We start from the raw sequence: 461,373 nt of genomic DNA, 5'->3' as shown, positions 1-461,373 counted from the left end.
GCCATATCTGATACCGCACCGCCATCTAAACCTTTGTCTTGCGCTTGCTCTAAACGTTCTCCTAAAAAGCTCTTCCACTGATCAAAATTATCTAATACTGACATAATTAAGCACCTCACTATTGAGTAATAAAATCATCCTTAATTTGTGCAACTATTCATTTTTTATGTAAGAATTTTTTAGCAGTGCCAACCGCCATTCACTCCGATAATTTGTCCAGTTATGTAAGACGCTCCTGGTGATACGAGGAATGAAACTGTTTTCGCTACTTCTTCTGGTAATCCTATTCTACCTAATGGTATATCTTCAGCAATTCCCATTTTATCTTCTTCAGAAAAAACACTTAACATTTCCGTTTCAATTGCTCCTGGTGCTACTGCATTCACACGTAATCCACTTAAAGAAACTTCTTTCGCTAAAGCTTTCACATATGAATTTTGTGCCCCTTTTACCATTGAATAAAGCACTTCACAAGAAGCCCCTATTTGTCCCCATATAGATGAAACAATTACAATATTACCACTTCTTCTCCCGATCATAGGCGGAAGTGCCATAGAAAGTAATTTATATACGTTCTTCACTTGAAGTTCTACCATATAATCCAATTCATCGTTTGTTACATCTGTTACTAGTCCAAAAATACTCTTCCCAGCTGCGTATACAATAACATCAATAGGATGTTCAATTTGTCCCCACAATTGCCCTGCTCCATCACTAGAAGCTAAATTCGCTTGAACAGGGATAACTTCTCCCCATGCCTTCTGCAATTCCAATACCTTTTCTTCACTGTTATTGTAATGAACATAAACTGTATATCCATCTTGAATTAATTGTTTCGAAATAGCAGAGCCAATTCCTCCGCTCCCTCCAGTTACTAACGCATACTTTTTCATAAAGTCCCTCTCTTATCTCTACAAGTTCAATTTTCACATAACTAAATAATACCCTCATCTTACAATTTTTCAATGATAAGATGAGGGTATCTTTTTAATTTTATTTTTTCGGTAACACCTGACAAATACTCATTTTGTCTTCTGATAACAATAATTTCGCTACTTCTTGTAAGTCTTGAACGGTTAGTCCTTCTAATACAGTCAATGCGTCAAATAGGCTAGATTCATTAAACGCGTATCGTGTAAATTGATTTGCAATATATTCTGGTGAATTCAACGAGCGTAAAAAACCACCAATTTTCTTTTTCTTCACTCGTTCTAATGCCGCCGCATCTAATTGATCATAATCTGTTTTTAATAAAATATCTTTTAAACGATTTGCCAATTCATCAGGTTGTTTCGTATCACCGCCAACCATTGCAAAACCGAAGTTATTTTCTTCTGTATAGTCATACGAGAATGAATCATCAATAAGCCCTTCATTATATAAAGTTTCGTAATGAACAGAACTTTTTCCAAATAAATAATCTAAGAGTAACGTAAGCGCAATTTCTTGTTTTAAAAGCGCTTGCCCCTTTTCCTTTAAATTAGTCGCTTTAATACCAACTAAACATTTCGGTGTTTGCACAGGCATTGAAATAATTTTTTTCTTTTCATTTACCTCATTTGGTTCTTCTTCAAATGAACGCACAATTTCTGGCTGGTTTTTATAATCTTTTTTCGCTTGATTTTCACGTACTAAATCCATTGTTTTCTCTGGATCAATTGCACCCACAACAAATAATAACATATTGCTCGGATGATAAAATGTTTCATAACATTCATACAATAAATCTTTCGTAATTTTACTAATAGATTCGATTGTCCCTGCAATATCAATTTTAATTGGGTGTTTTACAAACAAGCTATCAATTAACCCGAAGTACAAACGCCAATCTGGGTTATCTTGATACATTTGAATTTCTTGCCCAATTATCCCCTTCTCTTTTTCAACCGTTTTTTCAGAGAAATAAGGCTCTTGCACGAAGTTTAGCAATGTATTTAAATTTTGTTCTACGTTTGAAGTACATGAAAAAAGGTAAGCTGTTCGTGTAAAGGATGTAAAAGCATTTGCCGATGCTCCTTGTTTACTAAACAATTGGAAAGCATCGTGATCTTCTTTTTCAAATAATTTATGCTCAAGAAAATGTGCAATTCCATCAGGCACACGAATCATTTCTTCTTTCCCTAATGGTACAAATGTATTATCTACAGAACCATATTTCGTCGTAAACGTCGCAAATGTTTTATTAAATCCTTGTTTCGGTAAAACATATACATCTAATCCATTAGGAAGTTTTTCATAATAGAGTGTTTCTTTTAATTGCTCATAAACAATTTTCTCCATTTACTCTCCCTCCGTTCCTTGTAAAAAGTAAATTGTATCTAGTTCAATATTTTTAGCAACTTTTACAATTTCTTCTTTCGTCACACTTTCTATACCTGTAAGCCATTCTTCAACTGGACGTGTACGATCTGAAATAATACCATGATATAGCATTTCTACAAAGCCACGTGGTGTATCAATTGCCTCTAATATTTGATTTTGGATGACACTTTTTGTTTGATGTATTTCTTCTTCAGAAAACTCTCCGTTTTGCATCGCAAGCATTTGTTCTTTAATAATCTCAACTGCTTTTTCATAATTTTTCGCTTCGATTCCTGACATAACAAATAATAAACCTTTATGACTTTCAAAGCGCGATGCTGCATAGTACGCTAAACTATTTTTTTCACGCACATTTACGAATAACTTCGAATGAGAAAAGCCACCAAACAATCCATTGAACAATTGCAATGCAAAATAATCTTCATCTTTATATGTGACAAATGTACGATAACCGATGTGTAATTTACTTTGTTTTAATTCTTGTTTTTCAACAACTTCTTTTTCTTCATTATTTCGTCTATGAAGGAGTACATTTCTTTCTCTCACTGGACGAGTTGAAATAGAAAAATACTTACTTACAAGATCAACGGCGTTTTCTGAAATATCACCAATAATATATAGATCCATTTCATCTTCCGCTAACACCTTTTGATAATATTGATACAAACTTTCATTTGTAATAGACATAACACTCTCTTTTTTTCCATTTGCACTTAAGCGATACGGTTCTACTTTGCACATTTCTTCAATTAAACGCTCGTTTGCATAACGCATTTTATCATCATAAGTAGCTTCAATTCTCTGTAACAGTGCTCTTTTTTCACTTTCTACGATAGAAGATAGGAAACCGTTCCCCTCCGTTGCTGGATGTAACACAATATCTGACAACATAGAAAGCGCTTTTTCAAATAACGGTGGTGCATCATGTAAATAAACTTCATTTGCAATGTCTACATAAATGGAGATAATATGGTCTTCCCCTTTTTTACTTACATCTACCGCTAAAGAAGATCCGTATAATTCTTCTAAATATTGACGAAGACGAATTACAGAAGGTAATTTTTCTGTCGCACTTTGCAATACGTATGGCAATAGGGCACGCTCTGTCACCGTCTCCTCATTTAAAGGCGCTTTAAAACGAAATACAAAGGTATTCGTTTTATATTTATCAGTCGGAATAATATGTACGCGCAAACCACCTAACTCATGTAGTTGTTGTTCCATTAGTTTCATTTATAGCCCTCCTTTACGTATATAGGAATATTCCTCTTCAATATACAGTTTTTAGAAATAAAAAATCAACTTTTCTCCCTTATTATGCTTACATATGATTCTTTCTAAAAACTTTAATATGTAAGGAACATAGTAAAATTCCGTATTAAATATATTCTATGTAAAAAAGCCCACACTAATGTGCGAGCTTTTTTATACTTATAAAATACTTATCGTTTTCCTTTTTCATAAGGAGTTCCTAATGCTTTAGGAGCTTCAGAACGACCTACAAAACCGACAAGCGCTAATATTGTGAATATATATGGTAATATCGTTAATAAAACACTTGGAATTTGATCTAATACAGGGATTGTTCCGCCCGTTACACTTAAAGATTGCGCAAAACCAAAGAATAGAGCTGCACCTAGTGCGCCTAGTGGATTCCACTTTCCAAAAATCATAGCAGCTAAAGCTAAGAAACCTTGTCCTGTAATAGTTGCCCCTGAGAAGTTATTAGAAATTGACATTGCAAAAATCGCTCCACCAATTCCAGCAAACACTCCTGAAATACAGACTCCAATATAGCGCATTTTATATACGTTAATCCCCATCGTATCCGCTGCCATTGGGTGTTCACCAACAGCACGTAGACGAAGACCGAACGGTGTTTTATAAATAACATACCAAACAACGAATGCTAAAATAATGGCAATATATGACGTTATTGGTACGTTCGAGAAAAATATTTTCCCTAAAACCGGAATATCCGAAAGGCCTGGAATATCAATCTTTTCAATACGATACTGAATAAAGTCAGTCTGCCCTTTATCAAAAATCTTCTTAATTGCAAATACTGTTAAACCAAGAGATAAGAAGTTAATGGCTACACCACTTACAACTTGATCTGCTCGGAATGTAATAGAAGCTACCGCATGAAGTAATGCAAATAATCCACTACCAATTGCCGCAAATAGTAACGCAATCCACGGAGTCATCGTTCCCCAAGTATCACCCATTAATAAGTTTGTAACGACTCCAATAAATGCACCAAATAGCATTAGTCCTTCTAATCCGATATTTACAACACCCGATCGTTCACTAAATACACCACCTAGTGCTGTGAAAATGATAGGTGCCGATGTATATAACGTACCCGTCACAAGAATGGCTAATATATCTAAAAAGCTCATTTATTTCCCCTCCTTGCTCATGCGTGTAAGCGCCCATCTTAACACATAACTACATGCAACAAAGAAGATGATACATGCAATAATTACATTAATAAGCTCTGACGGTACATCTGCCTCAAAGTTCATTTGAGGGGAAGCACTTTTCAAACCACCAAATAATAAAGCTGAAAGGATTATACCAAACGGATTATTCCCTCCAAGTAATGCTACGGCAATCCCATCAAATCCTACTCCTGTAAACGAAGACATCGCTGTCATACTCTGGAATGTCCCTAATCCTTCCATCGCTCCACCAATCCCCGCAAATGCACCAGCAATTGTCATGGAGAATACTACATTACGAGAAACTTTCATACCTGCATATTGAGAAGCATGCTGATTAAATCCTACTGACTTTAATTCGTAACCTAAAGTTGTTCGATCTAATAAGAACCACATTAAAATAGCGATTAAAATTGCTACAATAATTCCCCAATGTAGACGTGAACCATCAGTAATAGAAGCAAGCCAGTCTGAAGATAGTGACGCACTCTCTTTAATATCATACGTTTTGTCATTACCCGCATGTAAGAAACGCTTAATGATGTCATACGTTACATACAACGCGATATAGTTCATCATAATAGTTACAATAACTTCATTCACTTGAAACTTCCCTTTTAAATATCCCGGAATGAAGCCCCAAATTCCGCCCACCAATGCTGCAAATAAAATAGATAATGGAATATGAAGGAAAGCTGGTAGTGAGACTGCATAACCGAACCAAACCGCTGCAAGCCAACCAACTAACAATTGACCCTCTACCCCGATATTAAATAAACCTGTACGAAATGCAAACGCCACCGATAAGCCAGCAAGAATAAGCGGTATCATTGTACGAAGCGTTTCACCAATCGCACTTGCGCTGCCGAACATTCCTGTCCAAAGTGCACTATAACCAACAATTGGATCATAGCCACTAACTAGCATTACAATCGCTCCTACAAGTAAGCCGAAAATAATGGATAGTACTGGGACTAAAATATTTATCGTTCGTTCTGTTAAAAGCTTTTTAGCCATTTGTACCCACCTGCTCCTTCTTTGTTCCTCCAGCCATTAACAATCCAAGCTGTTGTTCATTCGTTTCTTTCGCATCAACTATTGCTACAATTTCCCCTTCATAAATAACAGCAATTCGATCGCTAACATTTAAGATTTCATCTAACTCTAATGATAAAAGTAATACACCTTTTCCTTTATCCCTTTGCTCTATTAATCTCTTATGAATAAATTCAATTGCTCCTACATCTAAACCACGTGTTGGCTGTGCCGCAATTAATAAATCTGGATTTCGGTCTACTTCACGTGCAATAATTGCTTTTTGTTGATTCCCCCCAGATAGAGCACGTGCCAACGTTTGCTCACTAGGTGTACGCACATCAAACTGTTCAATAAGAGCCTTTGCTTTTTCTGTAATTTTGCTGAAATTTAAAATCCCTTTCTTTGAAAATGGATTTTTATAATACGTTTGCAGAACTATATTATCTCTAACAGAAAAATCAAGAACGAGTCCGTGTTTATGACGATCTTCTGGAATATGACCAATTCCTTCTTCTGTTATTCTTCTAACAGGCCAATTTGTTATTTCTTTTCCTTTAATTGCAATAGAACCTGACTCAACTTTTCGTAAACCAGTAATTGCTTCTATTAATTCACTTTGTCCGTTTCCATCAATCCCTGCAATCCCAACAATTTCCCCCGCACGAACAGTTAAGTCAAGGCCTTTTACAGCAGGTAGTTGACGTGCATCGTGAACAACAAGGTTTGCAATTGAAAGTACCTCTTCTTTTGGCTTCGCGTCTATTTTTTCTGTTTTAAAATTCACTTGACGTCCGACCATTAATTCTGCAAGTTTATTTTCATCCGTATTTGCAACGTCAACCGTTCCAATCCCTTTTCCTTTACGAATAATCGTACAACGATCGCAAACTTCCATAATTTCTTTCAACTTATGTGTAATAAGAACAATAGATTTTCCTTCTTGCACAAGCTTTTTCATAATTTGAATTAGCTCATGAATTTCTTGCGGTGTTAACACAGCTGTTGGTTCATCAAATATTAAAATTTCTGCACCGCGGTAAAGAGTTTTCAAAATCTCAACACGCTGCTGCATACCAACTGAAATATCCTGTATTTTCGCATATGGATCTACAGATAAACCGTATTGTTCAGACAGTTTTTGAATTTCTTTAGCAGCTTCCTCAACAGCAATTTTCCCTTTTTTCTTCGGTTCATTTCCGAGAATAATATTCTCTGTAACTGTAAAATTATGAACAAGCATAAAGTGTTGATGGACCATTCCAATACCAAGGTCATTTGCTATATTCGGATTTGTGATTTTTACAGGTTTACCTTTAATTTTAATTTCGCCCTGCTCTGGTTGGTACAAACCAAATAGTACATTCATCAATGTGGATTTCCCTGCACCATTTTCTCCAAGTAAAGCATGTATCTCACCCTGCTTTACTTGCAGCGTAATATCATCATTCGCTACAATGCCTGGGAATACTTTCGTAATGTTATTCATCTCAATTACGTATTCCATTGTGTTCCTCCTTTTAACAGGGAACATTCCCTATTACACTATTAACTTATTAAGCAATTCGGAAGTTTTATACATACAAAGGTTAGTTCTATGAACTAACCTTTGCTATTTCTCTATTTATTTTTTTAGAGAAGCTTCGTATTCTTTATACTCTTTATCTGTAGCTGGCACTTTAATTTCACCGGCTGTAATTTTCTTTTCAAGCTCTTCTACTTTTGTTAAAATTTCAGGGTTAACTTTTTTCACGTTATCAGTTGTTTTTGAAATACCAATACCGTCATCTTTTAAGCCAAACTCTTCAATTTTCCCACCTTTTAAATTCCCATCTTTTGCTTCTTTAGCTACTTTTTCTACAGCTACATCAACACGTTTAATCATTGAAGTTAATGTTACATTTTCAGGCATACCTTCTTGATGTTGGTCACGGTCAACACCTATTACCCAAACGTTTTCACCTTTTTTCTTACGGTTTTTCGCTTCTGTGAACACACCGTTACCTGTACCACCAGCAGCATGATAAATTACGTCTACGCCTTGACCATACATTGCTGAAGCAAGAACTGTACCTTTTTCAGGCTTATCGAATGCTTCTGCATATTCAGATACGATTTCAATGTTTGGATTTACTGCCTTTGCACCAGCTTTAAATCCATTTTCAAATTTACTAATTAAATCACTTTTCATTCCGCCAACAAATCCTACTTTATTCGATTTTGTTGACATAGCTGCTACCGCACCTACAAGGAATGATCCTTCATGATCTTTAAACGTAATGCTCGTTACGTTCGGTGCATCTACAACAGTATCTACGATTGCAAATTGTTGTTTTGAAGATTCTTTTGCTACTTCTTTAATTGCACCTTCTAATTTATAACCAATTCCGAATGTTAAATCATATTTATCTTTTGAGAATTTTTTTAAATTCGGAATATAATCAGCTTCTTTTTCAGACTGAAGGTAACGATAATTTGTCTTTTCTTTTAAACCATTATCTTTACCAAACTTTTGTAACCCTTCCCAAGAAGATTGGTTAAATGACTTATCATCAACGCCCCCAACATCCGTTACAAGACCAACCTTGAAATCTTTATTGTCTTTCGTGTCTTTCTTGTCACTGCTCGCCTTATCTGAGTTACCACATGCACCTAAAACTGTACTTGCTGCTAAAGTTAATGATAATAAAAGGCCTGCTTTTTTCTTCATACTAGAAACCCCTCCAAAAATGATATATATTTATTCTTACGCTGCTGTTCCTTACTTCTTGCTGTCACCTCCCTAAAAAGGAATTTACCTACATACGCTTTCTTAATACGTGGAAGCTAAATTTATCAGCTCTAAAGTAATTGATAGAATATAAGATTGGCTCATCATTTTGATCATAGTGCATTTGTTTTAATACAAGCAGTGCTGTTTCAGGCTCACATTCTAAAATTGGTGAGATTTTAGGGTGATAGCCAATTGGCTCAATGTGAGCAACCGCATATGTTATGCGCTTATGCGTGTTATTATGTATCACCGTTAATAATGATTCCTCATTGTAACCCGATAAGTCTGGCAATATTTCTTTTGCAAGTTTATCGATACAATACACAACAGGTTCCCCATCTGCTGTACGCACGCGTTCAATCATCACTGCATTAAAACCATCTTCACTATTAAACTTCTCTTTTTCCTCTTCTGTTAAAGTTGTAGTAGATGATGATAAAAAGATTGTTCCTGGTGTTTTCCCCACACTAGAAATCATATCTGTAATACTAGAAAGTTGTTCTATTCCAGAAGAAAATAATGGCTTTGCATTTACAAATGTCCCTACACCATGTCTACGAATGACAACATTTTCTTCTTCTAAAATACGCAACGCTTCCCTTAAAGTCGCTCTACTTACGCCAAGTTCTTTCGCTAAATCAAACTCTGATGGTAACTTTTGTCGTTCTTTATAAGCGCCATCTTTAATTTTTTCTTTGATGTGATCAATCACCCGTAGATATAGGTGACGACTATCAGATTTTACTGACATAAGACTCCCCCGCATTTCAATTATTCGACCTCTGATGTAAGACTTCTTTTCTCTTTTTTCAACTTACAACATAGTACAAATGACTAAACACCAAAATAAGTGTAATTGTCGAATAAATAATAATAATTTTTTAAAATAAAATTTTCACTCTTTATTGCATAAAAAAAACTTTGCACCATAAACATTCCTCATTTCGAGAAAAAGTTCGGCACAAAGATCCTTTACATCCTTTGTTACACACTTTTCCCCTCATAGTCTAGCAATTCATGGTTGCCAGGTAGAAACTTATGGACCTTATCTCCAAGATTATATGAGGCAGTGATTCTTTTCGAAGTAATCTTACCACTTGCTCTCATACGTGTCAACAAAATCTAACATTTTTCTGCATTAAATATCGAACATTTACATAAAACATACTCAAAGTATTCGTATTCTAAAGGGCACCCCTAAATGTAAGCCCTTTCTTTATCGCTGAGTATAGTATATAACAAAAACACTATATAAAAAAGCCTAATTGTAAAAACAATTAGGCTTTTTTTAAGAACTTTTTTCTTGTACATCATTAATGAGTACTTCCCTCGGTTTACTCCCTTCATACGGACCTACTACACCATTCATTTCCATTGCATCAATTAGGCGAGCAGCTCGCGTATAACCTACTCTAAACCTACGTTGTAACATAGAAACAGATGCTGTTTGCATTTCCACTACAAGTTGAACCGCTTCATCATATAATTCATCTTCTACTTCCTGCTTCGTATCAGGAACATCTTGCGGAATCATATCTTCTTGATATTGTGCTTTTTGCTGTCCAATAACATATTCTACAACTCTCTCAACTTCATCATCTGATAGAAATGCGCCTTGTACACGTACAGGTTTCGATGCACCAATTGGTATAAACAGCATGTCTCCACGACCTAGTAGCTTCTCTGCACCACCACCGTCAAGAATTGTACGAGAATCTGTTTGAGAAGATACAGCGAATGCAATACGTGATGGAATATTTGCTTTAATAACACCCGTAATAACGTCAACTGACGGACGTTGCGTTGCAATAATTAAATGAATACCAGCAGCACGAGCCATTTGCGCTAGACGCATAATCGCATCCTCTACATCAGAGGAAGCAACCATCATTAAATCTGCTAACTCGTCCACAATTACTACAATATAAGGTAATTCGGGTTGTTTCGCTTCTGATTGACTATTATGCTCTTTTATATAATCGTTGTATCCTTCAATGTTACGTGTACCACTATGAGCAAACAATTCATAACGACGTTCCATTTCACTCACAACTTTTTTCAATGCTTGCGATGCTTTTTTCGGATCAGTTACAACTGGCGTTAACAAATGAGGCACACCGTTATATACATTTAGCTCTACCATTTTCGGGTCAATCATCATTAATTTTACTTCATGTGGTTTTGCACGCATTAAAATACTAACAATAATACCGTTAATACATACACTTTTCCCGCTACCTGTCGCACCAGCTACGAGTAAATGAGGCATTTTATTTAGACGGGCTAATACAGCTTCACCTGTAATATCTCGGCCAAGACCAATTAACAACTTCTCTTCCGGATGATTATTAGCCTTAGAGTCAAGAACTTCCCTCAGCGTTACCATCGAAACTTCTGAGTTTGGAACTTCGATCCCTACAGCTGATTTCCCGGGAATTGGCGCTTCAATACGAATGTCCTTTGCAGCTAAAGCAAGGGCTAAATCATCACTTAAACTGACAATTTTGCTTACCTTTACCCCCATATCAGGATACACTTCATATTTTGTAACTGCAGGACCTCTATGCACTTTTGTTACTTTCGCTTTCACTCCAAAACTTTGGAATGTACGTTCTAATTTACGAGCATTCTCATAAATTTCCGCATTTTCATTTGTAACTTGCTTATTCTTTGGAAATTTTAATATATCAAGTGAAGGAAGCTTGTAATCTTTATTTTCTACATTTGAAAATTGCATAGGAGGTGCTTGCGCTTCACTCTCTAACGATTCAACAATTTTTTCTCCACGCTTTTTCTTTGGTTCTTCAATTGGCGGAGTCTCTTCAATAAACGGTGAAGTGATCAACTCTTCTTGCTCTACTTCGATTCGTTTATCCTCTTCTTCATTTACAGGATAATTCTCAGTGAAATTCGAAATAATCGGAGGATCAATTGAGATTTCTTCCATCGGCTCAATAACTTCTTCTTGTTCTGCAGCACGTTTGCTTCTTGTGCTTCTTGTTGTTTTTTTCTTTTCTGTTTGTTCAGCCGTTCTTTTGGCTCTCCAATCTTTATAATCCCCTTGCATCACTTGGAACTGACTTCTAAGAATTCTACCAACTGGAGCTAACACTTCTCCAATATGCTTATTTGTTATACAAAGTATACCGAGAATAACTAGAATAATACCAATGATATAAGCTCCTACCTCGTCAAATAAGAAGTAACATGTTGCGAACATAAGCGCACCAAACATACCACCACCTAAATGAACGCTATCTGGCCCCTTTTTCATTTCAAGAAAGAAGTTATCTTTCGTACTCACAATAACAGAAGTATTTTGCACTGCTCCATCTTTTGTAAGAAGGTTAAATAATGTAATATGACTAAACATTAATATCGCCAATACAATTAAATAAAATCCAATTAATCGTTTATTTAAAAGGTTCGGCCATCCGCGTTTTATAACAAAGGAAACCGATAAAGCTATTACACCTAACACACCAATTATGTACCACTCACCAAAGAAGAAGCGAAAAAATAACACAAACGATTTCCCTACAACGCCTAGCTGTAAAATCGTAATGATTGAAAGTGCAAAAAGAGTTAAACCGACAATTTCATAATACAAAGTTGGCTTTATCGTACGTCTTGCCTTTGCCTTCGTCCCTCTTTGCTTTTGTTTTGCCATTTCTTCACCTCGTGTTCTACATATAAGTAAAGCTCCCTTCAAAATGCTCTATTTATATGTCTGTTTTCTCTATTTTTCAGGTCTTTATATCTTCTATTTTTACACTTCTTGTAAAATGCTAAATAAACAGAAGAAAGCAGCCTACTCATGGCTGCTCAACCGTCTTGTTTTTTATATTATACCATAGCTTCTAAACAAAATCCTTCTTTTTGCTAAAAGGTTATTTTCTGACCGGGCTCAAACTCTAAATAGTGAAGTGGGTCCGTACTTAGCACACGTACAATAGAATAACATCCATGTTCCTCTTCAGAAACCATTAATTCCACACCATTTATATTTACAACTTTTTGACTTTCACATTGTGAATAATCGACCGGATACACAAGTTGCTCTGGCATAATTGTATATAAAATCATTGTAGCATTGTCCCTTCTGTACTATTTTCCGCACGAACATCTATTAATTCGTTTAATTTTCGAATCGCATTTCCAATACCGCCGACATCATCTATAAGACCGTACTTTACTGCATCCCCACCAATTACATTCGTCCCAATATCTCGCGTTAAATTTCCTTTCGCAAACATAAGCTCTTTAAAACGATCTTCTGTTACTTTCGAGTGCTTCGTCACAAAACGAATGACTCTTTCTTGCATCTTATCCAAATACTCAAATGTTTGTGGCACACCTATGACAAGACCTGTTAAACGAATTGGATGAATTGTCATCGTCGCAGTTTCCGCAATAAACGAATAGTCAGTAGAAACAGCAATCGGTACACCGATGGAATGTCCCCCACCTAAAACTAGAGATACTGTTGGTTTTGAAAGTGAAGCTACCATTTCAGAAATTGCTAGCCCAGCTTCAACGTCACCTCCAACTGTATTTAATATTAAAAGCAAACCTTCAATTTTCGGATTTTGTTCAATCGCAACAATTTGCGGAATGATATGCTCATATTTTGTTGTTTTATTTTGCGGTGGTAATTGAACATGACCTTCCACTTGTCCGATAATCGTTAAACAATGAATACGTGATTCATTCATCTGTGGTACATTTGTCTGTCCAAGCTGTTGAATTTTTTCAACTATTGAAGCCTCTTTTCCAGCTTCTTTTGGCTCAGCTTCTTTTTCTTCATTTGTATATCGATCACGTTCTGTCATTTCGCATCCCCTTTCACTCGTATATAACTATTATTTCTTAAGTTATAAATTTCATTCGATAGGGTTAAAAAGAAAAAAGATCACCCATAAGGGTGATCTTTTTATACTTCCATAATAATCGGTAAAATCATAGGTTTTCTCTTTGTCTCTTCGTACAAGAACTGTCCTAATAATTCACGAATATTTTGTTTTAACATTGACCATTCAATTGAATATTCTTTAATTGACTGCTCAACAATCATACGTACAATCTCTGTAGATCGTTCAATTAACGCTTCTGATTCACGAACATATACGAAACCACGTGAAATGATTTCTGGGCCAGAGATAATTTTCTTTTCATCTTTACCAAGCGTTACAACAACTACTAGTATTCCATCTTGAGATAACATCTTTCTATCTCGAAGAACGATATTACCAACGTCACCTACACCTAATCCATCAATTAAAACATTACCAGCTTGTACTTTACCGACTAAGTTTGCTTCATCGTCACCAAAAGCAATTACATCGCCTTTTTCTACGATAAAGATATTTTCTCTTGTAATACCTACATCTTCAGCTAAATATGCATGTGCTTTTTGCATACGGAACTCACCATGTACGGGTACAAAGTACTTTGGTTTCATTAAATTTAACATTAATTTTAATTCTTCTTGGCTACCGTGACCTGACACGTGAACTTTTCGTTCGCCGTAATAAACAACTTCAGCTCCAGCTCTAAATAACAAATCAATAATTTTTGATACAGATATTTCATTACCCGGAATTGGCGAAGCAGCAATGATAACAGTATCACCTTTACGAATTGAAATTTGTTTATGTGCTTGTTTTGCCATTCTAGATAGAGCAGCCATCGGTTCACCTTGACTACCTGTCGTTAAAATAGCTACCTTTTTCTCTGGGAAGTTGTCTACTTCTTGTAATGAAATAACCATACCTTCTGGAACATTTAAATAACCAAGACGTCTTGCAATGTCTACTACTTTCACCATACTACGTCCTACTACCGCTACTTTTCGCCCTGTTTCAGCAGCTGCATCAAATACTTGTTGAATACGATGTACATTCGATGCAAATGAAGCAACGATAATACGACCTTCTGCACCGTAGAACACTTTAGAGATTTCTACACCAACTTCTTTTTCTGAACCTGTATAGCCTGGGCGCTCTGCGTTTGTACTATCAGATAATAAGCAAAGTACGCCTTCATTTCCGATTTGCGCCATTTTCCCAAGGTCTGCTCCACTATTTCCAATTGGAGTTTGATCGAATTTAAAGTCTCCCGTATATACGACTGCACCTTTTGATGTATGGAAACAAACGCCAACAGAATCCGGAATACTATGTGTCGTTCCGAAGAATGACACCGTTGTAGTGTTAAATTCTACTGTTGAATTTGAATCGATTGTTTTTAGGTCTACACGGCCTAACATGCCCGCTTCACCAAGTTTTTCTTGTATAAGTCCTACTGTTAATTTCGTTGCATAGACTGGAATAGATAATTTACGAAGTACATACACAATTCCACCAATATGATCTTCATGACCGTGAGTAATAAATAAACCTTTTACTCGCTCTTGATTTTCCACTAAATATGTAATATCAGGAATAACGATATCAATTCCAAACATTTCATCTCCCGGGAACATTAACCCTGCATCTACGATAAAGATTTCAGAATCAATTTCAACACAGTACATGTTTTTCCCGATTTCACCTACTCCACCAAGAGCAAATACTTTAACAGACTCATTCTCTTTTCTCTTCATGTTGTTGCCTGGTTTAAAAATCTTGCAAACACTGATTTCACTAAAATTGCAGAGACACCAGGGGAAACTCTACAACCACCATATTTTCACCGTCCAAGACGAATGTCCTTACCGTTATGCGATATCATGTCCTTGTTTATTTTTTAAACCAGGTTTCACCTCTCTTTCATTATATAAATCAAATATCTTATTCGATATGATATGAAAATTTAATTAAATTATAATTTTTCCCAATTTTGCTAAGCATACCCGTACTAAGCTACTTAGCCATATTATACCTGATACAAGAAATAGAACACAAGTTAAATCGTGTGAAAGAAAGAGTAAAAGAACGGAATGACAACAAAAGTATCGAACGTATTTCCTTTATATTTACTCCGATTTTATACTCCATATTATTTTTAAGAACTAGCCATACATACGCTAAATTCATTTCATAATAGGAAGTTTCAAGATTTATTTTTCTAAAATCCAACAAAAACACTTACAAAATGGAGTTTTTTTATGAATTACGTCACATTTGAGGGAATTTCTCTAAAAACAGACACCGTAGTTTATTACGTTTATGCCATAATATCTATCATTTTTTGACTCAGTTAAAGGGGTACGATTATTTTCTTATACACATAATGAAGAAGCGATTAATATTCTTATAAGAACACATATAAGTGAGAAAAAGAGGAAAAGATTTGCATATAATAAAAAATGACCTAGTTCTACACTAGGTCATTTTTTATTAACGAGGGATAGATTGCATTACAGATTGTAACGTTACTCTTTCTTCTTCTGTTAATGGAAGAAGTGGTAAACGTACAGAACCTACATCTAATCCAACCATTTGTAACGCTGTTTTTACTGGAGTTGGACTTGGCGCCATAAATAATGAATCAGTTACTCTTACAAGTAATTGATGTAATTTTTGTGCCTTCTTAAATTCTCCTGCTTGAAATGCTGTAATCATTTCTTGCATTTCGTTTCCGATAACATGAGAGGCTACCGAAACGATACCTTTCGCTCCAACTGCCATAGCTGGTAACGTTAAACCGTCATCACCGCTGTATACCGCAAAGTCGTCCGCTGTTTTTTCAATGATTTCTGTCATTGTTAACACATCGCCGCCGGCATCTTTAATAGCAACAATGTTTTCTATTTCTGATAAACGAACAACTGTATCAACGGAGATTTGTACAATAGATCGTCCTGGAACGTTATATAGCATAACCGGAAGCGGCGTGCTTTCAGCAATTGCTTTAAAATGCTGATACATTCCTTCTTGACTCGGTTTGTTATAATACGGTGCTACTAGCATTACTGCATCCACACCAACTTCTGTTGCCTTTTTAGTTAAGTCAATAGAAGCATGCGTATTATTGCTACCTGTTCCAGCGATTACGGGCACTCTTTTATCGACAACAGATACGACATGGCGATATAACGCTACTTTCTCTTCTGAAGTTAATGTAGGAGATTCTCCTGTCGTTCCTCCTACCACGATTGCTGTTGTACCGTTATCAATTAAATAATTTACCAATTTCGTTGTCTTTGCAAAATCGATATTCCCGTTTATATCAAACGGTGTTACCATCGCGGTTGCAATTGTCCCAAAATCTATCATGGTCTCACTCCTTATTGTTCCAGTTGCTTTTCTTTTGAAAGCTCAAACGCACTATGTAATGCATTTACAGCCTCCACTAAATCAATTTCTTTTACAAGAACCCAAATTGTTGTATGACTATCTGCCGATTGCAGGATTTGAATACCTTTTTCCGCTAAAGCTGTAACGATTTTTGCAGTAACCCCTGGGATGCCTGCCATTCCAGCTCCAACGATAGATACTTTCGCACAATGTTCTGTCACAATTGGCTCATATCCAAGTTGTTTTAGCACTTCGACAGCACGAGCTGATACATTATCATTTACTGTGTAAGCTACACCAGTAGGAGAAATGTTAATTAAATCAACACTAATGCCTTCGTTTGCCATTTCTTTAAATACATGCTGCTGTATATCGTATGCCGTTTCTTTTGCAAGTACTTTAATTTGTGTTACGTTTGATACGTGGGCAATACCTGTAACAGGACGCTCTTCTACATCCTGCCCTTTTGTAGCACCATCGTATGCTGCAATAAGAGTACCTTCACTATCAGAATACGTAGAACGTACACGAAGTGGCACTTTTGCATGCATCGCAATTTCAACTGCACGTGGATGAACGACTTTCGCACCTTGATAAGCCATGTTACAAATTTCGTTATACGTTACAGTTTGAAGATGACGTGCATCTTTTACAATACGAGGATCCGCAGTCATAACACCTTCTACATCAGTGAATATATCGATGTATTCAGCATGAAGTGCAACACCTAATGCTGAAGCTGAAGTATCACTACCTCCGCGTCCAAGTGTTGTCGTATCACCTTTTTTCGTTTGCCCTTGGAATCCTGTAACGACGATTACATCTACATTTTCTAACTCTTCATGTATACGATCGCAATTCATTTCAATAATCTTTGCATTCGTAAAGTCATCATTCGTTACAAAACCAGCTTGTGCACCATTTAATGCTGCTGCTTTTATACCGTTCTCATTCAACATATTAGAGAAAACAATTGCAGAGATTAACTCTCCGCACGATAATAATAAATCTTGCTCACGTTTAGAAATAGTAGATTCCTCTTGATTTACAAGACTTAATAACGTATCCGTTGCATATGGTTCACCTTTACGGCCCATAGCAGATACGACAGTAACTACTTTATAACCAGCAGCTAATGATTTTTTTATATGATGAAGCGCATGCTTACGTCCATTGTCATCACGTACTGATGTGCCACCAAATTTTTGAACAATTATTTTCATATTTTGCACCTTCTCTTAGCCGTTTACACTAATTGTAATTTTACTAAGCGCTCTGCAATTTGAACAGAATTCCATGCAGCGCCTTTTAATAAGTTATCAGATACGACCCAAAGATGGAATCCTTTATCGTTATTTAAATCTTTACGGATTCTTCCAACGAATACTTCGTTTTTACCTACTGCAGTAGCTGGCATTGGATATAACTGCTCTTCTGGATTATCTTGCAGAACAATACCTTCCGCATTTGCAAGTAAGCTCTTTAATTCTGCTACTGTTACGCCTTCTTTTTCTACTTCGATGTAAACAGACTCAGAGTGTCCTGATACAACTGGTAAACGTACACATGTTGCCGCTACTTCTAATTCAGGCATATGCATAATTTTTTTCGTTTCGTTAATCATTTTCATTTCTTCAAACGTAAATCCATTATCTTGGAATTTATCAATCTGTGGAATCGCATTAAAAGCAATTGGGAAATGCTTCTTATCACCTGATACAGGAAGAACATTTGCCTTAACTTCTTCGCCATTTAAGATTGCTTGTGATTGTTCATGCAGTTCTTCAATAGCTGCCGCACCAGCACCTGATACAGCTTGATATGTGGAAACGATTACTCGTTTTAAACCATATTGCTGACGAACTGGCTCAAGAGCTACTACCATTTGAATTGTAGAACAGTTTGGATTTGCAATAATACCATTATGTTCTTTTAAGTCGTTTTCATTTACTTCAGGTACAACAAGTGGCACGTTTTCTGTCATACGGAATGCACTTGTATTATCAACAACAATCGCACCGCGTTTTGCTGCTTCTGGCGCTAATTGTTTCGATACAGATCCACCAGCACTAAATAGTGCAATATCTACTCCTTCAAAGCTTTCAGGAGTTGCCTCTTGAACTGTAAATTCTTCGCCTTTAAATACAAGTTTCTTACCTGCAGATCGTTTAGATGAAAGTAACGTTAATTTCCCGATTGGAAATTCTCGTTTCTCTAAAGTATTTAACATTTGTTCACCAACTGCGCCGGTTGCTCCAACTACAGCGACATGAAAAGTTTTTTGCTTTTCCATCACTATGCCCCTTTCTAGATACCAATCCTTCTATAACTTAGAATCAGAAGGAGTATACAATACCCCTTCTAATCTTAATAACGTTAATTTTATCATATTCTACAGTAAGAATGATGGTTTCATCAAAAATTGTCCGTTTTTTTTCGTTTTTTAATTCATATATCTGAATTTTTCTACGACCACCGGTTGCAATTGCTTTCCTTGCAGCGCTTCTAATACTGTATCTTCCAGTAACTCCATGCGAGCTACCATTGAGTTCGGTTTTTTCTCTGGTGCATCTTGCCCGAATGGGACGAAGTAGATGTTTTTTGTTGCCATTAGGCGCATGAGATTTACCCCATTTAACCCTAAAGCATCATTCGTCGAAACTGCCAATACGACAGGCTTGCCATTTCTTAGCGTCGCTTTTGCTGCCATTAGTACTGGAGAGTCTGTCATTGCATTTGCAAATTTACTCATAGAATTTCCTGTTAAAGGAGCGATTACCATGCAGTCTAATGGAATTTTAGGTCCAAGTGGCTCTGCTCCAACAATTGAATTAATTGCTTTAAAACCTGTTATTTCTTCAATCTTCTTAATCCACTCTGCTCCTTCTCCAAATCTAGTATTTGTTGATTGAACAGTGTATGAAACAACAGGACGTACTTCTGCTCCTTCAGCAATTAATTTTTCTAAGTGCGGCATAACTTCCTCATACGTACAATGTGAACCTGTAAATCCGAAACCAATTCGTTTCCCCTTCAAACTCATTTCTTTTCCTCCTCCTTTGCGATTGCATCTGCTGCTAATAACTGAGAAAGAACATTTGCTAAGATTTGCCCAGCCGTTTTTGGGGCAACAATACCTGGTAATCCAGGTGCTAGCAATGCTTTGACTCCTCTTTTTTCCGCATATCTAAAGTCAGTACCGCCTGGTTTAGAAGCTAAATCAATCACTAACGTATGAGCTGGCATTTTTGCAATAACATTCGCTGTTACAACGAGGTGCGGAATCGTATTAATTACAATATCGATATTTCCTACTTCTTTCTCTATGTCTTGCATATGAAAAGGAGAAAACATCATTTCTGTAATACGTGCAATATGTTCAGATCGTCTTGCTCCAACTTTGACATGGGCTCCTAATGATTGAAATGCTCTCGCAACACTCATTCCTGTTCTACCAAATCCTAGAACCATTACATTGGACCCATGAATTGTATAGTCGGTATGTTGAATTACCATCATTAATGTACCTTCTACCGTTGGAATAGAATTGTATATTGCTACATCATCACGATCAAATAATTTAACAAGTTTTCGGTTCGTAGTAGATACGAGATTTTCCAAGTAAGGTGTACCAATACCTGAATATATAGTAAAGTGTTCTGGTGTATTTTCAATTTGTTCTTTCGTTATTGAAACTTTTTCATTTGAAAAAATAGTATCTACTTCTCCTTTGGCATTTGTACCGGCAACCGGCAAAATAATTGCGTCTACAGAAGTGAAATCTAAATTTTGTATACTTTCTTTTGCTGCCCCTGTGAAACCATGATCTAACTGATCAAAACCTATCAAAGAAAGTTTCGCATCCAATTCAACTAGCTTACGAATTACTTCTAGCTGCCTTGCATCTCCTCCTATGACAGCAATATGCATCTCAGTCAACATTCCCTAATTCACCTTCTTTTTCTGTCATTTATAAGAAAAGTGCCTACTTTTTCTTTTTCCTCCACATCATATGTAATGTACGAGTTTATGGTGATTGAAAATCCAAATGCACATATGATTTATCAGGTTTCTATGTAGATACAAAAAAAGATGACCAAAATGGCCATCCTTCACTCCGAATTTGAACGATCTATACTATCACAAAGAAGCATATCGTGTCCGACTTTCTTTATTTGACTCCATGCCACCCTTACTTCTTGTGGTTCCTTTTTAAAACCTCCCCACTTCCCTACAGGTATTATAAGTGTTTGTATTTGCCCGTCTTTCTCATTAATCTCTAAATCCATATAACCTAAGACTCCCATTTTTTCCGCTTTTTCTATATCTACAACCTCTTTACCACTTAATTCACTTAATCGCATACACACTCCACTCCCCTAATGAATTTTTCATTTGCATTGTCTATAATTAGTACCTATTCTATATGTATAAAAAAAATAACCTTCTCTCATTTAAAAAGAGAGAAGGTTATTTTTTATACATCGTAAAAATTGATTATAGTTTTATTCCTTTTGGAAGTTTTCCGTCTGGACTAATAAGTGCCGCAGAGAACTCGTCAGTAAACATATTGCGAATTAATCCGTCCACATTTTCTTTTGTTACAGTGTTTACACTTTCAATAATCTCATCAAGTGAACGATGTTTACGAAGAAGCAATTCATTTTTACCGTTACGGCTCATACGGCTATTTGTACTTTCTAAACTTAACATTAAGTTTCCTTTTAATTGCTCTTTACTATTCATAAGCTCTTTTTCTGTAATACCTGTATTTTTCAATGTCTCTAATGTTTCTTGCATTGTTTCATACAATGTATCTAATTGTTGGCTACCTGTTCCACCGTAAAGTGTTAACATGCCTGTATCTTCATAAGAAGAGTGGTAAGAAAATACTGAGTAAGCTAATCCACGTTGCTCACGTACTTCTTGGAATAAACGGCTACTCATGCTACCGCCTAAAACATTATTTAATACAATTAAGTTATAAATATCTTCGTGTCCCATTTGTAAGCCTTTATATCCTAGACATAAATGAGCTTGTTCCGTTTCTTTTTTACGGGCTACCTTATTGAAATGGAAAATTGGGCTATGTACTTGTTCACGGTTTGTTGTTCCTTCATAACTACCGAAATATTGCTCCACTGTTTGTAAAAATGCTTCATCAATATTTCCTGCGATTGATACAACTACATTTTCAGGTGTATAATGATCTTTTATATATTGACGTAACGTATCACCTGTAAACGTATTAAGCGTTTCTTCTGTTCCTAAAATAGGATATCCAAGTGGATGCGTTTCATATGTTGCTTTCGTTAACATATCATGCACAATATCATCTGGAGCATCTTCGTACATTTTAATTTCTTCACATACGACATTCTTCTCTTTTTTCAGTTCTTCCTCATCAAATGTTGAATTAAAGAACATATCTGCTAAAACATCTAAAGCATATTTAGCATGCTCATCTAATACTTTTGCATAGTAACATGTATATTCTTTTGAAGTAAATGCATTCACTTGACCACCAATGCTATCAAATGATTCTGCAATCTCTCGTGCACTACGTGTTTCTGTCCCTTTAAAGAACATATGCTCTAAAAAGTGAGAAATCCCATTATTTTTTTCATTTTCATTTCTTGATCCCGCATGGATCCAAATACCAATTGCAACCGATCTTACAGTTGGTATATTCTCCATAACTATTCTTACACCATTTTTACAAGTATATTTTTTAATCAAAAACTTTCCTCCTACTGCCAGTTTCTCTAAATAAAACGCTATTATTTAATGATAACAAGTTTAAGGATGAATGTCATGCAAATGTATTTAATCCACACGTTTTTCATCCAGTAATTCAGTTATATTCCCCACTTTATATCCTTGTTCCTTCAATTTTGTAATCATTATATCTAAAGCCTCTGCTGTAGACGAAGTAGGATGCATTAATATGATAGCACCTGGATGTATTTTTCTCATTACTCTCTGCAATAGTACATCCGGCTCAGGGCGCTTCCAATCAATCGTATCTACAGTCCACATAATCGTTCCCATTTGAAAATCATCTGCAATCTTTACGACTTCATCTCGAAAACTTCCACTCGGCGGGGCAAACCATCTTACTTTTTGATTCGTTACTACTTCTATCATTCGATTTGTTTTTTGTAACTGATCTCGTATTTCATCTGACGATAACGTTTTCATATTTGGATGTGTGTATGAGTGATTTCCAACTTCTTGTTTTGCATCGACAATCATTTTTGCAAATCGCAAATTTTCTTTCACCCAACGTCCTTCTAAAAAGAAAGTGGCCTTCACATCATGCTTTTTCAATATCTCTAATATGCGAGGCAAATACTCATTTCCCCATGCCACATTTATTGTTAATCCTACCATCTTTTTATTTGGATGCCCTCTATAAATTGGAGCTGGTGATAAATCTTCTAAATGAACACTCGGTGAGACTTCTTTGAATTCAAGATATTTTTGATCAAATTCCTTTAGCTTCTTCATATTATTATACGATGCTTCAATATCCACTTCTCTTCCATTATATCCAGGTGTTGCCTTCCATATTTTATCAATCATCGCATTTTGAGGTGCAATCTCATACTGTTTTGCATGCTTTTGAATTTCTTCATGCAAGTTATCTTGCGCAAAAACAGAATAAGAGCCTAAACTGACATATAAAGAAAATATACATATGTATGCCAATATACGAACTTTCATATAAACCCTCCCAAATTAACTATATAAAAACATTTTCTTCTTATCTTTGTTAATTTGAGCGTTATAATGAAAACTATACCTATACCGACATAAAAATATATTGAACATCATGTTTTTTACATAACAAAAAAAGCCAGTTAAACTGGCTTTTACTTATTGCTGCTCTTGTTTGTTTTCTTCTTTAGCAGCTTCTTTTTCTTGCTCTTCTTTTAGCAATACTTTTCTAGATAGATTTACGCGACCTTGCTTGTCAATCTCGATAACTTTAACCGTAATTACGTCACCGATTTTTACAACGTCTTCTACTTTACCTACACGCTCAAGTGCAAGTTCAGAAATGTGAACTAATCCATCTTTACCGCTGAATAATTCAACGAAAGCACCGAATTTCTCAACACGTTTCACTTTTCCTTCGTAGATTTCACCTACTTGTACTTCGCGAACGATATCTTCGATAATTTTCTTAGCTTTGTCGTTCATTTCTTGGTTTATTGAAGAAATGAATACTGTGCCATCTTGCTCGATGTCAATTTTAACGCCAGTTTCTTCAATAATTTTATTGATTTGTTTACCGCTCGGTCCGATAACGTCACGGATTTTATCTGGATTAATTGTCATTGTAATAATCTTTGGAGCGTACGCTGATAATTCAGTGCGTGGCTCTGGAATAACAGATAACATATGATTTAGAATGTGCACACGACCAACTTTTGCTTGTTGTAATGCCTCTTCTAAAATTTCACGAGATAGACCATCGATTTTAATGTCCATTTGTAGTGCAGTTACACCTTGTGCTGTACCTGCTACTTTAAAGTCCATATCACCTAAATGATCTTCCATACCTTGAATATCAGATAAAATTGTGTAATGCTCACCAGTTTTAACTAGACCCATTGCAATACCTGCAACTGGAGCTTTAAGTGGAACACCAGCATCCATCATTGCTAAAGTACTACCACAAATACTTGCTTGTGAAGTAGAACCATTTGATTCTAAAACTTCAGATACAAGACGTACTGTGTATGGGAAATCTTTTTCAGATGGAATTACAGGCTCAAGTGCGCGTTCTCCTAGTGCACCGTGACCGATTTCACGACGACCTGGTCCACGCATTGGTCTTGTTTCACCAACACTAAATGATGGGAAATTGTAATGGTGCATAAAGCGTTTTGATTCTTCTACACCAAGACCATCTAAAATTTGCACATCGCCTAATGCACCTAATGTACAAATACTTAATGCTTGTGTTTGTCCACGAGTGAACAAACCAGAACCGTGTGTACGAGATAAAATACCAACCTCTGATGCTAACGGACGGATTTCGTCACCTTTACGGCCATCTGGACGGATTTTTTCAACTGTAATAAGACGACGTACTTCTTCTTTTACAATTTTATATAAAATCTCATTTACTTGTCCTAATGTATCAGCGTCAGCTTCCTGCGCTTCGTAATGCTCAATAACACGTTTTTTCACTTCGTTAATTGCATCTTCACGTGCATGTTTCTCATGTACTTGAATTGCTGAATGCATATCTTCTTCAGCCATTTCACGTACAGCTTGGTTAAGATCAGCGTCAACTTCATAAAGTTTCACTTCTGATTTCTCTTTACCTACAGCTTGTACAATCTCTTCTTGGAATGCAATTAGACGTTTAATTTCGTCATGACCAAACATAATTGCTTCTAACATTGTTTCTTCAGGTACTTGATCTGCTCCTGCTTCAACCATGTTAATCGCATCTTTCGTACCAGCTACAACTAAGTGGATATCACTTTGTTCTTGCTGTTCTACTGTTGGGTTAATAACGAATTCGCCATTAATACGGCCAACTGTCGCACCAGCGATTGGACCTTCAAATGGAATATCTGAAATCGATAACGCTAATGAAGAACCAAGCATAGCTGCCATTTCAGAAGAACAATCTTGATCAACACTCATTACAATGCTGACAACTTGTACTTCGTTACGGAAGCCATCTGCGAATAGCGGACGAATTGGACGGTCGATTAAACGACTTGCCAAAATTGCTTTTTCACTTGGACGACCTTCACGCTTAATAAAACCGCCAGGAATTTTTCCGACTGCATATAAACGCTCTTCATAGTTTACTGTAAGTGGGAAGAAATCTACATTTTTTGCTTCTTTTGATGCAGTTGCTGTAGATAGAACCGCTGTATCGCCATATCTTACTAATACTGCTCCGTTCGCTTGTTTTGCAAGCTGACCAGTTTCAACTGTTAGCTGGCGACCAGCTAAATCTATCGAGAAGACTTGCTTTTCTTGACTCATTTAAGTACCCCTCTCAATTTAAAGTATTCAATTCTTCTATGTAAATGGATAGTATATCACAATATTCTACCTCTAGTATTGCCTAAAATTAAGTAAGCTATAAAGCGTAGAAGATATATTTTTACCTAACAAAAAAGCGGGAATATTCCCGCTTCTTTGACTATCGACGTAAGCCAAGCTTTGTGATTAATTCACGGTAACGTGTGATATCGCTATTACGAAGGTAAGTTAGTAAGTTACGACGTTTACCAACCATCTTTAATAGACCACGACGTGAATGATGATCTTTCTTGTGAGTACGTAAGTGCTCGTTTAGAGTGTTAATTTGCTCCGTTAGGACAGCAATTTGAACCTCTGGAGAACCAGTATCAGTCTCATGAGTTCTAAATTGTGCAATGATTTCATTTTTACGTTCTTGTGTTAAAGCCATCCTATTTCACCTCCTATTAATTAAACCCCCAATTACCTAGCAAGCGTCGGTGAGTCGCAATGCCAAGCAATGGTTGTCATAAAGTACATAACATAGAATACTACTTTTCATTTGAAAAAGCAAGTATATTCTTTTCGCTCATAAAATATTCTTGTGCTGTTTTCTTATCTTTTGCGATTTGTTCAACTAACTCATCAATACCGTTGAATTTCTTTTCTGCTCTTATACGCATATGCCACTCTACTGTAACATTTTGATCGTATATATCTTTGTTAAATTCAAATAAGTGCACTTCAATTGATAATTGACGCTCATCTTCTTTAAAAGTCGGTTTATATCCAATATTACATACACCATCGTACCATTCATCGTGAACTTTTAATCTCACTGCATAAACACCTACAGGTGGCAATAAATACTCATCACTTAAACCTACATTAGCTGTTGGAAAACCAATTTGACGCCCACGTTTGTCGCCGTGTATAACTGTTCCCGCCACAGTATAGGCTCTACCTAAAATAGATGGAATTTGCTCCATTTCGCCATTTCGAATTAACTTTCGTAATGCTGTAGAACTTACTTTCTCTTCTTGAAATTCAACTTTTTCAATCACAGTCTGTGTAAACTCCCCTCTTGCATGAAATGGTAAAGTCTCCATCTTTCCTTTTCCTAAACGTCCATATGAATAATCAAACCCTGCTACTACATGCTTTACATTTAAACCAATAATATAATCATCTACAAATTGTTGCGGTAATAACCCTGCAAATGATTCATCAAATTTAATCACATATAATATATCGATTCCTAAGCTTTCGACTATTTTTTCTTTATCGCGCATTGGTGTAATATACTCCACATGCGCATCCTTTTTCCCTAAAACAACAGATGGATGAGGATGAAATGTCATAACTGCACTTTTATATCCTCGTTCGTCCGCTATTTTTTTCGCAGTTCGAATTACACATTGATGTCCTAAATGAATGCCATCAAAAAATCCTAATGCCATTACAGTAGGTGGTAATTCTAATTTATTTTGTTCATGTGGATGAGTTAAATGAATAAGTTTCACGCTTGAATTCACCTTTTTCTGTAATAATCCTTCCAATAATTCATTATAGCTTTAGTTCTTGATTATTCACAAGTACTTTCATCGGCTTTAACATGCCAGGATGTTTCGGATGATGTTCATAAATTGCTAAGCAACGATCATTTTTATCAAACACTGTAATAAATGGTGCTGTTATTTCTAATTCATTCTTTAAGAACATACCATTCTTTATTTTCTCTGCTTGCTTTTCATCTACAACCATTTTTGGAAACTTACTTAATGCTTCATCAATTGAAATGAAGATAGACTCTACTGTTCCATTTTGCACGTTTTCTTCAATTTCTTCAAATGATATGCAATCTTCTAATAAAAATTCACCAGATGCCGTTCTTACAAGGTGAGACATATGTGATGGGAAACCAAGTTTCTCCCCGATCATTACAGCTAATGTTCTTACATATGTTCCTTTACTACACGTTACACGGAAACGGAATGAAATATTTTCACCTTCAAAAACTTCACGATCATCAAGTAATACGAATTCATGAATTGTAATTGTACGAACTGGACGTTCCACCTCTTGTCCTGCTCTTGCATATTCATATAATTTTTTCCCGTTTACTTTTACAGCCGAGAACATTGGTGGCATTTGTTCAATCGTGCCTGTTAATTCCGCAAGAGCTTTCTCTACTTCCATACGAGTAATAGTACGATCTACATTTTTCGTTTCAACAACCTCACCAGAAGCGTCTTCAGTTGTCGTTGAAAACCCTAATGTTACTTCACCTTCATATGTTTTCGTTTCACTTGTTAAAAATTGTGCAATTTTCGTTGCTCGTCCCACACAAATAGGTAATACTCCTGTTACATCTGGATCTAATGTTCCCGTATGACCAATTCTCTTTTCTCGCAATATCTTTCTTAATTTAAATACACAATCATGTGATGTCATGCCTTTTGGCTTATGTAATAATACTACACCTTCCATATATGTTCACCTCATCATAATTCTTTCGTATTAAATATCCAAAACTTATTTTGCATTGAAAAAATGGATAGACAAATGTCTATCCATTATTCTTCACGTTTACCGTCTTTATTAATTTCATGTAAAAGTGTATCAATTCGATGACCATATCCGATAGACTCATCAAACTCAAAGGTAATTTCCGGTGTTTTACGAAGACGAATACGTTGGCCAATTTCTGAACGAATAAAGCCTTTTGCCTTCGCTAAACCTTTTAAAGTATTTTCTTTCTGTTCTTCGTCACCTAAAACAGAAATATATACTTTAGCAATTTGTAAATCACCACTCACTTGTACATCTGTTACTGTAACAAATCCAATACGTGGGTCTTTAATTTTACGACTGATAATATCGCCTAATTCTTTTTTCATTTGCTCGCCCACACGGTTCGCACGTAATTTCATAACTCTTCACCTCATTCAATACCATTCCAAATGTGTTATTGTACGTTCAATTTCAGGAAATGAATCGATGTACTCAAGTACACGATTCATTTCTTTTTCACAGATAACACGATTTGAGGATACGGAAACAATTGCAATTTCTGTACGTTGCCATACATCTTGATGCCCAACTTCAGAAACAGCTACATTATAGCGCTGTTTCACACGAGTTAACACACGTTGTAAAATTGCACGTTTCTCTTTTAAAGAATGCACATCGTAAATCATACACTCGAATGAGAGTGAAGCGATAATCATCGCTTCACTTCTTCCATAATGTACGCTTCAATGATGTCCCCTTCTTTAAGATCATTATATCTCTCAATTGTAATACCACACTCATAGTTTTGTGCAACTTCTTTTACGTCGTCTTTGAAACGTTTTAACGTATCAAGTTGTCCTTCGAAAATTACTACGCCGTCACGGATAATACGTACGCCACTATCACGCGTAATTTTACCGTCTGTTACGTAACAACCTGCGATTGTTCCAACTTTTGTTACTTTAAACGTTTGACGAACTTCTGCTTGACCGATTACTTTTTCTTCGAATTCTGGATCAAGCATACCTTGCATCGCTGCTTCAATCTCTTCGATTACTTTATAAATAATACGGTGTAAACGAATATCAACGTTCTCTAATTCAGCTGTACGCTTCGCGTTCACATCTGGACGTACGTTAAATCCAATTACAATTGCATTAGATGCAGAAGCTAAAATGATATCAGATTCTGTAATCGCACCTACACCAGTGTGAATGATTTTAACTTTTACACCTTCAACATCAATTTTACGAAGTGATGCTGCCATCGCTTCAACAGAACCTTGTACGTCTGCTTTTACGATTAAGTTAATTTCTTTTACATCGCCCTCTTGGATTTGTTGGAATAAATCTTCAAGGCTTAATTTAGATTTCTCACCACGTTGTGCAACTAAAGCTTCTTGTGCACGTGATTCACCGATTTGACGAGCTTTCTTCTCATCAGCGAATGCCATGAAACGATCTCCAGCCTGTGGTACTTCGTTTAAACCAGTAATTTCAACAGGAGTTGATGGACCAGCAACTTTTACACGACGACCAATATCACTTACCATTGCACGAACACGTCCGAATGAAGTTCCAACAACGATTGGATCTCCAACTCGAAGCGTACCGTTTTGAACAAGTAATGTCGCGATAGTTCCTTTACCTTTATCAAGCTGTGCTTCGATTACTGTACCAGTTGCATAGCGGTTTGGATTTGCTTTATATTCTTCTACTTCACTTACAAGAAGGATCATTTCTAGTAAGTTGTCAATGCCTTCGCCTTGAATTGCAGAAATTGGTACGAAAATAGTATCTCCGCCCCAAGCTTCTGGAACTAATTCATATTCTGTTAGTTCTTGCATTACGCGATCAGGGTTTGCAGCTGGTTTATCCATTTTATTCACAGCAACAATAATTGGTACTCCTGCTGCCTTCGCATGGTTAATTGCTTCAACCGTTTGTGGCATAACACCGTCATCCGCTGCAACAACAAGGATTGTAATATCCGTTACTTGTGCACCACGAGCACGCATCGTTGTAAATGCTGCGTGACCAGGTGTATCTAAGAATGTAATCTTCTTATCGTTTACTTCAACTTGATATGCACCGATATGCTGAGTAATTCCACCCGCTTCGCCTGCAGTTACTTTTGAGTTACGAATAGAATCCAGTAATGTTGTTTTACCGTGGTCAACGTGTCCCATGATTGTAACTACAGCTGGACGTTCTTTTAAGTTCTCTTCATCATCTTGCTCATCAATGAATGTTTCAAACTCAGTCTCGCTCACAATTACTTCTTCTTCTACTTCAATACCGTAGTCGTTAGCAATTAACTCAATTGTATCTTTATCCAAGTCTTGGTTAATTGTTGCCATAATTCCAAGCATGAAGAGCTTCTTAATAATTTCAGATGGCTCTTTGCTTAATTTTTTAGCAAGATCTCCTACTGTAAGGCTTCCAGAGAAAGTAATTTTATCTGGTGTTTCTACAATTTGAGTTTGTTGTCTACCAGCAAAGTTCTCTTGACGTTTGTCTTCGTTCCCTTTGCCTTTTTTCTTTTTCTTATTGCTGTTCTTTTTACTGCGAACAACTTTTTCTTCTACTTCAAACTCATCTGCAACAGAAGGTTTTTCAGTTTGATATTCATTATCTAATTTATTTACTACTTCATCGTCTAACATTGTCATATGATTCGAAACCTCGATATTCATTTCTTTTAGTTTTGTCATAAGATCTTTACTTGAGATATTATGTTTTTTTGCATATTCATGCACTCGAATTTTACTCATACCTTCACCCCCGGTAATTTGTATCGAGCATGCTACGCAGCTTTTTCGCAAAGCCTTCATCTAACACAGCTACAACGACTCGCTCATCTCTCCCAATCGCATGCCCTAATTGTTGTCGATTTTCGACCTTTCTCATTGGTACGTTGTAATACGTAGTTTTATCTGTGATGCGTTTTGTAGTATTTACTGACGCATCTTCAGATAGCAATACAAGTTTTGCTTTGCCACTTCGTACTTCTTTTAAAACGAGTTCTTCACCCGAAATAATTTTCCGAGCCCGGTTTGCTAGTCCTAAAAACGATTTCCAATCGGACACTTATTTCGACTCCTTCTCAACAAGCTCAAGAAGCTCTTCATATAAAGAACCGTCGATTTTCGCTTTTAGATGATGTTCCAAAACATTTTTCTTTTGAGCTTGAAGAATGCTCTCCTTGTCCTTCGACAAGTAAGCACCTCGTCCTGATTTTTTCCCAGTTAAATCAATGGACACTTCTCCCTCTTTGGAACGAACAATGCGAACGAGCTCTCGTTTTGATTTCATTTCTTGCGTTGCAACACATTTTCGTAACGGAACTTTTCGATTGCTCATACTCATCACCTCTATTCGATTTCGTCTTCCACTGAATCGAATCCAAATGCGATTACGCTATCTTCTTCTGTTACAATACCAAGTTGTTTCGCATCAGACTCACTCTTAATGTCAATTTTCCAGCCTGTTAATTTAGCTGCAAGACGTGCATTTTGTCCACGCTTACCGATAGCTAATGATAGCTGGTGGTCTGGAACAACTACTGTTGTCGCTTTTTCTTCTTCATCTACAAGTACTTTAACAACTTGTGATGGGCTTAATGCATTTGCAACATATTCAACTGGATCATTTGACCAGCGAACGATGTCAATTTTTTCACCTTTTAATTCGTCTACAATGCGTTGTACACGTTGCCCTTTTGGTCCTACACAAGAACCAACTGGATCAACATCAGTGTTCTCTGCATATACAGAGATTTTAGAGCGATCGCCAGCTTCACGTGCTACAGAACGAATTTCTACAGTTCCATCATAGATTTCAGGAACTTCCATTTCGAATAAACGTTTTAAAAGACCAGGATGTGTACGTGATACGTAAATTTGTGGTCCTTTTGTCGTTTTTTCTACTTTCGTAATGAATACGCGAATACGATCATGTGGTTTGTATTGCTCATTAGGCATTTGCTCACTTACAGGTAATAAAGCTTCTACTTTTCCTAAGCTTACATAGATGAAACGAGCATCTTGACGTTGTACAATACCTACCATAATATCTTCTTCACGGTCACTAAACTCAGAGTAAATAACACCGCGCTCTGCTTCACGCACTCGTTGTGTTACAACTTGTTTTGCAGTTTGTGCTGCAATACGACCAAAGTCTTTTGGTGTTACTTCAATTTCTAGTACGTCACCATCTTGATAGTTTGGATTAATTTGTCTTGCTTCCTCTACAGAAATTTCAAGACGTGGATCAAACACATTGTCTACTACGTCTTTACGTGCTAAAACTTGAATTGTTCCCACTTCTGGGTTAAAGCTCACACGAACGTTTTGTGCTTGATTAAAATTGCGCTTATAAGCAGAGATTAAAGCTGCTTCAATCGCATCAATAATAATGTCTTTGCTAATGCCTTTTTCAGATTCTAATACGAGCAAAGCATCTAATAACTCAGTGCTCATGAAGATCCCCCTTCTAACTAAAACGTAACAGCAAGTCGCGCATTTGCGACTTTATCCATCGAAATTTGGATTTCTTTTTTACGTGTTTTAATTGTTAATAATAATGTTATTGTTGTACCATCGTAAGAAAGCAGCTTTCCTTCAAACATCTTTTCACCATCAATCGGCTCATATGTTTTAATTGCCACTTGTTTTCCTACCGCTTGCTGGAAGTCTTTTTCTTTCTTTAATGGGCGTTCCGCTCCAGGAGATGATACATCCAAAAAGTAAAGATGAGGAATTGGGTCCTCTTTATCTAAAGCTTCGCTTAAACGTTCACTTACCGCACCGCATTCTTCAATGTCGACTCCCTTTTCAGAATCGATGAATACGCGTAAGAACCAGTCTTGTCCTTCTTTCACATACTCTACATCTACAAGTTCAAGATTTAACTCTTCAACGATCGGCTGCGCAAATGCTTCTACAACTTCTGTGACTTTCTTATCCATAAACAGCCTCCTTCCTGCCGTCATGTACCATTTAAAAGAAGAAGACCCCGCCAATTTAAAAACGGTCTATCTTATTCTTTCTCGTTAGCTAACAAAAGCCCCTGCTGTTCAGCAGGGATTATCTGTCTTAGTATTACCAAATTTAAGAAGTAAAACTTGTAACAAAATATGTATATACGACAGAAATCTTTTACCTATCTACGTAGATAAAACATAGATAGTAACACGAAAGAGTGGGTTTCCCCACTCTTTTCTTTACACAATATACATGACATGGTTATCTCGGTTAATAGTATATCATAGGAAATGTTGATTTGCAAAGACTTTTCCTACCTACTAGAACAGTGATAACTGGTTTTGATCCGGTAAGTCTCCTAAACAACCTTGGCTATCTAAATACTCAATAATTGTTTTCGAAACCTTACTTCGCTGTTGCAAGTCTTCTTTTGATAAGAAGTCTCCATTTTTACGTGCTTCTACAATACTTAAAGCTGCGTTTGTGCCAAGACCAGGTACTGCATTAAATGGAGGGATTAATGTATCTCCATCAATAATAAATTCTGTTGCATGTGAGCGGTATAAATCCACCTTTTGGAATGAGTATCCACGCTCACACATTTCAAGTGTCATTTCTAGTACCGTTAATAAACTCTTCTCTTTCGGCGCAGCATCGAGTCCCTTTTGAGCAATTTCATCAATTCTTGCACGTATAGATGCTGAACCTTTCGCCATTGCCTCTACATCAAAATCATCTGCACGAACTGTAAAATATGCGGCATAGAATAACAGTGCAAAATGTACTTTAAAGTATGCGATACGTACAGCCATAAGTACGTAAGCAGCCGCATGGGCTTTAGGGAACATGTATTTAATCTTCTTACATGAATCAATATACCAACCTGGTACATTATTATTTTTCATGTCTTCTTCCCATTCTTCCGGTACACCTTTACCTTTACGAACCGACTCCATGATTTTGAAGGCTAATGATGGATCTAGACCTTGATAGATTAAATATACCATGATGTCATCACGACAACCGATAACTTCGCTCAGCGTACATGTACCGTTATAAATTAACTCGTTTGCATTACCAAGCCATACGTCAGTACCATGTGATAGTCCAGAAATTTGGACTAACTCTGAGAATGTCGTCGGTTTTGTCTCTTCTAACATCTGTCTTACGAATTTTGTACCAAACTCTGGTATACCAAGTGTACCTGTTTTACAGTTAATTTGTTCTTCCGTTACCCCTAACGATTCTGGACCAGAGAAAATTTTCATTACTTCTGGATCATCCGTTGGGATTGTTTTCGGATCAATACCACTTAAATCTTGTAACATACGAATAACGGTCGGATCATCGTGTCCTAGTATATCAAGTTTCAATAAATTATCATGAATCGAGTGGAAATCAAAATGCGTTGTTCTCCATTCAGCACCAATTGAATCAGCTGGATACTGTATTGGTGAGAAATCAAAGATATCCATGTAATCTGGCACAACGATAATACCGCCTGGATGCTGTCCTGTTGTACGTTTTACACCGGTACACCCTGCTACTAAGCGATCAATCTCTGCATTTCGAATCGTTAAGTTATGATCATTTGCATAACCTTTTACATATCCGTAAGCAGTTTTTTCCGCAACTGTACCAATCGTTCCTGCACGATATACATAGTCTTCACCGAACAGTACTTTCGTATAGTTATGGGCACGTGGTTGGTATTCCCCGGAGAAGTTCAAATCGATATCGGGTACCTTATCTCCTTTAAATCCAAGGAACGTTTCGAACGGAATGTCATGTCCATCTTTTACATATGGAATATTACAAGCAGGGCATTCTTTATCTGGTAAGTCAAAACCAGAACCTACAGAACCATCATTAAAGAATTCTGATTGCTTACACTTCGGACATACATAGTGTGGTGGTAATGGGTTTACTTCTGTAATTTCCATCATCGTTGCAACAAATGATGACCCTACCGATCCACGCGAACCTACTAGATATCCGTCTACTAACGATTTTTTCACAAGCTTATGTGAAATTAAATAAATTACGGCGAATCCATGCCCAATAATACTTTTTAATTCTTTTTCTAAACGTGCTTCTACAATTTCCGGTAGCTCTTCACCATAAATGCTACGCGCCATTTTATAACTCATATCACGCGTTTCATCATCAGCACCTTCAATTTTCGGTGTGTATAGATCGTCTTTTACTGGATGCACATCACCAATTAATGACGCAATCTTTTGTGTATTCGTTACAACAACTTCTTTCGCTTTGTCTTCACCTAAGAATGAAAAACATTCTAACATTTCATCAGTTGTACGGAAATGTACTGGCGGTAATGAATGTCGATTTAACGGATTGGCTCCGCCCTGCGAACTGACTAAAATTTTACGATACATTGCATCCTCAGGGTCTAAATAATGCACGTTTCCTGTAGCAACAACTGGTTTATCTAACGTCTCACCTAGTTTTACTAAGTTAGAAATAATTGTTTTTAATTGACCTTCGTCTCGAACAAGTTCACGTTCTACTAAATGACGCAACACCTCTGGAGGCATTACTTCAATGTAATCATAGAACTGGGCAATTTCTTCTACCTCTTCAGGTGCCTTTTGCATCATTGCCTCGAACACTTCACCTTTATCACAAGCCGTTCCTACTAAAATTCCTTCACGGTATTTTTTTAATAGTGACCTCGGCACACGTGGTACACGGTAAAAGTAATTAAGGTGAGAATATGAAACAAGTTTATATAAATTTTTCAATCCAACATCTGATGTGGCAAGTAACGTCATATGACTTGGACGGCCACGCTTATACGCATCCCCTTGTCCCATGCTATCATTTAATTGATCGTGATATTCAAATCCCTTTTCAATTACGTCTTTCAACATTTTCACAAGTAAATATCCCGTCGCTTCTGTATCATAAATCGCACGGTGATGTTGTGTTAATTCAATATCAAGTTTTTTACACATCGTATTTAATCGATGATTTTTCATTTCTGGGAATAAGAATCGTGCAAGTTCTAACGTATCAATAACGGGGTTATTCGTTTTTTCTAGTCCAGCCTTTTTAAAACCTACGTTAATAAAGCCCATATCAAAGCTCGCGTTATGAGCAACAAGTGTATGGTCGCCCATCCATTCCTCAAACTTTTTAAACACTTCGTCCACTTCAGGTGCATCAGTTAACATATCATCTGTAATACCTGTCAATTCAATAATCGTCGCTGATAATGGTTGATGTGGATTTGCGAAAGATTCAAAGCGATCAATAATTTCGCCACCCTTTACTTTTACGGCAGCCAACTCAATGACTGTATCGTATACAGCTGATAAACCTGTCGTCTCAACGTCGAAAACAACATACGTTTCCTCTGCAAGTAAACGATGCGCTTCGTTATACGCTATCGGTACACCATCATTAACTAGATTTGCTTCTACACCATATATAACTTTAACTCCAGCCTTCTTTCCCGCAGAATACGCCTCTGGGAAAGACTGAGCCACGGCATGGTCTGTAACCGCAATAGCCTCATGTCCCCATTTACCAGCTTGAGCAACAAGCTTAGAAACTGGAGTGACAGCGTCCATTTGACTCATCGGAGTATGGAGATGCAGCTCTACTCGTTTTTCGCCTTCTGGTGCTTTATCTTTACGAGACGGTCCTGTTATTTCATTAATATCATTTGCAATCATTACTAAATCTCGAACGAATGTATCGTTTTGAACAGAACCACGCGCTTTCACCCACATTCCTTTTTTCAAGGATTGCAGCATTGGAATATCTTCTTTGTCACGCGAGAACATTTTGATCATAATAGAATCCGTATAATCCGTTATTTTTAAAGTTAATAACGTACGTCCACTACGAAGCTCTTTTGTTTCTACATGGAAGACATATCCTTGAACCGTTTTTCTTCTTTCTTCATCTTGAATTTCTCGCATCGGTGTAATCTCTTCATCTGGCTTAATAAGATACCCGAGTGTAATCGGTCCTTCATACACAACACTGCTTTCTTCAGCTTGCTTCTTCGCCATTTCTTCCATAGCTTGTATAACACGCTCGCGGTCTTCTTGCTGCGTTTGTTCACGAAACTTTTGCATTTCTTCTGTATTTTGCTGTATATGTGTGTCTAACTGAAAACGCGGGAATCCAAAAACTTCGTATTGATCCCCTACTGGTTTCGCAACGTTTTTCTTTAAAGCAGTAGACTCCAGCTCGTTATTCACATTTATTAGCAACTTCACTCCATTCACCTGCGGAAGCTGCTTCTTTAAGTATGCGAACATAGGTGAAAATGTAATTCGTTCCGTACAAAGCGGCCAATACGCCCTCACTTCTTCTTCTGTAAATTGTTTATTCTCTGTTTCTAATGCAAATGTTGTTCTTGCAATATGAGAAAATGATTGCTTAAGCTTTTTTTCTAGCAATTCATATAATTCTGTAGGCAAAATACGTGGCACCTGTAAATCAAAATGCCAACTTTTATTCGCTTTATCAATAACGAGCCTTTCAATACCACCGCCTTGTAAATATTGATTTATAAGGTCGTCTGGTATTTGCAACTGCTGGAGCAAAATTTGAAATCGCTCTTGTTGTTCATTTGTTAAAGACATAAGCACTCTCCTTCCATTTGCTATTATAAATTGAAACGTACCACAAAGAAAGATTTCTCACCTCTTCTTTTACAAAATACGTTTACAAAGAAAGAGAAGGTACCCCATTACGAGGTACCTCTTCTTATTTTAAAATATTTGCAATATATGTTTGAAGTTCTTCTACGTTTACTTCTTCAGACTCACCTGTAGCACGTACTTTCACTTCTACAATACCTTCGTCTGCTTTTTTACCAACTGTAACACGAACTGGAAGACCGAATAAATCTGCATCTGCAAATTTAACACCTGCACGTTCTGCACGATCGTCTAATAACACTTCATAGCCTTGTTCTTGTAATGAGTTGTAGATATTTTCACCCATTTCACGTTGTGCATCCGATTTCATATTTACTGGAATTACATGCACATGGAACGGTGCTACAGCTTTTGGCCAAACTAAGCCGTTCTCATCGTTAAACTGCTCTGCAATTGCTGCCACTGTACGAGATACACCGATACCGTAACAACCCATAATAAGTGGTTGTGTTTTTCCGTTTTCATCTAGGAATGTTGCGTTCATTGCTTCACTATAACGAGTTCCTAATTTGAATACATGACCAACTTCAATTCCGCGTGCAAAAAGAATTGTTCCGTTTCCATCTGGAGATTGGTCTCCTTCTTGGATGAAGCGTAAATCTGTATATTGACTTACTTTAAAGTCACGTTCTGGATTTACATTTACATAATGGAATCCTTCTTCATTCGCTCCTGAACATCCGTTAACAATTGATGCTACAGCATGATCAGCAATAATTTCGATATCACCTGTTACATTAATCGGTCCTAATGAACCAACTTCACAATTTAATAATGCTTTTACTTCTTCATGAGAAGCAAGCTCAACAACTGAAGCGCCGTATACATTTTTCACTTTCACATCGTTTACTTCGTGATCACCACGAACAAGTACCACTACTAATTTCTCATCTACTTTAAACACCATAGACTTAATGCACTTGTCAGCTGCAATGTTTAAGAATGCAGATACTTCTTCAATTGCTTTTTGGTCTGGTGTTGCTACTTTTTCAAGTGCTTTTTCTGCTTCGTCACTCTTCGTATACGTAGCTACAACAGGAGCCATTTCGATGTTTGCTGCATAATCAGATGTGTCAGAGTATGCAATTGTATCTTCACCAACATCAGATAATACCATAAATTCATGTGTATCTTTTCCGCCCATTGCTCCAGAATCAGCAATAACTGCACGGAAATTCAAGCCACAGCGAGCAAAAATGTTAGAGTATGCTTTATATAAACGATCGTATACTTCATCTAAGCTCTCTTGTGTAGCATGGAAAGAGTATGCATCTTTCATTAGAAACTCTCTTCCACGTAATAAGCCGAAACGAGGTCTTTGCTCATCACGGAATTTTGTTTGAATTTGGTATAATGTTAACGGTAATTTTTTATATGATTTCACTTCATCACGCACGAGATCCGTAATTACTTCCTCATGTGTCGCTCCTAATGCGAATTCACGAGCATTACGATCTTTCATACGCATTAATTCAGATCCGTAAGAATACCAACGACCTGATTCTTGCCACAATTCCGCAGCTTGCATAGCTGGCATTAATAATTCTACAGCTCCTGCGCGCTCCATTTCTTCTCGAACGATACGTTCTACTTTGTGTAATACTTTTAATCCAAATGGTAGAAAGCTATAAATACCAGAAGCATTTTGACGCATAAAACCTGCACGAAGTAATAGCTGATGACTCTTAATTTCAGCATCAGCTGGAACTTCACGTAATGTAGGACTGAATACCATACTTTGTTTCATTTATTTGCACCTCTTCATTTTACTCTTACACGCAGTAAAACCCCTCACCTCGAGTTAGGTGAGGGATTTTATTCTACGAGCTCTATTTCATTATAAGTTTCACTTTATTTTACAAGAAAAACTTACGAATGTCATTCCAAGTTACAACTAACATAAGTAACATTAATAATGCAAAACCAATAAAGTGAACCATTCCTTCTTTTTGGCGATCAATTGGTTTCCCTCGTAACGCTTCAATTAAGAAGAAGAATAAACGGCCACCATCTAAAGCAGGAACTGGTAATAAATTAAATAAACCAAGATTAATGCTTAGAACTGCAGCTAAACTTAGTACACGCGTAAACCCATAATCTACAACTTGATCTGTTAGATTATAAATTCCTACTGGACCTGATAACTCATTAATAGAAAATTGACCAGTTACTAATTTAACAAGAGATTCAAAAATTAGTTTCGTCCATTGGTACGTTTGTTCAAATCCTGATTTAATAGAACCCATTACTGTTTTCTCTACAGGAGAATACACACCGATTCTACCAACTTCGTCTTTTCCTTCTTTATCGAGTGTTGGCGTTACTTTCACATTAAACTGTTCATTATCACGCTTTACTTGTAACGTAATTTCTTTATTTGGGTTTTCACGTACAATAGTAACAACATCTTTCCATGTACTTGTGTTTTTCCCATCAATAGCTTGAATTGTATCATTCTCTTTCAATCCAGCTTGCTGTGCTGCACTGTTATCCATCACTTTTCCGACCATTGGTTTGTCAATAGGAACCCCTTGTACAAATCCAAGAATCACAAAAATAACAAATGCTAAAATGAAGTTCATTGCAGGACCCGCAAAGATTGTTAAAGCGCGTTGCCCTAGTTTTTTCGAGCCAAATTGTCTATTATACGGAGCAATTTGAATTTCTTCCCCCGCAGTAATAATACGAGCCTTTTCATTCACTCGGAATGTTTGAAGCTCTTCCTCGTACTCTTCATAGCCCGAAATTGTTAAATTATGCTCCAAATCAGCTTGTTCGACTTCAATAACACGAACATTTGGATACTTTTCATATCCATCAAAAACTAATTTCACAACTTCGTCTTTTTCATTTAATACAAGGCCAACCTTTTTCCCAGGCTTTAACTCAACTGTGTCCGCATCCTCGCCGGCCATTCTTACATAGCCACCAAGGGGCAGTAATCGAATCGTATACACCGTTTCATTCTTTTCAAATGAGAATATTTTCGGACCAAAACCAATCGCAAACTCGCGGCATAAAATACCTGCTCTTTTTGCGAAATATAGATGCCCTAGCTCATGGAAAAATACGAGTGCACCGAAAATTAATATAAAGGCAATCGCTGTATTCAATTCCATAACCACCTTTGCTAAATTTGTTCCATCACAAACCGTCTTGTGGCCGCATCAATTTCCAAAATTTCCTCTAAGCTCGGTCGTGCAATGACATTGTGATGGTTCATTGCTTTTTCAATGAGATCTTCCACTGTTAAGAAACCAATTCTCTTTTGTAAAAAGGCTTCAACAGCTACTTCATTCGCTGCGTTCATTACAGCTGGCATACTTCCACCTGCTTTTCCAGCTTCATACGCAAAACGTAAACAACGGAATCGTTCTTGGTCCATTTTCTCAAAATGCAACGTCCCTATTTCCCATAAGTTTAACTGTTTTGTGTCTGAAAGAGGCAATCTATCAGGATATGTAAGTGCGTATTGAATTGGTACTCGCATATCAGGTGAACCAAGCTGCGCCATTACACTACGATCTTCAAATTCAACCATAGAATGGATAATACTTTCTTTATGTAAAACAACATCGATTTGCTCATAAGGGATACCAAAAAGCCAATGTGCTTCAATTACTTCTAGTCCCTTATTCATCATTGTAGCAGAATCAATTGTAATTTTCGAACCCATTGACCAGTTTGGATGTCGAAGCGCATCTTCTACGGTCACATGATGCAATTCATCCCTCGTTTTATCACGGAAACTTCCACCAGAAGCCGTTATAATAAGACGAGAAATTCTTTTTTCATTTTCACCATTCAAGCACTGAAAAATAGCCGAATGTTCACTATCTACTGGAAGTAACGAAACATTATGTTTTCGTGCTGCTTCCATTACAAGATGTCCTGCAGTTACTAACGTTTCTTTATTTGCAATTCCAATTGTTTTTTTCGCCTCAATTGCACGAAGTGTTGGTAACAACCCTACGCTACCTACAACAGCATTTACTACAATCTCCGCATCTGGATGTAATGCTACTTCTAAAAGTCCTTCACTACCATATACAATTTTTGTATTACCAGAAACAGATTGTAATTTTAAAACATCTTCCTCTCTTTGCACAGAGACGATTTGCGGAGAAAATTCTTGAATTACCTTTACTGCGTAGTCAATATTTTTCCCTACAGAAAAAGCAACGAGACGGAATTGGTCTGGGTGCGAGCGTAATACATCTAAAGTTTGTGTACCAATTGATCCGCTTGCACCTAATAAACTAATGTTTTTCATGACTCCAACCCCTCGTTCATTTATTAATTGTATTGTAATAAGAAGTAGAGAATTGGTAAAACGAATAACCAACTATCTGTTCGGTCTAATATACCACCATGCCCAGGTAAAATTGTACCTGAATCTTTTACGCCATAATGACGTTTAAAAGCAGATTGTACTAAATCACCAATTTGTCCAAAAATAGAAATGATAATTGTCAGCACAATTAAAATTACTACATTCGATTCGACTGGGAAGAACACGTTGTAAACAAGTGCCACAATAATTCCACAAACGATGCCGCCTAATGAACCTTCAATCGTTTTATTTGGACTAATTTCTGGCCACAATTTTCTCTTGCCCAATGCTTTTCCTACGAAATATGCGCCTGAATCAGTAGCCCATATAACAAATAATGCGCAAAATACATATTTAATTCCTAATATTCTCGTTTCATTTAAATATAAGAATCCCATTGCCACATATGTCGTTGCCATCAGTAAAAATGAAGCATTATCAAAAGTAAATGTATTCTTAGAAAGGACTGTATATGATAAAAGTAATAAAACAATCACAAATGTGATTTCCAATTTACCTAATCCAATCCATGTAAACAGTTTTGATGCACTACTTGGAATTAAAAGAATCCACAATAATACTGCAGCTAAAACTGTCGGTACTGAAATAAGCGTAAGCTTATTCATACGAATTAATTCATATAAACCTATAGAAGCAAGTGCATACACTAAAACCGTAAAAGGCACGCCACCGTATATTACGATGGGAATGAATAGCGCGGCAGCAACCACTCCAGTAATAATTCTCTGTTTCACTACCAAACCCTCTCTTTCTACACGCCTCCGAATCTGCGCCCTCTATGTTGAAAGTCAGTAATCGCATTTAGCAAATGTTCTTCTTTGAAGTCTGGCCAATACACGTCTGTAAACCAAAACTCCGAATATGCAATTTGCCATAACATGAAATTACTAATACGTAGCTCTCCGCTTGTTCGGATTAACAACTCTGGATCAGGTAAAGAACTCGTCATTAAGTAGGAGGAAAGCATTTCTTCACTTACCTCTTCAGAACGAATTTTTCCTTCCTCATTATCTTTCATCATATGTTGCACAGCAGAAACGATTTCATCTCGACTTCCATAGTTTAACGCGAAATTAAGAATTAATCCCGTATTCTCTTTCGTATCTTCCATGGCTTTCTCCATCGCTCTGCGTGTATGCGTAGGAAGACGATCTTTTTGCCCTATTACTCGGACTTGTACGTTTTCTTCAATCAATTCTGGTAAAAATGTACCTAGAAATTCTTCTGGAAGCTTCATTAAATAATCAACTTCCTTTTTCGGTCTTTTCCAGTTCTCAGTTGAAAAAGCATAGAGAGTTAACACTTTCACATTAAGTTTACTTGCAAATTTTGTAATTTTCTTTACAACTTGCATACCTTCATGATGTCCCGCAATACGAGGCATTGCTCTCCTCTTTGCCCATCTTCCATTCCCATCCATAATGATGGCAATATGTTCTGGGATATATCCTTTTTTCACTTCTTCAACGAGATGATCAAACGATGTGTCCTTTTTACCTTTAAAAAAAGGAAAGTTTTTAAACATCATTCATACCCTCCAGCAAGCAGACGTATGCCTAAAAGTGTAAAAAGACCCCCTTAAGAAGAGGGTCATATTTGCGAAGTTATCGCTATTACACTTCCATGATTTCTTTTTCTTTGTTTTTTGCGATTTCGTCAACTTTTGCAATATATTTATCTGTTTCTTTTTGGATATCTTCAGTATATCCTCTTAAATCATCTTCTGTAATCTCGCCAGCTTTTTCAAGCTTCTTAAGATCATCATTTCCGTCACGACGTACGTTACGAACAGCAACTTTTGCTTCTTCAGCATATTTTTTCACAACTTTTACAAGATCACGACGACGCTCTTCTGTTAGTGCAGGAAATGCAATACGAATTACAGTTCCATCATTAGAAGGGTTTAAGCCTAAATCTGCTTTTAAAATTGCTTTTTCAATATCACCGATAGAAGTTTTATCATAAGGTTGAATTACTAGTAAACGTGCTTCTGGAACTGTAATGTTCGCTAATTGCACAACTGGTGTTGGTGCACCGTAGTAATCAACTTGTACCTTATCTAATACAGACGCGTTTGCACGGCCAGCACGAACTGTTGCTAATTCACGAGAATAAGCAGCAACTGCTTTTTCCATTTTTTCATTTGAAGACTTCAATACTTGTTGTCCCATATTTATTTCCCCCTTACCACTGTTCCGATATTTTCGCCTAAAACGGCACGTTTAATATTACCTTTTTCCATAACTGAGAATACAATTAATGGAATATCATTATCCATACATAGAGAAGAAGCTGTAGAATCCATTACACCTAAACCTTCTTTTAATACATCTAAGTAAGTAAGCGTTTCGTATTTTGTAGCTGTTGGATCAATAGATGGATCCGCATTATATACACCATCTACATTGTTTTTCGCCATTAAAATTACATCTGCTTCAATTTCTGCCGCACGTAATGCTGCTGTTGTATCTGTAGAGAAGTATGGGTTACCTGTACCTGCTGCAAAGATAACAACACGTTTTTTCTCTAAGTGACGAACTGCTTTACGACGAATGTAAGGTTCTGCAACTTGACGCATCTCAATTGAAGTTTGTACACGAGTTTGAATTCCGATATTCTCCAAGCTATCTTGAAGAGCTAATGAATTCATAACTGTCGCTAACATGCCCATGTAATCTGCCCCTGCACGATCCATGCCCATTTCACTTCCAATTTTTCCACGCCAAATGTTACCGCCACCAACAACAACAGCAACCTCTACATCAAGTTCTGCAATTTCTTTTACTTGTTCCGCAACTGACTTAATAACAGTTGGGTTAATTCCAAATCCTTGCTCTCCAGCTAAAGCTTCTCCACTTAGCTTTAAAACGACACGATTATATTTCGGTTTACTCATAATGAACCTCCAATTGCTTACATCTTTATTTTAAAAAAGGGAACACAATGTGTTCCCTAATCTGTATTAGTTACTACCTTTTACTTGGTTCATTACTTCTTCAGCAAAGTTGTCTTCGCGTTTTTCGATACCTTCACCAACAGCGTAGCGAACGAATCCTTTTAATGTTCCGCCTTTAGACTCAACGAATTGACGAACTTTCATATCAGGGTTTTTAACGAATGCTTGGTCAAGTAAGCAAATCTCTTCGAAGAATTTGCCTAGACGGCCTTCAACCATTTTCGCAACGATTTTCTCAGGCTTGCCTTCGTTTAATGCTTGTTGTGTTAATACTTGACGCTCATGCTCAACTTCTTCAGCTGTTACAGCATCGCGGTCGATGTATTTAGGGTTAACTGCAGCGATGTGCATTGCAACATCTTTAGCAGCAGCTTCATCAGTAGAACCTTCAAGAACTGTTAATACACCAATGCGTCCACCCATGTGTAGGTAAGCGCCGAATGCATCTGCATCAGTTTTTGATACGATTTCGAAACGACGAAGTGTAAGTTTTTCACCAATTTTAGCGATTGCTTCGTTGATGTGCTCTTCAACTTTTTTACCGTTTTCCATTGTTTGAGCCATAGCTTCTTCAACGTTAGCTGGTTTGTTAGTTAATAAGTGAGCAGCTAATTCTTTAATTAGTGTTTGGAAACCTTCGTTTTTCGCAACGAAATCAGTTTCAGAGTTTAATTCTAAGATTAAAGCGTCGTTACCGTTTGTTTCGATGAAAGTTAAACCTTCAGCAGCAATGCGGTCTGCTTTTTTAGCAGCTTTCGCAATACCTTTTTCACGTAAGAAGTCAATTGCCTTCTCCATGTCGCCGTTAGTTTCTGTTAAAGCTTTTTTGCAGTCCATCATACCTGCGCCAGTTTTTTCACGTAATTCTTTTACCATTTGAGCAGTGATTGCCATACTTTTCATCCTCCTAAAATATGTATTTATACCTTTTATAAAGGTGTTTATACCTTAAAAAAGGTGATAAAAGGCCGAACCCCTTATCACCTTTCCAACTTTGTTACGCAGTAACAGTTTCTTCACCTTGTTTTGCTTCAAGGATCGCGTCTGCCATTTTAGATGTAAGAAGTTTTACAGCACGAATTGCGTCATCGTTTGCTGGGATAACGTGATCGATTTCGTCTGGATCACAGTTTGTATCAACGATACCGATGATTGGAATGTGTAATTTGCGTGCTTCAGCAACTGCAATACGCTCTTTACGAGGGTCTACTACGAATAATGCACTTGGAAGACCTTTCATATCTTTAATACCGCCTAAGAATTTCTCAAGACGCTCTAACTCTTTTTTAAGTTGAACAACTTCTTTCTTAGGAAGTACTTCGAAAGTACCATCTTCTTGCATTCTTTCGATGTCTTTAAGACGCTTGATACGCTTTTGGATTGTTTGGAAGTTTGTTAAAGTTCCACCTAACCAACGTTGGTTAACGAAGTACATACCAGCACGAGTTGCTTCTTCTTTAATAGCTTCTTGTGCTTGTTTTTTAGTACCTACGAATAAGATGTCTCCGCCTTCAGCAGCGATGTCGCGCATCGTTCTGTAAGCTTCCTCAACTTTTTTCACAGTTTTTTGTAAGTCGATGATGTAGATACCGTTACGCTCTGTGAAAATGTAACGCTTCATTTTTGGGTTCCAACGACGAGTTTGATGTCCGAAATGAACACCAGCTTCAAGCAATTGCTTCATAGAAATTACTGACATAATATAGTTCCTCCTAAATGGTTTTTGATATCCTCCGTTTACTTCATCTCTAAGCGAAACTACAAACGTAGCACCAACACTTAAATCAGTAAACGTGTGTACTTTGTACTGACACCACTGCTTACTATATCATACTGAAATATTACAATCAAGTCGAAAATGCGAACAATGTAAAACTTTCTTTGTTCATACTCGAATTCTAGTATTACCAACCTTCTTTTCTTTTAAGCAAAAAAGTAAATACAATTAATAGTTTTCCCAGAAAAAACGCTTATGACACTTTTCACAAGCATCTTCTATCCATTGCACAAAAAAACTCTCCTCAATTGAGGAGAGTTTTTTATAAATTAGTTTGTTTTTAATTTAGCAAGTTCTTGTAGAAACTTGTCGTTTAGCACTTTAATGTATGTTCCTTTCATACCTAAAGAGCGAGACTCAATAACACCAGCACTTTCTAATTTACGTAGTGCATTTACGATTACAGAGCGAGTAATTCCTACGCGATCAGCAATTTTACTTGCAACAAGTAAACCTTCTGTTCCATTTAATTCTTCGAAGATATGCTCAATTGCTTCTAACTCACTGTAAGATAATGAGCTGATTGCCATTTGAACAACAGCTTTACTACGCGCTTCCTCTTCGATTTCTTCTGCTTTTTCACGTAAGATTTCCATACCTACAACAGTTGAGCTGTACTCAGCAAGGATTAAATCATCATCTAAGAACTCTTGACCAAGACGAGCTAATACTAATGTACCTAGACGCTCACCGCCACCAACGATTGGTACGATTGTAGTTAAACCTTGACCGAATAATTCTCTGTTTTCTACTGGGAATGCTGTGTAAGCACTGTTCACATCTAAGTTTGAAGATGTTTCTGTAATGTTGAATAAGCTTTGTGTATATTCTTCTGGGAATTGACGTTCTGCAAGCATTTGCTTCATGCGTTCGTTTTCGATTTGTTGGTGAATTGCATAACCTAGTAATTTACCACGACGGCTAACTACGAATACGTTTGCTTCGATTACTTCACACATTGTGTCAGACATTTCTCTAAAGTTTACAGGCTTCCCTGCTGCGCTCTGTAATAACGCATTTAATTTTCTCGTTTTTGCTAATAATTCCATTTCAAAAGTTCCTCCTACATGTTACTCACATATTTTTTCATCACTTGGAAACTAGGGCGAGTCACCTGATGACACTATTACAAAATAAACTGGCTCACATCTTTATTTTTAGCAATTGTTGCTAATTTCTCCTCAACGTATTGAGGTGTTATCGTTATTTTCTCTAACGTAATTTCAGATGCTTCAAACGATAAATCTTCAAGGAGCTTCTCCATAATCGTATGAAGTCTTCTTGCTCCAATATTATCTGTATCCTGATTAACTTGATAAGCAATCTCAGCAATCTTACGAATAGCTTCGTCTGAAAATTCAATTTCTATACCTTCAGTCGCTAATAATGCCATATATTGTTTAATTAACGCATTGTCAGGCTCGATTAATATTTTAACAAAATCGTCTGTCGATAATTTTGTTAATTCTACTCGAATCGGAAATCTCCCTTGCAATTCCGGAATTAAATCCGACGGTTTAGACATATGGAACGCTCCAGCTGCAACGAATAAAATATAATCCGTTTTTACTGATCCGTATTTTGTCGCAACATTCGACCCTTCTACAATTGGCAGAATGTCACGTTGCACACCTTCACGTGATACATCTACGCTATTCGACTGCTTACCAGCAATTTTGTCAATTTCATCGATAAAAATAATCCCGAGCTGTTCAGCACGATAAACAGCCTCTTGTGTAACTTCATCCATATCAATTAAGCGCTGTGCCTCTTCATTTGTCAAGAGTTTTCTTGCTTCTTTTACAGAAAGTTTACGTTTTTTCGTTTTTTTCGGCATAAAACTTCCTAGCGCATCTTGGAAATTCATTCCCATTTGTTCCATGCCAGTTCCTTGTAACATATCAAACATGGAAGACTGTTGTTCAGTCACTTCAATCGATACAATTTCTTCTTCAAGAAGCCCTGCAGCAAGCTTTCTCTCTACATCTTGACGTTTCTTTTCGATTTCAACATCTTCTTGTGTATCAGACGTTTGATTCGAATTTTGAGCGCCTCCAAAAAGCATCTCTAATGGATTTTTGAATCCAGATTGCTTCTCCGGACTCGGCACTAAAATTTCAACAAGACGTTGATTCGCTTGCTCTTCTGCTTTATCTTGAACTTTCACTACCATTTCTTCTTTTACGATACGAACCGATGTTTCCACCAAGTCACGTACCATCGACTCTACATCTCTACCTACATATCCAACTTCTGTGAATTTTGTAGCCTCAACCTTAATAAAAGGTGCTCCAACGAGTTTCGCCATTCGTCGTGCTACCTCTGTTTTCCCAACACCTGTCGGTCCAATCATTAAAATATTTTTAGGTGCAATTTCGTCACGTAAATTTTCAGCTAATTTACTGCGGCGATATCGATTTCTCAACGCTACAGCAACCGCTTTCTTTGCGTCTTTTTGACCGATGATGTATTGATCTAATTTTTCCACAATTTGGCGCGGAGTAAAATGTAAATGCATATAAAATGCCTCCCTTACGATTCTACAATTCTTCAACAATTATGTTGTGATTCGTATAAACACAAATATCGCCAGCAATCTCTAAACTCGCTTTCGCAATTTGCTTCGCTGTTAAGTGTTCACTTGCATATTGCTTTAAAGCACGACCTGCAGAAAGTGCATAATTCCCACCAGATCCAATTGCTAAAATACCATCATCCGGTTCAATCACTTCTCCTGTACCTGAAACAAGGAGCATAGTTGTTTTATCCATGACAATGAGCATCGCTTCTAGCTGACGTAACATTTTATCGCCACGCCATTGTTTTGCCATTTCAACAGCAGCACGCTGCAAGTTGCCATTATACTCTTCTAATTTCCCTTCAAACATTTCAAAAAGAGTAAATGCGTCAGCAACTGATCCTGCGAAACCAGCTAAAACTTTACCTTGGAAAAGTTTACGAACTTTACGAGCTGTATGTTTCATTACAACAGCATTTCCCATTGTCACTTGGCCATCTCCAGCCATTGCACATTCTCCATTATGATGAACTGCAAATATCGTTGTAGCGTGGAAATTTCCCATAGAAAAAACTCCTTTATTTGTTTTTATAGCTTTTAAAGCAATTTATGCCCGCGGGTGATGCTTCATGTAAACAGAACGCAATCTTTCTTTAGAGACATGCGTATAAATTTGTGTCGTCGACAAATTTTCATGGCCTAATAGCTCCTGTACAGTACGTAAATCCGCCCCTTCATCTAGCATATGTGTAGCAAATGTATGCCTTAACATATGGGGACTTATCCGCATTGTCAGCGAAGCCTTTTTAATGAGTTCATTTAAAACATAACGAACCCCACGACTTGTTAGCGGTGTACCTTTCGCATTTAAAAATACCATATGAGAATCTTCGTCAGTCTTATTAACTAACTGTTTTCTCCCATTCTCTATATAAGTAATTAAAGAATCTTGCGCATAGCTTCCGAACGGAATATACCTTTGTTTTTTTCCTTTTCCCATTACTAAAATTGTTCCCACCGCAAAGTCAATATCGGTAAGTTGTAAATTGACACATTCACTCACACGGATCCCAGTCGCATACATCAACTCTAATAAAGCTTGATTCCTTTGGCCTAATGGCGTTTCCGTGTCAGAAACTTCAAATAATTCCTCTAACTCTTCAGCATATAAAAACTTTGGGATTGACAATTCTTTTTTGGGGAGTGACGCAAGTGCAAACGGATTATCCTTTCGATAACCTTCACGCATCAAAAAACGATATAAACTTCGTAAGCTTGATACTTTTCTTGCGACAGATTTACGGGCTAACTTTTCATCGTGCAACGTCGTTAAGTACAAACGAACATCCGCGTATGTAACGTCTAAAAAAGAGGATATGCCTTCTCGTTCCATAAATTGCACAAAATGTTCTAAATCATTTTGATAACTTGCAATTGTATATTTTGAATAATTTCTTTCAATTTGTAAATATCCAACGAATAATTGTAACAATTTCTTCACATTCACACAACTCACCTCAATAAAGGCTACTAAATCGTATCACAACTTAGTAGCCTTTGCAAGAAATTTAACTAAATATTTACAAAATTTCGAATCGTTTCTAAAGCGCGTGCTGCGTACGCTTCATTTCGTTCTGCTTTCTTTTTAATCTTCTTCTCTAACGGTGCAAATAGACCGAAGTTCGCATTCATCGGCTGGAAGTTTTTAGCGTTCGTTGCCGTAATGTAATTTGCCATGCTACCCATCGCAGTTACTGGCGGTAATACAACTGGCTCTTCACCTTGCACAAGACGCGCAGCATTAATTCCTGCTAATAATCCTGATGCTGCTGATTCAACATATCCCTCTACTCCAGTCATTTGACCAGCGAAGAATAAATCATCACGTTGTTTATATTGATATGTTGGACGAAGCAAATTAGGTGAATTAATAAACGTATTACGATGCATTACACCATAACGTACAATCTCTGCATTTTCCAATCCCGGAATTAACTGTAGCACTTCTTTTTGCGGTCCCCACTTTAAATGAGTTTGGAAACCTACGATATTGTATAAAGTTCCCGCTGCATCATCTTGACGTAACTGAACAACAGCATATGGCGTTTTCCCTGTTTTTGGATCTTCCAATCCAACAGGTTTCATAGGTCCAAATACTAACGTCTGTCTCCCTCTACTTGCCATAACTTCTACTGGCATACAACCTTCAAAGAAAATTTCTTTTTCAAACTCTTTTAAAGGCACTGTCTCAGCAGCAATTAGAGCCTCATAAAAACGATCAAACTCTTCTTCTGTCATTGGGCAATTTAAATATGCAGCTTCACCTTTGTCATAACGCGATTTTAAATATACTTTATTCATGTCAATACTGTCTTTTTCTACGATTGGGGCTGCAGCATCATAGAAGTAGAAATAATCTTCTCCTGTTAATTCTTTCAATTTTGCAGAAAGATCAGGAGATGTTAATGGACCTGTAGCAATAATTGTCGGTCCCTCTGGAATATCTGTAATTTCTTCATTCATTACAGTTACATTTGGATGGTTCTTTACGTATTCTGTTACTTTAGCTGCGAACTCATGACGATCTACAGCTAAAGCACCTCCAGCTGGTACAGAGCACTCATCCGCCGCACGAATAATTACAGAATCCATTAAGCGCATTTCCTCTTTAATAACTCCAACTGCATTTGTTAAAGTGTTTGCACGAAGTGAGTTACTACATACTAATTCAGCGAATTTATCTGTGTGATGAGCTGGCGTTTGCCTTACCGGTCTCATTTCATATAATCTAACTTGGACACCACGTTTTGCAATTTGGTAAGCCGCTTCACTTCCTGCAAGACCTGCGCCAATGACGTTTACTACTTGTGTTGTCATTTATATCACCTTTCCTTTTCTTCCCGAAAAAAATGTGAGCAGTTACGCTCACATTTGTTGTTCTTCTTCATAATCGCACGAAATACATTGTACTTGCACGCCTTTTTTCAACTTTTTCTCTACAAGCATGCCTTCGCACTTCGGACACTTACGACCAATTGGCTTATCCCAAGATACAAAGTCGCATTCCGGATACGTACCGCACCCATAGAAAAGACGTTTCTTTTTATTACTACGGCGTTCAATAATTTGACCCTTATCACACTTTGGACAAGTAACACCGATTTCTTTCACAATCGGCTTTGTATTACGACAATCTGGGAAATTCGAGCAAGCCATAAATTTCCCGTATTTACCCATTTTAAAGACCATTGGGTGATTACATAATTCACAATCTTCCCCAGCTGGTTCATCTTTAATTTCCACTTCACGCATTTCTTTTTCCGCTTTTTCTAAACGCGGTTCAAAACCTACGTAGAAATCATCAACAATTTTTACCCAATTCGCATTTCCTTCTTCTACTTCATCAAGGCTTTGCTCCATATTGGCAGTAAATTCAATGTTAATAATTTCTGGGAAAAACTCTAAAATAAGTTCAATTACTATTTCACCAAGTTCAGTCGGAACGAAGCGTTTATTATCCAAACCTACATACCCACGCTTTTGAATTGTTTCAAGTGTAGGTACATATGTTGACGGTCTTCCAATTCCAAGTTCTTCAAGTGTTCTTACTAGGCGAGCCTCTGTATAGCGCGGAGGAGGTTGTGTAAAATGTTGCTTTGGTTCTAAATCCTTTGAAAATACAGTTTCCCCTACTTCTAAAGGTGGCAACATCTTATCCTTTTCTTCAGCACCATCATCTTTTGACTCTACATACACTTTCATAAATCCTGGGAACTTTACAACCGATCCACTTGCACGGAACTGAACATTGTTATTAATGAGTCTCGCTGTCACAGTATCCATTATAGCAGACGCCATTTGACTTGCAACAAATCGCTCCCAAATCAATTTATATAATCGAAGTTGATCACGACCTAAGAAACTTTTTAGTTCCTCTGGCTTTCTCATTACTGAAGTAGGACGAATTGCCTCATGCGCATCTTGTGCATTTGACTTTTTCGTTTCTTTCTTCTTTTCTGTTCCTATGTATTCCGTACCATACGCTTCAGTGATGTAAGTACGAGCCTCTGTTTGAGCTGTTTCTGAGATACGTGTTGAATCAGTTCTCATATACGTAATAAGACCTACAGTTCCTTGTTTTCCAAGATCTATCCCTTCATACAATTGCTGTGCAAGCATCATTGTTTTCTTTGCTCGCATGTTTAACTTACGTGCTGCTTCTTGTTGCAAGGAAGATGTTGTAAACGGTAATGCAGGATTACGTTTTCGCTCTTTGCGCGTTACATTTTCAACTGAAAACGCATTGTCTTTCATCTGTTCAATTATTTCATTCACTTGCGTTTCATTTGTTAATTGAACTTTTTCACCATCTACACCGTAAAAGCTTGCTTCAAATGTGTCTTTTCCTTTTACAAATTCTGTTTTAATTGTCCAGAATTCTTCAGGTTCAAAGTTTTGAATTTCCCTTTCACGCTCGATGATTAAACGAACTGCTACAGATTGTACACGTCCTGCACTTAATCCTTTTTTTACTTTCTTCCATAATAAAGGACTAATATTGTAACCAACAAGACGATCAAGTATACGTCTTGCTTGTTGTGCATCCACTAAATCCATATTAATTGCACGAGGATGTTTAAATGATTCTTTGATTGCATCTTTCGTAATCTCATTAAACACAACCCGACAATCTGATTCAACGTCCACATTTAACGTATTCGCTAAATGCCAAGCAATCGCTTCCCCTTCACGGTCTGGATCGGCCGCGAGATAGACTTTCTTCGCTTTTTTCGCCGCTGATTTTAAATCTTTTAAGACGGGACCTTTACCACGAATGGTAATATACTTCGGGGTGAAGTTGTTCTTTACTTCTATCCCCATTTGACTTTTTGGCAAATCGCGAACATGTCCCATAGACGCGACAACTTTGTATTTTTTCCCTAAATATTTCTCAATGGTCTTCGCCTTAGAAGGCGACTCCACGATTACGAGGTAATCTGACATGCTAGTGCCTCCTTAAGAGGTGGATTCAAGTCTTCATTAATCTTATTGATTTCTCTTGTTTTTGTCAATCAAGAATGAATATACCATACAGTGCCAATCTACCATTTGTCAATAATTGTTTAATAAAAACATAAAAATATAAGATTAATTTAAAATCTCTTCCAAGATATCTTCTGCATTTCTTACTAGTTTTGCTCCTTGCTGAATAAGATGATTCGTTCCCGATGCCCCCTCTATAAATATAGGTCCAGGAAGCGCAAACACCTCTCTATTTTGCTCTAACGCAAGGTCTGCAGTAATAAGTGTTCCACTTCTCGATTTCGCTTCTACAACTAAAACACCTTTACTTATACCACTAATAATCCGGTTCCTTTTTGGAAAATACCATTTTTTCGGTGCATAGTGCGGCGGATACTCTGTCAATAACAATATATATTCCTTCCACATTTCATATAAATGTCTATTTTCTTTCGGATACATAAAAGACAATCCATGCCCTAATATCGCAATAGTCGGGCGATGATGCCTTACTGTAATCTCATGAGACATTGTATCTATCCCTTTTGCAAACCCACTGACAATAAGCCACTCTCTTTCTAATAAGGGGTGTAAAATAAACTTCAAACTCTCATGACCATATAATGATGGTTCTCTCGTTCCAACAACTGCTAATTTATTTACTTTATTCAGGAAATCTTTCTCTCCTTTTCCATATAAAACGAAGGGAGGGTCTTGTATTTCACGTAATAATTGCGGATAATCTTCATCCCATATCGTTATATAAAAAATACGATTTCTCTCTAAATAAGATATATATTGCGGAAGATTTGAACTTTGAAGAAATTTTACTAGTTCTGAAGATTTTTTCGAGGATATTCCAGTGTAGTGTTCCATTTGTTTTTCGTTAAATTTATATATGTTCTTTAATTCTGGATCGACATATAGTAGCCTCTCCATCGCTTTCCAATAATCTGCTAGCAAGTAATGAAGATGTAATAATCTCTCTCTTTTCATCTTGATTCTCCTTACCCATAATTTTTATTATGTAAACAGAAAAAAGTGTAAAAAGACACCCTCAAGTAAGAAGGTGTCTTTCAACAGATTAATAGTTTTTACAAGTCTCAAATAAACCTTTTTCTTTTAAAACAGAGATTAGCGTTTCTCCCATAACTGCTGGAGTTTCAGCTACTTTAATGCCACAAGCTTCCATTGTTTTAATCTTTTCAGCAGCAGTTCCTTTACCGCCAGAAATGATTGCACCAGCATGGCCCATACGTTTGCCAGCAGGCGCTGTTTGACCACCAATGAAGCCTACAACAGGTTTTGTCATATTAGCTTTTACCCATTCAGCTGCCTCTTCTTCTGCTGTACCGCCGATTTCACCAATCATAATTACAGCATGTGTTTCTTCATCTTCATTAAATGCTTTTAACGCATCAATAAAGTCTGTACCGTTAACAGGGTCTCCGCCGATACCTACAGCAGTAGATTGGCCAATACCTTCTTGTGTTAACTGATGTACAGCTTCATAAGTTAATGTACCAGAGCGAGATACGATACCAACATGACCTTTTTTATGAATATATCCTGGCATAATACCAATCTTACATTCATCTGGTGTGATTACACCTGGGCAGTTTGGTCCAAGTAAACGTGTATGTTTACCCGCCATATATCTCTTTACGTTTACCATATCTAATACAGGAATCCCTTCAGTAATACATACTACTAAATCAATTTCTGCATCAACAGCTTCCATAATTGCATCTGCCGCAAAAGCGGGTGGAACGTATACAACTGAAGCGTTTGCGCCTGTTGCTTTCACTGCATCTTCTACTGTATCAAATACTGGTACACCTTCAATATCAGTGCCGCCCTTACCTGGTGTTACACCACCGACAATTTTCGTACCGTATTCAATCATTTGTTTTGTATGGAATAAACCTTGAGAACCTGTAATACCTTGAACAATAACTTTTGTATCTTTATTAACTAATACGCTCATTTTTCTCCCCCGCTTTCTATTAGCCCACTAGTGAAACAATTTTTTGTGCACCGTCTGCCATAGATTCTGCTGCAACAATATTTAAGCCAGACTCATTTAAAATTTTCTTACCTAGTTCTACGTTTGTGCCTTCAAGACGTACAACTAAAGGTAACTCAAGACCTACTTGTTTCGTTGCTTCAATAACACCTTCTGCAATAACATCACACTTCATAATGCCACCAAAAATGTTAACGAAGATACCTTTTACATTTTTGTCAGAAAGGATAATTTTGAATGCTTCTGTAACTTTTTCTGCAGTTGCACCGCCACCAACATCTAAGAAGTTAGCTGGGTCACCGTGGTAATGTTTAATGATATCCATTGTAGCCATCGCTAAACCTGCACCATTAACCATACAACCGATATTTCCATCTAAAGGAATGTAGTTTAAGTCGTATTTTGAAGCTTCAATTTCTTTTGAATCCTCTTCATCAAGATCACGAAGCTCTAAAATGTCTTTATGGCGATATAACGCATTAGAATCAAAGTTTAATTTTGCATCTAATGCCATAACTTTACCTTCGCCTGTTGTAACAAGTGGGTTAATCTCAGCGATAGAGCAATCTTTTTCGATAAACGCACGATATAAGCCCATCATAAACTTCACAGCTTGTCCTACAAGCTCTTTTGGAATATTGATGTTAAATGCAATTCGGCGCGCTTGGAAACCTTGCAAGCCTACTGCTGGATCAATATATTCTTTAAAGATTTTTTCAGGTGTTTTTTCTGCTACTTCTTCAATTTCTGTTCCGCCTTCTTCAGACGCCATTAAAACAACTTGAGAAGTTGCACGATCTAAAACTAGACCTACATAATATTCTTTTTTAATATCGCAACCTTCTTCGATAAGTAAGCGTTTTACTTCCTTACCTTCAGGACCTGTTTGATGTGTCACAAGTGTAGTTCCTAAAATGCTTTCTGCATATGTACGAACTTCATCTAAATTTTTTGCAACTTTTACTCCGCCAGCTTTGCCGCGTCCACCAGCGTGAATTTGTGCTTTCACTACACATACATCTGTTCCTAATTCTTTCGCTGCTTCTACAGCTTCTTCTACTGTAAATGCAACCTTCCCGTTCGGAACGCTAACCCCATAGCTTCTAAGGACTGCCTTACCTTGGTACTCATGGATATTCATGGTCCCATCCTCCCCTGTTTTCCTGTTTTACTCGAAAAGTTTTTTAATGTTTAAAAAACATTACATTGCCATTGTATAAGATGATTGGCACGCTGTCTACAATAAAGTGTCAGAAAACTGAAATCGCTTTATTCTTTTTCGAAAATAGTAATGTTTATATGCCAAAATAAAAAAATAAGCTGTATATTTACAGCTTATTTTTGAATCATATCTTTAATTGGTGCGAATGACTTGCGGTGTTCATCTAGTACTCCATGCACTTCAATTGCCTCTAAATGTTGCTTTGTGCCATATCCCATATGTTGCTCAAATCCATATTCAGGATACTTCTCTCCCAGTTCTTTCATCATACGATCTCTCGTTACTTTTGCTATAATGGATGCTGCTGAAATCGAAACACTTTTCGCATCACCTTTAATAATTGATGTTTGCGGAATTGGTGTAGGAAGCTTCATCGCATCAATTAATAAATGTTGGGGTGTACAAGATAAATTTGCAACTGCATCTAACATCGCTTGTTTCGTTGCTTGGTAAATATTAATATCATCAATAACTTGCGGTGATACAATTCCTACTCCAATTGCAATTGCTTGTACTTTTATTTCATCATAAAAACGCTCACGTTTCGCTTCACTCAACTTTTTCGAGTCATTTAACCCTGGAATATAAAAATCCTCAGGAAGAACGACAGCTGCCGTCACAACAGGCCCAGCCAATGGCCCACGCCCTACTTCATCAATACCCGCGATATATGTGACCCCTTTTTCACGCAAAGCATTTTCATACTTGGACATTTCAAAAAACTTCTCTTTTTCTTTCTGTTCTAACTCTTTTTGTTTATACCACTTCAAAACGAGCTTTTGAACACCTTTTCGATCATCTTTCATTAACAGTTGAAAGCGATCATCTTCTTCATTCATAATTTCTTTCAATACATTTTCCGCTTCTTTTATCGTCATAGTTTGCATTTATACAAGCTCCTTTTTAAACATATCCAAAAAGAAAAGACGCACAAACGCACGTCTTATACTTCTTCTATTTTTTCCACATCTTCCACTTGCTCTCCAAACTCTTCCGGTGTTTCAAACGTCATTTTTCCAAGTTTGCCACCACGAAGCTCACGAAGCACAAGCTCAGATGTCTTATCATAATCAATCATTCCGCCGCCCATTAAGCAGCCTCTATTTTTTCCAATTGCATCGAATAATTCCACAATATCTTCTGGAATCTCATTTAAATTATAGCGTTCTTTCAAGCGTTCTGGATAATGTTTCTCCATAAAACGTAATGCGTAAACAGCTACATCTTGTAAATTTAAAATTGAATCTTTAATTGCACCCGTTGTCGCTAAACGAAGACCCACTAATTGATCTTCAAATTTAGGCCACAGAATACCTGGTGTATCTAACAATTCCATTTCCTTCCCAACTTTAATCCATTGTTGAGCTGTTGTCACACCTGGACGATCTCCTGTTTTAGCAATATTTTTCTTTGCCAATTTATTAATCAATGTAGATTTACCAACATTTGGTATACCTACAATTAATGCACGAATCGCTCTCGGTCTAATACCTTTTGCAACCATTTTATCAAATTTTTCTTTAACAAGCACTTTACAAGCTGCTGCAATTTCCTTCATACCTTGTCCAGCTTGCGCGTTAATCGAAATTGCCATATGGCCTTTTTCTTTAAAATATGCGATCCATTGTTTTGTTAAACGATCATCCGCCATATCCGCTTTATTTAAAACAACAAGCCTTGGCTTATGTGTAATGATTTCATCAATCATTGGGTTTCGAGATGATAATGGTAATCGAGCATCTACAAGTTCAATTACAACATCAATTAATTTTAATTTCTCCGTTACTTGGCGTCTAGCCTTCGCCATATGCCCTGGAAACCATTGAATTACCATGTTGCCACCTTCTTTTTCATTTATTTCACAATACGTGCGTCTTCTAACGGCCAATATAACATATTAGCTTTACCAATTACTTGATCCATTGAAATCGTACCGATTGAACGGCTATCTTTACTAAAACGACGATTATCACCTAAAACAAATAATTGATCTTTTGGAACGGTTTTCTTGCCTGTCATTTCTTCAAGATTAAAATCATATGTAAGCGGTCCATCAGCAATTTGCTTTTTCTGCTTGTCTAAATACGGCTCCTCATAAGCCTTTCCGTTAACATACAGTTTATCATTACGATACTCTATTTCATCGCCTGGCAGGCCTATAATGCGCTTAATGTAATCTTTATCTTCTGTTGCTCGAAATACGATAATATCAAAGCGTTTTGGATCTCCAATGTGATAACCAATTTTATTCACAATCATTCGATCACGATCATGTAAAGTAGGTGCCATCGATACCCCGTCTACGAGAATTGGCGCAAAGAAAAACTGTCTAATAACACCAGCTAATACAACAGCAATCAAAATTGCTTTAATCCATTCCCAAAGTGAACTCTTCTCTTTTTTCATGCATTTCCCCTCCACGGTTATGTAAACTGCTCGTATTATACCAAAATTTCATATAGATTGGAAAAAGGGAGCTTGTGCATTTACAAGCTCCCATACATGTCTTATCGAATTTCTTTAATACGTGCTTTTTTACCGCGAAGGTTACGTAAGTAGTATAACTTAGCACGACGTACTTTACCACGGCGAAGTACTTCGATTTTCGCGATTCTTGGCGTGTGAACTGGGAATGTACGCTCAACACCTACACCGTAAGAAATCTTACGAACTGTGAATGTTTCACTGATTCCGCCACCACGACGTTTAATTACAACACCTTCGAAAAGCTGAATTCTTTCACGAGTTCCCTCAACAACTTTTACGTGTACACGTAAAGTGTCACCAGGACGGAATGAAGGAAGGTCAGTTTTTAATTGGCCTTTTGTAATTTCTGCGATTAATTGTTGCATATTAAATTCTCTCCTTTAAACAGATGCTCTTATAAAGTCTTAATAAATTACAGCGGAACATCGTTAATACGGCTACTGATTTCAGTAGCACAAATGTTATAATAGCATATTACTAGGCCTGTTGCAATAGCAAATATATGAAGTTATTACTGCTCTCGCTTTATTTCCTCAAGCCATTTTTTCTCTTGTTTAGATAACTCTCTCTCATCTAACAAATCAGGTCTACGCGTATACGTTCGACGCAAAGATTCCTTATGTCGCCATTCATCAATGTTTTTATGATTCCCTGACATTAATACATCCGGTACCTTCATACCACGAAAATCAGCTGGACGTGTATAATGAGGATGCTCTAATAAACCTGTACTAAACGAATCCTCTACTTGTGAAGCATGATTTCCTAGCACACCTGGCAAGAGACGTACAACACTATCAGTAATAACCATAGAGGCTAATTCTCCGCCCGTTAATACATAGTCACCAATAGAAATCTCATCCGTTACGAGATGCTCACGAATTCGTTCGTCATACCCTTCATAATGCCCACATACGAAGATCAAATGTTCTTCCCCTGCAAGCTCTTCCGCTTTCTTCTGCGTAAATCTTTCGCCCTGCGGACACATTAAGACAACTCTAGGCTTACGCTCTGTCTCTTTCGTCAAATCTTCTACAGCATCAAAAATAGGCTGAGGAGTAAGCACCATACCAGCTCCTCCGCCGTAAGGATAATCGTCTACGCTATTATGCTTACTTGTTGTATAATCACGAAAGTTAACAACACGAAGGTTTACCGCTTCTTTTTCTTGCGCCTTCTTTAATATAGAAGATCCAAATACACCGGTAAACATGTCTGGGAACAACGTTAAAATATCAATTTTCATTATAGCAGCCCTTCCATTACATGAATGGTTACTAATTTATTTTCAATATTAACTTGAAGTACAACGTCATCGATATAAGGAATTAAAAGATCTTGACCCTTCGGGCGTTTAATTACCCAAACATCATTTGCACCAGGAGATAGAATCTCTTTGATTGTCCCTAGCGCTTCTCCTTCTTCCGTTACAACACTGCAACCAATAATTTCATGATAGTAGTATTCACCTTCAGCAAGTTCACCTAACTGCTCTTCTGGTACTTTTATTAAAGAACCTTTAAACTTCTCTACTTCATCTACATTGTTATATCCTTCAAATGTTAATAAATCGAATGTCTTATGTTGGCGATGAGAAGTTACCTTCACCGGAAGGTAGTCTGTGCCTTTCTCATTCGATATGTATAACGTGTTTCCTACTTTATATCGCTCTTCTGGAAAATCAGTACGAGAAATAACACGGATTTCCCCTCTTACGCCATGAGTATTTACAATCTTCCCTACGTTAAACCATTTTGTCATAAATAGTATGTCACCCCTGGTTTCTATATAAATTAAGCATCTCCATTTCACAGATGGAACATGCACTCTCTATTTAAATGTTAAAAAAGGGAGAGGAATAACTCCTCGCCCTTTTTTACGTTTATTGAATTTCCAGTGTTACTTTTTCATCATTATGATGTCCCACTGAATACAAGAGCATTCGAATCGCTTTCGCAACTCTCCCTTGCTTTCCAATGACTTTTCCAACATCCTCAGGATGTACAGTTAATCGATACTTTATCTCTCCGTTGCAAAGTTCCTGTGTAACTTTTACATCTTCAGGATAATCGACAAGAGGCTTGACAATCGTCTCGACTAACTTCTTCATAGTCATTGCCTCAATTACTTACCTTGTTTAGATAAGTGGAATTTCTCCATGATACCTTGGTTAGAGAATAAGTTACGAACTGTATCAGATGGTTTAGCACCATTTCCTAACCATTTTAATGCTGCTTCTTCGTTGATCTTAACTTCAGCTGGTTGAGCAACTGGATTGTAAGTTCCGATTTCCTCAATGAAACGTCCGTCACGAGGAGAACGAGAATCTGCAACAACTACACGATAGAAAGGAGTTTTTTTAGCTCCCATACGTTTTAAACGAATTTTAACTGCCATTTATAAAGCACCTCCGAATTTATTTCACACAGATAATTATATTAGCAAAAAGACTATTGCTTTGTAAAGTATTTTTTCTTAACAGAGCCATCTTTTTTTCCTTACATGAATGGAAACTTCAATCCACCTAGTCCTTTTTTCTTACCTTTTTGCATTCCCGTCATCGTCTTCATCATTTTTTTCATGTCATCGAATTGTTTAATTAGACGATTGATTTCTTGTACAGTTGTACCGCTACCTTTGGCAATGCGCTTTTTGCGACTAGCATTGATTATTTCCGGTTGTTCTCGTTCTAATTTAGTCATAGAACGAATAATTGCCTCAATATGCCCAATTTGTTTTTCATCAACTTGTGCATTTTTCAGCCCTTTAATTTTATTTGCACCAGGAAGCATTCCTAACAATTCATCAAGCGGCCCAAGTTGACGCACTTGTCCAAGTTGTTCTAGGAAATCGTCAAGCGTAAACGAAAGCGTACGCATTTTTTGCTCAAGTTCTTTCGCTTTCTCTTCATCAACTGTAGCTTGCGCTTTTTCAATCAATGTTAAGACATCGCCCATCCCTAAAATACGGGATGCCATACGCTCTGGATGGAACGCTTCAATTGCATCTAGTTTTTCACCCATACCAGCAAATTTAATCGGCGTGTTTGTTACAGCCTTAATAGATAATGCAGCACCACCGCGCGTATCACCATCTAATTTCGTTAATACAACACCTGTTAAACCTAACTGTTCATGGAAACTTTGTGCAACATTTACCGCGTCTTGTCCCGTCATCGCATCGACAACAAGGAAAATTTCATCCGGTTTCGCAACTTCTTTAACTTTCGCTAATTCATCCATTAGTTCTTCATCAATATGCAGGCGACCCGCTGTATCGATTAAAACATAATCGTGATGATCTTCTTTTGCTTTTGCAATCGCTTGTTTCGCAATTTCAACAGGACTTACTTGATCTCCTAAAGAGAATACAGGCATGTCCAATTGCTTCCCTAATGTTTCAAGCTGTTTAATCGCTGCTGGACGGTAAATATCCGCTGCAACAAGCATCGGTTTACGGTTATGCTTTTTACGAAGCAAATTCGCAAGCTTACCTGTCGTCGTTGTTTTACCCGCACCTTGCAGACCAACCATCATAATAACAGTCGGTGGCTTATTAGCAACAGCAATTTTGCTTTGCTCTCCGCCCATAAGTTCTGTAAGTTCTTCCTGTACAACTTTAATTACTTGTTGTCCAGGTGTCAAACTTTTCATTACATCTTGTCCGACAGCACGTTCAGACACACGCTTCACAAAATCTTTTACTACTTTAAAGTTAACATCTGCTTCTAAAAGAGCTAGACGAACTTCTCTCATCATTTCTTTCACATCGGCTTCAGAAACTTTTCCTTTGCCGCGGATTTTTTGCATTGTCTGTTGAAGTCGGTCGGCTAATCCTTCAAATGCCATATTGCCGCCCTCCTAATCTAATTTTTCGATAGCTTCAACAACTTGTTTCATTTCTTCATTCACATGCTCTTCTTCGCTGATTAGCTGTTTTAGCTTTGCAACAAGTCGCTGTCGCTCTTGAAACTTTTGAAGTAATACTAATTTTTCTTCATATTCTTCAAGCATCGCTTCAGTCCGTTTAATGTTATCATACACGGCTTGGCGACTTACATCAAATTCTTCCGCAATTTCACCAAGAGATAAATCATCTAGATAATAAAGCGACATATAACTTCTTTGTTTTTGCGTTAACAACGATTGATAAAAATCAAATAAATAGTTCATTCTCGTTGTTTTTTCGAGCATGTTGGATCATCCTTTGTTAAGTGATTTCCCTTTACATGAATTAGTTTACATGTAGTCCAAAAGAGTGTCAAGTTTTTTTCTTAACATCATATATTTTTTATAGAAAAAGAAGCGGAAATACCGCTCCTTTCACTTATACTTCTTCTGTTTCTACTAAGTTCGCAAATAAACCATACACATATTGTTCTGGATCAAACTGTTGCAAGTCATCCATTTGCTCTCCTAATCCAACAAACTTCACTGGTACATCCATTTCGTTACGAATCGCTAATACAATACCACCTTTAGCAGTTCCATCTAACTTCGTTAAAACAATACCAGTTACATTCGTTGCTTCACGGAATGTTTTCGCTTGGCTTAAACCGTTTTGTCCTGTTGTTGCATCAATAACAAGTAATACTTCATGAGGAGCACCTGGTACTTCACGCTCAATTACACGCTTCACCTTCTCTAATTCTTTCATTAAATTTACTTTATTTTGCAAGCGTCCTGCTGTGTCACATAGTAATACATCTACCTTACGTGCTTTCGCAGCTTGTACAGCGTCATACATAACCGCCGCTGGATCAGATCCAGATCCTTGTTTAATCACTTCTACACCAACGCGATCGCCCCATACTTCTAATTGTTCAATCGCTCCAGCACGGAATGTGTCTCCTGCCGCTAATAGGACTGACTTACCTTCTGATTTAAACTTATGCGCCAGTTTACCAATTGTCGTCGTTTTTCCTACACCATTAACACCAACAAATAAAACAACCGTTAATTGGTCCTCTTGCATATTAATTTCGTTACTAAAATCGCTGTCGCCTTTGTAAATTCCTACTAGTTTTTCTGAAATAACAGCTTGTACTTCTTTTGGATCTTGAATGTTACGACGTTGTACTTCTTCTTTCAATTGGTCAATTAATTCCATTACCGTCGCAACGCCAACGTCTGCACCGATTAAGATTTCTTCTAACTCTTCGAAAAAATCTTCGTCCACTTTACGGTAACGATACACTAAATCATTCACTTTATCCGCAAATGAATTTCTCGTTTTTTCTAATCCTTGTTTAAATTTCTCTGTAACTGTATCCGTTTGTTTTGAAATTTTTTCTTTTAGTTTTTTAAAAAAACTCATACTTTCCCATCCTTCCTATTCACTTGCAACAAGTTCTTCTCCGGCGTCTAAACGAACCGAAACAAGTTTAGATACCCCTGATTCTTGCATTGTTACACCGTACAACACATCAGACTCTTCCATTGTACCTTTTCTATGTGTAATTACAATAAACTGCGTCTCATTACTGAATTTCTTTAAATACTGTGCAAAACGAGCTACATTCGCCTCATCAAGGGCTGCCTCTACCTCATCTAGTACACAGAATGGTACTGGGCGTACTTTTAAAATACCAAATAAAAGCGCAATTGCTGTTAAAGCACGCTCTCCACCTGAAAGTAAACCTAAGTTCTGCAGTTTCTTCCCTGGCGGTTGTGCTACAATATCAATACCCGTATTTAGTAAATCCTCTGGATTAGTCATTACTAAATCCGCTCTACCGCCTCCAAATAATTCAGAGAATACCGATTGAAACTCCATTCTAATGCCTTCAAACGTAGTAGAAAAGCGTTTTTTCATTTCTTCATCCATTTCGGTAATAAGCTGGTGCAATGTCGCTTTCGCTTCTTCTAGGTCGTCTCTCTGCTCTAGTAAGAATGTATGACGCTCCGCTACACGTTCATATTCATCAATTGCCCCTAGGTTCACTGTACCTAACTCTTCTATAGATAATTTGATTAATTTTACTTTCTTACGCGCATCTTCTGCAGGCATTGTCATTGTATATTTTAGTTTTGCCGCTTCAAATGAAATCGTATATGTTTCACGTAAATGTTGTAATCTATTTTCCAACTCTACATCAAGTCGATTTATTCTCACTTCTTGATCTTTCAACATTTCAAGAATATATTTATGTTTACCTGTCGTTTCTTTCAAATTGCGCTCTAAATGTTCTACCCTCTCTTGCAACGATACACGTTGTTCACGACGAGAGCGAATTAATTCTGAAGTTTGATTACGATCATATGCTTTCTTCTCAATCATATTCGTAATTTGCTCTTCACCACTTGAATTAGATGTCATTTCTTGTTTTAAGAACGCTAAATCCTCTTTCGTTTTTACAAGTGTCGCATCCGTTTCTTCTTTTTCCTTCGTCAATCGTTCAACTTTTTCTTTTTGATTAAATAAGCGTTGTTGCTTTTCAGCTACCAGAACTTTTAACTCCGTCATTTCTTTTTGAACTTTTTCTTTCGAAGAATGTTGCTCACTTTTTTGTTTTGTTAAAGCTACAATTTTACTATCTAACTTAGTGATATCAGCTTGAAGATTCGTTAAAATCCCTTCTAACTCCTCTTTACGCCCTTGCATTTTTACTCGATCTTGTAAAAACCCTTCAATCTCTAAATCATAAATAGACAATCGATCATTAATACGATGTTCTTCTAATTCTAGACGATTAATCTCTTCTCTTAATTTCTGCTCATCTACACGATCTACTTCTACAGTTTGCCTTAGTTCGCGTATTTTCACTTCTTTTTCTTGAATCTCTTGTTTTACTGCTTTAACAAAGTTTTCTAACTTCATTGTTTTTTCTTCCATATCAGTTAACTTGCGAGTCCACTCTTCCAGTTCACGTTGGCGTCCTAATAAAGAAGATTTCGCTTGCTTTACCGCCCCACCAGTCATAGAACCGCCAGGATTCACTACATCACCTTCGATTGTTACAATGCGATAACGGTATTGCAGTTGTTTCGCCAACTCATTTGCTCCGCGTAAATCTTTCGCAACAATAACCGTACCTAATAAATTTGAAACTACATTTTCATATTTATTGTTGTACTGCACAAGTTCTGCCGCCACACCTACAAACGATGGGTGTTGATTTGCAATGCGTAATTGCTCAAATGATAAAGACCTGCTTTTAATAACAGCTTGCGGTAAAAACGTTGCACGTCCATGTTTATTTTGCTTTAAAAATGCTATCGCATTACGAGCATGCTCCTCTGTTTGTACAACAATGTGCTGCATCGCTGCACCTAGAGCAATTTCCATTGCAACTTCGTATTCTTTCGGTACCGTTAACAGTTCCGCAACAGCACCCTCGATACCTTGCAACCTATTTTCTCTAGCTTTCAATACTTCACGTACACCTTGATAGAATCCAGAATAATCTTCTTGCATCTCTTCAAGCATTTCTTTTCGAGAACGTGCCTGTTGCACAAATTGATATGCTTGATACAGTTTTGTTTCATTTTCACTATACTGCGTCTTACATTTCCCAAGCGCCGCCTCTGTCTTCTGTATGTTTGAGAGAATGCCAGCTACTTTTTCTTTCGCTTGTTCGTAACTTTCTACAAGTTTCGTCTTTTTCGCTGTAATTTCCATACGCATTTCTACATATTTCGCATTCTCTTCATCTAGACGCTCGTTTTTAGACGTTTGCTGTTTAGATTGTTCTTCAATCATAGATAATTCATTACGATGACTAGCTTGTTGATTTAAAAGCTCAATATAGTCACCTTTTAAATTCTCAATCTGTTCCTCTAAATTGTCAGCAAAAGTAGCAAGCAGTTGCTCATTATCATGCAATTTTTGCTCCAACTCTTTTACTTCATTCACAAATTGCATTAAAGCTTCTGTACTTGACTCAATCTCACCATCGTAACTTTTAGCTTTCTCTGTTAATTCAACAATTAACTGCTCAAGTTGCGCACAATGCGTCGTAGCATTTTGCTTTCTCTCTTTTAACAACTCACGCTGCCCTTCAAGTTTTTCTAGCTCTTTACTAGAAAGAAGAAGTACTTCTTGCAACGAGTCTACAGACTCGTCTACCGCTTGTAATTGTCCTCGTAATTCCTCAAGCTCTTCTTCACTTTTTTGTAAATTCGTTGACATTTTAGCTTCTTCGTTTTTATTATGCCCAAACTGATTTCGAAGCGCTCCCCATTTCTCGTGCAATTCTTCAATTTCATGGACAATAAGCGCGGCTTCTACTTTCTCTAATTCTTCTTTATTCTCAAGATAATCTTTCGCAATAGAAGCCTGTCTTTCTAAAGGTTCTACTTGACTACTTAATTCATGAATTATATCTTGTACACGATTTAAGTTTTCTTGTGTTTCTGCTAATTTCCCTTCAGCTTTCTTTTTGCGAAGTTTGTATTTTAGTACGCCTGCCGCTTCTTCAAATACACCTCGACGCTCTTCTGACTTACTACTTAAAATCTCTTCCACTTTCCCCTGGCTAATAATTGAAAAAGCTTCTCTTCCCATACCAGAGTCCATAAATAAATCGATAATATCTTTCAATCTACATGATTGTTTATTAATATAAAAATCACTATCACCTGAACGAGATACACGACGTGTTACACACACCTCATTGTATTCAATTGGTAAACGTTGATCTTCATTATTTAAAGTTATTGTTACTTCAGCAACATTAACCGCTCTCCTCGTATCACTGCCTGCAAAAATAATATCCTCCATCTTTGCACCACGTAATGATTTTGCAGATTGTTCACCAAGTACCCAGCGAATTGCATCAGTAATATTACTTTTCCCGCTTCCATTAGGTCCTACTACAGAAGTTACACCTGGGACAAAATCAACAGATACACGCTCAGCAAAAGACTTAAACCCTGCTATTTCTAATCTTTTTAAAAACACGAAAGGCCTTCCTCCTATTCTCCGTCGTTATAAATGTTCTCTATACAAAAACAAGTATTATACGGATTTACCTTCTTTTTCATTATAAACAAAAAGAAAGTTTCATTCTATGCACAAGGAATCCCCCTCATTCAAAGGGGGATTCCTTATTGTTGTTCTTTTAATTTTTTCAATGCTTCTGCAGCAGCTTGTTGCTCTGCTTCTTTTTTCGACTTACCACTACCAAGACCTAAAGCTACGTTATTTAACGTAACACGTGACACAAATTCTCGATTGTGAGCTGGTCCTTTTTCTTGCAAAATTTGATACTCAACATTGCCACTGCCATCACGCTGAATCAATTCTTGCAACTGACTCTTATAATCCATCACATGAGAAAAAGCACCCTCATTAATTTTCGGATATACAATTTCTTTTAAGAATTCCCAAACTGTTTCTAGCCCTTGATCAAGATAAAGGGCACCAATAAACGCTTCAAAGACATCCGCTAATAAAGCTGGTCGTTCACGTCCACCTGTCATTTCTTCACCTTTTCCTAATAAAACAAGGCTACCAAATGACAATTCGTTCGCAAAACGAACAAGAGATGGCTCACATACAATAGCTGCACGTAGTTTTGTTAACTCTCCTTCGCTCATTGTCGGATATTTTTGAAACAGATACTGCGATACAGTCAGTTCCAATACTGCATCTCCAAGAAATTCAAGACGCTCATTATCTTCATGCGGTTTTTTTCGATGCTCATTCACATACGATGAATGCGTAAATGCTTGAATCAATAATTTTTCATCTGTAAACGTAATACCTATCTTTTCTTGAAACACTTTAAATGCTTCACGATATTTTGTTTCGTATTTTTTTTCTCTATATTTTCGGTACGGCATAGGTCCCTCCAGATATAAGCCAGAAAGCCCCGCTAAAAAACGGGACTTCACTTAAGCATTATAGATGACTCTCTATGTAAGTCACAGCATCGCCAACAGTAGCAATCTTTTCAGCATCTTCATCAGAAATTTCCATTTCGAATTCATCTTCTAATTGCATTACAAGTTCTACTACATCTAGGGAGTCTGCTCCTAAATCTTCCTTGAAGCTTGCAGCTGGTACTACCTCAGTCTCTTCTACTCCTAAACGATCAACGATGATTTTTGTTACGCGCTCTAAAACATCTGCCATTCCATTCACCTCCCCTCAAATATTATATTAAATATTGACCAAAAAAACTAGGTGAAATCGATTCTTTTATTACATTACCATACCGCCATCAACATTTAACGTTTGACCTGTAACATATTTGCTTTGATCAGAAGCAAAAAACGTTACAGCATTCGCGATATCTTTCGCTTCACCAAATTGAGCAGCTGGAATAACTTTTAACATTTCGGCTTTAATATTCTCATCTAGTACATCCGTCATATCAGTCGCAATAAAGCCCGGCGCAATTGCATTCACTGTAATATTTCGACTTGCTAACTCTTTTGCAGATGTTTTTGTTAATCCAATAACACCCGCTTTAGCAGCAACATAGTTAGCTTGTCCTGGGTTTCCTATAACACCAACAACCGAAGCGATGTTTATAATTCTACCGTGACGTTGACGCATCATATAACGAGATACTGCTTTTGTACATAAGAATACACCTTTTAAGTTTGTATTAATAACTGTATCCCATTCTTCTTCTTTCATACGCATTAATAAATTATCTTTCGTTACACCAGCATTATTTACAAGAATATCAACTTGTCCAAATGTATCTACTGTTTGTTTCACCATATTTGTAACATCATCAGCATTTGCAACATCTGCTCTTACCGCAATTGCATCAGAACCTAATTTTTTAATTTCATCTACTACTTCATTTGCTTTTTGTTCATTACCAGCATAATTTACTACTACATTTGCCCCTTGTTTCGCTAAATCGATCGCAATCGCGCGACCAATTCCACGTGAAGCGCCAGTTACTAATGCTACCTTCCCTTTTAACATCAGTTTTCTCCTCTCAAATTTGAAATGGTATCTTTTAATGTCTCTTCATCGTATATCGCATATGCTTTTACTGATGAATCAATTGACTTCATAAGTCCAGCAAGTACTTTTCCAGGTCCAATTTCAATAAACGTATCTACTCCCTGGCTCACCATATATTCAATAGACGGGTACCATAATACAGGCGAATAAAGCTGTTCGATTAACTTTTCTTGAATGTCTGCACCACGTGTAATAACTTCCGCCGTAACATTTGCAATAACAGGAATATTCGTGTCATGAATTGTAATTTCATTTAAAACACTTTGGAACTTCTCAGCTGCCGGCTTCATAAGTGAAGAATGGAATGGCCCACTTACTTTTAGTGGAATCGCTCTCTTTGCACCATTTTCTTTCGCTCTTTGAGAAGCAACCTCTACGCCTTGCTTCGTTCCAGAAATCACAATTTGCTTCGTACTATTCATATTAGCGATTTGCACTGCATATCCTTCACTTGTTACTTCTTCTGTAACTTGTTTCAGCATATGTGGGTCAGCACCTAATATAGCTGCCATTGCGCCTTCCCCGCCCGGAACAGCTTCTTCCATATATTCGCCACGTTTCCTTACAGCATATACAGCATCTTCAAAAGTTAATGCACCAGCTGCTACAAGAGCACTATATTCACCTAAACTATGACCAGCGACAAAGTCAGGTGTAATGTCATACTCTTTCAAAGCTGTCAAAATAGCAAAACTCGTTGTTAATAATGCAGGCTGCGCATTTGTTGTTAATGTAAGCTTTTCCTGCGGTCCTTCAAAAATCACTTCTGAAAGTGAATCTTCCAACACCTCATCTGCTTTTGCAAACACTTTTGCAACCTCTTTATTATTCTCTGCTAATTGTTTACCCATTCCAACTGCCTGTGAACCTTGGCCCGGAAAAAGAAATGCTATTTTTCCCATTTCAAATCCTCCTCTTATTGGAGTGACTCTTTCTCCATTACGCTTGAAATCGTAGGAATTACTTCTTTCGCTACCATTTCTCTCGTTTGACGAATCGCACTAAATATCGACTGGTCATTAGAAGAACCATGAGCCTTAATGACAGGTGCTTTCAATCCAAATAATGCAGCTCCTCCATACTCCGAATAATCCATTTTATCTTTTAATACCATAAGTTTTGGCTTTAATACCGCCGCTGCTAATTTGCTCGTAAATGAACTCATTAACTGTTCTTTCAACATAGAGAATAGCGCAAGTGCTGTTCCCTCTAATGATTTCAACGCTACATTCCCTGTAAAACCATCACATACAACAACATCTGCTACACCTTGCAATAAATCTCTTGATTCAACGTTCCCAACGAAATTAATTGGCGCATCTTTAAGCATTGCAAATACTTGCTTTGAAAGCTCGTTTCCTTTTCCATCCTCTGTTCCAACGTTTAATAGTCCAACGCGAGGATTTTCAATTCCTCTTACCTTCTCAGCATAAACAGATCCCATTACTGCATATTGATATAAATGAATTGGTTTTGCATCAACATTTGCTCCAACATCTAACATAACAAAACCTTTTCCATCTACAGTTGGCATTGTAGGCGATAAAGCTGGTCGCTCAATTCCTTCCATACGACCGACTACAAATAATCCAGCTGCCATTAAAGCTCCCGTACTACCTGCGGATATACAAGCGTCTGCTTCTCCATCCTTTACTTGTTGTGCCGCAAGCACCATTGAAGCTTGTTTTTTTCGACGAACCGCTCTTACTGGTTCCTCCGTTGATTCTATTTTTTCGTCTGTATGAAGAATAGTAATTCGTTCATCACTCGTTAAGTATTGACGAATTTCCTCTTCTTTCCCTACTAACGTAATATGTAAATCAGAATATTCCTTAATAGCTTTCATTGCCCCTAATACTACAGCCTTTGGAGCGTGATCTCCGCCCATTGCATCTATTGCGATTTTCATAAGTTGTTACCTTCCTCACTATAATTACTAGATCGATACATTTCAAAAGTGCCTGTAAAAACAAGTTCTTCTCCAACGAAGCTACGCACTTTGACAACCGTCCGTCCCTTATCATTCTCTACATCTTCAACGCGCGCTTTTGCAACAACACGCTCTCCTAATTTTACAGGGCGAATGTATCGAATGGTAGACTTTGCAGTTAAAGCTAATTCTTCATCAATAACCGCAACAGCTAGTGAGTTTGCTTGCGCAAACAGATGATGCCCACGAGCAATTTGATTTCTTTTAAATACATGTTCTATCTTTACTTCAAAGATAGAGATTGCATGTCTATCTAATTCAATATCAATAATTTCTCCAACAACCTCTTCTAACGGTAAAGATTTCACATCTTCTTCATGTTGCTTTGTAGCTACATGTTTAATTCTCTCTCTTAATTCAGGAATAGACAATTCCATACGATCAAGTCGTACTGTTTGTATACTCACTTGAAATTTTTCCGCTAAATCTTCATCCGTAATAAAAGGATTTGATTCGATTGTTTGTTGTAATAACTCTTGTCTTTCTTTTTTACTTCTTCTTTTTTTCATACCGCACCATCCATTTTTATGACTAGGTACTAACAGTAGTATATAATCATTAAAAGTAGAATGCAACAAAAACTTTTGTTGACTCCCTTTAATCGAGCTTCTCTCCTTGGAACACACCTGTCCCATCAAGATACGTACGCAAGGCAGCATACTGATCATTATGCCAAAACGCTTCTGAATCTACTAGTATCGCCGCATCTTGCCTTGCTGTTTCTAACGCTCGATAATCATGTACCATGTCAGCAACCTTAAATTCTGGTAAGCCACTTTGCTTACTCCCAAAGAAATCTCCAGGACCTCGTAATTCTAAATCTTTTTCTGACAATACAAATCCATCATTTGTTTCAGTCATTATGCGCATTCTTTCTTTCCCTGTTTCTGATTTAGGGTCTGCTATTAATAAACAATATGATTGTTCACTACCACGGCCGACACGCCCTCTAAGCTGATGAAGCTGCGATAAACCGAAACGTTCTGCATCATAAATAACCATTACAGTCGCATTCGGTACGTTCACACCTACTTCAACAACTGTTGTCGATACAAGAATTTGTACTTTATTTTCACTAAACTGTCCCATTATCTCTTCTTTTTCCTGAGACGATAATCTCCCATGCATCAATCCAACTTGGCATTTCCCTTGGTAATGATGCGTCAGCATACTATGTAAGTCGATAGCATTTTGCACATCAAGTTTCTCAGATTCTTCAATTAAAGGACAAATAACGTATGCCTGTCTTCCTTTTTTTATCTCCTTTTCAACGAAACCGAGAACGCGATCTAACATATCATGTTTTGCCCAGTATGTTTCAATCACCTTTCTACCTGCTGGCATCTCATCGATTATCGAAACATCCATCTCTCCAAATGCAGTAATTGCAAGCGTACGCGGAATTGGTGTCGCTGTCATAAATAATACATCTGGACTTTCACCTTTCTCCCGTAAAACTCGGCGCTGCGCTACACCAAATCGATGCTGTTCATCTGTAATAACGAGACCCAACCTATGAAATATAACTTCATCTTGAATTAAGGCATGCGTTCCAACAAGAATATCTATTTCTCCTTGTTCTAACTTCGCTAAAATTTCTCGACGTCTCGCCCCTTTAACAGAACTTGTTAACAGTTCCACCTTCATACCAAAATGCGAAAACGTTTCAGCAAGCGACTGATAATGTTGCTCAGCTAAAATTTCTGTAGGAACCATTAAAGCACCTTGATAATGGGCTAATTTCGATGCATAAAGGCCAATCGCAGCAACAACTGTTTTCCCAGAACCAACGTCACCTTGCAATAGTCGGTTCATCCGATAAGGAGATGTCATATCTTTCAAAATTTCATCTACAACTCGGCGCTGCGCACCCGTTAATGGAAACGGCAGTGCATCGATAAATTCTTGTAATTCTACTGACGGAATCTCTTTCTTCGTCCCTTTTGAATTTTCCCTCTCCATTTTCCGGAGCGTTTGCATTTTCAGCTGAAATAAGAAAAATTCTTCATATACAAAACGGCGACGCGCTTGCTTCAAATCTTCCTGTCCTACCGGAAAATGCAATGCCCTGAGCGCTTCATATCTTGGTAATAATTTATATCGCCCTAACAAACCATCCGGTAACACTTCGACTATAGAATCTCCATATTCCTTTAACGCTTGAGCAATAAAACGACGCATCTGTTTTACTGTAAGTTTCCCCTTTACTGAATAAACAGGTTCCACTTCTTGTTGACGTACAACCGGTCCAAAATGAAGTTCTGATACAGCAATTGTTTGACGATGTTGATCCCATTTACCAGTAATCGTTATCGTTTCATCTAACTTTAATTTTTGCTTATAGTAAGGCCTATTAAAACATACCGCCGTAATTAAATAACGACCGACGAGAACACGAACTGTTAAACGCGATTTCTTCTTACCATAATATTGCAGCAAAGGAGCACTATGAACCTTCCCTTCAACCGTTACACGTTCATCATGCTTTACTTCAGCAAGATCTTTCATCGCATAATCTTCATAACGGTACGGAAAATGTTCTAATAGATGAGAAACTGTATAAATACCCATCTCATGTAGTAACTCAGATGTTTCTCCTCCGATCCCCTTTACATCCGTAACAGGAACTTGTACAACATCATTCAAGATTCTCACACCCCGTCACATTATTTTCTTTATTGCATTTTATTTGAGTACCAATTAGCATCTGTAATCGCTCTCTTTCACCTTATATATTCTATCATAGGCATTCTAAGAGAAACTACTCAAATCCCTTATATAAAACAAGTAAAAAAGAGCCTCACTATTAGCAGCAAGGCTCTTTTCTCTCTTCAATATGCTAGCCTTTTGAATAAAAACTAGTAATAAACTTCATATTACTACTTCTTATCCATTAGCAAGTAAGTAATCCATTTATTTTCAAAACGAATCTTATCTTATTCTACAGAGAAGATGAAAGAATACACCGGTTGGTTTCCAGCATGTACTTCTACTTCTGCATCTTCAAATTTCTCTTCTACAAATTCAACTAACTCCGCTACTTCTTCGTCAGTTGCATCTTCCCCTTGTAGAATCGTTACGATTTCAGAATCTTCATCAATAAGCGCTTCTAGTAATTGCTTCGCAGCTCCTACTTTTTCAGCATTTGTAGATACAATTTTCCCATCTGCAATACACATGAAATCATCTTTTTGAATTGCTACACCATCAATTTCCGTATCACGTACAGCATACGTAATTTGACCTGTTTTCACATGAGATAAAGCTTCTTGCATGTTTTCTTCATTCTCTTCTAACGTTCCAACTGGGTTAAATGCTAACATTGCTGCCATACCTTGAGGAACTGTTTTCGAACGAACAACAATAACTTCTTGATCTACAACTGATGCCGCTTGTTCTGCTGCCATTACAATATTTCCGTTATTCGGTAAAATAATGATTTTTTCAGCATTTGCTTCTTCAATTGCCTTCACGATATCCTCCGTACTTGGATTCATCGTTTGACCACCTTCGATAACTTTCGTTGCGCCGATGCTCTCAAATAAAGTTTTAATACCAGAACCCATAGCTACAGTTACGATACCATATGGTTGTTTTTCCTTCGATTGAGCTGGTTGCTCAGGAACCATAGTAGGTTCATCTAACAAAGCAGTATGCTGTTCACGCATATTTTCTACTTTAATCTTAATTAAACTACCGTATTTTTGCCCGTAGTTCATAGCGTCTCCAGGATGTTCTGCATGGATATGAACCTTTACAATTTCATCATCAGACACAACTAGTAGAGAATCACCATATACACTAATATCTTCACGGAATTTTTGTTCAGAGAAATTATGCTCTTTCACCTTTTCAGCCTCTAATTTCACCATGAACTCCGTACAATATCCATACTTAATATCTTCTGTACTCAATTGGCTTTGTACACTACGGTGATGTTCTGCGCGTACCATTTCATTCATAGATGGTTGCGTCGGTGCATCAGAAGAAATCGTTTCTCCTTTTAAGTCAGCTAAAAATCCTTCGTATACCACTACAAGACCTTTACCACCGCTATCTACAACGCCAACTTGTTTTAATACAGGTAATAAATCTGGCGTACGATTTAACGATGCGTTTGCTTCTTTCACAACGTCTTCCATAAACAAAACAAAGTCGCGCTGTTTTTTCGCAACTGTTACTGCATATTTACCCGTTTCTCTTGCAACCGTTAAAATCGTTCCTTCAATCGGTTTCATAACCGCTTTATAAGCCGCCTCTACTCCAGCTTCTAGTGCTGCAGCAAAATCAACTGTTGTTAATTCTTCTTTTTGTTCAATGGATTTAGAGAAACCACGGAACAACTGAGATAAAATAACTCCAGAGTTACCACGAGCTCCCATTAATAATCCTTTGGCTAAACTTACGCCGACTTTACCAGCATGCTGTGAAGGATTTGCTTTCACTTCACGCGCACCTGAAGTCATAGATAAGTTCATGTTTGTACCGGTATCGCCATCTGGAACTGGAAATACGTTTAATGCATCAACAAGCTGAACATTATTTGTTAAATTATTCGCTCCTTGCATGATCATTTGTGATAAACGTTTTCCATCAATTTTTTGAATTGACACAGATTTTCCTCCTTAATGCACATTACAAGTTTATTACTTTAACTCCTTGTACGTAGATGTTTACAGAATCTACTGCTAGTCCTACAGTTTGATCTAATGTATATTTCACTTTCGTCTGCACATTATGTGCCACTTCTGAAATTTTCGTACCATAGCTCACAATAATATACATATCAATATGTACTTCATCTTCATCTTTACGAACAATAACACCTCTAGTGAAGTTTTCTTTTCGTAAAATGTCTGTTAATCCATCTTTTAACTGATTTTTTGATGCCATACCTACGATACCGTAGCAATCTACCGCGGCACCTCCAGCAATTGTTGCAATTACATCTGTACTAATATCAATTTGACCGTACTTCGTTTTAATTTCAATTGACATCTCGTTTCCCCCTTCATAAATGGTGAAAGTGAGCTAGACTACTTTAGTTACTATCATATAATCTTTTTAAAGAAAATTCCATCGTTCTTTCTTTTCACTCTCATATTTTATGTTTTAAATTACACTTTTTTATGATGAGCAAAATAGTCCATTGTTATTATACAACATGTACCACTATAATATGTCAAGCAATTTTTATGGATTTCAACTTTTCTTCATTGACATATAGTGTCAAGTAAATTTTCTTGATTTCTTTTTTCTACGGTGTTGCATTCTCTTTTTAGTTGTGTTAAATTATAGTAGTGTTTTTAGCATCGCATAAAAGACTAACATTGAAAAATTACGTATGGTAAGGTATCAAGGGAGGGAAATATAAATGGCTCGTGTTTGTGCTATTACTGGAAGAAAAGCTCGTTCTGGTAACTCTCGTTCTCACGCAATGAACGCTACAAAACGTAAGTGGGGCGCTAACCTTCAAAAAGTTCGCGTACGCATCGACGGAAAAGTTCAACGTGTTTACGTTTCTGCTAGAGCATTAAAATCTGGCAAAATCGAACGTGTTTAATAATAAAAAAAAGAGCCGATAGGCTCTTTTTTTACTATAACAATGGAAAAAGCACCGGTGATAGGTGCTTTTTTTAATCTTTTTTGAAGGTATTTAACATTGCACGAACAATTCCACCAAGAAATTTAGGTAACTTAATTGTATAAAATCTCATGGTTTCCCTCCTAATCCCCATTACTCCACTTGGTCACTATATGATGTAAGGAGCAAAATTGTTTCTTCAATCAGTGCTTCTTATCAACATTAATATGCCAGAAGTAAATGAAAAAGTACCTTTTTCCTCAACGAGTTCGTTACTAATACAAAGTGTTGATCCCCACTCTATTGTTTTATTAGTAAGCGGGTACTTAAAACCAAACAATGTAATCCCTTCCACTATTTCAGTAACTGGTACAAAAGATACATAAGGAAATTTTTTATTTTCTTCAATTATATGTGTACCCACTTTTTTAACTGTTATTTCATTTTTATTGTCCACAATACACATTTCTATCTCTACTTCTAACCCTTTTAAAAGCATCTGTATATTTGCCAAACCGTGATCAAGCCTTCCACCGGTAGCACCAAAAATACGAATTAGTGCCGGCTTCTGTCCTAATGCCCAGTTAATTGCAATTTCTAAATCCGTTTGATCTTTTTCTCGCGGAACAATATGTAATTCGTTCGTTTGCTGTCCCATCCATACTAATTCTTCTTCGGTAACTGAATCGTAATCTCCAAACGCAACAGCCGGTGTAATCCCTTTCTTTAATAGACGGTATACTCCCCTATCAACCGCTGCCCACACTACTTCCTCATCCTCATATCGAGCAAAATCTGCGCAATATTCCGAAGGTCCTCCTGCCAAAATATGAATAATCATTTTTTCTTCCCCTTCCATTGTAAAAAGGCAATCTGCCATTCGGTAGATTGCCTTTTTACATATTTTTACCCTATCCTATAAATACCTTACTAGGATAAAGTTCATCACTACCCACGAATTACGCGAATTGCTTCACCGCGGTCTTTTTGATTGTATACTGCTGATCCAGCTACAAGTACATTTGCTCCTGCTTCCACACAAAGTCTTGCTGTTTCAGCATTTACACCACCATCAACTTCAATTTCTACTTCTAGATTGCGCTCTTTCACCATGTCTGCAACTTGTTTAATTTTCGGTAATACAGAATGGATAAACTTCTGTCCACCAAATCCAGGGTTTACTGTCATAAGTAATACCATATCTATATCTTCTAATACATGCTCAATTACTGAAACTGGCGTATGTGGATTTAATACAACGCCCGCTTTAATACCATGAGATTTAATTAACTGAATTGTACGATGTAGATGTGGACACGCCTCTACGTGAACAGTAATAATATCCGCTCCCGCTTGTGCGAAAGTCGGGATATAGTTATCAGGATTTTCAATCATTAAATGTACATCTAATGGTAATGATGTAATTGGACGGATAGCTTCTACAATTAATGGTCCAATCGTAATATTTGGTACGAAATGTCCATCCATTACGTCAACGTGAATGTAATCCGCTCCGCCCTTTTCTACATCTTTAATCTCTTCCCCTAATTTTGAAAAATCTGCTGATAAAATCGATGGTGCAATTTTAATCATAACTAATACCTCGGCTTTCTCTCTCTAATTTCTTCTACGAATTGTTTATAGTTCTTATAGCGATATTCTGTAATCTTCCCTTCTTCAACCGCAGCTTTCACCGCACATTTCGGTTCAGAAAGATGTGTACACCCTCTAAATTTACAGTATTGGCTCGCTTCTTTCAACTCTGGAAAACAATATGTAAGATCTTCTACTTCTATATCAATGAAATCTAGTGAACTAAAACCCGGTGTATCTGCTACTAGTCCACTCCCAATTGCAATTAATTCTACGTGTCTTGTCGTATGCTTCCCGCGTCCTAAATGGGAGGAAATATCATTTGTTTTCAGCTCTAATTCTGGACGTAGCACATTAAGCATTGAAGATTTCCCAACACCAGATTGACCCGCAACGACAGAAACACAATTTTCTAAGTATGGTTTTAATATATCAATACTTTCTGACGTATTAATAGAAGTAAATAAAACATCATAACCCATCTCACGATAATCATTCGCATATGCTTCAACAGTTGCTTTCATCTTTTCATCTACTAAATCCATCTTGCTAATACAAATAATTGGCTTAATGTTATGATATTCAATCAGCACTAAAAATCGATCTAACAGTCCAGGATTAAAATCTGGTTCTACTGCAGAGAACACAAGGATCGCTTGATCGACATTAGCAATAGGAGGTCTAACAAGTTCATTTTTTCGATCAAACACTTCAAGCACATAACCTTCAGTTGGATTATCTGCCTGAAAAACAACTTGGTCTCCTACAAGTGGTGTAATTTTATTTTTTCTAAATACACCTCGTCCACGACATTGCGTAACCCCTTCTTCATGCTGCACGTAATAAAACCCACTTAAAGCTTTTATAATTTTTCCTTCTGGCATAGAATTCTCCTTTTTTGTATAAGGTGATGCTGAATTTAAAAATGAATGGATTTAAATTTTCCAAATAACGATTTCAAAACCTACCATATATACTTTCGCTAATATACATTAAATTTCCCATTAAATGCAAAAAAAATATTTACAGCTGCATCACTTTACTAGCTTTTTGAATCATATATTTTTGCCTGCTATACCGTCCACTTTGTAGACAGCATAACAGGCAATAATAATAAGTAGACTTTCACTATTATTGAGTTGGATATGGTACTTCTTTATCAATAATTGTTACTCCATCTCGTACAATTTTATAGTGTCCCTTTGAACCTTCTTGAATTACAAATTCTAAAGAAATAGTCGCTGATTCAGTAATTGTTCTCGTTTCAACCGGTCTATCCATTTTTTGCTGCATGTCTTCTTTATAAATTTCTATTGTTTGCGGCTTTTTTTCACCTGTTACAGCAGGCTCATATGGGATAGAGATATTGTCCAATTTTACCGTTTTAGTCACTTTAGGCTTTTGACCATCAGAGATAATAATAGTTACTTTATCTCCCTCTTTTAATGGTGTACCTGGTTTTGGAAATTGCGAAATTACAAGTCCTTTTTCGACTGTATCTGAATACTCTCGTTTTATATCTGACGTTAGTTTTCTCTCATTCAAATAACCAGTTACACTATTTTCAGTCCACCCCGAAAAGTCACCTGGTCTAATTTGATAAGGACCTTTACTTACCCAGATTTTCAGTTCTTGCTCCGCTTCTATAACCATTTGATCAGGCGTCGGAATTTGCTCTACAATTTCACCTTTCGGCTTATCATTTTCAATATAATTTACTGTAACTTGTTTATATTTTTCTTCTAACTCAGCTTTTACACTCTCAAAGTTTTGCCCTGTGAAATTCGCCATCTTACTTTTCTTTTTTCCACCTGATTGATAGATAGTAATTTTAGCGTTTTCTTTTACGACTCTTCCTGCTACAGGGTCCGTTTTTATTACATCCCCAACTTCAACATCATCTGTATATACAATATTAGGCTCCGTCACCTCAAAGCCCTTTTCTACTAATGTATTTACAGCTGTCGTGTATTTCATACCAGCCACATCAGGAACTTTCACATCTTTCGGAATAAATAATCCTGGAATAACCGTAAGCGCTAATGTTATTCCTATTGCTAAAAATAAAAATGTTGAAATTAAAACTTTAAGCCACTTGTTACTCCGTTTTTTCTTCTTATCTAACTCAGCTGCTTCTGCTCTTATCGGTTCTTCCACCTTACTCCCTTTTAAAACAATCGTTTCATCACTTACATTTTCAAATAATTGTTCTTGTTGAATAATCGGAATCGCTTTCGTCGCTTCCATATCTTCTGGTATGTAAAACGGTTGCTCATTTATCCTCTCTGGATATAGCGCAGTTTCAATATCTCGCTTCATCGCATTGGCAGATTGATATCGATGGAACGGATCTTTTGCAGTTGCTTTTAATATAATATTTTCAACACTTTGCGGAATATTTTCATTCCATCTTTTTGGTGATGGGATTTCACTTTGTAAATGTTTTAAAGCTATAGCAACAGCAGATTCGCCAGAAAACGGTTGTCTTCCTGTTAACAATTCAAACATAACTATCCCAAGAGAATAGATATCTGATTGTTTATTTGCTATCCCGCCACGTGCCTGTTCTGGTGATAAATAATGGACTGAACCGAGCACTGAATTTGTATGTGTAATTGTTGTTGCACTTGTAGCTGTCGCAATTCCAAAATCTGTTACTTTTATTATTCCATCAGCTCGAATTAAAATATTGTGCGGCTTTATATCACGATGCACAATTTCAAAATGATGGGCGTGTGCCATAGCGGATGTTAACTGCTCCATAATATCAAGAGCTTCTCCTATAGGTAACATCCCTCGCTCAATTATGTATTGCTTCAATGTTTGCCCTGGTACATATTCCATGACAAGATAGTATATACCATCTTCTTCTCCGACATCATACATATTCACAATATTTGGATGCGACAACGTTGTAACAGACTGCGCTTCTCGATGGAAACGTTTAATAAACTCTTCGTTATTTGAGTAGTCGAGTCTTAATATTTTTACCGCTACATCCCGGCCAAGTATATCATCATGAGCTAAATATACATTGGCCATTCCGCCACCACCAATCATTTTCAGCAGCTTATAACGGTCATTTAAGCGTTTTCCAATCAGCACGTTGCACTTCACCTACTTTCGTTTGTCGAACCCGCATAATCAATAAGAACAAGTGTGATATTATCTTCTCCACCGCGATCATTTGCCAATTGAATGAGACACTGCCCTTTACCTTCAAGCTGTTCATTTAACTGTAAAATTTGTCGCATATCATCAATAGAAACTTTGTTTGATAACCCATCAGAGCAAAGAAGTAATTGATCCTCTTCCTCAATCACCAACGTTTTAACATCTAACCCAACTTTTTCTTCTGTTCCTAATGCTCTTAATAACACATTCTTTTTCGGATGATACTCTGCGTCTTCCTTCGAAATTTCACCATGTTTCACAAGCTCATTTACAAGTGAATGATCTTCCGTTACTAGCGTCATTTCTCCTTCTGATACCATATAGCAACGACTATCTCCTATATGCCCTATTGTCACAAAGCTTGGTGTACAAACAGCTATTATAAGCGTTGTTCCCATACCATTACATTCTGCATTTTGCTGAGCATATTCATATATACGCTCATTAATAATCCCAACACTAGTATGTAACCATTGTTCTACTTTTTTCGGCTCATTCATATTATGTGTTTGCTTCCAATAATCATGGAATAATTGAATGGCCATCGAGCTAGCTACATCACCAGCTCGATGACCTCCCATTCCATCTGCTACTACCGCTAATACATTTCCATCTAAATTGTGAAAAACTCCTGCACTATCTTCATTATGTTGACGAACTTTTCCTTTATCCGATAGAAATACGGCTTTCATCTCGTCACCTCGTCTCTTCTTTGCGCTCCTTCGCACGCAACTGACCGCAGGCTGCATCAATATCATGACCTTGTTCACGGCGAATCGTTACATTCACTCCACGATCTTTTAACGTTTTCTCGAACAAGAAAATTTGTTCACGTGGCGTACGTACATAATCACGTTCAGGTACGTAGTTTACCGGAATCAAGTTCACATGACATTTTACACCTTTTAAGAGCGCAGCAAGCTCTTCAGCATGCTCTACTTGGTCATTTTCTCCTCCAAATAATCCATATTCAAAAGTAATACGACGCCCTGTTCTATTTACATAGTATTTAATAGCTTCCATTAAATCTGGTAATTTATAAGCACGGTTAATCGGCATTAATTTTGAACGTAATTCTGAGTTTGGAGCATGCAATGAAATCGCAAAATTAATTTGTAGATCTTCTTCAGCAAACTTATAAATTTTCGGGATAATTCCACTCGTCGAAACAGTCATATGTCTCGCACCAATATGAAGTCCTTTTTCATGGTTAATGATGCGTAAGAATCCCATTAAATTATCATAGTTATCAAATGGCTCTCCAATCCCCATAACAACAAGAGAACTTACACGTTCTTCTGTTTCATCAAGCGCACGCTGAACTTCTACTACTTGCGCTACGATTTCTCCAGCTTCTAGGTTTCGCTTTAATCCACCAAGTGTCGAAGCACAGAACGTACACCCAATACGACAACCAACTTGCGTTGTTACACAAATGGAATTTCCATATTCGTGTCGCATTAATACCGTTTCAATAGAATATCCGTCATATAATTGGAATAAGAATTTAATTGTTCCATCCGAAGACGTTTGTTTTACTAACGTGTTTAAAGTAGTAATATCAAAGGAATTCGACAATTTATCACGCAATCCTTTAGAAAGGTTTGACATATCCTCATAATTTTTTACACGTTTTTTATATAACCAATCAAAAATTTGTCCAGCACGAAACTTCGGTTCTCCTTGTTCCTTTAACCAATCTTGCATTTCATGAAGTTGTAAAGAGTAAATTGATGGTTTCTTCGTTTCTAAATTTTTCTTTTGTTTTCTTACAGTCGTTTCCATGATGCTACACCTTCTTCCTTAAACAAGCAATATAAAAGCCATCCGTCGCAAAATAATGCGGTAAAATTTGCACTTGACCTTCATCAATATACGGAGTTAATTTTTCTGGCATACGCTCTTTAAGCGTAGTATCCCATTCAAATTCAGGATGTTCTTTTAAAAATTTCTCTATTACTTGTTCATTTTCTATTTTCTCAATTGTGCACGTACTATAAACAAGACGACCGCCTTGTTTTAATAATGGTGCTATTTTTTCTAGTATTGCAATTTGAATCGTCGATAATCTTTCACTATCGCCTTTATCTTTTCCTAACTTAATATCAGGTTTACGTCTAATTACACCAAATCCAGAACACGGTGCATCTACCAATATTTTATCAAACGTTTCATTTGCAAAGTGCTCTTGCACTTTTCTAGCATCTAGCGCTTTAGTTTCGACATTTTCTAGACCAAGTCGCTCTGCTTGCTGTTTAATTAAACGTACTTTGTGTGCATGTAAATCAAGGGACATGACCTTACCAGTTCCCTTTAATCGTTCCGCGATATGCGTTGTTTTTCCGCCTGGAGCAGCACAACTATCAAGAACTGCATCTCCCGCATTCGGTTCTAAAGCGCGTGCTACAAGCATAGAACTTTCATCTTGAATAGAAAGAAATCCTTTTTTAAACGCTTCTGTATGCGCTACATTTCCTCTTTCAATCTGAATAGCATCATCTGATAAGTCACCACGTTTTGCTTCTATACCTTCACTTGCCAACAACTCAATCGCTTCTTCTGCCGTTACCTTATCAACATTCACACGCGCTGTTGGTACAGGGGGTAACATGTTTACTTCGCACATTTTTTCTGCAGTTTCTAAACCGTATTCTGAAGTCCACTCTTGGACAAGCCAAACTGGATGACTTGTTGTAATTGCAAGACGTTCTACTGGATCCTTGATTTCATCTACAGAAGGTACACCTTCTCTCTGAATCGAACGTAATACACCGTTCACCATACCAGCAATTCCTTTATGCCCGCGACGCTTTGCAATCTCAACCGCTTCATGAATAGCCGCTCTTTCTGGCACTCGGTCTAAATAAATCATTTGATATAAAGATAAGCGAAGCAATACTCTTACCCACGCCTCAACCTTCTTTTTTAAAAAAGGCTGTAAATAATAATCTAATGTGTCACGACGTTGAATCGTTCCATATACAATTTCAGTTAATAAACCAATATCTTTTCTATCAATTGCACTTTTTTCAATTAGATTATTTAAAAGTAAGTTGCTATATGCACCACTTTTTTCCACTTGAATTAAACCATCAAGAGCTAATTCACGAACATTTTGTCTCATGCATTTTCTCCTAACTTCGTTCCAATTTCAGGTTTTGTTCCACGTAAAAATTGTGAACAACTCATACGCTTTTTACCAGATGGTTGCAATTCAGTAATTTTAACACCTGTTTCATTACTCGTTGCTACAACAAAACCATCTTCTTCGATTGCAACAATCGTACCTGCTTCAGCCGGTTCAGTTATAGGCACTTTTTCTCCCCACCATACTTTAACAACTTGTCCTGCTAAAGTTGTATAAGCAACTGGCCATGGATTCAATCCGCGAATGTGATTGTATACTTCTTCACCTGTTTTTGTCCAATCAATTTTCTCTTGCTCACGTTTTATATTGTACGCAAACGTTACTTCTTCTTCGTTTTGTTTAATCGGTTCTAACTTACCTTGGATTAATAAAGGTACTGTTTTAGATAGAAGGTGTGCTCCTGCTTCACTTAATTTATCAAATAATGAGCCTGTCGTTTCACGCTCTTCAATTTCAACTTCCACTTGCGTTAAGATATCACCAGCATCCAATTTTTCTACCATATACATAATTGTAATACCTGTTTTTTCTTTACCTTCCATAATTGCATAATGAATTGGTGCACCACCACGAAGTTCAGGAAGTAAAGAAGCGTGAACATTAATACATCCATACTTCGGTGCTTCTAAAATTTCATTTGGTACAATCTGCCCAAATGCAGCTGTTACAATTAAATCTGGCTCTAATGCCAATACTTTTTCATATTCATCTTTTTCACGAATTTTTAACGGCTGTAACACAGGGATACCATGTTTTTCCGCTTCAACTTTAACAGGTGTAGGTGTTAATACTTTTTTTCTACCTACTGGACGATCAGGTTGCGTCACAACACCTACTACCTCATAGCCATCTTCAATAAGACGACGAAGCACCGGCACTGAAAAGTCCGGTGTTCCCATAAACACTACTTTTATCATTTAAAAACCGCTCCTTTTAACACCTATTCTAGTTCGTTTTCTTCATAATATCTTGTCACTTTCGATGTAAATAAAACACCGTGTAAATGATCAATTTCATGTTGAATTGCACGCGCTAAAAATCCTTCCGCTTCTAATAAGAATACTTTCCCACGGCGATTTTGCGCTCTTACTTTAATATAATCGGCACGTTCTACTTCACCATAAAGTCCCGGGAAGCTTAAACAGCCTTCGGGACCTACTTGTTCACCACGTTTTTCTAATATTGATGGATTGATTAACTCGATTTTCCCAGTATCATCATCGACATCAACAACCGCTACTTGCAAGCTTACACCTACTTGAGGCGCAGCTAAACCGACTCCGTCCGCAATTAACATTGTTTCATGCATATCTTTCAACAATTTCACTAACTTTTTATCAAAGTTAATTACTCTTTCGCATGGTGTTTCTAACACTTCATTTGGATGCTTTATTATTTCTAAAACTGCCATATTTCCCTCCGCTACATTAACATTGTTGGATTAAAATCAATTGAGATTTGTAGCTCTTTTTGCATTTCTGCTTGATAATGTTCATTTACCATTTTGAGCACGTTCTTTAAGTTTGGTTCCCGTTTGTATTTTATCATGCATTGATAACGATATCTATCTTTTATCCTTGGAATCGCTGAAGCAACTGGTCCTAGCACCATTGTTTGCTGTGAGCAATGCGTTCGTAAATACGAGGCAATTTTTTCCGTCACTTGTACCGCTTTTAATAATTCTGGATGAGATACAGTTACGAGTACAACATAGTAATATGGGGGATATTGTCTTGTTCGTCTCATTTGCATTTCTTGGTCAAAAAACACATCATATTGTTGGTTCTTCGCTAACTCTATGCTGTAATGTTCTGGCGTATACGTTTGAATCACAACTTCCCCTGGCAATTCATGTCTACCCGCTCGTCCACTTACTTGCGTCAATAACTGATATGTCTTTTCACTTGCCCGAAAATCAGGTAAGTGAAGCATCGTATCTGCAGTTAAAACCCCAACGAGCGTTACTTTCGGAAAATCTAATCCTTTAGCAATCATTTGTGTTCCAAGTAATATATCTGCTTTTTCTTCCCCAAACGCCTTTAATAATTTTTCATGCATTCCTTTTCGACTTGTCGTATCTACATCCATTCGAATGACTCGCGCCTCTGGAAATAGTTTTGTAATTTCTTCTTCTACCTTTTGTGTACCTGTACCAAAGAAACGAATGTATGTACTTTGACAAGCTGGACACTCAGTTGGCATATTCTCTTCGTAACTACAATAATGACATTTTAAACGATGATTCATTTTATGATATGTCAATGAAATATCACAATGCGGACATTGTACAACATACCCACAATCACGGCACATAATAAATGTAGAATGACCTCTTCTATTTAAAAAGAGTACCATTTGTTCTTTCTTTTCTAATCGATCTGCTATTTTTTCATGCAGCGCCTTAGAAAACATTGATCGATTCCCGTCACGAAGTTCTTCTCGCATGTCAACAATCTCTACCGTTGGTAAAGCTTGTTCATTCATACGTTTTTCCATTGTTAGTAGTTTATAAACACCTTTTTTCGCCCTTGCAAACGATTCAAGTGTTGGCGTCGCACTACCAAGAACGATAGGACATTTATGATATTGTCCTCTCCAGACAGCTACATCTCTTGCATGATACCTCGGATTATCTTCTTGTTTGTAACTTGATTCATGCTCTTCATCAATAATAATAATCCCTAAATTCTCAAAAGGCGCAAAAACAGCTGAACGCGCACCAACTACAACTTTCACTTCTTTTCTTAAAATCTTACGCCACTCGTCATACTTTTCTCCAACAGACAACGCACTATGAAGAACTGCAACTTGCGAGCCAAACCTACCTTTAAAACGATCCACCATTTGGGGCGTTAGTGCAATTTCAGGGACAAGAACGATAGCTTCTTTTCCTTTCTTGAGCACTGCTGCTATAGATTGTAAATATACTTCTGTCTTTCCACTTCCTGTAACACCATATAGTAAAAATGGATTATAAGTTTCATTTGTAATTGATGATAAAATCGGTGTAATAACTTGTTTTTGTTCCTCCGTAAGTGGAAATGGTTTTGTTTGTTCAAAATCATCATCGTCATACGGATTTCGGTATACTTCCACATACTTTTCTGAAATGAATCCCTTTTTAACAAGTGCTTTTATTGGAGCATCTGTTATTTGTAACTCTTCTGTAATTACTTTCAACGGTGCACTTTTATAATTTTCCACAAAATAATAAAGTACATCTTGTTGTTTTTTACTTTTCAGTTCAAATGCCGCTAATTCCAATTTATCTTCTGGCAACTCCGGCTGAACCACTCTTTGCTTCTTCTTTTGTACTTTATCTTTCACTTGATAAACGACTTCAACCGTACCATTTTTAATTTCTTGTTGAATAGTTCGGTATAAATGTGGCTGTTGCTCGATTACTTCAAAATCAATTGCTTCTTTATCCTGAAATAAATATAGTATTTCTGGTGCTATTTCTTCCTGTTTACAAAGTTGTAGACGTTTTTTATACGTTGCTTTTATCGCAGTTGGAAGCATCACTTGAAAAGCTGAAATCATGTAGCATAACGTTTCACTTGTAAGCCAATATCCAAGCTTTAATAATTCATCATTTAAAACTGGTGTTACATCTAATATTTCATGGATTGTCTTTAACTTCTTACTTTCTACATCCACCGAATCTTTAATCCCAATAATAAAACCTTGCAATTTTCTTGGCCCAAACGGAACTACTACACGCATTCCTGTCTGTACAATATCTTCCCATTTTTTAGGGATAATGTAATCAAATGGTCGATCTGTCTGACGGGCAGGTACATCAACAATTACACTTGCAAATTTCATAAACGATCATCTTCTAACATCATTTCAATTTGCTTCAATATTTCACGAGCTACCTCTTTTTTCATTAAAAGTGGCAACTCAATAACTTTTCCATCTTTTCTATACATTGTTACAATATTCGTATCCGTGCCAAATCCAGCTCCTTGTGCTTTTACATCATTCGCGACAATCATATCTGCATTTTTCTCACGTAGTTTTTTCGTTGCATATTCCTCTACATTTGTCGTTTCAGCAGCAAAACCGATAAGTAACTGTTTATCCTTTTTCTGACCTAACGTTTTTAAAATATCCACCGTTCTTTCAAGTTCAATGACAGCATCACCATTTTGCTTTTTCATTTTATTCTCATGCACATATTTCGGACGATAATCTGCAACTGCTGCTGTTTTAATGACAACGTCTACGTTTTGATAATGTTGAAGAACTGCTTCTAACATATCTTGTGCAGATTCCACTTGTACTGTCGTTACATGTAACGGTGGATTTAATGCTGTCGGTCCTGAAACGAGTATAACATCAGCGCCTAAATTTGCTGCCACTTCCGCAATCGCATACCCCATTTTTCCAGAAGAAAAATTCGTCATAAAACGAACTGGATCAACCTTTTCACGTGTTGGGCCAGCAGTTATTAATATTCTTTTTCCCTGCAATGGTTTGTGTTCTGAGAAAGCTTCCTCTAACCGTGCAATAATTGCTTCTGGTTCTTCTAGTCGTCCCTTCGCTACATATCCACATGCTAAAAAGCCTTCCCCAGGCTCAATAAATGTATATCCTAGCGTTTTCAATGTCATCATATTTTTTTGAACTATTTTATTTTCATACATATGCACATTCATAGCAGGCGCAATCCATACCGGAGCTGTAGTAGCTAACAAAGTAGTTGTAATCATATCATCTGCAATACCACCAGCTAACTTTCCAATACAATTGGCAGTAGCAGGTGCGACAAGTACAACATCCGCCCAATCTGCTAAATCAATATGAGCAATAACAGCTGAGTCTTTCTCATCAAATGTATCCGTATATACATCATGGCGAGAAAGCGCTTGGAATGTAAGAGGCGTAACAAACTTCATTGCCGACTCACTCATCATTACTTTTACAATCGCGCCAGATTGTGTCAATTTACTCGTTAACGCAGCTGCTTTAAAAACCGCAATGCCTCCTGTTACACATAGAAGTATCTTTTTCCCTTTTAGCATATGACTCGTCCTCTTTCTTTTTCAAACTTATAATACTGAAATAGAATTCTCAGCTCGTCAGTACCGATATTTCATTCCTTTCGTAAAAAAATAACAACCTACTTGTAAATAGGTTGTTACCGTTACATAGAAAATTATAAAGTCTATGTTTTATTTTGTCGAAGGCAAAGGCTTATTCAGCTACTTTATCTTCACTTGGTACGTAGCTTAATGCTTCTGCATCGATTTCTTCTAATGCTTTACCTACACATTTATGAGAAACAGGTTTTTCTACAACACAGTTATTAGCAAGTTGCATTTCACGTGCGCGTTTTGCAGCCACTGTTACTAAAGTGTACTTAGAATCGATTTTTTGTAGTAATGAGTCAATTGATGGATTTAACATAATTATAGACCCTCCGTCATTTCTTTATAATATTTTGCTACCCTTTCGCGGCGGCAATGTTCGCCAACCACAATTGCTTTAATTCTATCACAAGCTAATTCAACTTGATCGTTTTCTACTACATAGTCGTAAGCGTCCATCATCTCGATTTCTTCTTTCGCTACAGTTAAACGATTTTCAATAACATCTTCAGTCTCTGTACCACGTCCGACAATACGGCTCTTTAGTTCAGATAAACTTGGAGGTGCTAAGAAAATAAATACACCTTCTGGGAAAGCTTTCTTAACTTGAATTGCTCCTTGCACTTCAATTTCTAAGAATACATCTTTTCCTTCTTGTAATGTTTTTTCAACATAGTCAATCGGTGTTCCGTAATAATTACCTACGAACTCAGCCCACTCAAGTAATTTTTCATTACGAATCATTTCCTCGAATTCTTCTCTTTCTTTAAAGAAATAATCCACACCATCTACTTCACCTTCACGCGGCTTACGTGTCGTTACTGAAATAGAGTATTGAAAACGTGTATCCTCATGGCTAAACAGCTCTTTACGAACCGTCCCTTTTCCAACCCCAGAAGGCCCTGAAAGAACGATGAGCAATCCTCTTCTACTTCTCATAAATATGTAAAACCTACCCTTCCTCACTTAAATCTTCTTTATTATTCAAACGATGTGCAATCGTCTCTGGTTGAATTGGACTTAATACAACATGCCCATCATCCATAACAATAACCGCCCTTGTTTTTCTCCCATAAGTAGCATCAAGCAAAGCATTATGTTCGCGTGCTTCCTGTACTGTTCGTTTAATAGGAGCTGACTCCGGACTTACAATAGCAATAATTCGATGAGCAGATACAATATTTCCGTATCCAATATTTAAAAACCGCATGGCCATAGTTTGCGCCTCCTAGTAAGTCTATCCGATTTCTCCACCACGTATAACTTTATATATTTTTTGAAAGCTACTCAATATTTTGTACTTGTTCACGAATTTTTTCAAGGTTATTTTTCATTTCTACAACATATTTTGAAATTGTTAAGTCATTTGCCTTAGAACCAATCGTATTAATTTCTCTATGCATCTCTTGCACAATGAAATCCATTTTCCTTCCAACAGGCTCTTCAATCTGCAATGTTTCACGAAATTGCTCTAAATGACTTTGCAAACGAACTAACTCTTCATGAATATCACAACGCTCTGCAAAGATTGCGACTTCTGTTAGCAATCTTTGTTCATCTAGATCTTGATTATGTAATTCTTTTAAGCGATTTTCTAATCGTTCACGATATTTTTGTGTAACAATCGGTGCATGTGGAATAATTGCATTTACACAATTGCTAATTTCTTGTAAACGATACGCTATATCTTTATGTAATCGTTCTCCTTCGCCATCTCTCATCGTTTTCAACATATGAGCAGCTTGACGAACAGCCTCATATAAACTGTTCTCAAAATGTTCATTTACATTTTCTATTTCTTCAATTGCTGTTACTTCTGGCATTGCCATTAATTGTTCGAGTGTAATAGAATCTTGTAATTGAAATTTCCCTTTTATATCTTCCATCATCGATTGGTACTGCTCAAGAAGTGACCAATTCACACTTAATTTTCTTTCAACAAGTCCTTCACCTGCTATACTAATAGACACTTCGATGCGTCCACGTCGAACTTGCTGTGCAATTATTTTACGAATTTTGTCCTCAAATACCATCATTTGCTTAGGAAGTCGAATACTCATCTCTAAAAAACGGTGGTTCACCGATTTCATTTCTACTGTAATTTGAAAAGTATCACTTTCTACTTTCGATCTTCCAAACCCTGTCATACTAGAAATCATTTTTATCACATCCAAGCCATAAAATAACTCAATGAAAAAGGTAATAGAGACAAGGCTCTACTACCTTCTGTAAATTATATCACATTTTCATAACATTGACTATTTCAAGTTTAATCCCTTCTTATATAACATCGGCTTTTTCTTCTTAGCCTTTTTCCCTGTTAATAAAGAACCTACTAGTAAGAAAGTCGGAATTGATGACAAACCTCCAATTAATAACCAATCTCTTGCTTGTATCGGCATTGTGCTAAAGATCGGTTGTAACGGTGGATAATATATAACCACTAGCATAAGTAGTAACGAAATAATAACCGCCCCTACTAAATACACGTTCCCAAATGGATTACGGTGAAAGACAGAATGCTCACTACGACAATCAAATACATGAATAAGCTGTGCAAGTACCAACGTCGCGAACGCTACAGTTTGTGCATATTTCAGTTCATTTGGATGTTGGTTATACGCAATAATAAACGCCACTAACGTCACTGCTCCAATTAAAAACCCTCGACTTATTATTTTCCACGCAAGCCCTCTAGCGAATACCCCTTCTTTCGGGTGACGCGGTGTTCTCTTCATCACATCTCCTTCAGCCTTATCCAAACCTAATGCCATCGCTGGTAAACCATCAGTAACTAAGTTCACCCATAAAATTTGAATAGGAACCATCGGCAGTGGTAATGCAAGTAACATCGCAAATAACATAACTAAAATTTCTCCAACATTTGACGCCAATAAGTAGCGAATGAACTTACGTATGTTCTCGTATATATTTCTTCCTTCTTTAATCGCTGACTTAATTGTAGCAAAATTATCATCTAGTAAAACAAGTGAAGAGGCTTCTTTTGCAACATCTGTCCCTGTAATCCCCATCGCTATCCCAATATCCGCTGTTTTTATAGCTGGAGCATCGTTCACTCCATCACCTGTCATCGCTACTATATGTCCTTGATTTTGCAATGCTTTAACAATTTTCAATTTATGCTCAGGTGATACACGAGCGAATACATACGTATCTTCTACAACATTTTCTAATTCCTCCACATCCATATTCGCGAGTTCTACTCCTTCAACAACGCGTCCATCTGGTGGTAAAACTCCTAATTGTTCAGCAATCGCCATTGCTGTCACTTTATGATCACCTGTAATCATTACTGTTCGAATACCAGCTTCTTTACACTCTTTTACCGCCTGCGCGACTTCTGGCCTTGGCGGGTCAATCATACCTTGTATCCCAACCAACATAAAATCTTTTTCAACGTCTCTTTCATGTTCAATAGAATCCGTGACTTTTAAAGGTTTAAACGCAACTGCAATTGTTCGAAGCGCTTGACTACCTAAGCTATGAATAGCCGCCTGTACTTCTTTTCTATATAGCTCACTTAACGGCTGCTGCTTATCCCCCCATAAGATTGTTTGGCTCATTTGCAAAAGAACATCCGGTGCTCCTTTCGTAACAATAAACTTTTTCCCCTCTCGATCTCGTACAATAACACTCATCATTTTTCGAGTTGAATCAAATGGAAATTCACGAATAATTTCAAATTTCCCTTTCAATGCCTCACGTGTTATCCCAGCTTTCATTGCTGCAGCTACAAGCGCTCCCTCTGTTGGATCTCCATCTAATACGTACGCCTTTTTCTTTTGCATAATATTTGCATTGTTACATAGTGAACCAAATGTAAGTAGCTGATAAAGTGATTTTGTCTTAGCTGGATTCACTTCTTTTTCACCTTTCATAAAAGAGCCATTAGGTTCATATCCTTGCCCTGTCACTTTCCACAATTCTCCGCCTGACCACATATGTGTTACCATCATTTTGTTTTGCGTCATTGTTCCCGTTTTATCAGAGCATATAACAGAAGCGCAGCCTAACGTTTCTACGGCCGGTAACTTCCTTACAATTGCTCTCTTTTTTATCATACGCTGTACACCAAGTGATAAAGCTACTGTAACAATTGCTGGCAATCCTTCTGGAATAGCCGCAACAGCTAGCGATACCCCAGCTAAAAACATATGATATACTTCATTCCCTTGATACACACCAGCCAATACAACGAGCGCTGTCAAAATAAGAGCTACAATAATTAATATTTTTCCGAGCTGTTCTAACCTTCTTTGCAGTGGCGTTTCCATTTGCTCTGCATTTTGCAACATATTTGCAATTTGCCCCATCGCTGTATTCATACCAGTTGCTACAACGACTCCTGTACCAGATCCTCGCGTAATCATTGTCCCCATAAAAGCCATATTTTTTTGATCACCAATTGCAACATCTTGCCCTTGCAATGCTTCTACCTTCTTTTGTACAGGTACGGACTCCCCTGTCAAAGCAGACTCTTCAATATATAAACTTGATGCCTCAACAAGACGCACATCAGCCCCAATACGATCACCACTGGAAAACTTAATAATATCACCTAAAACAAGTGCTTTAGATGGTGCTTTTACCCACTTTCCATTCCGCATTACAGTAACTTGCGGGGCGGCTAGTTCCTTTAAAGCTTCCAATGATTTTTCAGCTTTTCTTTCTTGAAAAAAGCCGAGAATACCATTGATAATAACAATGGCAACAATAGCAATAGAATCAATGTATTCACCTAAAAACGCAGAAACAATTGTTGCTCCAAACAAAACGAGTACCATGAAATCTTTAAACTGTGCTAAAAATACCATTAGTGCAGAAGGCCTTTTTGCTTCTTCTAATTCATTAGTACCAAATTTCTTTACTCGCCCTTCTGCTTCTTTCTCTGTAAGTCCAACCTTTACATTCGTATTCGTTCTTTCTTCCACTTCATGTGCTCGCATTCCATACCAGTTCATCCTGCTATCGACCTCCTGATTCCAGACATACTCTATTGAAAGCTTATTCAGCCTCGTCCAAAAAAATGCTATAATTAACATTTAGTTAGAAAGGAGTGTTCATTTATGGCATTCGATGGATTATTTACAAGAGCGATTACACATGAAATTGAAAATTCTCTTTACACAGGAAGAATTTCCAAAATATATCAACCTTCAAAATACGAGATTTTATTACATATTCGAGCGAATGGAAAGAACCAAAAACTAATTCTTTCATCTCATCCTACATATGCGCGTATGCACTTAACGAATCAAAACTACGATTCGCCAGCAATACCGCCGATGTTCTGTATGCTTCTTCGCAAACATTTAGAAGGTGGATTTATTGAAAAAATTGAACAAATCGACTTAGAACGCATTATTCAAATTACAGTTCGCAGTCGTAATGAGATCGGAGACGAATCATTAAAAACATTAGTAATTGAAATAATGGGACGACATAGTAACATTATCTTATTAGATACGAAAACAAACGTGATTTTAGATAGCTTAAAACACGTTTCATTAGCCGTAAACCGTCACCGAACTGTATATGCTGGTGCTGAGTACGTCGCGCCACCAGCCCAACATAAAATCAATCCTCTGCAAATTGAAACCGCAGATGATTTTATTAGACCGCTAGACTTTCTATCTGGAAATATGGATAAACAACTCGTCGGTGCTTTCATGGGAATATCCCCATTATTTGCAAAAGAAGTAGTAAAGAAAGCCGGTATGGTAAACGAGAAAGCATTATCAGAAGCATTTTTCTCTGTACAAACACCATTACTATCTCATGCATATACACCTACAATGATTACTGCAAATGGAAAAGAATTCTTTTATCTTTTCCCTCTTACACACTTGCAAGGAGAAGAAAAAACATTCTCATCAGTGAGCGAATTGTTAGATCGTTTCTTCTTTGGCAAAGCAGAACGTGATCGTGTAAAACAACAAGCTCATGATTTAGAACGCTTTATGCAAAACGAAAAAAATAAAAACGAGAAAAAACTCATTAAACTCGAAAAAACACTGCAAGATGCTGGAAAAGCAGATAAATATCAACTATTTGGAGAGCTACTTACAGCCAATATGTACGCTTTAAAAAAGGGCGATAAAGATATTGAGGTCGTTAATTATTACGATGAGAATGGTGGAACTGTAAAAATCACATTAGATCCTTTAAAAACACCATCTGAAAATGCACAACGCTATTTCCAAAAGTATCAAAAAGCAAAAAATTCAGTTGTTGTTGTAGAAGAACAAATTGAAAAAACAAATGACGAAATTCTTTATTTTGATAGCTTACTTCAACAAATGGAAGCTGCTTCTTCAAAAGACATTGAAGAAATTCGTGAGGAATTAGCTGAAGAAGGTTATGTGCGCAATCGCAAAACGAAAAACGCAAAGAAAAAGCCTACTAAACCAGTATTAGATAAATATGTAGCAAGTGATGGCACAGAGATTTTCGTTGGTAAAAACAATAAACAAAATGATTATTTAACAACGAAGTTTGCCCGCCGTGATGAAATTTGGTTACATACGAAAGATATACCTGGCTCTCACGTTGTCATTCGTTCTTTAGAGCCTGCTGAAGAAACTTTACTAGAAGCTGCCAAAATTGCTGCCTATTACAGTAAAGCGAAAGAGTCTAGCTCTGTACCTGTTGATTTCACCAAAATACGCCATGTCAAAAAACCGAGTGGTGCAAAACTTGGTTTTGTTACGTACGACAATCAGCAAACCGTATATGTAACACCAGATGCTGATATTGTAATGAAATTAAAAGCATAAATAAAAAAATGCGTTGCTTGTATGCAGCGCATTTTTTATATGTTTTCAATTTCGTTGCTATATCCATTCAATATTGTCAAAAAAATTGACAGTATCATTTCACATTTGTATAAATTTTTTTACAGCATGTAAATAAAGTACAAGTGTAACTCCAATCATTTTTCCCCATCCCCCTGCTATTCATTGAAGCAATCTAGATTTTATGAACAAACCGTCTCCCACAAATTACGGGCTATTTTTTTATCTCCCCTAAAATATATGTTGTCCCTACTATCCTTTCTTCAAATATACATTTTGGCACGCTATTTGCTTTATTCAATACTATGAATAGGAGGAATTAACATGACTTTAAAAATTAATAAAATCCAAAATCAACTACAAAACTATGAAATTGACGGGTTACTTATTACAAAAAAAGAAAATCGCCAATATGCAACAGGCTTTACAGGTAGCGCTGGCGTCGTCTTAATCTCTGCCGATCAAGCTGTTTTTATCACTGATTTCCGCTATGTAGATCAAGCAAAATCACAAATAAAAGATGCTGAAATTATTATGCATAAAGGAAATTTAGAAAAAGAAATTGCACATCAAGTATCGAAATTAAACATTCAAAAACTTGGAATTGAAGAAAACAACATGACATTGCAACAATATAAAAACTTGCAAAAATACGTACAGGCGGAAATGATTCAAGTGTGCGAAATTATCGAAAATATTCGTATCATTAAAGACACGCCTGAAATAGAAACAATGAAAATTGCAGCTAATATCGCGGACGAAGCATTTCACCACATTCTTACGTTTCTAAAACCAGGAATAAGTGAAAATGCTGTACGAGATGAATTAGAATTTTTCATGCGAAAAAAAGGTGCTGCATCTTCATCATTTCAAATTATTGTAGCTTCTGGTGTTCGTTCTTCTCTTCCACATGGAGTTGCATCAAATAAAATAATTGAACGAGGCGACATCGTTACATTAGATTTCGGTGCACTTTATGACGGATATTGTTCTGATATAACACGTACTGTAGCAATAGGGGAACCATCGGAAGAATTCAAAAAAATATACAATGTTGTACGAGAAGCGTTAAAACGTGGGACTGAAGCGATTAAGCCTGGAGAAACCGCGAAAAGTATCGATGATGTAACAAGAAACTACATTACAGATTGTGGATATGGTCAATATTTTGGTCATTCTACTGGTCATGGTCTTGGCTTAGAAATACATGAACCTCTTCGCTTATCCCAAGAAAGTAAAGCTACATTAAAAGAAGGTATGGTTGTTACAGTTGAACCAGGTATTTACATACCAAACTGGGGCGGTTGTAGAATTGAAGACGATATCGTCATTACAAAAGACGGATATGAAGTTATTACAAAATCAAATAGAGAACTAATTGTAATCCCTTGTTAAAATCATGGCCTTTTTAAAAGGAGTTTTTCTCTACACATAGAATTCCTTCTCTGGAGTATTCGTTTAAAGAGGGGGAATTTAAATTGAATTTTGTAATTGATAAAATAGAGGGTTTACAAGTAGAATTTTCAAATCTTGTTTCCATGATGAATTACGCTCGCTATACAACAATGCAAGCAGTGGAAGGTTTAACAATTGAAGAACTTGATTATTTATATGATAAGGACGCAAATTCAATTGGTATGTTATTGTACCATATGGCTGCTATTGAATTTTACTACCAAATTCATACCTTTGAAGACCGTGAACCGACGGAAGCTGAATTAGAACATTGGTTACCTGCTATTGAGTTAGGGAACCTTGGACGCGAGAAAATAAAAGGAAAATCTATAAAATTTTACATCAATACATTACAAGAAGTACGTTCCAAAACGATTGCAACATTTCAATCATTACCTGATGAATGGCTGTTTAAAACAACAGACTTTTGGTATGACAAACCAGCTAACAACTACTTTAAATGGTTTCACGTTTTTGAAGATGAAATCAATCATCGCGGACAAATTCGTTTAATTAAAAAAATGCAAAAAGCCCATTCAGTAAAATGAGAAAATGCCACCGAATAAGGTGGCATTTTCTTTTATTCATTAACGAATAACTTTTCGTTTAATTTTTTAGTGACTATCGCTACCAACATTAAAATGCAAATTAAATATAGTAATTTCGCAATAAACAACCATCCTTGAAACATTACAATTCCATCTATTATTTCATTTCCTTTTAATAACAAAAATGGGATCATACTAATTATAATGATAAACTCGATACTGAAAAGCATTTTCTTTTTTCGACTATATGCTTTCCATTCATTCCAGCGATACATAGGAGCAAAAATCAATACGCCAATACATAATATAACTGGTACCCATCCACTGTTAAGAAATTGCCCTGAAATAACTGATAATAGTAAACAAACGAGCACACCATAATATCCTATTCTCTCTCTTATTCGTACTCCCCCATTCTACTTCTCCTCAAATTCCATTTTTAGGATCAATTGTATTGTAACATCCATTTATCGTCCTTACCATTACAGTACATGAAATTTTACTTTTTTCTTTTTCCTATACTCACATACTTTCACTGCTTTCATACAATAAACTACACGAATGCCTAAAGGATGTGAATGTTATGGGAGTTGAATTAACGCTATTACACGCTCTCTACATTATTTGTTTACTCACTATTATTACCTTTTTTATTCTCCGGAAAGATACGACGATTATTTGTATCGTTTTTATCTTTTTATTAGCATTAACTGCAACAAGTTCTATCCCTCTTGCCATTAGCGGGATTTTTCAAAGTTTCATTTACGCCATTACTGAGCTATTACCAACTATATTAATCATCTCCATTATCGTATCAATGAGCAATTTACTCGTTCATACTGGCATAAATGATACGATGATTTCACCATTTACAAAAATGATTCGTACACCTACACTCGCCTACTGGATTATCGGCCTTTTAATGATGACCATTTCTTTCTTCTTTTGGCCTTCTCCAGCTGTCGCCTTAATGGGAGCTATTTTATTGCCGGTTGCTGTACGTGTCGGTCTTCCTCCAATTGGGGTTGCAATTGCTATGAACTTATTCGGACACGGCATCGCCTTATCTGGCGACTTCGTTATTCAAGGTGCACCGAAATTAACTGCAGACGCGGCTGGTCTCCCTGTTTCCAGCGTCGTATCTGCAAGTGTTCCACTTGTTATCGTTATGGGCATTGTGACAACTTCCGTCGCTTTTTTCTTCTTACGAAAAGAGTTTCATACAGGCTTATCTATACAAGAATCTATTCCATTAACTGCGTCTTCTAAAACGCTCACTTCATTATCTCCTCGCACAAAGAAATGGCTCGCTATATGTATCCCTACCGTATATATCATTGATATCCTTTGCATGATTCAATTTAAACTACAAGGAAGCGACGCAACTGCACTTATCGGCGGAACGACTGTTATTATGATTATCATCATTTCACTCATCGCCTACAAAGGTAATGGACTAAATAAAACAACCGATTATTTTATAGAAGGGCTCCAATTTGGATTTAAAATCTTTGGTCCAGTTATTCCAATTGCTGCACTCTTTTATTTAGGAGATAGCGGCTTTGTGAAAATTATCGGAGACTATTTACCGAAAGGTTCACATGGAATCATTAACGACTTAGGTATTGCCTTATCTCAAACGGTCCCTTTAAACCAATACGTATCGGCGGGAACATTAACTATCGTTGGTGTCATAACAGGCTTAGATGGATCTGGTTTTTCCGGTATATCGCTTGCTGGTTCCATTGCAAACCTTTTCGGAACAGCTTTAGGTCATGGAACAGCTACATTAACAGCACTCGGACAAATTGCGGCTATATGGACCGGGGGCGGGACGTTAATTCCTTGGGCGCTTATTCCTGCTGCTGCAATTTGCAAGGTAGATCCATTTGAACTGGCACGCCGAAACTTTTTACCGGTTGTTATCGGTTTAATTGTCACCACTATCTTTGCGATGTTTATTTTATAACGTAAGCAAGTGTTCTCTTGCTTACGTTTTTTCTTGTAAAATTCATCATGAATTACTGGTTTTCAACAGGGATTCGTTATCCCTTAGCGAAATTATATTAGGAGAGTAATTTTTTCAAAACGTTTACGAGAAACAGATTACTGCAATTAGAAAAGGGGACATAACTATGAATGAATTGATTTTCGTCTTATTAATTTGTCCGTTACTTATCTTTATCGTTTCTGTTATTGGAACGCGCAAGTCGAAAACGTATTACGTAATGCCGATTGTAACGTTTGCTAGTTTTTTAATAATAGGTGTTATCGCCTTTACTCCAAAATTTTTCTTTTGGGTCGGCATGTATAGCATTTTCTCATTTATTGTTTCTTATGTGACTCTATTGTTTGTAAGAGGATATAAGCTTGCAGAAAGCACTAAGTAGTTAAGGAGATTGTAATATGATTTTCTTTGATATTGATGGAACTTTACTTGAATTTTTAACAATGATATAAAAAAACGACCGCGTTCCCCCGCAGTCGTTTTTTTCGTGTTACGCTGTGATCCAAGCTTCGTTAGCTGGATTTTTACGCCACTCTTGTAATTTTTTCGTTTCAGCTTGTCCAATCATACCTTTTTCTGCTGCTACTTCAGTTAATGCACTGTAATCGCTTAAAGAGTATGATACTACGTTAGCTGCTTCTAGTTTTTCTTTTCCTGCTTCAAGCTCGTATGTGAAGATTGATACGATTCCTAATACTTCACATCCAGCTTCGCGAAGTGCTTCTACACATGTAATTGCACTACCGCCAGTTGAAATTAAGTCTTCTACTACTACGACTTTTTGACCTTTTTCAGCTTTTCCTTCGATTTGGTTCCCTTTACCGTGACCTTTTGCTTTACTACGTACGTAGCACATTGGTAAATCCATACGATCGCTTACCCATGCAGCGTGCGCAATACCAGCAGTTGCTGTTCCTGCAATAATTTCTACAGTTGGGAAGTGCTCTTTAATTAACTCTTCTAATCCAGCTGCAATCGCTTGACGTACTTTTGGATAAGATAAAGTTAAACGGTTATCACAATAAATTGGTGATTTCATACCTGAAGACCAAGTGAATGGATCATTCGGTTGTAAAAATACTGCTCCAATTTCTAATAAATGCGATGCGATTTCTTTTTTCATACTGTTACACCTTCCCACTGTTGTTTTACTGTTTTATACGCTTCAAGCGGATTTTCTGCTTTTGTAATACTACGTCCAACTACGATGTAGCTTGAGCCAAGTTCCCTCGCACGTTTCGGTGTTGCTACGCGCACTTGGTCATTTACATCATCGCTTGCAAGACGAATCCCCGGTGTTACTGTTACAAATTCATTTCCGCATACTTCACGTAATTTTGGAACTTCAAGTGTTGAACAAACAACGCCATCAAGTCCACTTTCTTTCGTTAATTTTGCATAATGAGCAACCGCTTCTTCTAACGTTTTCTCAATGCCGATCTCTTTTTTCATCATAGCTTCCGAAGTGCTTGTTAGTTGTGTAACTGCAATACAAATCGGTCTCTCTTTTCCTTCTTGCTTACCTTCCTCTAATCCCTCAATCGCAGCTTTCATCATGCTGCTTCCCCCAGCAGCATGAACATTTACCATATCAACATCTAGACTAGCTAGGCTACGCATAGCGCTTTTTACTGTATTCGGAATATCATGAAGTTTTAAATCTAAGAAGATCTTATGTCCCTTTTCTTTTAAGTACGTAATAATCGCAGGGCCTTCTTTGTAAAATAACTCCATACCTACTTTGACAAATAACTCTTCCCCTTCAAAGTGGCGTAAGAATTGTTCTACTTCTTGTTTCCCTGGAAAATCTAGTGCAACGATTAACGACTGTGACATGTTTGCTTCCAGCTCCTTCCTTGACATTCCGAAATGTGATCAAATCCTAATTCATCTAATAATGCTGGTAACTCTTCAATAATTGTCGGACATACGAACGGATCGATAAAGTTCGCTGTACCTACTGCAACTGCGCTTGCGCCAGCATAGAAGAATTCAATTACATCTTCAGCTGTTTCAATACCACCCATTCCGATAATTGGAATGTTAACCGCTTGGCTTACTTCATGTACCATGCGAATTGCTACTGGCTTAATCGCAGGACCTGATAATCCGCCTGTACGGTTTGCTAAAATTGGTTTAGCTGTTTTTAAATCTAGACGCATACCAAGCAATGTATTAATCATCGTTAAACCATCTGCACCTGCATTTTCAATCGCTTTTGCAATTTCTACTATGTTTGCCACGTTCGGTGACAATTTCACGTATACAGGTACTTCAGAAACCTCTTTTACTCGCTTCGTTAAATCAGCAGCAATTTCAGGATTTGTACCAAAGGCGATACCACCTGTTTTTACGTTCGGACAAGAAATGTTTAATTCTAGTGCATGGACATTAGGCGCTTTAGAAATTTCCTTCGCAACCGCTACGTAATCCTCAGCTTGTGAGCCTGCAACGTTTGCAATAATTGGAAGGTCAAATTGTTCTAACCATGGTAATTCCGAATTCATTACTTTGTCTAATCCCGGGTTTTGAAGTCCGATTGCATTTAGCATGCCGCCTGGTGTTTCAGCAACACGAGGCGTTGGATTTCCATAACGTGGTTGTTCTGTCGTCGCTTTAATCATGATTGATCCTAGTACACTTAAATCGTAAAACTGTGCATATTCACGACCAAACCCAAAGCATCCAGATGCCGGTATAATTGGATTTTTTAATGATAATCCTGGTAATTCAACTTGCAATCTGTTCATAGTACAACCTCCCCGATTGGAAATACTGGTCCGTCGCTACACACCTTCTTGTAAGAATGTCCACTTGGATCTTCTTGTAAGTGGCATACACATGCGAAACAAGCTCCAATACCACAGCCCATACGTTCTTCTAATGAAATATAGGCTTTTTTCTCTTTGTAACGTCCTTCTAATGCACGAAGCATCGCTAGCGGACCACATGAATAAAGAATATCAAAGTCAATTCCGTAATTATCAATTACATCTGTGACAAATCCTTTTGTACCGTGTGTACCGTCTACTGTCGCAACGTACGTATCACCAAGTTCTGCAAATTTTTCTTCATAGAAAACTACATCTTTCGTTTGAAAGCCTAAGATGTGAATAACACGTACACCTTTTGCAACGAGGCGCTGTGATAATTCATAAAGTGGTGGTACACCAATTCCCCCACCTACTAGTAAAGCTGTTTGACCAGCTTCTGCTTCTTCTACAGGAAAACCGTGTCCTAATGGTCCTAGTACATCTACCATTTCACCTTGTTTTCTAGTTGCTAATGTTTTTGTCCCTTGTCCTTCGGCACGATATAGCATTGTAAATTCGTTCTTCTCTTGATCTACATTACAAATACTAATTGGGCGGCGCAGAAGGGGCGCAATGCCCTCTGCTACCTTAATGTGTACAAACTGCCCTGGTTCGTTCATTTGCTGTACTAACGTTCCTTGAAGCACTAATTCGTAAATATTTTTTGCGATTTCTTTTTGGTTAACGACGATCATATTTTGCTTTTGCATCATGCATGTACCACCTCGTGACGCTTTGTTTGCGTAATTTCTTTCATTGAATGAGCTGAGAATGTCATAGATTCTAATACTCGTAAGATTGCTCTTGTTGTATCAAGTGATGTTAAGCAAGCCACACCATTTTCTACTGATTCACGGCGAATGCGGAAACCATCACGCGCTGGTTGTTTACCTTTTGTTAATGTGTTAATTACAAACTGTGCTTTTCCTTGACGGATAATATCTAGTAAGTTGTAGTCTTCAGAATCAATTTTGTTTACAACTTGTACTGGGATATTTTGCTCTTCTAATGATTGTGCTGTTCCAGCTGTTGCTAATAAGTTATAGCCGATTTCGTGGAAACGTTTTGCAATTTCCATCGCCTCTTCTTTATCTTTATCCGCTACAGTAATGATTACTGAGCCGTGCGTTGGGATGTTAATTCCAGAAGCAACTAATCCTTTATATAATGCTTTTTCAAGCGTTAAGTCTTTACCCATTACTTCCCCTGTTGATTTCATTTCAGGTCCTAATGTTGTATCAACTGAGCGTAGTTTCGCGAATGAGAATACCGGAGCTTTTACATATACTTCTTTCTCTTCTGGGTGATAGCCAGTTCCGTATCCTTGCTCTACTAGGTCTTGCCCTAAAATAACTTTCGTTGCAACATTCGCCATCGGTACGCCTGTAATTTTACTTAAGAACGGTACTGTACGGCTTGCACGTGGATTTACTTCAATTACGTACACTTGATCTTTGAATACTACAAACTGGATATTTAGTAATCCAACAATGTTTAATCCTTTTCCAAGTGCAATTGTATGTTCAATGATTTGTTCTTTTAGTTTTTCAGATAAACTTTGTGGTGGATATACTCCAATTGAGTCACCAGAGTGAACTCCAGCGCGTTCAATATGTTCCATAATACCTGGAATGAATACATTCTCACCATCGGAAATTGCATCTACTTCAATTTCTTTACCAACCATGTAACGGTCGATTAATACTGGGTGATCTGCATGAACTTTAACTGCATTTTTCATGTAGTGCAGTAGTTCTTCTTGACGATATACGATTTCCATCGCACGTCCACCTAGTACGTAAGATGGTCTTACTAATACTGGGTAACCAATTTCTTCTGCGATTGCTACCGCTTGTTCTACAGTCGTTGCTGTTTTACCAACTGGTTGTGGGATGCCAAGTTTTGTTAAAGCAGCTTCGAATTTATCACGATCTTCTGCACGATCTAAGTCTTCAAGTGATGTTCCTAAAATTTTCACACCGTGTTCTTCTAGTTTCGCTGCTAAGTTAATTGCCGTTTGTCCACCGAACTGAACGATAACACCTTCTGGTTTTTCTAAATCGATAATATGCATTACATCTTCAATCGTTAATGGTTCAAAGTATAATTTGTCAGAAATACTGAAGTCTGTTGAAACTGTTTCTGGGTTGTTGTTAATGATAATTGCTTCATATCCAGCTTCTTTAATTGCCCATACTGAGTGAACTGTTGCGTAATCAAACTCAACACCTTGACCAATACGGATCGGACCAGATCCTAGAACTACTACACTCTTACGATCTGTTACAATCGATTCATTTTCGTCCGCATATGTGCTGTAGTAATATGGCGTTGCAGATTCAAACTCTGCCGCACAAGTATCTACCATTTTGAATACTGGCATCATATTATTTTCTTTACGCATATCGTAAATTTCGCGCTCCGTTTTGTTCCAAGCTGCTGCAATGTAGTGATCGCTGAAGCCCATTTCTTTTGCAGTTTGTAGTACTTCCATATTTCCTACATTCGCTTTTACTTCACGTTCCATATTTACGATGTTTTCAACTTTTTGTAAGAAGAAGAAGTCCATTTCACACCATTCATTGATTTCTTCTTTCGTTACACCTTGGCGAATTGCTTCTGCTACAATAAACAGTCGTTCATCATCCGCTTTAATGATACGTTTTTTCATCGTTTCTTTATCAAGTTCTTTTAAGTGGTCTAATTCTAAGTGATAAATGCCAAGCTCTAAAGAACGAACTGCTTTTAGTAATGATTCTTCTAAGTTACGTCCGATTGACATAACTTCACCAGTTGCTTTCATTTGTGTTCCAAGCGTTCTGTTCGCTGATTCAAACTTATCAAACGGCCAACGTGGAATTTTTGAAACAACATAGTCTAACGCTGGCTCGAAGCAAGCGTAAGTTTTTTGTGTTACTGGGTTTACGATTTCATCTAACGTTAAGCCGACTGCAATTTTTGCTGCTAATTTCGCAATTGGATATCCAGTTGCTTTAGATGCTAGTGCAGATGAACGACTTACACGTGGATTTACTTCGATTACATAGTATTGGAAGCTATATGGATCTAGTGCAAGCTGAACGTTACATCCACCTTCAATTCCTAGTGCACGAATAATTCGTAATGACGTGTTACGTAACATTTGGTATTCACGGTCGCTTAGCGTTTGGCTCGGTGCTACAACGATTGAATCACCTGTATGAACACCAACTGGATCGATGTTTTCCATGTTACACACTACAATCGCGTTATCATTTGAATCACGCATTACTTCGTATTCAATTTCTTTACAGCCAGCAATACTTTTCTCTAATAAACATTGTGTTACTGGGCTATGTTTTAAACCACTTGTTACGATTTCAATTAGCTCTTCTTCGTTATGACAAATTCCGCCGCCCGTTCCTCCTAATGTGAACGCTGGTCGAACGATTACTGGGTAACCAATTTCGTTTACAAATCCATATGCTTCATCAAGGTTATGAATAATTTCACTTGGTGGTGTTGGTTCATTTAAATCTTGCATTAATGTACGGAATAAATCACGATCTTCCGCTTGCTCGATTGCTGATAATTTTGTTCCTAAAATTTCAACTCCGCACTCGTCAAGTACGCCTGATTTTGCAAGTTCAACAGCCATGTTTAAACCTGTTTGACCACCTAATGTTGGTAGGATTGCATCAGGACGTTCTTTACGAATAATACGGCTTACGAATTCTAATGTTAATGGCTCGATGTATACTTTATCTGCTGTTGCAGTATCCGTCATAATTGTTGCTGGGTTAGAGTTAACAAGGATTACTTTGTAACCTTCCTCTTTAAGAGATTGACAAGCTTGTGTACCAGAGTAGTCAAACTCCGCTGCTTGCCCAATTACAATTGGTCCTGATCCGATTACTAAAATTGTGTTAATGTCTAGGCGTTTTGGCATAACTCTTCCCCTTCTTTCTTGAAGTTTTCAATCATTGTTAAGAAATCTTCGAATAAATCATTTGCATCTTCTGGTCCCGCTGAAGCTTCTGGATGGTATTGTACTGTAAATGCCGGGAACTTCTTATGACGAAGACCTTCTACCGTTCCATCGTTTAAAGCAACATGTGTAATTTCAAGATCTGTATTTTCAACTGATTCTTCTTCTACTGCGTATCCGTGGTTTTGAGATGTAATTGCTACTTTTCCAGTTGCAAGATTTTTTACTGGATGGTTTAAACCACGGTGACCAAATTTCAACTTACTTGTATTTGCACCTGATGCTAGAGCGAACAATTGATGTCCTAGGCAAATTCCGAATAAAGGAACTTTACCGATAATGTCTTTTAACATTTCAATTGCTTCTGGTACATCTTTCGGATCTCCAGGTCCATTACTTAACATAATTCCATCTGGGCTAAGGCGTAAAATTTCTTCCGCTGTTGTGTTGTAAGGAACTACAATTACATCACAGTCACGCTTATTTAATTCTCGTAAAATACCATGTTTCATACCGAAGTCTACTAGTACAACTCGGTGACCACGACCTGGGCTTGGGTATGGATCTTTCGTTGATACGCGTTTTACATGATCTGTAAATACTGTCGCTTTTAATTGGCTTACAATGTACTCTACATCTGCATCCATGTTACAAAGGCGTCCACGTAATGTACCGTATTGACGAATTTTTCTCGTTAATTTTCTCGTATCAATCCCTGCTAATCCTGGGATATTTCTTTCTTTCAAGTAATCATTTAACGAAATTTCATTACGGAAGTTTGATGGGTGATCACAAATTTCGTTTACGATTAAACCATTTACAGATGGGTGAATGGATTCAAAATCGTCACGGTTAATGCCGTAGTTTCCGATTAATGGGTACGTGAATGTTACGATTTGACCGCAATATGATGGATCAGATAATGTTTCTTGATATCCAGTCATTCCTGTTGTAAATACAACCTCACCTGACTTTTCGATTTCGCCTCCGAAACCTGTTCCAATTAATACTGTTCCATCTTCTAAGATAAGTTGTCTTTTCATACTAATGCACTCTCCTTTTGCCATGCGATCTTACCACCAACGATTGTCATTACCGGCCATCCTTGGCATTTCCAACCTGCGAATGGTGTATTTTTTCCTTTTGATAAGAATGTTGTTGGGTCAATCTCTTCTTCTTGTTCTAAATCAATGATTGTAATATCAGCTGCTCTACCTTCTTTTAGGCGACCTGCTTCTAAGCCGAATGTATCAGCTGGCTTTTCTGTTAAGAATTGAATTAACTGTTCTAGCGTAATAACTCCCTTTTTCACAAGGTTTGTGTATAGAAGCGGGAATGCTGTTTCAAAACCAGTAATTCCAAACGGTGCTCTTTCAATTCCTTGTGCTTTCTCTTCCGCTGTATGCGGTGCATGGTCAGTTGCGATCATATCGATCGTTCCATCTAATAAACCTTCAATTAATGCTGCATGGTCTTCTTTTCCACGAAGCGGTGGGTTCATTTTAAAGTTAGGATCAGCTGATGGGATATCATCTTCACATAACACTAGGTGATGCGGTGTTACTTCTGCTGTTACTTTAATTCCAGCGCGTTTCGCATCACGGATTACACGTACAGAACCTTTCGTACTTACATGACATACGTGATAGTGGCAATCTGCTGCTTCAGCAAGCAGTATATCCCTTGCAATATGTACAGATTCACATACTGATGGGATACCGTTTAATCCGTGTTTCTCAGAAAACTTCCCTTCATGTACACAACCTTTATTAATAAGCGTATTCTCTTCACAGTGCGCAACTACTGCCATATCTAATTTTGCTGCACGTTTCATAGCCGCTAACATCATGCTCGCATCTTGTACGCCTACGCCGTCATCTGTGAAAGCAAATGCTCCAAGTTCTTTTAATGTTTCGAAATCTGTCATTTCAGAACCAGCTTGACGTACTGTAATTGCTCCGTATGGTAGTACGTTAACATGAGCTTTTTCTTCAATACGTTTTTGCAAGTCTTCCATATGTTCTCTGCAATCTGGTACAGGGCGTGTATTTGGCATTGCGCAAATTGTAGTGAATCCACCTTTTGCCGCTGCTAGTGTACCTGTTTCAATTGTTTCTTTATGTTCACCACCTGGTTCACGAAGATGTACGTGTACATCTACTAATCCAGGTGCGATTAACTTTCCGTTCACATCGATTACTTCAGCATTATCTGCCGTAATATTTTCTGCTACCTTAGCGATTTTACCGTCTTGTACGAGAAGATCCGTTGCTACGATTTTTCCTTCTTCATTCATATAACGACCATTTTTAAACAAATAATTCATGTTTCATTCCTCCTAATACATTTGGTAAGGCGCGTTTTAGTACAGCCATTCTTACGTAAACTCCATTTTCCATTTGTTTAAATATACGTGAACGCTCACACTCAACAAGTTCACTTGCAATTTCAACATCACGGTTTACAGGAGCTGGATGCATAATAATGCTTCCTTCTTTCATACGCTTTTCTCTTTCTACTGTTAATCCGTGTTTCTCATGATATTCTTTCATAATGTCTGTTTCATAATGATCATGACGCTCATGTTGTACACGGAGTAACATCATTACATCAACTTCTGGAACAAGTTCATCTAATGGTTTGTATGTTCCAAATGTGTTGTCTTCATCTTTCCACTCTTCTGGACTTGCAAAGTAAATTGTTGCACCAAGCTTCGTTAATGCTTCTGCATTAGAACGTGCTACTCGGCTATGACGAACATCTCCTACTATTGCAATCTTCAAACCTTCAAATCTTCCAAACTCTTGTTTAATTGTAAGAAGGTCCAGTAGGCACTGTGTTGGGTGGTTTCCGCATCCATCTCCAGCATTTAAGATTGGAATATTCACCTGATCTTTTAGTTCATCGAAGTAGCGATCTTGCTCGTGGCGGATGACCACTGCTTTTGTTCCGATTGATTCTAGTGTTCTTATCGTATCGTATAGAGTTTCTCCTTTTTGTACGCTAGATGCATCAGCTGAAAAGTTTAAAACATCAAGTCCTAATCTCTTCTCAGCAACTTCAAAGCTAAATCTCGTTCTCGTACTATTCTCAAAGAACAAGTTCGCAACAAAAGTTTGCTCTGTCGTTTTGCTCTCTTTTCCATTCGCAAAATCTTCTGCATCTTTTAGGATTTCTGAAATTTCTACTTCCGATAATTCACTCATCGTTAACAAATGGCTCATCGTCATCCCTCATCTTTCTGATTTTTATGTTACCACTTCTGAATTTTTATAACAACCTTTGCATAAAAATACCCTAATCGTGTGAGACTAGGGTGCAAGAAAGAAGCCACCCTTTCCGGTCTCACAGGACTGAATTAAAAGGTTATCATTATGAAGCAATCTGCTTAGATTGTTTTATTTGTTTCGTTTCCGGTAGTAGTAGATTTAACAGTACACCTACAATTGCTGCTAGTGCCATTCCTTCTACTTGGAATGATTCTCCTACATGAAGTACCGCTCCACCAATACCGATTACTAATATTACTGATGCAATCATTAAGTTTCGTTTGTCACTTAAATCTGTTTTATCATCTACCATCATGCGTAATCCGCTTGATGCGATTACACCGAACAGTAAGATTGATACACCACCCATAACTGGTGTTGGGATCGAATGAATCAGTGCAGAAATCTTACCGATAAATCCGAACATGATTGCAAATACTGCTGAACCGATGAATAAGTATACACTGTATGCTCTCGTAATTGCTAGCACACCGATGTTTTCACCATACGTTGTATTCGGTGGCCCACCGATTAGTGACGCGATTAATGTTGCTACTCCGTCACCGAAGATTGAACGGTGTAAACCTGGTTTTTCAATTAAATCTCTTTTAATAACATTTCCAAGAACAATTTGATGTCCGATATGTTCTGATATTGTTACTAGTGCAACTGGTACCATCAAGAGTACAATCTTCCATGAAAACTCTGGTGTGTATGTTACAAATGGTACTGTGAAATCTGGTACAACAAACCATTTTGCCTCAGCTACCGGCTTTAAGTCTACTAGCCCTTGGAAGTAAGCGAAGATATATCCGCCGATAATGCCAAGTAACACTGGTATGATACTGAAAAATCCTCTTCCAAATATCGAGCATATAATTGTAATTGCTAATGTTACTAACGCTACTGAAAAGTGTGTAAAGCTATATTTGCCATCCGCACCGTTCATCGCCATGTTAACTGCTGTATGTGCTAAAGCTAGACCGATTACCATTACTACTGGACCAACTACGATTGGTGGTAGTAATTTCATAATCCACTCTGATCCTGATTTCTTAATTCCGAGTGAGATTAAGATGTACACAAGTCCTGCTAGCAAACCACCAAGCATTGCCGCTCCCGGTCCACCTGCCGTTTTCGCTGTTATAATCGGTGCGATAAAGGCGAATGATGATCCTAGATAAGCAGGTACTTGACCTTTCGTTATAAGAAGAAACGCTAACGTTCCTAATCCACTTGATATTAATGCTACTGATGGATTCAATCCTGTTAAAAACGGAACAAGCACTGTTGATCCAAACATCGCGAACAAATGTTGTATACTTAAAAATAACCATTTTCCCGGTTTCGGTACTTCATTAACGTCTAACACTGGCTTTTGTTCCATTGTTACATCCTCCTTCAGTTTAAATCTTTGCAATAAAAAAACTCTTTGTGCCTGTGCACAAAGAGTCCTACACTTTCGTATGCCAAATTTGACATATGAAAGCCAAGACCCTTTGGCAGCCTCACAGGACTACATTTAAAAGGGCTTTACTTATCGTATATGCTTACTCGATCTTGTTGATCTGTCTCTTGCAAATCAACTTCGATACGCTCTTCACTTGATGTTGGAATATTCTTCCCTACATAATCAGCGCGAATTGGTAATTCGCGATGACCTCTATCAACAAGAACCGCCAATTGGATTTGAGATGGTCTACCTAAATCCATAAGAGCATCCATTGCTGCTCGAACTGTTCTTCCTGTATATAATACGTCATCCACAAGGATAACTTTTTTCTTCGTAATATCTACAGGGATATCAGAACCTTTTACAAGTGGTTCTTTATTTTTCGATTGTAGTGTTAAATCATCACGATATAACGTAATGTCTAACTCTCCAACTTCCATTTCTTTTCCTTCAATTTGACCAATTCGTTCTGCCAAACGTTGTGCAATAAAAATTCCACGAGTTTTAATTCCGACAAGAACACAATTATCGACACCTTTATTTCGTTCCACGATTTCATGACTAATTCGTGTTAAAGCGCGGCGAATCATTTGGTCATCTAAAACGACAGCTTTCTCTTGCATGCTCTACACCTCCAAGCTTTTTTCTTGCGTGAGAGTAATGGTATAAAAAAAGTCCTCTCAGCGTGTGCGAGAGGACTTTTGAAAAAAGGGTACAACATACCCTAAGTATTTCAAACCGTTACCTTCTCAACCTCACGGGGCTGTGTTAAAGGATCATTATTTAACTGTTGTCAGTATCTCAGTTTTCTTATGATTTGTCAATACTATTTTCGTAAAATATTTAATGCGTCTTCAAACACTTCTGGAATCGGTGCCTCAAACTGAATATATTCACCAGTACGAGGATGATCAAAGCCTAAAATACCCGCATGAAGTGCTTGTCCATTCATATCTAACGTTTTCTTCGGACCATACTTCGGATCTCCTGCAAGTGGATAGCCAATATATTTCATATGAACACGAATTTGGTGCGTACGTCCCGTTTCTAAGCGACATTCTACAAGTGTAAAGTCTTTAAAGCGTTCTAACACTTGGAAATGCGTAACAGCGTTCTTACCATTTTCATCAACTGTCATACTTTGACGCTCTTTCTTATCACGAGCAATCGGAGCATCAATCGTTCCCTTATCATGCGGAATCACACCGTGTACAATCGCTTTGTAACGTCTCGTTACTGTTTTTGCTACAAGCTGATTTACAAGCGATTCATGTGCCATATCATTTTTAGCAACCATTAATAGTCCAGATGTATCTTTATCGATACGATGCACGATACCTGGACGCATTACACCGTTAATGCCTGATAAGTCTGTACAATGGTGCATAAGGCCATTTACAAGTGTACCACTTGTATGTCCTGGTGCTGGATGTACAACCATCCCACGTGGCTTATTTACAACAAGCACATCTGCATCTTCATAATAAATTTCTAAATTTAAATCCTCTGGTTGAATATCTAACTCTTCTGGTTCAGGAATTGTTACTGTAATTTCATCTTCTTCTTTTACTTTATAATTCCCTTTTACCGCTTTCCCGTTTACTGTCACAACTTCATCTTTAATCCATTGCTGCACTTGCGTACGTGACCATTCGTTATTTATCCCTGTAACGAATTTATCAATTCGCTCGTTTTTTTGCTCTGCTGCAACTGTTACTTGTACTACTTCACTCATTCAATTACTCCTTCGCTTTCTTGCCTTCTAATAATGTTTGAATAATAATTAATACAACACCAATACATAATGCTGAATCAGCTATATTGAATACTGGATAGTTGTACGAGAAAATATACACGTGAATGAAATCCACTACTTCTTGTCTAAATACACGATCAATAAAGTTACCAATTGCCCCGCCCAAAATTAGGCCTAACGAAATACCTAGAAGCTTGTCTGTTTTCGCATACTTTTTCATATAAAATACAATAAACACTACAAAAACAACTGTAATAATGTAGAAGAACCACATTTTATTTTCTAAAATACCCCAAGCAGCGCCTCTATTTCGATGTGATGTTATGTATAATACATTGTCGATAATCGGAATACTCGTACCCAATTCCATGTTCTTTACAATTAACCACTTCGATATTTGATCGATAGCAATGACGAATAACGCTATTACATAATATATCATTTTCATTTCCCCCACAAAGACAGTGTACCTCAAAATTTTAGCATAGCTGCTACCTTTTCACAATGAACCTTTATAGAAGAATAAAATAAATTAAAAAAAGGTAATATAATATCGTTGTGCGTATTCATACATTTACCTTTTCATAAAAGAATTCATGAATCGTACGGGCAGTCGGCATTGTCTTCATTTGCTTTGTCGAAATTAATCTCCCCGTATCTTCACAAATACCATACATGTCTATTTCCATTTTAAATAATGCGCGTTCTACATCCTTTAAATCCTCTTTTATATCATGTAATAGCAATTTTTTCTTTATCTCTTCCTTAATTTCATATCCAAGCTCTTGGCTGAACTCGACATCATATTTGTGCATTACTTCTTTAGCTAGTCTCTCTTGCAACTCTTTTCTCATCAATTGCAATTCTTCTTTTATTTCCATGTAAATTTCATTCACGTGTACATTCCTCCTAGCTGTAATGTACAGTTAGTGTGTCCGAAATTTATTTGCTTACCTCACACACATTTTTCCTTCACAGGAAAGAGTCTGAAAGTGATTTTGATATGCCATCAACAAAAAAACTGACTGCATCAATAGCAGTCAGCTTTTTTTGTTATTTTACATAGTTTTCTTTAACAACTGTTGCACAACGCTCACATAATGTTTCATGTTCAGCATCTTTACCAATTGTTTCTGAAACTACCCAACAACGTTCACATGTTTCACCAGTTGCTTGAGCAACAACAACCGCTGTATGTTCATACTTCGGTGCATCTGCTGGCGCTTCATCCATCATACCACCAAGTTTATACTCAGAAACGATGAATAATTGCTTTAAGTCTTCGCTAATAGACTCTAACATAGCTTTCATTTCTGCAGTTGGATATAGCGTAATGCTTGCATTTAATGACTTACCGATTACTTTTTCATTACGAGCTACTTCTAGTGCTTTTAACACGTCATCACGTAATGTCATAAATGCATCCCATTTTGTTTTTAACGCTTCCGCGTCATCTAATTGTACAGCTTCTGGCATATCAGTTAATTGTACACTTTCTTCTGTTACGCCTGGAATGTATGGCCATACTTCATCAGCTGTATGCGGTAAGATTGGTGTTACAAGTTTCGTTAACGCAACAAGAACATCATATAATACAGTTTGAATCGCACGACGATCTTCGTGGTTTGCACCTTCAATATATAAAATGTCTTTTGCAAAGTCTAAATAGAATGAACTTAAATCAATTGTACAGAAGTTATGAATTGCATGATACACAGCAGCGAAGTCGTATGTCTCATATGCTTCTTTAACTTTTGTAATTAAGTCATTTAATTTCACTAACATGTAACGATCTACTTCACGAAGTTCAGCTACAGCTACTGCATTTTCACTTGGCTTAAAGTCGTCTAAGTTTCCTAATAAGAAACGGAATGTGTTACGGATTTTACGATACACTTCTGCTACTTGTTTTAAAATATCATCTGAAATACGTACGTCAGATTGATAGTCAACAGAAGATACCCATAAGCGTAAAATGTCTCCGCCTAATTGATCCATAATTTTCTTCGGTACGACGATGTTTCCAATCGACTTACTCATCTTACGTCCTTCACCATCTAGTACGAAACCGTGACTTAGTACGCCTTTATATGGAGCTTTACCTGTTACAGCAACTGCTGTTGATAATGAAGAGTTAAACCAACCACGATACTGGTCAGATCCTTCTAAATATAAATCAGCTGGACGCTGTAAATCTTCGCGCTCTTCTAATACCGCTTGGTGAGAAGAACCTGAATCGAACCATACATCCATGATGTCTGTTTCTTTACGGAATTCGCCATTTGGGCTACCTGGATGTGTAAATCCTTCTGGTAATAGATCTTTCGCTTCACGCTCGAACCATACGTTAGAACCGTGTTCACGGAATAAATCTGCTACATGGTTAATTGTTTCATCCGTAATAATTGGATCACCATTCTCAGCATAGAATACCGGAATTGGCACACCCCATGCACGCTGACGAGAAATACACCAGTCACCACGGTCACGAACCATATTATGAAGACGAGTTTCTCCCCATGCTGGTACCCATTTTGTTTCTGCTACAGCTTCTATTAATTCTTTACGGAATGCTTCAATAGATGCAAACCACTGTGCTGTCGCACGGAAAATAATTGGTTTTTTCGTTCTCCAATCATGTGGGTATGAATGTGTAATGAATGTTAGTTTCAGTAACGCGCCTACTTCTTCTAATTTTTCTGTAATTGGTTTGTTAGCTTTATCATAGAATAAGCCTTCAAATCCAGGTGCCTCATTTGTTAATACACCTTTATCATCGACTGGGCAAAGTACTTCTAATCCATACTTTTTACCAACAACGAAGTCATCTTCCCCGTGTCCTGGTGCTGTATGAACACAACCTGTACCTGCATCTGTTGTTACGTGGTCTCCTAGCATAACTAATGAATCACGATCGTAGAATGGATGTTTTGCAACTGTGTACTCAAGTTCGCTACCTTTTACTGTTTTCACAACTTCAGCATTTTCCCACTCTAACGTTTTTGCAACTGTCTCAAACAGCTCAGAAGCAATGATATATTTCTCATCGTTTACTTTTACAATGCTATATTCAAGCTCTGGGTGAACAGAAATACCTAAGTTTGCAGGTAATGTCCAAGGTGTCGTTGTCCAAATGATGTACTTTTCATCACCTTCTAATACGTTCTTTCCATCTTTTACAGGGAATGCTACGTAAATAGATGCTGATTTTTTATCTTGATATTCAATTTCAGCTTCCGCTAAAGCAGATTCACTCGTTGGAGACCAGTAAACTGGTTTTTGACCTTTATAGATATAACCTTTTTTCGCCATGTCACCAAACACTTTAATTTGTTGTGCTTCATAAGCTGGCTCTAAAGTAATATATGGATTATCCCAATCTGCACGTACACCTAGACGCTTAAATTGTTCACGTTGACGTTCTACTTGTTCATATGCATACTCTGCACATAACTTACGGAACTCAGCAACTGTCATTTCTTTACGTTTTACACCTTTATTTGTTAAAGCTTGTTCAATTGGTAAACCGTGCGTATCCCATCCTGGAACATATGGCGCACTAAAACCAGTCATTGATTTATAACGAACAATAAAGTCTTTTAATACTTTATTTAATGCATGTCCCATATGAATGTCACCATTCGCATATGGAGGTCCATCATGCAATACAAATAAAGGACGTCCTTTTGTATGTTCTTGTACTTTTTCGTAAATATTCATTTCAGCCCATTTTTCTTGCATTGCAGGCTCACGTTTTGGTAAATTCCCACGCATTGGGAACTCTGTTTTTGGCATCAGTAATGTATTTTTGTACTCCATGCTCAATTCCTCCTTACATGTATAAAAGAAACACTTAAAAAACGGAATAAAAAAGAGACCTTCTCATCCCAAAAAGGGACGAGAAAGTCTCCCGCGGTACCACCCTAGTAGATCATATACATATGTATAGAATCCTCTTTATATTCTTAACGCGAATACACGCCTACGCTTACTCTATTTGTTCAGCGCGGAACTCCAGGGTGATATTCCCACTATCTCCTTATCCTGAGCTTACACCATCCTCAGTTCGCTATATAAGGTTTGAAAAGGTACTTATCCCTATCTTCGTTTTTCTTAATAAATATGTTGTTTAAAATTATATGTAATAATGAGAAAAACGTCAAGCTTACACTGTTTCTTCTTTTTTCAACAGTTCATCTACTTCGTCTTCTAATTCAATTAGTTTATCCCAATCATCGTTGTTTAACATCTCAAGCTGTGTTTCTAATAACATACGGAAACGAGTTCGGAATACTTTCGCTTGTTTCTTTAGCTCTTCAATATCAAAAGCAACTTTTCTTGATTTTACTAATGCTTCGTTAATAATACGATCAGCATTCTTTTCAGCTTCACGCACAATTAATTTCGCTTCTTTTTGCGCATTACGTTTTACTTCTTCCGCTGCTTCTTGTGCAACGACGATAGATTTGTTTAACGTATCTTCAATATTAGAGAAATGATCTAACTTCCCTTCTAACTGCGCAACTTTTTCTTCTAAAGCTTTTTTCTCACGAATGACCAATTCATAATCTTTGATAATTTGATCAAGAAACTCATTTACTTGATCTTCATCATAGCCACGGAATCCGCGACCAAATTCTTTGTTATGAATATCTAATGGTGTTAACGGCACAACGCCACCTCCAAGTAGTTATCTAAATTTCCTCTTTCAATTATATCTTTTCTTCGACAAAATAGGAGGATTTCCTTCTAAAAAACCAATCATTTTAGTATACCATACAAAATTCTCCATTTGTCGCGTTTTGTTCTACCTTCTACAGAAAATAATTTACTTCGGCCATATCCTCTAACAGAAAAAACATCTCCTGGATAGCATTCATAAGAAGTTTGCTCCACTGTTTTCCAATTGACTTTTACTAAACCATTTTTTATGAAAGGTTGTACTTTCTGTCTAGATAAATGTAACATTTCAGCTAACATAACATCTAAACGAAGTGAAGAAACCGTTCCAGATTTCTCTCCCCACGTTTCATCTATCTGTAGAATTTGTTCTCCTTGCACTGACGCTAAAGAGACTTTTACTTTCCCTATTGATTGTAAGTTCATCTCAATATACGATACAATTTCTTTCGCAACTACAATTTGGGCACGATTTTCTTGCAGCAAAATATCACCACATTTTTCTCTTGTTAAACCAAGAGACATAAATGTACCTAATATTTGCCTATGTTCTAGCGTATAAAACTTGGAAGGATAGTCAATTTCTAATACTTCTACTTGAAATTCTTCTTCATTTAATTCTAGATAGTCTGGATAAATAAGTGCTCTTTTACGCTCTGCATTAGGCGTTGCACCACCAAATTGCACAGCAACATCACCTTGTCCTATTACCATAGAAACAATTTGTTGTTGCCTAGGATCAAGAAAATCCGTTAACTTCACTTGATGGTATTCCGCCGCTCGCTTCCACTCTAGCACTTTATCCACAAAGACCTCCTCATCAGGCCTAAAATGTTCGTAGATGCTCATGTATTTACCTTCTTACTATAAGAAATAGCTTAATAAACTGAACAAACCAGTTTTAGCAAGTTTCAACGCAAAGATCGCAACGATTGGAGAAATATCAATCATTCCAAGCGGCGGAATAAAGCGGCGGAATGGTTCTAAATACGGTTCACAAATACGTGCCAGGAACTCTCCAAAAGCTGATTCCTTTGCACCAGGAAACCATGATAGGAGAATGTAAATAATAAGTGCCCACGAGTAAATCTCGATAGCATAACTTAACACTATAAAAACTGTTGTCATGGCGTATTACCACCTCTTTATATTTGTTTCTTCTTCTTCACCGAATAACTCTGAAATCGCACCAACAATATCTACATTTTCAGGTGTACACATAAATGTTTTCGGTCCTATTTTTTGAATGTCCCCGCCTATAGCGTATACAGTACCACTTAAAAAGTCAACGATACGTACCGCTTGATCAGTAGACATTCTCTGCAAATTAATTACAACAGCTCGTCTACCTTTTAAGTGGTCCGCAATCCCTTGTGCTTCCGAATACGTGCGTGGTTCTAATAAAACAACTTTTGAAGATTGTTTTGCTGTTTCAATACTCACAACATTTTGCTTCGGTTGCGCTTTCGGAAACGTAACGTCTTGTTGTTCTGGTGGATCTTGCTGCTTTTTCATGTCTGTTTGCTCCTTTTCATAACCATATTGAGCTGCTTCTTTTTCTTCCGGTGTATCAAAAAAGAAGTATTTTACTTTTGACCAACTCATAATAAGATTCTCCTTCCTTTTACGCTTTCCCTACTAAAATCGTTCCCAAACGAATATATGTAGCCCCTTCTTCAATTGCAATTGTGTAATCATTGGACATTCCCATTGATAATTCTTTACATGGCGCATGTAATAACTCTAGCTCCTGCACCTCTGTTTGCAGCATACGTAATTCCTTAAAACAGCGTCTGATTTCTTCCTCTTCTTCTGTAAATGGAGCCATCGTCATTAGTCCAACCACTTCAATTTTATCGAATTCTTGCAAACTTTGAATAAAAGAAACAACCTCTTCTATTGCCAATCCTTGCTTCGATTCTTCAGATGAGGTTTTCACTTGAATAAAGCATTTCACTTTCTTATCAGCACGTTTCTGAATTTCTTTCGCCAGCGAAAGACGATCTAACGAATGTAAATAATCAATTTCATTAATGATTTCTTTTACTTTTCTCGTTTGTAATGAGCCAATAAAGTGCCAATTAACTTTTGAACCGAAATGCTCGTATTTCTGTAAGAAACCTTCATTTCTATTTTCACCTAAATCGATAATTCCAGCTTCAATTACTTCGTTTGTTTTTTCAATCCCTACAGTTTTTGTAACTGCAACAAGTTTAATATCTTGCAACGAACGTCCAGCTCGAGCGCAAGATTCTTTAATAGCTTCGTTTACAATTACTAAATTTTCTTGTACTGTCACTTGCTTCCTTCCTCCTTAAAACCTATGAAACTCAACATTCTTCCTGTCTTACCTTGATCACGACGATGAGAGAAAAATAGTTGCTCTTCACAGCTTGTACAAAGAGATGACATTACAATATGCTCTTCTTTTATGCCTGCTTGTACACATAATATACGATTAATTTCTTTTAAATTAATTGCGTACTGCCCGTCAGAAATTTTTTGATGAGGAACAGCACCGCTAACTACTTCCTGTGCTGCTGTTAATACACGATCATCCACAACATAACAACAAGATCCGATCGACGGCCCAATTGCAACATGAATTTCATCACTTGAAATACCTTCTGCATTCCACTTTTGAATCATTTCCTTTGCAATCTCTTGTACAGTGCCTTTCCATCCAGCATGCGCAAGTCCTATCATACCATGTGATGGTGCATAAAAATAGAGCGGAACACAATCCGCGTAACAAGACGTTAACAGAACATCTTCATTACTCGTATAAATGCCATCTGTTTTTGAAATGCCGTCCTCATATGAATAGACACCACTTCCCTTTTCCTGTTGCCCTACTTTTTCAACATGATGAGCATGAACTTGTTCAGAGCAAATCCAGTTTTCTAATGGTTTTTGTAACTTATTTGCTAAAATGCGTCTGTTTTCATGAACGTTCTCCACGATATCATTCACATGTAATCCTAAATTCATCGCATGAAAGGAGCCCGTACTTATCCCACCATCTTTTGTCGTAAATCCAGCAGTAATGTTTCCAAGTTCTTTCCACGCTTGTAAATACAGTATACCGTCCACATATTTAAATGGTTCTCTCATAATAAAGCGGCTCCTTTTAATTAAAATAACAGAAAAAAGCATGGTACTTCCTGTCTATTTTACCATACTTTTATTTTTTCATAATCCTAACAGAAAAAAAAGAGGAATTTGTAATATTCTTTATGAAATTGTCGGTGTTTGTATTGATTCTGTTACAGAATTAACAGGATTTACTCTTACAAGTATGACATCCTCCCCAATTTTCACGATTTCCTTCCAAGGAATTACAATCTCAACATCTTTTCCAAAAATACCTAGCATACGTGTCTGTTTGGAAATAATAACAGAACAAACTTGCCCTGTGTTCATATCAATTTCAATATCTCCAATATTCCCAATCCTTTTTCCATCTGAAATATTTATAACATCCTTCATCTGTAACTCTGAAATTCGTATCACCATTTTTATCCTCTCCCTTATATGACAAATTGGAAACTGTTTCTCATATTTACAGGAAGCCATCTATACGAAACACCATGCTAGTTTCATTATATGAACACTAATCCCCTACTATGAGCACAAACCATATTACATATAAAAAGGTCTCACCATAATTGGTGAGACCTTATCCTTGAATCGTTTTATTCATTTGTTTAATAGCTGACTTCTCTAAACGGGATACTTGCGCTTGGGAAATCCCAATTTCTTCTGCAACTTCCATCTGTGTCTTTCCTTGGAAGAAACGTTTTCTAATAATCATTTTCTCTCTATCATTTAAACGCTTCATTCCTTCTTTCAATGCTAATTCTTCAACCCACTGCTCGTCCTTTTGTTTTTCATCACTTAACTGATCCATAACAAAGATAGGATCTCCCCCATCATTATAAATCGGTTCAAATAATGAAACTGGATCTTGAATCGCATCTAAAGCAAATACTATCTCTTCATGAGTTACTTCTAGCACTTTTGCAATATCCATTGCTGTTGGTTCTTTTGAATTTTCTGCAATCAATTTTTCTCTTACTTGCAAAGCTTTATACGCAATATCTCGCAATGAGCGCGATACGCGAATCGGATTATTATCACGCAAATATCTGCGTATTTCCCCAATAATCATCGGCACAGCATACGTTGAAAATTTTACATTTTGGCCTAAATCAAAATTATCAATTGATTTCATAAGTCCGATGCAACCAACTTGAAATAAATCGTCAACATATTCTCCTCTGTTATTAAATCTTTGGATGACGCTCAGTACAAGACGTAAGTTTCCATTCACTAATTTTTCTCTTGCGCTTATCTCTCCACTTTGCATTTCACGAAATAATTTACGCATTTCATCATTTTTTAATACTGGAAGTTTAGCTGTATCAACACCGCAAATTTCTACTTTGTTTCTCGTCAAAGTGTTCCCTCCTATCGGGAGTTGCTGTACAGTGTAAAGTATTTCCTTTGAAGGGGATTTTATGCATGTGGTTTTTTCACGATTTTTTATTTAAATTATCTTTCCTAATACAACTAAATAGAATAAGACCAGCCTACATAACGGCTGGTCTTATTCTTCACACCATTTTATTAAATTCTTTTCGTAATCTTTTTATAATTCTTTTTTCTAAACGCGAAATGTATGACTGTGAAATCCCAAGCATATCCGCCACATCTTTTTGCGTCTTTTCCTCTCCTCCAGCAAGCCCAAACCGAAGTTCCATAATTTGTTTTTCACGATCATTTAATTGGTGTAATGCTTTCATTAAAAGGTGACGATCTACAGTAGCTTCTAAATCTTTTGTAATAATATCATCATCTGTACCTAACACGTCAGACAATAACAGTTCATTCCCATCCCAATCAATGTTTAGTGGTTCATCAAAAGAAACTTCCGAACGATTTTTGTTATTTCGACGTAAATGCATTAAAATTTCATTTTCTATACAACGCGATGCATATGTTGCTAATTTTATTTTCTTTTCTGGATTAAATGTATTTACCGCTTTAATAAGGCCGATTGTTCCTATACTAATCAAATCTTCAATATTTATCCCTGTATTTTCAAACTTTCTTGCTATATATACAACGAGCCTTAAGTTACGTTCAATAAGTAATGACCTTGCTGCCTGATCTCCTTTTGGCAATTTATTCAAAAGAACTTCCTCTTCTTCTTTTGTTAACGGTGGTGGCAACGCTTCACTTCCACCAATATAATAAATTTCATCGGTCTTAATTCCTAATTTCAGCAATACTTTATACCAAAGGTATACTAAATAAAATTTTAATTTCATCATATTATCCCGCCTCTCATTTATTAAGCGATCACCATTTTTTGCGAAATCAACATTTTTGGATGCACAATACATTGATACTCCCCATTAGTAGACAGCTGTTGTGTATTTAATCCAATTAATACTTTGTTTACAACAATAGAACTACCTTCATGGTCAACTTGCACACTGTCAGGCTTAATTGCCCACAAAAATTGACTCTCTACTCCTACTGCACGGAAAGGAATTAAGCGTAATTTGGTCGCCCAACCAGAATCATTTTCTGGTATTTGAGGAATTTCTGTTTTGGAATAAATTTGTTCTGTTAACCAAGATGGTAAGCAATGTTCTAATGATGAAACATGCATAATCATAACAGGTGTTTTTGTTAATGGGTCATAAAGTTGGTTCCCACTGTCAATAAGACCTGCGAGTTCTAGTTCTTCTTCGGCTAATTGAATTTTTACTTTCACAATTTGATCATAGTGTATTTTCGTGACCTCTACGCTTTCAATACGCTTTTTAGAAAAATAATAAATTACTGGAAAACCAAAAATAACAAATAACCAACTAATTGGATCACCGTAAGAAATTGACTGAGATTGAACCAATCCATTTACCATTTCATTCGTTTGCAAAAAGAAATGAGTTCCAATTAATCCTCCGCCAACCATAAAGGTTACAAAGTAAAAAGTAAAAACAGTTTGTGCATAATTTCTAAATGTTGTAAACCCAAATGCTGTATACACAATAAGTAACGAGTACAGTAGTTTCATAATTGGATGTGTCATCATAGAAGCAAAAGGAGTAAAGGCAAAAATAACAATAGTTGAACCTATAAATGCCCCTAACACAAGCCTCCATCTTTTGATTTTCTTTTTTAACACGGTAGCTGTTAATAAAAGCAAAAGAAAATCAATGCAGGCGTTTAACAACCAAACAACGTCGGCGTAAACAACCAAACAATTCACCTCTTTTTTCAAGTTGAGACTAGTATAATGCATATCCAATAGGAAAGTGTGTCAATTTGCGGAGGTGTTTTTTTGTTATTTTGTGATTTCTAGACATAATCTGTCGGTAAAAAATAAAAGTACAAATTCATAGAATGATATACTCTTATTTTCACAAACAAAATATATTGAAATATACGAAATAAAAAAAAGACCTGCTTAGCAGGTCTTTTCCATAAAAAACAAAAAGGAGCATGAAAGCTCCTTTTTTTATCGTCTACGACGGTTACGTAAAAATGCTGGAATATCGATATCATCTGAATCTGAATGACGCTCATGTACAACTGGCTCTTCACGCTTCATTTCACGTTTTACTTCACGCTGTTTTGAAGGTTGAGCTACTGGTTGTTGCTGTTGTTGCGTGTGGTTCGCATTCGGACGAATAATTGGTTTTGGTGGTTGAGTTGCAATGCTATCATCAAAACCAGTTGCAATTACAGTTACAACGATATCATCTTTTAATCCTTCGTTAATAACAGAACCGAAGATCATATTTACTTCTGGATCTGAAGCTGAAGCTACGATGTCTGCCGCTTCTTGTACTTCATATAAGCTTAAGTTAGCGCCACCCGTAATGTTCATGATAACACCTTGAGCTCCATCAATAGATGTTTCTAGTAATGGGCTAGAAATCGCTTTTTTCGCAGCTTCTGCAGCACGATTTTCCCCATTACCAGAACCAATACCCATTAAAGCAGAACCTCTATTAGACATAATTGTCTTTACGTCTGCAAAGTCTAAGTTAATTAAACCTGGCGTTGCAATTAAATCCGAAATACCTTGAACACCTTGACGTAATACGTTATCAGCTTCACGGAATGCTTCTAACATTGGCGTATTTTTATCAACAATCTCTAATAAGCGATCGTTTGGAATTACAATAAGAGTATCTACATTTTCTTTAAATGCTGCAATACCAGATGCTGCTTGCGTCGCACGCTTACGTCCTTCAAAAGTAAATGGACGTGTTACAACACCTACTGTTAAAGCACCTAATTCTTTTGCAACTTGAGCAACAACTGGAGCTGCACCAGTTCCAGTTCCACCGCCCATACCGGCAGTTACGAAGACCATATCCGCACCACGAAGTGCTTCTTGAATCTGTTCTTTACTTTCTTCTGCAGCTTTTTTCCCTACTTCAGGGTTTGCGCCTGCACCAAGTCCACGCGTTAATTTTCCACCAATTTGCATTTTTGTTTCAGCTTTTGATAGATTTAATGCTTGTGCATCAGTGTTCACAGCGATAAAGTCTACACCTTGTACACCGTGTTCAATCATACGGTTTACAGCATTGTTTCCGCCACCGCCGACACCGATAACTTTTATATTCGCTAATTGATCTTGAGTAGTATCAAACTCTAACATGTCGAAATCCCCCTAGAACCTCATTTTTCGTGTCCAATTTTAATCCCATAAATAACGGAATACACGTTTTACTTTTGACATCATGCGGTCATCATTTTGATTATTATTGTTTTGATTACGAGTTTTTTGTTTCGTGGGTTGCTGTTGTACCGGCGTTGGTGCTGGTGCTGGTACTGGTTCAAAATGCTCTTGCTTTTCCTGCACATTTTTCCCACGTAATTTAGCTTTTTGATAAGAATGTTTAATTAATCCAACTCCACTTGTATATTGGGGCTCACGCACACCAATATAATCAGGAGTTGCTACACGAACATTTTCATGTAAAATATCATATGCAAGATCAAGAACACCTGGCATAGAAGCAATTCCGCCAGTTAGTACATAACCAGAAGCCACTTGCTTTACTCCTAACTTACGCACTTCATCTTGAACAAACATTAAAATTTCCTCTACACGAGCCTCTATTATATCCGATAATTCCAACTGAGAATATTGTTCTGTTTGATCACTTCCCATAATAGGAACCGTAAACATCTCTTCTTCAGATGCTGTATCATAAAAAGCATGTCCATATTTCAACTTAATTTGATCTGCATTTTCTGTTGAAGTTTTCAACCCAATCGCAATATCTTTCGTTATATGGTCTCCACCTAATGGTAATACGCTCGTCGCTTGTAACTCTCCATCTTTAAAAATAGATAAAGTTGTAGATCCTCCCCCCATATCAACAAGGGCTACTCCTCTATTTTTTTCATCTGAAGATATTGCAACTGTTGCAGCCGCTAAAGGTTGAAGACAAATATCAACAATTTCAAGACCTGCTTTTTCTACACAACGAAGTAGGTTATGTAGTAAAGTTCTCGAGCCTGTAATAAGTGTACCTTCCATTTCTAATCTTACACCGATCATCCCGCGTGGATCGTTAATCTCGTCAAGACCGTCTACGATGAACTGTCGAGGTACCACATCAATAAACTCACGTTCTGGAGCAATTGACACAACTTGTGCTGCATCTAGAACGCGTAAGACATCTTCATTCCCGATTTCACGATCTTCATTTGAAACAGCGACTACTCCGTGACAAGGAAGTAGCTGTACCTGGTTTGCATTGACACCTACTACAACTTGCTCAATGTGGATTCCCACCATGCGCTCAGCTTGTTCAATTGCTTTTTTAATTGATCGAACAGTCTCGTCTATATCAACTATCGATCCCTTCTTTAAACCATTTGATTTTACATTTCCAACACCAATAATGTTTAAGCTGTCATTAACCATTTCACCAATGATGACTTTAACATTGGATGTACCGATGTCAAGACTAACATATATTTCATTGCTGTTCATTCTTTGGCACCTCCTTCTTTATTTATACCATACAACTCAATATATGGAACAACAATCGCAACTTTACTATTTATAAGAAAAATATTCAACGTCTTTATACGTTTCCCTTTTTTAACCCTATATTTTTCTTATTTTTATTTAGCATTCAATTAAGAATATCGCAGTAAACTATGAATAACTGCTTATCTTGAAATAATTCTATTTCGAGTGTAAAGTTTACCGCCAAGTATAAGTCTACACTAAGATGTACTCATAGAAAAGTGAAACTTGTACCAATACTAGTATGAATCTAAGAATTTTTACATATTTTTCATCAAATGAACCATTCTTCTAAATTCGTATACACATAATAGAACATTCGTTTCGTTTTTTCTGCTATAAGTAACGAAAACTACCATTCTATTCTTTTTTTTCTTCCGCACCTAATTCTTTCGTATATGCACCTACTTCTAAGTCAATTAATACCTTCTTACCTGGCTCAATTGTTTTTAAAATAAGCGGATAGGCTTCCATACGTTTTGCGAAATTTTGAATTGTAGTGCTCACTTCATAACCTTCATTCATATATAAAGTAAGATGATCTTCATTCGCATTCGTTGGTGAATAGCGAATCTCCGAAATAGATTTTAAAATAGCTGGTGTTAATTTTTCTAGTTCAGCGATTAACTCCTTCATTTTCTCTTCTTTAAAAGGTTCGAAAATCGGTGCTGCAACAGGAAGTTTTCCATTAGGTAGTACATCAAGTGTTTTTCCATTCTCTAATAACGGTTGTAATTTTCCCTCTTTATTTATATAACCAATCGTTACATATTCTTCGATATGAATATCAATATTGTTTGGAAAACGTTTTTTTACATTTACTGCTTTAATTTCTTTTCGCTTCGTTAAGTTTTCTTCAGCTTTATGTGCTGTCACTCGGAAATAACTTGTATCATATGTCACGCCTGAATCCTTCATTACTTGTTCATCCGTCATATAGTGATTTCCAAACACACTAATCTTTTTTATATTACTAAGCGGAGACCGAAAATAAATTAAAAAGAGCACTAATAAAAATAAAATTGATATGTATAAAATCAATCGATGATTAACATTTTTTTTGTTTTTTTTCTTTTGATTTTTCAATTTTGGTACACGATCTTGTAGTTTAATCACTTTACTATTATTCATGTACGATCCCCCTATGTAACATAAAGAACGGCATGTTCCTCATGCCGTTCTTATCTTCTTATTATAACATAAATGATAATGAGCGGAACGAATAACCGTTATCTTCCAATGATTTCTACTTCTGTGTGCATATCTACATCAAATTTATCCTTAATTGTATGTTTTATTAATTCAATTAAAGACAATACATCTTGCGCTGAAGCTCCCCCGGTATTAACAATAAAATTGCCATGCATTTCAGAAATTTGAGCTCCACCAATCCTATAACCACGAAGCCCTGCTTTTTCTACTAAATCTCCTGCAAAATGTGGGATTGGATTCCGAAATACACTTCCTGCACACGGGTGATTCCATGGTTGCGTTTCACGGCGGTAATCTTTATTATTTTGCATGCTACGTACAATTTCTTCACGTTTTCCCGCCTGTAATTGAAACACCGCCTCTAAAACAATACCAGGACGTTTCGTTTGCAATACAGATGCCCGATAAGAAAACTCCAGTTCTTTATTCGTTAACCAGTCAATTGTACCGTCTTCAAACAGAATGAGAGCCTTCGATAATACACTCGATATATCCGATTTATGTGCACCTGCATTCATATATACTGCACCACCGACACTTCCTGGAATACCGCTTGCAAACTCCAATCCAGCTAACCCTTGACGACTAAGTAAAGTTGACAATTTAATAAGAGGATATCCACTACCAACTCTTACCTTATGTTTTTCGACCTCTAAGTAATCTAATCCTTCTCCTAAACGAATAACAACACCTTCTATGCCTTGATCAGATACAAGAAGGTTTGAACCGCGACCAATTACAGTCCACTTCGTTTTGTATTGTTTTACTAACTGTAATGTTTTTTCAATACCGGCTACATGCTTTGGCACAATTAAAATATCCGCTGGTCCACCTATTTTCATAGTTGTATAACGTGCTAACGGCTCGTTAACTAAAACACGACCAACGTCTGCTTCTATAAGCTCATTTACTAATTGTTCCATAGACAATCTCCCCCATATTAAGTCTCCTTATGACAATAATATGCAGGGCGTTCACCTAACGTTATCCCTCTATTTACGGGCAGTACAGCTCCTAAATCAAAATTAGGCGATAATAAAGAAATTAGGCGGAATGAGGATACCAGTAAACATCCGATTAGTGAAAGGTAATAATCAACGAGAGAGAATCACTCCCCGCTGATTAAAGCCTCACTTTATTTTTTTACAAGCTTATTCATTACTTCATACAGCTTATTTGCTGCATCTGGAATACCTAGTTGCTTAGCAGCTAGCTTCATATTTTGTAATGTTTGTGCATCTAATAAAATCTCATCAATATCACGAATAAGCGTTTCAGCTGTTAAATCTTTTTCTAGTAACATTTTTGCCGCTCCTTTATCAACAACTGAACGTGCATTCTTTTCCTGATGATTATTTGTTACATACGGACTCGGTATTAACACACTTGGTTTTCCTAACGCTGTTAATTCTGCAAGTGTTGTTGCCCCAGCCCTTGAAACAACAAGGTCTACACCAGTTAGTACCTCTGGCATATTATGAATGAACGGCTTAATAATAACATTGCTTGGGTTCCCTTTTTGCTTCACGGCTTCCATCACTTTGTCATAATGTACTTCACCTGTTACATATAGTATTTCGTAGCTTTTGTTCCCAAACTGTTCAATTGCTTCAACGAAGGCATCGTTAATCGGTCTAGCCCCACGACTTCCACCAAATATAAGTACAGACTTTTTAGGAAGAGAAAGCCCAACTGAACGTTTCCCCTTCATTCCATTTTGATCCATTACCTCTGATGCTCGTGGATTACCTGTCATTACCACTTTTGACTCTGGAAAATGCTCTATAGCTGCTTCAAAACAAACAGCAACTTTATCAACATAACGGCTTAAAAACTTGTTCGTTACACCTGGTACACTATTTTGTTCATGTACAATAGTTGGAATACCTAATTTGGCTGCAGCGTATACAACTGGTCCACATACATATCCACCCGTTCCAATTACGATATCCGGATTAAAACGACGAATATATCGTTTACTATCCTGTACACCTTTTAGAAAACGCATTACTGTTTTCACATTATCTAATGATATTTTTCGTTTAAATCCACTTATAACAATAGATTGAAATGGTATACCTGCTTTTGGAACGATTGTACTCTCTAGTCCATTTTCCGTACCAATATATAAAAATCTTGCTTCTGGATTTAACTTTTTTATTTCTCTAATTAAAGCAAGAGCTGGATAAATATGACCACCAGTACCCCCACCACTCACTAATACACGCACTACTAACTCCTCCGCTTCTCTTTTCTTATTTCCATTATATTTATTTCTATATACATATTGCATTTTTACACACATACGAAAAACCCTGTCTTATAAACAGGGTTTAGTAGCGAGAATGGCGACTTATATTTAATAATACACCTACTGCCATTAACATTAATGTCAAACTTGATCCACCATAACTTAAAAACGGCAAGGTAATACCCGTAACAGGCATCAGTCCTGTTACAACACCAACATTAATCATTACTTGAATCGCAATCATCGCCACAATACCTACTGCTAAAAACGTACCATATAAATCTGGCGCTCCTAATGCGATACGAATCCCGCGCCATAATAATAGACTAAATAATAATAACACAAATGAACCACCAATAAAACCTAATTCCTCGGATAAGATCGCAAATATAAAGTCAGTTTGTGGTTCAGGTAAATAAAGAAATTTTTGTCTACTTTGTCCAAGTCCAAGCCCAAATAATCCACCAGGTCCAATTGCAAGTAATGATTGGATAATTTGAAATCCACTCCCGAGCGGATCTGACCACGGATCTAAATATGATGTAATGCGTTTCATTCGATACGGTGCTGATGCAATTAACCCTACAAATCCTGCTACACCAATCAAACCAAACATTGCAAAGTGAAAGACTCTCGCTCCCGAAATGAATATCATAATGATACATGTCCCAACCATTACCGTTCCTGTCCCAAGGTCTGGCTGTAACATAATCATCCCAAAAGCAAGAAACACAAAACTAAGAGCCGGTAATAAACCACGTTTAAAAGATGTAATCAATTTTTGCCGTTCTGCTAAAAACTTTGCCAAGAAAATAATCATCGCAAACTTCATAAATTCTGACGGTTGAATCGAAAATGCTCCGATTCCAATCCAACTTCGTGCTCCTCCTCGAACAAGACCTACTCCAGGAATAAGAACGAGAATAAGAAGAATGAAGCAAACTAGCAAAATCACTTTTGAATACGTACGCCACACCCAATAATCAATTTTCATAATAAAAAACATAGCTACTACACCAAGACCCGCAAACAGTAATTGTCTTTTTGCAAAAAAGAATGAGTCCCCCATTTTATAAGAGGCCCAAACTGCACTCGCACTATAAACCATAATCATTCCGATTGTCAACAATGAAAGTGTTACGATGATGAGAATAAAATCAGGCGTTTTCTTCATTACCCACAAACACCACCTCTTTAGGCAGAACCTTTTGCCCTATGTAACAAAACATCAGTAGGTGTTAGCCTACTGATGTTTTGATTTACTTTATATAAGTTTATGCACAGCTTGTATAAAAATGTCTCCTCTTTCTTCAAATGTTTTAAATTGATCCCAGCTTGCACACGCTGGAGAAAGAAGAACGACATCACCATCTTTAGAATGAGCATAAGCTTTCACCACTGCTTCATCTAAAGTATCGACACTTTCAATTATATCTAATCCCGCTTTTTCTGCCGCTCTTACTAGTTTAGGAGCTGTTTGTCCAAATGTTACAATCGCTTTTACATTTTTGAAATACGGAATTAAATCATCGAATTCATTTCCGCGATCAAGCCCACCTGCTAGTAACACAATCGGTTGTGTAAACGCAGATAGTGCTTTCTCAGTCGCTAACATATTCGTTGCTTTTGAATCATTATAAAACTTACGGTTGTTAATCGTTGTTACATATTCTAAACGATGTTTTACACCCGTAAAACGTTTTAACACGACCGTAATTGCTTCATTAGAAGTACCTAATAATTTCGCAATACTCATCGCAGCTAAAATATTTTCTAGATTATGTTGACCAGGTAAAACGATATCGCTTACTTCAACAACTTTTTCACCTTTGAAATAAAGAGCGTTATCTTTTATACACGCACCATCTTCAATTTCTTTCGTTGTCGAAAACAGGATTTTTTGACCTTTAGAATACGCAGACAAAGCCATCACATCTGCATCATCCGCATTTATTACACTATAATCATTTTCTGTTTGGTTTTTAAAAATATTTGCTTTTGCTAAACCATATTCTTTCTTCGTCCCATGATAATCTAAGTGGGCCTCAAATAAATTTAAAAACGCAGCAATTTTAGGTTGGAACAATTCTACTCCCATCAATTGAAACGATGAAAGTTCTGTAACTACAACTTCATTTTCTTTTGCATCCTGTGCTACTTCACACGCTACAGTTCCAATGTTCCCTGCAATTACAGGATGCTTTTGTCCTTCTTTTAGCATTTCAAATGTCAGCATTGTCGTCGTCGTTTTACCGTTAGACCCCGTAATCCCAACAAATGGTGCTTCTGAAATACGATATGCTAATTCAACTTCCGTAACAATCGGAATTTGTTTTTCTTTCGCAGCAACTAATATTGGATTAGAATACGGGATTCCTGGATTTTTTACTACAAGAGAAATATTTCTCTCTAATAATTCTAAAGGATGACCACCGCATACAACGTCCATTCCTTTTGCTTGTAATTCTGCAGCAAGTACATTCTCTGCTAAAGGCTTTCCGTCATTTACAATAACATTTGCCCCTAGCTTTTGTAACAATGTAGCTGCTGCATAACCACTTTTTGCAATACCCAATACAAGAATATTCTTATTTTGAAATTCAGTTACAGTTTTCAATTACATCCACACCCCGATATAAATTCCTAACACAGCTAATAAAAATCCTGCAGACCAAAACGTCACAACAACACGCCACTCTGACCAACCGCATAATTCATAATGATGGTGTAATGGACTCATTTTAAAGACACGTTTTCCTGTTGTTTTAAATGAAATGACCTGAATGATAACCGATAAAGTTTCCATTACGAATACTCCGCCAATAATTACAAGTAGCAATTCTTGTTTTAATAAAATCGCTACAGCTGCAATGGCTCCACCTAAAGCTAATGAACCTGTATCTCCCATAAACACTTTTGCTGGATTCGCATTGAATACTAAAAATCCAAGTACAGCTCCTACAACTGCCATACAGAATATCGCTACTCCAAATTGCTCTTGTGCCACAGCAATAATACTAAATGCTCCAAATGCAATAGCAGCTGTTCCTGATAATAAACCATCTAAACCGTCAGTTAAGTTAACTGCATTTGATCCACCAATAAGCATAAATAGTACAAGTACGAAATACGCCCAACCTAATTCAAACTTAACATCCGTTCCCGGAATCATGATGTATGTGTGGAACGCTTGCCCTTTTCCAATTAAAAAGAATGCAATAGCAATAACAAGCTGACCTACTAATTTTTGCTTTGATGTTAAACCAAGATTTCTCTTCTTAACTACCTTTATGTAGTCATCTAAAAATCCAATCAATCCGTAACCAAACGTCACTAATAGTAATAACGAAACCTCTGCACCTAAATAATTAAACTTAATCGCCATAATAAGTGAAGTTACCATCATAGATACGTATATGACGATACCACCCATTGTCGGTGTCCCTGATTTTTTTTGATGTGACTTCGGTCCCTCATCACGAATACTCTGTCCGAACTTTAATTTTCTTAAAAATGGAATAAACAATGGCGAAAGGGCAACAGAAATTAAGAATGCTACCCCAGCCGTTACTAATAAACCTTGCTCAAGCACATGTAGTCCTCCTCTCACGTTGTTACTCTTCGTTGTTTAAACGCCCTGTAATTGCTTCTTTAGCAACTTCACGATCATCGAAATGATGAACTTCTTTACCAATAATTTGATACGTTTCATGCCCCTTACCAGCAATAATAATGATATCATCTGCTTTCGCTTTAGCGATTGCATGGTGTATTGCTTCTTTTCTATCAATGATCATTTCATAATTTTTCCCGCTTGCACCATGTACCATATCATCTAAAATAGCCGCTGGATCTTCACTTCTTGGATTATCTGATGTATAAATTGCATGAGTTGCATATTTTGTTGCAACACTTGCCATTATCGGTCTCTTCGTTCGGTCCCTATCGCCGCCACAACCAACGATACAATACACATCACCTTTTGCAAATTGTTTTGCAGTTTTTAATACATTTTCTAAACTATCTGGCGTATGTGCGTAATCAACAATAACTGTATAATTTTGCCCTCCATCAACAACTTCAAAACGTCCTGGAACCCCAGCTAAATCCTTTATAACAGCAATGATTGTTTCTAATTTCACACCCGAAACAAGTCCTGCTGCTGTTGCTGCAAGTACGTTATATACATTAAATTTACCTATTAATTTCATTGTAACATTTACACTTTCATATGGTGTGACAAGCGTAAATGTAGTCCCGCCACTCGTCATAACGATATTTTTTGCCATAATGTCACTTGTTGTATCAATACCATATGTTACAACTGTTGCTGCAGTACTTCTCATATACTCTTCTGTTACATTATCATCGCTATTCAGCACAGCGTACTTTTCACGATTATGATTATAACTATTGCCAAGCTGTGCAAATAGTAACCCTTTTGCATGTTTATATTCTTCCATCGTTTTATGATAGTCTAAATGATCTTGTGTTAAATTCGTAAACACCGCTACATCGTAATCACATCCGTGTACACGACCAAGATTTAACGCATGTGACGAAACTTCCATTACCGTGCTGTCCACACCTTGTTCAACCATTTTTGAAAACGTCTGTTGAAGTGTTAGTGCATCTGGTGTTGTATTTTTCACCTCAAATGTTTCATCACCGATTTTCATATTAATCGTTCCAATTAGCCCTGTTTTATGACCATGTGCTCGCATAATCTCATCCATAATATGCGATGTTGTTGTCTTTCCATTTGTACCTGTAATTCCGATTAAATGTAACTTGTGTGTCGGTTGACCATAAAAATAATCAGCTAAAACCGCTAACGAACGAAAAGTATTTTTCACAAGTACAACTGGAACGTCAACATCAATTGGTCTTTCCGCAACAATAGCAGCCGCTCCTTGTGCCGCTGCTTGCTTAGCAAAATCATGGCTATCAACCGTATATCCTTTCATACATACAAATAAGCTTCCCTCTTTCACTTTACGTGAATCAGCTTCTATAGATGTGATTTCTGGATTTTCTTTTGGAACAACTGGAAAATCATGCAAACATGATACAAGTGTATGCAACTTCATTTCACTAAACCCTCTCTACATTGTTTATTTATCTTTTTTTCAGTAAGCAACACATTACCTCCTATATAAGGAGGTAAGTGCTACTGACCTATTTATGAATGAGACACTTACTGTCTCAAATTAAGTAACTGTTCTATAAAGAACTCACTTCCACCAATTGTACCATAAAACGTACTATGTTACCTTTAATTCCCGAAGTAAATTCTAATTTTTGAGCCTTCTTTTACTTTAGCTCCCGCTTCTGGTGATTGTTTAATTACTTTCTCTCCATCTCCACTTATATCAAGCTTCAAATCGACGAGTTGTGTTTGTAAGTCTTTCTTTTTCATTCCAATTAAATTCGGAACTTCCACAGTTGGTGTATCGCCCCATTTATATTCTTTCTCAACTTGTTCTTTTCTCGGTTTCACTCCCATAACAGGAAGCGCATCTCGAAGGATATTCCCGACAATCGGAGCTGCTACCACTCCACCAAACTGTGTAACCCCTTTTGGATTATCAACAGCAACATACACAACAATCTCTGGATCATCCGCTGGAGCAAATCCGATAAAAGATACTATATAATTATTCTCTAAATATTTACCATCTTTCACCTTTTGAGCAGTACCCGTTTTTCCACCTACACGATATCCATCAATATAAGCACCTTTACCAGAACCTTTCGCTACAACATTCTCTAATGCATAACGAACTTTTTCTGAAGTTTCCTTGGAAATAACTTTTCTTTTCTCAACAGGTGTCTTTTTACTAACAACTTGATTATTTTTCGGATCAATAAACTCCTTAGCTATATACGGCTGATACAATGTTCCACCATTTACAGCCGCCGCTACAGCTGCTACTTGTTGAATTGGTGTAACAGAAACCCCTTGGCCGAATGAAGTTGTTGCTTGCTCTACTGGACCAACTTTATCTAAATTAAATAAAATCCCACTGCCTTCACCTTGCAAGTCAATTCCAGTCTTCTGCCCAAAACCAAAATTACGAATGTATTTAAATAATCGGTCTTTACCAAGGCGATCACCAAGTTCAATAAATCCCGGGTTACATGAGTTTTGAACGACTTCTAAAAACGTTTGACTGCCATGACCTCCTGCTTTCCAGCATTTCAATCTAGCTCCACCTACTTCAGCTGCTCCATCATCATAAAACGTATCCTTCTCTAAGTCTACTAAATTTTCATTCAATGCTGCAGCTAATGTAATGATCTTAAATGTTGAACCAGGCTCATACGTACTCCATACAGGTAGATTTCTGTTATACACTTCTGGAGAGACACTTTGAAAATCCGCTGGGTCAAAACTCGGTCGACTAGACATACCTAAAATTTCACCATTTTTAGGATTCATTGCAATCGCAATCATACCGTCAGGATTATAAGTTGACTCCGCAATATTCATTTCTCTTTCCATAATCCTTGTAATACGCGCATCGATTGTTAATCCTAAATTTAAACCAGCTTCTGGCTTTTTGAAATCATCACCAACATTAGGCATCCTTTGTCCTTTCGCATCTGCAAAAAAACGCACATGACCTTTGTCCCCATTTAGCTCTTTATCATAATATTTTTCTAGTCCCATAAGACCTTGGTTATCGCTACCTGCAAAACCTAATACATGTGATAAAAAGTTTCCAAATGGATAGTACCGGATAGAATCCTCTGCGATATACACGCCCTTCAAACTTAATCCTCGTACTTCTTTCGCTTTGTCATGTGATATTTTCCTTCCGCCTTTATCTAACCTTACAATCGATTCTTTTTTTGTAATCCTTTTATAAATCTCATCTTTTTCCACACCTAATACTGCAGCTAACTTCTCTGCAGTCTCTGCTGGTTTTTCAATTTGCCTCGGTACAACAAAGACAGTTGGAGCACTTTTATTCGTGGCAAGTTCCACACCATTTCGGTCTAAAATTTTCCCACGTTCGGGTTCAAAAGTAATATTACGACTCCATGAATCTTTCGCACGATCCGTTAACATATTCCCAAGAAAAAATTGCACATATCCAAGACGAATATCGATAATAGTGAAAATAAGTATACCTGATATAAGTATAAAAATAAGTCGTTTTCTAACTGTTACATTTGATACACGCATATCGGAACAAGCCTCCCTTACGCCTAGCTTGTTCCAATATATGCTTGTACTTATTTAATTAGAACTTATTCTCTTTTACCATTACGGCTTTTCTGCTTCTTGCTGTGGTTCGAGTGGCGGTACGAGTGTGACACCTAATTCTGTACCAGGTTGTAATAATGTTCCTTCCGCCACACTTTGTTCTGTTACGTATCCTGTACCAGAAGGTTTCAAGTTAAGCTGTAATGTCTTCGCTAAATTCATAACATCACGCAGTGCCCATCCTTGTATATTTGGCATTGTAGGCTTATCTCCTACCAAGAAGACTCGGTCGCCTTTTAATGTTTGTTCAGTCGCTTTTGGTACTTGTTGCTGTACTTTCCCTTCACCTAGTACGATTGGACGAAGTTTTGCTTTATCAATCGCTTTCCCCGCTTCAGCCATCGTTTTACCAGTTACATCTGGAACAGTAGTTTGTTGTTCTTTCAGATGTTTTTTCGGATCTTTCACTTCATTTGGCTTAATCTTTAAATACTCTAAACTATTTTTTGTTACATATTTAAAAATATCAGCTAAAGGTTGTGCGCCGTTCTCGTCATCTTTTAATTTCGGCTGTTTAACAGCTACATACACGACAAGTTGTGGATCGTCCATTGGTGCCATACCTAAGAATGAGAATATATAATTCTGTCTTCCTGTCATATAGCCGCCTTTTCCATCCGGAATTTGCGCTGTACCTGTTTTACCACCAACTGAATATCCATCAATTTTATAAGCTGTCCCTGTACCTTTCGGAGATGTAACAACACGTTCTAATAACTGTCTTACTTGCGCTGCTGTTTCCTTTGTAACAGGTTTTCCTACTTCTTCTGGCTTATGTTCTAATTTTACTTTGTCTGTTATCGGATCTACAATTTTATCAATTGCATAAGGTTTCATCATTTTCCCATCATTTGCAATGGCCGTTGCAGCTTGTACAAGCTGAATTGGTGTTACAGTGGAACCTTGTCCAAAAGCTGTTGTCACTTGTTGTATTTGCTGATCAAATAAAATTGTATTCGATCCTTCACCTGATAAATCAATGTTCGTTTTTTCATCTAATCCAAAACTATGAATATATTTTCGGAAACGTTCTGGACCAAGTTTTTGATCTCCTAAAATTGCAAACGCTACGTTTGAAGAACGCTCTACCCCTTCATCAAACGTGATAGAACCCCAACCAGCACCGCCATTATGATCTTTTATTTTCCTATTTCCGACTTGATATGTCCCGGATTGATAATAATCTTGTCCTTTGTACACACCTTCATTAATAGCTGCCGCTAACGTAAAAATTTTCATTGTTGATCCAGGTTCAAATGCATTGGCAATCGCGTCATTGAAGAAATATTTAATTTGGCGATCATTAGGGTCATAACTAGGTTTAGTAGACATCGCTAATATTTTCCCAGTTTTCGGATCTGCAACAATCCCTATTAAACTTTCTGGCTCATATTGCTTACTTGCTGCTTTCATCGCGTCTTCTAAATAACTTTGGACACGTTGATCAATTGTTAAATAAGCGTTATCTCCATTTTTAGGTGCCTTTACATTAACTTTTCCCCCATCAAGGGACACACCTTTACGATCACCTGTATATGCTACTTCTCCGTTCGAAGCACTTAAGTATTTATCCAAGCTTTTCTCTATGCCAAATTGACCTACCGAGGTTCCATTCTCATTTGGTTTTGCATGACCTATAACGTAAGATGCAAAATCACCGTTTGGATACACCCTTGCATTTTCTGTAATAAAAGATATTCCCGGCAACTTCAACGCTTCTATTTGTTCCTTCTTTTCTTTCGTCAAATCCTTGCCTAACGTTCCAAATTCGACTTGACTTCTACCTTCCTTGTTTAAAGAAGCTAAAATATCCTCTTCGCCTTTTCCAAGTACTCCTGCAATTTTCTTTGCAGTATCTTCTTTATTCTCAACTGAGTTAGCACCTTTTAGTGCAGCTACCATTTTGTAAGAGTTTGCGTCTTGCGCTAACACATGACCGTTTTGATCATAAATGGTTCCTCGGTTCGCTTCAAGAACTCCTGTTTTACTATGCTTTTGTTTAGCAAGTGCATCTAAATCCTGATTATGAACTGTTCCTGTTGATTGTATGTAAAAAAATCGGGCTAATAACAGCAAAAAGAGCAGGAGGAAAAATATCATAAAATAACCTGCTCCCTTATTGGTATGAAATTTAGTCATATTCTTCTTCATCGTTCCTTCACACCTATTGCCTTATTTGAGGCCTTTCACATTATTCGCATTAATTTCTAGCCCGTGTTTTTTTGCAACTTCAGCGATCCGTTCATAGCGACTTAACTTCTCTACTTCAGCTTGTAATTCTTGATTTTCTTTTTGCTGCTGTACAATTTTTTCTTCTATCGTCGCTGCTTCTACATTAACTTGATAAAGGCCTGCTTTATTTCCAATAAACGCGACACAGGCATACAATAAAAAGCCAATAAACGCTACATACAACAGTTTTTCGATTCTTGTAATTTTCGCTTTAACCTTCGGCTTAGCCATCTGCTGTGGGGGCGTTTGAATTTGCACCTCTTCTTGCGCTTGTTGTTTGTACTTTACAGCTAAATTAGTCATACCTCTCTCTCCCTTTTATCGTTTTTCAGCGATTCTCAACTTCGCAGAACGCGCACGATTATTTTCTTCTAGCTCTATATCAGAAGGTAAAATCGGTTTTCTTGTAATAAGCTTTAATTTCGGCTTAAATTCATCAGGAATAATCGGTAATCCTGGCGGCAATTGTGGCGTTGTACTATTTCGCTTAAACGTTGTTTTACAAATACGATCTTCTAATGAATGGAATGTTATAACACTAACCCTTCCACCTGGCTTAACCATCTCAATAGCAGATTCCAATGCTTCTTCAAATACTTTTAATTCATCATTTACAGCTATACGAATTGCCTGAAACACTCGCTTAGCAGGATGCCCACCCGTTCTGCGAGCAGGAGCCGGAATACCTTCTTTAATTAGCTCTACTAATTCTCCTGTCGTTTCAATAGCTTTATTCTCACGATAAGCTTCAATTTTTCTTGCAATTTGTTTTGAAAATTTCTCTTCACCGTATTGGAAGAAAATCCTTACAAGTTGTTCATATGACCAGCTATTTACAACATCGTACGCTGTTAATGGGGCATCTTGATCCATCCGCATATCTAGCGGTGCATCATGATGATAACTAAAGCCTCGTTCTGGTGTATCTAATTGTGGGGATGAAACACCTAAATCAAATAAAATACCGTCTACTTCTGTTATACCTATTTCCTGCAGTTTTTCAGCTAAATAACGGAAGTTACTCTTTACTGTTATAAACTGTTCACCGTATGAAGAGAACTTTTCTTTCGCGTTTTGAATCGCTATCTCATCTTGATCAAACGCTATTAATTTTCCACCTTCAGTTAATTGGGATAATAAATAAGAACTATGTCCTCCTCCCCCCAGTGTACAATCTACATATGTACCATCTGGCTTTATATCTAAGCCGTCTACTGTTTCCTTTAAAAGCACTGTTACGTGTTTAAACATTGTTGCACCTACTCTTTTTCCAATTAATTATGTTGAATGTATCCCTTCCTCTAAACACATATTTCACGCTTAGAGAATGAAATAATACGAAAGAACGACTCATTTAACTTACCAACAAAGGCAACATACTATACAAATCGCTATTTTCTTTTATTATATACTAAATTTTATCATCTTTTGCGGGAATTTAAATAAAAAACTGTCGAAAAAGCGAATAATACGTTTACATTTTGTGCTATTTTGTCATATATTTAAGTATCCAACACAATTGCCATATTTAACACTTTTTTTGATTGATAATTCAGAAAAAAATCACTTCACAGTAAATTCAACGGAATAAAAATAAAATCCTGCTCCAAAGAGCAAGATTTTATAGTTTTATAACATGATGTTTTCCGTCCCAAGAAAAAGGGTTTTCCATTACACGATCAACGAAATCCAAACCAAACTGATTTAAATAATAACATACATTCCACACACGTTCTTGCGGTGCACCTAATGGACGAAGTGCGAATTGTATACGGCGGAATTTATTTAGCTGAACCTCATACTTTTTCTCAACATTTCTTTTCAACATTCTTTCCAGCAGTTCAATTTGTTCATTAATTTTCAATTCGTTTTTCCCTGCAAACGCACCTAACCCTGGCTCTATTTTCTTTACAAATTGCTGTAAAGATGTATGAATATCGGCAATTTCTTTTTTCGCCTTTTCAAAATGATCATCAATCGGTTCCTCTATTTGATTAGACAACCAGTTTTCACGCAATTTATCGACATCATTTAAAAACGGATCACTTTCTCTCAATTGCAAATCAAATAAATCCGTCGCTATATCTCTCTCCACATAAGTAATTGTAAGACGAGGAACGACAGGTGGCATTTGAAAACCGACAGTATGGAATACTTGTTGTAATTCACTCCAATAAGCTAATTCTCCTGGACCTCCAATAAATGCGAGCGTAGGAAATACATACTCTTGCATAAGAGGACGTGTTACAACATTATTACTAAAACGTGCCGGATTTCTCTCCATCTCTTCAATCAACTCTTCGTATGAAAAGGAATGCGCCCCATCCTTTCCAACAAACTTACCTTGTTGATCTTCAAGCAATACTCGTTCATTATCTATTTCCATGAATATATGCACTGCATGAGACTTCGTTTCAATAATCGGTTTGTATCCTAGTTCTTTAATTACTTCTTGCTGATTACGAAGCCCCTCTTGTATCTCTTTATACTTACTTATAATTCGCTTAAAAAATGGAATTTCTAACTTTCTTAATTCAGGATGATGTGAATCAACAAGGATTAAACCAGAATTAGCAAAGATTTTCGTAATAAGATGAGCAAAGAAATCTACATACGTATTCGATTTTTTCAAAGCATCATCAACAAATTTTAATACATCCTTTGTAAAATTTGTTTCTGGGTATGTTTTAAAAATCTCTTCAATCCAATTTCTACAATCTTCAACAGAAAGTTCAGACTCAGAAGCACTCGCCTTTTTCGGATTACGGTCATAAAAAATAGTTTTTTTCATCTTTTTATTTTTCGCTACAAAAGTATGGTTAATCTCATCCATATCATGGTCTTCACCCGCAATCCAGAAGACAGGGACAACTTTAACTCCTAAACTTTCTTCCTTTTCCTTTGCAAGCTGTAAAATTGAAATAACTTTATGAATTGTATAAAGCGGTCCAGTTAATAACCCTGCTTGTTGTCCAGCTATAACAACATATGTATTTTCATCTCCAAGCGCTTTTACATTTTGAAGTGTAGATTCTCCCGCTTGTAATTTTGTATTATATTCTAATAAATGCGCTACTAAATCTTGGCGGAAAAACTCCCTTTCACGCAAATCATGTAAACGTTGTTTAAAAGCATCTTCTGTTAACATATAATCAAAACATGACTGTATCTCTTTTTTACCGTTCATATAGTCCGCTACAACACCTTGTTGCGGAACAGAGATTTCTTTTATCTCCATATAATTCTTCCTTTCGTATCCAGTTCTCTCACCAATCCACATTGTAGTCAATGTTTCACGTAAAAGCAAAGAATAACACTTATACTCTTGTTTCTAACCCTTTTATTGCATCGAACAAAAATTGAAGTGTCGGAACTGGTAGTTGCTGTTTCTTAGCTTCTTCTAATACATATCCAACAATCGCATTAATTTCCGTCTGTCTATTCGCTCTTACATCCGCTAACATAGAGGATGTATTACGAGACGTTCCTTCACACACATTTCGTACCATTTGCCATACCATTTCTTTTTCTCCTCTAATAAGAAATGCGACCTCCTGAAACACTTGCTCCATCATTTGATAAAAAAAACGATTCGTGATTAATTCACCATTCTTAACTCCCAATAGTGCTGTCAATGGATTGATACATACATTTACTACTAATTTTTTGTACATAATCTCTTCCCAATCCGTTTCTATTTGAACTGGAAAATAAGTAACAGGAAAATAACGGAATATTTTCTTGAAATGTATAGATTGACCACAAACCACTCCAAATTTTGTTACCCCTATCCCAGTATGATGAACGATATGCCCTCCCTCTTTTTTCGCACCATGTTCTACAATACCAACAGCTATATTTTCACTCCCTATTTTCAGCATCTTTTGAAGATGCGACATTCCGTTTTGCAAAAAGATTAATGATGATGCCCCTTCCACAAACGGTAGTACGTCATCTATATGATATTGCTTCACAGAAATAAATATATAATCTAAATTTTGTGCTACCATACTTTCTATCGGTAAAACAGATGGATATACTGTTTCACATCTTCCATCTCTAATACAAGTTACACCTGTTTCATTCAACTCTTCAGCCTGCTTAGCCGTTCTTGTAAACAACGTAACATCTTGGTTACTTTTTTGTAAATAAAATGTATACAATAGACCAATAGCACCTGGTCCGACAATTCCAATTTTCATTTTCACACAAGGGATTCACATTAAGCGCCCTTGCCTCCCCTCCTTTTTATATCTTTTTAAAGTACATGAGCACGCCCTATAATTTCGTTGTCCTCTGCCAAACAAATACACTCTCTTTTTTCGCTATGTATAATACTGCCTATTAATACACTTATACTCTTAGTTTAGCAAATCCTCAAAAAAATAATAAAAGAAATATACTATCTTCTTCATAAAAATAAAAAAATGAGTTATACTATTATTGTAAATATTTTTACTTTTCTGCATTCAACAAGATAACAAAAGGATGTGATGTAATGGGATTCCCAAAAGTTGAGCGCTTGCTCATCAATTATAAAACGTTAGATGAATTCAAAAAATTTAAAGGGTGCGGAGCCCAAGAACTATCTATGCTGGAAGAATTGCAAGCAAACATTATTGAAAACGACAGTGAATCTCCATTTTATGGCATTTATTATGGTGGATCACTAATCGCACGTATGAGTCTATATATGAAAAGAAACGGCGGAGAACCATTCGAAATTACAGGTCCTTACCTAGAACTTTATAAACTTGAAGTATTACCAACTTTTCAAAAACAAGGATTCGGGCAAATGCTTGTAAATCATGCGAAACAAATGCAATTTCCTATTAAAACAATAGCACGTATTCATTCAGCTGGTTTTTGGGATAAATTAAATTTCAACCCCGTATCAGTAACTGATGGTGATTTTTATATTTGGCATCCAGAAACAAATTTGAATGCGGTTACAAACGAAGAATCGGCTTAAGAAATAAAAAAACAGCTGTATAACAGCTGTTTTTTATTTCTTAAGCTTCTCTAACTTCTCATTCGAGCGAGCATTGTTTCTTTCCGCTACCATTACACTTCTTTTTTGATCGATATAATCAAGTAATGTTCTATACTCTTCTTCATATACTGATAATCGCTCCAGAAGGCGCTCTCTTTCTGTTTGTAATGATTCAACTTGTTGTTGCAACACCGTTAAAGAGTTTTCATCTTTATAATTTTGCAAGAAATCAATAACATCATTCAACGTAATTGACGTAGGTTCTAACACCTTTGTCTCTTTCACTTCATAATGTTCTACTTTACGAAGTTGCTTTGCTTCCTCAATACGTTCTTTATATTGCTTTCTTACGTAAGAATTCCACCTAAACCCACATGCTGCTGGTGTACGAGATAAATTTTTTCCCACTTCCTTAAAGGCAGAAAGTTGTGTTCCACCTTCTCGAATATGCCGGAGTACTACTTCTGCCAGAAGCAAATCTTCATCATCAGTCCAAGCATCTTGTCTTGTTGTCGCCATCTCTCTAGTCCTCCCTATGCATTTTTTATTAAGCATATGCAGTTACTAGAAAAGATAGAATACAACAACTAAAGATTAAGACAAAAAAAATAAACGCAGAAGATATCTTCTGCGTTTATTTTCCCGCAATTACTTGCTGATTACTTCTTTACCTTTGTAAGTACCGCATGCTTTACATACACGGTGAGCTAATTTCGCTTCACCACAGCTTGGGCACTCTACCATACCAGGTACTGATAATTTGAAATGCGTACGACGCTTTCTTTTTACTGTTTTAGAAGTTCTTCTAAAAGGTACAGCCATTCTTCCCACCTCCTTAAAAGAAATAGTTATTTTCATATGAAGGCCTGAACCAGTCTTCCGATTATTTGTCAAAAAACTTTGCAAGTCCTGCCAATCTTGGATCAACAGTCTTTTCTTTGTCTTCTTCCGAAATCACTTGCCAGTCTTGACCTTGCGTCGGTGCTCCACCAGAAACATCATCACTGAAAATTTGCATTGGAATCTCCAAAAGTATATTTTCCTTGATTACGGGCAGTAAGTCAAGTACTTCTCCTTCTAAAGAATGAATTTCAGCTTCAGTTTCAAATTCTTCTTGTGAAGTTTGGAACACCTCAGTTGTTTTAATGTCAAATGGTAATGTCACATCTACTAAAGAGCGAGAACATGGTAAAACCATGCTTCCAGTTATATGTAGATGAAACGTAAACTTACCGGAGCCAAAATCAACTCTTCCCGTTACATGAACAGGATTAATTTCACGAATATCTTTCTCGACCTCTTTTAGCTCACTTACATCTACCATCTCATCCAATGTCAATCCTTTATTTCTCAATTTATTCAATTGATGGATGGACCATTTCATATCATATCACCTCAAGGCAACAAACAAAATTATAGCTAGCCATTTTATATTTGTCAATGTTTTTTCTTTACACTATAATGAAGTCATCATAGTAAATAATATATAGAGTATCACGTTTTTCAAAAAGATGCTACATCGAAAGGAGAGATTACCATAAAAGCTGGTGGTATTGTTGTTGAATATAACCCTTTTCATAACGGTCATCTTTATCATGTGCAACAGACAAAAAAGTTAACACAATCCGATATAATAATTGCCGTTATGAGTGGTCCTTTTTTACAGCGTGGTGAGCCCGCACTCATTTCCAAATGGTATCGCACTAAAATGGCCTTAGCAAACGGCGTAGACCTTGTTGTAGAGCTTCCATACGTCTTTGCAACACAAAAGGCTGAAACCTTCGCAAATGGTGCTATTTCCATTTTAAATGCCCTACGTGTTTCCGAAATTTGTTTCGGTAGTGAGGATGGACAAATCGAAAATTTTTATAATACCATCTCCATACAAAAAAACGAAGAAGAGACTTTTAACTGCCTTGTAAAACAATTCATGGACGCTGGTAATAGTTATGCAAAAGCAACATCGGATGCTTTCTCACACATTTTAACATCTGAAAAAAACATAGATATGTCACAACCAAATAATATTTTAGGCTTCCAATATATGAAAGCAATTCTGTCACAAAATAGCTCTATACAAGCTCAAACTATAAAAAGATTTGCCTCTCATTATCACGATGAAACATTTAATGACCAACATATTGCAAGCGCGACAAGCATCCGAAAACAACTCTTTAGCGAAGAAGGATCATTTACAACAATTGAACCTTTTCTCCCACAGGCAACCACTTCGCTTTTAGCAAATTACAAACAAAACTACGGGATATTACATAATTGGGAACAATACTTTTCATTTTTTAAATATAGACTCATGACGATGTCTCCAGGGGACTTACGACATATATATGAAATAGAAGAAGGTTTAGAGCATCGTATTTTATCAAAAATACAAAACAGTTCCTCCTTCTATTCATTCATGGAAGCATTAAAAACAAAACGTTATACATGGACTAGATTACAAAGAGCTTGTACACACATTTTAACAAACACAACAAAAGAGGATATACGTAGCGCAAATATAGAACAACACGCACCATATATTCGCCTGCTAGGCATGTCACAAAAAGGACAAACTTACCTTTCAAAAAATAAGAAAAAAATCGAACTTCCAATCCTTACTCATACAAAAACATTCGACCATGCCGCTTTAGATATAGAGAAAAAAGCAAACTCTGTATATTTCTCCATCATGCACGAACCGTTACGCACACAACTATTAAAACAGGATATAACACACCATCCTATTCGCTATGATGAAACAACTACAAAATTCCTATAAAAAACCTCTCTATTTCAGAGAGGTTTTTTCCTTATCCATCTTTTCTAAATATGTTAACGCATCATCCAGCGTATCCACTGGTACAATTTTCATTTTTGTTTTAATATCCTTTGCAGTCTCAAGTGCATCTTTATAGTTCGATTTCTCCGCACCTTTTTCATTTGGCGCAAAGAACACTTCAGCCCCAGCATCGCTAGCAGCCACCACTTTTTGATTTATACCACCAATCGGGCCCACTTCTCCTTTTTCATTAATTGTACCTGTTCCAGCTATTTCATGTCCTTTCGTTAAGTCTTCTTCCACAAGTTGATTATATATTTCTAATGTGAACATTAAACCTGCGGATGGTCCACCAATTTCATGAGAATTAATTTTCACTTTCGGATCGACCACTAATTCTCTTTCCGTAACGATAGAAACACCTATACCGACACGTCCATTCCCATTAGGAATCGTCTTTACATTTAAATTCTCTTTCAATTGTTTTCCATTTCTCATGTACTCAATACTTACAGCATCATTTTCTTTTTTCCCTGTCATATATTCAATAAATTGCTCCGTCTTTTCAAACGTTTTTCCGTCAACAGCTATAATAACATCACCAAGCTTAAGCTTTCCTTCTGACGGCATTCCTTTTGCCACACCAGCAACTAATACACCTTTATTTTCAAAAGATACTGAGCGATTTGCACGTTTATATGCATTATAAATTGCTGCATTTTGTGAATCTTTCATCGCATAATTTTGGCGAAATTGATATTCTTCATCACTCTCACCTTTTTGCAATATTTCTTCCGCTTTCGAAATATGTGTATATTTATTAAACTGTGCCGCTATTAAATTCACCACATTTGCTGGTCCCATTGAAACCGTAACAAGCATAAAATCACCAGATTCTTTCGTTCCACCCTCAACTTGAACATAAGGCTCTAATTTGGCAGCCATTCCTGGTTTTGTTATATAATACGGTAAACGTACGTAAACAAGTAACATCGCCAATATAACCCCTATTAAGATTGCATATATAAACCGAAAACGCTTAAACATTATGTTTCTCCTTCCACTGCTCAATTAATAAATAAATATTTGAAATATGTTTTTCTGCTTCTACTTCTCCAACTCGAATAATGTCTTCAATGTTTGTAAAAGCACGTGAACTAAATTGCTCTACAGCTGGTCGCATCATTAAATCCGATGCAATTTGCCGATTCATTACAAGCTCATGCTGCATAATTTCAATACTTTGCATGATTACGTCATAAATGGACGTAACATCGCCATTTACCTTAATTGGAGATACATCAACAGCGATAACAATATCGGCCCCTAACTCTTTCACAACCGATACTGGGATGCGATCAATGACTCCACCATCCACTAATAATCTTCCATCTATTTTTTCTGGTACAAACACTCCAGGAACAGATATGCTAGCCCTCACCGCATCTGCAACTGGCCCACTTGTAAAAACCACTTTTTCCCCCTTCAATATGTCAGTAGCCACAACAGCCGTCGGGATATCTAACTCTTCTAAATTTTTATTATATGTAAACATTTTAATCATATCTTTGACACGTTTTCCAGCAATAAATCCCATTTTCGGTACCGTGAAATCTAAATAATACTTCCGCTTGAAAACAGATGCCAATTTATACAATCTTTCAACGTTGCTACTTGCCGCATAAAACGTACCTATTAGCGCCCCCATACTACTTCCTGCAATCATGTGAATAGGGATACCCGCTTCCCTTAAAACCTTTATTACACCAATATGAGCAAACCCTTTCGCTCCTCCAGACCCAAGTGCTAAACCAATCTTTGGTTCTTTCATTTTTCTCACCCTTTAATTTTTTTCATTCCTTTTTCATACTTATGGTCTAAATTCACTACGTATCCACGTATACTGAAATGAACGTTTTTTGGGACAAAGGGGGATTTACTTACATGTATGAAAAATGGAAAACCGCTTTCCTTACCATATCAACGCTATTTTTAACCTTTTCTCTTGTACTCCACCCCCAAGCCGCTTTGCAAGCTTCTATTCGCGGGTTAAATATATGGTGGGAAGTTGTATTCCCTTCACTACTACCGTTTTTCATCATTGCGGAACTTCTAATTAGTATCGGTGTTGTAAAATTTATTGGCGTTATATTAGAACCACTCATGCGCCCACTTTTTCGCGTTCCAGGGATAGGCGGATTTGTTTGGGCGATGGGAATGGCTTCTGGTTTCCCTGCAGGCGCCAAATTAAGCGCTAGACTACGAAAAAGCAATCTTTTAACTCAGATTGAAGCGGAGCGCCTCGTTTCTTTCACAAATTCTTCTAATCCACTTTTTATTTTCGGTGCTGTGTCTATCGGTTTTTTTAATAATCCGAAATTAGGAATTATATTAGCCGCTGCCCATTATTTCAGTAACTTTGCTGTCGGATTAATTATGCGTTTTTACGGCGATAATACCGCTTACAAAATTAATACACACACTACAAAAAAACGTCGCTTTCAAAACCCTTTTTTAATCCTTCACGAGACACGCTTACAAGAAAAAAGACCAATTGGTAAATTACTTGGGGATGCCATTGTTTCTTCTATTCAAACATTACTTATGATTGGCGGATTTATTATTTTATTCTCTGTGTTAAATAAAATGATTACTGTATTTCACATTACAGCAGCTCTTTCTTTTATTATGCAACATATTTTATCATTCTTCCAACTAAGTACAGATTTTAGTATACCTATATTATCAGGTATTTTCGAAATGACACTCGGAAGCCAAATGATTAGTCAAATAAATGAAACACCGCTCTTACAACAAGCTATGGTAACAAGCTTCATTTTAGCATTTAGTGGTCTTTCTATTCAGGCACAAGTTGCTAGCATATTAGCTGAAACAGATATCCGATTTAAACCCTATTTTTTCGCACGAATTATTCAAAGTATTCTTGCCCCTATTTTTACATTTGTATTTTGGACACCATTTTATGAGAAAGTGAGTTCTTTCTCGCCTATGCCAAAAGATATTCCTGTATTTTTATCCGAGCATCCTTCTATACTACATGAAATTTGGACATCTTTTATACATTATGGACCAATTTTCACATTATTTTGTCTATACTTATATGTTATTTTATTATTTTTGCGCACATATAAAGAAAAACCCCGTTCACTTTAACGGGGTTTGAAACTTTTCTTTTAAAGCACGTTCTACAATAGGAGGTACAAGATCTACTACACTTCCTCCATACCTCGCAACTTCTTTTACAATACTCGAGCTTAAAAATGAATATTGATTGTTTGTCATAATAAAAAATGTTTCAATATTTTCATCTAATTTTCGATTCATAGAAGTAATTTGCATCTCATATTCAAAATCAGAAACTGCTCGTAAACCACGTAATATTGCATTTGCATTACGCATTTTTGCATACTCTACTAATAGCCCACTATGCGAATCTACTTTTACATTCGGAATATCCTTTGTCGCTTCTCGAATTAATTCTAATCGCTCTTCAACTGAAAAGAATGGTTTTTTTGATGAATTGTTTAAAACGACTACGTACACCTCATCAAATACTTTTGCTCCCCTTTTAATAATATCCAGATGCCCAAGGGTAATTGGATCAAAACTTCCTGAAGAAATAGCTATACTTGTCATTCTGTCCCCTCACCTTCATACTTATAAATCGATATTGCAGTAATCCCATAATTCTCAGCTCGTACTTTTACAAGCCTTCCTATTGAATTAGGTAAAACTACATCATTACCATGCTCTGCCATAATTAATCCATCACTATGTAGCAATCCATGTTGATCCATTATACTAATTAAAGATACAATTTTTTGCTCTTTATATGGAGGATCTATCAATATAAGATCGAATGACATTTCACGTTTTATTAGCGCCTTTACTGCACGTTCAGCATCATTTCGATATACTTCAGCTTGTTCCTGTACTCTACAACTTTCTAAATTTTGATGAATTACTTTTATCGCTTTACTATCCCGATCAACAAAAATTGCTTTATCAATCCCTCTGCTCAAAGCCTCAATTCCAAGACCACCACTACCACCAAATAAATCAAGGGCGATACCACCATCAAAATAAGGACCTATCATATTAAAAATAGATTCTTTTACTTTATCTGTCGTTGGACGTGTTGTATTACCAGGAACCGCTTTAAGTGGGTGTCCTTTACATTTTCCTGAAACTACTCTCATCTGTTGTCACTACCTTTATTTCAATCTATCGAGCGATTATAGAAAGTCATTCCCACTTCGGTAACCGTTAACAAACCACATTCACCTAACTATAGGAAAACTCGGCCTCAAATAACCTCTCGTTATTTTTATGTATTCATCTCATCATTCACTAATATGAACCCAATATGTATATTAGTTCCACTTTATCTTTTTTATCCTATCACAAAATAAAAAAAAGAAAAATAAAAAGCCCAACATAAAATTTAATTTCATTATGTATATCTTCATTTAGATTGGACATAAATAATTATAACAACATCACCTTCGATGTTGTTGCCAACCGCGGAGAAGACTTACGTTTCCCCATAAGTTCTTCCTCCGGTTTCTCCTCTCCCTTTGCCTTCTTACTAGTACATGCTAGTATAAGAAGGGCCCTGCTATGCAGGGTTTTTTTTCTTTGTGTGCTTTTCATTTAAAAAGTGAAATGGTACAGTAAAAGAAAGAGGAGGAAAAGATATGATTCAACGCTTTATAGAACTTGGAGAAGGCTACTCTGATTTATATGAATTACTTGAAATTGCCAAAACAAATCAAGAACGTATAGCACATATGTTACAATTTGAAACGATAAAAAACGATAAAAAAGTATGTTCGCTTGTTGTAATATTAAAACCAACTACTACTGGTGATTTCCAACCATTATACATATGTCGTGAAGGCATTCCTGTATTTGAAAATAAAAAAAGTAAACGTGTCATTTTATTTGAAGAAACGGCGGAACAACTCGGAAAAAAAGTGGCTACCTTTACTGTAAAACCATCTACAACTTTCCCAGAAAAAGAACTATTTTTTAATCATTTAATTGGTATTTTACGAATGAACAATTTCATTCCTCCGATGAAATAACACGTTATTTCAAGTGAAAAATCCCCGGCTAAATTTAGCCGGGGATTTTTTCTATTAGCTATAATCGTATTCTTTTGCTCGATCAGGACGGGAATTTTCAAATTCCGTTTTTAAATACGGGCGATACGACTGTTCTATCTTTTTCACAAAAGGAAGTTTGTTCAACTTATGCATCATATGCTCAATTTGTTCCATATCACAATATACTACAGCATATTTTAATCGTTTTGATATGTAATGTATGTTACCATATTTCCTTAAAATCTTGGCATGTTTCAATGAATGTAAATAAACAATCATACTTTGTCGTTGCCCGAACATAATCTTCTCCATCTTCTCCTTTTAAAAACATATATTTTATATTCTATGAAAACCAATCAGAAATTTATAACATTACAGGACAAACTCTGTATACGTTTTCTTCCAACTTCTAAAAAACGGGGTACATCACCCCGTTTTTTTACAACCACAACCTCCGCCAGTACCACAACCTCCACCACAGCCACCAGCATCAAAGAATGGATTTCCTGTTGGCACTTTAATGGAAGAAGACACTTCCGAACCGATTGCTACACTAACTTCGTCTAATAACTTCTGCAAAGCAGTTTCTGCTCTTTTAAAAGCTGCAACCTTATCATGTAAGTCCACAGAACGCTTTAATTCTCTCATTTTCATTGACACGGTAGTATAGTCAGGATGGTATTTTCCAAAACGCTGTACTTCCTCATACCGTTCTTTCATCGCTGTAAATTGCTGAATGAGCGTCTGAAGTTCCATATCTTCATGTAATTCTCTATAATACTTACGATAATCTTCTGCTATATCTGAACAGATAATCGCTTTTGCAAGCTGCTCTGCCTTATCTAATATTAATACGCTTTCTAGCGTCGCTACAATCATGAGAGACACCTCCGAGTATCCATCATACCACATTTAGATTAGAACTACTAATTGAAGTGACTTACTCAAAAGAAAGATATAATGAAACTATTTTTACACTATATCCGTACACACTTATACATTAATATGTTCCGCTATATTATATTTAAGAACATCCCACTTTCCACTATTTTGTTTCACATAACTAATACACGCATTTTTTAATGGTGTCTTAAATGTAATTTCATCTGGTTCAATGGCATGTAAAATCGCTTTTATCGCGTGTGAGTGAGCAACAATAATAATACGTTTGCCAAAATGAGTTGTCGCAACATCTTCTAAAGCAGCAAAGCAACGAGCTACAATCTCTTCATCTCGCTCCATACCTTCTACTTTACCTTCAGCAATCAACTCTCTAACAGCCGCAACCGGCTTCCCTGAAGCTTCTCCAAAATTCCGTTCAACAAATCGCTCATCTAATAAAATCGATTGTAATCCAACTGTCTTTGCAATTTCATTAGCCGTTTCTTGCGCTCTAATTAACGGGCTACTTATAATGATATCCCACGTTTCTTCTTGTAAAGCAGCTGCACTCTGACTCGCTTGCTTCTTACCAACTTCATTAAGCGGAATATCTTCTCGCCCCTGAATAATTTCTTGAAAATTCCAATCAGTTTGTCCATGTCGTACTAAACAAATTTCCGTCATGCTGCAACTCCTTTTTAAATAATCAACCTCTATTGTAACAAAAGTTCTGCATGACGGACATATTTTTCACTTCCAATTAGGTTGCATTTTGTTGCTTCATATACTGAAACATATCAATCATGATCGAAGCAACGGCCAATTGATTTTGAAACTTTTCCACTTTATCTGGTATTGTTTTTTTGAAATGTTGCATCGCCGCTAACTCAAAAGCCTCTTTTTCTTCAGGATTTCGTGTTAATTTTCTATACCAGTACGGTTGCTCTCTAATATAGCGAGATAAATCCTCATCAGCCTTTATAAACTCCATAATTTCTGCTCTCATCATCCTTCCCCCTAATCCTTTTGAAAGAAAAACGGGTTATTTTCTGAAGTACTTTGCTCTTGCTGCGTACGGTTACCTTGAAATTGCTGAATAACTTGTTGCACGCTCCCAATTGCACTCGTCACATTGGCTAAATGGTTCTGCATTTGTTCCACGTCCAACTTTTTAAAAAAAGAAAGCATTTGCCCCATCACATCAGCAGTTTTTTCCTCTTCAGTTCGATTATCTTTTTCTTTTTTATTTTCTTTTACCGAAGAAAACGCAGGCGCTCCATCCGGTCTATAAGTTGCCCATATTGGATCTTCTTCACCAAGTAAGTACCATTCTTCATAAAATTGTTGCCATGTTTTATGACCACTTCTAACCTCATGAACCATTTTAGGGTGATGGTTTACAAATTCTTTAAACTGTTGAACCGATGGATGTAACGGTCCTTTTGTTGTTGGCATAATCCTCACCTCTCCATGTATATCTACTATATAGTAAGAAAAAAAAGGCGCATGGTTCGCCTATTTTTAGACGATTCATGCACCTTTTTTTCTGCTATTTGCATACGGTCAGATTCCCATCTACAATTCAGTGAATACGAAGTAACTAATTTGGTGATGTTAACACCCCACCGCTTACAATTTCACTTTATTTTCGAATAAAGTTTTGTGTATAAAATTTATCGTATACACCAACACCTAATCCTGTAAATTGTTCATTTAATAAATTCTTTCTATGCCCCTCACTATTTAACCAACCTTGCACTGCCGCAATTCCATCACTATGTTGCGCCGCTATGTTCTCACCAGCAAGTTGAAATCCTACTTTCCCGCGCTGCAAACGATCTCCTAGTGTACCTAATGTAGGTGAGTCATGAGAAAAATAATTATTGTCTTTCATATCTTTACTGTGACCAACAGCAACATCTGCTGTTTCCTGATCCCATGTTAATAATGGTAATTTATGACGACTTCGAATGATATTTGTTAAATCAAAAATTTGTTGCATATTCCCATTTTCTACTTGTTTTATTTTTTCTGGAGTCAATGGTTGTTCTGCTATTAATTCACCTGAATAAACGAGCTGATACGGTCTTTGGCGTAATAAAGTTTCATCATCCATATAACGAACACCAACAAGCTCATGTGTAAATTGATCAAAATACAATTGCGCCCATCCATCTTCTACAGGTATTAACGGTTGTTCCATGACTTCGGTATCAGATAGCTCAAATTGATAACTATTTTTCCCTCTTTTTAATGAAATTTCATGCGAAAGCGGACTTTTTTTATATACTTCTTCATATTTTTCATTTATATAATAAGGTGGAACCTTAACTTGTTCACCAGCTGCGTATGCCGTTACAACTTTACGTTCAGAAACTCCAAATTGAACATACTGAGTTAAATCCTGGTTGTATACCCACCATTCATATCCGTATGCAGATGGCTCTATTCGAGAGGGTTCTCCCCACTTCGCTAATAAGTTTTCAGAGTCTTCACCAATCATATTTAAAACAGTGTCTGAGGAGTCTTCCTTAATTTGCTTTTTCTTTTTCACAATTTTATTTTCTTGCTTTGATTGAGATGGGGTTAATATATATTGTGAAACGAGTAATTTCCCGTATAAATCAACAGCTAAAATTAAAAATGTAATCATTACGATACGCAATAATTTCTTCAAACGATATACCTCCTGAACAAAACATAAAATTGAGATATACACAAATCCTTTTCTTTCTTTTTGTGTGTACCGTACTCTTTTCACTATATCATATTTTTGTGAAAAAAGTCTGGATTATCCCTTTTCTCTCAATATGAATTGCACTTTCTTATTATTCATACTATTATAAAAATAATGGTGTAACATTAAAAAAGGAGGTATTATATGCAATTTAAAAATACGAAATTTAATGGAGCCGTCGTTGAATTAACTCTTTTAACTGAAATCATGGAAAACAACCACTTCGTACTTGCCGGACAGTGGGATTATGAGCGAGTTACATACGATTATAAATTTGAAATATTAAAGGATGTTTATTATTTACGAGTGCAAGGAGTTGCTGTTGAAGGTGACATTGGCAGTAGACACGCTGAAGTAAAACTACTTCCCCCCTTATTAGGAAAACATTATTATCCTCACGGCGTTGAATATGGTGATGATGAGACTTTCCCAACGAATGTACTTCAAAAAAGCGAACAACTCCTACAAAATGTCGAAAAAGAGTTAAAAGAATTTCAAATTATTGATTAACAAAAACAAGCGCATCAATATGATGCGCTTGTTTTATTTCCCTTCCCTAAGAATGAATCGTTTTTTTTACTGGATATCCATAAATAGATCCATCTTTTACTTTAATCTCATCTTCCCAAGGAACCTTATATTTACCTTCAGCTAAATCTTTTACAAACGTATATGGATTTTCTTTCACCCCACCAGGAGTTGCTACATATCCTCTTGAACCTAGATTATATATATTATTTTCCAATCCCCATCCTAATCTAGCCTGATCTGCTAGTTCTGGATATACTTCAGCAGTAACAATCTCCCAAGGATTTCGATGTCCCTGTACTAAAGTAGTCCCATCAAAATTACATACTTGTCCTTCACCAAAGTAATAAAATACGCCATCATAACCCGCTAAGTTTACCGACAATGTATACATTAAATTCTGCCATGCATTTGAACGATTGGTTAGCATCCATTGTTCACTAACTTGTGTACTATATCCAGAAATACGAATTAAGACATTTGCACCTTTATAGGCCGCTTCACGAGCTACTTCAGGGAACATGCCATCATGACAAATACAAACAGCTAATTTACTTCCTCCAGGTCCATCACAAACAGGTAAGCCTAAATCTCCAGCTTTCCAAGGCTCGACTGGCACCCAAGGATTTAGCTTACGATACTTCAAAATCATTTCACCTTGTGGATCAATAATAACTGCTGTATTATATGGCTCTCCACCATCAGGATTTTTCTCCATTATTGAAAAAACACCATATACTTTAGATTCTTTACATGCCTCAGCAAATAAGTCTGTTTCTGGCCCAGGCACTGTGCATAAAAATTCTTCTGTAGTCCATTTTTTTGTATTGAGCCCTTGTGTACTATATTCAGGAAATACTATCAATTCTAAACCAGGGTAACCTGATTTGGTCGAATGAATTGTTTTTATGATTTGTTGAATTTGTTTATCAATGTCTGCACGCGATTCTACTACTGGTACTGGATATTGAATTAGTGCTGTCAAAAAACCACTAATCGGCTTTACCATACTTCCACTACTACCCATTTAAACTCCCCCTTAAAATAGTTCGTGTTTATTAAAGATAACAATATATATTTGTAACTCTCTAAAAAACTTGCACTACATATGGAATTATTACGCATGAAAGCTAGTAGTAAATTTTATCTCCACTTTTAGTACACGCCTACACTAACTTAACATAAAAAGTTAGAAAATTCAATCTTTTTAAGGTAGCTAAAAAGAAAAAGCGCATGGAATCCCATACACTTTTTTACTTAATCTGTAAATACGGCGGCAATTGTTGCAACTGCTCCTTATCCTTTTCACGTTCTCTACGTGCCCATCTAAAGAATACATAGCCTATAATTGTACCGTACACTATTTCCTGGACAATTTTCATTATGATACCACCAGTTTGCTGATCTTGTACGACTGGCATCCAGTGCAAAAATTCTGGTCCCGTTATATTTAAATCTGATAAAGTGCCCGCTGGTACACATAGTTCCATCGCTTTCATCCAAGCAGCCGGATCCGTATACGTTGCAAATAACGGGGCTGTCGCAAAAATGATTAACGCACATGCAGGCGTTAATAATATGCCGTTAGCAAACATATAACCAAGTTTCTTTATATCACTTAACGTTTGATATTCTGGTAATGGATTTAACATCGGCCACCACATCATGATTGCTGTAAAAAACAATATAGCGAGACAAATAGGATGAGCTATTTGACTTTGTTTTACCGTATCAAAAACAACTGGTAAATGATAAAAAGAAAACAGGCCGTTAAATACAAATAACGCAATAAGCGGTTTAGCAAATGCCTTTAATATAATTTGAACAAACTTAAAAGAAGTAATGTAACGATATAACCAAATTGGTATACCAAGCAACAGTAACGGTGGAACTGCAATATACATGACTGCCATTTCAAACATATGAGCACTAAATATAATATGGCCAATTAAATCAATAGGCCCTCCCTTTACAAAATACAAAAGAACAATACCAGTCGTAAAATAAAAAATTTGCTTCTTACTTACCTTCGTCGCATTTTCAAATCGCATTCTATATGGCCCAATAATTAAGAAGTACCCAATAAGAATCGAAAGCATAAATAATAAAAAGATTGGACTCCATAAAGCCTGAAAACCAAATATCCACAAGTTACTCATTTTCACACCTACCTTCGTAAGGTTATCTCATAATATGAAGAGGGAGCTGTGACAACACAAGCTCCCTTATTTTTCACTTTTCAAATCCACACGATTGTCATAAAAGCTAAAATTGTAATTAACCCTATTAGCAGACCAGAGTAAAGAAAGAAACTTGCTGCTTCATGTCCTTTATGACTCATATGCATAAAATAATACAATTGAAAAATTACTTGTACCACTGCTAATAGTAAAATAAACGGTACAGAGAAAATCGGACTAAAAGTTTTTGGATACGCCACCGCTACAAATGCAACTAATGTTAAAAAAATCATTAATGCAAACGTAATAACTTGATGCCTCATTTCCTCCGCACTTTTTCTCTTCCGATAAACAAGATCAACTTTAGGATTATTCGTTTGCTTTATCGCCATTGTTTATCCCACCATTCCCATTAAATATACTACAGTGAAAATAAACACCCAAACTACGTCAATAAAGTGCCAATAAATCGATGCAACATAAAACTTCGGTGCATTGTATAAATTTAGACCTCTCTTCGCATTTCTAAAGATTAATGTTAAAATCCAACATAACCCAAACAATACGTGGAGTCCATGTGTACCAACAAGAGCATAAAACGCAGAGCCAAACGCACTACTTCTCATAGTATGCTTAAATTCATGTGTATAATGATAAAACTCATATATCTCAAATCCTAAAAACCCTAAACCTAGCAATACTGTTACTAGTAACCAAAGCTGCATTTTCTTAAAGTTAAAGTTTTTCATGTGATACATCGCATATACACTCGTTAAGCTACTCGTTAATAAAAGCATCGTCATAATGAAAACGAGTGGCATTTGGAACATCTCTTGAGATGTTGGTCCACCATTTGTAGAATTCTTTAACGCTAAATATGTTCCGAATAAGGAAGCGAACAACACTGTTTCGCCTCCAAGAAATAACCAAAAACCGACAAACTTATTTTTCCCTTCAAGGGTTGCTTTTTCAGGCTCTGCTGGAAATGTTTCATTCGTTAATTTTTCATCTACATGCATTATGCCTTGCCCCCCTTATCCTCTAAATCTTCTTTATGAATATGATACCCATGATCATCAATTACTGAACGTAGGAACATTGTGCCAAATGTAATGATTAAACCAATAATTGCTACTAATAACCAGAACTTATCTTTTCCGCCCTGCATATACATCGCACCAAATGCCGCTATAAACAATCCGAAAGAAATGACAAATGGTGAAAACGAAGGATTTGGCATATGAATATCACCAACTGGTTCCGCTGCTGTCATTTCTTTATTACCTTCACGTTTTTCAATCCAAAACGGATCTAATCCGCGAACAAATGGTAATTGTTTAAAGTTATATTCTGGTGTCGGTGCTGGCATTGTCCATTCTAATGTACGTGCATCCCACGGATCACGACCAGCTTTTTCTTTTGATACTGTCGTTTTAATTACATTGAATAGAAGAACAATCGTTCCAAGAGCCATAAACACCGCTCCGATGGAACTAATCATATTCCCCATTTCCAACCCTTGCCCTTCAAGATATGTGTAGTAACGGCGTGGCATACCAATCAAGCCAAGGAAATGCTGAATAAAGAAAGTTAAATGGAAGCCGATAAAGAATAGCCAAAACGTTATCTTTCCTAATGTTTCATTTAATACTTTATTAAACATCAGTGGCCAATAATAATGAGCTCCTGCAAGCAAACCAAATACAACACCGCCAACGATTACATAATGAAAATGCGCTACTACGAAATAGTTATCATGAAATTGATAATCAGCTGGTGCAGATGCTAGCATAACCCCTGTAACTCCACCCATTACGAATGATGGAATGAAAGCTACTGCCCACATCATTGGTGTCGTAAAACGAATACTTCCGCCCCACATTGTAAAGAGCCAGTTGAATATTTTGATACCCGTCGGAACCGCAATCGCCATTGTTGCGACTGAGAAAATAGCATTAGCAACTGGACCAAGTCCAACAGTAAACATATGGTGCGCCCATACCATAAATCCTAAAAATCCAATTAATACAGTCGCAAACACCATCGATGAATAACCAAACAATCGTTTTTTCGAAAATGTTGCGAAGATTTCTGAGAATATTCCGAAAGCTGGGAGTATAAGAATGTATACTTCTGGATGACCGAAAATCCAGAATAAATGCTCCCATATAATTGTATTCCCGCCCAATGCCGGATTAAAGAAACTTGTTCCAAATAAACGATCTAACATTAAAAGTCCTAATCCTACAGTTAACGGCGGAAAAGCGAATAATATAAGCGAAGATGTTACAAATGTTGTCCATGTAAACATCGGCATACGCATATACGTCATTCCTGGAGCGCGCATATTAATAATGGTTACAAGGAAGTTAATTCCTCCAATTAGTGTACCAATACCTGAGATTTGCAAGCCGAGTACATAGAAATCAACACCATGACCTTTAGAGGCTAAAGCTAAAGATGCATAAGATGTCCATCCTGCATCAGGTGCTCCACCTAAAAACCAACTTAAATTTAAAAATACTCCACCAAAGAAAAATAACCAAAATCCGAGTGAATTCAAAAACGGGAACGCTACATCACGTGCACCAATTTGAAGTGGTACAGCGGCGTTCATAAATGCAAACACGAGTGGCATAGCTGCGAGGAAAATCATTGTTGTACCGTGCATCGTTAATACTTGATTATAAGCATCCCCAACAAGAAAAGCGTTGTTAGGAATCGCTAATTGAAGGCGAATAAATAGAGCTTCTATTCCGCCTATTACAAAAAACAATCCACCTGCAATTAAATAGAGAATGGCAATCTTTTTATGGTCTACTGTCGTTAAATAATCCCATATGACAGCACCCATCCCCTGTTTTTTTGCTACAGAACTCACGTTTTCAACCTCCCCTTCGCGAATAGTCCCTCTTTACTTTTCAACTTTTAACGTTTGTAAGTATGCATTTAATGCATCAATTTGATCATCCGTTAAGTTGCCATATTTGCCAGTCATTTTGTTTCCTGGCTTCATATTTTCAGGATCTTTCAGCCATTTTTTTAAGTTTTCTTCATTGTTTTCGGCAATACCGGCAACCATATCGCGATCCGCAAAGTTTGCTAAGTTTGGTGCGATACGAGCGGAAGGTGGTCTACTATCATTAGATCCAACTGCGTGACAACCAATACAGCTTTTATTAAATATTTCTTGGCCCTCTTGCGCCTTTGTTGAAGCTACTTCTTTCTTCCCATCAATCTTCTTCATATCAGCAAGCCATTTTTTGTACTCGCTTTCATCTAAAGCTTTCACTTTAAATTGCATTAAAGAATGTGATGGGCCGCAAAATTCTGTACAAAAACCATTATAAGTGCCCGATTTATCTGCCTTTAACCACATTTTGTTCACATTGTCTGTATTTGTATCCATTTTCCCTGCTAAAGATGGAACCCAAAATGAGTGTTTAATATCGGCACCCTTCAAATTTAAATACACTTTCTTACCTGTGGGGATGACCAAATCTTGCGAAGTTACTATCTTTTCTGATTTATAAGAAAATTCCCACCAATAAAGATTCGCTGTTACATCAACAACGATAGTATCTTTATCAATATTCTTTTTCTCCATCGCACTTACATCAGCAAGTTTGAATGTATATGTAACTGTTGGAACAGCTAAGATTAGTAAAAGAATAATCGGAATAACTGTCCATATAATTTCTAGCTTGTGATTCCCTTCAACTTGCTCTGGAATATAATCTTCCTGACCTTTCTTTTGTCGGAAACGCACAATTACATATAAGAAAATAATAGTAACTACTAGTACTACTCCTACCATGATTGCACTCGCCAGTAGAAGTAAATCATATTGCATTTTTGCTACTTCTCCTTGCGGAATTAAAGTAGATTGAAAGGCTTTACCGCATCCCCCTAACAGTAAAGCCAGCAGTGAAACGAACGAAAGCAGTCGCCACTGTTTCTTCATACAAACAACCCCCACTTTCCTTGTGAATTAGATTGTACTTTATAGTTAAGTAAAGTAAATCTCAACGTAAAGAAATCCAATTATGTCGTTGTCTTAGAAGAATGTAACTACAATCATTGATACAAATAAGATTGTTAAATAATTTAGGGAATAAACAAACATTTGCACGGACCATTTGATGTCATCTTTCTTACGGAAGCCATAAAATCCTAAAACGATCCATCCGATGTTAAGCAGTGTTGCAATTACCATAAATGTTATCCCTAGTCCACTCATATAAAATGGTAGTGGTAATAAACATACTGTCCAAATCATAATTTGGCGTTTCGTAATTTCAAATCCATGAACTACAGGAAGCATTGGAATTCCTGCATTTCGATATTCATCAACACGTTTCATTGCTAATGCAAGGAAATGTGGGATTTGCCAAATAAACATAATTAAAAATAACATCCAAGCAATTGGATGGCCTAAAGATGGATCGATTGCTGCCCATCCAATTAAAGGAGGAACTGCACCAGATATACTACCTACAACAGTATTTAGTGTATACTTTCTCTTTGTCCATAAACTATATAGAACAACATATGTGAAAGCACCAATAAATCCCATTAAGACTGCCATTGGTGTTGTTAATAATAAAAATACAAAACCAAGAAGTAATATGACTAGTCCAAATGTAAGTGCAAATCCTGGTTTATACTTTCCAGTAACCGTTGGACGGGTCTTTGTTCTTTCCATTAATGGATCGATGTCTCGATCAATGTAGTTGTTTAAACAACATACCCCTGCCATAACTAATCCAGAACCAACGATTGTAAAGAATAACTTATCCAGATTGTCCATTACACTTAATCCATTAAAGTGTAATGCCAACCAAAATCCTGTAAATACAGTAAGTGTATTTGAGTTTACAATCCCCATTTTAACGAGTGCTTTTAAATCTTGTAACCGAGTTGTTTCCGGTACACTTGTAACAGCGGACTCATCATGCAGCTCACTTGTTGCATGGTTCATCACTCTAACCCCCTCTTAAAACTTTCATCTTTCTTTTTGCGCATATTTCAAATGAAATAATTCGCTTCTATATAGCAATATTATTACAGTAGAAACATTGTTAACCCATTCTACTACTAATCTACGCTCATACTCCAATATATTAAATCATATTTCCCGAACATTTTGTGAAGAAAACATGAACTTTTTGTGTCGAATATAAAAAACTTCATTCTGACTTGTCCTTATCATAACATGATGTTACCTTCTATAATAAACTATTTTGTCCTATTTAACACGTATTCTCCCCATTTCTTTTCAAAATAGCCTATTTTTCACCCAAAATTTTCCTTGGGAACCCTGTTTTTACACCTGTTTTCTCCCCATTTCCTTCCTCCTCCATTTCTTTGCTATTTTATTATTTTTTATATATCATAGGAACTAGCGCGTTTTATTCTATACATAATGGAATGAAAATATTTCGCAATAACTTCATAGCAGAAAGATGGTGAAAGAGATTGCAACGCTTTATTAAATGGTTAGCAGTCATTACAAGCCTTGATTTATTAATAGTTTTATTAGGAGGCGCTTTAGTTACAAAAACAGGTTCTGGTCAAGGTTGTGGTAAATCATGGCCACTTTGTAACGGTGAATTTGTTCCATCTAATTTATCAATGGAAACTATTATTGAACTTAGCCACCGATTAACATCAGGATCAGCTGGAATTCTTGTCACTCTCCTTTGTATTTTGTCCTGGAAATATTATAAACATGTGCGTGAAACAAAAACGTTAGCAATTTTATCCTTCGTATTTTTAGTTGCACAAGCATTAATGGGAGCAGCAGCAGTTGTTTGGGGCCAAATGCCAGCTGTACTTGCTATCCACTTCGGTATTTCCTTAATTTCATTTGCTTCTGTCATTTTATTAACGTGTCTTATCTTTGAAATTGACCAAAAATTTGATGCACGTTCACTTATTATGGACAAAAAAATGAAATTTCATATTTATGGTGTAACAATTTACAGTTATATCGTCGTCTACACAGGCGCTTTAGTACGTCACGAACGAGCTAGCTTAGCCTGTCCAGACTTTCCTTTATGTAGCAAAAACAGACCTATGCCAACTCAACTACATGAATGGGTTCAAATGGGCCATAGAGTTGCAGCGATGTTAATTTTCGCTTGGATACTATACGCGATGATTCTCGCTATTCGCCATTACAAACAGCAACCTGTCGTATATTGGGGATGGATCATTTCATTTATCCTTGTTACACTTCAAGCTGTAGTAGGAGTTTTAGTTGTATTTACAAACGCTAGTTTAGCGATGGCATTGTTACATTCTCTATTTATTTCTTGCTTGTTTGCTGTACTATGCTATTTAGTTATGTTAGGAACAAGAAGTAAAGTGAATGCAAAAGAAGCTGCATCAACTTCTAAACAAACAAAATAATATAAAACTAAAATCCCTTGCCGAATTGGCAAGGGATTTTTTTGCAATAAAAAAAGAGCTGTATTTACACAGCCCTTTTTTTATTTTAGTGATCTAATTCAATAAGTAAATCACCCGTTTGAATTGCATCACCATCGTTAACATATACTTTCTTCACTTTACCATTGAACGGCGCTTGAACTGTCGTTTCCATTTTCATCGCTTCTGTAATTGCCATAGAATCGCCTTTTTTCACTTCGTCGCCTTCTTTTACAACTACTTTAATTACCGTTCCTGGCATCGTTGCACTAATATGATTTGGATTCTCACGGTTTCCTTTCACACGTTGTGCAACTGTTGCTTTTACACTCTCATCTTTCACGATAATTTCACGTGGTTGACCGTTGAATTCCAAGTAAAGAACACGGTTTCCATCCGGCTGAGGTTCTCCAATTGATACTAGTTTAACCATCAATGTTTTACCCTGTTCAATTTCTACATCAATTTCTTCACCTAGTCTCATACCATAGAAGAACGTCGGTGTATCAAGTACAGATACATTTCCATAAAGCTCAGCAACTTTTTCATAATCCATAAATACTTTTGGATATAAAGCATATGCCACTACATCAAAAATCGTTACTTCGCGTCCAAGTTTATGGAATAATTCTTCTTTTAACGCTTCGAAATCTACTGGCTCTAGTAATTCACCTGGTCTTACTGTTAATGGCTCTTTCCCTTTTAAAATAATCTTTTGTAATTCTTTCGGGAAACCACCGTACGGTTGACCTAAATCACCAGAGAACATTTCAACAACAGACCCTGGGAAGTCCATCGCATGTCCACGCTCTAAAACATCTTGTTCTGTCAGATGGTTCTGAACCATAAATAATGCCATATCACCAACAACTTTTGATGATGGCGTTACTTTTACAATATCTCCAAACATGTCATTCACACGGCGGTACATTACTTTCACTTCATCGAAGCGATCTCCTAAACCAACCGCCTTCGCTTGTTGCTGAAGATTACTATACTGCCCACCCGGCATTTCATGCATATATACCTCTGTATGCGGCGCATTCATACCACTTTCAAACGGTGCATAGTATTTGCGTACATCTTCCCAATAATGAGATAGTTTTTCTAAAGAATCTATATTAACATCTGGTTGTCTTTCGTTTCCACCTAATGCATAGTATAGCGTGTTCGCACTTGGTTGTGACGTTTGACCAGCCATAGAACTCACTGCTACATCGACGATATCAACACCCGCTTCAATTGCCTTCGTATACGTTAATATACCATTTCCACTCGTATCGTGCGTGTGCAGATGAATTGGAATCGACACTGTCTCTTTTAATGCAGAAACTAAATCATATGCTGCATTTGGTTTTAGTAAGCCCGCCATATCTTTAATACCTAAAATGTGAGCTCCTGATGCTTCTAACTCTTTTGCTAAATTTTTATAGTAATTTAAATCATATTTACTACGCAGTGGATCATGAATATCCCCTGTGTAGCACATTGTTGCTTCTGCAATTTTACCAGTGTCTCGTACAGCGTCAATTGCAACTCTCATGCCTTCCACCCAGTTTAAGCTATCAAAAATACGGAATACATCAATGCCTGCTTGAGCAGAACATTCCACAAATTTTTGAATTAAATTATCTGGATAGTTTTTGTATCCAACTGCGTTTGAAGAACGAAGTAACATTTGGAATAACACGTTCGGCATTTTTTCACGAAGATCTAGTAATCGTTCCCATGGATCTTCTTTTAAGAAACGATACGCAACGTCAAATGTTGCACCGCCCCACATTTCCGCTGAGAATAGGTTCGGTAACATTCTCGCTGTTGGCTCCGCAATTTGATGTAAATCTTTTGTACGAATACGAGTTGCAAGTAATGACTGGTGTGCATCACGGAATGTTGTATCCGTTAAAAGTACACGCTTTTGATCCTGTACCCATTTTACTAATCCGTCCGCTCCACGCTCGTCCAAAATTTGTTTCGTTCCATTTTGGATTGGCTCTGAATGTTTTAAACATGGAATACGAGCATCTGGGAATATTGGTTTTTCTTTTTTACCTACCCCTGGGAAACCATTTACTGTTACTGTACCAATGTAATTTAACATTTTCGTTCCACGGTCTTTACGTTTCGGGAACAAGAACAATTCAGGTGACGCATCGATAAATGAAGTATCATATTCTCCTGATAAGAAGTTTTTATGTTTTACTACATTCTCTAGGAATGGAATATTTGTTTTAATACCACGAATACGGAATTCTTTTAAGTTACGTTCCATTTTTGCAGCAGCTTGCTCAAAAGTAAGTGCCCAAGTTGTAACTTTTACAAGTAAAGAATCGTAGTACGGTGTAATAACTGCACCTTGGAAGCTATTTCCTGTATCAAGACGTACACCAAAACCACCGCCTGATCGATACGCCATAATTTTTCCTGTATCCGGCATAAAATTATTTAGCGGATCTTCAGTTGTTACACGAGATTGAATTGCAAATCCATGTACAACTACTTCCTCTTGCTTCGGAACACCTACCATTTTGCTATGTAATGCATGTCCATCAGCTATTAAAATTTGTGATTGAACAATATCTACTCCCGTAATCATTTCTGTAATCGTATGTTCTACTTGAACACGTGGATTTACTTCAATAAAGTAAAACTCATCATCTTTTACAAGGAATTCTACTGTTCCTGCATTTAAATAATTTACATTTTTCGTTAACTTCACAGCAGCATCACAAATACGCTGACGCAGATCATCTGAAAGTGATACACTCGGTGCAATTTCTACAACTTTTTGATGACGACGTTGTACAGAACAGTCACGCTCGTATAAATGAACAACATTGCCTTCTTCATCTGCTAAAATTTGTACTTCTATATGTTTAGGTTTTTCAACGAATTTTTCGACGTAAACTTCATCATTACCAAAGGCTGCTTTCGCTTCTGATTTCGCTCGATTATATGATTCTCCTAATTCCTCACTAGTACGCACAATACGCATACCACGACCGCCACCCCCAAGGGATGCTTTAATAATAATCGGGTAATCATACTTTTCAGCAAATTTTTCGACTTCTTCTAATGAATTTACTGGACCATCACTACCAGGTATAACTGGAATTTGTGCTAGCTGCGCTTGTGTTCTTGCTTTCACTTTATCTCCAAACATATCTAAATGCTTACTTTTCGGACCGATAAAGATAATTCCTTCTTCTTCACAACGTTTAGCGAATTGAATATTTTCTGACAAGAAACCATATCCAGGGTGGATTGCATCTACATGATTACTTTTTGCAATCTCAATAATGCCTTCAATATCTAGATAAGCATCAATTGGTTTTTTTCCTTCCCCAACTAAATAGGACTCATCGGCTTTATAGCGATGATAAGAACCACTATCCTCTTTAGAATAGATTGCAACTGTTTTTAATCCAAGTTCCGAACAAGCTCGAAACACACGAATTGCAATCTCTCCACGGTTAGCTACCAATACTTTTTGAATACGTTGCAGCTTTGTCATGATTTTCCCCCTCTACTTTCCTACCACTCTAGAGATAAAATATATACACACCTTAAAAAGCGTGAAGTTCTTCACTTTCCACATTATATTATACTTAGAAAGCTTCACTTTATTTTTATCCATCATACCTTATTTTTTAACAAATGATAAGTTTTCTGTGCAATTTGTTTCACAAAAATAGTATAGCATACCTCTTCCTTTTCTAACAACTTAATTGTATATCACATTAAACTAAATGTGATATATCGTTTAACCGAAAGATATATTAATACATCACATTTAAAACTACTTAAAAATAAAAACACATCATGCTCTAAAGCACAATGTGTTTTTATTTTACAACTACAAGATGTGGTCCATTTTGTTCTTTTTCTTTCATTAATCCATTCTGTTGTTTCTCTTGTCGTTTCACGTGACTAGCAATATTGAGTAGTATCCCCATCGCAAGTAGATTAGCTAATAAAGAACTACCACCGTAACTGACAAACGGTAATGGTACTCCGGTAAGTGGTATTACTCCAGACATACCACCAACATTAATAAACGTTTGAACTCCAAACAAGCTTGCAATTCCGATAGCTATTAAACTTCCAAATGGATCTGTACACTTTTGTGCGACTCTAAATGATCGAATAATTATAAGCAATAAACAAATCAAAATGATTGCTACGCCTATAAAACCAAGTTCTTCCGATATAATTGCCATAATAAAATCCGTTTGTGGTTCTGGTAAATAACCATACTTTTGCACACTATTTCCTAATCCCCTACCATTAAGCCCTCCAGAAGCAATTCCAATAAATGAATTTACCAATTGGAATCCATCCTTTTGAGGATCATTAAACGGATCAAGGAAAACAGAAAAACGTGCCTTTTGATATGGATTTAATGCATAATTGCCAAGAAGATATAGTGCCGGAATCCATACTATAGAAGTTAAAGCAATTCGTTTAATCCATAAGTTAACCTGTACTCCCGAACAAAGGAACATAATTCCTACTGTTCCTGCAATTAACAAATCAGTACCTAAATCATTTTGCTTTAATATTAAAAACATGATTATACCAACACCAATGAGTACTGGACCTGACCCTTTGAAAACAGGTGTATTCGTTTCTTGTCTTTTCGCAAAAAAATGAGCTAATATGAGGATAACCGTTATCTTTACAAATTCCGCAGGCTGTATTCCAAATATCCATCCGTTTGCACCGTTTACTGACTTAGTGAAAAAGGCAGCTGCAGCTAATAAAGCAACACTAGCACCGTAACTCCCCAACAAAAAAATTCGTTTTCTCCAAACTTTATATGGGATAGTAGCAATAATTATTAATACTATTGTCCCAGCAACTAAAGTAATTAATTGTCTTTTAAAAAAGAAATTTGCTGGTTTATCAAATCGCGAAATCGCAACAATGGAACTAGAACTATATACCATTATTACCCCCAGCACACATAAGATAACAAGAGGAAGTAACAATGAATAATCCATTGATTTCCATACTTTTTTCATTTCATTTCCTCTTTCTGTTTCAATTTAATTATTGTTGTATTCCATATGTACATTGATTCTTCCTGCTTTATTATACAAATAAAAAGCTCAAACTAATTTAGTTTGAGCCCCCTTATTTGAACCCGTTATTGTTGTTTGTTTGTAAATGCTTCATGAAGTGCAGATAACTCACGTTCGAGCTCACCTAACATTGCTTTCCCTTGTTCTTCTGCAATAAGACCAAGGCGAACTGCAAAATCGACCTCGCGGGATAGTCCAAACATTTGTGTGTCTAACACTTCTTCATATAATGGACATTGCGGCATTGTAAGATGGTCCATTTGCACCTTAATAAGTCTTAAAATCTTCTCTGCATCCGCTTGTAGAAGGGCTAGTGCCTTTTCCTGATGATTTGCTACTGTCTCAGACGCCAAATTGATTCCCTCCGTTTCCGTCCTACTCTCCTCTATCCTATCTATTAATATTAGCGATAGTTTTAATAAATTGCAATAGAAACATTTTTTGTGACAACAGTGTCTAATACTATTATACTGAAAAGTGGGAGTATAACACAAATGGGGGAACAACAATGAGCGAAATTTTATTTATTAACGGAAAAGTACGTTTTCCAATCACTATTGATCCAACTGTTTGGATCTTTGATGATCGAAAAGTAGATTTGACAACTTACTTTGATGAAACTAGAGAAAACACGTCTGAACTAGAAACTTATTTAAAAAACACTTCAGAACATTGGGATCGCGAAATCCGTGATGGTGCCGCTTTTCCTCCAATACAACAAAGTGTGAAGAAATATAAAAAAGAACAGCTGATTACTGGAACATTTGGTATACCATTTCATCCATTCCTTGCTAACGCTGAAATTTTAGAGGACGCTACGCAAGTTGAAATTGAAACGGTAGATCATACAATGACACTTCCATTAGAAACTGTCAAAAATGCTATACTAGGCTTTTCAAAAGAAGGAAAACCATTAAAAGAAGACGGGCCTGTTCATCTCTATTTCAATGATGGATCTAATCAACAAAATCCAATCCGTAACATCCGTAAATTTACAATTATTTAAAGAAAAGGAGTGAGCTTAAGCTCACTCCTTTTTTACAATAAATCTGCTGCTAGTTGAGCTAAATTAGATCGCTCTCCTTTAACAAACTTCACATGACCACTAATACGCTGTTCTTTAAACTTCTCTACAACATACGTTAAGCCATTATTATATTCATCTAAATATGGGTGATCAATTTGCTGAGGATCTCCCATCAATACAATCTTACTCTTTTCCCCTACCCTAGTTAATATCGTTTTCACTTCATGCTTTGTTAAATTTTGTGCTTCGTCAATGATAATGAACTGATCTGGAATACTTCTCCCGCGTATATAAGTAAGGGCTTCTACTTCAATCGAACCCATTCCAGCTAGAATAGCATCTAACTCTCCTGGCTTTTTCGTATTAAATAAATACTCTAGGTTATCAAAAATTGGCTGCATCCATGGTCTTAATTTTTCTTCTTTTTCTCCTGGTAAATAACCGATATCTTTTCCGACTGGAACAATTGGTCTTGCCACAAGTAATTTTTTATATAACCCTAAGTCTTCTGTTTGCATAAGTCCCGAAGCTAACGCAAGTAACGTTTTTCCTGTGCCGGCTTTCCCCGTTAACGTTACAAGCGGAATATCTTCACGAAGCAACAATTCTAATCCCATAATTTGCTGCACGTTTCGTGGTCGTATCCCCCACACTTGTTCATTGTGAAAAATAAGTTTCTTTACCTTCTTCCCTAAGTGATCCACAATGCCAAGCGCAGAACTAGAGCCCCCTAATGCATCTTTCATTACTACAAATTGATTTGGGTAAAAAGGATGATTCGCAATTTCAGATAGAGGCAATTCACCTTTCTCATAAAAATAATCCAATTGTTCTTTTGATATATATCCTTCTAAAAAACCAGAATATATATTTTCTACTTCAATTACGCGATCACTTAAATAATCTTCAGCCTTCAAACCAATTGCATCAGCTTTTACCCTTACGAGTACATCTTTACTTACTAAAATAACAGACTTCCCGTCCTCTTTTTCCTGTTCTTCTAAAGATAGATTTTTTGCTACAGCTAAAATTCGATTATCATTTGTTTTTTCTACAAAAATATCTTGTAGTTGCACAAATGAACGATGGTTCAATTCAATACGAAATGTTCCGCCGTTTTCTAGCGGGATACTTTCATGCAGCTTTCCTATTTCACGAAATTTATCTATTAACTTAGATACATAACGAGCGTTTCTTCCTACTTCATCCATATAACGTTTTTTCGAATCAACCTCTTCTAATACAACTGCTGGAATCACTACTTCATTGGTTTCAAATGAAAAAATAGATAAAGGATCCTGCAAAAGTACATTCGTATCTAACACATAAATTTTATCCAACCTGTTACCCCCTGACTCCACTTTTAAATTTGTAGAACAAGGGTTTCATCCATAAAATATGGACGAACCATTGTTATAATTATATGTACCGTGTAAACGAGGTAGAATCGAAAATCATAGTCATTAAACCTTTTATTTATTCTTTATTCATTTCTATTCAATATATTACTTTTTATTATAATTATTAACGTTAAATCACAATAACCGACTACAAAAGTGAATAAACGAATTTCTTATTTAGCATCTTTATAATTCTCTTATCCCTACTAAGACTTCGTTATCCAGCTTTTTCGCTGCCCGAAGATCATATGTTTTTTCATATGTTGGTTCAATTGCAAGTTTCGCTCCATAAAACATAACATCACGCACTTCTTGCACCTTTACTTCTATTACAGTTAATTTTAGAGAAATACCTTCCATTCTATCTGTCAAAATTTCACCTGCACCACTTATAGAAAATACGGATTCATTCGCCATTATAGTCAATACCACACCTGTATTATGACGTATATTTTCCACAATACGTGAACGTTGATCTACTGCAAATCGAATACTAGTTTTACTCACTGCATACACCCAAGAAATAGCACTTACGTTAGGAACTTGTTTTTCGAAATCTGTCGTTGCTATCATAACAATACACTCTTTACGCAACGTTTGTACTAAATCCTCTGTTAAGGTAGGCTCTACTACATTCGCCATATTTTCACCTCCAAATATACTTGGTATATCCTTATCATAACTTATTTTTCGAATTGCGAAAATATTATTTTTTCCCACTATTATTCAAAAACATTATACTTCCATGATATACTTATACTGATAGAATTCGTATTGAGGTGACGAAATGAGAGTCAAATGTATGATTTGTGATAAAAAAGATATGTTAGATGATGAAAATCCTATGGCAAAAAAACTGCGTAATCGCCCTATTCATACATATATGTGCATGGAATGTTCGGAACGAATTGCAGAGCGTACAATGGAACGTCATGCAAGTGGTAATTTCCGATTATATCGTGATAAAAAAATCGAAGATGATTGGTAAAATGTAAATAAGTCCTTACTCATATAGATAAGGACTTATTTATATTTTTCTGGTTCACGATTCATCTGATCCAAAAAACAATCAATGGCTTCTAACGGAAACCTTGCAGATTTCCGTTCTCCATTTATTTCATATGTAATTAAATACATTTCCTCGTTCTTTTCGACTTCCACATTTCTTAATTTATGTTCTTCATATACCATATTTTGAAATAACAAATATGTTTCTTTTGCAGCACTATCATCTGGACGTGCTTCCGCAACTGTTTTAATTGTTAACCAATTATATAGTGCATCTTGTACTGAACGCATGAAAACTCCCCTTTCTTATCCTGCTTTTTGTTGTTTCGCTTGACGCAAACGCAGTCTATAAATTCCAAGTACAATTGCCGCTACAACAAGTCCTTCTCCAACAGGTAAAAACACAGCAAAAAAGGTTAATACTGTGCATCCAATTGCTAATGATATGTATATCACAATATTTTTTAGTACAGACAACTTTCTAGCAAACCCTAAATTATAAACGAGAGCACTTAATATAATAATCGTCCCATAAAGTAACCACATTCCTAACTCTGGATTTTCATCTACCTTACACAATTTTGCAAAAAAAGACATCCTTTCTAACACACTCTTCCCCCCTAGCAGTAAAATGCAATTTTCTTTATACACTTAATACAAGAGTAACTCGCAAAAAAAATACTGTCCACAAAAAAGAGTAAATATTCTAAAAAATAAACAAAATAAAAAAACAACGCCCTTTATAAAGGGCGTTGTTTTTTTATTTTTACGCTTCAACAGATTTCTTTTTCTTAGCAGCTCTTTCGCGCTCACTCTTATCAAGAATCTTTTTACGTAGACGAATTGATTCTGGAGTTACTTCACAGAACTCGTCATCGTTTAAGTACTCTAATGATTCTTCTAAAGTCATTAGGCGTGGTTTCTTCATTGTTGAAGTTTGATCTTTCGTCGCAGAACGAATGTTAGTTTGTTGTTTCATTTTCACAACATTAACTGTTAAGTCGTTCTCACGAGTGTGTTCTCCGACAATCATACCAGCATATACTTCTGTACCTGGTTCAACGAAGATTACACCACGATCTTCAACTTGCATAATACCGTATTGTGATGCTTTTCCTGTTTCAAGTGAAACTAGAACACCTTGGCGACGTCCACCAACTTGTCCAGCGTGTACTGGTTGGTAGCAATCGAATGTATGGTTTAAAATACCGTAACCACGAGTTAATGTTAAGAATTCTGTTGTGTAACCAATTAAACCACGTGCTGGAACCATGAAAGTAAGGCGAACTTGACCGTTTCCGTTATTCACCATATCTAACATTTCACCTTTACGTGCACCCATAGATTCCATAATAGAACCAGTGTATTCTTCAGGTACATCGATTTGTACGCGCTCTACAGGCTCACATCTTACGCCATCAACTTCTTTAATGATTACTTCTGGCTTAGATACTTGTAATTCATAACCTTCACGACGCATGTTTTCAATTAAGATAGATAAATGTAGTTCCCCACGTCCAGATACGATCCACGCATCAGGAGAATCTGTATTATCTACACGTAAACTTACATCTGTTTCTAATTGTGAACGAAGACGCTCTTCAATTTTACGAGATGTAATGTATTTACCTTCACGACCTGCAAATGGGCTGTTATTTACAAGGAACGTCATTTGTAGTGTTGGCTCATCAATACGTAATAATGGTAACGCATCTTGATGTTCAACTGGACATACTGTTTCACCTACGTTAATGTCTTCCATACCAGAAACGGCTACTAAGTCCCCTGCTTTTGCTTCTTCAATTTCTTGACGTTTTAATCCCATGTAACCGAATAATTTCGTTACGCGGAATTGCTTCACGCTTCCGTCTACTTTCATTAAAGCAACTTGTTGTCCAACCTTCATTGTACCGCGGAATACGCGACCAACTCCAATACGTCCAACATAGTCGTTGTAATCAAGAAGTGCTACTTGGAATTGAAGTGGCTCTTCGCTGTTATCAATTGGTGCTGGAATATGTTCGATAATTGTATCGAATAATGATTTCATATTCTCTTCTTGATTTGCTGGATTTGAATCTAAGCTTGCTGTTCCGTTCATTGCTGATGCAAATACAACTGGGAACTCTAATTGATCTTCGTTTGCACCAAGCTCAATGAATAAGTCGATTACTTCATCAACTACTTCATCTGGACGAGCGAAGTCACGGTCAATTTTGTTTACAACTACGATTGGAGTTAAGTTTTGCTCAAGAGCTTTCTTTAAAACAAATCGTGTTTGTGGCATACAACCTTCATATGCATCAACAACAAGTAAAACACCATCAACCATTTTCATGATACGTTCTACTTCTCCACCGAAGTCAGCGTGACCAGGTGTATCTAAAATGTTAATTCTTTTATCTTCATAGTGAATCGCTGTATTTTTCGCTAAAATTGTAATACCGCGTTCTCTTTCTAGATCATTTGAATCCATTGCGCGTTCTTCAACGTGTTCGTTCGCACGGAAAGTCCCCGCTTGACGTAATAACTGGTCAACAAGTGTTGTTTTACCATGGTCAACGTGGGCAATAATTGCTATATTACGTAAATCTTGTCGTTTTTTCAACATGTCCAACTCCTAATGTCTTTTTAATCCTTCTCTATTATAAGAGCGAAGGGGATACAATAGCAATTAAAATAAAAGCAAGAATGAAAATATAGTTGTATTCTTACTTTTGTGAAAGTAAAATGAGATTGGAGGGTGAAGAAATGGAACACATTCAATATCGCTTTTTATTAACTGCAATTATCGGTGTTATTTTCTTAATCGGTATCGGCATTATGATTGCTGAAAATAGTCCAATCGGTATTATTATTTGCATTATCGGCACATTTGTTACAGTTGGATACGGTTTTGTAACAAAAAGAAAAATGCGCAAATCACAATAACGCTAAAAAGTAAGAAGCTTATACACAGCCTCTTACTTTTTTTGTTGCTCTCATATAAACGATAACACTTCTTCATACACTCCTGGTTTTGCAACTAACACACTGCTCTTCTCTATGATAGAAAGTGGCGCTCCAGAGAATGTCGTCACCTTACCTCCAACTTCTTCTACAATTATCTGCCCTCCGCCAAAATCCCAAGGTGATAATCTCGGCGTTACATATGCATCTATTCTTCCTGTTGCAACGTATACCATCTCTAACGCTGCACAGCCATATGACCTTGTGCCCCTTGCTTTCTTAACAAGTGCCATCATACTTTCCATATTAAGCAATGGATTATCTGTAAGCCATATCGCATTTAAAGCTACAATACCTTGCTCTACAGTTCCTTTTTCCAATGGAGGAATTGATATATCATTACAAAAAGCTCCAGATCCCTTGACTGCATGATATAGTTCATCATGCACTGGATCATATATAAGTCCAATCTTTCCGATACCGTTCTCATAAATCCCAATTGAAATCGCAAAATTTCTTTTTTGATGAACAAAGTTCATCGTGCCGTCAATTGGATCAATTAACCAAACAACCCCGTCAGAAGACGTTATCTCGTCTCCATAACCCTCTTCTCCTAAAATATTATGATTCGGGAATGTTTCTTTAATTTTCCCAATTAAAAACTGTTCTATCTCTCGGTCCATATTTGTAACTAAGTCAGCTGCATTTGATTTTGTTTCTATAATAAGTGCTTTTTTCATTGATGCCATTAAATGCTCTCCTGCATCCCGAATCCACCGTTTGGCGTGTGCATCGATGTCTTTCCATACTTCTTGCATGTTTAAACACTCCGATCTATACTGTTCACAGAAAAAACGAACCCTTTATAAGGTTCGCACCAACTAATTTTTTATACATATACTATTATTACGCTTCTAAACGAATCATTTCAAGTCTTAACACTTCTAACTTTTGTACACACTCTTCTTTTTTCTGGTTATCATCTTCCATCATCGCATCATATAAAGTTGCTAATTCATAATCTAGCTCCAAACGTAGCACCGGTATTCTCTTTTCAGCATCTGTTCTCTTTAACGCATTAATCACCTGTCTCATATTATTTGCCTCCTCCCAATATTCGTCTGCCCTCGGACTAGAATTAATTAAATTTTCTGATTTTTTGTTTTATACTATACTATGTTGGATAAATCATCTATGCAACAAAATTATATTTTTTTATTTAAATTTTTTTGTGCTGTTTTTTTTATGAATAGTACAAGCTATGCTAAAATAAAAGCAAAATAGGAGTTGGAGGAACAATCATGACAATACAAACATTCAAGTCAACTGATTTTGATGTCTTTACAGTTGATGGTCTCGAAGAACGAATGAGTGCAATTAAAACGAACATTCATCCTAAGCTAGAAGCTTTAGGGGAACAATTTGCAGAATACTTATCCAAACAAACTGATGAGAACTTTTTTTATCATGTTGCAAAACACGCACGCCGCAAAGTCAATCCACCAAACGATACTTGGGTTGCTTTTTCAACAAATAAACGAGGATATAAAATGCTACCGCATTTCCAAATCGGCTTATGGGGTACTCATGCCTTCATATACTTTGGTTTAATCTATGAGTGTCCACAAAAAGTTGAGACGGCTCATGCCTTCTTAGAACATTTAAATGATTTAAAAACAAATATTCCAAATGACTTCGTTTGGTCCATTGACCATACTAAACCAAGTGTGAAATTACATAAAACACTTGAAACAGAAGACTTACAAAAGATGATTGAACGATTAGCTACTGTAAAAAAAGCAGAATTATTAGTTGGTATTCATATATCACCAGAGGAGTTTTCAGCAATGACCAACGAACAATTCCTTGCTAAGATTGAATCTACGATGCAATCACTCCTTCCTTTATATGCACTTTGTAATCGATAGTAGAAAACGGACAATTTATATTGTCCGTTTTTAGTTGTTATCACATTATATCACTTCAGTTTTTATTTTTCAAAATATTTTTTACATTTTTACAAGCTTTTGTTCTTCGACTTCTTTTGCCCTTTGAATAGCACGATATATAGAGTATCCACTTACTTCTTGAAATTCTTTATCAATTTTCTTTTCTTCTGCTTTCGATGGAACAATCTCTTTAAAACGACGATATAAACCCATTAACTCTTCTCTTATAATTCCTTTTTCATAGGCTTTCTCAATCGCTTCATAAAACTTCACCATTGTAACCATTTCCTCATTTGACCAATCATAATCTAACGGATATTGATATTCCATTTCGCACCTCATTTATCATTTCTTCTTGTTTCATTATGCTATCTTAAAGAGAATATTTTATTCTTCATTATAGCCACTCTGCATTATACACTATTTATTCATTTTAATGGAATTGTCTTCCTCTATTCATTAGTTGAGGCTAACTATTAAACATACTCCCCTTAAAAAGATTTTTTTCTATACATCTATAATTATTGGTGATATAATGCTTTTGTTTTATAGAAAATAAAGTGAAGCTACCATCTCAAAAACGATTTTTTGAATGGCAGAAAAACAAGCCTTATTCTAAAAAGGGCTACACTTTTTTAGAGCAGGATTATATAAAACAAATTACACTAAATATTATGAAGAAGAAGGGGTGTATAGATTGTCCCAATACGAAACACCATTGTTTACCGCTTTAGTTGAGCACAGTAAGCGAAATCCAATTCAATTCCATATTCCTGGTCATAAAAAAGGACAGGGCATGGATCCTACATTTCGCGAATTTATTGGGCATAATGCATTAGCAATTGATTTAATTAATATTGCGCCACTCGATGATTTACATCATCCAAAAGGTATGATTAAAGAAGCACAAGATTTAGCAGCAGCCGCATTCGGTGCAGATCATACTTTCTTTTCTATTCAAGGTACAAGTGGCGCTATTATGACAATGGTGATGAGCGTTTGCGGTCCTGGTGACAAAATCCTAGTACCACGAAACGTGCATAAATCAGTAATGTCAGCTATTATTTTCTCAGGTGCAAAACCGATTTTCATGCATCCTGAAATCGATCCGAAGCTCGGTATTTCTCATGGAATCACAATTCAATCTGTCAAAAAAGCACTTGAAGAGCACTCAGATGCAAAGGGCTTACTTGTTATTAACCCAACGTACTTTGGGTTTGCTGCAGACTTAGAACAGATTGTACAATTAGCACATTCTTATGACATCCCTGTACTAGTCGACGAGGCTCATGGTGTTCATATTCATTTTCACGATGAATTACCTATGTCAGCGATGCAAGCTGGTGCGGATATGGCAGCAACAAGTGTTCACAAATTAGGAGGCTCTTTAACTCAAAGTTCTATTCTTAATGTGAAAGAAGGCTTAGTGAATGTAAAGCATGTCCAATCTATTATTAGCATGCTTACAACTACATCAACTTCTTACATCTTGTTAGCATCCCTTGATGTTGCGAGAAAACGTCTTGCTACAGAAGGAACAGCACTCATAGAACAAACAATACAATTAGCTGAGCATGTTCGTGATGCTATAAATTCTATTGAGCATCTTTACTGTCCTGGAAAAGAAATGTTAGGTACAGATGCTACCTTTAACTATGATCCTACAAAGATAATTGTATCTGTAAAAGATTTAGGTATTACCGGCCACCAAGCTGAAGTATGGCTTAGAGAGCAATATAACATTGAAGTAGAACTCTCAGATCTATACAACATACTATGTCTTATCACTTTGGGAGATACAGAAAGTGATACAAATACACTTATTGCAGCATTACAAGATTTAGCAGCAACATTTAGAAATAGGGCAGATAAAGGTGTTCAAGTACAAGTAGAGATTCCAGAAATTCCAGTGTTAGCACTTTCTCCTCGAGATGCTTTTTATTCGGAAACAGAAGTCATTCCATTTGAAAATGCAGCGGGTCGTATTATAGCTGATTTTGTTATGGTTTATCCGCCAGGGATTCCAATCTTTACTCCGGGGGAAATTATTACACAAGAAAACTTAGAGTATATTCGTAAAAACTTAGAAGCAGGTTTACCTGTACAAGGTCCTGAAGATATGACATTACAAACATTACGTGTTATTAAAGAGTACAAGCCTATCAGTTGATAGGCTTTTTTTTCACCTTTTTTCCTTTTCTTCATACGATACTTAAGAATGTAACGTATAGGTGGGGATACTATTATGATTGTAATAGGCCGTTCTATTGTACATCCTTATATTACAAATGAATATGAGCCATTTGCAGCAGAGAAACAACAAATTTTATCAATAATGGCAGGAAATCAAGAAGTTTATTCCTTCCGAACAGCTGATGAACTCAGCTTTGATCTCAATTTACGAGTTAATATTATTATCTCTGCACTAGAGCTTTTTCAAAGTGGATTTCAGTTTCGTACATTTCAACAATCCTTTTGCAACCCCCAGTATTGGAAAAGAACGTCTCTTGGGGGATTCGAGCTTCTTCCAAACATACCACCTTCTATTGCCATACAGGATATTTTCAAAAACGGAAAACTATATGGAACTGAATGCGCAACCGCTATGATCATTATTTTTTATAAAGCTTTACTATCATTGTATGAGGAAGAAACTTTCAATCGTCTATTTGCAAACCTTTTACTTTATACATGGGACTACGACCAAGATCTAAGGCTCATAACAAAAAACGGTGGCGATCTTGTTCCAGGTGACCTCGTTTACTTTAAAAACCCACAAGTAAATCCAGCTACGATTGAATGGCAAGGAGAAAATACAATCTATTTAGGAAATTTCTTTTTTTACGGGCATGGCGTAGGTGTAAAAACAAAAGAAGAAATTATTTATTCATTAAATGAACGACGAGTCCCTTACGCTTTTATTTCAGCTTTCTTGACCGATACTATTACCCGTATCGATAGTCGTATAATGAGCCAATACGCTTCTTCTAGTACACCACAGACCTCCATAAGCTTTATTCCGATTAGGGATGATGCAATCGTTGCAACAGTTGGTCATACAACTACAATTTATTAAAAAAGCGCCTACACATGTAGGCGCTTTTTCTTATTATTAAGCTTTTGTATGTTCTTTATGGTCACATTCGCAATGAGATCCACATTTCCCGTATAGTACTGTTGATTTTTCATCTTCAAAATGTCCAATTGTTCCTTCACATACTTGGCATACGATTGTTCCCATTTTCATTTCCCCCTGAGTTTCAATAGTAATCTATTTATTTATCATTAAGCTTTCGCATTATCTTTTCTAGCACAGTCACAATTTGTTCCGCATTTTCCGTAAAGTACCGTCGTTTTCTCATCTTCAAAATGTCCGATTGTTCCTTCACATACTTGGCATACGATTGTTCCCATTTTTCATTTCCCCCTAAGTTTATGGTCCTAAAAACTTTTAGCTGTCCATTTCCTATCAATTATTGGGCTTTTGTATGCTCTGTGTGATCACATCCGCAAGATCCACATTTCCCGTAAAGTACCGTTACTTTCTCATCTTCGAAGTGTGCAATTGTACCTTCACAATCTTGACATACGATTGTTCCCATTTTTCATTTCCCCCTAAGTTTATAATCCCAAAAACCTTTTGTAACCGCTTAACTTTCTGTCTTTATTTTAATATGTTATACTTTTTACGTCAATAGGTTTTTAGTATAACACATTAAATATTTTCAATTTAAATTAGTATGCGATATTCAAATGAAAAAACAGCCATATTTATAAGTACGACTGTTTCACATTAATTATTCTTCATATTCCGCATGTAAAGAAGTTGACGGAACTAGAAATTTGAAAAACTGAGCTAACTCCTTTGCTTCCTCTTCTGATCCTAATTTAAAAATCTCCTGTATATATTGAACATTCTCTACATCATCTCGTCCGAGTAAAGTAGACCTTCCTGTTTGCATACAAACAATGAGCGGCTTTCCAAAAAACATATTTGTATAAATAACACCAAAATCATAACGTGTATCATGTGTCATAAACCCTAAAAATCGTACCTTCACACTTTCATGCTCATCATACAATTTTTCAAACATTGGTTTCCACCTTTCTACATCACGTTTCATTAATAGTATATTAAACAAAACATGTAATACTCCTTTTAATTGTCAAAAAATTCAGTAGGATGTAGAATGATAGTATTCTACTAAGTTAGGGGGAACTTATATGCAACACGCCTTTATTACGCTTGTACCGAAATCCAACCAACAATCAGTTTCAATAGATGATATAAAACAACTTTTTCATTATTATAAAACAGTTACTTCTAAAACTGGTGCCCAAATTAATTACACGTATACAAATACCGCTTTTCCTTATGAAATTTTAGATACATCTACAACAACATTAAAACTTCAATCCAATCACGACCGGTATGACTCAATTTATATTGGTGTTGGTATAGAAAATGAACAATCTTTCATCCAAGTTTCTTTACCACCTAATGCAACATTTGGTGACAAAGGGAAAGCAAATGAATTTTGCCGTTTTTTAGCGAAGAAATTAGAAGGAGAGTTACAATTATTTAATGGAAGAACAATGTATTTTTATAAACGTTAATTTAAAAAATAGATAATATGATTAAAAATAATATACAATTCGAACATGTAAGAAATAAAGCTTGCTTTCTTACGTGCAATACAAAATATGCTATTACATAGGCTAAATATAGAAATACGAAAAAAAGAATAACTTTATAATGAAACTTATCACCATTCGATAATGTTAATACAGTGGAAAAGCCACTCCATAGTAGTAAATGATAAAATATAACATGTAATATTTTCATGGAACCTTCTCCTTTGACATGCTCTATTTTATTAATATATGGGGTTACGTTTGAATCAATTACATATTATAGGATGATATATATTACCTTTGAAGTAAGTTAAGCCGGAATCATTTGTTAAAGTATTATATATTCATTCGACAAGTACGTTTAAAGACCTTGCAAGTCATTTGATGAAAATAAAAATAGCCCCTCTCTTACAATAAGAGAAGGGCTATTTACATTACTTAAATTATTTTACAATGTGAATTGGCATTCCAAGAGCAACTTCAGCTGCTTCCATTGTGATTTCACCTAATGTTGGGTGAGCATGGATTGTTTGAGCGATATCTTCAGCTGTCATTCCAGCTTCGATAGCTAAACCAATCTCAGAGATAATATCAGAAGCACCTGCACCTGCAACTTGAGCACCTACAAGAAGACCATCTTCTTTACGTGTTACAAGTTGTAAGAAACCGTCAGTGCTGTTTAATGATAATGCACGACCGTTAGCAGCGAATGGGAACTTAGATACAGTTACAGTCATTCCAGCTTCTTCAGCTTGTTTTTTAGTGTAACCAACAGATGCTAATTCTGGATCAGTGAAGCATACTGCAGGAATTCCGATGTAATCGATAGCTGATGCATGGCCACTAATTGCTTCTACAGCTACTTTACCTTCGTAAGAAGCTTTGTGAGCTAATGGTGGTCCAGGAACGATATCACCGATTGCATAGATGTTTGGTACATTTGTACGACATTGCTCATCGATTTCGATGATGCCGCGGTCAGTCATTTTAACTCCAACTTGCTCAAGACCGATTTCTTGAGTGTTTGGACGACGACCTACAGTTACTAATACGTAATCTGCTTCTACAGTTTGGATTTCACCTTTAACTTCAAAGCTAACTTTTACGCCAGTTTCTGTTTCTTCAACGCCTTTAGCCATAGCTTTTGTATGGATATTTACGTTACCTTTTTTCTGTAGAGCACGTTTAACAACAGAGCTCATAGCTTTTTCGAAACCAGCTAAGATTTCGTCGCCAGCTTCTACTACAGTAACTTCTGTACCGAAGTTAGCATATGCAGTACCTAATTCCATACCGATGTAACCGCCGCCGATTACAACAAGTTTTTTAGGAATTTCAGGTAAGCTTAAAGCACCTGTAGAGTTGATAACACGTTTAGAGTATTTGAATCCTGGAATTTCGATTGGTGTAGAACCAGTTGCAAGAACAGCATTTTTAAACGTATAAGTTTGAGCTGCATCTTCAGTCATAACGCGTAATGTATTAGCATCTACGAAGTAAGCTTCACCGCGAATGATTTCAACTTTGTTACCTTTAAGAAGGCCTTCAACACCGCCAGTTAATTTCTTAACTACGCCGTTTTTCCATTCTTGAACTTTTGTAAAGTCAACTTTTACGTTTTCTGCAGTAATACCCATGTCATCAGAATGCATTGCATTCTCATAACGATGACCTGCATTGATTAACGCTTTTGAAGGAATACATCCAACGTTTAAGCATACGCCACCAAGGTTAGCTTTTTCAATGATTGCTACCTTTTGACCTAATTGTGCTGCACGAATTGCCGCAACGTATCCACCAGGACCTGCACCAACAACGACTGTATCTAATTCAATTGGGAAATCTCCTACTACCATTGTTATTACGCCTCCATTACTAATAATTGTGGGTCATTCAATAGACGTTTAATTTGGTTTAACGCTTTTTGAGCAGTTGCACCGTCAATTAAACGATGGTCAAAGCTTAGAGATAATGCTAATACTGGAGCTGCAACGATCTCACCGTTTTTCACAACTGGTTTTTCAGCGATACGGCCGATACCAAGGATTGCTACTTCTGGGTGGTTGATAACTGGAGTGAACCATTGTCCACCTGCAGAACCAATGTTTGTAATTGTGCAAGAAGCACCTTTCATTTCAGCTGGAGCTAGACGACCTTCACGTGCTTTACCAGCAAGATCATTGATCTCGTTAGAGATTGTGAAGATAGACTTACGATCTGTATCTTTAACAACTGGTACTAATAGACCTTTGTCTGTATCAGCTGCGATACCGATATTGAAGTAATGTTTATGAACTACTTCTTGAGATGCATCGTCTAAAGAAGTGTTTAACATTGGGTATTCACGTAATGCAGATGTTAAAGCTTTAACAACGTACGGAAGGTAAGTTAATTTAATACCTTTGTCAGCTGCTACTGCTTTGAACTTCTTACGGTGAGCAACAAGTTCTGTTACATCTACTTCGTCCATTAATGTTACGTGAGGAGCTGTGTGTTTAGAGTTAACCATTGCTTTCGCAATCGCTTTACGGATACCACTCATTTTCTCACGAGTTTCTGGATATTCACCAGCTGGGATTGGTTGTGCTTTTGGTGCTTCTTCTTTCGCTGCTGCTGGAGTAGCTTCTACTGCTGCTGGAGCCTCAGTTGCTGCTACAGTTTGTCCACCATTTGCAAATGCATCGATGTCAGCTTTTACGATACGGCCATTCTTACCAGTACCAGCTACTTTATGAATGTCTACACCTTTTTCACGAGCGTATTTACGAACAGATGGCATAGCGATTACGCGCTCATTTACTACTTCTGCAGTTGCTGCTGGAGTAGCTTCCGCTGCTGGAGCTTCTACTGCTGCTTCTTCAGCTTTTGGAGCTTCATCATGATCGTCACCTTTAAATTTAAGGTTTTCGTATCCAGGAGCATCAAATTTAATTAATGTATCTCCTACGATTGCAACTGTTCCTTCTTCTACAAGTACTTCAAGTACTTTACCTTTAACAGGAGAAGGGATTTCTACTACTGCTTTATCATTTTGTACTTCAAGAAGTACATCGTCTTCGTTTACTTCATCGCCTGGTTTAATAAACCATTTTACGATTTCACCTTCGTGGATACCTTCACCGATATCTGGTAGTTTAAATTCAAATGCCACGGAATTCAGCCCCCTGATTCATTTCATTATTATGGAATATGTACAAAAGAAACCAGCATGTGCTGATTTCTTTTGCACATGAAAAGCTAAAAATTAGAAGTTCATTACTTTGTTTACAGCTTCAACAATATCTTTGTGGTTTGGTAACCATACGCTCTCTGCTTGAGAGAATGGGAATACTGTATCAGCAGCTGCAACACGTACAACTGGAGCTTCTAAGTTTAAGATTGCACGGTCGTTAATTTCCGCTACAACGTTAGCTGCAATACCAGCTTGTTTTTGAGCTTCTTGAACTACAACTACGCGACCTGTTTTTTCAACAGAAGCGATGATTGTTTCGATATCTAATGGTTGAACTGTACGTAAGTCAACAACCTCTAAAGAGATACCTTCTTTTTCAAGTTCTTCAGCAGCTTTTAATGCAGCGTGAACCATAGCACCGTAAGCGATAACAGATACATCTGTACCTTCACGTTTGATATCAGCTTTACCTAAATCAATTGTGTAATCACCTTCTGGTACCTCTTGACGGAATGAACGGTACAATTTCATATGCTCTAAGTAGATAACTGGATCGTTGTCACGAATCGCAGAGATTAAAAGACCTTTAGCATCGTATGGAGTAGATGGAATAACAACTTTTAGACCAGGTTGTTGAGCCACTAATCCTTCTAAGCTATCAGCATGAAGTTCAGGAGTATGAACACCACCACCGAATGGAGAACGAACTGTTACTGGAGCAGTCCAACGTCCACCAGAACGGTAACGCATACGAGCTAATTGACCAGAAATTGAATCCATTACTTCATAAACGAAACCGAAGAATTGGATTTCTGGAACTGGACGGAATCCTTCAAGTGCAAGACCAACTGCAAGTCCACCAATACCAGACTCTGCAAGTGGAGTATCCATTACACGATCTTCACCAAATTCAGCTTGTAAACCTTCAGTAGCACGGAATACACCGCCGTTTACACCAACGTCTTCACCAAATACAAGTACGTTAGGGTCATTTTTCATTTCAACGCGTAAAGCATCAGTGATTGCTTGAATCATTGTCATTTGAGCCATGGCTTACTTCGACTCCTTTTCTTTGTAGATTTCATATTGTTCAGCTAAGTTGTAAGGCATTTTTTCGTACATGATTTCCATTAAATCAGTTACTTTTTGTTTTGGAGCTTGGTCAGCCTTAGCAATTGCTTGTTTGATATCTTCTTTTGCTTCTTCGATTACTGTCTCTTCAACTTCTTGAGACCATAGGCCTTTAGCTTCTAAGAACTTACGGAAGCGTACGATTGGGTCTTTTTGTTCCCATTCGTTTTCGATATCTTTTGTACGGTAACGAGTTGGGTCATCACCAGCCATTGTATGTGGACCGTAACGGAATGTTAAAGTCTCGATTAAAGTAGGGCCTTCGCCATTTACTGCGCGCTCACGAGCGAAAGCAGTTGCTGCGTATACAGCTAATGGATCCATACCGTCTACTTGAATTCCGTAAATACCTGCTGCTACTGCTTTTTGTGCTACAGTTTTAGCTGCAGATTGCTTTTCTACTGGAGTAGAGATTGCATAACGGTTGTTTTGAACAACGAAGATTGCTGGAGCTTTGAATGCACCTGCAAAGTTCATACCTTCGTAGAAGTCACCTTGTGAAGCACCACCGTCACCAGTGTAAGTAATTGCAACAGATTTTTTACCACGTAGTTTCATACCTAACGCAACACCAGCAGTTTGGATGATTTGCGCACCGATAATGATCTGTGGAGCTAATGCATTTACATTCTCAGGCATTTGGTTACCCATGAAGTGTCCACGAGAGAATAAGAATGCTTGGTATAATGGTAATCCGTGCCATACTAATTGTGGTACATCACGGTATCCTGGTAAGATGAAGTCTTCTGCTTCAAGTGCGAAATGACTTGCTAATTGAGAAGCTTCTTGTCCAGCTGTAGGTGCGTAGAAACCTAAACGTCCTTGACGGTTTAAAGAAATAGAACGTTGATCTAATACGCGAGTATACACCATACGACGCATTAATTCTTTTAATTGATCATCAGATAATTCAGGCATAGCTGCTTCATTCACAACTTCACCGTTTTCATTTAAAATTTGTAATGTTTCAAATTGAGCTGCGATAGCTTTCATTTGCTCATCAACATTAAATAGGGTCTTTTTTGTTTTAGTACCCATTCCGTTCACCTCTTCCTCTCTTGAACCATATTCTGAAACGCTTTCACTGGCTATTTTCCAGTTTAAAAAGCGCAACGATGTAAACCAACATGTTTGTATGTCGGTTGAGAATAATTTTGTGTACCTAACAATCTGTACTAATGTTTTTTCAGAAACATATTAATACAATCTTGATCACGTTTTTTAGTTTACAACTATTCTAATTACGATGTCAATTACTTTGAATACGTTTTTTTATAAATAATATGCAGGTTTCTACTACACAAACGTGTTTTTATTTTTTACATCTGTATTAGTAAGCATTGACCTACTGTTATATTATTCCCTTTTTCACTTATTTTTTCTCTTAGAATAATATGTAAACGATTTAATTCTCTTTAGTTTTTCTCTCTTCGTAACAAAAATATACAAACTACTCTTCCTTTTTTAGGTAAATACCTATACATTTCTACCCTCTCTTCCATACATTATAGTAACCGCAGTATTAGCGGGAAATGATAAAGGAGGTCATCTCATGTACGGATACTCATATTGCTATCCAACTTGTTCATATCCTTCCTACGGTTATGGCGGTTCTTGTGGCGGGTCTGGACGCGGCTTCGCCTTAATCGTTGTGTTGTTTATTCTTTTAATTATCGTTGGTGCTGCTTGCATTCGCTAATTGTAAAACGAAACAACTATGGAAAGAAAAAGACGGCTTTGCCGTCTTTTTCTGTTTATCACATACATAACTACTCTATAATAGAACGATTTCCAAAATGCCTTCCCTTTCTTGCCGATGACTTTTTCCATCTCCTTTGGTAGACTAAAGAGGAAAGGAGAGATTACATATGCTTACAATGAAAGATGTTATTCGCGAAGGAGATCCTATTTTGCGCAACGTTGCAGAAGAGGTGTCCTTACCGGCAAGCGAAGAAGATACAACTACCTTAAAAGAAATGATTGAATTCGTAATAAATAGCCAAGATCCTGAAATGGCTGAAAAATATAGTTTACGCCCTGGAATCGGATTAGCGGCTCCGCAAATCGGTGTTTCAAAAAAAATGATTGCAGTTCATGTAACCGATGCGGATGGTACATTATATAGCCATGCATTATTCAATCCAAAAATCATTAGCCATTCTGTTGAACGTACATATTTACAGGGTGGTGAAGGCTGTCTATCTGTAGACCGCGAAGTACCTGGTTATGTTCCTCGTTATACAAGAATTACAGTAAAAGCAACTTCTATTAACGGAGAAGAAGTAAAATTACGTTTAAAAGGTTTACCAGCAATCGTATTTCAGCACGAGATTGACCATTTAAATGGCGTTATGTTCTATGACCATATCAATAAAGAAAATCCTTTTGCCGCTCCTGATGATTCCAAACCTCTAGAGCGATAATAATAAAAAGGCGGAAGTTAATCTTCCGCCTTTTTATTATGAAATGGGTTCCATATTCACTTATAGCAATCCAGCCCACTTTAGTCCATGATATATACCGTCTTCATTAACATCCTTTGTCACATGATTTGCAAGTTTTTTCAAGTCTTCATGGCCATTTCCCATCACAATACCTGTGCCAACGGCTTCGATCATTTCTAAATCATTTAAGCCATCTCCAAATGCATACACTTGATCACGATTAAAACCTAACTTTTCAATGTATTTCTCAATTCCTTTTGCCTTAGAACCACCATTCGGAATGATATCCATTGAATATGCATGCCAACGAATAAAATGAAAATCTGGATAATGATTAATAAACTTTTCCTCTTCATTTACTTCACAAAAAAGTAGTGTTTGATAAATATTACGTTCCTCATAAAAATTAGGCTCATATGCTGGATGCTCAAAGTTTAAGCTTCCAAAGCCTTCTTTCACATAATCATGATATTCCACTGATGCTCTCATATCTTGATGGTCAAGATATACAAGTGGATATCCTTCTTGTTTTGCAAACTGAGTAAACTTATGTAAAGCATCTGGATGTAACGGATTATTAAATATTACCTCATCTTCAAAGACAACATATTGTCCATTAAAACTAACATAATTATGTATATCAAGTTCCTTACGAATATCTTCGAACATAAATGGCGCGCGCCCTGTCGCAATTGCTACATGTACACCTTTTTCTTGTAACTGTTTTACTGCATCTCGTGTAGATTGCGGAATTTTTTTATCATGATCTAATAATGTTCCATCAATATCAAAAAAGACAATTTTATCATTCATTTGTCAAAATCCTTTCTGGCACTCTATATTCCTATTTTGAATATCACTTTTCAAATTCTAAAAAAAAGTATAACATATTAAACATCTGTGAAGAAAGCGTTCCCTTTCTGACCTTATTTGTAAACTTTGCATATATATATATTAGTAAAACATGTGGATACTTGTTCGTATGAATTTTCTTTTCCATTCTTCCTCATACTATACCTATAACTAACGGCTACTAATCGTTACTATAGAATAACTTTCACTGTATGGGAAAGGACAAGATTCACCATTCACTTTTGTCCTATCTCTTATATCAGAGATAGAGTTTTCACTAGTAATAGGCATGTTTAAAATAAGGAAAGGAAGGAGTAATCATGCTGAAGAAGCTGAAGAAAAAGCTCAAGCGTTATTTAAATGGTCTAGTCCGTAAAAAGACAGTCGCTTAAATTGTGCCCATTTCGGGCTTTTTCTTCATTCTCATTCGAAAAAACATGAAAATCGTGACTGTTTGCTTTATAATAAGTAACAGATAATGCAAAACATAGACAAGGAGAGGTTTTCCAAATGATTTTTAAAGTATTTTATCAAGAAAAATTAACTGAGGTTCCAGTACGTGAAAATACAAAAGTTTTATATTTAGAGGCTACGTCTGAAAAGGATGTTCGTACAAAATTAAATAAGTTCGCATATAATATCGAGTTTGTTCAGTCTGTTACTGGCGCTCATCTTGAATATGAAAAAGAAAACGCTGATTTAACATTAGCGGAAATCGTATAGCGATATGAAATTTCTAAAAAACGACCAAGTTGCTGTATTTGCTCTCGGTGGGCTTGGTGAAATCGGTAAAAATACATACGCTGTTCAATTTCAAGATGAAATTATTATAATTGATGCTGGAATTAAATTTCCAGAGGACGAACTTCTCGGAATCGATTATGTAATACCAGACTACACTTATTTTGTGCGAAACGAAGATAAAATTAAAGGGTTATTCATTACACATGGTCACGAAGATCATATCGGCGGAATCCCTTACCTATTACGTCAAGTGAACATTCCAATTTACGGCGGAAAATTAGCAATTGCACTCATCAAAAACAAACTAGAAGAACACGGCTTACTTCGTAAAGCAAAACTTTACGAGATTCAAGAAGATGACGTTATTAAATTCAAAAAAACGTCTGTATCCTTCTTCCGTACAACTCACAGTATTCCAGATTCGTACGGCGTTGTTGTGAAAACACCTCAAGGTCAAGTCGTTCATACAGGTGACTTCAAATTTGACTTCACACCAGTTGGTGAACCAGCTGATTTAACAAAAATGGCTGAAATCGGTAAAGATGGCGTACTATGTCTATTATCTGATAGTACGAACAGTGAAGTTCCAAACTTTACTATGTCTGAGCGTCGCGTTGGTGATAGTATTCAAGACATTTTCCGTAAAGTAGAAGGACGGATTATATTCGCAACCTTTGCATCAAATATTCACCGCTTACAACAAGTTGTTGAAGCTGCTGTTGAAAACAACCGTAAAGTAGCTGTGTTTGGTCGAAGTATGGAAGCAGCGATTGAAATTGGACAAAACCTTGGTTATATTCGTTGCCCGAAAGATACATTCATAGATGCATCTCAACTAAACCGCTTACCAGCTAATAAAGTTGTTATTTTATGTACAGGTAGTCAAGGTGAACCGATGGCAGCACTTTCACGTATTGCAAATGGTACACACCGCCAAATTCAAATTATTCCTGGAGATACAGTTGTTTTCTCTTCTTCACCAATTCCAGGAAATACAATTAGCGTAAGTCGTACAATTAACATGTTGTACCGCGCTGGCGCTGATGTAATTCACGGGAAACTTTCAAATATCCATACAAGTGGACACGGTGGACAAGAAGAACAAAAGTTAATGTTACGTCTAATTAAACCGAAGTACTTCATGCCAATTCATGGTGAATATCGTATGCAGCGTATGCACATGAACATAGCAAATGATTGTGGCATCCCTGAAGAAAATTGCTTCATTATGGATAATGGCGATGTTCTTGCTTTACGTTCGGATGAAGCTAGCGTAGCTGGAAAAATCCCATCTGGTTCGGTCTACATTGATGGAAACGGTATTGGAGATATTGGCAATATCGTATTACGCGATCGTCGTATCCTTTCTGAAGAAGGACTTGTAATTGTAGTTGTAAGCATTGATATGAAAGAATTTAAAGTTGCAGCAGGACCTGATATCATCTCACGCGGTTTCGTTTACATGCGTGAAAGCAGCGATTTAATCAATGATGCACAAACATTAATTACAACTCATTTAGAAAAAGTAATGGAGCGTAAAACAACACAATGGTCTGAAATTAAAAATGAAATTACAGACACATTAGCCCCATTCCTATATGAGAAAACGAAACGTCGTCCAATGATTTTACCAATCATTATGGAAATATAAGAAAAAGGACAATGCCATGAAGGCATTGTCCTTTTCTTTTCTCTTATCTTAAAAAGTGTTTAAATCGATCCACTTCATCGTCATGACCAATGACAATTAATATATCTCCTGCTTGAATATTCTCCGTAGCTCGAGGGGATACGATAACTTCTTTGCCTCGTTTAATTGCTACAATATTCAATCCAAACTTCGCACGAATATCTAATTCAATTAAAGAGTGCCCATCAATTTTTTTATTCGCAATAATCTCTACAATACTATGCTCATCTGAAAGCTCAAGGTAGTCTAGCACATTGCTTGATGCAATATTATTAGCAATCCTTTTTCCCATATCACGTTCTGGATGCACAATATGATCTGCACCTATTTTACTTAACACTTTTTCATGATAATCATTTTGAGCTTTTACAGTAATATTTTTTACACCCAACTCTTTCAAAATCAAAGTCGTTAAAATACTTGAATTTAAATTATCTCCAATAGCAACGACTACGTGATCAAAATTTCGAATACCAAGGCTTTTTAATACCATCTCATCTGTTGAATCTGCAATTACAGCATGCGAAGCTATATTTGCAAATTCATTAATTTTATCCTCATCTGAATCGATTGCCATTACTTCCATACCTAATTGAGCTAGTTCTCGGCAAATACTTCCACCAAAGCGACCAAGTCCAATGACAGCAAATTCTTTTTCTTTCTCACCCACAAGAATTCCTCCAATAACTTCAAGTACTATTTATTTTCAGTGTAACACACTTTATATGCGTCACAAAAACTATGATTAGCTCTTATTTTTGTTTTTGTATATAAAAATATTGTTGCAAGTAAAAAGCGATACCAACAAGTAGCATAGCAAATACAAATATATTTCCAAAAGAACTAAATGTTTCAAAAACGAATAATAATGTTTCTTGACCAAAAAAGGCAAATAGAAGCTGTGTGAATGCAAATAACAACGCCCATATGTAATGATGTTGATGGAATAAATAATGCGTTGCACCTAAAAAAGCAATAAACGAAAAGATAAAGATCCACCAATTTTCTAAAAATAGTTGCCAATTAGAAAATTGATATCCATTTACTAATATCGCAATAAGCGCGATAACTGCCATCGTCGGCACACTCCAAAATAATGCCCGTCCTCTAAAGAAACGAGTGCCTTTAACATCTCCTTTTTCATGTGCAATATATGTTAGTACTACTGTGCTTATATACAAAACAGAAAGAATTGTTAAAACGATAATAAGCCAAAAATGTAATTGATAATATTCATGCTCTATATTTGTCACGATTGCAGCTAACATGCACGGAATTAACATTCCCGTCCAACCATCTACTTTTCTTTCATTCCAAAAGACCGTATTACCAATCCTTATTCCTAACAACATAAAAATAATGATACCCAATACAAATAACGTAGTTTTATTCCCTACTAAACTCGTTGAAAAAGCAATTAATCCAATAAATAAAAAGAGCACAAACCCATTCATAATTTCTAGTACAGGTGATAAATATCTCTTCACCCATTTGTATGTTTCGTCATATTCATTATTATCTACTAGACGATAGGCATAAAAACTTATCCCAAAATAAACCGCCGCAATAATAACATACGCATATAAGACGAAACATAAAATCGCACTGCTAATTTGCACGTAATTCCCCACCCTTTTTTCTATGTTTCACATTGATTTTACACACTTTTCATACTAAAAGTAAACATATATAAGTTAGTCAAATAATTAATAATGAGCAGTGGCTAAACCCCCTGCTCATTATTAAAACAGTACAATTAACTTTAATTCTTCCATTTGTATGTAAATGTCTAAAATCAATCTATACGAGCGTTACTTACACCTCAGAACAAAAAGTTTTTTGGAACCTTCAAGAAAGTGGAAGTTTTATTTTCTATTCCCTTTCCACTTTACATATTGGCTTAAAAATGTAATTGCCTTTTCAATCACTTCTTCGTCTGGTTTTAATTTTGCATGATGTAAACCATATTCTGAATTTACTCCAAGCCAAAACATAAATCCAGGGATTTCTCGAAGCATATAACCAAAATCTTCACCCGTCATTGCCTCAGTACATGTAATAACATTCATATCAGTTTGTTTATGTACAAATTCCATAAACTCTCTCGTTAACTCTTCATGGTTATATACTTGATGATACATTGCTCCGTAATCTATAATCGCCTCACACTGGAAAGAAGCTTCGATACCTGCAACAATTGACTCAATTCTGCTTTTCACACGCTTCATTGATTCCACTGATAATGTTCGAATCGTTCCTTCTAAACGAGATTTTTCTGCAATAATATTTTGAACCGTACCACCAGTAATTTTCCCGATTGTAATTACTGCACTATCAAGAGGATTTACATTGCGACTAATAACGGATTGAAGCTGTGTAACAAGATGACTCGCTGCAACAATCATGTCATTTGCAGTATGCGGATAGGCAGCATGGCCACCTTTCCCTTTTAAATCAATATATAATTCTGAAGTATTGGCAAATAACAGTCCTTCTTTCGTTGCAATTGTCCCCACAGCGTATTCTGGTGCAATATGAAGACCAAGAATTATATTCGGTTTCCATTCTTTTAACTCTTCACTTTCTAACATAGGGAGAGCACCGCCTGGTCCTTCTTCTGCTGGCTGGAATAGAAATACAAGGTCATCATCTATTCTTTCGCTCACAGCTTTCGTTAGAAGGCCTAAACCGATTGTTGTATGTACATCATGGCCACATGCATGCATCATTCCTTCATGAATAGAAGCAAACTCGTATCCAGTTTCCTCTGTAATTGGTAAACCGTCTATATCTGCACGATAACCTATTATTTTTTCAGGATTTTTTCCATTTACTTTAACGATTACACCCGTTTTCCATGTCTTCACTTCCACAAATTCATGAGAAAGTGTTCCTATATAATCTAAAATATACTGTTGTGTTTTCCATTCCTTAAATCCGATTTCTGGAATTCTATGTAGATCTCTACGAATTTGGACAAATTTGCTTACTGTCATTTTTGCACCTCTATCTATAAAAAGCGTAAGAGCCCATTTACGCTCTTACGCTTTTTTTACTTTTTATTTCTCTGGGTTTAATTGACGAAGCTCTTGTTTAATTTCTGTTTTTGCTTTTGTCTTCTCATCAATTTCTTTAATTACACGTGCTGGAGTACCTGCAACAACTGTGTATGGAGGCACATCTTCTGTTACAACAGCTCCCGCTGCTACAACTGCACCTTTACCTACTGTAACACCCTCTAAAACAACTACATTTGCACCGATTACTACATCATCTTCAACGATAACTGGTTTTGCAGAAGGTGGCTCAATAACACCTGCAAGTACAGCACCTGCACCTACGTGACAGTTTTTACCGACTGTTGCACGTCCACCAAGTACTGCGTTCATGTCGATCATAGAACCTTCACCAATTACAGCACCAATGTTAATTGTTGCATTCATCATAATTACAGCGTTGTCACCAATTTCAACATGGTCACGAATAATAGCACCTGGCTCGATGCGAGCTTTAATACCTTTTAAATCAAGCATTGGGATTGCAGAATTACGACGATCGTTTTCTACAACGTAGTCAACGATGTGCTTATTATTCTCATCAAGAATTGTCTTAATTTCAGACCATTCTCCGAATAATACACCTGATTTTTTATTCACAAATGCTTGTACTGTTTCAGGGAATGTTACTTCTTTTAAATCCCCTTTTATGTATACCTTTACAGGAGTTTTCTTTTCACTTTTTTGAATAAACGAAATAATTTCGTTAGCGTCCATCATTTTCATTCTTGTTGCCTCCTAAATCCATTTATAATGTTACTCTACCAAACGAAAGAGCGAGTAGCAAGATAATAATCTTATTTTTCCCTTTGAATTTCTTCTATAATTTCTAAAAATGCTTGTACTTGCTTCAACTGCCTTGCCGAGTCACTTGTTAACAACCATGTTTCTCTCGTCAGTTGAACAGGTGTTTTATACATATTTTCCTGTACTTCCTTTAAAACAGTAGAAGGTAAAAGGGCATAACCTATACCATTTAAAACAAGTTGTTTACATGTTTCAATTTGGTCAACTACAATCGTTCGCTTAGGCGGATTAGAAAATAAACCATACCACCAATTTTGTATTTGTCCATAATAAGTCGAGTCACTTTTAAATTGAATGAACGGCCTATTTGTTTCTTTTAACATCGAAATATCTTTTATTTCTTTATCAACTAAATACAGTTCATCTTCAAATAATTGTTGCTTCTGACCTTTATATTCTTGTGTTCCCCTCAGTATAGCAACATGCACGTCTCCTTCATAAAACTGCTTTTGCACTTCACTACTCCATCCAGTAAACAGCGATATCTTTACAGAAGGATATTTATGCACAAACTTTTTCAAAACAGGAGGGAGCCAATATTGACCAATAACTGATGCAACAGCTATTTTTAACGTTCCATGAGTTTCCGTTCTGAAAACAGCCAGCTCACTTTTTATATCTTCTTCCCTTTGCAACATTTCTTTGGCATAATTTGCAACTTTTTCCCCTTCAGGTGTAATTGTCAATCCTTTTTGTGAGCGAATAAAAAACTTCATTCCCCATTGTTTCTCCATAGATTGTAATCGTTGACTCAGCGCAGGTTGGGAAACAAATAAACGTTCCGCCGCTTTTCTCATATTTGATTCCTGAGCTAACACAACCATCATTTGAAAATCATCAATTTGCAACTTTCTCCCTCTTTCCTTAGCTTCCATACACCTTATTTCAATAAGCTTTTCATCCTTAATTTACCCGAATGCTTTCATTCAGAAAATACAATTGTCCAGCGCAAACTTTCCTTATGTTTTATGTCTTTTTAAATATAATACATACACAAGTGATATGCACGAAAAAAAAGTGACTTCTTCGTTTCTATGAAGTCACTTTTTTCACTTTATCGATTATGTTGCCTTACTTTCTTATTCAACAATTTTAAAATAGCTCGACGTGTTAAAATCCCCTCAAAATAGCCTTCTTCATTAACAGCGCAAATAAAAGGATGATCAATTGTCATTTCTAAAGCTTTTGCAAATGAATCGTCTAATTTAAGAACAGGTATATCTTCTTTCATCACCTGCTCTACTTTCATATCATCGAGCCTTTCAAACTCAATACGTTCTAATCCTAACATACCATCTAATATCATGGCAGTACTAATCAAACCATGTAGTTTATACATTGGATCTAAGACAGGTATCGCTGAATATCCAGATTTTACAAGAACGAGTAAAGCATGTTCTAAACTATTTCCAATTTGGACATGAGCTACTTTTTCCGATGAAATCATTAAATCCTTCACAAGAATTTGTTGAAATTCGTCTTTCGGAATACTAATCATATTACATCCCCCATTTTCCCTTTTTCCTGCTTATGTTCACAACTCTATTCACATTTTATGACAGCGTTTTCATATTATTATTTTGTCCTAAATTTATTTCAATAAAAATACAATCACACAGCTATTTTAGCATACCGCACAAAAAAAAGACTACCATTCCGGTAGCGCTTAATACCCTTTATTTTTTAATCTGTAAAATAACCTTGTGATTTTTTTATATTGCATCACATCGGTCTGTTTCAAACCATTCTCAATATCTGTAAGTTCCACAGCTAAAATTTCACTTGCGTAATTTTGCTGAAATAAAATATCTAGTAGTAAACTTTCTTCTTCCTTCGTTAAAACAACTTCCCTTTGCATATACCCCTCTCCTTACACTCGCATCGTTACTCTTATTATATAAAAAATTCAACCTATTTAATAGATGTAATATTCAGTTTTTATTAAAAGATATGTAACAATCGTACACATACAAAAAAATCATTTCGTATATCGATTTGCATAGCTAAACGCCGCATAAGCATCCGGCTTAATTTTTGCAGTTAATCCCATCGCTCGAATTTTTTCTGTCATATCTAAAATAAATTCTTTTGTTAAGCCATCATTCCCAATGTCTAAATGAATTTCCATTATGAATCCAGCCCCATCTTGAGCATAAGGATGCAATAACTCCCATATTGTTTGTATATGAGTAGGCGTAAATAGACATGCGATTTCTTGACTAAACTGCGTTTCTAAATATATTTTCTCACGTAAGGTCGCTGGCTTATCTTTTACTGATCTATGGTGTAAACAACCCCAGGCACCTTTTCCAACACGATGAATATGGATTGCTGTAATAAACCTCGTATCCTTTTGATGCGCTTGCGAGTCTGTCCCAATGGATAATCGATACAAATTTCGCGGATCCTTTTCAATGAAACTACAAATACGGTTAAAGACCATATCAAAATTTAAATGTCTCTCTGAAACATTGTAAAATTTATGTGCACCGTCCACAGAGTCACGTCCTTTCAATTAGACAGACTTTTCGTATTCTCATTGTATGGGACAAAAACTAAAATTATAACTTCCTATCCTTTATTCGTTTCAATATTTCGAATTACAAAGTGACAAACTTGGCACGTATAAATTACATTTTGATTAGATTGAGCCGTTAATACATGAATAATCTCAGCAGAACTTTGACAATTAGGACAAATCACAACTGGTAAACGTTCCATACGATAACCTCCTAGTTATATTTCTCCTGCTATTTGCAAAACCCAGCGATAGTGAGAAGTTTAGCTTCACATATTCACCCGGTTGACGGGACTAATTATCAACATGGATAAGCAAACTTGCACGGATTAAATTTTCATTTTAATACCATTGTAGGAAAAATAAAAAATTTCTATACATTATGCTAGAAAGTAATAGAACTAAAAAAGGTACTGCCATGTGGCAGTACCTTTTTTATATGTATCAAGAAATGATATCGTAAATCTCAATTGCAACCATGTCGATATTATCGAATTGATATACTTGAGGTTTTTCACCTTGTTGATACACTTCTAACTCATACATTTCACTTTTATCGAAAAATTTCACGCTACATTTGCGCTCACCGTTCACTTCAAAATAGCGTTGTGCTACTTCACCGCTTTCAGCTTGTTCTTGTAGACTAACAAGTCGAGTTAAAATTCCTTGGAGTAGAGACATGAAATCTCTCCTTTCTCTGATCTTCCTACCAATAGGTTTTACAGCTATACTCATTCTATCCGTCATAACAGAAAAAATGTTCCACACTCTAGGATAAAGGTTATTGGCCAGAAACTCAACTAAAAATTTGTCGAAATGCGAAGGAAAAAACAGAAAGAACATATTTCTCCTTCATTATTGCGGTTTTTATACTGGAAGAATATAATAAAAAACAGAAAAAAGGAGGAATTACAATGAAAAAAATTGAGGTTTATACACAACCCGATTGTCCGCCATGTGTTATTGTAAAAGAATTTTTGAAGCATAATAACGTTGCATATGAAGAATTTGACGTAAAAAAAGACGCTGCTGCTCGCAATCGTCTTTTATACGACTATGATTCTTATTCAACTCCAACAGTCGTAATTGATGGCGAAGTAGTTGCAGGTTTTCAAATTGAAAAGTTACAACAACTACTCAATATAGAATAGGAATAGGTAAATACCTATTCCTATTCTTATCCCGCTATTTGTAGGTAGTAAAACTCCCACCCACTGATTAAAAGTTTCACTTTATAATTGTTGTAACCTTTTTATTTCAGTTAAAAGTTCCTGACTTTCATGATATCCTGCTAACTTCCATTTATCTTGATCCCTTTTCAATGTTACAATTTGATATTGTCCACTTTTTGTCCGCTCATATACATATAAATTTTTATGTTCTTCATCATACGACATTTTCGTTTCTGAATTAAAAGAAAACGGTGCTTCTTTTGCCGGAAGTAAATATTCACCACTTTGTTTATCACTTCTGCTATTTTCATCTGTAAATACTTGAAGGAAATTATCTGTAAAATACGGTGATAACGTCTCTATCATCTTATTCATCGGCAAATGCTTCCCACGAATTGAAAACTGGGTTTCATAGCCTTTTTGTATCGTTGTAAATACTTCTTTCCGATCGACTTCCACTTCCTCTTTTCCTAAAACAGTCGTAACACTATAACCAACTAGAAAGGCAACACATACAAATAGAACAAGCCATATTCCATATTTCCTCATTTTTTCACCTTCCTTTTAAAAGAACTTGTCTTTGTAGTATTCATTGTAACAATGATTATGCAAAGAAAGGACAGATTTCGTTCGTAAAATCTTTACAACGATAGACAGCATTTTCATCACCATTTTCACTATTACCAATTTATGATAAAAACAAACAAAAAATGCACGAATCTCTTCGTGCATTAAAATAAAACATCTTCTTCATATAAATATTCATAAGATAAATCTATAAATAAAAAGTTGTCATCATCAATCGGGAAAGAAAATGTTCGTACCATTTCTCCCGTTTCAATATCTGCATATAAATCTGAAAGCCTCGCCTTATTCTCAAAACGCATTTTCATTATATTCTCGAGAAAATACGGGCGCCAGCTCCAGTTCTTCATATAATAATCCGGCATCACAATCCATTCTCCATCTTTTTTCATAACATTTCCTGATTGTTGGAAACCATCTTCATTACAAATAAATATACGAAAACTACACTGTGATACACTTTGACTAAATTGTAATAACCAATCATTTATATCTTCATTCTTTTTTTGTTTTGATAAAACATCGCCAATGCGATCGCGTAACATCTCTGTTAAATTATAAATTTTTTGTAACTTCTTCTTTTCATGCTGAATAAACTGATGACATTCATTACCTAGTCGCTCTTTCAAAACATTCGTTTCAATAAAATCAGGTAAACATTCTTTTAAATAATTACCTTGATAATATCTTCCGCCGTTCTTCCAAGCATATTGCAGTTGATAAAAAGCATCTATTTCTTCATATAATAAAGTTGCACCAATTCTTCTAGCAAGTAATGATAAAGAATATAAAATATCTTGATAAGATTGTAAAAGTGCTGTTTGCCTTAAGTTCGTTAAATCTACTTTTAAAATATCAGGTGCTAACACGCTAATACGCTCTAAATTACTTGTACCCGTTCCGACTTTATTAATCGAAATTTGAATACCATATGTACGATAATACATAAGCAAATGATTAAATTGCTCTATATCTTCTTTACATTCATGCTCTGTAATCTCTAAAACAATTTGTTTTAAATTTAAACCTTGTTCTTCATACCTCAATAAAAGTTGAAGCAAGCTTTCATCATCATCATTCATTAATACATTAGCATTCCGATGTATAAATAATAATAATTTTTGATCGCTTTCTAAATAACGATTTAAAGCTTTTTCTACTATAATATTATCCGCTTCCAGTTGAAATTCACTTGGAATCGAATCATCGTGAAAGAAAGAAGCTAAACTTTGTATGCCCTCTTCTGTTTGAATACGTCCTACTACTTCATATCCAATTACAGTATGCTCATCAGCACTAAAAATAGCTTGATAATAAGGAAGGACTTTATCCAAGTTACTCATTACATCTAATGCATCTATCAACGTGCTTCCCTCCCTTTACTTTTCAAAAATTATAACATGATATTTACGGAAAAATAATAAAAAATCCCTTCAGTTTTCCTGAAGGGATTAGAGGGGTAAAATGCTAAGGGGAATTAGCAATTCTACTATGAAGAAAAAAGAGGTCTTAAATATAACGTATATATGACCTCTTGTAAACACTTTTCTTTCATATGTCACAATTCCGTCACATTTAACCGTAAAAAAATGAATCAAACATTCATTTTTTTATCCCTTTTAAAATGGATATTGATGTAAATGTTGTCCTCCATCCATTGTCATGCAAGTTCCATTTATGTACGCAGCTTCATCTGAGCATAAATAATAAGCTAGACCAGCGATTTCTTCTGGCGTACCCAGCCTTCCAAGCGGAACACTTTGTATCGTACGCTTAGCCATTTCTTCTGAAATCCATAATTTATCAGCACCGCCCGTACGTTCAATTGGTCCTGGAGCGATAGCGTTAACTCGTATTCCATATTTACGTCCCCACTCAACAGCGAGCGTCTTCGTCATCGCTAATACTCCTGCCTTCGCTGCAGCCGAATGAATAACTCCTGGACCTGCATCCCATGCATATGTTGCTACCATATTAATGATATTCCCTTTTATACCTTTTTCAATCCAATATTTTCCGACAGCATGGCTACAGTAAAATGTACCGTTTAATACAATATTAATGACCGAATTCCAGCCATTCACGGATAAATCTTCTGCTGGACAAATAAAGTTTCCAGCTGCATTATTTATTAAAACATCAATTCGACCAAACTTCTCATCAATCTGTTCAATCATTTTCTGAATGTCATCCGTATTTCTTACATCCATTTGTACAGGTAATACTTGCCCTGGAAATTGTTCAATTTCCAACTTTGTTTCCTCTAGTTTTTCTTTTGTACGTCCTGTAATAACAACTCGTGCCCCTTCTTTTGCAAAGCGAGTCGCCATTCCTTTTCCCATTCCACTCGATCCACCTGTTATAATAACTACCTTTTCTTTCACATACATCCCCTCCAAAAAATGAATACACATTCATTTTATCACTTTATTTAATAGAAATCTTTATATTTTTAAACTTTTCTGATATTTTAATGTAAAGAACTTTCTTTTTATTCATTTTTTTCGTAATCTATACTAATTTTTTATTATGTAAAGTATATTTTTAAATAAACTGAAAGGAGATTTGAGTAGCCTTTAAATGGAATAAAAACATTGAGGTATACTCATATTTTTATGGCGCACATTACAAGAAGAAATTTTTTGAAAATTGGTATGCGTACTTGTCTCTATTCATTTATAACCAGTGGCATCGGATACTACTATGCTAAATATATAGAACCCCATTTCATTTCTTTTACACAGCACACATTAAAATCACAACTCATCCCAAAAAGTTTTCATGGTATGAAAATTCTTCAATTCAGCGATTTACATCTCGGATACTATTTCTCGCTTCAACATTTATCTCAAGTTGTTTCTAAAATTAATGCTGTAAATCCAGATATTGTCCTTTTTACCGGAGATCTCATTGATAATTATCAAACGTATACTGACACTCCTTTTGTCGCATCCATTTTAAAAAATATACAAGCCCCCTTCGGTAAATTCGCTATTTATGGTAACCATGATCACGGTGGATATGGAACTGAATACTATGAGCACATCATGCGTGAATCAGGATTTGAACTATTGCTAAATAGTGAAAAAAGAATTCATCTAATGGATAATAGTGAAATTTCTATTTTCGGTCTCGATGATATACTACTAGGCAAACCAAAAATAGAGAAAACATTACAACATGCACGGCAAAATACTTATAACATCGTTCTTGTTCACGAGCCAGATATCGCGCCGCAAATTTCCAAATATCCAATCAACTTGCAACTTTCTGGTCATAGCCATGGCGGACAAGTACAAATTCCTTTTTTAGGGGCTATTATTACACCATCACTCGCCAAAGACTATATTGAAGGCTTCTATACGATGCAAGATTTAACTCTCTATGTCAATCGAGGTCTTGGAAGAACACGTGTCCCATTTCGTTTCATGTCAAAACCTGAAATCACAATTTTCACACTCCAACATTCGTAATAATTCGCCTATTTTCTTACATATCCTTTCTTGTACGCGCTCATCCATGTTTCGTTTACCATATGATAAAAGTGAGTCCAATAAAGGAGGTATGTTCATGTATCCATATTATCAACCAATTCCAGTCCGTTCAGCACCTATTGGTCCAGTAGGCGACTCACGCTTCTTCCCGTTTTTTGGCGTTCCCTTTCTAGCTGGAATTGCTGGTGGATTGCTCGGCGGAGCATTAGCTTTCGGCCCTCGACCATTTTATCCACCTTATCCACCACCTTTCCCGCCGCCAGCACCTTATCCTTGTTACGGTGGACCATGTCAGCAACCATACTATTACTAGGTTAAAGTAACGATTCTTTCAAATATTATTCTCTCAACGAGCCATCTCATTACACGCTTATAATAAAACTATTGTTTCTACTCATCCTTCCATTTTTGGAGCATATGAGTAGAAAAAAGTAAAAACCTCTTATGGACATAAGAGGTTTTTACTTTTTTTCATTATTCAGCGTCTGTATTTTGATACGCCATCTTAAACAACTTCACTTGGCTATCAATTTCTTCTGTACTACCATTAATAACATAATAGTAATCACCATCTTTATTTTGTTCACGTGTTTTCACATTATCAGCTAATGTAAGCTGTAAAATCGCCTTAATTCGTGCCTTCATTTCAATATCTAATATCGGGAAAGATATTTCCACTCGCTTCTCCATATTTCGCGTCATCAAATCAGCTGAAGATAAATATATTTTCTCCTCCCCATTATGATGGAAATAATAAATACGGCTATGTTCTAAATATCTTCCAACAACACTAACTACACGAATATTTTCACTTACATTTGGAATACCAGGTCGTAGGCAACATGTTCCTCGAACAATGAGCTCTACCTTTACTCCAGCTTGTGATGCTTCGTACATTTTTTTTATTAACGGTTTATCTGTTAATGAATTCATCTTAGCGATAATATATCCATTTCCATATTGCCTATGATAACGGATTTCTTCATCTATTAAATCCATAAATTGCTCTCTTATATCAAATGGAGCAACCGATAAATGATGAAAATGTGGCTTTGTTGTATAACCACTTAAATAATTAAAGAAATTGGTTGCATCGACCCCAAAATCTTTTCTTGATGTAATATATCCAAAATCAGTATATAACTTCGCTGTTGCATCATTATAGTTCCCAGTTCCGAGATGTACGAACCTTTCGATTTTTCCGTTTTTTCTCCTTACAACTAGCGTAATTTTACTATGTGTTTTCAAGTGACTGACACCGTAAATAACATGACAGCCTGCCTGTTCCAATTCTTTAGCCCAGTGAACATTGTTTTCTTCATCAAACCTTGCCTTTAATTCAACTAATACCGTCACTTGTTTTCCCTTTTCAGCCGCTATCTTTAACGCCTGAATAATCGGTGAATCACCACTTACACGATATAACGTTTGTTTAATCGCAAGTACATTCGGATCGTCTGCCGCATCACGGACAAAATCAACTACCGGCTGAAATGATTCAAAAGGATGATGTAATAAAATATCATGCTCAATTGCTTTTTCAAATACATCTTCTTCATCACCTAAATCTTGAGGCGGTTGCGGAATAAGAGCTGGATATACAAGATGTTCATATAAAGGAGCTAGTTTTTTATATAAAGAAAACAAACATGTCAAATCTAATGGGCCATCCATTATATATACATCTTCATCTTTTACTTCCAGAACCTCATATAATAACGCTAATACTCTTTCATCAATGTGTTCTTTCCCAACTTCTAAACGTACAGCAGCACCCCACTTACGCTTTTTTAATTCTTTTTCAATTACCTTTAATAAATCTCTCGCACCTTCTTCATGAATCGTTAAATCTGCATTGCGTGTAATACGGAAACGAGTAACAGATGATACTGTATATCCCGTAAATAATTTATGAGTAAAGCTACTAATTACGTCTTCTAATAAAATAAATTTATGCTTTTGCCCTTCGCTCGGTAAAATTATGAAGCGCTCAAGTAATGAAGGAACTTGTACAATCCCTAACTTCGTCCTGTTTTCTTCTTCCGCTTGCTTCTCATCATATAAAAGAGTAGCCAAATTCAAACTTTTGTTTAATAACATTGGAAATGGGCGATATGCATCAATAGCTACAGGAGTTAACACCGGAAAAATTTGCTCGTCAAAATACTCTTCTATAAATTCTCGCTGCTCTTTCGTCAAATCATTGAATGTTAAACGTTCAATTCCCTCTAACTCAAGCGCTGGTAATACATAATTTTTAAATGTATCATATTGTACTGTCATTAGTGCATGGGCTTTTATCGCAATTTTATTTAATTGCTTTTTCGGTGTTAAGCCAGCTTTATTTTCTGGTTGATTAAATCCAGCACTCACTTGATCCTTTAATCCCGCTACACGTACCATAAAAAATTCATCTAAATTCGAACTAAAAATACTAATAAATTTCAATCTTTCCAAAAGTGGATTATTTGCATCTTGCGCTTCTTGTAAAACACGTTCATTAAATGCTAACCAACTTAACTCTCGATTATTGTAATAAGCTGTATCATTTAAATTTACTGCATTCCCCTTCAATAATTCCATTCTCTTCACACTTCCCCTTGAAACTTTTTTACTATAATTTAGTTAATTTCATTTTATCAAATTACAATATTACAAAGTGTAAATTTTTCGTAAAGACATCCGTACAACCTAATGTTTTAGTTCAAATAATAAATTAATATTCGTTTTTAATACTCTTTCTAACTGTTTTTTTTGTTTTTCAGCTTGTACTTTTTCTGCTAATGCCGATTGTTCACATAAAACTTTAAACGTTAATCCCTCTTCGCTTTCTGTTATAGATACGGTATCAATAAGCGATCGTTGCCTTACATTTAAAGTAGCTGAAAACTGTAAAACAGCTCCTAACAGGCGGATTTTTTTTTGTTCGCTTTTATCAAACCAACCTTCAAATGGAGATAAATGTTGTTTAAATAACATTTTTGATTTATACGATGCAATAAGCGCTAGCCTTACTCGATCTTTATGCATCATGCCATCAATTGTCTTATTCGCTAATAAATAAAACGTATGTAAACGGCTCGCTTCTTCGTCTATATATTTGCCTATATTAAATACTTTCGCAGCTTGATGGAACACTTCCCAGTCTTTTACTGACATAGAAATAAGCCCTATTTCCTCAAGTTGTTTGCAAATTAGTCTTCCATGTTTAATAAGTTGAATAACAAATTCCATGTCCATTTCGTATTCATGTGATAGTAAATGCAAACTTTCTTCAACTACGTTCGGATAATATGAAATCCCCAAATCTTTTGTCAACTCTTCATAGAAAACACCTTCTCTTAACCCTTTTCTACTTAATACAAATGCCGGTGCCTCTATAACATTAACAAGTGTATGAAATACTTCAACCGCTGGAATAATCGTATCTGCTCGATCTTTTGCTAATCCTTCCAATTTCTGAAGTTCTATGAACGACAATTTTTCCAATTCCTCTTTTACACTTTCAATATCTTCTTCTTTCATCTTGTATAAATGTAATCCTGCTATAGGATAACATATTAAATTTTGATGGATTTTTACTAAGTTCCTAGCACTACCACCAATTGCAATAAGAGGCAATTTCTTATTGATTAACCATGGTAACGTTCGAAATTGAAACTCTAAATACTGTTGCATTCCCTCTAACTCATCTTTAGTAGGAATATCACCTTTAATAAATTGTTGCTTTAAAGAAAGTGCCCCAAAAGGAAAACTATGGTACTCTAAAATCTCTCTATTTCTAAAGTAAGTAACTTCCGTACTTCCCCCACCAATATCTACCGTTATTCCTTCTGAAAACGATGTAGAATTCATAACCGCCAAGTATCCGTAACGCGCTTCCTCATACTCTGATAATACTCTAAGAGTAAAGTCCGTTTGTCCTTCAACAAGCTTTTTAATTTCCTCTTGATTCTCCGACTGTCTAATTGTTGCTGTTGCAACACAAAGTACATGATGCAACTGATGGAATCTTGTACTTTCTTGAAATTGAAATAATGTCTGTAATAATACTTCTATTCCCTCTTCATTCAATACACCATCAATTAAGTAATTCCTTAACCTAGCAACAACTTTCGTATTTTCAATCTCTTTATAAAAACCTCCATTTTGCTTTTCATAAATAACTAAACGCATTGTATTAGATCCAATATCTATAATGGCATACTGTTGTTTTAATATTTCTTTCAAACTTCTCACTCTTTCATTATCAAATTTCAAAAACATATTCTATTACTATTATACAAAATAGTTGTTTTTTGTAACAATATTGCTTTAATATTGAAAATATATACAATCACTTTTTGCGTATAATAAATACCTATTTTATTTATGGTATAATAATGAAAAATTGAAAGGAGATTCAATATGAAACCTTCACAACCACAATCTCAATTACAAAACCAACATTCTATTAATCGACTAGCTCAATCTATTTTCGTTGTGAATCGTCATGCTAAAGCAGCTACTAATCCTAAATATTTATACTGGTTAAAAAAGACAGCTTTAGAACGTTTGATTGCTGAAAAAAAAGCAATTAAAGAAGGATTGCATTTTTCTAGAAACCCACGTTTTAGCCAACAACAATCTGATGTCCTTATACGTTTAGGCGATTATTTTTTCCACATCCCTCCTACGAAAGAAGATTTTCGAATTCTACCGCATCTTGGTCATCTTGAATCCTCCTATCGAAATCCGAAAACAACCTTATCTTTAACAGTAGCAAAAAAAACACTTCAAGATTATATTGGTCCTGAAGCATTAAAACAAGAAAAAAAATTAAGTGAGCCTGTTCCATGGTATAGTCGTACTTATACAAAAAAATAAAACAGTTTGGCCAAGTGTAGGCCAAACTGTTTTATTTTTTCTCTTCTTTAATTTTAATATTTGCTTGTTTATAAAAAGCTACTTTTTCTGTATTATAAGACTTTGTAAATTCATTAAATTTATCTTTTTCTGACTCAATATCCTTATAAGATTGATTTACTACTTTTACTTTTTCACTAATATCTTTTAATTTAGTACCTTTATCTTGTAACATTGTATATAACTCTTTTTCTTGTTTTAAAGATTTGTTATAGCTGTCATACATTTTATTAAATGAATCGTGGCGTTTCTCATACGTGCTTTTCACTTTATCAGCTTGATCTTTCAATTTCTTATCTTCAATTTTCTTCACATACTTATCAGCTGACTTCACTTCTTCTTGCGCTTTATTTAAAACTTCTTTTTCTTTTGTAAGCACTTTTTCTCGTTCAGTTGTATTTTTCACTGCTTGATTCAGTTTTTCTTTAACAGTTTGATTATTATCTTTTCCTTCTTGAACAATCTGGTTATATAATTCTTGTCCTTCTTTCTCTAAAGTCTCAAGTTTTTTTGCATCTTCAAACATTGTTTTTTCTTGTTTAGCAGCGTTTTCAAACGCTACATATAATTCTTCTTCTGGTTTCGGACCGAAACAACCGGCTAATAAAATCATTGATAATGTAGTTACAATTGCTAATTTACTATATTTCAACATCTCTTCCTCCTACTTATAAACGACCATCGTGTAATATAAAAAAGTTATAAAATATGTAATTGTTCTATACACTCGCATCTTTTTTACGAAGATCATTAATATTGTTTGTACAAATTATTACTTGATATTACATTATTCTTTTTGAATTATTTAGCAATTCCATATCCATCTTTAAGTATACTACTTCGTGTTTTTTAAGGCCTGTTCACACTATGTATTACTTTAATATCCACGGAATTTCACCTCAGTCTTAATAAGACTATAATAGTTCACCTGATAAAAGGTGATCGCTCCGCTCTCACGTCTATCATTCCCTTTCCAGCTTTCTATCAATTAATCTCTTTGTTCATTTTACACAGTACAATCGATATCTCGCAACAACTTACAAATATTCTTTTCATTTCCTAAAAAGGAAAAGTGTAGAGCTTGCTTTCCTCTACACTTTTAAAATAAAACACACTGTGCAAATTGCATTGGCACTACCATCATAATTATATGCTTATTTCATATATTTTTAAAGACTTTTATTACAAACGTGGCGTTTTTTTGTAATAAAAGTCAAAAAAATGTTACAAATAAAACATCTTCCTATCATATATCTTCAAATCAAAGCTTCACTCATTTTCTTGCAAATTTCTATACTGGTACAATTGATTTTGCGACTTTCTCAACAGTTCTTCAAACGTTTTTCCTTCTACTGGATAGCTAGCTGCTCCAAATAAAAGAGTGACACTGAGTAAATCACCTTCTATTTCACTTTCAATATTTTTCATTAATCGTTTTGTTATTGTTGATGTTTCATGACCATTATCAATTGCTACAATAACGTACTTATTTTCATCCCACTTTGTAACAACATCGCCCTTCCGAATTGTCTTTACAATGGTACTCTCTAATTTTTGTACTAACACTCCCAACTTTTTTTCTTGCAACGTGTCTTTTAATCCTTCCCATTCTTTTACAGAAAGAATGTACACTGTAATATTACGAGAATCTCTTTCAGATAAAGCAGCTACTTTCCCAAAAAAATCAACAACAAAATCATTGCTTGCCATTCCTCCTACTTCCATACCCATACGCTCGTTCGCTCTTTTATCGTACCAATGTCCAAAATAATAACTTAGTATCATTTGCAATATATAAATAATAAAGACGGTATAAAATGATCGTGAATCCAGTTTTGCAATTACATCCTGAAGTGCAATCCATTCTGTAACTGCCACAGTATTGCCAAGCAATAATCCACTAATTTTCCCTTTATGTTTCATACTTTTCCCCCTTTTATACCAATATATGTTTCTATATCAATAATGTTTTTCTACAAAATAAAAAATGTACATATGCAATGTACATTTCTGCTTAAGCTTGTATACCTTTTCTACTCTATTTCATATATATAATATATAACTTTTATAGAAAGGAGTAATCTATATGCTACAAAAAGAGAATCTATCAGATGCTATGCGTTTACTAGCTGGTTTTCTATTATCATTAAAATTATTATTTACCTCTTTCGGGATACACTTTATTACAAACGATCAAATCGACGCTATTGTTAATGTTGTTTCATTTTTATTTATTCTATACTTTGGCTACAAAAATAACTATGTAGGAAAAAAAGGAATGGAGCAAAAGAAAATACTCAAAAAACACAACCTTCACTAAAAAAGGAACCTTTTGTACAGGTTCCTTTTTATCATTGACGCACAACAACTTCATTTGTTTGCAGTGGGCCATATGATATCTCTTTATCTTGAAATGTATATGTAGCCTGAAAGAATGTTTGTTTAAGAGCTTTATCTTTATTAGCTTTTATTTTACAACGTAGTTCCACCTTCTCATTCGGTAACAAATCATCAATTCGCCATCTAACAAGCTGGAATAAGAACTCACTTATCCCCTTATCAACTTTTAAAGAATTAGGAATATAAGCAAAGTAATCTCGAATCATATGACTTACAACAACTCTCGAAATCATTTCTACCCCTTTATTTTCCACTTCAATTCGCATAATAAATATGTCGTTTACATCGTAGGTCAATTCATACGAAAACTGTTCTGTATACATACTACCAATTTGTAATGTAACGGCTACTTGAGGAAATTCGTTTTCCTTTTTCGATCCGTCAATCCACAATACTGGTTGTAGCGGTATTGAATACTTTCCTGTATCCGAAGTTCGTCCCCATATTTTCATAATATATATTCACCTCATTTCAGATGTAACATACACACAATGAATTCCCCAAATTACTAAAGCTTGCTACAAGCAATGTTTAATATTTCTCTTCCTTTTATCCTATTCGACAATATGAAGAAAAAACCATTTTTCATCTATTAACAGAAGGTGTTCTTTATGAAATTTTTTTACAATTTACTTCATTCCCTTCATAGCAATATTCAGTATGGCTCACTCGTTCTCTACTCATACGAAAGAATATTTTGACGTAAGAAAAAGTTTGCCTTATAGTCAAATTTGACTATAATATTCTTTATGGCATATCAGTGCACTTATGGAAAAGAAATTAAAATCAACTATACATTAAAATTTTTTATCCACTGCACTCAAAACTTAATATAGTTTACTTATTTCTAAAGGAGGGTTATATTTGGAAACTCAACCATTAAAAAAAGAAGCCAACAAGACAAAATTTGTTGTTGCTGGTTTACTGCTTGGTATATTAATGGCCGCAATGGATAATACAATCGTTGCAACCGCAATGGCAACAATCGTTGGAGACCTAGGAGGATTTGATAAGTTTGTTTGGGTCACATCAGCTTATATGGTAGCAACAATGGCAGGGATGCCTATCTTCGGGAAACTTTCTGATATGTACGGGCGGAAACGCTTTTATATTGGGGGCCTCATTCTTTTCTTATTCGGTTCTGCTCTTTGCGGAACAGCTTCAAGTATTGAGCAATTAAGTATTTATAGAGCTATTCAAGGGATCGGTGGTGGTGCCCTTATGCCTATCGCCTTCACAATTATGTACGATATCTTCCCACCAGAAAAACGCGGGAAGATGACAGGACTATTCGGTGCTGTTTTCGGGACATCTAGTGTATTCGGTCCTTTATTAGGTGCTTATATTACAGACTATATAAGTTGGCATTGGGTCTTCTATATTAATATTCCATTAGGACTTATCTCCTTTTTCTTCATTACTAAATACTACAGTGAGTCTCTAGAATTTAGAAAACAAAAAATTGATTGGGCTGGTGCTATTACACTTGTCATAAGTATCGTTTGCTTAATGTTCGCATTAGAACTTGGTGGTAAGGAATATGCCTGGAATTCTACTGTAATTATTGGCTTATTTACAACAGTAGTTATTACGCTTATTATTTTCTTCTTTGTAGAACGAAAAGCAACCGAGCCTATTATTTCGTTCCATCTATTTAAAAAACCTTTATTCGCAGCTAGTCAAGGAGTTGCCTTTTTCTATGGTGCCGCTTTTATTATCTGTACAGTTTATATTCCAATCTTCATTCAAGGCGTTCTTGGAGGTTCCGCCTCTAATGCTGGATTAATTTTAACACCAATGATGGTTGGTTCTGTAATTGGAAGTCAAACAGGAGGACAATTAGCTTCTCGAACAAGCTATCGTAACATTATGATGGTATCTGGTGTCTTCTTCGTTCTTGGTATTTATTTATTAAGTACTTTAACAATGGACACACCTCGTTTACTCGTAACACTATTTATGATTCTCGCTGGGCTTGGTGTTGGCTTCTCATTCTCAGTATTAAGTATGTCTTCTATTCACAAGTTGGAAATGCGGGACCGTGGTTCGGCGACATCAACAAACTCATTCTTCCGATCACTCGGTATGACCCTTGGTGTAACGATTTTCGGTACAATTCAAAATCATATTTTTACAGATAAACTAAACTCTGTATTCCCCCCTGAACTAGCAAAATTAGCTCCAAAAGGCGGAGACACAAGTTTCTTATTATCACCAGGCGCTACCGCAAAAATTCCTGCTGAAATATTAGCGGGTATTAAAGAAGCTCTCGCTACATCTATTGCGAATACATTCTTCTGGGCACTCATCCCGGCTGTACTAAGTATTATTTGTATTTTACTTATGGGAAATGAACGCCTCTTTACAGGCCCTAAAAAGAAAGAAAAACAAAAGCAAGTTAGTTAATATAAAAAAGAAGCGGCATATTCCTTTATGAAAAAGGATATGCCGTTTATAATATGTATAAAGTGAAACTTTAATCAGTGGGGGATGTTCATCCCCCACTGATTATTAGCCCACACCAATCGGGCTTTTACGAGCAGTTAATTCCCACCTAACTTCTTTGCTTCCGCTGAATTTTTGGGTGGGGATCTTACTGGATAAAGTTTTTATATACAGGAGTTGAGACAGCATGAGCATGAAATTAGTCATTCTCGGCTTGCTACTCGAAGGAGATAAACATCCATATGAAGTGCAGCATATTATGAAAGAACGACAAATGGATTGTTACATTAAATATGCTAAAGGATCACTTTATTACGCCTTCGAGCAATTAGAAAAGCAAGGGGCAATTCATATTACAAATGTAATTAGAGACACAAATCGACCTGACAAAACGATTTTTCATATAACAGAAGAAGGCAAAAAACTATTCCACACTTTACTATTAAAACAATTCGAAGCCAAAAACCAAATATATAAACCTATTTATTCAGCCTTATCTTTCGCTCACTTTAGCAATGATCACGAATTAGTTCCTATTTTAGAAAAAAAGAAAAACGATACTCTTCAATATTTACATACTATGCAAACGATATATGATTGTAATAAAGGAAAGGTTCCACGTGCACAACTATATATTTTGCAAAGTGTAATTGAGCATATTAAAGTTGAATTAGAATGGCTAAACACCCTCCTTAAAGATGCTATAGCAGGCCGACTTTCAGAAGTTGCTATAGATGAAGATTGAGCTATGAAAGAAGACATCCCTACTTCTTTCATAGCTCAATTTCTCTTTTCATACTGTAATATTATTCGTTACTCCAGAATACAAAAGTCAGAATACTAAGAAATAAAAACTTTGGAATTTTCTTATTTTAAAACAGTAGACAAAATTCCAAAAATTATGTTAAAATTTGTTTCAATATCATATCGCTTGTTAAATTCCTTTCAAAAGGAAAATAGGTACACGAAAGTTTTGTTTCGTGTTTAAAAGGGAAGCTTGGTGAAACTCCAACACGGTCCCGCCACTGTAAATGCTGAGATTTCTTTTTGGTGCCACTGTGAAAACGGGAAGGTAAAAGAAATTATATGAAGCATAAGTCAGGAGACCTGCCTGTTTTAACAACACTGATAGATTCACGGATGATGATGAGGTGTTAAAACAAAAAGGAAGGCTTATTTTCTATGTCTTTGTACTTTTTGTTATAGGTATTTCCTAGTAAACGGAAATGCTTACTTTCAATTAGGGAGGAATTTAAAATGGCAATTCAAACAAGTAACTTAGGTTATCCACGTATCGGACTACAACGAGAGTGGAAAAAAACATTGGAAGCTTTTTGGTCCAATAAAATCGATGAAGAACAATTTTTAACAACAATGAAAGAAATTCGTCTTCAACACGTAAAAGTACAGCAAGAAAAAGGGATTGAACTCATTCCAATTGGCGACTTTACATATTATGATCACGTTTTGGATACTGCCTATATGCTAGGATTTATTCCATCACGTTTTTCTGAGTTTACATCTTACCTTGATGTATATTTCGCAATGGCGCGTGGCTCTAAAGATCACGTAGCTTCCGAAATGACAAAATGGTTTAACACAAACTATCACTATATCGTTCCTGAATATGAAGAGGGATTACAAATCTCTTTAAAAGATAATCGTCCACTTCGCTTATACGAAGAGGCAAAACAAGAATTAGGAGTAGATGGAAAGCCTGTTATTTTAGGACCATATACTTTCTTAAAATTAGCTAAAGGCTATACACAAGAACAATTTCCTACCATTTTAAAACAGTTAGTTGCACCTTACGTACAACTGCTTTCAGAACTACATGCAGCTGGTGCACCAGCCATTCAAGTTGATGAACCGATTTTCGCTTCTTCAACTAAAAAAGAAGTTCAACAAGCAAAAGAAATTTATGAAGCTATTCGTAAAGAGGTTCCAAATGCGACTCTTCTTTTACAAACATATTTTGATAGCGTAGAAGAAAACTATGAAGAAATTATTACATTCCCGGTATCCGGTATTGGATTAGATTTCATTCATGGTAAAGAAGGTAATCTAAATGCTATTTCAAAATATGGATTCCCAGCTGATAAAACTTTAGCTGTCGGTTGTATAGATGGCCGTAACATTTGGAGAGCTGACCTTGATGAAGTTCTTGAGTTATTTACAACGTTACAAAAACAAGTCCAAACGAAAGATATCATCGTTCAGCCTTCTTGTAGCTTATTGCATACACCAATCGATAAAACAGAAGAAACTCACTTATCGACTGAGCTGTTTGATGCGTTAGCATTTGCAAATCAAAAATTAGAAGAGTTAGTTCTTATTCATTCCGCTCTCACTCAAGGTACAGAAAGCATTAGTAATGAGCTGGAAACATATCGAAACGTACATCATACAATTCGTTCATCTGCTGCACGTAACCGAGAAGATGTCAAAGCAGCACGAACAGCACTAAAAGAAGAAGATTTTTCACGTCCTCTTCCATTTGAAAAACGATACGAATTACAACAAGTTGCTCTAGAGTTACCGCTATTACCAACAACGACTATTGGTAGCTTCCCGCAAACGACTGAAGTTCGTCAAACGCGAAAAGAATGGCGTAACGGTGTTATTTCAAATGAACAATATGAACAATTTATTGAAAAAGAGACAGAAAAATGGATTCGTTACCAAGAAGAAATTGGGCTTGATGTCCTTGTACATGGTGAATTTGAAAGAACTGACATGGTCGAATATTTTGGTGAGCGTCTTGCTGGTTTCTCATTCACTAAAAACGGTTGGGTACAATCATACGGTTCCCGCTGCGTAAAACCACCTGTTATTTATGGTGATGTAGCCTTTATTAACGGCATGACTATTAAGGAAACAGTTTATGCACAAAGCTTAACAGAGAAAGTTGTAAAAGGAATGTTAACCGGACCTGTTACAATTTTAAATTGGTCCTTCGTTCGAAATGATATTCCAAGAAAAGAAGTTTCGTATCAAATTGCACTAGCTCTTCGTCACGAAATTGAACTACTTGAATCTTCCGGAATTAGAGTAATCCAAGTCGATGAGCCCGCACTTCGTGAAGGAATGCCACTAAAAGAAAAAGATTGGGATGCTTATATTACATGGGCAGTACAATCCTTCCTTTTAGCAACTTCTTCTGTAGCAAATGAAACACAAATTCATACTCATATGTGTTACAGTAACTTCGAAGATATTGTTGACGCGATTCGCGCATTAGATGCAGATGTAATTTCTATCGAAACATCAAGAAGTCACGGAGAATTTATTGATACATTAAAACATACAACATATGAAAAAGGCATCGGCCTAGGTGTATATGATATTCATAGCCCACGTGTACCGAGTAAAGATGAAATGTATAAAATCGTAGAACAATCTTTAGAAGTATGTGATCCTAAATATTTCTGGATTAATCCTGATTGTGGTTTAAAAACGAGAAGAACAGAAGAAGTTATTCCAGCTTTAGAACATATGGTGCAAGCAGCGAAAGATGCTCGTTCCCTTTTAAAAACAAACGCATAACAAAAATGGGTTATCCTTTTCTCAGGATAACCCATTTTTTATTCTTTACTTTCAAAAAAGAATTCATATTGTATTTTATATAATTCATCATCCGTTGGCTCTTCAAGAGGAATTGCTTGTAATACAACTGTATACTCACCATTTGGAATAGGTATTTGAAATTTATTAGAAAGAATACTCGTTATAACGATACTTTCATTTTCAACTGTAAAAGGAACCGTAATCGTTCTAACTACTTCTTCTTTTTCAATATGTTTCCCTGGGGTCACTTTCACTTCACAAGTATAATCAGAAAGTGCTTCAAAAATAACAGTTCCCTCTGCCTTAGCATAACCTCTTTCAAAATCTTCATCAGTCCAATCTACATAAGGCTGCTCACCGTCATAGTTCATCAACATTAATTGCGAATAAGAAATCGTTAACTCCATAGTTCCCCTTCTCCTTCATTATGAAATATACAACTACTACTTCACTTCAAATTTTACTCGCGTACCATCTGGGTATTTATCTAACTTATTCCCTACCCAAGAGCCTGCTCCACGGTTATCCGCCGGACTTATATATTCAATATGTGCTCCTTTTCCGCCTTCCTTGCACATCGCCATTGGCCATTCATCACGATCATACCCTTTTTTTGATGGATATGGTGCTAACGACAATTTCCTTCTATCTGCAGCACCACCACGATCGATTGTACAAACTTCTGAATGCCCTTCTTTTATAGCATCCGTAATATGTTTTCCTGTCTCTGGATAACGTTCTTTCGGAAATTCTAACACTTGATCATACGTATTCGTTTTCTTTACACTTGTTTCCTCTGGCACAAGTACTTCATAAACTGCTACTAAAATAGACAGAATTGCGATAATTGAAATGATAATACCTTTTAATTGCTTCATGTATACCTCCATGTTTCTACCAGTTTCTTTTCCTCCGTTATTATAACAAACTTCTCCTGTATATGTTTTCAGACATTATTTTAGTTATTCCTTGCCATTCCGCCAAAAATTTTCATTTTTTCACTAATGCTGTAGAAAACTAATAGCCTTCCGACATTCTTTTTCAAAGGAAGTCCTCATAAAAGATTGAAATGATATATACGATACTTTTTGGGGAGGAAATATGATGGAAGCTACCTATAAAACGAAAGATGTCACGAATAAAACAGGCATCCCAAAACATATAGTTCGCAAATATAGTCAACTGTTAGAGGAACATGGTTATATGATTTCCAAAACAGCTGATGCTCGTATTTATAAACTTGATGATTTAAAATTATTGAAATCTATACACGAAAGAGCTGCTACATTACAAGAAGATATTTCAGAAACGATACCGATTATTTTAAAAGAAAAAGAGGCCCCACCTGTACCAGTTATACAAGATAAGCAAGAGATACAAACGAAAGAAAAAGAAGATGGGCGTAACTTTGAGGAGTTCATGTTAAAACTTGAAATGCTAGCTCAATTAAATGAGGCAATTATTCATCAAAATTCTACTTTAATTACACAAAATCGTTTAAAGGATGAGAAACTAGACGAATTGATGCAACAAGTTTATGTAAAAGAAGGCTCTCAAGAAAAAATGCTTCAAGAGTTAGTCGATCACGCCGCTCAAACAGATGCACTGCAAAAAGAAAAGATGGACTTATTAATGAATCATATGTATAAACGAGAATCCAAACAGGAAGAAAAAATGAATAAACTTGTTAGTCAAATTTATAATAAAGACAGTAACCGTGATGCACAGCTTATGCAAGTTATTCGAGAAATTCAAGAAACAAAAAGAATGGTTGCTGCCTCAAAAGAGCAAAGCTTCTTTCAATCATTTAAAAGTTTATTTAGCCGAGCAAAACAAGAAAAAACAAATGAATAAACAATATAAAATAAAAAGTTACCTTTCATCGGTAACTTTTATTCCTTATTTTGTACAGCTGGTAATATAATAATTGCTTCAGTGCCTTTTCCACTTTCACTCTTATATTCCAATGTACCATTATGCGCTTGTAAAATACTAAATGTTACCATAAGTCCTAATCCTGTCCCTTTTTCTTTTAAAGAATAATATGGTTGCCCAAGCCTTGCTAACTGTTCTTTCGTCATACCAACACCACTATCTTTAACTCTTATTATGATTGTTTCATCTTTTTGAATAGCTGTTACTTTTAAATATCCTTTATTTCCTTGAATTGCTTCAATACCATTTTTAACAACATTCATAATGGCTTGCTTCAATTTTGTCTTATCACCAATCGTATAAAGACTTTCTGAAATTTCAACTTGTAAATATACACCTTGCATCGCTGCAAATGACGACATAAGAGTGGTCATTTCTATTAATTGGGCTGATAAACAAATGTGTTCTTTTTTCTCAATTTGCGGCCTTGCTAAATTTAAGTAATCTGAAATAATTTGTTCCGCCCGATCCAATTCAGCTAATACGAGACGCATATAATCCTTATTCTTCACATCTTCCGTACTTTCTAGCAATTGGATAAATCCACGAACAACAGTTAGTGGATTTCGAACTTCATGTGCCACACTTGCTGCTAACTCACTTACAATATTAAGCTTTTCTGATTTTTGCATCTCTGTACGTAGCAATGCATTTTCATTTAAATATTCAGTTAAATATACCTGGAATACCATTGTCATGACCATGATAAGCGAGGCAAATATAAATCCGCTATATATTTGCGAAATATACGGTGTAAATCCTGTTTCCAAAAGAACATTAATCATGCCTAATACTAAAGAAACAAGCACATAAAATGATGAAATCATAAATGCTAAAATTAATTTCTTATCCCTTGAAAAAAGAGACCATTTCTTTGATAAAAATAGCGGAACTATCAATAAAAATATTACTTCTAAAACTGGAAGAAAGCTCATTCCCTTTAGTAACCATTCGTATGCAACAAAAATAACCGCTGGGATTAAACCAACAATCCCACCATATAAAAAACCACTGACAATTGGAATGGGGTGAAAGTTATACCCACACACATTGCCAAAACAAATAGAGTATGTCATGGAGAGAACGAGCGTAACGCTAGATAAAAACATAATAAAGTAACGATTTGGCTTCGGAGGCATTTCTTGATAGCGATTTAAACGAATCGCTTCATATAAAAATAGTGGCAAAATTATGATGGCAATTTGAATCAATAAATCACGGATAAGCTCCATAACCTCTCATCCCCTATATGTATTTTGATATGATTATATCATTTTATAGGTGTATTTGTTTTAAAATTTTGATTTTTCTTAACATATTTGTTAATTCTTTGTTAACAACTCATAATAATTGTTACAGATTTTCGAAATGATTGTAAACCCTGTACCAAATTTCCTTCGTGCAGTATACAATGAATACGGATTACAAAGAAAATATAAAAATACTTTTTTAGACGGACAACTATAGCAAAATACAGCATATAATCCATACTATCTATGTTTACAAATAAGTGATCATTACTTTAGTAGGAGGAAGATAAATATGGCGGGTACTACGCTTGTTTTAAAAGAAGAAAATTTGGTTGTTCTAGAAAATGTTGAAAAATCAGTATATGAAGAGTTACAGCATAAAGCGGGAGAAGAAAACTGCACATGTGCTGTGAACGAATCAGTTGTTCACCTTGGCAAGGTATCCTCTGTACTCTGGAATGAAGATGAAATAGATTGGGAATACGGATATTAAAAAGTCGCTTATAGCGGCTTTTTTTCTCTTTTCTCTCTCTTTCTAAATAACATATACAAAGCGTAATCATAGAAAATATGATAAAATGAACTTAATTTTCAAACGGAAGAAAGGGAGATACAATGGAACAATTCATTAACCCTAGAGTGAAGGATATCCAAATTTCTGGAATCCGTCAATTCTCTAACATGATTCAAAACTATGATAATTTGATTTCTTTAACAATTGGACAACCCGATTTCCCTACACCTTCTCTCGTGAAAGAAGCGGCAAAACGGGCTATTACAGAAAACTATACAAGCTATACACATAACGCTGGTTTACTAGAATTACGTAAGGCAGCTTGTAACTTCGTAAAAGATAACTACGATTTACATTACTCACCTGAAAACGAAACCATCGTTACAATCGGTGCTAGCGAAGCAATTGATGTTGCATTCCGAACGATTTTAGAGCCAGGAACAGAAGTAATTTTACCTGCTCCTATTTATCCAGGTTACGAACCCATTATTCGATTATGCGGTGCAACGCCTATTTTTGTAGATGTTCGTGAAACTGGATTTCGTTTAACAGCTGAAGCGCTTAAAAATGCTATTACAGAAAAAACAAGATGTATCGTACTACCGTATCCTTCTAATCCAACTGGTGTAACTTTATCCACAGAAGAATTAAAAGATATTGTAGATGTTTTAAAAGATAAAAATATTTTCGTCCTTTCAGATGAAATTTATAGTGAGCTTGTATATGAACAAAAGCATACATCTATCGCACATTTCCCAGAAATGCGTGAAAAGACAATTGTCATTAACGGTTTATCTAAATCACATTCTATGACTGGCTGGCGTGTTGGACTTTTATTTGCACCAAGCTATTTAGCAGGACACATATTAAAAGTTCATCAATACAATGTAACGTGTGCTACTTCAATCGCTCAATACGCTGCAATTGAAGCATTAACAGCAGCTAAAGACGCACCAAAAATGATGCGCCACCAATATAAAAAACGCCGTGATTACGTATATAATAGACTCACTCAAATGGGATTAACAGTTGAAAAGCCAACAGGTGCATTTTACTTATTCCCATATGTTGGTCATTTGACATCTTCATCATTTGATTTTGCACTTGATCTTGTCAAAGAAGCGGGACTAGCTGTAGTTCCTGGAACAGCATTCTCTGAATACGGTGAAGGCTACCTTCGCTTGTCCTATGCGTATAGTATCGAAACTTTAAAAGAAGGCTGCGACCGATTAGAAGCCTTTCTAATGAAAAAAGCTAAGAGTTAAACTCTTAGCTTTTTTATGCATAATGATCACAAGTTTGACGTTTTAGTAATTTATGAGGAATAATGATACACTTTGCAGTGGATTCTGCATTCTCTACTTTATCAACTAAAGCTTTTGCTGCCTCATATCCTAGCTGATAAATATTCACATCAACTGTCGAAAGTGGAGGGCTCGCAATTTCTGATAATAAAGCATTATTAAAGCTTACAATAGAAACATCTTTCGGTACAACGAATCCTTTTTTAGAAAGAGCACTTAACACACCAAGTCCAATTAAGTCATCCGTTGCCATAATTGCCGTTGGCGGTTGCTGCAGTCCCATTAATTCCTCAACAGCTTGTTGACCACTTTCCCTCGAAAAATCAAAATGTAAAATATATTCTTTTGGTAATACAATGTCTGCTAATTTCAAGGCATCACTCATACCAGCTAAACGATCTCTCGTTACAAGTAAATCTGATCCACCACCAATGAACGCGATTTGCTTATGCCCTAATGAAATTAAATATTCTGCCACTTCTCTTGCAGCTGTATAATTGTCATTATCTACATATGTAATTTCATCTTTTCGATCATATGGTTTTCCTATTAAAACAAACGGGAAATTTTGTTCATGTAAATATTGAATAATCCGATCATTCTCCCTTGAATATAAAAGAATAATGCCACCAATTTGGCGTCCCTGTACCATCTTTACGACACCATTAAAAATTTCTTCTTCCGTTTCACCTGTCGACATGTAAAGCGCATAACCTTCTACGTGTGCAAATGAACTAATCCCTCTTATAACTTCTGGGAAAAATGGATTTTGAAAAGCTTTACTTGCAGAACTTGGCATAACAAGACCAAGTGTTTTCGTCGTTTGGTTCGCAAGATTTCTCGCATTTAAATTGGGATGATACCCTAATTCACTCATCACTTTCCTAACACGGCGCTTTGTCTTTTCACTTATACTTGGATTATCAGCAATTACACGAGAAACTGTTGATGGTGCCACATTCGCTTGCTTCGCCACATCTTTAATTGTAACTGTCATAAAAATCCCCCTCCTCTCATTTCTCTGCCATTTTTCATATATTTTATCTCGCACTCATTGCAAGTCATAAACTTTCATTTCTTATATCTTGCAAAACTAATCCTATTCTCCCTCTTCATGTATTGTAAGGGATATAGCTATTTTTTCCTATACTATAATATACTATTTATTTCACTTCTTTTCACATGTGATGTCAAATCTCTTTTCATCTCCCTATAAACTTATTTATAGGGAGATGAAAAGAAAAATGGGACGTAATGTCCCATTTTTCATCCTTTTGTACCTCCAGCTGTTAAACCAGAAATAAAGTATTTTTGTAGTGATAGGAATAAAATTGAAATTGGGATCGCAATTAACACAGAACCCGCTGCAAACGTTGTAAATTCATTACCGAATTTCTTCGCAACCATTTCATATAATCCAACTGCTAAAGTATAATTTTCTGGTGTTCGCAAAATAATACTCGCTAAAATGAAATCTGTAAATGGACCAATGAAAGTAAATAACGCTACAACTGCTACGATTGGCTTTGCAAGTGGCATAATGATTTGCCAAAAAATACGAAAATGCCCTGCTCCATCCATTCGAGCTGATTCATCTAGTTCTTTCGGAATCGTATCAAAATACCCTTTCATAAGCCATGTATTCATCGGAATAGCCCCGCCTACATAAATTAAAATTAATGCAAGGTGTGTATCAATTAATCCTGTTAATTGAGCTAATACGTATAAAGCAATTAACGCTGCAAAGTTTGGAATCATTTGCAGAATTAAAAATGTTAATAAACCATTTTTTCTTCCAACAAAACGATATCTCGAAAATGCATAAGCAGTAAAGCTAATTGCTAACACTGAGAAAATCATCGTTAAAACACTTACTTTTAATGTGTTTTTATACCATAGTAAGTAATTACTATTCTCTAGATCTAATAACTTACGATAATGATCTAACGTTGCATTTTGTGGAATAATACTTGATCCAGATAAACTATCACCCGGATTAAACGATGAGCCAATAATCCATAATAACGGATAGAAAATGATGGCACACATTACGAAAATAACTAAATAACTTAATGAGAGACGTAACATCTTCTGTCTTTTAATATTCATTTACATCATATCCTCTTCTTGGAATGATTTTGTTCTCTTAAATTGCCATAACGCAACTGTAATAACAATTAACGATAATATCATTGTAAGAGCTGCTGCTTTTCCATACTGCGCTGAAGTCATCGTTAACTTATAAATCCATGAAATTAAAATATCCGTTCCACCTGCGTCTTGTCCAGCTACAGCAGGACCTCCACCGTTAAATAGATAGATGATACTAAAGTTATTAAAGTTAAACGTATATTGCGTAATTAATATTGGTGCTGTTGCATATAACACAAGTGGCAATGTAATTTTGCGAAACTGTTGCCAAGCTGTCGCTCCATCTACTGTAGCCGCTTCATATAATTCTCCCGGAATCGATTGCAGTATACCTGTTGTCATCGCAAAGATAAACGGGAACCCAAGCCACGTTTGAATCATAATTAAAGCAATCTTCGCCCAAAATGGATCTGTCATCCAAGCAATCTTTTCAATTCCGAATAAAGCTAATACTTGATTGTTAATCGCTCCGAATGTTTCATTAAACATACCAGAGAAAACAAGAATAGATACGAATGCTGGAACCGCCCACGGTAAAATGAAGATTGTTCGAATAATCGCCTTTCCTTTAATACCGGGCTGATTTACGATAATCGCTAAGAAAATACCAAGTGCAACTTGTAATGTTGTTGCAACGAATGTCCAAATGACAGTCCAAGAGAATACACTTACAAATGTCTCTCTCCACATCGGTAAAGTGAAAATATCAATAAAGTTTTTAAAGCCCACCCAATCTACTAATTTAGCTGGAGGAGAATGATATAAATCATAGTTTGTAAATCCAATTAAAATTACGAAGATGATTGGAAATACAACCACAAAGATAAGTAGTAGAAAACCTGGTGAAACCATTAAATAAGGAAAACCTTGATCTAACAAATTACGGTATTGCTCTTTTACAGAATTTAACGGTGTTCCGCTATCACGTTTCTTTCCATTTTGGTATGCATCATATAAGTTAAATGCATATATGCCGAGCCCAAAAGCGATAACGATAAGGGCCAAGATTCCTTCTACTAATAGAAAAACAGAATGGTCACGTGGAACTTCTGTACCAAGCGTTACAATACCCCATAATCCCATATTTAATAAATCAGCAAAGGCTACAATAAATGAACCTGTTAATACTAGAAAAATAAGACCTTTTACAAATTGTTTATTATACATTTGGCCCACGCCTGGAATGATTGATAACATGGTTGCCATTTTCCTATGCTTTGAATGGTTTAACCCATTTGCTGGTTCCATAGATGTTTGCATGTTCCTTCCCCCTTTTTTCTTCCTACATGGAAGGGAGAGAATTCGTGCCTCTCATATTCGAGGCACGAATTTCACCTTATTTTTTCTTGTTATGATTTGCCTCAATATTACCTTTAATTTGTTTCACTGCACTATCAAGCGCCGCTTTTGGTGCCTCTTTATCTGTAACAACTAATTGAAGCGCATCTCCAGCTGGTTTCCAAACTTCTTGCATTTCTGGAATGTTTGGCATTGGAATTCCATTTTCAGATTGCGTTGCAACTGCTTTTGCAGCTTCGTTATCTTTAATAATTGGATCTTCCATTACTGATTTTACTGGAGGAATTTCTTTTGTTTTCTCAAATCGAATTTTTGCGTTTTCTTCATTTGTTACCCACTCAGTGAATTTTGTAGCTAAATCATTTTGTTTAGAGAAACTTGTTACATGCCATCCTTTAACCCCAACAAACGTTTTCATTGGTTGACCATTTGGTAATTTCGGCATTGGAGCAACGCCATAATCAATCCCGTTCTTTTCCATTGCTTGGAACGCCCATGGGCCATTCATGATAGAAGCTGCTTTTCCTTCATTGAATAGTCCATCAGCAGCAGGCCCACCTGATTCACCGATAATACCTTTTGGGAATAATTTTTCCTTGTACCATTTTTGAAGATATTCAGCACCTTGTACTGCTCCGCTATTATTTAATCCAACATCACTTGCATTTGGCTTTCCATCTTTTTCACCAAATACATAACCGCCCATACCTGCCATGAATGCATTAGCAAAGTAGAAGTTATCTCCTAATGCTAAAAATCCGTACTTGCCATCTTTCGTAAATTCTTTTGAGAAGTTAAACAGCTCGTCCATCGTTTCTGGCGCTTTTGGCATTAGTTTTTTATTGTAAATAAAGACTGGTGTCTCAATTGCTTTTGGTAAACCATATAATTTTCCATTATATGTCTGTGCTTCTATTGATGAATTAGTAAATTTACTCTTTACAGCATCATCTGCTTTCACTTCAGAAAGTAAACCTTCTGTTACTGCATTTCCGATTTGATCGTGTGGCAATGTTACAACATCTGGTCCAGTCCCCGCTGGCCCATCAAGGCGTAACTTCTTCACTTGATCTGTCATTTGCATTTCAACAACTTTTACTTTTACTTTATATTTTTCCTCAAAGCTTTTCACTGCTGGTTCTAAACCAACACCTTTTTTATCATCTTCCCAAACAAGAAGATCATAGTCTTTTTTCGCTTTACTTTCCTCTTTTTTCCCTGAATCTTTCGGTCCACATGCAGATAACATACCAATAGATAATGCTGAAACCGTTAATAATGATAATGCTTTCTTCATCCCAAAAACCTCCCTAAATTGTCTATGTACCTCAGTAACTGAAAACGTTTGCATTTAATAGTTTAATTGAAGCGCAAACAATATCTCAATCTATGAAAACGTTTGCGCTATTTGTCTATCATTATACATTCTTTTATTCATTTTGCAAATATTAATTTAAAAATTATGTCATTATACTCTTTATACATTGACTTTATATGAAATGAATACTACTCTTATAAGCAATATTAAAGCTATGAGAAAGGCAATCGTTTGCAATATAGGCTTTATTATTACACTTAAGGGAATACTATGTATAGAGATATTGAAGGGGGATTTTCTATATGTTTAAAGAAGCCATTTATCATAGGCCGAAAGATAATTATGCATACGCTTATGATGAACAAACAATTCACATCCGAGTACGTACTAAGAGAGATGATATTCAAAGCGCCGATCTTATTTACGGTGATCCTTACGAATGGAAAGACGGGAAATGGATATCAGCAAGTACACCCATGAAAAAAACGGGTTCTACTGCATTATTTGATTATTGGTCCATTTCAATCGAACCAAAATTTAAGCGCTTACGTTATGGGTTTGAATTAAAATCTGAAACAGACACTCTTATTTATGCAGAGCGAGGATTCTTTTCTAGCATTCCAAATGATGATGTTGGTAACTTTTTCTGTTTTCCATTTATTCATGCAGATGATGTATTCAAAGCACCATCTTGGATTAAAGACACCATTTGGTATCAGATTTTCCCTGAGCGATTCGCTAATGGCGATAGTACGCTGAATCCAGAAAACACCCTCCCTTGGGGAAGTGCGAATCCAACTCCAACTAATTTTTTCGGCGGAGATTTTTCTGGTGTTATTCAAAACCTTGATTACCTTGTTAAGCTTGGCATTTCCGGAATATATTTCACACCTATTTTCAAAGCTCATTCAAACCATAAATATGACACAATTGACTATATGGAAATTGACCCACAATTTGGGACGAAAGAAACTTTTAAAGAGCTCGTTGAAGAATGTCATAAGCACGGTATAAAAGTAATGCTCGATGCTGTGTTTAATCATAGTGGATACTTTTTCGAGAAATTTCAAGACGTACTAGAGAATGGTGAGAAGTCCGCATATAAAGAGTGGTTCCACATTCATGAATTTCCGATTATAACCGAACCACTTCCAAATTATGATACTTTCGCCTTTACACCGTATATGCCAAAATTAAATACAGCTCATCCAGATGTAAAAGAATACTTACTTGAAGTAGGACGTTATTGGGTACGAGAATTCAATATAGATGGCTGGCGCCTTGATGTCGCCAATGAAGTCGATCACAACTTTTGGAGAGAATTCCGAACTGAAATAAAGACACTAAATCCTGAAGTATATATTTTGGGAGAAATTTGGCACGATGCCCTTCCGTGGCTACAAGGCGATCAATTTGATGCTGTCATGAGCTATCCTGTTACAAACGCTCTACTTTCTTACTTTGCTAACGATTCCATTAAAGCAAGTGAATTCATGAAGCAAATTACAGAATCTCTACATTCCTACTCTATGAATGTAAATGAAGCAGCATTTCATTTATTAGACAGCCATGATACTCCAAGAATTTTAACAACATGCAACGGAGATAAAAATAAGTTGAAATTGCTCTATGTATTCCATCTTTCTTTCATCGGCTCTCCTTGTATTTATTACGGAGATGAAATTGGTATGGATGGCGGCATGGACCCTGATTGCCGTAAATGTATGATTTGGGATACTAAAGAACAAGATCATGCATTATTTACCCATATACAAACATTGATTTTATTACGGAAACAACATAAAGCATTTGGAGGACATGGTACTTTTCAATTCATCGAAGCAAATGATGAACATAATTATATTTCTTATACGAAAACATATGAGGATGAAACTATCTTTTTCGTTTTAAACCCTACTAATAGTGAAGTTACAGTTTCACTCCCTCTTCATGTTACTGGTAAGAAAATAATTAACATTTATACAAACGAAGAATTTTCAGCAGAAGCAAGTGTATTACAAGTTACACTTCCTCCATATGGATTCTCCATATTAAAATGGTAATCCAAAAAAGCCTTATGCCAAGTTTGAAGTGGCATAAGGCTTTTTCTTATTTCAATTTGAACACTATCGCTTCATACGGACGTAATGGAATGTTATCTATTGATCCGATTTCTACATCGTAATTGTGTATAAATAACTCTGATTCACTATAACTAATATCCTTAGGCATTTCAAATACACTTTCATCCGCAGTAAAGTTTGCAATGACAAGTAGTTTTTCATCTCCATATGTTCTTACATAAGCAAAAATAGAAGGGTCATTATCTAATATTAAATCATATGATCCATACACAACTATTTCATTATTTTTGCGTAGTTCAATTAATTTCTTATAGTAATAAAAAATTGAACCTTCATCTTGGATTGCTTGTTTCACATTAATCTCTTTATAGTTAGGATTTACAGTAATCCAAGGTTCACCTTTTGTAAATCCAGCGTGATTCTGATCATTCCACTGCATCGGAGTTCTAGCATTATCACGACCCTTTATATAAATAGATTCCATTACTTTTTCTATATCTTCACCATGGTCTATCACTTTTTCTTTATACATATTTAACGTTTCAATATCTCGATATTCATCAATTGATTGGAACCGAACGTTCGTCATTCCGATTTCCTCTCCTTGATAAATATATGGCGTTCCTTTCATCATATGAAGAACTGTCGCTAACATTTTTGCTGATTCAATGCGATACATTCCATCATTACCAAAACGAGATACAACGCGAGGCTGATCATGATTATTCCAATAAAGGCTATTCCATCCGGTATGCTCTAATGCTTTTTGCCACTTTGTTAAATTCTCTTTTAAAGTAAGAAGTGAGCATGGTTTTACATCCCACTTTCCACCTTCTCCTGAATCTAAATCCATATGTTCAAATTGGAATACCATTTGCAATTCTTTTCGTTCTTCTCCAGTATACAATTTCGCTTCTTCTGTCGTTACACCAGGCATTTCACCAACCGTCATAATATCATAATGCGATAATACTTCCTCATTCATTTCATGTAAATATTTATGAATGTTTGGACCGTTCATAAAATGCTTATGACCTGAAACATACCCCTCTTCTTCTGTTTCAACAGCTGGTAATCCCTCTTCTTTAGAAATAAAATTAATAACATCCATACGGAAGCCATCAATTCCTTTTTCTAACCAAAACTTCATCATTTCATAAACATCTTGTCTTACCTTTTCATTATCCCAATTTAAATCTGGCTGTTTTTTAGAAAACAGATGTAAATAATATTCATCTGTCATTTCATCATACTGCCATGCTGATCCACTAAACGCTGCTCCCCAGTTATTCGGCTCTTTTCCTTCTTTTCCAGGGCGCCATATATAGTAATCTCTATATTTATTATCTTTTGATTTACGTGATTCAATAAACCAATTATGTTCATCCGAAGTATGATTAACAACTAAGTCCATCATAAGTTTCATATTACGTTCATGCATTTCATGTAATAGCTCATCCCAATCTTCCATTGTTCCGAACTCGTTCATAATTTTACAATAATCGCTTATATCATAACCATTATCATCATTTGGAGATTCATAGACTGGTGATAACCAAATCACATCAATCCCTAACTCTTTTAAGTAATCTAGCTTTGAAATAATCCCTTGAAGATCTCCTATACCATCACCATTACTATCCATAAAGCTACGAGGATAAATTTGATATACTACACTTTCTTTCCACCATTGTTTTTCCATTATGCTACCCCATTTCATTCATCATTCATTTTTCTCTTTTTTAAGGCGCAAACGTTTTCATTAATGAATGATAACAGATTCTATCTCAATTTAAAATAGCGCTTACAATTTTTATTGTTCTTTTTCTAAGAAAACATATGAAAACCACTAATAAATCTCCAATAAATGAAAACGTTTTATTTTTTTATTTATTTTTTGAATCTATTCGTTTATAATGAACTCAAAGAAAACGTTTGCATAATTATTTCTAGGGGGAAATACCATGGCAGAACTTAAATTAGAAAACATTTATAAAATATATGATAATAACGTAACAGCTGTAACTGATTTTAATTTACACATTCAAGATAAAGAATTTATTGTATTTGTCGGTCCTTCTGGCTGCGGAAAATCTACAACATTACGAATGGTAGCTGGACTTGAAGATATTTCAAAAGGCGAGTTTTCAATTGATGGTAAACTAATGAATGATGTTCCTCCAAAAGATCGAGATATCGCTATGGTATTCCAAAACTACGCTCTTTATCCACATATGAGTGTATATGATAATATGGCATTTGGATTAAAACTTCGAAAAATACCAAAAGATGAAATCGATCGTCGTGTGAAAGATGCAGCAAAAATTTTAGGACTTGAACAATATTTAGATAGAAAACCGAAAGCATTATCAGGTGGACAGCGCCAACGTGTTGCTTTAGGTAGAGCAATCGTTCGAGATGCAAAAGTTTTCTTAATGGATGAACCATTATCAAACTTAGATGCTAAACTCCGTGTTGCAATGCGCTCAGAAATTTCTAAGCTACATCATCGTCTTGGAACAACAACAATTTATGTAACACATGATCAAACAGAAGCAATGACTATGGCTTCGCGTCTTGTCGTTATGAAGGATGGAAAAATCCAACAAATTGGAACTCCAAAAGAAGTATATGAAACACCAGAAAACATTTTCGTGGGTGGATTTATCGGCTCACCAGCTATGAACTTCTTCCGTGGTAAATTGACTGAAACCGATTTCGTTATAGACAATACTATAAAAATTAAAGTATCTGAAGGAAAAATGAAGATGCTACGTGAACAAGGCTATGTAAATAAGGAAATTGTTTTAGGTATTCGTCCAGAGGACATTCATGATGAACTACTATTTTTAGAAGCTTCACAATCTACTGCCTTCACAACAAAAATTGAAGTCGCTGAGTTATTAGGTGCTGAATCCATTTTATATATGAAACTTGGGAATCAAGATTTTGCGGCACGTGTAGATGCAAGACATACGTTTTCACCTGGTGACCAAATTAAATTAGCATTTGATATGAATAAAGCGCATTTCTTTGATAACCAAACTGAACAACGTATTCGCTAAAAAATTTATCTTTACTATACACATACAAAAAACCGTCCACATATATTGAGGGCGGTTTTCATTATTATACTAGGGCTTCTACTGTATGAAATGATTGTCCTTTCGTGCTAATAATACCGAAAATCGGTAAATCACTAAGCACCACTTCTTCTTGCTGTTTCATAAAAGATGACGTTAATTGTTTTATCTCTATCCAAACGTCATTAATACAAAGTACATTGGAATCGTTCTCTTGTTGGCGAGAAAAAATAGAATCTATTTTATATAAACCAGCATTTTGAAAAAGCATATCAATGCGACTGAATGCATTCAAAGTAATGCTAATAACGCGTTGCCAATCTCCTTGCTTTCCCATATCATAGGATACAAAAAGTGCTTCTCCGCCTAGATTCATAATTTCCTCCACTGTTGCTTGTCCACTCTCTTGATCAATGTCCGTCACAATAACTTTTGCGCCTTGTTTAGCCAACAAAAGAGCTGTATTACGTCCAATACCGATGCCACCGCCAGTTACGATAGCAACTTTTCCTGCAAGCTTCATTTTCATTACCCCTTCTATAAGTCTTACCGTCATTCAGTATACTCCTTTATAAGATTAATCTGCAAGCAAGAAAAATTGCTATTTAATTTGTAAACGTTTACTTTTTATCCTTCTTTTTTCTTATTATTACGCTGATCGAAAACTAGACCGATAAAAATGAGAATACCCCAAAAAATTATGCTACCTCCTGTCATTTTAACTTCCCCCTTATTATATAAAGTGAAATTTTACTCAGCCCCAATATGGCGGAATAAAGATATTATTTTTAATCATTATATCATTTTCTTAATTTTCAATCTATTATAAATAGAAATAACACATTTTGGCTTTTCCTTACTGTAAACATTCCCCATATACTTATAAAATCAAAAAGACCCTTTTATATATAAAAAGGTCTTTTTTTCATTATACAAGACTTATTACTTTCGTTTTTGTAATTAAATCCTGAAAACCACAATTATCTTTGCGGAACAACATCATATATACATTACATATTAATGGAATTCCTAATAGCAATACGTTCGGTAATAACACTACAAAAAATCTTATAATTAATGTTTGCAACGTTAGCTTTTCACTCTTCAATGAAATTAGTCTTATTCTCGTTATCTTTTTTCCAAGTGTAACACCGTTCCAAAGAAAGGGTAATACAATAAAATATATCGCCATTAATATGAAAACTACTGCAAAATCATATCTAAAATCACCTAAGCTTATATTAAAGCGCTTAAACATAGCACTATAGTTTCCGGTCATAATAGCTACTACTGCACCATACATAACCGAGATTAAAAACATGTCAATTAGGGAAGCACCTATGCGATTCATTACAAGCGCTGGACGATGCATCTTTAACTTCATTTTATGTCGACTCCTTCATATCCTTCTTTACCCGTCTCATCGTACCACTTCTAAAAAACATTGTAAACTAGCCTTTCTCTTACTTTTCTTGTACAATTTGTTACAATAGCATTATAAAGGAGGTTCCCATATTGAAAAAATGGATAATCCTATTCGTCGCCTTCCTATTAACTGGTTGTGCAGGAAACACAAGTCACTTAACTTATATGGTTAACGATGAATACGAACTCATACGTACTTCTGGAAATGCATTTGAACTTTTCCCCTCGCAAGATGCTGTATATGCCACACAATACATCCCTGCAAAAATTACAGACATTGCTTGGGATGATAAATACATTATTGCAAAACAAACTGAGGAAAAATCAGATCCAAATAACCCTGACGCAGCAATTGCAAATAAAAAAAGTGAACATTATTGGATTATTGATGTAAAGCACAATAAACGTTTCGGTCCCTACAATGAAAAGCAATTTAATGAACAAAAAGATGCGTTTAAAATTAAGGTGCCTTTTCAAAATGTAGATTCATACATAAAAGAAATAAAAAAACAGTCAGCATAATATTTGTATGCTGACTGTTTTGTCTTACATTATTTTAGTGAGATGTTAAACGTTTGTGGCTCTTTTACAACATCTTGTGTTTCTGAATCTCCTGCAAGTAAATCATCAGTTGTAAACTGAATATCCTTTACCTTGTCTTTTCCATCGTCAAGTATTAAACCAATAATACCATCTCTTATTTCACCAGGCTTATAGTCTTCTCTTGATACATTTTTTGTACCAACTAACGTATCTTCGTCATATAAAAAGTTTTGAGTGGCTACTTTAAAATGTTGCTTACCATTAATCATAACATCATTCATAGAGAAAAATTGCATATTTTTATTTCCGCTATTCTCCACTTTATATGTAATCTCAACGTAACGAATTGTATTACTAATCTCTGTTCCACTTAGCGATGCATATAATTCTGCATCTTCTTGGCTTACTTTATCCCCTAATCTACGTTTTACTTCTTCAGGAGTTAGTGCCGTGTATACTTTCAATGTATTTTTTGCCTTTTCACTCATTTGTGATAAAGAGATTACTTTCACATCTTGTACGTGAATTTTCATTGGCGCTACTTCAAATGTTTGATTCACAGAATGCATCTGCTCTAACTTGAAAGTACCCCATCCTGTTTCTTTCACTTTTTGTCCTACTTTTTTCAGCTCACGCCCACCATATTCTTTCGTTTCAGGAATAGATTCTTTCTTCTTCGGTTCAGCTTTCTTTTCTTCTTGATGGAAGCAACCACTTAACATAAGAAGAAAACTACATAAAACAAAAATACTTTTCCATGCTTTCATCATTTCATTTCTCCTAACGCTATCATTCATGAATATAAAATTAGTCCCTTGCTTTGTAAACTATAGAAACAATGACAATTCCACAAAATGAACTTGTCAGTCCAGATACTATTATACCTCCAATTTGGAAAATATGAAAATAGGGATCTAGGAACGCATGCACGATAAATATAAAAGCTGTCACAATGATTATCGAAACCCAATACTTTCTTTTTTCTAAAGCTACAATCATATCTTTCCCTGTTTCATCTTTATACTTCCATAGTACGTATAATAGCAATAATAAGCCAACACATGTACTCCCATGTTGCATATATTTATACAATGGAATACTGCGTAATTCAATTTGTAACAATGCTATTTTCATAACGAAATAGCCTGTATTATGAGTAAATGCATCCCAAACGACATGCGTGAGCATACCGAATAATGCAGAATAGCAAAATACAAAGAATTCTTTCCAGGTATGTAGCCCCCACCTCTCATCTATTGCATATGAATAATAACCAGCAAACGGTTTAGGCAAATGCGTTATAAACGGCTTTTTTAAAATGTAATGATATATGTATGCGATTAGAAATACAAGCGGTAAATTTAAATATAAGAACCCAAGCCATGTATGGCCAATAACACCATAGGGTCTAAAGTGCAAAAAATATTCAAAATCAGGCGCCATACTACCTAATATAAGAGCCGTTACTGAAATATGTTTAGAGTGCTTTTTCGCAAAAGGAAGAACTGCTGCTGGATGTGCAAATGTAAACGGCATACTTTAACTCCTTCTCACATTTTCAATAGAATATCATATATCATAACGAGAGAATGGATCTTCATGCAATATTTATTTTCACATTGGAATATGATAGTTTAAATGATATAATCCACATAAAATATTCAGAAAACAAGAAGGGATTCAGGTGTCATTAACACTTGTATTTGCTGCCTTTTTAAATTCAAAATCCGTTATGAATTGAGGTTTATATATTGATTGACGTACCCTTTTTACAAAATGTCACATTAAAAAAAGAAAATATCCCTAGTTTTTCCGCATATCCTTACTGCTTACCCGCTATTCGAACATTACAATCACTAGCTTTCCATCCAAATGTAACATTCATTATTGGAGAAAACGGAACAGGTAAATCAACATTACTTGAAGGAATTGCAATTGCGTTAGGTTTTAATGCAGAAGGTGGAACGAAGAACTTCCGCTTTAGCACAAACGATTCCCATTCATCTTTACATGAATACCTTCGCATTTCAAAAAGTTTCAATACACCAAACGACGGTTTCTTTCTTCGCGCTGAATCATTTTATAACGTTGCTTCTTATATTGATGAAATAGATGCTGATAGAGAAGCACGTGGGAATCCGGTTATCAACTCTTATGGTGGTATCTCACTACACAAACAATCACACGGTGAATCATTCTTCTCATTATTTATGAACCGTTTTTCAGGACAAGGTTTATACATTTTAGATGAGCCTGAGGCAGCTTTATCACCAATGAGACAACTTTCCATGCTCATTCGAATGCACGAACTAGCTGAACAAGGTTCACAATTTGTTATCGCGACGCATTCTCCTATTTTAATGGCTTATCCTGAATCCACTATATATTCTTTAACACAAGAGGGAATTCACGAATCCACATTAGAAGAAACTGAGCATTACCAAACGACGAAACTTTTCTTTGAAAATCGCGATCGATTATTCCATCATCTATTTGAGTCGTAAAAAAAGAAGCAGCAATAGCTGCTTCTTTTTTTATAGTGCTTCTATAAATAAGGCAACCCCGATACCGCCACCGACGCATAAAGAGGCAATTCCTTTTTCTAACCCACGTCTTTTTAATTCGTGAATTAAACTTACTGTAATACGAGCCCCTGTACAACCAATTGGATGCCCAAGTCCTACGCCACTACCGTTTACGTTCACTTTTTCACGGTCTAAGCCTAACTCTTTCTCTACAGCTAAATATTGAGCCGCGAAAGCTTCATTAATTTCAAGTAAATCTGCATCTTCCAATGACCAATCTACTTTTTCTAAACCTTTACGAATTGCTGGTGCTGGTCCAATACCCATAATTTTTGGATCTACTCCAGCTACTGAATATCCAACAATTCTAGCTAACGGTTGTAAACCTTTTTCTTTCGCTTTTTCTTCGCTCATTAATACTAGAACTGCACTCCCGTCATTAAGGCCAGATGCATTTCCAGCAGTCACTGATCCATCTTTACGGAATGCCGGCTTCAATCCAGCTAATTTTTCAGCTGTAATATCTGCACGTGGATGTTCATCCTTCGAAAATACAACTTCTTTTCTACGCTCTTTTATTGTAATAGGAACAATTTGATCGTCAAAGTATCCAGACTCGATTGCCTTCAGTGCCAATGTATGACTGCGAAGAGCAACTTCATCTTGTTCCTCTCTTGTAATTTCATATTGTTCAACTAAATTTTCTGCTGTTTCACCCATCATAATATGGTGAATCGGATCTTCTAACACTTCCCACACCGTATCACGAATTTCTCCGTGCTGTAGACGTTGTCCCCAGCGGTGCTGTTTCAATGCATAAGGGCTCGAACTCATCGCTTCTACCCCACCTGCAACAACAACATCACTTACACCTAATTGGATTTGCATTGCAGCTGACATAATTGCTTGCATACCTGAAGAACATTGACGTTGGATTGTATATCCCGTAACTGTGTCAGGAAATCCTGCCGCTAATGCAGCTGTTCTCGCCGTATTTGCTTCATCAGTTCTTTGAATACAATGACCTAAAATTACTTCATCAACTTCATGTGGTTCTACCCCGCCTCGTTTTACAGCTTCCTGAAGTACAGGAACAGCTAATTCTACTGGCGTTACATTTTTTAGCGCTCCTCCAAAAGTTCCAATTGGCGAACGAACTGCAGCTGTAATAACAACATTATGCATTTTGCACTTGCCCCTCTCTTATGTACCCTAGTCAGTTTTTAGGTGAAATTCCATAAGATGTATATCTATAACTATCATACTATAAACATACTAAAAAATCAAAATATTTAATATAATAAAAATAGAAGGAATTAACCTTCTATTCTGTCAGCGCATATAAAAACTTTTGTAAAATTTTCTCTGTCGTTTCATTCAATTTTGGCAACTTATCTACTGGAAAATATTGAAGTTTTAACCCTTCATGATCGAGCTTTAATTCCCCGCTCACATGATGTGCCTGATACAGATGAATAACATTGAAAATTTCATCGCCATTCGGATAACGGAAATATACTTCTTTTCCTGATAGAACACCAAGAAATTGCATTATTTTTGCAGTTAACCCCGTTTCCTCAAATAACTCTCTACGTGCAGTTTCTTCTGTCGTTTCGCCCAGTTCCATCGCCCCACCAGGTACACCCCAATCATATGTATCTGAACGATATTGAAGCAATACTTCTTGATTATCGTTTAATATAATAATTGCTGATCCTACGAGAATAAGCGGCCTTGTACCAACGACTTTTCGTAACTCTTCAATATACCCCATATGTAAATTCCCCTTTCCCTAACCTCCCTTATCATAACAAAATTTTGCTCTTTTTGTTCATGAAATTTTAAAGAAAAAAAGAAGCTTTCGCCTCCTTTTTTTCACCTTTATTTCTTAAAACTTTCATATTTTACAGCTTCAAAAGCTTCCTCAATTTCATCATTACGATAATGGACATATGTAAAACGCCCCAATTCTACTAATCTTGCTATTTCCTGTAACGCTTTATGCTGCTCATATGTTTCTTTCAGCTTAATATGTACATAAAACTTCATTAACGGATGTTCATATAAAGGTTCTCCCACCTCTACATATACATCTTCCACCCCTTGTACAACTCTTACATAACTTGCAAATTGATAAAGAGCTTCTCTGTCTGAAACGATTTTTAATGTATACATATATTCTCCCCCTTTTCTTTACTATATCAAAAAGATGATCACACTACGTTATAGAACTATGAAATTTTTTCGACTTGTCATCTATATATTCAATAAAGAAGGCGTTTATCCATACATGACATCTTTTCCCCACATATATTATAGGAAGAACTTTTTTTCAGTTGAGGTGTTCCTTATGGATCCATACGTCAATATATGTATTTGTATTACTCCCGGCGCCGATATTTCTGATGACCGCATCGCAAAAGATTTAGCTGTTGCAGAATCAATTTGGCACCCCATTACATTTCAAATTCAAGAAGTAATTGTATTAAATGAACTTTTCCGTTTTTTTGACCGTGAAATCAGTTATAAAAATTCCATTCAAAGTCAAGAAAAGCTGGCATCCTTTTTCCAAACATGTGTAAATGAAGCTCCTGAATGCGACCTTTATATTTGTTATATTGGCAGTGATTATTTCAAAGAAACAGCAGTAATTGCCTGCGCTTATTCTTTAGCAAAACAACAGCAACTTACTGGCTATATCGTTTTAACAAATTCGGCTGCTCCTATGAAAAATATATATACGCTCGCTCACGAAATCGGTCATATTTTATTTACAAGACGTGTTCACGGAAAACTTACTCATGCAGATCCTCATTCTCCAACCGGCTCCGAGCACCACCCTTCTCCAACAAATCTTATGTATCCGATAGTCCCTCGTCCAGAAAACGTTCATATTCATTCCTTATTAACAGCAGAACAAAAAGCGCTCTCTTTACAAAGCTCTTTATTACAAAGAAAAAAACAGTAACCCTCATGTTACTGTTTAAAACGACTTATTCCAATCAACAAACCAAATCCCGGCTGCTAGAAATAAAAATAGACAACTAAATGTAAATGTAATCCCTCTAAAAATCCCTATATAATATTTCTTTGGAAATAATTTTTGGTGTATCCAAAGCAGCCCTTTTCCAATAAAACCGAAGAACAGAATATAACCCGATGTGTCATCTAATAAAGTATCGAAATAGTCATCATGTACCTTTTTCAAAAAGGTAGTATAGAGCCCAAAAATCGTTAAACCTAAAAACACAATAGACAATATACCTAGAAATATACTTTGCATATTCGTTCCCCCCTTGATAAAAAATTCAGTTCGTTCACTTCACTATTAGTATAAAACTAGCTTACAGTTTTTTCCTCTTCATTTTTAAAAGACCATCTCATTAATACATATAAACTTCCGTACAGAAGTAAAGGCTCTAACATTCCCCAATATGGGTTTTGCTTCCCTAATTCTTTAAATACAAACATAATTAATAACGGTATGATAACAGCTAATATTCCAATCCATCCAAGTATGTACGCTTCACCAATTAGCAGTACTAATAAGATTATTCCAGCTAGTATATAACTTTGCATTGTAGTTAATTGCAATACAGGTGTCCCGTACCATTTATTCATAAACATTAATAACACTAATAATAAAATAGGTATCATTACTATTACATAAATAATTCCAAACTCTACTAATTTACTTTTAAAAGAAGACATTCTAAACGCAAAAACCGTTCCAATAATTGTAATAATTAAAACGATAGGATAACCAATTAACTGTACATTTGTTAACGTAAATTGTTGATTCGAATTTCCAAATAAAATATTGGTTAGTAACCAATACCCACCAATACCAATAATCATTCCTAAAACACTCTTTATACTTCCGCTTTTATCCTTCTCCATCTCTTTCGCTAATTCTTCCGCATACTCTTTTGGTGAGTCACCAAATATGTCCCTTACCGTCTTTCCCTTTTTTTCACCTTCTATTAAATGAAGTTCTGCATCTTCTAGAAAGGCGTCCACCTCTTCTTCTTTAATCCCTTTTGTTATTAAATATACTTTCGTATCGATTAAAAACTTTTCTCCTTCTTTAGAAACATTCATTTTAACCCCTCCCTTATTTAACCATTTCTCTTCTATTCGTCTTCATCATAATTTCAAGGAAAATTAAAATAAACAAACTTCCGTATAAACATATAATTTGAAATAGCATTGGCATAAGATCTTCCGATGTAAATGTTTTAAACAGTAACATAATAGAAAGTGGAATGATTAAATATAAGTTTTTAAACCATCCTTCAAAATATATATTTATCGCTACTGTGATCATAAAAATCCCACCAGCTACTATATAACTTTGGACTTCGGTGAATGTGAGCATTTTTGTAGGATATATCACATCTAATATCGTAACAGCTCCTAATAAAAACAATGGAGCAATCATAACTAAAGACCACATGGAAAACCATGTTTTTGTAAAGCTTGTGACGAAGGTCATTTTGCGAAGTAGAAAATTAGGACCTATAACAACTAAAATCAATGAAAAACTGTAACCGATACACTGAATAAGTGAAATCTGTAACATTCCATGATTCACTATTAAGATAGAAGCAATAATCCAAAACGATACGATATTCATTACTGTAAAACCAATTTGCTTCCACGTTTCCTGTCTATCTCTTTCCATTACTTTGACAAGTTCATTTGCATATTCTTTCGGTGAGCTTCCGAAAATATCTTCTACACTTTTCCCATCACTCTCACCCTCAATTAAATGGAGTTCCGCATCTTCTATAAAATTTTCAATATCGCTTTCTTTCACACTCTTTGCCGTCAAAAATAATCTCATATCTAACAAAAACTTTCGCGCTTCACTTGATAGCATTATTTTCTCCTTCCCTTCCCTTCAAGTAGACGTTCTACACTACTTTGCATCGTTTCCCAGCGATCCATAAATTCATCAAGTGCTTCCTCGCCTTTTTCTGTTAATGTATAATATTTTCTCTTTGGACCAGATGGAGATTCCTTCATTACGCTTGTTATTAGTCCTTCTTTTTGCATTCGTATTAATAACGGATAAATACTTCCCTCACTCGCCATTGTAAAACCATACTTCGCTAGCTTTTCACTCATTTCATAACCGTATATTTCGCCTTCAGAAATAATAGCAAGTAAGCATCCTTCTAAAATCCCTTTCAGCATTTGACTTGTCGACATAATTCAAATCCTCCTACTATCTTGCTTTACAAGATAGATAAGCGTAAGTATCTTGCTTTACAAAATAGTATAGCAAAGACTATTTTGCAAAACAAGATAGCTAACGATATTTTTTCCAAATGTTTGCAGGAATTTCATTATAGCTTCTCTAAATAGAGCACTATGAAAACTTTATTATGAAGGGATGTTTTTCATCATGGTTACAAATCGAGTTGTCTTTTTAACAGGTGCTGCAAGTGGCATTGGTTATGAAATGGGAAAGGCTTTTGCAAAAGAAGGTGCAAAAGTTGTGATTACCGATCGGCTTGAAGAACGCGCAAAAGAAGCTGCTGAACAATTACAAAATGAAGGTTTTCAAGCTATCGGTTTAAAATGTGACGTTACATCTGAAGAGGAAATTACAACAGCAATTTCTCAAACAGTTGATCATTTCGGTTCATTACATATATTAATTAACAACGCAGGAATGCAACACGTTTCACCCATTGAAGACTTTCCAACTGAAAAGTTCGAGCTACTAATTCAAATTATGCAAATTGCTCCGTTTATTGCAATTAAGCATGCCTTTCCGATTATGAAACAACAAAAATATGGTCGTATTATTAATGTCGCTTCTATTAACGGCCTTGTCGGGTTTGCTGGAAAAGCTGCCTACAATAGTGCAAAACATGGCGTAATTGGATTAACAAAAGTTGCCGCTTTAGAAGGTGCTACACATGGTATTACTGTTAATGCCCTTTGCCCTGGTTATGTTGATACCCCCCTTGTACATAATCAACTACAAGACTTAGCTACTACACGAAATGTACCACTTGAAAATGTTTTAGAAGATGTTATTTATCCACTCGTTCCACAAAAGCGCTTATTACAAGTACAAGAAATTGCAGATTATGCGATGTTTTTAGCGAGTGAAAAAGCTAAAGGTATAACTGGTCAAGCTGTCGTTATCGATGGTGGTTATACCGCTCAATAAAAATAAAGTTTGCTCAAGAAGAGCAAACTTTATTTTTTATCCCGAGGATCTTCGTACTTTAGTAATTGCCGCGGGAGCTTCTCAATTGCAACAATTACCCCCTCTAATTTACTTTCAATACGGTGGAGTAAATATAATGTTACAACAATCGGAAACCCTACATTACCTATCATCTTGATCCACTCTTCCACCCTCTTCCCCTCCTTTCATTATATAAGTAAGAGAAAACACTGCATTTAGGCATAAAAAAACAAGCTATTATGTATTAGCTTGTTTTTCAAATAATGATGCAATTTCTCGTTTATAGTCCCCGCGTATAATACCTTTCTCAGTAATAATTCCTGTAATTAATTCATTCGACGTTATGTCAAATGCTGGATTATAAACATCCGTTCCAATTGGTGCTACTTGTTTTCCAAAGATTTTCGTAACTTCTGTTTCATCTCTTTCTTCAATAATAATTTCGGCTCCAGTTTCTTTCGTAACATCAAATGTTGACAGTGGCGCAGCAACGTAAAATGGGATATTAAAGTACTTTGCTAAAATAGCTAAATTCATTGTCCCTATTTTATTGGCTGTATCTCCATTTGCGACAATTCGATCCGCCCCCACAATAATTGCGTTTATTTCTTTCGTTTGAATAGCATGAGCTGCAGTATTATCTGTTATAAGGGTCACATCAATATTTGCTTGCTTCAATTCCCACGTCGTTAAGCGACCACCTTGTAAAACTGGTCTCGTTTCACACGCATATGCATGTAAACGCACACCTTTCTCTTTTCCAATATAAAAGGGAGCTAATGCAGTTCCATATCTGGCAGTTGCGATACTTCCAGCGTTACAGATTGTTAAAATATTATCGCCATCTTTAAAACATGTTAACGCATATTCCCCAATATTTCGACACACCTCTTCATCTTCCTGTTGAATGCGAAGCGCTTCTTCTTCTAATATTTTTTGTGCTTCTTTTATTGTAGTAATCTCTCGAATAGATTCTCTCATACGATCAATTGCCCAAAATAAATTTACTGCCGTTGGGCGTGATGTCCCTAAATAGTTACAGTCTCTATTAAACTTCTTTTGAAATTCTTCGATATGTAAAGTATTATATTTTTTCGCTGCAAGCGCCAAGCCAAATGCAGCTACAATTCCAATTGCAGGCGCTCCGCGTACTTCTAACATTATGATACTTTTCCAAACCCCTTCAATAGTCGTTAATGTTTTGTATTCTGTGCTATGTGGCAATTTCGTTTGATTTAATACTGCAATTGCATCACCTTTCCAACTTACAGATCTCGGAACAGTAACAATTGTACTCATGCTTTTACACCCCTTGAAACTGTCTGTTGAAATAATGTTCGAAACAGTTGAATATCAGCACTTTTAGATTCATATTTTATTAGTTCTTTTCCTAAGGATAGCGCTTGTTTCTTAGCTTGAATTCTTGTTTCTTTATTTTCTATTTCATCTAAATCTGCTACATGAGCTAAACCAATTGTTCTACGAATTAGTTCACATCCGGCAAATCCAACAGCATCAGTAAAGATATTTTGCAAAATAATTGGTAACCATTGTTTTTCTTTCGTATATGCTTCTACACCTTCCCCAATCCATAACTTTGTAAAAGTCTCTACAAAATAACTCCACGTCTTTTCTATATGAAAAAATAGTACACTTCTCTTTTCTTCTTCTCTAGATAAAGCATTTAATAATAGATTTGCAATAAATTGACCTATATCAAATCCAAATGGGCCATATGTCGCAAATTCTGGATCAATCACTTTCGTTTCAGAAGGTGACGAAAAAATACTACCAGTATGTAAATCACCATGAATAAGAGTTTCTTTTCTTGTTAAGAACTTATATTTATATTGTGCTACTTTTAGTTTTAAAGTTTTATCACTCCAAAGTTCATCAACCACGAGCTGTAAATCTGGCTCATAATCATTTGTATCATAATGCCCAAAAGGATCTGTAAACACTAAATCCTCTGTAATTTTACATAGGTCCGGATTTACAAAGGTACCTTCTAGTATCCTCTTCTCTTCTGACTGTAAACCAAAATCTGAAGTGTAAAATAAAACATGTGCTAGAAAACGACCAATATGCTGGGATAAAAGCGGATATTCTTCTCCGTCTATTAATCCTTTTCTTGTAATTGTTAGTCTTGATAAGTCTTCTATTACCGTTATCGCTAACTCTTCATCATGACTGTACACTACTGGAACATAATCCGGTACATACTGCGCAAAAATTTGTAATGCCTTGCTTTCAATCGTTGCTCTTTTTATAGACAATGGCCAGCTTTCACCAACTACTTTAGCATAAGGCAGTGCTTGTTTTATTATAATGGATTTCTCTCCATCATCTAATTTGAACACGTAATTTAAGTTTCCATCTCCAATTTCATGACAAATGACATTTGCCTTCTCTTCAAAATAACCATGATCTTTCGCATATTGTACAGCTGTTATTTCTGTTAATGAATAATATCCCATCGTCTTCTCCCCCTTTTTAAATTCAGAGGTTTTTCTAACACAGAAAAACCTCTTTCCACTAAGAAAGAGGTTTGAAGTTTATCTTCTCCCCTCTTATCTGCCAGAAAGTTTTACTTTCTGCTGGAATTAGCACCGTGCCTTTTGGCGTAATAAACGCCCCATTTCACAATGGTATTACGGTCGGTTGCTGGGCTTCATCGGGCCAAATCCCTCCACCTGCTCTTGATAAGAGTTGTATAATTTTTTGAATTTTTAACTTTATGTTGATGACTATACCAAGAATAAAAATCACTTGTCAACATTTTATTTGTATAATTCTGGACGACGATCCGCAAAAACTGGAATTCCTTTTCGTACTTCTCTAATTTTCTCGAATACAAGCTCTCCAAATAAAATTGATTCCTCTTCATTTGCCTCTACTACAACTTCACCCCAAGGATCCACAATTAAAGAATGACCTGCAAACACATTATTCGGATCCTTTCCTGCTCTATTACACGCAACAACATAACACTGATTTTCAACTGCTCTTGCTTGCAATAGCAAACGCCAATGTGCTAAACGAACTAATGGCCATTCTGCTACAACAAATAATACTTTTGCCCCTTTAGCAGTATGAACACGCATCCACTCTGGAAAACGAATATCATAACAAATTGTTCCAGCGCATTCAACATCATCTAGCTTAAATTCGCCCGTACCATTACCAGCTATTAAATATTTATGTTCATCCATAAGCTGAAATAAATGTACTTTACTATATTCGTTGACTAACTGTCCTTCATTATTTACAACATACATCGTATTTGTAACGCCTTGCTCTGTTTGCTTTGCTATGGACCCACCAACAATATGTACATCATATTGCTTCGCCCATTCTATTAACTTTTCTTTCGTTTCCACTCCATCCCTATCTGCAATTTCAGAAAGTCTCGTTAAATCATATCCTGTTGTCCATAGTTCTGGTAAGACGATAACATCTGGCCTTTCCTTCATAGCTTCACTTATTTTATTTTTAGCATTCTCAATATTTTTTTCTACATCTCCAAAAACAATATCCATTTGAATACATGCGACTTTCATTTTTTCAGCCCCATTCTTATTTTTCTCTTTACAAAATACTGGAAAGATTATATCATTTGTCACTAGAATTGTAACAACTTTCAAAAGAGGTGGAAAGTATGAAATTATTTCAACCTTCTGAGATAGTAACATCATTGCCAACACAATTTTTCGCTTCACTTGTTGCAAAAGTTAACAAAGTCGTTGCAGCTGGTCACGATGTTATTAATCTAGGTCAAGGTAATCCAGATCAACCAACACCGCAGCATATCGTAAAAGCTTTACAAGATGCTGCCGAAAAGACCATTCATCATAAATATCCGCCATTTCGCGGACATGAAAGCTTAAAGGAAGCCGTGGCTACATTCTATAAACGTGAATACGGCGTGGAATTAAACCCAAAAACTGAAGTTGCTATTTTGTTTGGAGGGAAGGCTGGACTAGTAGAATTACCGATTTGTTTTACAAATCCCGGTGATACGATTCTCGTTCCGGATCCAGGTTATCCAGATTATTTATCCGGGGTTGCTTTAGCAAAAGCACACTTTGAAACAATGCCGCTTATTGCAGAAAATAACTTTTTACCAGATTATACGAACATTGATGACTCTATTGCAGAGCGTGCAAAATTAATGTTTTTAAACTATCCAAATAATCCTACCGGTGCTACTGCATCAAAAGATTTTTTTGATGCAACCATTCACTTTGCTAATAAACATAATATATTAGTTGTTCACGATTTTGCTTATGGCGCTATCGGATTTGATGGTCAAAAACCTGTTAGTTTCTTGCAAGCAGATGGTGCGAAAGATATAGGAATTGAAATTTACACATTATCAAAAACTTTCAATATGGCTGGCTGGCGCATCGCTTTTGCTGTAGGGAATGAAAGTGTGATTGAAACAATTAACCTATTACAAGATCATATGTATGTTAGTATATTCGGTGCAGTTCAAGATGCTGCTCGAGAAGCGCTATTAAGTTCACAGTCTTGTGTAATAGACCTTGTAAATAGTTACGAATCTCGAAGAAACGCTCTTATTTCAGCCTGTCACTCAATTGGTTGGAATGTAGACATTCCAACAGGATCATTCTTTGCATGGCTTCCCGTTCCAAAAGGATATACCTCTGAGCAATTTTCTAATATTTTACTAGAAAAAGCACATGTCGCAGTTGCTCCTGGTGTTGGATTTGGTGAGCATGGGGAAGGGTATGTCCGTGTTGGTCTCTTGCATACAGAAGATAGATTACGAGAAGCCATTAATCGAATTGATAAATTAAATTTTTTCAAAAAGTAATTGACAACACGAAAAATATCTGACAAAATTCAGTTATCTTAAAAATTTAAACATTTCTAAATACTTCTTATCAAGAGCAGGTGGAGGGACGAGCCCGACGAAACCCGGCAACCGATCTACAATGGTAGACACGGTGCTAATTCTCGCAGCATTACGCTGACAGATAAGGAGCTGGTTGTAAAAAAACCTCTCCTTAGCTGAGAGGTTTTTTTATTTAACTAGGAGGTTATAACAATGAGCGGAATTATAGCGACGTATTTAATCCATGATGATTCACATAACTTAGAAAAAAAAGCTGAGCAAATTGCACTCGGTTTAACAATTGGCTCTTGGACTCATTTGCCACACTTATTGCAAGAACAATTAAAGCAGCATAAAGGCAACGTCATTCATGTTGAGGAATTAGCTGAACATGAACATACCAATTCGTATTTACGTAAAAAAGTAAAACGCGGAATTATTAAAATCGAATATCCGCTATTAAACTTCAGTCCAGATTTACCAGCGATTTTAACGACTACATTTGGAAAGCTATCACTTGATGGCGAAGTAAAACTAATTGACTTAACTTTTTCAGACGAGTTAAAAAAACATTTTCCTGGTCCAAAATTCGGGATAGATGGTATTCGAAATCTTTTACAAGTGCATGATCGTCCCCTTTTAATGAGTATTTTTAAAGGAATGATTGGACGAAACATTGGGTATTTAAAAACGCAATTACGCGATCAAGCAATTGGTGGTGTAGATATAGTAAAAGATGATGAAATATTATTTGAAAATGCATTAACACCACTTACGAAACGCATTGTATCTGGAAAAGAAGTTTTACAATCTGTCTACGAAACATACGGTCATAAAACGTTATATGCCGTAAATTTAACAGGGCGAACTTTTGATTTAAAAGAAAATGCTAAACGTGCAGTGCAAGCTGGAGCTGATATTCTATTATTTAACGTATTTGCTTACGGACTAGATGTACTACAATCACTTGCAGAAGATGATGAAATCCCAGTTCCTATTATGGCACATCCTGCTGTAAGTGGTGCTTATTCAGCATCCAAGTTATATGGAGTTTCATCTCCATTATTACTTGGAAAGCTACTACGTTATGCTGGGGCTGACTTTTCATTATTCCCATCTCCATACGGAAGTGTTGCGCTAGAAAAAGAGGAGGCTCTTGCTATCTCAAAATATTTAACTGAAGACGATGCATTTTTCAAGAAGAGCTTTTCTGTTCCGTCTGCTGGTATTCATCCTGGTTTCGTTCCCTTTATTGTACGGGATTTCGGTAAAGATGTTGTTATTAATGCTGGCGGCGGGATACACGGACATCCAAATGGAGCGCAAGGCGGCGGTAAAGCTTTTCGTACTGCAATTGATGCTACTTTGCAAAATAAACCACTCCATGAAGTAGACGACATAAATTTGCATAGTGCACTACAAATATGGGGAAATCCCTCTTATGAGGTGAAATTATGAGTATTCAAGTATTTTGTGATTTCGATGGCACGATTACAAATAATGATAACATTATGTCCATTATGGAAAAATTCGCACCACCAGAAGCCGAAGAAGTAAAGAATAAAATTTTATCACAAGAACTATCCATTCAAGAAGGTGTTTCTCAATTATTTCAATTAATACCTACTAATCTGCACGATGATATTATTCAATTTTTAATAGAAACTGCTGAAATCCGTAGTGGTTTTCATGAGTTTATACAATTCGTAAAGGAAAATAACATTTCTTTTTACGTGATATCAGGTGGAATGGATTTCTTCGTCTATCCACTCTTACAAGGAATCATTCCAAAAGAGCAAATTTATTGTAATGAAACAGACTTTTCAGCAGAGTTTATTACAGTTAAATGGCCTCATTCTTGTGATGATCATTGTCAAAATCATTGCGGATTATGTAAATCATCATTAATCCGTAAATTAAGTGATACAGATGACTTTCATATTGTAATTGGAGATTCTATTACTGATTTACAAGCCGCGAAACAAGCTGATAAAGTATTCGCTCGCGATTTTCTTATTACAAAGTGTGAAGAAAATCATATTGCTTATACACCGTTTGAAACATTTCAAGATGTGCAAGCTGAATTAAAACTTTTGTTGGAGGTGAAGGCATGAAACAACTTTTTCGTCAATGGTATGACTTAAGCGAGATAAAAAAAGAGTTAACAACACGAAATTGGTTCCCAGCAACAAGTGGTAATATTTCTATAAAGGTTAGTCATGAACCACTTACTTTTCTTATTACGGCAAGCGGTAAAGATAAAACAAAAACCACTCCAGATGATTTTCTATTAGTAGATCATGTAGGAGTTCCCGTTTTAGAGACTGAATTACGTCCTTCAGCAGAAACAATATTGCATACACACATTTATAACAATACGAATGCCGGTTGCGTACTTCATGTTCATACAACCGATAATAATGTCATCACAAATTTATATAGTGATGCAGTCACCCTTCAAAATCAAGAAATTATTAAAGCTCTCGATATTTGGGAAGAAGGTGCAACCATTCACATTCCTATTATCGAAAACCATGCCCATATCCCAACACTTGGAGAAAACTTCCGAAAGCATATACAAGGAGATTCGGGTGCAGTATTAATCCGTAACCACGGTATTACCGTATGGGGCCGAGATAGCTTTGATGCAAAGAAGAGATTAGAAGCTTATGAGTTTTTATTCCAATTTCATATAAAACTATTATCAATTCAAGGAGGCGTTTCTAATGGCGCAAATTCGTATTCATGAAGTAAATACTCGTATTGAAAATGAAGTGGAAGTATCTAAATTTCTACAAGAGGAAGGCGTTTTATATGAGAAATGGAATATTTCTAAACTTCCTACTCATTTAAATGAAAATTATTCGTTAACAGATGAAAACAAAGCTGAAATATTAGCTATTTTTTCAAAAGAAATCGCTGATGTTTCAGCACGCCGTGGTTATAAAGCACATGATGTAATTTCACTTTCAAATAGCACCCCTAACCTTGACGAATTATTAATTAATTTCCAAAAGGAACACCATCATACAGATGACGAAGTTCGCTTTATCGTCAGTGGTCATGGCATTTTCGCTATTGAAGGTAAAGATGGGAAATTCTTTGATGTTGAACTTGAGCCAGGCGATTTAATATCTGTTCCTGAAAATGCAAGACATTATTTTACCTTGCAAGATGATCGCCAAGTTGTAGCTATTCGTATTTTTGTGACAACTGAAGGCTGGGTTCCAATCTATTAAGGTAGTTAGTTGAATAAAAGGACTTGGACCCCCTTTTCCAAACTTTTATTCACTCTACATATATACATCCTCCTATGGAACAGGCTTATTTCATTTTGAAATAAGCCTGATTTTTTATTTACTTGAAAGTACCATTTCATCACAAATTTAACACCTTGATTTTTCAAGTGCATTTTTCGAACATTTTTTGAACATTTATTGAATTTTTTCTGAAAATTCTGTTTTATGTGTGATATACTACAATTAACTAAGAAGGAAAATAATATCGCAAACAGAGGGGGATAATCATGAGCTTACTTATCGCACTTATACTTGGAGTTACATGTGGAGCATTTCCTGTTATTTTAGGAGCTATTATGGAAGAGTTAGAAATTGGTGTTTTAGGATTTGTCGCATCTTGTGTAAGCGCTTTATTATTTGGTTTATTCGGCGCTATTCCTGTTTCAATTCTGTGTGCTTTTTATATAATACGCCATGCTCGTACAAAACAATTTGGTCCTAATCACATCGCACAAATTATCCCGTTCCCGGTTGAACGATGCCGCCGCGCTTCTAACTTATAATTATAAAAATTAAAGATGACTAAATAAATAAAAGTCCTCAAATGAGGACTTTTATTTATTTTCTTCTAGAAATTGAAACAATTCTTGTAGATGTAGGGCATCTTCACCATAGCTAATAGATACATGAAATATACCATCAATCTCAGCTTGCATATAAAGATCCACTCCATCACGATCATATTTCAATGCCAAATAAAACTCCATTTCTTCTAACATCTTTTTTGAGGTTCGAATTACATAATGTCCCTTCTCATCTCTTCCATATTCAAATTCTGGTTCAAAATCATATTTTTGTTTAAAAGCTTCTTTTTGTTTTTCATTAATTTGCATACAAGTAGCTCGCTGTACAGTATCAATCATCTCATCAAACTTTTGAAGGTCCACCTCGTTTACCCCCTTATATATTTTTTATATAGTACTTGTGTTCCACTATTTTCTTCGCCATCCTTAATTAACTCTTCATACAATTCTTTCGCCAAACTTAAGCCTGGGACTGGTAATTGTAATTTTTCTGCTTCCTCTAAAGCAATTTTCATATCTTTCATAAAATGCTTTACATAAAATCCTGGCTCAAAGTCTCCTTTTAACATTCGAGGAGCTAAATTACTTAATGACCAGCTACCTGCTGCCCCTGTTGAAATACTCTCTAACACTTTATCTGGATTCAGTCCAGCCTTCTTCGCGTAAGCAACAGCTTCACATACTCCAATCATATTGGAAGCAATCGCAATTTGATTGCACATTTTTGTATGTTGTCCACTCCCAGCTGGTCCTTGTAATTGAATGTTTGTTCCTAACTTTTCAAGTAAAGGTAAGCATCTATCATATATTTCTTTCTCCCCGCCTACCATAATTGCGAGTTTTGCCTCTTTCGCACCAACATCTCCTCCTGAGACAGGTGCATCTAACGTATATATATTTTTGCTTTTTGCAACTTCATTAATCCGTTTTGCTAAAGTAGGTGTAGATGTCGTAAAGTCAATTGCTATCGTACCTTCTTTTGCATGTTCTATAATTCCTTCTATACCAAAATACACTTCTTCTACATCATGTGGATATCCAACCATTGTCATTACAATATCAACTTGCTTCACTAACTCTTTTGGCGTATTACACCAATTTGCACCATCTTGCACTAAAGAATCTGTTTTTGCTTTCGTTCTATTATATACATATACTTTATGACCATCTTGCATTAAGTGATAAACCATACTTTTTCCCATTACGCCAATCCCAATGAAACCTATTGATAAAGTTTTATGTTCCATTTTCTCATCCCCTTTGTTCTAATAAATCATTTACCATCTTTCGGAACTCTTTATTAAAGTCATCATCCATACTATTTTTCACATTTGAAAATAAAATAACAAAAGTTCCTTTTTCTTTATTAAAATTATTGAAAGTGTTCCAACCAGATAATACACCATGATTATGAAAATAATCTGGATATATATAAAAACTAAATGCATATTTCCGTTCTGCTGAAGGTGAAAACATTGCTTGTATACTTTGTTCAGAAAGAAGTTTTCCATTTATAATTGCTTCGTCTAATTTCTTCATATCTCCAACTGTCGTATACATCTCACCACAACCATATAGCCAATCCATGCCTAACTTCTGCGCTGGTACAAGCTCTTGATCTTTTTTCACATAACCCTTTGTAAAATTTTTATCTCCAGGTACCATATTCCCCATACCGGATTCATGCATATCTGCTTTTACAAATATGTTTTCTTTTATGTAATCTCCTAAAGGTTTTTTCGATATATGTTCTATTATATAAGCAAGCACCATATAATTATAATCTGTATATCTCCAACCTGTTCCTGCAGGAAATTCTAAATTTTGACGTCCAATCCAATTAATTAATTGTAAGCGGGAAGCCGCATTAATATTGCCTTTTGCGTGTTCAGGTAAACCAGAGGTATGCGTTAATAAATGATATAGCGTAATATTTTTATTCTCCGGAAATGAAGGAATATATTTATTTACATTATCTTGAATATTCAATTTCCCTTGTTCTTGCAGCTGTAAAATAGATGTGGCAACGACTGTTTTCGTAATAGAACCGATACGATATTTTGTTTGAGGTGTATTTTCTATTTTATTTTGAACATCAGCATACCCATATCCTTTATTCAATATAACATGCTCTTTATCTGTTACCAAAACTGTTCCATTGAATTGCTTTCCGACTAAATATTGATCTAATTTTTGAGATATGCTAGCATAATCAATTTGTTGCTCTTCTTTTTCTTCTATATTCCCTTGTACTTCCGATTCAATAGTAGGATTCACTTTAGTTGTTAATACAGTGTTTTCCTTTATATTGGGGCTAACAAGAAAATAGTATACTCCGCCGCCAACTATAGCAGACAGTGAAGCCACCACCATTACTTTTTTTATCATATTGATCCTCCATAATTCCTTCGCTAAAAATTGTCCCCCTATTCTATTATCAAACAATAAAAAAAAATCGCAACAATTTGTTGCGAAAAATCACATTTTTTCTTTTCTATACACACATACTTGATTCTTTCCATTTTTTTTCGCTTCATATAATGCAATATCCGCTCGTTGCATTAATTCTTCTCTTGTAGTTCCTTGTTCATATAACGCAACTCCAAAGCTAGCTGTTAACTTCGAAATTCCAGTGAATTGCTTTGTTTCAATGAAGAATCGTAATGATTCCGCAACTTGAAATGCTTCCTTTTCTACTGTATTTGTCACTAATATAATGAATTCTTCCCCTCCCCATCTTGCAAATACATGTTGCTGCTCCACTTTAGATTTCATAAGCTCTGCAAGTTGTATTAATGCCAAATCGCCAAAATCATGACCATATGTGTCATTAACTGTTTTAAAATTATCTATATCAAATAAAATAATTGCTATTTTCTCATCATTACGTATTACCTTTTCCCATTCTACCTCTAGTATTTGTTGAAACTTTAAACGATTATAAATCTCTGTCAATGAATCTATCATAGCAAGTCTTTCTTGTTCTTGATAGATTTCATCTAATTCTGTAATTTCCGTGCACTTTACAATAAATCTTGATAAATCTTCTGGCAATGGTGTCGCACGTAATAGAAAAGTAGATACTGCCCCTTCATAATTTGACATCTTAATTCTTCTACCGCTTGATAAAGTATCGTCTAGCCATGTTATATCATGCGTCGTCGAGTAGTATCCATTTTCTCTAATAAAATGTTCAGCAAATACTAAATGTTGCTCACGATAGGCAAACAAATTTTCATATCCGAAAAACGTTAAAAAATTTGTATTACAATCAACAATTTCATCATCTTCTACTATAAATAATAAATCATTTTGAAAATCAAACATCGTTTGAAGCAGTTCCTGTTGTAAACTAACTTGCCTTACCAAAGAAAGTTGATACAAACTCTTATTCACTTCTTCTAACACTGCTTGCGGAGTTACAGGGGCTATTACAATATTACGTATTCCTAATGCAAGTACATCTGTAAATTCTTTTGTTATTTGTTGATCCCAAATGACAATGAATGTACTTTGCGAGGTATACATATTCTTTATATATTTTATTTGAGAATAATCTGTTACATACATAATTATAATGTGCGGTTTCGTTCTTTGAAATAATAGTTCGCCCTCTTCAAAACTATTTGCTATAAACATACATTTTGGATGGATATTTTCTATCGTTTGTTGATGTTTACATCCATTTTCTATATAAAGGACATTTAACTGCAGATCTTGTAACACATTTTGGAAAACCGTATTCTCTAATAAAAAATGTAGTATGTTCATCACTAGTCTTCACTCACTTCATATATCTTGTTCTACTGAATTCCTCACAAATATTTTTAAAAGACTGTTCTCCAATAAACTTTAATTTGTGAGAAATACATATTAACAAGCTAATTGAGAATGTTATCTTCCCTTTTCACTCTATAAATTCCTTTTTTAGTGTATGATTATAGGAATTATATCGTTTGTATGAATGCCCTAGCTTATTTCTTAAAACTTGACAATTAAAATAAAGATATTATATTCTTAAATTCGATAACTTACAAAATGTAAGTAATATACATTACGTTTTCCCGATAATTTTATATACAATTTGGAGGATATATTATGACAAACGACAACTTTTTTAACGTTCTATATGAACGCACATCTACACGTGCATTCAACCCAAATAAAGAAATCTCATCTACAGAATTACATGAGATTTTAAAAGCAGCAGCACAAGCACCTTCCGCTTGGAACTTACAACACTGGAAATTCCTTGTTTTTCAAGGTGAAGATGTACAAAAACGATTACATCCAATAGCTTATAACCAACAACAAATTCTTGATGCTTCTGCAGTAGTCGCTATTTTAGGTGATTTAGAAGCTTATAAAAATGTTGAGCCAGTATATGGTCCAATTGTAGAACAAGGATTTATGAAAGAAGAAGCAAAAGAACGCTTAGCTAAAAATATTGAATCTGCATATGCTCGTGAACAATTCCCAAGAGATGCTGCCTTTTCAAATGCATCTTTAGCAGCAATGCAACTTATGCTTGCAGCTAAAGCAACTGGTTGGGATACTTGTGCTATTGGTGGCTTCAATCCACAAGCACTGACAGACGAATTTAACGTTTCATCTCGTTACGTTCCAATTATGCTTATTACAATTGGTGAATCAACTTTAAAAGGCCACCCTGCACCTCGCATGAGCGTAGAGCAAGTGAGCGAGTGGGCAAAATAATAAAAAACGAAGGCAACTACATTGCCTTCGTTTTTTATTCCCTGTCATACTTTTGTAATATTACTACAAATCATTCGACATTTATACTTATGGAAAAGTATATTCTATTCCCTTCTCATAAATAAACGTGACGTTTCGTGTCGAATTTTGTTAAGGTGTTGAAATATACCCGTGTGTTTTTGTTACAATTGTGATACAATGATAACAAATAGATAACAAGAGAGGGATTTTCATTGAGTTCATACGGAAGCTTTATCGCACTTTTATGTTACATAGTAACTGTACTGCTTCTATATTTTATTGGTGATGCCGCAAACATCTCCATTTTACAATTTCCAAAAGAAGAAGCATTCCAATTAGAATCAGAAAAACATACTGCACGATCCATTGTACCACTACTCCTAGCTCTTCCTGTATATATCATCGTTTTATATAAAAGTAAAAAAGTGTAAAGGCTACCCATTTCATTTATTTCGGTGGTTTTTACATTTTTTTGTTATATTCCCCCTATTTTAAACATCATTTCATACTAAACACCCAGCTAGTCATTTAAAATGAGAAAATCCCCTAGAAAAAATTCCACTCTCTGTCCAGTCACTAACTACCGAACTTACATAGATTATAAGTGTGAAGGGGGTGATGAGGATTATGTTTGGATCATTTGGATGCTGTGATAACTTTAGAGAATGTCATCATCATGAAAGAGAGCGCGACCATCGCGAGAAAGAGAGAGAGAGAGAGGTTAGACCACAACAACCAGCTGTATGTAACGTACTTGCTAACATTTCAGTTGGAACAGAACTTTCTCTTTTAAGCATTAGAGGTAACGGCACATTCAACAATGTTATTTTTGAAGGTTTCGCTAACGGTGTTGCTCTTTTCTCTGCTTTAGCTCGTAATGACAAAGACAACAAAGATAACAATAAAGACGATAAGAACAATCAAAATCGAAATACTTTTACTGGTATTTTACGTGTATGCCCAACTGATATCGTTGCAATCGCTATCTAATTCTGTCTCTTATCCTCGATAGTAAGCAAATAAGATTTACTTTTCTCATAGAAAAAACCTGAGACCGATTTCAAATCGACTCAGGTTTTTTTATTAATTATATGCTTTTAACTAGTTCAACAACTTCTTCAGCAGTTGACATCATTAATGCTTTTTCTGCTAATGTTTCCATTTCTGCTTTTGACAACTTGCTTAGCTGTGTTCTTGCAGGAAGAATAGATGTTGCACTCATACTGAACTCATCTAAACCTAATCCTAATAATAATGGGATAGCAAGTGAATCGCCCGCCATCTCACCACACATACCAGCCCATTTGCCTTCTTTATGAGCAGCATCGATAACCATTTTTACAAGACGTAAAATAGATGGGTTATATGGTTGGTATAAGTATGATACTTGTTCGTTCATACGGTCTGCAGCCATTGTGTATTGGATTAAATCATTTGTTCCGATAGAGAAGAAGTCAACTTCTTTCGCGAATTGATCTGCTAATACTGCTGAAGCTGGGATTTCAACCATCATACCAACTTCAATAGAATCAGAAACAGTTGTACCCGCTTCTACAAGTTTCGCTTTCTCTTCTAATAAAATCGCTTTCGCTTGACGGAACTCATCAAGAGTTGCAATCATTGGGAACATAATTTTTAAGTTACCGTATACGCTAGCACGAAGTAATGCACGAAGTTGTGTACGGAACACATCTTGCTCATCAAGACATAAGCGAATTGCACGGTATCCTAAGAATGGGTTCATTTCTTTTGGTAAATGTAAGTATGGAAGCTCTTTATCTCCACCGATGTCAAGTGTACGAACAACGACTGGTTGACCTTCTTTTACACCTTCAAGAACTGCTTTATACGCTTCGAACTGCTCTTCTTCTGTTGGAAGATTGTCACGGCCCATGTATAAGAATTCTGTACGGTATAAGCCAACGCCTTCTCCGCCATTATCGATAATACCTTGTACATCATTTGGTGTTCCGATATTTGCAACAAGCTCAACGTGATGTCCGTCACTTGTTACAGTAGCTTGGTCTTTTAATTTAGCCCATTCAGCTTTTTGCTCTTCAAATTTCGCTTTCTTTTCTTCAAACGAACGAAGAGTTTCTTCTGATGGGTTTACAATTACTTCTCCATCTAAACCGTCAATGATAACGATATCGCCGTTTTGGATTTTCTCCATAACAACTTTCGTACCAACAACAGCTGGAATTTCCATAGAACGAGCCATAATTGCAGAGTGAGATGTACGTCCACCGATATCAGTAGTGAAACCTTTTGCATACTTACGGTTTAATTGAGCTGTATCAGATGGTGTTAAATCTTCAGCAATGATGATTACCTCTTCAGAAATTGTACCAGGATTTGAGAAGTTAATTCCTAGTAAATGTGCAAGAACGCGTTTTGTTACGTCACGAATGTCCGCAGCACGTTCTTTCATATATTCGTTATCCATGTTTTCAAACATAGAAATAAACATTGATGCAACTTCATCCATTGCAAATTCAGCATTTACTTTTTCGCTATTTACTTTATCTTTTACTGGGTTTACTAGTTCTGGATCATTTAACACTAATAAATGTGCTTCAAAGATCGCAGCTTTGTCAGCACCTAGCTCAGCAAATGCGTGGTCCTTAATAGCTTCTAATTCAGTTTTTGCTTTCTCAAGCGCAGCGTCTAAGCGTGCAATTTCTGCAGCTTCGTTTGTAATTGATTTCTTTTCGATGTTAAATTCAGGATTTTCAAGTCTGAAAGCCTTTGCAATAGCAATCCCACTTGATGCAGCGATCCCTTGAATGTTAAGAGTCATTATTCTCCTAATCCTTCGTTTTTCATAGTTTCTTCGATAGCTGCTAGTGCTTGAGCTGCATCATCACCATTTGCAGTGATTTTAATTTCTGCGTTTTGTTGAATGCCTAAAGACATAACGCCCATGATTGATTTTAAGTTAACGTTCTTTCCGTTATACTCTAAGTTAATGTCAGAACCGAATTTGCTTGCAGTGTTTACAAGTAGAGTTGCTGGACGAGCATGAATTCCTGAGTCGCTAGTTACTTTAAAGATTTTTTCCATGATAATTTATCTCCTTTAAATTACAGTATTTTTTAGTTGTATAGACGTGAGTACTACATCATCTATTGTATATAATAGGCGATGTTCGGTCAACCACATCGCCTATTATAATTATAAACATTTTGCGTCAAATTCCTACTGAATGTCAATAATAGCGGTTTCGCCCTTCTTAACATTTCCATCTTTTTTCAATTCGACTTGTTGCCCTTGTTGTAAGTTTGTAAAGACAATTGGTGTAATGATAGATGGTGCATTTTCTTTTACAAATGCAAGATCTACTTTTAATAATGGCTGGCCTTGTTTCACCTTGTCGCCTTGTGCTACAAGCGCTTCAAAACCTTCACCATTTAATTTTACAGTATCAATACCGAAGTGGATTAAAATTTCTTTTCCGCCTTCAGATTGAATACCAATCGCATGTTTTGTAGGGAATACATTGACAATCTCACCGTTCACTGGAGAAACTACTGTTCCTTCAGTTGGCTCAATTGCAAATCCGTCTCCCATCATTTTTCCTGAGAATACTTGGTCAGGCACTTCTGTAATTGGTAAGATTTTCCCTTCGATTGGTGATACAATTGTTTCATTTTCATCAACTTTTTGAGGAGTTTCTTCCACTTTTACAGGTTCTTCTTTTTCAACATGAGGTGTACGACCTGACATAATATCATGAATTTGTGATTTTAATGTGTCAGATTTCGGTCCGAAAATAGCTTGAATGTTATTTCCAACTTCAAGTACACCAGCTGCTCCAAGTTCTTTTAAGCGGTCTTTGTTTACATTCTTTTGTTCGTTAACTTGAACACGTAAACGAGTAATACAAGCATCTAAAGAAGCAATGTTTTCTTTACCACCAAGTGCTACTAATACTTCACGAGGAAGTTCGCCTGCTTCTGCTTTTCCTGCGCCGTCATTTGCATTTGCCACTTCACGACCAGGTGTTTTTAGATTCCATTTACGAATTGCAAAGCGGAATCCGAAGTAGTAAATAACTGCTAGTACAAGACCAACAATAATTACCCACCACCATGCTGTACGGCCTGGTAGTACACCGAATAATAGGAAGTCAATTAAACCACCAGAGAATGTCATACCAATTTTAACACCTAAAATTTGCATTGTCATAAATGATAGACCAGCAAATACAGCGTGAATTCCGAATAATACTGGCGCTACGAATAAGAATGAAAATTCAAGTGGCTCTGTAATACCTGTTAAGAAAGATGTTAATGCTGCAGAACCTAAAATACCTGCTGCTAATTTTTTATTTTCTGGACGTGCTTCATGGTACATTGCTAAAGCTGCTGCTGGAAGACCGAACATCATGAACGGATACTTACCAGTTGTAAATGTACCTGCTGTTAATTCTACACCGTCTTTTAACTGTGCCATAAAGATTTTTTGGTCACCACGGATTAATTCGCCAGCTGCATTTGTATACTGACCGAATTCGAACCAGAACGGTGAATAGAAAATGTGATGTAATCCAAATGGAATTAATGAACGTTCAATTAAACCGAATATAAATGCTGCGATTGTTCTATTTGCATCAATCATTTGATGTGAGAACGTGTTTAAGCCACCTTGAATGTATGGCCAAACGAAGCACATGATAATACCTACTATTAAAGAGAATGTTGCAGTTGCGATCGGTACGAAACGCTTACCTGCAAAGAAACCTAAGTATGATGGTAATTCAATGTTGAAGTATTTATTATAGCAATATGCCGCTACTATACCGACGATAATACCACCAAATACCCCTGTTTGTAGCGTTGGAATACCTAATACGTTTGCATACGCTGGATCTGCAAATCCAATTTTTACTGGGTCTGCTCCAGAACTTGTTACTTTCACTAGCTTATCTACTTCTAAGAACACACTCATCGTTTTGTTCATAATTAAGTAGCCGACGAATGCTGCTAAACCAGCTACTCCGTCTCCACCAGCTAAACCAATTGCTACCCCAACTGCGAATAATAATGCAAGGTTAGCGAAAATAATATCACCAGATTGTTCCATAATTTTTGCAACCATTACGAACCAATCTGCTTTTAAAGCAGGAATAACATTTGTTAACTGTGGATTTTGAAATGCATTACCAAATCCAAGTAAAATACCTGCCGCCGGTAAAATCGCTACTGGAAGCATTAACGCTTTTCCGACTTTTTGAAGAACACCAAAGATATTCTTAAACATGGAAACCCTTCCTCTCTTATCTATATTGATACCTTCCGACAAACGCCAAAAAGACATGAGGAAAAAAAGATAGAACGATAGCTATACAAAGGGTAGTATATCCCTTTCTCTAGCTTACATTCCTTACTTTTCTCCACTCATGCCTGATCGAATCAGTAACACGTGTCAAAAATAGGTTTACGTATAAGTTCACTATAATTAAGGCAAACGTTTTCGTTACTCACCTTAATGTGTTTGTCGAAATTTGTATAACTTTGCAATAGTTATTATACATAACTATTGTAAGCGATTCAATCATTTTTTTTAACGTTTTCATTTTAGACAAAAATATATGACTTTTTACACATGCTCTGCCTTTACTAAGCGTTGCAAGTGCATCGTTAAATAAATACTTTCAGCTTCATATACAGGTAGTTGCAACTCTTTTTGCATGACCTTAACTAGCTTCCAAGCCAAGTTATAGCAAACTGGATACTCCGCCTTTAATAAATCAGCAAAACTTTGCGATTCCTCTACTTTTTCTCCTTCTTTCACCCTCTCAATAGCATATTGAAGATGACGAATAAGACGTAAATAATGAATGCTCTCTTGATCTAATGTAATTTGTAAGTTTGTCTCAATTAAAGATACAAGTTGTGCAATGAGACGGGAGTTTTGATTAACTGAAGATAAATCAGAATTTGTAAGCGAACTGTAAATGTGCAGTGCAATAAAACCAATTTCTCCTTCAGGCAATGTAATTTGCAAACGAGAATTTAAAAGTTCTACAACACCTTCCGCAATTTCATATTCCTCTGGATAGAGCATTTTTGTTTCAACTAAAAAAGGGTTATCAATTGTAAGTCCTTGTTTTAACCTTTTAATCGCAAATGAAATATGATCTGTTAACGCAATATGAATATGTTCATTTAGTGGAGATTTCGCTTTTCCTTGAATGTACAGCATAATATCGTTCATCAATTCAATTAATTTTTCACTAATATGCGGCACTAATAATTTGTATTGTTCACGATCACGTTCATTTTTTAAGACAAACATTTTTTCGATTTGTTCTTGCTCCAATACATCTTTCGCTTTTTTCCCAAATCCAATTCCTTTACCAATCACTACTACTTCCTCGTGTTCCGGATGGCTAGCAATGATGACATTATTATTTAAAACTTTTTTAATTTCTAGATAATTACTCATATAACACCACCCTCGTACTTAAATAGCCTACTTTTATGTTACAGAATATTCTTCTTTGTCGTCAATGTAAAACATCTGCCATTTAATAAAAATTCATTTTTTAGACATGTTTATATATGATGCGTATAATGTAAGAGCAACTGTACATAGAAAGGAGATAACAGCATGATTAAAATGTTTGTAAGTGATATCGATGGTACAATGATGCAACACGGAGGTCTTATTGATGAACAAGATGTTGCGGCACTGCGCAGCCTTGCCGAACAAAATGTTATTCTTTGCTTCGCTTCCGGAAGACTTGATAATGAAATTGCAGACTTAATGAAAGCTGTAAATACAAATTTTCATCGTATTAGTGTAAATGGTGTTTTTGTATATACACATGAAAATAAACAACTATTATCTGCAACTTTTGATTCCAGCATACTTCCCGATTTGTTAGCTATGACGAGTGAAGAGCCTTATTTCCGTTATGTAAGTGATGAGCATAATTATTACATTGAAGAGAAAACACCTTTTATTCAAGAACTTGAACAACAAGTAACTATGACTTCTGTTGAAGAACCAAACTTACTACAGAAGATTGATGATACAATTTTCCCAAATAAAATTTCTGTCGGCGGAACAAAGGAAAGCTTACAACTCCTTCAGAAAAAAATTGATGAAAAATTCCACGGGAAAGTTAGTACTTTCATCTCAGCAGAACAATGTTTAGATGTAATGCCACCGAATGTTAGTAAAGGCTCTGCCATTTCTGTTTTATTAAATGAGTTTCAAATAAAACCTGAGGAAATTGCTTGTATAGGGGATTCTTACAATGACATTCCTATGTTTTCTTTAACTCCTCACAGTTTTGCTATGTCACAAGCAGATGATGCAGTAAAAAATCACGCTCACTATGTAGTAAATCACGTCAAAGATGCTGTTAACCACGTAATTGCTCATAATAAAAATACGACTCATTCCTTATAAGGATGAGTCGTATTTTTATTTCTTTACATGTTAACCATTTTCAATTCCACTGTACTTCACAAACTGAAATATACTATTTGTTACGTGCGATATTCGTAATAAATTTATAACGATCTCCACGATAAATACATTTCACGTACTCTAGCGGTACCTCACCTTCTGAATATGACCATTGACGCATTACAAGTACAGGCGCCTTTTTAGGAATATGCAGATGTTCAGCTTCATTTTCCGTCGCAACGGAAGCTTCAATTGACTGAGTAGCGCTAACAAGTTTAAAGCCCAGTTTTTTCTCTAAATGTTCATATAAAGATTGTTGCAATATCTCTTCGTTAATATCTTTTACAAGAGCTGGCGACAAATATGTCGTCTCAAAAGCAATCGGTTCATCATCAGCTAAGCGAATACGCCTCACTTCATAAACCGATTCCCCCTCCTGTATTCTCAACCGGTCTGCTATTTTAGCAGTAGCTGGAACTAGGCGGAAACTAAGTAATTGACTACTTGGGTTCATCCCACGAGAAATCATGTCTTCTGTGAATCCCGTCATTCCTTGCAATTTTTGTTCCACTTTCGGAAGTTGGACAAATGTTCCAATTCCACGCTTCCGATATAAATAGCCTTGTTCCACTAAATTATTAATCGCCTGTCTGATTGTCATTCGACTCACTTCGAACTTATCACAAAGTTCATTCTCAGATGGGATTTTATCTCCCGGCTTCCATTCGCCGTCCTCAATTAGCTGTTTCACCCACTCTTGAATCTGATAATAGATCGGAAATGGTGAATACTTGTCGATGTTCATCAGCAATCGCCTCACTGCATAAAGATAGAGCTTCTTGATCAGCGATTACGGTTACATTCGGATGACGTTGTAAAACTGTAGCCGGACACTCTTCACTATATTCACCTTGCAATAATTCTTTAACAGCTTCTGCCTTTTTAGAACCCATAGCAACAAGTAGAACTTGTTTCGCTTTCATAATGCTTCCAATTCCCATTGTAATCGCATGAGTTGGCACATCTTCTTCTTTTTCGAAGAAGCGAAGGTTTGCTTGGCGTGTAGATTCTGTTAATTCAACAATGTTTGTTGGAGAATTAAACGGTGTTCCTGGCTCATTAAATCCGATGTGACCGTTTTCACCGATTCCAAGAATCTGTAGGTCAACTGGGTTAGCAGCTAGAATGCTCTCGTAACGTTTGCACTCTTCCTCTAAATCACTTGCCATCCCGTTTGGTACATAAGTTTGTTTAAATGGAAGATGATCAAACAACTGTTCTTGCATGAAATAGTGATAGCTGTTTTTATCTTCATGTGGTAAATTTACGTACTCATCTAAGTTTACAGTGGTTACACGGCTTGTATCAAGTTTATTTTTTCGCATTTCTGCATAAATACCTAATGGAGAGCTTCCTGTAGCCATTCCTAATGTTGGATTTTCTTTTGTTTTTACAACTTCTTCAATTAATTTATAACCTGCTTCTGCTAGTTCTTCTGGAGTTTTTACAACAAGAATATTCATTTAATTACTTCCCTTCCTTCATATGAATTCCTAAACGAACCGTATCATATACATGTAAATCTTCATTCATCACAACAAAGTCTGCATCTTTTCCTACCGCTAATGCACCTTTATTATTTAATCCAAACTCTTCTGCTTGGTTAACTGATGTCATCAGTACTGCATCTTCGATTGAACAACCTGTAAATTCAATTACATTTCGGAAAGCTTGATCCATTTTTAAAATACTACCAGCTAACGTTCCATCTTCTAATCGAGCACTACCATCTTTTACATGTACTGGCTGTCCGCCAAGCTCATATAATCCATCTTCAAGACCTTTTGCACGCATTGCGTCAGTAATAACACTTACTTTTTTTGGTCCTTTTAACTTATATGCTAATTTCACCATATCAGGGTGAATATGAATACCATCTGTAATTACTTCAACCATTACATCTGGATTTAATAACACATGACCAACAACTCCTGGTTCACGGTGATGTAATCCACGCATTTGATTGTATAAATGTGTTGCATGTGTAATTTTTCTATTTTTTAGTTGCCCATCAATTGCATCTGTATGCCCCATTGTGCCAACTACACCAGTTTCAGCAAGATATTGTTCAAACTCTAATGCTCCCTCTTCTTCTGGTGCATATGTTACTAATTTAATTAAATTCCCACTTGCTTCTTGCCATTGTTTAAATTGCTCAATATTTGCAGGAACGATATGTTCAAGTGGTTGTGCACCTGCACGTTTCTTTGAAACATAAGGTCCTTCTAAGTGAATATATTCGAAATGCGCTCCTTTTTCTTTTGCTTCTTTTGCAGCAGTTAACGCTGCTTCAATTGCCTCTGGAGCTTGTGTCATTGTTGTTGGGAAGTAAGTTGTAACCCCTTCTTTTAACATTTCTTTACCTAGAGTTACTAACCCATCGCTATTTGCATCCATCGCATCAATATCGTATCCACCATGAATATGAACATCGATCATACCTGGAATTACAATCTTCCCTGTAGCATCAAAAACAGTTTCATTTTCTTGTGGTACATATTGAGCCATCAAACCAATTTCTTTAATGGTTTCTGCGTAACGAATAAATCCGTTTTCCACTATTTCTTGACCTGTGTAAATTTTGGCATTGATGACAATTTGCGTTTTCATTTTCATCGATCCTTTCCCATGAATTACCTACTTGTTATTATTACCTTATTCGCCTAGTTCCATCTTAATATACACACGAGTAGTTGTCTATACATTCTAATAAAATTTCCTTTTTATTCAACAGAAAAGGAAATTTCTTACGTCTCTTATAATTATAATATATATTATTCATTTTTCCAAAAAGGGACAGTATCGCCCCCTAATATAGAAATCACTTCAATAATGGCATTAACCCGCTAGACTCTAACATAATATGTTCACCATCTGTTTCCATTTCTACTGTACTTTTATTCGTTCTATATACCATTATACCGTGCCTTTTTAAGCGTTTCACTACACTTTGGTGAGGATGTCCATACGGATTACTACTCCCGTACGACAAAATAGCAAACTGCGGTTCCACTTTTTTTATAAACGTTTCACTTGTTGAAGTATATGAGCCGTGATGCCCCACTTTTAACACATCTGCATGGACATCAAATTGTTTTAATATTTCATGTTCTGTCCGTACATCCGCGTCACCCATTAATAAAAAATCCGCTTTTCCATATCGCACCTTTAAAACAATTGAGGATTCATTATTTTCATCTTTTGATTTCCCGTTGTTTAATACTTGTATAGAAACATGTGGATCCAGCGGTATATATTGTCCTTCCTTTACTGAAACGAAAGGTATCCCTCTTTTTTTTATATTATTCCGATACGTATGATAAGTAAGAGAACTATATGTTTTTCCGCTATCTAATATAAGCGATACCGGCATTTGCTCTACAATTGGAATTAACCCCCCTATATGATCCATATCGGGATGCGTACTGACAATTACATCTAAATGATTAATCCCTTTCTCAATTAATTTCTGAATAATAACCTCTCCTGCTTCATAAGGTCCTCCATCAATTAACATTGTTTGTCCATTTGGCATTATAATAAGTGTTGCGTCACCTTGCCCCACTTTTAAAAAGCTCACTTTCATTTTACTAAGATGTTGCCGATGCATATGTAAAGGAGACGTAGTATGAATGGACATCATATACCTTTTAGCTGATACGCTATTTAAAGAAAAACATAATAAAACAGAAACTAATAATAAAATAATCCGCATACCTCTCATAACTCGTCTCCTTTTTTCATTTAGTATGGCACTGTAAATAATTGATATACAAAAAAAGCTTAGCAAAATGCTAAGCTTTTATTTCGATATCTCTTGTAAGGAACCGAAGAATAAATCTGCTTCATTCATTTGTTCATTCTCTTCAGAAAGCGGTGGTAAATCATCTAATGTTTTCAATCCAAATGTGTCTAAAAATTCTTTTGTTGTTCCGTATAAAATAGGACGCCCTGGTCCTTCTGCTCTTCCCATTTCTTTTATAAGTAAATGTGAAACCAACGTTTGTAACGCCTTATCAGTTTTAACTCCTCTAATCTCTTCCATTTCAGTCCTTGTGATTGGTTGGCGATATGCAACAATCGCTAACGTTTCGAGGGCAGCTTGTGAGAGTGAAGCAGCTGTTGGTGTATCTATTAATTTTTGATAATATGAAGCATGTTCTTTCTTTGTAGCAAAACGATATACTTTTGCATACTGTACAATTTGCAAACCACGGTTTGCACCTTCACATTCTTGTTGCATTTCTTCTAAAATATTAATTGCTTCATTCATTTCAATTTCAAGAACTTTCGCTATTTGTTCTGGATAAATCCCTTCATCACCAGAAACAAATAAAAGGCCTTCAATAATTGACTTTTGTTCTTTCCTATCCATTTCACGAGCTCCTTCCTTCTATTTTCTCATAAAAATACACATCAAAAAACCGAATCACAATTAATGCGTTCGGTTCAATATTTTTTCTCTTGTTCCAAACGATACATTAAAACATAGCATGAGATAAAATGTTGCTATCCCATTTTCACATACTTGCTCTATGCAGATTTATTAGAGCTTGATACGAAAATTTCATCAAAATTATGTTCTTGCTCAATTATGATTTGTTGATTTTTCATAAGTTCCAGAACTGCTAAAAATGTTACAACCATTATTTCACGTTCATCATCAACAAACAAATCATAAAAACTTTGGCGACCACCCTTTATTTTTAACTGTTTTAAAATATCAGTCATTCGCTGTTCAATTGGTATTTCTTGACGAGTAATACGTGTTGTTACAGGTTTTTTTGCCTTTTTACGGCGCATTAATTTTTGAAATGCTGCTAGCATATCATATAACGTAACATCAAGAGGTAAGCTTGTCTCCTCTTCTTGTTGCAACGATGTAAAGTCAATTGGTGGACGTGTATATAGCTGTGCTCTTTCTTGTTCTCTTTCTTTTAACTCAGTAGCAACTTGCTTATATTTCTTATATTCAATTAACCTCTCCATCAATTCTTGACGAGGATCATCTATAAAATCATCACCGTTATCAAGTACATCTTCTTCATGTTTCGGCAACAACATCTTACTTTTAATTTGTAATAACGTTGCAGCCATTACTAAATACTCACTTGCAACATCTAATTGAAGTTCTTTCATCGTATGCACATAAGATAAATATTGCTCTGTAATATCTGCTACAGGAATATTATATATATCAATTTCATAACGATGTATTAAATGTAACAATAGATCTAACGGCCCTTCAAAAGCCTCTACTTTAAAATTATATTGCACAAAGCATCCCACCACATTTTTTCTATAACAACATAAGTATAGAGCATACTCATGTTCTATCCAACCTTTTTAAGAAATTTAATTAAAAATAGACCGATGCCTATGTCATCATGCCCACCACTTCATATGATAACAGTGTAGTAAGAACAATGTAGGAGGTCAAAAAACTATGGGTCACGTTGATTGTGGTTTTAGCGGTGGGTTCGCATTACTTGTTGTACTGTTTATTTTACTAATTATTGTAGGAGCAGCTTGCTTCTGCTAATATGAACAATAACGGCTAGGGGGAAACCTCCTAGTCGTTTATTGTTCATATTTCTATGATACACTTATATGTATAACCGTTAGATAGGAGCGAGAAAACATGTATCCTACCGAATACATACAATTTTTAATTCATTTCCATGGAGATTATGACTATTTTGAATGCCACGAAATACTAGAAGAGTATTGGAAGACAAAACCAAGAGGTAATCGTGATCATTACTTAGTTGGTCTCATTCAAATTGCAGTTTCTTTATACCACCAAAGACGTGCTAATTGGAATGGTTCTACAAAAATGATGAAAAGCGCAATTACAATTTTAGAAAAAAGCGGTGTGCCTTTACAACGTTTAGGAATTAATCAAGTACAACTTCTTTCCTTGCTCAATGAAAGATTGCAATCTATCCATAAAAAAGAACGTTTTGTACCTTTATTTTTACCCTTATCAGATTCATCGTTAGAGAAGCAGTGCATAGAGTTATGTCAAAAACAAAACCTCTCTTGGAAAGACTTGAATGCTATCCCAGGTGAATATATTATAAACAAGCACACTTTGCGTGATCGCACAGAGGTCATTACTGAACGAAACGAACAATTACAAAAAAGAAAGCAGAGATAATAAACTACTTATCTCTGCTTTCACGAATGTATATTTTGTTCTAGCCCTTTACATTTTTCGCAAAAACTTGCTGTTTGCTCATTTCCGCAAATTGTAAACTCAAGAAATTTACTCTTTAACTCTTGAACCATCTTCGTCCCAATCCCCACATGACGGTGAGACGGGTTCACACTCAAATGCTGAATTTCTAATACTTGATTCTCTTTTTTTACAATCCCCATTATTCCAACAAAATCTTCATTTTCTTTCCACAAATACAATTGCCAATCATCTTTTGCTTCATATTCTTTCATTGTCAATTGTAATGTTTTCACATCTTTTTCAGTTGGCATAAACGAAAGAAGCCCCATTGCAATTTTTTCATAACTTTTTTTAAAACGAATTAACATAACCCTTATCCCTTCTTACAAAAGTTACAAACTAGTAATCCCCTCAATCACTCTTTTCATATCACATTCATTTTACAATATTTTCAACAGAGTGAGAAGAGTCTAAAACAACTTGATAATCATACAAAGCGAAAAGAAGAAAGTCAAATCTATGTTTCAGCACTATTCCTTTAATAAATAGAGTTAAAAAAAGAAAATTTTATATGGAATGGAAAGAAACATATCATTCAACAGCACTTCATTTATAGTTACTCTAAAGCAGCACAATTCTAGCAAAATTAATATAACAAAAAATATTTATTGAAACATATAATGTAATGTATTCTATGTAATTGGTTAAAGGTTTGTTCTCACAAACAATATATTTTAGCAACAATACTACTTGTATGATGAGCTGTAGAAGTAGTACTCAATCTCATTAAAAATAAAAAAGAGAGCAAAAGCTCTCTTTTTCCTTACCTTATTCTTCCCAAACTTTAACTTCTTTCATTACATCGCCTTGACGCATTTTTAATACTGTTTCAATACCGCTTGTTGCTTTACCGAATACAGTATGAACACCATCTAAATGCGGCTGTGGCTCATGAACGATAAAGAATTGGCTACCTCCTGTGTTACGGCCAGCGTGAGCCATAGAAAGTGATCCTACAAGGTGTCTATGAGGGTTTCCATCAGTTTCACATGGAATAGAGTAACCTGGGCCACCTGCACCTGTACCTGTTGGGTCTCCACCTTGGCTTACGAAGCCAGGAATAACACGGTGGAATGTAACACCGTCATAAAATCCTTGCTCTGCTAATTTTTTAAAGTTTTCTACTGTTTTCGGTGCTTCTTCTGGGAAAAATTCCAAGTCGATTTTTTCACCGTTTTCCATTAATATGTATCCTAAAGTTTTCATACGTATATGTCTCCTTTCAACTATCTCAGCACTATATTACCACATTCATGACTAGAAACAAAAAGAATCCGACAATCTAGATACTTCTTTTTTGAAATGTGGAAAAAGCTAGGTGACAAATAAGAAATATATACTATAATAACTTTGTTGCCCGAAAATTTTAGAAAGAGAAAGGGAGCGATTTTTCGTGAAAACGAAATTATTAGCTCTGCTATTAGCTGTAACGGTATTTATGATGCCAACAGCTTCATTTGCAGACATCATTGAGGGAGAATCAATTGTTACATTAGGAGAGAACTTATCCGAACAACAAAAACAAGATCTGTTAAAAGAAATGAAAGCACCAAAAGATGCTACAATTATCACTGTATCTAATGCGGAAGAACATAAATTTCTAGAAGGCATTGTTCCAAAAGCACAAATTGGTACGAGAGCAATTTCTTCTTCTATGATTACATACACAAAACCAGGATCTGGTCTTATTGTACGATCAAAGAACATTAACTGGGTAACAGATGCAATGTACACTAACGCTTTGATTACAGCAGGTGTAAAAGATGCAGAAATTCAAATTACTGCACCTTTTAAAGTTTCAGGAACTGCAGCTTTAACTGGATTAATGAAAGCATACGAAACTGCGTCCAATAAACAAATTCCTGAAGAAGTTAAAAAAGTAGCGAATGAAGAAATGGTACAAACAGCCCAGCTTGGTGATAAAATTGGTGAAGAAAAAGCAGTTCAACTTGTTGCAAAAATTAAAGAAGAAATTGCAAAAGAACAGCCAAAAACAACAGAAGATTTACGTTCATTAATTAAAAAAATTGCTGATCAACTCGGCATTACATTGACAGATGAACAGTTAGATAACTTAGTATCGTTATTTGATAAAATGAAAAATCTTAATATCGATTGGAATCAAGTTGGTAGTCAATTAAACAAAGCAAAAGAACACGTTTCTGCCTTCTTAGGTTCTGAAGAAGGACAAAGTTTTCTAGATAAAGTGAAAGATTTTTTCTCAAGTATCATTGATTTTGTTAAATCTTTATTCAAGTAAAAAAGAAGCCCGCCAGTGACGGGCTTCTTTTTTATACAAGTAACGGTAATTTCATAACAGCCTCTTCAACCGAACGCACTATATGATTTGCTTTCTCCTTTACATATGGATGGGCATGATGAAGAGTAAATGAATGCGGGGTTACTTCAAACATAGAAATATCATTGAAAGAATCTCCAATACAAGCAACTTCATTTGCTTCAATTTGCAAATGGTCCATTAGTCGCTTTAGAGCACTCCCCTTACTCACGCCTCTTGGCATAATATCAACATAGCGTTTACCTGATATAAAAACTTCCGCTTCGCCTTGAAACGTATCTCGTAGCTCTTGATCTAACGTCACAATTTTCTCTTCTTCTCCAAAAACAAACAATTTTGCAGGGTGTACAGTCTTACCAAACTCTTCTTCTAACGCTTCAATTTCAGCGATATGCACGCCCATATACGCTTCAAAATTATGGTGATGTTCATTCTTCCTTTTTGTATATCGCTGCTCATTTGCACAAACAATATCCGCTAGTCCTTTTTTATGTATATATCGATATATTTCCTGGGCAACCACATTTTCAAAACTCGATTCATGAAATAAATTTCCATCCGGAAGCAACATTGTCGCTCCATTTAAGCCAGTTGTATAATATGGGAATGAAAACCTTTTTACAACTTCATCAATTCTGTGTGTAAAGCGGCCAGAGGCAAAACAAATATTTGTCCCTTTCTCAGCTAACCAACACAGCGCACGTTCATCTTCTTTTTGCATATGATTCACATCGTAAACGAGCGTGTCATCTAAATCACTTACAAATAATTTAATCATGTCCTCTTCCCCTTCCATACACAATATCTACTCTAAGTGTACACAAAAAATGTTTGATTTTTGTTAAAAAATAATAAATTTTTGCTAAAAAAAATAAACGGGTGTATAATCCCGTTTATTTTTGTCTTTTTACATTTTGAGGTCTTACAACACTTGGTCGTACTTTTAAACTAGACATCGTTGGACGGAGTAAAATTTTTGTTAATGCGCCCCAATCAAATGGTAAAAACGGCCATAAATAAGGTGTTTGTAAACTTTTTATAGACGTTAAAAATAAAATTAATATCGTCATACCAATTACAAATCCCATCTCATGGAAGAGGCCTGTTAAAATAATAACAAACAATTTCCCAACCTTATTCCCTAATCCTAATTCATAACTCGGTGTTGCATATGCACCAATCATCGAAACTGCTACATACAAAATTACTTCTGGCACAAACAAACCTACATCAATTGCAATTTGACCAATTAATATAGCGGAAATCAACCCTGCTGCAGACGATAACGGCGTTGGAGTATGAATGGCTGCCATCCTTAAAAACTCAAGTCCGACCTCTGCCATTAACACCTGTAATAAAATTGGTAAATGCGTCATCTTAGTCGGTCCAATAAAAGCAAGATTTGCTGGCAAAAGAGTTGGATCAAATACAAACACTAACCAAAATGGTAATAAAAATAACGAGAATATAACACCTAAAAAGCGCACCCAGCGTAAAAATGTACCGACAGCTGGATTTTGTCTAAACTCTTCCGCGTGCTGTAAATGATGAAAATATGTTGTCGGTGTAATCATAGCACTTGGCGATGTGTCAACAAGTACTAACACATGTCCTTCTAGTAGATGATTTGCTGCTACATCTGGCCTTTCTGTATATCGAATAAGTGGAAATGGGTTATAGCTTTGCTTTACAACAAATTCTTCTACTGTTTTATCCGCCATCGTAATTCCATCTACATCGATGTTATTTAATTCTTGTTTTATAATCTTTACTAAATCTGGATTTGCAACATCTTGAACGTATGTAATGCAAATATCCGTTTGTGATCTATCTCCTACTCGAACCATTTCATTTCGAAGACGTGGATCTCGAATTCTTCTACGGATTAATGCTGTATTTACAACGATATTTTCAACAAATCCATCCCTTGCACCGCGTACTACCTTTTCGGTATCTGGTTCTGTCGGCGTTCGCCCTGGATAACTACGAACATCGATTGCAAACGCTTCCGTTTCACCTTCCACAAATATCACGATGAGTCCTGATAATACTTGGAGCATTACCTCATCCATCGTTTTCACTTTACTTACTTGTTGATGGATTAAGCGATTCTCTAAAAGCTTCACTGTATCTTCTTCTACATCCCTTATCTCATTTGTATCCACCGCTTCTTCTAAAATAGGGATAATATAATTTGTATCACAAAGTCCGTTTACAAATAACACACCAATTTCTTTATTCAAAATTTGAAATTTACGAATGCCAACATCGTATGTAACGCCTAGCCCAACTGTCTGCTTTAAATAATTTTCATTGTCACTTATGAAAGTTGATATAGGGATATCCACTTTTTTAGGCTTCGTCATAAAAACCACTCCTTTCCAAAATTAATTGAATTGCTTTCTTCGTAATAGGTGATCCCCTCTCCCATTCATCATTTCCACACATCTTACCAATGTCACCGACTCCAACAATGACAGGAACATTCAAGTCATCTAAACAATAAATTGTATCTCCGCTAATTCTGCCAATTTCGCCATCTGGAAGTCCAAATTTATCAACACCGTATTCGGTTAAATTCCCATTCCGATCTACACTTACATCTACACGTGCCCATTCCCAATGATGCGTATTAGACGCTACCGCTAAAATACCGAGCACATCAATTTGTTTATGGGTAGCCACATATTTTAAAGCCTTTTCACCAGATCCTTCTCCAATAAATCCACTGTCATCAAACATGACAAATACAGGGTCATATGGCGTTTGCATAATAAGCTCAACAACTTTTTTCCCTGTCAATTTGGTTGGATTACTTTGTGATGCTGAAATACACCTTCCCCCAAATTCCTTCGTTAAAAGCTCAATTGTCCGCTTTGCATATTCATCTCCATCTGTGACCAAAACAACCCTTCGTCTCATTTGATTTATCCTTTCGGTTTACATATAAGTGCTATAAAAAACGAAAACAATATCGCTGCGGAAATGCCCGCAGACGTTAAACTAAACATGCCAATACCAATTCCTAAATATCCATGTTTTTCTGCTGCATGCATTGCTCCGTGCAATAGTGAATGTCCAAAACTTGTAATAGGGACTGTTGCTCCAGCACCTGCAAACTTTATTAGTTTATCGTACAATCCAAATCCATCTAAAATTGCTCCGATGACTACAAAAGTTGCCATTAAATGAGCTGGTGTTAACTTTACGAAATCTAACAATAGTTGCCCAATTAAACAAATAACTCCACCTACAAGAAATGCATATATAAAATCCACAATTCACTCTCCTTTAACTCTCTCAAATACGACACCATGTGCAATTGTTGGAATCGTTTCCTTCTGTTGCATCATCATCGGGCTTAATAATGCACCAGTCGCAACGACAAAAATTCGTTGTAAATTCCCTTTTTGCATCTCGTGTAATAAATGACCATATGTGACAACTGCTGAACAAGCGCAACCACTACCACCTGCAAACACTTCTTCTTGACTTGATTCATAAATCATCAATCCACAATCATTGTATATATGCCCAAGATCATAACCTTCCTCAAGTAAAAGTTGTTTCGCAATCGGCGTCCCAACAGCTGATAAATCACCCGTAACAATCAAATCATAATCATCGGCACTTCTTCTTAAATCTTCAAAATGTTGTTGAATTGTATGAGCTGCTGCTGGAGCCATCGCTGCTCCCATATCCAAAGGATTTGTGATTCCTAAATCTTGCACTTTTCCAATTGTAGCCGACGTAATTTTAATTGCACTTTTTTCATTGCTAATTAATATAGACCCTGCACCAGTCACAGTTGAATTTGCTGTCCCTGGCTTTTGTCCACCGTACTCTGTTGGATAGCGAAATTGTCTTTCAGCCGTTGCATTATGACTACTTACTGTAGCTAAAACACGATTTGCAAATCCACCGTCTATAAAAGCTGAGCCAACTGCTAAAGTCTCCATAGACGTCGCACAAGCGCTAAACATTCCTAAAAAAGGAATGCCCCATTTACGCGCAACATAATTTGCTGTCACTGTTTGATTTAATAAATCTCCCGCTAAAAAGAAATCAATTTGCGATGTTTTTATATTCCCTTTTTGCACTGCTTGTTGAATTGAGTCTGACATTAATCTTCGTTCGGCAAGCTCCCAATTTTCTTCTCCACAATGCAAGTCATCATATGAAGTATCAAATTTTTTCCCAAGAGGGCCCTCAGCTTCTTTCGGACCGACAGCAGTACCCGTTGCATTCACATATATATCATTTTGAAATACCCACGTTTGTTTTCCGGTCAACCTCATACTAGCCCCTCCTTTAAGACATAAAAATTTTAAAGGTATACCTTATTAACCCAATGATATATGCACCAACAACCCCAAATACAATCACACTTCCTGCCAGTTTAAACATATTTGTAGCAATCCCTAGAACAACCCCTTCGCTCTTATGTTCTAAGGCAGCGCTCGCCATAGAATTTGCAAATCCTGTTACCGGTACCGCTGATCCTGCTCCAGCAAATTGACCGATTTTATCATATACACCACACCCTGTTAAAATCGCGGATAATAAAACAAGGGTTGCAACAGTTGGGTTTCCTGCCTCTTGTTCACTGAAGTGAAAATAATGTATATAAAATTTCATCAATACTTCTCCAACTGTGCAAATGAGTCCACCTACAAGAAATGCTTTGATACAATTTAGTAAATAGTTTGGCTTTGGATGATACTCCTTCACTTTATTTATGTAATCATCCTTCAATTTCTGACTTGTCATTTATATACTGCCTCCTACTTTACGAAATAAATCCAGTGAAACAACGATCCTATTACTTTCCCAAGTACAAGAGCAACGAGTAAAACAATAATCTTCCCCTCTACCCCTACTCGTTTCGCTAAAATAGGTAGAACATTTAACACCTCTGTTAATGCCGCAGCAAGCATTCCGATGAATGTGCCACAAAATATCCCTAATATAACGAGCCAATATTGCGACGTTTGAAATGTAATGTTTTTCAAACTGCACCAAGCCCCTGTTAAAGTACCTGCAATGACTGCCCACTCAAAATATTGAATATGCTTTCCACTTCTCGTTAATTGAGCTAAACGGGGGATTATACCAAGTACAGCTAAAAATGCGACATATCCGCTACCTACCGCAATCCCTCCAGCTAAACCAATTAAAATAACAAATCCAGACTCAATCATCGGCAAGTTGTTTCATATTATCCTTGTTTTCATTAACGATTACATACTGATCAAGTGACTGTTGGTATTGAAACATCTCAACTTCTAACGGACTCGGCTCTTCATTAATTCGCTTTTGAAATACATGATTAAAGAATAAAACCATCCCTAAGCCAAGACCTAAAGAATAAGGAATTTGAAATAAAAGTGGTTGTGCATTAAATTCTCCAGTAATCATGTAATATAACCGTTGATGTACTTGTTGCATACTTACATCTTCATGGAAATAAATGATCGCAAGGGCCGCTCCAATGAACAGTAACAGCCATACAAGCCCGAAAAAAATTGGGTGTGTCTTCTTTTTTTCGTATATAATTTCAACAAGAGTTTGTCCAGAACCGAGTAAATTAATTTGTACGTGAGATGCTTTCTGTTGAATAATCTCAATTACTTTCATAACATCAATTACAACATGCGTCTTATCATGCGCTGTTATTTTGTAAACTATCTCATTTTGTAACAACTCAACTACGGAAGAATCTCCGGCAAGTTGAGCAACATCGCCCAGCTTTACTTCATAAGTAGGAGAAACTTTTAAACGATTGCGCATTTTAATATAAATCGTTTGTTCCAACTTTCATTCACCCCTTCACTCTTCCTCGTAGTTGTAGTATGGTTATTGAATTTTTTTCTAATACAATTTTTTCATAAAAAAACATCTGCACCATTTCGGTACAGATGTTTTTTACTTATGCCTTTTTCTTAAATAAGTTTGCAATACTTAATGCAAGCCCTCCCCAAATGACTACTATTCCAATAACCATCATCATAATCGCTGATCCACTCATTATGAAACACCTCGATCTTTCCATTCTTTTTCAAGCTTGGCAGAATCCGAATGAATTTGTGCATCCCATTTTTTCAGGCCAATGATTATTGCAACTATGAGGAATGCTGCTGCTATCGACCAACCATACGTTACAACAAACTCAGTCGGATAATCTCCGTAGTTCTTTTTAATATTTTGGATTGTACCATCAATTAGCATATACCCTAACATAAGCGGAGTAATAACGAGTAAACTCACTCTCCAAAACGTTCCTAATTTAATATCAGATACAAAGTTTGCATGATTTTGATAAACTGGTAAACGGCGTAAAATGAGTCCTATCGTAACTACTTCCGCAAGTGCAATTGTAATTAATCCGAAATTATTAGCGAAATAGTCGACAACATCTAAGAACATAAGTCCACCACGTGTTGCAAAAACAAGAGAAACTAACACGAGAAGGGTTCCCATAATTCCAATAGTTTTTTCCCGACTTAAACTGAATTTTTCAGATACAGCGGCAAAGCATACTTCCGCGAGTGAAATAAGTGATGTAATTCCAGCAACCGTTAACGATAAGAAAAATAAAACACCAAACAACGGTGACATCGGCAATTCATTAATAATTTGGGGAAATACTACGAACGCAAGCCCAACGCCAGCACTTGCTACTTTATCAACCGGTACTCCCATATTATTTGCCATAAATCCAAGAGCTGCAAAGACCCCAATACCTGCTAATAATTCAAATCCTGAGTTTGCAAATCCAGTAATAAAGGCATTATTTGTTGTATCCGAGTTTTTCGGTAAATAACTAGAATACGTAATCATAATTCCAAATGCTAAAGATAAACTAAAGAATATTTGACCGTAAGCAGCAAGCCATACTTTCCCATCAAAAATACGACTCCAATCTGGTTTAAAGAATGCATCTAGTCCTTGCATAGCACCTTCCATCGTCACTGCACGAACAACGATAATAAGGAACATAACAACTAATAAAGGAATAAATATACGGTTAACAACTTCGATTCCTTTTTTAACTCCTTTAAATGCAACGCCAAGCACAATAATCCAAACGAGAGCTAACGGAATTAATACTTCTGGTACAAGTCCTCCAAATTGTCCTGGCTTATCTGCAACATGTAAGTACTCTTTAAATAAAAATGATTGCGTGTCTTTTCCCCATGCTCCAGTAATTGCAAAGTATGTATACGATATAGACCAAGCAATAATCACTGCATAATATGTTGAAACAATAAATGTTACGCACATTTGCCACCATCCAATAAATTCTGCACGCGGGCTAATACGGAAAAATGTAAGTGGTGCTGAGCCACGATGACGATGACCAAGGGCAAACTCAAACGCTAACAATGAAATACCAGTCGTTAATAATGCAAATAAATACGGTAAAAAGAATGCTCCTCCTCCATTTTCATACGCTGTATAAGGAAAACGCCATATGTTTCCTAATCCAACGGCAGATCCGACCGCTGCGAAAATAAATCCAGCTCTCGTTCCCCACTGTTGCCTCGTTTCCATGTTTCCTTCCCCCTTTATGACAAGTTCATACTTGGATTATATTTTAAATTTACTAAATTATCAATAAATTCTGTTAATTTTTGCGAAAATTAACATCTCTCTCCTATTAACGGCATAAAAAAATCGAATAGACAATTATTCGTCTATTCGATCTTTCATCTGTTTTAATATTTTCTTTTCAAGTCTTGAAACTTGTACTTGCGAAATGCCTATGCGCTCGGCTACTTCTGACTGTGTTTGATCTTTATAGTAACGCAAGTATACAATTAAGCGCTCTCGTTCATCTAGTTCTCTAATCGCTTCTTTTAAAGCAATTTTATCGAACCATTTCGTTTCAGATTGATCTGCAATTTGATCTAAAATAGTGATTGGATCTCCATCGTTTTCATATACAGTTTCATGTATAGATGAAGGGGCCCGGCTCGCTTCTTGTGCTAGAACAACTTCCTCTGGCGTTAGTTCTAGTGCCTCTGCCACTTCATTAATCGTTGGAGCCCTTCCGAATTCTTTCGAAAGCTCATCTCTCATCTTTCGAATTTTGTTTCCTGTTTCTTTTAAAGACCTACTAACTTTCACTGATCCATCATCACGTAAGAAACGTTGTATTTCACCAATAATCATTGGAACTGCATATGTTGAAAATTTCACGTCGAAAGATAAATCAAATTTATCTACCGATTTCAAGAGCCCAATACATCCAATTTGAAATAGGTCGTCTGGTTCGTATCCTCGATTAAGAAACCGCTGTACAACCGACCAAACGAGGCGCATATTACTTTGAACGATTGTATCTCTCGCTTGTTGATCTCCATCTTGACTTTTTTGAATTAACGCTTTTAGCTCGTGGTCCTTTAACTGAGGTTTCTTCTTCTCATTTTTGACCTCTATGTCCATAGGCTATTCTCCTTAATTGCATAGAGCGTTACTATTTGATAAGTATTTTGTCAAATGGATTGTTGTCCCGAAAGATTCGTTTGAAATAACTTCTACTTCATCCATAAAATTTTCCATGATAGTAAATCCCATTCCGGAACGCTCTAATTCAGGTTTAGTTGTAAAAAGGGGTTGTCTCGCTTCATCTAAGTTAAAGATTCCAATCCCTTCATCTCGAATCGTGAGTTTCACCATTGCTTCTTCCAAAATTACAGAAATATAAACAATACCTTCTGCATTTCCTTCGTATCCATGAATAATTGCATTTGTAACCGCTTCTGACACAACTGTTTTAATCTCCGTTAATTCTTCCATCGTTGGATCTAGTTGTGCAATGAAAGCCGCCACAGTAACGCGAGCGAACGATTCATTTTGACTTAATGCTGAAAATTGAAGGTTCATTTCATTTCTCATCTATGCCACCCCCAACGTCGCGAGCGCGTGCGCTTCACTTTCTTCTAAGCGAACGATTTTGAATAAGCCCGACATTTCAAATAAACGCTTAACAGGCGGTGAAATTGCACAAACAACCATTTCTCCACCTAATCCCTTTACGTGTTTATATCGGCCTAATATAACACCTAGACCAGAACTATCCATAAAAGATAAGTTCTCTAGGCTCAAAACAATATGATGAACACCATGTGTCTCAATCATATCTGTTACTTTCGTTCGCAACTCTTCAGCCGTATGATGATCTAATTCACCCTCTAGTCTCACACATAGGACGTCACGTTTTACTTCTAATTGCATGGAAAGACTCACACGATTTCCTCCTTATGCTCAAACTTTACTTATTCACATACATAAAGATTTTCGTGATACAAAATAAGAATCCTTCCTGCTGACAAAAGAAGAACTATTTCGTCATAAAGTGAAACCTTTCAGCATTATTCACTTATATACGAATAGAAAAGCGGCAAAATATTTGCCGCTATTTTGATGTTGAAAACATCCCAAAACTTCTTTTAAATAACTCCCACCAGCTCGCTGCAGCAACATCTTCTTTTGCTACAATTGTTTGTTTTAATAAAACATCTTTATCTTTTTTAATAACAAGTGTACCAAGCGCGTCACCTTTTTTAATCGGTGCTTTTACTTTCTTTTCAGCAATTACTTCTTGTTTTACCTTGTCCATATTCTCGCCCTTCTTCATAAGAAGAGAAACATTATCTGATGCAACTAAATCTACTTTTTCTTTTTTCCCTTTCCCTACTTGAACTGTCTTAATTTTTTCGCCACGCGTATACAATTTCTTTGTCATATATTGTCCAAATGCATAGTCAAGAAGCTTCGTCACTTGGTTGTTCCGTTCTTTTGATGTTGGTGCTCCCATGACAACTGAAATGACACGCATGCCATTTTTTTCAGCCGATGCTGTTAAACAATATTTCGCTTCTGTCGTAAAACCTGTTTTTACTCCATCTACGCCAGGATAAAAACGTACTAGCTTATTCGTATTAACGAGCCAAAACTTTTTATCCGTATCTTCACGTAAATAATCTTCGTACTTACCTGTGTATTTACGAATAAGTGGATACTTCATCAATTCTCTCGCCATTATAGCCATATCATTTGCTGTCGAATAATGGTCTTTGGCCGGAAGACCTGTTGGGTTTTGAAAATGTGTATTTTTCAGCCCTAAATCTTTCGCCTTTTTGTTCATCATATTTACAAATCCTTCTTCTGAACCTGCGATATGCTCGGCTACTGCAACAGATGCGTCATTTCCAGATGCAATTGCAATACCCTTTAACATCTCATTTACAGTCATCTCTTCCCCAGGTTCTAAAAAGATTTGCGATCCACCCATTGAAGCTGCATGTTCACTCGCTCTAACTTTATCGGTCAGTTTTAATTTTCCTTTTTCAACTTGTTCCATAATTAAAAGCATTGTCATAATCTTTGTCATACTAGCAGGTGGTAATTTTTCATTTGGGTTTTTATCAAATAAAACTTTACCTGTATCTTGCTCAATTACGATTGCTGACGACGCTTGTTCCGCTAACTTCGGCGTTGTTTCTTCTGTTTTCTCTGGCTTCGTTTTCTCAGATTGCGCGAAACTCACTGAAGTTCCAGAAAGCAATAACATGAAACAAAAAAGTATTCCAAAAACTCGCTTCATGACTAACCCTCCATTCTATATCAGACCTATTTTTTCCAATTTATCTTTTTTTAATACCAAATTTTTCTAACATTTTCAGTTGACAAACACATTCTCCCCCTATATTGTATTAAGTGTATTACACACAGTAGTACACTTAATACATATGAGGAAGGAGACATTGCTCTTGCATATTCAACTTGATCCAAGAAGCAACACTCCGATATGGGAACAAATTGTTCAAAATATAAAAGAACTCGTATTGAAAAACATGTTGGCTCCAAGTGATAAACTTCCTTCTGTACGCGAACTCGCTTCTTTACTCGTTATAAATCCAAATACAGTGAGTAAAGCGTATCAAGAGTTAGAGAGACAAGGAATTATTGAAACGTTACGAGGAAAAGGAACATTTGTATCCCAATCGATTACCCCAACATTAGACGAAAGGAAAATCGCTATGGTTGAAAAGCAATTTCATCAATTACTATTAGAAGCCTCTTATCTTGGTATTACGAAAGATAAAATTCATGATTGGATAGATTCATACTATAAAGAGATTGGAGGGAATACGGATGTTGAAAGTGACAAGCTTGAAGAAAACAATTGATAATCAAACAATTTTAGACGATGTTTCTTTCACATTACAAAAAGGTAGTATCGTCGGATTACTTGGAAGAAACGGCGCGGGAAAAACAACTTTATTACGAACGATGGTCGGCATTTTAGACCCAGACGAGGGAACTGTTACATATGAGGATATCGACATCCATAAAAATCCTGAAACGAAACAAAAAATCGTATATGTTCCGGATTCTACTAACATACTGAACGGTTATACAGTAAAAGAAATCGTGAAGTTTTATAAAGCAGTTTATACAGCATTTGATGAACCATATTTCTACGAACTACTAGAACGTTTCAACTTACCAAACAAACGAATTCGTAGTTATTCAAAAGGAATGAAAGCACTGCTTGCCATCATTTTAGCTGTTGCTGCAAAAGCAGAATATATTATTTTAGATGAACCAACAAACGGACTTGATCCTATCGTTAAAAGACAGATTTTACAGTTTCTCGTTGGAGAAGTTGCAGAAAAAGAAATTACCATTTTCATCTCTACCCATCATTTAGATGAAGTGGAACAAATTGCAGATACAATCATTATGTTAAAAGGACATACTGTAGCATCTATTACGTCACTAGACGATGCAAAATCACAATTTGCAAAAATACAAGTAGCTTACGAGCGTTCATTACCTCAAAAACTAGAAAACTTAAGCAATATTAAAATATTAAATCAAACAGGAAAAATATATACAATCTTAATTGAGGGAAATGTGGCTACAACACTGGAGAAGTTTTATAAAGAGCAACCACTGCTCATTGAAGAATTAACAATGTCACTTGAAGATGTCTTCGTTACGACACTGGAGGAGGATGGATATGTTTCATAAAGCGTTGTGGATGTGGAATTGGAAGCGCGGGAAATATGCTGCGTTACTTTTTCTCTTCAGTTCACTTTATCTTCTATCTCTCGGATACTATAGAAGTGCTCAGATGGAACTCGATAAATATTACGAATTACAAGAAAAAGGGGAACAGTATTATTATTTTTATACCTTTTCTGCACGAGATGGTAATAGTTTTTGGTTAACTGTTCTTATCATTGCTTTAGCCTGCTTATTGATAGGATGGGAACGTAGCAACCAATCTAATACACTACTTATGACGATGCCATTTAAAAGAAAACATGTTTTCTTATCTAAATGGGCTTTCGGTTCCTTCTGTATTGTGAGCTCGTTACTTATAAATTGGATTATTATGTATGTTATTTATAGAACAACTATCCATTTTGATTATCAATCATTTAGTCCACTTCACCGATACTTTCTTTATGCGATAGTTTCTTATGTTGCAGTCTATACAGCTGCTCTATGTATCGGTACTTTTACTGGAAGCATTATTTCACAGGTTGTTTTTTGTATTCCATGGTTACTAATGGGGCTTACATTTATTCCACTAGTGTACACTTTTACGATAAACCATTTAGAGGCTACCAATACTAAAAATAATAAATTAGATCAACAACTTTATGAAATCAATAAAAAAACAAATATAGTTGCACCAATATATAACTTCACGATTTATTACCAATATAATCCTGAATCACGTAAAAAAGAAAATGACTCAACTATTTTAAGAAATCCAGCATCTTATCACTATTATTCAGCCAAATCAATGTTAGTCCCTATTTTTTATACAATAGTTTACTTACTACTTGGAACATATTTATATAAACGATCGCCAAATGAAAACAGTCAAAAGATATTTATTTTCCAACAGCATTTACGAATATGTATATGGGGGACAACCATTTACTTTGCATTACTAGGTGGCTATAAAATCAATCAATTTTTTTTCTTACCAAACTACTATATCAGTTTGTTTCTCGCTGGAATCATTACTTATGTTATATTATCACGCTTAACAAATTATAAAGTTTTTTAAAGGAGAGATCCTATGTTTCAAAAAGCACTGTGGCTAAGAACGTATCAACAAAGTAAATATGTTATATGGTTATTTTGGCTCGTCAGCTTCTGTACTTTATCATATAAATACTATATGACTTCTATTCAACAGCAATATTTTCTAAATATGAATAAAAAATGGAAAGCTATATATCATTACAGTTTTGATTTAACACTTCTAGATTCTATCATGCTGTTAGGTAGTTTGCTAATCGTTCTAGCTTGTACGTTAATTGGATGGGAAAGACAAAATAACACTAGCGACTTGTTATGGTCTATGCCCTTTAAACGTTCGCACCTCTATATAACAAAGTGGTTGTTTGGAATCTGTAATATCGCGGCTGTTGTCGTTTTAAACTGGGGACTATTTGCTATTATGAAAAAGTTGACTTTTCATAATAAATATCAAGTATTCTCGCCCTTTCATAGTTACTTTATATACATGTTAATTGTATTAATTGCTATTTATACACTTGCATTATGCGTAGGAACAATAACTGGGAATATTATCTCACAAGGATTTCTCACTGTCGTTATATTCATCTTCCCATTATTACTTCCACCACTTATATCAGGAGTCATCGCTGTTCACTCGAATGTCGACTTTCATGAGAAGAATGGCCGTATACATGATGTTATGGAAAACATACGTATTTCTAGTCCAGCAGAAGATTTTACTATTAACTTTAATTATGATCCACAAAGCGCTTATACCGATCAAAATGGAGTACGTCATAACGAACCAAACTTTACAAAGATTCCGCCGGCAAAAACATTGATTGCACCTATTGCACATATCCTTATTTTATTACCACTCGGTATTTATTTATATGCCCGTTCCGCCAATGAGCGAAATGGTAACTACTTATTATATCCAAAACTACAAAAAATAGTTTTGGTTTGTGCAATTTTCTTTGGTGGGATTGTTGGAGGCTTAATACTAAGTCATGAGCAGTCATTGCCTAGTTTTTACATCGGATTTTTAGTGACTAGTTTCATTACGTATTTCTTCCTACCTAAAATATTAAAATGGAAAGTCTCTTGGAATTTCAAATAAAATAACCTCCTCTCGATGAGGAGGTTATTTCACATTCTCTCTCCTATCCCCATACACCATCTCTTCTTTCATTCCAAATCCATCACCATTTTGCACAATTTGCTCTGTCGGGGCAACTACACTTTCAGCAATTTTCCATTCCCCACGCTCTTTTACGAATACTTGTAGAAAATAGTTCATGCCATCTAATTGATATGCATTTTCTTTTTTCACATTATAGTGAATCGCAATGTAGTACACTTGAATATTTTCTTTTCCTATTTTTGATACGTATTGCGATAGTCTCGGTATATAGAGTGCTGCTTTCTGAAAAGATAGTTGCTTCGCTTTAACAAGCGATGAACTTGTTACATTACGTAATGTGTCCCGATTACGAATATTATCGCTATGGTGGAATAATACTGCGTTTTGCATAGAACGAACCCATAATTTCGAATATAAGACTGTATTATCATTTTCAATGTACTTCACTTCTTTTCGCACTACTTGAATAGGCGTATCTGCGTACGTGAATGTTTGAAAACAGAAAAAACCACCAAATAAAATGGTAAGTGCAGCAATATATTTCATAATCTTTCCTCCGATCTTTTAATTAAAGTATCGGAGTTTCAAAATATTTTTATTCAAAAGAAAAAGGATAGGAATGCTTTCGCTTCCTATCCTCATTTATTATAATACGCGGCCAAATAGTTCTAAGACCATTTCTATTTCTTGGTCGCTCCAACCTTTAAATCTCTCTTTATAATATTCTTTACGCACAGCTTCAAGTTTTTCAGTTACTTCTCTTCCGTGCTCTGTAATTTCTAAGTACACGATTCGACGATCTGAATTAGAACGTTTTCTTTCTACTAATCCTTTTCGTACGAGACGATCTGTAACAGCTGTAATATGACTGGAGGTTACGTTTACTTCACTCGCAATTTGCGAAGCCATCTGTGGACTCTTTAAAAATAACGCACGTAATACAGAAAATTCATTATATGGCATATGTTCTGCAAAACGTGTATTAATATCATTTTGTAATAAACGTATCATTTTTCGAAATGATGCAGATAAATCTAAAATCAGTGTTTCTCTTTTTTCGTTCAATAGCCTCGTCCCTTTTTTATCATATTTACACATATTATAATCTATAAATACCTATGTTGTATATGCTTTCTTTCCTCAACATTCTCATTTATGTAACTTTTTTCATATAAATTTCTTTTTTGTTCACACATATACATATAAAAAGGATGGTGATGGAAAATGCAGGGTGGAATGAATCCTTATTTACACAACGTACGCACAGCTAATACTGGTAAAGAAGCTACTATTACTGTACAAGGGGAAGGCGTCGTTAAAGCAAAACCGAATGTTGTTATATTAACGCTTGGCATTCGAACAGATGATAAAAATGTAAAACAGGCTCAAGAAGAAAATGCAGTGCAATCCAAACAATTGCTGGATGCACTTAAACAGCTTGGTATTGCCGATAAAGATATAGAAACGATTTCTTATACGATCACTCCTCAATACGAATATGTAAATGATAAAGCATTGCTACAAGGATACCGCGTGGAGCATTTGTATGAAATTACCGTTTTAAATGTACAAAAAGCTGGGGAAGTATATGATATAGCCGTTTCAAATGGTGCAAATGTAGCAAAAGGTTTACGTTTCCGAGTATCTCATCCAAATAAATATTATGAGCAAGCTCTCATTCAAGCTCTGCACCAAGCAGTAGAAAAAGCTCGTGCTATTGCGAGTACATATAATTTAAATATTAATCCTGTTCCCCTCTCATTCGTTGAAGAATCTGCCCAATTACCAAGGGAGGTTACGTCTTATGCTACTTTACATGCACAAGCAGCCCCGCCTATTCAATCGGGTGAATTAGAAATCATTTCATCCATACGGGCTATTTTTACGTATTTATAACGAATTCTCTTTACAAGTAAACGTTATCATTTTACTTGTTGTAAAAACATGATGTTCTGATATAATAAAGAACGGTGAGCTCTTACAAAAGAGATATCACGGGTGGGAGAGGGATATGAAAAAGAAGGTTTAACATGAAAGGAATACTTGAAAGAACATTTAAATTAGGTTTACACGAAACATCACCAAAACAAGAAGTTTTAGCTGGAGTTACGTCATTTTTCACAATCGTATATATTATGATTGTAAATGCGTCAATCTTATCAGATGCTGGCATTCCTCTTGAAGCTGGAATTTTAGCAACTGTTTTTAGTTCATTTGTCGGATGTCTACTCATGGCATTTTGGGCAAATGCACCTGCTATTCTTGTCCCGGGTATGGGTGTAAATGCATTCTTCACGTACACAGCTGTGCATACGCTTGGACTAACTTGGCAAGAAGCATTGGCTGCTGTCTTTATCTCTGGTATTATTTTTGCAATTGCCGCTTTTACACCAATCGCTCGCGTGCTATCAGTATCAATTCCAAAGTCATTAAAGGAAGCGATTACTGTCGGCATCGGATTATTTTTAGCGTTTATCGGATTGCAAAAAGGTGGTTTAGTCGTTTCGAACCCAAATACTGCTGTGGCAATGGGGAAATTAAGTAATCCTGTCGTTCTTGCGACATTACTTACTCTTATCATTGCACTTGTATTATTTATTCGTAACGTACGTGGAAACTTTTTATGGACGATTGCAATAGGAACTGGTATCGCATGGTTATTTGGTCTTGTGGATACGAGTCAAGTGGGAAATAGTTCATTCTCATTCGCTAATTACGGTGATGTGTTTGGAGCTATGTCATTTGGGAAACTTTCTTCCTTACCATTTTGGATTGCAACATTCTCTTTAAGCATGGTGCTTATCTTTGAGAACATGGGACTTCTGCACGGTTTATTAGAAGATGATCGTAAATTCCCACGTGCTTACCAAGCCAATGCAATTTCAGCAATGACATGTGGTCTATTTGGCACAAGTCCTACCGTTTCAACAGTAGAAAGTGCCGCAGGTATTACTGCAGGTGGTAAGACAGGTCTGACGTCTATCGTTACTGGGTTGCTATTCTTTGCATCACTGTTTGCTCTTCCATTTGTCAAATTAATTCCTGATAGTGCCATTGCACCAATCTTAATTATTATTGGCGGGCTGATGATTACAAGCATCCAACAAATTCCTCTGAATGACTTTTCAGAAGGATTTCCAGCATTCTTAATTATCGTTATGATCCCGCTCACATATAGTATCGCTGATGGCATTGCGTTCGGATTTATTGCTTACCCTATCTTAAAAGTTGCTCTTGGAAAGCGTAAAGAAGTCGCACCATCTATGTATATCATTACATGCTTATTCTTAGCTATGTTTGTATTACATGCTATTGGTTAAAAAAACACCGAGGAAATCCTCGGTGTTTTTTTACTTAAACCATCCTTTTTTATAAAACCAGGCCATCATTCCGCCGCCAATTAGTGCCATGATAAGTAGACAAATAAAATAACTATATTGTCCACCAAGCTCTGGCATATGCGTAAAGTTCATTCCATATACTCCCGCAATAAATGTTAATGGCATGAAAATAGTCGAGAATACAGTTAATGTTTTCATAATGTTATTCATATGATGTGAGTTTAATGAAAAATAACTATCCCGAATATCTGCTGTTAACTCTCGACTTGCCTCAATCATTTCTGTTAGTTTAAGCAAATGATCATGTATATCTTTAAAGTAAATTTCATGATCGCTTATACCATAAAAACGAGTCGAATTTAAAATACGATATAATAAATCACGCATTGGAATGATTGTACGCCTTAGCTTTGATAAATCTGCACGTATATCAAATACCTCTTCTAATACGCTTCCTGCTGTCTCCCCGGTTAAATTATCATCAATTGCATTTAAATGATCCTCAATGTAATATACAGGCGCAAAATAGTCATCTACAATTTGGTCAATAATTGTATGAGCTACGTGTAAAGGACTATTTTTAATACGCTTCTTTTCTCCAAGTGTTTTCCATACTCTTTCGATTGCATTGTTATGAGAAAAGTGGAAAGAAACAATATAACGATCACTAATAAATAAATCGATTTCGTGCGGTTCTAGTCCATCTTCCCCAAATGCATGAAGAACTAAAAAGTTATATCCATCATAAAAATCAACTTTTGGCCTCTGTACGTATTCTATACAGTCTTCAATTGCAAGGGGATGGAACTTAAAATGGTCCTGCAGAATATATGTATACTCTTCTTTCGTTGGCTTATATAAATCTAGCCAATACCATACAATATGGTCTTTCTTTGTTTCTTCTAGAGAAACATCATATAATACTTCATCTGTTTTTGTTACTGCACAAATTCTAATCATAATTTCACCCATTATTATTATAAACAAAAAATAGTAAAAAAAGCCAAGGAGAAACCTCCTCAGCTTTTTTTATTACTTCGTTACGATACCGTGTACTAAAGTTGGTGCATCTACTTGTTCTTTAGAGATCTTCATGTTCTCATAAATTTTCGCTTTTACATCTTCAACATTTTCGCGGTTTGCGTAAATTGTAACGAGAGATTCACCTTGCTTCACGCTATCGCCTACTTTTTTGCGCAGCATTAGACCAACTGCTAAATCAATTTCAGACTCTTTCGTTGCACGTCCTGCTCCTAAAAGCATTGCTGCTGTTCCGATTTCGTCTGCAACGATTTCTGATACATATCCGTCTTCTTTCGCTTCCACTTCAATTTTAAATTGTGCTTGTGGCAATTTAGAAGGGTCATCAACAACAGATGCGTCACCGCCTTGCGCTGATAAGAACGTTTTAAATGATTCTAGCGCTTTTCCGTTGTTCATTACTTCAATTAGCTTTTCACGTGCATCTTCTAAAGATGAAGCTTGTCCAGCAAGGTACACCATTTGACTTCCAAGTGTTAAACATAGCTCTTCTAAATCTTTCGGCCCTTTACCTTGTAATGTATCAATTGCTTCTTGAACTTCTAATGCGTTACCGATAGCTTCACCGAGTGGTTGACTCATATCAGAAATAACTGCCATCGTATTACGACCAACGTTATTACCGATACGTACCATTGCTTCTGCTAAACGTTTTGCATCTTCATCCGTTTTCATAAATGCACCTGCTCCAGTTTTTACATCAAGAACAATTGCATCTGCACCAGCAGCAATTTTTTTACTCATAATCGAACTTGCAATAAGCGGAATTGAGTTTACTGTTGCTGTTACATCACGAAGTGCATATAGCTTTTTATCAGCAGGTGTTAAGTTACCACTTTGGCCGATAACAGCGATTTTGTTTTCATTTACAAGACGCATGAATTCATCGTTTTCAATTTCCACATGGAATCCTGGAACTGCTTCTAATTTATCAATTGTACCACCAGTATGTCCTAAACCGCGTCCAGACATTTTCGCTACTGGTACATCTAAAGCAGCTACTAATGGACCTAATACAAGTGTCGTTGTATCACCAACACCACCTGTTGAATGCTTATCTACTTTTACACCTTCAATAGCCGATAAGTCGATTGTATCACCGCTATTTACCATTGCCATCGTTAAATCAGCACGCTCTTGATCGTTCATATCTTGGAAGAAAATTGCCATTGCAAGTGAACTTACTTGATAATCAGGAATATCACCATTCGTATATCCTTCAACAATAAAGTTAATTTCTTCTGTCGTTAATGCATGTCCGTCACGTTTTTTTGCAATTAGGTCCACCATTCTCATTGTGAAGTCACCCCTTCATTTGTTTTACGATTGCTTTTACTAATGCTAAGAAGTTAGCTTTAACACGTTCTGTCGTTTCAATTACTTCATCGTGATGAAGTGGTTGATCTAAAATACCAGCTGCCATATTTGAAATACAAGAAATACCTAATACTTTCATACCAGCATGACGCGCTACAATTACTTCAGGTACTGTTGACATACCAACTGCATCTCCGCCAAGTGTACGAAGCATACGAATTTCAGCAGGTGTTTCATATACAGGACCTGTCATTCCCACGTATACACCTTCTTGTACTTTAATATTTAAGTCTGCTGCAACTTGTTTCGCCATTTCGCGAAGTTCTACTGTATATGATGTAGACATATCAGGGAAACGTACGCCCATTTCAGAATCATTCGGTCCGATTAATGGATTCGTACCCATGAAGTTAATGTGGTCTGAAATTAACATAAGATCGCCTGGCTCAAATGATGTATTTACACCACCAGCTGCGTTTGTTACAACTACTGTTTCTACACCTAGTTCTTTCATAACACGAACTGGGAATGTTACTTTTTGCATGTCGTATCCTTCATAGAAGTGGAAACGTCCTTGCATTGCTACTACTGTTACACCTTGAAGTGTACCAAATACTAGTTGACCTGCATGGCCTTCTACAGTTGATACTGGGAATTCAGGGATTTCACTGTACGGTACTGTTACTGCGTTCTCAATTTCGTCTGCTAATACACCTAGTCCTGATCCAAGGATTAGTCCTACTTGTGGTGTCTCTTGAAATTTCTCTTTTAAGTATGAAGCTGATTTTGTAATAAGTTCACGATTCATTTGTTTATCCCCCTATTTCTTTAGCTCATTTAAGAAGCTTGTTCCGTATTCTGGCATTTTCACACCGAAGTTTTCTGCTACTGTTGCACCAATATCAGCAAATGTTTGACGAAGTGGTAACTCTTGTCCGCCTTCTTTCATGCTTGGGCTATATGCTAATAATGGTACATATTCACGTGTATGGTCAGTACCAGGGTGAATTGGATCATTACCGTGGTCTGCTGTAATTAATAATAGATCATCTTCTTTTAGTTTTGCGAATACTTCTGGAAGACGTGCATCATATTCTTGCAGAGCTTCTCCGTATCCTTGTGGATCACGGCGGTGGCCGAATAATGCATCAAAGTCAACTAAGTTTAAGAAGCTAAGACCTGTAAAGTCCATATTTAATGTATCTACAAGCTTATCCATTCCATCCATGTTAGACTTCGTACGAAGTGATTCCGTTACCCCTTCGCCATCATAAATATCAGAGATTTTACCGATAGCAATTACATCGTAGTCACTATCTTTTAATTCGTTCATTACTGTACGGCCGAATGGTTTTAATGCATAGTCATGACGATTTGGTGTACGTGTAAAGTTTCCAGGTTCACCAACGAATGGACGAGCAATAACACGACCTACCATGTATTTCTCATCTAATGTTAATTCACGTGCAATTTTACAGATTTTATATAACTCATCAAGTGGCACTACTTCTTCGTGTGCTGCAATTTGCAATACGCTATCAGCAGAAGTATAAACGATTAAAGAACCTGTTTCCATTTGCTCTTGACCAAGTTCATCAAGAATCTCAGTTCCAGAAGCTGGCTTATTACCGATAATTTTACGGCCTGTTTTTTCTTCTAATTCATCAAGTAATTCTTTCGGGAATCCTTCCGGGAACACTTGGAATGGTGTATCAATGTAAAGGCCCATGATTTCCCAGTGACCTGTCATTGTATCTTTACCAGTAGATTTCTCTTGCATTTTTGTGTAATATCCAAGTGGTTTCTCTACTTTAGAGATACCTTTCATTTCTCGAATGTTACCAAGACCTAATTTCACCATGTTAGGCATTTGTAACCCATTCATATGTTCAGCAATGTGACCAATTGTGTCAGATCCTAAATCACCAAATTGCTCAGCATCTGGTGCTTCACCGATTCCCACAGAGTCCATTACGACTAGGAATATACGTTTATATTTATTCATAACTGCGACCTCCTATAAGTTCAGTTCTACTTCTTGTAGTATGTTCAAAACGCTATAAAGTGAAACTGTTATCCAAAAGAATTCTCATTGTCAAACAGTACTTCTTTAAATCATTTTCTAACCTATTTCGTTTACTTGAAACGATTCAAAAACATTTTTAGTTTTTTCTAAGTCAGATGTCAGACATCTGATACTGATATCATAACATGTTTACGCTTTCTTTTTAATACATTTTCGTAGAATTTCTCATTTTCTTCACACTTCTATTGTAATCCATTCTGCAACGAAGTGCTAATTTTTTTATGATTTATTTCTTCATAAAAAATAAAAAGTAGCTCTAAAGAGCTACTTTTTATTTTACTTCTATTGTTTCCTCTTTATGTTCATGCAATTCGCCTTTTCTTACATGTACTTTCACTTTGTAAGCACCGTTCTCTTTGAAAGTATGTTTCGTTTCATACTCTCCTTTATTCCCTTCTTTCGCTGGAATAAATTCGTGTTTTTCAACACCATCTTTCCAAATCTCTAGTTGTACTTCAGCACCAGTTAGGGCTTCTTCTTTTTGTTTTAAATGAACTTTCATTGTAGATTCAGCATTTGCCTTTATGTCTCCAGCCATAAGATGGATCATTGTGTCACTTTTATGATCTCCATGTCCTGCACTGTGATCACTATTTTCTTTTTTCGCATCTTCTACTTTCGCATTTCCTACAGCAACTTTCACTTCTGGCATAACGTGCATTTCACGTGCATTTGTGTGAGCGATAATATGGTATACTCCATCCGTTTCGAATGTTTTCTCTACTGCATAAACACCTTTTCCTTTATGCTTACCATCTAACATCTCGTGCTTTTCGTCGCCATCTTTCCAAATTTCAAACTTTACATCATCGGCATCCGTTACTTTTTCTTTCCCTTGTGTAACAAGTGCTTGTACTTCTGTTTTTTCACCTGGTTTAATTTCTTTCGGATTTGTTTGGACTGCTACTTTTACAGCTTCAAGTTTCTGTTCTTTTTTCGGTTCTTCTTTGTTTGTATTACAGCCAGCCAACGCTAGCATCGCGATAAATAAAGTTATAATCAGTTTTTTCATCATCATTTCCTCCTTTATACTTTATTTAGTATAGAGGAAATACATTGTAATATTCCAGTCTTCTGCTGAAAACAATATACGAAATGTTTGTGAAGTTTCTGTGAAACGGTCTTCCCCTCTTAATCTATGAAAAAAAGAGCATAGTAACTATGCTCTCGGATGAAACTGTTTATATACATCTTTTAATCTAGTTTTTGAAACGTGCGTATAGATTTGCGTCGTTGAAATATCTGCATGTCCAAGCATTTCTTGTACAGCACGTAAATCTGCTCCATTTTCTAATAAGTGCGTAGCAAACGAATGACGCAACGTATGAGGTGTAAGCTCTTTTTCAATGTTTGCTTCTTTCGCTAATCGTTTTAATATTTTCCAAAATCCTTGTCTTGATAATCGATTACCATGATGGTTTAAAAAGAGTGCATCTACTACTTTTTTCCCCATTAATTCTCTTCTTCCTTTTTCAATATACTTTTGAATCGCTTCCGTTGCTAAACTTCCTAGTGGAATAATTCTTTCTTTATTCCCTTTCCCTATGCAACGAACAAATCCCATCGTTAAATGTACATCTTCTAAATTGAGTGCAATCAATTCTGAAACACGAAGTCCTGTCGCATACAGTAACTCTAGCATCGCCTTATCACGAATACCAAAAGCACTTGTCATTTTTGGTGTTTGAAGTAACGCCTCTACTTCATCAACTGATAATACTTTTGGTAATTTCCGTTCCCCTTGTGGCGTTTCAATATGTACGGATGGGTCGTGTTCTACCGCTCGTTCACGAAGTAAAAATTGGTGGAACGAACGAATTGATGCGATATGACGCGCCAATGTTTTCGAAGATTTTCCGTTCTCTTTTAAATACTGCAAAAAGTTAACAATGTGTAAACGGGTCACTTCATGAAAAGTTTTCGTCTGTTCCACATTTTGCAAATACTTTACGTAGCTTTTTAAATCACGTTCATACGATACTACTGTATTCTTTGCTAATCCTTTTTCGACAACCATATAATGAATAAAATCTTTTAATTGATCTTCCACTCTACACTACTCCCCATTTTCATAGAAAAACATCATTCTATTTACGAAAGCATCCTTTGCCGGTTCTTCATTCCCTGATACTTTTTCTACAGTCTCTTCTTTAGGTTTTTCATAACGATGATAGCTTTCATATTCTTCATTTATCCATAGTATAGCGAAATAAAACAAAATCGTACAACTTGTAAATAATAAAAATACTTTTATTCCATCAAAAGTTAATTTTAAAGCTCGGCGCATTGTAAATTCCTCCAAAATATAAGTTATTACAACATATGCCAAGCTTTCACCAATTTATACCTTATTCAAATAAAAAACCTCTTCCTAGATAAATAGGAAAAGGTTATTTTTCATCCGTTTCATTTTCTTGACAATTTTTACAAATCCCATGGAATGTTAAACGATGATCTTTCACCTTAAAGCTCCAGTCTCGTTCTACTTTCCTTTCCACTTCACCAAGTAAATCTTCTTGTATTTCTTGTACAGCACCACATTGTGTACAAATCAAATGATGGTGGAAACGCTGCGCACCTTCTTGGCGTAAGTCATAGCGTGAAACACCGTCTCCGAAGTTAATCTTATCGACAACTTTTAACTCAGATAATAGCTCTAAAGTTCGATAGACGGTTGCTAATCCGATCTCTGGCGACTTTTCTTTTACAAGGAGGTAAACATCTTCTGCGCTTAAATGATCTTCTTCATTTTCTAGCAGCACACGAACTGTTGCTTCACGTTGCGGTGTTAATTTGTAGCTCGCTGCATGTAATTGCTTCTTAATTCGTTCAATTCTTTCTTCCATTCGGTACTACTCCCTCCTCGCCACTCTTACACCATTATATCAGAAGAAGGGCTTCTGTCAAAAGAAAAAACAATAAAAACAAATTGATAATTATTCTCAAAAAGTATTTATTTTTTATTAATAGCCTCAACGACTTCTTTCATTAAAACTGGTGATGCGTAAGCCTCCACACTAGAAGCAAGTGCTAACACCACTCCAATTACGAGAAAGAAGCATGTATAACGGATTAATAATGGTAATAGTGGCTCGGTTATTTTTCTAATAAATTGATGCCTAATCATCCGTAAAGAAAAACTTGCAGCAATGGTTGTCATAACGAGAAAGACTGGAATGATAATTAAATTTTGTGGCAAAACAGATACAAATGCTAATAATAGTCCATTCCATCCATGCTGACTTACTAAAAAACCAACTGTAAATCCAACGACAACTCCTTTTACAAATAATAAAATAAAAATAAGTGGTAATCCAATAATTGAAATTCCTAAAATCCAAATAAATCCGATGTATTTTAATTGCGAAAAGTAACTTTCTCGAAACATTTCGCCCGCAATGGCAAATTCTCCTTTAGAGACTTGTCCAAAAAAACGTTGTAAATAAAATGATAAATCTTGTTTTTGATTGATTTGTAAACTATTCACGAGAATGGCTCCGAATATTACTCCCATCAATAATAAAACAGCGTTAAATATATATAATGAAGAGTTTTCCTGTATGTGAGACATTACACGGTCTTGCCAATTTTTTCGCCACATTTTTCTTCCCTCCGTTCACACTCTTATTAAAAATGTATGAAAGAAAGAAAAAAGTATGACGAATTAACATTGAAATTCCGCTCTACTTTGCTAAACTAAAAAGTAGAGAATAGGAGGGATTTCTCTTGAAACCATTATTATTAGATTTTCCAACATTATTTCAAACTGAACGCTTGCAAGTTCGTAAACCATTTCCAGGTGATGGTGCAGAAGTATATGAAGCAATCCAAGCTTCTCTAGAAGACTTAGTACCGTGGATACCAATTAACGCTGAAACAGAAGAGAGTGCTGAAGAAATTGTTCGCGAAGCTCACGGACAGTTTTTACTTCGTGAAACACTTGATTTTCACTTATACGATAAAGTATCTGGTACATTCATCGGAGCAATTACACTAAAGCCTGAAAACTGGGATATTCCAAAGTTTTCACTTCACTTCTGGCTACATAGTGCCTATACAAAACAAGGCTATATGACCGAAGCTGTTAAAGGTGCAATTCAGTTCGCCTTTGATAAACTAGGCGCTAGAAGAATTGAAATTCGTACTGATGCAACAAATATAAATGCATGTAGCTTAGCAGAACGTCTAGAATTCATTCTAGAAGGGACAATGGAAAATGATTTCCTAGCACCAGATGGTAGCTTACGTGATGCACGTGTATATGCAAAAATCAATTAAAAAACACTCGCCTTTGGCGAGTGTTTATTTTTGTAGTTGTAAATATTGTACTGCAAACATCGTCTTCGCATCATGAATACGAAGATCTTTCATAAGAGTAATCGCTTCTTCTAACGATACTTCCATTAATTCCACAAACTCATCTTCATCTAACTCAGCTTTATTTTCTTTTCTTGTCAAACCTGTCGCTTTATATACATATAAAATTTCATCTGCGAATCCTGGAGATGTATAGAAAGAAGTAATGAGCTCCATATTTTCACATACATATCCTGTTTCCTCTTCTAATTCACGAACTGCTGTTACCTCAGGTTTTTCACCAGGTTCTAACTTGCCAGCCGGAATTTCTATAATCGCCTTTTCAAGTGCTTTACGATACTGCTCAACAAGCACAATTTTCCCCTCATCAGTAATAGCAATAATAGCAACTGCACCAGGGTGATTTACAATTTCACGTTTACTCATTGCTCCATTTGGTAATACTACATCATCAACACGAACTTTTATAACTCTACCATCAAAAATTGGCTCAGTTTTTACTGTTCTCTCTGCAAGATTACTCATACTACTTCATCTCCCTGTTCTATTTCCTATTCTTTCCTCATACATTTTACCACATTGAAAGGAGCGTGATAGAAATGAAAGTTTATATTTTACCAAATCGCGTCACTTTAGTCGGAAAAGCATGGCAAATTCGCCATAAGCTAAAGCAATATAGCAAAGAGTATACAACTGTACAAGAGTGGATTACAGCAAATAAAGTGAAACATTAATCATGCTTTTACGGGCAGTTAATGCGAAGCGGAAAGTAAACGTTTGTCAACCTCTTTTCCCTCTCGTACAATAAAGGTAAGGAGGTTGACCTATGAAAAAACGTCAATTAGGAAACTCAGATTTGTTTGTTACAGAAATGGGCCTTGGCTGTATGTCTCTCGGTACATCTGAAACAGAAGCTATGCATATTATCGATGAAGCGATCGATTTAGGAATTAATTTTTTTGATACAGCAGATTTATATGATTACGGATTAAATGAAGAATTTGTTGGAAAAGCCTTGAAGGGAAGAAGAGACCAAATTGTACTTACAACGAAGGTTGGAAATCGTTGGACAGAAGAAAAAAATGGCTGGTCTTGGGATCCTTCTAAAGCTTACATAAAGACTGAAGTAAAGGAAAGTTTACGTAGACTTCAAACTGATTATATTGACCTTTACCAACTTCATGGCGGAACAAGTGAAGATCCAATAGATGAAACAATTGAAGCTTTTGAAGAATTGAAAAAGGAAGGTATTATTCGCCATTACGGTATTTCTTCTATACGCCCAAATGTCGTTCGTGAATATGCAAAACGCTCAAACATCGTTAGTGTACTAATGGAATATAGCCTTTTAAATCGTCGTCCAGAAGAATGGTTCCCCCTTCTAAATGAACACCAAATTAGCGTCATTGCCCGCGGGCCACTTGCAAAAGGAATTTTAACTGACAATAATGCAAGAAAGATAGAAAGAGTAAAGGAAAAGGATTATCTCTCTTATTCTTACGATGAATTACATGCAACTCTAGCAAGTGTAAAAGAAATAATTGGAGAACGCTCTTTAACAGGAACAGCTATTCAATATTGCTTACATAATAAGACTGTTGCAGCTGTTATACCTGGTGCAAGCTCTCTTCAACAATTACAGGAAAATATACGAGCTAGTCAACAGTTACCTTTAACGAAAGAAGAATATATACAACTTCAAAAGATTGTTAAATATGACACATATGCTTTGCATCGTTAAAAATATCGAATTACCGATAAAACAGAAGACTGTCTCCAGTATTAGGAGACAGTCTTTTTTATAACGTATCATATTTATCAGGATTCGTTCCTACATGTAAATCACGATTCAACGTGTTAATTTGACGTATCTCTTCTTCAGTTAGTGCAAAATCAAAAATAGTAAAGTTTTCTTTAATACGAGATGGTGTAACAGATTTAGGAATTGTAACAATCCCGCTTTGAATATCCCACCTTAATATAACTTGTGCAGGTGTTTTTTCATATTTGTTAGCAATAACCTGAATGATTGGATGCTGGAATACTTCTCCGCCCCTCATTAACGGACTCCATGCTTCCATTTGAATTTGCTCATCTTGACAATAATTTCGCAACTCAAATTGCGTCAACATCGGATGAAGTTCCACTTGGTTTACCATCGGCTTCACTTTGCAATTTGGTAATAATAGTTCTAAATGATGTTTATGAAAATTAGAAACACCAATCGCACGCACTTTACCTTCTTCATACAATTTCTCTAAAGCTCGGTACGTATCAACATACTTCCCTCTTACCGGCCAATGTATTAAATATAAATCTACATAGTCCATTTGTAATTTTTTCAAACTCTTTTCAAACGCCTCGAGTGTCTCCTCATATCCTTGATCGTCGTTCCATACTTTTGTTGTAATAAATATATCTTCTCTTGGAATTCCTGATTCACGTATCGCCTCTCCGACACCGCTTTCATTTTCATATACAGTTGCTGTATCAATCGAACGGTATCCAACTTCTAACGCTGTTTTTACTGCTTGCTTTACTTCGTCTCCTTCTTTCGCTTTATATACGCCTAGACCAATCATCGGCATTTTCACGCCATTATGAAGTGTAGTTGTTGGAATATGCACAGTCGTCTCCCTTTCATTGTTACATTTTTTATAAGCCACAATTTTATTTCAACAAGATTCATCCCAAAAGTCAAAACATACGTACAGTTTACATAACACTTTTATATAGCTAAAAAATAGCGTGAACTCATTCATTCACGTTATTTTTTCTCCATTCTTTCGCTTTTTCATCCACATTGCGCACAAACTCATTTTTTCCTTCCGTATATAACGCGCCATCATATGTATACTTTTCGGCTAATTCTTTCTTTAAGGTTGCATATGCCTCTGCTTCTTCACAATGAGCCATCATATAATCACGAAATGCTAAATGCCTTACTATCTCTGGATTTCCTTTTTCAAATACGTGTAAATGATACGAGCGTTTTTCTTCAGTTCCATGAATAAAATATCGGCGTCTTGAAATACCATTTTCCCCTTTTACGATGTAACCAAGCTCTATAAATCGTTCATTCCACCCATCTACTCTTTCGATATTTTCTACTTCCATGATCATATCAATAATAGGTTTAGCTGCCAGTCCGGGAACTGACGTACTTCCAATATGATGAATTTTTACCGTTTCTGGCATCGCTGATTTTAATCTTTTAGCCTCCATTTGAAATTTTTCACTCCAATGGTTTTCATGTGGAACAACGACAATTTTTCTCATTCTAACTCCCCTTTTCTTACAAGCTCGTCAAAAAATGATCAGTGGTATTTCACTGATCATTTTTTTATTATTTAAAGTCTTTCCAAGTAAGGTTACTTTCACTTAGCAGTTCTTCAAATGATTTATTCTTTTCACGTTCTTTTTGTTCTTGGCGCTTTCTTTCCAGTTCAGCTGCCTCTTTTTCCTCTTCCCTTACTTGCAACTCTTTCTTCTTACTCTTTAATTGTTGCATGAGTGAATCATTTAATTGATCGCCTAATGTAAGTGTTTCTTTCTTTGGTTGATTCACTTGTGATTGTCTTTGCATTTGTCTTTGTTTCTTTTTCTTCATGCTACTCACCTTTTACTTTTTTCTCCATTATAGTAGATACACAATGAAATCGACAATAAAAAAGGGTCTTTACTCTATTATTCACTTTTTGTAAATATGTTAATTTTTCGAAAAGACTAAATTTTTATGTAGCTATAATCCTATGAATCTATTAAAATTATGTCGTATGATGTCAGATTATAAAAAAGGAGAATTATATTATGTGGAAAAAAATTATTCCTGCCGTTGCTGTTTTAAGCACCATTACTTTTTCAAGCGTATTTGCCGCTCCCCCATCTCAGAATCCAGCTGAACAAAACCGCTACATAGACGTACAAATGCTTGGTATTAATGATCTCCATGGACAACTAGATACTGTTAAAAAAATCAATAATAAAGAAGCTGGTGGCGCTGATTACTTAGCTACTTATTTAAAAGAACATAAAAAACAAAACCCTAATACACTTCTCGTACATGCTGGTGATATCGTCGGAGCTAGTCCACCAGTTTCAGCATTATTACAAGATGAACCGACGATTGAATTTTTAAACGACTTAAAATTTGATGTCGGTACAATCGGGAACCATGAATTTGATGAAGGCATTGATGAAATGAAACGCCTCATTTACGGTGGATATCATGAAAAAACAGGAAATTTCAAAGGGGCTAACTTCCCCTATGTAGCTGCTAATTTCTATAACAAATCAACTGGCCGCTTATTTTTACCACCATTTACTGTAAAAATGGTAGATGGTGTTCCTGTAGGATTCATTGGGGTTGTTACAACTGATACACCAAATGTTGTTATGCCTACGATGCTTAACAATGTACAAATTACTGATGAAGTAGAAGCAATTAATAAATCAACACAACAATTAAAACGCCTCGGCGTTAAATCTATCGTCGTTCTTGCTCATGTCGGTGGAACAACCGATGAGTCTGGGGTAACAAATGGCGACCTTACTCGAATTGCAAATGAAACAGACCCAGAAGTTGATGTTATTTTCGGTGGACATAGTCATACGTATGTAAATGGTACAGTAAATAATAAACTAATTGTCCAAGCAAATTCATACGGAATGGCTTTCTCAGACGTCGATGTAACAATTGATCGTAAAACAAAGGATATTGTAAAGAAAAAAGCTGAAGTTGTTACAACGTATCATGAAGGTGTAGAACCTGATAAACAAGTAAAGAAAAAACTAGATCAATATAAAGAAAAAATCGCACCACTTGTAAATGAAGTGGTCGGAAAATCTACAGCACCTATCGACCGTAAACAAAATGATGCTGGTGAGTCCACTCTTGGAAATTTAGTTGCCGATGCTCAGCGTCAAACGATGCAAACTCAAATCTCCCTCATGAATCCTGGTGGCATTCGTAATGACTTAGATGCTGGTGATATTACGTGGGGTGAGTTATACGGCATTCAACCTTTTGGAAATCAATTGATTAAAGTAAATTTAACAGGTCAAGACATTCGCGATATTTTAAATCAGCAATGGCAAAAAGGAACAACAAGAATGCTTCAAATTTCAGGTATTCAATATACGTGGGATGCAAATAAACCAAACGGTGAAAAAGTTACAAATATACGTTTAACAAACGGAGAAGAATTATCTCCATCTACAACGTATAGCGTAGTTGCAAATGCCTTCTTAGCTTCTGGCGGTGATGGATTCGTATCATTTAAAAATGGTAAAAATGCAGAAACTGGGCCAAACGACTTTGAAGCGTTAGTCAATTACGTAAAACAATTAAAAGAACCAATTCAGCCAGTTATTGATGGAAGAATTCAAAAAGTAAATTAAGTGTTTCTCTAATAATAAATTTCATTTTTCACGCATAAAGGATTTGTACTGATCCTCTATTTTATACGTAATATACATCATAAAAAGGATACTCGTTCTTCTAATGAACACAGTATCCTTTTCTTTAGTTATCAAAATGTGATGTTTTGTCAACTTCATATTGCTGTAAAAATTGTTGCAACGCCTCTTCTACAAGTTTAGATTTTTGAATTCCTTTCGATTCTGATATAAGGTCCAATCTTGCTAATATTTCTGTATTAATAGAAAAGGTCCGTCTCTTTTTCTCTGTACTTTTACTCACAATTGGTGCAATTACTTCTTCTCTTTTTCTTAATAACTCATAAATGCTTTGTAATTGCTCATAAATTAATAATTGATAATCTGTTTTCTCATATTGAAGGGCGGTCGCTTCTTGGAGTTGTAAGTGACGTGGTTCTTCTCCATCTCCTACAAAAATACGTTTCTTCTGCTCTCCATCATATTCGTATCCAATCAATCTTAATTTCTTCGATAATGTATACGGGCTTATTTCAAGACGTTTTGCTATAATAGCGATGGATTCACGTCTATTTAAACCATCTATAATTTCTCCAATCGTCACAATTTCCCTCCTCCCGTGTTGAAATGACACTAGTATGGTATGTTACAATGATTTTCTAACAGTATATGCAAAATGAATAGCCTGTGCGATTCATACGATTTCACAAAAGGAGGTTTTCAATATGCTTTTTCGTAGCTACACCCCTCAGTTCTATAACGAAAACAAACAACTTATTCCTAATAGTATCGCTACGATAGAAAGCGTTATGATTAATAATCGAAAACAAACTCTCCTTATGCGTGGACAAAACGTAGAGCAACCTATTTTATTATGCTGTCACGGCGGACCTGGGATGGCACAAATCGGATTTATTCGCCATTTTCAAAAAGAATTAGAGAAGCAATTTATTGTTATTAATTGGGATCAGCGCGGAGCTGGTAAATCCTTTTCAATGAAAGATTTCGGAGCAAATTTCACAATCGAACAATTCGTTTCCGATGCAAAAGAATTGATTCAATATGTACTTAAAAGGTTCAACAAACAAAAACTATTTCTCGCTGGTCATTCTTGGGGAAGTATTATTGGGCTTAACATAGCACATCAATATCCAAAGTATATCGAGGCTTACATCGGTATTGGGCAAATTGTACATATGAAACAAAATGAAGAATTGCTATATCAACATTTAATTCATTCTGCAAAAAAACATGATCATAAAAAAGCATTAGCTTCCCTTTTAAAATTAGGCAAACCACCATTTTTAGATACGAGACGTCTCATTATTCAAAGAAAGTGGCTTGGCACATTTGGAGGCGCAATCCAAAACGGATCTTCCTTTTCTTTCATACGAAAAGGTTTCTTTTCTCCCGAATATACGCTATTAGATTGGTTCAAGTTTCTCGCAGGAAATTTAAAATCTGGCATTTTATGGGAAGAAATGCTGACAATCGATTTCTTTTCTTCTATCTCAAGTTTATCTATTCCAGTTTATTTTTGTTCTGGTCGCTATGATTATCAAACTCCTTATGCACTCGTTCAGGAATATTGCGATATTATTGAAGCGCCTATAAAAAAGATGATTTGGTTCCCAAATTCAGCACATTCTCCTGATTTAGAAGAACCAGAATTATTCGCTAATTCTTTACAATCAATTAAACAAGAGCTAGCTTTTCAGCATTAGTAACAAAAGGCTCTTTTACATTTCATAGAAAACATTTTATAATAATATGTCGCAAGTATGTATAAACATAGCAAAATGTTTCATATTTACTTGTCTTAACAGAATAAAAATTTAGGGAGATTACATTTATTATGAACGCTGTACTCGTCGCAGTAGCAATTATGCTATTGCTTAGTTTGTTACGTGTCCAGGTCATTGTCGCCATCATTGTTGGAGCTTTAACAGGCGGACTTATCGGCGGACTCGGTATTTCAGAAACGATTAACACTTTTACAACTGGTCTTGGAAACAGTGCTCCAATCGCTTTAAGTTATGCAATGCTTGGTGGTTTCGCTATTTCCCTTTCCAAAACAGGACTTCCAGATGCTATGATTCAAACTGCATTAAAATGGATTGGCAATGAACAAGACACAAAAAAACAAGTTTATTCTAAAATACTTATTTTATTCATTATTTTAACGATGGCTTGTTTCTCACAAAATGTGATTCCTGTTCACATTGCTTTCATCCCCATCTTAATTCCAGCACTTTTAAAAGTATTAAATGAGCTGAAAGTGGATCGCAGACTTGTCACATGTATTATTACATTTGGATTGATTACTCCTTATATGTGGATCCCTGCAGGGTTCGGAAAAATTTATCATGACGTATTGCAAACCAACGCTGCGCAAAGCGGCCTTACATTTGATGTCACACTTATTCCAAAAGCAATGACTATTCCAGCAATCGGTATGATTATTGGATTATGTGTAGCGGTATTCATTACGTACCGAAAACCTCGTACGTATGAAACAGAACAAATTCATACTACCGAAAATGAAATCGTTCCCTATACAAAACGTAGCATTACTTTCGGGTTATTATCTATCATTGCTACATTAACTGTTCAATTAACAACAGAATCCATGATTTTCGGTGCTTTAGCAGGTATTATCGTCTTATCAGTTAGTGGCAGTCTACCACTTAAAGAAGCAGATGCGATATTAACAAGCGGAATGCGTATGATGTCCTTTATTGGCTTTGTTATGATTGCTGCCGCTGGATTCGGCGCTGTTCTTCGAAAAACAGGACATGTTGAATCTCTAGTGCAAACGAGTGCACATATAATCGGAAATAACAAACCACTCGCTGCATTTCTTATGCTCGTTATTGGACTTCTCGTTACGATGGGAATTGGTTCATCCTTTTCAACCATCCCTATCTTAACAACCATTTTTGTACCTCTTTGCATTCAGCTTGGATTTAGTCCAATGGCCACAATTGCAATTATCGGTACAGCCGGAGCACTAGGTGACGCAGGATCTCCAGCATCGGATAGTACCCTTGGACCAACATCCGGTTTAAATGCTGATGGTCAGCACCATCATATATGGGATACATGTGTACCCACTTTTCTACATTACAATATACCGTTACTTATATTTGGCTTTATTGCCGCAATTACATTATAAAAAGGTGCGTATAAAACGCACCTTTTACTTTTTTATTTTTCCTTTTAATTGTTGAAAAGCTACTTTTCCGTTATCTTTGACATAGCTTTCAATTGTCGGTAGTGATGAACCTATCCATTCACACTCTATACTCCCATTCGGTCCAACAATTTTTAATTTATCTGGTATATGTATATTTAGAAATCTCGCTGACCGAATTAACTCAATAGCAATCTGATCACTTGAGGCTACAATTCCATCTATATACGGATTGTTTTGCAATAATGTAATAAATTGTTTATTTGTATACCCTTGTACACATTCTTCTCGATAAGAGATTCCTTCATCCCAAACAGCGTCTAAAAACCCTGCTATATGATCTTCCATTTCTTCACTTTCTTCTCCCTCACCGAAATATGCAAGAAAGTGACACCCTTTCTCTTTTAATAACGAAACAGCTCTCTGTCCACTTTCATAATAATTTCCATGTGATTGTTGCTCATCGATCACAACAAACGGAAATGGAATTTCTCCTACACTTTTAAAAACTGCTCTCGTCAAAATAACACCTGCAATGTTATTTTGCTTCAGCATATGTATGTATCTATCTTTATTCTCTATATTACAAATAATGATTTGATAGCCTTCTTTATATGCTATTTCCTCAATACAATGTAGCAAAGTGATGTTTGATTGGTTACATAAATTATCTACAAGTAATGCAATTATCGTTGAATTCTCTTTAAATAGTGGCTTCGCTGCACTGTTTGGCCTATAACGTAATTCTTCAATTGCTTCCTTTACTTGTTTTACTGTGTCCTCATGAACGTATCCTTTTTCATTAATAACTCGTGAAACGGTTGCGACTGAAACACCTGCCAATTTTGCAACATCACGTATAGTTGCCACATCGTCACCCCTTAATATGGTAATAGATTACAATTTTACGGTAACCTAAATTACACTATCCGTCAAGATTAATAACTCACATTTCTGAAAATTGTTACATCATTTCACTAAACGATACTCCAACTGAATTTCATGTAAAATTGGGATATTATCATATCCCATACGTGGAATTTCTTTCTTTATTTTTCGTGCCTCCTCTACCGCATTCACATATAAATTAGTCATTACAAAATTACGTTTTTGGTAAAATCGTAACGCATTCATATTATCATTTGTTGTAATAAGCCAAACCTGTCTGCACCGTTCTTCTTCTGCAACTTGTAATACACAATCCACAAGTTTCGTCCCTATTCCTTTTCTTTCTTCAAAGCTATCTAGCGATACAATTTCGCATATATTTCCGGTCACTTCATACGTTATAATTCCGATTATTCTGTCATCTGAGAGCGCAACAAATCCTGGCAACTCTTCTAACTGATGTCCCTTACCACGTGACACCATCAATGAACTTCCCCAGTTCTCACACATGAACATTCGGATTGTCTCTTTCATCGCTGGCGTAATTTTTTGTATATGCAGCATTTCCTATTTCTCCCCTTTTATATCATTGTGATACAATATAAGTGTATCACATGTAACGGTATTTGGAGGATGAGGTAAAGTATGAAACGTTTTTTTGCAGCATTGTTTACTATACTAGGTGCAATAACTGCCCTTGGGATTTTCTTTACAAATAAAGTGATGTACTTAAAGAAAAAAACAGAGGAAGAAGTACTCGAAAGAGAAACGAAAAAACATTTTCGTATAGAGGATTTCGATGCTCTTCATAAAGAAGAAATTCATATCCCTTCACAATTCGGATACGACCTTCACGGATATTACATTCCTGCTGGTCATTCCACCAATAAGTTTATGGTTTTTTGCCACGGTGTAACTGTAAATAAAATAAACTCTGTAAAATATGCAAACTTATTCTTAAAAAGGGGATATAACGTCCTCATTTACGATCATCGTCGTCATGGTAAAACTGGCGGAAAAACAACAAGCTATGGATACTATGAAAAACATGATTTAAAATCCGTAGTTGACTGGCTAAAAAACCGTTTTGGCACCAATATTACACTTGGTATTCATGGTGAATCTATGGGAGCTGCAACACTTCTTCAATACGCAGGACTTGTAGAAGATGGTGCTGATTTCTATATTGCAGATTGTCCTTTCTCTGATTTTCACGGACAATTACAGCACCGTTTAAAGGTTGAATTCCATCTACCAAAATGGCCTTTATTACCTTTAGCAAACGCATTTTTAAAAGTTCGTGACGGTTATACAATTCGTGAAGTTTCACCAATCGACTGTATAAAAAACATTAACAATCCCGTTCTCTTTATTCATAGTAAAGATGACGACTATATTTTAGCTGATATGACAAAAGCGTTATATGAAGCGAAAGAAAATAATAAGCAGCTTTATATTGCAGAACACGGTGCACACGCTTGCTCTTATAACGAAAATAAAGAAGAGTACGAAGCAGCCGTCGATCAATTTTTAAACACATATGTGAAAGAAACAAAAAACAGGCTTGCATAAGCCTGTTTTTTTATTGCGCTAAAACGTCTGTAACTTGTTCCAGATTTTCAGAAATCCATTGCATTGCATCATCTAACGTTGGGAATTCTGTCGTTTGAAATGTTACTTCATCTTGAAGTAACCAAACATCCTTTGCCTCTTGCCCTACACCTGCAATGGACCAATGTAACAAACTATATGGATGATTATCATTCAAAAATGATGCCCACGTGCGCTCATTTGCAATGTTTCGTAATGTATGTAATTGTTTATCCATCTCTCGTCACCTTACTCTAGTCAGTTATGAAAACTATTATAACACTCTCTTCTTTCTCAAACAAAGTGCTCTTTTTATATTGTCAAGCACTTCCCTTGATTATATGATGAAATTAAGCGTTTGGGAAGGAGGGATAACGTTGGCAAAAGTACAAATTAAAGTAAATGATAATGGCTCTTTTCGCGTTACAGGGGACGTGGAATTAGTCGACTCACAAGGGAATGTATTCCCAGCAAAACCGGCATTTTCTTTATGCCGTTGTGGTTTATCAAAAAATATGCCTTATTGCGACGCTTCGCATAAAGGTAAATTCCAGTCTGTTGTTAGAGCACCAGAGACAGAATAATTTTACATGTGACATGCACATTTTTTTGTGCATGTTTTTTCTTTTTAGCAACTCCGTTATATCCCTTCTCCTTACAACATTTCTAATACTTTTATTTCCATTCCAGCCTGCATATATTTTCACACAATTCTTCACATTCGAATATTTTTTACTAGCCTTTTATTTTTTTTGTGCTATAATTTGAGCAAACAGCATCCTTCGGGGTCGGGTGAAATTCCCAACCGGCGGTGATGAAGTGAAAACTTCTAAGTCCGTGACCCGTTTTCAACTCGAAAACGGTGGATCTAGTGAAACTCTAGGGCCGACAGTATAGTCTGGATGGGAGAAGGATATGTTTCTAGTTTTTTATATAGTGAATACACTTTTATTTCAGTATGCATATTTTTAAAGATTCATTTTGATTCTTTATATATGTTTAATTTTCTATACTTATTTTTTATACTGAAATAAAAAGAGACAACTAGCGTTTAAAAATTCGATATTTTGCTAGGTTTTTTCCTTATGCAGAAATATCAATTATCGTTAGGTTTCTTTCCTATGCTTTCGTATTCAAACTATATTTCTAGAAATCACGTCTCCCAAACCCCAAGGATATTAAATCCTTGGGGTTTTTTGATTTTTTTAGGAGAGGTGAAGAAAATGACAGATCAAGAATATATGAGGATTGCCCTGCAGTTAGCAGAAGGGACATCAGGACAAACAAGTCCAAATCCTATGGTTGGTGCTGTTGTTGTAAAAGATGGAAACATCGTTGGTATGGGGGCTCATTTACGAGCTGGTGAAGAACACGCAGAAGTTCATGCCCTTCAAATGGCTGGTCAGAACGCCAAAGACGCTACCGTTTATGTAACACTGGAACCGTGTAGCCACTTTGGAAAAACACCACCTTGTTGTGAATTGCTCATCGAAAAAGGAGTTAAGCGTGTTGTAATTGCTACTCTCGATTGTAATCCGCTCGTTTCTGGTAATGGAAAAAGAAGATTAGAGGAAGCTAGAATTGAAGTAACGACCGGTGTTCTTGAAGCAGAAGCAGTTTTATTAAATCGCTACTTTTTTCACTACATGAAAACGAAACGCCCTTTTGTAACAATCAAAACAGCGATGAGCTTAGATGGAAAAACAGCAACTGTAACTGGTGAAAGTAAGTGGATTACAGGTGAAGAAGCACGTGCTGATGTTCACCAATATCGCCATACACATGATGCAATTCTTGTTGGAGTGAATACAGTTATAGCTGATAATCCTCATTTAACAACAAGAATTCCAAATGGTGGGAAACATCCTATTCGCGTTGTTTTAGATACCCATTTACGAACGCCACCATCTTCTCATGTTATAACAGATGGTTTAGCACCGACATGGATTATTGTCGGTAAGGATGTAAAGAAAGAGAAGATATCTTCTTATGAATCTAAAAATATAGCTATATTCCAAATGGAAACGAAGCATATAGAAATCGAGGACCTTCTTTCCTTTCTTGGAGAAAAACAAATTCTTTCTCTATTCGTTGAAGGTGGCCAATCGATTCATGCAAGTTTCTTAAAAACAAACAATTTTAATGAAATTGTAACCTATATAAGCCCGAAATTAATTGGTGGGAAAGATGCTCCTACTTTATTTGGAGGAAATGGTTTTTCAAAATTACAAGATGCGCTTTCCTTGAAAATTCAAGAGATGAAACAAATTGGTGATGATATAAAAATCGTTGCGAATGCCCGAAACGAGGTGACAAAATGTTTACAGGAATTGTAGAAGAATTAGGAACGATAGCAAACATGCAACAAAGTGGAGAAGCGATGAAATTAACGATTCATGCAAAGAAAATTTTATCAGATGTTCACTTAGGTGATAGTATCGCGGTTAACGGTATTTGCTTAACTGTAACAAGCTTTACAACTACTTCATTTACAGTTGATGCAATGCCTGAAACGATGCAGTCGACATCACTTCGCATGCTTAAACCGCACTCTAAAGTAAATTTAGAGCGCGCAATGGCTGCAAACGGACGATTCGGTGGACATTTCGTTTCAGGACATATTGATGGCATCGGAACGATTTTAAATAAAAAACAACATTACAATGCCGTCTATTACAAAATAGCAATTTCTGATGAACTGCTGCGCTATTGTTTGCATAAAGGATCCATTGCTGTTGATGGAACGAGTTTAACGATATTTGATATAGACGAATCTTCCATAACGATTTCACTCATCCCGCACACAGTAAGCGAATCTGTCATTGGAGAAAAAAATGCCGGAGATATCGTAAACATTGAGTGTGACATGATTGGTAAATATATTGAACGCTTTATTACTAAACCTACAAAACGAGTAGGTTCAATGACTGAAAGCTTTTTACAAGAAAACGGATTTCTATAAGGGGGAAGCACAATGTTTCATCGTATTGAAGAAGCTCTAGAAGATTTAAAACAAGGTAAAGTCGTTATCGTATGTGATGATGAAAACCGAGAAAATGAAGGCGATTTTATTGCTTTAGCAGAGTACATTACACCAGAAACAATTAATTTTATGATTACACATGGCCGTGGTCTCGTTTGTGTACCGATTACAGCAGGGTACGCAGAACGTCTACAATTAGAACCAATGGTATCTCATAATACAGATTCACATCATACTGCGTTTACAGTGAGCATTGACCATGTTTCTACAACAACAGGGATTAGCGCTCACGAACGTGCAACTACGATACAAGAATTGTTAAACCCCGCATCAAAAGGCGCTGATTTCAATCGACCTGGACATATCTTTCCATTAATTGCGAAAGAAGGCGGTGTCCTGCGTCGTGCAGGTCATACAGAAGCTGCTGTTGATTTAGCAAAGCTATGCGGTGCCGAACCAGCTGGAGTTATTTGCGAGATTATAAATGAGGACGGCACGATGGCACGTGTACCTGATTTAATAGAATGCGCAAAACAATTTGATATAAAAATGATTACAATAGAAGATTTAATTGCTTACCGCCGCCATCATGAAACACTTGTGACGAGAGAAGTGGAAATTACATTACCTACAGATTTCGGTACTTTCCACGCAATTGGCTATTCTAACTCATTAGATACGAAAGAACATATCGCACTTGTAAAAGGTGATATTTCAACAGGTGAACCGGTACTTGTACGTGTTCATTCTGAATGCTTAACAGGAGATGTATTCGGTTCACATCGCTGCGATTGCGGACCACAACTCCATGCAGCACTTGCTCAAATTGAGCGTGAAGGAAAAGGTGTTCTTCTTTATATGAGACAAGAAGGAAGAGGCATTGGGCTTCTTAATAAGCTTCGTGCTTATAAATTACAAGAAGAAGGATTCGATACTGTAGAAGCAAATGAAAAACTCGGCTTCCCTGCTGATCTTCGTGATTACGGTATCGGTGCTCAAATATTAAAAGATTTAGGTTTACAGAGTTTACGATTATTAACGAATAACCCAAGAAAAATTGCTGGCTTACAAGGTTACGATTTAGAAGTAATCGAGCGTGTACCGTTGCAAATGCCAGCAAAAGAAGAGAATAAATCGTATTTACAAACGAAAGTAAACAAATTAGGACACTTACTAAACTTATAATTAAAGGAGAGATTTATTATGGTATTCGAAGGTCATTTAGTTGGTACAGGATTAAAAGTTGGAGTTGTTGTTGGACGTTTTAACGAATTTATTACAAGTAAGTTACTTGGCGGCGCTTTAGACGGATTAAAGCGTCACGGTGTAGAAGAAAATGATATTGATGTTGCTTGGGTTCCTGGTGCATTTGAAATTCCTTTAATCGCTAAAAAGATGGCTAGTAGCGGAAAGTATGATGCTGTTATTACATTAGGTACTGTAATCCGAGGTGCTACAACTCACTACGATTACGTTTGTAATGAAGTAGCAAAAGGTGTTGCGTCTTTATCACTACAAATGGACATCCCAGTTATTTTCGGCGTATTAACGACAGAAACAATTGAACAAGCGATTGAACGCGCAGGTACGAAAGCTGGTAATAAAGGATATGAATCAGCTGTTGCTGCAATTGAAATGGCTCACTTATCAAAACAATGGGCATAAAAAAAAGAGGCTGCGGCCTCTTTTTATTTTTTCACCTTTTTTTGTACATCTTTTATTAATTCATTCATCGTTTTTCCTTCTGTTTTTATATGAAGAGCTTGTGCCGTTCTCCATACATTCTCTCTTTTTTTCGCTTCTTCTATAATAGTAATTTCTTTTCTAACTTCCTTTAAATCTTTTCCTTCCGTTTTCAATCCAAAATGTTCAGCTTTCGTTCGAAAGTGTTGTTCGATTCTTTGTTGCATCTCTTTTTGTTCAGGATTTTCAGCAGCCTTAACTGGATCAGAACTTATTGCTTTTATTAAAATTAAACAAGTCATAATCGCTAATATGTATTTGTACATGTAAAATCCTCCAACCCAATATAAATTACATATTTACTATGTACAACTAGGGCTTGGAAAATTCGTCCACAAAAATTCTTTTTTTCGTTCAAAAACCAATAGTAACAGGCGTTCACAACTATTTATTACATTTTATTTACAAAAAAAGCAAACCCTTTTACAAGTTTGCTTTTTCATCTATCTTATAATGCACATTCTTCAATCTCAAATCCTAAATCTGCAATCATACCCCAGTCCGCAGTTGGCTCTTGTCCAGCTGTCGTTAAGTAGTCCCCGACAAAAATAGAATTTGCTGCAAATAAACCGATTGGCTGTACAGAACGTAAATTGATTTCACGCCCTCCTGAAATACGAATTTCTTTTGTTGGGTTTACAAAACGCATCATTGCCAGTACTTTTAAACATTCTACTGGCGTTAACTCTTTTTGCCCTTCAAGAGGTGTCCCCTTTACAGCAACAAGGAAATTACAAGGGATAGAATCTGCATCTATACGTTGTAATTCAAATGCAATTTCAGCACGCTCTTCAATTGTTTCTCCCATGCCAAAAATCGCTCCAGAGCATGGAGAAATGCCCGCTTGTTTTGCTTTTTGAACTGTATCAACACGATCATCATACGTATGAGTTGAACAAATACTATCGTAATTATTTGCATGTGTATTTAAGTTGTGGTTATAACGGTGCACGCCTGCTTCCGCTAAACGTCCTGCTTGATCTTCATTTAAGAAACCTAAACAACAACAAATCTTCAAGTCTGTCGTTTCACGAATTTCCTTAACTGCTCCAATTACGTGATTTACCTCTTTATCTGTCGGACGACGACCAGACGCTACAATACAATATGTACCTGCTTTACGGCGTATTGCTTCATGTGCCCCTTCTACAATCTTCTCCTGCGTTAACCATGCATATTTATCAATCGGTGCTTCTGAAATAATAGACTGTGAGCAATATCCACAATCTTCAGGACATAATCCAGATTTCGTATTAATAATCATATTCAATTTTACTTTCTTACCAAAGTGATGATGGCGAATAATGTAAGCCGCATTCATAATTTCTAAAACTTCTGTATCATCAGCTTCTAATATCGCTATTGCATCTTCTTTTGTAATCATCTTCTCTTCCACTACGTCGTATGCAAGTTTTTTCCAATCCCTTTTTGTTTGTACTTGTTTCATTTCATCTCTTCCCCTCTTTTGTTATATGTATAAATAAAGCATGATACGTTGCCATTATCCCTTCATTTCCCGTGAAGTCTCTTTCGTATATGCGTAGCATCGCACGAAAGAGTGAGGGACTTTGACAATATGATTCTTCATTGCTATTAGTTGCTCCTACTTTTCGAATAGAATGCAGAAACTCCTTAACTTCTGTAAAACTTTCTATGTAACATGTTTCAGAAACATGCACATCCCCTGTTTCTATCTTACATATATGAAGCAACTGATCTTTTGAATAAAAACGTTGACCAATCGATGTTTCATTTTTTATATTTCTTTCTTCTTTCGCACGTTGGAACGAAGCATGCAATTCTTGAAATGTTTCATGTCCAAACGTTGAAAAGAGTAATATCCCATCTATAGACAAATGTTGAAATAAATTTCTTAACACTTGTTGTAAATTATTTAACCATTGAAATGTAGCATTTGAAATAATGACATCATATGATTCTTCTAATCGTAATCGCTCAATATCTTCACAGTGAAACGTTACATTTTTTACATTTTGTCTAGTTTGCGCAATCGCAATCATACTTTCAGCAAAATCAACTGCTGTAATATGTGATTTCGGAAATAACTTTGATAATTGCTCTGTTACATACCCCGTCCCGCATCCTAGTTCTAAAATACGTATTGATGCCGTTTCACTATATCGTTCCTTTAAGATTGAAAGTAATGAATGTGCCATCTTTTTTTGTACATTTGCATATCGATCGTAAGATACGGCTGCCCCATTAAACCGTTTTTGTAGTAACGTTTTGTTGATCATGTCGTATCCCCTCTACAAATTGAATCATCTCATTTGCGCAATATTCGAAATTCATCACACATAATGCATGCCCTGCTTCACTTACTACTTTCAGCTCGCTGCTGCTATTCTCCGTCATACTACGTGCCGCAGACAATGGGCATATTACATCCTGTTCTCCGTGAATAAGTAGTATAGGTACTTTAATTTCTTTTAGTTCTTCTCTCATATCTGTTTCTATTAAATAATCTAAACCTAGTTGTAAAGACTGAATAGAATCACCTTTAAAACGGTCTACAATGTCTTCAAAGTTTTTATTCTCTTTTAGCTCATCTTTCGTAAACATATTTTCATAAAACCGCTTGAGCGTATCTTCTTTCCTTCTCGCCAAATTCCTTTTCAGCCGTTCTACATGCAAAGCATTCCATCCGTTACTGTAATCGCTCGTATTTGTAAATTTAGCAGTACCACCAATTAATACGATGCCTTTTGCCTGAATCTTTTTATAAGCTTCAACTGCTGCTAACGCTCCTAGTGACCATCCAACCAATATTACGTTGTCATTATGCGCTACATCTATAATTCGTTCCGCAAATTCACTTCGTTCTTTCACATTACGCCAATCTATGCATTGAACAGAATATCCTTTAAAATACGGAAGTACTAAATCCCAAATATTCTCTTCCATTCCCCATCCGGGGATAAAAATAATCTTTAGCTCATTCATACGAAAAGCTCCTCTTCTTTCGCAATGTGGATAATTCGGTCAATAGCCCATTTTAAATCAGCTATTGTATGTTGCGATGTAACTGCAAAGCGAATTCGAGAACTATGAACCGGCACAGTTGGCGGACGAATTGCAATAGCCGCAATCCCTGCCTCTTGCAACCTTTTACTAAACCGTAAAGCATGTTCATTTGAACCGACTACAATCGGTACAATATGAGTTGAACTATTTCCAATATCAAAACCAGCATCCCTTAATTTAGTTCTGAAGTATTCTCCGTTTGCTATAAGGTTCTCTCTTCTTTCGTTATCTTCTTTTACAATTTCAATTGCTTTTTGCACTGCTCCTAACGTACTTGGTGGTAAGGCTGTAGTAAAAATAAAGCTTCTCATCATATTTTGTAAATACTCTATATAAATTTCATCACCTGTCAAATACGCACCATAACACCCTAAAGCCTTGCTAAACGTCCCCATATGTATATCAATTTTTTGAGAAAGATTTTTTTCTATATGAGATAACCCAGCTCCGCCGATTCCATATATTCCACTCGCATGTGCTTCATCGACTATAATGATTGCCCCATATTTCTCTTTCAGCTGTACTAAATCTCTCAAATACGCAGTATCACCGTCCATACTAAAAACGGTATCTGTTACGATTAATTTCCTTTTTTCAGGCGAAGCCATTTTCAACAACTTCTCTAAATGATCCAAATCATTATGACGATACCTTTTATGCTCTGCTCCGCTTAATATGATTCCATCAACAATACTTGCGTGATTTAACTTATCACTAAAAACAATATCGTGCCGAGAGGCTAAAGAAGATATGGCACCTATATTTGCCGTATACCCACTATTTACAATTAAAGCTCTTTCAGTACCTTTCCAGTCACATATGCTTCTCTCAACCTCTTCATATAATAGATGATTTCCTACAACGAGACGAGAGGCAGTCGCTCCAGTTCCATATCTTTTTGTACAGGCAATAGCAGCTTCTTTTAACCTTTCATCTCCAGCTAACCCTAAATAATTATTTGACGCTAAATTTAACATCCTTTTTTTATCTCGAATAAGCCAAGTCTCTTCTGCCTTCTCTGTTACATGCAAATCACGATACTGCCCTTGCTCATGTAATTGTTGTAATTTACATTGAAGGTGCGCCCGCCACGTTTGATTCATTTTGGATAAACTCCTCTAATTTTGAAATCATAATATATTCTTTTGCAGATTCTAATACTTCTTCTTTCGTAAACTCACCTGCAAAGAATGGTAATAATCCTAAAACTGGTACCCCGCTCAGCTCTTCAATCATCTCTTTATTTTCTTGCACTCTTTCCATTTCACATTCTTTGCAACCTGATAAAATGACACCCGCTACGGTTAAGCCATGCGCCTTCGCGTAAGCAATGGTTAACACTGTATGATTTACTGTTCCTAATGTAGGACGAGCTACTACAATAAGAGGCAACTGTAATTCTTTTGCAAAATCAATTACTAAAGCATCTTCTGTATATGGGACAGCAAGCCCACCTGCTCCTTCTACAAATAAGCTATTAAACTCTTTTAATAGTCCATTATAGTAATCAGTAATTTCTTTTAACTTTACTACTCTTCCAGCTCTTTTCATGGCAAGTCTCGGAGCAAGTGGTTCTTCAATAGAATAAGGGCAAATTTCATTTTCTTGTGTCGGTACACCTGATAATGATTTTAACCTTGCCGCATCTCCCTCAGGGTTTGATGCAACATGCCCACTTTGCAACGGTTTATATACCCCTACGTTATATCCTAATTCTCTAAATACACCTGCTATAGCACCTGCAACTACTGTTTTTCCAACTTCAGTATCAGTTGCTGTTATGAAAAAACCACTCATTATTCTCCCTCCGTAACATCCGAGATTGCCTTATATAAAATGCGTAACATATCATCAATCTCTTCAAAAGTAGAAGCAAGTGGCGGCATAAATACAATCGTGTTACCTAGCGGTCGTAAAATCATACCCAGCTCTCTTGAGCGTTTACATACTTGAACACCGACTCTCTCTGTCCAGTCAAACGCTTCTTTCGTTTCCTTATTCTTCACAAGCTCAATACCAACCATTAATCCGCACTGACGAATATCACCTACATGTTTATAAGCAAAGAGCTTTTCTAATTGCGCTGCCACATAATCCGTTTTACGTGCCACTTCTTCTATTAAATTTGTTTTTTCATATAGTTCTAGATTCGCGATTGCTACGGCACACCCTAACGGATTGCCTGTGTAGCTATGTCCATGGAAAAATGTTTTTTGTTCTTCATATTCTCCTAAGAAGGCATTATATATTTCATCTGTCGTTACCGTAACTGCAATTGGTAAATATCCACCTGTTAAACCTTTCCCAGCAGTTAAAATGTCTGGCGTCACATTTTCATGTTCACAAGCAAACATTTTCCCTGTACGCCCAAATCCAGTTGCTACCTCATCTGTAATAAATAATACATTGTACTTAGTACATAAATCGCGCAGTCCTTTTAAATATCCTTTTGGCATTGTAATCATCCCGCCAGCACCTTGCATTAATGGCTCTACAATGATGGCAGCTACTTCTTCATGCTTTTCTTTCAACAATTCTTCCATTTCTTCTAAATGGCTTTTTACAATTTCCTCCTTATTATTTCCGTAAGGAGAACGATATGTATATGGATACGGCATTTTAATCGCATCAAATAAGAGCGAACTATACACTTGGTGAAACAAGTCTATTGCTCCTACTGAAACAGCTCCAATTGTATCACCGTGATATGCTTCTTTTAATGTAACGAATCTTTGTTTCTTTGGTTTCCCTTTATGCTGCCAATATTGGAAAGCCATCTTAATTGCAATTTCAACAGCGGTAGAACCTGAATCAGAATAGAATACCTTCTTCAATCCATCTGGTACAACCTCAATAATTTTTTCTGCTAATAAAATAGATGGAACGTTAGCAAGTCCTAGCATAGTAGAATGAGCAATTTTATTTAATTGCTCACGAATTGCTTCATCTAATTCCGGTACTTTATGTCCGTGAACATTTAACCATATAGATGAAACACCATCCCAATATTCATTACCATTTACATCGTATAGCTTTCTTCCCTCTCCACGTTCAATAATGACAGGATCTTCTTCTAAATAATCTTTCATTTGTGTAAATGGGTGCCATACGTAAGCTTTATTTTTCTCTGCTAATTCTTCATATGTATAAGATGATTTTTCAATCGTTTTACTATTTATTGTCACAATTGTCACCCCTAATGTTAACTTGTTTACAAATAAAGTTAACATTAAATCTGAATGACTGTCAATTATTTTAAAATAAAATAGTTCTTAAAAAAGAACAACTTATCATACGATAAGTTGTTCTACTTTCCATGCTGTATCTTTCCAATTTCTAAAATAATTTCTTCATCTTTTTTTCCCTCTGTATTAATTCCAAGCTGCTTCGCATGCTCAATTAATAAATCATGACGCTGCTCAAATCTAGCCTTATTTACTTCTTTCGTAATTTCTTCTTTTGTTTTTCCATCACTAGAAACCCCTAGTTTCGTAGCTGCTTTCTCCATCGACTTCTTCTCTTCCGCTTCTTTCGCTTTCTTCACTTCTGACTGCTGTACTTGCTTTTGCTTCGCTTGCTCTGATTCAGCTGCAAAAGCTGTGTAAATGCCAGCACTTCCGCCAATGACTAGTAAGGTGGTAAAAAGAATTATTTTTTTCTTCACTCTTTCCTCCCCTTTCAAATTCATTATAACGCACATTTTTTAGTGTTAAAACCTATCTCCTTTATTTCCCTAAAAAAATATCACATATTTTTATTGACATGTATGATGAATATATGATAAAAATTTAACTAACATCATATGAATCGGCGTTGATAGGATTTAGTAGTATTTCGATTTCTGATTTCAGAGAGCTGGTGGTCGGTGCGAACCAGTACAGAGCGAATTATGAATTACCCCCTGGAGCTTCTTTTACGAAACGTAAGGAGTAGTGAAAGACGGTTATAGACCGTTATGTCTAAAGAGTGGTGAAACGAAACTGTTTCACAATTTAGGGTGGTACCGCGAATTTTTCGTCCCTGCATATATTGCAGGGGCGTTTTTATTTTATAAGCGCATATCATATGACCCTTTATTTTGTGATACATTCATTTCACAAGCTAGGGTGGTACCGCGATTTCTTCGTCCCTGCATAATTATATGCAGGGACGTTTTTTTATCCAATCATTTCCGTATCATATAGAAGGACTAACAATTACCGGTAATTTGTCACAAAATTCTAAATTTTAGAAGGAAATATACAATATTGGCGAATTTTATATAAAAAAGAGCTATTTCACATTACTTAGGAGGGGAAAACAATGGTTTCAAAAATTGAGTCTGTTCTTTTAACAATTTTTATCTTTTTCTGTATTGGTTTTAGTGTTATTCAATTAGAAGTTTCACCACACATCCCAATTTTATTTGGTATCGTTCTTTTATTAGCATTTGGATTCTTGAAGAAAATCTCTTGGTCTACTATGGAGAAAGGGATGATTAGTAGTATTTCAGCTGGCATTCCATCTATATTTATTTTCTTACTTGTAGGCGTATTAATTAGCGTTTGGATCGCAGCTGGAACTATTCCCACTTTAATGGTATACGGCTTCCAACTTGTATCTCCAAAAATTTTCGTTCCAACTGTTTTTGTTGTTTGTGCAATTGTTGGAACGAGTATCGGTAGTGCATTTACAACTGCTGCAACTGTAGGACTTGCCTTTATGGGAATGGGTACTGCCCTTGGATACGATCCAGCTCTTATTGCTGGTGCAATTATTTCTGGTGCATTCTTCGGAGATAAAATGTCTCCTTTATCTGATACAACAAACTTAGCGCCTGCTGTAACAGGTGTAGATTTATTTGAACATATTCGTAACATGCTTTGGACAACAGTGCCAGCTTTCATTATTGCTTTTATCGCATTTTTCATTTTAGGAAGCGGATCTGGTGGAAACGTTGATTTCTCAGCATTTATTAACACACTAGAAAAAAATGCAACGATTTCTATCGTTACACTGATTCCTATTTTATTACTGTTCCTATTCGCATTTAAAAAGGTACCCGCAGTTCCAACATTACTTGCAGGAATTGTGGTAGGGATTATTATTCTCTTTATTTTTAAACCTAGCACTTCTTTAGCTGATTTAATAAAAATTATGCAAGACGGTTATGTTTCTAAAACTGGTATCCAAGACATTGACAGCTTATTATCTCGCGGTGGCCTGCAAAGTATGATGATGTCAATTGCTCTTATTTTCCTAGCTCTTTGTATGGGAGGATTATTACAAGGAATGGGTATTATAGCGCAGCTGATGAATATTATCTCTAGCTTCGTAAAAACTAGTACACGCTTAATTATTTCTACTGCTTCAACTGCAATTGGTGTAAACTTCTTACTTGGTGAGCAATACTTATCTATCGTTTTAACAGGACAAGCATTCGCTAATAAATACGATGAAGTCGGTTTAGAACGTCGTAATTTATCACGAGTATTAGAAGATGCTGGTACAGTAATTAATCCACTCGTACCATGGGGTGTCAGTGGCGTATTCTTAACAAACGTTCTTAGCGTTCCAACATTCGATTACTTGCCATACGCAATCTTCTGTTTAGCTTGTCCAGTCGTAACCATTATCGTCGGTTTTACTGGATTCGGTCTTTCATGGAAAAAAGAAAAAGCAGTACCAGTTTCATAATATAACAAAAAGGATTACCAAATCGGTAATCCTTTTTATATTTCTCGACTATCTATTCGCTTTCTTTCTTCTAAATAACATAAGTAATCCCGCTCCAACAAACGCAAGACCAGCTCCAATTGTAGAAGCAATACTTGCACCTGTTTTCGGTAAATCACGTTCATCTTTTTCAGCTTCTTTATTTTCACTTACAGTTGTTGTTTCTTTTGTATTTTGATCATCTGTTGTAGTTTGTCCAGATCCAGTATTGTTTCCATCTTGCTTTGGTTCATTACCATTATTACCTTCTTCTGTTGGTGGTGTTGGGTTTTCTCCATTACCTGTTGGCGGTGTCGTTTGGTTTTCTCCACCACCTGTTGGCGGTGTTGTTTGGTTTTCTCCACCACCTGTTGGCGGTGTTGTTTGGTTTTCTCCACCACCTGTTGGCGGTGTTGTTTGGTTTTCTCCACCACCTGTTGGCGGTGTTGTTGGATTTCCTTCACCAGTTTCTTTATCATCATTCTTCTTCGTTATATCAATTGCATATTTAGCAAATTCATTTTCAGATGGTCCAACATATGATATCTTCCCATCTTTCTTTATATAATTTTGTGCATTTGGTGAAGAATCAAATGTTGTAATTAACTTATCTGCAACAATCGGTTTAAATGTCCAATTTTTATCTGCTGTCGGATTAATAACCGGTGTTTCTTGCATATATTTCACTATGATTTGACGTGTTTCATCTTGTGATTGGTAAATAACTTCTCCTTCACTTACACCAGGGAACGTTTTACTGCTACCGCGATAATTATTTGTAGCAACGATGAACTCTTGATTGTCAGCTACTGGCTTACCTTCATATGTCATATTTACAATACGATTCGCATTTGCATTTACAACTTTTCCATCTTTATCGTATTTCGCCGGTTGTGTTACATCAATTTCGTATTTTAAGCCATCTAAAATATCGAAGTTATATGTAGGATAGCCTATATTTACTAACGGCTGTTCTTCTGTTTTCGTTGGATCAATTTGATTAAACTGACCTGCAGACATTTCAAGCCATTCTTTCACTTGTGCCCCATTTACTTTTACAGCATATAACGTATTTGGATACACGTATAAATCTGCAACGTTTTTAATTGCTAACGTTCCAGCTGGAATATCCGTATAATATGTAGCACCGTTTCGGCCACCTGCTTTAAATGGTGCACCTGCAGATAAAACCGGAATATCTTTAATCTTTTCGTACTCTGGTTTTTTAAGTTCTTGTTCTACATACCATTTTTGCGCATTTGTCACAATTTGTACGGAAGGATCATCTTGTACTAATGAAAAATAACTATTAATTGGTGCTTTCGTTTCACCTACAGGTGTATTTACATAGTCGATTGTCGCTTGATGCTCATCTTTAATTTCATTAACTAATTTTTGATCAGATTCTACTAATGGGGTACCTTTACTATTAGCAATCGGACGAAGTTGCGGCTTAGATTGATCTTTTTGTACTTCCCATTTTCCGTTTACCTTTTTCAATTGCATATCAATAATACCTAAGTTACTACCAAAAACACCAGGCATTACAACCGGAACACCATTAAATACGTCCTTCACTTCAGTATGTGAATGTCCCATTAATACTGCATCTACGCCAGGAACTTGTGTTGCTAAATGATATGATGCATTTTCCATTTTATTCGCTTCTTTATATTCGCTCTTATCGACCCCTGAATGAGCCAATGCAACGATAATATCTGCACCCTCATCTTGCATTTTCTTCACCATTATTCTTGCTGTTGCGACGATGTCTTTCGCTTTTACTTTTCCTTCTAAGTTCGCTTTATCCCAGTTCATGATTTGTGGTGGAACAAATCCCATTACACCAATTTTCACTATTTGTTTTTGGCCTGCTTCATCCACTACTTCTTTCTTTAAAATATGATATGGTTTAAAATAATTTTCATCGTTCTCTTCCTTATCATCATGGTCAACTTTATAGACATTCGAGTTAATAACCGGGAAATCCGTTTTTTCAATCACTTCCTTTAAATAATCTAAACCGTAGTTAAATTCATGATTCCCAAGAGAGATGACGTCATACTTCATTAAATTCATTACACGATATAATGGATGTGTATAACTAGGATCCACACGATTCTTCGGATCTTTTATTTTATTCGCTACGTAATCCCCAAGCGGTGTCCCTTGTAATGCATCCCCATCATCAAATAGGACAGAGTTTTTCACTTCTTCACGTGCTTTATTAACGAGTGTTGCCGTTTGTACAAGACCTACTTTATTATCTGTTTTCGTTTGATAATAATCGTAATTCATTAAGTTAACGTGAATATCTGATGTTTCTAGAATTCGTAAGTTAACTGTACTCTCCCCAGTGTTCTCATCTGCATGAGCTGTTGCTGGCATTACTTGCGGTGCCATTACACCAATCGCAAGAGTTGCTCCAGCTAGCATTTTTTTTGACTTTTTCACAAAAAATCCCCCTTATACAATTACCAGAAATAATGAAATGAATCCCTATCTGTCTCTAACCACATACCTTTTTTCTTCTATTAGAGACACAATTTTCATTTCACCCTGCGCTAACGAGTAGTCCCCTTAAACGCCCGATTGATGAAGACTATTAATTAAAAGGAAATAAAGCTCCCACTAGTTAAAGTTTCACCTTATCTGACATTATCATATATAAAGTTCTTTCCTATCGTCAATATTTTTTGACAAACTTCAACAAATTTTCTGTAAAGTTATTATAAACTTTTCATAAACATATAATATGCCCTTACATTGCTAATACTGCTGAATATGATACAATTACCAATTACAAGGAGGATGAATTTATGAAAAAAGTCATCTTAACAATTGTTTGTCTCCTCCTTCTGATCATTTCTTATTCTTATTTTGAAAAGAACGACGAGACAAAACAAAATGAATCTGAAGAAAAAACAGAAAAAACATCTGCCCCAAATTGGATTGATAAGCAAACAAACGAATCTTTTTATCATCTTGTATTAGGTGATTCACTCGCTAAAGGATACGGATCGACACAAGGTGGATTTGCTGAATTAGCTTCTAAGCAAATAGAAGCACAAATTCATAAACCAATTACAGTAGAAAACCTTGGGGTAAACGGTCTTACAACAGATCGTCTCGCTAAAAAAGTTCAATCAGAAGATGTAAAGGAAAAAATTAGAGCAGCAAATATAATTACAATTAATATTGGAGGAAATAATTTATTTCGTTTAAATCGTGATGTTGGTGTTATAGATGGTATAAAAATGTTAAATAAAGAAAAAGCTCATTTTGAAGCGGATATAAAAAGTATTGTAAAGACAGTTCGAGATCAAAATCCGGATGCTTTACTCATTCTCTCAGAACTCTATAACCCGTTACAACTCGATGACTCCATCGCAAGTTATGCAGATATGTTTTTAGATGGCTGGAATGAATCTGTTTATTCCATTTCCAAAACAAATCAACCATCTATCGTTTTACCAATTCGCAAATTAATATCGAATGATAAAAAAGAGTTATTATTTGACCAAGTACACCCAAATGATAACGGCTATGCAATTATTGCCAATACATTTACAAAGCAAGTGTTATCCTACAAATATTAAAGCGACCATGAAACAATTCTATTTTTATAACATGTCTTTTTTGTTACAATGATAGTGGAAGGGGGCCTTTATATGGAATCACGCGAGTGGGAACGTATTGTTGATCATCTTCTTTCGCTAGTGCCTCTTTTTTATCGCAAATTTATGCTTCCTGGAGAATTTTCTTCTCAAAGACATATGCCGCCATCACATACACAAGTATTACTGCTTTTGCATGAAAACGGCACATTAGCAGTTTCCGAAATCGGCAAGCGGCTAGCGATTTCACGGCCTAACATGACACCTCTATTAAACAAACTTATTCAAGAAGAACTAATAGAGCGTCATTATAGCGAAAAAGATCGACGGGTCATTTTAATTTCTCTAACAGCTGAAGGGAAATTATTAGTAAATCAGTATCAGCAATTCATTTTAGACAAACTAAAAGAAAATTTCCAAACATTATCTGAGGAAGAGCGCGAAAAGCTCATTCATTCTCTTCAAACCATTCAAAATTTAATTTTGAAAACAAACGTATAAAGCTGCTTCTAAATAGAAGCAGCTTTATGATTCGTAATAATTACCATAGTACACATTGGAATATGGCCATGTTGTTAAATATGGTTTTTTTTCCTGTGTAGGCTGTTGTTGTGGTAATTGTGGTATTTGTGATAATTGCTGTAATTGTTGTTGCCGATATAATTCGTATTGTCTACTCGTATCATAAACCGGATAATAATTTACATATGGATATACTTGAGGTACGTAATAATAATACATTATCCTCTCCTCCTTTTTCTTAAACATATTCAAAGGAGAAAATGGATGTGACATTGTTTATAATTGTACAAGTGGTTCTCTCACTCGTTTCTTCCTTTTCTTCAAGCGTAACTTACGGTTCTTTTCGTATAAATAATGCACAACGAAATACGAAATGAGACCAAACACAACTCCTAAAATCGTCATTCCAATTAATACATACACTTCACTTTGTAATAAGCTCTTTAATATCGTAAAAATGTGACTTGAAAACAAGTCCGATATCGTAAATGGTTCATGATGAATTTTCTGTACATGAAATGGATAAATCATTTTTCCTAGCGCATACGCAAGCGGAAATAAAAATACTGGGAGAAACGATATTTTCCCAATAATATTGCCAATAACTGCCGCAGGAAAAGATCCCTTTGCTAACCTGACGATTGGATAAAATATTACATATACGAGCGATGCCGTATAAATGACTAACATTTCTAAGCCGAATCCTATAGCAAACCCTAACGATACTTTCTTTGCGCCTTCTGGCGATCGAAGCAACTTATAATATTGAAACTTTAATATTCTCCACATCCGCTGAAAAAACGAATATGTTTTCTTAGTTGTTTTCACCCTCATCATCTCTTTAACTATATTTTTATATGTAGTATGTCCTTACACACTCTGAAAAACAAATTTAGTTTTCTCTTTTATTATAAATGATATCGAAATGGTTAACTAAATATACATATGACATTTTAATATAAAAAAACCTCCCTTTTAGGAAGGCTCTTCTACATTTTTAAATAAACTCACTAATAACGCTTTTTGAGCATGCAATCGATTACCAGCTTGCTCAAAGACGATAGACTGCGGTCCATCTATAATTTTTCCTGTTACTTCTTCTTCACGATGGGCAGGTAAACAGTGTAAGAAACGATATGTTTGCTTCGCATGCTTAACAAGTTCGTTATTGATTTGGTAAGGTTGAAATAAAGAATATTTCTCTTCTTCGCCCTCTTGCCCCATGCTCATCCAAACGTCAGTATAAATGAAATCAGCTTCATTCACCGCTAATTCAGGATCATGCAAAACTTCAATTTCAGCTCCTGTTTCCTTGGCAATCGCTAACGCTTTTTTTACAATCTCTTCATTCGGTTCATATCCTACAGGCGTTGCAACAGTCATATGCATTCCGACTTTTGCACTCGCTAGCAACAATGAATGACATACATTATTTCCGTCACCTACGTAAGCCAATTTTATTCCTTTAAATGTATTTGTTTCTTCATATATTGTCATGAGGTCTGCCAATGCTTGACAAGGATGATGATCATCCGTTAAACCGTTAATAACAGGAGTACTCGATTCTTTTGCAAGCTCTTCTACATCCGCGTGCGAGAATGTACGTATCATAATCCCGTCAATATACTGCGATAATACTTTCGCAGTATCTGAAACAGTTTCTCCTCTTCCCATTTGCATCTCTTTTCCACTTAAAAACATACCATGTCCCCCGAGTTGTACCATTCCCGCTTCAAAAGATACACGAGTACGAGTTGAATGCTTATCAAAAATAAGCCCTAATATTTTGCCTTGTAATAAAGGCTCTTGCTTATTCTTTTTTAAATATATAGCGAACTCAATTAAAGAAATAATTTCTTCTTTCGTTAATTCTTCTAGTGTTAAAAGATCTTTCGTATTTAATTTCGGTACTTGTACAGTTGACATGAAACTTCCCCCTTATATGATTGATACGTTTTTTGTACAAACTACTTTTTTTATTATATATACTGCCTGTTCTAACTCTTCATTCGTGACAATGAGTGGCGGTAATAGTCTTATAACATTAGGGCCTGCTTGTAATACGAGAAGTCCTTCGTTTTCTAGTTGTTCTATAAAACTTGCAACTTCATGCTTACACTCAATCCCAATCATAAGCCCTTTACCACGTATATTTTGAATACATTCGACATGCTGTAATTCCTCTTGCAACTTCTCTAATACGTACTCGCCTTTTTCTTGTACTTCTTTTAAAAACGATGGTTTTTTACTCACTTGCAATACTTCTTTCGCTGCAGCCATCGCGATGTAATTCCCGCCAAAAGTTGAACCGTGTGATCCTGCAGTAAACGACGTTCCGAGCTCTTTCCCGCCAATCATCGCTCCGACAGGAATCCCATTCCCAAGTGCCTTTGCAACGGTAACGATATCAGGCTCTATTCCCACTTGTTCATAAGCGAATAGTGTTCCAGTTCTTCCTATCCCCGTTTGTACTTCGTCTATAATAAATAAGGAACCGAACTTATTACATAATGTTTCAATCTCTTTCAAAAAAGATAGATCAACAGGTATTACTCCTCCCTCTCCTTGAACTACTTCTACCATTACCGCCGCAACTTCTTCATTCATTACTTCCTCTAATGCTTTAATATCGTTAAAAGGGATATGTAAAAAAGATGGAAGTAATGGACCAAATCCTTCTTTTACCTTATCTTGGCCTGTTGCACTCATCGTTCCAAATGTTCTACCGTGAAAAGACTGCTGGCATGTTACGACGAGAGATTTTCCAGTATGCTTACGTGCTAACTTTAAAGCCGCTTCATTTGCCTCTGCCCCACTATTACAGAAAAACACATAATCTAATGCTCTATTTTCTGTTAATAATGACGCAACTTCTTCTTGTAAGCTGTTTGTAAACAGGTTAGATATATGCCATATATCATCAAGTTGCTCTTGTACACCTTTGAGAACAGTAGGGTGACAATGTCCTAAATTACATACGCCAATTCCTGATGTAAAATCTAAATATTCCTTACCTTTATTATCAATAACTTTCGTTCCAGTTCCCTTTACAAACTCAATAGTTCTTCTGCCATACGTTTGAAAAAGATGACTCGTCATGCAATACTCACACCTTTCGTTACCGTCGTTCCAATACACTCTCCCGTAACCTCAGTAAAATCTTTTGTACCATTCACAATACTTATCTTTTGCACTCCCATTTTTAATGATGCTAGTGCCGCCTGTACTTTTGGAATCATCCCACCTGTAATAACACCTGTTTCTATAAAAGTTGCAATTTCAGATTCATCCGTTTCCTTTACCAAATTCCCTTCATGTAATATTCCATCTACATCCGTAATAAAAACAAGCTCTTTTGCTCCTAACGCGGCCGCAATCCCAGCCGCAGCATTGTCCGCATTTATGTTATAAATTTCATTACCATTTACCCCGATTGGAGCAATAACAGGAATATACTCCATATTTATTAATCCTTTTAATAAAGCTGTTTCTACATAACTTACTTCCCCTACATATCCTATCTCTTCGCTGACAGGTTGAATTTGAAGTAAATTGCCGTCACACCCTGAACAACCTACCGCAAGTAAATTATGCTTTTGTAAATTCATTACGAGTTTTTTATTCGTACTTCCGCATAGCACCATTTGAACAACATCCATAACTTCTTTTGGTGTTATCCGTAATCCATCTCTTTTTTCTACGTTGATGTTACAATCTTTTAATTTGGCATCAATTTCTGGTCCACCACCATGAACAATCACTACTTTATACTTCTGTTGCAATTTCTTTATACATTCAAAAAACACATCATTTAATTGATTCAACATACTACCGCCGCATTTCACTACAATATAATCGCTCATCTTCTCTCTCCTTATGTACGATAACAAGCATTTATTTTCACATATTCATAGCTTAAGTCACAGCCCCAAGCTGATCCTGTCTCTTCACCTAAGTGTAAGTACACATTAATGACTATTTCATCTTCTTGTAACCTCTCTTTCATTTTTTCTTCAGAAAATGTTTGAGGCTCACTATTTTTTAATACCGATATAGATTGAAGAGTAATGTCAATTGTGTTCGGATTAATAGCTACTTCACTTTGTCCAATACTGCTAATAATTCGCCCCCAGTTTGGGTCTTCACCATGTATTGCTGTTTTCACAAGACTCGAACCGACTATTTGCTTTGCAATTTTTTTTGCCTCTTCATTCGTTTGAGCTCCTAGCACATTTACTTCTATTAACTTCGTAGCGCCTTCACCATCTTGCGCAATTTTTTTCGCTAAATCTTCACATACCTTCTGTAAAGCACCTACGAAAGTTTCCCAATCTGTATGTTCCATATTTATCGGCCTTGTTTCTGATAATCCACTTGCCATAACGATGACCATATCATTCGTAGAAGTATCTCCATCCACCGTAATTTGATTAAATGTATGATTCGTTATTTGTGATAACGCTGTTTGCAATACGTTATGCTCTATATGAGCATCTGTCGTAATAAAACTAAGCATCGTTGCCATATTCGGATGAATCATCCCTGAACCTTTTGCAACACCCGCAATCACCACTTTCTTCCCATCAATAATCATTTCATAGCAAGTTTCTTTCGTGATAAGATCCGTCGTTAAAATTGCTTCAGAAAAAGAATATGCTTCACTTTCTTCCTTCGTCGGTATAAGAGTTGCAACCCCCTTTCGGATTATATCCATCGGCAGTGGAACACCAATTACACCTGTTGAAGCTACTGCAACGTAATTTTCTTTCATCCCAAAATGTTCCGCCCCTAACACGCGCATCTCGTATGCGTCTTGTAATCCTTGCATTCCAGTACAAGCATTTGCATTTCCACTATTAACGATAATTGCTTGTAACTTCCCTTCTGCCGTTATACTATCCTTCGTTACTTGCAAAGGGGCTGCTTGTATTTGATTCGTTGTATACACAGCGGCACATGATGCTGGTACGTCACAAACGATTGCCCCTAAATCCTTTTTCTCCTTTTTCAGACCATTTACAGTACCAATTGCCGAAAAGCCTTTCGGCGTTACAATTGAACCATTTTCTAATTTTGTAATAGACGCTACTTTAATCATCATGTCCCCCTTATAGATAAAGCGGCATATGTTGTAAACCTGTTGTCTCTTCTAGTCCCGCTATTATGTTTGCATTTTGAATCGCTTGCCCAGCCGCGCCTTTCATCATATTGTCTATAACAGAAACGACCGTAACTCTTTCAGTTCTTTCATCGTAAGCTATGCCAATATCACAATAATTTGAGCCTCTCACTTCTTTTGGACTTGGAAATTTCCCTTGCGTACAAATTCGGATGAAAGGCGATTGTTCATACGTTTCTTCATACAATTTTTGAAGTTGCTTTATTTCCATCTTTTGTTTTACTTTTGCATAAAGTGTAATCATAATTCCTCGTGATATCGGTATTAAATGTGTGCTAAATGTAATTGGCTGTGATTCACTATTCCATTCTGTAAGCATTTGCTCAATCTCCGGAACGTGCTGATGCTGGTTTACTTTATAGATATGTAAGTTATCGTATAGCTCAGGAAAATGAGTCATTGTTGTTGGTGTTTTTCCTGCTCCTGATACCCCTGATTTCGCATCAATAATAATCGAATCTTCTTCAATCATGCTACTACGTATTAACGGCGCTATCGCTAGCAATGTGGCTGTAGCAAAACATCCTGGGTTTGCAATTAAATTTGCCTTTTGAATCTCAGTCCTTTTCCATTCACTTAACCCATACACTGCTTTTCTAAGAATTTCTTCTTTCGCTGCTGGCCTTTTATACCACAGTTCATATGACGAAGGATCTATCATACGAAAGTCTCCAGATAGGTCAATTACTTTTAAACCTTCTGCTACTAACTTGGGAGTTAACTCCGCCGATACTCCTGCTGGTGTTGCTAGAAATACGATTTCTGCTTCTTTCCCTATTGTCTTCACATCAATTTCTTGTAACGTATGAACGAGAACATTTCGAAGATGCGGATATACATTTGTTATACACTCACCAACTTGCGAAAAAGAATGAAGAGATGCTATCGAAAAATATGGATGTTGTTCTAATAAACGAATTAATTCAATGCCCCCATATCCAGTGGCTCCAATAATTGCGACTTTCATAAGTTCCTCCTCAAATCGATTCTTTAAATTAAGTATGATTATAATATTGTATATTTATAGAGTCAATTAAATATTTATAAATTTTCAAATCTAAAAAAACTTAATTTTATTAGAAAAACAATATACTCAACCGAATTTTTATACAAAAATAGTGCATAGTAGTTTTTTTATTTCACTTCAAGTACAATAAAACAATACATACGTACATACAGGCGGGAAAAAATATGAACGAAAAATTAATTGAGAAAATGATTATAAAAAGTTTTCAGCAATATCAATGCAGTCCAATATCAAAAGAAGATCAGGAAATGCTAGTGAAACATATTCAAACGGTGACTCATTCAAATATTGAAATTGATTTATACGAGGAGATTGAGGATATTGTTTATGATTACGTGACTGGAAAACAATAAAAAATAGGAGATTTCCATGTGGAAATCTCCTATTTTTTACTTAATGATTTACCTGCTACACGTTCAAATAAACCTGGGAATAAAGCATAAAGTTTTGGACCAATTCCCATCCACTTCGGTAAGTTTACTTCACGTTTTTTCGTGTGCATCGACTTTACGATTTGTTCTGCTACGTATGTTGGTTTTAACATGTAACGTCCCATATTCTTTACATATGTACCAGATTGATCCGCTATTTCAAAAAAGTTTGTATCTATCGGACCTGGATTAATTGCTGTAACATAAATATCTGTATTCGCTAATTCCATGCGTAAACTATTCGTAAATCCTAATACAGCATGTTTCGTTGCTGCATACGCACTTGATTTCGGAGTTGCAATTTTTCCGGCAAGTGAAGCAATATTAATAATATGTCCTTCGTTCTTGTTTACCATATAAGGTAGTACCGCTTTCGTACATGCTACTAATCCAAATACATTTACTTGGAACATATCTTTTACTTCACCCATTGACGCATCTTCAAACGTTTTAAAAATACCAAATCCCGCATTGTTTACTAATATATCAATACGTCCCACTTCTTGTAATACCTTTGAAAAAACAGACTGTACTTCCATCTCTTCACTTACATCTAGTACATAATAATAGCAAGGCGTATTATAAGTTTCTTTAATTTTGTCTACTAACGCTTGTAGTTTCTCTTCTGTTCGAGCCATTAATACTGGAGTCGCTCCCTGTGCTGCAACTTGCATTGCAACTTGCTCACCAATCCCACTAGAAGCACCTGTAATGACGATTACTTTATTTTGTAAACGTCCTGTCATTGCTGTCACCTACTTTGCATAATAAATCAATTGTTGCGATGACTCATCAATCATCACTTGTTGATTATATGCTAAATAGTCCAATTGTCCAACCGTTTCTGAAATAGTAAGTGGTAATTGTTCTTTATATAATACCGGAAATAGTTTTACACATACTTCAAATGCTGTCATTGGTTTTTCCTTTAATAACTCAAGCACTTTAAAAGCACGTGTTTCTTGCTTTTGTAATCTCGTTTCAATAAGTTGTTTCACATTTAGAACATCTTCCCCATGCCCTGATAAAATGCGTGAAATATTCATTTCGCTTAAACGCTGTAATGTTTGATTATATTGTAGTAATGGGCGTGCCCGCTCTGTTTGCCCTTCATATGGCGGTTCTAGTATTGGATTCGAAGAAATATGACTAATGAGAGCATCTCCACCAATTAATATTCCATCAGATTCTCTATATAAAGAAATATGAGTAGAAGCATGACCTGGTGTTTCAAGTACTGTAAATCCAGGCAAAGAATCAATACGATCTCCTTCTCTCACAGTATGCGTTAACGATCTATTACAAGAATATTTAAGTGTCCTCGTCGTCAATAACGACTCGTCTTTCAAAAATGCTGCTGGCACACCAAACTGTAAGGCTGTCTCTCTAAAAAATTCATGATACCGCTTTAAAAATTCTGGATTTTGTGTAATCCAAGGCTCATTCCAAGGATGTCCAATAATATTCGTCTTCTCAGAAAATATATTTAAAAGTCCACAATGATCTGCATGATGATGCGTAATGACTACTGTTTCAATATCTTCTATCGTATGTCCTAATGCACCTAATTGACTTTCTAACGCATTCCTTGCCTCTTCTGTATTCGTCCCTGTATCAATTAATGTTAATGTCTCCCCCTCAACTAAAAACACATTCACAGTTTCCACTGCAAATGGTACAGGAATCTCCATTCGGTGAATCGCCGTCATGCTTAGCCCCCCTGTCTCTTTCCGGTTCAAAAATGAATACTTCTTCAGTTTACAACTTCTATATATATTTGTCATTATTTTCAGATAAAAAGAGGTGTTTCCTATAAAAAAACGAATGTATGTACATTTATAAGAATTTCTAACCAAAATTAAAGGAGGAACATCATGTCTATTCAAAACATTTCCTTTCTCGGTGCAGGCTCTATTGCCGAAGCTATTATTGGTGGCTTGTTACATGCAAATGTCGTTAAAGGTGAACAAATTACTGTAAGTAATCGTTCTAACGAGACAAGATTACAAGAGCTACATAAAAAATACGGTGTCAAAGGTACTCATAATAAAAAAGAATTACTTACTGATGCAAATATTCTTTTTCTAGCAATGAAACCAAAGGATGTTGCAGAGGCGCTTACCCCTTTTAAAGAATACATAAATAATAACGTGCTTATTATTTCATTACTAGCAGGTGTTTCTACTGACTCAATTAGAAAACTACTTCAAAAAGACGTTCCAATTATTCGTGCAATGCCAAATACCTCCGCAGCCATTTTAAAATCAGCTACCGCTATCTCCCCTTCAAAACATGCAACAGCGGAGCATATTCGCACTGCAACATCTTTATTTGAAACGATTGGTCTCGTCTCTGTTGTAGAGGAAGAAGATATGCATGCTGTCACTGCATTATCCGGAAGTGGACCTGCTTATATTTATTACGTAGTGGAAGCTATGGAAGAAGCTGCAAAAAAAATTGGTTTAAAAGAAGATGTTGCAAAATCACTTATTCTTCAAACGATGATTGGTGCTGCTGAAATGCTAAAAGCAAGTGACAAACACCCTTCTATTTTGAGAAAGGAAATTACTTCTCCTGGTGGAACTACCGAAGCAGGTATTGAAGTATTACAAGAACATAAATTTCAACAAGCACTTATTTCTTGTATTACACAGGCAACGAAACGATCACATAATCTTGGAAAAACATTAGAACAACTAACAAAAGAAAAATAGAAAAAGGAGCTCAAGTTTATTTGAGCTCCTTTTTCTATAATTACACTTAGTTATTGTTCTTCCCAAAAATCTCTTCTTGCAGGCGACGACCAGTCGGCGTTGCTGCAAGTCCACCTTCTGCTGTTTCACGAAGTGCTACTGGCATCGTTTGTCCGATTCTAAACATTGCCTCAATTACTTCATCACATGGAATTGTACTCGTTACACCAGCTAATGCTAAATCTGCTGAAATCATCGCATTCGCAGCTCCTGCTGCATTACGTTTTACACAAGGTACTTCTACAAGTCCTGCAACAGGATCACACACTAAACCAAGCATGTTCTTTAATGAAATTGCCATCGCTGTAGCTGCTTGATCTTGTGTTCCACCAGCCATCTCAACTGCAGCTGCAGCCGCCATTCCACTTGCTGAACCAACTTCAGCTTGGCATCCTCCCGCTGCACCAGAAATACAAGCGTTATTCGCAACAACCATACCGAAAGCTCCTGCTGTAAATAAGAATTCAATCATTTCTTCACGTGTAGGCTGCAATTTTTCTCTTAGTGCAAATAGTACACCTGGCACTGTTCCAGCAGAACCTGCTGTTGGTGTTGCACAAATAATTCCCATCGCTGCGTTTACTTCATTTGTTGCAACAGCTTTGCTTACTGCATCCAAAATCGTATCTCCAGATAAGCCTTTTCCGCTCTTCATATACGCTTGAACTTTTACAGCATCTCCACCAGTTAAACCAGTTGGTGATTTCACGCCGCGAATACCACGTTCTACTGCTTGCTCCATCACGACTAAGTTCTTTTCCATACCAGCAATTACTTCTTCACGTGAAATACTTCTTGTTTCCATTTCACATTGAATCATAATTTCTGCGATTTTTACATTTTGTTCTTTAGCTTGCGCCACTAGTTCCGCTGCGTTCCGAAACATGGTGTGTCCCCCCTGCAATTATTCCATAATAGTTACTTGACAAATATTTTGTTGCGCTTTTATTTCTTCAATTACTTCATCTGCTAATAATTCATCTGTTTCAATGACCATAAGCGCTCTTCTTCCTTTTTCTTTACGAGAAACACTCATTGTGCTAATGTTAATCTCATGTTTCGCAAGGATTGAAGCTACCGCTGCAATAGCACCGAAGCGATCGTTATTTACAATAAGTAGTGCTGGGCTCGTGCCTGATAATTGAAGATCGAATCCGTTTAATTCTACAACTTCAATTTTACCGCCACCAATTGAGCAAGCAACAACTTCAATTTCATCTTCACCTTTATACAAACGAATTCTCGCTGTATTTGGGTGAGGTGCATTGGCATCTTCTTCAATGAATTCCACTTCAATTTCGCGCTCTTTTGCTATTTCTAGCGCCTCTGGAATACGTAAGTCATCTGTTTCAAATCCTAATATTCCACCGATTAGTGCTACATCCGTACCATGCCCTCGATACGTCTTTGCAAATGATCCATATAACGAAATGCTTACTCTTTCTGGTTCATGACGAAACAGCTGGCGAGCAACTTGCCCCATTCTTGCTGCGCCTGCTGTATGTGAACTTGATGGTCCAATCATAACTGGACCGATAATATCAAATACTGAGCGATACTTCATCATAACTCCCCCTAAACCTCTATGAAAAAATTTATTCTACTATTCTATTAAGCTGCTACATCTGTCGCTTTTCCAGTTGTACCACGAATTTGTTCTGCTGTACGAATTGGATAGTTTTTGAATAAAAGTAATCCAATATAACCTGAAATAATACCAGTTATCATAATACATAAGAATCTTAGCATTATTTTCATTTAAAAATGATACAAGATAATCCAGAATAAAGTCTGGTAGCAATCCAAAGTTTAACACAGAAGCCATTGCAAGCATAGCATAAACAAGTGATATAACCATTGCTAATGCAACTAAATTTGCACCCGCTATTCCGCCTAGACTACCTGCTGATGTTCTGAACTCTTTTAAAGAGTGGTGTACCAATTAAATCTCCACTACCTTATTAATAAAAAGCTTCTACTAAGGAACTCGCAATAGCTACACTTGCTAATCATATCGTTTAGCTAAAAAGTGAAAAAGACTTATGACAAATAATAGTAATATCTTTCCTATTATAATTCTCGTGTTACTCTCTCATGATTTAGTCAACTTCACTTGTTACGATAATGACTAAAATACATGCGACTTATCATAAATTATAATCTGCCCTCATTATAGCTTGTTTTTTATAAAACGCTTACTTTTGTTGAATTTTAAAAGTTCTGAATAAAAGTCCATTTCTGCTATTTGTATCACTTGTATGTCATCTGACTTATATAACAGTTTTTCTAAATAATCATTATTTCGTATTTTTATCCTATATATTCAAACCATCCTAATTTTCTGTATCATCCAAGTATAAGTATAAAATAATAACAGTTTTATTTTTAAATTTTTTTAGACATAAAAAAATGGTAACCCGCTGTTACCATTTTTTACAAAATAATTATTTTTCTACTGGGAATGATTTCAAATCTGTCGCTATTTCTGTATTAGAAAACAACTCTCTAGCCTCTTTCAATAATTCCTTATATGTATCTCCTTGATAGCGAGAACTAATGTGAGTTAATATTAGTCGCTTCGCATTTGCCTGAAGTGCAATGCTCGCAGCTTGCTTAGATGTAGAATGAAAATAATCATACGCTTGTTGCTCATCTTCTGCTGCGAAAGTCGCTTCATGGACAAGTACATCTGCATCTTGCGCAAGCTCCCTACTCGCTTCGCAATATCGCGTATCACCTAAGATAGTAATAATTCTTCCTTTTTGAGGTGGGCCGATAAACTCATTTCCATTTAATATCGTGCCATCCTCTAATTCAACTACTTCACCATCTTTTAAACGTTTAAAGATTGGACCTGGTTTCACACCCATCTCAAGCAACTTATCAACTAAAAGAGCACCTTGTATATCTTTCTCTACAATACGATATCCAAAGCATTCTATACCGTGTGACAATCTTTTCGTTTCTACATAAAATTCATTATCTTCAAATACGGTACCTTCTTCTGTTATCTCCACAACTTCAAGTGGATATTTCACATGTGTCGTACTTACCGATAATGCCACTTCAATAAATTGTTTAATTCCTTTCGGTCCATACACCGTTAAAGGCGTAGTTCCTCCTTGAAATGAACGGCTACCTAATAAACCAGGCAATCCAAAAATATGATCGCCATGTAAATGCGTAATAAATATTTTTTCAATGCGGCGCGGACGTACAGATGTATGTAATATTTGATGTTGCGTGGCCTCACCACAATCAAATAACCAAGTTTGTCCTCGTTCTTCTAACAATTGTAAAGCAATTGCTGAAACGTTCCTTCCTTTTGAAGGAACACCTGCACCAGTTCCTAAAAATACAAATTCCACTTTCTTTCCTCCAGCTCTAAATATACTCTATCTCTCATCTTACGGAATGTTATTTCAAATGGCAAATTGAATTTACATAACCAAACATCTAGACAACTATATAACACGAACGTTATACTCAAAAAAATTAGCTATCGTTCGTGTTTTGTGTTAAAATAATTATACTACATTTTAAGGGAGCGTTTTATTATGAAAGAAGTATTTCGTTTACAAACTGATTTTTCATCTTCATTTGATCGCTGGGTAAGTTCTTTCGTGTCTGATCACCCAGCACAATTAGAATGGACAACTTTAAAGGAATTAATCCATGAATATACAACATCACATACAAATGATACGTTACCAGCATATATTTCTTCAGCTTTAACATATTACGCCCAACGCGTTTCAACTACAAACAGTTCAGAGATTGTTATTTTTGAAAACCCTACAATCTCGTAATCTATAATAAAAAAGCACTGGTTACAGTGCTTTTTTATTTATACTTATTTAACAAATGATCATATTCCATCCAAAAGTCGGTATACATACTTCGCTCAAACTCATCTAAAATTATCTTTTCACTTGATTTATTGAATAATTCTTTTGCCTGTAGCGCAAAAGAAACAATTTGTTTTCTATATTCATTTTCATTTACTTCTATATGAAGCCCTTCATAGTATATAGCCTTTTGATCAGTAGAAATAACTTTGACAAAATCCTTTAAAACCACATTTTCACCTATATGGTTTATAGTCCAATGAATTGAAATTGGGCATCCTAACATGAGCATAGTGCCACATCCGTGCAAAATAAGCCCCTCTTCATTTTCAATATCACAAATATATTCTTTATCTAAAGTTCGTAACAAAGCTAAAGCTGATTCACTTATTCCCCATTCCTCATCCATACCTGTTTGTGTAATAATCGTTCCATCCACATTTAAATAAATTTCCCCGTGAGAACATAAATCTTCCTGCTCATTAAACAACCACTTTTGATTCTCAATATTTATAATAAAATTTTGTGGTACCATTACAAATTCCCCTTTTATAAAAATATTTATTTTTCATATTATTTATAATCAATATCATACATTTCATCCCACATATCTATTATAAATCCGTTTAATATTTTAAAAACACAGATAAAAAAGATATTGACACTACAATTTTACAGTGCTAACATTCAACATGTAATTGAATATGGTCTCTGTTAGGTGAGGCTCCTGTATAGAGAAACGCTGCTGCCCAAAAATGTCGAGAGACGCCAATGGGTCAACAGGAAAGGTCGGAATGAAGGCCTTTTTTAATGTAGCTGGTTTCAGTACCTATGCTATACAGTGCTAAAACTCAACGAGGGAGAGGTGCATGTATTTTGTCATACACAAAAACTGTTTTTATTTATGTCTACTAACAGTCTTTGTTGTGGACTCTTTTAACTGCGAATTCAGACCTTTACTCGTTTTGAGTAAAGGTCTTTTTACGTCTATATGCACCTTACTATGAAACAAACATAGCATATCAGAAACTACTAAATTGTACGGAGGTGAGGAGCAGTTGGCAATTGATGATTCGGCCCAGATACCCATACGTTTTACATTCATATTTCATCATGTAGGTAGGAAAGAAACTGTTCCTCACCATTTCAAATAGTTAGGTAACAGATTGTTTCCTCCTTCATGACAGAGGAGGAACTACCGATGTTTAATTTACAAAGACAAGAAACAAAGCATGCTTATGAGCAAGATAGCATGAAAACAAATAACGAATTATTAGTGGAGGTTGCAACACAAGATGTAAGCTCTGCGTTAAAACTTTTAGAAACAACACAAGATGGATTATCTAAACAAGAAGCGTCTCGTAGACTTTCTTTATATGGTCCGAACGAAATAGCTCATAATAAAATGGCGCCGTGGTACATTCAATTTCTGTCGGCATTTAAAAATCCATTTATTTTCGTTTTATTAGCTCTTGGAGCACTCTCCTTTTTCACGGATGATATGCAAGGAACAATTGTCGTATCTGCAATGGTACTACTTAGTGCAACAATTCGGTTTTCCCAAGAATTTCGTTCTCAAAAAGCTGCCGATAAGTTAAAGGCTATGGTTCGAACAACTGCGAGCGTATTTAGAATAAATGGATTTGTACATGAAACAAAAAATGTAACGAATTTAAATCGAAATTACACAACAGAAATTCCAATTGAGGAACTTGTACCTGGCGATATCATTTCCCTTTCAGCCGGTGATATCGTTCCAGCTGATGTGCGTATTGTATCCGCTAAAGATTTATTTGTTAATCAATCTTCTTTAACAGGGGAAGCACTTCCTGTAGAAAAATACGAACACTGCTACCATACAGAAAATAAGCATATCTTACCGACAAACATGAAAAAAAATTACAATCCACTCGATATGGAAAACCTTTGTTTCATGGGAACAAATATTGTAAGTGGTAGCGCAAAAGCTGTTGTCATCTCAACAAGTACCGATACGTATTTCGGCTCTTTAGCCAATAAGGTAATTGGAAAGCGTGTAGAAACAAGCTTTGATAAAGGTGTAAACAAAGTAAGCTGGCTCTTAATTACATTCATGCTTATTATGGCACCTATTGTCCTTCTCATTAATGGATTCACAAAAGGTGATTGGCAAGAAGCTTTCTTCTTCGCTATTGCCGTCGCTGTCGGCCTTACACCTGAAATGTTACCGATGATTGTAACTGCTAATTTAGCTAAAGGTGCCGTTAACATGTCTAAACAAAAAGTAATTGTAAAACAGCTAAATTCTATTCAAAACTTAGGTGCTATGAACATTCTTTGTACAGATAAAACCGGAACTTTAACAGAAGATAAAGTTGTCCTTGTTCGTCACTTAGATCCCAAGGGAAATGAATGCAATCGCGTCTTGCAATTTGCCTATTTAAATAGTTTCTATCAAACTGGATTGAAAAATTTAATAGATAAAGCTGTTATTAAGCATACAGAGGAAAACAATACATTTAATCCATCAGCTTTTCAAAAGCTAGATGAAATTCCATTCGATTTCGCCCGCCGGCGTATGTCAGTCATCGTAAAGGATATTTCAGGTGAACATACAATGGTTTGTAAAGGTGCCGTAGAAGAAATTTTATCAATTTGTAACTACACTGAAGTGGATGAAAAAATCGTTCCACTCACCGAGGAAATACGTTCAAATGTCAAAAAACTAAGTGAGACACTAAATAGTGAGGGTATGCGGGTTATTGCTGTGGCTTATAAAAAAGATAGAAGAATAAATGATACAGAGTACGCAGTAAAAGACGAAACTGATATGATTCTCGCTGGATATATCGGCTTTTTAGATCCACCGAAACCATCTGCAGCAGCTGCAATTCAAGCATTACAAAAACATGGTGTACAAGTGAAAATTTTAACTGGCGATAACGAAATTGTTACAAGAAAGGTTTGTAAAGAAGTTGGATTAGATATCTGCGAACCAATCCTCGGTTACGAGATTGATTCTTTACCAGATAAAGCATTAGCAAGACTTGCCGAAGAAACGACTGTATTTGCGAAGCTTAATCCAATGCAAAAATCTCGTATTATACACGCATTACAAGGAAATGGACACACTGTAGGTTACATGGGAGACGGCATTAACGATGCTGTAGCATTACGTGAAGCTGATGTCGGAATATCTGTTGATACTGCTACTGATATTGCGAAAGAAGCTTCCGATATTATTCTACTCGAAAAAAGTTTAACTATATTAGAAGCAGGGATTTTAGAAGGACGTACTACATTCGGAAATATTTTAAAATATATTAAGATGACAGCTAGCTCTAACTTCGGTAATGTGTTTAGCGTGTTAGTAGCAAGTGCTTTCATTCCTTTTTTACCGATGCTTGCCATTCATCTTTTAATTCAAAACTTACTTTATGATATTTCACAACTTTCTATTCCATGGGACAAAATGGATAAAGAGTTTCTAGAAAAACCACGAAAATGGGATACTGCAAACTTACGAAACTTCATTATTTGTATCGGCCCAATTAGTTCTATATTTGATATTATCACATACGTAGTCATGTGGAATGTATTTGGTGCAAATACACCAAGCGAGCAATCATTATTCCAGTCCGGTTGGTTTGTCGTTGGATTGTTAACACAAACTTTAATTGTTCACATGATAAGAACACAAAAGATTCCATTTATCCAAAGCACTGCATCAACACCAGTCGTTTTATTAACCGCTCTTATTATGGCAATCGGGATTTATATTCCATTCTCACCACTTGGTGCAGCCGTTGGTTTACAAGCATTGCCACTTAACTATTTCCCTTGGTTAGTAGGAATACTATTAGGCTACGCTTTTTTAACACAATTCCTGAAAAAGCTTTATATTAAAAAGTTTCATAGCTGGTTGTAAAAATAAGAATGAGTGGGTATCCCCCGCTCATTCTAAAAAACATAACACATATTATATATGGAGGTGACCATGATGGTATGGTACGACATTGTATTCAGGTTAGTTATAGCAATTATTGTAGGAGCTTGCATTGGAATGGAAAGACAATGGAGACACCGAATGGCTGGGTTACGGACAAATGCTCTCGTATCACTTGGTGCCTGTATATTTGTTTTATTATCCGTCATGCTTGATCATGATGCTAGCCCATCCCGCATTGCTGCTCAAGTCGTTAGTGGTATTGGATTTTTAGGGGGTGGCGTTATTATCCGCGATGGTTTTAGTATTAGAGGGCTAAATACAGCAGCTACTTTATGGTGTGCAGCTGCTGTCGGTACTCTTACAGGCGCCGGTTTCCTCGTTGCAGCTATATTAGGTGCAGCCGGCGTGTTACTAGCAAATATACTTCTTCGCCCAATTGCTCTTTTTATGAATAAAAAATCAAAAGAAGAATCACCAGAACAAACGAACTACTTACTTTCCCTTACTTGTTCAGAAGAAAATGAAGCACATATTCGTTTTTTACTTATGCATATGGTAAGTACAGAAGGAATCGGTTTAAAAGAGTTGTATAGTGAAGACGTAGATTCTAATCAAAAGGTGTGTATACAGGCTACATTACATTGCAAGGCAAATGCGGCTATCTTAATTGAAAAAATAGTAAGTAGAATGCTATTAGAATCTGGCGTTACTGGAGCTGGATGGAAGACTTCTTTAAATTTAGAAGCGAGTTAACTAGGAAAGGTGTCATGATTTTACTACTTCATGACACCTTCTACATAAACTTATTTTCTAACTTTTGTTGAAACGACTTCTCTTGCTTACGTAGTAGTTGACTACCTCGTTGTAAAATCGGTGTTCCATACTTATCGTTAATTTGATCAATGACAGCAAGTAGTGGTTCTTTTTTCGCATCCTCTTCAAATGAAAATAAATCTAATTGTTTCACCGATTCTGTCTTCCACTCTATTTCAGTAGCTGTAACACCTAGTAAACGAACGGAATCACCATCCCAATGTTGCTTCCATAAACGGGATGCTGCTTGAAAAATATCGCGTTCTTCCCAAATTGCATTTTTCAATTGCTTACTCCGTGTTACTGTTCGCCTATCATGGTATTTAATCATAATTTGAATATTATAACTAACAAGGGTTCGCTTTTGTAATCTTTTACTCACTGATTTTGATAACCGTTCTAACATATCAAGTAATTCTTTCTCTTCATCCATATCCTTTGAAAAAGTCATCGAGTTACCGACACTTTTATGTTGGCCCATTTGACTCGGATCCACTTCCCTATCATCCGTACCTTTTGCACGCTTTTGTAAATCAATACCGTGCTTGCCAATTTTAGCGCGAATGATATGCTCGTCTCCCTTCGCTAACTGTTCAATTGTATGTATATGAATTTCATTTAATTTTTCAGCTGTTTTTTCTCCAATCCCATGCATTGCTTCAACTGAAAGTGGCCAAATCATTTCTGGAATATCACGTTTTCGAAGTACGGTAATACCGAGAGGTTTTTTCATATCAGAAGCTGTTTTTGCTAGGAAAAGATTTGGAGCGATTCCGATACTACACGGAAGCTGCAACTCTGTTAATAGTGCTTGTTGAATCATCTTTGCTATTTCAAGAGGCGAACCAAGTGCGTAGCAATCTGTAATATCTAAATATCCTTCATCTATTGAGACTGGTTGTATCTTTTCTGTAAAACGAGAAAGGACTTGAAACATTTGAAATGAAGCTTCGCGATATAATGTGAAATTAGGACGCCTTACAACTAATTGCGGGCATAACCTTTTCGCTTCCCAAAGGGGCATCGTCGTACGTATTCCGTATTCCCTCGCCTCATAACTACATGTTATAATAATTCCTTTTCTCTCTTTTTCATTTCCAGCAACCGCTAATGGCTTTCCTTGTAATGATGGATCATGAGCAATTTCAACAGATGCGAAAAAGCAATTCATATCTACATGTAAAATAACGCGACCATTTTTCGGATACATTTCTCGCATAGTACTCACTCCCTAATCAGAACGTTCGTTCTTTTATTATATCAAATTTTGCACAATAGTTATAATAATTACTTGTTCTTTTTTATAATCGATATAAATCGAAACTTTAATCAACTCTCACTAATCGGACTTTTACGGGCAGCAGGGCCCCCACCTAACTTCTTTACTTTCGCTGAATTTTGAGGTAGGGGTCTTACTGTCCGGCAAATAGCGGGATAAACTCAACTATACATTCCTTGTAGTTATATTAATCATTGCAATTAATTATTTACTACTTCCGATTTTCAATATGAATACGTTAGGGTTATTCCCTCGTCTAGTACATGTAGCAACAACGTATATACTTCCATAGTTTTTCTTATATTCGCTTGTACGTCTTGTCAAAGCAATCGAATCAAAATAAAAAGCGTGTAAATCATAATTGATTTACACGCTTTTTATTTTCCATTACTTCGCTACTTCTTCAATAATTGCAACAACTAATTCTGCTGTTTTTGCTAATTCTTCAACAGGAATCTTCTCGTTTGTTGTATGAATTTCTTCATAACCAACCGCTAAGTTAACTGTTGGGATACCATGTCCTGCAATTACGTTTGCATCACTTCCGCCACCACTTTGGTGAAGAGAAGGTGTACGACCAATTTTTTCAGCTGCACGTTTTGCAACTTCTACAACGTGATCGCCATCAGCAAATTTAAATCCTGGGTACATAACGTTTACTTCAACGTCTGCATGACCGCCCATTTCTTTTGCAGTTGTTTCAAATGCTTCTTTCATTTTCGCAACTTGTGCTTCCATTTTCTCATTAATTAAAGAACGAGCTTCTGCAAAGATTTGTACATGATCGCAAACGATATTCGTTTGTGTACCACCTTCAAAACGTCCAATATTTGCAGTCGTTTCAGAGTCAATGCGACCAAGTGGCATCTTCGCAATTGCTTTCGCTGCGATAGTAATTGCAGATACACCTTTCTCCGGCGCTACACCAGCGTGAGCTGTTTTCCCGCGAATAATTGCGTTCACTTTCGCTTGTGTTGGAGCTGCAACAACGATTTCACCAACTTTTCCATCGCTATCTAATGCGTAGCCATATTTCGCTGTAATACGCTCACGGTCTAATGCTTTTGCACCAACAAGACCTGATTCTTCTCCGACTGTAATAATAAATTCTATTTTACCATGAGGGATATTTTTCTCTTTTAAAACACGGATTGCTTCGAACATTGATGCTAATCCAGCTTTATCATCCGCACCTAAAATTGTTGTACCATCTGATACGATATATCCATCTTTAATAGAAGGCTTAATTCCATTACCAGGAACTACTGTATCCATATGAGAAGTAAAGTAAATTGTATCAACACCATCTTTTGTTGCTGGTAAAGTACAAATTAAGTTACCTGCACCATGACCAGTTACAGCCATTGTGTCATCTTCAAATACTTCTACACCTAAATCTGTAAATTTCTTCGTTAATACTTTGCAGATTTCTGCTTCAAATTTCGTTTCAGAATCTACTTGTACTAATTCCATAAATTCATTTACTAAACGTTCTTGATTAATCATAAGACTGCGCCTCCTGCACTACCATTATGTATGTAACACTATTAATTATAACAGAATTTCGCAAAAGTTTCGAAATACAAGACAAAAAACAGATGGTTTACATGTCTAGATAACCATCTGCTTTCTATTACTCATTTAACAATACCCAGCGCATATGATCTTCCCACACGCCATTTACCATTAACATCTTCCTAGACACGCCTTCATATTGAAAACCTATCTTCGTTACTACTTGTATAGATGCTAAATTACGAGGCATAATCGGAGCTTCTATACGATGTAACTGAAATTCCCCAAAAGCAACTTGAATTGCTTTTCTAAGCGCTTCTGTCGTATACCCTTTGTTTAACTCTGCTTTATCTAATTTATAACTGAGTACACAAGATTGATAAATGCCACGAACGATTAAATTAAATGAAATACACCCAATTATTTTCGTATCATCACCCTTTTTAAAAATCCATAGTCTGATGATTTTCCCTTCTTCGAACTCTTTTCTATCCTTTTGCAACTTTTTCTTTTGATAATCTAGCGTAAAAAAATCATCCGGTCTATACTCTTCCCAAGCTTTTAAAAATTCACGATTTCTGTCGTAATATTGAAGAACTGTTTCAGCATACGACTCATCAATTTCCCTTAAGTATAAACGATCTGTTTCGTATATTTTCATCATCGTATCTCCATTCTTCAGCTTGCCCAACTAAAAATTAACAATATACCCTTTTACTATATTCTCTATACACACTCAAATTTCCTGTTATATTTTGCAATCCCCTCCCGAATTTTGTCCTCACTCTCCCCTTGTCCATAATTTCATTTCTCGTTACAATGAAATTGTACTGATTTGCAAGGAGGTATAACGATGCATAAAAAAGCTCAAAAAGTTATGGTTTATGTGATGCTGATTTCTATGCTTGTAACAACATTACTTGCTGGCGCGAGTATGTTTTGGTAAAAAGGGCGATGTGTTCGTCCTTTTTTTACTTTTTACACATGACAAAATAAACCATCTCGACATCGAGATGGTTTATTTTATATAAAACACAATCGCTACAATACTAAAGGAAAATGACATTACAAGTGCTATTACAAAACTTGTATATTGTTTCTGCTGAAATGCTCCAATAACAAAAGTTAGATTAAGTAATGCCATACATACAATCGCTACAAGATAAGAACATATATTAAAAGTTGCCAATATGAATGTAATAACAAATAGAAATCCCATAAAAAACTGCATATACGAAAGTTTTGGATTCAAGTACATATGAGCAACCCCTTTATCTAATTTTATCTTTCTATATTCTCATTAACGCACGGTTATGTACACATGTCAAGACAACTTATTATAATAGAAAAAGCCAACCTTTTCGTTGGCTTTTTCATATGCAACGGCTCCTTTTTCTTTTGCCAATTGCTGAAATGATTTTTTCGATTTCACAATCCATACTTTCGTTCCAATTGGAATGCGATCAAACAAATATTCCACATCGTTTTTCTTCATTCTTATACACCCTTGTGAAATATACTTTCCAATTGAACTCGGTTGGTTTGTTCCATGTATTCCATATTTACTTCCATCAGTTCCTCTTGCATTAAATCCAATCCACCTTGACCCAAGTGGATTTTTTGGCGACCCACCTGGAATATCCTTCGCAATATAATACGGATCCTTCGCTTTCATTACAACATCAAAAGTTCCTTCTGGAGTTAATTCATTCGTTTTCCCTGTCGCTACTGGAAAAACCTTTTGAATCTTTCCATCGTCAATGTAAGCTAATTTATTCGTTGCTTTATTTACAATAATAAAAGGATCTCCGGTACGTGGATTATCCCCAAGAGGCCAAATCGGCGATAAAGAAAGACATAATATGATAGAGAGAAGATACGGCATAGATAATTCCTACCTTCTATATAAGTTCTTTTATATTATCCTTTCCCTTAAAGCGACTTTTAATGAGTAAATATTGTTCCATTTCATACACAAGTTGAACAAGTTTCGCACGTATCTCAAATTCTTCGCGTGTAGCTGGCAATGGCATGTCTCTAAATAATTCCCTCATTTCTTGAAGCTGCCTTAAGGAAATAACGCCAGTACTCTCAGGGCTAATAGCATTACCAATGTTTTCAACAACATCTGCAATCATATCAGCTTGTTCATATGTCCACGATAAAGAAGCTGCTAGTGGTATCATTCGCTCTAAAATTTCGAATTGTTGCATACGCATATTAAAATAACGATAGTAATAATCATCTTCTCGCATAAATGCATTCTCAAGTTTTTTAAACGATAAATCTCTTGCTTCATTTAACATATTCTCGGTTTCAATGAGTTCTGCTCCACTCCAACTACTTTCTCGATTTCGTAAATACACAACCATTTCAAACAAAATCGTTTTAAAATTACTCTCTATTTTATCCTGATACTCTTTTAGCTTATTTTCACTACTCGGCATATACATATTTACTAATAACGCCACACTAATCCCTATCGTTAATATAGCAATTTCATTTCCAACTATAAGCCATGTAATTTGCTTCAATGAATATAGATGCATAACAATAACTGAACTCGTGACAATACCTTCTTGAATTTTAAGCATTACTGCAGTCGGAATAAATGTAAGTAACAATATGCTAATTGCAAGTGGTGTATAGCCGATCGTTTCAAAAATACAAAACGCGAATACCATTGATAATACACAAGCTAGAAAACGATGTAACGACACTTGAAGCGATTTGCGCTTCGTATTTTGTACACATAAAATAACTAAAATACCTGCTGAACTATAAAATTCCAACCCTAATAACTGAGCAATAAAAACTGCCGCGCCTGTCCCTATTGCTGTTTTTACTGTACGGTATCCAATTTTAAACATATCATTACTCCTATATGTATAAACGTATTTACAGCTAGTATAAAAAAAGGATGACACAATGTCATCCTTTTCTACTTATTATTCACATAACCTTTTCATATTACAATATTTTTTGTAAAAATTGTTGCGCACGTTCACTTTTCGGCGCTGCAAAAAATTCTTCTGGCGCACTATCTTCTACAAGCTTTCCTCCGTCCAAGAAAAGAACACGATCTGCCACTTCTTTTGCAAAGCCCATTTCATGTGTAACGATAGCCATCGTCATTCCTGTCGTAACTAACGATTTCATAACTTCTAACACTTCTTTCACCATCTCTGGATCTAGCGCCGATGTCGGTTCATCAAATAACATAACTTCCGGTTCCATTGCTAACGCTCTTGCAATTGCTACACGTTGCTTTTGTCCTCCCGAAAGACGATTTGGATACGTATCTTTTTTATCTACTAATCCAACCTTTTCTAAAAGTTTCTCAGCTTTCTTTTCAGCTTCTTGCTTCGTTATCCCTTTTACATTGATAGGAGCATACGTAATATTTTCTAATACAGTCATATGAGGAAATAAGTGAAAATGTTGAAATACCATACCGACATTTTCACGAACATGCATAACATTCGTTTTCGGATTCGTTACTTCTTCCGTTCCAATCCAAATGTGACCATCCGTTGATGCTTCTAACATATTCATACAACGTAAAAATGTTGATTTTCCTGATCCAGAAGGTCCTATAATTGCAACTACTTCCCCTTTTTCAATCGTTGTTGTAATTCCTTTTAATACTTCGTTTTTACCAAATGATTTATGAAGGTTTTCAATTTTAATCACTTTTCTTCATTCTCCCTTCAATTGCCTTCCCGACTAATGTAAGAATAATGACTAACATATAATAAATCAGTCCAACAAAAAGTAATGGTTCAAGATATTTAAATGTCTCACCGCCTACAATGTAAGCACGACGCATTAAATCAGTCGCGCCTATTACCGTTACTACAGCCGATTCTTTCGTAAGTGTCGCAAATTCGTTCACAAGCGCTGGTAATATATTTTTTAATGCTTGAGGGAAAATAATATTTCTCATCATTTTTCCGTATGGTACCCCTAAAGCCATTGCTGCTTCTGTTTGTCCTTTATCAACCGCTTGAATACCAGCACGAATTACTTCTGACATGTATGCACCTGAATTCAAGCTAAATGCAAGTACAGCAGCTAAGAATGCTGGTATTTCATAACCAATTATTTGTGGGACGCCGAAATAAATAATCATTAATTGCAATACAAGGGGTGTACCACGAAAAATTGATGTATAAAAATCTGCTGCTATATTTAATGCTCGTATTCTAGCAATTTTACAAAGTGCTAATAGCGTTCCTAAAATAAATCCTGCTAAAGCTGATACTGCTACAATTTTCAAAGTAACTTCTAAACCTTTTAGTATATATGGTATCGAAGGCGTAATCGCCGAAAAATCTAAGTTCATTCTTTTCATTCCCCTCACAGAAAAGTGAAAGGCAGCTTATTTTCCGCTGCCAAACCATTTCTTCACTAATTTATCCATTTCTCCATTTTCTTGCATTTTTTTAATTACTTTATTAAATTCTGCTGTTTTATCACTGTTTTTCGGAAGGGCAATTGCTGCTCCAACTTCTTCTGGTGCTTCTTTAATTTCAATTCCTTGTAAATCTTTCATTTTCTCTAAATAATTTTTAGCAACTGTGTCTTCTATAATTGCAGCGTCAAAACGACCAGCTTTAATTTCTTGTACGATTTCTGGTATACGGTCACGTCCCTCAACTTGGAAATCTACTTGTTTTTTAAATTCTGCTGCTTTCTCTTCTTGAATAGACCCTGTTTGTACCCCTACTTTTTTCCCTTTTAAACCCTCTACAGATTGAATGTTAGAATCCTTTTTAGAAACGACCATATTTTTCGCAACAAAATAAATATCTGTAAAATCAACATTATTTTTACGCTCTGCAGTTGGCGTCATGCCTGCCATTACGAAATCAACTTTTCCTGAACTAAGAGATGCTAATAAACCACCAAAATCCATATCTTTCACTTTCACTTCATACCCAAGTTCTTTTCCGATATATTTAGCAACATCAACATCAAAGCCGATAATTTCATCACTTTTTGAAGCTTCTACGTATTCATATGGTTTATAATCTGCTGAAGTTCCCATTACGAGTACTTTCTTATTTCCTTTTGTTTCTTTCGATTCCCCATTACTACAAGCGCTGAACATACTTAAAATTAAAATAAGTGCAAACGATATTGATACTAACTTCTTCATCTTTCTTCCCCCTAATAATGTATATTTAAAAGTTTAATAGAATATTTATTCGATGTTTGTATTGTATCAGCACTTTTATTTTTATGCAATATATAAAATAAAAATAAATAAACAAACAATATAAACGCTGTTTTTTATGTATAAAAAAATGCATAAAATAACACAACTATGCATATCTCAGAAATTTTAATAATAAATAAAAAAGGCGGCACATCCACTTGATTGTGGACGTGCCGCCTTTTCTCTTATTTTTTATAGTTCTTCACAATTCTCTTCGAAATATGATTGTAGTTTGGCAATAACTTGCATCGGTTCATGACCTTCAATTTCATGACGCTCTACCATCGTTACAATTTTTCCATCTTTTAATAAAGCAAATGATGGAGAAGAAGGTGGGTACCCTTCGAAATATTCACGCGCTCTTGCTGTCGCTTCTTTATCTTGCCCTGCAAACACCGTTACAAGGTGGTTAGGACGTTTATCATAATGTACGGAATGCGCAGCAGCAGGACGAGCAATACCACCTGCACAACCACATACAGAGTTTACCATTACAAGTGTTGTTCCATTTCTTTTAAACGCTTCTTCTACCGCTTCTGGCGTCGTCAATTCTGTATATCCAGCAGAGACAATCTCTTCACGCGCTTGGCGGACAACATCATTCATAAAAAAGTTAAAATTAATCACTCTTTTCCCTCCTCTAAAACTACCTATTTGTATCTTACCAGTTAATGTTTATGAAATACAAGTAAGTTTACTTGTATTTAAGTATAGAAAAGGTGTTAGAGCTCTTGCTCTAACACCTTTTCTTTAATGACCACGATGTTTTTGCTTTGCTTTTTGTACTTTCATTAAACGTCTTCTTTCTTTTTCAGCTTCTCGCTTCTCTTTAGACTGCACTTTCTTTTCTTGTTTATGCAATTCATAAGATAAACTAATCGCCTCTTGCGCCTTAGTAAAACGTTTAATATTTATTTCTTTTGCTGCTTGTCGTATGGTACGCTTTATGTTTTTAGGACGCTGTTTTTCTTTAATTTCTACACCACATTTTGCAAAGTGCTGAAAATGCTCTAAAAGTGAACTATTCACAAACATAAGCACTTCTTCATCTGACAGTTCCGCCCCAAAAATATACCTCGCTCCATACAATTTCCCTTTTTCTTTGCATGTAATGATTCCAACAAAAAATTGGCCATCGTGATATACTGTCAAATCCATTGACAGCCCCTCCTTTAAAAGATTAGAAATACGGGACATCCCGGAGGGGAAGGTTACTGACATGAAATCATGCGTCTGGACTACCAACCAGAACTGTGTTTTTGTATTTCTTTCACTATGATTATATCTTTTTTTCCATAATCTTCATATATTCAGCAATCATTTTTTTATGCGATCCTACAATATAGTCAGGTAGTTCTGTTACTGAAAAGAATTTAAGCTGAACTGCTTCTTCTTTATTCATAACAAAATCCCCTTCGTATTCATCTGTATAATAGGCGGTTGTTACAGATTGAAATTCATCACCGTTTGCTAATTTTGTAAAGTAGTTCGCTCCAGAAAATACATTGATTAGTTGCAAGTTCTTCACTTTTATTCCTGTCTCTTCATATACTTCACGATAAGCTGTTTCTTCTGGTGATTCACTAAGCTCCATTAGCCCACCAGGTAGCCCCCATTTTCCGTACGGCTCTGTCCGCTGCTGCAATAAAACATATCCATTTTCATTTATAACGAGTACAACAGCACCAACTAAAATTAAAGGGCGATGACCAACTATTTTTCGTAATTCTTCTACATATCCCACCGTATCGCCTCCTTTTTCGTTGTCCACACTATTGTATCATATGTACGAAACGACAAAATGCGTATATTTTTCATTTTTTTAACAAAATATTTATTTTATGTGATTCATCTACTGTAGCTAACATAATGGATTCGACTTCTGTACTCTCCTCTAGAAATTTTCTCGCCCACGCTTCTGTTTTTCCTAATAATGCAAGAACATCTTTCTGTATCCTCCCATCCTTTACTAATACAAAAGAAACTGGAGATTTTTTTCCCGCCACTTTAAGATCAAGCCGTGAAACTGCTTCATATTCTGGATACCGAAATATAGAAACGACACCGTTCGCTTCCCATAATGCTAATTTAATCGTTTGAATATCGCTCACATTTCGCATACGAAGTTCCGAAAACAAATATTCCACGGTAATTCTCGCCTTTTTCAAATTGCTAAAATCAATGGAACCATTATGTATAAGAATGATAGGTGCTGGCTCTAAAAAACGTCTCCATCTATCCCATTTCAGCATTAAAACTGAGCTTATAATATGAAGTACAACGAGTATGAACGTTGTAATCATCGAGCCCAGTAACCCTACTTTTTCATCAGACAATGCGTTAGAAATATTCCCACCAAGCAATAACACTAATACAACATCTAAAAAACGAAGTTGTGCGATAGACCTTTGCCCCATCGCTTTCGCAACTAATATTAAAAATATGTATGCTATAATAGCCCGAATAACCCATTCACTATTAGAAAGATGCCGTGCTCCTTCAAAAATATGCATATGCATCACTTTGCACTCCTTACCCGCCTCAAACTGCTATCCTGTTTTAGTTTGCAACGTTTATGAGCATATATGTAAAAAAGCTGGTTCGTTTAAAAACGAACCAGCTTTTTTTACTTAACTGAAAACATATATTTTTTATACGTTTTCCGTACCGATAGTATGAGCCCCATCATAATCATATTCGAGAATAAGGAACTTCCCCCATACGATAAGAAAGGTAATGCAATACCTTTTACAGGCATTAATCCAACGATCATACCGATGTTTTGGAATATTTGAACTGTTAATATACCGATCGATCCAGCGCATAATAATGTACCAAATAAATTATCAGCGGAATAACCAATAATAATTGTTCGATATAGTAGTAATAGGAACAAGAAGACAACTAAGGCTGCTACGATAAATCCACCTTCTTCGGCAATTGTAGCGAAAATAAAGTCAGTATGCTTCTCTGGGATATAGACACTTCCTCCCCCAAACCCTTTACCTTCCATTCCTCCACTACCTACAGCTAAAATCGATTGTTGCGTTTGATAACCTTGATCTGCATTTTCAAATGGATTTAACCAACCTACAATACGCGACTGTTGGTGAGGTTTTAGTAAAGTAACTAAATTATTATAGAAAAAATCTTGATACTTAAAGAAAATAAATATTAAAGCAGATAATATGGTCAACGGAATAACTGTACATAATGCTATCAATTTCTTTTGAATACCTGACATAAATAAAATACATGCAATAGCAGCAGCATATAAGAACACCATACCTGTATCAGGTTGACTATATACAACCGCCATAGGTGGAAGTGACACTAGCATAATTTTACCTACTAGCTTTAAATCTGTTTGGAATGTCCTTGCCATATACTGTGCATTATGTTTTACTGCTATACTCGCTACTACAAGTAGCAATGCAATTTTGAAAAACTCAGACGGCTGAATTTGTCCAAATACTGGGAAAACAAACCATCTTTTTGCACCTAATTTTTCAGGTGTAAAACCTGATGGTGGTAATACTTTCAAAAGAATAAGTGAAGCAAACCCGGCAATATAAAGTGGCCAAGACAATTTTTGCAATTGATCTAAGTCGATGCTTGCAACAAGAAGTAACAATACAACCCCAATTATGTAGTTAACACCTTGTTTCATAGCAAAGTTTGCAGCTCCATACTGTCCCGTTTGCTGACTGCTATATATAGCAGCTATACTCGTCACACATAGTGCACACAAAATTAAAATTAATTTTACATCTAAACTTTTTAGAAACTCGGTACTTCTTTTCATGACATCCTCCTGAAACATTGTTACGGCAAAAATAAAAAACCAGGAGTCAACATTCTTCATGTTTTGACGACTGATTACACATTATCTATAAAACACTTATATAGAATAACTCTCTTTTTCATACAATACAATATATTATACTACAGTTTCATCAGTAAGATTTGCCAAAAAAATTATTCTTTTCTTATTTTATATCCATATACCATATATCAGCAATGTATTTTCGTAAATTCCTAATACATAATCGTTTATTGTAAGATTACTGGGAAAGGTATTTATACATATAGTAGGATGTAGATGAAGAAATAAGATAATAAAAAGCTCGCATAAGCGAGCTTTTTATTAATATACAGATGTATTGTTTTCTGACATGTTTTCTAAAATTTCTTTAACACGTCCTAAGAACTTACCACAAATTAAACCATCAAGTACTCGGTGATCAAGTGATAAACATAAGTTAACCATATCACGAGCACCGAACATACCGTTATCCATAATTACTGGGCGTTTTACAATCGATTCAACTTGTAGAATAGCCGCTTGTGGGTAATTAATAATACCCATAGATTGAACAGAACCGAATGATCCTGTGTTATTAATTGTAAATGTTCCACCTTGCATTTCGTCTGCTTTTAACGATTTCGTACGTACTTTTCCTGCAAGTTCTGTAATTTCACGAGCGATACCTTTAATTGTTTTCTCGTCCGCTTGCTTAATTACTGGTACAAATAGTTCTTCCTCTGTTGCAACAGCGATAGAAAGGTTAATATCTTTCTTCTGAACAATTTTATCGCCAGCCCACATTGAATTAATTTGAGGATACTCTTTTAACGCTTGTGCTACTGCTTTTACGAAGAAAGCAAAGAACGTTAAGTTAAAGCCTTCACGCTTCTTAAAGTCACCTTTAATTGAGTTACGGTATGACACAAGGTTTGTCACATCTACTTCAATCATCATCCAAGCATGTGGTGCTTCGTGTTTACTACGTAACATGTTTGCTGCGATTGCTTTACGCACACCTGTTACTGGAATTTCGATATCTCCAGGCATTGTAGGTACAGAAACTGGTTTCGCAGCTTCTACTTTTTGCGCTACTGGTGCTGCTTTTGGTGCTTCTGGGCGAGCTTCTACTACTGCCGCTACAGCTTCCTCTTTCTTCGCCGCACCTGCTTGCGGAATATTTCCAGATTCCACTAGCTTTAAAATATCTTTACGAGTGATACGGCCGTTTGCTCCCGTACCTTCTACTAGATCTAAATCAACGTTATGCTCACCCGCAAGTTTTAACACAGCTGGTGAAAAACGTGGTTTTCCATCAGTTGGTTGTTTTACTTTCGGTGCTTTTTCAGACGTAGCTACTTCCGCCTTTGGTTCTTCTTTTGTTTTTTCCTCAACAGCTGTTGCTGCTACTTCATCTGCGCCTTCTACTTGAATCACACAAACTACTTCACCTACAGCTAACGTATCACCTTCACCAGCGATTAACTCTTTCACAATCCCCGTGAAAGAAGATGGTACTTCAGCATTTACTTTATCAGTCATTACTTCTGCAAGCGGATCATACTTGTTTACGTGATCGCCAACATTAACGAGCCATTTACTAATTGTGCCCTCTGTAACGCTCTCCCCGAGCTGAGGCATTGTAATATTTTCTACAGCCATGTATAGTCCCCCCGATTAAAATTCCGCAAGTTCACGCATTGCTTTTTCAACTTTATCTGGATTTACCATAAAGAATTTTTCCATTGTTGGTGCATATGGCATTGCTGGAACGTCTGGACCTGCAAGACGTGCGATTGGCGCATCTAAATCAAATAGACAGTTTTCAGCAATAATTGCTGCCACTTCACTCATAATGCTTCCTTCTTTATTGTCTTCTGTTACAAGAAGAACTTTACCTGTTTTAGAAGCTGCTTCAATGATTGCTTCTTTATCTAGTGGATATACAGTACGTAAATCAAGAATGTGTGCAGAGATGCCATCTTGTGCTAACTTTTCAGCCGCTTGAAGAGCAAAATGAACACATAATCCGTACGTGATAACTGTAATATCATCACCTTCACGTTTTACATCTGCTTTTCCGATTGGTAATACGTAGTCATCCTCCGGCACTTCACCTTTAATTAAACGATATGCACGTTTATGTTCGAAGAATAATACTGGATCTTCATCACGAATGGCTGCTTTTAATAAACCTTTTGCATCATATGGTGTAGAAGGGATAACGATTTTTAAACCTGGTTGGTTTGCAAACATCGCTTCTACAGATTGTGAATGATACAATGCACCGTGAACACCCCCGCCAAATGGTGCACGGATTGTAACTGGACAAGTCCAATCATTATTAGAACGATAACGAATTTTTGCTGCCTCAGAAACAATTTGGTTTACTGCTGGCATGATGAAATCAGCAAACTGCATTTCAGCGATTGGACGCATCCCATACATTGCCGCACCAATTGCTACTCCAGCAATTGCAGATTCTGCAAGCGGTGCATCAAGCGCACGATCTTCACCAAATTGATCATACAAACCGTGTGTCGCTTTAAACACGCCACCTTTTTTACCAACATCTTCTCCTAAAACGAATACTTTCTCATCGCGTTCCATTTCTTCGCGCATTGCTAATGTAATAGCATCAATATAAGACATTACAGCCATGAAACGTTCCCCCCTATTCTGCGTATACGTGCTTCAATGCATCTTCAGGTGCTGCATACGGAGCATTTTCTGCATATTCTGTTGCTTCATTTACGATATGCATAATTTCATCTAACATTTGTTTTTCCGATTCCTCAGTTAATACACCAGCTTCTTTTAAATAAGCTGCGAATGTTATAATTGAATCTTTTTTCTTTGCTTCTTCTACTTCTTCTTTATCACGATAAACACGATCATCATCGTCACTAGAATGTGCTGTTAAACGATATGATACTGTTTCAATTAAAGTTGGGCCTTCACCACGACGACCGCGATCTGCTGCTTCTTTTACAGCTTTATATACCGCAAGCGGATCGTTTCCGTCTATTGTATATCCAGGCATACCGTAACCAATTGCACGATCTGATACGTTTTTACATGCTAATTGTTTTTCAACTGGAATAGAGATTGCATATTTGTTATTTTCACACATAAAAATAACAGGTAGTTTGTGTACACCAGCAAAGTTTGCCCCTTCATGGAAGTCACCTTGGTTTGAAGAACCTTCTCCAAATGTAACGAACGTTACTAAATCTTTCTTCTCCATTTTTCCAGCTAATGCAATACCAACTGCATGTGGTACTTGCGTTGTTACTGGAGATGAACCTGTAACAATACGATTTTTCTTTTGACCGAAGTGACCAGGCATTTGACGACCACCAGAGTTTGGATCTCCAGCTTTCGCGAAAGCAGACAACATAAGCTCTTTAGCTGTCATACCAAATGCTAGTACAACACCCATATCACGGTAGTATGGTAATGCATAATCTTTCTCTCTATCAAGAGCGAACGCCGCTCCAACTTGTGCAGCCTCTTGTCCTTGACAAGAAATTACGAATGGAATTTTACCAGCACGGTTTAATAACCACATACGTTCGTCGATTTTACGTGCAAGTAACATCGTACGGAACATTTCTAATACTTGCTCATCACTTAAGCCAAGCTCTTCATGGCGCTTTTCTTTTACTTCTGCCATTTTTCATAACCTCCTAAATCCACATTTTTATGCGTGTAACGCTCTTCCATCTACAGCAAGTGCTGCTTCACCAATCGCCTCAGATAATGATGGATGCGGATGAATTGTATGTGCTACTTCCCAAGGTGTTGCATCAAGTACTCTTGCAAGACCAGCTTCAGAAATCATATCTGTTACATGTGGTCCAATCATATGAACACCAAGAATGTCATTTGTCTCTTCATCAACTACAAGTTTTACGAAACCATCTGATTCTCCGTATACAAGTGCTTTTCCGATTGCGCGGAATGAGAACTTACCTACTTTTAACTTATAGCCTTTTTCTTTTGCTTCTTGTTCTGTTAAACCGACAGAAGCAACTTCTGGACTGCTATATACGCATTTTGATACCATAGAGTAATCAATTGGTGTAACTTCTTTCCCTGCAATATGTTCTACTGCAGCAATTCCTTCATGAGAAGCAACGTGAGCAAGTTGCAGGCCACCGATTACATCTCCAATTGCGTAAATATGCGATTCTTTCGTTTGATAAAACTCATTTGTTTGAATGTATCCTTTTTCCACAACGATATCTGTGTTCTCTAAGCCAATATTTTGCGTATTCGCTTGTCTTCCTACAGATACAAGCATTTTTTCTGCTTTAAATTCTTTATTTTCACCGTTGTGTTCAGCTTGGATTGTTACTCCATTATCTTTTACCAATGTTTCTGGTAATACTTTTGCACCAGTTACCACTTTAATACCTTTTTTCTTGAATAGACGTTGCATTTCTTTTGAAACGTCTTGATCTTCTAGTGGTAATATCGTTTTCGCATACTCTAATACTGTAACTTCTACACCGAAGTCAGCAAGCATAGATGCCCACTCAATACCGATTACACCGCCACCAACGATAATAATCGAACTAGGAAGCGTTTCCATTTTTAGAGCATGATCTGAAGACATTACGTACTCTCCATCTAATTCTAAACCTGGTAATGAATTTGGACGAGAACCTGTTGCAATAAGTACATTTTTTGGAATTAACATTTCATTCTCTTCTCCACTTGCAAGTTCAACTGAAATTGTCCCTGGCATCGGAGAGAAAATAGATGGGCCAAGAATACGGCCAATACCTTCAAACACATCAATTTTACCTTGTTTCATTAAATGTTGAACGCCTTTATGAAGCTGCGTTACTATCTTCTCTTTACGCTCTTGTACTTTCGCAAAGTTTAGTTCTACATTGCTTGCAATAACTCCGAACTCTTCGCTTTTTTTAGCAGTTGCATATACTTCCGCACTACGTAAAAGAGCTTTACTAGGAATACATCCTTTGTGTAAACAAGTACCACCAAGATTTTCTTTTTCGACTAGTGCAGTTTTTAACCCTAGTTGTGATGCACGAATTGCAGCAACATATCCACCAGTACCGCCGCCAACGATGACTAAATCATATTCTTTTGCCATTATCTCAACCCCTAGCTACCGTTTCTTTTTCACGTACAACGTATTCTTTTGGAGCTTCTTCTTCACGTAATACACGAAGTGCTCCTTCTGCTAACGCTTCTAACTCATCTTCGCCTGGATGTACGATAACATCTGCAATCCAGTCCACTCGCTCTTTTATTTCATCGACAAGAATTTTACTGTATGCCAGTCCACCAGTTAATACGATTGCATCGATTTTCCCGTGAAGTACAGCGCTAGCTCCGCCAATCTCTTTTGCAACTTGATATGCCATTGCTTTATAAATAAGAGTTGCTTCAGGATCACCTTTTTCAACCATTTGCTCTACTTTAATCGCATCATTTGTACCGATTAAACTTACAAGTCCACCTTGTCCGACAAGTTTTTTAATCATTTCATCACGGTAATACTCACCAGAGAAACACATTTCTACTAGTTGCCCTACTGGTACTGTACCAGCGCGCTCTGGACTAAATGGTCCTTCTCCGTTTAAACCGTTATTCACATCGATTACTCTTCCTTTTTTATGAGCACCAACTGTAATACCACCGCCCATATGTGTAACTAATAAATTTAAATCCTCGTATTTGTGATTTAACTGTTCAGCTACTTTACGAGCAACTGCTTTTTGATTTAATGCATGGAAGATACTTTTGCGTTCCATACCAGCAATGCCACTTATACGAGCAACCGGCTCCATCTCATCTACAACGACAGGATCTACAATGAATGCAGGAATGTTTAATCCAGAAGCAATTTCATATGCTAAAATGCCTCCAAGGTTTGAAGCGTGATGACCGCTAAAGCCATTTTTCAAATCTTCTAACATCGCATCGTTTACTGTATACGTACCGCCTTCGATTGGACGAAGTAATCCACCACGCCCACAAACAGCGTTTAATTTTGAAATGTTAATACCATGAGAATGTAGAACTTCTAAAATCGTTTCTTTTCGAAACTCATATTGGTCGATAATTCTCTTATATTTTCCAATCTGTTCTACGTCATGACGAATCGTTTCTTCTAGAACGGGTCTTTCATTATCAAAAACACCAATTTTTGTGGATGTACTACCTGGGTTAATAACAAGAATTCGATTTACAGACAATGTTGCTACCTCCACTAATAAATTCAAAAGGAAGTGGAAACCTCATAAGAGGTAACCACACCTTTTGTAAAAGTTATATATGAATGATTAGCGACGGCTAATAATATCGTGACCGTTGCGTAAGTAAGTGCTACGAGAATTCTTCAAGCTTGCAATGCGCTCTTCAGCTAGACGATCTGCCGCTACATAAGTTGCTATGCCATCGCGTTTTGAAATTTCGATTACTTTTGCAATCGTGTCATAAATAGACTCAACACGTTTTAGTGCACGTTCTCTATTGTATCCATATAATTCGTCTGCTACGTTAATTACGCCACCTGCATTAATTACATAATCTGGTGCGTATACAATACCCATTTCATGAATGATGTCACCGTGACGATCTTCTTTTAATTGGTTATTTGCAGAACCTGCGATTACTTTTGCTTTAAGTTGTGGAATAGTTTCATCATTAACTGTTGCGCCTAATGCACATGGTGCGTAAATATCGCATTCAACACCGTAAATTTCATTTGGTTCAACTGCTGATGCACCGAATTCTTCTACAGCACGTTGTACAGCTTCTTTATTAATATCTGTAACGATTAATTTTGCTCCTTCAGCGTGTAAATGTTTGCATAGATGATATGCTACGTTACCAACGCCTTGAACAGCAATTACTTTTCCTTCTAAATTGTCAGTACCGAAAGCTTCTTTTGCAGCTGCTTTCATACCACGATAAACACCGTATGCAGTTACTGGAGATGGGTTACCAGAAGAACCGAATGATGGTGAGATACCTGTTACAAAGTCAGTTTCTTCGTGGATAATATCCATATCATCTACTGTTGTACCAACATCTTCAGCTGTAATGTATCGTCCGTTTAGTCCTTGGATATAACGTCCTAGTGCACGGAACATTGCTTCGCTCTTATCTTTACGAGGATCACCGATAATTACTGTTTTCGCACCACCTAAGTTTAAACCAGCTGCTGCGTTTTTGTATGTCATCCCTTTTGCAAGACGCAATGCATCTTCAATCGCCGCTTCTTCAGAATCATATGTCCACATTCTTGTTCCACCAAGAGCCGGTCCAAGTGTTGTATCATGAATTGCAATAATTGCTTTTAAACCAGATTCTTTATCTTGACAAAATACTACTTGCTCATAATCATATTTTTCTAAGTATTCGAAGATTTCTAATGTCATTGTCGTTTCCCCCTAATGTTTTACCCTTTTTGGTTTATTTTGAAGCAGTCGCAACTGCCAATGCTAATGAATATACTTTTGTTTCTGCTGAATCAGCACGAGATGTTAAAACAATCGGTGCTTTTGCGCCAGCAATCATTGCTCCTACTTTTGCATCCGCAAAGTATACGAGTGATTTATATAGCACATTTCCAGCTTCAATCGTTGGGACGAGTAAAATATCTGCCTTACCTGCTACATCACTTACTATGCCTTTATGCTCTGCTGCAATTTGTGATACTGCATTATCTAAAGCAAGTGGTCCATCAACGATACAATCTTTAATTTGTCCGCGGCGATTCATTTGTGTTAACATCGCTGCATCAATTGTCGCCTGCATCGCTGGATTCACAACTTCTACTGCTGCAATTGGTGCCACTTTTGGCAAGTCGATTCCTATTGCCTGGGCAACTTCTACAATATTTTGTATAATAGCAGCTTTTTGTGTTACATCAGGTGCGATGTTCATCGCTGCATCTGTAACGAAAATAAGACGATTGTAATTTGGAACTTCAAATGCTGCTACATGTGAAAGTACGCTACCTTTACGTAGGCCCCACTCTTTGTTTAACACAGCCTTCAAAATATTCGCTGTTGGGATGTTCCCCTTCATAAGCACGTCTGCTTCACCATTTCTCACAGCTTTAACAGAAAGTTCTGCAGCCTCTGCACTAGACATTGCTGCAATCACTTCAACATGTTCTGAAGTTTGTAAACCATGTTCTTCTAGCATCCCCATTATTTTTTCTTGATTTCCATATAGACGAAATTGAGCTAGCTGTAATTTAATTGCTTTCGCTACAGCTTCAATTACTTCATGATCTTCAGCTACTGCTACAGCCACAGTTTTTTTAGGCTTCCCTGCTGCTTGATCAATTAAGTATTCTAACTTCATATTTTGTAATCAACCCTTTCCGTCGTCCCTCGTCTATTTATAAAGCAAATACCGTGCCAACTTTTAAAAGTGGTCTTACCAATAATGAAAACGCATTCAAAATGCAGTAAAATCAATACTTTGGAAAATAACAAAAGATTCTGTCTTATTTTGTCACTTTTTGTATACCATGCAATAAATTGCACGGTACGCAATTTATTGCATGCTATTTTTTGCATGGTCATACTTTTCTAGCTTGTAATATAAATTTCGAACGGAAATTCCTAACGCTTTTGCAGTTTGCGTTTTATTCCCATCAAATCTCTCCAAATATTCATGAATAATATTCCCTTCAAACTCTGTCACTAAATGTTCAAGTGGCTTTTCTTCTAATTCAGGTAATAAATGTGATTGCTTTGACTCCACCTGCTCTTCGTTATGTAATGGCGGTAAATGGTGTACATCAATATAGGTCTCGTTATAATTCATAAAGATAATAGCTCTTCCCAGAATATTTTCAAGTTCCCTCACATTCCCTGGCCATTCGTATGATTGTAAATATAAAATGGCTGAATCAGTGAGCCCTTCTACATTACGACCGTAATCTTGATTAATTTTTTGAATCAATCTGTCCGCAATTGTCGGTATATCTCCTTTACGTTGACGAAGAGATGGAATTTGAATTGGGATTTTATTTAATCGATAATATAAATCCTCCCTAAACTTCCCTTCTAGAATAGCCTTTTCTAAATTCACATGCGTCGCTGCAATTACTCGAACATTAATAGGTATCGCTTTCGTTCCACCAACTTTTACAATTTCTTTTTCCTGCAGTACACGAAGGAGTTTCGCTTGTGTATTTGCAGATAACTCCCCTATTTCATCTAAAAAAATACTACCGTTATTTGCTTCCTCAAAGAACCCACGTTTCCCGCCTCTTTTCGCTCCAGAAAACGCCCCTTCCTCATAACCAAATAATTCACTTTCTAACAACGTCTCCGAAATGGCCGCACAGTTTACACGGACGAACTTATTGTATTTTCGATTACTTCCATTATGGATTGCATGTGCAAACAATTCTTTACCAGTCCCAGATTCACCGCGTAACAGTACTGTTGCTGGTGTATTTGCTCCTAGCTTCGCCTGTTCGATAGCTGCCGTTGTTTCATCTGAATTCCCGACAATATCATCAAATGAATATTTCGCTTCTAATGTGCGAATAATTTGCCTTGCTCTATTCAATTCATTTGTTAACTTTTGAATTTCCGACACGTCACGGATAACGCCGACGCTTCCTTTCAATATTCCATCCACAATGACTGGTGCCACGTTTACAATTACATCGCGCTTTTTTTGCCCAATCTTCATATGTATTCCGCGCACCGCACGACGCGTTCGAAGTACTTTCATATGCATACTTTCGCCTTCTACAATATCAGTTGTAGCAGGCTTCCCAATAATATCTTCTTCTGTTAAACCCGTTAATTTCGTATATGCCGGGTTAATGACTAAACCTCTTCCTTTTTCATCCACAACCGAAATTGCTTCTTCAGATGAGTTAATAATTGCCTCTAATAGTGTTTGAATTTCCTTTAAATCTGTAACTTCTTCCGCTAAATCTACAACTTCTGTTATATCTTTAAAAATTGCAAATGCCCCTTGTACCTCTCCGCCCTCTTTTAATATCGGTATACGCGTTGTAATAATTTTCTTTCCATTCTCTAATGTTAGTTCATAATTTACTTCTATTTGTTTCGTACGTATAATGCGAAGTAATTTACTAGTTGGAATGACTTCTAAAATATATTTTCCTATCGCCTCTTCTTTTTTATATCCGATAATACGCTCTGCACTTTTATTAAAAAGACGAACTTGTCCCTCTCGATCAATTACGATCATGCCATCATGTGTAGAATTTAAAATTAATTCTCCTTGTTGCGTTTGTTCCTCTAATCGCCCAATTAGCCCTTCCTTCTCATGCGCTAATCCTGTAACAATTTTTGCGATATCACCTGGTATAAGAAGAGTGTCTTTTTTCTTTTTTTCCAATAAAACCTTATGCACATCATCTTCACCTGTCATATCAAATATTACATCGATATGCATAGAAAGAAATGGAGTTACACTTTCTCCAATTGCAATCCCGTATTCCTTAGCAATTTGTAGTCCTTTTGCCAACGGATTTATATCAATAATCCCTATAATTTGAAATATATTCGAACTTTGTAACAGATTCAGCAGTGCGCTCCCGCCTTCACCTGCACCAACAATTAATACTTTTTGTTTCATATATCCCACTTCCTCTCGAAGTAACTCTGCAAATTTTTTCACACTTTTATCTTACTCGTTCAGCACCCTCTTGACAAACCCCCTTTCCCTATAACATCATTAAAATATACGAAATAATCTGAAAAGGAGCGTTATGTATGCAGCGTTACGTTGCTCTACTATTAGCACTCATCCCTATTTCATTAGCTGTGTTTGGTATAAAGTTAATGAGAGATACTGTATTCGGGATTCTATTTCCACCAATCTCTATACTGTGGTTACAATTTTTAATCGGCGCTCTCTGCTTCGGGCTCGGGTTTTATATCTTCGGTGGCTTCGTCTTGCACCGAGACCGTAAACGAAATAAAGTACAAGCTCGCTTTAGAAGATAGGAATGCCCCACTATTTATAAATAAAAAAATGAGACCGTTACACGCGGTCTCATTTTTTTATTGGCATTAACGTTCTTGCCGTTTCAGGGTAATCAGTAATAATCGCCGATATATTCATATCAAAATATTTACGCATAAGCGTTTCTTCATTAATTGTATAAGGGCGAACCTCTACACCACTTTCCATCGTTAGTTCGGCAATAGCATCTTGAAGGTAACGATAATTCGGATGTACTGCTGTAGCCCCCATTTTTTTCGCGTATGCCCACGGACTATGCAAACCTTCGCGATATAAAATTGCTGTTTGAATATCAGGAGCCATCATATGGCACCGTTTCATACTGTAGTGATTAAACGAAGAAAATATAACACGATCCTCTAGACTAAATTTCCGCACAAGCGTTATAACTTCTTCCTCTAAACCTCTGTATGGAATTTTATTATTTTTAAGTTCAATATTAAGTAGCAAACTCGTTTGTGCAAGCCATTCTAATACCTCTTCTAAAAGTGGTATTTTACAAAAACCTACTTTATCACCAAATTTATAACTTGCATCTAACTTGCATAAGTCCTCATATACATAATTCCGAACCGCGCCTTTTCCATTTGTTGTCCGGTCCACCGTTTCATCATGAATGACGACAACTTTTCCATCTTTCGTTAATTGAGCATCAAGTTCAATTCCATCCGCTCTAAAAGACTCAGCCGCTTCAAATGAAATCATTGTATTTTCTGGGTACGTTCCAGCCGCACCACGATGTGCAAATATAAGAGTCATCCTCACTCCCCCAATCTTATGCTATACTATACGAAAAAGGAGGTACTTCTATGAGACCATTACAAATCTCTCCAGATACTGCAGTCCGCTTATCAAAAGCACTAGGTGTTCCACTTGAACAACTCATGCATATGCCGCAGCACATTTTAATTCAAAAGCTAGTTGAATTAGAAAAACAAAATAAAGACGAAGAATAATACAGTCCTGTTTTGCAGGACTTTTTATTATTTTCTATTATATCACGGATGCCTTTCCTACTAAAATCCTTTAACAGATGTACTACGATGTGATTTAGCCGTTCCTTCATCATTTAATAATGAATCACATCTTTTCTTTTTTTGTTACACGTCATAAAGAAAGCAGACTATTTATTTATAAGTCCCCATTGCGTTCTAAAAACACGATCATAAAAAAACTAGAAGCCCTTTATATTATTTTTTATTGAACGTGCGGAGCATCCCCTGATTCGTATAGTTCTTTCGCTTTTTCCTCCCCGAATGTAGTTAAAATATAATGTTGCTCTTCTAACGCATCCATTGCTCTAGTTACTTTACAAACGCTATCTTCTTGAGCATCCGAGAAATAATTGTGATCTTCTACAATTTTACTAAAATCTTTTTTCGCCCATCTATCAGCAATTGCTAAAAGTTCATTTTTCTTCGTAAAGCTACTCTTATTTATAATTTCTTTTAATTTTTTAGCATTACTTTGAATCATTGGGATAGAGCCCGATTTTCGTTCTGCCACCACTTTTTGATGAGTCATGCGATGCATCGCTGTAATGACTTCGCTTTCAGTAGAATTTTCAGTAACATACACATCAACAAAGACCCCATCCACCTCTCTACCTACTATTGTTTGGTCTTCTTTTTTATCTATTTGAGCGCTCACTTCTTTATCTACTGGATTATCTGCAAGTTCTAACATTCCAAATGTAACTGCAATAGCAAGAACTCCCATAGCTGCTACTATTCCTAGCCAAGTTGAAATTTTATTTTCCATTCCCCTTCTCCCTATCTATATCTATTTTATTGCCTTATAAAAAACTCACTTACATGTAATATTACTGAAAATAGGTTTTATTTTCCACACTATCAAATAATCTCTTTTTCTCAACAAAATAAAAAGACCAACGAATTATAACATTCATTGGTCTTTCATTAAAAAGTTTATTGGCTTTAAATTTGATATCGAGTATCAATTTCAAGAATTATTAAGCTTTACTAAAGCTTAAATCCCTTACTACTTTTACTCTCAACTAGCTTTATGTTCAAGTCTCAGCTTATCCGCAACCATTGCGATAAACTCAGAGTTCGTAGGTTTTGCTTTTGACATGGATACTGTATAACCGAATAAGGACGAAATAGAATCAATATTCCCACGGCTCCAAGCTACTTCAATTGCGTGACGAATTGCGCGCTCCACACGGCTTGCTGTGGTATTATATTTCTTTGCGATATCTGGATACAATACTTTCGTAATCGATCCTAATAATTCGATATCATTGTATACCATGGAGATTGCTTCTCGTAAATACATATATCCTTTAATATGAGCGGGTACACCAATTTCATGAATGATACTCGTAATACTCGCATCTAAGTTTTTCGGTTTTCCATCTACTGTTGTTGCTGATCGGAATGATGGTAGTGGACGCTTAATCATAGCGTTTGCTTTACCACTCACTTGACGAATATGACTCGTTAAATTCTCCATATCAAATGGTTTTAATATGAAATATGAGGCACCTAAGTCAACTGCTTTTTTCGTCACATCTTCTTGCCCGAATGCTGTCAACATAATTACGCTAGGCTGTTTTAACCTTTCAATATGTCGCATTTTTTCCAATACAGCTAAACCATCTAAGTGTGGCATAATAATGTCTAAAACGAGTACATCAGGTTGCTTATCTGTTAATAAGTTTAAACACTCTTGACCATTATAAGCAGTACCGATTACTTCCATATCATCTTGAGCGGCTACATAGCTCTCTAACATTGATACTAATTCTTTATTATCATCCACAAGACATACTTTAATTTTCTCCACAGCTTTTCCTCCCTTACCGAATCGATTCTCCGACATGTGTATCCTTCTAGGCTACATGAATTGTTCGACAATTGTGTGAAAATTCCCTTTTAAAGTTTCTTACTTTCCGATAAAATCACAAAAAAATATGTTTATCGTTCATTTATTCCCTTTCGCAACACATTCCATCATAGAAATACAACGAAACGTTCAACCCTTTCCTTTTATTTTACAACAAAAAACACCTCTTGCGGAGCTTTTACAAAATTTCAACGAATTTTTCAACAGAAAAAGCGAGCTAATAATATATATTAGCTCGCTTTTTTCTCTTGATCATAAATATTAATTCCAGCTTGATGTAACATCCATTCAATATGAACACCATATCCTGATGTTGGATCATTTACAAATACGTGTGTAACAGCACCAATTACTTTTCCATTTTGTACAATTGGACTTCCACTCATTCCCTGTACGATACCGCCCGTTTTCGCTAATAGACGTTTATCTGTTACTTTTATTACCATACCCTTTGTGGCTGGGAATTTTTGTTGCACTGTACTAACAACTTCAATATCAAACGCTTCTACTTTATCTTGATCAATAACTGTTAATATTTTTGCCGGTCCTTCTTTTACTTGATGAGATAATGCGATAGGCATCGCTTTATCCATTATACCGTTTTTCATATTCGTATTTAATTTTCCAAAAATACCATATGGACTATTAATTGTAATATTGCCAATCACTTCACGGTCTGGTGAGAATCTTGCTAATTTCTCCCCTGGATTCCCATGACTACCTCTTTCAATTGATGTAACTGTCGAGCGCATAATTTGTCCATCTTCGACTTGAATCGGCTTTTTCGTATCATTATCAGAAATAACATGACCAAGTGCCCCATATTTCATAGAATCTGGATGAACAAATGTCATCGTTCCAATTCCAGCTGCCGAATCACGGATATACAAGCCAATTCGATAAGACGATTCACCGTTGTCTTTTTGTGGAGTTAGCTTCGTACGAATATATTTTCCATCTCTTAACAATACAAGATTAAGCGGTTCACCTGTTTCTCCACTATTATGAATAAACGGTGCTACATCACTCATTCTTTCAATTGTTTTACCATTAATTTCAGTAATCATATCTCCAATTTGTACACCTGCTATTTCACCAGGAGATATTTTACCTTTTTCAGTTTGAATTAAATGATGGCCTACAACAAGTACACCTTTTGTATTTAATTTCACACCAATTGATTGTCCACCTGGAATCACTTTAAAATCTTTTAACACTTTCACATTTACTTTTTTCACTGGAAAACCAGCAAGCTGAAATACCATATCAGCTTCACCATTTTGATGAGAATTTACCATAAGTCCTTGTTTTTGTTCATTCGAACTCACTGTAAATACATGACGATTTGTGGATGAAGCTTTGAAAACTGGTAATGATGATATTTCTGATTGTTGTCCTTCAAAAACAACAAGTTGTTTCGGTGATGAAATAAACGTTCGAAGCGGTTTAAAACATCCAATAAAAACTAAAGAAACAAGGAGACAAAGACCTATTATTTTTCGAAATTTTTCTAATTTCAACTTGTTCACTCTCCTCGCTCCTACCCCACATTCAGCCTCTTGGCTTCACTTTTTAATCTCTCCTTGCAGTGCTTTATTTATAACCGGAAGAATTAAGAAATCGTCATTTGAGAAAAAAAGCTATCCATTACTGGATAGCCTCTGCTGTCTGTTTAAAATGATGTGCTTGCGTAAGTAATTCTTTCGCATGCTCCGTCGTTAAATCTGTGATTTCCACACCAGAAATCATTCGAGCTATTTCTGTTACTTTATCCTCCATAGTTAAAACAGTAACTGATGTAATTGTCCGATCATTCGCTACTTGTTTTCGAATAAATAAATGTGAATCTGCCATTGAAGCTACTTGAGGTAAGTGCGTAATACAAAGTACTTGCGAGTTTACTGATACTCGATAAATTTTTTCCGCAATAGCCTGCGCGACCCGGCCACTTACACCCGTATCCACTTCATCAAAAATAACAGATGCAACTCCTTGATGCTTAGAAAAAATGCTTTTTAAAGCTAAAATGATACGAGATAACTCTCCGCCAGAAGCAACCTTTGAAAGTGGTTTTAGCGGCTCTCCTGGGTTCGTTGAAATATAAAATTCCACATGATCGTAACCATCCGCCGTAAGTCTTACCGGCGCACCTTCCACAAGGGGCTCTTCTGCATTTCCTTCTCTCTTCATAATTCTCACTTCAAATTTCGTTTTTTCCATATATAATTCTTTTAATTCCTGATGAATTGCATTTGTAAGGTGTTCTGCAAGTTCATGACGCATATTACTTAACAACGTTGCTTCTTTCAGAATAACACTTTCTAATTCCTTCAACTGTTTCTTCGTCGTTTCAATATGAACGTCTTTATTTTCAATCGTAAAAATTTCCTGTTCAATTTTATCAGCATACGCTAAAATCTCTTCTACAGTATTTCCATATTTTCTCTTTAGCATACGAATTTCATTCAAACGTGTTTCGATTTCATCTAAACGATTTGGATCATATTCCATCATATCGAGCTTTTCTCTCAGTTGATAGGCAACCTCTTCTAATAAGTAATAGCTATTTGCAATTGAATCATGATTTTCCTGATACACTTCATCTAAATGTGTAATACTTTCCATTTGCCCCATTGCACTTCTTACATTATCTAACCCTTGTCCGTCGGCACTTAACGAACGATATGCATCACCTAACGCTTTATAAATCTTTTCAAAATTAGAAATTTGCAATCGTTCCTCAGTTAATTCATTTTCTTCATCCATCTTTAAATCCGCCTTGCGAATTTCTTCATGCTGAAATTGAATTAAATCTAAGCGATGTGCCATTTGTTGCTCATTTTCACTTAACGATTTCAATTGTTTTTTTAATTTTTCATAGTCAGCGTATACGTTTTGATATATGTCTAATTGTTTAACGATTCGATCCCCATCAAAGTGATCAAGCATAAACAGATGTCGTTCTTCATTCATTAAATCTTGCGTTTCGTGCTGTCCATGAATATCAACAAGTGTTTTCCCAATTTCTTTTAATATGCTAAGTGTAACAAGCTTCCCATTTACACGACATACACTCTTCCCGTTCGCAGCAATATCACGCTTTAAAATAATCATGCCATCTTCTATTTCTATATCTAACTCTTCTGCCTTTTCAATACATGGATGCTTCTCATCTTCAACATAAAATAGCCCTTCAATCTCAGCCTTTTCTGTTCCATATCGAACAAATTCTGCTGACCCACGGCCACCTACAAGTAAACTAATTGCATCAATAATAATCGATTTTCCGGCCCCTGTTTCACCGCTTAAAACCGTTAAACCTTTTTGAAAAGAAATATTTAATGCTTCAATAATAGCAAAGTTTCTAATCGATAATTCCGATAACAATGCCCCATTCACCTCGTTATAAAATAATCCCTTACTAAAGGATTTTCTCAGTTCTTCATTCAAATAATCATGCTATATATTTGTATGTATATACTCTTCTAACCCGCTTCATTGTACCAAACATTTGTTTTACGGGTCAATCCATCTATTTTCTAACTTTATGCAAACAAAATATTATATTACAATTGAAAATTCATATTTTTAACCAATAAAAATATCTTGTTCACTTTCCACTTTACGATGGAAAGCAAACAAGATTTTTTGTTACAACATATTTAAGAAACGATCAGAGACAACACCTGTATCGTCAGGTGTACGGCAAATAATTAAGCAAGTATCATCACCACAGATGGTTCCGATGATCTCATCCCACTCTAAATGATCAATAAGTGCTCCAAGTGAATGAGCGTTACCAGGCAATGTTTTTAGCACAAGCATATGTCCTGCCGTGTCTAATTTTACAAATGAATCCACTAGATTTCGTTTTAATTTTTGTAACGGGTTAAATCGTTGATCTGCTGGCAAGCTATATTTATAGCGCCCATCATGTAATGGCACCTTCACTAAGTGCAGTTCTTTAATATCGCGCGATACTGTTGCTTGCGTTACATTAAATCCCTCATTACGTAAAATATCAACTAATTCATCTTGTGTTTCAATTTCTTTGTTTGCAATAATTTCCCTGATTTTAATATGGCGCTGACCTTTATTCATACATTTGCACCTCACACTATCTCTTACCATAGTTTAAACATTGGTATACTTCACTTATTTATGTTAACTTATAATTCGTTTCTTGTACACAATTGTTTTTACAATCATTATACAATTACAGCAAAAAGAGGAACAACATATGTTATTCCCCTTTCCCTTTTTGTTTTAGAACTTCATGCGCTTCTGTAACAACTTGCTCTATAGAAATCGGAGAATGATTTTCGCCATTCTCACGTTCACCATGCCATTTCAGATGAATTAAAAATTCAATATTACCATCCCCACCCGTAATTGGTGAGAATGTTAAACCTTCCACATCATAGCCTTCTTTTAAAGCAAACTCGACAATCATTTCTACAACAGCTTCATGTACTTTTCTATCGCGAACGATACCTTTTTTCCCAACTTGCTCTCTTCCAGCTTCAAACTGCGGTTTAATTAACGCTGCTACATCTCCGTTAGGCATAAGCATTGTTTTTAAAACTGGCAGTATAAGCTTTAATGATATAAATGAAACATCAATACTTGCAAATTGAGGTAAACCACGTTCTAAGTCTGCTGGTGTCACGTAACGGAAGTTTGTTCGTTCCATTACAACAACACGCTCATCTTGACGTAATTTCCACGCTAGTTGATTGTATCCTACATCTAATGCATAAGATAATTTCGCTCCATTTTGAAGCGCGCAATCTGTAAAGCCACCAGTTGATGAACCAATATCTATCATAACTTTATCTTGTAAATCAAGATGAAATGTCTCTAATGCCTTTTCAAGTTTATAACCACCACGACTTACATACGGCATAACTTGTCCCTTCACCGTAATCTCAGTATCTTGCGAGATTTTCTCTCCTGGCTTATCAAGTCTCATCTCATTCGCATATACGAGTCCGGCCATAATGGCGCGCTTTGCTTTCTCACGCGTTTCTATAAGTCCTCGCTCTACTAATAGTACATCTACTCTTTCTTTTTTTACGCTCATTTGTTACGCCCTTTTTTGTTTTGATGGAATCATTGTATGAATACGGTCTACAACAGCATCTGTCGTTAAACCAATTTCTTCTAATAATTTTGTTACACTCCCGTGCTCTATGAAGCGATCTGGAATACCCATTCGTTCAACTAATGCACTATGGTAACCATTTTCAGATGCAAATTCAACTACTCCTGTTCCAAAACCACCGATTAAACAAGCTTCTTCAATCGTTAAAATCGGTATATTCTTTCCTAGAAGATCATGTAAATATGCTTCATCCATTGGTTTAATAAAGCGAGCATTCACTACTTTCACTGAAACCCCAGCTTTTTCAAGACGCTCAGCTGCTTCCATTGCCATTGGTATTGTCGTACCAAACGTTAAAATAGCTGCTTGTGTACCCTCTTTTAACGTCTCCCACGTACCGATTGGAATCGCCTTTAATTCTTCATCCATATGAACGCCAAGTCCATTACCGCGCGCATAACGCAATGCGATTGGTCCATCTTCATATTGCATCGCCGTATAAACTAAATGTTGCCCTTCATTTTCATCTTTCGGCATCATAAGCACCATATTCGGCAAGTGACGTAAGAATGAGATATCAAATACGCCTTGATGCGTTTCACCATCTGCTCCTACTAATCCCGAACGATCTATTCCGATGAAAACATTTAAATTTTGGCGGCATATATCATGAACAACTTGGTCATATGCTCTTTGTAAAAATGTTGAATAAATCGCTAAGAATGGCTTCATTCCTTGCGTTGCCATACCTGCTGCCATTGTTGTAGCATGCTGTTCAGCAATACCTACATCAATCATACGATCTGGGAATTCTTTTTGGAATTTCTCAAGTTTTGATCCAACAGGCATTGCAGGTGTAATTGCTACGATACGCTCATCTGCTCTCGCTAGCTTAAGTACTGTTTCACTAACGACAGCACTCCATGCTGGTGCAACTTCTTTCGGCTTAACGAAGTCACCTGATTCAATTTTATAAGGTCCTGTTCCATGCCAAGTTCCAATAACGTCACTCTCAGCCGGTTTATAACCTTTTCCTTTTTTCGTAATAACGTGAACGAGTACTGGGCCTTTTGTTTTCTTTGCATATTGCAACGTTTCGAATAACTTTTCATAATCATGTCCATCGACTGGACCTAAATATGTAAAGCCTAACTCTTCGAAAAAGACACCGGATACTAGTAAATATTTAAGACTATCTTTTATTTTCTCTGCTGTCGCAGCCACTTTCCCGCCAACTGCTGGGATTTTCTTTAATATATACTCTAATTCATCTTTTACCCAGTGATATTTTCCTGCGGTACGTAAACGACCGAGCACATTATGAAGCGCACCAACGTTTGGTGCAATTGACATTTCATTATCATTCAAAATAACAATCATGTCTGTTTTTTCATGTCCAATATGGTTCAATGCCTCTAAAGCCATTCCGCCTGTTAAAGCACCATCTCCAATAATTGGTATAACATATTCTTTCGTTTTCTTTAAATCACGTGCCAGAGCCATTCCCATTGCAGCCGATAACGAAGTCGAACTATGACCAGTTTCCCATACATCGTGCTCACTCTCACAACGTTTCGGGAAACCACATAGACCTTGATATTGCCTTAATGTACCAAACTCTTTCGCGCGTCCAGTTAAAATTTTATGTACATAGGATTGATGTCCTACATCCCATAAAAATTTATCTTGCGGGCTATCAAATAATTTGTGCAGAGCAATTGTGAGTTCTACTACACCTAAATTAGGTGCAATATGTCCACCTGTTTGAGAGAGCTCTTCAATTAAAAACTTACGAATATCCTCACTCAATCCCTCTAGTTCACTGATAGACATATCTTTCAAAAAACTAGGGTTTTGAATTTGCGTTAGATCCACATGGATCACTCACTTTCATTTCATAATCTGTCAACATGTCAAATATTATAAAAAACATTTACACAAAACAAGAAATTCTCTTTTCTATTTTTCGTCTTGTCCCGCTATTAACCAGTCTATTGCGCCTTAATCCTATTATAAACCATATTTCTTCAGGCGATGAAAAAAATAGCCGCTAACACGAAGTGATAACGGCAATGTAATCTACATATATTTTTGCCAATAACAAGAAAAGAAAAACCTTTTCCTACATTTATATCATAAAATGATGAATGACTCAACAAATGAAAACGCTGTTATATTAGTTATTACGTTTTGCAATCAAATCGCAAATAGAGAGTAAATATTCATCTTGTAATTGCAAGGAGCTAATCGCACCTTTTGCTTCTGCAATTGTTTCTTCTAAAATATCCTTTGCTCTATCTACAGTAAACAACGTCGTATATGTGCTCTTTTCATTAGAAAGATCGCTACCAATCGGTTTTCCAATCTCTTCTTCAGTTCCTTCGACATCTAAAATATCATCTCGAATTTGGAAAGCTAGACCGATATATTTGGCAAACGTAAGCAACTTTTCTTCTTGCTCTTCTGTCGCATCAGAAAGTATCGCACCCGCAAGTACAGCAAATTCAAGTAGTTTTCCGGTCTTATGTTTATGGATGTACTCCAATTCATCAATCGTAAGGCGTTTCCCTTCCGCTTCCATATCTGCCACTTGTCCGCCAACCATTCCTTCTGGTCCTGCTGCTTTTGCGAGTTCAAGTACAAGTCTTACTTTTTTTTCAGCAGAAATTTCTTTTTGCTCATATGCCATAATAACTTGAAAAGCGTATGTCAATAAGCCATCTCCTGCTAAAACTGCCATCGCTTCACCAAATACCTTGTGATTTGTGGGCTTTCCTCTTCTTAAATCATCATCATCCATACAAGGTAAATCATCATGAACTAACGAATATGTATGAATCATTTCAAGAGCACAAGCTGCACCTACTCCAAGATTTCTTTCTTTCCCAAACGCTTGTAATGTTGCAAACAAAAGTAACGGGCGGAGACGTTTTCCACCCGCTTCCAAAGAATATGCCATCGCTTCACGAAGTACATTTGGACATTGTAATCCATTTGCATAGCTTACAAGTTTTTCTTCTACGAAAGTTTTACTTTCTTTCAAAAAAGTATCAAAAGCAATCGTCACTATGCTTCATCTCCTAAAGCAGTAAACGGTTCAAGCTCTCCATCTTCCCCAAGAATAACTGCCATTTGTTCTTGTACATTCTTCAGCTTCTCATCACAAAGCTTAGATAATTCCATACCTTCTTTAAAATAAGAAATCGCTTCTTCTAAAGGTACGTCACCTTGTTCTAGCTTAGAAACAAGATGCTCAAGTTGCGAAATTGCCTCTTCAAAGCTTAATTTATTTTCCATCATTCAATTCACGCTCCTCTATGCCTGATACGCTACAATCTAGTATTCCATCTTGTAATTGAACTGAAACAGCATCTCCAAGGCTTACATCTTTCACACTTTTTAACACTTGCTTCTCTTCATCATATACAAGCCCGTACCCTCTCATCATTACTTTAAGCGGACTTAACGCTTCAAGTTTTTGAGCAGCTCTTACAAAGGCAAATTCTTTCGTTTGAAGTAACGTTTGCATTTCACGTTGTAATTGCTTTTGCAACGTTTCCACAGCTACCTTCGTTTGCATAATTTTTTGAGATGGGTGGTGCTTCTCTAAATAAAATGAAAGTTGCTTTAACTGATTCACCTTTTTATCAATATAGCGCTCTTTCGCTAAAACAAGCTGTTCTAGCGCTCTATCTAATTGCTCTTCCTTTTGCTCATATACTTGTCTTGGATAACGGAACGCATACGATTTTTGCAACACTTGTAGTTTTTCTTCTTTTTTATGTACTAACTCTCTCATTGCTCTTTGCAATCTCAGAGTTCTTTGTAATACCTTTTCTTGTAACTCTATAATGTTAGGTGCTGCCAGCTCAGCTGCTGCGGTCGGTGTTGGCGCGCGTAAATCCGCAACAAAATCTGCGATTGTAAAATCCGTTTCATGGCCTACTGCCGAAATAATAGGGATTTCACTCTTAAAGATTGCTCTTGCAACCATTTCCTCATTGAAAGCCCATAATTCCTCAATAGAACCTCCACCACGACCAACGATTAGTACATCTATCTCTCCCATTTCATTCGCTGTACGAATCGCTTGTACAATCGAGGGAGCCGCTGACTCCCCTTGTACAAGTACCGGAAATACAATAACATTCCCAATTGGATAACGACGTTTAATCGTTGTTATAATATCACGAATCGCTGCTCCTGTCGGCGACGTAATCACACCTATTGTTTTAGCGTAAGGAGGAATCGCTTTTTTATAAACTTGAGAAAAAAGTCCTTCTTCTTCTAAACGAACTTTTAACTGTTCGTACGCTAAATGTAAATTTCCGACTCCGTCAGGCTGCATGTCTTGAATATAAATTTGATAAGAACCACTCGCCTCGTAAACAGAGATTTTCCCTTTCACGAGTACCTTCATCCCATTTTCCGGTTTGAATTTAATATTACGATTATGGCCCGCAAACATAACCGCTGCGATTCTTGCATTTTCATCTTTCAATGTAAAATACATGTGGCCACGGCTATGATTTTTAAAGTTGGAAATTTCACCTTTTAACCAAACAGACTGCAAATGCGGATCATATTCTATTTTTGTTTTTATATAGCGTGTTAACGCTGTAACGGTTAAATATTGCTTCTCCATTTCTCTCTCCTCATAGCCGACTCAAATTATTTACAAACGACACCTGCACGTTTGGCAGATTCAACAGTATTATGAAGAAGCATTGTGATTGTCATTGGACCAACACCCTTTGGCACAGGTGTAATGTAACCCGCAACATCTAACACGTTGTCAAAGTCAACATCACCACAAAGTTTTCCTGTTTCTAAACGGTTAACACCAACGTCAATTACAACCGCCCCTTCTTTAATATAATCCGCTGTTATCATTTTAGGTCGTCCAACAGCTACGATTAAAATATCAGCTAACTTCGATAACTCTTTCATATTTTGCGTCTTAGAATGACAATATGTGACAGTGGCATTTTCATTTAAAAACAATTGCCCCACTGGTTTACCGACAATATTACTTCTTCCAATTACTACTACATGTTTTCCAGAAATATCAAGATTTGTTTCTTTTACTAATTCTACAATACCATGCGGTGTACATGGAAGGAATGTATCTTGTCCCGTCATCATACGTCCCACGCTGATTGGGTGAAATCCGTCTACATCCTTTTCTGGTGAAATTCTTTCAATGATAGCTTTTTCTTCAATATGTTTTGGTAAAGGTAATTGCACTAATATGCCATTAATACGGTCATCGCCATTTAAGCGATCGATTTCAGCAAGCAAACGTTCCTCAGTAATTGTTTCAGGAAGTTCAATTAGCTCTGAGTAAATCCCTACTTGTTCACAGCCTTTTTCTTTTCCTTTCACATAAGAACGAGATGCTGGATCTTCTCCAACTAAAATAACTGCTAATCCTGGTACAATACCTTGCTCTTTCAACTTCACAACTTCTTCTGTTAATTGTGCTCGTTTTTTCTCCGCAACTTCATTTCCTTTGATGATTACTGCTACCATTTTAAGATTCCCCCTTAAAGAATTTACAGTGTATCTTTTATATTAGATAAAACGCCGTTAATAAAACGACGAGATTCCTCATCCCCAAATGTTTTAGCAATTTCAATTGCTTCGTTAATTGTTACGTTGTGTGGAATTTCTTCCATGTATTTCATTTCATACACAGCTACACGTAAAATACTGCGATCAACAATACTAATACGCTCAAGCTTCCACTTTTTTAAATTTTGACGAATCGCTTCATCGATTGCTTCTTTATTTTCTACAAAACCTACTACAAGTGACTCTAGAAACTCATTTGTTTCTTCGCCTTCATCTAGCGTGTTTTCCACTGCTACTTTCGGTTCTAATTCACCTGTAATATCCATTTGGTATAATGCTTGCATTGCTCTTTCTCTAGCCGTCCTACGTTTCATTGTAACTCTCCTTTATGCTTCAAGTCTTTCCTTATACTTTGTTATATTATTATAATTTATAAGCCGTCAATTCACTTACTCTTACAGTTTTCATTGATTTTCCAACCTTATAATACAATGATAATAACACAATTTATCGTTTCACACACGGGTTACAAGGCTGAAAAATAATAAAAAGATTAACTTCAAGTTCCATATCTTATCACAATGTACGTTTTTTGGAAAAACGAAACATTTTCTTGTTTATTTCTTATTTTTTGAAATAGTATAATAATTAGAGGGTTGTAATTTGTGAAGAAATGAAACGATAAAAAAGATGCCTATGTTACTAGGCACCTTTTCATTCTTACACTGGTTCGATTTCTGTTTTTTGTGTTTCGAATGTTACGCCAACGATGTGAACATTCACTTCTTTTGGCTCAAGTCCTGTCATTGTAAAGAGTGCTTGGCGAATATTGTCTTGAATCTTTTGTGCAACAACTGGAATTGCTACACCAAAATACATTACAACATAAAGGTCAACGATAATATCTTCGTTTGCTAATTCAACCTTTACACCTTTACCATGATTTTTCTTACCTAACTTCTCAACAACATCTGTAGCAAAATTACCGCGCATTGCCGCTACACCTTCTACTTCTGCAGCTGCAATACCTGCAATTACTTCAATTACTTCTGGTGCAATTTCTACTTTACCAAGAGTTGTATCTTGACCCATATCTAACATATGTTCAGCCATGAAAAAAACCTCCTTTAATGTATCACTGCGTCACAAGTTCATGCTCTTCCAAAAATTTCGTATTAAACTCACCTTTTACAAAATCAGGATGATCTAGCAATTGCAAATGGAACGGGATTGTTGTATGTACGCCTTCAATGACAAATTCACTAAGTGCGCGCTTCATTTTTGCAATTGCCTCTTCACGTGTTTTTCCGTGAACAATTAATTTAGCAACCATCGAATCATAGAAAGGTGGGATTGAATATCCCGGATATACAGCTGAATCGACGCGAATACCAAATCCTCCTGGTGGTAAATACATTTCTACTTTACCTGGAGATGGCATAAATTTTTTGGCAGGGTTTTCCGCATTAATTCGACATTCAATTGCCCAACCATTAAATTGTACTTCTTCTTGCTGTAACGATAACTTTTCTCCTGAAGCAACAAGAATTTGCTCTTTAATTAAGTCCATTCCCGTTACCATTTCAGTAACCGGATGCTCAACCTGAATTCTCGTATTCATCTCCATGAAATAAAAGGTTTTCGTTTTATATTCATAAATAAACTCAACCGTACCAGCACCTGTATAATCAACCGCTACCGCCGCTTTAACTGCCGCTTCACCCATCTGCTTGCGAATATCTTCATCAAGTGCAGGTGATGGACTTTCTTCTAATAGTTTTTGCAAACGGCGCTGAATTGTACAATCACGCTCTCCTAAATGAATGGCATTTCCGTGTGTATCTGCCATTATTTGAATCTCAACATGGCGGAAATCTTCAACGTACTTTTCTAAGTATACACCAGGGTTCCCAAAAGCGGTACTAGCTTCTTGCTGTGTAATTTGAATTCCTTTTATAAGCTCTTCTTCATGGCGTGCAACACGAATACCTTTTCCGCCGCCACCTGCAGTCGCTTTAATAATAACTGGATATCCAATTTGATTAGCAAGCTCGATCGCTTCTTCGGTATTTTTAATAATCCCTTGTGAACCTGGTACAATCGGAACCCCTGCTTCTTTCATTGTATCACGAGCAACGTCTTTTGTGCCCATCTTTGAAATAGCTTCTGGACTTGGACCGATAAAAATCAAGTTACATTCACGGCATAACTCTGCGAAATCTGCATTCTCTGCTAAAAATCCGTATCCCGGATGAATAGCATCGCAGCCTGTTAACTTCGCAACGCTAATAATGTTTGTCAAATTTAAATAGCTTTCTTTCGAAATCGTTGGTCCTACACAATACGCCTCGTCTGCAATCTGTACGTGAAGTGACTCTTTATCTGCTTCTGAATAAATTGCAACTGTTTCAATATCCATTTCTTTACAAGCACGAATAATTCGTACAGCAATTTCCCCACGATTGGCTATTAATACTTTTTTTATCATCACAAAGACTCCCTTATTACGCTTTTACAAGAAATAGCGGTTGTCCATACTCAACAAGTTGTCCGTTATTAACAAGAATTTCAACAATTTCGCCCTCTACATCAGCATCAATTTCGTTAAATAACTTCATAGCCTCGACAATACATACGATAGAATCTTTCGATACTCTATCCCCAACACTTACATATGGAGGGGTATCAGGCGAAGAAGAAGAATAGAATGTACCTACCATCGGTGATGTGATTTTATGTAGGTTTTCATTTTGAACAGCCTTCTTCTCTTCTTGTTTTGGTGCTTCTGCTTGTGCTGCTGCTACTTTCGTTTCAACTTCAACAGGCGCTACTGGTTGCATAGCTTGTTTTGCTGCAGGTGCTTGCACAGCAACAACTTCATTACCACGCTTTTTCATTTTGATTGTTGTACCGTCTTTTTTGTATTCAAATTCATCAATATTAGAGCTATCAATTAATTTAATTAATTCGCGAACTTCTTGAATTTTAAACATGTAAAATCCACTCCCATACTCTTGTTTGTCCCGTTTTTACAGATTCTCGTCACGAAAACTAGATTGACTGTAAAAATACGATGTACTCTATTAGAAAATATATTTCATTAACTAATAGAAATATTTACTATTTCCATCTTACGATAAATTTTTTAAACATTCCAATTTATATTTCTTTATAATAAATCGAAATTCCTGTAAAAATATTATTCCAATAAAAAATTTAATACCTAGTAATAATACCAAGTTTCACATGAAATTGGCAAGACCACTTCTAAAAAAACATTCACTACTTTTTCAAAACGTTACACAGCAAACATGCCATTCCCTCTCCACTCTTCACCACACCTATAGTCAATAACATATTTTTACCAAATATTATTTTTTTGTTTACACGCCGTTCATCATTCCTTCATATAAGAATAGTATGTTCAAAGTGTAGAAAATATATTGTGTCGAGGTGTGGAAATATGATATGGCTCATTCTCTTTTTACCTGCTGTAATCGTTTGGGCATGCGTTCTTTTCATCCACGTCAAATCCGGAAAAAGTAATCATCAGTACCATGAACCACTAATCTTTTACTCACAACGTATTTCTCCGTTCCGAGTTGAACATAGTAAAAATAATTACAAAGACGAAATAGAAAAAAGCTATCGAAAATGATAGCTTTTTTCTATTCACACGTACTTACATACTCTTTTTACTATTTGCATACCCTTTGCTTAGTAAAAGATAATAATCCGCAGGGAAATCCCTACGGATTAAAGTTTCACTTATTTCGCTGGTGGATCAAATTTCACACCTACATCTTTTGATCCGCCTTCACTTCTTACAAGTTGAATAATTTTATTTGCTTCTTTCTGTGAATGTTTTGCCGCTTTAACCGTTACTCTAATATCAGTACCATCAGCTCTTACAAGAGCATCTGGATATCCTCCTTGAGATTTAATTACTGTCTCAAGTAATTCTTGCTTCGTTTCCATTGTAGTGATTGCATCAAAGTTATCTTTCGCTTTACTCTTTTCTGTCGCTGAAGATTTCGAAGAATTCATCACTTCTTGTAATTTTGCTTTCTCTTCACTACGCTGATCTTCCATTTGCATACGTAAAGCTGTGAAATTCTCATCACTTGATTGAACTGATACATTGCCCTCTTTTTTACTTGTTTCTTTTTTTGCATTTTCTTTTTTGTCTGTTTCTTTATTTGTTGTTTCTTTGCTTGTATTTTCTTTTTTCGGAGTTTCTTTAGGCGCTTCGTTTGTTACTGCTTTATCAGTACCTTGTTTTTCTTGTCCAATCTTTTCACCTGTTGCTGGCGATGCTGTATTCATTTTGTCAGGAGTTGTCACGTAATACACAGATAGTACAACAACTAAACTTAACATCGTTAATAACCAAACTGTTTGTTTTTTTAACACTTTATTTCCTCCCTATCAATTTTTCGGTGAAACTGAAACGCGATGGGCCGGTACATCTAGCAGCCTTATCACAGCTTCTTTTACCATTGCTTTAACTTGTATATTATCCACTCCCTTTGCTACGACAAGAACACCACGTACTTTCGGCTTCTCTGTTCGTAAAACAACAGGAGTTTCTTTATCCCCTTCACGTATAATGACAGTCTTTTCATCAAGAGACTCGTCCTCTACTTCTCTCTTACCGCCTGTTTTATCTGTTTCACCTGTTGTTTGTGAGCGTTTCACTGTATTTTTTTCTAAAATTTTTTCTTCAGATGAATCCAAATTCACTTTAATCGTTACGTCTTTTACTCCTGCTATTTCTTCTAAAGCAGTTTTTAATTCTTGCTCATACGCTTTTTCATATTTTTCTACATTTGACATACTATCATTACTTTTTTGTCCGAAAGTTGGTACGTCTTTTTCTTGGTTTTGAGTTTTTTGTTCTTTAAATACAGGTACTTCTTCTTTTTTACTTGAAAAGAGACTACTAGAAAACATAAGCAAAATTCCAAGTATGAGTAGGACAAGTAAAAACTTAGGTGTTACCTTTTTACCCTTCTCGTTGCTTTCTTTTTGATCCCCATTCAATAAGTTTCGAAAAAATGAGAACTTCGAATTTTTATCTTTATTGTCCATTTACTCTACCTGTCCTCCCTTCCATTTGAACTTGGATTTGTTTATTCTCTAGTTGCCACCTGCTTGAAAAGAAGTCTTTCATTTCTACATTCGTTTCCTCTACTTTTTTCGGTGGTTCTTTCGTGTTAATTTCAACTGGTCTTACTGTTTCGATTGCATCATTTTTACTACGTTCTTTTTCTTTTAACGTCACAACAACAGATTGAATATCTTTCGCTGACTTTACTTCTGCTGTGCTTTCCGCTGCGACTATTTGTATTTCAGAGACTGACATACCATACTGTTTCTCAAACTCTTTTCCTACTTCTTTTTTCATTTTGGTAGCCATCTCTTCTAAACTATATGCACGTGTTAGAGCTTGTATTTCTTTTTTCTTCGAATCTATTGAATTTTTTACAGATCCTTCTGCTACGTACTTTTCTTCATTAAAATTTGCAATTACTTCATTTACATCTGTCTGCAATAGTTTAAAAAGAGGTGTTAAAATTAATACGACTAACAAAAGACTTACAACGAATTTAACGTATTTTTGCAAATTCGAATTTGGAAGAATAAGATGAAGCATTGTCGCTAAGAGCAAAAAAACGATAATATTTCTGATCCACTCTGTAACAAATTGCATACTCTTCACCTCCTACCGCATCATAAGTGTAATATTCCCCGCAGCAATAATAATTGTAATACTTAAAAAGAACATAAATGATACGATAGCTAAGCAAGCAAATACGTAAATGATGCTTCGTCCAATAATGTCTAAGCATTGAATAATTGCTCCGCCGCCAACCGGTTGCAATACTGCTGCTGCGAATTTATAAATAAATGCGATACAGAAAATTTGAATCGCTGGAAAAGCAACAATTAAACATAAAATGACGAGCCCAATAATTCCGACTGTATTTTTCAATAATCCTGATGCGCTAATAACAGTATCTGCCGCTTCTGTAAACATCCTTCCAACTACTGGAATGAAGTTCCCTGTTACAAATTTAGCAGTTTTCACAGCTATTCCATCAGCAACGGCTGTTGCTGTTCCTTGTACAGATAATACCCCTAAAAAAATCGTTAAAAAGATACCGATAATCCCAACGCTAACGTTTTGCAGAAGCTTGGACAATTTCGTCACTTTATATTGATCACTCATTGTACTTACAATACTTAATATCGTTGCCAGTAATAAAAGCGGTAGAACGATATAATTCATAAGAAGCCCGCTTGTATTCATTAAGAAAATGATAATCGGATGAAAGAAAGATACAGATACAACCCCGCCACCAGTCGCTATAAGCGCCAATAAAATTGGCAATAGCGCTAATATGAAATCTACCATTGTTTGTATCGTTTCTCTTGCATATGTCATAACGACATAAAAACTATTTAAAGCAAAAATAATAAGTACCATATATACAACAGCATCAGCAATTTTACTTACACTACTTTTTGAAAAAGCGGATTGCAGTGATTGCAACAATGCACTAAAGATTGTGAGCATAATGAGTGTGCCAAGCAGTTTTCCATTAGCTGCAAGCTCATGAAATAAATATTTTAATAACCCTATCATCCACTCTTTTAGAGAGAATTCTTTTTCTCCCTTTACAAACTCCATAAAACTCCCTTTTTGACTCTCTGGCAAATAGCCTCCATATTTTGTAACAAGCCCGTCCCAAAATTGCTTCACATCTTCAATTCCGAGCTTATCCAATTGTTGATCAACGACGTTTGTTTCTACAGGAGAAGCTTGTACAACAACTGGTAAAGAAAAGAAAAGGAAGCAAGCAAATAGCAGCTTAGCTCCAAACCTCCTCAACATTCACTCCCCCTTATCCCGTCGGTAAAAATCCGAGAATAGTTTCAATTACAACCGTCAAAATAGGAATTGCCATAACGAGAATTAAGATTTTCCCAGCAAGTTCAATTTTCGAAGCGATGGCACCTTGACCAGCATCTTTTGTAATTTGAGCTCCAAACTCGGCAATATAAGCAATTCCAATAATCTTTAGTAACGTTTCCACGTAGACGTTACTAACTTTCGCTTCACTCGCAACTCTCTCAATCATTTGTAAAATAGAATGAATTTGATCGATTAAAATAAGAAACATCACGCTACCTACGAACACAATAAATAAAGATGTAATACTAGATTTATGCTGGTTCAAAACAGCAGCTAAAAACGTAGCAACGAGGCCTAATCCGACAATTTGTATAATTTCGATTCGAACCGCCTCCTTTACTGGAAGAGAAAGACACTTTTAATCTTGTCGAATAGCGTATTAATTAAAAATGCAACATGAAATAAAATGACGACAAAACCGACAAGGATAACCCAATTTGCAATATCCTCACGCTTCAATTCTTTTAGTACAGTATGAATGAAAGCTAAAACAATGCCGATTCCGGCGATTTGAAATATTAATCCAACATCAATGGACATCGCCTTTCTCCCCCCTATAGCAGTAAAATTACAATAAGTAGCCCTGCTAGTACCCCTAAGCTCTTAATCATTTTTTCGTATTGCAGTTGTAAAGCTTTCGCTTCCTCTTCTTCTCTCTCCAAATGTGTAATACATAAGCGAATATGTTTTTGTTGTGATTCACGATCATGTTGCCCGAGGGTTTCACCAAATTGCTGCAGTATTTCATACTCGGTTTGTTGAAAAGCCGTCAACTTCCAATTCTCTTTCAAACTATCTATCCAAGCTTCCCTTACCGTTTGTTCTCCACTTTCTAGTTTTTTAGCGAAACTTTGAAATATCCAATTTAATGGCTTTGGCATTTGTTTAACTAATCGCTCGGCAGCCTCAGATAAAGGTGTGTGTCCATACATAATTTCTGCCTCTAATGATTGAAGTGCTGATTTTAATAACCTAAGTTGCCTCGGCCTCTCACTGTATCTTTTAGCGTACGAAAACCCGAAAAAGGTGCTGACCGCAACGATTAACACTGCACCAAATATTTTCACCATACGCCCTCAGCCTTTCTATTTGATAACACTGGTTTTCCATATTTATCTTTCACCTGCATAACCGTTCCTGGACCCCTCGCTTTTGACAACTCCACAAACCTATCAAATATACCAAGCTCTAGCACTGCCTTGAGCGATGGACGTCTCACAACATCCTCATAGGAAAATCCATGTGCGCTTATAAAAAGCTGAACACCTGCATGCACTGCCTCCATAATTGCTTCACTATCTTCTTTACGGCCAATTTCATCTACGATCAAAATATCAGGACTCATAGAACGAATCATCATCATCATTCCTTCTGCCTTTGGACATGCGTCTAACACATCGACTCGGGTACCAAAATCATATTGCGGGATCCCTTTTACACAGCCAGCAATTTCTGATCGTTCATCAACGATCCCCACTTTACAGGAAGGAATTTCCGAAGCACTTACCCCTTGACTCATGCAACGTGCTACATCTCTTAAAAGCGTCGTTTTTCCCGTTTGGGGAGGGCCAATTACCATCGTGTTTAACCACCTTTTTTCATACAAATATGGCAAAAGCGGTTCAGCAATCCCTATTTTTTGACGAGCAATACGAATATTAAAGGAAGAGACATCACGAATCATTTTCACTGCGCTTTTTTCTGTAATGACTTTTCCTGCTAACCCAATTCTATGCCCCCCGCGAAGCGTCACATACCCACGTTTTAATTCCTCTTCCATCGTATAAATTGAGAATTGACTTAATTTATTCAATAAGTAAATAGCATCCTCTGCAGTAGTGATATAGTCATAAAAAAACACCTTTCCGTGTGCAATACACTCTAGCGGCCTTCCAATTCGAACACGAATTTCCTCTAAAGCATCGTATTGCTTACATTCTTCAATTAAGTACTTCATCGTTTTTGGTAAAACTTCTAATACCTCTTTCATCGGCTTCTCCCCACTATACTCGACTTACTATTTCAGTAATGCGATAAAAATACAGCAAATTCCAAGCGCTAGAAAAAAGAGCTTCAAGAAAGAAATTTCACTTGCTACACTCGCTATCCCAATTGTCATTGTTAAAATTAATACGGTAGGTCCAACAAACGCCAACATACCATTTATAAACAACGCTTTCTTCGCATCATTCACATAAAGCATAAGCAAAGCAGCAAATATCTCCGCACTACCTGAAAATAATCGAAGTGCCCCCATAACAAGCACGGATGTTTCCATTGCCGCTAGCCACTGTTTCATTCTTCCACCTTCTCCCGTAACAGTTACTAACTTCGTATTCTAAAAAAGAATATATTTGTACAACCATATGCAGAGGTTGTCTATTTCAGAAGTAAAAACATAATTTTTCTCTAAAGTCTGAATTACAATCTGAATATTCATATTACTTCATGGTATATTATGGTATATTTAGTTTAAAAGAGGTTTAAACCATGCAACACGTCACTTTATTACCACTAGATTTATGCCATACAAATGTGATTTTCGAGCTATCAAGTGATCCACATATAAAAAATGCATTGGGAATAACGGTAGAAAACATCGAAGACACGAAAACATTTCTTCTTTTCGCAATAGAAGAAGAGCGTCAAAAGAAATCCTTATCGAGAATGATTGTGAATGAAGAAAATGAAATAATTGGCCTCACCACACTTAAACATATTAATAATGAAAAAAAGCAATCTCACATTGGTAGTTGGCTCGGCTATCCGTACTGGGGAAAAGGCTATAACGAGGCTGCTAAAAAAGAAATCTTTAAAATCGCCTTTTTAGACTTACAACTTTCCTACGTATTTGCTGGTGCTAAAACGAATAATATCCGCTCACTAAAAGCACAAGAAAAACTACCTTATATTTCATTGCATGTGGAAAACAAGTTTCCAGACGAACACGCTGCACTAGAGAAAGAAGTAAAGTCACCTTGCTCTCTGCATGTCGTGTCACGTAAAAATTTTTTAAACTGGTTGAAATTACAAAATGAGGAGGAAAAATATGAAGGCATTGAAAATTAGTTTAACCGTTGTAGTAGAATTAGCTCTTATTTATCTTTTTTCATTATTAGTCGGTTGGTCATTTATAGAGACCTTTTTCCTTGGTAGTTTAGCAATATTTGCAATTATGTGGTTAATTATTATGAGTAACCATAGAAATAACATTACAGATCACGCAATAAGTAAAACATTAACTGGCGTTGAGACTGGCGAAATAAAACCATTTCAAATTGTTTTGACTCCATCTATTATGGGTACTCTTTCACTTGTTTTAGTCAGTTTTATAATAACAGCTATTTACTATCTACCCTATTTCCTATAAAAAAAGCACTCGTGAATTATCACGAGTGCTTTTTTACTATGCACGAGAAACGTATTTACCTTCACCAGTGTTGATGATAAGCATTTCGCCTTCGTTAATGAAGATTGGTACTTGTACAACAAGACCAGTTTCTAATGTAGCTGGTTTTGTTACGTTAGAAGCAGTATCACCTTTAATACCAGGCTCTGTTTCTGTAACTTGTAATTCAACTGTGTTTGGAAGTTCAACACCAAGTACTTCGCCTTGGTAAGTCATAATTGCTACTTCCATGTTTTCTTTTAGGAATTTAAGCTCGCGCTCGATTTGTTTTTCACCAAGTTCGATTTGCTCATAAGTTCCGTTATCCATAAATACATGAGCCTCACCGCTTGCGTATAAGTATTGCATACGACGGTTTTCGATGTGTGCTTTTTCTACTTTCTCACCTGCACGGAATGTTTTCTCTTGAACAGAACCTGTGCGAAGATTACGTAGTTTAGAACGAACGAATGCAGCACCTTTACCTGGCTTTACGTGTTGGAAATCAAGTACTTGCCAAAGGGCATTGTCCACTGAAATTGTTAAACCTGTACGAAAATCGTTTACTGAAATCATGTAAAAAAATCCTCCTGTGTATTACAAAATAATAAGTTCTTTTGGTGATTTCGTAATTACTTCATTACCTTCACTTGTCACAATGATATCATCTTCAATACGTACGCCGCCAATACCTGGAATATAAATACCTGGCTCTACTGTTACAGCCATACCTGGTTCAAGTACTGTATCAGAACGGAACGCTAAACCTGGTGCTTCATGGATTTCAAGACCTATTCCATGACCAGTAGAGTGTCCAAAGTATTCACCATATCCTTTTTCCGTTATGTAGTCACGCGTTAGCGCATCAGCCTCGCGACCTGTTAAACCAGCTTTAATACCGTTCACACCACGTAATTGTGCTTCTAAAACGATATTATAAATTTCTTTTAATTTATCAGATGGTTCACCGACTGCAATCGTACGAGTAATATCAGAACAATATCCTTTGTAATAAGCGCCGAAGTCTAATGTAACGAAATCTCCTGTTTCTATCACTTTTTCAGATGCCACGCCGTGCGGTAATGCCGAACGAAGACCTGAAGCAACGATAATATCAAACGAAGAAGATGTTGCTCCTTGTTTTCTCATGAAAAATTCAAGTTCATTTGACACTTCAATTTCAGATACTCCCGGGCGAATGAATGATAGAATATGCTCAAAGGCAGCATCTGCAATCTGTGCAGCTTCCTTTAATATCTTAATCTCTGAATCAGTCTTTATCAAGCGTAACTTTTCTACAAGTCCAGAAGTCGGGATAAATTCAGCATCAATCGCTTCCTTATGCACTGAATAAGAACTATATGTAAGAGTATCTTGCTCAAAACCAAGTTTTTGAATTCCAAGCTCTTTCACTTGCTTTGCCACTTCATCAATGATCAATCCTGCGTGCTGTACAACCTCATATCCAACCGCTTGTTTACTTGCCTGCTCGACGTAACGGAAATCTGTAATAAATTGAGCACGATCTTTTGAAATAAGAACAACGCCTGCTGTTCCTGTGAAGTTAGCCATATATCTACGACTATGTTCATTTGTTAACAAAATACCGTCAATGCCAGCCTCATCAAATGCACTTCGTAATCTTTCAATTTTCTCCATTACTTTATGCCTCCCTCAATTTCTCCATTAATGCAAATAACGCTAACTTATAGCCATAAAAACCAAATCCTACAATTTGACCTGCACAAACAGCTGCCGTCACAGATTCATGACGGAACGATTCACGCTGATGAATGTTAGAAATATGTACTTCAATAACAGGAATCGAAATGCTCGCAATGGCATCACGAATCGCATAGCTATAATGCGTAAATGCTCCCGGATTTAAAATGATCCCTTCATATATATCTTCCGCTTCATGAATAATGTCGATAATGGCACCTTCATGATTCGATTGGAAACATTCTAACTCCACTCCCATTGTTTCTGCTTCTTGCTTCATATCTGCTTCAAGTGTCGCTAGCGTGCCCTTTCCATATACATTTACCTCACGAACACCGAGGCGATTTAGGTTAGGACCGTTTACGAGGAGTAACTTTTTCATATTCTTAAAACTCCTTAATATTAAATATCTATACAATATTTTAACATAGGAGTTACTTATTTGAATAGTTCGTCTTCTCTTGCCCTTCTTGTTCTGCTTTATTGCTATTTACTGCGTAAGAAACAGAATATGCTATAAACACACCATACAATATAAAAATACATATTGTCGTCACAATTGTCTCTTTTGGTAAATGGAGCGCACTTTTAATAACAGGAGCCATTAAACCCATCCCCAAAAACAGTAGTGCCCACCAAAATAGCCCATAAATAATTCCCGCTATAATCCCTTCAAACTTCGCAAAAAATGCTTTATACAAAAAGGCGATCAAAATTGAAAGAAGTCCCATACACACTATTCCGAACACATTGCCCCATACACCCTCTTTCCAACTTCCAAACGCAAATGGTAAAAGGAAATAATTCGGTCCCGCCTCCGTGAATGAAAATATATGAAGGAAATACCAGATCCCGCCCCAAAAGATTCCACCAAACAAACCAATCTGCACAAAATTCCTTGTTCCTAATTGTTCTTGACTCACATCGACACCTCCGCTCAATAGTATGCCCGAAACTATTTTGAAGCATGTTTAAATCCTGCGAAATTTGTCTATAAAAAGAATAAGAAATGTCCGACTCTCATAACATTTTCCCTTGTCATCTACTTGTATTTGCCGATAAAATAAAGGAAACTCGGTGATTGTCTTATTTCAAAACGACAGAACCCAGTATGACAATTGCCTCTTTTTCTACATAAGAGAGAAACAAATACAGGTTGGTGTTAACATGGCAGAAGAGTCAAAACAAATATATGGCGGGCAAGCGGTCATAGAAGGAGTTATGTTTGGCGGTAGAGAATATACTGTTACAGCGGTTCGTCGTAAAGATAAATCGATTGAATTTTATCGATTACCACGCGTTCGTAATAAAGTACTATCTACCCTAAAAAAAATTCCATTTTTACGAGGGATTGCCGCTATTGTGGATGCAAGTGCGAATGGAGCAAAGCATTTAAACTTCGCTTCAGAACGATTTGACGTCCACCCAGAAGATGATGAACAAATTGCAAATAAAAAAGAAGAACAATCAAAATTAACGATGGTATTAGGAGTTGCAGCTGTTGGCGTTTTATCTTTTATATTCGGTAAAGTCATTTTCACAGCAGTTCCTGCACTATTAGCTGAATTAACGAGACCGATTTTCCCATCTCATACTGGGCAAATCATTGTCGAAAGTGTCATTAAGCTCATGCTATTATTGAGCTATATATACTTTATTTCTTTAACCCCACTTATTAAGCGGGTATTTCAGTATCACGGTGCAGAGCATAAGGTAATCAATGCTTACGAGAATAACCTTCCTCTGACTGTAGAAAACGTTCAAAAGCAAACTCGTCTCCATTATAGATGCGGCAGTAGCTTTATTATATTTACAGTCATTATTGGAATGTTCGTTTATTTCCTAGTCCCTACAGATCCTCTTTGGGCACGAGTTATAAACAGAATTTTATTAATTCCAGTTGTACTTGGTATTTCTTTTGAAGTATTACAATTTACAAATCGATTACGAGATATTCCCGTATTACGCGTACTTGGATATCCTGGATTATGGCTACAACTATTAACAACGAAAGAACCAACAGATGATCAAGTGGAAGTAGCAATTGCATCGTTTGAAGAATTATTACGTTTAGAGAACAAACAATAATTATTTAAAAATGGTGTTCAACTCCTTTCCTCATCGTTAATATACTAATTTCAATATATGTTTTTAGGAGGTGTCCCTTATGAACGGTCGTTCGTTTACTTTCGCTATATTTGTGCTTATTATCGGATTGGCAATATTCGGCCTTGTTTCATCTGTTATTACAAATCCCATGGGTGTATTAAGAAATATCGGGTACATGTTACTTGTTGTCGGTATCTTTTACTTGCTATACAAGATGTTTACAAATTCCAGTGGTTCCGCAAATTCGCAAAGCTCATATAAGCGTGCGGCAAAACAATCGAACCGCAAACATGGGAAACAAAATGTAGCACCCCTAGGCAATTCTTTCTTTAAGTCAAATACTTCTAATGACAAAAGTAAAAAAGGGAATTCTTCCACTTTGAAACGAAAAAGAAAACAGTCTCATTTAACTGTCATTGAAGGCAAAAAAAGCAAAAAGAAAGACCGTGCTTCCTTTTAGGAAATACGGTCTTTTTTTATACTTTGAAGCACTTCTTTTAAACTTTTCTCTCTCATACTTTCAATTCGAAGATGATGATTTTCAAACGGTAAATTCCGTGTCACATCATTAGGTACCACAACGCACGTTAATCCCGCTGCAACTGCTGCTCTCAATCCATTTAATGAGTCTTCAAATACAACAGCTTCAGATGGCTTAATTCCTAATTCTTCTATTGCAACTCGATAAAGAGCTGGATCTGGTTTTACCTTCTCAACATCTTCTCTCGTTTTAATTACTTCAAAATATTCTCGAATTTGTAGCTCTTCTAAAAAATGAATAACCCATTCTCTAGAAGAACTAGAAGCTAGTGCGATTTTTAATCCCATTTCTTTCGCTTCTTCTAAATATTCTTTTACCCCGTCACGAGCTTCTGGTATTCTCATTTTCTCTTTATGTAAAGTTGCCACTTTTTCTTTTAATACACTTTTGTTAAACTTCTCTTTTAATTGATCATTTAAATATGTATAAAGTACCTCATCTGTTGTTCCAATGCATTTCGCAAATTCCTCTAAAGGTAGTTCCCCGCCGTATTCACGAACAGCATCTCTGAAAGAGTGAAACCATATCGTTTCTGTGTCCACAATTAATCCATCAAAATCAAAAATAATTGCTTTCATAATTCTCCCATCCTTTTCGAATTGAAATAAAAAAGGAAACGCCATACGTTCCCCTTAATTACTTTTCTCTTCATTTGCTCTTTGAACACCGCGAAGCGTTTCCACTCGGACTACATCTTGTTCAAAGTATTGCACTAAATCACCAATGCGATCAATCGCTTCCCAACTTAAATGATGTTCAATTCCTTCTACATCATTGTAAATTTTACTTTCATCCACACCGATAATACGCATAAATTGCTCTAGCAAGTCATGACGATATACGAGACGTTCTCCGATTTTTTTACCTTTTGTTGTTAATACAAGCCCTCTATATTTTTCATAAATTAGATATTCATCTTTGTCTAATTTTTGCACCATTTTTGTTACAGAGGATGGATGTACACTAAGCGCTTCAGCAATATCAGATACGCGGGCGTAACCCTTTTCATCAATCAACAAATAAATTTGTTCAATATAATCTTCCATACTAGGGGTAGGCATCGGTTTCCTCCATCCAAGTTCATTTTGCTTATTCCGTACGAAGCAATCAATAAAATGATACACCAGAAAGAATAACGTGACAAGTTGAAAACGAGCCTAAATATATAAAACAAAAAAGAATCTGTATTTGCATACAGACCCCCCTTAAGTAAAATATTGTATTTCTGCATTAGGAAAAAACTCATTTATATAACCTCTTATCGTTTCTTCCAATACTGCTGCATCATCCTTTTTATATACATATTTTCCGATGCCATATCGTCCCCATTTATACTTCCGCTTCTCTTCATCCATTTCAAGCTTCGTATTTGGATAACGCTCTTGAATAACCTTTTTCGCTGGTTTTGTAAAACGATGCTGAATTAATTCAAACGTTAAATTTGGTATCGTCATATCCTTCAGCGCATTGTACAGTCGCTCAAATAGTTCACGGTATCCTTCTTCCCATCCTTCATGCATATAAAGTGGCGCAACTATAAAACCAAGTGGATAACCTGCACCTGCTACTTTACGTGCCGCCTCAATTCGCTCCTCAAATGGCGATGTCCCTGGTTCAAAATTTTTAATTACATATCGTGAATTTATACTAAACCTGAAACGAGTTTTCCCATTATGCTTTGCATCTAATAAATGATCAACGTGCGAATATTTCGTGACGAAACGTAAGCGCCCATATTCACTTTCTCCAATGAATTCAATCGCCCGCTTTAATGCATGTGTTAAATGATCAATCCCAACAATGTCTGATGTACACGCTGCTTCAAATCTTGTTATTTCAGGTGCCCTTTCATCCATATATTGCTTTGCCTTCTCAAATATTTCATCAAGATTGACATACACACGAACGTAAGGCTTACTCCCAAGTGTTGTTTGCAAATAGCAATAATGACAATGTCCCATACACCCTGTTGCGAGCGGAATTGCATATTCAGCTGACGGTTTTGACGTATCAAACTTTAGCGTCTTCCTTACTCCAACGACAAGTGTAGCCTTTGCATTACGATACTTTTGCAAATCATTTTCTCCTGGCAAATTTCTAATTTGATTATGTGATGTCGTTTCACGAATTTCTAATCCCATCTTCGTAAACTTCTCATAAAGCTCTTTTCCAAGCGGATATTCAAGTGCCTTTGGTTCAAAGTAAACGAGTTTTGGCATAAATGGTTTCATGTGCTTCCCTCCCTCTCGTTAGTATGGGAAACGTTGAAAAATTAACACGCATTAAAGTTTTCCACTTCAGTAACTTGCGTTGCAAGTTACTGAATGTTATAATTTGGATAACAGCTACCTTGCAACGCAAGTTACCTGAGTAAAAGGTGGTGAATTCATGCACAGCCAAATGTTAAAAGGTGTACTAGAAGGTTGCATCCTATACATCATTTCACAAGAAGAAGTGTACGGATATGAACTGAGCACAAAATTAAATAAACACGGATTTACATTCGTAAGCGAAGGAAGCATCTATCCGTTATTGTTACGTATGCAAAAAGAAAAATTGATTGAAGGAACATTAAAAGCCTCCTCACTCGGTCCAAAACGAAAATATTATCACGTAACCGATAAAGGATTAGAGCAGCTTGAAGAATTTAAACAAAGCTGGGTAATGGTTTCAACTACGGTAAATAACTTATTACAGGGGGAGTGATAGGGATGAATGCACAAGACATGATTGAATTGAATAATAAAAAACGTGAGCTTCTAACACCTGAAAATGAAGTTGCTTATAGCGATATGTTAGTTTATCTTCGTTTATCTAACGTGCCAGAGCAACAAGTAGAAGAACTATTACTAGAAATATTAGACCATCTCATCGAAGCACAAACAGAAAACAAAAATGCTTATGACATTTTTGGTGATGACTTACAATCTTATTGTGATGAACTCATATCGGCTTTGCCGGTTCAAACAATGTTAGAAAAAACTTCTTTAATCGGCTTTGTTATTAGCTTACTTCTCGCTATACAGTTTGGAATGGACACCATTGCTTCTCTTTTCGTTTTCTTTTTTGAAAAGAACACCGAAATAATAAGTCCACCTTTTAGTATCCTTGGAACTACTTCGTCTGTTTCAATAATTATACTAGGTATACTATTTATTTTATATTTATTAAAGCGGTACTCCTTTGATCAGAAAATGAATTGGAAAAGAAGAATTCTATTTGGATTCGCATTTGCTATCCCGTTTTGTTCCGCTATATTCTTAAATATTTATTTTAAAAAACAACCTTATCTCATTTATCATCTAACCTTTTGGCAAAATGCCTTAATCGCTATCCTATTTTATGCTTTATATAAATTCTTATATAAAAAATCAAATTTTTAACAGCCCTTCAAAAGGCTGTTTTTTCTTCTGTCTAATTTTACAAATTGAAAAATTTCATAAAGAAAATAAGAAAAATGCAAAATAATTAAAGTTAATTGTTGACGTGATGCTTTTATTATCGGTATCATAAATCTTCGTGAGCAATTATTTTTCGTTATACGATTTTTTTATTATTACTGAATTTTTGAGAGGAGAAATTAGATGTCAGTTAAGAAGAAAACGCAAGTACGCACCGGCAAAATGGTACGTGAACTAATGTTAGCAGACGAAGATGTAAATGCTTCGCTAATTATGGTATATAGTGAAAACGGTGTAAACGCAGAAATTAAAATCGAGGGCTTAACGCCGAAATGTAACGAAGAATTATTTTTGAGCGGAAACGTGGATTGGAACAAGAGTGTTATTTATAAAATTGTTGATTTCACTGGAAACGCTGAAGTTGGTAAAGTTACATTAACAGCGATGAACAAAAACAATGTTTCTCTAGAAATTGAACGCGTTATGTGGAGTAAAGAAAATAAAGAAGCTGCCGAGCAAGAAGAAACACAGGTAGAAGCAGCACCGAAAAAAGAAGTAGTTGTAGAAGCTCCAAAAGCAATTACGCCTGCTCCTAAGCCTGTTACGCGTGTGGAAACACCTGCTATGGCACCTAAGCCTACTCCGGTACCGACACCGAAGCCAGTAAGCGTAGAAGCAGCTGTAGAACTAGTTACTCCAGCGCCTGTGAAAAAAGCAGTCCCTACTCCAGTTACAAAGCAAGAGACAGCACCGGTTTCTCCTGCAAAACCGAAGCAGCCTGCTTTGACTGAAACAAATTCAAAACTACAAGAAAATTATGTTAAACTCGTGAAAAAGACAATTGAAGTTTGTCAAGATTACGAGCTTGGCATCGACATAGATGATTCTATTGAAAGCTTAAAAGAAGAACTACAAAGCCAAGGTATTAGCGTTACATTTGACAAAGAAATTATGGACGTTGTAAGTCGCCTTCGTTCTTTACAAGATAAAGGAATCAAAGTAGAAAAAGTACTTAATTTACTATAAAAAAATAAGAGGTGGCTATCGCCACCTCTTATTTTTTATAATTCCACTCATTACTTTCATACTTTTCTTTCGCTAACGTTTGAACTTCATGTAACTGTTCTTCTGTTAATTCATATGGAACAAGTTCTACATCCAATCCTTTTTCAAAGCCAACTTCAAACGCTTTAATTAACTGTTCTATCGTAAATGTACGGTCTGTTAATTCATTAATTGCTACTGCTTTAGAAGAGAACATACTCTTCATACGTTCCTTCACACGTTCATTTGGGAATAAAAATAGATCATATAGTTCATCTAAATCAATTTCTAATGGAATCGATCCATGCTGTAAAATAACACCTTTTTGACGTGTTTGAGCACTACCAGCAATTTTTCGTCCTTCCACTACAATTTCATACCAAGATGGTGCATCAAAACATACGCCTGAACGTGGATTTTTTAAATTTTCACGATCTGCTTCTGTTTTTGGAACTGCATAATATGCTTCTAACCCTAATGCCTTAAAACCATCTAATAAACCTTGCGAAATAACACGATACGCTTCTGTAACTGTTTTCGGCATATTCGGATGATCTTCAGACACAATAACACTATACGTTAACTCTTTGTCATGTAGTACACCCCTGCCGCCTGTTTGACGACGAACGAATCCATATTTCTTTTCGTTAACTACATCCATATTAATATCTTTTTCAACACGTTGAAAATACCCAACTGTTAATGTTGGTACTTCCCATTCATAAAAACGAATTGTTGGTGGCATTTTCTTTTCACTTTGCCAATTTAATAAACATTCATCTAACGCCATATTAAATGCCGGTGAACATTGACCAGAGTTAATATAACACCATTTTTCTTTTCCCATCCTGCACCTCATATAACCAATTATTTTTCACATTCTCTAGTCTACCAAATTCGACAAAATTTGTGAAAGAATACGAAATTTCTTCTTATATGCAAATGAATCTGTTGCATAAATACATAAGGGCATTATAATATTGAAAGTAGGATAAGAAAAAAGGGAGCGATAGAATCGTGTCAACAACTTGGATTATTTTATTAGCCGTAATCGTAGCATTTATCGGCTACACTGTATGGATGTACTTCTATCAGAAAAAATTAATTAAAACTCTTACAGAAGAAGAATTTCGCGCTGGCTACCGTAAAGCACAGCTTATCGATATTCGTGAAGCAGACGAATATAACGCAGGGCATATTTTAGGTGCACGTAACATTCCGTTATCACAAATTCGCCTTCGCCATAAAGAACTTCGTCAAGATCAACCTGTTTACTTATATTGCCAAAGCGGATTCCGTACAGGTCGTGCAGCGCAATACTTAAAAAAACAAGGCTACAAAGATTTCTACCAATTACAAGGTGGATTTAAATCTTGGACAGGCAAAATTAAAAAGAAATAATAACATACAAAAAACTAGCTGAATAAATCAGCTAGTTTTTTCATTTCATCTTATTCGCAATGTATAATAAATTCTGCTTGATTACCTTTTCATCGTTCTCTTCTACATTCCGATACAGCAGCTGATATTCAATTCCTTTCTCTTTCCATATAAGCGTAGCAAATTCGTCACCACGTTCATAATCATCTTTATTTTTAAAATAAGCAGACGTTCCATTATTCAGTTTCATTTGTTCTTGAAATCGCTTCTCTTCCATAAGATCCGGAAAACTATAAGGAAAGTTCGCGACATTTAACTCAATATACTCATTTCTACCTGGCTCCTTCTGTTTATATTTAATCGTTAAGACAGCGTTCTTTTTCCCAAGCGTTCTTACTTCACCCTTCACATCACTTGTAATGTCGTACGGTAAAAACGTTGGAACTTTAAACTTCACCGGAAAATATTTTGGAAGTTCCTTTAGCGGGATAGGATCCGTAACACGATCCATAGCTCCTCCTGTTGTTCCCACAAAGTGTTTTTCTTCTTGCATCGTTTGCTGAAACGAACACGAACTAAGTACAAAACTAGAAAACACGAAACAAATGATTCTTTTTTTCAATTTGTTTCCGCCCTTTCATACCGCTCTCTTAACGAACGAAGCGTTGATATGCTCTTCATATTCGCTTTGTCATCAAACTCCACCTTTGAAAACTTTCTACGTTATTCTCACACATTTTGACAACACTTTTTGCAAACCAAAAAGACCCCTATCATTCTTACGCCCAAGTGAAAAGGTTACGCGAATAAAAAGAAGTCTTATTAATACCATAGTTTGTGAAAAGCTTTTCAGGTCAAGATTTTTTCTTTCTTATTATTTTCCCTTTATAATAAGTGAAAGAGGTGATACATATGGCCAATATAAAACAAATTGCTAAAACTGCTGGTGTATCGATATCAACTGTTTCTCGTGTCCTGAATAATCACCCTTACGTAAAAGAAGAAAAGCGTAAGCGTGTTCTAGATGCTGTTGAAGAATTAAACTACGCAAAAAATATAAATGCTGTCCATTTAATAAGAGGGAAAACATATACAATTGGCGTTATGCTTCCTTTCATTAACCTCCCCTACTTCAGTACGATTATTGAAGGAATCGGAAACGAAGCGTTATTAGCTGGGTATCATATTAATTTATGTCAAACGAATTACGATAGCATTGAAGAAATTCGTGTTCTTGAAATGATGAAAATGAAACAATTTGATGGGATGATTATTTGCTCCCGAACGAGCTCTTGGGAACAAATCGAACCTTTTGCAAAATTTGCCCCTATTATTTCATGTGAAAAAATGAAGCATCCCCTCATTTCATCCATCTACGTAGATCATTATGAAGGTTTCCGTCTTGGTACTGCCTATTTACTAAGTAGAGGCCATGAAAAAATCGGAATTTGTTTAGCAAGAAAAACAAGTGTAAATTCCATGGAGCGCGAAAAAGCGTTCGCCGATACACTTCGTAACGAAGGCAAAACGTTGCATCCTGAATGGATTTTCCACCAATGCTATACAATGCAGGACGGAGCACAAATACTCCATCGTATTTTAAATATGAAAAATCGTCCAACTGCTATTTTCACAGCGAACGATCAAGTTGCAGCTGGTTTATTAACAGAGGCTCGAAAACATGGTATTCGAGTACCTGAAGACCTTGCTATCCTTGGATTTGATAATCATGAAATTTCAAAGGCATTAGAAATTTCCACAATTGAACATCCCGGTCTCGCAATGGGCTCACATGCTTTTTCTTTATTCCATAAGCAGATCCAAAGCGAGCAAATTGTCGGCAGTGCAAAAGAACTTTCATTCCATTTAATTGAGCGAGAGACTGTCTAAAAAGAGCGTTACTTATAACGCTCTTTCTCAGCTCTTCACCTATTGACTTTATATTTCCCATCTCATATAATGAACCTAACGAACGGTAGGTAGGGGATGAAAATGACAGCAAACCGCATTAAAGCTGTAGCACTTTCTCATTTCGCACGCTACGGCTATGAAGGAACTTCATTGGCAAATATTGCTCAAGAAGTTGGGATTAAAAAACCATCGATTTACGCACACTTTAAAGGAAAAGAAGAGCTATATTTCATATGCTTAGAATCTGCTCTTCAAAAAGATTTGCAGAGCTTCACAGGCGATATCGAAAGCTTTTCCAATTCGTCCACTGAAGCATTGCTTTTAAAATTATTAAAAGGGTATGCAAAACGATTTGGTGAAAGTGAAGAATCAATGTTTTGGTTACGAACTTCTTATTTTCCGCCTGATGCATTTCGCGAACAAATTATTAATAAAGCAAATGTACACATTGAAAACGTCGGAAAACTTTTATTCCCTGTATTTAAAAGAGCAAGCGAACAAGATGAGCTGCATAACATTGAAGTAAAAGACGCCTTAGAGGCTTTTCTATGCTTACTCGACGGTCTTATGGTTGAACTATTATACGCAGGTTTAAATCGTTTTGAGACACGTTTAGACGCTTCTTGGAAAGTATTTTGGCGCGGACTTTCAAACTGACGGATTGCTCCTTTGCAATGCGTCGTTTTTAAGCCCTTTACCTAACGACTGGTAGGAAGGAGAAATGACATATGGCATGGATTTATGTAATCATCGCTGGTATTATTGAAATATTTTGGGTGATTGGACTAAAAAAAGCAGAGGCACCACTTGAATGGGCTGGTGTTGCTCTATTAATTACAATTAGTTTCGTCTTATTATTTAGAGCTTATAAAGATTTACCTGTCGGCACTGTATACGCAGTCTTTACAGGAATCGGAGCTGGCGGAATCGTTCTTACAGAGATTTTCATCTTCGGAGAACCTTTCTCTATCGTAAAAGTTTTATTAATCGGTTTAATCTTCTTCGGAGTAATTGGTTTAAAACGAGTAACAGAAGAAAAAGAAGCGAAGGAGGCCGCATAAAATGGCTTGGGTATTTTTAATTCTAGCTGGTATTTGTGAAATTATTGGTGTACTCTTTATGAAAGTAGCCACTGAAAAGAAAGGCTGGGCACCAAAAGTTATTTTAATCGCTAACTTCGGCGTAAGCTTCTTCTTCTTATCTCTTGCGATGAACACATTACCGATGGGAACTGCTTACGCAATTTGGACTGGAATCGGAACTGCTGGAAGTGCACTTCTAGGCATTCTCATTTTCCGAGAATCAGCGGATTGGCGTCGTCTTGCTTTCTTAAGCTGTATTCTATGCGGCGCTGTTGGCTTAAAACTATTAAGCTAACGTGAGGTGAATGTCATGTGGAAAGAAAAAGGAAAGAAAATATTAGCATGGATCACACTTGGTATCCTCATTCTATTACAAATAAGTTTTCATATAATAGAATCATTGTTTCATAAAGTATTATCCATTCTCACATTCCTTCCTAACATGACACTTGAAATTATATCGATTGTTTGGTCCATTATCGCCTCCATTGCAATCGTCATTATATGGAGTATCGCCAAACTATGGAATAAGTTATTTAAAAAGGACAGTATTTCTGAAAAAGAATAACTGTCCTTTTTTATATTCATTCAGACTTTCTGTAGAAGTTACATGTGATAAGACAAAACAGACCAATTATGGCAATACTTATACCAACCCCTTTATGTAAACTTGGAAATAACAGTGGTATATCCGAGTAAACATTTGCTAATATGAGGCCGATTGAAAATAAAAATATTCCTATTCTATATAACCATTTTCTTTTGTTCATCATTCTCCCCTCCTAACATTTTTCATATACTCCTTTCTTTTGGACATACTACCTAAAAAAGGAGTGGATAATATGCAAAATTCTATACATAAGCAAATTCTATTTTTATTTTTCCTATTTCTTATTCTCGTTATCGTTTTCAGCTTTATATTACATACTCCAAAAGATGTTGTACCGAGTAACCTCTCTGTTTATAAACTTTTACTTTCCTATTGTCGTTATTGAAGAAGGTGCCTTTTATAGGGCACCTTTTAAAATTCTCTCTTCTCATACAATTTCACTGAAACGAAGATAGATATTATAAACATGCATATTGAACTAATGAATAACACGCTGTTATATAGTTGAATTTGTTCTAGGTTGATTCCAAAGAAAATAGAAGAAACGGCCATAGGTGCTATTAGTATAAAAATCGCAATAAAAATAGTTTTTTTATAGGCCAACCAAAACGATATCGGTAAAACAAAGCTTAAATACACTAAAATAAAGCTAATACTAGCAACCATTGTCGTTTCAATAAATTCAAATAGGTTAACCCCATTCTTCATTCCCATCGTAAAACAACCGACCATTACACTTATAAAAAGAATAATAATTGCTACTATATATTTTGCAAATACAATATGTTTTTTCAATATTGGTAAACTATTTACTATAACTTCACTCTCATTTTTACTATCTGCTTCAAATGTTTTTACTGTTGCCCCAACTGTAATAATTACTGACATAATTATGAACAGATTTTCCGTATCTGTTAAGGCCATATAAAAGAAAACAGGATACAGTATGTACCAAATTAAAAATTTCCATTGAATGATGAAATCTTTTAAAATTAGTTGCTTGATCATGTATTGCACCTCCTAATATGAAAATGTCCCTTCTATAACTCTGCCTGCTGAAACATTTTCATTGAGAGGAACATTGATATGAATATACTCACTAATACTCCAATACCAAGAACACCCATTGCTTGTGTAGCCTCTTGAGAGTGAAGTACTTTTAACATAATTGTTTTATCACCAAAAATATTGCACATAAGACCAATCATACCTATTAAAGGAAACAGCATAATCAAATTCAAGACTGTAATAACTTTATATCCCCCAATGTAATTAGTCGGTATCGTTACTACACAATAAATCAAAGTTGCTACTATCGCTGAAAACACTGCATATCCAGGCATGACTATATCCCTGTCCAATAAAATATTTCCTAATATTACGACTATAAAAGTTACACTTAAACCAGCCATAATAAATAATGTGCTTGAAATATATTTAGCTATAATTATCTCTTTTCTCGTTATAGGTAAACTCACTAATACTTTTTCCGCTTTACTTTTCTCGTCATAATAAAAAGAAATATATATAATCGTACTACATGTTATAAATAATCCTATTGCAATCCCCATTGGTTCGACGGAATTCTTAAAAATAGATAAAATAGGGATTAAAAAATAGAAAGGAAACATCTTCTTCTGTAAAAAAAACTCCTTCAAAATCAACTGTTGCATATGAATTCCCCTCTCTATAAATCACGCGTTTCATAAATTTTAATTGTAAGAAGCATAGAAACGATATAAACACTAGCTAATATAATTCCTCCAATTATAAATACACCAATATGCAGCGGATTCATAATCCACTCACTGAATGAAGGTGCTGTTTCATTCAGCCCATCACTAATAAACATCCAAAAAATTACACCTACTCCCATTGATGCTGCTGATACTATACTTCTTACTATCTTCGATTTTGTACCGTAATAACTAGGGAAAAGTATTACAACAAAAAACAAGGCGTAAATAGCTCCATTTATTACTTCATACCATGGAATTTCAATGTATAGATTAGGATGATAGGCACCAATATTACCAATGACCACAATACCTCTTATAAGAAAAACAACTAACATCGTAGAAAGTATGCCACCTACAATAAATATTGCACAGGAAATATATCTAGCAATGACGATATCCTTTCGACTTACCGGTAAACTATTTATAACAATGTCACTTTTATTCCTTTCATCCATAAAGATTAACGTCATAACCGAGGAAAGTGTTATAAATAGACAACTCATCGGAAATAACCCTTCACCACTTGGATCTAACATAAATAACAAAAGTGGCATAACAAAATTCACTAACCACGTTACCCGAAAAAAGAACAAATCTTTATATACGAGCTGACGCATAGGCACCTCTCCCTTTCGCAGTGTAAACGATAATGTCATCTAATGTAGGCTTTTCTAGTACAACCTCATTTCCAAACCAATCGATAATTGTTTGTTTATCCTTCGCTAAACCTTCAAAACCAAATTTATTTTTTCGTAATCCAACAAATAGTTCTTTTCCTTCTCGGTCTAATAAATCATTACTTCCTTTTACGATTACGTAGTTCTCCATTAAGTCTTCTTTTTCACCAGTAAATATAATTTCTCCATCATTGATGAACGTAACATAATCTGCAATGCGCTCTAAATCTGTTGTAATGTGCGTTGAGAATAATACGGATACTTCATCTTCCATTACAATTTCTTGCAACATATCAAGTAATTCACTTCGAACAACTGGATCTAACCCTGCTGTCGGTTCGTCCATAATAATAAACTCTGCGTGGTGCGAAAGTGCGATGGCAATCGCAAATTTCATTTTCATTCCTTTTGATAATTCTTTAATTTTTTTATACTCTGGAACTTGCAATCTATGCATATACGATTGATACTGCTCTTCGTCCCACTTTTTATATAACGGTGCAATAATACGCTTCATTTGTTCACACGTTAAATCTTCGTAATAATGATTTTCATCATATACAAAGCCGATATTTTGTTTTATTTCCTTTTCAGCTTTCTTATTGTCCTTGCCAAAAATTTTTATATCTCCGTTATCTTTTTTAATTAAATTCATAATCATTTTGATTGTCGTACTTTTCCCGGCCCCATTCGGTCCGACAAACCCCATAATATATCCGCGTGGTAACGTAAAACTTATATTTTTCACTGCGAAACCTTCATAACTTTTACAAACATTTTTTAACTCTAACATCTCTCTCATTCCCCCTTATATAAAAACGCAATCATCTGCTGTAATTCTTCAAGTGAAAGCTGCAACGCTTTACTTTCATTCACAATCTCTTCCGCTTTACTTTCCAATAGGCGAAGCCTTTGTTCTTTTAATAGTTCATTATTTTTACGTGAAACATAAGTCCCCTTCCCAGCAACAGTTTCTATATATCCTTCTTTTTCAAGCTCCTCGTATGCACGCTTCGTTGTAATGACACTAATTTGTAATTCCTTCGCTAAGCTACGAATAGACGGTAATTGATCTCCACCCTTTAAACCGCCATTTAAAATAAGCTGGCTTAATTGTTTTCTTATTTGCACATAAATAGGGTCTTGGGAAGAATTCGAAATAATAATATTCATGTTTTCCTCCAGTGTGTGTATATACTGTGTATACCTTATATATACAGTATATACACAACATCCTATTTTTGGCAAGAAAAAAAGACCAACATTTTCCTGTTGGTCTTTCGTATATGTATCACTTTTCAAAGCGATCTAACATCTCGTCTCTCATTCCGAAACTTACTACTGCAATTCCTATATACATAAACAGAAGGAATGCCGGATGAACTGTATTGTACCAGCTGCTGTCAACGATTAAGTAAATCGTTAATGCGACAACAAGAACAAACGCTAAGATAAACATATAAAAGTGTCTTGTACTACCCATGATAAACTCCTCTCTTCTCACTTCACCATTCAACAGTTTATTTTATCGAATAATTCGATATGACTCAAGGTTAACTTTCTGTTATGTAATCAAGTTCTACCTTTACAATGTCCTCACATGCTATTGAAATGATTGTTCCTTGTTTATCAATCGCCGTCACTTCTCTATTATCCATTACACGATTTGCTACTCTTTCTAACACTTTTCCTTGGTCCCGATAGCAAAATTCTTTTACATCTTTAATTGTTTCTCCATTTTCTAAATGGTATACCATTCTATAACATCGATATCCCACACTTTCACCCCCGTCTTGTTCGTTTTTTCACATATACATAAAAATGAGTAATCTTTGCCTCATCACATCTTCTTAATTTCAATAAAATTCTAACAAAAATAAATACTTTTATCAAACCGACTTTTTCAACAAAACTACCTATAAAACTACACCTTTACACCATTAGGAAACAAAAAACATATTTTTTTAACATTTTCTTCACTATTTCTGCATAAAGTGAAACTTTAATCAGTGGGGATTTTTCTTCATCCCCACTGATTATTAGTTGAACCAATCGGGCATTTACGGACAGTTTATCTCCCACCTGGCTTCTTTGCACCAGCTAAGTTTTGAGTTGGGAGTTTACTGTCCGTTAATGCGGGACAAATTCTCCATACAAAAAAGAACCCGCCTCAGCGAGTTCTTCCTTTGTTATTTTAATCAAACTTGTACAGGAGCTGGCTTCGCATAACGTAAAACTGGTTTACGTGCAGCCATCGTTTCGTCTAAACGTTTAATAACTGTCGTATGCGGTGCTTCTTGTACAACTTCTGGATTTTCTTCTACTTCTTTAGCGATTTGAATCATCTTATCAATGAAACCATCTAATGTTTCTTTTGATTCTGTTTCTGTCGGCTCAATCATAATACATTCTTCCACATTTAATGGGAAGTAAATTGTTGGTGGATGGTAACCGAAATCAAGCAGACGTTTTGCAATATCTAATGTACGTACACCAAGTTTCTTTTGACGACGACCTGATAATACAAATTCATGCTTACAATGTCTATCGAATGGAAGATCGTAGAATGGCGCTAATCTTCTCATCATATAGTTCGCATTTAATACAGCATACTCCGTTACTGCACGCAAGCCATCTGGACCCATAGAGCGAATATACGTGTATGCACGAACGTTAATTCCGAAGTTACCATAGAATGGTTTCACACGACCAATTGCTTCTGGACGGTCGTAGTTGAAGTGATAACCATTTTCCGTTTTCTCTAAAATCGGTTTTGGTAAGTACGGAATTAAATCAGCTTTCACACCTACTGGACCAGAACCTGGGCCACCACCGCCGTGAGGACCTGTAAATGTTTTATGAAGGTTTAAATGCACAACGTCAAATCCCATATCTCCTGGGCGTGCTTGGCTTAATACCGCATTTAAGTTTGCACCATCATAGTATAATTTACCGCCTGCATTATGGACGATTTCTGCCATTTCTAAAATATTTTCTTCGAATAGACCTAATGTATTAGGATTTGTTAACATAAGTGCTGCTGTTTCTTCGTTTACAACACGTTTTAAGTCTTCTAAGTCAACAAGGCCATTTTCATTTGATTTTACTGTAATTGTTTCAAAACCAGCTACAGTTGCAGATGCTGGGTTCGTTCCGTGAGCAGAGTCAGGTACAATTACTTTCGTACGGTTAAAGTCACCATTCGCTTCATGGTATGCACGAATTAACATTAAACCTGTCCATTCTCCGTGTGCACCAGCTGCTGGTTGTAAAGTAACAGTATCCATACCTGTAATTTCAATTAAATGCTCTTGTAAGTCATACATTAATTCCATTGCACCTTGTACTGTCTTTTCATCTTGCAGTGGATGAATATTTGCAAATCCTGCGAAACGAGCTACACTCTCATTAATTTTCGGATTATATTTCATCGTACAAGATCCAAGTGGATAGAATCCAGAATCAACACCGTGGTTACGGTTTGAAAGTGCTGTATAGTGGCGCATAATATCAAGTTCAGATACTTCTGGTAGCTCTGCATCTTCTACTCGAATATAATCGCTCTCAAACACATCTTCTAGTTTCACTTCTTCTACATCTAATTTGGGTAAGCTATATCCTATGCGTCCTTCTTTACTCACTTCAAAGATAAGTGCTTGATCTTGGTTCTTCATTGGATAGCCCCCATTTCGTTTACAAGTGTGTCAATTTCCTCTTTTGTACGAAGCTCAGTTACTGCTACAAGCATATGGTTTTCATGCTCTTTATAATCACGGCCTAGATCATAACCACCGATAATATTCTTTTGTAATAATGCATCGTTTACTTCTTTCACTGGACGTTTGCAATCTACAACAAACTCATTGAAGAATGGTCCAGCAAATGTTACTGTGAAGCCTTTCGCTTCAAATTGACGTTTTGCATACTGTGCTTTAGAAATATTTTGACGTGCCATTTCTTTCACACCTTGTTTACCAAGTGCCGTCATTGCAACAGAAGCTGCTAATGCATTTAACGCTTGGTTTGAACAAATATTAGACGTCGCTTTATCACGGCGAATATGCTGTTCACGTGCTTGTAACGTTAATACAAATCCACGTTTACCATCTGAATCTACAGTTTGTCCAACAAGACGTCCTGGAATTTTACGCATAAATGCTTTCGTTGTTGCAAAGTAACCACAGTGCGGTCCACCAAACTGCGTTGGAATACCGAATGGTTGTGCATCACCGATTACAATATCAGCACCAAATTTCCCTGGTGGTGTTAATGCGCCTAATGATAATGGATTTGAAGAAACGATAAATAATGATTTTTGTTGATGAACGATTTTTTCAATATCAGCTAATTTTTCAACTTGTCCGAAGAAGTTTGGATATTGAACGATTACACAAGCAACTGTATCATCTACTTCACTTTGTAATACGTCTAAATCTGTTACACCATCTTTATGATTAATTTCAACAACTTCAAGATTTTGACCTTTTGCATACGTTTCAAGTACTGCTCTTGATTCTGGATGAACCGCGCTAGATACAAGAATTTTCTTTTTGCGAGTATGGCCAGCTGCTAACATTGCCGCTTCAGCTAAAGCTGTACCCCCGTCATACATAGAAGAGTTTGCTACATCCATTCCTGTTAATTCACAAATCATTGTTTGGAATTCAAAGATTGCTTGTAATTCCCCTTGTGAAATTTCCGGTTGGTATGGTGTGTAAGCTGTATAAAATTCTGAGCGAGAAATAACATGATCTACAATTACTGGAGCATAATGATCGTATACGCCTGCTCCTAAGAAAGAAGCGTATTCTTTTAAGTTAGCATTTTTACTAGCCATTTGAGATAGCTCTTTTAAAAGCTCTGGCTCTGATTTTGCTTCTTTAATTTTTAAATCCCCTTTAAAACGAACACTCTCTGGAATATCAGAGAATAATTCATCGATCGTTTGAACGCCGATCGTTTGTAACATTTCTTTTTTGTCTTCTTCTGTCATTGGAAGATAACGATGCAACATGAAATCTACCCCTCTCCCCGTTACTTTGAACGTTTGTAAAATGGTGTTGGAACAACTACTGCTTTGACGCGTTTATTACGAATTTCAATTTCTACTTCTGTATCAACTGCTGCGTATTTTACATCAATTAGTGCTAAACCAATGCTTTTCTTTAACGTTGGAGATTGTGTACCACTTGTTACTTCCCCAATTTTTTCTTCACCAATAAATACAGGGTAATGCGTACGAGGAATTCCACGTTCGATTACTTCGATGCCGACTAATTTACGAGGCGCACCGTTTTCTTTTTGCTCTTTTAACGTTGCTTTTCCAAAGAAGTCTGCTTCTTTATTTGTTTTTACCGCAAAGCCAATTCCAGCCTCAATCGGTGTAATATCTTTTGATAATTCTTGTCCATAAAGTGGTAATGTTGCTTCGAATCGAAGTGTATCACGAGCACCTAAACCACATGCTTTTAAGCCCTCTTCTGCTCCAACTTCAAGAAGTTTCTCCCAAAGTTTTGCAGCATCTTCACTCTTACAGTAAATTTCGAATCCATCTTCACCTGTGTAACCTGTACGAGATACAAGTGCTGGAATTCCGTCTACAAGAATATCGTTTTTAAATTTAAAGAACTTAATTTCTTTCAAATCTTCTGACACAACTTTTTGTAAAATGCCTTCTGCTTTTGGTCCTTGAATTGCAAGCTGTGCAACTTCACTAGAAACATTGACTACTGTCGCATCGCCAATTACATGACTTGCTAACCATTCGTAATCTTTCTCGATATTTGATGCATTGATTACTAATAAATAGTCTTCTTCACCACGTTTGTAGATTAATAAATCATCTACTGTACCACCATTTTCGTAGCACATAGCTGTATATTGTGCGCCCCCTACCTTTAAGGTAGATACGTCATTTGTAACAACACGTTGTAAAAATGCTAAACTATCTACACCTTTTACTTCAACTTCTCCCATATGAGACACATCGAACAAACCTGCAGCTGTACGTACAGCTTCGTGTTCTTCTTTAATGCTTGAAAATTGAACTGGTAATTCCCAACCACCGAAGTCGATTGTTTTCCCACCATACTTCGCGTATACATCAAATAACGGTGTACGTTGTAATGTAATCATGCTCTCTCCCCCTTATGCTTTGACAAATCAATAAAAGTTGCTTCCCTTTTCTAAACATTTTCATTCTGAAAAGATAGGATATACGGAATCTCATTATATTTTTTTATGAAAGCGTAAATAAAAAATCACTTTCTTGGATAAAATACGAAAGATTCCACACATTTCACACCATTATCCTAACATCATTCGCTATATTTCATCAATATTCTAGCATAAAAAATAATTTAGAATTTTTTATGTTAAAACACAATAAATACAGCTTTTGAGATTTAATACTTTATTATTGTCTATCATATAGCCTTTAATAACGATAATTATGCCTTCTTTTAAGGCAAATCATCATACATTAAAAAATAATTACTTTAGTTTATAAAAGGTGGGAGAGTTGTAATGAATGTCGATATTTCCGTAGATCGGACGTGGCAAAACAATTTTTTAAATAGAATTGATGAAGATGGTCCTTGGACAAACTGGGATTTATATCACTTAGCTTATGAAACAGAAAAATCGTTACTTGTTCCTACTTTTGATGGACTACAAGCACCGAAACATTTATCCCATTTCACACCGCTTCCGCATCAATTAGAAGTCGCTCAAAATGTAATTGAACAAATGAATGGTAAAGCGATTCTAGCAGATGAAGTAGGCCTTGGAAAAACAATCGAAGCTGGACTTATTTTGAAAGAATACATGGTCCGCGGGCTTGTGAAAAAGGTACTTATACTTGTCCCAGCTTCTCTCGTATCACAATGGGCATACGAGCTGAATACAAAGTTTTTCATTCCCGCTGTAGCACAAAAGAAAAGCTACTCGTGGGAACAAGCTGACGTAATCGTATCATCAATTGATACTGCGAAACGTTCACCACATCGCGATATCGTGTTGAACTTAGAATATGACCTTATTATTATCGATGAAGCACATAAACTGAAAAATAATAAAACAAAAAACTATGAATTTGCACAACGATTAAAAAAGAAGTTTTGTTTATTACTAACCGCTACTCCTGTTCAAAATAAGATTGATGAAATTTTTAACCTTGTTTCTTTATTAAAACCAGGACATTTAGGCAATCAATCCAACTTTGAAGAATATTACGCTTCCAAAAATCGCTCAGCCGAATCAGATGAAGACTTAAAAGCTCTCATTAATAAAGTAATGGTGCGAAATAGACGACATAATACCGGTATCGATTGGCCGAAGAGACATGTACGTACAATTTTTGTTGAGTTTAATGAACAAGAACAAGCTCTATATAATGATATCGAAAATTGGCGAGGACAAGACGCCTTCACATCTGCTTTCTCATCGTTAACGTTAAAACGGGAAGCGTGTAGTAGTCGTGAGGCTGTTTACTATTCATTGAAAAAGCATGTAGAAAAAAGACAGAAAGAAAACGAACATTATATAAAAGATCCACATATCGATGTGCTAATGGACAAAATTAATCATATTCCTTTCAACTCGAAAGCAACTAAAGCTCTAGAGCTTATAAAAGAAATTGACGATAAAGTCGTCATTTTCACGGAATACCGAGCATCACAGATGTACTTACAATGGTTTTTACAACAACACGGTATTTCTTCTGTCCCATTCCGCGGCGGATTTAAACGCGGGAAGAAAGATTGGATGAAGGAACTTTTCCAAAATCGTGCCCAAGTGTTAATTGCAACTGAAGCTGGCGGAGAAGGCATCAACTTACAGTTTTGTAGCCATATGATCAATTATGATTTGCCATGGAATCCAATGCGTCTTGAGCAAAGAATCGGACGTATTCACCGTCTCGGTCAAAAGAATGATGTTCATATTTATAACTTAGCTACAAAGCATACTGTTGAAGAACATATTCTGAAACTGTTATATGAAAAAATCAACTTATTCGAGCGTGTTATCGGTGAACTCGATGAAATTTTAACGAGAATTAATATGAAAAACATCGACGCGCACATTCAAGAAATTTTCGCGCAATCAAAAAGCGAAGGTGAAATTAGAATTAAGATGGAAAACTTAACATCTATTATCGACTTTGCGAAACGAAATGAAGCTGAGGTGCAAGGCTATGCAGCAACATGAAATTCATAATTACTTATACAATTTCTTTGAGGCGAATAACTGTGAAATTTTAGAACGTTCTCCTCATTTATTAGATGTACAGTTAACAATTGAGATGGATAAATTATTAATGAATCGCCCTTTTTATTGGCACTATCTTGAGAAAACAGGAGGCGTACCGAATCCGATGCGCCTTACTCTTATTACAAATCCAGAAAATGAAGAAAATGATGGTGAGCTTATTCACTACGGTTCACCACGTCTACATCAAATTTTCCAAACGACAAAAGAATTAGGCTCATACATACGTTTATATGAGGATGTAAGACATAATGGGGCAACACATACACCGCTCCACCCTTGGCTCGGTATTAATATAAAAGTTTCCTATCAATGTGATCGAAAAAAAGACATCCTTCACTCGATTGGTATTCATCTCATTTCTGGAACAATGATGGCAAACTTTCATGAAACATTAACAAACATTAAACTTACACCAAAAATACCTGATTTTTGTTTTACGCTCTCGCCCATCATTAAACCTCAAAGTGGTTTACAACGCATAGAAGACGCTTTAAAAAATATAATTGCAGAAGATGACCATACGTGGGCAAAAGAAGCAAGAGTGCGTTGGAATCATGATTTAGACCTTTTAAACCGTTTTTATGAAGAAAGTGACGAACTTCCTGAGAGCTATGAAATTGAAAAACAAGCTCTGCAAGAACAGTATGAACCACGTATTACAGTGCAAATTATTAACGGTGGACTCTTTTATGTTACCGCGAATCATTTTCTATCAAAATAAAGCTCCTTCTGCTTTAGAAGGAGCTTTATTTCGAGTTACTCTCTATCCTCATTACGCTCTTGTTGTTTTTGCTTTGCCATGCGTTTTTGATACGCACGATCCTTCGCGCTCACATGATTTGCATCAGTTGGAAGATTTTCTTTCGAACGTCCAATTCCATTGCTCATCTTTCCCACTCCTTTTTACGTTTTTCAGAATACATGTTTATTTTCAGCTAGAGTGACAATCCTTATACAAAAAAATAAGAGCAGCCATTGGCCACTCTTACTCGCTCACATATTTTTGAAACATATCATGGATGCCTTTATTTACTAGGTTCGAGATCTGCTCGTCAGATTTATTCGGATAACGATCACGCAATCTGATAGATGCCTTCACCATTAAATTTTCTAATACAGAACGGCCACCTTCTCCATAAATAATTTCAGCATATTTAACAAGCCTTCCATCCTCTACTGTTGCTGGATTATGATTGAAGAAAAATTTACTCATTGTCTCCACCTCTCTCTTTTGATAACGTTTACATTTATATAGATTATTTATGTTATTTATTTCACAATATTGTATGCATGTATATTTAATTAGTTTCATTATAAAGCAACATATCGATAGTAAATATGTGATTTTCCGTCCATTTTGTGAACAAATTAAAAATGAAAGCGTTTCCTTTATTATATACTAAAAAAACTTACTACGCTAGGGGCAATTTTTTTCAATCTACTAACCCCTCGAAAATTGATATATTTTTTCTTTTCCCATTAAACCTTATACAATTTTCAGAAATTATATTATAAAATATATGTATGACTTAAGGAGGCTTTGTATGAATCAAAATAAAAAAGCTATATTAGATCTTGTCTTTTATCTCGTAATCCCATTCCTCATTTGGAAATTTGCAAAACCTTATATCGATCCTTATTACGCGATGTTACTTTCCTCTGTTCCGGGGATTATTTATACACTGTATACCTTTAAAAAAGAAAAACAGTTTAACGTGACAGGGTTCTTTATTTTAATTACACTCATTTCTAATACAACGGTAGATTTATTATCTGGTTCAGCTGAACGAATGTTGTGGAATGATGCATATTATCACATCGTACTCGGTATTATCGTCATCTGTACAATTTTCATAAAAAAACCACTCATGTTATATTTCGCTGCGGATATTGCAGCGCTGCAAGGCCATGACCGCGATAAAAGTCGTGAACTGTATCGTGATAGTCGTATATATCCAGCACTGCAATATTTAACGTTATTTTTCGGGCTGCAATTTATATTAAAAAGCTTTTTAAAAATTTATTTCATCTCTGTTTTTGGTGTAGATGGCTATGGTGAAATGAGAGCAATTATGACCGCTGTAGGCTGGGGCATTTCTATTTGTATCGGAATAGGATTTGTATGGGTGAACAATAAAATACATGCCGTTACGGAAGAACAAGAATCCGTGCAGTAAATAAAAATCCCCTAGTGTAATACGACACTAGGGGATTTTTGATTTGCTAGACATATGACTAAAATTTAACTTGATTTTTTTCTTTTACTTTTTACATTTCGGTAAAACAAAGCAGCACTCAGCGGCATAACACCAAACCACTTATTCATAAATGGCTCTTTTTCAGCACGGCGTTGTTCTTTCTTTTGTTTTCGATCTTCTTTTGGAGCATCCATATACGACACAAACTGCTGCGTCACAAAGCGAACATAATCATTAGTAGACATATTATCATCACCTCTACTTGATTAGTATGTCCACTTTTTTATACATTAATCTTTTCCTTTAATTCATTCATAATTTGCTTTACAGACTTATTTGTCGTATCGATATGAATGTGAGCCTCTTCATAATAAGCTCGGCGTGATTCAAATTTCGTTACAAATGCATCTATATCTTTCTTTTGAAATAGTGGACGTGTCGTATCTTCACGAAGCCTTTCTGCAATTACATGCGGATCGCAATATAAATACACGACAGTTCCGTTCTCTTTCATCCACTTGCGATTTTCCGCTCGTTCAATAATTCCCCCACCAGTTGTAATAATGACATTATGGACTGGTAGCGCACGTAACATTTCGCTTTCATATTCCCGAAAAGCCATTTCGCCTTCTTCGGCAAAAATATTTCGAATTGCCTTCTCTTGCTTCTCTTCGATTTTTTGATCAGTATCTACAACATCCATTTGAAGTTCTTTACTTAACGCTTTTCCAATTGTTGTTTTCCCTGCTCCCATGTAGCCGGTTATGTATATAGATTTCATTTTCTGTCCTCTCAATCGTCATTTATTAATTGTTATTATAACGAAAGATGCTACTTTGTTTAATAAAAAAACGTTTTGTTCTTATACTATGAAGAACAAAACGTAACGCTCGCTTTTACTTATAATTACCTCTTCTCACCCACTGCGTTGCAATCCATTTCTCGCCTTTCGTTACAGGTGCTCCTCCGTGTAACGTAAGCTCATTTAGTGATTGATCTTGATAAAAATACTCAAAGTATACTGCCATTCCCTTTCTAGGGTGTACAGAAAGATTTAATTTCGGGAAGTATGTTTCCCCGCCTTCTTCTACATCATTTAAGTACATTACAAGCGTACTAATACGATTGTTAGCAGCTGATCTACTATGTTCCGCAAAATAATCATAGTGGGCTTTATATTGTTGATCCACTTCATAATTTAAAATGTGTAATCCTTCACCATGCGACGCAGGAACATTCATGATAGATGAAATTCGTTTTTCAATCTTTGAAGTAAGTTCATTGTCTTCCAAAAATGCACCGCTACTTGTTCGAATATCATTTACATCACGTGATGAACCAATTTTAGAACGCTCCATTTTATTTTTAGACATTTCAATCAATTCATCACACTCTTCATCACTTAGTACATTTGCTAATACGACAATAAGAGGTTCTTCGAATTTTGAAATAATGTGTATTTCTCTATCTTCTGTCATAATCGTATTTCCTTTATGATCAAAAATAGTTTGTTCCTTATTTTCACCTATTTGATTGTTGTTTGTCATTTCCCTATTCTCCCTAAAAATAATGATTGGATAGCATGAATATATCATATTCTTTCTACCTTTCTCTTTTTTGAGAAAATTTAAACTTTTAATCATTATATTTATCCATTTCTTCTAAAAAATCAATTCAATTTACAATAGAAAATCCTGGTTTATCTCCATATATTTCACATATTATCCTTCTATCCAATCCACTATTTTTCCATCCTTTTTTCTATACCGAAAACTCACCGTATAGAAAGCTTCCTGTTTGAGTGTGCACTGCAACGTAACGAGAATTAAATCATTTTCAAAGACATAATTTCCACTCGCTTCTCCCTTTTCATACTGAAAGAAAAATGTACCTTCTTTTTCTTTTTGCTGTAAATCTTTTTTTATATCTGTAATAGATCGGTTAAGTAATTCATCCAATAAAAACTTTTGTTCTATTTCTATATAAAAATTTTTATCTGTAAACAACATATTTGTTTCGTATATAAAAAAAGAAGTTAATAAAATAAGAAAGATAATCGTTCCAGGCATTGTAAATCCATTTTGCTTTCTCATACGTTTATTCCTATTTCGCTATATCGCATAACTACACCTTCATATATTTTCCCACTAGTATCTTTTACATTTATAATGAGTACATGAGGTGTTAGTTTGTAAGAAACTGTTCCAATATTTTGTAAAACAACTTCCCTCCCGCGCCTATTTACCTTTCTTATAAGACGACTATTCTCTTTTTCATACGATACTTCACTCCCATTACGCGATCGGAATCGTAAAATACTTTCTCCATTTTCAAATGCTAGCTGTTCTCCAGATGATACTTCACGAAACTCCAATTGCATTTGCCCTAAATACACATCCCACTCCCAATCATTTAATCCTTTTGACTGTTTATTTCCCATTTCAATGAAATGTAGGCGGGGAAGGAGCAAAAAAAATATTGATAATAGAAACAGACATACAATCATTTCTATTAATGAAAAACCAAATTCTAATTTATTTTTTCTCCTACATAAAAGCATTGTTCCATCATTCTGTCTTTCACATCTCTCCACATGGTACAAACTTCATTGCCTCCCCAATATGTGTAATACACAATTCCATTTATATTCTTTTCTATTATTCGCTTTTCTTCATTTCCATACATATATATAGCTGCTTCTTTTTTTAATAATCCAGATGCCTTATAACGAATTTGTATATTTTTTCTTTCTTGCATAACTAATACTGTTTGCGGTAGTAGTAAAGATACAGCCATCATTAAAACACTTAACGATACAATCATTTCAGCCATTATGGATCCTTTTTGACATTTCACGATACGTAAATCTCCCTCTTCCAAGCTGAAATACAATTTCATATTTATAATTTCTATACGAAATTATAATCGTACCACCTCTATTAATATTTCCACTTGGATTATATGTCATCGGATTTGGAAACGTATGCAAATCAATTTGTATATCTTCTTCATACTCTCGCTTGACGATATAATACTTTGTACCTGACTCTTTTATAGCATACATATTTCTATCTTTATGCCAACGTAATGTATAGTGCTTTTGACGGTTTATCGCTAATTGCTGCATATACAAAATATCATTTGAAAACTGCCTCAAAAATTGTTCAACTTTTTGTCGCTCGTATAAGGAATGCACGCTAAAATACGTAACTATACTTAATACAGAAATAGCAAATAAAACGAGTAACATTTCTAAAAAAGTAAACCCCTGTTGTTTCACAATGCCCTAATTGATACTGCGCCATCATCTGAAATATGAATAGATTCGCCATTCGGGCACTTATCAGTTGTAATATACTTTTCATCTGTCAGTTCTTTTAACGATGGAATTTTATTATGTTGTAATTGATATACTTGTATTTGCGCTTCTATAGCTTTCACGTAAGCTGCACACCCTTTTCCTTGGACCGATGAGCGCTGTGTAACTACATTCGGAATAATTAATAGTAATAATATAGTTATGACAACCATCACTAATAGCATCTCTAACAGAGTAAATCCTTCCTCATTCTGCATACAAATGCCCCCTAAATAGAATTCATCATTTGAAACATCGGCATAATCATCGCTAAATACATAAGGACAACGATTCCTCCGATACATGTAAATAAAATAGGCTGAATGATAACTAACATATGTTTAATTTTCCGTTCCATCTTTTCCATAATAAGATCGCTATAGTCACCTAATTCAATCCCTAAATTGCCGTTTGCTTGTCCATGCGTAATAACATAAGAAAGTTCTTTCTCGTAATACCCACTTTTAGCAATGATAGATTGTAACTGTTCTCCTCCAATTAATTGTCTTTCAATCCGGCTCGCTTCATATTTAAAGAACGGATGATATCTTTGCTCCATCATTATTGTTAAAGCTTCACATACTGATAGTCCACCATTTAATAAACCACTCAACTGAGTAGCAAAATAATGTGAATGCTTTAAAATAAGAAATGTTTTGATGAGGGGAATACGAAGCATAATTTTTACCTGTCTAATATGTGGAAGTTTCCTAAAATACAACATGTATAAAATACCTCCAATAATAACAGTTAAAATAGCGACTAAAATAATGTAAGGTAGCAGTTTTATTGCACTTAAAATTTTTTCTGTAAGTAGTGGTGTATTAGAACCGAACGAACTATAAACCATTTCAACCTGAGGTAATAAAATGAGTTTAAAAATAAAGAGCATGATTAGTAGAAAAAACATCAAGAACATAGGATACTGCATTATTTTCATCATATCTCTCCTATACTTATCTTTCTTATAAAGAAGTGCACTTCCTTGTTGCAAAGCAAAAGAAATATCACCATGTTGCTCGGCATAAAATAAATAACTTAACATGTCCTGATGAAACTTTAACTGATGAAAAGAATCGTGTAGACTTTTCCCATCTTTTAACTCCTCAATCATGCGCTGCAATTGTACTTTCTTTTCTACAGGTAATTGAAACTGTAAAAATTCTAATGCTTGTAAAAGAGAGTAGCCTTTTTCTAATAATTCTCCTAAACGTTTCAACAATACTACTTGATCACTTAAACTCCAAGTTTTCTTAAACATAAACATCTTCTTCTAAAAAACCTAAAGCATATCCTTTTCGTATTGATGATTCTAAAGTCTCATGTTTGTAAGTAACACATTCTCCATCAGCTTCTTTAAGCGCTTGTTTTAACTCATATCCATATAGTAGCTCATAAATGCTAGCCTGCCTTACTTGCCTCATTGATTTACATAAAGTTGAGCACTTTCCTCTGCAAAACGGACACTTCAATTCGACAAGTCGCTGTGCAGCTACAGCCAATAAAGACTGTTCAATCTCTTGCCTCGTTATACCATAATCTATGAAACGAATGATTGCTCCTTTCGCATCATTCGTATGCAGCGTTGTCATTACTAAATGTCCTGTCAAACTTGCTCTTATAGCTATTTTTGCTGTTTCTTCATCACGGATTTCACCTACTAAAATAATATCTGGATCATGACGTAAAATAGCCTTTAATCCTGTTTCATATGTGAGACCCGCTTTTTCATTTATTTGAATTTGTAATACATCGTCACTTCTTTTTTCAACCGGATCTTCAAGTGTAATGATGCGACGTGTTTTCTTTTTTCTAATTACCTCTAATAATGCATACATTGTCGTCGTCTTCCCAGATCCAGTCGGTCCAGTAAACACAAGTAGCCCCTGTGAATAGCGTAAAAACGAGAGTAGTTTTGCTGCCGTACTTGGAAATAACGAAAGATGTGATAAGGGCTGAACAGATGCTTGTAAATGAAGACGAATAACAAGACTTTCTTGATATACTGTTGGAAGTGTGGAAAGGCGTAAATACACTTCTTGTCCATCAATTTGCAAATACAACGAACCATTCTGTGGCTTCCGTTTCTCGCCTATGTCCATAGATGCTAAAAATTTGAAATGTGAGACAAGTTTTTCTCCAAACTCCTTTTCAATACACTGTCTCGTCATTAAATCTTTTCCTATACGTAGTTGCACCGCTACATCCTTCTGCCGGGGCACAATATGTAAATCTGACGCTTGTACCCTACACGCTTCTTTTAAAATTGCATTCGCAAAAATTTCAATCCCATTCATCACTTTTCCCTCCTCACTATGTATATAGCATGAAAACATGCGCAATAAAAATTTGGACTTTTGTATTTTCAATAGAGGAAAAAGGAAAAATATGTTTGTGAAATTATGAACAATTTCCGAATTATTGTCTGAAATTACCTATACTCATGTTTATCTGTATTATAATGTTATTATCTTGGATAAAGTGATAAAGGTGGAGATCCTCATGGAACAAGCTTTAAAAATTACAGGTGTATTATCTGACCCAACTCGTTATTACATTTATAAATATATTTCGCAAAAACATAGTTACGTAACGGTACAAGAAATTGCAGATGAGTTTGACATTCATCCAAACGTAGCGCGTTTACATTTATCTAAACTAGAAGATGTTCATATGCTAAAATCGGAAACGAAGAAAACTGGAAAAGGCGGACGACCGAGCAGATTGTATGTCTTATCTGAAGATGTTATCCAATTACAATTTCCATTCCGTGATTATCAATTGTTAGCAAGAATCGCATTTAATTCTTTACTTAGCCTTGGCGCTGCTGGTGAAAAAGCGCTATACGAAACAGGAAAACAATTCGGAGCTGAATTAATGCAACAACATATGCAACGTTTAAATGTGAGTGAAGATGCTTTAACAGTGGAACAAAAAGTTCAAATTGCAAAAGAAGCTTTCTCAACAGCTGGCTTATCACCTGCATTTGAATTAAGTGCAGATGGAACAAAAATTTTCTATGATGTACACAATTGTCCATTTAAAGAAGTTGCTGTTCATCATCCAACTGAAATTTGTAACATGCACGGAGATATGATGAAAGGAATTTTTGAAATCCTATTCCCTAACATGGAATTAACTCGAAATGATAGTCTATTAGATGGATGTAAATCTTGTAATTATAAACTAACAATTTAATTTTTCATATAAAAAGAAGCCAATAATAATTGGCTTCTTTTTATATGAACGAATATTTACAATAGTAAGAAAAATAAACTATAATGAGGTGAGGTTTACTTTTTTTAGAAAAGGAGGGAGATCGCATGGAGCGCATGTTTCGCGTTCTCGGCTTTTGGACTGGAATTTTCTCGGTCATGTTTTACGTAGGGGATATGCAACCGGCCGCACTACTATTTTTAGGACAAACAGGTTTCTTCGTACTTTTAAGCTATTTAAAATTAACAGAGCGTATGTATATATACGTATTTGGGGCATATTTAACTGTTTTCTTCATAGGATTTACATACTACACGACATTCTTACTTGTGCCTGGGGCTGGACATTAAAAGATGGCATTTTGCCATCTTTTTTTTAATTCCGGAATTACCTAGTTGACTTATAGGTTTTATTACCTTATATTCTATATAACAGATTGGAATTAGGGGGAATCAACATGAATACACTGCTTGTCGGAATTAACGTTGCAGTCATGCTCATCTTAGTTGGCGTATTATATTATATGCAACGTAAGCATGTATCTTTTAATAAACGTGTATTTACCGCTTTAGGAGTCGGAATTTTATTCGGTCTTATATTACAATTTATTTATGAGCCAACTTCTAAAGTAATTATTGAATCAAATACTTGGTTTGGCTTAATCGGTAACGGTTATGTAAAATTACTTCAAATGATCGTTATGCCACTTATTTTAGTATCTATTATTTCAGCATTTACAAAATTACAGTTAACGAAAAACCTTGGTAAAATTAGTGGCCTTATTATCGGTATTTTAATTCTTACTACAGGAATCGCTGCAGCTGTTGGTATCGCTGCAAGTGCAGGATTTGATGTATCTGCAACAGGCCTACAACAAGGTGATGCAGAATCTGCTCGTCTGAAACTAGTTGAAGAAAGATTTACTTCTATTGAAAAGACAACAATTCCAGATAAATTATTAGAGCTATTGCCTACAAATCCGTTTCTTGATTTAACAGGCGCTCGTCCAACATCAACAATTTCTGTCGTAATATTTGCAGCCTTTATCGGCATTGCCTTTATAGGTGTAAAACGAAAATACCCAGAACAAGCAGAGCTATTTAAGAAAATGCTTGATGCTGTATATGCAATCGTAATGCGTATGGTAACATTAATTTTACGCCTTACTCCATACGGCGTATTAGCTCTTATGGCAAAAACAGTTGCTGGTAGCGATATAAATGCTATTTTAAAACTTGGTAACTTCGTGTTAGCCTCTTACGTAGCACTTATCGTAATGTTTATCATTCACTTATTATTAATTGCATTGTCTGGTTTAAATCCAATTCAATATTTGAAAAAAGTGTTCCCTGTACTAACTTTTGCATTCACATCTCGCTCTAGTGCTGGTGCGATGCCATTAAATATTGAAGCGCAAAAAGAAAAACTTGGTATTTCCGAAGGAATTGCAAACTTCGCAGCTTCATTTGGGGTATCTATCGGACAAAACGGTTGCGCAGGTATTTATCCAGCAATGCTTGCAATGATGGTCGCTCCAACTGTAGGAATTGATCCATTACAACCACAATTTATTTTAACTTTAATCGCTGTTGTTGCTATTAGCTCATTCGGTGTTGCTGGAGTTGGTGGCGGCGCAACATTCGCAGCTTTAATCGTACTATCTACAATGAACTTACCAATCGGTATTGTTGCTCTAGTTATCTCGGTTGAGCCATTAATCGATATGGGGCGTACAGCTCTTAACGTAAGTGGCTCTATGACAGCAGGTCTTATTTCAAGTAAATGGCTTGGTGAATTAGATCAAGATACGTACAATCAAAATGATACAAAAACTGGTGAAATTGCTTCATAATGAAAAAAGACGCTAACATACAATTGTTAGCGTCTTTTTTATTCCGTTCCCTCTTTATAGATTTTATCTTGAGAATTATCACTCTAAGTATTCTTCTAGTTGCTCTTTTAACTCTTCCTCAATCTCATAACAAGATTCATCAGCGAGTTCCCCTACTTTCTTACTCCCCAAAATGTTTGATTGAATTGGCATTCCTAAAAAGATTCTTTCGCATTTCTAAATTGGAATATTATGAAATTCAATCAGCTCTTTTTCTTCATCTAATATAGCTATAGCAACTGATGAATAATAACCCACCTCAAAGGGATTCTCTTTTTCCCTTGCAAATCCCATATCTAATTCCATGTGGTTTTCTATGTATAAACGTGAATACTCTTTATGCAGTTTAAGTGATATTCGCTCTATTTCCTTCTCCATACATTGAATGTTCTCTTTTAACTCCAACGTAAACTCCTGTTCTTTATATTTCATTTTCGCCTCCTTAAACATAGAAAAAGAGAATACAATAACATATCCTCTTTCCTCAAATATATTTCATTATCTCACAGCCCGTCCTTTTCACAAATAACCATTTTGTTCGCACCATTTATGAAATTGTCCTACGTCTACTCCAACTAACACGATATCTTTTAGCTCTACATCAATGACTTGTTCTCCAATTACAATAGCAAACTGCGATGCTAATTTTGTCTCGTTTTTCTTTACAATTCCAATTCGGTTCCGATGCGGTCCATCTTTTATATATGCTTTTTGTCCTACAATATCAAAGTTCAAAATTCTCACCTCTTTTACTGCGCTCAAATTGGAAATACGATCTCCACCTCGGAAAATTTCCTTTCATTGCACTATTTCTCTATATATATGACGAAACAATAAAAGAGTCCTTCCTTCTTTACAATTATTTTTTCTTTGTTTCATTTTTGTGATTGAAACGTAAAGTTTATAATAAAATACACTTGGAAGCGCTTTCTATGTAATTTTTTATGTTATAATATATAAGTAGAACTTCGTAAAGAGGGTTAAAAAATGAATACAAAAATGATTAAAAAAGTAATTGAAGCATTAAAAGTATATGGCTTTCAGGATGTATCATTCTGTGACAAAACGAAGCAATTTTTATTTCATAACGAAACCGATATTATGAGCGGCTATGCAGAAATAACATATAGTAGTCAATTTGAAAAATTCAACGTACAAATTCATCCAATTGAAACGCATCACCAAGCAGAGTTACAAGAGATTGAAAGACATATACAAGCTTGTATAAGAAAAGTGGAATATTTAAACGCACTTCTTACCGGGCAGACAAAACTAGATGATAAAATTATTATTATGTAAAAAAGAACGTGATCCAATCACGTTCTTTTTTCATTATACGTTCATCTTTTCCTTTAGTTGTAATCCTGTAACAGATTCTAATACATCCATCGATTCTCCAAATGTCATATCAAAAATTGTCTTGTCCTCTATGTATGGAAACTGTCTGAAACGCTTTTCTAACACCTTCACAGCATCTGATGTAAAGTTTGCACTATCAATGCCAAATTCTGTTTCAAGAAGAACGATCCAATCTAACACATGAAAACCTAATCCATTGACGAATGAAATCAATTTTTCTTCTGGGTTTGAAGATAAGAATACTTGGCGTTCCATCTCACTAAAAAGTTCTTCTCCTAAGATTTCAGCTAACTCATCATCATGTTCACGTTCAACAAGTTCTTCGTAGCCGTAATCATCCACAAGCTCTTCTACTTCTTCACTATCCTGACAAAGCAATTGACTAAGAAGTGCCTCTTTCTTAAATTCACTATTTTGTACGACTTCTAAAAAGCTCGTTTCCCATCCATTTTCTAATTTCATATTATGTACTCCTTTATATACGTTTCTTATCATCACTGTACCCAAAAGATCACTTTTATAACCTTTTAGGTAGTTACTATTATTTCACATGATTCATAACATAAGATGCAAACTCAGCTACATCTCCTTCAAAAATATTTATTTCTGGCAAGTGATAGAACGTTGTTTGGAGCGGGTTTCCTGCATGATATACATATATCGTTTTCTCTAGTGCAATCGCCATTCCAAACTCTGTATGGCTCCCGTTTCCGCCATCTAATATAAGTAAAAATACATCCGCTTCTTTTACAGCATTTTGTTCTGCCTGACCAATTTCTCTTAATTGTTCTTCATTCGCTGCTCTTTCATTTTTGGTCCAATCATATGTATGGTGCCATCCTGCATGTTTCAGTTCATTTGCTACGGAACGTACAAGATGTTTATTTTGGAAACCTGAGGCGATATAAAAGTTCATTTATATACACTCCTTCATTATGTATGGGGAAACTCCTTTTTAGCGTTATTTGTTATAGCTACAATAAAGAACAACTTCAAAAAAAATCCCCATCTTTAAAACTTATTTGCGTTTAAATGATGGGATGCTTCATGGTCTTCTTTTATTTTTTGTTTTTTATAACTTTCATCAGCTAACATTTCTAGTTCAGCTGTTATCTCTGACTTTTCAAGCTCTCTTTCTTGCGAAAATTTCCTTGAAATATAAACAATAACACTACCAACGTACAACACAAAGCATATAATAAGTGCAGTATTTTCATAGAGACTTAGCTCCAACACAGTCACTCCTAATCCATTCGTATTTTCACGCCTCATTAATTGGAATTTCCCTATTAACCCATTTGTTATCCCGCTATTTGAGGGCAGTAAGACTCCCTCCTCAAAATTCAGTAACAGTAAAGAAGTTAGATGTGGGATGCGCCCAACTGATTAAAGTTTCACTTTATTGTAACATAAAAATATCAATTCTTGGAATCTTTCACCCTACTAAAAGAGGCATGATTGTTTCATCATGCCTCTGAAATATTTTGAATGATTGTTTTAATTGCTTCTTTTCCATTATATTTTTTTAGTGCTGTTTTATACTTCTCATTATTTTGATTTAATTCTTCGACATACTTTTTAAGAGATTTTACATTTACATCTTCTTCATATAATACGGAGGCATATCCTTGTCTTTCAAAGGACTCTGCATTTAATATTTGATCTCCACGGCTTGCAAATTTCGATAATGGAATTAAAACCATCGGCTTTTGTAATGTTAAAAATTCAAAAATTGCGTTGGAGCCCGCGCGTGAAATAACAAAATCTGTTACCGCTAATATATCTGGTAGTTCTCCATGTACATATTCAAATTGTCTATATCCTTCTTTATTTTGTAAACTTTCATCAAGGTTACCTTTTCCGCAAAGGTGAACAATTTGATACTTTTTAAGGAGTTCTGGTAATGCTTCTCGAGCCGTATCATTAATTTTTTTCGCGCCCAAGCTGCCTCCCATAATCGTAATAACTGGCTTTTTACGTGAAAAACCTAAAAACGCTAAACCTTTTTCACGATTTCCCTTCAGCACTTCTTCACGTACAGGAGACCCCGTATATATTACTTTTTCTTTCGGTAAATGTTTCGCTGCTTCTTCAAATGTAACAAATATTTTCGAAGCAAAACGAAGCGCAATTTTATTTGCTAGTCCTGGCGTCATATCAGATTCATGTAATAAAACTGGTACTCTATTTAGCCATCCTCCAATTACGACTGGTACAGATACGAAACCGCCTTTTGAAAAAATCACATCTGGTTTTAGTTTTCGAATTCTTACATACGCATCCATAACACCCTTCATTACAAGAAAAGGATCTTTTATATTTTTTAAATCAAAATAACGACGTAGCTTTCCACTCGAAATACTATAGTAGGGAATACCTTCCTTTTCTATAATCGTTTTCTCAATACCTTGGTGAGAACCAATATAAGAGATATCCCAGTTGTCTTCCTGTAAATATGGGATAATGGCTAAATTAGGTGTTACATGTCCTGCCGAACCGCCACCTGTAAAGACTATTTTCTTCATACGTCTCCCCCTTCTAGACTATAATACACTAAAATATCTTGCCTCAGGGTGAGAAAATACCATAGCCGTTACGGACGCTTCTGGCTCCATCATGAATCCTTCTGTTAATGAAATACCTATTTCCTCTGGATGAATTAAGCGAAATAGCTTTTCTTGATCTGCAAGTTCTGGACACGCCGGATAACCAAATGACACTCGTATTCCTCTATATTTCGTACGGAAACGTTCTTCCATCGTCAGTTCAGGTGAGTCCGGAATGCCCCAGCGGTCACGAATGAGCATATGTGTTTTTTCAGCAAGTCCTTCCGCTAATTCAAGCGCTAACGATTGAATGGCATGACTACGTAGGTAATCACCTTTCGCCTTCCACTCTTCAGCAATATCCCGAACTCCTTCCCCAACCGTAACAGATAAGAAAGCAACATAGTCCATCTCATCTCCTATTGGGCGCAAATAATCACCTAAAGTACGATAGGGAGCCTTTCCTTGTCTAGGGAATGTGAAACGCTCTATAACACGCGTATGATCTTCTGGATCATATATTACAATGTTTTGTCCGTCGCTTTGCGCTGGGAAAAATTGATACACTGCTTTCGGCTTTAACCAAGATTGTCCTTCCTGCAATAATTCATCTATTAAATCATTTAATTCATGTGCTCTCTTATCTCCCTCTTTCAAAAGCTTCTTCACATTTCCTTTTAATCCAAGGTGATGCCCAAGTAGCATTTGTCTATTCAGAAATGGTGCGAGATGAAGGGCGGGAACATCTCGTAATACAATTCGTTTTGTTGAATCAGGCACCATAACCTCTGATTTTGGTAATGGCTCAATTACTGCTGGAATTTCTACTTTCTTCTCCTCTTTTTTTACGATATGAAGATGACGTTCTTTTTTATCCTGCTTCATCTTCTCACGCTCTTCTTCTTTTTGAAGCTTATTAATAATATCGAGCCCCGTCATCGCATCACTCGCATAACAAACGAGTCCTTTATATGATGGTGAAATCCGATTATCTGTAAACTTTCTCGTTAACGCTGCACCACCTACAACAATAGGCACATCAATATTTGCCGCTTTTAAATCTTCAGCAGTCGTTACCATTTGCTGCGCTGATTTTACTAATAAACCTGAAAGGCCTATAATGTCCGGCTTCTTTTCTTGTACTTCTTGAACAATTCGATCCGAACGTACATTAATTCCTAAATTAATAATCTCATATCCGTTATTCGCTAAAATAATTTCAACGAGATTTTTCCCAATATCATGCACGTCACCTTTTACAGTTGCTAATAATACTTTCCCTTTTTTCGCACTATCACTAGATTCCATATATGGCTCTAAATAGCTTACAGCGGCTTTCATACTTTCGGCACTTTGCAATACTTCAGCAACAATAAGTTCATTATTATTAAATAGTCGTCCTACCTCGTCCATCCCTGTCATAAGCGGACCGTTAATAATATCAAGAGGTTTTCTTCCTTCTTCAAGTGCAAGACTTAAATCCTCGTGTAATCCTTGTTTCGTACCTTCTACAATATAATTTGCTAGTCTTTCATCAAGCGTTAACGTTTCTTGCACAACGACATCTTTCTTTTTAGCAACTCGGTAAAAGTTTGTAAATTCTTCTAACGTCTCTTTCGTCGTTTCAAACAGTAATGCATCTGCAAGGCGTTTTTCTTCCTCTGGAATCGACGCATATCGTTCTAATTTTTCCGTATTCACAATCGCATAATCTAATCCTGCTTTCGTAGCATGGTATAAAAAAACTGAATTTAATACTTCACGTCCAGCCGGTGGTAAACCAAATGATATGTTACTTACACCTAAAATCGTTAAACACTCTGGTAACGCTTCTTTAATAAGGCGAATTCCTTCTATAGTCGCTGCCGCTGAGCCAATATATTCTTCATCACCTGTCCCTACTGGAAACACAAGTGCATCAAAAATAATATCTGACGGGCGTATCCCATACTTCTTTGTAAGTAATTCATAGCTTCTTTTCGCAATTTCTATCTTTCGTTCCGCACTAACCGCCATACCGTCTTCATCAATTGTTCCTACAACTATAGCGGCACCATACTTCTGAAGAAGCGGTGTCACTTTTTTAAATCGTTCTTCTCCATCTTCTAAATTAATTGAATTAATAACAGCTTTTCCTTGAATATAAGTAAGAGCTCGCTCCATCACATTTTCATCTGTTGAATCAATCATAATCGGTACTTTTAATACTTTCGTAACTTCTGCTAAGAAGTTTTCCATATCTTCTATTTCATCGCGATCAGGATCCGCCATACAAATGTCAATAATATGAGCATTTTTCTTCACTTGCGCTCTTGCCACTTCAGCAGCCTCTTCAAATTTCCCTTCTGCTACTAAGCGTTTAAATTTACGTGACCCAATAACATTCGTTCTTTCACCTACAAATAACGGTCTCATAGACTCATCATATTGCAGTGCTTCTAATCCACTAATTCCATGTCCTTCTCTCTCATGATGGTCACGAGGCTTAAGAGATGCTAGCGCGGATTTCATTGCTTTTATATGTTCTGGTGTCGTGCCACAACAACCACCAATAATATTAACCCATCCTTCTTCAGCAAATCGCTTCACCTTTTCAGCAAGAGAAGATGGAGATTCATGGTAATGTCCATCTTCATCAGGAAGACCTGCATTTGGATAACAAGAAATGTAACACTCCGATAAATCAGATAGTGAACGAATATGGTCCCTCATAAACTCCGGACCAGTCGCACAGTTTAACCCAACAGATAATGGTTTCATATGTTCTACTGATAAATAAAAAGCTTCAATTGTTTGCCCAGCCAGAGTCGTTCCCATTGGCTCAATCGTTCCTGAAATCATAATAGGAACCGTTTTTTTCAGTTCTTCAAAAGCGGCTTGAATTCCAATATAAGCTGCTTTCACGTTACGCATATCTTGACTCGTCTCAACGAGTAATACATCAACTGCTCCTTTTAATAATCCTCGTGCCTGCCTTGTATAAGCCTCAATCAATTCTTCAAAAGTCACACCACCTGTAACACTAATTGCTTTCGTTGTTGGTCCCATCGCTCCCGCAACATATACTTCCTTCCCGCTTTCTTTAACAGCTTGCTTCGCCAAAAGTGCTGCCTTTTCATTTAGTTCTTCATCTAAATGAGACAGATCATAATCACTTAGTACAATATTCGTTGCCCCAAATGTATTTGTTTCAATAATATCCGCCCCAGCTTCAATATAAGCTTTATGAATCTTTAAAATAACGTCTGGTCTTGTTTCCACTAAATATTCATTACAGCCCTCGTACTCTTCTCCTCCGAAATCTTCAGCAGTTAAATCCTCTTGCTGAATCATTGTCCCCATTGCACCATCTAATATTAAAATGCTATTTTTTAATTTTTCTTCTATACACTTCATCAATTAATACCTTCTTTCACTTCTTGCTTTTCTCTTACATATTTAACAAGATGTTCTGTAATTTCATACTTTAAAAATGGTGTAATAAGATAAATACCATTAAAATATTTCATCGCTGCGTCGACCAATTCTTGTGAAATGCGGATCCCTTCCTCAATTGCTGCCTCTTTCGTTTCATGTCCATCCATTCTCTCTCTTATTTCTTCAGGAAGAGTAATACCCGGCACCTCAAAATGAAGAAAATCTGCATTCCGCTTACTTACTAACGGCATAATTCCAATAAAAATAGGTTGTTCCAAATGCTTTGTCGCTTCATACACTTCTTCAATTAACTTGATATCGTAAATTGGCTGAGTTAAAAAATACTCCGCTCCAGCATCTATTTTTCGTTCCATTCGCTTAACCGCTGCTTTTAAGTGCCTCACGTGAGGATTAAATGCGCCGCCTACAGAAAACCTTGTCGCCGGTCCAATTGATTTCCCTAAAATTGAACGTCCATCGTTCATTTCTTTAATCATTTTAATAAGCTCAATAGAGGATAAATCATATACAGAAGTGGCACCGGGAAAATCACCAACGCGCGCTGGATCACCAGTTAAAGCTAACACTTCTTCCATCCCTAACGCCGATAAACCTAACAAATGAGATTGTAGTCCAATGACGTTATGATCTCTACACGTTAAATGCGTCAATACTGGGATATCATGCTTCGTTAATAACGCACCCATCGCCATATTAGAAACACGAGGCGATGCTAATGAATTATCTGCTAGAGTAATAGCATCTGCTCCCGCTCTTTTTAACGCTCTTGCTCCTTCAAAAAAACGCTGTGTATCTAACGTTTTCGGTGGATCTAATTCCACTACAACTGTCGTTTGTTTTTTCGCTTTCTCTGCTAGAGTGACGTGAGCCTTCGAACGTTTCTCATGCGTATGAACGACTTTCGGCCTTTGAATCGTGTCTTTTTCTATTACAGGGGTAATATTCGCAACAGCGCGCTTCATACTTTGAATATGTTCTGGAGTCGTACCACAACAACCACCCAATAACCGAATACCTTGCTCAATAAATCTCGGTGTCATCGCTTCAAAATAAGCTGGGCTTCCCTCATATACGTAACGTCCATCCACATAATTCGGGAGGCCTGCATTTGGGTATGCTGATAAATAGCCATTTTGAGGAATCGATATCATTTTGAAAGCTTCCGTCATATGAAGCGGCCCTAGTTGACAATTCAACCCAACAACATTTGCACCGTAATCTATAAGTTGCTTTAATATTTCATTGACATCATTTCCATTTTGAGTCGTACCTGCTTCATGTAACGCTAATTGCGCAACAATTGGAATATTCGTTTGCTTACGCAATACTTTAACGGCATGAAGTAATTCAAATTCATCGTAAAAAGTTTCTAATAGTAATCCATCAACCTGTTCTTCTAGTAAAGCCCCTGCCTGTTCAAGTAACATAAACTCTCTTTCCATATCAGTCGTTGTAACAGCTCCGATATGTTTCATACCACCAATTGTTCCTAAAATTGCATTTTTATCTGTCACAGATGCTTTCGCCAGTTTTACTGCCGCTCTATTAATTTCTGTAACTTGATTTTCTAAACCATACATACGTAATTTCGCCTCATTTGCTCCATACGTATTCGTTTGAATTACATCTGCTCCAGCAGCTACATATTGTTTATGAATCGATATAATTAAGTCTGGATCAGATACATTCAATTCTTCAAAGCTACTTTGCAAACCATGTGAATGCAATAACGTCCCAACCGCACCATCACCTATTACAATTCCTTTTGATAATAAATCTAGTAATTTCACGACTCTCCCTCATTTCTATCAATATAAAAACCCCCTCTTCACTTTGAAGAGGGGGACATAATCGTTCCTCCTCTTATTATGCAAAACATTCGTTTTGCAGGTATTAGCACCGTTTCAAACATTTCGTTTGAAGGTTGCCGGGTTTCACAGGGCCTTTCCCTCCACCGCTCTCAATAAGAGTTGTCTTTATTATTTTATTTATGTAGCTAAAAGGAAATGCGTTCCCCTTTTAACAATGTTTGTTAATTTTTTAATAAATTTAGCATGCACAAAAGTAAAAGTCAATGACACTTGCGGAAAAATAAAAATTATTTAAAATAAAGTTGCAATTCAGTTATATTTTATTGTAAAGTTAAAAACATAATAAAAATTTCATACGAACATTCTTATCTAGAGAGGTAGAGGGACTGGCCCTGTGACGCCTCAGCAACCATTAACATTTTGTTAATAAGGTGCTAATTCCAGCAAATTGTGAAAGATTTGACAGATGAGAAGAAGACTCTATTCAAACCGAAAGCCTTCTTCTTAGAAGGCTTTTTTTATTTTATATTCACTTAATGTTTCAATTTAAAAAGGAGGAATTTTCACATGTCAACAATCGAAACAAAACTAGCACAAATCGGAAATCGCAGTGAAACTACAACTGGAACGGTTAATCCACCAGTTTATTTCTCAACCGCTTATCGTCACGAAGGAATTGGTAAATCTACTGGCTTTGACTATTCACGAACTGGCAATCCAACTCGCGGTCTTTTAGAACAGGCGATTGCAGACTTAGAATATGGCGAACAAGGTTATGCCTGTAGTTCAGGGATGGCGGCTGTTCTCCTCGTCCTTTCTCTATTCCGCTCTGGAGACGAACTTATTGTATCTGAAGATTTATACGGGGGAACGTATCGATTATTTTCTGAGCATGAAAAAAAGTGGAATGTTCGATGTAGATACGTAAATACACAGTCTATTAAACAAATTGAGCAAGCTATCACAACTGAAACGAAGGCTATTTTCATAGAAACTCCAACTAATCCATTAATGCAAGTTACTGATATTGCTGCTGTCGCAACTGTAGCGAAAAGGAACGGACTACTTCTTATTGTAGACAACACTTTCTACACACCTTATATACAGCAACCATTAACAGAAGGTGCTGACATTGTACTTCATAGCGCAACGAAATATTTAGGGGGACATAACGATGTACTAAGCGGGCTTGTCGTTGCAAAAGGAAAGGAACTTTGCGAGGAAATCGCTCATTATCATAATGCATCAGGTGCAGTTTTAAGCCCATTTGACTCATGGTTATTAATTCGCGGTATGAAAACGTTAGCGCTTCGCATGAGGCAACATGAAGAAAATGCGAAAGCAGTTGTTGCGTATTTAAATGATGAGGACGGGGTGACAGATGTATTTTATCCAGGAAGAGGTGGCATGATCTCATTCCGCCTTAAAGATGAAGCTTGGATTAATCCATTCTTACAATCTTTATCCTTAATTACATTTGCCGAAAGTCTTGGTGGTGTAGAAAGTTTAATGACTTATCCAGCAACGCAAACACATGCTGATATTCCTGAAGAAATTAGAACAGCAAACGGCGTATGCAATCGTCTTCTTCGATTCTCAGTTGGCATTGAAAATAGTAACGATTTAATTCAAGACTTAAAGCAAGCCATTAAACTCGTAAAAGAAGGTGTAAGAATATGAGCTATTCTATAGATACACTCTTACTACACAACCAATATAAACACGACTCGCAAACAGGCGCTGTGAACGTTCCTATTTATAATACATCAACTTTTCACCAGTTTGATGTAGATACGTTCGGAAAATATGACTATAGCAGGTCAGGAAATCCAACTCGTGAAGCTCTTGAAGATATCATTGCTTTATTAGAAGGCGGAACAAAAGGATTCGCCTTTGCATCAGGCATTGCAGCGATTTCCACTGCATTCCTCCTTCTTTCACAAGGTGATCACGTACTCATTTCAGAAGATGTGTACGGAGGCACTTACCGAGTGATAACTGAGGTACTCTCCCGTTACGGTGTTTCACATACATTTGTTGATATGACCAATTTAGAAGAAATAAAACAAAACATTAAACCAAATACAAAGCTCTTTTATGTAGAAACACCTTCTAACCCACTTTTAAAAGTGACAGATATTCGCGAGGTTTCTAAACTCGCAAAATCTATTGGCGCTCTTACTTTTGTTGATAATACATTTTTGACACCACTATTCCAAAAACCACTTGAACTTGGAGCTGATGTCGTTCTTCATAGTGCTACAAAATTTATTGCTGGTCATAGTGATGTTACTGCCGGATTAGCAGTAGTAAAAGATTCAGAACTCGCTCAAAAGCTTGGATTTTTACAAAATGCATTCGGTGCTATTTTAGGACCTCAAGATTGTTCTCTCGTACTTCGCGGTCTAAAAACATTGCATGTACGCCTCGAACATTCAGCTAAAAATGCCAATAAAATCGCACATTATTTACAAGAGCACTCTAAAGTAAAAAATGTCTATTATCCGGGATTACAAACTCATCTCGGATTTGATATTCAACAATCTCAAGCAACATCAGCTGGAGCGGTCTTATCGTTTACTTTGCAGTCAGAAGATGCACTCCGCAAATTTTTATCAAAAGTAAAATTACCTGTTTTTGCAGTTAGTTTAGGAGCTGTAGAGTCAATTCTTTCTTATCCAGCAAAAATGTCACATGCAGCACTGTCGCAAGAAGCTCGTGATAAAAGAGGAATCTCTAATTCATTACTTCGGTTATCAGTCGGTCTTGAAAATGTTAACGATTTAATATCCGATTTTGAAAATGCCCTTTCTTATGTAGAAGAACCTGTAAATGCATAGAGAAAAAGAAGATATGAGATTAGGTTTTCATATCTTCTTTTTATGCGGTTTAGTTATATTCATTTGAATTTCTTCTTTTCTTATAGTCCATAAAAAATAAAAGTATATCATCTATTTCTAAATAATGGATTAATTGATATATTAAGAAATAAAAAGGGGTGAAAATAATGGATACTTGTGCAGATATTTTAATCGTTATCGATTTACAAAATGGCGTATGTTATAGCGAGGAGCATTTATTTGATTTACAGAACTTACTAACAAAAGTAAATAAAAGAATTTCTTCATATAGAAAATTAAATAAACCAATCCTTTTTGTTCAACATTGTGATGATGATTTAGTACCCGAGAAAGAACTTTGGGCTATTCATACCGATCTAGATGTTCAAGAACAAGATTTTTTTGTAAGAAAAACACATGCAAATTCATTTTATAAAACAAACTTAAAAGAAATTTTAGATCAATTATCTGTAAATCGCATTGAATTTTGTGGCGCCCAAACAGAGTACTGTATGGATGCAACGATTAAGTTTGCCCACGGACTAGGATACGAAAACTTTATGGGACAGAAAACAACCTCTACGTTGAATAATCCTTTTATGTCCGCAAAAGAGACAATTGATTTTTATGAGAACATATGGAATCACAGATTTTTAACGTTGCTAAAAGATGAATTTTAGAATAAATGACTAATGACTTGATCATCCTAAGATTTATCAGCCGTAATCAAATATTTCATTATCACCATAAAGAAGCGAATGACATTCAGCTTCTTTTCTTTTAACCTGTTTTATATTCTATATATATCATTATAATTCCTTTGTCATATTATTTTAAAAATTTCGTATATTCATTTGAAAGAATAAGAAAATCATGATAAAATTGTGTTACAAATATATCTATATCTTTCAATTTTTAAAACGCATCGAAATTTTCACCCAAAAATGTCATTTTACAAAAACATGCTAATTTACCTATTTTATTTACATCCGGGTCTCTTTTCTTACAATTTCTTTACTTTAGGACTTTTTTTCTGCAACAACTATTTTCTTTTCTTTAAATTTTTGGTATGTATAGTATGGTATAATAGCTCACACGGAGGTGGAAAAGAACATGTTAGAAACCTTTCAAAAAGAATTAGAACTATATGAAAGTAATGCAGAATTATTAAAAGTGCTAGCTCATCCTGTTCGTTTATGTATCGTAAAAGGATTAATCGAGCGCGGTCCAAGCAACGTTTCTACAATGTATACTGGCTTAAACATGCCACAATCTACAATTTCACAGCATTTAGCAAAATTAAAAAGCGCTAAAATCGTTTCTAGTGAAAGAAAAGGATTGGAAATTTATTACAAAGTAGAGAATGAAACAATCATTCAACTCGTTCGTGTATTATTAGGTTAGGGACTAATAATCGCAGAAAAAGAACGTATTCTATATTTTTCATCTCATATCTTTAATATAAATATATATCATGAGAGGAAATATATAATACTACATAAGTCGTATTAAAAAACAAGACACAGTATATACTGTGTCTTGTTTTTTATATTGTTACATACTGATCCAAATGTAAATGTTGCATATCTTTTGTATGTATAACAACATCAAACGAACTCCCTACTCCTCCATTTAAAATCATAGAACGAACTGCTCGATTTTGTTTTTGCGTTTCAGAAAAAGGATTCGTATCTTGATGGCTCGTAAGCTGTTCTAATATCCCTGCAGCTAACAAGAACTCAGATTGTTTCTTATGCCATACTGCACTCATTCCTTGCATACTAAACATCTCCTTTAGCTCGTCCCAATGAACATGAGTAGTAAGATCCATTTCACCTGGATGCGCTAGTGGGTTACGCATTAGCTTATGCTGATAATATCCTCGCAAACTTCCTTCGCGGTGTGCTGGATGCATCCATTCTTCTTTTGTGTATCCGTAATCAACTGTAATACATATACCTTTTTGAAACCATTTCGAAATTTCTTTTATATACTCCTCCATAACAATTGGTACTTCAAAACGTTGCCCTTCAGCAATATGAATATTATATTTCAATAAATAGCGACCAATTCTTTTATTTAACGGCCTACATACTTCTGAAAGGTTTCCTTCCTCTGTATATGTAATACGTACTTCATACAATATACCATTTCTTTTCTCAATTACTTCAACAGGAAATGCATCAAACAACTCATTCGAAAAAAGAATTCCCTCGAAAGAATCTCCCATTTCACTATAGGAGGTATAGTACGATACATTAGAAAATGAGCCAAGTTGCTCCTGCTGTAATTTCCTATGAAAAGGGCTCACTTCAATCATTGAATAGTTTAAATTAATAAAGGTGTTTGGAGATAATTGCTTCCATTCTTGTAAAACATCATAGGCAAACTTCCCTGTTCCCCCACCAACCTCACAAATATTCGAAGCAACTTCACCATTTTCAACAAGACGAATAAAAAGTTTAGCAAAAGTTTTTGCAAAAACAGAGGATACATTGCTACTTGTAAAAAAATCCCCTTGTCTTCCAATCTTTTCACGTTCTTTCATATAATATCCATGACCCTCCGTATACAATACAAGGTTCATATACGTACTATATGAAATTGAATAATCCTTTTCTTTCCCCATCCATTCTCTTAAAATGAGCTCCATTCCCATAATGACTCCTTATTGTAAAAACGGATTATTTTCTTTTTCAAAGCCAATGCTTGTTTCTGGACCATGTCCACATAACACCGCTGTTTCATCTGGTAATACAAATAATTTCTCTTCAATACTTCCAATTAATTCAGCAAAACTTCCACCAGGCAAATCTGTTCTTCCAATGCTCATTTGGAACAATACATCTCCTGAGAATACAGCATTCGCTTCTTTACTATAATAAGAAATACTTCCTGGAGAATGTCCTGGTGTCTCAAAAATTTCAAAATTAAATGATCCAATTGTTAATGTACCTTCTGCATCAATAATATGATCCGCTGGTTTTGCTGTAATACTGCGGTTCATCATAAAAATTTGAGAGCCGTTTACAGTTGCATCTCCTAACCAATCTGCTTCTTCTTTATGTACGTACACAGGAATATGAAAAGCGTCTCTTACGGCATCAACAGCACCGATATGATCAAAGTGAGCATGTGTTAATAAAACAGCCAATGGTTTTAATTGTTCTTCTTGTAAATATGTAACGAGCTTTTCACCTTCATGACCAGGGTCAAAGATAATGCACTCTTTTTGATCGTTCATTAAAATATAAGCATTTGTTTGTAATGGGCCTAACGGCATTTGTATCCATTTCATATGAAAATCTCCTCCAGTTGTTAAACTTACTTTTAATGATACAACATTTCTTTCTCTGAGGAAAAGAAAGGATGCTATCTCGACAATTATTTTTAAAACATGTACAATATAAAAGAGTAAATATTCCAAAAACTCATAATAAGAAATGGGTAGACAGAGGAGGATATTGTATGGGCCTTGTTATTATTTTTACACTTGTCACTCTGTTAGCTGTATTTGCTACGCTTAGAACACTTCGTGAAAAAAACTTTTTCGCAAGCGGCTTTGCAATTGCAACTGTACTCGTTTTCGGATGGTTTACGATCATGACTGTTCTATATAACGGGTATCCACCAGCAGCTTAATTCGTTTACACTTTATTCTTCATCGAGATTTTACACAAAAAGAGGAAGGGTTCCCCCTTCCTCTTTTCATATTTCACAACTTATATCATCTTCGCTTCGTATTTGTGCTTTTTTACAAGCCAAGCTCCTCCGATAACACCTGCATCATTACCAAGTGTTGCAATAGCTAACTTCGTGCTCTTTACAGCACGTGAGAAAGCGTATTGCTCGAAATAGCGTTGAATTGGTTCTAATAACGCATCTCCAGCTTTAGACACGCCTCCACCAATAACAATTTTCTCTGGGTTCAATGTACTAGAAAGGTTCGCTACAGCTAATCCTAAATAAGAAGCTACTTTTTCTACTACTTCACCTGCTAATTCATCACCTTGTCCAAGTGCTTCAAAGACATCTTTTGATGTAATACGTCCTTCTTCAGCTAACATAGAACGCAACATGCTCTCTTTATTAGTCTCTTGTATTTTTTGCATAGCAACACGTACAATACCTGTCGCAGATGCTACTGTTTCTAAGCAACCAGACTTCCCGCAATTACATGGGAAAGCATTTTCTGTAACGACTGTAATATGTCCAATCTCACCAGCAGCACCACTCACGCCGTGTACAATCTCACCATTGGCGATTACACCACCACCAACGCCCGTACCAAGTGTCATACAGATTAAATCTTTTGCACCTTCACCAGCACCTTTCCACATTTCACCAAGCGCTGCTAAGTTTGCATCATTATCAATAACAACAGGTAATCCTGTTTCTACTTCTAATAAATCTTTTAGCGGATAGTTTTTCCATCCTAAATTAACCGCTTCATAAATCATTCCAGACGCCACATGTACAGGACCAGGAGCTCCCATACCAATACCAATTAATTTGCTCTTCAATTCGCCTAATTCTTCTAGCTTTTTATCAATTGCTTTCGCAACATCAAGTGTAATATGTTTTCCTTGCTCACCTGTATTCGTAGGGATTTCCCACTTATGTAAAATTTCACCGTATACATTAATAAATGCTAATTTAATCGTTGTACCACCAAGGTCAACACCAACTAACCATTTCTCTTCCATGTTGCTTACCTACCTTTATCTAATTCTTATTTAGCTCTTTTTGAATTTCTTGCTTCAATAAAAATAAAGCTGTTTGATAGTCTTGTGGATCGATTAGCTGTGATTGATTTAATTCACGCAATTCATCTTGCATTAATTGTAAATCTGCAATTCGATCTCCCGTATAAATAATCGTACCAAATTTCTTTAGCAATTGCTGAATATCATAAATAGATACCATTTCATCACCCTCTATGCTCACTTACTATAAAAAATTATAATAAGAAAACGTTCACATATTTTATTATAATCAAGAAGAAAAAGTCTCGTCAATTTTTATTTGTCTATACAAGCTTATTTATAAGCAGTGTTCCTTTTTCTGTAATAATTTTTTCTATGTTTTTATCAAATGGCTCTACTGGAATGTGTTTTACCATTTGAAAATCATACGCTAATGACAGCGTTTTCCCTTTATAATGCACGAGATAACGATCATAATAGCCACCGCCGTACCCAATTCGCTCTCCTCGTTCTGTATAAGCTACGCCCGGCACAATTTGAAGATCAATTTCATCCATACTCACTTCTTCCGTAAGCCCAGGAATCGGTTCACGTAAATTCATATACACCGTTTCTAATTGATCAAAATTATTAATTTGCCGGAAGGACATCGTTCTAGTTCCTTTATTACACTTAGGAACTACAACTTTCTTTCCTTCTTCCCAAGCTTTTTCGATAATAGGATATGTATTCACTTCATTTTCCATTGAAAGAGTAATTCCAATTGTTTTAGCTTCAACCCACTCTTTTTGCGCATACAACGAAAATGCAATCTGTTCTGATAAAGTTGTATACTGTTCTTCTGATAAAGAATTCATGTGTTCTATTATTTGTTTACGTAAACGTACTTTCTCTGCTTTCACACATTCTCCCCCTTACAGTGACACTTTACTCTATGCTGATAGTGTATCACTTTTAACATAGGAATCGAATAAAAAAAGAAACAGTAGGAAAATATTCCTACTGCTTACTTTGTTTCACGGTGTAACGTAGACTTCTTGTCACGCTTGCAATACTTTTTAAGCTCGATACGCTCAGCGTTGTTACGTTTATTTTTCTTTGAGATATAGTTACGATCTCCGCATTCTGTACATGCTAGAGTAATATTCACACGCATTCTTATTTCCCTCCAGTACTAATAACTTAAATCAGACTATACTATAATACCACTTTTAAAATAAAAATTCTACACCTTTTGATATTGTCTAATTTTTTCTATAAGATTTTTCATATTTTCCCTTGCTATTACTGGGTTTCTAGCATGTGAATACACCAAAAATTTTGGTTGTTTTGTGTCAGAAACGATATAAGACCACTCTTTTTCAGTATATTTGAACTGTACTCCTTCAAATATACCTTCTCCCTTCCTTTCTATATCATCCAATAATTTCCTCATAATTTCCCCTTTTTCATTCCATGAACATACCACTTCATCATAAAGTAAATAGAGCGGAGGTGATTGCTCTACTATGCTGAGAAACGTTTTTCCTTGCAATGCTATTAGCTCGAATAATTTTCCAATCCGATATAAAATATCTCGCTTCCACCTTACTTGAAACGACTTTCTTTCATCCTGCGTATAAAATAGAAGATAACATTCTCCTAACTTCAAAGACATTGGGTAAATATTTCCTGTCGATTCGAGTAAGAAATCTGGAATATCTACCTCTTCCAAATCTGTACCTTGGTAAATATTACTATGTTTATCGTATAACTCGAAATGATTTCCTTGCTCAGAAAACATAAGAGCCATATTCGCTTTACTTGATTTCATCAAAGCTTTCACATGATCTTTTTGTTCGCTTGCATAAATCCATGTAACTGTACAACCAAGTCTTTGCAGAAAGAGCATGAGTAAATGTTGCAACGTATCATTTCTCTTATTAATAAGAAGATGAAACTTCTGCATCTGTATTTTCTCGATATCAATATGCTCCAATATAACTTCTATATACTCATTCATAGAAACATGAACGAGCTTATTACGCCCCATTTCTTTCTCATGCACGTAATAAAACAATTCGGACATATATACTTGTTCTATCTCTTTTTGCTGCTTATACGTTAACGGCATGCCAGCTTGACCGTATAACTTTATAACAATCTCATTCTCATTCTCCACTTGAATGAAAACACCACCTGCACATTGCAACTGGTGAACACTATATTGAAAAAGTGACTCGTTCATTTCTTTACATTCCATCGTATGAATCCCTATACCATGAATAGCATGTAAAAATAAATTTTTATAAGAGGTTGTTTCTATATTTTCTTGACTTCCAATTAATATACTTTCTCCTTTTTTAAAAAGAGAACCATACGCCATCGCAATCTTCACGATAAACTGGGGAGTAATTTCAACATTCCCTCTTCCTACAATGCGGCTTTTTTGTAACCACCCTGCACTCATTTCACTCTCTTGAATACCAGCCGCTCCTACTATCGAATGACTATCAATCGCCTTATAAGGCCATAGTTTTCCTTTTTGCTTAATTACCGTACTTCTTCCGATATGACAGTGATCCGCTACAACACTTTTTTGAAACAGTGTAACATCATCTTCAACTATTGTACGCTCTCCTATTGTCGTTTCTAATAGTTCACAATACTTCCCAATGTGGGCATTTGCAAAAACAATACTTTTTTGCAGATGAGAATAATTTGAAACGATACTATTTTTCCCAATAATAGAATATGGCTCAATTACAGCTCCTGTACCAATCTTTGCTCCTTCTCCAATAAAAGAGGGGCCATGAATTTTCGTCCCTTTACCAATCGTCACCCCTTCTCCCATCCATACCATCGGTAATACTTCTGTATAAGGAATAGGTACTTGTAACTTTTTCGTTAACAAATCAAATTGTGCTTGTCGATATTGATTAAATGTGCCGATATCTAACCAATAACCTTCTGACAAATATGCGAATAACACATTTTTGTTTGCCAATAACGGAAACACATCATGACTGAAATCAAAAAATTGCCTAGGCGGTATGTAAGAAAAGATTTCTGGCTCCATAATATATATGCCTGTATTCACAACATTAGATACTACCTCATTCCAGCCCGGCTTTTCTATATATCGTGTAACCTCCTGGTCTTTATTCATTACAACCAATCCAAATGAGAGTGGATTTTCTACTTCTTTCACAAACATTGTTACCATTCTTTTCTTTTGTTCATGAAACCTAATTCCTTCTGATAATTGAAAGTCAGTTAATGCATCCCCGCTTATCACAACAAATGTTTCATCTAAAAATTGTTCTGCTTGTTTAATACTCCCTGCTGTGCCAAGCGGAGGAGAGTCTTCAAAATAATATAAGTTAACTCCCCATTTACTACCGTCACCAAAATATTGCTTAATAGTCGTACTCATATATTGAACAGTAATTGCAATTTCACGAATACCATGCTGGCGTAATAACTCAATATTATATTCTAAAACTGGTTTTTCTAATAATGGTAACATCGGCTTTGGAGTATTACATGTTAATGGTCTAAGGCGCCTTCCTTTTCCTCCAGCTAAAATAACCCCCTTCATATACTTCAGCCTCCACTTATATAATGTTCAGTAACTCCATATACCATATGTATATTCCCTATCCCACATGAACTAGCAGCATAAACTTGATTAGTTAAACACATCCTCATTTAGAAGACTATATAATTAAATTTCTAACCTATAAAAACGTACATTTCAAACAACAAGAAAGCGCTTACTATAAATTGGTAAATAATACTTATTAACGACAAACATATATACTAATTTTTCCATTACATTATGATACATCTTATCATCATAAACTAAAGGAAACAACGAGCTTTTTTTGTCATGTTTTGACTAAAAAAAGCAGGTGATTTCTCATCACCTGCTTTTTTCCTACTCATTCAATAAATAATGCTTTCCTTTTACTAAATAAAAGACATTTTCAGCAATATTTGTAATATGATCTGCTACACGCTCAATATATCTCGCGACAAATGATAATTGTGTAATTTGCGTAATTGCTTCTGGTTGTTCCGGAACTGAAGATATAAACTCACGAATTGCTTTTCCATATATTTCATCAACGGAATCATCCATTTCAGCAATTTGTTTCGCAAAAGTTAAATTTTCTTGTTCATATGCTTCTAACGCTAAATGCAACATCTCATTTGCAACCGCAAACATTTCATCTAGGTTGTGCAAACTAACAGCCACTTCTTTTTCCCCAAGACGAATTGTAGCCTTTGCAATATTAACAGCATGATCTGCAATGCGCTCTAAATCTGTCGCTGTTTTAATTGAAATAAAAATCCTTCTTAAGTCACTTGCTACAGGTTGCTGCTTCGTAATGAGCATAAGCGCAAGATCGTTTATTTCCTCTTCTAAATTATCCATGCGGTAATCACCATCAATGACCTCTAACGCTTTCTCTACATCCCTTGTATGCAGACCTTCCATAGCAATCAATAAAGCCGCATTTGCTAATTCTCCAAGCTCAATCACCTTTTGCTGTAACGCTTTTAAATCACCTTGAAACTGTTCTCTTACCATTTTTCTTCCCCCTCAATATTATGTGCCATTATATAAAAGTGAAACTTTAATCAACCCTCATCAATCGGGATTTGATAGGCAGCAAGATCCCCTCCCTAACTTCTTTGCTTTCGCTAAATTTTAAGGTGGGGGTCTTACTGCCCGCAAATAGCGGGGTAAATCTCCTACATAGCCTCTTACGCTTGTAATAAACCTTAAGATAAGGAGAAGTATTACTTCTTTATTAACAGTAAGATAAAATAAGAAATGCCCTCTGTTAAGAGGGCATTTGCTCTTAGCTTTGAAACGATATCAACCAAAGCGACCTGTAATATAATCTTCTGTACGCTTATCTGAAGGAGTCGTAAATAATTTGTTTGTATCTGTATACTCCACAACTTCCCCGCTTAAGAAGAAAGCTGTTTTGTCTGAAATACGCGCTGCTTGTTGCATATTATGCGTTACGATAACAATACTAAAATCTTTCTTTAGCTCTTGAATCAATTCTTCTACTTTTAATGTTGAAATTGGGTCTAATGCCGATGTTGGCTCATCCATTAAAATAACGTCTGGCTCAATAGCTAAGCAGCGTGCGATGCATAGACGCTGTTGCTGTCCACCAGATAAACCGTATGCATTATCGTGCAAACGATCTTTTAACTCATCCCAAATCGCTGCTCCACGTAAACTTTTTTCAACAATTTCATCTAATGTCTTTTTGTCACGAATACCATGGATTTTTGGACCGTATGTTACATTCTCATAAATAGATTTTGGAAATGGATTTGGCTTTTGGAACACCATTCCTACATGCGTTCTTAATTCTTCAACTGGATATGATTTATCAAATATATTGCGTTCTCTATACTCAATTACACCTGTAGTTCGAACGATCGGTACTAACTCTACCATGCGATTTAATGTTTTTAAGTAAGTTGATTTACCACAGCCACTTGGACCGATAATGGCTGTAACTTCATTCTCATGAATACTTAAATTAATATCTTTTAAAGCATGGTCTTCCCCGTACCATAAATTTAAGTTTTTCGTATCAAATACTACCTTCTTTGGCGCAGTCTCGATTTTCTCTTCGTTTTTCACCTGTACATTTACTACTGTTGCTACCATTTGAATTCCCCTTTCATCCACTTCCAACTTATTTTCGATTTCGTAACCATAAAACAAATATATTGATAAATAGCAACAAACCTAACAAAACAATCATCCCAGCTGCTGCTACATACTGAAATTCTTCTTGTGGCCTACTCATCCAATTAAAAATTTGAATTGGTAGAACTGTAAATCTATCAAACATACTAAATGGAACATAATTTGCAAACGCAAGTGCCCCAATAATTAATAGTGGTGCAGCCTCTCCAATTGCTCTTGATATCGCTAACGTACAGCCCGTTATAATCCCTGGGAAAGCATATGGCAATACAATTTGATACATCGTTTGCCACTTCGTAGCACCTAATCCGTAAGAACCCTCTAATAAAACACTTGGTACTGATCGAATTGCTTCTTGACTCGCCACAACAACTGTTGGTAAAACGAGTAGACTCATCGTCAATGCTGCTGCAACTATACTCTCTCCTAAATGAAGAGCATATACAAAAATAGTTAAACCAAGCAATCCAAATACAACGGATGGTACTCCTGCTAACGTTTGATTATTAATCTCTATTATTTTTTTAAATAGAGATTCCTTCGCATATTGCTCTAAATAAAGTGCTGTTCCAACTCCAAATATAAAAGAAACAGGTATAACAATACTCATAAATAATATTGTCCCTGACAAAGCTGCAGCAATACCAGCTTCTTTCGGATTACGTGAAGCGAAATTTGTAAAGAAATCTATTGAAAGATAACTTATACCTTTTTCAACAATTTGAAACAGTAACAAAAACAAAATTACGATTGAAAATAAAATTGCTATATAAAATAACAATTTGTAAATTCGATCTTTTAAAAAGCGTGATGCCATATTTTTTTGTATTTTTTTATGATTTAACATTCGCATATTATGTCATCCTCCTAAAACGGCGCATAATTGCCTGCGAAATGATGTTCATAATAAAGGTAAACAAAAATAACGTTGCGCCTACAGCATACATGCTGTAATACGTAATCGTTCCATGCGGAGCATCACCTAAACTTACTTGCACAATATAGGCTGTTAACGTTTGAATAGAATGTGTCGGATCAAGCGATACATTTGGTGTGGATCCTGCTGCAATTACAACAATCATTGTTTCACCAATCGCACGAGAAGCTGCTAATATAATTGCTGCCATAATCCCTGTAAAAGCGGACGGAAACACCACTTGTTTTACCATTTCAAACCGCGTCGCTCCGAGTGCTAATGAAGCTTCTTTCGTCCCTTTCGCCACAGCTCTCATCGCATCTTCAGATAGAGATGCAATTGTAGGCATCATCATAAATCCGATAACGATTCCTGGACTAATAGCATTAAAAAACTGTAAATCTGGTATAATCCTTTGTAAAAGCGGTGTAACAACTGTTAATGCAAAAAAACCATATACAATTGTCGGGATACCTGCTAATAGCTCTAACATCGGCTTTAATATTTTCCGTGCACTATTTGAAGCATATTCGCTTAAAAATACGGCACACGCTAAACCGATAGGAATTGCTACAAACATAGCAATTGCTGTTACAAGGAACGTTCCACATATAAGTGGTAATATACCGAATTTAGGGTCTTCAAAAAATGGTAACCATTCTTTCTCCGTCAAAAAGGAGTATAATGATATTTTTTGAAAAAACATGATTGTTTCATTAGAGAGCGTAAAAACAATGCCAAGTGTCGTCACAATAGAAAAGCTAGCAATTATTTTTAGTAATAAAGGCACTATTCGATTGATTCGCTGCGTTTTTTTTCTTTGTTTTGTATTTCTTTCAATCAAATGTTGTACAGAAAATGTAATTTGACTTTTGTCATTATGAGCCAAAGATGAAAACCCCTTTCCACCCTGACATTACCTTTTTATTTCTGTTAACATACGCAGCTGTTCATTGTATTTTTCTTTTCTTAATTTTACATACCCGACCTCTTCAGCGAGGTTACCAACATGCTGAATCATAAACTCAACATAGTTTGCTACATTCATTTTATTTCGGATAGATGCATTATTCACATAAGTAAGTAGTGGCCTAGATAACGGCTTATACTTACCTGATTGAATGGTCTCTTTCGTCGGAAATACACCATTTACTTTTATTGCTTTCACCTTATCTCGATTAGCCATATAATAAGCATATCCTACAAAAGCAATGGCATGTTTATCATTCATTACCCCTTGCATAATAACTTGATCATCTTCAGACAAAGAGACTTTTTTTACAATGCGATGATTTTGTAAGATGACATTTTGAAAATAATCATACGTACCAGAGTCTACGCCTGGTGCATAAAACTTCACTTGTTCACGTGGCCATGTTGAATGAATTTGTGACCATCGCTTCTCTCTTCCATCTTCACTCCAAAGTAGTCGTAACTCGTCTACTGACATATCGTCTACCCATGTATTATGGCGATTCACAACAATCGTAAGACCGTCGTTAGCAACCTCAAAAGGTGTGAACTGAATAGAGTTTTTCTTCATTTCATTTTTCTCGACTTGTTTCATTACTCTCGAAGCATTATTTATATCTACTTCTCCTTTACTGAAACGATTAAATCCTCCCCCAGTTCCAGAAATACTGATGGAAATTTTCACGTCTGGATGCACCTTTGTATATTCCTCCGCTACTGCTTCTATAATAGGAAAAACCGTTGAGGATCCATCAACTCTCACTTCTCCCGTATCATTTAAAGCAAATGCAGTAGACATTTCAAAACAGAGGAACCATATTGATAATACGAAAACTTTAATCGGTGTACGCATCCATTTCACGTGTTCTTCCTCCTAGAAGTAACCGGAAATAACAGGATTACAGATATAAGAATACTGCTAAACTATTAATTCGGTTTTAATTGTTTGTAAAAGTTTTGTAAAGTTCCACATAAATCAACATACGGTACAATTTTAATTCAGTAGTAGCTATTCATTTCCTCTGATGATTTCCCTATAAAATATTTATCCCCTATCCCACCATATACAAGTATCATTTATACGGCCGCGTTTTTTTCAATGTTGTATACTTGTCCACATTTATTACACGATATGCATAAACCATAAAAAAAAGCACACTATCTTTTCAGATAGTGTGCTTTTTTACAACTTTTTTATTCATCATCTTGCTCTTTATTTTTATTGTCTTTATCATCTTTTGGAGCTTCACCATTTACTTCTTTGTTTTTCAAATCAAAGTAAGCGTCCATAATTTCACGACCAATATATCCATTAATACCAGTCTTATCATCATGTACCCACGGAACGACAACAGAGAATGCTACTTCTGGATCTTCAAGTGGCGCATAACCTACTAATGTTAAGTTATATGTTTCCACACGTTCACCGTTTGCCTTTCTACCAATCTCTTTATCTCCGCCATACACAGTTTGCGCGGTACCTGTCTTCCCTGCCGCTTTATATTTTGCACCTGTAAAGTATTTTGTAGCTGTACCACCTGAATCATTATAAACTTGTCTAAATCCTTCTTGAACACGTTTAATTTGCGATTCTGGCATATCAACACGATTTAATACTTTCGGTTCCATAGATTGAACAACTTTCCCAACTTCATCCGGTTTCACTGCCGGTTGACGAATTTCTTTTACAACTTGTGGTTGCATACGATATCCGCCATTGGCAATCGTCGAAATATATTGCGCTAATTGAAGTGGTGTATACGTATCATACTGTCCAATTGATAAATCTAGTAAGAAACCTGGTTGACTACTTCTACCCATCTGACCAGCAGATTCATTCGGTAAATCAATTCCTGTTTTTACACCAAGTCCAAACTGTCCGAAATAATAACGCATCGTATCAAATGCTTTTTGAGGTATATCTAACGTACCACCTCTCACATACTGAACACCGGCGATATTCATCGCTGTTTTAAACATATAAACGTTAGAAGACATTTTTAAAGCTGTCAGGTCATTAATGTATCCCATCGTTTTCCAAGACGACTTCGTAGGTGTACCTTTTAATTTAATTGGTTCATCCAATTGTACTGCCCCTGGTTGAATCGCACCAGTTTGATATCCAGTAAGTACTGTTGCACCTTTTACAGTTGATCCCATCGGATAAGAACTTGTCATGGTACCTAATGCAAAGTCATTTACTTTCGTTTGGCCATCTTCGTTAACTAATTGTTTCCCCGCCATAGATAAAACTTCACCATTTTTTGGGTTCATCATTACAACGAATGCGCGATCTAAAAGAGGTTCGCTTCCTTTAAACCTCATTAAATTCTTCGCAAGAATATCTTCCACGCGCTTTTGTAATTCCATATCAATTGTTAAGTTCAAGTCATTACCGCTTTGTCCTTTTGATACATTAATCGTTTCTAAAATATTACCGTTTTTATCTGTAACATTTCTAACTTCTGCTTTCGTACCGTGCAGACTATCTTCATACTGTTGTTCAAGATAACTTTTCCCTACTCGGTCATTTCGGTTATAATCACGAACAAGATAGTAATCTAGTCTTTCTCTCGGTAAACCTTCGTCAGAAGTTGTTACACCACCAAGTACACTTCGGAACAAATCACCATCATATGCATATTTTCGTTCCCAATCAACACTTGTATCTACTCCCGGTAATTGCGCTAAATTTTCACTAATAATCGCATATTCTTCATCTGTTGCATTTTTCTTAAGAACTTGAGGTGTCATTGCATATCCGCCATCCATCTTACTCTTAATCGCTAGTATTTCTAGATCTTTTGCGGATAATTGATTAATCTCTTCTTCTGTTACACGACTTCGCTGGCGCTCGTCTAATTCTTTATCGTCAATTTTTTTATCTTTAAACTCTTGACGATCTTTATTCGTAATTTTTTCTTTAGCTTCCTCTTTATGCATAGCAAGCCAATAATCTTTTTTATCGCGATCCGTTAATTTATCTGTCGGTACTTCAATCAAATCTGCTAGCTTTTTCGCTGTTTCTAAGCGATCTTCTGCAGTTGATCCTTTCATTTTTGTAAATGTAATAGTACGAATGGCTGCATTATCTACTACAGGTCGCCCATAACGGTCAAATATTTTCCCACGCGGTACAGGATTACTTATCGTTGAGTTTTCTTTCTTCTCCACTTCATTCTTATATTCTTCACCGCGAACAATTTGTACATATCCGAGCCTTACAATAACAGCGGAGAACATTAAAAACACGCAGAAAAACAGCACGTTTAACCGAAAAGGAACGTGGGTCTTTTTCTTATTTTGCTTCTGCTTCTTGCTCATACAAACCCCCTCTACCAACAGCTATGTAATGTGAAAGGGACACCTTCATACAGGTGTCCTCACTGCTGTCTTACATCTTTTTCTATTCTAGCATAAAACAAACGAGAAGTTAACCTTCTGGTTCAGTTTGGTTTTGCGCGTTCCCTTGCGTTACAACACTTGCTTTACTCGCATTTCCCTCATCATATTTGACATTTTTAACTGCAAAATAAATAAGAAAATGTCCAGCACCTAAAATACATAATAAGTAAGGTAAACTTTTTTCAGGTGGAAAGAATAGTACAGCACATAAAAAACTTAAAATGGAACAGATTCTTCCGGCGTTTAACCACAGCTCCCGAACAACGACATATTCCACACGCCATTCTCTCGCATTTTTCGCTCTACCAATTACGTCATATGTCATTGATCCGTACGGAACAAGTAAAATAGGATATGCAATTGCAATACATGCCGCATAAATAAGTAATTTCGTGTATGTAACATTGAAAATAACTAAAAAGACGACAGCATATAAAATAATGCCTCCAAGTAAAATTGCTTTTTTTCGCCACTCCTTCTTTAACATACGAGCAACTAAGTAATAACATACAAAGGATACAGCAGAGTTCACTAAACTGTATTTCCCTAATGCAAACTCACTATTAGTTGCTAAATAAACATATACTGAAATGACAAAAATAAATGTTCCTTCTCTCAATCCTTGGAAAAAATGAGCTCGTGTAATCTTTCCCCAATTTTTATCAATCCGTCGTTCTTTCAATACTTGCACGATTTCATAACGCCCTTCACATTCTCTTTTAGATAAAAAGAAGCTTAAGACGACAGCAATTGCAAATAGAACTAATGAAAGAAAGAATATAACAGTATAGCCACTCCATTTCTCCATACGTGAAATTGTGTATCCTGCTGCTATTGGTCCAATCATTCCAGAGAAGGATGTAAGAAGTCCAAGAAACCCATTAAAGAAATCTCTTGTTTCTGGTTCTGTAATTTCAAATGTCAATAAGTTAAAAGCCAACCAGTAAAAACCGTATCCTACTCCTAAAAGAGCCCCCATTAATAAAATATACTGAGAAGCACTTTTCCCTGCTACTAAGACAACAATAAAAAAAATTGCGAGCGTCCCTACTCCTATTCGTAATAAAATCGAGCGATCGATACGTTTCGCTAATTTTCCCCCTACAAGAAATGTGAGAGGCTGTAATACCACGCTGGCTAAATTATACAAGCCAAGATTCACATAATTTTGTGTTTGTTTCCATAAATAAATATTTACAAACGTATTCGATAAAGAAATTGCGAGCGTGTATAAACCTCCTATAAGGAGTAATAACACTAAATCCCGATTCACTTCAACGTCACCAATTATATGTTTCCATTTCATACACAACTCTCCTTTACTTCATGTTCTAGTCTTCCAAAGACAAGCCCAATTATGTAAAAGGAAAGCATAGAAAAAAGCTAGGAGCTCTCCCCTAGCTTTTTCTATATTTATTACGATTATTTTGCTTCTTGGTAACGTTTTTCAGCAGCGTTCCAATCTACAACGTTCCAGAATGCGCCGATGTAGTCTGGACGACGGTTTTGGTAGTTTAAGTAGTAAGCATGCTCCCAAACATCTAAACCGATAACTGGAGTTTTACCTTCAGTTAAAGGAGAATCTTGGTTTGGAGTGCTTGTTACTTCTAACTCACCATTGTTTACTACTAACCAAGCCCAACCAGAACCGAAGCGAGTTGCGCCAGCTTTTGCGAATTCTTCTTTGAATGCATCGAAGCTACCGAATTTTGCTTCAATTGCAGTTGCAAGTTCACCTACAGGTTGTCCTCCGCCGTTTGGAGATAGGATTGTCCAGAAGAATGTATGGTTAGCATGTCCGCCACCATTGTTACGTACTGCTGTACGGATTGCTTCTGGTACTTCGTTTAAGTTTGCAACTAATTCTTCTACGCTTTTGTCAGCTAATTCTGCATGACCTTCTAAAGCAGCGTTTAAGTTTGTAATGTACGTGTTGTGATGTTTTGTATGATGGATGTTCATTGTTTCTTTGTCAAAGTGAGGCTCTAAAGCATCATACGCATAAGGTAAATTTGGTAATTCGTGTTTTGCCATTGTTATATTCCTCCCAGTTTATGTATTGCCACTTAAGTGACATACAACTTCATTCTACCCTAATTGCCATAGGGTGCAAACAAATAAATCACATTGTCTTGCTATCATTAAAGTAGCAAAATTCCCACTTCTTTTCAATTAAAATGCTCATATATTCCGTAAAAAAAGCTTCCTTCTACAAGGAAGCTTCCTGCTAACATAATAAACATGCGAAATGGATATGGACCCTGTAGGACTCGAACCTACGACCGGACGGTTATGAGCCGTCTGCTCTAACCAGCTGAGCTAAGGGTCCACAATTATGTATGT

General features: G+C 36.0%; 493 protein-coding genes, 1 tRNA gene, 1 pseudogene, 8 riboswitches and 2 other annotated features (1 of these 505 cut by a window edge). Of the genes and pseudogenes, 109 read left to right on the top strand and 386 right to left on the bottom strand.

Annotation, left to right across the window (positions count from 1 at the left end; genetic code table 11):
- The 72 genes from ACTFP3_RS15345 to ACTFP3_RS14990 all read right to left on the bottom strand — a co-directional run.
- Positions 1–104, bottom strand: the start of a protein-coding gene (locus ACTFP3_RS15345; RefSeq protein WP_000114450.1) for a DUF3243 domain-containing protein. The gene continues 145 nt to the left of window position 1, outside the view; only the first 104 of its 249 coding nucleotides appear in the window; the start codon lies at positions 102–104; the stop codon falls past the left edge of the window.
- 75 nt (positions 105–179) lie between these two features.
- Positions 180–893, bottom strand: coding sequence for an elongation factor P 5-aminopentanone reductase (gene ymfI / locus ACTFP3_RS15340; RefSeq protein WP_000759608.1), 714 nt, complete (start codon positions 891–893; stop codon positions 180–182).
- Between the two features lie 100 nt (positions 894–993).
- Positions 994–2,280 carry an EF-P 5-aminopentanol modification-associated protein YfmH gene (gene yfmH / locus ACTFP3_RS15335; RefSeq protein WP_000411976.1) on the bottom strand — a complete coding sequence of 429 codons (1,287 nt, stop codon included), beginning with the start codon at positions 2,278–2,280 and terminating at the stop codon, positions 994–996.
- Positions 2,281–3,555 carry an EF-P 5-aminopentanol modification-associated protein YfmF gene (gene yfmF / locus ACTFP3_RS15330; protein ID WP_000772418.1) on the bottom strand — a complete coding sequence of 425 codons (1,275 nt, stop codon included), beginning with the start codon at positions 3,553–3,555 and terminating at the stop codon, positions 2,281–2,283. It abuts the gene before it with no gap.
- Positions 3,556–3,764: 209 nt separating this feature from the next.
- Complete coding sequence (locus ACTFP3_RS15325; RefSeq protein ID WP_000008856.1) at positions 3,765–4,724, bottom strand: ABC transporter permease; 960 nt, start codon at positions 4,722–4,724, stop codon at positions 3,765–3,767.
- Entirely contained in the window at positions 4,725–5,783 is a 1,059-nt protein-coding gene (locus ACTFP3_RS15320) for an ABC transporter permease (RefSeq protein WP_440010774.1), read from the bottom strand.
- Positions 5,776–7,308 (bottom strand): ABC transporter ATP-binding protein, encoded by a 1,533-nt coding sequence (locus ACTFP3_RS15315; RefSeq protein WP_000456914.1) that lies wholly within the window; start codon positions 7,306–7,308, stop codon positions 5,776–5,778. Before ACTFP3_RS15315 ends, ACTFP3_RS15320 begins: the two co-directional genes overlap by 8 nt.
- 117 nt (positions 7,309–7,425) lie before the next feature.
- The gene (locus tag ACTFP3_RS15310) at positions 7,426–8,511 is read right to left on the bottom strand and encodes a BMP family lipoprotein (protein WP_000725771.1); all 1,086 of its coding nucleotides are present in this window, start codon (positions 8,509–8,511) and stop codon (positions 7,426–7,428) included.
- An 88-nt stretch (positions 8,512–8,599) separates the two neighbouring features.
- A complete protein-coding gene (locus tag ACTFP3_RS15305) occupies positions 8,600–9,325 on the bottom strand; it encodes a GntR family transcriptional regulator (RefSeq protein ID WP_000114182.1) in 726 nt (241 codons plus the stop codon).
- Between the two features lie 232 nt (positions 9,326–9,557).
- Positions 9,558–9,659, bottom strand: a riboswitch (purine riboswitch).
- Between the two features lie 203 nt (positions 9,660–9,862).
- Positions 9,863–12,244: a DNA translocase FtsK gene (locus ACTFP3_RS15300; protein ID WP_242283247.1), complete on the bottom strand. Its 2,382-nt coding sequence runs from the start codon at positions 12,242–12,244 to the stop codon at positions 9,863–9,865.
- Positions 12,245–12,456: 212 nt separating this feature from the next.
- Positions 12,457–12,660, bottom strand: coding sequence for a YlzJ-like family protein (locus tag ACTFP3_RS15295; RefSeq protein ID WP_000605036.1), 204 nt, complete (start codon positions 12,658–12,660; stop codon positions 12,457–12,459).
- A complete protein-coding gene (gene tepA, locus ACTFP3_RS15290) occupies positions 12,657–13,406 on the bottom strand; it encodes a translocation-enhancing protein TepA (protein ID WP_326036311.1) in 750 nt (249 codons plus the stop codon). Before tepA ends, ACTFP3_RS15295 begins: the two co-directional genes overlap by 4 nt.
- 101 nt (positions 13,407–13,507) lie before the next feature.
- Positions 13,508–15,178, bottom strand: coding sequence for a ribonuclease J (locus ACTFP3_RS15285; protein ID WP_000823097.1), 1,671 nt, complete (start codon positions 15,176–15,178; stop codon positions 13,508–13,510).
- A gap of 736 nt (positions 15,179–15,914) precedes the next feature.
- A complete protein-coding gene (gene dapA / locus ACTFP3_RS15280; RefSeq protein WP_000564763.1) occupies positions 15,915–16,793 on the bottom strand; it encodes a 4-hydroxy-tetrahydrodipicolinate synthase in 879 nt (292 codons plus the stop codon).
- An 11-nt stretch (positions 16,794–16,804) separates the two neighbouring features.
- Positions 16,805–18,037 carry an aspartate kinase gene (gene dapG / locus ACTFP3_RS15275; protein ID WP_326036312.1) on the bottom strand — a complete coding sequence of 411 codons (1,233 nt, stop codon included), beginning with the start codon at positions 18,035–18,037 and terminating at the stop codon, positions 16,805–16,807.
- A 23-nt stretch (positions 18,038–18,060) separates the two neighbouring features.
- A complete protein-coding gene (gene asd, locus ACTFP3_RS15270; RefSeq protein WP_000414846.1) occupies positions 18,061–19,107 on the bottom strand; it encodes an aspartate-semialdehyde dehydrogenase in 1,047 nt (348 codons plus the stop codon).
- A gap of 150 nt (positions 19,108–19,257) precedes the next feature.
- Positions 19,258–19,857, bottom strand: a complete 600-nt coding sequence (gene dpaB / locus ACTFP3_RS15265; RefSeq protein WP_000053596.1) for a dipicolinate synthase subunit B — start codon at positions 19,855–19,857, stop codon at positions 19,258–19,260.
- Positions 19,854–20,756, bottom strand: coding sequence for a dipicolinic acid synthetase subunit A (dpaA, locus tag ACTFP3_RS15260; protein ID WP_000954735.1), 903 nt, complete (start codon positions 20,754–20,756; stop codon positions 19,854–19,856). The genes dpaB and dpaA overlap by 4 nt, the downstream gene beginning before the upstream one ends.
- Before the next feature lie 170 nt (positions 20,757–20,926).
- A complete protein-coding gene (locus ACTFP3_RS15255; RefSeq protein WP_001239759.1) occupies positions 20,927–21,178 on the bottom strand; it encodes a YlmC/YmxH family sporulation protein in 252 nt (83 codons plus the stop codon).
- Positions 21,179–21,311: 133 nt separating this feature from the next.
- The gene (locus tag ACTFP3_RS15250) at positions 21,312–22,553 is read right to left on the bottom strand and encodes a M16 family metallopeptidase (protein ID WP_000592996.1); all 1,242 of its coding nucleotides are present in this window, start codon (positions 22,551–22,553) and stop codon (positions 21,312–21,314) included.
- A gap of 87 nt (positions 22,554–22,640) precedes the next feature.
- Positions 22,641–23,540 carry a polysaccharide deacetylase family protein gene (locus ACTFP3_RS15245; protein WP_149215167.1) on the bottom strand — a complete coding sequence of 300 codons (900 nt, stop codon included), beginning with the start codon at positions 23,538–23,540 and terminating at the stop codon, positions 22,641–22,643.
- Positions 23,541–23,693: 153 nt separating this feature from the next.
- Positions 23,694–25,832, bottom strand: a complete 2,139-nt coding sequence (pnp, locus tag ACTFP3_RS15240) for a polyribonucleotide nucleotidyltransferase (protein WP_000076737.1) — start codon at positions 25,830–25,832, stop codon at positions 23,694–23,696.
- A gap of 160 nt (positions 25,833–25,992) precedes the next feature.
- Complete coding sequence (gene rpsO / locus ACTFP3_RS15235) at positions 25,993–26,262, bottom strand: 30S ribosomal protein S15 (protein WP_001229392.1); 270 nt, start codon at positions 26,260–26,262, stop codon at positions 25,993–25,995.
- Positions 26,263–26,362: 100 nt separating this feature from the next.
- The gene (ribF, locus tag ACTFP3_RS15230) at positions 26,363–27,334 is read right to left on the bottom strand and encodes a bifunctional riboflavin kinase/FAD synthetase (protein WP_000766706.1); all 972 of its coding nucleotides are present in this window, start codon (positions 27,332–27,334) and stop codon (positions 26,363–26,365) included.
- 43 nt (positions 27,335–27,377) lie between these two features.
- Entirely contained in the window at positions 27,378–28,301 is a 924-nt protein-coding gene (truB, locus tag ACTFP3_RS15225; RefSeq protein ID WP_000399350.1) for a tRNA pseudouridine(55) synthase TruB, read from the bottom strand.
- 86 nt (positions 28,302–28,387) lie between these two features.
- Positions 28,388–28,744 carry a 30S ribosome-binding factor RbfA gene (gene rbfA, locus ACTFP3_RS15220; protein ID WP_000776437.1) on the bottom strand — a complete coding sequence of 119 codons (357 nt, stop codon included), beginning with the start codon at positions 28,742–28,744 and terminating at the stop codon, positions 28,388–28,390.
- 15 nt (positions 28,745–28,759) lie between these two features.
- Positions 28,760–29,041 carry a DUF503 domain-containing protein gene (locus tag ACTFP3_RS15215; protein ID WP_000582363.1) on the bottom strand — a complete coding sequence of 94 codons (282 nt, stop codon included), beginning with the start codon at positions 29,039–29,041 and terminating at the stop codon, positions 28,760–28,762.
- The gene (gene infB / locus ACTFP3_RS15210) at positions 29,038–31,098 is read right to left on the bottom strand and encodes a translation initiation factor IF-2 (RefSeq protein ID WP_000036343.1); all 2,061 of its coding nucleotides are present in this window, start codon (positions 31,096–31,098) and stop codon (positions 29,038–29,040) included. The genes ACTFP3_RS15215 and infB overlap by 4 nt, the downstream gene beginning before the upstream one ends.
- Positions 31,099–31,102: 4 nt before the next feature.
- Positions 31,103–31,414, bottom strand: coding sequence for a YlxQ family RNA-binding protein (locus tag ACTFP3_RS15205; protein ID WP_001286523.1), 312 nt, complete (start codon positions 31,412–31,414; stop codon positions 31,103–31,105).
- Positions 31,415–31,687 carry an RNase P modulator RnpM gene (gene rnpM, locus ACTFP3_RS15200; RefSeq protein ID WP_000071127.1) on the bottom strand — a complete coding sequence of 91 codons (273 nt, stop codon included), beginning with the start codon at positions 31,685–31,687 and terminating at the stop codon, positions 31,415–31,417.
- A gap of 11 nt (positions 31,688–31,698) precedes the next feature.
- Entirely contained in the window at positions 31,699–32,805 is a 1,107-nt protein-coding gene (gene nusA / locus ACTFP3_RS15195) for a transcription termination factor NusA (RefSeq protein ID WP_000102604.1), read from the bottom strand.
- Positions 32,806–32,822: 17 nt separating this feature from the next.
- Complete coding sequence (rimP, locus tag ACTFP3_RS15190; RefSeq protein ID WP_000359096.1) at positions 32,823–33,293, bottom strand: ribosome maturation factor RimP; 471 nt, start codon at positions 33,291–33,293, stop codon at positions 32,823–32,825.
- 336 nt (positions 33,294–33,629) lie between these two features.
- The gene (locus ACTFP3_RS15185) at positions 33,630–37,931 is read right to left on the bottom strand and encodes a PolC-type DNA polymerase III (protein ID WP_326036313.1); all 4,302 of its coding nucleotides are present in this window, start codon (positions 37,929–37,931) and stop codon (positions 33,630–33,632) included.
- 124 nt (positions 37,932–38,055) lie between these two features.
- A complete protein-coding gene (locus ACTFP3_RS15180) occupies positions 38,056–39,756 on the bottom strand; it encodes a proline--tRNA ligase (RefSeq protein WP_000814300.1) in 1,701 nt (566 codons plus the stop codon).
- Between the two features lie 109 nt (positions 39,757–39,865).
- The gene (gene rseP / locus ACTFP3_RS15175; protein ID WP_001090243.1) at positions 39,866–41,122 is read right to left on the bottom strand and encodes an RIP metalloprotease RseP; all 1,257 of its coding nucleotides are present in this window, start codon (positions 41,120–41,122) and stop codon (positions 39,866–39,868) included.
- 17 nt (positions 41,123–41,139) lie between these two features.
- Positions 41,140–42,282 (bottom strand): 1-deoxy-D-xylulose-5-phosphate reductoisomerase, encoded by a 1,143-nt coding sequence (gene dxr, locus ACTFP3_RS15170; protein ID WP_000790373.1) that lies wholly within the window; start codon positions 42,280–42,282, stop codon positions 41,140–41,142.
- A 23-nt stretch (positions 42,283–42,305) separates the two neighbouring features.
- The gene (gene cdsA, locus ACTFP3_RS15165) at positions 42,306–43,097 is read right to left on the bottom strand and encodes a phosphatidate cytidylyltransferase (RefSeq protein WP_000813594.1); all 792 of its coding nucleotides are present in this window, start codon (positions 43,095–43,097) and stop codon (positions 42,306–42,308) included.
- Between the two features lie 17 nt (positions 43,098–43,114).
- On the bottom strand, positions 43,115–43,891 hold the full coding sequence (gene uppS / locus ACTFP3_RS15160; protein WP_000971296.1) for an isoprenyl transferase: 777 nt from the start codon (positions 43,889–43,891) through the stop codon (positions 43,115–43,117).
- Positions 43,892–43,976: 85 nt separating this feature from the next.
- Complete coding sequence (gene frr, locus ACTFP3_RS15155; protein WP_000531501.1) at positions 43,977–44,534, bottom strand: ribosome recycling factor; 558 nt, start codon at positions 44,532–44,534, stop codon at positions 43,977–43,979.
- A gap of 2 nt (positions 44,535–44,536) precedes the next feature.
- The gene (gene pyrH / locus ACTFP3_RS15150; RefSeq protein WP_000042668.1) at positions 44,537–45,259 is read right to left on the bottom strand and encodes a UMP kinase; all 723 of its coding nucleotides are present in this window, start codon (positions 45,257–45,259) and stop codon (positions 44,537–44,539) included.
- Between the two features lie 66 nt (positions 45,260–45,325).
- Positions 45,326–46,213 (bottom strand): translation elongation factor Ts, encoded by an 888-nt coding sequence (tsf, locus tag ACTFP3_RS15145; protein WP_001018578.1) that lies wholly within the window; start codon positions 46,211–46,213, stop codon positions 45,326–45,328.
- A 103-nt stretch (positions 46,214–46,316) separates the two neighbouring features.
- The gene (rpsB, locus tag ACTFP3_RS15140; protein ID WP_000111485.1) at positions 46,317–47,018 is read right to left on the bottom strand and encodes a 30S ribosomal protein S2; all 702 of its coding nucleotides are present in this window, start codon (positions 47,016–47,018) and stop codon (positions 46,317–46,319) included.
- Positions 47,019–47,365: 347 nt separating this feature from the next.
- Positions 47,366–48,145, bottom strand: a complete 780-nt coding sequence (gene codY, locus ACTFP3_RS15135) for a GTP-sensing pleiotropic transcriptional regulator CodY (RefSeq protein ID WP_000421290.1) — start codon at positions 48,143–48,145, stop codon at positions 47,366–47,368.
- A 77-nt stretch (positions 48,146–48,222) separates the two neighbouring features.
- Complete coding sequence (gene hslU, locus ACTFP3_RS15130) at positions 48,223–49,614, bottom strand: ATP-dependent protease ATPase subunit HslU (protein ID WP_000550078.1); 1,392 nt, start codon at positions 49,612–49,614, stop codon at positions 48,223–48,225.
- Positions 49,615–49,636: 22 nt separating this feature from the next.
- Positions 49,637–50,179, bottom strand: coding sequence for an ATP-dependent protease proteolytic subunit HslV (hslV, locus tag ACTFP3_RS15125; RefSeq protein WP_000526272.1), 543 nt, complete (start codon positions 50,177–50,179; stop codon positions 49,637–49,639).
- A 42-nt stretch (positions 50,180–50,221) separates the two neighbouring features.
- The gene (gene xerC, locus ACTFP3_RS15120) at positions 50,222–51,121 is read right to left on the bottom strand and encodes a tyrosine recombinase XerC (protein ID WP_001101243.1); all 900 of its coding nucleotides are present in this window, start codon (positions 51,119–51,121) and stop codon (positions 50,222–50,224) included.
- 65 nt (positions 51,122–51,186) lie between these two features.
- Positions 51,187–52,491 carry an FADH(2)-oxidizing methylenetetrahydrofolate--tRNA-(uracil(54)-C(5))-methyltransferase TrmFO gene (gene trmFO, locus ACTFP3_RS15115; protein WP_000213002.1) on the bottom strand — a complete coding sequence of 435 codons (1,305 nt, stop codon included), beginning with the start codon at positions 52,489–52,491 and terminating at the stop codon, positions 51,187–51,189.
- Between the two features lie 48 nt (positions 52,492–52,539).
- A complete protein-coding gene (topA, locus tag ACTFP3_RS15110; RefSeq protein WP_001286963.1) occupies positions 52,540–54,618 on the bottom strand; it encodes a type I DNA topoisomerase in 2,079 nt (692 codons plus the stop codon).
- Positions 54,619–54,762: 144 nt separating this feature from the next.
- A complete protein-coding gene (dprA, locus tag ACTFP3_RS15105; RefSeq protein ID WP_000818043.1) occupies positions 54,763–55,632 on the bottom strand; it encodes a DNA-processing protein DprA in 870 nt (289 codons plus the stop codon).
- Positions 55,633–55,720: 88 nt separating this feature from the next.
- Positions 55,721–56,623 carry a succinate--CoA ligase subunit alpha gene (gene sucD / locus ACTFP3_RS15100; RefSeq protein ID WP_000115178.1) on the bottom strand — a complete coding sequence of 301 codons (903 nt, stop codon included), beginning with the start codon at positions 56,621–56,623 and terminating at the stop codon, positions 55,721–55,723.
- A gap of 19 nt (positions 56,624–56,642) precedes the next feature.
- Positions 56,643–57,803, bottom strand: coding sequence for an ADP-forming succinate--CoA ligase subunit beta (gene sucC, locus ACTFP3_RS15095; protein ID WP_001020791.1), 1,161 nt, complete (start codon positions 57,801–57,803; stop codon positions 56,643–56,645).
- Positions 57,804–57,997: 194 nt separating this feature from the next.
- Positions 57,998–58,771, bottom strand: a complete 774-nt coding sequence (locus tag ACTFP3_RS15090; RefSeq protein ID WP_001194265.1) for a ribonuclease HII — start codon at positions 58,769–58,771, stop codon at positions 57,998–58,000.
- A 56-nt stretch (positions 58,772–58,827) separates the two neighbouring features.
- A complete protein-coding gene (gene ylqF / locus ACTFP3_RS15085; protein WP_000236704.1) occupies positions 58,828–59,718 on the bottom strand; it encodes a ribosome biogenesis GTPase YlqF in 891 nt (296 codons plus the stop codon).
- 20 nt (positions 59,719–59,738) lie between these two features.
- Entirely contained in the window at positions 59,739–60,290 is a 552-nt protein-coding gene (gene lepB / locus ACTFP3_RS15080) for a signal peptidase I (RefSeq protein WP_000711853.1), read from the bottom strand.
- Positions 60,291–60,391: 101 nt separating this feature from the next.
- Positions 60,392–60,736 carry a 50S ribosomal protein L19 gene (gene rplS / locus ACTFP3_RS15075; RefSeq protein ID WP_001186516.1) on the bottom strand — a complete coding sequence of 115 codons (345 nt, stop codon included), beginning with the start codon at positions 60,734–60,736 and terminating at the stop codon, positions 60,392–60,394.
- Between the two features lie 146 nt (positions 60,737–60,882).
- A complete protein-coding gene (gene trmD / locus ACTFP3_RS15070) occupies positions 60,883–61,617 on the bottom strand; it encodes a tRNA (guanosine(37)-N1)-methyltransferase TrmD (protein WP_000686903.1) in 735 nt (244 codons plus the stop codon).
- Positions 61,617–62,132, bottom strand: coding sequence for a ribosome maturation factor RimM (rimM, locus tag ACTFP3_RS15065; RefSeq protein WP_000170278.1), 516 nt, complete (start codon positions 62,130–62,132; stop codon positions 61,617–61,619). The genes trmD and rimM overlap by 1 nt, the downstream gene beginning before the upstream one ends.
- A gap of 121 nt (positions 62,133–62,253) precedes the next feature.
- Positions 62,254–62,481 (bottom strand): KH domain-containing protein, encoded by a 228-nt coding sequence (locus tag ACTFP3_RS15060; protein WP_000737401.1) that lies wholly within the window; start codon positions 62,479–62,481, stop codon positions 62,254–62,256.
- Positions 62,482–62,495: 14 nt separating this feature from the next.
- Positions 62,496–62,768, bottom strand: coding sequence for a 30S ribosomal protein S16 (rpsP, locus tag ACTFP3_RS15055; RefSeq protein ID WP_000268750.1), 273 nt, complete (start codon positions 62,766–62,768; stop codon positions 62,496–62,498).
- Positions 62,769–62,869: 101 nt separating this feature from the next.
- Positions 62,870–64,219 carry a signal recognition particle protein gene (gene ffh, locus ACTFP3_RS15050; protein ID WP_000863460.1) on the bottom strand — a complete coding sequence of 450 codons (1,350 nt, stop codon included), beginning with the start codon at positions 64,217–64,219 and terminating at the stop codon, positions 62,870–62,872.
- A 12-nt stretch (positions 64,220–64,231) separates the two neighbouring features.
- Complete coding sequence (locus ACTFP3_RS15045) at positions 64,232–64,564, bottom strand: putative DNA-binding protein (protein WP_000891062.1); 333 nt, start codon at positions 64,562–64,564, stop codon at positions 64,232–64,234.
- Positions 64,565–64,697: 133 nt separating this feature from the next.
- The gene (gene ftsY / locus ACTFP3_RS15040) at positions 64,698–65,687 is read right to left on the bottom strand and encodes a signal recognition particle-docking protein FtsY (RefSeq protein WP_000007655.1); all 990 of its coding nucleotides are present in this window, start codon (positions 65,685–65,687) and stop codon (positions 64,698–64,700) included.
- A gap of 15 nt (positions 65,688–65,702) precedes the next feature.
- Positions 65,703–69,272: a chromosome segregation protein SMC gene (smc, locus tag ACTFP3_RS15035; protein ID WP_326036314.1), complete on the bottom strand. Its 3,570-nt coding sequence runs from the start codon at positions 69,270–69,272 to the stop codon at positions 65,703–65,705.
- A 146-nt stretch (positions 69,273–69,418) separates the two neighbouring features.
- On the bottom strand, positions 69,419–70,156 hold the full coding sequence (gene rncS, locus ACTFP3_RS15030; RefSeq protein ID WP_163093037.1) for a ribonuclease III: 738 nt from the start codon (positions 70,154–70,156) through the stop codon (positions 69,419–69,421).
- A gap of 58 nt (positions 70,157–70,214) precedes the next feature.
- On the bottom strand, positions 70,215–70,448 hold the full coding sequence (gene acpP, locus ACTFP3_RS15025) for an acyl carrier protein (RefSeq protein WP_000786062.1): 234 nt from the start codon (positions 70,446–70,448) through the stop codon (positions 70,215–70,217).
- Positions 70,449–70,517: 69 nt separating this feature from the next.
- The gene (fabG, locus tag ACTFP3_RS15020) at positions 70,518–71,258 is read right to left on the bottom strand and encodes a 3-oxoacyl-[acyl-carrier-protein] reductase (RefSeq protein WP_000911773.1); all 741 of its coding nucleotides are present in this window, start codon (positions 71,256–71,258) and stop codon (positions 70,518–70,520) included.
- A complete protein-coding gene (gene fabD, locus ACTFP3_RS15015; RefSeq protein WP_000515900.1) occupies positions 71,258–72,202 on the bottom strand; it encodes an ACP S-malonyltransferase in 945 nt (314 codons plus the stop codon). The genes fabG and fabD overlap by 1 nt, the downstream gene beginning before the upstream one ends.
- Before the next feature lie 14 nt (positions 72,203–72,216).
- Entirely contained in the window at positions 72,217–73,209 is a 993-nt protein-coding gene (plsX, locus tag ACTFP3_RS15010; protein WP_000684100.1) for a phosphate acyltransferase PlsX, read from the bottom strand.
- Positions 73,206–73,799, bottom strand: coding sequence for a transcription factor FapR (fapR, locus tag ACTFP3_RS15005; protein WP_000747348.1), 594 nt, complete (start codon positions 73,797–73,799; stop codon positions 73,206–73,208). The genes plsX and fapR overlap by 4 nt, the downstream gene beginning before the upstream one ends.
- An 88-nt stretch (positions 73,800–73,887) precedes the next feature.
- On the bottom strand, positions 73,888–75,936 hold the full coding sequence (gene recG, locus ACTFP3_RS15000) for an ATP-dependent DNA helicase RecG (RefSeq protein WP_006928337.1): 2,049 nt from the start codon (positions 75,934–75,936) through the stop codon (positions 73,888–73,890).
- Between the two features lie 290 nt (positions 75,937–76,226).
- A complete protein-coding gene (locus ACTFP3_RS14995) occupies positions 76,227–77,903 on the bottom strand; it encodes a DAK2 domain-containing protein (protein ID WP_000027129.1) in 1,677 nt (558 codons plus the stop codon).
- A gap of 22 nt (positions 77,904–77,925) precedes the next feature.
- Complete coding sequence (locus ACTFP3_RS14990; protein WP_000021109.1) at positions 77,926–78,288, bottom strand: Asp23/Gls24 family envelope stress response protein; 363 nt, start codon at positions 78,286–78,288, stop codon at positions 77,926–77,928.
- A gap of 376 nt (positions 78,289–78,664) precedes the next feature.
- Between ACTFP3_RS14990 and rpmB the strand changes: the two genes are divergently transcribed.
- Positions 78,665–78,853 (top strand): 50S ribosomal protein L28, encoded by a 189-nt coding sequence (rpmB, locus tag ACTFP3_RS14985; protein WP_000124776.1) that lies wholly within the window; start codon positions 78,665–78,667, stop codon positions 78,851–78,853.
- Between the two features lie 73 nt (positions 78,854–78,926).
- On the opposite strand, the gene spoVM is transcribed toward rpmB, so the two are convergent.
- The 17 genes from spoVM to ACTFP3_RS14900 all read right to left on the bottom strand — a co-directional run bounded on the left by spoVM (position 78,927) and on the right by ACTFP3_RS14900 (position 96,867).
- On the bottom strand, positions 78,927–79,007 hold the full coding sequence (gene spoVM, locus ACTFP3_RS14980; protein ID WP_001213599.1) for a stage V sporulation protein SpoVM: 81 nt from the start codon (positions 79,005–79,007) through the stop codon (positions 78,927–78,929).
- 66 nt (positions 79,008–79,073) lie between these two features.
- The gene (locus tag ACTFP3_RS14975) at positions 79,074–79,754 is read right to left on the bottom strand and encodes a thiamine diphosphokinase (RefSeq protein ID WP_440010766.1); all 681 of its coding nucleotides are present in this window, start codon (positions 79,752–79,754) and stop codon (positions 79,074–79,076) included.
- A gap of 68 nt (positions 79,755–79,822) precedes the next feature.
- Positions 79,823–80,467: a ribulose-phosphate 3-epimerase gene (gene rpe, locus ACTFP3_RS14970; protein WP_000589974.1), complete on the bottom strand. Its 645-nt coding sequence runs from the start codon at positions 80,465–80,467 to the stop codon at positions 79,823–79,825.
- A 2-nt stretch (positions 80,468–80,469) separates the two neighbouring features.
- The gene (rsgA, locus tag ACTFP3_RS14965) at positions 80,470–81,351 is read right to left on the bottom strand and encodes a ribosome small subunit-dependent GTPase A (protein ID WP_001113932.1); all 882 of its coding nucleotides are present in this window, start codon (positions 81,349–81,351) and stop codon (positions 80,470–80,472) included.
- Between the two features lie 247 nt (positions 81,352–81,598).
- A complete protein-coding gene (gene pknB / locus ACTFP3_RS14960; protein ID WP_000904747.1) occupies positions 81,599–83,572 on the bottom strand; it encodes a Stk1 family PASTA domain-containing Ser/Thr kinase in 1,974 nt (657 codons plus the stop codon).
- Positions 83,573–83,580: 8 nt separating this feature from the next.
- Entirely contained in the window at positions 83,581–84,333 is a 753-nt protein-coding gene (locus tag ACTFP3_RS14955; RefSeq protein ID WP_440010764.1) for a Stp1/IreP family PP2C-type Ser/Thr phosphatase, read from the bottom strand.
- Between the two features lie 4 nt (positions 84,334–84,337).
- Positions 84,338–85,426 (bottom strand): 23S rRNA (adenine(2503)-C(2))-methyltransferase RlmN, encoded by a 1,089-nt coding sequence (rlmN, locus tag ACTFP3_RS14950; protein ID WP_000450541.1) that lies wholly within the window; start codon positions 85,424–85,426, stop codon positions 84,338–84,340.
- Positions 85,427–85,430: 4 nt separating this feature from the next.
- Positions 85,431–86,765: a 16S rRNA (cytosine(967)-C(5))-methyltransferase RsmB gene (gene rsmB / locus ACTFP3_RS14945; RefSeq protein ID WP_440010761.1), complete on the bottom strand. Its 1,335-nt coding sequence runs from the start codon at positions 86,763–86,765 to the stop codon at positions 85,431–85,433.
- Positions 86,762–87,706: a methionyl-tRNA formyltransferase gene (gene fmt, locus ACTFP3_RS14940; protein WP_000598804.1), complete on the bottom strand. Its 945-nt coding sequence runs from the start codon at positions 87,704–87,706 to the stop codon at positions 86,762–86,764. Before fmt ends, rsmB begins: the two co-directional genes overlap by 4 nt.
- Positions 87,707–87,729: 23 nt before the next feature.
- Positions 87,730–88,200: a peptide deformylase gene (def, locus tag ACTFP3_RS14935; RefSeq protein ID WP_000279455.1), complete on the bottom strand. Its 471-nt coding sequence runs from the start codon at positions 88,198–88,200 to the stop codon at positions 87,730–87,732.
- Between the two features lie 11 nt (positions 88,201–88,211).
- Positions 88,212–90,617: a primosomal protein N' gene (priA, locus tag ACTFP3_RS14930; protein ID WP_149215160.1), complete on the bottom strand. Its 2,406-nt coding sequence runs from the start codon at positions 90,615–90,617 to the stop codon at positions 88,212–88,214.
- The gene (coaBC, locus tag ACTFP3_RS14925; protein WP_000911750.1) at positions 90,614–91,819 is read right to left on the bottom strand and encodes a bifunctional phosphopantothenoylcysteine decarboxylase/phosphopantothenate--cysteine ligase CoaBC; all 1,206 of its coding nucleotides are present in this window, start codon (positions 91,817–91,819) and stop codon (positions 90,614–90,616) included. The genes priA and coaBC overlap by 4 nt, the downstream gene beginning before the upstream one ends.
- 172 nt (positions 91,820–91,991) lie before the next feature.
- Positions 91,992–92,204: a DNA-directed RNA polymerase subunit omega gene (rpoZ, locus tag ACTFP3_RS14920; protein WP_000933960.1), complete on the bottom strand. Its 213-nt coding sequence runs from the start codon at positions 92,202–92,204 to the stop codon at positions 91,992–91,994.
- Positions 92,205–92,206: 2 nt separating this feature from the next.
- Positions 92,207–92,824 carry a guanylate kinase gene (gene gmk / locus ACTFP3_RS14915; RefSeq protein ID WP_001257741.1) on the bottom strand — a complete coding sequence of 206 codons (618 nt, stop codon included), beginning with the start codon at positions 92,822–92,824 and terminating at the stop codon, positions 92,207–92,209.
- 13 nt (positions 92,825–92,837) lie between these two features.
- On the bottom strand, positions 92,838–93,101 hold the full coding sequence (gene remA / locus ACTFP3_RS14910) for an extracellular matrix/biofilm regulator RemA (protein ID WP_001251456.1): 264 nt from the start codon (positions 93,099–93,101) through the stop codon (positions 92,838–92,840).
- A gap of 67 nt (positions 93,102–93,168) precedes the next feature.
- Positions 93,169–94,044: a YicC/YloC family endoribonuclease gene (locus ACTFP3_RS14905; protein ID WP_000625866.1), complete on the bottom strand. Its 876-nt coding sequence runs from the start codon at positions 94,042–94,044 to the stop codon at positions 93,169–93,171.
- A 99-nt stretch (positions 94,045–94,143) separates the two neighbouring features.
- Positions 94,144–96,867 (bottom strand): calcium-translocating P-type ATPase, SERCA-type, encoded by a 2,724-nt coding sequence (locus tag ACTFP3_RS14900; protein ID WP_006928320.1) that lies wholly within the window; start codon positions 96,865–96,867, stop codon positions 94,144–94,146.
- Between the two features lie 105 nt (positions 96,868–96,972).
- Here ACTFP3_RS14900 and ACTFP3_RS14895 point away from each other — a divergent pair, with 105 nt between their 5' ends.
- The 3 genes from ACTFP3_RS14895 (at position 96,973) to ACTFP3_RS14885 (ending at position 100,703) form a co-directional block, all read left to right on the top strand.
- Complete coding sequence (locus ACTFP3_RS14895; protein ID WP_149215159.1) at positions 96,973–98,682, top strand: Rqc2 family fibronectin-binding protein; 1,710 nt, start codon at positions 96,973–96,975, stop codon at positions 98,680–98,682.
- 342 nt (positions 98,683–99,024) lie between these two features.
- Entirely contained in the window at positions 99,025–100,095 is a 1,071-nt protein-coding gene (locus ACTFP3_RS14890) for a M24 family metallopeptidase (protein ID WP_000172800.1), read from the top strand.
- An 83-nt stretch (positions 100,096–100,178) separates the two neighbouring features.
- On the top strand, positions 100,179–100,703 hold the full coding sequence (locus ACTFP3_RS14885; RefSeq protein ID WP_001012051.1) for a DinB family protein: 525 nt from the start codon (positions 100,179–100,181) through the stop codon (positions 100,701–100,703).
- Between the two features lie 32 nt (positions 100,704–100,735).
- Here the strand turns inward: ACTFP3_RS14885 and ACTFP3_RS14880 are convergent, their stop codons facing one another.
- A complete protein-coding gene (locus ACTFP3_RS14880) occupies positions 100,736–101,104 on the bottom strand; it encodes a YoqO family protein (RefSeq protein WP_049107494.1) in 369 nt (122 codons plus the stop codon).
- Positions 101,105–101,286: 182 nt separating this feature from the next.
- Between ACTFP3_RS14880 and ACTFP3_RS14875 the strand changes: the two genes are divergently transcribed.
- On the top strand, positions 101,287–102,672 hold the full coding sequence (locus ACTFP3_RS14875; protein WP_006928318.1) for a hypothetical protein: 1,386 nt from the start codon (positions 101,287–101,289) through the stop codon (positions 102,670–102,672).
- Between the two features lie 166 nt (positions 102,673–102,838).
- Positions 102,839–103,093 carry a YbeF family protein gene (locus ACTFP3_RS14870; RefSeq protein ID WP_006928316.1) on the top strand — a complete coding sequence of 85 codons (255 nt, stop codon included), beginning with the start codon at positions 102,839–102,841 and terminating at the stop codon, positions 103,091–103,093.
- A gap of 108 nt (positions 103,094–103,201) precedes the next feature.
- On the opposite strand, the gene pyrE is transcribed toward ACTFP3_RS14870, so the two are convergent.
- The 39 genes from pyrE to panE form a co-directional block, all read right to left on the bottom strand.
- Complete coding sequence (pyrE, locus tag ACTFP3_RS14865; protein WP_000711443.1) at positions 103,202–103,834, bottom strand: orotate phosphoribosyltransferase; 633 nt, start codon at positions 103,832–103,834, stop codon at positions 103,202–103,204.
- Positions 103,831–104,547 (bottom strand): orotidine-5'-phosphate decarboxylase, encoded by a 717-nt coding sequence (gene pyrF / locus ACTFP3_RS14860; protein ID WP_006928308.1) that lies wholly within the window; start codon positions 104,545–104,547, stop codon positions 103,831–103,833. The genes pyrE and pyrF overlap by 4 nt, the downstream gene beginning before the upstream one ends.
- Positions 104,532–105,461 carry a dihydroorotate oxidase B catalytic subunit gene (pyrD, locus tag ACTFP3_RS14855; RefSeq protein WP_001081049.1) on the bottom strand — a complete coding sequence of 310 codons (930 nt, stop codon included), beginning with the start codon at positions 105,459–105,461 and terminating at the stop codon, positions 104,532–104,534. The genes pyrF and pyrD overlap by 16 nt, the downstream gene beginning before the upstream one ends.
- Positions 105,458–106,237 (bottom strand): dihydroorotate oxidase B electron transfer subunit, encoded by a 780-nt coding sequence (gene pyrK / locus ACTFP3_RS14850; protein WP_000983359.1) that lies wholly within the window; start codon positions 106,235–106,237, stop codon positions 105,458–105,460. The genes pyrD and pyrK overlap by 4 nt, the downstream gene beginning before the upstream one ends.
- Positions 106,234–109,452, bottom strand: coding sequence for a carbamoyl-phosphate synthase large subunit (carB, locus tag ACTFP3_RS14845; protein ID WP_001126101.1), 3,219 nt, complete (start codon positions 109,450–109,452; stop codon positions 106,234–106,236). Before carB ends, pyrK begins: the two co-directional genes overlap by 4 nt.
- Positions 109,437–110,534 (bottom strand): carbamoyl phosphate synthase small subunit, encoded by a 1,098-nt coding sequence (locus ACTFP3_RS14840; RefSeq protein ID WP_000828680.1) that lies wholly within the window; start codon positions 110,532–110,534, stop codon positions 109,437–109,439. The genes carB and ACTFP3_RS14840 overlap by 16 nt, the downstream gene beginning before the upstream one ends.
- Positions 110,531–111,817: a dihydroorotase gene (gene pyrC / locus ACTFP3_RS14835; protein WP_001108367.1), complete on the bottom strand. Its 1,287-nt coding sequence runs from the start codon at positions 111,815–111,817 to the stop codon at positions 110,531–110,533. The genes ACTFP3_RS14840 and pyrC overlap by 4 nt, the downstream gene beginning before the upstream one ends.
- Positions 111,801–112,715 (bottom strand): aspartate carbamoyltransferase, encoded by a 915-nt coding sequence (pyrB, locus tag ACTFP3_RS14830; RefSeq protein WP_000018849.1) that lies wholly within the window; start codon positions 112,713–112,715, stop codon positions 111,801–111,803. The genes pyrC and pyrB overlap by 17 nt, the downstream gene beginning before the upstream one ends.
- Positions 112,716–112,863: 148 nt before the next feature.
- The gene (gene uraA / locus ACTFP3_RS14825) at positions 112,864–114,147 is read right to left on the bottom strand and encodes a uracil permease (RefSeq protein ID WP_000435928.1); all 1,284 of its coding nucleotides are present in this window, start codon (positions 114,145–114,147) and stop codon (positions 112,864–112,866) included.
- A gap of 146 nt (positions 114,148–114,293) precedes the next feature.
- On the bottom strand, positions 114,294–114,836 hold the full coding sequence (gene pyrR, locus ACTFP3_RS14820; RefSeq protein WP_001156491.1) for a bifunctional pyrimidine operon transcriptional regulator/uracil phosphoribosyltransferase: 543 nt from the start codon (positions 114,834–114,836) through the stop codon (positions 114,294–114,296).
- Positions 114,837–115,039: 203 nt separating this feature from the next.
- Entirely contained in the window at positions 115,040–115,948 is a 909-nt protein-coding gene (locus ACTFP3_RS14815) for an RluA family pseudouridine synthase (protein WP_000005833.1), read from the bottom strand.
- A 4-nt stretch (positions 115,949–115,952) separates the two neighbouring features.
- Entirely contained in the window at positions 115,953–116,411 is a 459-nt protein-coding gene (gene lspA, locus ACTFP3_RS14810; protein ID WP_000642180.1) for a lipoprotein signal peptidase LspA, read from the bottom strand.
- 124 nt (positions 116,412–116,535) lie between these two features.
- Entirely contained in the window at positions 116,536–116,865 is a 330-nt protein-coding gene (locus ACTFP3_RS14805; protein WP_001002955.1) for a molecular chaperone DnaK, read from the bottom strand.
- A gap of 157 nt (positions 116,866–117,022) precedes the next feature.
- Positions 117,023–119,788: an isoleucine--tRNA ligase gene (gene ileS2 / locus ACTFP3_RS14800; protein ID WP_000455951.1), complete on the bottom strand. Its 2,766-nt coding sequence runs from the start codon at positions 119,786–119,788 to the stop codon at positions 117,023–117,025.
- A gap of 71 nt (positions 119,789–119,859) precedes the next feature.
- Positions 119,860–120,083 (bottom strand) — a binding site (T-box leader).
- 51 nt (positions 120,084–120,134) lie between these two features.
- Positions 120,135–120,641, bottom strand: coding sequence for a septum site-determining protein DivIVA (divIVA, locus tag ACTFP3_RS14795; protein WP_001131611.1), 507 nt, complete (start codon positions 120,639–120,641; stop codon positions 120,135–120,137).
- A gap of 89 nt (positions 120,642–120,730) precedes the next feature.
- On the bottom strand, positions 120,731–121,498 hold the full coding sequence (locus tag ACTFP3_RS14790) for an RNA-binding protein (RefSeq protein WP_002164454.1): 768 nt from the start codon (positions 121,496–121,498) through the stop codon (positions 120,731–120,733).
- 15 nt (positions 121,499–121,513) lie between these two features.
- Complete coding sequence (locus tag ACTFP3_RS14785) at positions 121,514–121,777, bottom strand: YggT family protein (RefSeq protein ID WP_000214232.1); 264 nt, start codon at positions 121,775–121,777, stop codon at positions 121,514–121,516.
- A gap of 6 nt (positions 121,778–121,783) precedes the next feature.
- Positions 121,784–122,254 (bottom strand): cell division protein SepF, encoded by a 471-nt coding sequence (locus ACTFP3_RS14780; protein ID WP_000119129.1) that lies wholly within the window; start codon positions 122,252–122,254, stop codon positions 121,784–121,786.
- A gap of 19 nt (positions 122,255–122,273) precedes the next feature.
- The gene (locus tag ACTFP3_RS14775; protein ID WP_000218005.1) at positions 122,274–122,948 is read right to left on the bottom strand and encodes a YggS family pyridoxal phosphate-dependent enzyme; all 675 of its coding nucleotides are present in this window, start codon (positions 122,946–122,948) and stop codon (positions 122,274–122,276) included.
- Entirely contained in the window at positions 122,945–123,763 is an 819-nt protein-coding gene (gene pgeF, locus ACTFP3_RS14770; RefSeq protein WP_001209008.1) for a peptidoglycan editing factor PgeF, read from the bottom strand. Before pgeF ends, ACTFP3_RS14775 begins: the two co-directional genes overlap by 4 nt.
- A gap of 120 nt (positions 123,764–123,883) precedes the next feature.
- Positions 123,884–124,165: a YlmC/YmxH family sporulation protein gene (locus ACTFP3_RS14765; RefSeq protein WP_000236750.1), complete on the bottom strand. Its 282-nt coding sequence runs from the start codon at positions 124,163–124,165 to the stop codon at positions 123,884–123,886.
- A 163-nt stretch (positions 124,166–124,328) separates the two neighbouring features.
- Positions 124,329–125,108: an RNA polymerase sporulation sigma factor SigG gene (sigG, locus tag ACTFP3_RS14760; protein WP_000197753.1), complete on the bottom strand. Its 780-nt coding sequence runs from the start codon at positions 125,106–125,108 to the stop codon at positions 124,329–124,331.
- 157 nt (positions 125,109–125,265) lie between these two features.
- Positions 125,266–125,985 carry an RNA polymerase sporulation sigma factor SigE gene (gene sigE / locus ACTFP3_RS14755; RefSeq protein ID WP_000976948.1) on the bottom strand — a complete coding sequence of 240 codons (720 nt, stop codon included), beginning with the start codon at positions 125,983–125,985 and terminating at the stop codon, positions 125,266–125,268.
- Positions 125,986–126,005: 20 nt separating this feature from the next.
- Positions 126,006–126,923 carry a sigma-E processing peptidase SpoIIGA gene (gene spoIIGA / locus ACTFP3_RS14750; RefSeq protein WP_000261975.1) on the bottom strand — a complete coding sequence of 306 codons (918 nt, stop codon included), beginning with the start codon at positions 126,921–126,923 and terminating at the stop codon, positions 126,006–126,008.
- A gap of 258 nt (positions 126,924–127,181) precedes the next feature.
- On the bottom strand, positions 127,182–128,336 hold the full coding sequence (ftsZ, locus tag ACTFP3_RS14745; RefSeq protein WP_000888984.1) for a cell division protein FtsZ: 1,155 nt from the start codon (positions 128,334–128,336) through the stop codon (positions 127,182–127,184).
- Between the two features lie 39 nt (positions 128,337–128,375).
- On the bottom strand, positions 128,376–129,683 hold the full coding sequence (ftsA, locus tag ACTFP3_RS14740) for a cell division protein FtsA (protein ID WP_001087558.1): 1,308 nt from the start codon (positions 129,681–129,683) through the stop codon (positions 128,376–128,378).
- Between the two features lie 399 nt (positions 129,684–130,082).
- Entirely contained in the window at positions 130,083–130,853 is a 771-nt protein-coding gene (gene divIB / locus ACTFP3_RS14735; protein WP_001065794.1) for a cell division protein DivIB, read from the bottom strand.
- A 98-nt stretch (positions 130,854–130,951) separates the two neighbouring features.
- Positions 130,952–131,857, bottom strand: coding sequence for a UDP-N-acetylmuramate dehydrogenase (murB, locus tag ACTFP3_RS14730; RefSeq protein ID WP_326302888.1), 906 nt, complete (start codon positions 131,855–131,857; stop codon positions 130,952–130,954).
- Between the two features lie 212 nt (positions 131,858–132,069).
- The gene (gene murG, locus ACTFP3_RS14725; protein ID WP_025709060.1) at positions 132,070–133,164 is read right to left on the bottom strand and encodes an undecaprenyldiphospho-muramoylpentapeptide beta-N-acetylglucosaminyltransferase; all 1,095 of its coding nucleotides are present in this window, start codon (positions 133,162–133,164) and stop codon (positions 132,070–132,072) included.
- 103 nt (positions 133,165–133,267) lie between these two features.
- Entirely contained in the window at positions 133,268–134,359 is a 1,092-nt protein-coding gene (gene spoVE, locus ACTFP3_RS14720; protein ID WP_000753520.1) for a stage V sporulation protein E, read from the bottom strand.
- Positions 134,360–134,449: 90 nt separating this feature from the next.
- Positions 134,450–135,802 carry a UDP-N-acetylmuramoyl-L-alanine--D-glutamate ligase gene (gene murD, locus ACTFP3_RS14715; RefSeq protein WP_000860116.1) on the bottom strand — a complete coding sequence of 451 codons (1,353 nt, stop codon included), beginning with the start codon at positions 135,800–135,802 and terminating at the stop codon, positions 134,450–134,452.
- A complete protein-coding gene (gene mraY, locus ACTFP3_RS14710; protein WP_000893060.1) occupies positions 135,803–136,777 on the bottom strand; it encodes a phospho-N-acetylmuramoyl-pentapeptide-transferase in 975 nt (324 codons plus the stop codon).
- Positions 136,778–136,799: 22 nt separating this feature from the next.
- The gene (gene murE, locus ACTFP3_RS14705; RefSeq protein WP_000766320.1) at positions 136,800–138,275 is read right to left on the bottom strand and encodes a UDP-N-acetylmuramoyl-L-alanyl-D-glutamate--2,6-diaminopimelate ligase; all 1,476 of its coding nucleotides are present in this window, start codon (positions 138,273–138,275) and stop codon (positions 136,800–136,802) included.
- Between the two features lie 185 nt (positions 138,276–138,460).
- Complete coding sequence (locus ACTFP3_RS14700) at positions 138,461–140,377, bottom strand: stage V sporulation protein D (RefSeq protein WP_001266234.1); 1,917 nt, start codon at positions 140,375–140,377, stop codon at positions 138,461–138,463.
- A gap of 81 nt (positions 140,378–140,458) precedes the next feature.
- Positions 140,459–142,609: a penicillin-binding protein gene (locus tag ACTFP3_RS14695; protein WP_000739963.1), complete on the bottom strand. Its 2,151-nt coding sequence runs from the start codon at positions 142,607–142,609 to the stop codon at positions 140,459–140,461.
- Positions 142,610–142,630: 21 nt separating this feature from the next.
- Positions 142,631–142,993, bottom strand: a complete 363-nt coding sequence (gene ftsL / locus ACTFP3_RS14690) for a cell division protein FtsL (RefSeq protein WP_000182804.1) — start codon at positions 142,991–142,993, stop codon at positions 142,631–142,633.
- A 15-nt stretch (positions 142,994–143,008) separates the two neighbouring features.
- The gene (gene rsmH / locus ACTFP3_RS14685) at positions 143,009–143,941 is read right to left on the bottom strand and encodes a 16S rRNA (cytosine(1402)-N(4))-methyltransferase RsmH (RefSeq protein WP_000472508.1); all 933 of its coding nucleotides are present in this window, start codon (positions 143,939–143,941) and stop codon (positions 143,009–143,011) included.
- Positions 143,942–144,311: 370 nt separating this feature from the next.
- Complete coding sequence (gene bshC / locus ACTFP3_RS14680; protein WP_006928286.1) at positions 144,312–145,928, bottom strand: bacillithiol biosynthesis cysteine-adding enzyme BshC; 1,617 nt, start codon at positions 145,926–145,928, stop codon at positions 144,312–144,314.
- 79 nt (positions 145,929–146,007) lie between these two features.
- Entirely contained in the window at positions 146,008–146,892 is an 885-nt protein-coding gene (gene panE, locus ACTFP3_RS14675; protein ID WP_166694799.1) for a 2-dehydropantoate 2-reductase, read from the bottom strand.
- 296 nt (positions 146,893–147,188) lie between these two features.
- Between panE and ACTFP3_RS14670 the strand changes: the two genes are divergently transcribed.
- Positions 147,189–147,662, top strand: a complete 474-nt coding sequence (locus ACTFP3_RS14670; protein ID WP_000506694.1) for an N-acetyltransferase — start codon at positions 147,189–147,191, stop codon at positions 147,660–147,662.
- A gap of 33 nt (positions 147,663–147,695) precedes the next feature.
- On the opposite strand, the gene ACTFP3_RS14665 is transcribed toward ACTFP3_RS14670, so the two are convergent.
- The 3 genes from ACTFP3_RS14665 to ACTFP3_RS14655 all read right to left on the bottom strand — a co-directional run bounded on the left by ACTFP3_RS14665 (position 147,696) and on the right by ACTFP3_RS14655 (position 149,067).
- The gene (locus ACTFP3_RS14665) at positions 147,696–148,202 is read right to left on the bottom strand and encodes an RsfA family transcriptional regulator (protein WP_000246467.1); all 507 of its coding nucleotides are present in this window, start codon (positions 148,200–148,202) and stop codon (positions 147,696–147,698) included.
- A gap of 129 nt (positions 148,203–148,331) precedes the next feature.
- The gene (gene rpmF, locus ACTFP3_RS14660; RefSeq protein WP_001984764.1) at positions 148,332–148,505 is read right to left on the bottom strand and encodes a 50S ribosomal protein L32; all 174 of its coding nucleotides are present in this window, start codon (positions 148,503–148,505) and stop codon (positions 148,332–148,334) included.
- A gap of 61 nt (positions 148,506–148,566) precedes the next feature.
- Positions 148,567–149,067, bottom strand: coding sequence for a YceD family protein (locus tag ACTFP3_RS14655; RefSeq protein ID WP_000872149.1), 501 nt, complete (start codon positions 149,065–149,067; stop codon positions 148,567–148,569).
- 213 nt (positions 149,068–149,280) lie between these two features.
- Between ACTFP3_RS14655 and ACTFP3_RS14650 the strand changes: the two genes are divergently transcribed.
- Positions 149,281–150,462, top strand: coding sequence for a nucleotidyltransferase (locus tag ACTFP3_RS14650; RefSeq protein ID WP_002182932.1), 1,182 nt, complete (start codon positions 149,281–149,283; stop codon positions 150,460–150,462).
- Positions 150,463–150,471: 9 nt separating this feature from the next.
- Here ACTFP3_RS14650 and ACTFP3_RS14645 read toward each other — a convergent pair whose 3' ends face one another.
- Together ACTFP3_RS14645 and ACTFP3_RS14640 are read right to left on the bottom strand one after the other, a co-directional pair.
- Positions 150,472–151,509 carry a SepM family pheromone-processing serine protease gene (locus ACTFP3_RS14645; RefSeq protein WP_000476280.1) on the bottom strand — a complete coding sequence of 346 codons (1,038 nt, stop codon included), beginning with the start codon at positions 151,507–151,509 and terminating at the stop codon, positions 150,472–150,474.
- Complete coding sequence (locus ACTFP3_RS14640; protein ID WP_000662588.1) at positions 151,502–152,293, bottom strand: patatin-like phospholipase family protein; 792 nt, start codon at positions 152,291–152,293, stop codon at positions 151,502–151,504. Before ACTFP3_RS14640 ends, ACTFP3_RS14645 begins: the two co-directional genes overlap by 8 nt.
- Before the next feature lie 113 nt (positions 152,294–152,406).
- Between ACTFP3_RS14640 and ylbJ the strand changes: the two genes are divergently transcribed.
- Positions 152,407–153,636 (top strand): sporulation integral membrane protein YlbJ, encoded by a 1,230-nt coding sequence (gene ylbJ, locus ACTFP3_RS14635; RefSeq protein ID WP_000273082.1) that lies wholly within the window; start codon positions 152,407–152,409, stop codon positions 153,634–153,636.
- Here ylbJ and coaD read toward each other — a convergent pair.
- Together coaD and rsmD are read right to left on the bottom strand one after the other, a co-directional pair.
- A complete protein-coding gene (coaD, locus tag ACTFP3_RS14630) occupies positions 153,628–154,119 on the bottom strand; it encodes a pantetheine-phosphate adenylyltransferase (protein WP_000200601.1) in 492 nt (163 codons plus the stop codon). The genes ylbJ and coaD overlap by 9 nt on opposite strands.
- Positions 154,116–154,682, bottom strand: coding sequence for a 16S rRNA (guanine(966)-N(2))-methyltransferase RsmD (gene rsmD, locus ACTFP3_RS14625; RefSeq protein ID WP_001266978.1), 567 nt, complete (start codon positions 154,680–154,682; stop codon positions 154,116–154,118). The genes coaD and rsmD overlap by 4 nt, the downstream gene beginning before the upstream one ends.
- Before the next feature lie 498 nt (positions 154,683–155,180).
- On the opposite strand from rsmD, the gene ACTFP3_RS14620 reads away from it, so the two are divergent.
- Entirely contained in the window at positions 155,181–155,570 is a 390-nt protein-coding gene (locus ACTFP3_RS14620; RefSeq protein ID WP_000616017.1) for a DUF7147 family protein, read from the top strand.
- 54 nt (positions 155,571–155,624) lie between these two features.
- Here the strand turns inward: ACTFP3_RS14620 and ACTFP3_RS14615 are convergent, their stop codons facing one another.
- The 6 genes from ACTFP3_RS14615 to ACTFP3_RS14590 form a co-directional block, all read right to left on the bottom strand.
- Complete coding sequence (locus ACTFP3_RS14615; protein ID WP_002082261.1) at positions 155,625–155,891, bottom strand: YlbG family protein; 267 nt, start codon at positions 155,889–155,891, stop codon at positions 155,625–155,627.
- A gap of 126 nt (positions 155,892–156,017) precedes the next feature.
- Entirely contained in the window at positions 156,018–156,470 is a 453-nt protein-coding gene (locus ACTFP3_RS14610; protein WP_000634366.1) for a YlbF family regulator, read from the bottom strand.
- Positions 156,471–156,584: 114 nt separating this feature from the next.
- Positions 156,585–157,157, bottom strand: a complete 573-nt coding sequence (locus ACTFP3_RS14605; protein ID WP_000134946.1) for a histidine phosphatase family protein — start codon at positions 157,155–157,157, stop codon at positions 156,585–156,587.
- A gap of 76 nt (positions 157,158–157,233) precedes the next feature.
- On the bottom strand, positions 157,234–157,479 hold the full coding sequence (locus ACTFP3_RS14600) for a YlbE-like family protein (RefSeq protein ID WP_001200990.1): 246 nt from the start codon (positions 157,477–157,479) through the stop codon (positions 157,234–157,236).
- A gap of 11 nt (positions 157,480–157,490) precedes the next feature.
- On the bottom strand, positions 157,491–157,928 hold the full coding sequence (locus ACTFP3_RS14595) for a YlbD family protein (RefSeq protein WP_001143346.1): 438 nt from the start codon (positions 157,926–157,928) through the stop codon (positions 157,491–157,493).
- Positions 157,929–158,115: 187 nt separating this feature from the next.
- Positions 158,116–159,150, bottom strand: coding sequence for a CAP domain-containing protein (locus ACTFP3_RS14590; RefSeq protein WP_000735378.1), 1,035 nt, complete (start codon positions 159,148–159,150; stop codon positions 158,116–158,118).
- Between the two features lie 204 nt (positions 159,151–159,354).
- On the opposite strand from ACTFP3_RS14590, the gene ACTFP3_RS14585 reads away from it, so the two are divergent.
- Entirely contained in the window at positions 159,355–159,720 is a 366-nt protein-coding gene (locus ACTFP3_RS14585; RefSeq protein WP_025709069.1) for a YugN family protein, read from the top strand.
- Positions 159,721–159,766: 46 nt separating this feature from the next.
- Here ACTFP3_RS14585 and ACTFP3_RS14580 read toward each other — a convergent pair whose 3' ends face one another.
- From ACTFP3_RS14580 to ctaB, 7 genes are all read right to left on the bottom strand, one after another.
- A complete protein-coding gene (locus ACTFP3_RS14580) occupies positions 159,767–160,765 on the bottom strand; it encodes a formamidase (RefSeq protein WP_000535802.1) in 999 nt (332 codons plus the stop codon).
- A gap of 226 nt (positions 160,766–160,991) precedes the next feature.
- A complete protein-coding gene (gene ctaG / locus ACTFP3_RS14575; protein WP_000069022.1) occupies positions 160,992–161,897 on the bottom strand; it encodes a cytochrome c oxidase assembly factor CtaG in 906 nt (301 codons plus the stop codon).
- Positions 161,898–161,977: 80 nt separating this feature from the next.
- Positions 161,978–162,310, bottom strand: coding sequence for a cytochrome c oxidase subunit IVB (ctaF, locus tag ACTFP3_RS14570; protein WP_000985706.1), 333 nt, complete (start codon positions 162,308–162,310; stop codon positions 161,978–161,980).
- 3 nt (positions 162,311–162,313) lie between these two features.
- Positions 162,314–162,937 (bottom strand): cytochrome c oxidase subunit III, encoded by a 624-nt coding sequence (gene ctaE, locus ACTFP3_RS14565; protein WP_000557861.1) that lies wholly within the window; start codon positions 162,935–162,937, stop codon positions 162,314–162,316.
- On the bottom strand, positions 162,937–164,772 hold the full coding sequence (gene ctaD, locus ACTFP3_RS14560; protein WP_153578907.1) for a cytochrome c oxidase subunit I: 1,836 nt from the start codon (positions 164,770–164,772) through the stop codon (positions 162,937–162,939). The genes ctaE and ctaD overlap by 1 nt, the downstream gene beginning before the upstream one ends.
- A gap of 60 nt (positions 164,773–164,832) precedes the next feature.
- Positions 164,833–165,882: a cytochrome c oxidase subunit II gene (coxB, locus tag ACTFP3_RS14555; protein WP_000745268.1), complete on the bottom strand. Its 1,050-nt coding sequence runs from the start codon at positions 165,880–165,882 to the stop codon at positions 164,833–164,835.
- A 93-nt stretch (positions 165,883–165,975) separates the two neighbouring features.
- On the bottom strand, positions 165,976–166,899 hold the full coding sequence (ctaB, locus tag ACTFP3_RS14550; protein ID WP_001015058.1) for a protoheme IX farnesyltransferase: 924 nt from the start codon (positions 166,897–166,899) through the stop codon (positions 165,976–165,978).
- Between the two features lie 497 nt (positions 166,900–167,396).
- On the opposite strand from ctaB, the gene ctaA reads away from it, so the two are divergent.
- The gene (gene ctaA, locus ACTFP3_RS14545) at positions 167,397–168,332 is read left to right on the top strand and encodes a heme A synthase (RefSeq protein ID WP_001188742.1); all 936 of its coding nucleotides are present in this window, start codon (positions 167,397–167,399) and stop codon (positions 168,330–168,332) included.
- An 85-nt stretch (positions 168,333–168,417) separates the two neighbouring features.
- Here the strand turns inward: ctaA and pyc are convergent, their stop codons facing one another.
- The 3 genes from pyc to ACTFP3_RS14530 form a co-directional block, all read right to left on the bottom strand.
- The gene (pyc, locus tag ACTFP3_RS14540; RefSeq protein WP_000164085.1) at positions 168,418–171,864 is read right to left on the bottom strand and encodes a pyruvate carboxylase; all 3,447 of its coding nucleotides are present in this window, start codon (positions 171,862–171,864) and stop codon (positions 168,418–168,420) included.
- A 331-nt stretch (positions 171,865–172,195) separates the two neighbouring features.
- On the bottom strand, positions 172,196–173,374 hold the full coding sequence (locus tag ACTFP3_RS14535; protein WP_016123290.1) for an FtsW/RodA/SpoVE family cell cycle protein: 1,179 nt from the start codon (positions 173,372–173,374) through the stop codon (positions 172,196–172,198).
- A gap of 125 nt (positions 173,375–173,499) precedes the next feature.
- A complete protein-coding gene (locus tag ACTFP3_RS14530; RefSeq protein ID WP_000135694.1) occupies positions 173,500–173,787 on the bottom strand; it encodes a YlaN family protein in 288 nt (95 codons plus the stop codon).
- A 155-nt stretch (positions 173,788–173,942) separates the two neighbouring features.
- On the opposite strand from ACTFP3_RS14530, the gene ACTFP3_RS14525 reads away from it, so the two are divergent.
- A complete protein-coding gene (locus ACTFP3_RS14525; protein ID WP_001289809.1) occupies positions 173,943–174,440 on the top strand; it encodes a hypothetical protein in 498 nt (165 codons plus the stop codon).
- A 32-nt stretch (positions 174,441–174,472) separates the two neighbouring features.
- Here the strand turns inward: ACTFP3_RS14525 and ACTFP3_RS14520 are convergent, their stop codons facing one another.
- Both ACTFP3_RS14520 and ACTFP3_RS14515 read right to left on the bottom strand, forming a co-directional pair.
- A complete protein-coding gene (locus ACTFP3_RS14520; protein ID WP_000358083.1) occupies positions 174,473–175,801 on the bottom strand; it encodes a PhoH family protein in 1,329 nt (442 codons plus the stop codon).
- A 246-nt stretch (positions 175,802–176,047) separates the two neighbouring features.
- A complete protein-coding gene (locus ACTFP3_RS14515; RefSeq protein ID WP_000024596.1) occupies positions 176,048–176,503 on the bottom strand; it encodes a pyridoxamine 5'-phosphate oxidase family protein in 456 nt (151 codons plus the stop codon).
- Positions 176,504–176,648: 145 nt separating this feature from the next.
- On the opposite strand from ACTFP3_RS14515, the gene ACTFP3_RS14510 reads away from it, so the two are divergent.
- On the top strand, positions 176,649–176,849 hold the full coding sequence (locus tag ACTFP3_RS14510; RefSeq protein WP_002082250.1) for a YlaI family protein: 201 nt from the start codon (positions 176,649–176,651) through the stop codon (positions 176,847–176,849).
- Between the two features lie 35 nt (positions 176,850–176,884).
- Here the strand turns inward: ACTFP3_RS14510 and ACTFP3_RS14505 are convergent, their stop codons facing one another.
- The 3 genes from ACTFP3_RS14505 to typA form a co-directional block, all read right to left on the bottom strand.
- Positions 176,885–177,160: a hypothetical protein gene (locus ACTFP3_RS14505; RefSeq protein ID WP_001258151.1), complete on the bottom strand. Its 276-nt coding sequence runs from the start codon at positions 177,158–177,160 to the stop codon at positions 176,885–176,887.
- A gap of 15 nt (positions 177,161–177,175) precedes the next feature.
- Positions 177,176–177,478, bottom strand: a complete 303-nt coding sequence (locus ACTFP3_RS14500) for a YlaH-like family protein (RefSeq protein WP_000893662.1) — start codon at positions 177,476–177,478, stop codon at positions 177,176–177,178.
- A 157-nt stretch (positions 177,479–177,635) separates the two neighbouring features.
- A complete protein-coding gene (gene typA, locus ACTFP3_RS14495; protein ID WP_000914762.1) occupies positions 177,636–179,480 on the bottom strand; it encodes a translational GTPase TypA in 1,845 nt (614 codons plus the stop codon).
- A gap of 140 nt (positions 179,481–179,620) precedes the next feature.
- Between typA and ACTFP3_RS14490 the strand changes: the two genes are divergently transcribed.
- Positions 179,621–179,800 (top strand): DUF5325 family protein, encoded by a 180-nt coding sequence (locus tag ACTFP3_RS14490; RefSeq protein ID WP_000400127.1) that lies wholly within the window; start codon positions 179,621–179,623, stop codon positions 179,798–179,800.
- Positions 179,801–179,850: 50 nt separating this feature from the next.
- Here ACTFP3_RS14490 and ACTFP3_RS14485 read toward each other — a convergent pair whose 3' ends face one another.
- Positions 179,851–180,636 (bottom strand): inositol monophosphatase family protein, encoded by a 786-nt coding sequence (locus ACTFP3_RS14485; protein ID WP_001158701.1) that lies wholly within the window; start codon positions 180,634–180,636, stop codon positions 179,851–179,853.
- A gap of 88 nt (positions 180,637–180,724) precedes the next feature.
- On the bottom strand, positions 180,725–180,913 hold the full coding sequence (locus ACTFP3_RS14480) for a hypothetical protein (RefSeq protein ID WP_001250165.1): 189 nt from the start codon (positions 180,911–180,913) through the stop codon (positions 180,725–180,727).
- 206 nt (positions 180,914–181,119) lie between these two features.
- Between ACTFP3_RS14480 and ACTFP3_RS14475 the strand changes: the two genes are divergently transcribed.
- Positions 181,120–181,746 (top strand): YktB family protein, encoded by a 627-nt coding sequence (locus ACTFP3_RS14475; RefSeq protein WP_000155317.1) that lies wholly within the window; start codon positions 181,120–181,122, stop codon positions 181,744–181,746.
- A gap of 81 nt (positions 181,747–181,827) precedes the next feature.
- On the opposite strand, the gene ACTFP3_RS14470 is transcribed toward ACTFP3_RS14475, so the two are convergent.
- The gene (locus tag ACTFP3_RS14470) at positions 181,828–182,097 is read right to left on the bottom strand and encodes a UPF0223 family protein (protein ID WP_000456562.1); all 270 of its coding nucleotides are present in this window, start codon (positions 182,095–182,097) and stop codon (positions 181,828–181,830) included.
- Positions 182,098–182,464: 367 nt separating this feature from the next.
- Here ACTFP3_RS14470 and speA point away from each other — a divergent pair, with 367 nt between their 5' ends.
- Together speA and ACTFP3_RS14460 are read left to right on the top strand one after the other, a co-directional pair.
- Positions 182,465–183,937 (top strand): arginine decarboxylase, encoded by a 1,473-nt coding sequence (gene speA, locus ACTFP3_RS14465; RefSeq protein WP_000084899.1) that lies wholly within the window; start codon positions 182,465–182,467, stop codon positions 183,935–183,937.
- A gap of 75 nt (positions 183,938–184,012) precedes the next feature.
- Positions 184,013–184,843: a protein-glutamine gamma-glutamyltransferase gene (locus ACTFP3_RS14460; protein ID WP_000635337.1), complete on the top strand. Its 831-nt coding sequence runs from the start codon at positions 184,013–184,015 to the stop codon at positions 184,841–184,843.
- A gap of 36 nt (positions 184,844–184,879) precedes the next feature.
- On the opposite strand, the gene ACTFP3_RS14455 is transcribed toward ACTFP3_RS14460, so the two are convergent.
- The 4 genes from ACTFP3_RS14455 to ACTFP3_RS14440 form a co-directional block, all read right to left on the bottom strand.
- On the bottom strand, positions 184,880–185,008 hold the full coding sequence (locus tag ACTFP3_RS14455) for a GapA-binding peptide SR1P (protein ID WP_000536796.1): 129 nt from the start codon (positions 185,006–185,008) through the stop codon (positions 184,880–184,882).
- A gap of 44 nt (positions 185,009–185,052) precedes the next feature.
- A complete protein-coding gene (locus ACTFP3_RS14450) occupies positions 185,053–185,181 on the bottom strand; it encodes a GapA-binding peptide SR1P (protein ID WP_000536803.1) in 129 nt (42 codons plus the stop codon).
- Between the two features lie 59 nt (positions 185,182–185,240).
- Complete coding sequence (locus ACTFP3_RS14445; protein WP_000536778.1) at positions 185,241–185,369, bottom strand: GapA-binding peptide SR1P; 129 nt, start codon at positions 185,367–185,369, stop codon at positions 185,241–185,243.
- A gap of 195 nt (positions 185,370–185,564) precedes the next feature.
- Positions 185,565–185,861, bottom strand: a complete 297-nt coding sequence (locus tag ACTFP3_RS14440; protein WP_000462038.1) for a DUF3055 domain-containing protein — start codon at positions 185,859–185,861, stop codon at positions 185,565–185,567.
- A gap of 130 nt (positions 185,862–185,991) precedes the next feature.
- On the opposite strand from ACTFP3_RS14440, the gene ACTFP3_RS14435 reads away from it, so the two are divergent.
- Positions 185,992–186,384 (top strand): DUF1885 family protein, encoded by a 393-nt coding sequence (locus ACTFP3_RS14435; RefSeq protein ID WP_001163299.1) that lies wholly within the window; start codon positions 185,992–185,994, stop codon positions 186,382–186,384.
- A gap of 1 nt (position 186,385) precedes the next feature.
- Here the strand turns inward: ACTFP3_RS14435 and ACTFP3_RS14430 are convergent, their stop codons facing one another.
- The 5 genes from ACTFP3_RS14430 to pdhA all read right to left on the bottom strand — a co-directional run bounded on the left by ACTFP3_RS14430 (position 186,386) and on the right by pdhA (position 191,743).
- Entirely contained in the window at positions 186,386–186,613 is a 228-nt protein-coding gene (locus ACTFP3_RS14430) for a hypothetical protein (RefSeq protein ID WP_000697469.1), read from the bottom strand.
- Between the two features lie 232 nt (positions 186,614–186,845).
- The gene (gene lpdA / locus ACTFP3_RS14425) at positions 186,846–188,258 is read right to left on the bottom strand and encodes a dihydrolipoyl dehydrogenase (protein WP_000260104.1); all 1,413 of its coding nucleotides are present in this window, start codon (positions 188,256–188,258) and stop codon (positions 186,846–186,848) included.
- Positions 188,259–188,263: 5 nt separating this feature from the next.
- Positions 188,264–189,553 carry a pyruvate dehydrogenase complex dihydrolipoyllysine-residue acetyltransferase gene (pdhC, locus tag ACTFP3_RS14420; RefSeq protein ID WP_000863419.1) on the bottom strand — a complete coding sequence of 430 codons (1,290 nt, stop codon included), beginning with the start codon at positions 189,551–189,553 and terminating at the stop codon, positions 188,264–188,266.
- A gap of 93 nt (positions 189,554–189,646) precedes the next feature.
- Positions 189,647–190,624 carry a pyruvate dehydrogenase complex E1 component subunit beta gene (pdhB, locus tag ACTFP3_RS14415; RefSeq protein WP_000068168.1) on the bottom strand — a complete coding sequence of 326 codons (978 nt, stop codon included), beginning with the start codon at positions 190,622–190,624 and terminating at the stop codon, positions 189,647–189,649.
- A gap of 3 nt (positions 190,625–190,627) precedes the next feature.
- Positions 190,628–191,743, bottom strand: a complete 1,116-nt coding sequence (gene pdhA / locus ACTFP3_RS14410) for a pyruvate dehydrogenase E1 component subunit alpha (RefSeq protein WP_000536895.1) — start codon at positions 191,741–191,743, stop codon at positions 190,628–190,630.
- Between the two features lie 514 nt (positions 191,744–192,257).
- Between pdhA and ACTFP3_RS14405 the strand changes: the two genes are divergently transcribed.
- Both ACTFP3_RS14405 and def (ACTFP3_RS14400) read left to right on the top strand, forming a co-directional pair.
- Positions 192,258–192,404, top strand: a complete 147-nt coding sequence (locus ACTFP3_RS14405; protein ID WP_000274562.1) for a YjcZ family sporulation protein — start codon at positions 192,258–192,260, stop codon at positions 192,402–192,404.
- A gap of 169 nt (positions 192,405–192,573) precedes the next feature.
- Positions 192,574–193,128: a peptide deformylase gene (gene def / locus ACTFP3_RS14400; RefSeq protein ID WP_000957048.1), complete on the top strand. Its 555-nt coding sequence runs from the start codon at positions 192,574–192,576 to the stop codon at positions 193,126–193,128.
- Positions 193,129–193,188: 60 nt separating this feature from the next.
- Here the strand turns inward: def (ACTFP3_RS14400) and ACTFP3_RS14395 are convergent, their stop codons facing one another.
- Positions 193,189–193,962: a Cof-type HAD-IIB family hydrolase gene (locus ACTFP3_RS14395; RefSeq protein WP_000998268.1), complete on the bottom strand. Its 774-nt coding sequence runs from the start codon at positions 193,960–193,962 to the stop codon at positions 193,189–193,191.
- A 549-nt stretch (positions 193,963–194,511) separates the two neighbouring features.
- Here ACTFP3_RS14395 and ACTFP3_RS14390 point away from each other — a divergent pair.
- Both ACTFP3_RS14390 and rnjA read left to right on the top strand, forming a co-directional pair.
- A complete protein-coding gene (locus ACTFP3_RS14390; RefSeq protein ID WP_000576435.1) occupies positions 194,512–194,724 on the top strand; it encodes a DNA-dependent RNA polymerase subunit epsilon in 213 nt (70 codons plus the stop codon).
- A gap of 4 nt (positions 194,725–194,728) precedes the next feature.
- Positions 194,729–196,396 (top strand): ribonuclease J1, encoded by a 1,668-nt coding sequence (gene rnjA, locus ACTFP3_RS14385; RefSeq protein ID WP_000670377.1) that lies wholly within the window; start codon positions 194,729–194,731, stop codon positions 196,394–196,396.
- A gap of 43 nt (positions 196,397–196,439) precedes the next feature.
- Here rnjA and ACTFP3_RS14380 read toward each other — a convergent pair whose 3' ends face one another.
- The 10 genes from ACTFP3_RS14380 to ACTFP3_RS14335 all read right to left on the bottom strand — a co-directional run bounded on the left by ACTFP3_RS14380 (position 196,440) and on the right by ACTFP3_RS14335 (position 203,497).
- Positions 196,440–197,105 (bottom strand): potassium channel family protein, encoded by a 666-nt coding sequence (locus ACTFP3_RS14380; protein ID WP_000504032.1) that lies wholly within the window; start codon positions 197,103–197,105, stop codon positions 196,440–196,442.
- An 82-nt stretch (positions 197,106–197,187) separates the two neighbouring features.
- On the bottom strand, positions 197,188–198,054 hold the full coding sequence (locus ACTFP3_RS14375) for a cytochrome c oxidase assembly protein (RefSeq protein WP_001167321.1): 867 nt from the start codon (positions 198,052–198,054) through the stop codon (positions 197,188–197,190).
- Between the two features lie 246 nt (positions 198,055–198,300).
- Positions 198,301–199,431, bottom strand: a complete 1,131-nt coding sequence (locus tag ACTFP3_RS14370; protein ID WP_000218672.1) for an N-acetyldiaminopimelate deacetylase — start codon at positions 199,429–199,431, stop codon at positions 198,301–198,303.
- Between the two features lie 63 nt (positions 199,432–199,494).
- Complete coding sequence (gene dapD, locus ACTFP3_RS14365) at positions 199,495–200,217, bottom strand: 2,3,4,5-tetrahydropyridine-2,6-dicarboxylate N-acetyltransferase (RefSeq protein WP_000783241.1); 723 nt, start codon at positions 200,215–200,217, stop codon at positions 199,495–199,497.
- Between the two features lie 71 nt (positions 200,218–200,288).
- Positions 200,289–201,173 (bottom strand): LysR family transcriptional regulator, encoded by an 885-nt coding sequence (locus ACTFP3_RS14360; protein WP_001987174.1) that lies wholly within the window; start codon positions 201,171–201,173, stop codon positions 200,289–200,291.
- Positions 201,174–201,352: 179 nt separating this feature from the next.
- Positions 201,353–201,796 carry a cyclic-di-AMP-binding protein CbpB gene (cbpB, locus tag ACTFP3_RS14355; protein WP_000623579.1) on the bottom strand — a complete coding sequence of 148 codons (444 nt, stop codon included), beginning with the start codon at positions 201,794–201,796 and terminating at the stop codon, positions 201,353–201,355.
- 168 nt (positions 201,797–201,964) lie between these two features.
- Positions 201,965–202,156: an antirepressor AbbA gene (gene abbA, locus ACTFP3_RS14350; protein ID WP_001188692.1), complete on the bottom strand. Its 192-nt coding sequence runs from the start codon at positions 202,154–202,156 to the stop codon at positions 201,965–201,967.
- A gap of 120 nt (positions 202,157–202,276) precedes the next feature.
- A complete protein-coding gene (locus tag ACTFP3_RS14345; protein ID WP_000348489.1) occupies positions 202,277–202,795 on the bottom strand; it encodes a ribonuclease H-like YkuK family protein in 519 nt (172 codons plus the stop codon).
- A gap of 74 nt (positions 202,796–202,869) precedes the next feature.
- Positions 202,870–203,019 (bottom strand): hypothetical protein, encoded by a 150-nt coding sequence (locus ACTFP3_RS14340; protein ID WP_000440540.1) that lies wholly within the window; start codon positions 203,017–203,019, stop codon positions 202,870–202,872.
- 241 nt (positions 203,020–203,260) lie between these two features.
- Entirely contained in the window at positions 203,261–203,497 is a 237-nt protein-coding gene (locus tag ACTFP3_RS14335; protein WP_000055151.1) for a YkuJ family protein, read from the bottom strand.
- A gap of 233 nt (positions 203,498–203,730) precedes the next feature.
- Between ACTFP3_RS14335 and ACTFP3_RS14330 the strand changes: the two genes are divergently transcribed.
- On the top strand, positions 203,731–203,967 hold the full coding sequence (locus ACTFP3_RS14330) for a glutaredoxin family protein (protein ID WP_000717875.1): 237 nt from the start codon (positions 203,731–203,733) through the stop codon (positions 203,965–203,967).
- Between the two features lie 81 nt (positions 203,968–204,048).
- Here the strand turns inward: ACTFP3_RS14330 and ACTFP3_RS14325 are convergent, their stop codons facing one another.
- The 3 genes from ACTFP3_RS14325 to fadH all read right to left on the bottom strand — a co-directional run bounded on the left by ACTFP3_RS14325 (position 204,049) and on the right by fadH (position 206,957).
- The gene (locus tag ACTFP3_RS14325; RefSeq protein ID WP_001233804.1) at positions 204,049–204,537 is read right to left on the bottom strand and encodes a DUF3993 domain-containing protein; all 489 of its coding nucleotides are present in this window, start codon (positions 204,535–204,537) and stop codon (positions 204,049–204,051) included.
- Between the two features lie 182 nt (positions 204,538–204,719).
- The gene (locus ACTFP3_RS14320) at positions 204,720–205,937 is read right to left on the bottom strand and encodes an EAL domain-containing protein (RefSeq protein ID WP_000564306.1); all 1,218 of its coding nucleotides are present in this window, start codon (positions 205,935–205,937) and stop codon (positions 204,720–204,722) included.
- Positions 205,938–206,192: 255 nt separating this feature from the next.
- Positions 206,193–206,957 (bottom strand): 2,4-dienoyl-CoA reductase, encoded by a 765-nt coding sequence (fadH, locus tag ACTFP3_RS14315; RefSeq protein WP_000660913.1) that lies wholly within the window; start codon positions 206,955–206,957, stop codon positions 206,193–206,195.
- Between the two features lie 231 nt (positions 206,958–207,188).
- On the opposite strand from fadH, the gene ACTFP3_RS14310 reads away from it, so the two are divergent.
- Both ACTFP3_RS14310 and ACTFP3_RS14305 read left to right on the top strand, forming a co-directional pair.
- Complete coding sequence (locus tag ACTFP3_RS14310) at positions 207,189–208,046, top strand: metallophosphoesterase (RefSeq protein ID WP_149215148.1); 858 nt, start codon at positions 207,189–207,191, stop codon at positions 208,044–208,046.
- Between the two features lie 97 nt (positions 208,047–208,143).
- The gene (locus tag ACTFP3_RS14305) at positions 208,144–208,380 is read left to right on the top strand and encodes a hypothetical protein (RefSeq protein ID WP_000283738.1); all 237 of its coding nucleotides are present in this window, start codon (positions 208,144–208,146) and stop codon (positions 208,378–208,380) included.
- 161 nt (positions 208,381–208,541) lie between these two features.
- On the opposite strand, the gene ACTFP3_RS14300 is transcribed toward ACTFP3_RS14305, so the two are convergent.
- Both ACTFP3_RS14300 and ppx read right to left on the bottom strand, forming a co-directional pair.
- Complete coding sequence (locus ACTFP3_RS14300) at positions 208,542–210,650, bottom strand: polyphosphate kinase (RefSeq protein ID WP_000421680.1); 2,109 nt, start codon at positions 210,648–210,650, stop codon at positions 208,542–208,544.
- A gap of 108 nt (positions 210,651–210,758) precedes the next feature.
- The gene (ppx, locus tag ACTFP3_RS14295; RefSeq protein ID WP_440010753.1) at positions 210,759–212,333 is read right to left on the bottom strand and encodes an exopolyphosphatase; all 1,575 of its coding nucleotides are present in this window, start codon (positions 212,331–212,333) and stop codon (positions 210,759–210,761) included.
- Positions 212,334–212,474: 141 nt separating this feature from the next.
- Here ppx and ACTFP3_RS14290 point away from each other — a divergent pair, with 141 nt between their 5' ends.
- On the top strand, positions 212,475–212,933 hold the full coding sequence (locus tag ACTFP3_RS14290) for a YkyB family protein (RefSeq protein WP_000804864.1): 459 nt from the start codon (positions 212,475–212,477) through the stop codon (positions 212,931–212,933).
- A 31-nt stretch (positions 212,934–212,964) separates the two neighbouring features.
- On the opposite strand, the gene ACTFP3_RS14285 is transcribed toward ACTFP3_RS14290, so the two are convergent.
- Both ACTFP3_RS14285 and ACTFP3_RS14280 read right to left on the bottom strand, forming a co-directional pair.
- A complete protein-coding gene (locus ACTFP3_RS14285; RefSeq protein WP_000922498.1) occupies positions 212,965–213,627 on the bottom strand; it encodes a YkyA family protein in 663 nt (220 codons plus the stop codon).
- A 614-nt stretch (positions 213,628–214,241) separates the two neighbouring features.
- Positions 214,242–214,895 (bottom strand): diguanylate cyclase domain-containing protein, encoded by a 654-nt coding sequence (locus ACTFP3_RS14280; RefSeq protein WP_000680811.1) that lies wholly within the window; start codon positions 214,893–214,895, stop codon positions 214,242–214,244.
- A gap of 163 nt (positions 214,896–215,058) precedes the next feature.
- Between ACTFP3_RS14280 and ACTFP3_RS14275 the strand changes: the two genes are divergently transcribed.
- Positions 215,059–215,292 carry an SPP1 phage holin family protein gene (locus tag ACTFP3_RS14275; protein ID WP_000939448.1) on the top strand — a complete coding sequence of 78 codons (234 nt, stop codon included), beginning with the start codon at positions 215,059–215,061 and terminating at the stop codon, positions 215,290–215,292.
- A 31-nt stretch (positions 215,293–215,323) separates the two neighbouring features.
- Here the strand turns inward: ACTFP3_RS14275 and ACTFP3_RS14270 are convergent, their stop codons facing one another.
- A complete protein-coding gene (locus ACTFP3_RS14270; RefSeq protein ID WP_440010751.1) occupies positions 215,324–215,824 on the bottom strand; it encodes a hypothetical protein in 501 nt (166 codons plus the stop codon).
- A 412-nt stretch (positions 215,825–216,236) separates the two neighbouring features.
- Between ACTFP3_RS14270 and ACTFP3_RS14265 the strand changes: the two genes are divergently transcribed.
- The 3 genes from ACTFP3_RS14265 to metE all read left to right on the top strand — a co-directional run bounded on the left by ACTFP3_RS14265 (position 216,237) and on the right by metE (position 221,363).
- Positions 216,237–217,778 (top strand): MDR family MFS transporter, encoded by a 1,542-nt coding sequence (locus tag ACTFP3_RS14265; protein WP_000449912.1) that lies wholly within the window; start codon positions 216,237–216,239, stop codon positions 217,776–217,778.
- Between the two features lie 226 nt (positions 217,779–218,004).
- The gene (locus tag ACTFP3_RS14260) at positions 218,005–218,562 is read left to right on the top strand and encodes a PadR family transcriptional regulator (RefSeq protein WP_163093026.1); all 558 of its coding nucleotides are present in this window, start codon (positions 218,005–218,007) and stop codon (positions 218,560–218,562) included.
- A gap of 196 nt (positions 218,563–218,758) precedes the next feature.
- Positions 218,759–218,946, top strand: a riboswitch (cobalamin riboswitch).
- Between the two features lie 128 nt (positions 218,947–219,074).
- The gene (metE, locus tag ACTFP3_RS14255; protein WP_440010749.1) at positions 219,075–221,363 is read left to right on the top strand and encodes a 5-methyltetrahydropteroyltriglutamate--homocysteine S-methyltransferase; all 2,289 of its coding nucleotides are present in this window, start codon (positions 219,075–219,077) and stop codon (positions 221,361–221,363) included.
- 38 nt (positions 221,364–221,401) lie between these two features.
- Here metE and comJ read toward each other — a convergent pair whose 3' ends face one another.
- Together comJ and nucA are read right to left on the bottom strand one after the other, a co-directional pair.
- The gene (gene comJ / locus ACTFP3_RS14250; RefSeq protein WP_063548529.1) at positions 221,402–221,791 is read right to left on the bottom strand and encodes a competence protein ComJ; all 390 of its coding nucleotides are present in this window, start codon (positions 221,789–221,791) and stop codon (positions 221,402–221,404) included.
- Positions 221,792–221,827: 36 nt separating this feature from the next.
- Complete coding sequence (gene nucA / locus ACTFP3_RS14245) at positions 221,828–222,262, bottom strand: DNA-entry nuclease (RefSeq protein ID WP_000811494.1); 435 nt, start codon at positions 222,260–222,262, stop codon at positions 221,828–221,830.
- Between the two features lie 226 nt (positions 222,263–222,488).
- Between nucA and ACTFP3_RS14240 the strand changes: the two genes are divergently transcribed.
- Positions 222,489–223,238 (top strand): DUF3967 domain-containing protein, encoded by a 750-nt coding sequence (locus tag ACTFP3_RS14240; RefSeq protein ID WP_000388471.1) that lies wholly within the window; start codon positions 222,489–222,491, stop codon positions 223,236–223,238.
- A gap of 38 nt (positions 223,239–223,276) precedes the next feature.
- Here ACTFP3_RS14240 and kinB read toward each other — a convergent pair whose 3' ends face one another.
- On the bottom strand, positions 223,277–224,551 hold the full coding sequence (gene kinB / locus ACTFP3_RS14235; protein WP_000420369.1) for a sporulation sensor histidine kinase KinB: 1,275 nt from the start codon (positions 224,549–224,551) through the stop codon (positions 223,277–223,279).
- A gap of 310 nt (positions 224,552–224,861) precedes the next feature.
- On the opposite strand from kinB, the gene ACTFP3_RS14230 reads away from it, so the two are divergent.
- Positions 224,862–225,062: a hypothetical protein gene (locus tag ACTFP3_RS14230; RefSeq protein ID WP_000929280.1), complete on the top strand. Its 201-nt coding sequence runs from the start codon at positions 224,862–224,864 to the stop codon at positions 225,060–225,062.
- A gap of 122 nt (positions 225,063–225,184) precedes the next feature.
- Complete coding sequence (locus ACTFP3_RS14225; protein ID WP_000434578.1) at positions 225,185–226,348, top strand: aminotransferase A; 1,164 nt, start codon at positions 225,185–225,187, stop codon at positions 226,346–226,348.
- 13 nt (positions 226,349–226,361) lie between these two features.
- On the opposite strand, the gene malR is transcribed toward ACTFP3_RS14225, so the two are convergent.
- The 4 genes from malR to ACTFP3_RS14205 all read right to left on the bottom strand — a co-directional run bounded on the left by malR (position 226,362) and on the right by ACTFP3_RS14205 (position 231,134).
- Positions 226,362–227,384: a maltose operon transcriptional repressor MalR gene (gene malR / locus ACTFP3_RS14220; protein WP_000219053.1), complete on the bottom strand. Its 1,023-nt coding sequence runs from the start codon at positions 227,382–227,384 to the stop codon at positions 226,362–226,364.
- Positions 227,385–227,653: 269 nt separating this feature from the next.
- A complete protein-coding gene (gene malD / locus ACTFP3_RS14215; RefSeq protein WP_001022608.1) occupies positions 227,654–228,496 on the bottom strand; it encodes a maltosaccharide ABC transporter permease MalD in 843 nt (280 codons plus the stop codon).
- Complete coding sequence (malC, locus tag ACTFP3_RS14210) at positions 228,497–229,798, bottom strand: maltosaccharide ABC transporter permease MalC (RefSeq protein ID WP_001194996.1); 1,302 nt, start codon at positions 229,796–229,798, stop codon at positions 228,497–228,499. It lies immediately after the preceding gene.
- 76 nt (positions 229,799–229,874) lie between these two features.
- Positions 229,875–231,134 carry an extracellular solute-binding protein gene (locus ACTFP3_RS14205; protein WP_000709923.1) on the bottom strand — a complete coding sequence of 420 codons (1,260 nt, stop codon included), beginning with the start codon at positions 231,132–231,134 and terminating at the stop codon, positions 229,875–229,877.
- 323 nt (positions 231,135–231,457) lie between these two features.
- Here ACTFP3_RS14205 and ACTFP3_RS14200 point away from each other — a divergent pair, with 323 nt between their 5' ends.
- On the top strand, positions 231,458–233,218 hold the full coding sequence (locus tag ACTFP3_RS14200; protein ID WP_000471782.1) for an alpha-glycosidase: 1,761 nt from the start codon (positions 231,458–231,460) through the stop codon (positions 233,216–233,218).
- A 46-nt stretch (positions 233,219–233,264) separates the two neighbouring features.
- Here ACTFP3_RS14200 and malL read toward each other — a convergent pair whose 3' ends face one another.
- A complete protein-coding gene (gene malL, locus ACTFP3_RS14195) occupies positions 233,265–234,941 on the bottom strand; it encodes an oligo-1,6-glucosidase (protein ID WP_000415178.1) in 1,677 nt (558 codons plus the stop codon).
- A 262-nt stretch (positions 234,942–235,203) separates the two neighbouring features.
- On the opposite strand from malL, the gene ACTFP3_RS14190 reads away from it, so the two are divergent.
- Positions 235,204–236,304, top strand: a complete 1,101-nt coding sequence (locus ACTFP3_RS14190) for an ABC transporter ATP-binding protein (protein WP_000818931.1) — start codon at positions 235,204–235,206, stop codon at positions 236,302–236,304.
- Positions 236,305–236,368: 64 nt separating this feature from the next.
- On the opposite strand, the gene ACTFP3_RS14185 is transcribed toward ACTFP3_RS14190, so the two are convergent.
- The 3 genes from ACTFP3_RS14185 to ACTFP3_RS14175 form a co-directional block, all read right to left on the bottom strand.
- Positions 236,369–236,878, bottom strand: a complete 510-nt coding sequence (locus ACTFP3_RS14185) for an SDR family NAD(P)-dependent oxidoreductase (protein ID WP_000218410.1) — start codon at positions 236,876–236,878, stop codon at positions 236,369–236,371.
- 71 nt (positions 236,879–236,949) lie between these two features.
- Complete coding sequence (locus ACTFP3_RS14180; protein WP_000145636.1) at positions 236,950–237,039, bottom strand: hypothetical protein; 90 nt, start codon at positions 237,037–237,039, stop codon at positions 236,950–236,952.
- A 211-nt stretch (positions 237,040–237,250) separates the two neighbouring features.
- Positions 237,251–237,706 carry an RDD family protein gene (locus ACTFP3_RS14175; protein ID WP_440010745.1) on the bottom strand — a complete coding sequence of 152 codons (456 nt, stop codon included), beginning with the start codon at positions 237,704–237,706 and terminating at the stop codon, positions 237,251–237,253.
- Positions 237,707–237,837: 131 nt separating this feature from the next.
- Between ACTFP3_RS14175 and ACTFP3_RS14170 the strand changes: the two genes are divergently transcribed.
- Positions 237,838–238,269 (top strand): DUF3997 domain-containing protein, encoded by a 432-nt coding sequence (locus tag ACTFP3_RS14170; protein ID WP_000758787.1) that lies wholly within the window; start codon positions 237,838–237,840, stop codon positions 238,267–238,269.
- 29 nt (positions 238,270–238,298) lie between these two features.
- Here the strand turns inward: ACTFP3_RS14170 and ACTFP3_RS14165 are convergent, their stop codons facing one another.
- Together ACTFP3_RS14165 and ACTFP3_RS14160 are read right to left on the bottom strand one after the other, a co-directional pair.
- Positions 238,299–239,060, bottom strand: coding sequence for a hypothetical protein (locus ACTFP3_RS14165; RefSeq protein ID WP_000973899.1), 762 nt, complete (start codon positions 239,058–239,060; stop codon positions 238,299–238,301).
- Positions 239,061–239,097: 37 nt separating this feature from the next.
- Complete coding sequence (locus ACTFP3_RS14160) at positions 239,098–239,826, bottom strand: DUF4184 family protein (RefSeq protein WP_001116855.1); 729 nt, start codon at positions 239,824–239,826, stop codon at positions 239,098–239,100.
- Between the two features lie 215 nt (positions 239,827–240,041).
- Here ACTFP3_RS14160 and ACTFP3_RS14155 point away from each other — a divergent pair, with 215 nt between their 5' ends.
- Positions 240,042–240,794, top strand: a complete 753-nt coding sequence (locus tag ACTFP3_RS14155) for an AAA family ATPase (RefSeq protein WP_000567998.1) — start codon at positions 240,042–240,044, stop codon at positions 240,792–240,794.
- A 30-nt stretch (positions 240,795–240,824) separates the two neighbouring features.
- On the opposite strand, the gene ACTFP3_RS14150 is transcribed toward ACTFP3_RS14155, so the two are convergent.
- The 3 genes from ACTFP3_RS14150 to ACTFP3_RS14140 form a co-directional block, all read right to left on the bottom strand.
- On the bottom strand, positions 240,825–242,000 hold the full coding sequence (locus ACTFP3_RS14150) for an acetyl-CoA C-acetyltransferase (protein ID WP_000552078.1): 1,176 nt from the start codon (positions 241,998–242,000) through the stop codon (positions 240,825–240,827).
- 139 nt (positions 242,001–242,139) lie between these two features.
- Positions 242,140–242,589 (bottom strand): NUDIX hydrolase, encoded by a 450-nt coding sequence (locus ACTFP3_RS14145; RefSeq protein ID WP_000540529.1) that lies wholly within the window; start codon positions 242,587–242,589, stop codon positions 242,140–242,142.
- Between the two features lie 107 nt (positions 242,590–242,696).
- Complete coding sequence (locus ACTFP3_RS14140; protein WP_000288330.1) at positions 242,697–242,990, bottom strand: DUF3928 family protein; 294 nt, start codon at positions 242,988–242,990, stop codon at positions 242,697–242,699.
- 175 nt (positions 242,991–243,165) lie between these two features.
- Between ACTFP3_RS14140 and ACTFP3_RS14135 the strand changes: the two genes are divergently transcribed.
- Positions 243,166–243,783: an ImmA/IrrE family metallo-endopeptidase gene (locus ACTFP3_RS14135; protein WP_000371607.1), complete on the top strand. Its 618-nt coding sequence runs from the start codon at positions 243,166–243,168 to the stop codon at positions 243,781–243,783.
- A gap of 15 nt (positions 243,784–243,798) precedes the next feature.
- Here ACTFP3_RS14135 and ACTFP3_RS14130 read toward each other — a convergent pair whose 3' ends face one another.
- The 4 genes from ACTFP3_RS14130 to ACTFP3_RS14115 are packed head-to-tail and all read right to left on the bottom strand — an operon-like array spanning position 243,799 to position 246,029.
- Positions 243,799–244,098, bottom strand: coding sequence for a hypothetical protein (locus ACTFP3_RS14130; protein WP_001190641.1), 300 nt, complete (start codon positions 244,096–244,098; stop codon positions 243,799–243,801).
- Between the two features lie 56 nt (positions 244,099–244,154).
- Positions 244,155–244,916 (bottom strand): DUF1129 domain-containing protein, encoded by a 762-nt coding sequence (locus tag ACTFP3_RS14125; RefSeq protein WP_163093024.1) that lies wholly within the window; start codon positions 244,914–244,916, stop codon positions 244,155–244,157.
- A 13-nt stretch (positions 244,917–244,929) separates the two neighbouring features.
- Entirely contained in the window at positions 244,930–245,697 is a 768-nt protein-coding gene (locus tag ACTFP3_RS14120; RefSeq protein ID WP_000952889.1) for a DUF1129 domain-containing protein, read from the bottom strand.
- Positions 245,697–246,029 carry a PadR family transcriptional regulator gene (locus ACTFP3_RS14115; RefSeq protein ID WP_000107982.1) on the bottom strand — a complete coding sequence of 111 codons (333 nt, stop codon included), beginning with the start codon at positions 246,027–246,029 and terminating at the stop codon, positions 245,697–245,699. The genes ACTFP3_RS14120 and ACTFP3_RS14115 overlap by 1 nt, the downstream gene beginning before the upstream one ends.
- Positions 246,030–246,225: 196 nt before the next feature.
- Here ACTFP3_RS14115 and ACTFP3_RS14110 point away from each other — a divergent pair, with 196 nt between their 5' ends.
- The gene (locus tag ACTFP3_RS14110; protein ID WP_163093023.1) at positions 246,226–247,002 is read left to right on the top strand and encodes a 3-hydroxybutyrate dehydrogenase; all 777 of its coding nucleotides are present in this window, start codon (positions 246,226–246,228) and stop codon (positions 247,000–247,002) included.
- Between the two features lie 29 nt (positions 247,003–247,031).
- Here ACTFP3_RS14110 and ACTFP3_RS14105 read toward each other — a convergent pair whose 3' ends face one another.
- The 4 genes from ACTFP3_RS14105 to ACTFP3_RS14090 form a co-directional block, all read right to left on the bottom strand.
- The gene (locus tag ACTFP3_RS14105) at positions 247,032–247,193 is read right to left on the bottom strand and encodes a YvrJ family protein (protein ID WP_000393336.1); all 162 of its coding nucleotides are present in this window, start codon (positions 247,191–247,193) and stop codon (positions 247,032–247,034) included.
- 67 nt (positions 247,194–247,260) lie between these two features.
- Positions 247,261–248,322 carry an S-methyl-5-thioribose-1-phosphate isomerase gene (mtnA, locus tag ACTFP3_RS14100; protein ID WP_163093022.1) on the bottom strand — a complete coding sequence of 354 codons (1,062 nt, stop codon included), beginning with the start codon at positions 248,320–248,322 and terminating at the stop codon, positions 247,261–247,263.
- Positions 248,319–249,500: an S-methyl-5-thioribose kinase gene (mtnK, locus tag ACTFP3_RS14095; protein WP_000542682.1), complete on the bottom strand. Its 1,182-nt coding sequence runs from the start codon at positions 249,498–249,500 to the stop codon at positions 248,319–248,321. Before mtnK ends, mtnA begins: the two co-directional genes overlap by 4 nt.
- Positions 249,501–249,590: 90 nt before the next feature.
- Positions 249,591–249,732: riboswitch (SAM riboswitch) on the bottom strand.
- A 71-nt stretch (positions 249,733–249,803) separates the two neighbouring features.
- Positions 249,804–250,667, bottom strand: a complete 864-nt coding sequence (locus ACTFP3_RS14090; protein ID WP_016123295.1) for a carbon-nitrogen family hydrolase — start codon at positions 250,665–250,667, stop codon at positions 249,804–249,806.
- Between the two features lie 14 nt (positions 250,668–250,681).
- Here ACTFP3_RS14090 and ACTFP3_RS14085 point away from each other — a divergent pair, with 14 nt between their 5' ends.
- The 6 genes from ACTFP3_RS14085 to ACTFP3_RS14060 all read left to right on the top strand — a co-directional run bounded on the left by ACTFP3_RS14085 (position 250,682) and on the right by ACTFP3_RS14060 (position 255,683).
- Positions 250,682–251,860: a pyridoxal phosphate-dependent aminotransferase gene (locus ACTFP3_RS14085; protein WP_113304654.1), complete on the top strand. Its 1,179-nt coding sequence runs from the start codon at positions 250,682–250,684 to the stop codon at positions 251,858–251,860.
- A 64-nt stretch (positions 251,861–251,924) separates the two neighbouring features.
- Positions 251,925–252,030: riboswitch (SAM riboswitch) on the top strand.
- A gap of 64 nt (positions 252,031–252,094) precedes the next feature.
- Positions 252,095–253,339, top strand: coding sequence for a 2,3-diketo-5-methylthiopentyl-1-phosphate enolase (gene mtnW / locus ACTFP3_RS14080; protein WP_000014180.1), 1,245 nt, complete (start codon positions 252,095–252,097; stop codon positions 253,337–253,339).
- Positions 253,336–253,995, top strand: a complete 660-nt coding sequence (locus ACTFP3_RS14075; RefSeq protein WP_000027461.1) for a 2-hydroxy-3-keto-5-methylthiopentenyl-1-phosphate phosphatase — start codon at positions 253,336–253,338, stop codon at positions 253,993–253,995. Before mtnW ends, ACTFP3_RS14075 begins: the two co-directional genes overlap by 4 nt.
- Positions 253,992–254,630, top strand: a complete 639-nt coding sequence (locus ACTFP3_RS14070; protein WP_000811341.1) for a methylthioribulose 1-phosphate dehydratase — start codon at positions 253,992–253,994, stop codon at positions 254,628–254,630. Before ACTFP3_RS14075 ends, ACTFP3_RS14070 begins: the two co-directional genes overlap by 4 nt.
- On the top strand, positions 254,608–255,120 hold the full coding sequence (locus ACTFP3_RS14065; protein ID WP_000057313.1) for a 1,2-dihydroxy-3-keto-5-methylthiopentene dioxygenase: 513 nt from the start codon (positions 254,608–254,610) through the stop codon (positions 255,118–255,120). Before ACTFP3_RS14070 ends, ACTFP3_RS14065 begins: the two co-directional genes overlap by 23 nt.
- Before the next feature lie 287 nt (positions 255,121–255,407).
- On the top strand, positions 255,408–255,683 hold the full coding sequence (locus ACTFP3_RS14060) for a hypothetical protein (protein ID WP_000054659.1): 276 nt from the start codon (positions 255,408–255,410) through the stop codon (positions 255,681–255,683).
- Positions 255,684–255,734: 51 nt separating this feature from the next.
- On the opposite strand, the gene ACTFP3_RS14055 is transcribed toward ACTFP3_RS14060, so the two are convergent.
- From ACTFP3_RS14055 to ACTFP3_RS14040, 4 genes are all read right to left on the bottom strand, one after another.
- A complete protein-coding gene (locus tag ACTFP3_RS14055) occupies positions 255,735–256,067 on the bottom strand; it encodes a DUF3909 family protein (protein WP_086386168.1) in 333 nt (110 codons plus the stop codon).
- A gap of 5 nt (positions 256,068–256,072) precedes the next feature.
- Positions 256,073–256,951, bottom strand: a complete 879-nt coding sequence (locus ACTFP3_RS14050) for an NAD(P)-dependent oxidoreductase (RefSeq protein WP_000400431.1) — start codon at positions 256,949–256,951, stop codon at positions 256,073–256,075.
- A 4-nt stretch (positions 256,952–256,955) separates the two neighbouring features.
- Positions 256,956–258,092 (bottom strand): serine hydrolase, encoded by a 1,137-nt coding sequence (locus ACTFP3_RS14045; RefSeq protein ID WP_000592910.1) that lies wholly within the window; start codon positions 258,090–258,092, stop codon positions 256,956–256,958.
- Between the two features lie 90 nt (positions 258,093–258,182).
- Entirely contained in the window at positions 258,183–259,475 is a 1,293-nt protein-coding gene (locus ACTFP3_RS14040; RefSeq protein ID WP_001023185.1) for a GGDEF domain-containing protein, read from the bottom strand.
- Positions 259,476–259,802: 327 nt separating this feature from the next.
- Between ACTFP3_RS14040 and ACTFP3_RS14035 the strand changes: the two genes are divergently transcribed.
- The 3 genes from ACTFP3_RS14035 (at position 259,803) to ACTFP3_RS14025 (ending at position 261,431) form a co-directional block, all read left to right on the top strand.
- The gene (locus tag ACTFP3_RS14035) at positions 259,803–260,420 is read left to right on the top strand and encodes a nitroreductase family protein (RefSeq protein WP_000180387.1); all 618 of its coding nucleotides are present in this window, start codon (positions 259,803–259,805) and stop codon (positions 260,418–260,420) included.
- Between the two features lie 233 nt (positions 260,421–260,653).
- Entirely contained in the window at positions 260,654–260,872 is a 219-nt protein-coding gene (locus ACTFP3_RS14030; RefSeq protein ID WP_000100485.1) for a hypothetical protein, read from the top strand.
- 196 nt (positions 260,873–261,068) lie between these two features.
- Complete coding sequence (locus ACTFP3_RS14025; RefSeq protein ID WP_000468040.1) at positions 261,069–261,431, top strand: DUF3915 domain-containing protein; 363 nt, start codon at positions 261,069–261,071, stop codon at positions 261,429–261,431.
- A 97-nt stretch (positions 261,432–261,528) separates the two neighbouring features.
- Here the strand turns inward: ACTFP3_RS14025 and ptsP are convergent, their stop codons facing one another.
- The 4 genes from ptsP to glcT form a co-directional block, all read right to left on the bottom strand.
- On the bottom strand, positions 261,529–263,241 hold the full coding sequence (gene ptsP, locus ACTFP3_RS14020) for a phosphoenolpyruvate--protein phosphotransferase (RefSeq protein WP_000174207.1): 1,713 nt from the start codon (positions 263,239–263,241) through the stop codon (positions 261,529–261,531).
- A complete protein-coding gene (ptsH, locus tag ACTFP3_RS14015; protein ID WP_000411080.1) occupies positions 263,241–263,504 on the bottom strand; it encodes a phosphocarrier protein HPr in 264 nt (87 codons plus the stop codon). Before ptsH ends, ptsP begins: the two co-directional genes overlap by 1 nt.
- A 135-nt stretch (positions 263,505–263,639) precedes the next feature.
- A complete protein-coding gene (gene ptsG, locus ACTFP3_RS14010; protein WP_000475799.1) occupies positions 263,640–265,703 on the bottom strand; it encodes a PTS glucose transporter subunit IIABC in 2,064 nt (687 codons plus the stop codon).
- 339 nt (positions 265,704–266,042) lie between these two features.
- Positions 266,043–266,891, bottom strand: a complete 849-nt coding sequence (gene glcT, locus ACTFP3_RS14005) for a glucose PTS transporter transcription antiterminator GlcT (RefSeq protein ID WP_440010739.1) — start codon at positions 266,889–266,891, stop codon at positions 266,043–266,045.
- Positions 266,892–267,056: 165 nt separating this feature from the next.
- Between glcT and ACTFP3_RS14000 the strand changes: the two genes are divergently transcribed.
- A complete protein-coding gene (locus ACTFP3_RS14000; protein ID WP_242555080.1) occupies positions 267,057–267,863 on the top strand; it encodes an HAD family hydrolase in 807 nt (268 codons plus the stop codon).
- Between the two features lie 73 nt (positions 267,864–267,936).
- Here the strand turns inward: ACTFP3_RS14000 and phnF are convergent, their stop codons facing one another.
- The 6 genes from phnF to scpA all read right to left on the bottom strand — a co-directional run bounded on the left by phnF (position 267,937) and on the right by scpA (position 273,200).
- Complete coding sequence (phnF, locus tag ACTFP3_RS13995) at positions 267,937–268,668, bottom strand: phosphonate metabolism transcriptional regulator PhnF (protein WP_021727649.1); 732 nt, start codon at positions 268,666–268,668, stop codon at positions 267,937–267,939.
- Positions 268,598–269,386 (bottom strand): glucosamine-6-phosphate deaminase, encoded by a 789-nt coding sequence (gene nagB / locus ACTFP3_RS13990; protein WP_001024210.1) that lies wholly within the window; start codon positions 269,384–269,386, stop codon positions 268,598–268,600. Before nagB ends, phnF begins: the two co-directional genes overlap by 71 nt.
- Positions 269,387–269,390: 4 nt before the next feature.
- Positions 269,391–270,533 carry an N-acetylglucosamine-6-phosphate deacetylase gene (gene nagA / locus ACTFP3_RS13985; RefSeq protein ID WP_006928115.1) on the bottom strand — a complete coding sequence of 381 codons (1,143 nt, stop codon included), beginning with the start codon at positions 270,531–270,533 and terminating at the stop codon, positions 269,391–269,393.
- Between the two features lie 211 nt (positions 270,534–270,744).
- Complete coding sequence (locus ACTFP3_RS13980; protein ID WP_440010738.1) at positions 270,745–271,647, bottom strand: ComEC/Rec2 family competence protein; 903 nt, start codon at positions 271,645–271,647, stop codon at positions 270,745–270,747.
- Positions 271,648–271,725: 78 nt separating this feature from the next.
- The gene (gene scpB / locus ACTFP3_RS13975) at positions 271,726–272,298 is read right to left on the bottom strand and encodes a segregation/condensation protein ScpB (protein WP_000375168.1); all 573 of its coding nucleotides are present in this window, start codon (positions 272,296–272,298) and stop codon (positions 271,726–271,728) included.
- Between the two features lie 158 nt (positions 272,299–272,456).
- A complete protein-coding gene (gene scpA / locus ACTFP3_RS13970) occupies positions 272,457–273,200 on the bottom strand; it encodes a segregation/condensation protein A (protein ID WP_001199753.1) in 744 nt (247 codons plus the stop codon).
- Positions 273,201–273,369: 169 nt separating this feature from the next.
- Between scpA and ACTFP3_RS13965 the strand changes: the two genes are divergently transcribed.
- A complete protein-coding gene (locus ACTFP3_RS13965; RefSeq protein WP_000510194.1) occupies positions 273,370–273,465 on the top strand; it encodes a YjcZ family sporulation protein in 96 nt (31 codons plus the stop codon).
- A 99-nt stretch (positions 273,466–273,564) separates the two neighbouring features.
- Positions 273,565–274,083 (top strand): DUF309 domain-containing protein, encoded by a 519-nt coding sequence (locus ACTFP3_RS13960; protein WP_000283597.1) that lies wholly within the window; start codon positions 273,565–273,567, stop codon positions 274,081–274,083.
- Positions 274,084–274,103: 20 nt separating this feature from the next.
- Here ACTFP3_RS13960 and ribT read toward each other — a convergent pair whose 3' ends face one another.
- Together ribT and ACTFP3_RS13950 are read right to left on the bottom strand one after the other, a co-directional pair.
- Complete coding sequence (ribT, locus tag ACTFP3_RS13955; RefSeq protein ID WP_000908401.1) at positions 274,104–274,472, bottom strand: GNAT family N-acetyltransferase RibT; 369 nt, start codon at positions 274,470–274,472, stop codon at positions 274,104–274,106.
- Between the two features lie 460 nt (positions 274,473–274,932).
- Positions 274,933–275,370 carry a peptidylprolyl isomerase gene (locus tag ACTFP3_RS13950; RefSeq protein WP_000853782.1) on the bottom strand — a complete coding sequence of 146 codons (438 nt, stop codon included), beginning with the start codon at positions 275,368–275,370 and terminating at the stop codon, positions 274,933–274,935.
- 187 nt (positions 275,371–275,557) lie between these two features.
- On the opposite strand from ACTFP3_RS13950, the gene ACTFP3_RS13945 reads away from it, so the two are divergent.
- Positions 275,558–276,424, top strand: a complete 867-nt coding sequence (locus ACTFP3_RS13945; protein WP_000850515.1) for a DUF1002 domain-containing protein — start codon at positions 275,558–275,560, stop codon at positions 276,422–276,424.
- A gap of 31 nt (positions 276,425–276,455) precedes the next feature.
- Here ACTFP3_RS13945 and ACTFP3_RS13940 read toward each other — a convergent pair whose 3' ends face one another.
- The 14 genes from ACTFP3_RS13940 to dacF all read right to left on the bottom strand — a co-directional run bounded on the left by ACTFP3_RS13940 (position 276,456) and on the right by dacF (position 287,075).
- Entirely contained in the window at positions 276,456–277,259 is an 804-nt protein-coding gene (locus ACTFP3_RS13940; protein WP_002026273.1) for a Cof-type HAD-IIB family hydrolase, read from the bottom strand.
- A gap of 97 nt (positions 277,260–277,356) precedes the next feature.
- Positions 277,357–278,829, bottom strand: coding sequence for a spore germination protein SpoVAF (gene spoVAF, locus ACTFP3_RS13935; RefSeq protein WP_440010736.1), 1,473 nt, complete (start codon positions 278,827–278,829; stop codon positions 277,357–277,359).
- The gene (locus tag ACTFP3_RS13930) at positions 278,816–279,385 is read right to left on the bottom strand and encodes a stage V sporulation protein AE (protein ID WP_001254415.1); all 570 of its coding nucleotides are present in this window, start codon (positions 279,383–279,385) and stop codon (positions 278,816–278,818) included. The genes spoVAF and ACTFP3_RS13930 overlap by 14 nt, the downstream gene beginning before the upstream one ends.
- 5 nt (positions 279,386–279,390) lie before the next feature.
- Complete coding sequence (gene spoVAE / locus ACTFP3_RS13925; RefSeq protein WP_000345916.1) at positions 279,391–279,741, bottom strand: stage V sporulation protein AE; 351 nt, start codon at positions 279,739–279,741, stop codon at positions 279,391–279,393.
- A gap of 3 nt (positions 279,742–279,744) precedes the next feature.
- Positions 279,745–280,761, bottom strand: coding sequence for a stage V sporulation protein AD (gene spoVAD, locus ACTFP3_RS13920; RefSeq protein WP_006921412.1), 1,017 nt, complete (start codon positions 280,759–280,761; stop codon positions 279,745–279,747).
- A gap of 13 nt (positions 280,762–280,774) precedes the next feature.
- A complete protein-coding gene (spoVAC, locus tag ACTFP3_RS13915) occupies positions 280,775–281,233 on the bottom strand; it encodes a stage V sporulation protein AC (RefSeq protein WP_000203810.1) in 459 nt (152 codons plus the stop codon).
- A gap of 14 nt (positions 281,234–281,247) precedes the next feature.
- Positions 281,248–281,664, bottom strand: a complete 417-nt coding sequence (spoVAB, locus tag ACTFP3_RS13910) for a stage V sporulation protein SpoVAB (protein WP_000572936.1) — start codon at positions 281,662–281,664, stop codon at positions 281,248–281,250.
- A complete protein-coding gene (locus tag ACTFP3_RS13905; RefSeq protein ID WP_000438369.1) occupies positions 281,657–282,277 on the bottom strand; it encodes a stage V sporulation protein AA in 621 nt (206 codons plus the stop codon). Before ACTFP3_RS13905 ends, spoVAB begins: the two co-directional genes overlap by 8 nt.
- 115 nt (positions 282,278–282,392) lie before the next feature.
- The gene (locus ACTFP3_RS13900; protein ID WP_000016826.1) at positions 282,393–282,491 is read right to left on the bottom strand and encodes a methionine/alanine import family NSS transporter small subunit; all 99 of its coding nucleotides are present in this window, start codon (positions 282,489–282,491) and stop codon (positions 282,393–282,395) included.
- Positions 282,491–284,017, bottom strand: coding sequence for a sodium-dependent transporter (locus ACTFP3_RS13895; protein ID WP_000450088.1), 1,527 nt, complete (start codon positions 284,015–284,017; stop codon positions 282,491–282,493). The genes ACTFP3_RS13900 and ACTFP3_RS13895 overlap by 1 nt, the downstream gene beginning before the upstream one ends.
- A 135-nt stretch (positions 284,018–284,152) precedes the next feature.
- On the bottom strand, positions 284,153–284,911 hold the full coding sequence (gene sigF, locus ACTFP3_RS13890) for an RNA polymerase sporulation sigma factor SigF (RefSeq protein WP_000350729.1): 759 nt from the start codon (positions 284,909–284,911) through the stop codon (positions 284,153–284,155).
- A 12-nt stretch (positions 284,912–284,923) separates the two neighbouring features.
- Positions 284,924–285,364, bottom strand: a complete 441-nt coding sequence (spoIIAB, locus tag ACTFP3_RS13885; RefSeq protein WP_001243398.1) for an anti-sigma F factor — start codon at positions 285,362–285,364, stop codon at positions 284,924–284,926.
- Positions 285,365–285,715 carry an anti-sigma F factor antagonist gene (gene spoIIAA / locus ACTFP3_RS13880; RefSeq protein WP_000059135.1) on the bottom strand — a complete coding sequence of 117 codons (351 nt, stop codon included), beginning with the start codon at positions 285,713–285,715 and terminating at the stop codon, positions 285,365–285,367.
- A 169-nt stretch (positions 285,716–285,884) separates the two neighbouring features.
- Entirely contained in the window at positions 285,885–287,075 is a 1,191-nt protein-coding gene (gene dacF / locus ACTFP3_RS13875) for a serine-type D-Ala-D-Ala carboxypeptidase DacF (RefSeq protein ID WP_086411650.1), read from the bottom strand.
- A 166-nt stretch (positions 287,076–287,241) separates the two neighbouring features.
- Between dacF and ACTFP3_RS13870 the strand changes: the two genes are divergently transcribed.
- Genes ACTFP3_RS13870 through ACTFP3_RS13855 form a run of 4 tightly spaced genes read left to right on the top strand, consistent with a single transcriptional unit; the run spans position 287,242 to position 290,639 of the window.
- Complete coding sequence (locus ACTFP3_RS13870) at positions 287,242–287,661, top strand: GntR family transcriptional regulator (protein ID WP_000548027.1); 420 nt, start codon at positions 287,242–287,244, stop codon at positions 287,659–287,661.
- Entirely contained in the window at positions 287,627–288,508 is an 882-nt protein-coding gene (locus ACTFP3_RS13865; protein WP_086411649.1) for an ABC transporter ATP-binding protein, read from the top strand. The genes ACTFP3_RS13870 and ACTFP3_RS13865 overlap by 35 nt, the downstream gene beginning before the upstream one ends.
- Positions 288,498–289,562, top strand: coding sequence for an ABC transporter permease (locus ACTFP3_RS13860; RefSeq protein ID WP_086411648.1), 1,065 nt, complete (start codon positions 288,498–288,500; stop codon positions 289,560–289,562). The genes ACTFP3_RS13865 and ACTFP3_RS13860 overlap by 11 nt, the downstream gene beginning before the upstream one ends.
- 12 nt (positions 289,563–289,574) lie before the next feature.
- Positions 289,575–290,639 carry an ABC transporter permease gene (locus ACTFP3_RS13855; protein ID WP_440010731.1) on the top strand — a complete coding sequence of 355 codons (1,065 nt, stop codon included), beginning with the start codon at positions 289,575–289,577 and terminating at the stop codon, positions 290,637–290,639.
- 24 nt (positions 290,640–290,663) lie between these two features.
- Here the strand turns inward: ACTFP3_RS13855 and ACTFP3_RS13850 are convergent, their stop codons facing one another.
- A complete protein-coding gene (locus tag ACTFP3_RS13850; protein ID WP_000873774.1) occupies positions 290,664–291,209 on the bottom strand; it encodes a hypothetical protein in 546 nt (181 codons plus the stop codon).
- Between the two features lie 99 nt (positions 291,210–291,308).
- Positions 291,309–291,728 carry a MarR family winged helix-turn-helix transcriptional regulator gene (locus tag ACTFP3_RS13845; protein WP_001003305.1) on the bottom strand — a complete coding sequence of 140 codons (420 nt, stop codon included), beginning with the start codon at positions 291,726–291,728 and terminating at the stop codon, positions 291,309–291,311.
- Positions 291,729–291,887: 159 nt separating this feature from the next.
- On the opposite strand from ACTFP3_RS13845, the gene ACTFP3_RS13840 reads away from it, so the two are divergent.
- A complete protein-coding gene (locus tag ACTFP3_RS13840) occupies positions 291,888–292,559 on the top strand; it encodes an SIMPL domain-containing protein (RefSeq protein ID WP_001161448.1) in 672 nt (223 codons plus the stop codon).
- A gap of 134 nt (positions 292,560–292,693) precedes the next feature.
- Complete coding sequence (locus tag ACTFP3_RS13835) at positions 292,694–293,983, top strand: NCS2 family permease (RefSeq protein WP_000676240.1); 1,290 nt, start codon at positions 292,694–292,696, stop codon at positions 293,981–293,983.
- 30 nt (positions 293,984–294,013) lie between these two features.
- Here ACTFP3_RS13835 and corA read toward each other — a convergent pair whose 3' ends face one another.
- The 9 genes from corA to spoIIM form a co-directional block, all read right to left on the bottom strand.
- The gene (corA, locus tag ACTFP3_RS13830) at positions 294,014–294,976 is read right to left on the bottom strand and encodes a magnesium/cobalt transporter CorA (RefSeq protein ID WP_002000765.1); all 963 of its coding nucleotides are present in this window, start codon (positions 294,974–294,976) and stop codon (positions 294,014–294,016) included.
- Positions 294,977–295,036: 60 nt separating this feature from the next.
- Complete coding sequence (locus ACTFP3_RS13825) at positions 295,037–296,341, bottom strand: pyrimidine-nucleoside phosphorylase (RefSeq protein WP_326035897.1); 1,305 nt, start codon at positions 296,339–296,341, stop codon at positions 295,037–295,039.
- 7 nt (positions 296,342–296,348) lie between these two features.
- Positions 296,349–297,170: a purine-nucleoside phosphorylase gene (locus ACTFP3_RS13820; protein ID WP_001078446.1), complete on the bottom strand. Its 822-nt coding sequence runs from the start codon at positions 297,168–297,170 to the stop codon at positions 296,349–296,351.
- 12 nt (positions 297,171–297,182) lie between these two features.
- Positions 297,183–298,367, bottom strand: coding sequence for a phosphopentomutase (gene deoB / locus ACTFP3_RS13815; protein ID WP_001046079.1), 1,185 nt, complete (start codon positions 298,365–298,367; stop codon positions 297,183–297,185).
- Positions 298,368–298,719: 352 nt separating this feature from the next.
- On the bottom strand, positions 298,720–299,460 hold the full coding sequence (locus ACTFP3_RS13810) for a FixH family protein (protein WP_000733456.1): 741 nt from the start codon (positions 299,458–299,460) through the stop codon (positions 298,720–298,722).
- Positions 299,461–299,607: 147 nt separating this feature from the next.
- A complete protein-coding gene (xerD, locus tag ACTFP3_RS13805; protein ID WP_000390088.1) occupies positions 299,608–300,498 on the bottom strand; it encodes a site-specific tyrosine recombinase XerD in 891 nt (296 codons plus the stop codon).
- A gap of 6 nt (positions 300,499–300,504) precedes the next feature.
- Positions 300,505–300,735, bottom strand: coding sequence for a YqzK family protein (locus tag ACTFP3_RS13800; RefSeq protein ID WP_001250432.1), 231 nt, complete (start codon positions 300,733–300,735; stop codon positions 300,505–300,507).
- Between the two features lie 103 nt (positions 300,736–300,838).
- Positions 300,839–301,294 carry a ferric iron uptake transcriptional regulator gene (gene fur / locus ACTFP3_RS13795; protein ID WP_000392657.1) on the bottom strand — a complete coding sequence of 152 codons (456 nt, stop codon included), beginning with the start codon at positions 301,292–301,294 and terminating at the stop codon, positions 300,839–300,841.
- A gap of 107 nt (positions 301,295–301,401) precedes the next feature.
- Entirely contained in the window at positions 301,402–302,019 is a 618-nt protein-coding gene (spoIIM, locus tag ACTFP3_RS13790; RefSeq protein ID WP_013142149.1) for a stage II sporulation protein M, read from the bottom strand.
- Positions 302,020–302,174: 155 nt separating this feature from the next.
- Here spoIIM and ACTFP3_RS13785 point away from each other — a divergent pair, with 155 nt between their 5' ends.
- Positions 302,175–302,726 carry a GNAT family N-acetyltransferase gene (locus tag ACTFP3_RS13785; RefSeq protein ID WP_000803479.1) on the top strand — a complete coding sequence of 184 codons (552 nt, stop codon included), beginning with the start codon at positions 302,175–302,177 and terminating at the stop codon, positions 302,724–302,726.
- A 24-nt stretch (positions 302,727–302,750) separates the two neighbouring features.
- On the opposite strand, the gene ACTFP3_RS13780 is transcribed toward ACTFP3_RS13785, so the two are convergent.
- A complete protein-coding gene (locus tag ACTFP3_RS13780; protein WP_000067042.1) occupies positions 302,751–303,290 on the bottom strand; it encodes an NUDIX hydrolase in 540 nt (179 codons plus the stop codon).
- 74 nt (positions 303,291–303,364) lie between these two features.
- On the opposite strand from ACTFP3_RS13780, the gene mciZ reads away from it, so the two are divergent.
- Both mciZ and ACTFP3_RS13770 read left to right on the top strand, forming a co-directional pair.
- Positions 303,365–303,499, top strand: a complete 135-nt coding sequence (mciZ, locus tag ACTFP3_RS13775; RefSeq protein ID WP_000870302.1) for a Z-ring formation inhibitor MciZ — start codon at positions 303,365–303,367, stop codon at positions 303,497–303,499.
- 92 nt (positions 303,500–303,591) lie between these two features.
- Positions 303,592–304,506 (top strand): aldo/keto reductase, encoded by a 915-nt coding sequence (locus tag ACTFP3_RS13770; RefSeq protein ID WP_049106609.1) that lies wholly within the window; start codon positions 303,592–303,594, stop codon positions 304,504–304,506.
- A gap of 58 nt (positions 304,507–304,564) precedes the next feature.
- On the opposite strand, the gene ACTFP3_RS13765 is transcribed toward ACTFP3_RS13770, so the two are convergent.
- The 3 genes from ACTFP3_RS13765 to ACTFP3_RS13755 all read right to left on the bottom strand — a co-directional run bounded on the left by ACTFP3_RS13765 (position 304,565) and on the right by ACTFP3_RS13755 (position 306,375).
- A complete protein-coding gene (locus ACTFP3_RS13765; RefSeq protein ID WP_440010729.1) occupies positions 304,565–305,392 on the bottom strand; it encodes an aldo/keto reductase in 828 nt (275 codons plus the stop codon).
- A 127-nt stretch (positions 305,393–305,519) separates the two neighbouring features.
- On the bottom strand, positions 305,520–306,044 hold the full coding sequence (locus tag ACTFP3_RS13760; RefSeq protein ID WP_001227186.1) for a GrpB family protein: 525 nt from the start codon (positions 306,042–306,044) through the stop codon (positions 305,520–305,522).
- A 67-nt stretch (positions 306,045–306,111) separates the two neighbouring features.
- Positions 306,112–306,375 (bottom strand): YqkE family protein, encoded by a 264-nt coding sequence (locus tag ACTFP3_RS13755; protein ID WP_000727561.1) that lies wholly within the window; start codon positions 306,373–306,375, stop codon positions 306,112–306,114.
- A 200-nt stretch (positions 306,376–306,575) separates the two neighbouring features.
- Here ACTFP3_RS13755 and ACTFP3_RS13750 point away from each other — a divergent pair, with 200 nt between their 5' ends.
- Entirely contained in the window at positions 306,576–308,165 is a 1,590-nt protein-coding gene (locus ACTFP3_RS13750) for a bifunctional metallophosphatase/5'-nucleotidase (RefSeq protein ID WP_000265553.1), read from the top strand.
- Between the two features lie 124 nt (positions 308,166–308,289).
- Here the strand turns inward: ACTFP3_RS13750 and ACTFP3_RS13745 are convergent, their stop codons facing one another.
- Positions 308,290–308,766, bottom strand: a complete 477-nt coding sequence (locus ACTFP3_RS13745) for a ribbon-helix-helix domain-containing protein (RefSeq protein ID WP_000151931.1) — start codon at positions 308,764–308,766, stop codon at positions 308,290–308,292.
- A gap of 121 nt (positions 308,767–308,887) precedes the next feature.
- Between ACTFP3_RS13745 and ACTFP3_RS13740 the strand changes: the two genes are divergently transcribed.
- Positions 308,888–309,886, top strand: a complete 999-nt coding sequence (locus ACTFP3_RS13740; protein WP_440010727.1) for an alpha/beta fold hydrolase — start codon at positions 308,888–308,890, stop codon at positions 309,884–309,886.
- Positions 309,887–310,017: 131 nt separating this feature from the next.
- Entirely contained in the window at positions 310,018–311,337 is a 1,320-nt protein-coding gene (locus tag ACTFP3_RS13735; RefSeq protein ID WP_000994816.1) for a Na+/H+ antiporter family protein, read from the top strand.
- A gap of 24 nt (positions 311,338–311,361) precedes the next feature.
- Here ACTFP3_RS13735 and ACTFP3_RS13730 read toward each other — a convergent pair whose 3' ends face one another.
- Both ACTFP3_RS13730 and ACTFP3_RS13725 read right to left on the bottom strand, forming a co-directional pair.
- Positions 311,362–312,225 (bottom strand): LacI family DNA-binding transcriptional regulator, encoded by an 864-nt coding sequence (locus ACTFP3_RS13730; RefSeq protein ID WP_000201346.1) that lies wholly within the window; start codon positions 312,223–312,225, stop codon positions 311,362–311,364.
- Between the two features lie 99 nt (positions 312,226–312,324).
- Positions 312,325–312,807: a GNAT family N-acetyltransferase gene (locus ACTFP3_RS13725; protein WP_000902435.1), complete on the bottom strand. Its 483-nt coding sequence runs from the start codon at positions 312,805–312,807 to the stop codon at positions 312,325–312,327.
- Positions 312,808–312,888: 81 nt separating this feature from the next.
- Here ACTFP3_RS13725 and ACTFP3_RS13720 point away from each other — a divergent pair, with 81 nt between their 5' ends.
- Positions 312,889–313,815 (top strand): alpha/beta hydrolase, encoded by a 927-nt coding sequence (locus ACTFP3_RS13720; protein ID WP_000819234.1) that lies wholly within the window; start codon positions 312,889–312,891, stop codon positions 313,813–313,815.
- Between the two features lie 10 nt (positions 313,816–313,825).
- On the opposite strand, the gene ACTFP3_RS13715 is transcribed toward ACTFP3_RS13720, so the two are convergent.
- The gene (locus ACTFP3_RS13715; RefSeq protein WP_000360791.1) at positions 313,826–314,071 is read right to left on the bottom strand and encodes a DUF2552 family protein; all 246 of its coding nucleotides are present in this window, start codon (positions 314,069–314,071) and stop codon (positions 313,826–313,828) included.
- A gap of 103 nt (positions 314,072–314,174) precedes the next feature.
- Here ACTFP3_RS13715 and ACTFP3_RS13710 point away from each other — a divergent pair, with 103 nt between their 5' ends.
- The 5 genes from ACTFP3_RS13710 (at position 314,175) to ribH (ending at position 318,481) form a co-directional block, all read left to right on the top strand.
- On the top strand, positions 314,175–314,417 hold the full coding sequence (locus ACTFP3_RS13710) for a CDGSH iron-sulfur domain-containing protein (RefSeq protein ID WP_122974140.1): 243 nt from the start codon (positions 314,175–314,177) through the stop codon (positions 314,415–314,417).
- Positions 314,418–314,607: 190 nt separating this feature from the next.
- Positions 314,608–314,751: riboswitch (FMN riboswitch) on the top strand.
- A 305-nt stretch (positions 314,752–315,056) separates the two neighbouring features.
- A complete protein-coding gene (gene ribD, locus ACTFP3_RS13705) occupies positions 315,057–316,169 on the top strand; it encodes a bifunctional diaminohydroxyphosphoribosylaminopyrimidine deaminase/5-amino-6-(5-phosphoribosylamino)uracil reductase RibD (protein WP_000131988.1) in 1,113 nt (370 codons plus the stop codon).
- Complete coding sequence (ribE, locus tag ACTFP3_RS13700) at positions 316,151–316,795, top strand: riboflavin synthase subunit alpha (RefSeq protein WP_000493907.1); 645 nt, start codon at positions 316,151–316,153, stop codon at positions 316,793–316,795. The genes ribD and ribE overlap by 19 nt, the downstream gene beginning before the upstream one ends.
- Positions 316,796–316,807: 12 nt before the next feature.
- Entirely contained in the window at positions 316,808–318,001 is a 1,194-nt protein-coding gene (gene ribBA / locus ACTFP3_RS13695) for a bifunctional 3,4-dihydroxy-2-butanone 4-phosphate synthase/GTP cyclohydrolase II (protein WP_016111643.1), read from the top strand.
- A gap of 18 nt (positions 318,002–318,019) precedes the next feature.
- Positions 318,020–318,481, top strand: coding sequence for a 6,7-dimethyl-8-ribityllumazine synthase (ribH, locus tag ACTFP3_RS13690; protein ID WP_000230895.1), 462 nt, complete (start codon positions 318,020–318,022; stop codon positions 318,479–318,481).
- A gap of 23 nt (positions 318,482–318,504) precedes the next feature.
- On the opposite strand, the gene ACTFP3_RS13685 is transcribed toward ribH, so the two are convergent.
- The 8 genes from ACTFP3_RS13685 to ACTFP3_RS13650 all read right to left on the bottom strand — a co-directional run bounded on the left by ACTFP3_RS13685 (position 318,505) and on the right by ACTFP3_RS13650 (position 325,268).
- Entirely contained in the window at positions 318,505–318,825 is a 321-nt protein-coding gene (locus tag ACTFP3_RS13685; RefSeq protein ID WP_000280032.1) for a hypothetical protein, read from the bottom strand.
- A 182-nt stretch (positions 318,826–319,007) separates the two neighbouring features.
- On the bottom strand, positions 319,008–320,006 hold the full coding sequence (gene bioB / locus ACTFP3_RS13680) for a biotin synthase (RefSeq protein ID WP_000815856.1): 999 nt from the start codon (positions 320,004–320,006) through the stop codon (positions 319,008–319,010).
- A gap of 1 nt (position 320,007) precedes the next feature.
- The gene (bioC, locus tag ACTFP3_RS13675) at positions 320,008–320,817 is read right to left on the bottom strand and encodes a malonyl-ACP O-methyltransferase BioC (protein WP_033696452.1); all 810 of its coding nucleotides are present in this window, start codon (positions 320,815–320,817) and stop codon (positions 320,008–320,010) included.
- The gene (locus tag ACTFP3_RS13670) at positions 320,783–321,523 is read right to left on the bottom strand and encodes an alpha/beta fold hydrolase (protein ID WP_440010723.1); all 741 of its coding nucleotides are present in this window, start codon (positions 321,521–321,523) and stop codon (positions 320,783–320,785) included. Before ACTFP3_RS13670 ends, bioC begins: the two co-directional genes overlap by 35 nt.
- Complete coding sequence (gene bioF, locus ACTFP3_RS13665) at positions 321,520–322,707, bottom strand: 8-amino-7-oxononanoate synthase (RefSeq protein WP_001077285.1); 1,188 nt, start codon at positions 322,705–322,707, stop codon at positions 321,520–321,522. The genes ACTFP3_RS13670 and bioF overlap by 4 nt, the downstream gene beginning before the upstream one ends.
- Entirely contained in the window at positions 322,673–323,401 is a 729-nt protein-coding gene (bioD, locus tag ACTFP3_RS13660) for a dethiobiotin synthase (RefSeq protein WP_440010721.1), read from the bottom strand. The genes bioF and bioD overlap by 35 nt, the downstream gene beginning before the upstream one ends.
- Positions 323,401–324,834 carry an adenosylmethionine--8-amino-7-oxononanoate transaminase gene (gene bioA, locus ACTFP3_RS13655; RefSeq protein WP_440010719.1) on the bottom strand — a complete coding sequence of 478 codons (1,434 nt, stop codon included), beginning with the start codon at positions 324,832–324,834 and terminating at the stop codon, positions 323,401–323,403. The genes bioD and bioA overlap by 1 nt, the downstream gene beginning before the upstream one ends.
- A gap of 77 nt (positions 324,835–324,911) precedes the next feature.
- A complete protein-coding gene (locus tag ACTFP3_RS13650) occupies positions 324,912–325,268 on the bottom strand; it encodes a hypothetical protein (protein ID WP_000726896.1) in 357 nt (118 codons plus the stop codon).
- A gap of 140 nt (positions 325,269–325,408) precedes the next feature.
- Positions 325,409–325,629 (top strand) — a binding site (T-box leader).
- Between the two features lie 277 nt (positions 325,630–325,906).
- Here ACTFP3_RS13650 and nhaC point away from each other — a divergent pair.
- Positions 325,907–327,280, top strand: coding sequence for a Na+/H+ antiporter NhaC (nhaC, locus tag ACTFP3_RS13645; protein WP_000253731.1), 1,374 nt, complete (start codon positions 325,907–325,909; stop codon positions 327,278–327,280).
- Positions 327,281–327,328: 48 nt separating this feature from the next.
- Here nhaC and cpdB read toward each other — a convergent pair whose 3' ends face one another.
- Complete coding sequence (gene cpdB / locus ACTFP3_RS13640; protein ID WP_440010716.1) at positions 327,329–329,752, bottom strand: bifunctional 2',3'-cyclic-nucleotide 2'-phosphodiesterase/3'-nucleotidase; 2,424 nt, start codon at positions 329,750–329,752, stop codon at positions 327,329–327,331.
- A 365-nt stretch (positions 329,753–330,117) separates the two neighbouring features.
- Here cpdB and ACTFP3_RS13635 point away from each other — a divergent pair, with 365 nt between their 5' ends.
- A complete protein-coding gene (locus ACTFP3_RS13635) occupies positions 330,118–330,897 on the top strand; it encodes a GDSL-type esterase/lipase family protein (RefSeq protein WP_000755851.1) in 780 nt (259 codons plus the stop codon).
- A gap of 72 nt (positions 330,898–330,969) precedes the next feature.
- Positions 330,970–331,416: a MarR family winged helix-turn-helix transcriptional regulator gene (locus tag ACTFP3_RS13630; protein WP_000445819.1), complete on the top strand. Its 447-nt coding sequence runs from the start codon at positions 330,970–330,972 to the stop codon at positions 331,414–331,416.
- Positions 331,417–331,440: 24 nt separating this feature from the next.
- Here ACTFP3_RS13630 and ACTFP3_RS13625 read toward each other — a convergent pair whose 3' ends face one another.
- From ACTFP3_RS13625 to argC, 7 genes are all read right to left on the bottom strand, one after another.
- On the bottom strand, positions 331,441–331,656 hold the full coding sequence (locus ACTFP3_RS13625; protein WP_000291956.1) for a hypothetical protein: 216 nt from the start codon (positions 331,654–331,656) through the stop codon (positions 331,441–331,443).
- A gap of 57 nt (positions 331,657–331,713) precedes the next feature.
- A complete protein-coding gene (locus tag ACTFP3_RS13620) occupies positions 331,714–332,274 on the bottom strand; it encodes a DUF2062 domain-containing protein (RefSeq protein WP_002005691.1) in 561 nt (186 codons plus the stop codon).
- Between the two features lie 138 nt (positions 332,275–332,412).
- Positions 332,413–333,363 (bottom strand): ornithine carbamoyltransferase, encoded by a 951-nt coding sequence (argF, locus tag ACTFP3_RS13615; RefSeq protein ID WP_440010714.1) that lies wholly within the window; start codon positions 333,361–333,363, stop codon positions 332,413–332,415.
- Positions 333,364–333,375: 12 nt separating this feature from the next.
- Positions 333,376–334,536: an acetylornithine transaminase gene (locus ACTFP3_RS13610; RefSeq protein WP_000200540.1), complete on the bottom strand. Its 1,161-nt coding sequence runs from the start codon at positions 334,534–334,536 to the stop codon at positions 333,376–333,378.
- Positions 334,533–335,300 (bottom strand): acetylglutamate kinase, encoded by a 768-nt coding sequence (gene argB, locus ACTFP3_RS13605; RefSeq protein ID WP_001286797.1) that lies wholly within the window; start codon positions 335,298–335,300, stop codon positions 334,533–334,535. The genes ACTFP3_RS13610 and argB overlap by 4 nt, the downstream gene beginning before the upstream one ends.
- An 11-nt stretch (positions 335,301–335,311) precedes the next feature.
- Positions 335,312–336,535: a bifunctional glutamate N-acetyltransferase/amino-acid acetyltransferase ArgJ gene (gene argJ, locus ACTFP3_RS13600; protein WP_000598402.1), complete on the bottom strand. Its 1,224-nt coding sequence runs from the start codon at positions 336,533–336,535 to the stop codon at positions 335,312–335,314.
- A 10-nt stretch (positions 336,536–336,545) separates the two neighbouring features.
- Positions 336,546–337,583, bottom strand: coding sequence for an N-acetyl-gamma-glutamyl-phosphate reductase (argC, locus tag ACTFP3_RS13595; protein WP_000861258.1), 1,038 nt, complete (start codon positions 337,581–337,583; stop codon positions 336,546–336,548).
- Positions 337,584–337,807: 224 nt separating this feature from the next.
- Between argC and ACTFP3_RS13590 the strand changes: the two genes are divergently transcribed.
- A complete protein-coding gene (locus ACTFP3_RS13590; RefSeq protein ID WP_001003222.1) occupies positions 337,808–337,996 on the top strand; it encodes a YqzH family protein in 189 nt (62 codons plus the stop codon).
- A 29-nt stretch (positions 337,997–338,025) separates the two neighbouring features.
- On the opposite strand, the gene ACTFP3_RS13585 is transcribed toward ACTFP3_RS13590, so the two are convergent.
- A complete protein-coding gene (locus tag ACTFP3_RS13585) occupies positions 338,026–338,820 on the bottom strand; it encodes an SDR family NAD(P)-dependent oxidoreductase (RefSeq protein ID WP_000147794.1) in 795 nt (264 codons plus the stop codon).
- 9 nt (positions 338,821–338,829) lie between these two features.
- Complete coding sequence (locus ACTFP3_RS13580; protein ID WP_000125119.1) at positions 338,830–339,783, bottom strand: MBL fold metallo-hydrolase; 954 nt, start codon at positions 339,781–339,783, stop codon at positions 338,830–338,832.
- Between the two features lie 165 nt (positions 339,784–339,948).
- On the opposite strand from ACTFP3_RS13580, the gene proI reads away from it, so the two are divergent.
- A complete protein-coding gene (gene proI, locus ACTFP3_RS13575; protein WP_000027249.1) occupies positions 339,949–340,788 on the top strand; it encodes a pyrroline-5-carboxylate reductase ProI in 840 nt (279 codons plus the stop codon).
- A gap of 46 nt (positions 340,789–340,834) precedes the next feature.
- On the opposite strand, the gene sdaAA is transcribed toward proI, so the two are convergent.
- From sdaAA to rnz, 3 genes are all read right to left on the bottom strand, one after another.
- Complete coding sequence (gene sdaAA, locus ACTFP3_RS13570) at positions 340,835–341,713, bottom strand: L-serine ammonia-lyase, iron-sulfur-dependent, subunit alpha (protein ID WP_000489461.1); 879 nt, start codon at positions 341,711–341,713, stop codon at positions 340,835–340,837.
- Between the two features lie 18 nt (positions 341,714–341,731).
- Positions 341,732–342,391: an L-serine ammonia-lyase, iron-sulfur-dependent subunit beta gene (sdaAB, locus tag ACTFP3_RS13565; RefSeq protein ID WP_000877445.1), complete on the bottom strand. Its 660-nt coding sequence runs from the start codon at positions 342,389–342,391 to the stop codon at positions 341,732–341,734.
- Positions 342,392–343,271: 880 nt separating this feature from the next.
- Positions 343,272–344,195, bottom strand: a complete 924-nt coding sequence (gene rnz / locus ACTFP3_RS13560) for a ribonuclease Z (RefSeq protein ID WP_000397455.1) — start codon at positions 344,193–344,195, stop codon at positions 343,272–343,274.
- Positions 344,196–344,384: 189 nt separating this feature from the next.
- Here rnz and ACTFP3_RS13555 point away from each other — a divergent pair, with 189 nt between their 5' ends.
- Positions 344,385–344,636, top strand: coding sequence for a DUF3932 family protein (locus tag ACTFP3_RS13555; RefSeq protein WP_000665709.1), 252 nt, complete (start codon positions 344,385–344,387; stop codon positions 344,634–344,636).
- A 34-nt stretch (positions 344,637–344,670) separates the two neighbouring features.
- Here the strand turns inward: ACTFP3_RS13555 and ACTFP3_RS13550 are convergent, their stop codons facing one another.
- The gene (locus ACTFP3_RS13550; protein WP_033696454.1) at positions 344,671–345,210 is read right to left on the bottom strand and encodes a hypothetical protein; all 540 of its coding nucleotides are present in this window, start codon (positions 345,208–345,210) and stop codon (positions 344,671–344,673) included.
- A gap of 168 nt (positions 345,211–345,378) precedes the next feature.
- A riboswitch (M-box (ykoK) riboswitch) is annotated at positions 345,379–345,546 on the top strand.
- 330 nt (positions 345,547–345,876) lie between these two features.
- On the opposite strand from ACTFP3_RS13550, the gene mgtA reads away from it, so the two are divergent.
- Positions 345,877–348,582 (top strand): magnesium-translocating P-type ATPase, encoded by a 2,706-nt coding sequence (mgtA, locus tag ACTFP3_RS13545; RefSeq protein ID WP_440010710.1) that lies wholly within the window; start codon positions 345,877–345,879, stop codon positions 348,580–348,582.
- A 72-nt stretch (positions 348,583–348,654) separates the two neighbouring features.
- Positions 348,655–349,356 carry an MgtC/SapB family protein gene (locus tag ACTFP3_RS13540; protein WP_139019728.1) on the top strand — a complete coding sequence of 234 codons (702 nt, stop codon included), beginning with the start codon at positions 348,655–348,657 and terminating at the stop codon, positions 349,354–349,356.
- Positions 349,357–349,396: 40 nt separating this feature from the next.
- Here ACTFP3_RS13540 and ACTFP3_RS13535 read toward each other — a convergent pair whose 3' ends face one another.
- The 3 genes from ACTFP3_RS13535 to ACTFP3_RS13525 form a co-directional block, all read right to left on the bottom strand.
- Complete coding sequence (locus tag ACTFP3_RS13535) at positions 349,397–350,635, bottom strand: DNA polymerase IV (RefSeq protein WP_001208858.1); 1,239 nt, start codon at positions 350,633–350,635, stop codon at positions 349,397–349,399.
- A 447-nt stretch (positions 350,636–351,082) separates the two neighbouring features.
- Entirely contained in the window at positions 351,083–352,201 is a 1,119-nt protein-coding gene (locus ACTFP3_RS13530) for a tripeptidase T (protein WP_000609803.1), read from the bottom strand.
- 127 nt (positions 352,202–352,328) lie between these two features.
- Positions 352,329–352,874 (bottom strand): GNAT family N-acetyltransferase, encoded by a 546-nt coding sequence (locus ACTFP3_RS13525; protein ID WP_001987197.1) that lies wholly within the window; start codon positions 352,872–352,874, stop codon positions 352,329–352,331.
- Between the two features lie 189 nt (positions 352,875–353,063).
- Here ACTFP3_RS13525 and prli42 point away from each other — a divergent pair, with 189 nt between their 5' ends.
- Positions 353,064–353,156 carry a stressosome-associated protein Prli42 gene (prli42, locus tag ACTFP3_RS13520; protein WP_000549040.1) on the top strand — a complete coding sequence of 31 codons (93 nt, stop codon included), beginning with the start codon at positions 353,064–353,066 and terminating at the stop codon, positions 353,154–353,156.
- Between the two features lie 72 nt (positions 353,157–353,228).
- Here prli42 and ACTFP3_RS13515 read toward each other — a convergent pair whose 3' ends face one another.
- The 19 genes from ACTFP3_RS13515 to ACTFP3_RS13425 all read right to left on the bottom strand — a co-directional run bounded on the left by ACTFP3_RS13515 (position 353,229) and on the right by ACTFP3_RS13425 (position 371,859).
- Positions 353,229–353,468 carry a DUF3894 domain-containing protein gene (locus ACTFP3_RS13515; RefSeq protein WP_000281167.1) on the bottom strand — a complete coding sequence of 80 codons (240 nt, stop codon included), beginning with the start codon at positions 353,466–353,468 and terminating at the stop codon, positions 353,229–353,231.
- A 66-nt stretch (positions 353,469–353,534) separates the two neighbouring features.
- Entirely contained in the window at positions 353,535–354,095 is a 561-nt protein-coding gene (locus ACTFP3_RS13510; RefSeq protein ID WP_440010707.1) for a L,D-transpeptidase, read from the bottom strand.
- Positions 354,096–354,111: 16 nt separating this feature from the next.
- A complete protein-coding gene (locus ACTFP3_RS13505) occupies positions 354,112–355,080 on the bottom strand; it encodes an aromatic acid exporter family protein (protein ID WP_000472671.1) in 969 nt (322 codons plus the stop codon).
- A 100-nt stretch (positions 355,081–355,180) separates the two neighbouring features.
- The gene (locus ACTFP3_RS13500; protein WP_000590211.1) at positions 355,181–355,903 is read right to left on the bottom strand and encodes an amino acid ABC transporter ATP-binding protein; all 723 of its coding nucleotides are present in this window, start codon (positions 355,901–355,903) and stop codon (positions 355,181–355,183) included.
- Positions 355,896–356,555, bottom strand: coding sequence for an amino acid ABC transporter permease (locus ACTFP3_RS13495; protein WP_001046916.1), 660 nt, complete (start codon positions 356,553–356,555; stop codon positions 355,896–355,898). The genes ACTFP3_RS13500 and ACTFP3_RS13495 overlap by 8 nt, the downstream gene beginning before the upstream one ends.
- A 36-nt stretch (positions 356,556–356,591) precedes the next feature.
- On the bottom strand, positions 356,592–357,371 hold the full coding sequence (locus ACTFP3_RS13490) for a transporter substrate-binding domain-containing protein (protein WP_000737663.1): 780 nt from the start codon (positions 357,369–357,371) through the stop codon (positions 356,592–356,594).
- Between the two features lie 252 nt (positions 357,372–357,623).
- Positions 357,624–358,037: a BrxA/BrxB family bacilliredoxin gene (locus tag ACTFP3_RS13485; RefSeq protein ID WP_001979317.1), complete on the bottom strand. Its 414-nt coding sequence runs from the start codon at positions 358,035–358,037 to the stop codon at positions 357,624–357,626.
- 144 nt (positions 358,038–358,181) lie between these two features.
- On the bottom strand, positions 358,182–358,589 hold the full coding sequence (locus ACTFP3_RS13480) for a YjdF family protein (RefSeq protein WP_440010705.1): 408 nt from the start codon (positions 358,587–358,589) through the stop codon (positions 358,182–358,184).
- 121 nt (positions 358,590–358,710) lie between these two features.
- Positions 358,711–359,175: an NUDIX hydrolase gene (locus ACTFP3_RS13475; protein ID WP_000542549.1), complete on the bottom strand. Its 465-nt coding sequence runs from the start codon at positions 359,173–359,175 to the stop codon at positions 358,711–358,713.
- Positions 359,176–359,245: 70 nt separating this feature from the next.
- Complete coding sequence (locus ACTFP3_RS13470; protein WP_000550961.1) at positions 359,246–359,950, bottom strand: DUF421 domain-containing protein; 705 nt, start codon at positions 359,948–359,950, stop codon at positions 359,246–359,248.
- Positions 359,951–360,057: 107 nt separating this feature from the next.
- Positions 360,058–361,236: an FtsW/RodA/SpoVE family cell cycle protein gene (locus ACTFP3_RS13465; protein WP_000831181.1), complete on the bottom strand. Its 1,179-nt coding sequence runs from the start codon at positions 361,234–361,236 to the stop codon at positions 360,058–360,060.
- Positions 361,237–361,578: 342 nt separating this feature from the next.
- Positions 361,579–362,898: a dihydrolipoamide acetyltransferase family protein gene (locus ACTFP3_RS13460; protein WP_000257660.1), complete on the bottom strand. Its 1,320-nt coding sequence runs from the start codon at positions 362,896–362,898 to the stop codon at positions 361,579–361,581.
- Positions 362,899–362,913: 15 nt separating this feature from the next.
- Positions 362,914–363,897, bottom strand: coding sequence for a 3-methyl-2-oxobutanoate dehydrogenase subunit beta (gene bfmBAB, locus ACTFP3_RS13455; protein ID WP_000290071.1), 984 nt, complete (start codon positions 363,895–363,897; stop codon positions 362,914–362,916).
- Between the two features lie 13 nt (positions 363,898–363,910).
- Positions 363,911–364,912 carry a 3-methyl-2-oxobutanoate dehydrogenase subunit alpha gene (gene bfmBAA, locus ACTFP3_RS13450; RefSeq protein ID WP_000852551.1) on the bottom strand — a complete coding sequence of 334 codons (1,002 nt, stop codon included), beginning with the start codon at positions 364,910–364,912 and terminating at the stop codon, positions 363,911–363,913.
- A gap of 27 nt (positions 364,913–364,939) precedes the next feature.
- Positions 364,940–366,361: a dihydrolipoyl dehydrogenase gene (gene lpdA / locus ACTFP3_RS13445; protein ID WP_001051289.1), complete on the bottom strand. Its 1,422-nt coding sequence runs from the start codon at positions 366,359–366,361 to the stop codon at positions 364,940–364,942.
- Positions 366,362–366,365: 4 nt separating this feature from the next.
- Positions 366,366–367,469: a butyrate kinase gene (gene buk / locus ACTFP3_RS13440; protein ID WP_000115781.1), complete on the bottom strand. Its 1,104-nt coding sequence runs from the start codon at positions 367,467–367,469 to the stop codon at positions 366,366–366,368.
- Between the two features lie 87 nt (positions 367,470–367,556).
- Positions 367,557–368,657: a leucine dehydrogenase gene (locus tag ACTFP3_RS13435; protein WP_000171355.1), complete on the bottom strand. Its 1,101-nt coding sequence runs from the start codon at positions 368,655–368,657 to the stop codon at positions 367,557–367,559.
- Positions 368,658–368,691: 34 nt separating this feature from the next.
- The gene (gene yqiS, locus ACTFP3_RS13430; RefSeq protein ID WP_440010702.1) at positions 368,692–369,591 is read right to left on the bottom strand and encodes a phosphate butyryltransferase; all 900 of its coding nucleotides are present in this window, start codon (positions 369,589–369,591) and stop codon (positions 368,692–368,694) included.
- 195 nt (positions 369,592–369,786) lie between these two features.
- Positions 369,787–371,859 carry a sigma-54 interaction domain-containing protein gene (locus tag ACTFP3_RS13425; protein ID WP_033666632.1) on the bottom strand — a complete coding sequence of 691 codons (2,073 nt, stop codon included), beginning with the start codon at positions 371,857–371,859 and terminating at the stop codon, positions 369,787–369,789.
- Between the two features lie 137 nt (positions 371,860–371,996).
- Between ACTFP3_RS13425 and ACTFP3_RS13420 the strand changes: the two genes are divergently transcribed.
- Entirely contained in the window at positions 371,997–372,230 is a 234-nt protein-coding gene (locus ACTFP3_RS13420; protein WP_001190211.1) for a DUF2627 domain-containing protein, read from the top strand.
- A gap of 49 nt (positions 372,231–372,279) precedes the next feature.
- Here the strand turns inward: ACTFP3_RS13420 and ACTFP3_RS13415 are convergent, their stop codons facing one another.
- Positions 372,280–373,008 (bottom strand): glycerophosphodiester phosphodiesterase, encoded by a 729-nt coding sequence (locus ACTFP3_RS13415; RefSeq protein WP_440010700.1) that lies wholly within the window; start codon positions 373,006–373,008, stop codon positions 372,280–372,282.
- A 50-nt stretch (positions 373,009–373,058) separates the two neighbouring features.
- Between ACTFP3_RS13415 and ACTFP3_RS13410 the strand changes: the two genes are divergently transcribed.
- A complete protein-coding gene (locus tag ACTFP3_RS13410) occupies positions 373,059–373,205 on the top strand; it encodes a YycC family protein (protein ID WP_001247671.1) in 147 nt (48 codons plus the stop codon).
- Between the two features lie 241 nt (positions 373,206–373,446).
- On the opposite strand, the gene ACTFP3_RS13405 is transcribed toward ACTFP3_RS13410, so the two are convergent.
- The 15 genes from ACTFP3_RS13405 to accB form a co-directional block, all read right to left on the bottom strand.
- Positions 373,447–374,010: a PRK06770 family protein gene (locus tag ACTFP3_RS13405; protein ID WP_000428229.1), complete on the bottom strand. Its 564-nt coding sequence runs from the start codon at positions 374,008–374,010 to the stop codon at positions 373,447–373,449.
- Between the two features lie 252 nt (positions 374,011–374,262).
- Positions 374,263–375,057: a sporulation transcription factor Spo0A gene (spo0A, locus tag ACTFP3_RS13400; protein ID WP_011110369.1), complete on the bottom strand. Its 795-nt coding sequence runs from the start codon at positions 375,055–375,057 to the stop codon at positions 374,263–374,265.
- Positions 375,058–375,347: 290 nt separating this feature from the next.
- Positions 375,348–376,646, bottom strand: coding sequence for a SpoIVB peptidase (spoIVB, locus tag ACTFP3_RS13395; RefSeq protein WP_002024767.1), 1,299 nt, complete (start codon positions 376,644–376,646; stop codon positions 375,348–375,350).
- A 118-nt stretch (positions 376,647–376,764) separates the two neighbouring features.
- The gene (gene recN, locus ACTFP3_RS13390) at positions 376,765–378,504 is read right to left on the bottom strand and encodes a DNA repair protein RecN (RefSeq protein ID WP_000947767.1); all 1,740 of its coding nucleotides are present in this window, start codon (positions 378,502–378,504) and stop codon (positions 376,765–376,767) included.
- 264 nt (positions 378,505–378,768) lie between these two features.
- Positions 378,769–379,218: an arginine repressor ArgR gene (argR, locus tag ACTFP3_RS13385; RefSeq protein ID WP_001032580.1), complete on the bottom strand. Its 450-nt coding sequence runs from the start codon at positions 379,216–379,218 to the stop codon at positions 378,769–378,771.
- Between the two features lie 142 nt (positions 379,219–379,360).
- A complete protein-coding gene (locus ACTFP3_RS13380; protein WP_000111875.1) occupies positions 379,361–380,200 on the bottom strand; it encodes a TlyA family rRNA (cytidine-2'-O)-methyltransferase in 840 nt (279 codons plus the stop codon).
- Between the two features lie 3 nt (positions 380,201–380,203).
- Entirely contained in the window at positions 380,204–382,096 is a 1,893-nt protein-coding gene (gene dxs, locus ACTFP3_RS13375; RefSeq protein ID WP_000366452.1) for a 1-deoxy-D-xylulose-5-phosphate synthase, read from the bottom strand.
- A 301-nt stretch (positions 382,097–382,397) separates the two neighbouring features.
- Positions 382,398–383,288, bottom strand: coding sequence for a (2E,6E)-farnesyl diphosphate synthase (gene ispA / locus ACTFP3_RS13370; protein ID WP_000150380.1), 891 nt, complete (start codon positions 383,286–383,288; stop codon positions 382,398–382,400).
- Complete coding sequence (xseB, locus tag ACTFP3_RS13365; RefSeq protein WP_000428423.1) at positions 383,288–383,518, bottom strand: exodeoxyribonuclease VII small subunit; 231 nt, start codon at positions 383,516–383,518, stop codon at positions 383,288–383,290. Before xseB ends, ispA begins: the two co-directional genes overlap by 1 nt.
- Complete coding sequence (xseA, locus tag ACTFP3_RS13360) at positions 383,508–384,866, bottom strand: exodeoxyribonuclease VII large subunit (RefSeq protein ID WP_000415248.1); 1,359 nt, start codon at positions 384,864–384,866, stop codon at positions 383,508–383,510. Before xseA ends, xseB begins: the two co-directional genes overlap by 11 nt.
- Positions 384,867–384,892: 26 nt before the next feature.
- On the bottom strand, positions 384,893–385,753 hold the full coding sequence (gene folD / locus ACTFP3_RS13355; protein WP_000226732.1) for a bifunctional methylenetetrahydrofolate dehydrogenase/methenyltetrahydrofolate cyclohydrolase FolD: 861 nt from the start codon (positions 385,751–385,753) through the stop codon (positions 384,893–384,895).
- A gap of 23 nt (positions 385,754–385,776) precedes the next feature.
- Positions 385,777–386,169: a N utilization substance protein NusB gene (nusB, locus tag ACTFP3_RS13350; protein WP_000830247.1), complete on the bottom strand. Its 393-nt coding sequence runs from the start codon at positions 386,167–386,169 to the stop codon at positions 385,777–385,779.
- A 346-nt stretch (positions 386,170–386,515) separates the two neighbouring features.
- Entirely contained in the window at positions 386,516–386,908 is a 393-nt protein-coding gene (locus ACTFP3_RS13345) for an Asp23/Gls24 family envelope stress response protein (protein WP_000807630.1), read from the bottom strand.
- A gap of 22 nt (positions 386,909–386,930) precedes the next feature.
- Positions 386,931–388,283, bottom strand: coding sequence for an acetyl-CoA carboxylase biotin carboxylase subunit (gene accC / locus ACTFP3_RS13340; RefSeq protein WP_000592870.1), 1,353 nt, complete (start codon positions 388,281–388,283; stop codon positions 386,931–386,933).
- Between the two features lie 16 nt (positions 388,284–388,299).
- The gene (gene accB, locus ACTFP3_RS13335) at positions 388,300–388,788 is read right to left on the bottom strand and encodes an acetyl-CoA carboxylase biotin carboxyl carrier protein (RefSeq protein WP_000472859.1); all 489 of its coding nucleotides are present in this window, start codon (positions 388,786–388,788) and stop codon (positions 388,300–388,302) included.
- A gap of 470 nt (positions 388,789–389,258) precedes the next feature.
- Here accB and ACTFP3_RS13330 point away from each other — a divergent pair, with 470 nt between their 5' ends.
- On the top strand, positions 389,259–389,453 hold the full coding sequence (locus ACTFP3_RS13330) for a hypothetical protein (RefSeq protein WP_000638000.1): 195 nt from the start codon (positions 389,259–389,261) through the stop codon (positions 389,451–389,453).
- 110 nt (positions 389,454–389,563) lie between these two features.
- Here the strand turns inward: ACTFP3_RS13330 and ACTFP3_RS13325 are convergent, their stop codons facing one another.
- The 9 genes from ACTFP3_RS13325 to ACTFP3_RS13285 are packed head-to-tail and all read right to left on the bottom strand — an operon-like array spanning position 389,564 to position 395,073.
- On the bottom strand, positions 389,564–390,208 hold the full coding sequence (locus ACTFP3_RS13325; protein WP_000914709.1) for a SpoIIIAH-like family protein: 645 nt from the start codon (positions 390,206–390,208) through the stop codon (positions 389,564–389,566).
- A gap of 15 nt (positions 390,209–390,223) precedes the next feature.
- Positions 390,224–390,886, bottom strand: coding sequence for a stage III sporulation protein AG (gene spoIIIAG, locus ACTFP3_RS13320; RefSeq protein ID WP_000368890.1), 663 nt, complete (start codon positions 390,884–390,886; stop codon positions 390,224–390,226).
- Positions 390,876–391,508, bottom strand: a complete 633-nt coding sequence (gene spoIIIAF, locus ACTFP3_RS13315) for a stage III sporulation protein AF (RefSeq protein ID WP_086386150.1) — start codon at positions 391,506–391,508, stop codon at positions 390,876–390,878. The genes spoIIIAG and spoIIIAF overlap by 11 nt, the downstream gene beginning before the upstream one ends.
- A 12-nt stretch (positions 391,509–391,520) precedes the next feature.
- On the bottom strand, positions 391,521–392,693 hold the full coding sequence (gene spoIIIAE, locus ACTFP3_RS13310; RefSeq protein ID WP_000946110.1) for a stage III sporulation protein AE: 1,173 nt from the start codon (positions 392,691–392,693) through the stop codon (positions 391,521–391,523).
- A gap of 10 nt (positions 392,694–392,703) precedes the next feature.
- Positions 392,704–393,087 carry a stage III sporulation protein AD gene (gene spoIIIAD, locus ACTFP3_RS13305; RefSeq protein ID WP_077393170.1) on the bottom strand — a complete coding sequence of 128 codons (384 nt, stop codon included), beginning with the start codon at positions 393,085–393,087 and terminating at the stop codon, positions 392,704–392,706.
- 23 nt (positions 393,088–393,110) lie between these two features.
- Positions 393,111–393,314, bottom strand: coding sequence for a stage III sporulation protein AC (gene spoIIIAC, locus ACTFP3_RS13300; protein ID WP_000020914.1), 204 nt, complete (start codon positions 393,312–393,314; stop codon positions 393,111–393,113).
- 14 nt (positions 393,315–393,328) lie between these two features.
- Positions 393,329–393,844 (bottom strand): stage III sporulation protein SpoIIIAB, encoded by a 516-nt coding sequence (gene spoIIIAB / locus ACTFP3_RS13295; RefSeq protein ID WP_000238702.1) that lies wholly within the window; start codon positions 393,842–393,844, stop codon positions 393,329–393,331.
- Entirely contained in the window at positions 393,838–394,764 is a 927-nt protein-coding gene (gene spoIIIAA, locus ACTFP3_RS13290; RefSeq protein WP_000665905.1) for a stage III sporulation protein AA, read from the bottom strand. Before spoIIIAA ends, spoIIIAB begins: the two co-directional genes overlap by 7 nt.
- Before the next feature lie 27 nt (positions 394,765–394,791).
- Complete coding sequence (locus tag ACTFP3_RS13285) at positions 394,792–395,073, bottom strand: YqhV family protein (RefSeq protein ID WP_000816050.1); 282 nt, start codon at positions 395,071–395,073, stop codon at positions 394,792–394,794.
- 191 nt (positions 395,074–395,264) lie between these two features.
- On the opposite strand from ACTFP3_RS13285, the gene ACTFP3_RS13280 reads away from it, so the two are divergent.
- Together ACTFP3_RS13280 and ACTFP3_RS13275 are read left to right on the top strand one after the other, a co-directional pair.
- Complete coding sequence (locus ACTFP3_RS13280) at positions 395,265–395,843, top strand: GNAT family N-acetyltransferase (protein WP_001164981.1); 579 nt, start codon at positions 395,265–395,267, stop codon at positions 395,841–395,843.
- Entirely contained in the window at positions 395,824–396,144 is a 321-nt protein-coding gene (locus ACTFP3_RS13275) for a hypothetical protein (protein ID WP_000645571.1), read from the top strand. The genes ACTFP3_RS13280 and ACTFP3_RS13275 overlap by 20 nt, the downstream gene beginning before the upstream one ends.
- Before the next feature lie 36 nt (positions 396,145–396,180).
- Here ACTFP3_RS13275 and efp read toward each other — a convergent pair whose 3' ends face one another.
- From efp to ACTFP3_RS13255, 4 genes are read right to left on the bottom strand one after another with little or no spacing between them, the layout of a single operon-like run.
- On the bottom strand, positions 396,181–396,738 hold the full coding sequence (gene efp / locus ACTFP3_RS13270) for an elongation factor P (protein ID WP_000626516.1): 558 nt from the start codon (positions 396,736–396,738) through the stop codon (positions 396,181–396,183).
- A 21-nt stretch (positions 396,739–396,759) separates the two neighbouring features.
- A complete protein-coding gene (pepQ, locus tag ACTFP3_RS13265; RefSeq protein ID WP_000411040.1) occupies positions 396,760–397,821 on the bottom strand; it encodes a Xaa-Pro dipeptidase in 1,062 nt (353 codons plus the stop codon).
- A gap of 4 nt (positions 397,822–397,825) precedes the next feature.
- Complete coding sequence (gene aroQ / locus ACTFP3_RS13260) at positions 397,826–398,266, bottom strand: type II 3-dehydroquinate dehydratase (RefSeq protein ID WP_000735140.1); 441 nt, start codon at positions 398,264–398,266, stop codon at positions 397,826–397,828.
- A gap of 52 nt (positions 398,267–398,318) precedes the next feature.
- Positions 398,319–398,807, bottom strand: coding sequence for a YqhR family membrane protein (locus ACTFP3_RS13255; RefSeq protein WP_000076881.1), 489 nt, complete (start codon positions 398,805–398,807; stop codon positions 398,319–398,321).
- 244 nt (positions 398,808–399,051) lie between these two features.
- On the opposite strand from ACTFP3_RS13255, the gene ACTFP3_RS13250 reads away from it, so the two are divergent.
- Together ACTFP3_RS13250 and ACTFP3_RS13245 are read left to right on the top strand one after the other, a co-directional pair.
- Complete coding sequence (locus tag ACTFP3_RS13250) at positions 399,052–399,972, top strand: DUF1385 domain-containing protein (protein ID WP_000807121.1); 921 nt, start codon at positions 399,052–399,054, stop codon at positions 399,970–399,972.
- Between the two features lie 79 nt (positions 399,973–400,051).
- Positions 400,052–400,453, top strand: a complete 402-nt coding sequence (locus ACTFP3_RS13245; RefSeq protein WP_001014463.1) for an SA1362 family protein — start codon at positions 400,052–400,054, stop codon at positions 400,451–400,453.
- Here the strand turns inward: ACTFP3_RS13245 and ACTFP3_RS13240 are convergent.
- The 3 genes from ACTFP3_RS13240 to splB all read right to left on the bottom strand — a co-directional run bounded on the left by ACTFP3_RS13240 (position 400,450) and on the right by splB (position 402,765).
- Positions 400,450–401,112 carry an HAD family hydrolase gene (locus ACTFP3_RS13240; protein WP_025687934.1) on the bottom strand — a complete coding sequence of 221 codons (663 nt, stop codon included), beginning with the start codon at positions 401,110–401,112 and terminating at the stop codon, positions 400,450–400,452. The two genes, ACTFP3_RS13245 and ACTFP3_RS13240, sit on opposite strands and share 4 nt — an antisense overlap.
- Before the next feature lie 54 nt (positions 401,113–401,166).
- Entirely contained in the window at positions 401,167–401,595 is a 429-nt protein-coding gene (gene mntR / locus ACTFP3_RS13235) for a transcriptional regulator MntR (protein ID WP_061113481.1), read from the bottom strand.
- Positions 401,596–401,739: 144 nt separating this feature from the next.
- Positions 401,740–402,765 carry a spore photoproduct lyase gene (splB, locus tag ACTFP3_RS13230; RefSeq protein WP_000802107.1) on the bottom strand — a complete coding sequence of 342 codons (1,026 nt, stop codon included), beginning with the start codon at positions 402,763–402,765 and terminating at the stop codon, positions 401,740–401,742.
- Between the two features lie 157 nt (positions 402,766–402,922).
- Here splB and ACTFP3_RS13225 point away from each other — a divergent pair, with 157 nt between their 5' ends.
- From ACTFP3_RS13225 to ACTFP3_RS13215, 3 genes are all read left to right on the top strand, one after another.
- Positions 402,923–403,240: a PadR family transcriptional regulator gene (locus ACTFP3_RS13225; protein ID WP_416809468.1), complete on the top strand. Its 318-nt coding sequence runs from the start codon at positions 402,923–402,925 to the stop codon at positions 403,238–403,240.
- A 5-nt stretch (positions 403,241–403,245) separates the two neighbouring features.
- Positions 403,246–403,917 carry a DUF1129 family protein gene (locus tag ACTFP3_RS13220; protein WP_065222875.1) on the top strand — a complete coding sequence of 224 codons (672 nt, stop codon included), beginning with the start codon at positions 403,246–403,248 and terminating at the stop codon, positions 403,915–403,917.
- A 201-nt stretch (positions 403,918–404,118) separates the two neighbouring features.
- A complete protein-coding gene (locus tag ACTFP3_RS13215) occupies positions 404,119–404,961 on the top strand; it encodes a hypothetical protein (protein WP_265996424.1) in 843 nt (280 codons plus the stop codon).
- A 28-nt stretch (positions 404,962–404,989) separates the two neighbouring features.
- Here ACTFP3_RS13215 and ACTFP3_RS13210 read toward each other — a convergent pair whose 3' ends face one another.
- Positions 404,990–405,826, bottom strand: a complete 837-nt coding sequence (locus ACTFP3_RS13210; protein WP_000514081.1) for a lipoate--protein ligase family protein — start codon at positions 405,824–405,826, stop codon at positions 404,990–404,992.
- A gap of 170 nt (positions 405,827–405,996) precedes the next feature.
- On the opposite strand from ACTFP3_RS13210, the gene ACTFP3_RS13205 reads away from it, so the two are divergent.
- A complete protein-coding gene (locus ACTFP3_RS13205) occupies positions 405,997–406,380 on the top strand; it encodes a rhodanese-like domain-containing protein (RefSeq protein ID WP_000108653.1) in 384 nt (127 codons plus the stop codon).
- A gap of 40 nt (positions 406,381–406,420) precedes the next feature.
- On the opposite strand, the gene ACTFP3_RS13200 is transcribed toward ACTFP3_RS13205, so the two are convergent.
- The gene (locus ACTFP3_RS13200; RefSeq protein ID WP_033695179.1) at positions 406,421–406,957 is read right to left on the bottom strand and encodes a hypothetical protein; all 537 of its coding nucleotides are present in this window, start codon (positions 406,955–406,957) and stop codon (positions 406,421–406,423) included.
- Positions 406,958–407,271: 314 nt separating this feature from the next.
- Between ACTFP3_RS13200 and ACTFP3_RS13195 the strand changes: the two genes are divergently transcribed.
- From ACTFP3_RS13195 to ACTFP3_RS13175, 5 genes are all read left to right on the top strand, one after another.
- Positions 407,272–408,249, top strand: a complete 978-nt coding sequence (locus tag ACTFP3_RS13195) for a LacI family DNA-binding transcriptional regulator (protein WP_001273985.1) — start codon at positions 407,272–407,274, stop codon at positions 408,247–408,249.
- A 96-nt stretch (positions 408,250–408,345) separates the two neighbouring features.
- On the top strand, positions 408,346–408,927 hold the full coding sequence (locus ACTFP3_RS13190) for a TetR/AcrR family transcriptional regulator (RefSeq protein ID WP_440010695.1): 582 nt from the start codon (positions 408,346–408,348) through the stop codon (positions 408,925–408,927).
- 71 nt (positions 408,928–408,998) lie between these two features.
- Positions 408,999–409,331, top strand: coding sequence for a DMT family transporter (locus ACTFP3_RS13185; RefSeq protein WP_000312339.1), 333 nt, complete (start codon positions 408,999–409,001; stop codon positions 409,329–409,331).
- A gap of 1 nt (position 409,332) precedes the next feature.
- Complete coding sequence (locus ACTFP3_RS13180) at positions 409,333–409,647, top strand: DMT family transporter (RefSeq protein ID WP_000312623.1); 315 nt, start codon at positions 409,333–409,335, stop codon at positions 409,645–409,647.
- Between the two features lie 15 nt (positions 409,648–409,662).
- Positions 409,663–409,920, top strand: coding sequence for a DUF3975 family protein (locus ACTFP3_RS13175; protein ID WP_000265368.1), 258 nt, complete (start codon positions 409,663–409,665; stop codon positions 409,918–409,920).
- 16 nt (positions 409,921–409,936) lie between these two features.
- Here the strand turns inward: ACTFP3_RS13175 and ACTFP3_RS13170 are convergent, their stop codons facing one another.
- The 11 genes from ACTFP3_RS13170 to gcvT all read right to left on the bottom strand — a co-directional run bounded on the left by ACTFP3_RS13170 (position 409,937) and on the right by gcvT (position 418,513).
- Positions 409,937–410,125: a hypothetical protein gene (locus ACTFP3_RS13170; RefSeq protein WP_016123326.1), complete on the bottom strand. Its 189-nt coding sequence runs from the start codon at positions 410,123–410,125 to the stop codon at positions 409,937–409,939.
- A gap of 248 nt (positions 410,126–410,373) precedes the next feature.
- Positions 410,374–410,970, bottom strand: coding sequence for an ABC-2 transporter permease (locus tag ACTFP3_RS13165; RefSeq protein ID WP_006921547.1), 597 nt, complete (start codon positions 410,968–410,970; stop codon positions 410,374–410,376).
- Between the two features lie 32 nt (positions 410,971–411,002).
- A complete protein-coding gene (locus ACTFP3_RS13160; RefSeq protein WP_001186557.1) occupies positions 411,003–411,635 on the bottom strand; it encodes an ABC-2 transporter permease in 633 nt (210 codons plus the stop codon).
- Positions 411,636–411,649: 14 nt separating this feature from the next.
- Entirely contained in the window at positions 411,650–412,318 is a 669-nt protein-coding gene (locus ACTFP3_RS13155; protein ID WP_016123328.1) for an ABC-2 transporter permease, read from the bottom strand.
- Positions 412,299–413,171: an ABC transporter ATP-binding protein gene (locus ACTFP3_RS13150; RefSeq protein ID WP_440010691.1), complete on the bottom strand. Its 873-nt coding sequence runs from the start codon at positions 413,169–413,171 to the stop codon at positions 412,299–412,301. The genes ACTFP3_RS13155 and ACTFP3_RS13150 overlap by 20 nt, the downstream gene beginning before the upstream one ends.
- A 5-nt stretch (positions 413,172–413,176) precedes the next feature.
- Entirely contained in the window at positions 413,177–413,551 is a 375-nt protein-coding gene (locus ACTFP3_RS13145; RefSeq protein WP_001021353.1) for a GntR family transcriptional regulator, read from the bottom strand.
- Positions 413,552–413,669: 118 nt separating this feature from the next.
- Positions 413,670–413,861 carry a hypothetical protein gene (locus ACTFP3_RS13140; protein ID WP_000535933.1) on the bottom strand — a complete coding sequence of 64 codons (192 nt, stop codon included), beginning with the start codon at positions 413,859–413,861 and terminating at the stop codon, positions 413,670–413,672.
- Positions 413,862–413,931: 70 nt separating this feature from the next.
- The gene (locus tag ACTFP3_RS13135; RefSeq protein ID WP_000262496.1) at positions 413,932–414,135 is read right to left on the bottom strand and encodes a DUF3929 family protein; all 204 of its coding nucleotides are present in this window, start codon (positions 414,133–414,135) and stop codon (positions 413,932–413,934) included.
- Positions 414,136–414,576: 441 nt separating this feature from the next.
- Positions 414,577–416,052 carry an aminomethyl-transferring glycine dehydrogenase subunit 2 gene (gene gcvPB, locus ACTFP3_RS13130; protein WP_000795702.1) on the bottom strand — a complete coding sequence of 492 codons (1,476 nt, stop codon included), beginning with the start codon at positions 416,050–416,052 and terminating at the stop codon, positions 414,577–414,579.
- Positions 416,049–417,392, bottom strand: a complete 1,344-nt coding sequence (gene gcvPA / locus ACTFP3_RS13125) for an aminomethyl-transferring glycine dehydrogenase subunit 1 (RefSeq protein WP_000903240.1) — start codon at positions 417,390–417,392, stop codon at positions 416,049–416,051. The genes gcvPB and gcvPA overlap by 4 nt, the downstream gene beginning before the upstream one ends.
- A gap of 20 nt (positions 417,393–417,412) precedes the next feature.
- Entirely contained in the window at positions 417,413–418,513 is a 1,101-nt protein-coding gene (gene gcvT, locus ACTFP3_RS13120; protein WP_000631769.1) for a glycine cleavage system aminomethyltransferase GcvT, read from the bottom strand.
- 390 nt (positions 418,514–418,903) lie between these two features.
- Here gcvT and ACTFP3_RS13115 point away from each other — a divergent pair, with 390 nt between their 5' ends.
- Both ACTFP3_RS13115 and ACTFP3_RS13110 read left to right on the top strand, forming a co-directional pair.
- Positions 418,904–420,586 (top strand): DEAD/DEAH box helicase, encoded by a 1,683-nt coding sequence (locus ACTFP3_RS13115; RefSeq protein WP_001100040.1) that lies wholly within the window; start codon positions 418,904–418,906, stop codon positions 420,584–420,586.
- A complete protein-coding gene (locus ACTFP3_RS13110; protein WP_001183964.1) occupies positions 420,573–421,370 on the top strand; it encodes a YqhG family protein in 798 nt (265 codons plus the stop codon). The genes ACTFP3_RS13115 and ACTFP3_RS13110 overlap by 14 nt, the downstream gene beginning before the upstream one ends.
- A gap of 35 nt (positions 421,371–421,405) precedes the next feature.
- On the opposite strand, the gene ACTFP3_RS13105 is transcribed toward ACTFP3_RS13110, so the two are convergent.
- Together ACTFP3_RS13105 and ACTFP3_RS13100 are read right to left on the bottom strand one after the other, a co-directional pair.
- Positions 421,406–421,537: a hypothetical protein gene (locus ACTFP3_RS13105; RefSeq protein ID WP_000064668.1), complete on the bottom strand. Its 132-nt coding sequence runs from the start codon at positions 421,535–421,537 to the stop codon at positions 421,406–421,408.
- 97 nt (positions 421,538–421,634) lie between these two features.
- The gene (locus ACTFP3_RS13100; protein WP_000032702.1) at positions 421,635–421,862 is read right to left on the bottom strand and encodes a hypothetical protein; all 228 of its coding nucleotides are present in this window, start codon (positions 421,860–421,862) and stop codon (positions 421,635–421,637) included.
- A 73-nt stretch (positions 421,863–421,935) separates the two neighbouring features.
- Here ACTFP3_RS13100 and ACTFP3_RS13095 point away from each other — a divergent pair, with 73 nt between their 5' ends.
- Together ACTFP3_RS13095 and ACTFP3_RS13090 are read left to right on the top strand one after the other, a co-directional pair.
- Positions 421,936–422,052, top strand: a complete 117-nt coding sequence (locus ACTFP3_RS13095; RefSeq protein WP_001987222.1) for a hypothetical protein — start codon at positions 421,936–421,938, stop codon at positions 422,050–422,052.
- 141 nt (positions 422,053–422,193) lie between these two features.
- Positions 422,194–422,826 (top strand): VC0807 family protein, encoded by a 633-nt coding sequence (locus tag ACTFP3_RS13090; RefSeq protein WP_001073111.1) that lies wholly within the window; start codon positions 422,194–422,196, stop codon positions 422,824–422,826.
- 65 nt (positions 422,827–422,891) lie between these two features.
- Here the strand turns inward: ACTFP3_RS13090 and ACTFP3_RS13085 are convergent, their stop codons facing one another.
- The 10 genes from ACTFP3_RS13085 to comGA form a co-directional block, all read right to left on the bottom strand.
- A complete protein-coding gene (locus ACTFP3_RS13085; RefSeq protein ID WP_000106083.1) occupies positions 422,892–423,092 on the bottom strand; it encodes a YqzE family protein in 201 nt (66 codons plus the stop codon).
- Positions 423,093–423,130: 38 nt separating this feature from the next.
- Positions 423,131–423,628, bottom strand: coding sequence for a shikimate kinase AroK (aroK, locus tag ACTFP3_RS13080; RefSeq protein ID WP_000836653.1), 498 nt, complete (start codon positions 423,626–423,628; stop codon positions 423,131–423,133).
- Positions 423,629–423,743: 115 nt separating this feature from the next.
- The gene (locus ACTFP3_RS13075; protein ID WP_065222865.1) at positions 423,744–424,394 is read right to left on the bottom strand and encodes a 2OG-Fe(II) oxygenase; all 651 of its coding nucleotides are present in this window, start codon (positions 424,392–424,394) and stop codon (positions 423,744–423,746) included.
- A 174-nt stretch (positions 424,395–424,568) separates the two neighbouring features.
- Positions 424,569–424,940 carry a competence type IV pilus minor pilin ComGG gene (comGG, locus tag ACTFP3_RS13070; protein ID WP_001231318.1) on the bottom strand — a complete coding sequence of 124 codons (372 nt, stop codon included), beginning with the start codon at positions 424,938–424,940 and terminating at the stop codon, positions 424,569–424,571.
- On the bottom strand, positions 424,937–425,407 hold the full coding sequence (gene comGF, locus ACTFP3_RS13065) for a competence type IV pilus minor pilin ComGF (protein ID WP_033692316.1): 471 nt from the start codon (positions 425,405–425,407) through the stop codon (positions 424,937–424,939). Before comGF ends, comGG begins: the two co-directional genes overlap by 4 nt.
- Entirely contained in the window at positions 425,377–425,679 is a 303-nt protein-coding gene (locus ACTFP3_RS13060; RefSeq protein ID WP_000829464.1) for a hypothetical protein, read from the bottom strand. Before ACTFP3_RS13060 ends, comGF begins: the two co-directional genes overlap by 31 nt.
- Positions 425,672–426,127: a competence type IV pilus minor pilin ComGD gene (gene comGD / locus ACTFP3_RS13055; protein ID WP_000813141.1), complete on the bottom strand. Its 456-nt coding sequence runs from the start codon at positions 426,125–426,127 to the stop codon at positions 425,672–425,674. The genes ACTFP3_RS13060 and comGD overlap by 8 nt, the downstream gene beginning before the upstream one ends.
- Positions 426,124–426,423 (bottom strand): competence type IV pilus major pilin ComGC, encoded by a 300-nt coding sequence (comGC, locus tag ACTFP3_RS13050; RefSeq protein WP_001178684.1) that lies wholly within the window; start codon positions 426,421–426,423, stop codon positions 426,124–426,126. The genes comGD and comGC overlap by 4 nt, the downstream gene beginning before the upstream one ends.
- Positions 426,424–426,434: 11 nt before the next feature.
- Positions 426,435–427,472: a competence type IV pilus assembly protein ComGB gene (gene comGB / locus ACTFP3_RS13045; protein ID WP_065222862.1), complete on the bottom strand. Its 1,038-nt coding sequence runs from the start codon at positions 427,470–427,472 to the stop codon at positions 426,435–426,437.
- Positions 427,459–428,502 carry a competence type IV pilus ATPase ComGA gene (comGA, locus tag ACTFP3_RS13040; RefSeq protein WP_070180498.1) on the bottom strand — a complete coding sequence of 348 codons (1,044 nt, stop codon included), beginning with the start codon at positions 428,500–428,502 and terminating at the stop codon, positions 427,459–427,461. Before comGA ends, comGB begins: the two co-directional genes overlap by 14 nt.
- A gap of 205 nt (positions 428,503–428,707) precedes the next feature.
- On the opposite strand from comGA, the gene ACTFP3_RS13035 reads away from it, so the two are divergent.
- From ACTFP3_RS13035 to ACTFP3_RS13025, 3 genes are all read left to right on the top strand, one after another.
- Positions 428,708–429,403: a helix-turn-helix transcriptional regulator gene (locus tag ACTFP3_RS13035; RefSeq protein WP_000434125.1), complete on the top strand. Its 696-nt coding sequence runs from the start codon at positions 428,708–428,710 to the stop codon at positions 429,401–429,403.
- 125 nt (positions 429,404–429,528) lie between these two features.
- On the top strand, positions 429,529–429,771 hold the full coding sequence (locus ACTFP3_RS13030) for a DUF2626 domain-containing protein (RefSeq protein ID WP_000440716.1): 243 nt from the start codon (positions 429,529–429,531) through the stop codon (positions 429,769–429,771).
- 107 nt (positions 429,772–429,878) lie between these two features.
- Positions 429,879–431,273: an L-cystine transporter gene (locus tag ACTFP3_RS13025; RefSeq protein WP_440010687.1), complete on the top strand. Its 1,395-nt coding sequence runs from the start codon at positions 429,879–429,881 to the stop codon at positions 431,271–431,273.
- A gap of 78 nt (positions 431,274–431,351) precedes the next feature.
- Here the strand turns inward: ACTFP3_RS13025 and ACTFP3_RS13020 are convergent.
- Positions 431,352–431,744 (bottom strand): annotated as a pseudogene (locus ACTFP3_RS13020) (hypothetical protein).
- Positions 431,745–431,831: 87 nt separating this feature from the next.
- A complete protein-coding gene (locus tag ACTFP3_RS13015; protein WP_001008327.1) occupies positions 431,832–432,047 on the bottom strand; it encodes a DUF3912 family protein in 216 nt (71 codons plus the stop codon).
- Positions 432,048–432,299: 252 nt separating this feature from the next.
- Between ACTFP3_RS13015 and ACTFP3_RS13010 the strand changes: the two genes are divergently transcribed.
- A complete protein-coding gene (locus tag ACTFP3_RS13010; RefSeq protein ID WP_001093237.1) occupies positions 432,300–432,611 on the top strand; it encodes a hypothetical protein in 312 nt (103 codons plus the stop codon).
- Positions 432,612–432,644: 33 nt separating this feature from the next.
- On the opposite strand, the gene ACTFP3_RS13005 is transcribed toward ACTFP3_RS13010, so the two are convergent.
- The 6 genes from ACTFP3_RS13005 to ACTFP3_RS12980 form a co-directional block, all read right to left on the bottom strand.
- Entirely contained in the window at positions 432,645–433,133 is a 489-nt protein-coding gene (locus tag ACTFP3_RS13005) for a hypothetical protein (protein WP_000764267.1), read from the bottom strand.
- A 79-nt stretch (positions 433,134–433,212) separates the two neighbouring features.
- Positions 433,213–433,587, bottom strand: coding sequence for a nucleoside 2-deoxyribosyltransferase (locus tag ACTFP3_RS13000; protein WP_001012345.1), 375 nt, complete (start codon positions 433,585–433,587; stop codon positions 433,213–433,215).
- A 95-nt stretch (positions 433,588–433,682) separates the two neighbouring features.
- Complete coding sequence (locus ACTFP3_RS12995) at positions 433,683–433,943, bottom strand: DUF3966 domain-containing protein (RefSeq protein ID WP_001250699.1); 261 nt, start codon at positions 433,941–433,943, stop codon at positions 433,683–433,685.
- 194 nt (positions 433,944–434,137) lie between these two features.
- The gene (gene murG / locus ACTFP3_RS12990) at positions 434,138–435,196 is read right to left on the bottom strand and encodes an undecaprenyldiphospho-muramoylpentapeptide beta-N-acetylglucosaminyltransferase (protein WP_440010685.1); all 1,059 of its coding nucleotides are present in this window, start codon (positions 435,194–435,196) and stop codon (positions 434,138–434,140) included.
- 18 nt (positions 435,197–435,214) lie between these two features.
- Positions 435,215–438,613 carry a methionine synthase gene (gene metH, locus ACTFP3_RS12985; protein ID WP_440010683.1) on the bottom strand — a complete coding sequence of 1,133 codons (3,399 nt, stop codon included), beginning with the start codon at positions 438,611–438,613 and terminating at the stop codon, positions 435,215–435,217.
- Positions 438,613–440,445 (bottom strand): bifunctional homocysteine S-methyltransferase/methylenetetrahydrofolate reductase, encoded by a 1,833-nt coding sequence (locus ACTFP3_RS12980; protein WP_000770352.1) that lies wholly within the window; start codon positions 440,443–440,445, stop codon positions 438,613–438,615. The genes metH and ACTFP3_RS12980 overlap by 1 nt, the downstream gene beginning before the upstream one ends.
- A 70-nt stretch (positions 440,446–440,515) precedes the next feature.
- Positions 440,516–440,625: riboswitch (SAM riboswitch) on the bottom strand.
- Between the two features lie 203 nt (positions 440,626–440,828).
- A riboswitch (SAM riboswitch) is annotated at positions 440,829–440,939 on the top strand.
- A gap of 94 nt (positions 440,940–441,033) precedes the next feature.
- On the opposite strand from ACTFP3_RS12980, the gene metI reads away from it, so the two are divergent.
- The 4 genes from metI to ACTFP3_RS12960 all read left to right on the top strand — a co-directional run bounded on the left by metI (position 441,034) and on the right by ACTFP3_RS12960 (position 444,710).
- Entirely contained in the window at positions 441,034–442,146 is a 1,113-nt protein-coding gene (gene metI / locus ACTFP3_RS12975; protein WP_000103897.1) for a cystathionine gamma-synthase/O-acetylhomoserine thiolyase, read from the top strand.
- Positions 442,143–443,306 carry a cystathionine beta-lyase gene (gene metC / locus ACTFP3_RS12970; RefSeq protein WP_000122299.1) on the top strand — a complete coding sequence of 388 codons (1,164 nt, stop codon included), beginning with the start codon at positions 442,143–442,145 and terminating at the stop codon, positions 443,304–443,306. Before metI ends, metC begins: the two co-directional genes overlap by 4 nt.
- A gap of 167 nt (positions 443,307–443,473) precedes the next feature.
- Positions 443,474–443,986 (top strand): cysteine hydrolase family protein, encoded by a 513-nt coding sequence (locus tag ACTFP3_RS12965; RefSeq protein ID WP_000379157.1) that lies wholly within the window; start codon positions 443,474–443,476, stop codon positions 443,984–443,986.
- Between the two features lie 433 nt (positions 443,987–444,419).
- Positions 444,420–444,710, top strand: a complete 291-nt coding sequence (locus tag ACTFP3_RS12960; RefSeq protein WP_000894377.1) for an ArsR/SmtB family transcription factor — start codon at positions 444,420–444,422, stop codon at positions 444,708–444,710.
- 142 nt (positions 444,711–444,852) lie between these two features.
- On the opposite strand, the gene ACTFP3_RS12955 is transcribed toward ACTFP3_RS12960, so the two are convergent.
- Complete coding sequence (locus ACTFP3_RS12955; RefSeq protein WP_000525152.1) at positions 444,853–445,965, bottom strand: class I SAM-dependent methyltransferase; 1,113 nt, start codon at positions 445,963–445,965, stop codon at positions 444,853–444,855.
- Between the two features lie 9 nt (positions 445,966–445,974).
- A complete protein-coding gene (locus ACTFP3_RS12950) occupies positions 445,975–446,604 on the bottom strand; it encodes an MBL fold metallo-hydrolase (RefSeq protein ID WP_000871225.1) in 630 nt (209 codons plus the stop codon).
- A 170-nt stretch (positions 446,605–446,774) separates the two neighbouring features.
- Here ACTFP3_RS12950 and ACTFP3_RS12945 point away from each other — a divergent pair, with 170 nt between their 5' ends.
- Positions 446,775–446,948, top strand: coding sequence for a DUF2759 domain-containing protein (locus ACTFP3_RS12945; protein ID WP_000524852.1), 174 nt, complete (start codon positions 446,775–446,777; stop codon positions 446,946–446,948).
- Positions 446,949–447,028: 80 nt separating this feature from the next.
- On the opposite strand, the gene glcK is transcribed toward ACTFP3_RS12945, so the two are convergent.
- From glcK to ACTFP3_RS12875, 14 genes are all read right to left on the bottom strand, one after another.
- Positions 447,029–448,012 carry a glucokinase gene (gene glcK / locus ACTFP3_RS12940; protein ID WP_000391701.1) on the bottom strand — a complete coding sequence of 328 codons (984 nt, stop codon included), beginning with the start codon at positions 448,010–448,012 and terminating at the stop codon, positions 447,029–447,031.
- Positions 448,013–448,031: 19 nt separating this feature from the next.
- Positions 448,032–448,232, bottom strand: coding sequence for a YqgQ family protein (locus tag ACTFP3_RS12935; protein WP_000253699.1), 201 nt, complete (start codon positions 448,230–448,232; stop codon positions 448,032–448,034).
- A 103-nt stretch (positions 448,233–448,335) separates the two neighbouring features.
- Positions 448,336–448,914: a 5-formyltetrahydrofolate cyclo-ligase gene (locus tag ACTFP3_RS12930; RefSeq protein WP_440010679.1), complete on the bottom strand. Its 579-nt coding sequence runs from the start codon at positions 448,912–448,914 to the stop codon at positions 448,336–448,338.
- 104 nt (positions 448,915–449,018) lie between these two features.
- Positions 449,019–449,168: a 50S ribosomal protein L33 gene (gene rpmG, locus ACTFP3_RS12925; protein ID WP_001265616.1), complete on the bottom strand. Its 150-nt coding sequence runs from the start codon at positions 449,166–449,168 to the stop codon at positions 449,019–449,021.
- 69 nt (positions 449,169–449,237) lie between these two features.
- A complete protein-coding gene (locus ACTFP3_RS12920) occupies positions 449,238–451,592 on the bottom strand; it encodes a sugar phosphate nucleotidyltransferase (RefSeq protein ID WP_000679336.1) in 2,355 nt (784 codons plus the stop codon).
- Positions 451,593–451,931: 339 nt separating this feature from the next.
- The gene (gene phoU, locus ACTFP3_RS12915) at positions 451,932–452,588 is read right to left on the bottom strand and encodes a phosphate signaling complex protein PhoU (RefSeq protein ID WP_000251240.1); all 657 of its coding nucleotides are present in this window, start codon (positions 452,586–452,588) and stop codon (positions 451,932–451,934) included.
- A gap of 291 nt (positions 452,589–452,879) precedes the next feature.
- Positions 452,880–453,695, bottom strand: a complete 816-nt coding sequence (gene pstB, locus ACTFP3_RS12910; RefSeq protein ID WP_000226686.1) for a phosphate ABC transporter ATP-binding protein — start codon at positions 453,693–453,695, stop codon at positions 452,880–452,882.
- A gap of 28 nt (positions 453,696–453,723) precedes the next feature.
- Positions 453,724–454,590 (bottom strand): phosphate ABC transporter permease PstA, encoded by an 867-nt coding sequence (gene pstA, locus ACTFP3_RS12905; protein ID WP_440010677.1) that lies wholly within the window; start codon positions 454,588–454,590, stop codon positions 453,724–453,726.
- Between the two features lies 1 nt (position 454,591).
- On the bottom strand, positions 454,592–455,542 hold the full coding sequence (gene pstC / locus ACTFP3_RS12900) for a phosphate ABC transporter permease subunit PstC (protein WP_440010675.1): 951 nt from the start codon (positions 455,540–455,542) through the stop codon (positions 454,592–454,594).
- A 27-nt stretch (positions 455,543–455,569) separates the two neighbouring features.
- Positions 455,570–456,487, bottom strand: coding sequence for a PstS family phosphate ABC transporter substrate-binding protein (locus ACTFP3_RS12895; RefSeq protein ID WP_000871830.1), 918 nt, complete (start codon positions 456,485–456,487; stop codon positions 455,570–455,572).
- A gap of 332 nt (positions 456,488–456,819) precedes the next feature.
- A complete protein-coding gene (locus ACTFP3_RS12890; protein WP_000038987.1) occupies positions 456,820–458,949 on the bottom strand; it encodes a peptidoglycan D,D-transpeptidase FtsI family protein in 2,130 nt (709 codons plus the stop codon).
- Between the two features lie 109 nt (positions 458,950–459,058).
- A complete protein-coding gene (locus ACTFP3_RS12885; RefSeq protein WP_000871384.1) occupies positions 459,059–460,336 on the bottom strand; it encodes an MFS transporter in 1,278 nt (425 codons plus the stop codon).
- 116 nt (positions 460,337–460,452) lie between these two features.
- The gene (gene sodA, locus ACTFP3_RS12880) at positions 460,453–461,064 is read right to left on the bottom strand and encodes a superoxide dismutase [Mn] (protein WP_001052031.1); all 612 of its coding nucleotides are present in this window, start codon (positions 461,062–461,064) and stop codon (positions 460,453–460,455) included.
- A 221-nt stretch (positions 461,065–461,285) separates the two neighbouring features.
- Positions 461,286–461,359, bottom strand: a tRNA-Ile gene (locus tag ACTFP3_RS12875).
- Positions 461,360–461,373 lie beyond the last annotated feature (14 nt).

The sequence above is a fragment of the Bacillus cereus group sp. MYBK5-2 genome (assembly GCF_051915685.1).
Classification (GTDB): Bacteria; Bacillota; Bacilli; order Bacillales; family Bacillaceae_G; genus Bacillus_A; species Bacillus_A cereus.
The sequence above is the reverse complement of the archived record's forward strand: the minus strand, read 5'-3'. Positions and strand labels throughout refer to the sequence as shown.

Coding starts and splice junctions, on each gene's coding strand:
- ymfI (WP_000759608.1), bottom strand. CDS start 893: ATGAAAAAGTATGCGTTAGTAACTGGAGGGAGCGGAGGAATTGGCTCT.
- yfmH (WP_000411976.1), bottom strand. CDS start 2,280: ATGGAGAAAATTGTTTATGAGCAATTAAAAGAAACACTCTATTATGAA.
- yfmF (WP_000772418.1), bottom strand. CDS start 3,555: ATGAAACTAATGGAACAACAACTACATGAGTTAGGTGGTTTGCGCGTA.
- ACTFP3_RS15325 (WP_000008856.1), bottom strand. CDS start 4,724: ATGAGCTTTTTAGATATATTAGCCATTCTTGTGACGGGTACGTTATAT.
- ACTFP3_RS15320 (WP_440010774.1), bottom strand. CDS start 5,783: ATGGCTAAAAAGCTTTTAACAGAACGAACGATAAATATTTTAGTCCCA.
- ACTFP3_RS15315 (WP_000456914.1), bottom strand. CDS start 7,308: ATGGAATACGTAATTGAGATGAATAACATTACGAAAGTATTCCCAGGC.
- ACTFP3_RS15310 (WP_000725771.1), bottom strand. CDS start 8,511: ATGAAGAAAAAAGCAGGCCTTTTATTATCATTAACTTTAGCAGCAAGT.
- ACTFP3_RS15305 (WP_000114182.1), bottom strand. CDS start 9,325: ATGTCAGTAAAATCTGATAGTCGTCACCTATATCTACGGGTGATTGAT.
- ACTFP3_RS15300 (WP_242283247.1), bottom strand. CDS start 12,244: ATGGCAAAACAAAAGCAAAGAGGGACGAAGGCAAAGGCAAGACGTACG.
- ACTFP3_RS15295 (WP_000605036.1), bottom strand. CDS start 12,660: ATGATTTTATATACAATTATGCCAGAGCAACTTGTGTATCCGGTCGAT.
- tepA (WP_326036311.1), bottom strand. CDS start 13,406: ATGACAGAACGTGATCGATATACAAATGAAGAAAAAGAAGCTGAGCCA.
- ACTFP3_RS15285 (WP_000823097.1), bottom strand. CDS start 15,178: ATGAAGAGAAAAGAGAATGAGTCTGTTAAAGTATTTGCTCTTGGTGGA.
- dapA (WP_000564763.1), bottom strand. CDS start 16,793: ATGATAGATTTTGGGACAATTGCAACCGCGATGGTAACACCGTTTGAT.
- dapG (WP_326036312.1), bottom strand. CDS start 18,037: ATGAAAATAATTGTTCAAAAATTTGGTGGCACATCAGTACGTGATGAC.
- asd (WP_000414846.1), bottom strand. CDS start 19,107: ATGGAAAAGCAAAAAACTTTTCATGTCGCTGTAGTTGGAGCAACCGGC.
- dpaB (WP_000053596.1), bottom strand. CDS start 19,857: ATGAGTTTGAAGGGGAAACGAATTGGTTTCGGATTTACAGGTTCACAT.
- dpaA (WP_000954735.1), bottom strand. CDS start 20,756: ATGTTGACTGAGATGCATATTGCTGTCATAGGAGGAGATGCAAGGCAG.
- ACTFP3_RS15255 (WP_001239759.1), bottom strand. CDS start 21,178: ATGCGATTAAGTGAATTAAGTGGTAAAGAGGTTGTAGATATAGAAAAA.
- ACTFP3_RS15245 (WP_149215167.1), bottom strand. CDS start 23,540: ATGAAAGTTCGTATATTGGCATACATATGTATATTTTCTTTATATGTC.
- pnp (WP_000076737.1), bottom strand. CDS start 25,832: ATGAGTCAAGAAAAGCAAGTCTTCTCGATAGATTTAGCTGGTCGCCAG.
- rpsO (WP_001229392.1), bottom strand. CDS start 26,262: ATGGCTTTAACACAAGAACGTAAAAATGAAATCATTGCACAATTTAGA.
- truB (WP_000399350.1), bottom strand. CDS start 28,301: ATGGAAGGTGTAGTATTATTACATAAGCCAAAAGGCATGACATCACAT.
- rbfA (WP_000776437.1), bottom strand. CDS start 28,744: ATGAAATTACGTGCGAACCGTGTGGGCGAGCAAATGAAAAAAGAATTA.
- ACTFP3_RS15215 (WP_000582363.1), bottom strand. CDS start 29,041: ATGATTATCGCTTCACTCTCATTCGAGTGTATGATTTACGATGTGCAT.
- infB (WP_000036343.1), bottom strand. CDS start 31,098: ATGAGTAAAATTCGAGTGCATGAATATGCAAAAAAACATAATATCTCA.
- rnpM (WP_000071127.1), bottom strand. CDS start 31,687: ATGAGCAATCGAAAAGTTCCGTTACGAAAATGTGTTGCAACGCAAGAA.
- nusA (WP_000102604.1), bottom strand. CDS start 32,805: ATGAGCACTGAGTTATTAGATGCTTTGCTCGTATTAGAATCTGAAAAA.
- rimP (WP_000359096.1), bottom strand. CDS start 33,293: ATGGATAAGAAAGTCACAGAAGTTGTAGAAGCATTTGCGCAGCCGATC.
- ACTFP3_RS15185 (WP_326036313.1), bottom strand. CDS start 37,931: ATGTCTTTAACAAATGAACAACAAGAGCGATTTCAAATTTTGCTCCAG.
- ACTFP3_RS15180 (WP_000814300.1), bottom strand. CDS start 39,756: ATGAAACAAAGTATGGTATTCAGTCCTACATTACGTGAAGTTCCAGCT.
- dxr (WP_000790373.1), bottom strand. CDS start 42,282: ATGAAAAACATTAGTTTATTAGGTGCAAGCGGATCAATTGGTACACAA.
- uppS (WP_000971296.1), bottom strand. CDS start 43,891: ATGATGTTTAAAAACTTTCCTTTTTTTAAAGGTAAAAAGGACACATCG.
- frr (WP_000531501.1), bottom strand. CDS start 44,534: ATGGGACAACAAGTATTGAAGTCTTCAAATGAAAAAATGGAAAAAGCA.
- pyrH (WP_000042668.1), bottom strand. CDS start 45,259: ATGAGTAAACCGAAATATAATCGTGTCGTTTTAAAGCTAAGTGGAGAA.
- tsf (WP_001018578.1), bottom strand. CDS start 46,213: ATGGCAATCACTGCTCAAATGGTAAAAGAATTACGTGAAAAAACTGGC.
- rpsB (WP_000111485.1), bottom strand. CDS start 47,018: ATGTCAGTAATTTCTATGAAGCAATTGCTTGAAGCTGGTGTTCATTTC.
- codY (WP_000421290.1), bottom strand. CDS start 48,145: ATGGAATTATTAGCAAAAACGAGAAAATTAAATGCGTTATTACAGAGC.
- hslU (WP_000550078.1), bottom strand. CDS start 49,614: ATGCATTTACATTTTACTCCGCGCCAAATTGTGGAAAAATTAGATCAA.
- hslV (WP_000526272.1), bottom strand. CDS start 50,179: ATGGGAAATTTCCACGCTACAACGATATTTGCAGTTCATCATAATGGA.
- trmFO (WP_000213002.1), bottom strand. CDS start 52,491: ATGACAACACAAGTAGTAAACGTCATTGGCGCAGGTCTTGCAGGAAGT.
- topA (WP_001286963.1), bottom strand. CDS start 54,618: ATGTCAGATTACCTCGTAATCGTGGAGTCGCCTTCTAAGGCGAAGACC.
- dprA (WP_000818043.1), bottom strand. CDS start 55,632: ATGAAAAGAGAGAGATTATTACATCTTCATTACTTGCTAGCAGATTAT.
- sucD (WP_000115178.1), bottom strand. CDS start 56,623: ATGAGCGTATTAGTTAATAAAGATACAAAAGTTATTGTTCAAGGTATT.
- sucC (WP_001020791.1), bottom strand. CDS start 57,803: ATGAATATCCATGAGTACCAAGGTAAGGCAGTCCTTAGAAGCTATGGG.
- ACTFP3_RS15090 (WP_001194265.1), bottom strand. CDS start 58,771: ATGCAAACTATGACGATAAAAGAAGCGGAAAATGTATTGAAAGAAATT.
- ylqF (WP_000236704.1), bottom strand. CDS start 59,718: ATGGTAATTCAATGGTTTCCAGGGCATATGGCGAAGGCTAGACGCCAA.
- lepB (WP_000711853.1), bottom strand. CDS start 60,290: ATGAAAAAAGAGAAGAGTTCACTTTGGGAATGGATTAAAGCAATTTTG.
- rplS (WP_001186516.1), bottom strand. CDS start 60,736: ATGCAACAATTAATCGCAGAAATTACAAAAGGCCAATTAAAAACTGAC.
- trmD (WP_000686903.1), bottom strand. CDS start 61,617: ATGAAAATTGATATTTTAACGTTGTTCCCAGACATGTTTACCGGTGTA.
- rimM (WP_000170278.1), bottom strand. CDS start 62,132: ATGACAAAATGGTTTAACGTAGGGAAGATTGTAAATACTCATGGCGTA.
- ACTFP3_RS15060 (WP_000737401.1), bottom strand. CDS start 62,481: ATGAAGAAGTTAGTCGAGACGATTGTCAAGCCTCTTGTCGATTATCCT.
- rpsP (WP_000268750.1), bottom strand. CDS start 62,768: ATGGCAGTTAAAATTCGTTTAAAACGTATGGGAGCTAAAAAAACTCCT.
- ffh (WP_000863460.1), bottom strand. CDS start 64,219: ATGGCATTTGAAGGATTAGCCGACCGACTTCAACAGACAATGCAAAAA.
- ACTFP3_RS15045 (WP_000891062.1), bottom strand. CDS start 64,564: ATGCTCGAAAAAACAACGAGAATGAACTATTTATTTGATTTTTATCAA.
- ftsY (WP_000007655.1), bottom strand. CDS start 65,687: ATGAGTTTTTTTAAAAAACTAAAAGAAAAAATTTCAAAACAAACGGAT.
- rncS (WP_163093037.1), bottom strand. CDS start 70,156: ATGCCGTACCGAAAATATAGAGAAAAAAAATACGAAACAAAATATCGT.
- acpP (WP_000786062.1), bottom strand. CDS start 70,448: ATGGCAGATGTTTTAGAGCGCGTAACAAAAATCATCGTTGATCGTTTA.
- fabG (WP_000911773.1), bottom strand. CDS start 71,258: ATGTTAAAAGGGAAGGTAGCATTAGTAACTGGCGCTTCACGTGGAATT.
- fabD (WP_000515900.1), bottom strand. CDS start 72,202: ATGGGAAAAATAGCATTTCTTTTTCCGGGCCAAGGTTCACAGGCAGTT.
- plsX (WP_000684100.1), bottom strand. CDS start 73,209: ATGAAAATCGCAATAGATGCAATGGGCGGAGATCACGCTCCAAAGGCT.
- fapR (WP_000747348.1), bottom strand. CDS start 73,799: ATGAAAAAAAGAAGAAGTAAAAAAGAAAGACAAGAGTTATTACAACAA.
- ACTFP3_RS14990 (WP_000021109.1), bottom strand. CDS start 78,288: ATGTCAATTGAAATTAAAACGAAGTACGGTCAAATTGATATTAGTACA.
- rpmB (WP_000124776.1), top strand. CDS start 78,665: ATGGCTCGTGTTTGTGCTATTACTGGAAGAAAAGCTCGTTCTGGTAAC.
- spoVM (WP_001213599.1), bottom strand. CDS start 79,007: ATGAGATTTTATACAATTAAGTTACCTAAATTTCTTGGTGGAATTGTT.
- ACTFP3_RS14975 (WP_440010766.1), bottom strand. CDS start 79,754: ATGGCAGATTGCCTTTTTACAATGGAAGGGGAAGAAAAAATGATTATT.
- rpe (WP_000589974.1), bottom strand. CDS start 80,467: ATGATTAAAATTGCACCATCGATTTTATCAGCAGATTTTTCAAAATTA.
- rsgA (WP_001113932.1), bottom strand. CDS start 81,351: ATGCCAGAAGGAAAAATTATAAAAGCTTTAAGTGGGTTTTATTACGTG.
- ACTFP3_RS14955 (WP_440010764.1), bottom strand. CDS start 84,333: ATGAAAGCCGTATTTCTATCGGATAAAGGAAAAGTTCGTCAACATAAT.
- rlmN (WP_000450541.1), bottom strand. CDS start 85,426: ATGGAAACGACTGTAAGAAAACAAAAGAAAAATTTAGAAACGAAGAAA.
- rsmB (WP_440010761.1), bottom strand. CDS start 86,765: ATGAGACAAAATGTTCGTGAATTAGCTCTTGATGGTTTAATTCAAGTG.
- fmt (WP_000598804.1), bottom strand. CDS start 87,706: ATGATAAAAGTAGTGTTTATGGGAACACCGGACTTTTCAGTGCCGGTG.
- def (WP_000279455.1), bottom strand. CDS start 88,200: ATGGCAGTTTTAGAAATAATAAAGCATCCAAATGAAGTGTTAGAAACA.
- priA (WP_149215160.1), bottom strand. CDS start 90,617: ATGAAATTTGCAAGTGTAATTGTTGATGTACCTGCCCGTCAGACAGAT.
- coaBC (WP_000911750.1), bottom strand. CDS start 91,819: ATGCTAAAAGGGAAAAAGATACTTCTATGTGTAACAGGAGGCATTGCG.
- rpoZ (WP_000933960.1), bottom strand. CDS start 92,204: ATGTTAAATCCATCAATTGACTCATTACTACAAAAAATCGATTCTAAG.
- gmk (WP_001257741.1), bottom strand. CDS start 92,824: ATGAGAAGTAGAAGAGGATTGCTCATCGTTCTTTCAGGGCCTTCTGGG.
- remA (WP_001251456.1), bottom strand. CDS start 93,101: ATGGCCATGCGGTTTTTAAATATTGGATACGGAAATATTGTATCTGCT.
- ACTFP3_RS14905 (WP_000625866.1), bottom strand. CDS start 94,044: ATGATTTCTAGTATGACAGGGTTTGGAAGATCGAAAGTAGAAAGTGAT.
- ACTFP3_RS14900 (WP_006928320.1), bottom strand. CDS start 96,867: ATGAACTGGTATGGAATGCGAGCACATGAAGTGGAAGAAAGAACGAAT.
- ACTFP3_RS14895 (WP_149215159.1), top strand. CDS start 96,973: ATGGCATTCGATGGATTATTTACAAGAGCGATTACACATGAAATTGAA.
- ACTFP3_RS14890 (WP_000172800.1), top strand. CDS start 99,025: ATGACTTTAAAAATTAATAAAATCCAAAATCAACTACAAAACTATGAA.
- ACTFP3_RS14875 (WP_006928318.1), top strand. CDS start 101,287: ATGGGAGTTGAATTAACGCTATTACACGCTCTCTACATTATTTGTTTA.
- ACTFP3_RS14870 (WP_006928316.1), top strand. CDS start 102,839: ATGAATGAATTGATTTTCGTCTTATTAATTTGTCCGTTACTTATCTTT.
- pyrE (WP_000711443.1), bottom strand. CDS start 103,834: ATGAAAAAAGAAATCGCATCGCATTTATTAGAAATTGGAGCAGTATTT.
- pyrF (WP_006928308.1), bottom strand. CDS start 104,547: ATGTCACAGTCGTTAATCGTTGCACTAGATTTTCCAGGGAAACAAGAA.
- pyrD (WP_001081049.1), bottom strand. CDS start 105,461: ATGAACAGATTGCAAGTTGAATTACCAGGATTATCATTAAAAAATCCA.
- pyrK (WP_000983359.1), bottom strand. CDS start 106,237: ATGATGCAAAAGCAAAATATGATCGTCGTTAACCAAAAAGAAATCGCA.
- carB (WP_001126101.1), bottom strand. CDS start 109,452: ATGCCAAAACGCCTAGACATTAACACAATTTTAGTAATCGGATCAGGA.
- ACTFP3_RS14840 (WP_000828680.1), bottom strand. CDS start 110,534: ATGAAAAGACAACTTATCTTAGAAGATGGAACAGTATTAATTGGAACA.
- pyrC (WP_001108367.1), bottom strand. CDS start 111,817: ATGAATTATTTGTTTAAAAATGGTCGTTATATGAATGAAGAAGGAAAA.
- pyrB (WP_000018849.1), bottom strand. CDS start 112,715: ATGAGCCATTTGTTAACGATGAGTGAATTATCGGAAGTAGAAATTTCA.
- uraA (WP_000435928.1), bottom strand. CDS start 114,147: ATGGAACAAAAGCCAGTGTTAGACGTTAATGAAGTACCGAAACCGGGA.
- pyrR (WP_001156491.1), bottom strand. CDS start 114,836: ATGCAAGAGAAAGCTGTCGTTTTAGATGACCAAATGATTCGCCGCGCT.
- ACTFP3_RS14815 (WP_000005833.1), bottom strand. CDS start 115,948: ATGAGTGAAGTAGTACAAGTAACAGTTGCAGCAGAGCAAAAAAACGAG.
- lspA (WP_000642180.1), bottom strand. CDS start 116,411: ATGATATATTATGTAATAGCGTTATTCGTCATTGCTATCGATCAAATA.
- ileS2 (WP_000455951.1), bottom strand. CDS start 119,788: ATGGAGTACAAAAATACATTACTGATGCCAAAAACAGAGTTCCCAATG.
- ACTFP3_RS14790 (WP_002164454.1), bottom strand. CDS start 121,498: ATGAGCATCTACGAACATTTTAGGCCTGATGAGGAGGTCTTTGTGGAT.
- ACTFP3_RS14785 (WP_000214232.1), bottom strand. CDS start 121,777: ATGACAACAGTTTTTATAGTGTTAAGTTATGCTATCGAGATTTACTCG.
- ACTFP3_RS14780 (WP_000119129.1), bottom strand. CDS start 122,254: ATGAGTTGGTCAAAAGTAAAATACTTCTTTTTTGATACACCGGAAGAA.
- pgeF (WP_001209008.1), bottom strand. CDS start 123,763: ATGAGAGAACCATTTAAATATGTGGACGGTATACTGTATTTACAAGCG.
- ACTFP3_RS14765 (WP_000236750.1), bottom strand. CDS start 124,165: ATGGTGATACGAATTTCAGAGTTACAGATGAAGGATGTTATAAATATT.
- sigE (WP_000976948.1), bottom strand. CDS start 125,985: ATGATGAAATTAAAATTTTATTTAGTATACCTTTGGTATAAAGTATTG.
- ftsZ (WP_000888984.1), bottom strand. CDS start 128,336: ATGTTAGAGTTTGATACTACTCAAGATCAATTAGCGAATATAAAAGTT.
- ftsA (WP_001087558.1), bottom strand. CDS start 129,683: ATGAACAGCAATGAAATATATGTTAGTCTTGACATCGGTACATCCAAT.
- divIB (WP_001065794.1), bottom strand. CDS start 130,853: ATGAATAATAGTAAAGTGATTAAACTACAAGATCGTGTACCAAAATTG.
- murB (WP_326302888.1), bottom strand. CDS start 131,857: ATGGAACAATTAGTAAATGAGCTTATAGAAGCAGACGTTGGTCGTGTT.
- spoVE (WP_000753520.1), bottom strand. CDS start 134,359: ATGAAGAAAACGCCTGATTTTATTCTCATCATCGTAACACTTTCATTG.
- murE (WP_000766320.1), bottom strand. CDS start 138,275: ATGAAGTTGCATACACTTGTATCATGTTTGCATGATTTTCCAGTTGTT.
- ACTFP3_RS14700 (WP_001266234.1), bottom strand. CDS start 140,377: ATGCGTGTATCAAATGTAACAGTTAGAAAACGACTTATTTTTATACTT.
- ACTFP3_RS14695 (WP_000739963.1), bottom strand. CDS start 142,609: ATGAAGAAGAATATGACTAAATTTCATACCAATAAGGGAGCAGGTTAT.
- ftsL (WP_000182804.1), bottom strand. CDS start 142,993: ATGACTAATTTAGCTGTAAAGTACAAACAACAAGCGCAAGAAGAGGTG.
- rsmH (WP_000472508.1), bottom strand. CDS start 143,941: ATGTTTAAACACGTAACAGTGCTTTTAAAGGAAACAGTAGACGGCTTA.
- bshC (WP_006928286.1), bottom strand. CDS start 145,928: ATGGAGATAAAAGAAATCTCTGTTCCGCAACAAGGTGTTGTAGCGGAC.
- panE (WP_166694799.1), bottom strand. CDS start 146,892: ATGAAAATTGGAATTGTCGGACCAGGTGCTATTGGTCTATTGTATACA.
- ACTFP3_RS14670 (WP_000506694.1), top strand. CDS start 147,189: ATGGGATTCCCAAAAGTTGAGCGCTTGCTCATCAATTATAAAACGTTA.
- ACTFP3_RS14665 (WP_000246467.1), bottom strand. CDS start 148,202: ATGGCGACAACAAGACAAGATGCTTGGACTGATGATGAAGATTTGCTT.
- rpmF (WP_001984764.1), bottom strand. CDS start 148,505: ATGGCTGTACCTTTTAGAAGAACTTCTAAAACAGTAAAAAGAAAGCGT.
- ACTFP3_RS14655 (WP_000872149.1), bottom strand. CDS start 149,067: ATGAAATGGTCCATCCATCAATTGAATAAATTGAGAAATAAAGGATTG.
- ACTFP3_RS14645 (WP_000476280.1), bottom strand. CDS start 151,509: ATGTTTAAGCGTTTTCGGTTTATATATGCAATCTTAATAGGGGTTATA.
- ACTFP3_RS14640 (WP_000662588.1), bottom strand. CDS start 152,293: ATGAAAGAACCAAAGATTGGTTTAGCACTTGGGTCTGGAGGAGCGAAA.
- ylbJ (WP_000273082.1), top strand. CDS start 152,407: ATGTATGAAAAATGGAAAACCGCTTTCCTTACCATATCAACGCTATTT.
- coaD (WP_000200601.1), bottom strand. CDS start 154,119: ATGACAAGTATAGCTATTTCTTCAGGAAGTTTTGATCCAATTACCCTT.
- rsmD (WP_001266978.1), bottom strand. CDS start 154,682: ATGAGAGTAGTTTCAGGAAAATGTAAAGGACACCCACTTAAAGCGGTT.
- ACTFP3_RS14620 (WP_000616017.1), top strand. CDS start 155,181: ATGATTCAACGCTTTATAGAACTTGGAGAAGGCTACTCTGATTTATAT.
- ACTFP3_RS14615 (WP_002082261.1), bottom strand. CDS start 155,891: ATGTTCGGGCAACGACAAAGTATGATTGTTTATTTACATTCATTGAAA.
- ACTFP3_RS14610 (WP_000634366.1), bottom strand. CDS start 156,470: ATGATTGTAGCGACGCTAGAAAGCGTATTAATATTAGATAAGGCAGAG.
- ACTFP3_RS14605 (WP_000134946.1), bottom strand. CDS start 157,157: ATGACGGAAATTTGTTTAGTACGACATGGACAAACTGATTGGAATTTT.
- ACTFP3_RS14600 (WP_001200990.1), bottom strand. CDS start 157,479: ATGAGAGCAGAAATTATGGAGTTTATAAAGGCTGATGAGGATTTATCT.
- ACTFP3_RS14595 (WP_001143346.1), bottom strand. CDS start 157,928: ATGCCAACAACAAAAGGACCGTTACATCCATCGGTTCAACAGTTTAAA.
- ACTFP3_RS14585 (WP_025709069.1), top strand. CDS start 159,355: ATGCAATTTAAAAATACGAAATTTAATGGAGCCGTCGTTGAATTAACT.
- ACTFP3_RS14580 (WP_000535802.1), bottom strand. CDS start 160,765: ATGGGTAGTAGTGGAAGTATGGTAAAGCCGATTAGTGGTTTTTTGACA.
- ctaG (WP_000069022.1), bottom strand. CDS start 161,897: ATGAGTAACTTGTGGATATTTGGTTTTCAGGCTTTATGGAGTCCAATC.
- ctaF (WP_000985706.1), bottom strand. CDS start 162,310: ATGGCGATAAAGCAAACGAATAATCCTAAAGTTGATCTTGTTTATCGG.
- ctaE (WP_000557861.1), bottom strand. CDS start 162,937: ATGCATGTAGATGAAAAATTAACGAATGAAACATTTCCAGCAGAGCCT.
- ctaD (WP_153578907.1), bottom strand. CDS start 164,772: ATGGGTGCTGTCATATGGGATTATTTAACGACAGTAGACCATAAAAAG.
- coxB (WP_000745268.1), bottom strand. CDS start 165,882: ATGAAGAAACAGTGGCGACTGCTTTCGTTCGTTTCACTGCTGGCTTTA.
- ctaB (WP_001015058.1), bottom strand. CDS start 166,899: ATGAACCATGCAACAAGTGAGCTGCATGATGAGTCCGCTGTTACAAGT.
- pyc (WP_000164085.1), bottom strand. CDS start 171,864: ATGACAAAGCTGCAACGTATTCAAAAAGTATTGGTAGCTAACCGTGGA.
- ACTFP3_RS14535 (WP_016123290.1), bottom strand. CDS start 173,374: ATGAAAAAAGTATGGAAATCAATGGATTATTCATTGTTACTTCCTCTT.
- ACTFP3_RS14525 (WP_001289809.1), top strand. CDS start 173,943: ATGAGCGAAATTTTATTTATTAACGGAAAAGTACGTTTTCCAATCACT.
- ACTFP3_RS14515 (WP_000024596.1), bottom strand. CDS start 176,503: ATGGCGAATGTAGTAGAGCCTACCTTAACAGAGGATTTAGTACAAACG.
- ACTFP3_RS14510 (WP_002082250.1), top strand. CDS start 176,649: ATGAGAGTCAAATGTATGATTTGTGATAAAAAAGATATGTTAGATGAT.
- ACTFP3_RS14505 (WP_001258151.1), bottom strand. CDS start 177,160: ATGCGTTCAGTACAAGATGCACTATATAATTGGTTAACAATTAAAACA.
- typA (WP_000914762.1), bottom strand. CDS start 179,480: ATGTTGAAAAAACGACAAGATTTACGTAATATAGCAATTATTGCCCAC.
- ACTFP3_RS14490 (WP_000400127.1), top strand. CDS start 179,621: ATGGAACACATTCAATATCGCTTTTTATTAACTGCAATTATCGGTGTT.
- ACTFP3_RS14485 (WP_001158701.1), bottom strand. CDS start 180,636: ATGCAAGAAGTATGGAAAGACATCGATGCACACGCCAAACGGTGGATT.
- ACTFP3_RS14480 (WP_001250165.1), bottom strand. CDS start 180,913: ATGAGACAGGTGATTAATGCGTTAAAGAGAACAGATGCTGAAAAGAGA.
- ACTFP3_RS14475 (WP_000155317.1), top strand. CDS start 181,120: ATGACAATACAAACATTCAAGTCAACTGATTTTGATGTCTTTACAGTT.
- ACTFP3_RS14470 (WP_000456562.1), bottom strand. CDS start 182,097: ATGGAATATCAATATCCGTTAGATTATGATTGGTCAAATGAGGAAATG.
- ACTFP3_RS14460 (WP_000635337.1), top strand. CDS start 184,013: ATGATTGTAATAGGCCGTTCTATTGTACATCCTTATATTACAAATGAA.
- ACTFP3_RS14455 (WP_000536796.1), bottom strand. CDS start 185,008: ATGGGAACAATCGTATGCCAAGTATGTGAAGGAACAATTGGACATTTT.
- ACTFP3_RS14450 (WP_000536803.1), bottom strand. CDS start 185,181: ATGGGAACAATCGTATGCCAAGTATGTGAAGGAACAATCGGACATTTT.
- ACTFP3_RS14445 (WP_000536778.1), bottom strand. CDS start 185,369: ATGGGAACAATCGTATGTCAAGATTGTGAAGGTACAATTGCACACTTC.
- ACTFP3_RS14440 (WP_000462038.1), bottom strand. CDS start 185,861: ATGTTTGAAAAATTGTATGATGAGCATGAAAGTGTGAAGGTACGATTT.
- ACTFP3_RS14435 (WP_001163299.1), top strand. CDS start 185,992: ATGCAACACGCCTTTATTACGCTTGTACCGAAATCCAACCAACAATCA.
- ACTFP3_RS14430 (WP_000697469.1), bottom strand. CDS start 186,613: ATGAAAATATTACATGTTATATTTTATCATTTACTACTATGGAGTGGC.
- lpdA (WP_000260104.1), bottom strand. CDS start 188,258: ATGGTAGTAGGAGATTTCCCAATTGAATTAGATACAGTCGTTGTTGGT.
- pdhB (WP_000068168.1), bottom strand. CDS start 190,624: ATGGCTCAAATGACAATGATTCAAGCAATCACTGATGCTTTACGCGTT.
- pdhA (WP_000536895.1), bottom strand. CDS start 191,743: ATGGGTACTAAAACAAAAAAGACCCTATTTAATGTTGATGAGCAAATG.
- ACTFP3_RS14405 (WP_000274562.1), top strand. CDS start 192,258: ATGTACGGATACTCATATTGCTATCCAACTTGTTCATATCCTTCCTAC.
- def (WP_000957048.1), top strand. CDS start 192,574: ATGCTTACAATGAAAGATGTTATTCGCGAAGGAGATCCTATTTTGCGC.
- ACTFP3_RS14395 (WP_000998268.1), bottom strand. CDS start 193,962: ATGAATGATAAAATTGTCTTTTTTGATATTGATGGAACATTATTAGAT.
- ACTFP3_RS14390 (WP_000576435.1), top strand. CDS start 194,512: ATGATTTTTAAAGTATTTTATCAAGAAAAATTAACTGAGGTTCCAGTA.
- rnjA (WP_000670377.1), top strand. CDS start 194,729: ATGAAATTTCTAAAAAACGACCAAGTTGCTGTATTTGCTCTCGGTGGG.
- ACTFP3_RS14370 (WP_000218672.1), bottom strand. CDS start 199,431: ATGACAGTAAGCAAATTTGTCCAAATTCGTAGAGATCTACATAGAATT.
- dapD (WP_000783241.1), bottom strand. CDS start 200,217: ATGAAAATGATGGACGCTAACGAAATTATTTCGTTTATTCAAAAAAGT.
- ACTFP3_RS14360 (WP_001987174.1), bottom strand. CDS start 201,173: ATGGAAGCTAAGGAAAGAGGGAGAAAGTTGCAAATTGATGATTTTCAA.
- cbpB (WP_000623579.1), bottom strand. CDS start 201,796: ATGATTAGTATTCCGAAAGACGAATTTCAACAAATTCTTGTGAAGGAT.
- abbA (WP_001188692.1), bottom strand. CDS start 202,156: ATGCAAAGGGAAGTTGTTTTAACGAAGGAAGAAGAAAGTTTACTACTA.
- ACTFP3_RS14340 (WP_000440540.1), bottom strand. CDS start 203,019: ATGGAACGTTTACCAGTTGTGATTTGTCCTAATTGTCAAAGTTCTGCT.
- ACTFP3_RS14335 (WP_000055151.1), bottom strand. CDS start 203,497: ATGTCTCTACTCCAAGGAATTTTAACTCGACTTGTTAGTCTACAAGAA.
- ACTFP3_RS14330 (WP_000717875.1), top strand. CDS start 203,731: ATGAAAAAAATTGAGGTTTATACACAACCCGATTGTCCGCCATGTGTT.
- ACTFP3_RS14325 (WP_001233804.1), bottom strand. CDS start 204,537: ATGAGGAAATATGGAATATGGCTTGTTCTATTTGTATGTGTTGCCTTT.
- ACTFP3_RS14310 (WP_149215148.1), top strand. CDS start 207,189: ATGGCGCACATTACAAGAAGAAATTTTTTGAAAATTGGTATGCGTACT.
- ACTFP3_RS14305 (WP_000283738.1), top strand. CDS start 208,144: ATGTATCCATATTATCAACCAATTCCAGTCCGTTCAGCACCTATTGGT.
- ACTFP3_RS14300 (WP_000421680.1), bottom strand. CDS start 210,650: ATGGAATTATTGAAGGGGAATGCAGTAAATTTAAATGATACAGCTTAT.
- ppx (WP_440010753.1), bottom strand. CDS start 212,333: ATGTTTTTGAAATTTGATAATGAAAGAGTGAGAAGTTTGAAAGAAATA.
- ACTFP3_RS14290 (WP_000804864.1), top strand. CDS start 212,475: ATGAAACCTTCACAACCACAATCTCAATTACAAAACCAACATTCTATT.
- ACTFP3_RS14285 (WP_000922498.1), bottom strand. CDS start 213,627: ATGTTGAAATATAGTAAATTAGCAATTGTAACTACATTATCAATGATT.
- ACTFP3_RS14280 (WP_000680811.1), bottom strand. CDS start 214,895: ATGAAACATAAAGGGAAAATTAGTGGATTATTGCTTGGCAATACTGTG.
- ACTFP3_RS14275 (WP_000939448.1), top strand. CDS start 215,059: ATGCTACAAAAAGAGAATCTATCAGATGCTATGCGTTTACTAGCTGGT.
- ACTFP3_RS14270 (WP_440010751.1), bottom strand. CDS start 215,824: ATGAAAATATGGGGACGAACTTCGGATACAGGAAAGTATTCAATACCG.
- ACTFP3_RS14260 (WP_163093026.1), top strand. CDS start 218,005: ATGAGCATGAAATTAGTCATTCTCGGCTTGCTACTCGAAGGAGATAAA.
- metE (WP_440010749.1), top strand. CDS start 219,075: ATGGCAATTCAAACAAGTAACTTAGGTTATCCACGTATCGGACTACAA.
- comJ (WP_063548529.1), bottom strand. CDS start 221,791: ATGGAGTTAACGATTTCTTATTCGCAATTAATGTTGATGAACTATGAC.
- nucA (WP_000811494.1), bottom strand. CDS start 222,262: ATGAAGCAATTAAAAGGTATTATCATTTCAATTATCGCAATTCTGTCT.
- ACTFP3_RS14240 (WP_000388471.1), top strand. CDS start 222,489: ATGGAAGCTACCTATAAAACGAAAGATGTCACGAATAAAACAGGCATC.
- kinB (WP_000420369.1), bottom strand. CDS start 224,551: ATGGAGCTTATCCGTGATTTATTGATTCAAATTGCCATCATAATTTTG.
- ACTFP3_RS14230 (WP_000929280.1), top strand. CDS start 224,862: ATGGCGGGTACTACGCTTGTTTTAAAAGAAGAAAATTTGGTTGTTCTA.
- ACTFP3_RS14225 (WP_000434578.1), top strand. CDS start 225,185: ATGGAACAATTCATTAACCCTAGAGTGAAGGATATCCAAATTTCTGGA.
- malR (WP_000219053.1), bottom strand. CDS start 227,384: ATGACAGTTACAATTAAAGATGTGGCGAAGCAAGCGAATGTGGCACCA.
- malD (WP_001022608.1), bottom strand. CDS start 228,496: ATGAATATTAAAAGACAGAAGATGTTACGTCTCTCATTAAGTTATTTA.
- malC (WP_001194996.1), bottom strand. CDS start 229,798: ATGCAAACATCTATGGAACCAGCAAATGGGTTAAACCATTCAAAGCAT.
- ACTFP3_RS14205 (WP_000709923.1), bottom strand. CDS start 231,134: ATGAAGAAAGCATTATCATTATTAACGGTTTCAGCATTATCTATTGGT.
- ACTFP3_RS14200 (WP_000471782.1), top strand. CDS start 231,458: ATGTTTAAAGAAGCCATTTATCATAGGCCGAAAGATAATTATGCATAC.
- malL (WP_000415178.1), bottom strand. CDS start 234,941: ATGGAAAAACAATGGTGGAAAGAAAGTGTAGTATATCAAATTTATCCT.
- ACTFP3_RS14190 (WP_000818931.1), top strand. CDS start 235,204: ATGGCAGAACTTAAATTAGAAAACATTTATAAAATATATGATAATAAC.
- ACTFP3_RS14185 (WP_000218410.1), bottom strand. CDS start 236,878: ATGACGGTAAGACTTATAGAAGGGGTAATGAAAATGAAGCTTGCAGGA.
- ACTFP3_RS14180 (WP_000145636.1), bottom strand. CDS start 237,039: ATGACAGGAGGTAGCATAATTTTTTGGGGTATTCTCATTTTTATCGGT.
- ACTFP3_RS14175 (WP_440010745.1), bottom strand. CDS start 237,706: ATGAAGTTAAAGATGCATCGTCCAGCGCTTGTAATGAATCGCATAGGT.
- ACTFP3_RS14165 (WP_000973899.1), bottom strand. CDS start 239,060: ATGATGAAAGCATGGAAAAGTATTTTTGTTTTATGTAGTTTTCTTCTT.
- ACTFP3_RS14160 (WP_001116855.1), bottom strand. CDS start 239,826: ATGCCGTTTACATTTGCACATCCAGCAGCAGTTCTTCCTTTTGCGAAA.
- ACTFP3_RS14150 (WP_000552078.1), bottom strand. CDS start 242,000: ATGCATAATGTTGTTATTACAGCTGCAGTTCGTTCGCCAATTGGAACT.
- ACTFP3_RS14145 (WP_000540529.1), bottom strand. CDS start 242,589: ATGGGGTATATTGAAGAGTTACGAAAAGTCGTTGGTACAAGGCCGCTT.
- ACTFP3_RS14140 (WP_000288330.1), bottom strand. CDS start 242,990: ATGTATACATTAAAAATCGTTTCAGACAGAGAAGCTCTTTATCAATTT.
- ACTFP3_RS14135 (WP_000371607.1), top strand. CDS start 243,166: ATGGATCCATACGTCAATATATGTATTTGTATTACTCCCGGCGCCGAT.
- ACTFP3_RS14130 (WP_001190641.1), bottom strand. CDS start 244,098: ATGCAAAGTATATTTCTAGGTATATTGTCTATTGTGTTTTTAGGTTTA.
- ACTFP3_RS14125 (WP_163093024.1), bottom strand. CDS start 244,916: ATGAATGTTTCTAAAGAAGGAGAAAAGTTTTTAATCGATACGAAAGTA.
- ACTFP3_RS14120 (WP_000952889.1), bottom strand. CDS start 245,697: ATGCTATCAAGTGAAGCGCGAAAGTTTTTGTTAGATATGAGATTATTT.
- ACTFP3_RS14115 (WP_000107982.1), bottom strand. CDS start 246,029: ATGTCGACAAGTCAAATGCTGAAAGGGATTTTAGAAGGATGCTTACTT.
- ACTFP3_RS14110 (WP_163093023.1), top strand. CDS start 246,226: ATGGTTACAAATCGAGTTGTCTTTTTAACAGGTGCTGCAAGTGGCATT.
- mtnA (WP_163093022.1), bottom strand. CDS start 248,322: ATGAGTACAATTGTTACTGTTCCGAGATCTGTAAGTTGGAAAGGTGAT.
- mtnK (WP_000542682.1), bottom strand. CDS start 249,500: ATGGGATATTATTCATTAACAGAAATAACAGCTGTACAATATGCGAAA.
- ACTFP3_RS14085 (WP_113304654.1), top strand. CDS start 250,682: ATGAAATTATTTCAACCTTCTGAGATAGTAACATCATTGCCAACACAA.
- mtnW (WP_000014180.1), top strand. CDS start 252,095: ATGAGCGGAATTATAGCGACGTATTTAATCCATGATGATTCACATAAC.
- ACTFP3_RS14075 (WP_000027461.1), top strand. CDS start 253,336: ATGAGTATTCAAGTATTTTGTGATTTCGATGGCACGATTACAAATAAT.
- ACTFP3_RS14070 (WP_000811341.1), top strand. CDS start 253,992: ATGAAACAACTTTTTCGTCAATGGTATGACTTAAGCGAGATAAAAAAA.
- ACTFP3_RS14065 (WP_000057313.1), top strand. CDS start 254,608: ATGGCGCAAATTCGTATTCATGAAGTAAATACTCGTATTGAAAATGAA.
- ACTFP3_RS14060 (WP_000054659.1), top strand. CDS start 255,408: ATGAGCTTACTTATCGCACTTATACTTGGAGTTACATGTGGAGCATTT.
- ACTFP3_RS14050 (WP_000400431.1), bottom strand. CDS start 256,951: ATGGAACATAAAACTTTATCAATAGGTTTCATTGGGATTGGCGTAATG.
- ACTFP3_RS14045 (WP_000592910.1), bottom strand. CDS start 258,092: ATGATAAAAAAAGTAATGGTGGTGGCTTCACTGTCTGCTATAGTTGGC.
- ACTFP3_RS14040 (WP_001023185.1), bottom strand. CDS start 259,475: ATGAACATACTACATTTTTTATTAGAGAATACGGTTTTCCAAAATGTG.
- ACTFP3_RS14035 (WP_000180387.1), top strand. CDS start 259,803: ATGACAAACGACAACTTTTTTAACGTTCTATATGAACGCACATCTACA.
- ACTFP3_RS14025 (WP_000468040.1), top strand. CDS start 261,069: ATGTTTGGATCATTTGGATGCTGTGATAACTTTAGAGAATGTCATCAT.
- ptsP (WP_000174207.1), bottom strand. CDS start 263,241: ATGACTCTTAACATTCAAGGGATCGCTGCATCAAGTGGGATTGCTATT.
- ptsH (WP_000411080.1), bottom strand. CDS start 263,504: ATGGAAAAAATCTTTAAAGTAACTAGCGACTCAGGAATTCATGCTCGT.
- ptsG (WP_000475799.1), bottom strand. CDS start 265,703: ATGTTTAAGAATATCTTTGGTGTTCTTCAAAAAGTCGGAAAAGCGTTA.
- glcT (WP_440010739.1), bottom strand. CDS start 266,891: ATGAGTAATTATCTAGAAATTAAAAAAGTTTTAAATAATAATGTCATC.
- ACTFP3_RS14000 (WP_242555080.1), top strand. CDS start 267,057: ATGATTAAAATGTTTGTAAGTGATATCGATGGTACAATGATGCAACAC.
- phnF (WP_021727649.1), bottom strand. CDS start 268,668: ATGAACATCGACAAGTATTCACCATTTCCGATCTATTATCAGATTCAA.
- nagB (WP_001024210.1), bottom strand. CDS start 269,386: ATGAATATTCTTGTTGTAAAAACTCCAGAAGAACTAGCAGAAGCAGGT.
- nagA (WP_006928115.1), bottom strand. CDS start 270,533: ATGAAAACGCAAATTGTCATCAATGCCAAAATTTACACAGGTCAAGAA.
- ACTFP3_RS13980 (WP_440010738.1), bottom strand. CDS start 271,647: ATGAGAGGTATGCGGATTATTTTATTATTAGTTTCTGTTTTATTATGT.
- scpB (WP_000375168.1), bottom strand. CDS start 272,298: ATGGATAGGAAAGAACAAAAGTCAATTATTGAAGGCCTTTTATTTGTT.
- ACTFP3_RS13965 (WP_000510194.1), top strand. CDS start 273,370: ATGGGTCACGTTGATTGTGGTTTTAGCGGTGGGTTCGCATTACTTGTT.
- ACTFP3_RS13960 (WP_000283597.1), top strand. CDS start 273,565: ATGTATCCTACCGAATACATACAATTTTTAATTCATTTCCATGGAGAT.
- ribT (WP_000908401.1), bottom strand. CDS start 274,472: ATGTTAATTCGTTTTAAAAAAAGTTATGAAAAAATTGCAATGGGGCTT.
- ACTFP3_RS13950 (WP_000853782.1), bottom strand. CDS start 275,370: ATGAAAACTTTAGGATACATATTAATGGAAAACGGTGAAAAAATCGAC.
- ACTFP3_RS13940 (WP_002026273.1), bottom strand. CDS start 277,259: ATGGAAGGGGAAGAGGACATGATTAAATTATTTGTAAGTGATTTAGAT.
- spoVAF (WP_440010736.1), bottom strand. CDS start 278,829: ATGACGAAGCCTAAAAAAGTGGATATCCCTATATCAACTTTCATAAGT.
- ACTFP3_RS13930 (WP_001254415.1), bottom strand. CDS start 279,385: ATGAGACGAAGGGTTGTTTTGGTCACAGATGGAGATGAATATGCAAAG.
- spoVAD (WP_006921412.1), bottom strand. CDS start 280,761: ATGAGGTTGACCGGAAAACAAACGTGGGTATTTCAAAATGATATATAT.
- spoVAC (WP_000203810.1), bottom strand. CDS start 281,233: ATGACAAGTCAGAAATTGAAGGATGATTACATAAATAAAGTGAAGGAG.
- spoVAB (WP_000572936.1), bottom strand. CDS start 281,664: ATGATTGAGTCTGGATTTGTTATTTTAATTGGTTTAGCTGGAGGGATT.
- ACTFP3_RS13900 (WP_000016826.1), bottom strand. CDS start 282,491: ATGAGTGGATCAGCGATTATGATGATGGTTATTGGAATAGTAGTCATT.
- ACTFP3_RS13895 (WP_000450088.1), bottom strand. CDS start 284,017: ATGGAAACGAGGCAACAGTGGGGAACGAGAGCTGGATTTATTTTCGCA.
- sigF (WP_000350729.1), bottom strand. CDS start 284,911: ATGGACATAGAGGTCAAAAATGAGAAGAAGAAACCTCAGTTAAAGGAC.
- spoIIAB (WP_001243398.1), bottom strand. CDS start 285,364: ATGAGAAATGAAATGAACCTTCAATTTTCAGCATTAAGTCAAAATGAA.
- dacF (WP_086411650.1), bottom strand. CDS start 287,075: ATGAAGCGAGTTTTTGGAATACTTTTTTGTTTCATGTTATTGCTTTCT.
- ACTFP3_RS13865 (WP_086411649.1), top strand. CDS start 287,627: ATGTTGAAAGTGACAAGCTTGAAGAAAACAATTGATAATCAAACAATT.
- ACTFP3_RS13860 (WP_086411648.1), top strand. CDS start 288,498: ATGTTTCATAAAGCGTTGTGGATGTGGAATTGGAAGCGCGGGAAATAT.
- ACTFP3_RS13855 (WP_440010731.1), top strand. CDS start 289,575: ATGTTTCAAAAAGCACTGTGGCTAAGAACGTATCAACAAAGTAAATAT.
- ACTFP3_RS13850 (WP_000873774.1), bottom strand. CDS start 291,209: ATGAAATATATTGCTGCACTTACCATTTTATTTGGTGGTTTTTTCTGT.
- ACTFP3_RS13840 (WP_001161448.1), top strand. CDS start 291,888: ATGCAGGGTGGAATGAATCCTTATTTACACAACGTACGCACAGCTAAT.
- ACTFP3_RS13835 (WP_000676240.1), top strand. CDS start 292,694: ATGAAAGGAATACTTGAAAGAACATTTAAATTAGGTTTACACGAAACA.
- corA (WP_002000765.1), bottom strand. CDS start 294,976: ATGGGTGAAATTATGATTAGAATTTGTGCAGTAACAAAAACAGATGAA.
- ACTFP3_RS13825 (WP_326035897.1), bottom strand. CDS start 296,341: ATGAGAATGGTGGACCTAATTGCAAAAAAACGTGACGGACATGCATTA.
- ACTFP3_RS13820 (WP_001078446.1), bottom strand. CDS start 297,170: ATGAATCGTGAACTTATTACAAAATCAGCTTCATACTTAAAAGAGAAA.
- deoB (WP_001046079.1), bottom strand. CDS start 298,367: ATGAATAAATATAAACGTATATTCCTAGTCGTAATGGACTCTGTGGGA.
- ACTFP3_RS13810 (WP_000733456.1), bottom strand. CDS start 299,460: ATGAAAAAACTGATTATAACTTTATTTATCGCGATGCTAGCGTTGGCT.
- ACTFP3_RS13800 (WP_001250432.1), bottom strand. CDS start 300,735: ATGCGCCGAGCTTTAAAATTAACTTTTGATGGAATAAAAGTATTTTTA.
- fur (WP_000392657.1), bottom strand. CDS start 301,294: ATGGAAGAAAGAATTGAACGAATTAAGAAGCAATTACATGCAGCGAGC.
- spoIIM (WP_013142149.1), bottom strand. CDS start 302,019: ATGTCTCACATACAGGAAAACTCTTCATTATATATATTTAACGCTGTT.
- ACTFP3_RS13780 (WP_000067042.1), bottom strand. CDS start 303,290: ATGAGTAATCTTGCAGAGAGAACAGTAAAAACTGAGCCAATTTTTGAT.
- mciZ (WP_000870302.1), top strand. CDS start 303,365: ATGAAAGTTTATATTTTACCAAATCGCGTCACTTTAGTCGGAAAAGCA.
- ACTFP3_RS13770 (WP_049106609.1), top strand. CDS start 303,592: ATGAAAAAACGTCAATTAGGAAACTCAGATTTGTTTGTTACAGAAATG.
- ACTFP3_RS13760 (WP_001227186.1), bottom strand. CDS start 306,044: ATGAGAAAAATTGTCGTTGTTCCACATGAAAACCATTGGAGTGAAAAA.
- ACTFP3_RS13755 (WP_000727561.1), bottom strand. CDS start 306,375: ATGAAGAAAAAGAAACAAAGACAAATGCAAAGACAATCACAAGTGAAT.
- ACTFP3_RS13750 (WP_000265553.1), top strand. CDS start 306,576: ATGTGGAAAAAAATTATTCCTGCCGTTGCTGTTTTAAGCACCATTACT.
- ACTFP3_RS13740 (WP_440010727.1), top strand. CDS start 308,888: ATGCTTTTTCGTAGCTACACCCCTCAGTTCTATAACGAAAACAAACAA.
- ACTFP3_RS13735 (WP_000994816.1), top strand. CDS start 310,018: ATGAACGCTGTACTCGTCGCAGTAGCAATTATGCTATTGCTTAGTTTG.
- ACTFP3_RS13725 (WP_000902435.1), bottom strand. CDS start 312,807: ATGCTGCATATACAAAAAATTACGCCAGCGATGAAAGAGACAATCCGA.
- ACTFP3_RS13720 (WP_000819234.1), top strand. CDS start 312,889: ATGAAACGTTTTTTTGCAGCATTGTTTACTATACTAGGTGCAATAACT.
- ACTFP3_RS13715 (WP_000360791.1), bottom strand. CDS start 314,071: ATGGATAAACAATTACATACATTACGAAACATTGCAAATGAGCGCACG.
- ACTFP3_RS13710 (WP_122974140.1), top strand. CDS start 314,175: ATGATGAAATTAAGCGTTTGGGAAGGAGGGATAACGTTGGCAAAAGTA.
- ribD (WP_000131988.1), top strand. CDS start 315,057: ATGACAGATCAAGAATATATGAGGATTGCCCTGCAGTTAGCAGAAGGG.
- ribE (WP_000493907.1), top strand. CDS start 316,151: ATGTTTACAGGAATTGTAGAAGAATTAGGAACGATAGCAAACATGCAA.
- ribBA (WP_016111643.1), top strand. CDS start 316,808: ATGTTTCATCGTATTGAAGAAGCTCTAGAAGATTTAAAACAAGGTAAA.
- ribH (WP_000230895.1), top strand. CDS start 318,020: ATGGTATTCGAAGGTCATTTAGTTGGTACAGGATTAAAAGTTGGAGTT.
- ACTFP3_RS13685 (WP_000280032.1), bottom strand. CDS start 318,825: ATGTACAAATACATATTAGCGATTATGACTTGTTTAATTTTAATAAAA.
- bioB (WP_000815856.1), bottom strand. CDS start 320,006: ATGAAACAAGTACAAACAAAAAGGGATTGGAAAAAACTTGCATACGAC.
- bioC (WP_033696452.1), bottom strand. CDS start 320,817: ATGATCAACAAAACGTTACTACAAAAACGGTTTAATGGGGCAGCCGTA.
- ACTFP3_RS13670 (WP_440010723.1), bottom strand. CDS start 321,523: ATGAATGAGCTAAAGATTATTTTTATCCCCGGATGGGGAATGGAAGAG.
- bioF (WP_001077285.1), bottom strand. CDS start 322,707: ATGAATCAAACGTGGCGGGCGCACCTTCAATGTAAATTACAACAATTA.
- bioD (WP_440010721.1), bottom strand. CDS start 323,401: ATGAGTGGTTTTTTCATAACAGCAACTGATACTGAAGTTGGAAAAACA.
- bioA (WP_440010719.1), bottom strand. CDS start 324,834: ATGTTAACTTTATTTGTAAACAAGTTAACATTAGGGGTGACAATTGTG.
- nhaC (WP_000253731.1), top strand. CDS start 325,907: ATGGTTTCAAAAATTGAGTCTGTTCTTTTAACAATTTTTATCTTTTTC.
- ACTFP3_RS13635 (WP_000755851.1), top strand. CDS start 330,118: ATGAAAAAAGTCATCTTAACAATTGTTTGTCTCCTCCTTCTGATCATT.
- ACTFP3_RS13630 (WP_000445819.1), top strand. CDS start 330,970: ATGGAATCACGCGAGTGGGAACGTATTGTTGATCATCTTCTTTCGCTA.
- ACTFP3_RS13625 (WP_000291956.1), bottom strand. CDS start 331,656: ATGTATTATTATTACGTACCTCAAGTATATCCATATGTAAATTATTAT.
- ACTFP3_RS13620 (WP_002005691.1), bottom strand. CDS start 332,274: ATGATGAGGGTGAAAACAACTAAGAAAACATATTCGTTTTTTCAGCGG.
- argF (WP_440010714.1), bottom strand. CDS start 333,363: ATGTCAACTGTACAAGTACCGAAATTAAATACGAAAGATCTTTTAACA.
- ACTFP3_RS13610 (WP_000200540.1), bottom strand. CDS start 334,536: ATGACGAGTCATCTTTTTCAAACGTATGGCAGAAGAACTATTGAGTTT.
- argB (WP_001286797.1), bottom strand. CDS start 335,300: ATGAGCGATTATATTGTAGTGAAATGCGGCGGTAGTATGTTGAATCAA.
- argJ (WP_000598402.1), bottom strand. CDS start 336,535: ATGATTAAAGTAGCGTCTATTACAAAATTAGAAAATGGTTCAATTGTA.
- argC (WP_000861258.1), bottom strand. CDS start 337,583: ATGAAAGTCGCAATTATTGGAGCCACTGGATATGGGGGCATTGAATTA.
- ACTFP3_RS13590 (WP_001003222.1), top strand. CDS start 337,808: ATGAACGAAAAATTAATTGAGAAAATGATTATAAAAAGTTTTCAGCAA.
- ACTFP3_RS13585 (WP_000147794.1), bottom strand. CDS start 338,820: ATGACAGGACGTTTACAAAATAAAGTAATCGTCATTACAGGTGCTTCT.
- ACTFP3_RS13580 (WP_000125119.1), bottom strand. CDS start 339,783: ATGACGGCGATTCACCGAATGGAGATTCCTGTACCATTTGCAGTGGAA.
- proI (WP_000027249.1), top strand. CDS start 339,949: ATGTCTATTCAAAACATTTCCTTTCTCGGTGCAGGCTCTATTGCCGAA.
- sdaAA (WP_000489461.1), bottom strand. CDS start 341,713: ATGTTTCGGAACGCAGCGGAACTAGTGGCGCAAGCTAAAGAACAAAAT.
- sdaAB (WP_000877445.1), bottom strand. CDS start 342,391: ATGAAGTATCGCTCAGTATTTGATATTATCGGTCCAGTTATGATTGGA.
- ACTFP3_RS13555 (WP_000665709.1), top strand. CDS start 344,385: ATGAAAGAAGTATTTCGTTTACAAACTGATTTTTCATCTTCATTTGAT.
- ACTFP3_RS13550 (WP_033696454.1), bottom strand. CDS start 345,210: ATGGTACCACAAAATTTTATTATAAATATTGAGAATCAAAAGTGGTTG.
- mgtA (WP_440010710.1), top strand. CDS start 345,877: ATGTTTAATTTACAAAGACAAGAAACAAAGCATGCTTATGAGCAAGAT.
- ACTFP3_RS13540 (WP_139019728.1), top strand. CDS start 348,655: ATGGTATGGTACGACATTGTATTCAGGTTAGTTATAGCAATTATTGTA.
- ACTFP3_RS13535 (WP_001208858.1), bottom strand. CDS start 350,635: ATGCGAGAAATGTATCCGAAAAATGGTCGCGTTATTTTACATGTAGAT.
- ACTFP3_RS13530 (WP_000609803.1), bottom strand. CDS start 352,201: ATGATTAATCAAGAACGTTTAGTAAATGAATTTATGGAATTAGTACAA.
- ACTFP3_RS13525 (WP_001987197.1), bottom strand. CDS start 352,874: ATGATGAAAATATACGAAACAGATCGTTTATACTTAAGGGAAATTGAT.
- prli42 (WP_000549040.1), top strand. CDS start 353,064: ATGCATAAAAAAGCTCAAAAAGTTATGGTTTATGTGATGCTGATTTCT.
- ACTFP3_RS13515 (WP_000281167.1), bottom strand. CDS start 353,468: ATGTACTTGAATCCAAAACTTTCGTATATGCAGTTTTTTATGGGATTT.
- ACTFP3_RS13510 (WP_440010707.1), bottom strand. CDS start 354,095: ATGCCGTATCTTCTCTCTATCATATTATGTCTTTCTTTATCGCCGATT.
- ACTFP3_RS13505 (WP_000472671.1), bottom strand. CDS start 355,080: ATGTTTAAAATTGGATACCGTACAGTAAAAACAGCAATAGGGACAGGC.
- ACTFP3_RS13495 (WP_001046916.1), bottom strand. CDS start 356,555: ATGAACTTAGATTTTTCGGCGATTACGCCTTCGATACCATATATACTA.
- ACTFP3_RS13490 (WP_000737663.1), bottom strand. CDS start 357,371: ATGAAGAAGTTAGTATCAATATCGTTTGCACTTATTTTAATTTTAAGT.
- ACTFP3_RS13485 (WP_001979317.1), bottom strand. CDS start 358,037: ATGAATGATGTTGTCCGCCAAGCGCGTGAAGAGATTGTCTCTGCTGGA.
- ACTFP3_RS13480 (WP_440010705.1), bottom strand. CDS start 358,589: ATGGATTTGACAGTATATCACGATGGCCAATTTTTTGTTGGAATCATT.
- ACTFP3_RS13470 (WP_000550961.1), bottom strand. CDS start 359,950: ATGCATATGCATATTTTTGAAGGAGCACGGCATCTTTCTAATAGTGAA.
- ACTFP3_RS13465 (WP_000831181.1), bottom strand. CDS start 361,236: ATGAAAAGAAGTACCGAGTTTCTAAAAAGTTTAGATGTAAAATTAATT.
- ACTFP3_RS13460 (WP_000257660.1), bottom strand. CDS start 362,898: ATGGCTGTAGAAAATATTACAATGCCTCAGCTCGGGGAGAGCGTTACA.
- bfmBAB (WP_000290071.1), bottom strand. CDS start 363,897: ATGGCTGTAATGTCTTATATTGATGCTATTACATTAGCAATGCGCGAA.
- bfmBAA (WP_000852551.1), bottom strand. CDS start 364,912: ATGGCAGAAGTAAAAGAAAAGCGCCATGAAGAGCTTGGCTTAAGTGAT.
- lpdA (WP_001051289.1), bottom strand. CDS start 366,361: ATGGCAAAAGAATATGATTTAGTCATCGTTGGCGGCGGTACTGGTGGA.
- ACTFP3_RS13435 (WP_000171355.1), bottom strand. CDS start 368,657: ATGACATTAGAAATCTTCGAATACTTAGAAAAATATGATTATGAGCAA.
- yqiS (WP_440010702.1), bottom strand. CDS start 369,591: ATGAAGTTAGAATACTTAATTGATCAAGCAGCAGGGAAGCCTAAAAAA.
- ACTFP3_RS13425 (WP_033666632.1), bottom strand. CDS start 371,859: ATGAAACAAAAAGTATTAATTGTTGGTGCAGGTGAAGGCGGGAGCGCA.
- ACTFP3_RS13420 (WP_001190211.1), top strand. CDS start 371,997: ATGCAGCGTTACGTTGCTCTACTATTAGCACTCATCCCTATTTCATTA.
- ACTFP3_RS13415 (WP_440010700.1), bottom strand. CDS start 373,008: ATGACTCTTATATTTGCACATCGTGGTGCGGCTGGAACGTACCCAGAA.
- ACTFP3_RS13410 (WP_001247671.1), top strand. CDS start 373,059: ATGAGACCATTACAAATCTCTCCAGATACTGCAGTCCGCTTATCAAAA.
- ACTFP3_RS13405 (WP_000428229.1), bottom strand. CDS start 374,010: ATGGAAAATAAAATTTCAACTTGGCTAGGAATAGTAGCAGCTATGGGA.
- argR (WP_001032580.1), bottom strand. CDS start 379,218: ATGAATAAAGGTCAGCGCCATATTAAAATCAGGGAAATTATTGCAAAC.
- ACTFP3_RS13380 (WP_000111875.1), bottom strand. CDS start 380,200: ATGAGCGTAAAAAAAGAAAGAGTAGATGTACTATTAGTAGAGCGAGGA.
- xseB (WP_000428423.1), bottom strand. CDS start 383,518: ATGGAAAATAAATTAAGCTTTGAAGAGGCAATTTCGCAACTTGAGCAT.
- xseA (WP_000415248.1), bottom strand. CDS start 384,866: ATGGAGAAGCAATATTTAACCGTTACAGCGTTAACACGCTATATAAAA.
- folD (WP_000226732.1), bottom strand. CDS start 385,753: ATGGTAGCAGTAATCATCAAAGGAAATGAAGTTGCGGAGAAAAAACGA.
- nusB (WP_000830247.1), bottom strand. CDS start 386,169: ATGAAACGTAGGACGGCTAGAGAAAGAGCAATGCAAGCATTATACCAA.
- ACTFP3_RS13345 (WP_000807630.1), bottom strand. CDS start 386,908: ATGGCTGAACATATGTTAGATATGGGTCAAGATACAACTCTTGGTAAA.
- accC (WP_000592870.1), bottom strand. CDS start 388,283: ATGATAAAAAAAGTATTAATAGCCAATCGTGGGGAAATTGCTGTACGA.
- accB (WP_000472859.1), bottom strand. CDS start 388,788: ATGTTTAAAATTCAAGAAGTTCGCGAATTAATTAAATTAATTGATAGC.
- ACTFP3_RS13330 (WP_000638000.1), top strand. CDS start 389,259: ATGATATGGCTCATTCTCTTTTTACCTGCTGTAATCGTTTGGGCATGC.
- spoIIIAG (WP_000368890.1), bottom strand. CDS start 390,886: ATGGACAATAAAGATAAAAATTCGAAGTTCTCATTTTTTCGAAACTTA.
- spoIIIAF (WP_086386150.1), bottom strand. CDS start 391,508: ATGCAATTTGTTACAGAGTGGATCAGAAATATTATCGTTTTTTTGCTC.
- spoIIIAE (WP_000946110.1), bottom strand. CDS start 392,693: ATGTTGAGGAGGTTTGGAGCTAAGCTGCTATTTGCTTGCTTCCTTTTC.
- spoIIIAC (WP_000020914.1), bottom strand. CDS start 393,314: ATGTCCATTGATGTTGGATTAATATTTCAAATCGCCGGAATCGGCATT.
- spoIIIAB (WP_000238702.1), bottom strand. CDS start 393,844: ATGGTGAAAATATTTGGTGCAGTGTTAATCGTTGCGGTCAGCACCTTT.
- spoIIIAA (WP_000665905.1), bottom strand. CDS start 394,764: ATGAAAGAGGTATTAGAAGTTTTACCAAAAACGATGAAGTACTTAATT.
- ACTFP3_RS13285 (WP_000816050.1), bottom strand. CDS start 395,073: ATGAAACAGTGGCTAGCGGCAATGGAAACATCCGTGCTTGTTATGGGG.
- ACTFP3_RS13280 (WP_001164981.1), top strand. CDS start 395,265: ATGCAACACGTCACTTTATTACCACTAGATTTATGCCATACAAATGTG.
- ACTFP3_RS13275 (WP_000645571.1), top strand. CDS start 395,824: ATGAAGGCATTGAAAATTAGTTTAACCGTTGTAGTAGAATTAGCTCTT.
- efp (WP_000626516.1), bottom strand. CDS start 396,738: ATGATTTCAGTAAACGATTTTCGTACAGGTTTAACAATTTCAGTGGAC.
- pepQ (WP_000411040.1), bottom strand. CDS start 397,821: ATGGAGAAAATTGAAAGATTACGAAGTGCATTTGATGAGGCTGGCATT.
- aroQ (WP_000735140.1), bottom strand. CDS start 398,266: ATGAAAAAGTTACTCCTCGTAAACGGTCCTAACCTAAATCGCCTCGGT.
- ACTFP3_RS13250 (WP_000807121.1), top strand. CDS start 399,052: ATGGCAGAAGAGTCAAAACAAATATATGGCGGGCAAGCGGTCATAGAA.
- ACTFP3_RS13245 (WP_001014463.1), top strand. CDS start 400,052: ATGAACGGTCGTTCGTTTACTTTCGCTATATTTGTGCTTATTATCGGA.
- ACTFP3_RS13240 (WP_025687934.1), bottom strand. CDS start 401,112: ATGAAAGCAATTATTTTTGATTTTGATGGATTAATTGTGGACACAGAA.
- mntR (WP_061113481.1), bottom strand. CDS start 401,595: ATGCCTACCCCTAGTATGGAAGATTATATTGAACAAATTTATTTGTTG.
- splB (WP_000802107.1), bottom strand. CDS start 402,765: ATGAAACCATTTATGCCAAAACTCGTTTACTTTGAACCAAAGGCACTT.
- ACTFP3_RS13225 (WP_416809468.1), top strand. CDS start 402,923: ATGCACAGCCAAATGTTAAAAGGTGTACTAGAAGGTTGCATCCTATAC.
- ACTFP3_RS13220 (WP_065222875.1), top strand. CDS start 403,246: ATGAATGCACAAGACATGATTGAATTGAATAATAAAAAACGTGAGCTT.
- ACTFP3_RS13215 (WP_265996424.1), top strand. CDS start 404,119: ATGTCAGTTAAGAAGAAAACGCAAGTACGCACCGGCAAAATGGTACGT.
- ACTFP3_RS13210 (WP_000514081.1), bottom strand. CDS start 405,826: ATGGGAAAAGAAAAATGGTGTTATATTAACTCTGGTCAATGTTCACCG.
- ACTFP3_RS13195 (WP_001273985.1), top strand. CDS start 407,272: ATGGCCAATATAAAACAAATTGCTAAAACTGCTGGTGTATCGATATCA.
- ACTFP3_RS13190 (WP_440010695.1), top strand. CDS start 408,346: ATGAAAATGACAGCAAACCGCATTAAAGCTGTAGCACTTTCTCATTTC.
- ACTFP3_RS13185 (WP_000312339.1), top strand. CDS start 408,999: ATGGCATGGATTTATGTAATCATCGCTGGTATTATTGAAATATTTTGG.
- ACTFP3_RS13180 (WP_000312623.1), top strand. CDS start 409,333: ATGGCTTGGGTATTTTTAATTCTAGCTGGTATTTGTGAAATTATTGGT.
- ACTFP3_RS13175 (WP_000265368.1), top strand. CDS start 409,663: ATGTGGAAAGAAAAAGGAAAGAAAATATTAGCATGGATCACACTTGGT.
- ACTFP3_RS13170 (WP_016123326.1), bottom strand. CDS start 410,125: ATGATGAACAAAAGAAAATGGTTATATAGAATAGGAATATTTTTATTT.
- ACTFP3_RS13165 (WP_006921547.1), bottom strand. CDS start 410,970: ATGATCAAGCAACTAATTTTAAAAGATTTCATCATTCAATGGAAATTT.
- ACTFP3_RS13160 (WP_001186557.1), bottom strand. CDS start 411,635: ATGCAACAGTTGATTTTGAAGGAGTTTTTTTTACAGAAGAAGATGTTT.
- ACTFP3_RS13155 (WP_016123328.1), bottom strand. CDS start 412,318: ATGCGTCAGCTCGTATATAAAGATTTGTTCTTTTTTCGGGTAACGTGG.
- ACTFP3_RS13150 (WP_440010691.1), bottom strand. CDS start 413,171: ATGTTAGAGTTAAAAAATGTTTGTAAAAGTTATGAAGGTTTCGCAGTG.
- ACTFP3_RS13145 (WP_001021353.1), bottom strand. CDS start 413,551: ATGAATATTATTATTTCGAATTCTTCCCAAGACCCTATTTATGTGCAA.
- ACTFP3_RS13140 (WP_000535933.1), bottom strand. CDS start 413,861: ATGGGTAGTACAAGACACTTTTATATGTTTATCTTAGCGTTTGTTCTT.
- ACTFP3_RS13135 (WP_000262496.1), bottom strand. CDS start 414,135: ATGGTATACCATTTAGAAAATGGAGAAACAATTAAAGATGTAAAAGAA.
- gcvPB (WP_000795702.1), bottom strand. CDS start 416,052: ATGAAGAACCAAGATCAAGCACTTATCTTTGAAGTGAGTAAAGAAGGA.
- gcvPA (WP_000903240.1), bottom strand. CDS start 417,392: ATGTTGCATCGTTATCTTCCAATGACAGAAGAAGACAAAAAAGAAATG.
- gcvT (WP_000631769.1), bottom strand. CDS start 418,513: ATGATTACATTACAACGTACACCGTTATTTGATGTATACGCGAAGTAT.
- ACTFP3_RS13115 (WP_001100040.1), top strand. CDS start 418,904: ATGAATGTCGATATTTCCGTAGATCGGACGTGGCAAAACAATTTTTTA.
- ACTFP3_RS13110 (WP_001183964.1), top strand. CDS start 420,573: ATGCAGCAACATGAAATTCATAATTACTTATACAATTTCTTTGAGGCG.
- ACTFP3_RS13105 (WP_000064668.1), bottom strand. CDS start 421,537: ATGAGCAATGGAATTGGACGTTCGAAAGAAAATCTTCCAACTGATGCA.
- ACTFP3_RS13100 (WP_000032702.1), bottom strand. CDS start 421,862: ATGAGTAAATTTTTCTTCAATCATAATCCAGCAACAGTAGAGGATGGA.
- ACTFP3_RS13095 (WP_001987222.1), top strand. CDS start 421,936: ATGCATGTATATTTAATTAGTTTCATTATAAAGCAACATATCGATAGT.
- ACTFP3_RS13090 (WP_001073111.1), top strand. CDS start 422,194: ATGAATCAAAATAAAAAAGCTATATTAGATCTTGTCTTTTATCTCGTA.
- ACTFP3_RS13085 (WP_000106083.1), bottom strand. CDS start 423,092: ATGTCTACTAATGATTATGTTCGCTTTGTGACGCAGCAGTTTGTGTCG.
- aroK (WP_000836653.1), bottom strand. CDS start 423,628: ATGAAATCTATATACATAACCGGCTACATGGGAGCAGGGAAAACAACA.
- ACTFP3_RS13075 (WP_065222865.1), bottom strand. CDS start 424,394: ATGACAAACAACAATCAAATAGGTGAAAATAAGGAACAAACTATTTTT.
- comGG (WP_001231318.1), bottom strand. CDS start 424,940: ATGAGAAAGCAAAATGGATTTACAATGCCTGGAACGATTATCTTTCTT.
- comGF (WP_033692316.1), bottom strand. CDS start 425,407: ATGCTTTTATGTAGGAGAAAAAATAAATTAGAATTTGGTTTTTCATTA.
- ACTFP3_RS13060 (WP_000829464.1), bottom strand. CDS start 425,679: ATGGCTGAAATGATTGTATCGTTAAGTGTTTTAATGATGGCTGTATCT.
- comGC (WP_001178684.1), bottom strand. CDS start 426,423: ATGCAGAATGAGGAAGGATTTACTCTGTTAGAGATGCTATTAGTGATG.
- comGB (WP_065222862.1), bottom strand. CDS start 427,472: ATGTTTATGTTTAAGAAAACTTGGAGTTTAAGTGATCAAGTAGTATTG.
- comGA (WP_070180498.1), bottom strand. CDS start 428,502: ATGAATGGGATTGAAATTTTTGCGAATGCAATTTTAAAAGAAGCGTGT.
- ACTFP3_RS13035 (WP_000434125.1), top strand. CDS start 428,708: ATGGAACAAGCTTTAAAAATTACAGGTGTATTATCTGACCCAACTCGT.
- ACTFP3_RS13030 (WP_000440716.1), top strand. CDS start 429,529: ATGGAGCGCATGTTTCGCGTTCTCGGCTTTTGGACTGGAATTTTCTCG.
- ACTFP3_RS13025 (WP_440010687.1), top strand. CDS start 429,879: ATGAATACACTGCTTGTCGGAATTAACGTTGCAGTCATGCTCATCTTA.
- ACTFP3_RS13010 (WP_001093237.1), top strand. CDS start 432,300: ATGAATACAAAAATGATTAAAAAAGTAATTGAAGCATTAAAAGTATAT.
- ACTFP3_RS13005 (WP_000764267.1), bottom strand. CDS start 433,133: ATGAAATTAGAAAATGGATGGGAAACGAGCTTTTTAGAAGTCGTACAA.
- ACTFP3_RS13000 (WP_001012345.1), bottom strand. CDS start 433,587: ATGAACTTTTATATCGCCTCAGGTTTCCAAAATAAACATCTTGTACGT.
- ACTFP3_RS12995 (WP_001250699.1), bottom strand. CDS start 433,943: ATGAGGCGTGAAAATACGAATGGATTAGGAGTGACTGTGTTGGAGCTA.
- murG (WP_440010685.1), bottom strand. CDS start 435,196: ATGAAGAAAATAGTCTTTACAGGTGGCGGTTCGGCAGGACATGTAACA.
- metH (WP_440010683.1), bottom strand. CDS start 438,613: ATGAAGTGTATAGAAGAAAAATTAAAAAATAGCATTTTAATATTAGAT.
- metI (WP_000103897.1), top strand. CDS start 441,034: ATGTCAACAATCGAAACAAAACTAGCACAAATCGGAAATCGCAGTGAA.
- metC (WP_000122299.1), top strand. CDS start 442,143: ATGAGCTATTCTATAGATACACTCTTACTACACAACCAATATAAACAC.
- ACTFP3_RS12965 (WP_000379157.1), top strand. CDS start 443,474: ATGGATACTTGTGCAGATATTTTAATCGTTATCGATTTACAAAATGGC.
- ACTFP3_RS12960 (WP_000894377.1), top strand. CDS start 444,420: ATGTTAGAAACCTTTCAAAAAGAATTAGAACTATATGAAAGTAATGCA.
- ACTFP3_RS12955 (WP_000525152.1), bottom strand. CDS start 445,965: ATGGGAATGGAGCTCATTTTAAGAGAATGGATGGGGAAAGAAAAGGAT.
- ACTFP3_RS12950 (WP_000871225.1), bottom strand. CDS start 446,604: ATGAAATGGATACAAATGCCGTTAGGCCCATTACAAACAAATGCTTAT.
- ACTFP3_RS12945 (WP_000524852.1), top strand. CDS start 446,775: ATGGGCCTTGTTATTATTTTTACACTTGTCACTCTGTTAGCTGTATTT.
- glcK (WP_000391701.1), bottom strand. CDS start 448,012: ATGGAAGAGAAATGGTTAGTTGGTGTTGACCTTGGTGGTACAACGATT.
- ACTFP3_RS12935 (WP_000253699.1), bottom strand. CDS start 448,232: ATGGTATCTATTTATGATATTCAGCAATTGCTAAAGAAATTTGGTACG.
- rpmG (WP_001265616.1), bottom strand. CDS start 449,168: ATGCGTGTGAATATTACTCTAGCATGTACAGAATGCGGAGATCGTAAC.
- ACTFP3_RS12920 (WP_000679336.1), bottom strand. CDS start 451,592: ATGAAGGGGGTTATTTTAGCTGGAGGAAAAGGAAGGCGCCTTAGACCA.
- phoU (WP_000251240.1), bottom strand. CDS start 452,588: ATGGTAAGAGAACAGTTTCAAGGTGATTTAAAAGCGTTACAGCAAAAG.
- pstB (WP_000226686.1), bottom strand. CDS start 453,695: ATGGTAGCAACAGTAGTAAATGTACAGGTGAAAAACGAAGAGAAAATC.
- pstA (WP_440010677.1), bottom strand. CDS start 454,590: ATGCGAATGTTAAATCATAAAAAAATACAAAAAAATATGGCATCACGC.
- ACTFP3_RS12890 (WP_000038987.1), bottom strand. CDS start 458,949: ATGAGCAAGAAGCAGAAGCAAAATAAGAAAAAGACCCACGTTCCTTTT.
- ACTFP3_RS12885 (WP_000871384.1), bottom strand. CDS start 460,336: ATGAAATGGAAACATATAATTGGTGACGTTGAAGTGAATCGGGATTTA.
- sodA (WP_001052031.1), bottom strand. CDS start 461,064: ATGGCAAAACACGAATTACCAAATTTACCTTATGCGTATGATGCTTTA.